The sequence below is a fragment of the Allobosea sp. RCC_152_1 genome (genome assembly GCF_041360765.1).
In the GTDB taxonomy this organism is placed as follows: Bacteria; Pseudomonadota; Alphaproteobacteria; order Rhizobiales; family Beijerinckiaceae; genus Allobosea; species Allobosea spartocytisi.
This window is the reverse complement of record NZ_JBFUPU010000005.1, coordinates 1-445,598: the sequence shown is the minus strand read 5'-3', so window position 1 is coordinate 445,598 and position 445,598 is coordinate 1. Positions and strand designations below refer to the sequence as shown.

Below are 445,598 nucleotides of genomic sequence, written 5' to 3'. Positions count from 1 at the left end.
TCATAGTTCGTGCTGGCGACGCTGTAGGCCCGCAGCAAGGGCTTCTCGCCGACCTTCAGCCCGATCATCGTGAACTGCCCGTTCTTGAACCGGAACGTCGTGTCGCGCGTCGTCGTGAAGCTGAACAGCGTGTCCGTCCAGTGATGCACGCTCAGGACCTGTTCCTCGTAGAAATGGCTCATCGCATCGTCCTTGAAAGTCCGGCGGCGGGCTGTTTAGCGGGTTTGAGCGTCGGCCGCCAGCAGCGGATAAGCAGAAAACGCGAGCGAAATCAAAATCTTCTCTTTCTTTCTAGCCAGCGGCCCCTGATCGGAACAATCTGGCGCGCGCAGAGCTTTCCGGAGAATTTTCTTCCTGCCCGAAAAGCCCTCGATCGGCACGGGCAGCGAGACGGCCATCCATCACGGTCGAGGCCTGAGCGGCGGCAGGGGCAAAGCCCGGCGCCGGCAGCGCCGAGACGGGCGCGGGTTTCGCCATGCGGCCGGTGCAGGATCCTTTTCCGGAAAGCCGGGTGGACGTTCGCCCGGACTCAGGCTCAATTGCGGCCATGAATGCTCCCGTCTCCGTTCCCCGCATCGCCGATTTCACCTGCGAGAAAAGGCCCGCCACCGGCTCGCGCGGCATGGTCGTCACCAACCATCCGCTGGCCTCGGCGGCGGGCTCGCAGATGCTGCTGGCGGGCGGCAATGCCGTCGATGCGGCGGTCGCGGCGCTCTTCGCGCTGACGGTGGCCGAGCCGATGATGGTCGGCATCCTCGGCGGGGGCTTGAGCCATATCCGGCTCGCCGATGGCAGCCATCGCGTCATCGACAACCTCTCGACCGCGCCGGGCCGCGCCACGCCCGACATGTATGACTGCCTCTCCGACGAGATCGGCAAGCAGCGCGACACGCGCGACCGCGAGAACGTCGTCGGTGCGAAGGCGGTCGCGGTTCCCGGCGCGCTCAAGGGCTGGTGCGAGGCGTTGGAGCGCTTCGGCAGCCTGCCGCTGGCGGATGTGTTGCAGCCGGCGATCGCGCTCGCCGCGCGCGGCTTCACCGTCACGCCCTATCTCTCGAACTGCATCACGGACAATGCCGGCGACCTCGCCCGCGATCCCGGCCTCGCCGCGATGTTGCTGCCGGGCGGAACCCCGCTCCAGCCCGGCGCGAAGCTGGTCCAGGGCGATTATGCGGAAAGCCTGCAACTCATCGCCAAGGAAGGGCCGGCGGCGCTCTATGGTGGCGCGCTGGGAGCGGCGCTGACCGGCTACATGGCTGAGCAGGGCGGCCTGATCGATGCGGACGACCTCGCCGGCTACAGGACGCAGACGCGCGAGCCGATCCGGGGCTCCTATCGCGGCTATGAGATCATCGGCCCGCCGCCGCCTTCCTCGTCGGGCGTGCATATCGCCGAGATGCTCAACATCCTCGAGGGCTACGACATCGGCGCGCTCGGCTTCGGCTCGACCGACGCGGTGCATCTGCTGGCGGAGGCGCTGAAGATCGCCTTCGCCGACCGCGCCGTGGCGACGGCCGATCCCGCCTTCGTCAAGGTTCCCGTCGAGAGGCTGATCGACAAGGGCTATGCGGCCGAGCGGCGCGCGCTGATCGAGATGGGCCGGGCGAAAAGCTGGACGGCCGGGCTCTCGGGCGGGGAATCTGCCGACACCACCCATGTCACCGTGGCGGATGCGCAGGGCAATGTCGTCAGCGCGACGCAGACGATCAACGGGCTGTTCGGCGCCTGCGTCCAGATCCCCGGCACGGGGATGATCGCCAACAACTACATGTACAATTTCGATCCCCATCCCGGCCGGGCGCTCTCGATCGCACCCGGCAAGCGCGTCTTCACCTCGATGGCGCCGATGATGGTGCTACGGGAGGGCCGGATCGCCTATGCGCTCGGCTTGCCCGGCGCGCTGCGCATCTTCCCCTCGGCCCTGCAAGCGATCGTCAACCTGATCGACCATCGCATGAGCCTGCAAGAGGCGGTCGAGGCGCCGCGCGTCTGGACCGAGGGCGGCGTGCTCGAACTGGAAGAAGCGATCCCCGAAGCGGTGGCGCAGGCGCTGATCGCGCGCGGCCACAAGGTCGTGCGTTCGCCGCGCGTCGCCGGCGGCATGAACGCCATCGCCTTCAATGCGGACGGCACGCTGACCGGCGCCGCCTGCTGGCGGGCCGACGGCACGCCGGTCGCGATCTCGGGCGGGCTGGCGCGCGCGGGAGCGCGTTTCAGTATCTAGAATTTCTGCTTTGGGAGCAGGTCATCCCGGGTGAAGCCCGGGATGACGGCGCGGTTCCGCGCGACATCTACACGGTCAGTGCAGCCCACCGACGCCGACATAGCGTTCGAGGACATCGCCATCGGCCCGCAAAGCGGCTGAAGTTCCCGACCAGACGATCCGGCCGCGTTCGAGGATGATGACGTCCTCGGCGAAGTCGAGCGCGCTCTCGAGCCGCTGCTCGACGAAGAGGATCGTCATTGCGCCGCTGGCCGCGAGCTGCGTGAAGGCCGCCATCAGCATGTCGCAGATCACCGGGGCGAGGCCCTCCAGCGGCTCGTCGAGCAGCAGGATCGAGGGCTGGCCGAGGATGGTGCGGGCTGTCGCCAGCATCTGCTGCTCGCCGCCGGAGAGCTGCGAGCCGAGATTGCGGCGGCGCTCCTGCAGGCGCGGAAACAGCGCATAGGCTTCCTCGATCGCCTGTCGCGGGCGGCCCTTGAGGCCGACGAAGAGGTTCTCCTCGACGGTGAGGCCCTTGAAGATCTCGCGGGTCTGCGGCACCAGCCCGATGCCGCCGAGTGCGCGGCCCGTGGTGCGCAGGGCCGTCACGTCCTGGCCCGCCAGGCTGATGCTGCCGGCGTAGTGGCGGGTGAGCCCCATCAGCGTCGCCAGCAGCGTGGTCTTGCCCATGCCGTTGCGACCGAGGATCGAGAGGCGCCCGCCGGCCGGCACGGAGAAGGACACATCCTCCAGCACATGGGTCTGGCCGTAGCCGGCGTTGAGATTCCGGACCTCGAGCTCAGCGGCCGGCATGGGCGTAGCTCCCCAGATAGGCTTCGCGGACTTTCTCGTCCCTGGCGACATCGGCCGGCAGGCCCTGGAAGATCAATTCGCCTGCCGCCAGCACCACCACGCGCCGGGCGAAGCGGAAGACCAGATCCATATCGTGCTCGATCATCAGCACGGCAAGCGAGGCCGGCAGCCGCTCCAGCGCCCGCTCGATCAATGGCGTGTCGGAGGAGGGCACGCCGGCAGCGGGCTCGTCGAGCAGCAGCACCTTCGGGCGCTGCGCCATGGCGATGGCGATCTCGAGCAGGCGCTGCTGGCCATAGGCGATCTCGACAACCTTGCGGCGCGCGACATCGGTCAGGCCGAGCGTGGCGAGGATGTCGGCGGCTTCGTCCATGGCCGCACGGTTGCCGTGGAAGCGCGCGAGGATGCGGGTCGCATGTCCCTGCCTTTGCAGGATGGCCATGACGACATGCTCTTCCGGGGTCATGTCGGGGAAGAGACGCGTCACCTGGAAGGTGCGCACCAGCCCGCGCCTGACCCGCGCGACGGCGCCGAGGCGCGTGATGTCCTCGCCCATCAGATGGACCGTGCCGGCACTCGGAGGGATGCGCCCGGTGACGAGGTTGACGAAGGTGGTCTTGCCCGCACCGTTGGGGCCGATCAAGGCGAGCCGCTCGCCCTCGGTCATGGCGATGGAGAGGTCGTGATTGACCTTGAGCCCGCCAAAGGATTTCGACAGATGGTCGACCGCGAAGACCGTGCTCATGGCCCGGCCCTCCGCTGGCCACGCGTCAGGATGCGGGCGGCCTCGTCGAGCGTGCCGGAGAGGCCGCGGGGGGCGAAGAGCACGATGGCGATCAGCAGCGCGCCGACCAGCGTCATCCAGTGGAACGGATTGATCGCCGCGACGACATGCTCGACCGCCATGAAGACGACGGTGCCGATCAGCGCGCCATAGAGATTGCCGAGCCCGCCGAGCACCAACATGACCAGCGCATTGGCGGATAATTCGAAGCTCAGGCTGTCCAGCCCCACCACCTGGGTCGCGATGGCGCCGAGCGCCCCGCCCGCGCCGGCGACGGCGCCGGAGATCACGAACATCCTGAGCAGAACCGGGAAGGCGGAGATGCCGAGCGCGCTGATCCGCAGCGGATCTTCCTTGAGGCCGCGGCAGACCATGCCGAAGGGCGAGCGGACGATGAGCTTCAGCGCGACGAAGACGACCAGCAGCAGGCCGAGCCCGAAGAGATAGGCGGCGCGGCCCCAGAGATCGAATTCGAACAGGCCGAAGAGCGGGGCGGGGACCATGCCGGCGAGGCCGTCGCTGCCGCCGGTCAGCCAAGCGAGCTTGTTCGCCGCCTCGTGCAGGAGCTGGACGATGGCGATGGAGAGGACGAGCTGCGGCAGGCCGTGCGCCCGCAGCATCACCGCGCCCATGAGCAGGCCGGTGACGGCGCCGGCCGCGGCCCCGACCAGGATCAGCAGGAAAGGCTCGGTCACGCCGTTGAGGCAGGCGATGCCGGCGGCATAGGCGCCGGCGCCGTAGAGCGCGGCCTGGCCGAGCGAGGCGATGCCGCAATAGCCGACGATGAGGTCGAGCGAGAGCACGAGCAGGGCGACCGAGATGACGCGGGTCAGGAAGGCGAGATTGTCGGGGAAGAGCCAGTAGCCCGCGAGCCCGGCAAGCGCGATCAGGGCGAAGCCGGCGAGATCGCGGACGAGGCTGCGGGCGGGGGGAGCGGCAGCGGATGGGGCGGGAGCCTGTGCCATCACTGGGCCCGTCCCATCAGGCCGCGGGGGAAGGCACAGACCACGAGGATCACCGCGAGATAGAAGAAGAAATTGCCGAAATCCGGCATGAGATAGCGGCCGGTGACGTCGATGGCGCCGAGCAGCAGGCAGGCGACGAGCGCGCCGGGAATCGAGCCGGCGCCGCCGACGGAGACCACGACCAGGAAGGTCACCATGTAGCGCAGGGCGTAATAGGGCTCGATCGGCAGGAATTCGGCGCCGACCACCCCGCCGAAGGCGGCAAGCCCGATGGCGAGCGCGAAACTCGCCGCATAGATCAATTCGGTGCGGACGCCGAGTGCGCGCGACATCGGCGCGTTCTCGACGGCGGCGCGCAGGTGGATGCCGAAGCCGGTGCGCTCGATCAGGAACCAGAGCCCGCCCGCGACGACAAGCCCGCTCGCGATGACGAAGAGCCGGTGGCCGGCGATGCTGCGGAAGCCGAGATCGACGGGCTGCGCCAGTTCCGCCGGCAGGGGAATCGTCTTCAGCGTCGGGCCGAAGAAGTAATTGGTGATGCCGATGACGCAGAAGGTGATGCCGATCGTCATCAGCACCTGCGAGAGCTCGCTGCGGTCATAGATGCGGCGGAAGAGCAGCCGTTCGAGCGGCACCGCGATCAGCACCGTGCCGACGACCGCCAGCACGATGCCGAAGCCGTAGCCCAGGCCGAGATTGCGCACGGCATAGGAGGCGATGTAGCCGCCGATCATGGCGAAGGCGCCATGGGCGAGATTGACCAGCCGCATCAGCCCCATCGTCAGCGACAGGCCGATGCAGATGATGAACAGCGCCATGCCATAGGCGAAGGCGTCCAGGGCGATGCTCAGCGCGGTCTGCATGCGGGTTGCGGGCCTCGTCGGAGTTCAGTCGGAACGCACCGTCATTCCGGACAAGCCGCAAAGCGGCGCCGATCCGGAATCCATCATCGCGCTGAGCGCCCTCCGATGGATTCCGGGTCTCCGCTTCGCTGCGCCCGGAATGACGGCGCAGCAGACGAGGAGACGTTGGCTCTACTTCGCCAGCCCGGGGTCCTTCTGCTCGGGGAAGCTCTGGATCTCCTTGTTGATCCAGTTGCCCTTGGCGTCCTTGGCGACCTCGCGCAGATAGATCGTCTGGGTGATGTGGCGGGTCTCGGGGTCGATCTTGACCGGCCCGCGCGGGCTTTCCCAGGCGAGGCCCTTGACCGCCTCGACCGCCTTCTCGGCATCCTGCTTGCCGGCGGTGGCGGCGATCATCTTCGCGATGACATACATGCCGTCATACGCGCCGACCGCCGGGAAGGTGAGCTGCCCGGGGCCGCCGATCGCCTTTTCGCCGGCCTCCACGAACTTCCGGTTGGCCCCGGAATCGTGCGAGGTGGCGTAGTGGAAACCGGTGATCATCCCGGCAGCGGCTTCGCCCAGCGCCGGCAGATCGGATTCCTGCGTCAGGTCGCCGGTGGCGAAGAGCTTGACGCCGGCCTGCTTCAGCCCGGTGTCGTTGAAGGACTTGACGAAGCCGAGCGTCGGCGGGCCCGAGGGCAGGAAGGCGAAGACGCCCTGCGCGCCGGCATCGCGGATGCGCTGCATGATCGGGCTGAACTCGGTGGTGTTGAGCGGCATGCGGATGGTCTCGACGACCTGCCCGCCAGCCGCCTCGACCGCCTTCTTGAACGCTCCCTCGGCATCGACGCCGGGGCCGTAATCGGTGACGGCGGAGACGAATTTCTTGATGCCGCGATCGACGGCGGCCTTGCCGAGCGGCGTCGTGGTCTGCCCGGTGGTGAAGGAGGTCCGCACGACCAGCGGCGAGGAGGTCATGATCGCAGAGGTCGCGGCGTTGAAGATCACCAGCGGCACATTGCCCTGCTTCAGCAACGGCGTGATCGCCAGCGCATCCGGCGTGAAATAGACGCCGCCGAGATATTGCACCTTGTCCTTGACGATCAGCTCCTGCGCCAGGGCGCGGGCCTGCTGCGGGTTGGCGGTGGGCAGGTCGCGATAGATGATTTCGATCTCGTTGCCGGCGACCGACTTGCCGTTCTGGGCGAGCCAGGCCTCGACGCCGGCCTGGAAGTTCTTGCCCTGCAGGGCGAAGGGGCCGGAGAACGGCCCGATGATCCCGATCTTGATCGTTTCGGCAGCGGCCGCGCCGCCAAGGCCGAACGTACCGGCCAGTGCCAGCGCGCCCGCCAGCCCGGTGAAATTCCGTCTGCTGATCTTCATCGTCATCCCTCCCGTATCCGTCCCCTGGACTTGACTGTCTCGATTGCCCCGGTTGGCTCCGGTGTCTTTCGTCTTGGCGGCCTTATGGGCGGTGGCCCTGTGGGCTAGGCCATGCCCGCTTCGGCCTAGTAAGGCAAGCCGACATAATTCTCCGCCATCGCGGTCGCGGCAGCGGGCGAACTCACGAGATAGTCGAGTTCCGCCTGCTGCATGCGCTCCTCGAAGGCGCTGCGCTCCGGAAAGCGATGCAGCAGCCCCGTCATCCACCAGGAGAAGCGCTCGGCCTTCCAGATGCGGGCGAGGGCGCGGGCGGAATAGGCTTCGATCCCGGCGTCCGAACCGTCATTGTAATGCTCGCGCAGGGCATCGAAGAGATAGCGCACGTCGCTGGCCGCGAGGTTGAGGCCCTTGGCGCCGGTCGGCGGGACGATATGGGCGGCATCGCCCGCGAGGAACAGGCGGCCGAAGCGCATGGGCTCGGCGACGAAGCTGCGCAGCGGCGCGATGCTCTTTTCCAGCGAGGGCCCGGTCTGCACGGCGTCCGCGACCTCGGCGGGAAGCCTGCGGCGCAATTCGTCGAAGAAGGCCTCGTCCGACCAGTTCTCGACACGCTCCTCCAGCGGCACCTGGACATAGTAGCGGCTGCGCTGCGCCGAGCGCATCGAACAGAGCGCGAAGCCGCGCTCGTGGCGGGCATAGACCAATTCATGCGCCGCCGGCGGGCGGTCGACGAGCAGGCCGAGCCATCCGAAGGGATAGACGCGCTCGAAGCTGGTCAGTGCGCCCTCTGGAATCGAGCGGCGGGAGACGCCATGATAGCCGTCGCAGCCGGCGATGAAGTCGCAACGTAATTCCTGCACCTCGCCATTCACCCGGAAGGTCACGCGGGGCGCGGCCGTGTCGATATCGTGCAGCGCGACGTCCTCGGCCTCGTAGATCGTCGTGCGGCCGAGGGCCTGGCGCGCCTCGGCGAGATCATGCGTGACCTCGGTCTGGCCATAGACCGTCACGGTCTTGCCGCCGCTCAGATGCTTGAGGTCGATGCGGTGGAGCGTGCCGTCGAAGGCGAAATTGACGCCGTCATGCACCTGCCCCTCGCGGTCGAGGCGGTCGGCGACGCCGGCCTCGCGCAGCATGTCGACCATGCCCTGTTCGAGGACGCCGGCGCGGATGCGGGAGAGCACATAGTCGAGGCTGCGGCGTTCCAGGATGACATTATCGATCCCGGCGCGCGACAGGAGCTGGCCGAGGAGAAGCCCGGCCGGGCCGGCGCCGATGATGGCGACCTGCGTGCGCATTTCCGCGTCCTCCCAAGGCGATGACGGTCTTGAGCCGACATTCCGCGCCCCAAGCTATGCGCCATGACGACACTTGACGGAATGGAGGATTCGCGCAGTGTCTTGGACAAATCGATCATGAGGACGCATGCCGGCCACGGTCCCCGCCTACTGGCTCTACGCCGAACGCCTGACGGATCGCTTTCCCGATGCGCTTCATATCGAGCCGATCGTCGCCCGCAGCGCGCTGCATGGCTGGACGATCCAGCCGCATTTCCACCACCAGCTCTTCCAGTTCTTCCTCGTCGTGGGCGGAGGCGGGCGGACCCGGATCGACGGGCGCGACCGCGAGCTCAAGCCGGGCTCGGCGCTGCTGCTGCCGCCGGCGACGATCCACGAGTTCCATTTCGTCGTCGACACGGAGGGTTTCGTCGCCAGCGTCGCCGAGACATCGCTGAAGCGGCTCTTCGACGCCGAGCCCGAGGCGCGCTCCCTCCTCGCCACGCCGGCGTTGCTGCAGGCCGAGCCGGAGAGCGTGGAGGCGCAGTCGCTGGAGACGCTGATGCGGCTGGCGATGAGCGAGTTCGGCGCCAACCGGCCGAACCGGGAGTTCGCGCTGGCGGCCTATGCCGATCTGCTCGCCTCCTGGTTTTCGCGCGCGGCGCGCGGCCTGCGGGCCGGCGGAGAGCCGGCGAAGGATCTGCGCGCCGGGCTGGTGCGGCGCTTCATCGAGCGGGTCGAAATCCGCTTCCAGAGCCATGAGCCGCTGACGGAACATGCCCGCGCGCTGGGCGTCTCCGTGCCGCATCTGTCGCGCAGCTGCCGCGAGGTGCTCGGCCATTCGGCGGCCCGCGTCATCCAGGACCGGCTGATGATCGAGGCGCGGCGCGACCTCGTCTACACCTCGCTGACGGTCGCGCAGATCTCGTTCCGGCTGGGGTTCTCCGACCCGGCCTATTTCTCGCGCTTCTTCGCCAAGCGGGCGGGGATTTCGCCGTCGGATTATCGGGCGAAGGCGTAACATTCTCTCCGCGCGTCATCCCGGACGCAGCGAAGCGGAGATCCGGGATCCATGCCTGAACCGTTCCGGCATGGATCCCGGGTCAAGCCCGGGATGACGGCGCAGTTCGGTGACGAAACAGGCGCCGTTCAGGAGGAAAGCTGCTTTTTCAGCAAGGCTTCGACCAAGTTCTCGCTCTCGCCGATATCGCCGCCGAGCGCGGCGGCCTCGAGATTGCGGGCGATGGCGGCCTCGTCGATCTCCAGCCCTTCCGCGACCGTGGCCATGGCTTCCGTGGCGCCGGCCGCCAGCAGGAAGAGTTCGGCCAGGGCCGGCCCCTCGGCCTGCCAGCCGCCCAGCCCGCGTTCCTCTTCGGCCGGCAGCCCCGCGAGGATGCCGGCGACGAGGCCGGGCGCACGCAGGCAAGCGGAGAGCACGATCTGGCAGCCGGTCGGGTTGCGCTTGTGAGCCATGGCGGAGGAGCCGCCGCGGCCGGGAACGGCCGGCTCGCGCGCTTCGCCGACGCCGTTCTGCGCCAGCAGGGAGACATCGCGCGCCATCTTGCCGAGCGCGCCGACGAGGATCGCCAGCGCTGCCGCGATCCCGGCGATGCCGCCGCGGCGCGCCTGCCAGGGGGGCGCATCCGGCAGGCCGAGCGCCGCGGCGAGACGTGCCGAGACCGCCGCGCCCCGGCCGGCGAGACCGGCGCGCGTGCCGGCGGCGCCACCGAACTGAAGGACGGCGCCTTGCTCGACCTCGTCTTGCAGCCGCGCCGCTGCCGCGACGATGCCGGCCTGCCATTGCGCGATGCGCAGGCCGAAGCCGATCGGCAAGGCATCCTGCAACAGGGTGCGGCCGATGGCGGGGGTTCCGGCGTGGCGGCGCGCCAGGGCGGCGAGGGCGCTCGCTGTTCGCGCGAGATCGGCTTGCAGCAGGGCATGGCCGTCGCGGATCTGGCGGACCAGGACGATATCGGCGATGTCCTGGCTGGTCGCGCCCTTGTGGAGGGCCTTGGCCGCGGTTTCGGGCAATTCCTTGCGCAGGCGCGCGACGAGCGGGATGGCGAGCGTGCCGGCGAGGGCGGCCTCGGTGGCGAGCGCGGCGGGGTCGATGGCGATGCCGCCGCACAGCATCGCGATGGCTTCCGCCTCGGCCTTGCCGATCAGCCCCTCGGCCGCCTCGGCGCGGGCAAGCTCGGCCTCGAAGGCCAGCGCGTGCCGCAGCGTCGCGGCATCCTCGAAGACGGCGAGCATCGCGTCGGTGGTCGCGGGACGGGTGCGCAGCAAATGACTCATGCGAGGCTTTTCCCTTTCGCGCGGCCATCGCGACCCGCGGCGGCCTTCTTGGCAGGGAGCGGCCGTTCGCTCAAGCGCCGGCATCTGCCGGCGTCCGCATCCACCTGCTCGCATTGGAAGACAGCTATTCGAAGAGATCGGGATTGAGCTGTTCGATCTCGGGCAGCGCCCGCAGCAATTCGTTGAGATGATGCCGCATCGCGGCCTCGCCCGCCGCAGCGTCGCGGTTGTCGATCGCGGCGACGATGGCCTGATGCTGCGCGATCAGCTCCTGCATCGCGTTGGGGCTCTGCAGGCTGAGATGGCAGGCGCGGTCCATATGGGCCTTGAGGTTGGAGACCAGCGTCCAGGCCATCGGGCAGCCCGCGCCTTCGGCGAGCGCCACGTGGAAACGCTCGTCGAAGCGCTGAAAGGCGGTGTGGTCGCCATTGGCGACCGCCCGCTGCTGCGCCTCCAGGCAATGATCGACGATCTGCCGGCTCGTCAGGTTGAAGCTGTCGCAGGCGCGCCGGACCACGGCGGTCTCGATCGCCTCGCGCAGGAAGCGGGCCTCCATCATCTTCTGGACCGAGATCTTGACGACGACCGTGCCGCGCTGCGGCAGGACCTCGACGAATTTCTGCCGGCTGAGCGCGATCAGCGCCTCGCGGACCGGCTGGCGGGAGACGCCGTAGCGGGTGGCGATCTCCTGCTCCGAGAGGCGCGAGCCCGGCTTCAGCTCGAGCGCGACGATGGCGCGCAGAAGCTCCTTCTCGAGCCGGTTGGCGCTCGACCCTGTCTGACCCTCGGCGAAACCCACGAAAGCAGCCTCCAAATCGCTTGCAATCGAAGCGACATGGGATAATCTACCATACCAGTGTCGGTAACGGTATCCCAAAGTATGAATTTTACCGCGACGATCGCACGATCATTCCACGAAGCGCGCCGCGAGGCACGGCCTCTCGCGGCTTTTCCCGGCGAATTGCCCGGCAATCTCGCGGAAGCCTATGCCGTGCAGGAGGCGGCGATCGCGCTGTGGCCCGAGCCCGTGCGCGGCTGGAAGGTCGCGGCGATCCATCCCGATTTGCGCGCCCGTTTCGGTGCCGCACGGATGGCGGGGCCGGCTTTTGGCGCTGGCGTCCACCGCGTCGCGCCGGGGGAGACGGCCGAGGTCGGCGTGATCCGCGGCGGCTTCATCGCGGTCGAGACCGAGATCGGCATCGTCCTCGGGGCGGATATCGCGCCGCGCCCGCAAACCTGGACAGCGGAAGAGCTGATGCCCTTCATCGGCGGGGTGCATGTCGCGATGGAGATCGCCGGCTCGCCGCTGCCGAGCATCAACGAGATCGGGCCGCAGGCCATCATCTCCGATTTCGGCAACAATACCGGCATCGCCGTCGGCGCCTCGCTGGGGATCGAGCAGGGTCTTTCCGATTTCGAGACGCAGATGCGGATCGATGGCGAGGTCATCGGCCGCGGCCGCAGCCACGGCCCGAATGGTGGGCCGCTCGATGCCCTGCTCTTCCTCGTCAACCATCTGGCGAGCCGTGGACGCGGCCTCGCCAAGGGCGATGTCGTCTCCGCCGGGGCGACGACGGGCGTCCATCCCATCGCCATCGGCCAGGTCGCGGAAGCGATCTGTGCCGGGGTTCCACCCCTGTCCGTCAGGCTGATCGAAAGGGAGCCGGCCAGCTAGCGGCAGTCCGCCTCAACCAAAGAAGAACCGGCCCGAAAACGGGCCTTGTCAGGGAGAGAACATCATGATCGCACGTCGCATCTTACTTGCCGGCGCCGCCGCGCTGGCGGTTTCGGTCGCAACCGCCACGGCGGCGCTCGCCCAGGGCGTGACGCTTCGTTCCGCCGACATCCATCCGACCGACTACCCGACCGTCGAGGCGGTCCGCTACATGGGCAAGCTGCTCGAGGAGCGCACCCAGGGGCGCATCAAGATCAACGTCTTCCACTCGGCCCAGCTCGGCCAGGAGAAGGACACGATCGACCAGACCCGCTTCGGCGTCATCGACATCAACCGCATCAACATGGCGCCGTTCAACAACCTGATCCCGGCGACCAACATTCCCTCCCTGCCCTTCATCTTCCGTTCGGTCGACCATATGCGGAAGGCGATGGACGGACCGATCGGCGACAACCTGCTGAAGGAGTTCGAGAAGCACGACTTGATCGGGCTCGCGCTCTACGATTCCGGCTCCCGCTCGTTCTATAATTCCAAGCGCCCGATCAACACGCCGGCTGACATGAAGGGCATGAAGATCCGCGTCCAGCAGTCCGACATGTTCGTCGCGCTGGTCTCGGCGCTCGGGGCCAACGCCACGCCGATGCCCTTCGGCGAGGTCTATTCCGCGCTCCAGACCGGCGTCATCGACGGCGCCGAGAACAACTGGCCGTCCTATGAATCGACCCGCCATTTCGAGGTCTCGAAGTTCTATTCCGTGACCGAGCACTCGCTCTCGCCGGAAGCGCTGGTGATGTCGAAGAAGAGCTTCGACAAGTTCAACGCGGCCGACCAGGCGATCATCAAGGCCGCCGCCAAGGAATCGGTGCTCAAGATGCGCGAGCTCTGGGATGCGCGGGAGAAGGCGTCCGAGGCCAAGGTCAAGGCCGGCGGAGCCCAGATCAATCAGGTCGAGAAGAAGCCCTTCATCGACGCGATGAAGCCGGTCTACGACAAGTTCGTCACCGATCCGAAGCTGAAGGAGATGGTGGCCGCGATCCAGGCGGTGAACTGAGCCTCGTTCAGACGGGGCGGCTTTCGGGCCGCTCCGTCTTCGGCCCCTTGCCAGCAGCCCGGGCAGATTTCATGCGCGCTTTCACCGCTTTCCTGACACGACTCGACGCCAAGCTCAGCCTGTTCGCGCTGATCGCGGCCGGGGCCGGCCTCGTCCTGATGACCGTGATGGTCGCCTGGGGCGTGTTCGGCCGCTATGTGCTCAACGACACGCCGATCTGGGTCGAGGCCGGATCGCTCTTCCTGATGTCCTGGTTCATCCTGCTCGGCGCCGCGGTCGGCGTGCGCGAGAGCGACCATCTCGGCTTCGAGGTCGGGCTGGTGATGTCGCCGCCGCCCTTGCGGGCCGCGCTGATCGTGCTGGGCGAGGGCCTGGTCTGCGCCTTCGGGCTCGCCATGCTCGGCTACGGCTGGCAGCTCGCCGCCGGCACCTGGGCCGATCGTATGCCGATCATCGGCATATCCCGCGGCTGGGACTATGTGCCGATCGCGGCAGGCGGCGCGCTGATCGCCCTGTTCGCGCTGGAGAAGCTCCTGCTCTTCACCACCGGCGAGGAACAGGCCCCGCTCGGCTTCGTGCATTTCGGCGAAAGCCAGGAGGCCTGAGCGATGGAACTCTGGATTCTCTTCGGCGTCTTCGCGGTTCTGCTGCTGATCGGCGTACCCGTGGCCTTCTGCCTCGGCATCGCCTCGGTCGCGACCGTCGCCTATATGGGCCTGCCGCCGGTCGTCGTCTTCCAGCAGATGAATTCCGGCATGAACGCCTTCGCCATGATGGCGATCCCGTTCTTCATCTATGCCGGCGATTTGATGATCCGCGGCGGCATCGCCGAGCGCCTGATCCAGATGGCGGCGAGCCTCGTCGGCCATCTGCGCGGCGGGCTCGGCCAGGTGAACGTTGTCACCTGCACGCTGTTCGGCGGCATCTCCGGCTCGGCCGTGGCCGATGCTTCCGCCGTCGGCGGGCTGATGATCCCGCAGATGAAGAAGCGCGGCTACGACGCCGACTATGCCGTCAACGTCACCGCGAATGCGGCGATCATTGCCCTGCTGATCCCGCCCTCGCACAATATGATCATCTATTCGCTTTCGGCCGGCGGCAATCTTTCGATTGCGGACCTCTTCACGGCCGGTGTCGTGCCGGGCCTGCTGCTTTGCGCCGCGCTGATGGTCGCGGCCTGGGCGGTCGCGGTGAAGCGCGGCTATCCGCGCGAGCCCTTCCCCGGCTTCGCGACGGTCGGGCGCTATGTCGTGCTGGCTCTGCCCGGCATCCTGCTGATCGGCATTATCTTCGGCGGCGTCCGCTCCGGCGTCTTCACCGCGACGGAATCCTCCTGCGTCGCCGTCGTCTACGCGATCCTCGTCACCATCTTCGTCTATCGCCAGTTGACCTGGACCGCCTTCGTCGAGGCGACCTTGGGCGCGGTGCGGACCACGGCGATGGTGCTTCTGGTCATCGGCACGGCCGGCGCCTTCGGCTGGCTGATGGCGTTCCTCGAGGTGCCGCAAGCGACGATCGCCGCGATGAAGGCAGTGTCGGACAACCCGATCACCATCCTGCTGATGGTCAACCTGATCCTGCTGGTGCTCGGCACCTTCATGGACATGGCGCCGATGATCATCATCTGCACGCCGATCTTCCTGCCGGTGGTGAAGGCCTTCGGCGTCGATCCCGTGCATTTCGGGGTGATCCTGATCCTCAACGCCGGCATCGGGCTCAATACCCCGCCGGTCGGCTCGGTGCAGTTCGTCGCCTGCGCCATCGGCCGCATTTCCATCGGCGAGTCCATGCGCACGATCTGGCCGTTCTACGGCGCCAGCATCGCCGTGCTCCTGCTCGTCACCTATGTGCCCGGCCTGTCGCTCTGGCTGCCGCGCCTGTTCCACTGAAGGACCGACCATGACCATCGAGATTCGCCAGGTTTCCCACCCCGAGGCCGTCAAGGGCTTCGACACGGCGGAGCTGCGGCGCCACTTCCTGATCGAGACGCTGTTCGTTCCCGGCGAGATCAAGCTGACCTACAGCCATCTCGACCGCGTCATCGTCGGCGGCGCCATGCCGGTGGGCAAAGCCGTCGTGCTGCCGACGCCCAAGGCGGTCGGCACCGATGCCTTCCTGAAGCGGCGCGAGCTCGGCATCGTCAATGTCGGCGGCCCCGGCAAGGTCTCTGTCGGCGGCAAGGACTACCTGCTCGCCAAGCGCGATGCGCTCTATGTCGGCAAGGAAGCGGGCGAGGTCGCCTTCGCCAGCGACGATGTCGGCAATCCCGCCAAGTTCTACCTGCTTTCGACCCCGGCCCATGCCGTGCACCCGACCAAGGTGATCCGGGAGGCTGATGCCAAGACCATCGCGCTCGGCGAGCAGGCAACGGCCAACAAGCGCGTCATCCGCCAGTACATCATCCCTGGCGTCTGCGAGACCTGCCAGCTCGTGATGGGCGTGACCACCCTCGACGAAGGCAGCATCTGGAACACCATGCCGGCGCATGTCCATGACCGGCGCTGCGAGATCTATCTCTATTTCGACGTTCCCACGGATGCCCGCGTCTTCCATCTGATGGGCGAGCCGCAGGAGACGCGCCATCTCGTCGTCGCCAACGAGCAGGCGATCCTGTCGCCCGGCTGGTCGATCCATTCCGGCGTCGGCACGAAGGCCTATTCCTTCATCTGGGGCATGGGCGGCGACAATGTCGACTATACCGACATGGACATGGTCGCGACCGGAGATCTGCGCTGATGCGCTCACCGTTTGATTTGGGCGGCCGGACCGCGATCGTCACCGGGGCCAATACGGGCCTCGGCCAGGCGATCGCGGTCGCGCTCGCCCAGGCCGGCGCCGGCATCGTCGCGGTCGGCCGCTCGAGCATGGCGGAGACGAAGGTGCTGGTCGGGGCGACCGGTCAGCCCTTCCACGAGATCGCCGCCGACCTCGCGACGCTGGAGCCGATTGCGCGGATCGTGGAAGAGGCCGAGGCGGCAGCGAAGGCCGACGGCTCGCGCCTCGACATCCTCGTCAACAATGCCGGCATCATCCGCCGTGCCGACGCCCTCGATTTCACCGAGGCCGATTGGGACGCGGTGATGGATGTGAACCTCAAGTCGACCTTCTTCCTGACTCAAGGGGTGGCGAAACGCATGCTCGCCGACGGCAAGGGCGGCAAGGTCATCAACATCGCCTCGCTGCTCTCCTTCCAGGGTGGCATCCGCATCCCCTCCTATACGGCGTCGAAGAGCGGGCTTGCGGGGCTGACGCGGTTGCTCGCCTGCGAATGGGCGGGCAAGGGCATCAACGTCAACGCCATCGCACCGGGCTATTTCGTGACGAACAACACGGAGGCGCTGCGGGCCGATCCGGTACGCAACGAGGCGATCCTGGCCCGCATTCCGGCCGGCCATTGGGGGCAGCCGCAGGAACTCGGCGGAGCGGCGGTGTTCCTCGCCTCGGACGCCGCGGCCTATGTCCATGGCGTCGTCCTACCCGTCGATGGCGGCTGGCTGGCGCGCTGACGCGATGGACGGATACCGCGAGTCGCTCAACGCGTTCCACGGAACCCGCGCCCGTCTTGATCGATGACGGGCATCGCGACATGCTCCGCTTCCTTGTCCCATCGCATCGTCTTGACGCGAGCCGGTGTCCGCTTCGCCGCGACGATGCTTCGGGATCGGTTGGCGGGGCTCCGGAGATGGCGATGAGAGGGACGACGATGCGCGGGCTGGTGCTGGCCGCGATCCTGGCAACGGGTGCGCCATCGCCCGCATGGCCGGCGGAGCCGGGCAAGGGCGAGTTCCTGCAGGACTACATCACCTGCGAGCTCTGGATGAAGCGGGAGGCGACGGATGCGGAGATGCATGCCGCCATCGGCCGCTGGCTGGTCGATGCCCTGCGCCAGCAATCGCCCAGGCGGCTGCCTCATCTCTCGGACGAGGTCATCATCGACGCCGTCGAGCGGCACTGCGCCGCCCAGCCCGGTCACAAGCTGAGCGTCGCTGCCTTCCTGGCAGGCCATCGCCTGCCCGACTAGATCGCCGCGCGTCCTGACGGGCGTGACGTGGCGATCGATCTTCTCGTCATCGCATCGGATTCTGCCGGAGAGCGGACACCGCTTTCCGGTCCGGTGCGACAGAGGCCGTGACGAAGGGACTCTGCGGGCATCTCACCAGCGATCGTCGTAATAATGACGGCGATAGCCATAGGCGGGCGCCCAGGGCGGCGGGCCGCCATAGCGTCGACCATAGCCATAGCCGCGGCCATAGCCATAGCCGTCGCCACGGCCATAATAGCGCTGGCGCGCCATGGTCTCCTGCATGATCATCAACCGCTCGCGCTTCGCCTCGGTCATCGCGAAGTGAAGCGGCTGCTGGTCGAGCTGCTGGGCCAGGACCTGCGGCAGCGCTTCGCCTGCCCGGGCCATCGGCGCCACCGCCATGACCGAAGCGGCGCCAAGGATGGCCGCTGCCAAAACTGAATACCGACGCATGGGAATCTCCCTTTCTGCTGTCGGGCATTAAAGCCCTTGGTATTGGAACGCAGGCTGAACGAAATCGTTCGCCTTCGTTCATCTGCCATGATGCGACGCCAGGGCGCTCGGCGCCGCGTGGAGGGGCGAGGGCGGGGCTTCCCGGAGCGCGGCAAACGCCTTCAGCCGCTGTTGTCGGTCCCGCCGGTGCGGCTGGTGGCGGACTGGCTTCTGGCGGCGTTGTCGAGGCACTGCGCCATCTCGGAGGTGCCCCATTTGAACTTCGAGCACTGGGCGGTTCCCACGGTGAGGTCGCGGGCGGGGTGATCGGACTGGGGCGTGCTGTTGCAGCCGGTCAGAGCCAAGGTGATGATGGCGAGCGCCAGTCGCATTGGATTCCTCCTTGCCGTTAGGGCCGGCGATTAGGCCGCCTGCGCCGGATCGATTCAACCCCCGTCGATTGTCGCAGGGGTGCGCTGGCTTCGATCCTTGTCGCGATCTAGGCTGCCGAGCGCCTCCGGCCGTCCCTGAGCAGCGCCAGCGCGGCATCGACCAGCGCGTCGCCATATCCGGCGCGGGCGTGGTCCTCGGTCATGATCTCGTTGAGCAGATCGGCCGCAATCAGGGCGACCGGCCGCTGCGCGGGATCGCCGAAGCCGCCGCCGCCGGGCGTCGCGATGCGAATGGTCTCGCCGGCATCGACGAGAAGCTGGGCGATCTTCGAGGGCAGCGCCTGCTCGCGCCCGGTTCCGGGGTTGCGGGTGACGCGGCCCTTTCCACCGGTCAGGCCGCCTTCCGCGCCGGGCGCTCCGGCCTTGTGCCGGTCGGAGCGGGCTTCGAGATTCGTCCTGTCGTGCAGGGCACGCACGGTGCGGGCGATACCCATGCCGCCACGCCACCGGCCGCAGCCGGCCGAGTCCCGCACGAAGGCGTATTCCTCGACATGGAGCGGGAACTCGTTCTCCAGCGCCTCGGTCGGGAGATTGAGCGAATTGGTCACGTGGACATGGATTCCGTCCATGCCGTCGCCGTCGCAGCGGGCGCCGCCGCCGCCGCCGACCGTCTCGCCGCAGATGTAGAAGCTGCCGTTCTCGGGGCGGTGGCCGGAGACGCTGAAGGAGGGCAGCACGTCATAGGCCGAGGCGATGCGGGTGCCCGGATCGACGAGCGGCTGGAAGGCCCCGAAGATCGCGCCGGCCAGGCGCTGGCAGGCGATGGTGCGCGAGCCCACCGGGGCCGGCGAGCGCGGATTGACGATGCTGCCTTCCGGCGCGCGCAGGACGATCGAATCCATCATGCCGGAATTCGCCATCAGCTCGGGATCGAGCAGCGCCTTGACGCAGTAATAGGCCGTGGCCCGCAGGGCGTTCGGGGCAATGTTGATCGCTCCGCGCGCCTCCGGCCCGCTGCCGGCGAAGTCGATCACCAGCTTGCCGTTCTCGACGCTGACGGCGGCGCAAAGCGGCACCATCTCGCCATCGGGCAGGCCGTCATCGTCGAGCCAGGCGGTGAAGCGGCTGGGCGGGCCTTCCGCGAGGCCGGCGATGCGCAGGTCCAGCCGCCGCTTGGTATAGGCGAGCAGGTCGCGGATGCGCGCCTTGAAACCGTCGACGCCCATGCGGCGCACCAGTTCCAGCGCGGCGTCGCAGCCGCGCTCATTGGTGGCGACCTGGACGCGCAGATCGAGCAGGCGCTCCTCCGGCAGGCGCGAATTCAGCGCGATCAGGTTGAGGAGGTCCTCGTCGACCTCGCCCTGGCGGCTGACCCGCATCGCCGGGATGCGCAGGCCCTCCTCGAAGATCGAGCGCGCCGTCGGCGAGACCGAGCCGGGCACGGCGCCGCCGACATCGGTATGGTGGCCGATATTGACCACGAAGGCGATCAGCTCCTCGCCGTGGAACACCGGCGTCGCGATGGCGATGTCGGGGAGATGCGTGCCGCCGGCCGCGTAGGGGTCGTTCGAGATGAAGGCGTCGCCCGGGCGGATTTCGGCGCGCGGATAGCGCGCCAGCAAGGCTTCGACGACGCCCATCAGCGAGCCGAGATGGACCGGGATATGCGTCCCCTGTGCGACCAGCCGGCCCTGCCCGTCGAACAGCCCGACGGAGAAGTCCCGGCGTTCCTTGATCTGCGCCGAGAAGGACGAGCGCATCATGTTGATCGCCATGGTCTCGGTGATCGAGAGCAGGCGATTGGCGAAGACCTCCATCGCGATCGCATCGAAACCCGCGATCGACGGGGCGGCTTTGACGGGCATCGGCATGGTCGGATCCTCAACGCTCGAGCGCGATATGGATATTGCCGAGGCCGTCGACCTCGGCTCTCTGGCTGGGGAGGATGACCGTCGTGCCGCTCATCTCCTCGACGATCGCCGGCCCCGCGAACGGGATGCCGGCGGGCAGGAGCGCGCGCCGGTAGATCGGCGTCTCGACCCAGCCGCGATCAGGACCGAAATAGACCTGGCGCGTCTCGATCCGCGCGGCGTCGAGCGAGGTGCCGGTCGCTGGTGCCGCGCTTTCGCCCTTCCTGACATGGCAGACCGCCTTGAGCCGGACATTGACCACCTCGATGTCGCGCCCGTCCAGGCTGTAGCCGAACTGGTCGGCATGGGCGCGGTGGAACCGGCCGACGAAATCGTCGAGCAGGTCGCTCCGCAGATCGTCGAGCGGCACGGGGATGTAGTGGCTCTGGCCGCGATAGCGCGCATCGAGCGTGAAGAGCAGCTCCTGGCCGGAATGCGGGATCGCCTCCGTCGCCAGCCAGGCGCGGCCGACCTCGGAGAGTTCGGCGCCGAGCGCGACGAGGTCGGCCCAGCTCTCCGAGCTCACGCGGATCAGGGCCGTGCGCACATAGTCGCGGCTGAGATCGGAGAGCAGGACGCCGCGCGCGCAAAGCGTGCCGGGCTCCTGCGGAACGACGATCTTGTCGAGTCCGCATTCCTCCGCGACGTCAGCGGCATGCAAGGGCCCCGCGCCACCGAAGGCGAAGAGCGTGAAGGCGCCGAGATCATGCCCGTGCTCGATCGAGACGGAGCGGATCGCCCGGCTCATATTGGCGGTGGCGATGCTGACGATGCCGTAGGCGGCTTCCTCGACCGAAAGCCCGAGCGGGTCGGCGATCTGGCTGCGGATCGCCGCATAGGCGAGGCCGCGATCGACCTTCATCCGCCCTTCCAGCAGGGCGACCGGGTTCAGCCGGCCGAGCACGATATTGGCGTCGGTCAGCGTGACCTCGGTGCCCCCACGCAGATAGGAGATCGGCCCCGGCATGGCGCCCGCGCTCATCGGCCCGACCTTCAGCGCCCCGGCATCGTCCAGCCGCGCGATGCTGCCGCCGCCGGCGCCGATGACATGGATGTCGACCATCGGCATCCGCACCGGGTGGCCGGCGACAAGCCGGCTCGAGGTGAACTGCGCCCGGCCGCCGGTGATCAGCGACACGTCGGTGCTGGTGCCGCCGACATCGAAGGTGATGATCTCGCTCTCGCCGATCTCGGCGCCGATCCGGGCCGAGCCGATCACGCCTGCCGCCGGCCCCGACAGGCAGGTGAGCACCGGCAATTCCTCGACGGTCTGCACCGGCAGGAGCCCGCCATTGGAATGGAAGGTCAGCGGCTCGACGCGGATGCCGCAGGCCGCGATCTTCTCGCGCAGGCGGTGCAGGTATTTCTGGGTGCGCGGGCCGACATAGGCGTTCAGGACCGTGGTCGAGAAGCGCTCATATTCGCGGAACTCGGCGACGACCTCGGAGGAGATGCTGACGTAGAGATCCGGCGCGACGCGTGCGATCAGGTCGCGGACCGCGCGCTCATGCGCCGGGTTGCGGTAGGAGTGCAGAAAGCCGACGGCGATGGCCTTCACGCCGCTGTCCCGCAGCTGGACGACGAGTGTCTCCACCGCCTCGAGATCGGGCGCGGTCAGTGGCGTTCCGGTCTTGTCGAGGCGTTCCTCGACCTCGACCCGGCGATGCCTCTCGACCAGCTCCTCGGGCTTGCGCACCGACCAGTCGAAGAGCGAGGGCCGGGTCTGGCGCCCGATGGCCAGGACGTCGCGGAAACCCCGGGTGGTCAGGAGCCCGGTCGGCACGCCGCGGCGCTCGATCACCATGTTCGTGGCGACGGTCGTGCCATGGCCGACATAGCCGACATCGTCCGGCGAGACCGCGTTGAGCTCCAACATCTCGACGATGCCCGAGGCGATGGCGCGCGAAGGATCGTCCGGCGTCGAAGGCACCTTGTGGAAGGCGGTCGGGCCGCCTTCGGTATCGACCATCACGAAGTCGGTGAAGGTTCCGCCCACATCCACGCCGATGCGATACATGCCGCCATTACCCCTCATGGTCATCCGGTCGGCCCGACGGTGTCGCGGGCCGGAGCGCTTTCGCGCCGAGATCGGCGATTGCGGCGGCGAGCGCGAGGCGGCCGCCAAGGGGCCGGTCTTTCCGGAATTGGCCCTGCAACGTCCCAGCCATCTGTTCCGCCGTGTTGACGACGCTAGGGACGGGTATGGTATTATGTCCAATAGAAATTCGGCAGCACTCTATTCCCAAGGTTATAGCATGCCGCGCGCGATCAATCTTCGTCAGATCGAGATCTTCAAGGCGCTGATCGAGCACGGCACGGTCAGCCGGGCCGCCGAGGCGCTCTATATCTCGCAGCCGGCTGCGAGCAAGCTCTTGATGCAGCTCGAAAAAGACAACGGCCTCAAGCTCTTCGACCGCTACAAGGGGCGGCTGTTCCCGACGGCGCAGGGCTTGCGCCTGCATGAGGAGGTCGCGCGGATCTTCGTGGGGATGCGCCAGGTCGAAAGCGCGATCGGTCTGATCAAGCGCGAGGATCAGGGGCGGCTGGTGATCGGGGCCATCCCCGCTTTGAGCGGCGCCTATATGCAGCGCACGACGATGAGCTTCCTCAAGCGCAATCCCAATGTCTATTGCATGGTCAAGTCGCCGAGCTCGCAATGGATTCCCGAATACGTGCTGACGCGCGTGCTGGACATCGGGATCGTCACGGCCCGCGCCGCGAACCCCTACATCGTCACCGAACCGCTCTTCGAGCATCCGCTGCTCTGCATCATGCCGATGGACCATCCGCTCGCGGCGCTGAAGGTCATCCGGCCGGAGAACCTGCACGACGTTCCCTTCGTCGCCTTCAACACCGAGACCTATACCGGGCAGAAGGTCGCGAGCATGTTCGAGAGCTACAATGTCCGGACCCATGTCGTCCTGACTGCCGACTCCAATTCGACGCTCTGCCATTTCGTCGCAGCGGGGCTCGGGGTCTCGCTGGTGCATCCGCTCTTCATCGCGGGCGTGGAGAAGCAGGTCGTGGTGCGTCCGTTCGAGCCGACCATCCCGCTGGATTTTCTGGTCTGCTTCGCGCGCGACGCCCGCAACGTCCCGCTGATCGCGGACTTCGCCAACGAAGCCAAGGCGACGGCGACGAGCTTCATCGACGATCTGGCGAAGAGCTGGGCCTGACGCCGGCCTTCGGTTGCCGCGGCGGCGCGCGCCGCATGCGGTCAGTGCCGGTCGGCGCGCGGATCGAGCCAGTCGCGCAGCCAGTCGCCCAAGAGATTGACGCTGAGCACGGTGAGCATCAGGGCGAGGCCGGGCAGGGTGATGATCCACCAGGCGCTGGCGATATAGGTGCGCCCGTCGGCGAGCATCCGGCCCCAGCTCGGCGAGGGCGGCTGGATGCCGAGGCCGAGGAAGCTCAGGCCGGCTTCGAGCACGATGGTGCGCGCGAGTTCCAGCGTCGCGACGACGAAGACCGGCGTCAGGACGTTGGGCAGGATGTGGCGCAAGAGCAGGCGGGCATGGCCTGCGCCCATGGCGAGCGCCGCCTGGACGAATTCGCGCTCCCGGACGGTCAGGACCTGCGCCCGGACGATGCGGGCATAGCGGACCCAGCTGGTCAGGGCGAGCACGGCGATCAGGTTGTGCAGGCTGGGGCCGAGCGCGGCGACGACCAGAAGCGCCAGCAACATCAGCGGGAAGGCGAGCTGAATGTCGACCAGCCGCATCAGGATGCGGTCGTACCAGCCACCGAAATAGCCGGCGACGAGGCCCAGAAACACGCCGACGATGCCGCCGAGGATCACGGCCGAGCCCGCGATGGTCAGGGTGACGCGGCTGCCGGCGATGATGCGGCTCAGGATGTCGCGGCCGAGCTGGTCGGTGCCGAAGGGGTGGGCGCCCAGCCCGGCCCAGGAGAGCGTCGGCGCCATCATCCGGGCCTTCAGATCGCCGCGCGTCGGGTCGGGCAGGCCGAGCCAGGGCCCGGCGAGCGCCAGCACCAGCAGGAGCACCAGCAAGGCGGCGCCGAGCAGGCCCAGCCAGTTCGCGCGCTGGCGATGCAGGAACGAGAGCAGCCTCATGATTCCTGCCGGATGCGCGGGTCGATCAGGGTGTAGAGCAGGTCGACCAGGAGATTGACCAGGACGAAGATGGTGGCGACCACGGCGACGCCGGCCTGCACGACCGGGAAATCCTTGGTCTCGATCGCCTGCACGATCAATCGCCCGACGCCCGGCCAGGCGAAGACGGTCTCGGTCACGGCGGCGCCGCCGAGAAGCTCGCCTGCGAGGATGCCGGTCATGGTGATGACCGGGATCAGCGAGTTGCGGCCGACATGCCAGATATAGACGCGGCGGGGGGCGAGGCCCTTCGCATAGGCCGTGCGGACATAGTCGTCGCGCATCACGTCGAGCATGGAGGAGCGCAGCAGGCGCGCGATGCTGGCCGTGGTGAAGCAGGCCAATGTCACCGAGGGCAGGACAAGGTTCTGCCATTCGCCGTAGCCGCCTGTCGGGAACCAGCCGAGCTGCACCGCGAAGAGCAGGATCAGCATGATGCCGAGCCAGAAGGAGGGCGTCGCCTGGCCGAGCAGCGCCACGAGCAGGACCAGCCCCTCGATCGCGGATCCCCGATAGATCGCGGCGAGCGCGCCGGCCATGCCGCCGATCAGCACGCCGATCGCCAGCGCGCAGCCGGCGAGCAGGGCCGTGGCCGGCAGCCTTTCGAGTACGACGTCGAGCGCCGGGCGCGCGAACTGGAAGGACTGGCCGAAATCGCCCTTCAGCGCATGGAGGAGGAAGGTCAGATATTGCTGGAGCAGTGGCTGGTCGAGCCCGAGCTGCGTGCGCAGCTCCTGCATTTGCGCTTCCGTCGCGCCGATCGGCAGCAGCAGCACGGCGGGGTCGCCGAGCAGCCGCGAGACGACGAAGACGATCGTGACCACGCCCCAGATCGCGATCAGGCCTTCGCCGAGGCGGGAGGTCAGGTGGCGCGGCATCCGGCGGCCTCCATCGTCAGACGATCCTCAGAGCTTCAGCCCGTAGATTTCCACGGCCGCCTCGCGCGAGATCCGCTCCTCGCGCAGGTCGCGCTCGACCAGCGCGCGGTCGCGCTTTTTCGGGTCGCCGAAGCCGCCGCCGCCAGCCGCCACCATCCCGACCCATTCGCCCGGCTGCAGGATGCCGGCGCGGCGGTCGAGCGGCTTGGCGCCGGGCGAGAGCTCGACGCGCGCGGTCAGGCCGTCCTGGCCGCCCTTGAGGCCGAAGGGCGGCACGATGCTGTTGGTGCCGCCGGCCGAGATGCGGGCGGTGTGGTCGAGCATCTCGACGCGCCGCCTGAGCGTCATGCCGCCGCGATACTCGCCCGCGCCGCCGGAATCCTGCACCAGCTCGTAGCACTTCACCATGACGGGGTGCTCGATCTCGAGCGCCTCGATCGGCAGGTTGGCCGTGTTGGTCGTGTTCACCTGCACGCCGTCGAGCCCGTCCTTGTCGGCGCGCGCGCCCATGCCGCCGCCATGCATCTCGTTATAGACGTAGAAGCGGCCGGTGCGCGGATGGATTCCGCTGGTGGTCAGGAGCGTGCCGCCGGTCGAGGCCGCGGCGATCCGCTCGGGCACGACATCGGCGAGCGCGGCGAAGATCATGTCGACGAGGCGCTGGCCGATATCGGTGCGGCTGTAGACGGCGGCCGGCGGCGTCGAGTTCAGCACCGAGCCCAGCGGCGCAGAGACATGGATCGGCCGGTGGAAGCCGGAATTGGCCGGCAGATCGGGATCGACGATCGCCTTCACGGCGAAATACACCGTCGCCAGCAGCGCCGTATAGACCATGTTGATGGGGGCGCGGACCTGTTCGGGCGCATCGGGGAAGTCGATGAAGATCTCGTCGCCCTTGACCTCGATCACCACCTTCAGGTCCATCACGCCATCGATCAGGTTGCTGTCGAAGTCGTGGCGGAAGCTGTAGGTGCCGTCCGGAATCTGGGCGATGCCGGCGCGGGTGCGCCGCTCGGTATAGTCCAGCACCTGCGCGCCGGCGGCGCGCACCGTCTCGGCGCCGTATTTGTCGCAGAGCGCCTGGTAGCGCTGCACGCCGAGGCGATTGGCCGCCATCTGGGCGCGGAAGTCGTTGATGCGCTCGCGCGGAACCTGGCAGTTCAGCAGGATGAGCTGCATCAGGTCTTCCTGGAGCACGCCCTCGCGATAGAGCCTGACCGGCGGGATGCGCAGGCCCTCCTGGAAGATATGGGCGTGGCCGCGATCGACGAAATCGGAATGGTGGGCGAGGTTCGTCACCCAGGCGACGAGCTTGTCGCCATGGAAGATCGGCTCCAGGAAGACGATGTCGTTGAGATGGGTGCCGCCGCCGGTATAGGCGTCGTTGCCGACGAAGACGTCTCCCGGGCGCACGGTCGAGAGATCGTGGTTCTTGAAGACGTGCTCGGCGATGCCGAGCAGCGAGCCGAGATGCACCGGGATATGCTCGGCCTGGGCAATGGTGCGTCCGGCGGCGTCGAACAGCGCGGTCGAGCAGTCCTGCCGCTCCTTGATGTTGGTCGAGTAGGCTGCGCGGATGATCGCCTTGCCCATCTCCTCGACGATGGTGGTGAGCGCGCTGCCGATGACCTCGACGGTGATCGGGTCGAGCTGCGTCTTGGCTTTGTCCAGCATGGTCAGCCCTCGATGATGAGGTTGAGATGGGCATCGACCGTCGCGACCTGTCCGGGCAGGACGAGCGTGGTCGAATCCATCTGGTCGATGATGGCGGGACCGGTCATCTCATGGCCCGGGCCGAGCAAGGCGCGGTCATAGATCGGGCAGTTGGTGAAGCCGCCGGCTTCCGGCAGCCAGACCTCGCGCCAGCCGGTGATCGCGACATTGCTCGTGCCGGAGGCCGGGGGATAGGCCTTGAGGTCGGCCTTGGGCACGAGGCCGACCGCCTCGATGCGCAGCGTCGTGACCTGCACCGGCTCCTCGGCGGCGACATAGCCATAGACCTGCTTGTGGATGCGCTCGAACTCCGCGCGCAGCGTGACGAGGGCGGCCGCGTCGATCGGGCCGGCGGGGCAGGGCACGGTGAGCTCGTAGCCCTGGCCGCCATAGCGCATGTCGACCGAGCGGATCAGCGAGCGGCGCTCCTCGGGGATCGCCTCCTGCGCGAACCAGTCCTGCCCGCGCTCCTCGAGGCCGGCGAAGCCGCTCTCCATGCCCGGCGCACCGGCCTCGCTCAGAGGCAGGAGCCGCGTCAGCGAGAGATTGGTCCGCAAATCGGTGAGCAGCAGGCCGAGCGCGCACATGATGCCCGGATATTTCGGGACGACGAGGCGCGGGATCTCCAGCTCGCGGGCGAGCCGGGCGGCATGGATCGGGCCGGCGCCGCCGAAGCCGAGCATGACATAGTCGCGCGGATCATAGCCGCGCTCGACCGAGATCACGCGGATGGCCTTGGCCATATTGGCGATGACGACGCTGATGATGCCCTGGGCCGTCTCCATGACGCCGAGGCCAAGCTGGTCGGCCAGGCGCCCGATCGCCGCCTTGGCGCGGGCCTGGTCGATCTTCATGCGGCCGTTCAGGAGATGCGTCGGGTTCAGCACCTGCAGCACGACATTGGCGTCGGTGACCGTCGGCTCCTCGTTGCCGCGCCCGTAGCAGACCGGGCCGGGATCGGCGGCGGCCGAACGCGGGCCGACCTTGAGCAGGCCGCCGGCATCGATATGGGCGATCGAGCCGCCGCCGGCGCCGACGGTGTGGATGTCGAGCATCGGCAGCTTCAGCGGATAGCCGTGGACGACGGCATCGTTCGACATCTGCGGCCGGCCGCGGTCGATCAGCGAGACGTCGGTCGAGGTGCCGCCCATGTCGAAGGTGATGATGTTGTCGAAGCCGGAAAGGCCGCCAACGGACAACGCGCCGATGACGCCGGCCGCCGGCCCCGAGAGCACGGTGCGCGCCGGGAAGTTCTGCGCCACCTCCGACGAGATCACGCCGCCATTCGACTGGGTCAGATGCGGATGGGCATCGATGCCGATCTCGGCCAGCCGCGGCTGCAGCTTCGAGAGATAGGATTTCATGATCGGGCCGAGATAGGCGTTCACGACCGTGGTCGAGAGCCGCTCATATTCGCGGAACTCGGGCGCGACCTCATGCGAGATCGAGACGAAGGCGCCCGGCATCTCCTCGGCCAGGATCTCCTTGACGCGCTTCTCATGCGCCGGCTCGACGAAGGAGAACAGGAAGCAGACGGCGACGGTGGTGATGCCGTCCGCCTTGAGCTTGCGGGCGGCGGCGCGCACCTCGTCCTCGTCGAGCGGGGTGTGGATGCTGCCGTCGAAGCGCACGCGCTCGCTGACCTCGAGACGCTTGTCGCGCGACACCAGGATGCGCGGCTTCTGCGTCTGGATGTCGTAGAGGGAATCGCGCTTCTGCCGGCGCAGTTCCAGCACGTCGCGAAAGCCCTTGGTGGTGATGAGGCCCGTCTCGGCGCCGCGCCCGACGATCAGCGCATTGGTCGCGACCGTCGTGCCATGGCCGAAATAGACCACATCGACCTTCTGCCCCGTCGCCTTGGCGACCTCTGCGACGCCCTGTTCGATGCCGCCGGCGATGCCCAGCGAAGGGTCCTGCGGCGTGCTCGACACCTTCCAGACATGGATCTCGCCATGCGTCTCGTCGAACATGCAGACATCGGTGAAGGTGCCGCCGGAATCGACGCCGACGCGCAGCTTCAGGGTGGTTTCGTCTTGAACGGTCATGACTTTGTCGCGATCCGGTTGATCGGAAATTCAGGCAAGGCTCCGCCGCCGGCGAGCCGATGAGGCCCGCCGCTCAGGTCGTTCGAGGGGCGCTCAGCGCGTCTTGATGTCGATCGCGCGGACCCAGTCGTCGCCGCGCGCCTGCCAGGCGATGGTCTTGGACTGGGCGTAGGTGATCGGCGTGAAGAACATGAAGATCGAGGGCGAATCCTCGCAGAGCTGCTTGGTCAGCTTGCGATAGAGTCCCAGACGCCTGATCGGATTATTGGTCGAACGGGCCGCCTTCGCATCCTCGTTGAAGCTGTCGTTCTCCCAGTAGGATTGCGGGTTCTCCTTCTCCCAGAAGTTCAGGAGCCCGCCCGCGTCGAGCGTCGGCCACCCCAGGCCGAAATAGGCGGAGTCGCCGAGATTCTTGCCGACGATGTACTTGTTCATGAAGGCGCCGAATTCCATCTCGCGCAGCTTCACGGTGACGCCGATCTCGCCGAGCTGGGAGGCGACGACCTGGGCGATGTCGGAAGCCTGGATGTAGCGCCCGGTCGGCACTTCCAGATCCATGGTCAGGCCGTTGGCGAAGCCGGCCTCGGCCAAGAGCTTCTTGGCCTCGGCGGGATCGTAGGGGACGGGCTTCAGATCGGGGTTGTAGCCGAAATAGACCGGGGACAACGGCTGGCAGGCGCTGATCTGGGCCAGGCCGTCGAGCAGACCGTCATTGATCGCCTTGCGGTCGATGCCGAGATTGAGCGCGCGCCAGAGCTTCGGGTTGTCCTTGAACGGCGCCTTCAGCCCGTTGAGCTTGATGAACATGCCGCGCGTGCCGGCGACCGAGGAGGCCTCGGCCTTGCCGCCTGCCTTGATGCGCGCGATCTCGGAGGTCGGGAAGCCGGTGATGAGATCGACATCGCCGGCCTGGAGCGCGGCGATGCGCGAGGAATCCTCGGGGATGATGCGGAAGGTGACGTTGTCGAAGGCCGGCTTCTCGCCCCAGTAGTCCTGGCGCGCCTTCAGCACGATGCGGTCGCCGCTGGCGAAACGGACGAGCTCATAGGGGCCGCTGCCGAGCGCCGCCACGGAGGGGTTGTTCTGCTGCGTCCATTTCGGCGGCATCAGCAGGAACATCGACATCTGGTCGGGCAGGTCGGGATAGGCGCCCTTGGTGACGAACTCGACGGTGGTCGGGGAGATGACCCGGACCTCGTTGATCGCGGCGAACCAGGGCTTGTTGCGCGCGCCGGTCTTGGGGTCGAGCACGCGCTCGACATTCCATTTCACGGCCTCCGCATCGAGCTTCTCGCCGTTCGAGAAGGTCACGCCCTCGCGCAGGGTGAATTGCCAGGCGGTGTCGCCGATCGCCTGCCATTTGGTGGCGAGGCCCGGTCGCAGCTTCAGGTCGGGGCCGCGGTCGACCAGCGGGGTGTAGATATGCGCGGCGACGCTGAGGTCGGTGCCGACCGTCGTCGACTTGTCGGGATCGAGCGTGTTGACGTTGCTCGACAGCGCGATCGTCAGGTCGCGCGCCAAGGCGGGAGAGAGGAGGGCGGTTGAGCTCATCGCGAAAGCGAGAGCGGCGGCGAGGCTGTGGGCCCGGTTGCGCATGACGATCCCCTGTGCTTGACTTTGGCGCCAATCTTGAATTCACGATTGGCATCTGTCAATCTCGGTCTATGGATGTTTTTGCTCAATCGGCGGGCACGGGCAGTGAGCTTCACCTCCGGATGCCTGCAGGCGAATTGCGGTCGGGCGGCAAAGCGGGTGATGATGGCCGGGGGAACATGCTCGGATTCGTCTTTTGGAACACGGCGCGATGGTTTTGGTGACTGAGCAGGGCGGCAGGACGGCTGGCGAGGCGGGCGGCAAGCGCGCCGCCGGCGGCAGCGCCTCGCGGGCGCGCGAACTCGCAAAGCTGATCGAGAAGGACATCAGCACGGGCCGGCTCAGCGCCGGCTCCTGGCTGAAGCAGGTCGATCTCGAAGCGCAGTACAGCGCCTCACGGCTCGACATCCGCCAGGCGCTGGACCGGCTCGAGGAGAAGGGCTTCGTCAAGCTGGAGGCCAATCGCGGCTACCGCGTCGAGAGTTTCGACAAGGAGCGCTTCCGCAATGTCGTGACGATCCGCGCGATCCTGGAGGTCGCGGCCGCCGCGGAGGTGCTGAAGCATATCGATGAGGCGGGGCTGCAGCGCTTGCTGCTGCGCGCCGACGCCTTCGCCGAAGCCGTCAATGCCGGGACCGTGGTCGCGCAGGAGGAGGCGAACTACGCCTTCCATGCCGTGATGCTGGAATTCTGCCCGAACCGCGACCTCGTCTCGATGATCTTCGATTTGCGCAGCCGGGTGCCCGTCACGTTGACGCGCGAGAAGAACACCGCCGCCCTGCTCGCCAATACGGTGAGCGAGCACTACGAGATCGTCGAACGCCTGCGCGAGCGCGACAAGCCCGGGCTGGAGGCCGTCGTCCACAAGCATGTGATGGGCGGTCTCGAAGTCGTTTGACATCACCCGAGGGAATTGAGCCATGCGCGTCGCCATCATCGGCTTCGGCGGGATCGGGCGCGGCTATGCCGCCTACCTGACCGCCCAGGGGCATGAGCCTGTGATCTGGTCGCCGAGCGGAGCGGCCCTGGCCGATTTCGCCGGGGACGCATCGCTGACCGTCACTGGCAAGCTCGAAACCACCGTGCCGCTGCGCGTCGCCCGCGATTGCGCCGAGGCCGTCGCGGGGGCCGAGGCGGTCATTGTCGCGGTGCAGGCGAATGGCTTCAGGTCGGTGCTCGATGCGCTCGCACCGCATCTTGTCGCCGGGCAGAGCGTCATCATCAGCGCCCATTGCTCCTTCGCGGCGCTCTATCTGCACCGCCTGCTGCAGGAGCGGGGCGTCGACGTCCCGATCGCGGCCTGGGCGACGACGGCGCTGACTGCGCGCAAGAGCGGGCCGCGCAGCGTCCATGTCTCGGGCATCCGGGCGAAGCTCGACGTCGCCACCTTGCCGGTTCGCCATGCGCAGGCCGGCCTCGACGCCTGCCGCGCCCTGTTCGGCGATCGCTTCGAGCCGCGCGAGGATGTGCTCGCGATCCTGCTCAGCAACCTCAACCCGCCGGCCCATGTCGCGAACATGCTGGGTAACCTGACCCGTGCCGAGCGCGGCGAGGACTGGCCCAATTACGGCTCGATCACCCAGGGCGTCGGCCGCATCGTCGATGCCATGGATGTCGAGCGCCTGGCGCTGGCCGGGGCCTTCGGCCTGTCGGTCCGCAGCGTGCAGGACCACTATGTGCATTCCTTCGGCGTGGCGCCGGGCCCGGTCGGCGAGATGGCGGCGGCCGTCTACAGGAACCGGCCGGAGCTGCTCGGCCCGAAGACGCTGGACACCCGCTTCATCACCGAGGACGTGCCCTTTGGCCTGGTGCCGCTCGAGGCCTTGGGGCAGGTCACCGGCGTGGCGCTGCCGCTGCATCAGGCCGGCATCGCCCTGTTCGACGCGATCTGCGCCCGGAACTTCCGCGCCGAGAACGATCTGCTGCCGGCGCTCGACCTTGGCCGGTTCTCCGCCGCGCAGCTCCACCGGGAGCTGCGCGGGGACTGATCCCGCTCTAGTCCGCCACCGGCTCCCCGAGCGTGTGCATCAGCCGGTTGGCCCAGCCGAAGATCGAGGCGGAGAGGATGAGGTCGAGGACCTCGACCTCGGACAGGCCGACCTCGCGCAATGCCGCAAGCTCCGCCGGGCCGGCGGCGGGCGGCGATTGCGAGAGCTTCACGGCGAAGTCGAAGATCGCCTGATGCTGCTCCTCGAGCTCGGCCTGCGTGCCCGCGGCGAAGATCGTCTCCATCACCTCCGGGCGCTTGGTGAGCTGGTTGAAGCGCGAGGCGTGGACCGCGGCGCAGTAGACGCAGGCATTGACGATCGAGGCCGCCACGGCGCCGAGCTCGCGCTCCGCCGAGGACAGGCCGCCCTTGCCGTACATGATCGCGTTGAAGAGTGGCGAGCGCACCTTCAGCGATTCCGGATCATGCGCCAGCGTCAGCACATAGGCCGAGATCTTCTTGTTCGACGGTGTCACCTGCATCGCCTCGAGCTGCTCGGGCGTCGCCTTGTCGATCTCGACGGGCGTGACATAGGGCTGCCAGCGCGGAACCGTCGCGGTGAATTCGTGGACGACCTTGCTCATCGGGAGGCTCCCAGCAGGCGCAGCCCGGCGATGACGCGGGCCTGATAGTTGACGAAGGCGGCCAGCTCCGCGAGCCGGACGACATCGGGTTCAGTGATGCCGGCCGCGACGAGCGCGGCGACATCCCCCTTCGTCGCCTCCCGCGTCCGGGCGGTGAGGATGTCGATGTGGCGGACCAAAGCGGCGAGCCGGGCATCGGCGCCGGCCTGGCTCGCATCCTCGCCGGCAGCGATCGCGGCGAGGACCGGCGTTTCGCCGGCATCCGCCAGCAAGGCGCGGTAATGCGCCGCCAGGGCGTCGTCGCGATTGACGGAGGCCATGCGCGTCGCCAGCGCGGCCCGCTCGGCATGGCTGAGGCCGCCCGGTTCGCGCGGCAGCAGCACCGCATCGTGGCTGGCCTGGCTCAATTCCATGATTTGCGCCCGCTGTGCCAGCGCCTCGGCGAGGGGCGAGCCTGCCCCGACGCCGGCCAGGGTCTCGATCAAAGTCATTCCATCCTCCGCGCAAGGCGGGCGTCTCATCGCCCGGTCGAATAATGCTTGACGCGTATCATGATGTCCATATCATTCGGATTTGGAATTATGGATGCCATGGATCTGCGCCAGCTCGAAGCCTTCGCCGCCGTCATGTCCGCCGGGAGCATCACCGGCGCGGCGCGGCTGCTCGGGCGCTCGCAACCGGCTCTGACCCGCCTGATCCAGGATCTTGAAGCCTCGCTCGGCTTTGGCCTGCTGCATCGCGCCGGGCCGCGCGTCACCCCGACCGGGCAGGGCCTGCGCTTCTACCAGGAGGTCGAGCCGGTGATCGCCTGGCTGCGGCTGCTGCGCGAGCGGGCCGACGCCATCGCGCAGGAGCGGCCGCCTTCGCTGTCCGTCGCCGCCATCGCCGCCTTCTCCGGCATGCTGCCGGCCGCGCTTGCGCGGCTGGACGGAGACAGCCTTCCCGACCGGATCCATATCCGGACCGCCATTGCCGAGCAGGTCGTGGAAGCGGTTGCCACGCAGGGCTGCGAAATCGGCATCGCCAGCCTGCCGGTCGAGCATCCGGCGATCGACATCCACTGGATCGGCGAGGCGCCCTGCGTGGCTGTCGTCGCGGCGGACGATCCGCTCGCCGGCAGCGACCGCATTCCGCTCGCGAGCCTGGCGGGTCGCCGGCTGATCACCATGGCGAATCCGTTCCGCTGGCGCCGCCGCCTCGATATGGCGCTGGCGGAGCGCGGCATCGTGCCGGCCGCGATCCTCGACAGCAACACCGCGCAGACCGCCATCATGTCGGCGCGCGCGGGCCTCGGCATTGCGGTCGTCGAGCCGGTCATGGCCCATGGCGTGCCGGTGGAAGGGGTGGCGATCCGCCCGCTCGACCTGTCGATCCCCTTCTTCTGGGCGGTTTTCTCGCCTTATGGCCGGCCGTTGAGCGGCCTGGCCTCGGGCCTTGTCGAGGCGCTCGAGACGATTTCACGCGAGACGCTGCCGGGCTTCGTCCGGCACGCCGCGACGGCCCGCGACCGGCTGATGGCCGACGCCCTGGGCTCTTCTCCCCATCCGAAAGACCTTGCGCCATGAACGCCAACACGCCGCCGGCCATCGGCCTGCGCCAGCTCGAAATCCGGTTGCGACAGGATCTCTCCTGGCTGGAATGGCCCGCCAAAAGCTGGGTGCCGCCGCGTACCTTTGCCGGAGAGCCCGTCACCGACGTCGTGATCGTCGGGGCCGGGATGTGCGGGCTCGCCGCGGCGGCGGCGCTGAAGGGGCTCGGCATCGCGAATCTGCTGGTGCTCGACAAGGCGCCGGCCGGCCGCGAAGGGCCCTGGGTGACCTTCGCGCGCATGGAAACGCTGCGCTCGCCCAAGCAGCTCACGGGCCCGGCGCTCGGCCTGCCGGCCCTGACCTTCCGCGCCTGGTACGAGGCACAGTTCGGCCAGGACGCCTGGAACGCGCTGGGCAAGATCCCGCGGCGGCAATGGATGGAATACCTCATCTGGTATCGCCGCGTGCTCGACCTGCCGGTTCGCAACGAGATCGAGCTTCTCGCCGTCGAACCCGGCCCCGAGGAGCTGCTGACGCTGCGCCTGCGCGAAGCCGGCGCCGAGCGCGTCATCCGCGCCCGCCACCTCGTGCTGGCGACCGGCCGCGACGGGCTCGGCGGCCCCTTCGTGCCGGGAATCGTCTCCGGTATCGACCGCAAGCTCTGGGCCCATAGCTCGGAGGAGGTCGATTTCGAGGCGATTAGAGGCAAGCGCATCGGGGTCGTCGGCGCCGGCGCCTCCGCCATGGACAATGCGGCCGAGGCTCTCGAACAGGGGGCTGGCAGCCTCGACCTCTTCGTTCGCCGCAAGGACCTGCCGCGCGTCAACAAGTTCACGGGCATCGGCAGCCAGGGCGTGGTCCATGGTTTCGCTGCCCTGCCGGATGAGTGGAAATGGCGCTTCCTCGACCATGCGATGAAGGCGCAGACGCCGCCGCCGCGCGATTCGACGCTGCGCGTCTCGCGCCATCCGCAGGCGCGCTTCCATCTCGGCAGCCCGATCCTGAGCCTGGAGGAGCGCGACGGTCATCTCGTCCTGACCACGCCGAGCGGTGCCTATCCGCTCGATTTCCTGATCCTGGCGACGGGGTTCCAGGTCGATCTCGGCCTGCGGCCGGAGCTCGCGGCCTTCGCGCCCTTCATCCGCTTCTGGAAGCACCGCTATACGCCGCCGACCGGCCTCGACAATGCGGAGCTTGCCAATGCCCCGGATCTCGGGCCCGGCTTCGAGTTCCAGGAACGCGAGCCCGGCTCCTGCCCGGCGCTGTCGCGGATCCACTGCTTCAACTATCCGGCGATGCTCTCCCACGGGAAGCTCTCGGGCGACATCCCGGCCGTCAGCGACGGCGCGGATCGCCTTGCGCGCAGCATCACCGCCGGGCTGTTCAGCGAGGATCGCGAGACGCATTACGCCGCGCTCGTCGCCTATGATACGCCGGAGCTGCTGGGTGACGAGTGGACGGTCGCGCCGCACTCGGCGGCTTCGGGCTGACAATTTAGATGGTGCTCTTCATTTTGCTTTAGCTGGATAACCAATGCGTCGGGGCGACCTCGGGACAGGTAGGGACGGATGAATTACCGCTGGGACTGGTCGGTCCTGATCAGGGAGCCCTATATCGACTGGCTGTGGAGCGGCCTGCTCCTGACGCTGGCGATCAGCATCCTGAGCTGGGCCGTCGCGCTGACGATCGGCATCGTCGTCGGCGTCGCCCGCAGCGCCCCGTCTCGCGTGGCCCGCCTAATGGCCGGCATCTATATCGACGTGTTCCGCAGCGTGCCGCCGCTTGTCCAGCTGTTCCTGTGGTATTTCGTCCTGCCCGAGATCGTTCCCGACGGGGTCGGCCTCTGGCTGAAGCGGGACCTGCCTTATCCGGAAATCGTCACCGCGGTGGTCGCCATCGGCCTGTTCGCCGGGGCGCGCGTCGCCGAGCAGGTTCGCGCCGGCATCGAGGCCGTCGGCGCGCCATTGCTGCCGGCGGCGCTCGCCACGGGCCTGCGCCCGCTGCAGGCCTTCCGGCTGATCGCCCTGCCGCTGGGCCTGCGCGCCATCGTCGGGCCGCTGACCTCGGAATTCCTGATCACGATCAAACTGTCCTCGCTCAGCCTGACGATCGGCGTGCTCGAACTGACCGCGCAAAGCCGGCATGTCGAGAACTACACCTTCCAGGGCTTCGAGGCCTTCACCTTCGCGACGGTGGGCTATCTGGTGATCGGCCTGTGCGCGACGGGGCTGATGCGCCTCATCGATGGCCGGATCGGCGGAGCCTCGCTGCGAAAGGCCACGACGTGAGCGATTTCGACTGGGGCGTGATCGCCCGCTCGTATGGCTTCCTCGCCGAAGGGATGGCGCTCAGCGCGCTGCTGGTTCTGGTCGCGACGCTGGGCGGCCTCGTCGTCGGCTTCGGGCTGGCGCTGATGCGGCTGTCCACGCACCGGCTGATCTCGGTTCCGGCGGCGGCTTACGTCACGGTGATGCGCTCGCTGCCGCTGGTGCTGGTGCTGTTCTGGTTCTATTTCCTCATGCCGCTCGCCATCGGGCGGCCGGTCGGCTCGCTGACCTCGGCCCTGATCGCCTTCGTTCTGTTCGAGGCGGCGTTCTATTGCGAGATCATCCGCGCCGGCATCGGCAGCGTCCGCTCCGGGCAGAGCGATGCCGGGCTGGCGACAGGCCTGCGCCGCTGGCAGGTGCTGCGGCTGATCGTGATGCCGCAGGCGATGCGGGCGATGGGGCCGCTGATCCTCAACCAGATCGTGATCGTGTTCCAGGACACCTCGCTGGTCTATGTCGTGTCGCTGCACGACTTCCTCACCGCCGCGAGCGTGGTCGCTGCCCGCGACGGGCGTTCCACCGAGATGTATACGCTGGTCGCCGTGGTCTATCTGGTGATCTGCCTCTCCGTCACGAAGCTTGCCGAATTCTACAGGAAGGGGCGCCCGTCATGATCGTTCTGGACGACGTGCACAAATCCTACGGCCCCCAGCACATCCTGCGCGGCTGCTCGGCCGAGATCCGTCTCGGCGAGGTCGTGGTGGTCTGCGGGCCGTCGGGCTCCGGCAAGAGCACGCTGATCAAATGCATCAACGGGCTGGTGCCGTTCGAGCGGGGCACGATCACGGTCGACGGCGTCTCGGTCTCGTCGCCGAAGACCGACCTGCCGGCCCTGCGCTCGCGCATCGGCATGGTCTTCCAGAGTTTCGAGCTCTACCCGCACATGACCGCGCTGCAGAATGTCAGCCTGGCGCAGATCCATGTGCTCAGGCGCTCGCAGAAGGAGGCCGATGAGCGCTCTGCGAAGATCCTGACGCGGGTCGGCCTGGGCGACAAGCTCGGCCAGCGTCCGTCGCAACTCTCCGGCGGGCAGCAGCAGCGCGTGTCGATCGCACGCGCCCTGGCGATGAACCCGCAGGCGATGCTGTTCGACGAGCCGACCTCGGCGCTCGACCCCGAGATGATCAACGAGGTGCTGGAGGTGATGCAGGAGCTCGCGCTCGAAGGCATGACCATGATCGTCGTCACCCATGAGATGGGCTTCGCCCAACGCGTTGCGGATCGCGTCCTGTTCATGGATCGTGGCGAGATCGTCGAGGACACGCCCAAGGAGCAGTTCTTCACAGCCCCTGCCTCGGAGAGGGCGCGGCAATTCCTGAAGCAGGTCCTGACGCATTGAGCGGTCATGGGCGTTTCCAGCGGCCAGCCATGGTTACGCGAGCGACAACAAGCCGGCGGTCTCGTCGGGAGAGGCGATTCCACGATGCGCGTTAGCATTCTCGGTGCGGGAGCGGCGGCCTGCGGCGCCGCGGCTCAATTGTCGGCCATGGGGCATGACCCGATGCTGTGGTCGCCCTCCGGCCGGAGCACGGAGCAGCTTGCTGCGGGAGCGCCGCTGCGCGCGACGGGAGCGATCGAAGCCAGCTTCCACCCGCGCATCGCGGGAAGCGCCGCGGAAGCCGTCGCCAGCGCCGACGTCGTGATGCTGGCGATGCCGGGCTACGCCCACAAGATGGCCTTCGATGCGATCGCCCCTCATCTGAGGGAGGGGCAATCCGTCATCGTCAGCTCGCATGCCTCCTTCGGCGCGCTCTACCTTTCGCAGCTGCTGGCGGCGCGGAAGCTGTCTGTGCCCATCGTCGTATGGGGGACGACCCTGACGACCGGCCGCAAGGCATCGCCGACCGAGGTCGCAGTGAATTCGCTGCGCTCCAAGATCGACATCGCGGCCTTGCCGCAGGAAGCTGCAGCCGAAGCGCTGGCGCTGTGCAACGCCCTGTTCGGCGAGCGCTTCGTCGTCCGCGAGGGACTGCTGGCGATCGCCCTGAGCAATCTCAACCCGCAGAACCATCTCGCCATCGCCCTGTTCAACCTGACGCGGATGGAGCGGGGCGAAAGCTGGGGCCAGGCCGAGAACGTCACCACCGCCGTCGGGCGCGTGATGGAAGCGCTCGATGCGGAGCGGCTCGCCATCGCCGAGGCCTTCGGCGTCTCGGTCCGGACGATCCGCGAGCATTATGCCTATTCCTACCAGCTTCCGGTCGCCAGCATCGCGGAGATGAATGCCGAGCTGCATGGCCGCGGCAAGGGCGGTTTCGGCCCGACGACGCTGGAGAGCCGCTACGTTCTCGAAGATGCACCTTACGGATTATGGCCCACCGTGCTGCTCGGCCGGCTCGCCGGGAAACCGGCGACCTTGCACGAGGCGGGGCTGACGATGCTGTCGGCCGCCTATGGGCGGGATTTCGCGGGCGAGAACGAGTTGCTGCCGGCGCTCGGCTTCGCGGCGATGGCGCGCGACGAGCTGGAGGCGCGGGCGCGGGATGGATTTTAGACACCGTCCTCCGGCGAGGGCGGCCATGCGAGCGATCGCGATAACCGGGAGAGAGCCATGAGATTCCATCTTGCTGCAGCCGCGGGCGCATGTCTGGCGCTGAACCTGGCGAGTTCGGCCGCTGGAGCCCAGGAGGTCGACGGCATCGTCAAGAAGCTGAAAGAGACGCAGACCATCACCATGGGCGTCCGCGAGGCGCTGTTTCCGTTCAGCTATCTCGACGACAACAAGAATCCGACGGGCTATGCGGTCGAGTTCTGCAAGCGCATCATCGAGGACATCAAGACCGAGCTGAACCTGCCCGAGATCAAGATCAAATACGTGCCGATGACGATCCAGAACCGGCAGGCGCTCGTCGCCAACGGGACGATCGACCTCGAATGCGAGGGGACGGTCAACACCTTCGGTCGCAACAAGCAGGTCGATTTCTCGTCGGTCAGCCACGTCTCGGCGAGCCAGCTCCTGGTCCTCAAGAGCACCGGCATCAAGAATTACGACGACCTCAACGGCAAGATCGTGGCGGTGGCGACGGGCGGCACCAGCGAGCCCGACCTCAAGAAGCTCGTGGCCGAGCGCAAGCTCAATCTGCGCGTCATCAATGTCGACGACCACGCCGCCGCCCTGATCGCGGTCGAGACCCGGCGCGCCGATGCCTATTTCAGCGACAACGGCGCCTTCTACGGGCTGATCAAGCAGTCGAAGAAGCCCGACGCGCTGGAGATCGTCGGCGACGAATATGGCTATGCGCCGCAAGGCTTCATGGTGCCCAAGCTCAACCCGACCATCCTCTGGATCGTCAATCACACGATGGGCAAGATGTTCAAATCGGGCGAGGCCGAGGCCTTGTACATGAAGTGGTTCGGGCCGCTCGGCGCCCATGTCGGGCCGAAGCTGCGGGCGGCCTGGGCGACGCAATCCTACGCCGAATGAGCCTGCGCCGCCGTCACGGCGCTTGAGAACCGGACCCGCCGCGCTCCGCGCGGCGGCAAGGCCTGTCGGTCGCTTGCGGTCAGGACCCTGAGGAGGCGAGCCGAAGGTCGCGAAGCGCGGGAGCGCCCAGCATCCCCATCGTGATCCTGAGTTCGTTGGCGAGAATGTCGAGGATGCGGCCCGCGCCTTCCGCGCCGCCGATCGCCACGCCATAGAGCGGGGCGCGGCCGATCAGGACGCCGTTCGCGCCCAAGGCGAGAAAGCGGGCGATGTCGGCGCCGCGGCGCACACCGCTATCGGCCAGGATCTCGAGGCGGCCGGCGATGGCGTCGGCGATCGCCGGCAGCACCTGGGTCGGGCCGGGCGCGCAGTCGAGGTTGCGCGCGCCATGGTTCGACACGACGATGGCGTCGACGCCGTGCGACAGCGCCGCCTGCGCATCCTCCACCCGCAGGACGCCCTTGAGCACGAGCTTGCCGCGCCAGTGCCGGCGCAGCAGCTTCACATCCTCCCAGGTCACGTCCGCCGCCAGGCTGAGCTCGTCGGAGAGCGCGGCGCGGCCCAGCTTGGTGCGGAACCCGTCGGGGTAATGCGCATAGGTCGGCACGCCGCCCGTCGCCAGCGCCCGCAGCATGACGGAGGCCGTCCAGCGCGGATGCAGCGCGACGTCGAGACCCGCCCGCCACGAGGCCTTCAGCGGAATGCCGAAGCCGTTGCGGAGATTGTATTCGCGGTTGGGGCCGACGGCGGTGTCGACGGTCAGGACGAGGGTTTCGGCCCCGGCCGCCCAGGCGCGGTCGAGCAGGGCGAGCATGCGCTGGCGGTTCTTCCAGACATAGAGCTGGAACCAGAGCCGCGCGCCGGATTCCGCCGCGATGCGCTCGATGGCGGTGATCGACTGCGTCGAGACGCAGAAGGGAATGCCGGCCGCTGCCGCCGCTTTGGCGATGGCGATCTCGCCATCGTGCCAGACGAGGCCGGCGACGGCGGTAGGCGCGATCACCAGCGGGAGCGGCTGGCGCTGGCCGAGGATCTCGGCCTCGGTCGAGCGCCGGGAGACATCGACCAGCACGGCCGGCGAAAGCCGGATCGCGTCGAGCTCACTGCGGTTGGTGGCGATGGAGACTTCGTCCTCGCTGCCGCGATCGACATATTCGAACAGGCCGCGCGGCAGACGGCGCGAAGCGGCGCGGCGCGCATCGGCGACGTTGAGGATATGGGAGAAGGCGGTCATCGCGGCGGCGTCATCGTGGCAGGTCGATGCCGATGCCGCGTTCGCGGGCGCGGCCGATGACGAGATGCGCCAGCGCGAGATCTGCGAGGGCGAAGCCGCGGAAGCAGAAGAAGGAGCGGGCGCCCGGCGCGGTCGGGTGGGCGTCGTTCGCCATCTCGACGAGATCGTGGCCGAAGCGGACCGTCGTCACTGGGTTGCCGTCGATGTCGTAGGGCGCCTGCGACTGTTCGAGGCTGTCGGTCGCCAGCACGTCGAAGGCCGGCAGGCTCTCGGGGATCCAGCTCCGGCCGATGTCGACGGCGGCGGCGAAGGCGTTCGGCTTCATCAGCCGCGCATCGAGGAACGGCTTCAGCCCCGGCGCGCCCGGCACCATCGAGATGACGATGTCGCTGCGCGCCAGCAGGGCGTCGGCATCGGCGACGATCTCGGTCGCAAGTCCGTGCTTCGAAGCGGCCTGCGCGAGACGCTCCGCCGAGGAGCGGCTGCGGCTCAAGGCCAGCGCCGTGGCCAGGCCGGGATAGAGGGCGAGGAAGGCGTCGAGATGGGCATGGGCCTGGAGGCCGCAGCCGACGAAACCGATGGTCCGGGGGGCGGGCGGCGCCATCCGCGCGGCGGCGGCGGCCGAGAGCGCGGCGGTGCGGATCAGCGTGATCTCGTCACCGTCGAGCACGGCCAGCGGCGCGCCGCTGCGATAGTCGCTGACGCAGATCAGGGCGTTGATCCCGGGCACCGGGCTGTCGGGGCCGACGGGCGCCATCGAGACCCATTTCAGCGTCGCGATCCCCTGCGCCTGCGAGGCTGCCGTCATGGCCTGGAAGCCATGGCCGGGACCGAGCCCGAGCGCGCTTTTCGGCAGGCTGCGGTTGAGGCCGGCGGCATGGTCGCGGAAGGCCTGGAGCACGGCCTCGCGCGCCTTGCCGGGCGGGATGGCGAGGGCCTTGACGTCGCTGCGCGAGAGATAGAGCAGGCGCTCGCTCATCGGGCGAACCTCCGGGCGGAATAGGGGGTGGGATCGAAGGGCGGCTCGCGCCCGTCGATCAGCGCGGCGACGAGCCTGCCCGTCGCCGGCGCCTGGGTCAGCCCGGTATGGGCATGGCCGAAAGCATGCACGATATCGGCCGAGCCGGAAGCGATGCCGATGCAGGGCAGGCCATCCGGCGTCGAGGGGCGGTTGCCCATCCAGCGGTCGATCCGGGCGGTCTCGAAGCGCTTCGCCTGCCCGGGAAACATCTTGCGGGCATAGCCGAGCAGGATGTCGGCGCGGCGCCAGTCGGGGTCTGCGTCGGGATCGGCGAGCTCGACCTGCCCGGCGAGCCTCAGCCCTTGCGGCGTCGAGACGACGCCCATCTGGCCGTCCGACGGCATCAGCCCGGCGCCGAGCTCGACGCCCGGCTCGGGGATGACGACATGGTAGCCGCGCTCGGAGATCAGGGGCACGCGGTCTCCCGCGAGCCTGGCCAGCCCAGCCGAACCGATGCCGGCTGCGATGACGGCGCGGTCGCAGGCGAGGGGGCCCCGGTCGGTCGCGACGGCGCTCAGCCTGCCGCTCTCGATGATGAAGCCGATGGCGCGCGCCGTGATGCGTTGCGCGCCGCGCGCCTCCAGCAGCCGGGCAAGCGCCGCGCAATAGGCGCCGGGATCGGCGATCTGGCCGGCATCGTCGAGCCGGGCGCCGAAGCGGTAGGCCGGCGACAGCTCCGGCTGCAGGCGGCGCAAGTCAGGCTCCTCGATCTCGCTGAAGCGGATTCCGAGCTCGCGGCGCATCGCCCAGATGCGGCTTTCGGCGGCGAAGGCGGTGCGGTCCGGATAGACATAGACCAGCCCTTCCTGCCGGATCAGGTGGCCGACACCAGCCGCGTCGGCATAGGCGCGGTGATCGGTCACTGTGTGCTTGCAGAGCGGGTAGCGCTGGCGTGCGCAGATCCCGATGCGCTCCCAGTCGCGGCCGGCGGCGATGAAGCGGGCGAGCCAGCCGGCATGGCGGGGCAGGTCGCGCCAGCGCAACGTGAACGGCCCGGTCCGGTCGAGCAGGAAGCCCGGCACCTTGCGCCAGAGACCCGGCAGGGAGATCGGCATGATCGCGCCGGGGTTGATCCAGGTCGCATTGCCATAGGAGGCGGCCTGACGGCCGCCGGGCTCGCCCGGCTCGACCAGCAGGACATGGTGGCCGGCGCGCTGGACCTCGAGGGCTGCGCACAGGCCGACGATTCCGGCGCCGATCACGGCGACGGTCAATGGCGCGTCCCCCGGCATCGCCCGGCCTCAGCCGCGATTGTGGAAGTGGCTGAGGAAAGCCCGGGTCGCTTCCTGCTTGGGTTCGCCGATCACCTCGCGCGCCGGCCCCTCCTCGACGATGACGCCGTCGCGCATGAAGACGACGCGGTCGGCGACCTCGCGGGCGAAGCCGATCTCATGGGTGACGATGATCATCGTCATGCCCTCGGCGGCGAGGTCGCGCATGACGCCGAGCACCTCCCCGACGAGTTCGGGGTCGAGCGCGGAAGTCGCCTCGTCGAAGAGCATCACCTCCGGCTCCATCGCCAGCGCGCGTGCGATGGCGACGCGCTGCTTCTGCCCGCCCGAGAGCTTGTTGGGGAAGACGTCGACCTTGTCGCTGAGGCCGACCTTGGCGAGGAGCTTGCGGGCGAGCGCCTCCGCCTGCGGCTTCGGCATCGCCTTCACCGAGACCGGGCCTTCCATGACGTTCTGGACCACCGTCATGTGCGGGAACAGGTTGAAGTGCTGGAAGACCATGCCGGTGTTCGAGCGGAAGCGCGCCTGCTCGCGGGTGGCCGGCAGCTTCGAGCCGTCGCCGAAGGAGAAGCTGTCCTCGCCGATGCGGATGCGGCCGCCTTCGGGCATGACGAGCAGGTTGAGGCAGCGCAGCAGGGTCGACTTGCCGGAGCCGGACGGGCCGATCAGCGCGACGACCTGGCCGGTCTCGACCTTGAGATTGATGTCCTTGAGCACGACCAGCGAGCCGAAGCTCTTGCGAAGGCCGGAGACCTCGATCCTATAGCTCATCGCCCGGCCCTCAATTGCTGTGCGCCAGCCGCTTTTCGGCCAGCTTGACGATCGCGGTCAGCGGCAGCAGCACGACCACGTAGATCGCGGCGACCACCGTGTAGACCTCGAGCGCGCGGTAGGTGTCCATGGCGGCAACCTGGCCCTGATAGAGCAGGTCGGGCACGGCGAGGACGGAGACGAGCGAGGTGTTCTTGAACTGGATGATCGACTGGTTCATCAGCGGCGGGATCATCCGCTTGATCGCCTGCGGCAGCACGATCCGGCGCATCACCCGCGCCGGGGTCATGCCCAGCGCCAGCCCGGCCTCGCTTTGCCCCGGCTCGATCGAGATGATGCCGCCGCGGATCACCTCCGCATAGAACGAGCCGCCATAGAGCGTCAGCGTCACGACCGAGGCGGTGATCGCGTCGAGCTTGATGCCGGTCAGGATCGGCAGCGCGTAATAGAACCACAGCAGCAGCACGAGCAGCGGCGTCAGCCGGAACATCTCGATATAGGCCCAGGACAGCCAGCGCAGGGCCGGCGAGCGCGAGAGCTGGGCGATGCCGGCGATAAGGCCGACGACCAGGCCGAGCAGGACGACGGCGATGGTGATGCCGATCGTCACGCCGGTTCCGGTCAGGAAGATCCAGCGATAGCTCCAGACGATGTCGAAATTCCAAGTGTAGGACATGTCCAACCCTGCCCGCGCGCGGCGCAGCCCTCGCGCATGAGAGCGTGTTGCCGGAGGCGGCCCGCAAAAAGCGATCTGCACGAAAGAGCGTGCAGGAAACGAAGCGGCTTCCCGCGATGGACGCGGGAAGCCGGAGAACCCTCAGAGGGTGATGCCCGCCGGAATGTCCTCGGAGGTGACGCCGACCTGCTCCAGGCTTTCGACGACGGCGCTGCGGACGAGGCCGAGGCCGCGCGCATAGACGATCCAGGTGTTGACGAAATCGCGCCAGGTCTTGTCCGATTCGCGGCGAAAGGCCGCGTTCGAGGTCGAGCCGAAGAAGGGCTGGGGCACGACGACCTTGCCGAGGCTGGGGTCGGCCTTCACGGCGCGCACGCCGCCCATCCAGAAGATGCACTGCGCATCGACGCGGCCGGTGCGCAGCGCCAGCATCGCCTCGTTGATGGTCTTGAAGCGCGTGATCTGGGCCTTCGGGCACAGCAGCGTGGCGATCTGGTCATGGGCCGAGCCGACATCGACCGAGATCTTGACCTCGGGCTTGTTCATGTCGGCCCAGCTCTTGGGCTCGAAGCCCGGCTTGGCGATGACGACCAGCGCGCTGTCATAGGCGCCGACCGAGAAATCGACCGCCATCGCGCGCTTCGGCGTCGGGTTGAGCCCGAACATGATGTCGATCTTGTCGGCCTGGAGATCGAGCACCGCATTGCCCCAGGTCGTCTCGACCAGCTCGAGCTCGACCTCCATGTCCTTCGCGAGCGCGGCGCCGATCGTGTAGAAATGGCCGCTCCACTTGCCGCTGGCCGGGTCCTTGACGAACCAGGGCGCGCTCGAGGTCACGGCGCCGAGCCTGAGCTTCTTGCTGGCGATGATGCGGTCGAAGGTGTTCTTCGCCGCGCTCTGCGCGCTCGCTCCGTTGGAGGCCAGCGTGAGCGCGCCGGCTGCCACCGCGCCGGCGCCGATGAGGCCTGCCAGATCCCTGCGTGTCGTCATGTTCATTCTCCCGGCGTTATGAGGCGAACCCCGTCATGGCTGGTGAGGCAGGCTCCCGCTTCCCCTGCGGGCTTCCGTGACCTGCGCCCCCTCACCGAAGGCCGCAGCGGATTTTGGCGTCGTTCTCAGGTCGTTTTCGGTGCCAGCAGAACGCCCGGATTCATCAGGTTCTGCGGATCGAACAGCGTCTTGACCTTGTTCATCAGCTCGTAGCGCAGCGGATCGGCGAGGCGCGCGAGCTCTTCGGTCAGCTTGCGCCCCACGCCGTGCTCGGCGCTGAAGGTTCCGCCGAAGCGGGCGGCGACGTCGTGGATGGCTCGCTCGACTTCGAGCGCGAAGGCTTCCGCATCGGGCAGGGCCGCCCAGAATTCGTGCGTGAACATCAGGATGTAGTGCACATTGCCGTCGCCGAGATGGCAGACCACTTCCGTGATCGCCTGCGGGTAGCGCTCGGCCGCGACCTTGTCGGCTGCTGCGATGAAGGGGGCGACGTGGGAGGAGCGCACGGCGACATCATGGGTGATGCTCATGCCTTCCTTCCTGTTGGCCTCGGAGACCGAATGGCGGAGGTGCCAGAACTCGGCCGCCTGCTGCTCGGAGGTCGCGATGACGGCATCGAGCACCTCGCCGGCTTCGAGCGCGGCGCCGACGACCTCCTCGAGGATCGCGGGGAGGGCGGTGGTCGCGTCCTCGCTGCCGAGCTCGATCAGGACGGACCAGGCCGGAATCTCGGGGAAGGGGAAGCGGGCCCGCTCGGCATGCTTGCGCACCAGCTCGAATTGCGAGGCGGAGACCATCTCGAAGGCCTGGATATAGGAGCCGGCGCGGTCCTGCAGCGCGGCCAGCAGCGCGACTGCGGCCGCGGGTTCGGCGACGGCGACCCAGGCATGGGCGGTGTTCGGCGTCTGCGGATGCAGCCGCAGCGCCGCGCCCGTGACGATGCCGAGCGTCCCTTCCGCGCCGATGAAGAGATGGCGCAGCATGTAGCCGGTATTGTCCTTGCGCAGCGCCGCGAGGTCCGAGAGCACGCGCCCGTCCGACAGCACGACTTCCAGGCCGGCGACGAGATCGCGCATCGGCCCGTAGCGGACGACGCCGGTGCCGCCGGCATTGGTCGAGATCAGCCCGCCGATCTGGGCGCTGCCCTCGCTGCCGAGATGGAGCGGAAACTGCCGCCCGGCCTCGATGGCGGCGTTGTGCAGATCGCCGAGCACGACGCCGGCATCGACGGTCGCGACGCCGGTGGCCCGGTCGACCGAGCGGATGCGGTTCATGCGGCGCAGCGACAGCACGATGCCGGGCTTGTCGCTCCGGCCGCTGTCCGGCACGGCGCCGAAGCACAGGCCGGTATTGCCGCCGACCGGGAAGACCGGCTGGCCTTCGGCCGCGCAGAGCGCGACCACGGCGGACACCTCCGCCGTGGAAGCCGGCTGGACGATGGCGAGCGCCCGTCCGCGCCGGCGCTGGCGCCAGTCGACGAGCCAGGGCTCCATCTCGGCCGGATCGGTGATCAGGCCCTTGTCGCCGACGATGCCGCGAAGCCGCTCGATCACGATCCGCTCTCCGCTCAGGCCAGGCTGATGGCTTTGGCCTGCGCCGCGGCGACCTTGAGCCCGGCCAGCGTCTGGTCGCTCGGCCCGAGCAGCGGCAGGCGCACGCCGCCGACCGGCATGCCGGCGAGCGCCATATATTCCTTCAGCGGCCCCGGATTCGTCTCGACATAGATGGCGTCGACCACCGGATCGATCTTGTCCTGCAGCTTCAGCGCCTCCTTGAGCTTGCCCTGGCGGGCAAGCGCGAAGATCTCGAGCCAGATCTTCGGATAGATGGTCGCCGACGCCAGCACGCCGCCCCGCGCGCCGAGCGCGACATGGGTGGCGAAGAGCGGCTCCTCGCCCGACAGGATCGCGATCTTGTCGCCGGCATATTTCACCGTGCGGATGAAATCGGGCATGTCGTAGGACGAGTACTTCATGCCGATGATCGAACCGTCCTCGGCCATGGCCTGCACCGTGTCGGCGAAGGCGGAGACCGTCGTGCGGCGCGGAATCTGGTAGAGCATGACCGGCAGGTCGAGCGCATCGCGGTAGCGCCGGAAATAGGCGCGCATGCCGTCCTGCGTGCCGGGGGCGTAATAGGGCGTGACGGTCATGACCGCGGCGGCGCCGGCAGCGGCGAAGTCGCGGCCCGCTTCGAGCGCATCCTCGAAACCGGTGGAGAGCACGCCGGGAATGACCGGCTTGCCCTCGGCGGCCTCGACGCAGGCGGCGACGATGGCGCGGCGCTCGTCGCGGGAGAAGGCCGGATATTCGCCCGTGCCGCCGATCGGCACGATGCCGGCCGCGCCGGCCGCGAGCTGGAAACGCACCAAAGCCTGGAGGCCCTTGATGTCGACCGCGCCGTCGGCGGCGAGCGGCGTGACGATCGCGGTGTAGAGGCCGCCAAGTGTGTCGTGCGTGAGTGTCATGCGAAACGTCCCTGCCGCGATGTCGCCTGGCCGCGCCGGCCCCTCGCCGAACGCCTCCGGACCGGTTGCCGGCACATCATTTGCGGAAAATTGTTGCAGCCGGGACCAACTGTCAACACAAAAATATAAAAATGTCGGATACGAAATTTATTCGCCCATGAGCGGTGGCGTTCCCTTTTCTTCCCTGCGGCCGGCGATTATGACAGGAGGCGCCATTGGGCTGGAACGAGGAGAATGGGCATGCCGGAAATCTCGCTGGCGGAACGGGGGGAATCGCCCGAGCCGCCTGAGGCCTGGCAATCCGGCGACGAGGCGCGCGGCGGGATCGATATCGGCGCGCGGCTGCTCAAGCTGCGCAAGAGTCGCGGCCTGACCCTGCAGGACGTCAGCGCGATGACGGGCGTATCGGCCTCGGCCTTCTCCAAGATCGAGCGCAACGAGCTTTCGCCGACGATCTCGACGATGCAGCGCATCGCCCATGGGCTCGAGGTCGAGCTGGTGACGCTGTTGTCGAGCGGTGAGCAGGGCGGCGCGGTGAGCTTCGCCGGGCGCCGCAGCATCAGCCGGGCGGGCGGCGGCAGCAAGCACACCACCGGGACCTGCAACAACGTCCTGCTCTGCGCCGATCTCAAGAACAAGCGCGCCACGCCGATCCTGACCACGGTGACGGCCCGCTCGCCGGACGAATACGCGGCCTGGGCGAAATCCGAGGCGGAGATCTTCGTGATGGTGATGGACGGCACGCTCATCGTGCATAGCCGCCTCTACGAGCCGCTCGAGCTCAACAAGGGCGATTCCGTCTATTACGACGCCACCACCGAGCACACCTGGACCTCGAAGGGGCCGACCGATGCGGTCGTGCTCTGGGTGCTCGTCGACCTCTGACGGCGCCGCCGCCGCGACAGCGCCCGATTCCGCCTCGGAGCAGGGCGCGGTTGCGGTCCCGGCACGATCGTTGCACGATCCCGGCTTGTCCGACGATCGGATCGCATCTTGGCCCGCACCGACCTGCGCAACTCGTCCCGCTACTGGCACGACCCTCGGGTTCCGGGCCTGAGCTGCCTCGTCGCCGATTTCACCAGCCACGATTACGCCCCTCACAGCCACGAGGCCTTCGTCGTGGCGGTGACGGAGGCCGGCGGCGCCGAGTTCAAGAGCCGGGGGCGGACCGACGAGGCGGGAACCTCGACCCTGCTCGTGTTCAATCCCGACGAGCCGCATTCCGGGCGCATGGGCTGGAGCCCGCGCTGGCGCTATCGCGGGCTCTATCTGACCCGCCCGGCGATCGAGACGCTCAATGCCGCGCTCGGGCTGGATGCGACGGCCTATTTCTGCCGGAACAGCTTTCACGACGCCGATCTGATCGAGGCCTTCCTCGGGCTGCACCGCATTCTCGACGACGGCAACGACCCGTTCGAGGAGCGCGAATTGCTGCTGCGCAGCTTCGGCGCCCTGATCCGGCGCCATGCCGCGGGTGAGCCCAGGCTGTCGCCGCCGGCGCGCGACGCGCAGCGGGCGGCCCGCGTCCGCGAGATCATGCGCGAACGCCATGCGGAGGAGCTGACGCTGGAGGAGCTCGGCGCCGCCGTCGGGCTCACGCCGTTCCAGTTGATCGCCCTGTTCAAGCGCAGCACGGGGCTCACCCCGCATGCCTATCTCACGCAATTGCGCCTGAAGGCCGCGATCACCGCGCTCGGTCGCGGCACGAGCATTGCCGCCGCTGCCTTGGACGCGGGCTTCTACGACCAGAGCGCGCTGACGCGGCATTTCAAGCGCAGCTACGGCATCACCCCGCTGCAATGGGTGCAGGCGACCGCCAGCTGAGCGGTTTTCTCAATTTCCGCCAATAGCGGCGCGGCAAGGCGCGCCAATCTCGTCTCCATGCGGATGCCCTGTCGGCACTGCGGAAAGGATGAGATTCATGTCCCGCTATTTCTGCCTCGACAATCCGGAGGTCCCGACGCTCGCGACTGAGGTCGTCGAGGCGGGGCCGGGCTGGGTCGTTCTCGCGGAAAGCCCGTTCTATCCGGGCGGCGGCGGACAATTGCCCGATCGCGGCTCCCTGGAATGGGCCGGCGGCGAGGTCGCGGTCGCCGGTTTCGAGAATGAGGGGGGCCGGCTTCGGCATCTGCTCGCCGACCCGGTCGAACTCCCGGCCGGTACCGTGGAAGCCAGGGTCGACCCGGCGTTTCGCGGGCTGATGCGCGCGCTCCACACCGATCTGCACATCGTCAACGCCGTCGTCTTCCAGGGCTTCGACGGCGCGCTCGTCACCGGCGTGCAGATGAACGACGACGGCACCGCGCGCATCGATTTCGACCTGCCGGACGCCGATAATGACCGCCTGCGCGCGATCGAGGAACCGGTCAACGCGTTCATCCGGCAAGACCTCGCCGTCCGGCAGGGCTATCTCCCCGAGGCGGTGGCCTTCGCGGAGCCGGGGCTGATCCGCTCGCGCTCGGTCGCCCCACCGCCGACCGCGGACGGGCAGGTGCGCGTCGTCGAGATCGTCGGCCTCGACCGTCAGGCCTGCGGCGGCACCCATCTCGCCTCGACCGGCGGCTCGCCGCCGATCCGCATCCTGAAGATCGACAACAAGGGCCGGCACAACCGCCGCCTGCGGATCGGCCTCGCGGGCGCGCTGTGAGGCCGGCAATGTCGATCCTCCGGCGCCTCTGGGACCAGCCGTTGCTGCTGCTGCCGCTGCCGCCTCTGTTCTGGGCCGGCAACCTCGTGCTCGGACGGGCGCTTGCCGACACGTTTCCGCCGGTCTCGCTCGCGGTCGGGCGCTGGCTCGTCGCGCTCGCCTGCTTGGCGCCCTTCGTGCTCGGCGCGCTCAGTGCGCAGCGGCAGGCGCTGTTTCGCGCCCGCTGGATCGTCCTGGCCTGCGGCGCCTTCGGCATCGCCGGCTATAATGCGCTCGGCTATCTCGCCTTGCAGAGCGCGCCCGCCGCCAGCGTCGCCTTCCTCAACTCGACCTTGCCGCTGATGGTGCCGCTCGCGGCCTTCGCGCTCGGGGTCGAGCGCGTCTCGGTCCGCACGCTTGCCGGAATCGCCATTTCCTTCGTGGGCGTGGCCTGGATCGTCGCGCGCGGCGAGCCCGCGAGCCTGTCGCGGCTGGGCATCGGCGGCGGCGAGCCGCTGGTCCTGCTCGCGGTCGCCAATTACGCGGTTTATTCGGTGCTGCTGCGCCGCCGGCCCGCCGATCTCGATCCGCTCCTCTTCCTGGCGGCGACGATGGTGGCGGGGCTCTTCGTGCTGCTGCCGTTCTGGATCTGGGAACTGGCGCGCGGCGGGACGATCCCGACCGCGCCCGGCCCGCTCGCGGCCGTGCTCTATATCGGCGTCTTCGCCTCGCTGCTCGCCTTCGTCATCTGGAACCGCTGCGTCGCGACGCTGGGGCCGAGCGTCACCGGGGCCTCCTTCCATCTCGTCGCCCTGTTCACCGCCGTGCTCGCCTTCCTGCTGCTGGGCGAGCCGGTGCGCCCGTTCCACCTCGTCGGCGCCGCGCTGATCCTGTGCGGCTTCGGCCTCGCGGCGAGCAGCGGCCGCCCCTCTCCATCCCGAGCCGCGGGAGCGCTCAAGCCATGACCGTGTTTTCCCACGCCTTCGCGGCGTCGCGGGCATCGGCGACACGCTGCGGGCGATCTTCGAGAGCGCGGAGGCGGATGGCGTGCCGACCCAGACGGCCGCGCTGCGCCTCGCCCAGGCCCGGCTCGGGCGCCCCCGCGCCGGGCGGCACGCGCTGGCGGCCTGAGCGATGAGCGCGACGGTCTCCCTGCTCGAGGAACTGGTCGGCTTCGACACCACCTCGAGCCGCTCGAACCTGGCTCTCGTCGGCCGCGTCGCCGACCGGCTCGACAGCCTCGGTGCCCGCATCCGGCTGAGCTATGACGACGACCGGGCCAAGGCGAATCTGCTCGCCAGCTTCGGCCCGCGCGGGCCGGGCGGCGTCGTCCTGTCGGGGCATACCGACGTCGTTCCGGTCGCCGACCAGGACTGGACCTCCGATCCGTTTCGCCTGGCCGAGCGCGACGGCAAGCTGCATGGCCGCGGTGCCGTCGACATGAAGGGCTTCGTCGCGGCCTGTCTTTCGGCGGCCGAGGGCTTTGCCGGCACCGGTCTCGCCCGGCCGGTCCATCTCGCGCTGTCCTATGACGAGGAGGTCGGCTGCCTCGGGATTCCTCGCCTCATCGACGACCTGCTCGCCCATGAGGAGAAGCCGGAGCTTGCGATCATCGGCGAGCCGACCGGCATGCGGATCGGCGACAGCCATCGCGGCTTCCTCGGCTTCCGCGCCCGCTTCGAGGGCAGGGCCGCGCATTCGAGCGACCCCGGCGCCGGTGCGAGCGCGATCTATCCGGCCGCCGATTTCATCGGCTTCCTGAAGACCATCGGGCACCGCACCGGCGTGGGCGCCAGCGCGACCACGGTCAATATCGGCCGGATCGAGGGTGGAACCGCGATCAATATCGTGCCGTCCCTCTGCGAGGTGCTCTGGGAGTTCAGGCCGGTCACGGCCGGCGATGCCGCCGAGATCGAGGCGCTCGCCCGCGCCTATCTCGCCCGCGCGGTGCCGGACGATATCCGCCCGTCGCTGCTGCGGGAGATCCATGTCCCGCCGCTCAGCGCGGAAGGCGAGGCGGGGGCGCTCGCGGTCGCGGCCGCGCTCGGCGGCATCGTGCCGCCCTTCCCGATGGCCTTCGGCACGGAGGCCGGCTTCTTCCAGGCGGCGGGCATCTCCGCCGTGGTCTGCGGGCCGGGCTCGATCGCGCAGGCTCACCAGCCCGACGAATGGATCGCGCGCGCCGAGCTCGATGCCGCCGACGCCTTTCTCGCCCGCCTTACCGGCTGGGCCCAACGCCAGCACGCCTGAACGCCCGCGGCCTCGACGCCAAGGGCCGGTTTTCCAAAGAGGGGATCACCATGACAGAACTCGCCGCCACGCATGCCATGTCCGAATCCGGAGCCGGGAAGACGGCCAGCAGGTTTTCGAGCCGACGGGCGGTGATCGCCGCCGTCGCCGGCAACACGCTGGAATGGTACGACTTCGCCGTCTACGGCTTCTTCGCGCTGACGCTCGCCAAGCTCTTCTTTCCCGCCGGCGACGCCACGGTTTCGCTTCTGCTCACCGTCGCCACCTTCGGCGTCGGCTTCGTGATGCGCCCGGTCGGGGCGCTCGTGCTCGGCACGCTCGCCGATCGGCGCGGCCGCAAGGTGGCGCTTTCGCTGACGATCCTGCTGATGGCACTCGGCACCGCGATGATCGCCTTCGCGCCGACCTACGCAACAGCCGGCGCCTGGGCGCCGGCGATCATCGTGCTCGCGCGGCTGATCCAGGGCTTCTCCGCCGGCGGCGAGATCGGCGGCGCCACCGCCTTCCTGGTCGAGCATGCCCCGCCCGCGCGCCGCGGGCTCTATGCGAGCTGGCAGCAGGCGAGCCAGGCCGGCGCCCTGCTGCTGGGCTCCCTGACGGGGGCGCTGCTCACCGGCCTGCTCCCGCAGGCCGAGCTCGAGGCCTGGGGTTGGCGCGTGCCGTTCCTGATCGGGCTCCTGATCGCGCCGGTCGGTCTCTACATCCGCTCGCGCGTCGACGAGACCGAGGCCTTCAAGGCCATCCTGCGCGAGCGCACCGCGCGGCCTGAGACCGATTTCTCCCCTTTGCGCGACACGCTCGGCCAGCACCGCGCCGCCGTGATCACCGGCTTCGGCATCACCATCGCCTGGACGGTCTGCACCTATTTCTTCCTGGTCACCATGCCGACCTATGCGGTGCGCCAGCTCGGCGTGCCGCAGAGCGCGAGCCTTCTCGCCAACAGCGTCGGGCTCGCGCTGATCGTCGTGCTGGCGCCCGTCTTCGGCGCCTGGTCCGACAAGGTGGGCCGGCGCCCGATCATGCTGGCCTCGGTGGTGGGGCTCTTCCTGCTGAGCTGGCCGATGCTGCTTTGGCTGACGGGCCAGCCCAGCGCGTTCAACCTCATGCTCGCGCAGATCGTCTTCGCCGTGCTGATCGCGGGCTTCAGCGGCCCCGCGCCGGCGGCGATGGCCGAGCTCTACCCGCCCGCCATGCGCTCCACCGGCCTGTCCATCGCCTATAATTTCGCGGTCACGCTTTTCGGCGGCTTCGCGCCCTTCATCACCACCTGGCTGATCGTGCAGACCGGGAGCGCGCTCGCACCGGCCTGGTACGTCATGCTGGCGGCGGCCTTCAGCCTGACGGCCCTGATCATGGGCGGCAAGCTGATGCGGATGTCCGCCGGGCGCTGAGCGAGGCGGGCGGTGCCGCGGCATCCGCATCTTCGCTGGACAGGATTGCGTGCCTGCCCAGCAGGACGCCTCGGCAGCCTTACGGATGCGATCCGGCTTTGGCCGTCCGAGATCGCATGCCGTTCACCCTCACGCCACGGCGGCCGACATCGCGGCAACCGGGATGTCTGCCGGCGATTGAGCGTCGGCCAGCCGGTCGATCTGCTGCTGGACCTGGGCCATCACCTGCCGGGAGAACGGCCCGAGATGGAGATAGAGCGCGACCATCATCATCACATAGGGCAGCGCCTGGCGATTATGCGTGAGGCAATCGATCACGGTTTTCCAGAACTCGCGCCGCACGCCGCCTTTCGCCGTCGTCATGCGCCAGATCAGGCGCCATGACGATCTCATCTCCTCCCACTCCATCGACTTCGGCAGCTCCAGCTGGCGATTGGTGCAGTCGAGCATGCGGCCGACCCGCCGGACGCGCCCGAAGAAGGCGCCGGGTGCATAGACCGCCTCGAGCACCGCCCTGTAGTCGTCCAGGATGGCGCGGCGCGGGCGGCTGGTGACGAAGTTGAGCCCGGCGGTGCACTGATCGCCCAGCCCTTGCGTATGGTCGGCGTCGTCGGGAATGGACAGGCGGCCTTCGCGATCGAGACGCCGCGTCAATTGGGTGTTGGGCAGCGCATAGAGCAGGCCGACCATGCAGACAGGGATCGCGGTATCCTCGATGCAGTCGATCATGCCGCGCGCGACGCTGCCCTTCTCGCTGTCGAAGCCGAGAATGAAGCCGGCATTCACGAAAAGCCCGGCCTTGTAGATGCGATGGACACTCTCCTGGAGGCTGCGGCGGGTGTTCTGCTTCTTCTGCATCGAGACCAGCGTGTCGGTGTCCGGGCTTTCGATGCCGACAAAGATCGTGAAGAAGTTGGCCTCGCTCATGGACTGCATCAGAGCGGCGTCGTCGGCGAGATTGATCGACGCCTCGGTCGAGAACTCGAAAGGAAAGTTCCTGTCCCTGATCCATTGCGTCAGGGCGGGCAGGAATTGCTTCAACGCCTTCTTGTTGCCGATCAGGTTGTCGTCGACGAAATCGACATGGCCGCGATATCCGAGCGCGTGGAGGGTATCCAGCTCGGTCAGGATCTGCGCGTTCGTCTTCGTGCGCGGCACGCGGCCATAGAGCTCGATGATGTCGCAGAACTCGCAATTGAACGGGCAGCCGCGTGAGAACTGCACGCCGACATGCAGGTAATGCGCGAATTTCAGGAGGTCGAAGCGCGGTGTCGGGCTCCTGGTGACGTCGGTCTTGCCCATCTCGGAGCGGAAGTCCCCGCTTCTCGCCCCCGCGTTCCAGGCATCGACGAAGCCGGCCATGATCTCCTCGGCCTCGCCCAGCACCCGAAAATCGGCGGCCTCGTAGATCTCGGGCGTCGATGTCGCATCGGGACCGCCGACCACGACCGGCTTTCCCCGGGAGCGGCACTGCGCGATGACGGCCAGCGTTCCGTCCTGCTGCGGCAGCATGCCCCCGGTCATGACGAGATCCGCCCAGGCGAAGTCCCGTTCGTCGAGCTCCTCCGCATTCAGGTCGAGGAGCCGGATCTCCCATGTCGCGGGAAGCAGCGCCGCAACGGTGATCAATCCGAGTGGCGCGGCGGGATGGCGCGCTCCGGCCAGCTCGCAGGTCGCCTTGTAGTTCCAGAAGGATCCCGGGTTGAACCGCGGATAGATCATCAGCACCCGGCAGCGGTCGATCGACATCTCATCTTCCTTGTTCGCGCTTGGTGAGCCGGGGAGGAAGCGGGAGCGGCAAGATCGCGGCGGCCATTCGGGGCACGATCCAGAATGGCTCCGGGCAGTTCCCACCCATAGCACCATTGCTCCAACCGTTCGAGGACGGATAAGCGAGGGTCGGTCGCCCTTATCCGGAGAGAGCAAGGCCGGTGCCGCGGCGTGGCGCGCGCAATTCGCCTTTCAGATCAAAGGTCTGCCCATTCGCGGATGATGGTGGTGCCGTCGAGACAGCTCCAGAAACTGCCGCAAGCGACAAAGCTTGGAGGCGGCGGCGGCTCAGGCGCATGTTCGCGCCCTCCGCGCCTGAGGAGCTTGAGATACGACAGCGACGACACTCCGATCGATCGTGATCGACACCTCCTGAAACGGCGATAAGATCGCAGGGCATGGTCCTGTTCGAGTCGATCCTCGCCATCATGTTCGGGGCTGTCCTTCTCGCAGCGGGGTCGCGGCGGGCCGGTATCCCCTACCCCGTCGTGCTCGCCATCGGCGGGACGGCGCTCGCCTTCATTCCCAATGCGCCGCGCATCACGCTGGATCCGGAGCTCGTGCTCGCCCTGTTCGTCGCGCCGATCCTGCTCGATGCGGCCTTCGACAGCTCGCCGCGCGATCTGCGCCGGAACTGGCTGCCGGTGACCAGCCTGGTGTTCATCGCCGTCGGCGTCACGACCGCTGCCGTCGCCCTGGTGGCGCGGTGGTTCGTGCCCGAACTGCCCTGGGGGGCTGCGATCGCGCTGGGAGCGATCGTCGCGCCGCCGGACGCCGTCGCGGCGACGGCGATCCTGCGCAGGGTGCGGCCGCCCCATCGCATCGTCGTGATCCTCGAGGGCGAGAGCCTGCTGAACGATGCGACCGCGCTGCTGATCTACCGCCTGGCGCTGGGAGCCGTCGCGGCCGGCAGCTTCAGCGTGACGAGCGCCTTGCCGGCCTTCGCCCTCGTCACGGTGGGCAGCATCATTCTCGGCGCGCTGCTCGGCTGGGTTTCGGTGCGGTTGCTCGCGCTGTTCGGCGACCCGCCAAGCGCCATCATCCTGCAGTTCATCTCGACCTTCGGCGTCTGGATCCTGGCGGAGCGGCTGCATCTGTCCGGGATCATCACCATCGTCGTCTATGGCATCGTTCTCGCGCGTACGGCACCGGCCCGGACGAGCGCGCGGCTGCGCATCCCCTCCTATGCCGTGTGGGAGACCACGGTCTTCGTGCTCCAGGTCCTTGCCTTCGTGCTGGTCGGCTTGCAGTTGAGGCCGATCCTCGAGGGTTTCGACGCCGCGCAGCGCGTCGAAAATGCCTGGATCGCGTTCGCGGTTCTCGCAACCGTCATCGTAGTCAGGCTGACATGGGTGGCGACCTACAGGACGCTCGCCCTCCTGCGTCCGGGCCGAACCTCCGGCGCGAGCGACAAGGCGGCCTCTCTCCGGAACATCAAAGGCAGCGCCGTCGTCGCCTGGAGCGGCATGCGCGGCATCGTCACGCTCGCCGCGGCCTACGCCCTTCCCGCCGGTTTCCCCCATCGGGACATGATCCTGCTCTGCGCCTTCACCGTCGTGGTCGGCACGCTGCTGATCCAGGGGCTGACGCTTGCGCCGCTGCTGCGCTATCTCGCCATCAGCGACGATCACCCGGTCGACCGCGAGTTCGCCCTGGCGCGGAAGGCGGCGCTTGAGGCGGCGATCGAATCGCTCGAAGGCGCGCTTCCGGCGGCTGCGGCGCCGATCCGGCAGGAGTATCGCGACATGCTGGAGCAGACCGGGCGGACCGCGCAGCTCGACACCGACCATAACGCCCTGCGGCGGACGGCGCTCGCGGTTGCGCGCAAGACGGCATTCGATCTGCGGCAGCGCGGCACCATCGGCGACGACGCCTTCCACCGACTCGAGGAGGAACTCGACTGGCTGGAGCTCGGCGCTTCCCCGCGGGAGGGCACTGCATGAAGCCGCTCGATGTCGCGATCGTCGGGGCCGGAGCGGCCGGCGTGGCCGCAGGCCGGCATCTCGTCGCCTCCGGGCTCGACGTGCTTCTGATCGAAGCGACCGACAGGATCGGCGGGCGGGCGCATACCGCTTTCGGCGACGGCCTGCATTTCGACCTCGGCTGCGGCTGGCTTCATTCGGCGGATCGAAACCCCTGGGCCGCGCTGGCACCGGAGCTCGGCTTCCAGCTCGACCGAACCACGCCGCCATGGGGCGTCCAGTTTCGCGATCTCGGCTTTCCCGCGGCCGACCAGCACGCCGCGCGCGCGGCCTTCGCCCGTTTCGAGCAGCGCCTGCGTGAGGCGCCGCCCGGCAGCGATCGCGCCTCGGATCGTCTCGATGCCCACGACCGCTGGACGCCCTATCTCGAGGCGCTGAGCACCTACGTCAATGGCACGGAGCTGGAGCAGCTTTCGATCCGCGATTATCTCGCCTATGCCGATGCCGACAGCGGCGTGAACTGGCGCGTGAGCGAGGGCTATGGCCGCCTCATTGCCGCCGCGGCGAAGGACGTTCCGGTCGCGTTGAGCACGCCGGTCTCGGGCATCGACGCATCGGGACGCGCGTTGAGGCTGACCACCGCCAGAGGCGAGATCGAGGCGGCGCGCGTCATCGTCACCGTCCCGACCGAGGTGCTCGCCTCCGGCGGGATACGTCTGCCGCCGCGGGCTTCGGACCATATCGATGCCGCCAGTGCGCTGCCTCTCGGCCTGGCCGACAAGATCATCTTCAAATTGTCCGATTGCGACGGCTTCGAACCAGACACGCAGGTCCTGGGCAATCCGTATGTGGCGCGGACGGCAAGTTACCACCTGAGGCCGTTCGGCCGGCCGCTGATCGAAGGCTTCGTCGGCGGCGCGGCTGCACGCGAGCTCGAAGCCGATGGCGGCGCTTTCGCCGCTTTCGCGCTCGATGAGCTGGCCGGGCTTTTCGGCTCGGGGATCAGGAGCCGGCTGAAGCCGATCGCGCAATCGCGCTGGGGCCGCCAGCCTTTTGCGCGAGGCTCCTACAGCCATGCCTTGCCAGGCCATGCCGAAGCCCGGGCCATTCTCGCCGGGGATGTCGATGGCAGGCTCTTCTTTGCCGGCGAGGCCTGCTCGACGCAGGATTTCTCGACCGCGCATGGCGCCTTTCAAACCGGCCTTGCTGCCGCACGAGCCGTTCTGGCAACGCGGAAAGCTCATTTGCAGGTCTAGAGACCGGAGGAGCGTTGTCGCGGGTGTCATGCGCTCCGGCCTCACCCCACCCGGCCTTCGTCACGCGCGCGGCGTGGAGCTGGCGATGGCCGGCGCGCGCGATGCCGAGGTCATGGCCCAGATCGAGCACGCCACCGACAAGGAGGCCAAAATCTATCGCCGGCAGGCAGAGCGCCGCAGCCTCACAGGCAATGGACGAGCGAAGATCGACAACGTCATCGACCTGCGCGCCAAGCGCCGAGCCCAGAACCAAGGGTGAGTTTGTGTTTGTAAGCGGCCCTGTAACCGGGCTGCAAATGGGGCCCTCGAAAGAGAGCTAAGTAATGGCGCGCCATTCAGGATAAAACTGCGAACACCTATATACTTGAAATATCGATTTAATTTCCCTTCTTTCAGAACAGGAATCTAGAGCGTCGGCGGATCGCCGACGCTCTTCCAGGTGTCAGAAGTACCTGATCCGATCCAGCGCCTCGACGACGTCGGCCAACGAGCTCGCCTCGAAGAAGGCGATCGTCCGCTAGCCGGCATGGAATCCCGTGCGCCGCTGCCTTTCGAGCGGTGCGACGCAGGCCGTCACGAACCGACATCTTGCCAAATCGATAGAGAAGATCGCGCCTCTGCCCAGCCCTTGGGTCAAGGAATAGGCTCGCGCCTGGGCTGCCGAAACTCAGACCTTGCCCAGCGCCTGCGCCAGATCGGCCCAAATATCATCATTATCCTCGAGCCCGACCGACAGCCTGATCAGATCCTCGCCGACACCGTCAATAGGCTTTGCTTCCGGCCTCACCTGTTGGCGCGCCCTGAGAATGCTGGCGGGGTGGTTCACCAGCGTCTCGACGTCGCCCAGGCTGACACCTTTATGAGCCAGGCGAAGCCCGTCCAGCAAACGCCGTGCGCCCTCAAATCCCTGCTTCAGCCCGAAGGCCAGCATACCCGAGCCGTTCGACATCTGCCGCTTCGCCACGGCCAGGTTCGGATTGCTGTCGAGGAATGGATGGTTGACCCAGGCCACGGCACGGTGGGCCTGGAGCCTGCGCGCGATCTCCAGAGCCGACCTGCTATGAGCCTCCATGCGCAAGGGCAGCGTCTTGAGCCCCCTCAGAATCATGAGGGCAGCCATTGGCGACAGCGTCGCGCCGGTCAGATAACGCAGGCCGTGGCTGTGGAGATGGGCGATCGTCTCGCGATCGCCGAGCAGGGCTCCGCCCAGGACATCGCCATGACCGTTGATGTATTTGGTCAGTGAATGCAGCACGATATCGGCGCCGTGTTCCAGCGGACGCTGCAGCGCCGGCGAAGCGAAGGTGCCGTCGACCGCAACACGCGCTCCAACTTTCCTGGCACGGCCGGCGATCGCCCCGATGTCGAGGATTTCAGAGGTCGGATTCACCGGCGTCTCGAAATAGACGAGCCGCGTGCGCTCGGTCAGGACCGTGTCGAGATTGGCCGGGTCCGACAGGTCGACCGGCACGACCTTGATCCCGAAGCGGGGAATGCCGTCGCGCATGAGCGCCACAGTGTTGGCGTAGAGCGTACGATGCACCACGACCTCGTCGCCCTGGGAGAGCAGGCCCAGCATCAGCGTCCCGCAGGCGGCCATGCCGGTCGCAAGTGCGAGACCCGCCTCGGCGCCTTCCAGATCGGCGAGACGGGTCTCCAGGATCTCGGTCGTGGGATTGTGCTCCCGGGCATAAAGCTTGCCACCCTTGGCGGCGGCCGCATCCATCTCTTCGAGGCTGCCGAAGCCGAAGGTCGAGGTGAAGAAGACCGGGGGCGCGACGGCACCGGCGAAATCGGCGGGATCGTAGCCGTGATGAATCGCGCGCGTCGCAAACCCGGGACGATGGTTGCTTTCGGCCGGAGGCGTGGCTTTGGACATGGCGCTGCTCCTGGGAGATCGGGGTCTGTTCAGAGATCCAGCGTGAGCTGGCCATTCGCTCGCGAAATGCAGGGGATGAAGCGGCTGGCGCGGGCCGCCGAGCTCAGCACGGCGTCGAGATGGACCGGCTCGCCCGCGAGATAACCGCACTCGCAGCTGCCACATACCCCGTTCTCACAGGAGGCGAAGACCTGCACGCCTGCCGCGCGCAACACGGCCAGAACGGAGGCGTCGGCGGGCACGTCCAGCACCTGCCCGGTCGAGCGCAGCTTCACCGAGAAGGGCTCCGGGACGAAGTTCTCGTCATAGGCCGGCTGAAACGCCTCGAAATGAACGCGCTCCTCGGGCCAGTCGGCTGCGGCAGTACGAAGCGCGCCCATGAAGCCCGGTGGACCGCAATAGTAGAGATGGGCATCGCCCGGCTGACTGGCGGCCACCGCTGCGATATCGACCCGCGTCGACGGCTCATCGTCGAAATGCAGGTGGACGCGCTGCGCCGGCAGGCACTCGGCGATTTCCTGCAGCAGCGGGGCCAGTGAACGGCTGCGTGCAAAGTAGTGGAGCGCGAAATCCCCTCCGCAGGCTGCAAGTACCCGTGCCATCGCCAGCATCGGTGTGATGCCGATGCCCCCGGCTAGCAACAGGTGCGAGCCCGCCTCGGAAGACAGGCCGAAATGGCTGCGCGGCGCCGAGACCGGCAGTTCCTGTCCGGCCGCAACATGGTCGTGGAGCCAGTTCGACCCGCCGCGCCCATCGACCTCCCGCTTCACCGCGATCGCATAATGCGAGCGGTCGCGGGCATCTCCGAAGAGCGAATACTGGCGGACGCGGCCATCGGGCAGATGAATGTCGACATGAGCGCCCGCCTCGAATGCCGGCAGCGCCGGACGGCGAGGATGGCGCAGCTCGAAGATGCGCACACCGCCGGGCTGGCCGCTGACTCGGGCGACCGTCAGCTTCATGACGAGCCTCGGGCTTGCCATCGCTCAACCCTCAAGCGGCTCGATCGGATCGCCCCGCCGGATCGTCCCTCCGACTTCGATGGCGCAATTCAGGCCGGAGCGGTTGAGCAGCGCCTCGTAAAGGCGCGGAACGCCGAGCAGTTCCTCGATGTATTTGCACGGGAAATTGAGGCGGGCGCCATACAGCACGGTCTCGCCGACCCTGAAGCGCCGGCCCAGCAGGTGGTTCAGGGGCACGCCACGGGTCGTCAGGTTTCTGCGATGGTCCTCCGGAGCGAGCCGCGCCTTGATGCCCGGCATCTTCGGCTCGCCTTGCGCCAGCGCCTCGAGCACTTCCATCTCGATCAGCGTGACATCGCGGACATCTGGCTTTGGCGAGTATGTCCCGGTGCCGAGGAAATACCGGTCGCCCTCGATACCTCGGCCCGCCACGAGCCTGGCCTCGGAAAGCTCCTCCATCTCGTAGGATGCCGAAGCGGCGATATGGATATGCTCAAGTCGGCCTGACCAGCTCAACGTCATGGGAATGCCACCGCAAAGAAATAGGCAACGAGTTGCCTATTTCTTATCGCGTTGTCCAAGCCGGGGCAACAGGCGATCACTCGCAAGACCGACATAGTCGCCAAGCCACCGCCGGTGGAAAGCGCCGAATGTCTATCCCGCGGCCCGGAATTCACCCCGCGCGCGACCCGGATATGCTGCGGATTGCCTCGACGACCCGCGCGACCTCTTCTTCAGAATTGTAGTAATGGGGCGAAATCCGCACGACCGGAGGCAGCTGCCGCGCGGTTGCGTCGATGGGCGTGCTGGAGGGCGGAGATACGGAGACGTTAATCCCCTCCCCGGTTAAACGGCGCATGACCTCTGCCGACTCGAGGCCATCGATCGTCAAGGATATGATCGCGGCCTGGCGGCGCCCGATGTCGCGCAGCTGAACGCCCTTGATCCCACCGATCTCCTGGCGAAGCGTTTTCGTCAGTTCCGCACAGCGAGCTTCGATCGCCGCCAGTCCGATCGCCAAGGCGTAATCGACCGCCGCGCCCAAGCCCATGCGGGTCGAATAGTTCGTCTCCCAGGTCTCGAAGCGTCGCGCATCCGGCCGCATTTCGTAAGTGCTTCCGCTGGTCAGCGTCGCTCCGAAAAGGTCCAGCATCGCCGGCTCCGTGCGCTCGAGAAGGCCCTTTCGGATGTAGAGAAAGCCCGTGCCGCGCGGAGCGCGCAGGTATTTGCGTCCGGTGGCGGTGAGCAAGTCGCAGTTGAGTACTCGCACGTCGATCGGCATCTGCCCTGCTGCCTGGCAGGCGTCGAGCAGGAAGGGGATCCCATGCTTGCGTGCGATCCTCCCAACCTCCTCGGCCGGGTTGACCAATCCGCCATTCGTCGGGATCCAGGTGATGGCTATGAGCCGAACCCGGTCATCGAGCATCGCCTCCAAGGCCGCTGTATCAACACCGCCGCCATCTTCGTCTGGAATGACTTCGACCGATGCGCCGGTCCGCTTGGCCACCTGCAGAAAAGCAATGAAGTTCGCCGCAAACTCAGCGCTGGCCGTCAGGATCCGATCGCCTTCGCGGAAGTTCATCGAATAGAAGGCGCGCTGCCAGGCGATCGTTGCGTTCTCGGCGATGGAGATCTCTTCAGGACTGGCGCCTACCAGCCGAGCAATGGAGCCGTAGACCGAGTTGAGCTTGTCGTAATTCTCAGCCGCCGTTTCGTAGCCGCCGATCTCAGATTCCCGAAGGAGATAATCGGTGACGGCCGACAGAACTGGCGCGGGCATGAGCGCCGCGCCGGCATTGTTGAAATGAGCGCGATGTGACACGCCGGGCGTATCGGCCCTCACGGCGTCGAGATCGAGCCGGCCTGCGGTCGCTAACGTCATCAGGGAGACCTTTTCCGAGGGTGAAATGAACCGTTCCGGGCTCTCCGGAGCGATTTGGTTCGAGGGACGCCGCTATGGCCGCGGGGCGAAGCCGAGCCCGCCTGATCGCCGGAGTCCTTGGCAGAACGAAGTTGGCGAGCGGCACAGCGAAGAAGGGACAGTCACCTTTCGATGCTGACTGCAACCAGCGCGCTCGCCCCAGCCGTCAAGGCGCGAACCTGGTGGGCCAGGTGGCCGGCGAATTGCAGGAAGTCACCCGTCTGCAGCGCAATGGTCCTGTCTGCGAACTGCACTTCCAGTTCCCCTGTCAGGACGAAGAGGATCTCGGTGCCGCCATGGTCGACGCGGCCGTCGCTGCTGAATTGGGATCCGGGGAAAAGCAGGAAAGCTTCCAATCCGGGCGCTAGCCCGGCCCGGCTCAAGCTCGTGAAAGAGGAGCGATCCGGATCGGCCTGGTGTTCCGGTCTCGCCTTCGCCCTGACGACCTGGATCAGCGCGTCGTCGACCGCTTCGCCGAATAGTGTCGACACGGGAACCGAGAATGCCTCCGCAATTTTGAGGGCCGTCGCGATTGAGGCAGCCTTTTCGGCCCGTTCAACCCTCGAAAGGTAACCCTTGTTCAATCCGGTTCTGGTTGCGAGCTGATCGAGCGTCATCTTGCGCGACCTCCTCAGCGCGGCGACATGGAGGCCGAACGACCTCGCCGCCGTCTCGACCGCAGCCCCGTCGATTGCTCCCAGGCGCTTGGTCAAGACTCCTCCCTCTCGATGTCTATGCGGCTCGCCAATCGAGCTCCACGCGCCGCCCCGCGTTTTGATGGCACGCGCGGCTATGGATGGTCTAACCCGGTCAGGCGACCGACAGACCGGAACCGCTGGAGAAGGCTTAACGCAGACAACCTGTTGCCCGCAATAGCTGCCCGCTGGGCGGCTTGAGCGCCGCGCCAGGAGATACGCATGACGAACTGCCGACCGCAGACGGTCTTTCGGATGCTGGATTCCTGCACTCGCCGGCAGGACCTGACGGCACCGGGCAAAAGCTTTTTCGATTGTGCGGTAGAGGCTGACGAGGGTGAACGGGCGCTCGATCGCCTTTGCCGCACCGGTCGGTGCCTCCAGCCAAAGCAGCCTGCCAACTGCGGCAACGGCTTGGCGACGCATCGCCACACGCTATGATCGATGCGCACACACCTTCTTCTCAGCCATCTGCATCGCACCAGCCGTCATCTTCTGGCTCTGATCAATGAGTTCTGAGCTTAGACGACCAGAGATCATAGCCCTGACGAGCGCACCGTCTCGATGTCATGATGCCCGGGCTTCCAGCGAAAGCTTGTAAGGGCCGAGAACCTCGTCCAGCTCTGCTGGAAAGAATGCCGCACGCCGCGTCGCCAGACTGACGTTGACGGCAAGTTGATCCATCGTCGCGGCAATGAAGCCGTGTTCCGAATGCCGCATTTCAAGACTGGTCCACAGTCTCTTGTCGTCAGCCTTATCGATTGTCAGGCTGACCGTGAGCGGCGCGTTGGCGGTGACTTCCCTGACATAGGCGATGTTCGCCCTCACGGTGAACAATCCGAAGCCGAACCTTCGCGTATAGGCTTCCCCCACCCCGAACTCGGCGAGAATGTCGTGCCCGAGATCATCGAAGAGCTTGACGTAATAGGCCATGTTCATGTGGCCGTAGATGTCCACCCAGGACGGATCGACATGGGCGCTGCGGATGCGCGACGAGATTATGCTGCTCATGCTAGGACGATACGCGGCTGAGCGCAGGGCAACCAGCAGCTAATTGGTTCGCGTCTGGTACATTATTCGTTCGTGTTAGCGTGATTGTCCGGAAAAGTCTGGAGCAGCCATTTACGTAGCGCGGCAATCGAATTTTCGTTCCAGCGCCGTGCCTGCGTGATGAAGTAGTACCCTCCCATGCGAATATTGGTGGGCACCATTTCCTCAAGCTCCCCCCGCAGCAGGAGCTCCCCCGCCATGAGATCGCTGACGAGGGCGACGCCCTGTCCGAGAAGCGCGGCCTCGACAGCCAGGTGGCCATGCCAGAGCCGCGGCCCGCGGAGCCGAGGGGTTTCAGTAATGCCGGCATGATCGAACCAGTTCTCCCACTGCCGCGTCGATCGCTCATGGATCAGCGGCAGGTCGGTCAGGCTTGCGAGGCTGGCCGCCTCGGGATGCTGCGCCTTGAACGAAGGGCTGGCGACGGCAAGAATCCGGGGACGGAAGAATATCTCTCCGCGCAGCTCGTCGGGAAAGCTCGGGTTTTCCAGATAGTTGATCTCGGCATCGACGTCGCCCTGGCTGAAATCAGGCCGCGAGGAAATGGGCTGTAAAATGATCTCGCGCCCGCCCAGGAACTCCTCGATCTCGTGCAGCCGCGCGAGCAGGCGTCGCGATGCGAGACCAGCCATGCAACAAATGTGGAGAGCGTCGCTGCTGCCGCTCCACAACTCGCCTGTCGCGTCCGCGATGAGATCGAGAGCGTGCCGCATCTGGACGGCATAGCGCTTGCCCTCCCGCGTTAACGCCAGGCCCCGCCCCGACTTCTGCACGAGTTTGATCCCGATCGACAATTCGAGGTTCTGGATGTGGCGGGAGACGACGGTATGCGAGACAGCCAACTCGTCGGCTGCGCCCCTAACCGTACCCGTCCGTCCAAACGTCTCGAATGCACGCAACGCCAGCAACGGCGGAAGGCGGCGGCGCATCGAGAACTCTCCTAACCGTCAGCTGCACCAAACAGCGATCACAAATACCGATTTGCCGCCCAGATCAAGCAGATCCGGCAAGGCCGTCAAGCATAATTCGGTGCGCTCCATGCACCAATCTGGGGATTTCAAACTGCTTGTCGGGTCGAGGGAACGCCATACGCTCCAAGTCTCTGCAACCGGGGTCATTATGAGTGAACGACACGTCGATGAAGGCCTCGATCGTCGGGGCGTACGAGTCGCCTCGCAGGCAAGCACCCCGCCTGCATCCCTTCGCCTTGCAGATGGAATGCATATCGGGAGCCTTGGCGGATGCCGGCCTCAGCCTGTCCGACGTTGACGGCCTGTGCGTGGCGGCCGGTGACTGGGCTGAGGGCGGCGGCGTCAGCAGCCTGACCGAGTTCGCCGAATATGCCGGCATCAGGCCGACCTATTTCGACAGTACCGATGTCGGTGGCTGCTCCTACATCGTTCACGCCGGCCATGCTGCGGCGGCCATTGCAGCCGGGCTCGCCGATGTCGTCGTCATCAGCTACGCCTCCTGCCCGCGCTGGTGGCCGCTGACCACGCCCTCCTTCGACCCGTTCGTTTTTCCAGCCGGTCCCGGCCAGTTCGAGCTGCCCTATGGGCCGACATTGATCTCCACCTACGCCATGTTCGCACAGCGCCACATGGCCCTTTACGGTACGACCTCCGAGCAGTTGGCGAAGGTCGCGGTCACCTTTCGGCAGCATGCGGCGAACAATCCTGACGCGCGCTTCCGCGCTCCGCTGACGGTCGACGACGTTCTTGGGTCTGCGATGATCGCGACACCGCTGCGCAAGCTGGATTGCTGCGTGGTCACGGATGGCGGAGGCGCCATCGTGATGACCAGCCGGGAGCGGGCGCGCGATTGCCGATCCAGACCCGTTCACCTGGCGGGTTTCGGGACGGCCGTAGCACGGACGCAGATCAGCCAGATCGACCATGATCTGACCACGCCGGCCGCTATGTCCGGGCCGCGCGCCTTTGCCATGGCAGGCGTCAGCCATGCCGATATCGACGTCGCCCAGCTCTACGACGCATTCACGATCACGCCCATGCTGGCGCTCGAAGATCTCGGTTTTTGCGCGAAGGGCGAAAGTGGCGCCTTTGTCGATGACGGCCATCTGGCTCTCGGCGGCCTACTTCCCTCAAACACGGATGGCGGTGGCCTGTCCTCCAATCATCCCGGCAAGCGCGGCATCTTCGCCATGATCGAAGGTGTGAGGCAGCTCAGGGGCGAGGGGCCGGGCGTTCAGGTCCCCGATGCCGAAGTCGCCCTCGTGCACGGTCTGGGTGGGACCTTCTGCGCTGCCGCGACAGCAATCCTGACGGTCTAGGGGAAACCATGACAGCGCTGAGTTCCCCCATCACCGATATCGTGTCCGACCCCTTCTGGCAGGCTACGCAAGCTGGAAAGCTGCTGATCCAGCGCTGCCCGGTGACGGGACGCCACCAATGGTATCCCCGCGCGCACTCGCTATACGCGCCCGAAGCGACGCCGGAATGGGTCGAGGCCAGCGGGCGCGGCACGGTCTTTTCCTTCTCCACCATCCATCGCGGCAACGGGCCCATGGACACCCCCTATACCTGCGCCCTGGTGATGCTCGAGGAGGGCGTGCTCATGCTGTCGCGACTGGAGGGAATCGCCGAGGACGAGGTGCAGGTCGGCATGCCGGTCGCAGTCGCCTTCACGTCATTGCCGGATGGCATCGCCCTGCCGATATTTCGCAGCCGGCAGACATGACGATGACCGTCCCCTTTCTTGAAATCGAGGCGGGCCGGGCCGCCACATCGGCGCGGGTCACCGTCACGGAGACCCATATCGTGCTCTTCGCGGGCCTGACCGGAGATTTCAACCCGCTGCACATGGATGCAGCGTTCATGGCCGACAGCCCCTATGGCAAGCGCATCGCCCATGGCATGCTCGGCCACTCGCTCAGCACCGGCCTGCGCTCGGCCATCGATGACTGGGCGATCGAGGCGTTCCTCGAGACGCAGCGCCGCTTCGTCGGCCCCATCTTCGCAGGCGACACGATCCATTACGAAGCGAAGGTCACGGAGACCCGCGAGAGTCGCTCGAAGCCGGGACGCGGGATCGTCCGGGTTGCCATGACGCTCAAGAACCAGCGCGGCGAAACCGTTCAGGAAGGCGAGGACGTGCTGCTTGTCGGCCCCGGTGCACAGAAAGATCCGCCATGATATCGCGCCGTCTCGAAGGTCATACCGCATTCGTCACCGGTGGCGCCGGCGGGATCGGCTCCGCGATCTGCGAGCGCTTTGCCAGCGAGGGCGCGCGCGTCGTCGTCGCCGATCTGGACCTCGATCAGGCCGTCGAGCTTGCCGAGCGCCTGGTCGCAAAGGGCCAACCCGCCCATGCGGTCGCGATCGATGTCGCGAGCCGCGACAGCTGGAACACCGCCATAGCCTCCCTGCCGGCCGCATTCGGAGAGGTCGATATCATGGCGAATGTCGCCGGCATCGTCCGCGACAGGTCGCTGACGAAAATGACCGACCGCGAATGGGATCAGGTCATCGACGTCAGCCTGCGTGGGACATGGCTCGGCTGTCAAACCGCTTTTGCCCTGATCGGCAAGAAGGGCTGGGGCCGGATCGTCAACACAGCCTCGACGGCGATCTTCGGATCCTTCGGCCAGGCCAATTATTCATCCGCGAAGGCAGGCATCGTCGGCCTTACCCATACGGTGGCGCTGGAGGGCGCCAAACGCGGCATTCTCGCGAACGCCATCGCTCCCGGCATCGTCGAGACTGCCATTCTGGCAGATGTGCCGGCTGCGCTCCGGGAGGACTGGATCGCGAAGATGCCGCTCGGCCGGACGGCCCAGCCTTTCGAGATCGCTTCGGTCGCCGCCTTCCTGGCTTCCGATGATGCGAGCTACGTCACCGGCCAGGTGATCGTCGTCGATGGAGGCGCGACGACGGGCGACTACTGATCAAGGCTTCAAAAAAGAGACGCTTCAAAATCAAACAGGGGAACCAGCCGATGACGACGTTCAACAGAAGACATGTCCTGCTGGCAGGTGCCGCAGGCATCGCCGCCTCCGCCACTCGCATCCTGCCAGCCAGCGCCGCGGACGACGCCCTCTATGCAGCAGCGAAAAAGGAGGGCGCGCTCAACCTCTACTGGGGTTCATACGAGCAGAAGACGATCGAGGAAATCCGCGATGCTTTCAAGGCGAAGTACCCTGGGATCGAGGTGAACCTGCTGCGGCAGGCGTCCCAGACGGTCTACACGCGCCTGCGCCTGGAGATTCAGAACAATGCGGTCCAGTGCGACTCGCTGGGCACGACCAACCTGCTCCACTACATCGATCTGAAGAAGATCGGCGCGATCCAGCCGCACAAGCCGGCCGATCTCGAGATGGTCCCAGCCGATTTCCGCAGCCTCGATCCAGACAACGCCTTCCATGTCGGCGCCATCAGCCTGACGACGATCAGTCAGTCCTCGAAGGTCGCGGCCCCGCCGAAGTCCTGGCAGGCCCTGCTCGACGCGCCCTGGGCCGGCAAGATCACCACCGGCAGCCCGGCCTTCTCGGGCGACGTCGCGAGCTGGGTCGTTGCGATCCGCAAGAAATACGGAGACGACTACCTGAAAGCCTTCGCCAGGCAGAAGCCCAAGGTCGGCCAGTCGAACGTCGATACCGTGACCGACATTCTCTCGGGCGAACGTTCCGTCGGTTCGGGGGCTCCCTTCAGCTACTCGCTCGCGCAGAAGGTTGCCGGAAACCCGATCGACGTCACCGTTCCCGAGGATGGCGCCATCCTGAATCTCGGCTTGGTGGCCGTGCCGGCCAAGGCGCCCCATCCGAATGCCGGCAAGCTTTTCACGGATTTCCTGTACTCGGTCGAGGTGTCCCAAATCCTGTCGAAGAACTTCTGGCCGACGCTGCGCACCGACGTGCCCTGGGCCGAGGGCCGCACACTGCAATCGATCAAGTGGTATCGCAACCCGGTCGACAATCTTGCAGCCGAGGTTGCCGAGGGCATCGCCAAGTGGAAGGAGATCGTCGTCTGACGATCGAGCACGCGCGGCACCTGAGTTCTCGCCGGAGATTCATCTGCAGCGGCTGCGTCTTTGGGGTGCAGCCGGCTTTGATCATGTTCAAGTCAGAAGAGTATCCATGACCTTGTCGTTTCCCACGATGCCGGTCCGGTCAGCGTCCACTGGCTCCCAGCGCCATCACATGCTGCGCTGGACCGTTCTTGCGGCACTTCTCGTGGCGCTGTTTTTGCTGGTGGTCCAGCCGCTCGGCTGGATTCTGTACAACAGCCTGCATGACGACGACACCGGCCTCTGGACGCTGGGCAACTATCGCCAGATCTTCGCCTCCGCGACGCTGATGAAGCCCGTGCTCAATTCGCTTCTGCTCGCGAGCGCCGTCGCCGTTCTCTCGACGCTTCTCGGCGTGCCTCTGGCCTGGCTGGTGGCGCGGACCGATCTGCCGGGCCGCTGGTTCATCCGCGTGCTCACCCTGGCTGCCTTCGTCACGCCGTCCTTCATCGGCGCGCTCGGCTGGATTCTGCTCGCCGCGCCGAACTCCGGCTGGCTGAATGTCGGCTGGCGGGCGGTCACGGGCAGTCAGGCGCCCCTGATGAACATCTATACAATGACCGGCACGATCTTCGTCTGTGCGATCTACACCGTGCCCTATACCTTCACCATGGTGTCGAGCGCGCTCGACGAAATGGCGGTCGAGCTCGAGGACGCCGCGACCACGCTCGGCTCCGGCGTCGTGCGGACCATGATCACCGTGACCATCCCCTTGGTGATGCCGGCCGTGCTGGTCAGCTTCATCTTGTCCTTCATTCAGGGCATGACGCTGTTTGGCGTACCCGCCTTCCTGCTGACGCCGAGTGGCACGCTCGTGGTCACCACGAAGCTTGCCGAATTCTACCAGCTCTTCCCGCCCGCCCTGTTCCTGTCGGCGGCCTATTGTCTGCCCCTCGTCATCGTCACGGGCGGCCTCTTCTATGCCAGGCACAAGATCCTGGGCCGCAAGCAATTCGTCACCGTGGGTGGAAAGGGCAGGGCCGGCCGGCTGATCCGGCTGAAGACATGGCGCCTGCCGGCCCTTGCCTTCGCCCTGGTCGTGCCGGTCACGGCCGTTGTGCTGCCCTATGTCGCGATCGTGCTCGTATCGCTGAGCAAGGCCTGGGGCCTCGGCCCGGTACCGGGCAATCTGACCTTCCACTGGTATCGCTGGGCTATCATTGAAAACACCGAAACCCAGCATGCGATCGTCAATTCGCTGCTCTATGCCGCAGTTGCGGCGAGCGTCTGCGTGCTGCTGGGCATCATCGTCGCCTATATCGTCGAGCGGCGGCTGCTTCGCTGCGCGGGCCTGCTCGCCGCGCTGGTTACGATCCCGATCATCATTCCTGGCATCGTGCTCTCGGTCGGCTTCTTCTCCGCCTATACCCGACCGCCGCTGAATTTCTACGGCACCGGCACCATCGTCATCGCCGCCTTCGTCGCGACCTTCCTGCCGATCGCCTATTCGCAGGCGGGCTCGATCCTCAAGGGGATCAGCCCCGATCTGGAGCGCGCTGCACGTAGCGTCGGAGCCAGCGAAGGCCGCGCCTTCACCGCGATCACGGTGCCGCTGATGCGTGGCGGCCTCGTCGCGGCCTGGCTCCTCGTCTTCATCCCGATCATGCGCGAACTTTCGGTCGCCATCTTCCTCGTCTCGCCGAAGACCAACGTCATGACCACCCTGATCTACAACTACAAGGACGGCGGCAATTACGAAGCCGTCTGTGCTGCGAGCACCCTGCTCCTCGCCGCCACCCTCATGATCGTCCTGCTTGCCCGTTTCATCACGGAGGGAGCCGCTCGCCGGAGGCGCAATGCAGCCTGCCTCGGAGACGTCCCATGAGCGAAATCCACATCAGGCAACTCAGCAGGTCCTATGGCACCTATCAGGCGCTGAAGTCTTGCGATCTGGTCATTCCTGACGGAGCCCTGCTTGCGCTGCTCGGACCCTCGGGCTGCGGGAAATCGACGACACTACAGCTTCTGGCCGGGTTCGACACGCCGAGTTCCGGCGAGATCTGGGCCGACAAGGAACTGCTTTCCAGCCCTCGGAACGTGATCCCGCCCGAGCATCGCGGGATCTCGCTGGTTTTCCAGAATTATGCGGTCTGGCCGCACAAGACCGTGGCCGAGAACGTCGCCTTCGGCTTGAAGTTGCGAAAGCTGAGCAGGTCCGAGCTCGAGGCCCGGCTCAACAAGGCGCTGGACACGGTCCGCCTCGGCGCCTTGCGCGATCGCTATCCCTTCGAGCTGTCGGGCGGCCAACAACAGCGCGTCGCCCTCGCACGGGCATTGGCGGTCGAGCCGAATATCCTCCTGCTCGACGAACCCCTGTCCAATCTCGATGCGCATCTGCGCGAGGAGATGCGTTTCGAGATCAGGCGCGTCCATGACGAACTCGGCATTACCACTGTCTATGTGACGCACGACCAGGGCGAGGCGCTGGTCACGGCTGACAAGGTTGCCGTGATGCGGGCGGGCGTGGTTCAGCAGTTCGGCTCGCCCGAGGAGATCTTCGAAAAGCCGGCGAACACTTTCGTTGCCTCCTTCATTGGCAGCAACAACGAGATCAAGGGCGTGAAGGAAGCCGGGGGCGCGATCCGCATCGGTGCGACGACCCTTCACGCGGAGGACCGCAGCAGTGTAGCGCCCGGCCAGCCGGCGGTTCTGTGCATTCGCCCGTCCCGGCTGCAGCTATGCGACGCGACAATACCCCATAATCGACTGGACGGCGTCGTGAAGCGAAGCGCCTATCTGGGCGAATATCGTGACGTCCTGATCGATCTCGCCGACGGAGGAAGCGTGAGAGCCTTCGTCGCGCCTCATCTGCGGCCATCGATCGGGGAACCGGTCTGCGTGCATCTGCCGCCCGCCGCCTGCCAGATCCTGGATACGCCCCAGTAGAGCATTTTCAAGCGAAGCGGATACCGGCTCGCGTGAAGAAAATGAGATAAATCAAAGATCTAGAGCATTTCAGCGATTCGGAGAGACGCGGAAATGCTCTAGCGGCGAAGACCATTCAGCTCGATCGGATTTCACGCATGACGAAGCATCACGAAGACGCACCTCTGTTGAGGCAACGCAAGGGCGACGTCGAGTGGCTGATCTTCAATCGGCCCCAGGTTCGCAACGCTTTGTCCTCGACGATGGAACAGGCCTTGATCGAGGCGGTCGACGCGATCGCGCGGGACGGCAGCGCCAAGGCCGTGGTCTTCACCGGCATGCGCGGCGAGAAACCTGCCTTCATGGCGGGGGCGGATGTGGGCTCGCTGGCAAAGGCTGCCAATCCCGAGGAGGCGATCGCGCTCGAGCGCGAGGCCGAGGCGTTGATCGTGGCGATCGAGGCGCTCCGGATTCCGACCGTCGCGGCCATGGCGGGCGCCTGCGTCGGCCAGGGCGCGCTGCTGGCCTCGGCCTGCGATGTCCGCATCGCTGCGCCCTCGCTGCGTTTCGGTTTTCCCATCGCCCGCACCGTCGGCAATTGCCTGAGCCTGATGAACTATGCCCGCCTGATTTCGATGCTGGGCGAAGCGGCGACCAAGGAAATGATCTTCAGCGCCAAGTTGCTCGGCGCCGACGATCTGCTGGCCACGCGCTCGATCCGCGCCGTCGTCGGCGACGATGAGATCGATGATCGGGCCCAGGAGGTTGCCGAGGCCCTGACCAGGCTCGCGCCCCTCACGCTTTGGGCCACGCGCCAGGCCCTGCTGCGGCTGCGCAACCACGGCGTACCGTCGGACTGCGACGATGATATTCTCGCCGCCTGCTACGGATCCCGGGACATGCAGGAAGCAATCTCCGCCTTCCTCGCCAAGCGCGAGCCGCAATGGCTCGGCCGCTGAGTTTTGACACCTGAAGAGCGTGAAGAAAGAGGCCGGACACGGATGTCCGGCCTCTTCTCGCATGACCGCGCCTTGCCTGAGCGAATGAACTCTGGCGTGGGCCTCAGATGACCGCCTCGGCACGCAGAGCCTCGATGTCTTCAAGCGAGAATCCCAGATCCTGCAGAATTGCGTCGCTATGCTCACCCAGCTCCGGCGGCGCCGTCTCCTCGGGGAGCGGCGTCTTCGGCATCTGGATGGGAACGCCGACGAAGCGGCGGCCTGATCCGGCGGGAATCTCGGCAATCATGTTGCGCGAGACAACCTGCGGATCCGAGAGCGCTTCGGGAACGGAGTTGATGGCGCTGGCCGGCACGTCCGCCTCGTCGAGGATGGCAAGCCACTGCTCCTTGCCTCGCGTCGCGAAGAGTGCGGCGAGAACGGGCTCCAATTGGGCATGGTTGGTGGCTCTGGTCGAACCGTTGGGGAAACGGGCGTCGGTGAGCAGGTCGGGCCGTTCGAGGGCTCCGCAGAGTCGCCGCCATTGCTCGTCGGTATCGACACAAACCGCTATGGGTTCGTCTGCCGTGGCGAAGGCTTGGAACGGTGCGATCAGCGGATGGCGGCTGCCGAGCCGGCGAGGCTCCTCGCCGGCGTTCAGATAGCGTGCAATCGCGTTCTCCATCAGCGCGAGCTGGCAGTCCAGCATAGCGACGTCGACGAAGGTGCCGCGCCCCGTCCGTTCGCGCTGCTGCAGCGCCGAGAGCACCCCGATCGTCGCAAAAAGGCTCGATCCGATATCGCCGATCGAGGCGCCGACGCGTGCGGGCGGTCCTGCCTCTTCCCCCGTGATGCTCATCATGCCCGACAGGGCTTGCGCGATGGCGTCGAAAGCGGGCTTGTGCTTGTAGGGTCCGGTCTGGCCGAAGCCCGAGATCGACGCATAGATCAGCCGAGGGTTGATCGTCGCGGCAGCATCATAGCCAAAGCCGAGCCTGTCCATGACGCCGGCGCGGTTGTTCTCGACGAAAACGTCGGCACCCGCCAGCAGCTTGGCGAAAACCTCTTTGCCCCGTTGGTTCTTGAGATCCAGCGTCAGGCTCCGCTTATTGCGGTTGACGCTCATGAAATAGATGCTCTTCTCGTCCCGGAACGGAGCGATGATGCGCGTGAAGTCGCCCGCCCCGCGCCGCTCGATCTTGATCACGTCGGCGCCGAGAGCTCCCAGCAGCCAGGTGCAATAGGGACCTGCGAGCATATGCGTCGCGTCGATCACGCGAATGCCGGATAACGGGCCGCGCGAAGCGTCGTCTGCGCTCATGGTGGCAAAGCTCCTTGGATCGTTCTGTCGCCGGTTCGGCAACGTGACTCTCCTGGAACGCATCGAACGGAACAATCAGCAATTTGGGACGGATCAGATACTGAAAATGCACCGATCCCAGACACCGTCATGAGATTTTCTCACGGCATCGCATTGGCGGCGCTTTACGCGGCCTGCTCTGCATCAGATCGCCTCCCCATTTACATTCCAGACTTTAGGGAATGGGGGAGCATCGACTGGGTGGAGCCGCCGGTGTGCGACGCACAAGCATCAATTGTGCATTAATTAGACCAATTTCTGCACTAAAAGCTGATAGATCGAGCGCCGCTTCCTTCCTAGGTTTCGCCACTGACTGAGGAGATTTGCGATGCAGACGAACGCCGAACTGTTTGCCCGTCGTAACGCGTCTGTCGCGCGCGGCATCGGCCATGTGACGCCACTGTTCGCGGAGCGGGCTTTGAACAGCGAGATCTGGGATGTCGAGGGCAAACGCTACATCGACTTTGCTGGAGGGATCGCCGTCCTCAATACCGGCCATCGGCATCCGCGTGTCATGGAGGCCGTGCGCCGCCAACTCGATCAATTCACGCATACCTGCTTCCAGGTCATGGCATACGAAACCTATGTAGCGCTCGCAGAGCGCCTTAACGCGCTCGTTCCCATGTCGGGACCCGTCAAGACTGCGTTTTTTACGACGGGTGCCGAGGCAACGGAAAATGCTGTCAAGATCGCCCGCGCCACGACCGGGCGACCAGGCATCATCGCGTTCACTGGTGCTTTCCACGGCCGCACGATCCTCGCTTCGGCCATGACGGGCAAGGTCAGGCCCTACAAGCGCAATCTCGGGCCGAGCCTGCCGGATGTCTGGCATGTTCCCTTCCCGACCGCGGATTCCGATATCTCGACGGATATGGCGCTGCGCCATCTCGATTTTATCTTCAAGGCCGATGTCGATCCGGGGCGCGTCTCAGCCATCATCATCGAGCCGGTACAAGGAGAGGGCGGTTTCCACCAAGCTCCGCCAAATCTTCTGAAAGGGTTGCGTGCGATCTGCGATGAGCATGGCATCGTCCTTATTGCGGACGAAGTGCAAACTGGCTTCGGCCGAACCGGCAAGATGTTCGCGATGGAACACTATGACGTCGAGCCGGACCTGATCTGCGTGGCCAAGAGTCTGGCTGGCGGCTTTCCGTTGTCAGGCGTCATCGGACGCGCGCAGATCATGGATGCCGCAGAGCCCGGCGGTCTTGGTGGAACTTATGCGGGCAATCCGCTCGCATGCGCGGCTGCGCTGGCGGTGCTGGATGTCATCGAGAACGAGCACCTTATCGATCGCGCCAACGCGATCGGTGCACGTCTGGGCAGTGCAGTGGACCGAATGGCGCGTGCCAATCATCTGCTGCCGATCTCGCCGTCTCGCGGCCCCGGCGCCATGGTCGCCTTTGACATCTTCAGGGAGCGCGGCTCCAACATGCCCGATGTAGAACAGACCGCGCACGTCATCCAACGCGCCCATCAGAACGGCCTGATCCTGCTTTCCTGCGGTACGATCGCGAACACCGTGCGCCTGCTCGTACCGCTGACTGCGTCCGACGATAACGTCGATGAGGGGCTTGCCATCCTTGAGGGAGCCCTGGTCGCCTGAGCACGACGGCACCGACGACTTCATTGGAATATCATGACCATGGGCAACCACCTGTTCGACCTGATCAGAGCGCAAATTCGTGCGCCTGACACACTTTTCGCACTGCTCGAATACGGCCACCGCTATACCTATGCCGACATGCTCAACGTTTCCGGACGCTTCGCCAATGTGCTGGTCGCGCTTGGCGTGAAGCCCGGCGACCGCGTCGCGGTGCAGGCCGAGAAGAGCATCGAGGCGCTGATGCTCTATCTCGGAACGGTGCGCGCGGGCGCGATCTTTCTGCCACTCAACAGTGCCTATACCCCCGCCGAGATCGAGTATTTCCTCGGCGACGCGGAGCCTGCCGTCTTCGTCTGCGATCCCGCCAAGGCCGCGGCGCTGAAACCCTATGCCGACAAGGCGGGCGCGAAGCTGGAGACGCTGGGCGTCTGGCGTTCACCGAAGGTCTCGGCCGGTACGCTCTCCGACAAGGCTCTGGCTGCAGCGACGGCTTTCACCGATATCGCGCGCGGGCCCGACGACCTCGCCGCCATCCTCTACACCTCCGGCACGACCGGGCGCTCCAAGGGCGCGATGCTCAGCCATGACAATCTGGCCTCGAATGCGCTCGCGTTGGCCGATTACTGGCGCTTCACCGAGGCCGACATACTCCTGCATGCACTGCCGATTTTCCACGCGCATGGGCTCTTCGTCGCCACCAATGTCGTGCTGTTCTCGGGCAGTTCGATGATCCTGCTGCCGAAATTCGATCCCGACCAGGTCTTCAAATATTTGCCCCAGGCGACCTGCATGATGGGCGTGCCGACCTTCTATGTCCGGCTCCTCCAGGATAACAGGCTGACCAGGGAGGCGACGAAGCATATGCGCCTCTTCGTCTCCGGCTCCGCCCCCTTGCTTGCCGAGACCCACCGTGAATGGCGCGAGCGTACGGGCCACGCCATCCTCGAGCGCTACGGCATGACCGAGACCAATATGAACACCTCGAACCCCTATGAGGGCGAGCGCGTGGCGGGCACGGTCGGCTTCCCGCTGCCGGGCGTCACGGCGCGCGTCACCGATCCCGAGACCGGCAAGACGCTGGCGGCTGACGAGATCGGCATGATCGAGGTGAAGGGTCCCAACGTCTTCAAGGGCTATTGGCGCAATCCGGAGAAGACCAAATCCGAGTTCAAGGCGGACGGCTTCTTCATCACCGGCGACCTCGGCAAGATCGACCCGGCCGGCTATGTCCATATCGTCGGGCGCGGCAAGGACCTGATCATCACCGGCGGCTACAACGTCTATCCCAAGGAGGTCGAGGCCGAGATCGACGAGATGCCCGGCGTGATCGAAAGTGCCGTCATTGGCTGCCCGCATCCCGATTTCGGCGAGGGCGTCACCGCCGTGGTGGTGGCGAAGGCCGGCGCAGACATCTCCGCCGCCGGCATCGCCAAGGCGCTGGAGCAGCGCCTCGCCAAGTTCAAATTGCCCAAGCAGGTCTTCATCGTCGCCGACCTGCCGCGCAACACCATGGGCAAGGTCCAGAAGAACCTGCTGCGCGAGACCTACAAAGAGATCTACACCAGGCAGATGAAGGCAGGGGAGTAGCTCGCAGCTCCGGCGGAAACACAGCCAACCCTAAAAATTTCACACGAAACCCGTATTTGAGAGAATACTCGCAATCATTTCTGAAATTTTGACGTTTCTTTCTCGGGACCGCATGTTAATTCAATCGCACCTATATTTCTCTGTAATTTGCCGCTTGATGCGCCTGTTCACTTAATTCGTCGGCAGAACGGACGCAGCCAACGGCTCTTTTATTTTCCTTTTCTCAAAATTTTCGTACCGGGATGAAGCCACCATGCATAGCCTCAATGAGGCGGTGCGGTTGCTTCAAACACGAGCAATCCGTGTTTACCGCCTTACCCAACGCGAGCAGCGCGTGCCGCACGCGCCACTTATCAAACTGGCATAGCCTCGCCGCATGGAGCGAGCGGTCCGGGCCGAAGGAGAAATCAATATGACTACTCGTCGCTACTGTCTGAGCCGCCTGGCCGTGGCCAGCTGGCTGGCCGCCGCACCCGCCGTCGTGCTGGGCGCAGCCGCGCAGGCCCAAACGTTGACCGTAGGCGTCCGAGCCGGGCCGCTGTCCATCGACCCGCATTTCACCGCCAGCGCAGTCAGTGCCGAACCGTTGAAGCATGTCTTCGACACGCTCGTCGTCTCCGGCAACAATCTTGAGCTGCAACCCGGGCTAGCGGAGAGCTGGAGCGCCATCGACACCACCACCTGGGAATTCCGCCTGCGCCGGGGCGTTAAGTTCCATGATGGCTCGGACTTCACCGCCGAGGACGTGAAGTTCTCCATCGAGCGCATTCCGAAGGTGACCGGCCCGAACCCTGCCACCATCTATATACGCCGGGTGAAGGAGGTGGTGATCGTCGATCCCCTTACGATCAGAATTACCACCCATGGGCCGGCCCCCACCCTGCCGAACGACTTCGTCCGGCTGTTCGTGGTATCGCACGACGCAGCACGGGATTTCTCCACGCGCGAGACCGCCAATGACGGCTTCAACAGCGGTCGCGCAGCCATCGGCACTGGTCCGTACCGCTTCGTCTCCTGGACGCCGAAGGAGCAGCTGGTGTTGCAGCGCTTCGATGGCTACTGGGGTGGGCGTGAGCCGTGGCAACGCGTGATCCGCAAGGAACTGCCAAACGAAACGACTCGCGTGGCGCAGCTGAAAGCCGGGCAAGTCGATATCATCGCTCGCGTGCCCGCGGCTGATGTGCCGGTGCTGGAGCGGGATACGCGCTTCGCCGTTGTCCGCACCGACAGCGCTTACCTATTCTACCTGGATTTCGACTTCCGCACGTCCACGCCCAGCATCACGGCGCGCGATGGCTCGCCTCTCAAGGCAAACCCGTTCCTGGATCTGCGGGTGCGGGAAGCAATCGACTTGGCCATCGACCGGGAGGCCGTGGCCGAGATCGCCATGGAGGGCATGGGCAAGCCCGTCACTCAGCTCGTCACATCGCAGATCTTTGGCTACAATCGGTCGCTGACCGCTACGCGGCCGGATGTTCGCCGCGCACGCGCGCTTCTGGCCGAGGCCGGGTATCCTAACGGGTTCCGCGCACCGTTGAATTTCACCAGTGACGGCTTCCCAGGCGACCGCGGAACCGGAACCTCGATTTCCCAGATGCTCGCTGCCATCGGGATCGATGCCCCGGCAAATGCGCAGCCGAGCGCGGTGTGGACGCCGGCGCGCAGCCGCGGCGAATTCTCCTTCTATCAGGGCGTCTGGGGCACGCTGACAGGAGAGGCAAACTACACCCTTTCCACCTTGCTGCACAGCTACGATCCCGAAAAGCGGCTGGGGACCTTCAATAACCGCAACTTCAGCAACGCCGAGCTGGACAAGGCCATCGAGGCCGCGGATGTGGAGATGGACGAGGCCAAGCGCCGGACGCTGCTGGAACAAGCGGCAGCCATCGCCGCGCGCGAGCGTCCCTCACTGCCCATCACCGGCATCGTGACCGCCTGGGCCATGCGGCGGGACCGCGTGACCATCACGCCGCGGGCCGATGAGGACACACTGGCGATGAACATCCGGCCAGTCCGCTGAGGCAGGGGAACGGAACCAACCCTTGCACATGGCGGCCTCAGGCCGCCATGTGCAAGGGTCAACGCAGGGCCGCGCTTGGCTGTCCTCAGAGCGAATCCGCAGTACGAAATGATGCCATCTGTCTCGATGACGCACACCCAGGTCTCCTTGAACGAGACATCTGGGCCGGCCGAATCGTAATGGAGAGGCCCGCCCAGCTTTCGTCTCGGCCTCGCAGCGGTGTACGGCCGACGCAAATACCCCCGGGAGCCTCGCGGCTCCCGGGGGTAGCTTCGATCAATTGCCGATTTCGCGCAGCTTGCCGGACAGCGCGCCGAGCACGTTGTTGGCCGCCGCCTTGATCGCATCGAAGCCATCGTTCTTGCGGAAGGTCCCGACGTCCATGAACTTCTTCTTGTTGATCTCGAAGAGGACGCTCTCGACACCGTTGGCAGGATTGCCATAGCGGCGATTAATCTCGCCACCGCCGTAGGGCATGTTTATCGTGCAGGTGAAGCCCTGATCCCTGATGACCCCGGCGACGAATTCGATGAATTCGGTCGATGAGGTGCTCTGCCCGTTGTGGAGGTTGCCGAGGCAGAAATCCGCCCGTTCCTGGCCGGCATCCGGATGGGTCGGCGCTCCGACAGCGGACATGCAGTGGCAGCTCAGATGATAGACCGTGCGGGAGGAGGAACGGGCACGATCGACGATGGCCTTCAGCTCACGGTGATAGGGGCGGTGATAGCGATCCAGGCGCTCCTCCACCTCGGCATAGGTCAGCTTCTTCTCCTGGACCGGCTCGCCATAGCGAGACTTCGACTTGAGAAGCCCGAGGCCGCGCTTCGACACGGTCGGCTGCAGGGGAACCGGCCACGTCCCTTCGATGAGCTCCTCGTCGATATCGAGCTCATGCCTGTTGGCGTCGATGTACATATGCGGGAACAGGGCATACAGCAATGTCCCGCCATATTTTGGGGCGTCTTCCCAGATCTCGTCCACATACATCGAGACGTTGTCGTGGATGGCCGAGAACCCAACCTTCGAACGGAATTCCGTCGGATATTCTCGGCCGCTTCGCGAGACATCGACGACCAGAGGAACTGGGGCAACGGTCGGTTCGTAACGGTAGAAGATTCCCTTTTCCACATAAGGCATCGCGTTCTCTCCTCTTTCGATGAATGCCCATGGCGTCATCGTCGATGGCGCCACGGAGCTGGCTGAAAATGCAGACCCGGCGGCTCTGGCGAAGCCGTCGGTTTTGAGCGGACTTTGGCGCTAGGCTTGGCCGGCGAGCGGCATGAAGAAGCGCTTGCCGGGAACCGCTTCGATGAGCGAGCGCGTATAAGGGTGCTGCGGATCGGCGAAGACGTCCCGCGTCGAGCCCGTCTCGACGATCTCGCCGTGCTGCATGACTGCGACGCGGTCGCAGATTTGCGAAGCCACCCGCAGATCGTGCGTGACGAACAGCATCGATAGGCCGAGCTTGTCGCGCAGCTCTCCGAGCAGATCCAGCACCTGCGCCTGCACCGAGACATCGAGAGCCGAGACCGGCTCGTCCGCGATGAGCAGCTTGGGGTCAAGGGCAAGCGCCCGGGCTATCCCGATGCGCTGACGCTGGCCGCCCGAGAACTCGTGGGGAAAGCGCTCGGCCATGTGGGGCGCCAAGCCCACCAGCGTCAGAAGCCGGCTCACGCGTGCGGTGATCTCCTCGCGCGGCATGCCTGCGGCGAGCAGGCCGGACCCGATCACATCCCCGATCTTGTGCCGCGGATTCAGCGAAGCGAACGGGTCCTGGAAGATGATCTGTACGAGATTCCGGACGGGGCGCATCTGGCGCGGAGCCAGCCGCGAGATCTCCTGGCCTGCGACCTTGATGCTTCCGCCATCCGGATCGATGAGGCGCACGACGCAACGGCTGACGGTCGACTTGCCCGACCCGCTTCCGCCGACCAGGCCCAGGGTTTCGCCGCGGCGGATGCTGAAGCTGACGTCCTTGACGGCGTGTACCTTACGCTCGGGCGCAAAAAAACCACCGGTCGTACGATAGCTCTTCTGCAGGCTGCGGACCTCGAGCATCGTCTCCGCCTCCACCTGGGCCATTTCCGTCCTCCGAAACGTTGGAACGGATTCGATCAGCTTCTTGGTGTAAGGGTGGTTCGGTGCCCGCAAGACATCGCTGGCGGATCCCTGTTCGACGATCTCGCCATGTCTCATGACGACGATGCGATCAGCGATATCCGCAACCACGCCGAAATCATGGGTGATGAACATCACGCCCATCTTTCGCGTCTTCTGCAGCTCGGCGATCAACCGCAGAATCTGGGCCTGGGTGGTCACGTCGAGCGCCGTCGTCGGTTCGTCGGCGATTAAAAGTTCCGGCTCCAGAGCGAGCGCGATCGCGATGACCACACGCTGGCGCTGCCCGCCCGACAGGCGGAACGGATAAGTGTCGTAAAGCTGCTCCGGCGTAGGAAGGCCCACCGCGGCGATCAGCTCGACCACGCGACTGCGGAGATCCGCGGTCGAGCGACCATGGTAGCGGAACACCTCCGCGATCTGTTCGCCCACGGTCATGACCGGATTGAGCGCCGACAGCGGCTCCTGGAAGATCATCGCCATGCGCGTTCCGCGAAGCGCGCGATGCTCACTCTCGCTCAACCCGAGCAGGTCGGTCCCCTTGCAAGACAGGACGCCGCTACTGACCCTCAGGGCCGATGGGAGCAGCCCCATCACCGTCTGCGCGACGACGGACTTGCCCGAACCGGACTCGCCGACCACGCAGACGACCTCGTCGGAATGCACGTCGAAGCTGATCTTGTTGACTGCATGCGACCGGTCCATCCCCGCGGGCAGGCTGACGGTCAGATCCTTGATCGACAAAAGCGGCGGGCTCATGCTGCGCGCCCTCCCGACAGACGGACGTTCAGTGTCCGCGCCAGTCCCTCTCCGACCTGATTGATCGCCAAAATCGTGATCACCAGCGCCAACCCTGGAAAGACGCTCATCCACCAGGCGACCCGGATCGCGCTGCGCGAGGTGCCGATCATGTAGCCCCATGTCATCAGGTTGGGGTCGCCAAGACCCAGGAAACTCAGCGACGATTCCAGCAGGATGGCGCTCGCAACCATGAGGGTGGCCAAGGCCACGACAGGGGCGAGCGCGTTAGGCAGAATCTCGCGGAAGATGATCCAAAGGCTGCGATGCCCCGCCGTCACAGCAGCTTCGACGAATTCGCGCGAGCGGAGTGACAGAAATTCGCTCCGGACCAGGCGCGCGACGGGCGGCCAGCTCACCAGTACGATCGCGGTGACGATCGAGCCCAAGCCGGGCTTGAAGATCGCCACCAGAACGACTGCAAAGACGAAACTCGGAAGAACCTGAAAGAACTCCGTCACCCGCATCAGGAGGTCGTCGACCCAACCGGCGAAATAACCGGCCACGGCGCCAAGGACGATCCCGACCGAGACGGTCGCGAGCATGCAGATCAAGCCGATGAGAAGGGAAACGCGCGCTCCGTGGATGATGCCGGAGAGCACATCGCGCCCCAGAAGATCCGTGCCGAGCGGATGCACCAAGTCGACGAAGGGCGGCTGCATGGGAGCGCCCCTGATCGCCCATGGGTCGAAGGGAGCGATCCAGCCCGCTAACAATCCCATCAATGCGATCACGGCGACCGCGGTTAGACCTGCGACGGCGCCGTGATGTCGCCTGAAACGGTGCCACAGACCCATCATGCGCCCACCTCGATGCGAGGATCGGCGATCGAATAGACAAGGTCAGTTATGATATTAAAGAATATTGTCATGACACTGCACAGGAAAAATACTCCGAGAAGCGTATTGTAATCTCGAACCAGAAGGGATTCGAGCGCCAGCCGGCCGATTCCAGGCCAGGCAAAGATGGTCTCGACAATGATGGAGCCACCGATCAGATGCCCAGCCTGCACGCCGGCGAAGGTGATGACGGGAAGCAGCGCATTGCGAAGCACGTGCATTGTGACGATGCGCCAGGAAGGAAGCCCCTTGGCGCGGGCCAACTTGACGAAATCCTGGCCCTGCACCTCCAGCATCGAGGATCTGGCCAGCCGCATGTATATCGCCAGGTAATAGGTGGCGAGCGTCGCGACTGGCAGGACCAGATGCTTGGCTCTATCGAGGACGAACTCCCATCCCGACAGCGAACCGATCGTTCCGATGCCGAAGGGCGGGAGCCATGCCAGCGCCGTCGAGAATGTCAGGACGAGCATCAGCCCGATCCAGAACAATGGCATCGCATAGAGCGTGACCCCGATGGAGCTGATGAGGGAATCGGGCCAACGGTTGACCTTGGTCGCCGCCACGGCGCCCAGCGCCACGCCGCCGACGATGGCGATGACAAAGGCCAGACCGCTGAGAAGCAGCGTCGCGGGCAGGCGATCGATCAGCAGGTTGAAGACGGTCTCCTGATTGCGATAGCTGTAGCCCAGGTCGAGCCGGAAAATGCCGGACAGATATGACCAGAGCTGGATGTACATCGGCTCGTCCAGCCGAAACTGCTCCCGCAATTGCTGCATGAATTGCGGATCCGCAGCACCCGACTCCCCTGCGATGACCGAGGCGGGATCTCCTGGGGCCATCCGCACCAGGAGGAAGTTCATGATGGCGATGAGCACGATCAGCACGGCTGCCTTCAGCAGTCGGTTGCCGATATATTTGAGCTGTTCCATGATCCGTAGGCTTTCCAGACGCGTTACGAGATCCAGGCGCTTTCGAAGCTGTCATAGGTTCCCGACGACGTGGTGATCAGGTCGCGCACGCGCTTGTTGTGGAAGGTCACGCGGCGGCCCTCGACCAGCCAGCCGACAGGAACATCTTCGAACAGGATGGCTTGCACCTCCTTGTAGAGGCGCATGCGCTCTCCCTCATCGATCGTCTGCTGGGCCTGCGCGAAGAGTTCGTCCACCTTTGGATTGGAGTAACCCATCGTATTGCTGAACATCACGCCCTTCTGGATGTTGGACGAGATGTAGGATCGTGCCACGCCGAGCGCCGGGTCGCCGAATTGCAGCAGGCGGTTGAAGGTCAGATCATAGTCCCAGTTCGCAACGCGTTGAGCGAAAGCCCCCATGTCGGTGGACTCGATCGTCAGCGAGACGCCAAGTTCCGCCAGTTGCTGTTTCATGTATTCGGCCAGGCGGTTCCACGGGCCGCCATAAGGCGACTGCAGAAGCCGCAGCGACGCACGCTGGCCGCCGGATTTCGGGTCAAGCCCCATATCCGCGAGCAGCTTGCGCGCCCGCGCCATATCGTACGGATAGCCTTGGATGCTGGCGTCGCAATACTTCGTCGCGGAGGAGAACGGGCCGGATGCTTTCTTGGCCACGCCAAACCAAATCCTGCTGGCGATGAAATCGCGATCAAGCGCATGCATGATCACCTGACGGAACCGCTTGTCGTCGAGCGGCTTCACCCGGTGGTTCATCTCGATCCAGCCCATTTCGCCGAAGATCTCGTCCCCCTTGTCGACCCGCACGAGACTCGGATTGGTGTTGAGCCGCGGCACATCGAAGAGCTCGATATCGTCGGAGGTCGCGACGTCGAGTTCCCCGGCCTCGATGGCCATCGTCCGTCCGGCTGCATCCGGGATGATCCTGAAATAGATGTCCTGAATCCGCGGCAGGCCCTGTTTCCAGTAGTTTTCGTTGCGCACGAGATGGATATGGTTGCCGCGCCGCCATTCATTGAACTTGAAGGGTCCCGTTCCGATGGGCGTCGCATTCGCCGGATTGGTCTTGTAGTCGGAGCCCGCATAGATGTGCTTGGGCATCATCGGCGCGCTTCCCACCTGGAAAGCTCCCAGGAAGGGTGCGAACGGCTGCTTCATCTTGAAGATGACGGTGTGAGGATCGCTGGCGATGAATTCGGCAACGTTGGCGAAGTTGTTGCGCGCCCGGGTATGCGTCTGGGGCAGCATGTCCCTGGTGGTGAACACCACGTCTTCCGACGTGAAGGGCCGACCGTCGTGCCAGGTCACGTTCTCCTGCAACTTGAATTCATACGTCATGCCATCCGGCGAGACGATCCAGCTCTTGGCAAGCGACGGCTGGGGAGAAAGATCGAATCCGAAGCTCAGCAAGCCCTGAAAGATCTTGCCACCGATGAGCTGGGTCGGCCCCTGCGTGCTGAGCGCCAGCACGAGCGTGGCGGGCTCGCCGCTGCAGGCAACGGTCAGCCGCCCCTTCGCCTGTTGCGCCCAAGCCCCGATCGGAGCTCCTCCGTTGAGGGCCACGGCCCCCGCGCCAACCAGCAGGTCACGCCGCGACAGGTACTTCATGTCATTATCCCCGTTTTATCGTTGGGTTCGCGCTTGTCCGGCCCGCCGAAGCTCGGGGGCCGCCAGCAGGTCAGGCGGCATGAGCGCTGACGCGGCGCACGGTGTTGCTCAGAACGCCGATGCCCGAAATCTCGCATTCCACGACGTCGCCATCGCGCAGGAAGCGCGGCGGCTGGAAGCCGATCCCGACCCCCTCAGGAGTCCCCGTCGCGATGACATCGCCCGGCATCAACTCGACGCTGCGGGAAATGACCTCGATCAGCGTTGAAATGTCGAAGATAAGCGTCGCTGTAGACGCATCCTGGCGCAGCTCGCCGTTCACGCGGCAGCTCACGCGAAGATCCTGCCCGTCGAGTTCGTCGGCCGTGACGATCCAGGGCCCCATCGGGCAGAACCCGTCGATTCCCTTGCCCAGAAACCACTGCTTGTGGCGCAGTTGCAGGTCTCGCGCGGTCACGTCGTTGAGGACGGTATAGCCGAAGACATGCTGCATGGCGTCCTCACGGCGGATGCAGCGCCCCTTTTTGCCGATCACCACGGCAAGTTCGGCCTCGTAGTCGATCGCGGCATCGAGGCCCGGCACCATCGGAATATCGCTGCCCGGCCCCGTGATCGCCGTAGCCGGCTTGGTGAAGATGATGGGGTGGGCAGGAATGGCATCCGCTGCGGAGGTGGCGCTGGTGTCGAAGCCGCTTTTCGCGAATTCCCTGGCGTGCGCATGGTAGTTTTTGCCGACACACATGATGTTGCGCGGCGGATTGGGAATTGGAGCCAGAATCTTGACATCGGACAACGGCACGCCTTCGCCGCGAAGAGCGAAGGAAAGATCGGTAGTCACCAGATGGGCAATGGCCGCAACCATATCTGATCCGACGGCTGCTGGAATATCAGGACCGGTCCCCTGCAGCGGCCAGACCCTCTTCTGGGTCGGCTCGACTATGGCGACGTAGGTGCTACCGTTGGATTGAACCGTGGCGAGCTTCATGCTATTGAACCAATCTTGAGCCAATTCTGATCAACTTAGAGTTATTTGCGGACCCATATTGATCCAATGTATACCGATATGTCAACCGCGCGGATGCGGAGCGAGGACCGTGGATAAGATCGACAGGGATGAGCACCATGTGCCATCGGTGCGGATGAAGCGCGGCGATGCGCAATGGGTGCGGGCCGAGCTTGAGCGAGCGCTACGCTCCGACCGCTGGATGGACGGCGAAAAACTTCCGACGGAGCGTGATCTCGGTGAGCAATATGGCGTCGCGCGGAACACCGTCCGGCGCGCCTTGGACGGACTTGAAGAGGCCGGCCTCGTAATCCGCCACATTGGACGGGGGACATTCAAGCGCGCCGTCGAAGCCCAGCAGATGACCGAGGCGCCGATCGCCGATCATTTCAGCCCTGCCGAAGTCGTCGAGTGCCGCATGGTGTTCGAGCCGGCACTGGCTGATCTGGTCGTCGCCCGCGCGACCCAGGCGGATATCGATCGCCTCCGAAATTGCCTGCAAGGAGGTGATGCGGCCCACGAACTCATGGCTTTCGAGCATTGGGATGCTGAATTTCATGACGCGATCGCGTTGGCTACCCATAATGCCCCGGCCATCGCGATGTCGCGAATGCTGGCACAGGTTCGCCGCAATACGGAATGGGGTCAGTTGAAAGCCAAGGGAGCGGTTCCGGAGCGGATGGAATTACTCAAGAAACAGCATCACGCCATATTTGAAGCATTTGCTTCACGCGACAGCGCAAAAGCTTCGACCTTGCTTTATGATCATGTAGTTTTCATTCAAGACTATATGTTCGGCGTGCGTAGAAAAATATAGATTGAGAAGGTTATACCGTGGAATGGCGAGCACATTTCGCGATTACCCAGGTCGGCATTCCGGCTTCGGCCGGCCACCATGTCTAGACCGGCTCAGTCTTGCGCCTGAGGGCGCTGGGTGTGGTGATGCTGGCTGGAACAGGCAGTTGGCGACGGCGCGCCAGGATCGCGATGACGACGTCGCCGCTGGCGATGCCGGCGCGAACGCAAGCCGCCAACCAGACTGCCCGAGAGCGGACGTTCCACGAGTCAGCTAAGGGCCGATGTCGTTGAAAAAGTCGGCATTGCTGCGGATGTGAAGTCCTGATTCAGTCGTCCTGGACGGAGGGCGGCGCGATGATGGGCGAGCGGGTGGTGGCGCAGGAGGCGCTGTTCCACGAGTTCAGCCTGGAGCGTCACGTGCCGGCTGATCATTGGGTGCGAGCCATCGACCGGTTCGTCGATCTCTCTGAGATCCGCGCGCATCTGCGTCCGTTCTATAGCGAGATGGGCCGCCCCTCGATCAATCCGGAGCTGATGATCCGGATGCTGCTCGTCGGCTACTGCTTCGGCATCCGCTCCGAGCGGCGCCTGTGCGAGGAGGTCCATCTGAACCTCGCCTATCGCTGGTTTTGTCGACTGGGGCTCGAAGGCGATGTACCTGATCACTCGACCTTCTCGAAGACCCGATCGAGCCCCTCTCGTGAGAGACGTGTCCTACCAGCATTTCGGGGGTGCCGAACTGGTCGCCAGGGCCGGGAATTGATCAAGGCGGACAGAAGGCCGCCGACGAAGCCGGCCGGCCGTTGGAGGAGACGCGGACGCAGCTGAAGGAGGCGAGCTTTGTGTCAACGGCGCGCAAAGCTGCCCTGAACGCCTCGCCTTTCAACTTGGCGAGAGCAACCCGCATGCATGCAGCCGATCGCTTCTGGCGCAATGCGCGGACCCTGTCGCTTCACGACAATCCCGACAAGCTGAAAGGGATTCTCGGGCGCTATTTTCTCGGTATCGAGGCGCCGCGTATCTCGACCCGGTGACCAGAACGGACGAGCGCGGCGCGAGGAGAGTGCGGCTCAAGGAGAGTGCGGCTTGATCTCCTGAGCCGTGAAGTCAGGGAGTCGTACGCGACGTGGCCCGCGCAATTGCAATGAAGGCTTCGCGCAGCGGCGTCGGCGAGCCGTAAGCCATCGCGAGTTCGTAGGAGATCGGCGTGCCCGGCCCGGCAATCTCGCGGAAGACGACGCGCCCGCGATCCATGTCACAGAGGCTTCGGGGGACCAGCGCCACGCCGAGGCCCCCGCCGACCAGCCCGACCATGGCCTGCGTTCCGAGTGCTTCCATGGCGATGTCGGGAGCGAACCCTGCGTTAGCACACGCCATATGCACCTTTTCATAAAGCGCGGGGCCGTGCCTGCGGGGAAACATGATCCACTTCTCTCCGGCCAGGGCGGCCAGATCGATCTGAGCGCGGTCGGCAAGCGGATGATCCTGGCCAAGAGCCAGCACAAAATGGTCCTCCAGTAGGATTTCGATGGTCAGTTCGCGCCGCTCAAGGAAGGGCAATGCGACGAAGCCGATATCGGCTCGCTCTTCGAGCAAGGCGCTGACCTGCTTGTCGCTGGGCCGTTCCTCGAGATCCAGCTCGACCTCCGGAAAGCGCTCCCGGAACTCCCGGAGAAGCCCGGGCAGGACGCTGTTCATGGCGCTGGCCAGAAACGTCACCCGCAGCGTGCCGGTCAGGCCTCTGCCAGCGCGCCGCGTAACCGTAATGGCGCGTTCGGCCTGAGCCACCGTTCGCGTGGCCTCCTCCAGGAAAACCTGCCCGGCCGGCGTCAATCGGGCGATGCGATTCGTGCGCTCGATCAGGAGGGCCCCGAGTTCCTCCTCGACCCGCTTGATCGCGGCCGTCAGCGGAGGCTGCGCCATATTGAGGCGTCTGGCCGCGCGCCGGAAATTGAGCTCCTCCGCCACGGCGATAAACTGACGAAACTGGCGGAGCTCCACAGCGATACCTCAAACGTCTCACGCGTTCATGAAGATAGTATTTTACATATCGCGCTCCGATAATCCATTAAATCAATAGATTAAATACAGCCGCCGCGCGATGCGGCGGCAGTTCGAAAGCCCGACCATGCTCGATGTCGAAGCGCCGCTCCGTTCCGAGGCGCTACAGGAAGTGGCGACTAGCCTCTGCGCCACGTTCCGCGAACGCAGCCGCGTTACCGACGAGGCCGGTGAAATGCCTGTAGCGAGCCTCCGCGAACTGTTCGAAAGGGGCTTGCTCCACGTCACCATCGGTCGCTCGCTGGGCGGGCGTAGCAGCAACCTGCTGAGTGATGACCCGGCCACGTTTCCACAGCTCCTCAGGCTCGTCGCACGGGGTTGCAGCGGCACGGCGCATTGCCTGGCCGTCCACAACCATTCCATCTGGATGCTCGAGGCGCTGGGAACACCCGAGCAGGTGGAGCGGCTGCTGAAGCCGCTGGCGCACCGGGCGCGCCTTGCCAGCGGAACGGCGAGCGAGCCCGGACGGCGCGCCCAGAACGTCTTCTCCACCAAGGCGAGGCGCGTCGAGGGCGGATTCGTGCTGAACGGCGTCAAGAACTACGCGACGAACCAGCCCCTCGCCGATGTCAGCATCATCATGGCGTCGATCGACGGCATCGACGACCCGCTCCAGAACTACATCATGCTACTCGTCGATCCGCGTGATCCCGCGATCCGCGCCGATGACGACTGGTATCGGCCAACCGGCATGCGTACCGCGCGCAGCCCGCTTCTGCGCATCGACGACCTCTTCGTCCCGGATGCGGACGTGCTCGGCGAGCCCGGCGACTATCCGCGTCAGCGCTGGCAGGGGCGAGTCCATCTCGGCTTCGCCGCCAACTATCTCGGCACCGCCGAGGGCATGTTCGACTGGTTCCTCGCCTACACAAACGAGCGCGGCGACGGGCGTAACGCCGTTCTGCAATTGCGAACCGGCGAGATGCGCGTGGCGCTCGATGCCGCAGTCGCCTTGTTTCAGGCGGCAATCGCCACATGGCCGTCGAAACCCCTGGCGGAGGCCGAACTCATCTCGATGAGCGCGAAGAAATTCGCGGCGCAGACTGCGCTCGAGATCGCCCACAAGATCATCCAGGCCTGCGGTTCCAGCGCCATGTTCATGGCAAGTCCGCTCAGCCGGATGGTTCGCGACCTGCAGACCCATGTCCCGCATGCCGGGCACGACCGCACCGCCCAGATCGTCGGCCAGGCGGCGCTCGGAGAGAGCTTCGACTCGACCCTGCAACGCTGACAGCCGTTTGAACGGCACCGCCACATCCCGGAGTATCGAATCCATGTCGTCTTCAGTTTTCCGGCCGCTTCGCGGCTTTCGATCGCTTGCTATCCTGCTCTTTCTCGGGTGCGCCGGCATGGCCGCAGAACCCCAGCGCGGCGGCACGTTGCGCTGGGTGGTGAACTTCGAGCCGACGAGCCTGGTTGCGCTGACGACGACGGCTGGCACGGACTACCTGCTCAGCAGCAAGGTGACGGAGGGGCTGGTCACCTATGACGCGGACGCCAATCCACAGCCCCAGCTCGCGACATCCTGGAGCGTCGCACCCGACGGCAAGACGATCACCTTCGCGCTGCGCAAGGGCGTGCGCTGGCACGACGGCAAGGATTTCACCTCGGCCGACGTCGCCTTCTCGATCCTGTTGCTGAAGAAAGTCCATCCGCGCGGCAGCGGCACCTTCGCCAACGTCACGGACGTCACGACGCCGGACCGCGACACCGTCGTGATCCATCTCTCGCAGCCGGCGCCCTATATCCTGAGCGCGCTGTCGGCCGCCGAGAGCCCGATCGTGCCCAAACACATCTATGAGAACACCAACGCCCAGACGAATCCCGCCAACGCCGCGCCGATCGGGACAGGCCCCTTCAAGTTCAAGGAATGGATCAAGGGCAGCCATGTCATCTACGATCGCAACGACGATTACTGGGACAAGCCGAAACCCTATCTCGACCGGATCGTGGTTCGCCTGATCCCCGATGGACCGGGCCGTTCGGCCGCCTTCGAAACGGGCGAGATCGATATCGGCGGGGTGTTCCCTATCCCCTTCTCCGATGTCGAGCGCCTGCGCGCGCGGCCGAACCTCGTCGTCGAGGAAAAGGGCTACGAATTCCTGCCGACGACGATCCGTCTCGAATTCAACCTGGAGAACGAGTTCTTCAAGGACGTCAGGGTGCGTCAGGCCTTCGCGCACGCGATCGACCGCGAGGTCGCGCTGAAGCTCGCCTGGCAGGGTTTCGGCGAGACGATGACCGGCCCGATTCCGCCCGCGATGAAGCGTTATTATACGGCGGATGTGCCGCGTTATCCCTTTGATCTCAAGACCGCCGAGCGGCTGCTGGACGAGGCCGGGTACAAGCGCGGCGCTGACGGAAAGCACATCAGCCTGACCTTCGACCCGACGACCTCGGACCCGAATTACCGCCTCCTCGCCGACTACATCAGGCAGGCGCTGGCGAAGGTCGGCGTGGACGTCACGATCCGTTCGCAGGACTTCGCGACCTATCTGAAGCGGATCTACACCGATCGCGACTGGGCGTTCACGATCCATGGCCGCAACGCGACCTCGGACCCCACGCTCGGCGTACAGAGGCTGTTCTGGTCGCAGAACCGGAAGAAGGGCGTGCCCTTCACGAACGGCGCCTTCTACGCCAATCCGGAGGTCGACCGACTGTTCGAGACCGCTGCCGTCGAAATCGACCCGGCCAAGCGGGCCGATCTATTCAAGCAGGTCCAGCGCATCATCGTGACGGATCTGCCGGCGATCGATCTCTTCGTGGTGAAGCAGTTCACTTTGGCGGATCGGAAGGTGAAGAACCACACGCGCGGCGTCGACGGCATCCATGGCAATCTGGCGGACGCCTATATCGAGGCGGCGAAGTGAGCATCGTCGCGAAGCAGGCCAGCGCGCCGGCAAAAAAAATCCGGCTCAACGCCTTCGCGGCCAATGGGCCGGTGCATCTGTCCCCCGGCTTCTGGACCCATCCCGAAGACCGCTCGCTGGAATACAAAACTATCGACCACTGGCTCGATCTGGCGCGCCTGCTCGAACGTGGCAAGTTCGACGCGCTGTTCCTGGCCGATGGCAACGGCGTCAACGACGTCTATGGCGGCAGTGCCGACACCGCCATTCGGCTGGGCGCGCAGATACCCAGGGGCGATCCCTTCGTCGTCGTGCCGGCCATGGCCGCCGTGACACGGCATCTCGGCTTCGGTGTCACCGGCAATGTATCCTACGAGCCCTGCGTGCCCTTCGCGCGCCGCCTGACGACGCTCGACCACATCACCGGCGGGCGCATCGCCTGGAACATCGTCACCGGCTTTCTCGCCAGTGCAGCGAAGGCGCAAGGCCAGGCGAAAGTCACCGCGCACGACACCCGTTACGACATCGCCGACGAATATATGGAGGTGATGTACAAGCTCTGGGAGGGAAGCTGGCAGGACGATGCGGTCATCGCCGACCGGGCTACCGGCCAGTTCGCGGCTCCGGAGCGCGTGCACAAGATCAAGCACGACGGCGAGCATTTCCACGTCGAAGCGATCTTCATGTCGGAGCCATCGCCGCAACGGACGCCCCTGCTTTTTCAGGCTGGCGCCTCGACACGCGGGCGTGCCTTCGCGGGGCGCCACGCGGAATGCGTTTTCGTCAGCGGGCCGAGCCGGCAGGTCATCGCTCCCATCGTCGCAGATACGCGCCGCAAGGCGGCCGAGCAGGGGCGCGATCCCCACGACATCCGCTTCTTCTCGCTCGCCACCGTCATAGTTGCCCCGACGCAGGCGGAGGCCAGCGCGAAATTCGACGAATACACGCGCTACATCAATCAAGAAGCCGCTCTCGCGATGTTCTCCTCCTGGACCGGAACCGATTTCTCCAGCCACGACCTCGGCGCTCCCATCCCCTATGTCGTCCGGGATGCAGCGATGAATTCGGCCATCGAGTCCTTCACGATCGCAGATCCCGACCGTGTCTGGACGCTGCGCGAGATGATGATGCACAACGCCATTGGCGGCCGTGGCCCGGTTTTCGTCGGCGACCCCATCTCGGTCGCCGACGCGCTGCAATCCTGGGTGGCCGATACCAATGTCGACGGCTTCAACTTGAGCTACGCGCTCATGCCGAACGACTTTCGCGATTTCATCGACCTTGTCGTTCCCGAGCTGCAAAGCCGGGGCGTCTACAAGCGCCACTATGCCGCAGGACCGCTGCGGGAAAAGCTTTTCGGCCCCGGCCGCGCACGCGTTCTGGACACCCACCCCGCCAGCATCTTTCGCGCCTGAGCGCGCCCTTTCGAGACACCCCGATGCCAACTCCCTTGCTTCGCACCGAAGACGACCTCGACGCTGCCCTCGCACAGGTGCTTCCCGTCCTGCGCGGCAGGGCGGCCGCCATCGATCAGGCGGGCCGCTACCCCCGCGAAAACATCGAACTGCTGCATGCCGTCGGCCTGATGGCGCTGCCAATCCCCATTGCGCTGGGCGGTTTTGGCATCGGCTCGACGCGGCCGTTCGGCCTACAATCGCGCATCCAGCAGGCCATTGCGGCTGCCTGCAGCAACACCGGGCAGATTTTTGGCGCCCACAGCTCGGCGTTGACCACCCTGCGCCTGATCGGCAGCGCCGACCAATTGAGGCATTTCGCGCGGCTTGTGATCGAGGAGCGGGCTTCCTTCTGCACCGTCGCAAGCGAGCCCGGCGAACAGTTCACGGCAGACGGCAAGCGCTCGCCGCTGCGCTCGACGGTACATCGCGCCGAGGGCGGCTGGCGGGTCGATGCGCATAAGAGCTTCGCAACCGGCTCGCTCGGCTGCCGGTTCGCGCTGGTGACCTGCGCGGCGCAGGGACAGCCCGGGCCTGAGAACATCGTCACCGTCGTGGTGCCGGCTGACCATCCGGCCGTCACCATCCACGACAGCTGGGACAATATGGGCCAGCGCGCCACGACCAGCGGCCTGCTGGATGTCGTCGGCTGCGTGCTCCCCGACGGCATGGTCATCGGCGCGCCGGGCGCGGCGCGCGGGGTTCCGGTCTTCGCGGCGATCTTTCAGCTCGGCGTGGCCTCCAATCTTATGGGCATCGCGCAGGGAGCACTGGATTTCGCAGTCGCCTATCTGAAGGAGAAACGCCGTCCGACGCTGGGCTTCGCGCGCGCGATCGACGAGCCGGACTGGCAGCGCCATGTCGGCGATATCGCGACGGATATCGCAGCAGGGCAGGCTCTCGTGAGACATGGGTTCGACCTGCTCGATGCAGGCCCGCCTGACGAAGCCGCCGTCTCGCAGCTACTCGTCGCCGTGTATCAGGCCAGGATCGCCGCATCGCGCATTTCGGTCGACGCCTCCTCCCGCATCTTCGAACTCTGCGGAGCCCGCGCGACGAGCCGATGCGAGAATGCCGATCGCTTCTGGCGAAATGCCCGCACGCTTTCGCTGCACGACAATGCCGACAAGCAAAGAGGCATCATTGGCCGCCACATCCTCGGCGTCGAGAGCCCGAGGATCGCTTCGCGATGACGACATCGACGCCCAAACGAATCCGCTTCAACGCCTTCACCATGTGCAGCCCGGTCCATTATTCGCCCGGGCTCTGGCGGCACCCGCGCGACAATGCGGTGCGCTACAAGGATCTGTCCTACTGGACAGAACTCGCGAAGACGCTTGAAGCGGGCCTCTTCGACGGGATCTTCTTCGCCGACGGTATCGGCGTGAACGACGTCTTCGGCGGCGACTACAAAGCGGCCGTGCGACACGCAGCCCAGGTTCCCAAGAACGATCCGCTCATGCTGATCGCGGCCATGGCGGCGGTCACCGAAAATCTTGGTTTCTGCGCGACCGCGACCATGTCCTATGAGCCGCCTTTTCTGTTGGCGCGCCGGCTATCCACGCTCGACCACCTCACCCGAGGCAGGATCGGCTGGAACATCGTGACCGGCTATTACGACAGCGGCGCTCGGGCCATGGGCCATGGCGGCATCGCCTCGCGCGACCAGCGTTACGAGGCGGCCGAAGACTATATGGAGCTGGTCTACAAGCTCTGGGAAGGCAGCTGGGAGGACGGATCGGTTCTCCTCGATCAGGAGACCGGCTTCTACGCCGATCCCGACAAGGTCCACCGCATCCGTCACGATGGGCCTCATTTCCGCTGCGACGCCATCCATATGAGCGAGCCGTCGCCGCAGCGCACGCCGGTGTTGTTCCAGGCCGGCTCCTCGGATCGTGGCCGTGACTTCGCGGCACGCCATGCGGAATGCGTCTTCATCGGCGGGCCGACGCCCCGAACGATCGCGCCGATCGTCGCCGACATCCGGCACAGGGCCGTGCTGGCAGGCCGCGATCAGGCCGACATCCTCTTCTTCATGGGGCTGACCGTCATCGTCGGGCACACCGCCGAGGAGGCGCGCGCGAAGTTCGACGAATATGCGGCTTACGTGAATTACGAAGGCGCGCTCGCCCTGTTCTCGGGCTGGACCGGCATCGACTTCTCCGGCCATGACCCCGACGCGCCGCTGGCCGCGAGCCTCAACGATGCCTCGTCGAGCTCGATGATCGATTCCTTCACGCGGATCGATCCCGACCGGGTCTGGACCCTGCGCGAAGTCGTCGCGCACAACGCCATCGGGGGCCGTGGCCCGGTGATCATCGGCGATCCCGAGACGGTTGCCGATGAGATCGAGGCCTGGGTGCGAGACACCGGCATCGACGGCTTCAACCTCGCCTATGCCATCACGCCGGGTGGCTACAGGGAGTTCATCGAACTCGTCGTGCCGGTGCTCCAGCGCCGCGGGCGTTTCAAGACCTCATACGACCCCGGCACGCTGCGCGAGAAGCTGCGTGGAAGCGGCCGGCGCCTGCTGGCCGACCCCCATCCCGGAGCTGGTTTCCGGCACCTGCCCACTCACATTAACAAGGACTAGAGCGATGTCGTATCGCGCTTCGACAGGCGCCGCCCTCGGGCTGATTTTCGCCTTGCTCACCGTGCCTGTGCTCGCGGAAGAACCGAGGCGAGGCGGAACGCTGACCTATGCGATGTTCCCCGAACCCTCGACGCTGGTGAACCACAACAACACGGCTCAGAAGATCGCGGGGAAGATCACCGAAGGGCTTCTGTCCTACGATTACGACCTCAGCCCCCGTCCGCATCTGGCCAGGGCCTGGACGGTCAGCCCCGACGGCCTGATCTACACGTTCACCTTGCGCGACGATGTCCGCTGGCATGACGGGAAGCCGTTCACCTCGGCCGACGTCGCCTTCACCATCGAGACCTTCAAGCAGATCCACCCGCGCGGACGACTGGCCTTCGCGCAGGTCACGGAGGTCCGTACCCCCGATCCATCGACCGCGATCGTCGTCCTTGCGAAGCCGGCGCCCTACCTGCTGGCGAGCTTGGCGGGAAGCCAGATCCCCATCCTGCCCAGGCACGTCTATGAGGGCTCGCCGATCGCGACCAATCCGGCCAATGCGCACCCGATCGGCACCGGCCCCTTCGTCTTCAAGGAATGGGTGCGCGGCAGCCATGTCGTGCTGGAGCGCAACACGGACTATTGGGACAAGGGCAAGCCGTATATCGACCGCCTCGTCACGCGCTTCATTCCGGACGCCGGCGCCCGCGCCGCCGCGCTGGAATCCGGAGAGGTAGACATCGCCGGCGACACACCGATCGCGGGCCCGGATCTCGAGCGACTGAAGTCCCTGCCGCAACTCGGGTCGGAGACGAAGGGATATGAATACTCCGGCGTGCTCAGCCAGGTCGTTCTCAATCTCGATACGCCTGCACTGAAGGATCTGCGCGTCCGGCAGGCGCTGGCAGCCGCGATCGATCCGCGCATCGTGCTGAACGTCGCCTGGTATGGCTATGGCGAGTTGTCTCCCACCGTCGTCATCCCCGCGGTCAAGTCATTCCACGACGAGGCTGCCAAGCCTTATCCGATAGATCTCGTGCGGGCCGAGAAACTGCTCGACGAAGCAGGCCTGAAGCGCGGCAGCGACGGCAGCCGGCTGGCGCTTCGCCTGACCTACAGCCCCTTCTTCGACGGCAACCGCAGAACTGCCGAATACATCAGACAGGCCTTGGCCAGGATCGGAGTCAGTGCGGCGATCGCTCCCTACGATCAGGCCCAATACGTCAAGACCGTGTACACCGATCGGGCTTTCGACCTGTCGGTCGAGGTCGTCTCGAACGCGCCCGATCCCGCCCAGGGCGTGCAGCGCTTCTATTGGTCCAAGAACTTCAAGCCGGGCGTGCCGTTCTCGAATGGCAGCCACTACGCCAACACGGACGTCGACCGCCTGCTCGAAGCGGGCGAAAGCGAAACCGATCCGAAGAAGCGGCGCGAGCATTATCTCGCCGTGCAACGGCAGATCTACACCGATATCCCCGTCATCAACCTGATCTCCCTGAAGCCCGTCACGATCTTCAAGAGGACGGTGCGCAATCATACGGTCAATGCCGAAGGCCTGAACTTCAACTTCGCCGATGTCTATATCTCCGAACCGGCGAAGAACCCGAAATGACAGCAGCCTCCAGGCTTCTGCTCGTCCTGAGACGCACCGCGCTGCAGGCGGTGCCGACGGCGATCGGGATCGTCATCCTGAACTTCTTCCTGCTGCAATTGGCTCCGGGCGACGCCGCCGACGTGATGGCAGGCGAATCCGGCGCGGCGACCGAAGAGACGATGGCCATGCTGCGCCAGCGCTTCGGCCTCGATCTGCCCGTGCTCCGGCAGCTCTATGCCTACCTCGCCAATCTGGCCCAAGGCAGCCTCGGATTCTCGCCACGCTACAACCTGCCGGTCGCGACCCTGATAGGCCAGCGTCTGCCGGGCACCTTGCTACTGATGGGGCTCGCGCTGGCCATCGCGCTGGTCTTGGGCGTGATGCTCGGCGTTGCCATGGCTCTGCACGCAGGCCGCCCACTTGATCGGCTGCTCTCGATCGGGACGCTGATCTTCTATTCGGTGCCGGGATTCTGGATCGGCCTGATGATGATCGTGCTGTTCTCGGTCACGTTGGGCTGGCTGCCGAGCGGCGGCTCCGGGACCATCGGCGCGGGCCTCTCCGGACTGAACGCCGTGCTCAACCGCCTGCGTTACATGATCCTGCCAGCGACCTCGCTCGGGCTATTCTATGTTGCAATCTATGCCCGAATGACGCGGGCCTCGGTCCTTGAGGTTTCGACGCAGGATTTCGTGCGCACGGCGTCTGCCAAGGGCCTTCCGCCCTCCGCGATCGCCGTCAGGCACGTCTTGCGCAACGCGCTGCTTCCGGTGACGACACTGGCCGGCATGCATTTCGGGGGCATTCTGGGCGGGGCTGTCGTGGTGGAGACCGTCTACAGCTGGCCGGGCCTGGGTCGGTTGGCTTTCGAGGCGGTAATGCAGCGCGACTTTAGCGTTCTGCTCGGCATTCTCCTGCTGTCTTCGCTCCTCGTGATCTTCGTCAATATGATCGTGGACCTCGTCCAGGCCTGGCTCGATCCACGGATCGATGTGCGATGATGAGTGACAGCGCAACCGAAATGCGGGCAATAGCCCCGCCCGCGGCCGAAGAGCCCCGTCGCGCCGCGCCCACAATCGACGACAGACCCGCCTCGACCTGTCCCGATTCCGGGATCGGGCTTCCGGCCGGCGGCCGGCGCACCATTCGCCGGTTCCTCAGCAACAGGGCCGGCTCGGCCGCCCTCGCCTTCCTGCTCGCTATCGTCGCCATCGCCTTCTGCGCCCCGTGGCTCTATCCGGACGATCCTCTCTCGATGGTGGCGCAGCCGTTTCTGTGGCCCGGGCAGAATGCCGAATTTCCGCTTGGCACCGACTCGCTCGGGCGCGATGTCGCCGCCGGCATCGTCTGGGGCGCGCGCGTCTCGCTGCTCGTCGGTTTCGCGGCGATGGCGCTGGGTGTCGCGTTTGGCGTCTTCGTCGGATCGGTCGCCGGCTTCTTCGGCGGACGCATCGACAACGGCTTGCTGCGACTGACCGAAATCTTTCAGACGATGCCGAGCTTCATTCTTCTCGTTGTGCTCGTTGCCATCGCCCAGCCGTCGATCCCGACGATCATCCTGGGCATTTCACTGGTGACCTGGCCGACTGTGGCGCGGCTGGTACGCGCCGAATTCCGCTCGCTGAAGGAGAAGGAGTTCGTTGTCGCTGCGCGCAGCCTTGGCGCCGGTTCGCTGCGCCTCATCGCTTTCCACATTCTGCCGAACACCATCTCGCCGATCATCGTCACATCCTCCATCCTCGTGGCCTCGGCCATCCTGATGGAATCGGCTCTGTCCTTTCTCGGTCTGGGGGACCCCAATCTCGTCAGTTGGGGCAGCATGATCGGCTCCGGACGGGAACTGCTTCGCACGGCCTGGTACCTGACCGCCATTCCGGGGCTGGCGATCATCCTGACGGTGCTCGCGCTCAATATCGCGGGTGACGCCCTGAACGACGCGCTCAATCCGCGCGCGCCTGACTAAGGAATGCTTGTCGCGGCCGCATGAGAGGCCGCTATACGGGCGGCCTCGTCGCCTTCAGCGAAGCGCGCTCGCCAAACTGAATTTCCCATTCCGCAACGCGCGGGAAACTCTCCCTCCAGCCGAAATCCGGGAAGCGGAGATCGAGATAGCCGAGTGCGCAGGCGATCGTGATCGTGCCGATGTCGATCCGATCCGCCAGGTTCGCGGCCTCGCGCTCGACCGCCGCCAGGCCACTGCCGGCCTTGCCGAGCTGGCCGTCCAGCCAATCCCGCCATTGCAGCTCCGGCGGTCGCGCCACGGTCTCGTAGCGAGCGAGCATGGCGCCGGCGAGCATGCCATCGCCGAGCGACTGCTCGGTCAGGGCCCGCCAGCGCTCCGGCCCGCTCGCGGGAAAGATCGTCCCGCCATGCAGCTCGTTCAGATACTCGCAGATCACTCGGCTATCGTAGAGCACGCGGCCATCGGCGAGCTCTAGGGCGGGAATCTGCCCGAGCGGGTTACGGGTGATCAGATCCGCATTGCGCTGCACGGGATGGGCGGCGGTGATCGCCGTTTCGATTTCGGAGAGACAGCCGAGTTCATGCGCAACGATCATGACCTTCCGGACATAGGGCGACTGAGGCGAGAAGTGCAGCTTCATTTTACATCCTTGCGAACGAAGTTCGTTTTCTAGACAAAATTATTTGACTTGTCTATTTTTCAAACTTAACACTCTTCACCGTTGACGAAACAGGTCGCATTCACGTGCGACCGAGTTCGTTCGCAGCGATCCATGCCCGCGAGGGGCGGGTCTCTCAGGCGGCATCAGACCGCTCACAATGAAGGGGATTGTCACCATGAGCAGAATGACGCGTCGTCGGATGATGCAGGCGATGGCAGGAGGAGCGGTCGTGGCGGGTTCGGTCCTGCCGGGTCGCGCCTCGGCCCAGGAAGGACCGATCAAGATCGGCGGGATCTTTCCGCTGACTGGAGCCGGATCGGTCTTCGGCAACCAGAATTTCCAGGGCGTCGAGATCGCGGTCGATCTGATCAACGACCGTGGTGGGATCGGCGGCCGCAAGATCGCGCTCTTCAAGGGAGACGGGCATACGCCGCAGGCCGCGATCAGCGAGACCAGCCGCCTTGCCGCGCGCGAAGGGGTGCGCATCTTCACCGGTAGTTCGACGAGCGCCGTCGGCATGGTCGCGAGCCAGGAAGCGGAGCGCAACGGCGCCTTCTACTGGGAGGGAATGGCCGTCGCCAACGGCTTCACCGAGCGCGGCTTCAAGAATGTCTTCCGCGTCGGGCTCGATGCGGGCGGGCTCGGCCGGCCGGCGCCGCTCTACATCGGAGAAGCATTGGCCGCTCTGATGAAGACGCAGCCGAAGGATTTCCGGATCGCCGTGATCGCCGAGGATTCCGCGTTCGGCGTCGACGTATCGTCGGCAGCGATCGCGGAGGCGAAGGCACGCGGCATCGCCGTCGTGCTCCACGAACTCTATTCCGCCAAGACGACCGATCTGTCCCCCCTCGTGCTGAAGCTGCGCTCGCTCAAGCCCGACGCGATCATCGCCACGCAGTTCATCAACGACGCCGTCCTGCTGCAGCGGCAGATGAAGGAGATGCGCTATCGGCCGCCGGCCTTCATCGGCACCAGCGCGGGCCATTCGACCCTGTCCTTCGCGGATGCGATCGGCGACGACGTCAACGGCATCTTTTCCTCGTCCTACCCCACCGACGCCAACCCCGCTTCCCTGTCCGCGGCGACGCAGGCCGATCGCGACGAGTTCCTCAAGCGCTATCAGGACAAGTACAAGGTCGTTCCCGCAGTGCAGGAATCGCTCGGCTTCGTCGTCGGCATGTCGCTGATCCGCGACGTGATCGGCAAGGCGAAGGGCGGCGAGGCCGCCGATCTGCGCGAGGCGGCGCTGGCCGCGGACGTGCCCAACGGGGCCTACATCAACGGCTGGGGCATGAAGTTCGACGCGAAGGGTCAGAACACCCGTGCGTTCGGCAGCGTGGTGCAGTGGCAGGCCCGCCGGATGGTCTCGGTCTTTCCCGCCGCGAACAAGCTGGCGGACCCGATCCTGGTGCCTCTCCCGGGCTGGGACGCCCGCTGATCCAGACGGCCTGCGCCGAAGGCATCGCCAGCACGAGGGATCGATCGTGGAAATCTATGTGCAGCTCGCCTTGTCGGGGCTGTTTGTCGGCGGCATCTATGCGTTGATCAGCGTCGGGTTGACGCTGGTCTTCGGGGTGCTGCGGGTCGTCAACTTCGCCCATGGCGAATATCTGACGCTGGCGATGTTCTTGAGCTTCTTCCTGTTCCACACGCTGGGACTGGACCCGTTCGTCGCCAGCCTCGTCGTCGTGCCCGTCCTGTTCGTGCTCGGATTGATCACCGAGCGCCTGCTGGTCAGGCGGACGCTCGAAGCGCCACATGTCGTCCAGGTGTTCGTCACCTTCGCGCTGTCGCTCTTCCTGCAGAATCTCTTCCTCGTCCTGTTCACCTCCGATTTCCGCACGGTTCAGACGGATTATGCGACGGCGGCGTTCGAGATCGGGCCGTTCTACGTCTCCTGGCTGCGGATGGCGGCCTTTGCGGCTTCGATCGCGCTGACGGTCGCGCTCGCAGCCTTTCTGAAATACAGCTATATGGGCGCCGCGATCCGCGCGACGGCGCAGGATCGCCGCTCCGCGAGGCTCGTCGGCATCGATGTCGACCGCATCTACGCGCTCACCTTCGCGATCGGCTGCGCCCTGGTGGGAGCGGCCGGCGTGCTGCTCGCGCCGCTTTATCCGGTGAACCCGTATACGGGTGCCGACCTCATCCTCGTCGCGTTCGTCGCCGTCGTCCTCGGCGGCATGGGCAGCATCGCCGGCGCCACGCTGGCGGGCCTGCTGATCGGCGTGATCGAGTCCTTTTCCAGCTTTTTTCTCGGGGGAGAGATGAAGCAATTCGTCTACTTCATCGTCTTCATGGCGATCCTCGCTTTCCGGCCAGTCGGCTTCTTCGGCCGCAAGGGCGCCGAAGTCATGGATGTGACATGAGCGAGCGGTCCGTATCCAACTCCGCCGGAGCGGCCTCCATGCGGCTGCCGCGCCAGATCTGGTCAATCGCCGTCTTCGCGGCGCTCGCCAGCCTTCCGGTCATCGTCGGCGATCCGTTCATCCTGAACATGATCATGATGTCGCTGCTGTCGGCGTCCGCGGCGCTCGCCTGGAACCTGTCGGGCGGCTATGCCGGCCAGCTTTCGCTCGGGCACGCCGCCTTCTACGGGATCGGCGCCTATGCATCGACGCTGCTGTTCCTGAAGGCCGGCATCAGCCCGCTGCTGGGAATGCTGGTTGGCGCCTCGATCAGCGCCGCCGTGGCGATCGTGCTCGGCATGATCACGCTGCGTCTCAAGGGTGCGTTCTTCGTGATGTCGACGCTCGCCTTCGGTGCCGTGATCCACATCAGCGCGATCAACTTCCGCGAATTGACGGGTGGCGCGTCCGGCCTCGCGATTCCCTTGCAGCCGAGCGCACTCAACCTGACCTTCGCCAGCAAGGCCGTCTATGTCTACATCGCACTCGGCCTCATGGCCGCCTATTACGCGGTGACGCTGCTGATCGCCGGCAGCAAGCTCGGCTATTCGCTGGTCGCGTTCCGCGAGAACCACGATGCCGCGCGCGCTCTCGGCATCAGGACGCTGCCGATCCGCATCGGCATCTTCGCACTATCGGCCGCGATGACTAGCCTGTGCGGGACGCTGCATGCGCAATACTTCCTCTATATCGATCCCGACAGCGTGATGGGCCTCAGCCTCTCTCTCAATTTCGCGTTGATGGCGATCGTCGGCGGGCTGGGCACGGCCTATGGGCCGATCATCGGGGCGGCTGTCGTGACCTGCGTCTCGCTGGCGATGCAGATCTATCTCGGCAACCAGATCTCGGGGCTCACGCAGCTCGCCTATTCCGCGATCGTCATCGTCGTGCTCCTGGCGATGCCGGGCGGCCTCGGGCCGGCCCTGCGCGAAATCCTGGGCAGGAGGTTCGGATGGCGACCCTGACGAGCAACGGGCTCAGCAAGAGCTTCGGCGGCCTTCGCGCGGTGCAGAACGTCTCGTTCGTCGCCCGGCCGGGACGGATCCTCTCGATCATCGGGCCGAACGGCGCGGGCAAGACCACGGTGTTCAATCTGCTGACGGGTTTCATCCCCTCGGATTCAGGCTCGGTGCAACTCGACGACCGGTCGCTCGCGGGGCTGTCACCCGAGGATCGCTGCCGGGCCGGGCTGGTGCGGACCTTCCAGGTCGTCCAGCCGTTCCGTGGCCTCTCCGTGCTCGAGAACGTGGTCATGGGCGCCATGCTGCGGACGTCCTCCATCGCCGAGGCGCGGGAGGCGGCGGCGGCGGTGCTCGACGATCTCGGCATGGCGAGGCTGGGTAGCGTGCGCGCGGGCAGCCTGCCGATCGGCGACCGCAAACGGCTCGAGATGGCCAAGGTATTGGCGACGCGTCCGTCGGTCCTGCTGCTGGATGAGGTCATGGGCGGGCTCATTCCGATCGAGGTCCAGCGGATGATCGCCTTCATTCATGGCCTGCGCGACAGGGGTCTCGCCGTGGTCGTGATCGAGCATCACATGAACGCGGTGATGCGTCTCTCGGACGAGATCCTCGTGCTGCAGAACGGTGAGCCGATCGCGCAAGGTTCCCCGAAAGAGATCGCCGGCGATCCGAAAGTGCTCTCCGCCTATCTCGGCCCGAACTTCAAAGCGGATGAGGGTCTGTGATGCTGGCGGTTGAAAACCTGTCGGTGAGCTTCGGCGATGTGTTGGCGCTGGAGGATTTCTCATTCGAGGTCGGCCCCGGCCAGGTCGTCGGGATCGTCGGCAGCAACGGCGCGGGCAAGACGACGACGCTGTCCGCGATATCGGGGCTGATCGCAAACCGGGCGGGCTCGGTGCGCTTCGACGGTGAGGCGATCGAGCGGTTGCCGGCCCATGAGATCGTCGAGCGCGGCCTGATCCATGTGCCGGAGGGCCGCCGCCTTTTCCCGTTCATGACGGTGCAGGAAAACCTCGAACTGGGCGCCTATCCGCGCTCGGCTCGGCCGAAGCGGCAACAGCAACTCGACTTCGTCTTCGCGCTGCTGCCGAAGCTGAGAGAGCGAAGCGGCCAGCAGGCGGTCACGCTGTCCGGCGGCGAGCAGCAGATGTGCGCGATCGGCCGGGGCCTAATGTCGTGCCCGCGGCTGCTGGTCCTCGACGAGCCCACGCTCGGTCTGGCGCCCATGCTGGTGGACGAGGTCTTTAGTCTCGTGCGCTCGATCCGCGACACGGGCGTGCCCGTGCTGATCGTGGAGCAGCAGGTGGTGCATGTGCTGCAGAACGCCGACTACGCCTATGTCCTCGAGAGCGGCGCCTGCGTGATGCAGGGCGAGGGCCGCGCACTGCTCGATGATGACGGTTTGCGACGCGCCTATCTCGGCGTTTGAAAAAGAAGGTGACGGAAGAGTGACCCAGGCTGATCGGAAACGCGAGCTCAAGGCGGCGCATCGCAGCAACCAGATTCTCGACGCGGCGAAGACGGTCTTCGTCGATGCCGATTTCGGTGCCGTCAATGTCGAAGACATCGCAAGCGCCTCGGGCTTGTCCCGCGCGACAATCTACCAGTACTTCAACAGCAAGCAGGAGATTTATACGGCTCTTCTCCTGCGCGACCTCGATGGAATGGTCAGCGGCCTGAAAAAATCGCTCATCGAAACGGACTCAGTCAAGAACAACCTCTTCCGGATGGCAACTTCCTATATGAATTTCTTCAGTGAACATCAGGAATATTTCCGGACCCTATCGTTCTTCTACCTCCCTGGCCGCAAGGAAGTGCTGGCTCCGGAGGCAGCAGAGCAGGTCCGCATCAAGCTCGATGAAGGCATCGCCACGATCGAACGCGCGATCGCGCTCGGCATCGAGCGACATGAAGCCCGGCCGGTCGATGCGCGCGCGGCGACGCTCTCGCTATGGGGGCAGTGGATGGGCTGCGCCTATCTCGCCGCGACGGGACGGATCTCGCTCTACGAGCGCACGACCGAGCAGGTCTACGCCAACAGCATCGACATCTTCCTCGACGGCCTCCTGATCGGTTGAGCCGGACAATCCAACAATCCCGCATTCGCACGAAAGGAACCACGATGACGATCGAAACGCATTTTCTGCGTGGGAACGGTCGCGTTCCGAATTCGCATCTGCCGCTGCTGCTCTATCGCGGGGTGATCGACGGCACGCCACCAGAGATGGAGGCGGTCCTGCGGCGCAATGGCTGGCCACCTGATTGGCACAGTTCGTTCGGCATGTATCCCAGGCATCATTTCCACAGCGATACGCACGAATTGATCGCCGTCACGCGTGGTGCGCTGGTCGGTCGTTTCGGCGGTCACGACGGCATCCGGATGACGATGCAGGCCGGGGACATCGTGGTGATCCCAGCCGGCGTCGGGCATTTCGGCGAGACGATCACCGACGATCTCAGGCTGACCGGGGCTTTCCCGTCCGGCTACGCCATCCATGATTTCCGCCTCTGCGACGCCGACGAATATGCGCGCATGGTCGAGCGTTCGCAGCGCGTGCCGGTCCCGGCCTTCGATCCGATCTACGGGGCGGGCGGGCCGCTCACCGAACTCTGGACCACCCGTCCCGCAGGAAACGCCTGACATGCCCACAGTCCATATCGCCGGCGGCGGCGTCGCCGGCCTCGTCGCCAGCATCGTCTTCGCGAGGCGCGGCTGGCAGGCCACGGTGTACGAGAGGAGCCCCGCTCTGAGAGCCAATGGCAACGGCTTCCCGATCTTCGAGAACGGCCTGCGCGTCCTGGAAGCGCTCGGTCTCGGCGAAGGTATTGAAAGCCACGGACACCGGCTCGAGCACTGGAGCATCTATCGCAGCTCGGGCGAGAAGGCGGCCGAGTACGAGCCGTTCAGCGCGACGGGCGGCCGGATCGTGATGTTCCATCGGCAGGCCTTGGTCGATCTCCTGGCCGAGGCAGCGCAGGCTTCCGGGGTCGCGATCAGGTCGGGCTCGCGCGTCGTCGGAGCGGAAGCCGAAGGAGCGGTCCTCCTCGAAGACGGCCGCCGGCTCGACGCCGATCTCGTGGTCGGTGCCGATGGCATCAGGTCAGCCATCCGGCGCGCGGTGATGGGCGATTTGCCTCTCGGCGAGCATCGCAAGGGCGCGCTGCGGCTGCTGATCCCGATCGAACCGGGCGACTTCCCGGACGGCAATACACGCGTCGGGCGGGAATTCAACGATCCCAGTGGCCGCCGGATAGGCCTGCTGCCGTGCTCGCCGAACCTGATGTACATGATCCTCGTCAACCTGCTGAGCGACCCGGAGGCAGGGCGGCAGCCTGTCGACGTAGAGCTCTGGTCGGCGACGTTCCCGATGCTGCGTCGGTACATCGAGAGAGTGGGCGATCAAGGTCATTACGACGTCTACCACTCGATCGTCCCGCCGGCCTGGCACGCTGGGCGCTGTGCCCTGATCGGCGATGCGGCGCATGGCATGACTCCGGCCCTCGGACAGGGCGCCAATACGGCGATGATGACGGCCTATTCGCTGGCGGCCTCCGTCTCCTCCGGTCCGTCGCAGCAGGAGGATCTGCGCGAATGGGAGCGCAGGTTGCGGCCGCTCGTCGACTTCACCCAGAAATATGCCGAGGGCATCACCGCTGGCCGCCTCGACCCCAACAACGATATCTTCTTCAGCGATCCGGGGCTGCGGCGCCTGCTCGAAGCAAACATTCCGGCCGAGTTCGGCGTAGCTGCGGCTGCGTGATCCCATCGCCGCCCTTTATGAAAGGACTACAACCATGTTCAAGGCTCCCCCATCCGCCGACAAATACGATACCTTGCAGGATACCGCCGGTTACGCCCGCCCGGCAGATGACTTCGGCGAACACGTACCGGCCGGTGACCATCTCCAGAACCTTCTGCATCTGAAGAAGATGTTGATCGACAAGCGTCGCTTCATGGCGCAGGACGTGATCGCCTATCCGGTCGTTTATCTCGCTAGGGCGCAGGACATCGCAAATCTGCAGGAGTTGATGGCAGCGCTCGACGTCGCCATCACGCACGAACTCGCTTTAGGTTAGCTGTCCCATTTGGTGCGCGGCGACGATATGATATCGCGGTGATAGATTCCTGCTTCTATCCAGAAAGGCGATGAAATTTTCCCATTATTCATCAAGACAAGATAACGACTGAATATTATGGATAATAAACGCATCACATCGAAGCAAATATCAATCAATTTCCTAGCAGAAAGCGATCTCAACAATCATCTATATAAATTTTATATCTCCTGTTATTCCACATTCGCCCGCTCCATCAGCTCCGTCCGCCTGACAGGATCTGGCAGATGGAGCGGGCGATCAATTGCTTGGTGGCCGCTAGGCGCCGTCGTGAGATTGTCATCAGGAGATCGTGTCCCTTAGCGGTTGCGTTGGACAAGGCGTTCAGAATTCTTCTCGCCGAAGCCGGCAAGCCCGCCGCCCTCCCGTTCCATCTAGGCGCAGGGAGGTGGAGCCTATCATTTCGCGCAGAAGCTCGGCTTCGGGGCGCTTCTCCAGCAGCCCGCGCAGGCGCACCATCTCGTCGGTCGTCAGCGACCTATCCGGTCAGGTGTGTAGCCCGCGACCCAGACCAAACTAACCGGCAAAAGCTGGTCACACCGTTAACACCACGCTGTGAAACACGGCCATTTCTGGCTCAAGAATACGCGTATCACGAGTTTTCGCTTCCACTACAAAAGAAAGATATCTGCGTGACTGCAAACAACAGGCGCGTACTCTTGGCGAGCCGTCCCGATGGAAAGCCTACACCCGAGAATTTCAGGCTCGATAACGCGCCGATCGCCGAGCCTGGCGATGGCGAGATTGCGCTTCAGATTCTCTACCTCTCACTCGATCCCTATATGCGCGGAAGAATGAGTGCCGGGAAATCCTACGCTAAACCGGTCGATATCGGTGGCGTCATGGAAGGCGGAACGGTCGGTCGGGTTCTTCAATCGCGCCATCCCGACTTCGCCGAGGGCGACATAGTGCTCTCCCACTCGGGGTGGCAGAGTTTCGCAATTGCCGAGGGATCGACTCTTCGCAAGCTCGACCCGACGGCCACCCTCATTAGCACCGCGCTCGGCGTCCTCGGCATGCCCGGTTTCACCGCCTATGCCGGTCTCCTGACGATCGGTCAGCCGAAAACCGGCGAAACCGTCGTCGTCGCTGCGGCAAGCGGGGCCGTTGGCTCGGTGGTCGGGCAGATCGCGAAAATCAGGGGTGCCCGTGCGGTCGGGATCGCCGGTGGCGCGGACAAGTGCGCGTTCGTCCGCGACGAACTCGGCTTCGATACCGTGGTCGATCACCGCGCGCCGGATTTTCCGGCCCAACTCAAGGCGGCTTGCCCACAAGGTATCGACGTCTATTTCGAGAATGTCGGCGGTCATGTCTGGGATGCTGTTTTTCCGATCCTCAATGATTTTGCCCGCGTGCCGGTTTGTGGATTGATCGCCCAATACAACGATGCATCGCCGCCGCCCGGACCTGACCGCCTGCCGGGCGTCATGCGGGATGTCCTGAGCCGAAGCCTACTCATTCGAGGTTTCATTCAGCGTGAGTTCGTCGACCAGCGCCCCGCCTTTTACGATCAGATGGCGGCGTGGATCGCATCTGGTTTAATCCGATACAGGGAAGATGTAATGGACGGGTTGGAGGCCGCACCAGAGGCCTTCATCGGCCTGCTGGAAGGGCGCAATTTCGGCAAGCTATTGGTTCGCGTTGCGAATTGATGAGGGCAGAAGGAACTGGATCCGCGCTGTCTACTGACCCCAACGACCAGATGCCGTATCGTCCGAACAAACCTGAGCCAAAGGTGGGCGCCATCCACAGATGCACAGGTGTGCGTTCCTCACATCGCACCGAAGCTGGTGGCGGTCGCGCTGGCCAACAAATTCGCCCGCATTGCCTGGCGACTGATGATCTCGGGCGGTGTCTACAACCGTCCGCCGACCGCCTTGCGCATCTGATCACAGATCGGCGCCGACGAGCGAGGCTGCTCGGCGGATAGCCCACGAACTTGCAGGAAGCAGCAGATGGAATGACCTGTCGGTCGATGCGCGCGAGGCGTGTAATGGAATGGGCATGGCGGACCTTGTTGACCTGCAAGGTCACTTTGACGGTTGATCTCTCCGATCATACTGTCCGTCTCGTCCGCTGTCCGCCTTGAGGCGGACAGCGCGGACGGCAAATCTAAGTTTCTGAAAAAAGATCAGTGAGCGTGATCAACCGATCCCGCCCCTTGCCGGTATCTCGACCGAATTCGATCGAGATACCTCTGGCGCGGAGGACCGGCGCGAGGCGACGCAAGCGTCCGCCGAGAGCAGCGGGATTGATAGGCTTCGGCGGCACGACGAAAGTCTCGAGCATCTTAGCGAGCTGCGTGGCGGACCCGCGCCAAGGTGCCTGTGCGGCATGAAAGGCTTCGATCGCGGCGCAGAGTGGATCGGTCTCGGCGATGATGGCGGATGCGTTGGCGCGGTTGGAATCGTAGGCGGCCATGAAGCAACCCTCCCCACCAAACGCCCTCTCGATGGCGATGCCAAGCCTGGCAAATCCGGCCAGTCGGGGCAGACGATCCGTCTTGAGCGTCGGGAGTTCCCGCCAGGCTAGCCACATGAGATCGAGCAGGGCGCCGAGCGTTTCTGAGCGGCAGGCCTCGCACCTCGCTTCGAACTCGGCTGGATCGAGGCGCTCATGCTCGGGGATCGCGGGAAGCGTAAGGACGATGGCGCGATCGGCGAGATCGGGCCGCTGGACGACGTCCTCAATGGCGGTGAGGATGACCGGCCTTTGCGCCTCGAAATACACCTCGCCGTCGTCGCTGTAGTTTTCGCGCAGGCCGATGCCTCCACCGGTCACAACCTTGCAGAGCGAATCGCTGAGCCAGTCGCTGATCTTGGACAGGTTGTCGAAGGCGAGCACATGGGTGTTCGAGCAGGCGATGTAGAGATCGCGCTCATTGTAGGGGAGCGACCTCAGCCGCAGCCGGCAGGGATCGATGAGGTCGCCAACCAAGCGGGCAAGGAGGGATTTGCCCGCCCCCTGTTCTCCGGCGATGGCGAGCAGCGGGTAGGGGCCGACCGGCATCAGCGCCGCGACGCACCAGGTCATAAGAAGCTGGAATGACCCCTCGTCTCGAAGATTGACGAGCTTGCGGAACTCATCGACATCACCGTGCCGGCTCGGGCGCGGCAGTGGGAGGGTCAGCTTGCTGCGGATGAACTTGACGGGCGGAGTGGCCACCAGGGTCCAATCGGTCTGGTCGATCTTGATCGCAACACTGCTGTCTTCGGCGAGGTCGATGTAGATGCTGCCGTCGTGCTTCGCCGTGCGCAGCCAGACAGGAGTCTCTTCACTAAGACTGGCGATGTCGGCGAGCACGGCCAGTGCCGTGCGGACCGCGGCGGTCGACGGAATCCGCCCGTGGCGATCGCGGAAGCGCCGCCGCAACCAGGTCTGAGCCGCCGGCCCCTTCAGAGGCAACGTCCGCGGCCCCTTCTCGGTAACGACGGTGACGTAGGCCCGCGACTGCCAGTGCGACAGGGCGGCTTCGCTTTCCCCGATCTCGACGAGGAGGTCGGGGTCGCTGGGGAGGATCTTCTTCTCGGCGGTCACGGGGCGGCCTCCACCATGCCGTCGCTGGCGGTGCCGAACGAGACCGTGGCCGTCAGGGTCGAGCCCGACCGCACCAGGCGGACCGCGATCTCGCCCGGTCGGTCGATGGGCATCGCGATGGACAGGTGGAGCGGGTTCCCGTGAGCCATAGCCGAGCTCGACGGCGCCGTCTTGCTATCCGAAGCCTCGCTCGCGAGCGCCTTCTTCTTGTGCGCTTCCAGACGGGCAACGGCCAACCTCCAGGTCGCCGGGTACTGATCCTTGAACATGGTTCGTCCTTTCGATGGAGAGAGTGATGTCACTGCGCGCTGCGGGTGCGGATGCCCCGGATGGAGCCGGTCGCAGGGTCGAGGCCCGGGGCGCAGACATCGCCGCGCATGGTCCAGCCGGGGATCGAGCAGTCATCGAGGGTTTTCAGAAGTCCGCTGTCGGACATCCGCCGGGCCCGCATCCCCTCTTCGGTCAGCGCCCAGTTAAGCGCCTGGCGGTCGCGCACGACCGTCTGAAGCGTGGCGAAGGTCCAACCAAGACCGCCGCAACAGAAGCCCAGAATGGCGCCCGTGATCCAGCCGCGAATCCGGCCACGCCGGCGTCTGCTCGCCAGCGCTTCTGCATTGCCGACCCGGGTGGCTGTCGCTGCTGCGACCTCGGTCCTGAGCGCCTGGAAGAGGATCAGGAGGGTCGCAACGGGGGAGCCCGGCGTGAGCCGCAGCGCGGTTGCGGCCTGCAACAGAGCCTGAAACTCGGCCGCCGTAACGGGGCGGCCGAGCAGGTCCTGCGAGAGATTATCGAAATCCTCGCGGGTCATTGCGATCACCAGTCGAGAAGCGGGGCGAGCGCGGCGCGCGAACGGGGGCGCCAGGTATCGAGGGCGGCGACCTCGGCGATGTCACCCCTCTCGGCGATCGCCGCGAGCGAGAGACGATCCGACTTGAAGTGGCGCACCAGCGCCGCAGGCATCGCCGGCAGATCGATCACGCGCCCCTGGTCGATGAAGCTGCAGCCGAGATCGGACTCGTTGAACGCCTCGAACTCGTCCGGATTGCCGAAATGGCGGGGACGGATGATGAAGAACTGGGCGCTCGGCATCGCCTCGCGCATGGCGTCGATGTGGTTGAGGGAATCCACATCGAGATCGATCGGCACCCCGACGAAGAACGGTCGGCCGACCCGGGACGCTGCGAGATCGAGCGTACCGGCGTTCTCCGTGAAGACGTCGACCAGCCCCGCGCCGCAGGAGATCAGGATCGGCCCGGTGATGGTGGTGTCGCTGATCCTGCGGGCAATGGACGTAAAGCCGTGCTCGCGATCCGCCGCGATGCACTCGCACTTCAGCTCGGTGCGGTGAGCCTTGTAGTTGTCCGGGTTGGCCTTGTCCTGATCGATGACCCACGGCATGTGGCCCATCTCCATGAGGTGGAAAATGATCTCCGCCAGCGTGGTCGACTTGCGCGTCCCGCCCTTCGGCTGGGCGGCCATGATGACCGGGGCGAGCCGGGCGCGATCGAGGCGGCCGGTGTTGCGCGCCTTCAGCGAGTTGGACGGCGCGGTGTTCGCGCCCGCCCTGAGGGTGTTGATAGACATCTAGGTCTTCCTCTTCCTGTCAATGTCGGCGCCCGCAGCAAAACCGCCCGGCACGGACGGCACATCAGCAGGGGTGGGCACCGACGTGATGGTGGCCCTGCTGCGCTTCTCGCGAGGCTGATCCTCGCGCGAATCCTGAATCGGCTTGGAGATCTCGGCAGGCGGCGCCGAGAGCGTCACGGCCTGCGGGCGGATCGTCGAGCTGAGCTCGAGCGACATCCGGCCCTTGTTGATGTCGGTCATGTACTGCTTGATCGTGGCAGGCGCGATCTTGCGGCCGCTCCACTCCTCAAGCTTCGCCCCGATCTCCTCCCAGGAGGCACCGGCCTTCCGCATCATTGCGATGTGGGGGTGGTAGATGCGCACGACGTCCGCATTGCTGCCGATCGTGGTGGGGCGCCCGGCGAGATAGGCCCGAAGGTCTTCGTCAGCCTTACGCCTGCGGCACGAGAGATCGTCGTCGGTCATGTGGTGTCTCCGGTCATGAAGATGGCGGGATAGTGGATGACTGTGAAGCACTGATCTGAATTATATTTAGCTATACGCTTGCTTATCGACATGTATGGTGCCATACGTATGCCATACGGATGAGAAAATAAGTATTGAAAGCCTGAAGACTTCTGTTTTTGTGAGAAGGCGAGTGGATTCACTGTGCACAAATCTTCGATTGCGCTCAGTGAGGCTCGGCAGGGAGGTCCCTGCACCCCAACCGGCAAGCCGGTGCGCCTGACGGCGCCGGCTCCGCCGCAAACAGAAGGAGAGCCCCGATGGGCGACCAGACCGCGAACTTCGTCTCGTTTCGGATCGACGTGGAGGCCGCCAGGCAGTTGGCGGCCGTGGCCGAGGCGGCCGGCATGAAGCCGAACGCTTGGGCCCGGGGGCAGCTGATCAGTCTGCTCGGCTCGAAGGTGAAGACGCCGACCGTCCGGCGCGCGATAGCGAACGCCGAGTTGCTCGGCGACGTGCTCGGCGAGCTTCGCGCGCACGGCCGCAACCTCAACCAGCTTGCCAGGTTGGCGAACGGCCAGGGATCACTGGTGTCGGTCGCGACCGATATCACGGCCATGACGTTCGCGACCGAGGCGGTGATGGCGCGCGTGCTCGATCTGCTCAGGATCGAGGAGGACGCGTGATGATCATCATCACGACGCCCCGGAAGATCGGCGGACTCGGCCGCCATCTCGGGAAGACCGGGCGCGGCTCCAACAAGGAGGTCGTCATCCGCGCTGATATGATCCGCGACGTGCCTGCCGATACGAGGCTGGCCCTTCGGATCATGGCCGCGATCACGCGCCGAAACCGTCGTGTGACGCGCGACATCGTGCATCTCAAGGTCGCGCCGAGGGTGCCCCTCAGTCCCGGGGGACTGGAGCGCGTCCTGGCTATCTTCGAGGAAGAATACGGGATCCCGCCCGACGTGCCGCGACACGTCGTGGAGCACAGGAAGGGCGACCGTGCGCCGCACTTCCACGTCAACTACGCGATGGTCGCGCCAGGGTCGGGAAAAGCGCTGCGTTTCACCAACTCGATCGAGCGCGACGAAATGATCGCGCGGCGCCTCGAGATCGATCTCGGCGAAGGCCTGACGCCGAGCGTGCGGGTCGAGCGCGTTGCGCAGTTGCTGCGTAAGCGTGGCCTCTCCCAGCTGGCGTCCATCGCCGCCGGCGGGCCCGTCGCCGAGAAGGGGCTTGGCCGCTCCAAAGCCGAGCTTCAGCAGGCCGAGCGGCTTGAGGCCGATCCCAATCTGCTGGACGCAAGGCTTCTGGAAGCCTGGCGTCGATCTGGCGGAGATATCCGTAAGCTGCCAGCAGAACTGGAGAAGCTCGGCTTTCGGCTGGCTGCCGGCGACAAACTCGTCGCAGGCGTGCCGCTGGTCCGCATCATCGACACCGAAACGCTGGTCGCCAGCAGCCTGACCCGGGATCTGAACCGCATCCGAAAGGCGGCAGGCGACGCAGGCCGGCTTCAGGAACCGCAGGTCGGTGCCGGCGTCGGTAAACTGCCAGCGGAGGCTGCCGTGAAGGCGCAGCTGCGCCAGGATGCGCCGCAGCGCAGCGCTGCCGACATGATCGGCGAGTTCGACCGTCTGATCGCGGAGACCGACGCCGATGACGACCGCCAGGAGGCAGTGAAGGCCCGGCAGGGGCGTGATCGGCTCGCCGCCCGGCTGACGGCCGAGGAGCAGAAGGATCTGCGCGAGCGGCAGAAGCTGGTGAGGGAGCGTTATCGGCAGCGCGACCGCATCCGGCGAGCCCGCGTAAACCGCGCTTTTCTGGCCGCCAGGCTGTTCGCCGGCCGCGACATCCGCAAAGCCGCCTTTTACATGGTCGCGGTCGGGGTCCTCGCCACCGGCGCCGGCCTCATCCCCGCCCTCGCCGCGGCCGGCATCGCCGTGGCCACGATCCCGAGTTTCGCCAGCGCCAAGCGCCTTCGCGCGGCTGCCGATCAGGCCGCCGCGCTGGAGCGGGCCGAGATGGCCAGGGCGGTTCAGCATGAGAGCCAGCGCTTCTTCCGCGAGCGCACTGTGGCCAGGCGTCTCGCCGAGCAGCAGCAGAAGTCCCGAGAAGAGAGGATCCGTGCCGCTCGCGCCGCAAAGTCCCAGATCGCTTGGGCCGAGCAGCAGCGCCGGAGCCAGGAAGCCCTGCAGCGAGCCAGGACGGCAGAGCGTCAGGCCTTGGCTCGGCTGCGTGCCCAGCAGGCCGCCCGTCTTGTCGCCGGCCACAGCCGACCCGATCCGAATGGAGTCGGGCAGGCTTCCGGTCAGGCCGTCCGCACGCGGCTGCCCCCGCGCCGCGGCGGGTTCGAGCGCTAGCGATGCGCCACAGGTTCGGCGCGCCTCTTGCGCCGGCCTGCTACCATTCGTATTCGTCTGCTCTCGCCGTGACATCCGAAAGGCTTCCGTTTGCTATTCGGCGAGCATTCTCCTCCATATTTGTCCCTACCCGACTGATCCCGAGGTTCTCCCCCAACGCGCCGAATTGGCAAATGCGAACAGTGCATTAGCTTTCAGGCCGGCTCCCAGAAGCCAGGTAAGCGAGGCGCAGCCTTACCGGCAGAACAACGAACCCACGCCGCCCAACGAACTGCGGCAAATCCCTTGAAAGCGAAACACACGATAACAAAAAGCGGCCGGCCCTTGAGAGCCAGCCGCTTCATGACAGCCGATCTGGACGAAGATCGGCACAGTCGTCATGCCGGGGGAGCTAAGCGCAGACCCTGTTCAGTCGACCCTACGGAGCGGACACAATCCGACACCCATAACGATGCCGAGATCAATCAGTCGTCGAGCCGCCCTCCTTCGACAAAATCAACTCTATAGAACATACAAAGAACGATCCATCGCGAAATCAACGAAGGGTAAACGGCTTTCTCTCCGCCGTCTGGCTGGGGGCTGGCGGTGGCTTCAATGGGCAGTTGGCAATCACCACACGAAAAACGCGCCAATGGACTAAGCCGCTCTCGCGGCAGGGCGCTGCGGCGCGGTCATCGCTGAGATTTTGCCTGTGAGGCGCTGCATCCGAGGATTTGGGGGTCGTTTCCCCTGATCCTCGGAGGCCTCCATGATCGATCCCGTCACCGTCACTCCGCTGCGCCAGCGGATGATCGAGGACATGACCATCCGCCGGTTTGGCGAGCATACGCAGCGCGACTATGTCCGGCAGGTCCGTGAGTTCACGGCCTTCCTTGGCTTGCCGCCGGACCGGGCCGAGCCTGAGGATCTGCGGCGCTACCAGATCCACCTGGCTTCGCTCGGCGCGAGCTATTCTAAGATGAATCAGGCCTGCACGGCGCTGCGGTTCTTCTTCCACGTCACGTTGGGCCGGACCGGCTTCGGTGACCGCATGGCGCGGATCCCGACGCCCGATCGCCTGCCGGTGGTGCTGGACACGCAGGAGGTGGCGCTGCTGCTGGCTCATGCGCGGAGCCTGACGGACCGCGCCGCGCTCAGCATCGCCTATGGCTGCGGCCTGCGGGTCTCGGAGATCGCCAACCTCAAAGTCGCCGACATCGACAGCGCCCGCATGCTGATCCGCGTCGAGCAGGGCAAGGGCCGCAAGGACCGCTATGTCATGCTCGCGCCCGACCTGCTCGATCTGCTACGGCAATGGTGGCAGGTGAAGCGCCCGCGCGGCTGGCTCTTCCCCGGCCAGCAGCCGGGCCAGCCGATCACGACGCGCCAGCTCAACCGGGCCTGCCATGCCGCAGCCGAGGCCGCCAGGCTCGACAAGCGGGTCTCGATGCACACGCTGCGGCACAGCTTCGCCACCCATCTGCTGGAGCGGAAGACCGATATCCGCGTCATCCAGGTCCTGCTCGGGCACAGGAAGCTCGACACGACCGCCGTCTACACCCGCGTCGCGCTCAAGACCCTGCGCGAGGTGACGAGCCCGCTCGCGCTGCTGGCGCCGCCGCCACCGCCATAGCAGTCCCGCGCCGATCATGGCGCGGCCTCCGCTGGAGGTCGCGGACATCCTGAACCGGCATGGCGTGGCCTATCTCGCACGCCATCAGCTCAGCCGCGGCCAACTCAAGGTGATGGGTGCGATCCGGGCCTGCCGCACGGCTGCGCTCGGCGGCCATGTCATGGCCTGCGGCGACTGCGATCACGCCACGATTGCCTACAACTCCTGCCGCAACCGTCACTGCCCGCGATGCCAGGGCGCAGCGGCGAAGGACTGGCTCGCGGATCGCCAGGCCGATCTCCTGCCCGTGGCCTACTACCATCTCGTCTTTACCCTGCCGGCGCCGATCGCAGCGGTCGCCTACCAGAACAAGGCCGAGGTCTACGGCCTGTTGTTCAAGGCTGCAGCCGAGACGCTCGCCACCATCGCCATCGATCCCCGGCATCTCGGCGCCCGCATCGGCTTCACCAGCGTCCTGCACACATGGGGATCGGCGATGACCCATCATCCCCATCTCCACATCATCGCGCCCGGCGGCGGCCTCTCGCCGGGCGGCGCTCGCTGGATCGCGTGCAGGCCCGGCTTCTTCCTGCCCGTGCGCGTGCTCTCGCGCCTGTTCCGCAGGCTCTTCCTCGAAGGGCTCAGTGCCATGCACGCGGCCGGCCGGCTCGCCTTCCATGGCGATCTCGCCGCGTTCGCCGAAGCCGATGCCTTCGCGGCGCTGCTGGCGTCGTTGCGACGGGCCGACTGGGTCGTCTACGCCAAGCGGCTCTTCGGCGGCCCTGAGGCCGTTCTGGCCTATCTCGCCCGCTACACCCACCGCGTCGCCATCGCCAACAGCCGCCTCGTCGGTATGGATCGGCACGGGGTCTCGTTCCGCTGGAAGGACTATCGCCCCCGCTCGTCCGGCAAAGCCTGGCGCAAGACCATGACGCTGACGGCCCCCGAGTTCAATCGATCCGGCTCAATACCAGCTGGCCGTCGCCCAGGCCGAAGCGAAGCTGGCCCAGGTCGGACAGTCCCTTGGCGCCTCGACCGCGAAGGTCGATACCGCACAGGCCCGCGTCGTCGAGGCCAAGGCCATCCGTAGTAACGTGCGCGACCAGGCCAACCGGACGCTGGAACTCGTCACCCGCGGCGTCTACGCCAAGGCGAAGTCCGACGAGGCCAAGGCCGCGCTGGACCAGGCGAACGCGTCGGTCGTCGCCACCGAGTCCGATCTGAAGCGAGCCGAGCAGGAACTCGGCCCGGGCGGCAACGACAACCCGCAGCTAAAGGAAGCACTCGCCACCTTGGAGCGCGCGCAGCTGGACCTACTGCGGACCACCGTCGTTGCGCCTGCGGACGGCGCCGTCACCAACCTGCAGCTCTCCATCGGCGGCATGGTCAGCCCCGGCCAGAGCGCCATGACGTTCATCGACACCGGCACGATGTGGATCAGCGCCGCCTTCAAGGAAAACAGCTTGGAGAAGGTCGTCGCCGGCAACCGCGCCGAGATCCTGTTCGACGTCTTGCCCGGCCAGGTCTTTCCCGCTACGGTGGAGAGCGTCGGTCTTGGCATCGCTCAGGGCAATGTCGATCCCAAGACTGGCTTGCCGAAGGTGTCGACCGACACCGGCTGGGCAAGGACGCCGCAGAGTTTCCCTATCCGTCTGATCCTCGAAGGGGACCGCCCGCAGGGCGTTCGCTACGGCTCGCAGGCGAACGCAGTGATCTACACGGGCGATAATCCGGTCACCAACGCGGTCGGCCGTCTATGGATGCGTGTCCGGTCGATCATGACCTATGCAAGCTGATGCAGCGCTTGGCCTGACGGCCCTTCAACTCTCGAACGAGCGTCGCAAGGGACTGCGCGTCGCGCTCGCCGTCGCGGTCGGCTTCGCACGGACAGTCCATTCCGGCGGCGTAATCCCTTATCTCGGCCCATTCTTCGCCGCGAAATATCTGATGGGTAGCTCGCTGCCCATGTCGCCGAAGAAATCCCTGGCGATCATGATCATCGTGTTGGTCGTTGGGGCACTCCTGCAACTCATCGTCGGAGTGGCCGGCCATCGCCCGGCTGTTCTTCTGCTGGTGCTGGGACTGGTTTACTTCGTCTGCTTCTTCCTCCAGGCGAAGGGCAAGGCCGGACCGGCGATCTTCCTGATCCTGGTCGTCTCCATCATGGTGCCGCTGCTGGCCATCCTCAATCGCGACCTGGCGAGCTCGATCCTGTCGATCCTGTTCCAGGGCGTCTTGAGCGGCACGCTCCTGATGTGGATGGCGCATCTGGTGATCCCGCACAGGGGACCGGAGGACACCGAGGTCCCCCGGAGGCGCTCAACCCCGACGCGGTCCGCTATGCCACGGCCAACTCCATCATCCTCCTGATCGCGGTGGCCGCATGCCTGACGCAGGAAAGCCTCGCGACGGCGATCGTCATTCCGATCACGGTCGCCTCGCTCCTCTTGCAGGTCGACGTCGGCGCCAGCGCGAAGACGGCGCTCGGTCTCGTTCTGGTCAACCTGTTCGGTGGCTTCGCCGCGTCCGTCGCCTTCGCGGCGCTTCAGGTCCGCCCATCGTTGATCATGCTTTTCCTGATCGTTCTGGTCGCAGGCCTGGCATTCGGCGGACGCGCCGTGCAAGGCGATCCCAAGGCCAAGGTGTTTGCCGGCGCCCTGACGATCTTCCTCATCGTCTTCGGAGCCGGCGTTTCGCCGCTTCCCGGTTCCGCCACAGAATCCTTCTCGACCCGCATCGTCTTCGTCATGTCGGCCGTCGCCTACACGATCTTCATGGCCATGCTGTTTTCGCCCCGGGCTACCACCAACCGTTCACCGGCGTTTTCCTAACGCGGGTTGCCCACCTTTCGATGAACGGCATGGGATCCGGAGAGATCCGCTCCCGTGCTAGATGCGCAAAATCGGGACGTAGCTGCCGTACCTTGAATCGGACGTTCCGCATTTCGCCACTGTTAGTTCGGAGCCATCTTTGACGCAATTGACGGCGCGACGGACACCGCCGCGCCGTCTGGCCTTCAGAGATCTGTCTGCTCGGAAAGGAGCAAGGCGTCATCGACTTCGACGCCAAGATATCGCACCGTACTTTCGAGCTTCGAATGGCCCAAGAGGAGCTGGCAGGCTCGAAGGTTTCCGGTGCGCTTGTAGATCAGCGTCACTTTTGTCCGTCGCAGGCTGTGAGTCCCGCAGAGCGCGGGATCCAAGCCGATAAGCGCAACCCAATCGTCGAGCAATCTCCCATACTGTCTCGTCGTGACGTGATCGCCTGCGCGGCTGCGACTTGGATACAGCCAGTCGTTGGCAACGCAGGTTCGCCCGCGAAGCCATGCTGTCAGAGCGTCACGTATGGTGTCGGTCAGCTCGAACGGCACCGGCCGGCCGGTCTTTTGCGGGATGATCGAGGTTCGTAACCTCACCGTCCCACCCAGGACGACGTCGCTCACGCGAAGCTGAACAAGATCGCAGCCCCGCAACTTACTGTCGATCGCGAGATTGAACATCGCAAGATCGCGCACTCGATGGTCATGCTGCAATCGTGTTCGAATAGCCCAGATATGACGCGGCTTCAGTGGCGGTTTCGGGCCGATCAGCCGCCCCGTATTCCAAGCTCGGCGCTCATGGCCCTGCTGATATTCGATCGACATAGCGCATCCTCCATTGGGATGCGGCATCCGATCACGAGTGTATCACAGCCCGGTCAACGGGATGCGCCACTTTCAGACCTTGGAGTTTCGCCTCAAACCAGACGCTCGAAGTTGAACCTGGCTTCCTTAACCGACGACCTCGACGACTCCTCTTCGTCCGCACCGGGCGTCCTGCCGTAATGCCTCCGCTGCGCCCTTTCGCACGGCTTGGGTAAGCCGATCGAGCAGCTGCGCCGCTAGCCGTGTGCGCTGCCAGTACAGCATCACGGCAATCCGCTTATGCGGCGGGAGCTCAACCAGCCGCCCCTCGGCGATCAAGGGTATTGCGAGCATGACCGGCGCCATCGACCATCCCAGGCCCGCCAGCGTCATGTCGAGCATGCCCTGCGTGGACGGGGTCCAATGGGTCGGCGGCGTGATGGTCGTCCCCCATGCCTCCCGCACCCAGCGGAACTGAAGATCGTCGCGACGGTCGAACCGCAGCATCGGCGCCTCCTGCAGGCTCTGCCCGTCGACACCCCTTGGAAAGTGGCGAGCCGCAAAACCCGCGGCAGCGACCGCGACGTACTGGATCTGCCCGAGCGGATGGATCTTGCAGCCGACGACCGGTGCGGGGTCGGCTGTCACCGCCGCCAGGACATCGCCCGTCCGCAGCCGATCGGCGGTATGCGCCTCGTCGTCGAGCACGAAGTCGAGCAGGCCGCCCGTCTCGTCCGCGAATGTCGCCGCCGCCTTGGGGAACCAGGTGCTGACGCTGTCGGCGTTCACCGCGACCCGGAGCGTGGCGGGGCCGGCCGTCCGCGTGGTCAGGCCCGGCAGGGTATCGATGACCTCGCTTTCGAGCAGCCGGACCTGTTCGACATGAGCGCATAATCTGGCACCGATCTCGGTCGGGCGGCAGGGCGACCCGCGCACCAGCAGGATCGCGCCGAGACGGTCCTCAAGCCCCTTGATCCGCTGCGACACCGCCGAGGGCGTCACGCCCAGCCCAACCGCAGCTTTCTCGAAGCTGCCCTCACGCGCGACGGCGGCGACAGCCACCAATGAAGGGTAATCCAGCATTAGTCTGTCTAATCCAACATTACGATATTGAGTTAGACTACACGGCCGACCCCGCGCATCAAGCTGTCATGACCAGCGCTTTCCTTTTTGCCTTCGCCAAGGGCTTCGCCCTGTCGCTCGGGCTCATCGCCGCCATCGGCGCGCAGAACATGTTCGTGCTCCGGCAAGGGCTCAGGTGCGAGCATGTCTGGCCGATCGTTCTCTTCTGTGCGGCGGCCGATGCCTCGCTGATCGTCGCTGGCGCCAACGGCCTCGGCAGCGCTCTCGCGCTCGTGCCCGGGCTGGCGACGGCGCTCAGCCTCGCCGGAGCAGCGTTCCTCGCCTGGTATGGCGTCTCGGCGCTGCGGCGGTCAGCTCAGCCCTCCGCCATGGTCGTCGACCGGCAGGCCGGCATGACGCTCGGTGCAGCGCTGGCGGGCACGGCGGCCTTCACCTTTCTCAACCCGCATGTCTATATCGACACCGTGCTGCTGATGGGCGCGGTGGGGACGAGCCTGCCTTCCGACGAGCGAACGCCCTTCATCATCGGGGCAGCGAGCGCCAGCTTCGCCTGGTTCGCTTCACTGGGCTTCGGCGCGCGCTTTCTGGCCCCGATCTTTGCCCGCCCGGTCGCCTGGCGCATTCTCGATCTTGCGATCGGTGTCGCGATGCTAGCGCTGGCGACGAGCCTGCTGCGCGGTGTTCTGGCAAGCTGATCGATGCCTTACAACTCGACCGATAGAGGACACGCGCACATGACGGTCGAAGCATCGATCTTTCGAGGGCTATCCGCCTTTCCGCTTACGCCGGCCGATGCCGATGGCGTGGTCGATACAGACGCGTTCGCCGTCATGATCGACCGGCTCGTCTCGGCCGGTGTCGATTCGATCGCCGTGTTGGGCAGCACCGGGACCTATGCCTATCTCGATCGAAGCGAGCGCTCGCGCGCCCTGGCTTGCGCCGTCGAGACCGTCGCAGGCCGTGTCCCGCTGATCGCCGGCATCGGCGCCATGCGGATGTCCTGGGTGCATGAGCTGGTTCGCGATGCCCAACGGCTGGGTGCCGATGGGTTGCTGCTCGCGCCCGTCTCCTATGCGCCGCTGAGTCAGGACGAGGTCTTTGCCCATTTCCAGGCCACGGCGGCAACAACGGGCCTGCCGATCTGCATCTACAACAATCCCAGCACGACCCATTTCAGCTTCTCGCCGGAACTGGTGTCGCGTCTCTCCCGGGTGAACAACATCGCGGCGATCAAGATGCCGCTTCCCGCCGATGGCGATTTCGCAGGCGAGATCGGCCGGCTGCGCTCATCCTGCCGCGAAGGGCTGATCATCGGCTACAGCGGCGATTGGGGTGCTGCCTCCGCCCTGCTGGCCGGCGCGGACGCTTGGTACAGCGTCGTCGCAGGCCTTCTGCCCGTGCCGGCGCTGCGCCTGACGCGCGCCGCCCTGTCAGGCGATCGGGAGGCCACCACCACGGCCGATGCGGCCTTGGAGCCACTCTGGACTCTGTTTCGCACGCACGGCAGCCTGCGGGTAATGTACCTCATCGCCGATCAGCTCGGGCTGAGGCCCGGGCAGCCGCCCTTGCCCGTCCAGCCGCTGGACGGCTCGGTCAGCAAAGCCGTCGCCGACGCGATGGAACCACTCATTGGATAGCCGTGATCAACGGCGAAATGCGCCAGCATCGGCGCCGCCGGGCTCTGGATGGGATGCGCCAAGAGCTGCCGTTCACGCCCCGACGTAAAGCGGACGCCAAACTGCTTCGCCCAGCCATCCTCGGCGTTGCGATCAGGCGTTCGCCGCCCGAGGTGCGAATTTCCCGATCACTCGCGAAGCTTGGAGCATTATCCGCGCGACGACCTCGGCCGCCGGCGGCACGTCGTGCACCAGGCCGATCGCCTGCCCGACCGTAACGTTGGCGGTGTCATAGTCACCGGCCGACCAGGCCTCCTCCACCTTCAGCAGCTCCTCTGCCCGCAGGCCCTGAAGCTCTGCTTCCCTGCCGTGCCACTTTTCGATGAATGCGTTCCTCAGGAGGCGGCCCGTGTATCCGCGCGGCCACTCCTTTTGTCTGACGATGTCGTAGACGGACGTGCGGATGGTCTGATCTCCATCGGCGGCGACGACTTTAAGTTTGGCGGCCGGGTGGATCAGGGCTTCCTGGGTCGCCCAGAACCGCGTTCCCATAAGGACGCCATCCGCGCCGAGCTCAAGCGCGGCAGCCAATCCGCGACCATCGGCGATACCGCCGGCCGCCCCTACCATGACGTGCGGCGAGTGCTTAGCCGCAAGGTCGACGACGAGAGGCAACAGCGACATCGTCGAGTATTCATCGAGACCATGGCCACCGGCCTCGGTGCCCTGCGCGACGACGACGTCTGCACCGACGTCGATCGCGCGCCTCGCATGCTCCGGCGTGTGAACCTGGCAAATCAGCGGCACCTTAGCCTTCTTGACCCTCGCCGCCAGAAGGCCGGGGTCGGAGAACGACAGCATCATCGCGGTCGGCCTGTCCGTCAGTGCGCGATCGAAGAGTTCCAGGTCCTTTTCGGCGGACCAGGTGATGAAGCCGCATCCGACACGGTGATGCGTGATGTTGCGGGTCTCCTCCTCGTACCAAGAGCGGTCGGCGTACCCACCGCCGAGCAGTCCAAGCGCGCCGGCCTGGCTCACCGCAGAGGCCAGAGCGCCACCGGCGGCTGGCGTCATCGGAGCTAGGATGATCGGGTGCTCTATGCCGAAAAATTGCGTCAACCTCGTCGAAATCATGAACCTATCCTCCCATTGAACCACGGATGGCCCGTTTGCCGGGCGCTTGTGTCTGATGTCAGGCCAGCGGCGGAGCGCTAGAGCTCGCCGGTGAGGAACTGAGCCCTGCCGAAGCCGAAACTCCAATCGGCGTCGGTGTTCTCGACGAATGAGACGTCGATGTCCTGGGGCCGCGCACCGCATCGTTTGCCGAGATACTGAACGACAAGGGCGTAGAAGCGCTGTTTCATCTCTGTGGTGCGAGGCCGAGACGTGGCCTGGATCAGGATGCGTCCATCGCTTCGCTCAAAGCCGAGCCCCGTGTCCTGCAGGATCAGGTGCGACGGCTCATGCTCGGTCAGCACCTGGTAGCGATCGCGATGCGGCACCTCGAATGCCTCGACCATCGCGTCGTGCACCGCCTGCAACAAGGTGGCGAGCTCAAACGACGTGCGTACCTTGACGACATCTATCCGTAGAAGAGGCATTTATGGGTTCCCGTTCGGAGCGCGCATACCTGCTTCCAGCTCCTGCACGAGGGTTGCAATCAAGTCGGCGGCTGGCATGGCGCGGGCAAGCGGCGCGCCCTGGCCAGCCCACTGCGCTCCGAAGCCGTGCTCGTTCCTCGCCTTCGCGACCGCGTGAAGCGCTTTGCCGGCGTCGTAGGCGATGGGGTAGTCAGGCGGCAGGCGGTCGGTCAAGCTCGCGTGCAAGTCCGTGAAGCGGTTAGCGAGCGCTCGCGCCGGCCGTCCCGAGATCACGGACGTCAGGCGGGTGCGATGGGCACCAGGGCCCAGCAAGGCCGCCCGGTACGCCTCGTCGGCGGCCGATTCCGGGCAAGCGACGAAGGCCGTGCCCAGTTGGGCCGCGCTCGCGCCGAGGATGAGAGCCGCCGCGATGCCGGCTCCGTCCATGATGCCGCCGGCTGCGATGACGGGAAGCTTGGTCTTTCGCACCAAGAGCCGTGTCAGAGCGAACGTTCCAAGCTGATCGTCCGGAGCGGTAGGGTCGAACACGCCGCGATGCCCTCCGGCCTCGATACCTTGGGCCACGATCATGTCGATCCCGGCGTCGGCGAGCTTCTCCGCTTCCTCTAGGTTCGTGGCGGTGGCGAGCAATACGGTCCCGCCTGCCTTCAACGCGCTGATCGCTTCGGGGGACGGCACGCCGAAATGAAAGCTGACGACGGGCGGCACGTCTTCGATCAGCATCGCCAGCATCTCTTCGTCGTCGGCGAAGCTCTTGTAGATGGTTCGAAGCGTCTTGGGTGGCTCAGCCCCGAACTCGACGAATAAAGGCGCCAGCCATTCAAGCCAGGCCGCTTCCCGCTGGGCATCTGCCGTGGCAGGCCCATGAACGAAGACGTTGACGTTGAAGGCGCGGTTGGTCCGCGTCCTCAGGTCCGAGATCATCGCCTTGGCGCCGGCCGCATCCGTCGCGCCGACGCCGATCGACCCCAGCCCGCCGGCGTTCGACACTGCGGCAGCGAGCGCGGGTGTCGAGACGCCCGCCATCGGCGCCTGGATGATCGGCACCTTCAATCCCAGCACGTCCAACATTTCGGCCTCCTCGGAAAAGCCATTGCAAATTCACAAAATAAGAATAGATAGTCAAGAATATTCTGATATGGAGAATCTATATGGACTTCGCTGCCCTTGCGGTTTTCCGGACCGTCGCCAAGGAACAGAGCATCACGCGCGCTGCGGAACGGCTGGGTCGCGTGCCGTCGAACGTCACGACCCGCATCCAACAGATCGAGGAAGAGTTGGGCGTGCCGCTATTCCTGCGCGAGCGGAAGGGCATGACCCTCACCGATGCCGGGCGGACCTATCTCGATTACGCCGACCGCATCCTCAACCTCGCCGACGAGGCGGTTCAGGTCGTCAATCCCGCCGGGCCCGCCGGAGTGCTTCGTATCGGCTCGATGGAGTGCACGGTCGCCAGCCGGCTGCCCGTTGCGCTTGCGAACTTCAACAAGCAGTGGCCCGACGTCACGATCGATCTGTCGACGGGGCCTACCAGGCACCTGATCGACGCGCTCTTCGCACACCGTATCGACTGTGCGCTGATCGCCGTTCCCTCGGGGGAGTGGTGGCTGGGACCGCATGAGCTCGACAAGGTGCCTGTCTTCCGGGAGGACCTGGTGCTCGTTCTCCCGCCTGGACATCGCGAGGTTCGCCATGCCGAGGATATCCAGCCGAAGTCCCTTGCCGCCTTCGGACCGGGATGCACCTATCGCATGCTTGCCGAAGAGTGGTTGACGGGCTTCGGCACGACTAAAGGACGTTTCGCAGTCCAGGAGGTCCGCTCCTATCACGCCATGTTCGCCTGCACGGCGGCGGGCTCGTGCTTCAGCATCATGCCTCGGACCGTGCTCGACCTGATGCGTCACACGGGAGAAGTCGAGGAGAAGGCACTGATGCGGGTGGACACCTATCTCGCTTGCCGACCGGGCTTTTCGACGCCGGCGTTTGTCGAGCTCAGAAAGACGCTTGCGGGGTATTCCGATATCAAGGACAGCCTCGATGCATAGGCAAAGCAACGCGACGCCGACGATCGGCGCCGCGCTCGTGCTGATCATCGGCATGGGGTTTGGCCGGTTCGCTTTTACCGGCCTCTATCCGCTGATGATTTCCGACCATGTCATCTCGGTGCAAGGCGGATCTTATGCGGCGTCCGCCAACTACGCCGGATATCTGATCGGCGCGATTATGAGCGCATTCCTCCCCGGGGTCCCGAGCCGGCAGATCTGCAACGTCGCCGTCCTCTCGACGGTAGCGCTGCTCGGCGTCCTGGCCCTTCCACTGCCTGAATGGGGCATCATCACGGTACGCGGGCTCGCGGGCGTTTCGAGCGCGTTCGCAATGGTCGCCGCCTCGCACTGGCTGATCCACGATCGCCAGCATCACCATGGCGCTCCCACCCTGTACGCCGGCGTCGGAATTGGCATCCTGGTCTCCGCGGAGATGATCGCCCTGGGCCATCTTGCCAGCTTCCCCAGCACGACGATCTGGCTCCTGCTCGCATCGGGCGCGGGCGTGCTGGCCGTCGTCGCCATCGTGATGCAGAGGCGGGCCGACAAGGTCCCCGTGAGGGCTGAGGCCGTCGCCGCTGGTCCGGAATCGTCCGGCGCGCGCCCGCTTGGCCCCGCGATGTTGATCGCGATCTATGGGCTGGCGGGATTTGGCTACATCATCACCGCGACCTACCTGCCGCTCCTGGTCGGCCAGGTTCTCAAGTCAACCGATCCGGTCCACATCTGGGCAGTATTCGGTCTTGGCGCCGTGCCCTCATGCTTCTTTTGGCATGCCATGCACCAGCGCTTCGGAACCCGAGTCAGCCTAGCTGCAAATCTGATCGTCCAGGCGGTGGGAGTGGTGCTGCCGCTCCTGCACACGCCGGTGGCATACATCCTGAGCGCCTTGTTAGTCGGCGGAACCTTCATGGGGACCGCGACGATTGCCTTGCCCGCAGGCCGCAAGGCGGCAGCGGCGGTGAAGTTCAACAGGCTGGCGGTCATGACGACATTCTATGGTATCGGCCAAATCGTCGGCCCCCTTGTGGCCGACATGGTTTACTCGCGGTCGCAGTCGTTCGATGTTTCCCTGGCGATAGCGGGAGCTGCGCTCTTAGGAGGTGCAGTATTATCGCTAGCAGGTCGCGTCCAAGAAGCGGGCTAAGGCGGCCTCAGCATAGATCTTCAGGTTGCCATGGGGATTAAACCGGTGCAGCGCCGATCAGATCGGTGTCGGCGTGTGGATCGCACCGACGCGCATGCCATTCGCCGACCTTTTGTACCGGGGGTACCGATCAAAGGAGCAGAGTGCAGACGCGGTTCGGCTATCAGTGAGGCCAACCTTCGCCCAGCCCCTTGCGCCACCTATGGCTGCTTTACTGCCAACCTCAGCAGGCTGTCCATAAGCGGACGCTCAAGACGTCGGCTAGGGGCCAAAACTGCGCGTTGGCGCTCCTTCGGCGACGATTATTTTGGGAGCGGCAGTGATCGGAACCCAGTTTTGGGAACCCCCGCGAACCTGAGCCGACGAGCCGTTCCGGGAGAGACGAACCGGAACGGGTATGGGGATGAAGAGTACGAGGGAAGGCGGCGACACCGCCATCGATGAAGCACGTCCGACGGACGCGCATCTGTCGCGCTACCAGCGCAGCTATCGGATGACGACCGGTCAGCCGGAGCGGTTCTTCTTGCTCTGGCAGGAGGCCCTGGCGCACGCGTTGCTGCTGGAGCAGGAGCCGGAGCGGTCGTTTCCGGAGCATGGCGGTCTGACCGCCCTGCAGATGGCGGAGGGCGCACGTGCTCACGCGCGGCTCTACGCCTTCATGCTGGCGGAAGCTCCCGCGCGCGATACCGGGCACTTCGAGCGCAAGATCGTCATCTACGAAGCCATGGCCTTCGACGAGGACGAGATCCGCCGGACCCGGACCGCAGTGATGGTCGAGGCCGCGATGCAGCAGGATGCGCGCGAGCTCGGCATCACCTTGAGCAAGGTGCCGATGTCGCCCGGCTCGCCGAGCCGGCACTGAGGCCTGGCCCATGTCCTTCGTGATCTACGACCTCGAGACCAGTGGTCTCGAGGCTCAATGGAACGTGCCGCTGCAAGCGGCTCTGATCCATGCCGGCCCAGACCTCGAGCCGTTGGGCGAGCTCTCGCTGCGTTGCCGGCTGCCGGCCCATATCGTGCCGTCGCCTGGCGCTCTGCTGACGACCGGCATTCGGCCCGAGCAGCTCGAGCAGGCGCCGCTGTCGTCGACCGAGATGCTGAACATCATCGCCAAGGCGCTGGGGTCCTGGGCGCCGGCGACCGTGATCGGCTACAACACGATCCGGTTCGACGAGGAGGTGCTCAGGCACGCCTTCTTCACCCATCTCCTGCCGCCCTATGCGACGCAGCTGAACGGCCACCGCCGTGCCGACCTGCTGACCATGGTGCGGGCGGTCGCGATGCTGGAGCCGGGAGCATCGACCGTACCGCTCGGCGCAACGGGCAAACCGAGCTTCAAGCTCGGCGACATCTGTCGCGCCAATGGCATCGCTCTGTCCGAGGACGACGCGCATGACGCTCTGGCCGACACCAAAGCGACGCTGGCCCTGTTCCGGCACCTGCGCGAGGCCGCGCCGGCGATCGTGGCGACCATGCTTGGCCTGGCCGACAAGGCTGTGGCGAACCGGATGCTCGCCGGCGGCGAGTTGCTGTTGCTCGGCGGCGCCTCCCGGCTGACCCCGGTGGTCGGCGTGACGCCGAACCCGACGGTGGCGACCTCGTGGGCCGCGGTCGACTTGACGGTTGATCCGGCTGATTATCTCGACCTGCCCGCCGAGGAGATCGTCGCGCTGTTCTCTCAGCGTGGTGTTCGTCCGATCCGAACGATCAAGACCAACGCTCAGCCGATCCTCGTCAGATACGAGCAGGGCTGCCATGCCCTGCAGCCTGAGCAGCAGGATCTCGCGCTCTACAACGAGCGCGCCGCCCGTGTCCGGGAGCACGCCGGCTTCAGGTCGAACCTAGCCACGGCCTTGGCCAATCGCTTCGCCGATCGCGAACTCTCTCCCTATCCCGAGGCGACGCTTTACGGGGGCGGCTTCCTCTCCAACGAAGATGCCCGGGCCTGCGCCCTCTGGCATGCGTCGCCCTGGGAGGACCGCGCCGCGATCTCGGTCGGGTTCGGTGACGAGCGGCTAAAGGCCTTCGCCAATCGGCTGACCCTGCTCGAGGCGCCGCAGACGCTGCCGCCAGCGGCCTGGCAGAAGGGCCAGGCCTGGCTGCGCGACCGGCTGACGACTGAAGGCGACGTGCCTTGGCTGACGCTGCCGAAGGCCCTCAGTGAGGTCGCGATCCTGCGCCAGACGCTTCCTGGCGATGATGCCGGCCGACATGGGCATCTCGACGCGATCGAACGCTGGCTGAGCGAGCAGAACCGGTTCTTCCAGCTCGCGGCCTGAACCGAACAGTCCGGGACGAATGACGATGAGAAGGCGCCGGCGACGGCGCCTTCTTCGTTTCCGGAGAGCGGAGGTGAAGCGCAGCCGATGGGGCTGTGACCCACAGGAATCAGAAGACCATGACGAACAACGACCAGGACCGGAGCATCACGCCGATGCCGACCGATGACGAGGACGGGGGTGATCGGCCGCTCGGGCCGATCCGCGACCCGCTCGCCGAGGCGATCCGTGGCATCGGCAACGATCCCTCGCTCGCCGAGCTGATCGCGGTGCGCGACCACGCGCCCGATCTCAAGCGCTTCGCGATCGAGGCGAAGCGCTGCAACGACGAGGCGGGGCGACTGCCCTACGGCCTCGATCAGACCAAGGAGGATCGCATGGCGCAGGTCGGGCTGCAGATCGTCGGCTTGAGCTGCGCGGCGATCGTGGCGATCTGGCCGACCGACACGATCGAAGACGTCGACGCCAAGCAGTCGCTCGCCCGGGAGACGCAGCCGCACTATGGCGACACCGACTTCGAGGTCGCGCCGATGCTCTCGGCCGAGGACGCCGTCCGCATTAGGCTGCACCGCGCCGCCTTCGACGTCGGCGCGCTCGTCGTGCCTCCGGGCCCGGCTGTGCCGGCGCCGTCCGACCGGGGTCTCGTGACCTGGCCCCTGTCGCGCTTCGATCTCGTCGATGCGGTCCCGCTGACGGGGGGCTCGGCGACGCTGGACGCGCGCGGCATCGCCAGGTGGAGCGCCTTCGTCGAGGCCTATCCCGACCTGACCACGCTGGTCGACCGCTTCAGCGCGATGATCGCGATCGCCGATCGCCTCACGGTGATCGCCGATCGCAACGGGCCCGATAGCGCGACGATTCGCCGGGCTGTGGAGGGCGCGCGCATCCTCGGCTATCTTGCCGCGGCTCGAGCCGCGATCTGGCCGGCGATGCTTCACTCGCCCGATGCGGAGGCCAAACTCAGGCTGGTCGCGCTGATCAACGACCGCGCCTGCAGGTTCGATCCCCTGCATCAGCAGGCCGCGATCCGGCATCTCGTCAGCGAAGCCAACTGGATCGCCAAGCACTTCCAGTTCGACGGCACGCTCCAGCTAAATCCCGAGTGGCTCCCGATCGTGTAGCGGGATCGCCGGAGAGACAGGACATGGCGATGGCGTCCCTATGGGGCGCCATCTGCGATTCTCAGGAGCGGAGGGGAAAGTGCGGCCAGATGGTCGCGACCCACATGAAAAGAGTTGACCATGAGCAAGAATGACCAGGGCGGGCGCTCGCTCGCCCCGCGCACCGGTGGCCCGGTGGACGAGCACGACGACAAGGCGCTGCGCGATCCGATCGCGGCGGCGATGGAGATCGCCGGGGGCGACGATCCCAGCGTCGACGAACTCGCGGCCTTCCGCCGCCAGCCGATCGACTTGAAGACCGCGGCACGGACCGCCAAGAGCTTGCAGAGCGAGGAGTTCCGGCTCGGGCTGTTCGAGGAACTGGAGCATGATGTCCAGGAGCACGTCTGCGCCGGCCTGCAGATCATGAGCCTCAGCCTCGTCGCTCTGACCGCGATCTGGCCGGCCGACGACCTCGACCAGGCCGCGGCGAAGCTGGCGCTGGCCGAGCAGACCGGCGCGCTGCATCACCGCCGCGACAAAACCTATGTCTCGACGATCAGCGCGACGCTGGCGCGTCGCATTCGCTGGAAGCGGGCGGCCTTCACCGTACCCGAGCTGATGCTGCCACCGCCTCCGGCGGGTCCGCAGGGCGACCAGCGCGGGCTCTCGACCTGGCCGCTGGAGCGCTGGAACCTGACCGAGGGGCTGGAGCTGCGTGGAGGCCTGCCGGCCTACGCCCATCAGCAGATCGCCGCCTGGATCGGCTTCGCCAAGGCCGCGCCCGATCTCGATCAGCTCCTGACGCGGGCGCGAGAGATGTTCGAGACCTGCGACCGGCTGATCGCGCTCGCCAGTCGCGGGCCCGAGAATGCGCGCGAGCTGATGGTCGCGGCCGAAGGCAGCCGCATCGCCGGATACCTCGCAGCGGCGCGGGTCATGATCTGGCCGGTTCACACCCGTGCCGCGCTCGCGACCAAGCGCGAGATCGTCGCGCTGATGAACCTGCGCGGCGAACTCGGCGATCCCGTGAACATGCAGGGGGCGGTCAGGCACGTCACAGCGGATGCCGCCTGGGTCAAGTCGCTGCCGCCGGACGCCCGCGACGACCTGGTCTTCGACTTCAACGAACTGGTCTGACAGCCGAGCAGCACACGCGGCGACAAGGAAGGCAGCGCCGACACCGGCGCTGCTTTTTCGATGCCGGAAGAAGCGGGGAAGCGACTGCCGAGAGCAGATCACCCCACAGGACTCGAAGGAAACACCATGAACACCAAGACCCGCCGCGACGAGCTGCTCAGCACCATCGCCATCGACCCGATCCGGCACCAGGTCATCGACGATCTCGCAGGGCTGGAGCGCCTCGTCCCCGAAGCGCCGTCCGAGATCGAGAGCCTCGCGCTCTTCCACAACCAGCTTCCCGGCCTGCTCGAAATCCGGGGCCGCGGCCAGGCTCATACCGAGCAGGTCCGCCGCATCATTGGGCTCATCGCCCGGGAGCCGCACCAGGTCGAGACCTGGATCGACGTCGTCAACGCGCTCACGATCGTGACCAATGCTTCGAACCTGGCGCTGCTCCTGCTGCCGGCGCGCTCTCAAGACGACGTCTGGGCGCGCGAGCAATTCGGCCGCAGCCTGCTGCGCCACACGCGGCGGAACGGCGATGGCGAGGAGACCGCGCTCGCCCACCGGGCGTTCGGCGAACTGCAGAAGCGACCGCGTCATCTGACGCTGCCTGAGACCGGCGACGCCGTGCGCGAAATCATCGAGACGATGGCGCGCCGCGTCGGCGCACTGCAGCCAAAGGCCGAGGCAGCCGAGCCCGGCACGCCGGGCGTCTACACGCTGGAGCAGGCCGAGAGCCTGAAAGCGTACTTCACTGCTGCGCCCGATCTCGCGGGCCTGTTCGGCCGCGCCAAGCAGCTGCTGGCCGTGGTCGACGAACTGCGCGCCATCACCGAGCCGGATGCCATGATGAACGACGCGATCGAGGGCGGGCTGATCCTGGCCTACGCCACGCTCCTGCGCGTCGCGCTGTGGCCGGCTCGTTACGACGATGACGTCGGCGCCAAGATCGCCGCGCGCGATCTCGTCCGCTCGCGCGCTGCGGACCCAGACCGGTTCGGAGCGCTGTGGGAGATCGCCTTCGGCCAGGGCGAGACGATCTCGGGACAGAGCTCGCGGTTCCTGAACGTCGCGGAACACGACTGACAGCCGCGTCGGCGGCATTCACAGCGGACAGTCTGGAGGGCGCGTCTGCACCGGCGCGCCTTTCATCATGACGGGGCGGGTCGGTGAAAGGGCGGACAAGCCGACCCCCAGGACCAAGCCAGACCATGACCGACATTATCGCTTCGACGCTTCACGATCTCCGATTCACTACCGGCACGAGGCTCGTCGTCGATGAGCTCGCCGCTTTCGAGACGCTTCTGCCCGATGGCTCTGACAACCTGGAGCGCCATGCCGCGCTGTTCGAACGTCTGCCTTCGCTCCTCACCCTGCGCGGTCGTGCTCTCCAGCATTCTAGGCAGTACGAGCGGTTCCTCGCGCTCGCGGAAGCAGACGCGTCTGCGCTCGATCACCGTATCGATACCGCTAACGCCCTGGCGGTCCTCGCCCACGCCGGTGAGATTGCCATGCTGCTCGTGCCCACGATCTCGCCCGAGGATCGCTTCGCCCGGACGCTGCTGTCACGGGAGCGCTCGCTGCAGTACGCCGACGGAGGCGGCGTCCATGCCGCCGAGCTGATGATGCGCGCCCTGCGGCGCTCCGGCTCTTCTAAAAACATGGGCCTCACCCGCGACGGGCGCGTTCCGCCAGAACTCACCGAGGCGGCGAGACGGTTCCGCGGCGGTTTCTGCGGCGAGGCCGTAGAAGGCGACGCCAGGGTGCCCGGCGCCTACCTGCTCGAGGACGCTCCTGCGCTGGAAGCGTGGTTCAACAATTCGCCCGACCTGATCGCCTTGCTCGACGAGGCCAAAGCCCGTCTGGGTTCGGTCGATGCCTGGTCGGAGCAGGATGACATCAGCCCGCATTGGTACGGGGCGGTCCGCGGCGCGCTCGTCCTCGCCTATGCAGAACTCTGCCGCATCGGGCTCTGGCCCGCGCGCACCCAAGACGATCTCGTCGCGAAGATGGAGGTCGATTGCCTGATCTGCGAGCGCGCCGTCGATCCCGATCACATGCGGGCGCTCGTCGAGATCGCGCTCGGCGTCGGGCGGCGGATTGCCCGGCAGGGCCCGCCGTTCGTCACGCGCCTCAGCGGCGTCGAGTTGTGAGGCCTGTCATGAGCGCTGAGACGTCCATAACTTCCGACGACGCCGAGATCGGATCCGTCCAAACCTTGCGTGACCACGCGAACCATGTGCTGCTCGGCCATCTGCGCCGGCAACGTCCCGATGGCGAGGCGTTCGAACTGGAAGCGAAGCCTAGCGATGATGCCAGATCGGACGCGCCGCAGCGCGGACCCTCGCTCGCGATCTTCGACAAGCCAGCCCTATTGAGGCAGATCAGGCTGGCCCATCCTGGCGGCGACCTCTTCGACGAGACCGTCATGCCCTTCGTCGCGGCCTCCAACGACGAGCAGACGCGGCTCGAACGGCTGCGCGCGCTTACCGCCCAGGATCCGCTGCGCCGCCTCGTCGTGACGGATACAGATACCCCGGAGCGTCTCGCTCTGCTCCGCGAGGAATGCCCGGGTTTTGTGGCCGTCATCGCCCTGATCGAGCGGGCCGTGGCACTCTCGGCCGTGACCGACACGGCGCTCGCCTTCCCGCCGCTCCTGCTCGTCGGCCCGCCCGGGTTGGGCAAGACCCACTTCGCCCGCCGGCTCGCCGCGGCGCTCGGTGTCGAACAGCATCCGTTCAGCTGCGCCACCAACTCCGACGCGCAAGCGCTGCTGATCGGTCACCCGCCGACCTGGCGTGGGGCGCGCATGGGCGTGCTGACCGAAGCCATGATGGGGGGCGACACCGCCAATCCGCTGATCCTGCTCGACGAGGTCGACAAGTTCGTCACCCACTCGACCGAGAAGCCCTACCACAGCCTTCTTGGACTGCTCGAGCCGGAGAACGCCTGCGCCCTCGTCGATGAGTATCTACGCATCCCGCTCGACCTGTCGCGCTGCCTGATCGTCGCGACCGCAAACGATCTCGAGGCGCTGCCAAATTTCATCTTGGACCGGTTTCTCGTCGTCGCGATCACGCCGCCGGAAGGCGCTATCGTGCGCGCGATCGCCAGCCGCATCGCCGGCGAGATCATCACGGCTCACGGCAATGCGTTCGCCTTGCCGGACGAGGCGATGCTGGCGCGGCTTGCCCAGACCAATCCGCGCGGCATCCGCCGGCTCGTCACGCTGGCGCTCGGCTTCGCCGCGCAGGCCGGGCGGCGGCACCTCAACGTCTCGGATATCACCGCCGCGGAGGCCATCTCCGACGCAATGGGCGCGAGGACGCCGATCGGGTTCGTTCGGCCGAAGTCGAGAGGGGAAGGGACAGGAGATTGAGGGTGAGAACGGGAATGCCCCCGGAAACCCTGCACGGAGAAACAAGACAATGACGACGATCGATCACGGCAAGAGCGCGACCATGCAGGCAAAGCGCGCCATCGGCAGCCGGCTGCTGCCGGAGGGAAGCGCCGGCGCAGTCACCGAATGGTACCCGACCCGGTGGCCGCGGGTCGGCGGGAAGGCGGTCGCGCAGCTGCCTGAGGACGCCTTCGTCATGCCGCGCTTCCTCGAAGCCTATAAGCCGGGCAGGCTGGTGTTCGTGTACTGCGCCGGCTGCGGCGAGGACAACCGGATGCCGGTGGCGACGGGCCTGCTCGGCCTGGCTCGCCGCCTCAGGATGGCGGTGCACAAGGTCTCGGTCACGGCGCAGGTAAATCTCCGCGATCGGATGCGGGAACTGAACGCGGATCACTACGGCGCGCTCACCGTCTGACCCGATGGGCTCTGCTCCGACCTCGGCTACGACAACTGGATGCTCCAGCATATCCTGCCGCCCAGCGCCCCGCTCAGGGGCTCGCCCGTCATGCTCGCGGAGCGCTCGCTCGCGATCCGCCTGCCGGACGAACTGTCGGTGCGCGAGTTCGACAAGCGCCTTCATCACCGCATGCGCAACGCCGCGCTCAATCCCTGGCTGGCGAGCCCGGCTGGGCAGGCTCACTGCGCTCTGCTCGGCATCGCGCCGGAGCAGTTCATGCGCGCGACCGGCTACGGGTTCGGCGAGACCAAGCGTGCGAGCGCCGCGCAGGAGTTCTACTTCTTCCGCCCCAAGGGCCGCGACGCCGAGCGTCTCCTGCGTATCGTCGAGCTGATCATTCACGATCATGTCGCGAACCCGCAGCGCCGGGCCGCCAAGAGCTGGAAATCCAGGGGACAGGGGTTCGGGCAGGCGTTTCACCCGGCGGCGTAGAGTTTCGTCCGGATACTGCCGACATGAGCCAGCCCGCCGTCAGTCGCGGCGGGCTGCGCACCGGGGCTTAGAGGATCCAAGAAAAACGCGTGATTTGGACGGCATCTGTCGGCCCGAGGTTCGCCCCGTAGTTTCGACCTGGCGCATCGTCGATCGTCTCGTTTGGCGTGCATCGATCCCGGTGCCGCCTCGGTGGTACCCGGTACCTCCGGCACGTTTCGATCGGAGATTAACATGTCGCGCTTCAAGTCCTCCCAGGTCCACCAGACCTTGGGGCTCCATGTGGGCGTCCTGCCCAGCACGTCCAACTATACCAACATCCGCGAGTTCGAGGGGCTTGCCATGCCCATCATCGTCCACGAGGGGACGCGTGAGCTCAACGAGCTGCTGCGCTCCGGCGCCAAAGATCGCGTCGTGATCGTCGACGGCAGCCATTTCGGCAGGACCGCGGTCGTCGGTCGCCAGGAGGTGGTCAGCGCCGTCGCGGGGGGCTGCAAGGCCCTCGTCGTTCTCGGTTTGGTCACCCACCTCGCCGCCATCGAGATGGCGCGGATCCCAGTTCTCGCCTTCGCGGCGACGCCCAGGGTCCCCTCGGCCGAGACGGGCCTGGCCAAACCCGGCCTGATCGATATCGATGGTGGGCACGTCTCGGCAATGCACTACATCGTCGGCGATGCCGACGGCGTCGTCGCGGTCGAGAAGGAGCGCTACCAGCAGCGCTTTTCGATCAAGTAGCGGTAATGCGACGCGGGGCTCGTTAACCACCACAGTGTTCATGGTTTGTCCAATCGCCGGGGCAGGCGGATCATGGGTCATCGACCTGATTCGCAAACTCACGGAGACGACATGCTTAAGAATCCCGCCCACGACCTCCCGCCCCCTCATTGCTGCTTCTGTGCCGCCGACCTCGCTTCCCCGCGCTTTGGGGAAGCTCGCGATTACAACGGAGAGACCGTCAGCGTCTTCGCGATCGCCTGCTATCTCAACGAGGAGATCGCGTCCGGCGGCGGTTTTCCGGCGCAGGAGATCGATATCGACATCGTGCGCCGATCGGTGCCGCGCAACCGGCAGGCCTTTCTGGCCAAGCCGCCTACTGAGGCTGAGGCCGACGTCGATGCCGAGCCCCTCCCGTCCCAGCCGGTCGTGCTCATCGAGGACAAAACCAGCGAGACCCGCTTCCGGCTGCTCGACGGCCTCATTCGGCTCAACACGCATATCCGCAAGGGCAAGGCGACGATCCGCTGTTTCGTGATCTCCGCGGCGCTCGTCGATGAAAAGGGTCGCAAGCCGCTCGCGCAGTTGTGGCCGCAGCGGACCTGCACCGAGACGACGCCGCCCGCCGCGCCGCCCAAGCAGCCGGCCCATGGCGAAACCGCGCCGCCGGTCGGAGCTGCGATCGTCAGTTCCGACCATGCCCGAGCTCGACACCTGAATCCGAACGCCCAGCATCCCGACGCGATCTCCATCCTTCCGATCGCGATCACCGCGGCCACGGCCGACCAGAGGACCGGACGTGTCACGGTCGCGCTCGACTCGATCATTCCCAGCCCGATCGATTGGCCTCGGATGAAACGGGCGGACCAGACGCATCTCGACGTCGATCTCACCTTCGACCGCGAGCTGATCAGGCGGCCGGCGCGGGCCGCGATGAGCTTTCCCGAGCTTATCCTGATCCTTTACCTTCTCACGCTGTTCCGATTGATCGGGCGCCAGTCCCCCGAGGAGAAGAGGAACAAGGCCGGCCATACGATCGTCAGCGCGGATCCGCGCTATGACACCATGGTCGGCGCCCCCAAGGATCTGGCCGAAAGGCTGAAGAGCTGGAACAGGCTGCGTCCGGGCAGCGATGGACCGTGGTCGAAGCCCGTTCACGCCGGCCTGGCCCAGCTCGGGCTCGACTGGCGCGCGCTTCACGGCGTGCCCGCTCCGGCGACGATGGCCGATCACGGCTTCGAGCTGATCGAAGCAGCCTTCAAGGCGCTCTGCCTCTCGGAGACGCTGCGCGGACACCTTCACAAGGTTCACAGCATCAACGGAGATCATGCCCCTAACCACGAGGATTGGCGGGACATCCTCGAACTGATGGCCGACGGTATTGTTTATCAAGCCACCCGTGCGGAATATCAGGTCTTTCGGGCGGATCGTGCGTTGCTGGCTCTGCACGGCCGATTCAATCCGGCCAGGATCTGGCGCGACACCGCCCGTGACACGCTTCTCTACGCCTGGCTCGCCGCCATCGGCGACCTGAACCGCCACGGCCGCATGGTCGTGACCTGCCTCATGGCGCAGGAGCTGTTCATCGTCGACGATATCCGCTCGGTCCCCGGGCAGGAGCATGCCGTCGCTCCGGAATGGGATCTTTTCGATCAAGCGCTGGCGCTCGCCGCCGGCGATCCCGTCAGGTCGAAGGCCCTGCGTCGCGATCTCATCCGGCGCTGCATCGCCGCCATGCGCGGCAAATGCGCCGTGGTCCTTACTCTGCCGAGGGAGCCAGCGACCGCCTTCGACTTCGTTGAGCTCAGCCCCCAGGAAAGCATCTACGCCGAGACCCTCAATCTCCAGTCCTGATCGGTCCGCCCGAGGTTCTCCCCGTAGTTTTAAGCCCCGATCTGATCGACTTGGTCGGCCTCCCCACTGGAGGCCACCATGGCCAGGAGGCCGGACCAGAAACGAGACGACGCTGCCCCCGGCCTCCCGGCCGGGGGCAGTCGTGTGTCTGGAGGAAAGGCCGGTCGTCGAAGGCGCGAGAGGGAAAACGTCCTGATCGAATGCGGGTTTGAGAATTTGTCCGTCACCCCTCGGGAAATCGAGCTCCTGTGCCATTATCTTGGGGCTGAGATCGACAAGATTCTGCTGGGCGAAGATTGAGGTCGGTAAGGCGTGATCACTGGTCGGAAGAAAGTCGCGACGGTCGCGCTCCCGCGTAGCGGTCCCCTTCAGGTCTGCGCCTATTGCCGCGTCTCGACGGGGCGGCAGGCCGAGAGCGATCTTTCTATCCCCGATCAGCAGCGGCAGATCGCGGACTATATCGCCGCGAAGGGTTGGCAGCTCGTCGCCACCTATACCGACGCGGGGCTGTCGGCGACGGACGACAATCGGCCGGAGTTCCAGGCCATGATCGACCGGTCGGTGGATGACGACAGGCCGTTCGATGTCATCCTGGTCCACTCCTTCTCGCGCTTCTTCCGCGATTCCTTCAGCTTCGAATACTACCGCCGCAAGCTCGAGAAGAATGGCGTCGCCATCGTGTCGATGACGCAAGCTGTCACCGATGACCCGTCGGGTGCCCTGGTCAGACAGGTCTTCACCCTCTTCGACGAGTACCAGTCGCGCGAGAACGGCAAGCATGTCGAACGCGTGATGAAGGAGAATGCCCGTCAGGGGTTCTACAACGGCTCGCCGGTCGCGTTGGGGTTCACGACGAAGGTCGTCGCCCGGCACGGCAATCGCGACAAGAAGGTTCTGGTCGTCGACCCTGTGGACGCCGAGCTCGTCCGCCGGATCTTCATCCTGTACCGCGATGGCGATCGTGGCAGCGGTCCGATGGGCGTCAAGATGATCGCGACCTGGCTGAACGAACACGGCTATCGGACCAAGCGTGGTGGACTGTTCGGGGTGGCCGCCGTCCATACGATCCTGACCAACCGCATCTATATCGGCGAGACGACATTCAACCGCCGCTGTTCCCGCACGCTGCGCCAGAAGCCGGCCGATCAGCATATCCATGGCGCGGTCGAGCCGATCGTCGATGGCACCCTGTTCGAGTGGGTCCAGCAGGCTCTTCCGATGCGAAGCCCGAAGGTTATCGCGCCGCGTGTCGTCACCGGGCCGATTCTGCTGACGGGGCTCGCCTCGTGTCGCTGCGGCGCCGCCATGACCCTGCGCACCGGCACGGGCGGCAAGGGTAAGGTCTATCAATATTACACCTGCTCGGCCTGTGCCAGGAAGGGCAAGGCCGCCTGTCCAGGACGCTCCATCCGAATGGATCGCCTCGACAGCCTCGTCGTCGAGGCCCTTACGAAAAATCTCCTTCAACCGGATCGCTTGGCCAGCGTCCTGTCGGCTGTGATCGACGCCCGCTCGCGTCGTGCCGAAGACGTCGAAGCCCGGATCAAGCGGTTGGAACAGGCCCGATTCGAGGCCAGGGACAAACTTCGCCGCCTCGTCGACCTCGTTGAGAGCAGCGATATCGTCGACGACGAAATCAAAAGCCGCATCGCCCTGCGCCGCGACGAGATCGCAAAGGTCGATGCCGAGCTCGAACGGCTGCAGGCGCCGCGATCGGGTCAAGAGGATTTTTCCCACGAGGGGCTGGCGCGATTCGGCCAGCTTGTCACGGAAAACATCGCGAATGGCCCAATCCCGTTCCGGAAAGGCTACCTACGGGCGCTGCTCGATCGCGTGGAGGTCGACGACGACGTCGTCCGTCTCATCGGAAGTACCCACGCGCTGGCGCAGGCCGTCAAGGACGGCCCCGCCAATGTGCAGGAAGTTCGCAGATCTGTACCGAAATGGCGCGCCCGAAAGGATTCGAACCTCTGACCCTCAGATTCGTAGTCTGATGCTCTATCCAGCTGAGCTACGGGCGCGTATCAGTGCGTCAAGACGCTTGCGCGTCTGGCCTGATGCGGCGGATGTAGCCGCTCGCTTTCGTCTTGGCAACCCAGAAAATGACGGTGCCTCGCAAAGGGGCTCGGCTGTGGACAGCGCTGGGCGTCACCCGGCTGGACAAGCGGGCCGAAGACGCCGAGGCGGCGTCCTACAATGCCGCGACGAGCCGAGCCCGGTGGCCGGAAAGCAGATCGCCGGATCGGGTTCGATGCCGCCGAACGGTCAGCCGACAGGCGAGCCGATGGCGAGTTTCGGGCGCGGTTCGCGCTTGGGCCGGGCAGGGGGGCGGCCCTTCGGGAGCTTCTCCGCGATCCCGTACAGCCGCTCGCGGCGCTCGAGTTCGCCCCAGATCTCGTTCGGCTCGATGCCCATGGCCGCCCAGAGGGCGACGAGATTGTAGATCAGGTCGGCGCTTTCCAGGATCGTCTCGCGACGCTGGCCCTGAAGTGCGGCGATGCCGGTCTCGACCGCCTCCTCCGCCACCTTCTTCGCCATCTTGGCCATGCCGCCGGCGAAGAGCTTGGCCGTGCGCGAGCGGCTGGGGTCGCCTCCGCGGGTCCGCCCGATGGCAGCGTGAAGTCTCTGGACCGAATCACTCATCATCCGACCCTCAAGCGGCCAAATGTGAGTTTGATGACAGCGGCAGGCGAGGGCTTGCCGCGGAGGGATTGCGGGTATATACCCCGGAAATGCCTTCCCGCTGCTATTGCACCGTCCTGAGAACCGTGACCCGTCGGGTGGCCGGGATCTATGATCGCGCGCTCGCGCCGCTCGGCATCAATATCGCCCAGTACAGCCTGATGCGGAACATCGAGCGGAACGCCCCGCTGACATTGACGCAGCTCGCCCGCCTGACCGAGCTCGACCGTTCGACCATCGGGCGCAATGTCCGCGTGCTGCAGCGCATGGGGCTGGTGGAGCTCGGCCGTGGCGATGACCAGCGCGAGGCCATGGTCGAGCTGAGCGAACGCGGCCAAGCGCTCCTGAACGAGGCTGGGCCGCTCTGGGACGGTATTCAGAGCCAGATGGAGCAGGAGCTCGGCCCCACCACCTTGGCGCTGCTGGAAGCCGTCGCGGCGAACTGACGAAGCCTTTGTTTCGGACATAATACGGGCATATGCCCTTAATGGAGATCACGATGGATCAGATCGTTCATCCGCCGTCCGGCCTTGCCGGCGCGCTGGGGCGCCGAGGCATTCACTATGGCTGGGTGGTCGCCGCCGTGACCTTCCTGACCATGCTGGTCACGGCCGGCGCGGTCGGCGCGCCGGGCGTTCTGATCGGTCCGCTGGAGCGGGAATTCGGCTGGGCGACGGCGGATATCTCCTCGGCGCTGGCGGTGCGGCTCGTGCTGTTTGGCCTGATGGGGCCCTTCGCGGCGGCCTTCATGAACCGGTTCGGGGTCCGGCGGGTCGCGAGCACCGCGCTCGTGCTGATCGCCAGCGGCATTCTCGGCTCCTTCGCGATGACCAAGATCTGGCATCTCGTGCTGCTCTGGGGCGTCGTCGTCGGGCTGGGCACGGGGCTGACCGCGATGGTGCTGGGCGCGACCGTGGCGACGCGCTGGTTCCAGCACAGGCGGGGGCTGGTGATCGGCCTGCTGACGGCGAGCACCGCGACCGGGCAGCTCGTCTTCCTGCCGCTGCTGGCCGGGCTGGCGGACAGTGTCGGCTGGCGCGGCGCGCTCGTCTTCGTGCTCGGGATGCTGCTGTTCGCGGCTTTGATGGTGCTGCTGCTGATGCGGGACCGGCCGTCCGATCTTGGCCTCGCGCCTTATGGTGGCGACCGGATCGTGCCGGCACCGGCGCAGCCCGTCGGTTTCGGGGCGATGCTGATGTCGCCGTTGCTGGCGCTGCGCGAGGCGGCCGGGACGGGCGCCTTCTGGCTGCTCTTCGGCACCTTCTTCGTCTGCGGGGCGAGCACCAACGGCCTCGTCCAGACGCATTTCGTCTCGCTCTGCGGCGATTTCGGCATGGCGGCGGTGACGGCGGCGAGCGTGCTGGCGATGATCGGCGTCTTCGACTTCATCGGCACGGTCGGCTCGGGCTGGCTGTCCGACCGCTATGACAGCCGCTGGCTGCTGTTCTGGTATTATGGCCTGCGCGGGCTGTCGCTGCTCTACCTGCCCTTCACCGATTTCTCGTTCTACGGCTTGTCGCTCTTTGCCGTGTTCTACGGGCTCGACTGGGTCGCGACCGTGCCGCCGACGGTGAAGATCACCGCCGACCGCTTCGGCGAGCGGGCCAATCTGGTCTTCGGCTGGATCTTCGCTGGCCACCAGCTCGGCGCCGCCTTCGCGGCCTATGGGGCGGGCTTCAGCCGCACGGCCTATGACAGCTACCTGCCGGCCTTCTTCATCGCCGGGGCGCTGTGCCTGATCGCCGCCGGCATGGCGGTCTGCCTCAAGGGCGGCAGCCTGCCGCTGCGGGGCCGGCAGGCCGCCGCAGCCTAGGAAATGCGGGTGGCCGAGCCTTGCGTCGCAGGCTCGGCCCTTCGCTCAGCGGGTGGCGCGGCGCGTGGCGCGCGCGACGGACGGCCCGGTGACGGCTCCGGCTGCACCGCCGACGACAGCGCCGACCGGTCCGGCCACGACGGCGCCCGTGCCGGCGCCGACAGCGGCGCCGCCGATGCGCTGCTCCACGGTGTTGCCGCAGGCGGCGAGCATGAGGGCGGCGGCGAGGGCGGAAGCGAGAAGGGGCAGGCGCATGGGCCGGGTCTCCGGTGAAGGCGAGGATGAGAACGCTGTCTTGTCGCCAAGGTTCCCGAGGATGGAAAGCGGATTTCCTGCCGGAGCGGTGGCGATCGCACTTGCGATCCACGGAAAAATCCGTATACAGCCGACATCGCAACAGTCGCACCGTTGTCATGGGCGATGAGGGCCGCGAGGCTCGCTTCGCAGACTGTGAGTTTTTTGACCGGCGCGCTCGCGAGGGCGGGCCGATGGAGTTGGTACAATGAAGATCCGCAATTCGCTGAAGTCGCTGCGTGCGCGCCATCGCGACAACCAGCTGGTGCGCCGCAAGGGCCGCGTCTACATCATCAACAAGGTCCAGAAGCGCTTCAAGGCGCGTCAGGGCTGAGCTTCCACGCGGCCTGCAAGGCCGCGCGGCGGAGCCAGGACTTTGCGAAGCGGGACGCCGATGGCGTGCCGCTTTTTTGCGTTGCCTCGCACAGGCGCCGTCCCGCCTCGCCGGTGCGTGATTTGACGTCCCGGACAGGGCGACTAAATTCTCCCTCATGAGCGCATCTCGCATCGGCACCGCCCTTCTGGCGCTGGCCCTGACATCGGCAGGCGCCATGGCGCAGGCCGTTCCGCCGCAGCGGCCGGGCTCGGTCGCGCCCTCCGACAAGATGGAAAACCCGGCCGCGCCGGAGGCTCCCGCGCCGCGCACGCCGGCGGCGACGCTCGACCGGCTGTTCCAGCGCCTCCATGACGCGAAAACGCCGGAAGAGGCGCAGGGCGTCGCCAACCTGATCCAGCGACGCTGGGCGCGCTCGGGCTCCGACACGGCGGACCTGCTGATGACGCGGGCGCAGGAGGCGCTCAAGGCCAAGCAGACGGATCTGGCGATCGAATTGCTCGACCGGGTCATCAGCCTGCAGCCGGACTGGGCCGAGGCCTGGAACCAGCGCGCCAACGCGCTCTACATCGCTGGCGACCCGATCCGCTCGCTGTTCGACATCGGCGAGACGCTGAAGCGCGAGCCGCGCCATTACGGCGCGATGATGGGGCTCGGCCTCATCCTGCGCCAGCAGGGCGACGACAAGGCGGCCATGGTCGCCTTCCGCCGGGCGCTGGATGTCTATCCGGAATTCGAGACGGTGAAGAAGGCCGTCGAGTCGCTCAAATTCGAGGTCGACGGGCGCGATACCTGAGCGCCCGGAAACCTCCCGTCATGCTCGGGCTTGACCCGAGCATCTCTCGCCGAAGCGGATTTCAGCGCTTTGTCGTCCCGAGATTCTCGGGTCTGCGCTTCGCTTCGCCCGAGAATGACGCTGAGCGATGGCCGGCTCACGCCTTCGCGACATGCTCCTGCGCGACGAAGGCGATGCGGACCATGTTGGTCGCGCCCGGCGTGCCGAAGGGAACGCCGGCGACGACGATCACCCGGTCGCCGATCTTGGCGTAATGCTCGCGCACCGCGAATTTGCAGGCGCGGAAGGCCATGTCGTCGGCGTCGCTGGCGTCCTTGGTGACGATGGCGTGGACACCCCAGACCAAGGTGAGGCGTCGCGCCGTGGCGCGGTTCGGCGTCAGGGCGATCACGGTCGAATTCGGGCGTTCGCGCGCAATGCGGAAGGCGGTGGAGCCGGACGAGGTCCAGGCGCAGATCGCCTTGAGGTTCAGCGTCTCGGCGATCTCGTGGGCCGCCTTGGCGATGGCGTCGGCGCCGGTGGCCTCCGGCTCGTTGCGCTGCGAATCGAGGATCGAGCGGTAGACCGCGTCGTTTTCGACCTCCTCGGCGATGCGGTTCATCATCGTCACCGCCTCGACCGGATACTGGCCGGCGGCGCTCTCGGCGGAGAGCATCACCGCGTCGGCGCCCTCGAAGACGGCGGTCGCGACGTCTGAGACCTCGGCGCGGGTCGGCACCGGGCTCGTGATCATGCTTTCGAGCATCTGGGTCGCGACCACGACCGGCTTGCCCTTGAGCCGGGCCATGCGGGTCAGCCGCTTCTGCGTGCCCGGCACCTTCTCCAGCGGCATCTCGACGCCGAGATCGCCGCGCGCGACCATGATGGCGTCGGAGGCGTCGATGATCTCCTCCATCCGCGCGACGGCCTGCGGCTTCTCGATCTTGGCGAGCGCCAGCGCCCGGCCGCGCACGATCTTGCGCAGCTCCGCCATGTCCTCCGGCCGCTGCACGAAGGAGAGCGCGATCCAGTCGACACCGACCTCGGCCGCGACCTCGGCGTCGGAGCGGTCCTTCTCCGTCAGCGCCGAAACCGGAATGACCGTGTCGGGCAGGCTGACGCCCTTGCGCGAGGAGAGCCGGCCGCCGATCAGCACCTTCGTCACGGCCTGCTCGGGCGTCGCCTGCTCGACGATGAGACGCAGCTTGCCGTCGTCGAGGATGAGATGGTGCCCGGGCTCGAGCGCGCTCAGGATTTCCGGATGGGGCAGGTAGACGCGGTTCACGTCGCCCGGAGCGGGGTCGGAATCGAGGATGAAGCGCGCGCCCTTCTCGAGCATGGCGCCGCCATCGCCGCCGAAGGAGCCGACGCGCAGCTTCGGCCCCTGCAGATCGGCGAGAATGCCGACCGGCCGGCGGAACTTCGCCTCCAGCCCGCGCAGCATCGCGACCTTGTCATGGAGCGTCTCGCGCTGGGTGTGGCTCATATTGATGCGGAAGACGTCGACGCCGGCCTCGAACAGCTTGGCGCACATCTCCTCGGTCGCGGAGGCGGGGCCCAGCGTGGCAATGATCTTGATCCGGCGTTCGCGCTTCATCGTCTTCCCCCGCGGCCGGCTCCAAGCCCGCCGCCATCTCTGTCGTTTCGTGCGGCCTGGTCCCGTTCGGCCCGGCCTCAGGGCCGGGGCGGGGCCCCGCCGGTGGTGTCGGTGAGCTGGATGGTCCAGCTCTTCTGCTCGCCCGTATCGACCTCGAAGAAACCGGCGCGATCATAGCCGCGCGCCAGGCAGTCCTCGATGCCGCGAATCGTGAATTCCTTGTTGCGCACGCACATGACGGATTTGCCCGTCCATTCGCCGCCCTTGTCGTAATCGACGGCGTGCACATAGTAATAACGCGCGGCCAGCGTGCCACGCAGCAGCGTCTCGCAGCCGCGCGGGCTGATGTTCCACCAGCCCTCGGTCGTCCAGCCCTGCGCGTCGCGATAGCCGATGGCGACGCCGATGCGGCTCGTGGTGGTGTTGCACATGCGCAGATCGGCCTTGGCCGGCAGCGCTCCCAGGAGCAGGAAGGCGGCGCCGACGGCCCATGCAAAGGCGGCCGTTCGAGGATGTCCGGGCATTCTCACGGTTCGATCAGGATCACGCGGCAGTCATTGACGTTCGTCAGGGTCGGTCCCGGCTGCAGCAAATCGCCGAGCGCTTCGAAGAAGCCGGTCGAATCGTTGTCGGCGAGGGATCGGGCAGGATCAAGGCCGATCGCGGCCGCGCGCGTCAATGTCTGGGGATCGATGACGGCGCCGGCCGGGTCGGTCGCCTCGCCGCCGCCGCCATCGGTGCCGTCCGTATCGCCGGCGAGCGCGACGATGCCCGCCTCTCCGCCAAGCGCGATCGCGAGCGCCAGCGCATATTCCTGGCTCGGGCCGCCGCGGCCGGAGCCACGCAGGGTCACGGTCAATTCGCCGCCGGAGAGGATCGCGGCGCGCCGGCCCTCGGCCTTCAGGCGCCTGGCCATGTCGGCATGGGCGGCGGCGACCTCGCGGGCCTCGCCCTCCAGATCCGCGCCGAGATCGATCACCTCATAGCCGGCCGCCCCGGCGGCGGCGCGGGCGGCGCCGAGCGCATCGGCGGGGCGAGCGATGATGCGGAACGTGCTGTTGGCGAAGGCGGGGTGGCCGGGCTTCGGCGTCTCATTGGCGTCGTCGTCGATGAGGGCGCGGGCGGCCGGCGGCAGATCGAGCCCATAGCGGGCGACGATGGCGCGGGCGTCCGCCATGGTGCTCGGATCGGGCACGGTCGGGCCCGAGGCGATGGCGGCAGGGTCGTCGCCGGGCACGTCGGAGATCGCGAGGGTCAGGAGCCGGGCCGGCGCGGCAGCGAGCGCGAGCCGGCCGCCCTTGATGCGCGAGAGCCGCTTGCGGACGATGTTCATCTCGCCGATCGGCGCGCCGGAGCGCAGCAGCGCCTTGGTCACCGCCCGCTTCTCGGCGAGCGTCAGCTGGCCGGCGGGCGCGACCCAATTGGCTGAGCCGCCGCCGGAAAGCAGGACGAGCACGAGGTCGTCGGCTGTCGCGGAGGCTGCGAGTTCGAGCGCGCGGCCGGCGCTGGCGACGCTGCCTTCGTCCGGCACCGGATGGCCGGCGGCCACCATCGGGATCAGCCGGGTCGGCGCGGTATAGCCGTGGCGGGCGACGGCGTGGCCGGTGAGACGCTCGGGCGGCAGGCCGCCCTCGAGGTAATGCGCCTCCGCCAGCGCCGTCATGCTGCCGGCGGCCTTGCCGGCGGCGAGCAGGATCAGGCGGCCCCGTTCCGGGGCGGGCGGCAGATGCTGCGGCAGGCAGCCCGAAGGATGCGCGCGCGCCACGGCGGCATCGTAGATCGTCAGCGCGGTCAGGCGCAGTTCGCTGATGTCGATCGATGATGGCCGCACGCCGCGCCTCGCCCCCGCGCCGCCCGTCGAGGGCGGTTGTTTATGGCCGAGTCTTAGGCCGGGCGCGCGCGCGCGTCATCTGCCTTTTGATGATGTAATCATACTTTTGAAGCTGCCGCGGCATCGGATCTGTTGAAGGACGCGCCGCTGCGAAGCGTTGCGGCTTGACGCCCGGACCCGTTCCGGGCGAACGCTGCCGGCCGAATTTTACGATCCCGAAGGATATGACATGGACGATCCGGTTCAGGGCGATCAGCTCAAGAGCATCGTCGAGCGCATCGAGCGGCTCGAGGAAGAGAAGAAGACGATCGCCGACGACATCAAGGAGGTCTATGCCGAGGCCAAGGGCAACGGCTACGACGTCAAGGTGCTGCGCAAGGTCGTCGCGCTGCGCAAGCGCGACCTCGAGGAGCGCAAGGAGGAAGAGGCGATCCTCGACCTCTATCTCCAGGCGGTCGGCGAGACGGTCTGAGCCTCGACAGAGAATACTGAAACGCCGCTCGAGAGATCCCGAGCGGCGTTTGCTTTTCAAGCGGTTCGTTCAGGCGACGAAACGCAGCCCGGTCCGTCCGGCGCTGCCCGGTCGCGAGCCTCGTTCAACGGTGGGTACGGAACCGCAGCTCGTCGTCGATGAAGGTCTTCTCCGCAAAGCCGGCCTCATTGGAGCCGAAGGGCATCTGGGCCTTGAGCTCCCAGGAGGCCGGGATGTTCCATGTCTTGGCCACGTCGGCATCGACGAGCGGATGATAGTGCTGAAGGCTCGCGCCGATACCGGCGTCGGCAAGCGCCGTCCACACCGCCAACTGCGCCATGCCGGTCGAATGTTCGGACCAGATCGGGAAGTTGTGCGCGTAGAGCGGGAAATTGGCTTGGAGCGCCTTGACCGGCTCCTGATCCTCGTAGAACAGCACCGTCCCGGCGCCGCTGGCGAAGCTGTCGAGCTTCTTGCTCGTCGCCTGGAAATCCGCCGCCGGCACGACCGCACGAAGCGCCTCGCTGGCGATGTTCCAGAACTTGTCGCTCTCCTTGCCGAAAAGGACGACGGCGCGCGAGCTCTGCGAGTTGAAGCTGGAGGGGGACAGGCGGATCGCGTCCCTGATCAGGGCATCGACCTGCGTTTCGGAGATCGGCAGGTTCTTGCCGAGGGCATATTGCGTACGGCGCTTCTTAAGCTTGTCGAGCATGGCTTCCTCGTAGGTGAACGCGGATCACGCTGGCAGGCCGATGAGCCGGAATGGCTTTTCTCGGAACGCACCCTGGGGCGCCCTTCTGCGAAAGCGGGACCTGATGTTCGGTGGTGGAGAGGTAGCGGTTCACTTGCTGCACCGGAACACCCATAATAGGCACCAGACTGTTGCATCCGGAGGAACGCCCCATGGCGGAGCTCGACGATATCCGCAGCTTCATCGCCGTCGCCGAGACGGGCGGCTTCGGTCGCGCGGCCCAGATTCTCGGCCTGTCGAAATCCATCGTCAGCCGCCGCGTCAGCAAGCTGGAGGAGGAACTCGGCACGCGCCTGCTCAGCCGCACGACGCGCGGAGTGAGCCCGACCGAGGCCGGCAACGAGTTCAAGGCCCGCAGCGAGCGCATCCTGGCGGAGCTGGAGGAGGCGCGCGAGGCGGTGGCGCAGCAGGCGGGCGGCGTCGCCGGCCGGTTGCGGCTCGCCATGCCGCTGACCTTCGGCAACCGCCATGTCGCGCCGCTGCTGCGGGAGCTTGCGCTGAAATATCCCCGGCTCGAGATCGACGTTCATGCCAGCGATCAATATGTCGACCTGATCGGCGAGCGGTTCGATGCGGCGATCCGGGTCGGGACGCTGAAGGATTCGAGCCTGATCGCCCGGCGCATCGCGCCGGTTCACACTTCCGTTCTCGGCAGCCCCTCCTATTTCGCCCGCAAGGGCCGTCCCGCGACGCCGCACGATCTCGCCGAGCATGATTGCCTGCTCTACACCGGGACCGCCGAGCAGGAATGGACGTTCCGGATGGGCAAGCGCTGGGTTTCCGTCCGGCCGCCGGGCCGGTTGCGCTCGGATAGCGGCGAGACCTTGCTGGAATGGGCCGTGGCCGGGCTCGGCCTCGTCGTGCTGCCGAACTTCATCGCGTCGGACGCGATCCACTCGGGCGCGCTCAAGCACGCGCTGCTGGATTATCCGATGCCGACGCGCGGGCTCTATGTCGTGCGCCCGCCCGGCGCCTTCGTGCCGGGTAAGGTGCGCGTGCTGATCGACCTGCTCGTCGAGCGCTTCGGCGGCACGCCCTATTGGGACCCCTGCCAGATGGCGATGCAGGAGCGAGGCGTCTCCCGGGAGGCTCCGTGGGAAAGCGGCGAAGCGGTCGCCAGGGTTGCCGCCGCGCCGGAGCATCAGCCGGCGTGATCCCCGGCATCACGCGATTTCGCGTGGCTTTCGGCGCGGCTTCCGGCAGGCTCGCCTCGTTCCATGGGAGATCGCCTGATGCTGCTGGTCGGTATGCTCGACAGTCCTTATGTGCGCCGCGCCGCCATTGTCGGCACGCTGCTCGACGTCGCCTTCGAGCATCGCTCGGTGTCGGTGTTCCGGCACATGGATGCGTTCCGCGCGATCAACCCGCTGATCAAGGCGCCGAGCCTGGTCACCGAGGGCGGCGTGGTCATCAGCGAATCGCTGCTGATCATCCAGCATTTCGAGGATGTCGCCGGCCGCTCGCTCAGGCCGGTCGAGCCCGTCTCGCGCGAGCGCGACCTGTCGCTGACCGGGATCGGCATCGTCGCGGCCGACAAGGCCGTCGCGATCGAATATGAGCGCAAGCGGCCGGAGGCGCAGCGCTACGCGCCCTGGCAGGAGCGCATCGTCACGCAGCTCCACACCGCGCTCGACCTGCTCGACGCGGCCGCGCGCGACGGCGCGCTGACGGCGGGACCGGAGCTTCTGCCCAGCGACATCACCGCCGCCATCGCCTGGGGCTTCTGCCGCTTCGTGATCCCGGACTTCGCGCCGGAGGAGCGCTGGCCCCATCTCGCGAAGCAGGCCGCCGCCTGCGAGGCGCTGGACGTCTTCAAGGCCTGGCCGATCGACAGGGAGTGAGGGCGCGGCGTCACTCTCGGGCGACCGCAGGGCGACCCGAGAGTCTCGGACAGAAGGAGGCTCCGGGACAAGCGCGTCCGGAGATGCTCGGGCCAAGCCCGAGCATGACGGCGAAACGGCGCTCAGTTCTGTACGAAATTCGTCGGCAGCGGGCGCACGGCCGGGCCGGTGAAGGCGCCGGGCTTGGCGTCGATCGGGTCGCCATGGCTGAAGCCGAGCGCCGCGGCAGGGCTTGGACCGGCGATCGGGGCGGCGGAGGGCGCCGCCGCGCGTGCACGCGCCGTCGCCACCGCGACCGGCTTGCCGGTGTTGCGGGCCGGGCGGACGACCGTGGCGAACAGCGAATCGAGACCCGAGCGGTCCATGCCGACCGGCTCTTCGGGATCGGCGGCGACCGGTACCGAGCGCTCCGTCGCAGTCACGTAGCTGACGCCGCCTTCGCGCGGGCGGACCGGCGGCAGGCTCGCGGTCACGAGCCTGCCCTCGATGGCGGGAGAGGCGGCGTTTCCGCCATCGGCCGGGCGCAGGGCGGCGAGCGCCGCATCGGCGAGGCCGGTCGGCCGGATCGGCGGCAAAGGCGCATTGGCCGGCGTCCCGGCGACGACGAGGCTCTCCGGGGCGGCCATCGCGCCCGGGCGGCGCGGCGGCAGCGAGGCGAGGACGAGCTTCTGCTCGGCGCCCGGGCCGGTCTGGGCGAAGGCGAGCGGGCCGGCGGCGCCGGGAAGCGATGCGACCTGCACCGCCGGCTCGTCAGGCGGTGCGCTCAACCCGCGCGGTCGGGCGAGCGGCAAGGGCGCGTCGATCAGTTGCGGACGATTCTGGGGGGTGGGCTGCGGCGGCGGGGCCGCTGCGGCGATCGCCGCAGGAGCGGGCTCAGGCTGTGTCGGGGCGGCCTGCACCGGGGCCTGCTGCGGCGCGATGCGCTGCGAGCGTTCGCGCGTGAGCGCCTGCGCGGCCGGATTGGGCGCGGCGGCGACGGCGAAGCGGCCGCCATCGGCGGCATTGCTGTCGACATAGCCGGTATTGGCATAGGCCATGACGGCCGGCTGCTGGCGCGTGCCGCGGCGGCCACGCGCGGCGGGCCGGGCATCGGCCTCCTCGTCGTCGCCGCCGAAGAGCGAGGCCCACAGGCTCTTGCCGCCGGAGGACTGGACGGCGCCCTCATCGGCATCGGCCACCGCATAGCCGCCGACCGAGCCGCCGCCCGACAGGATCTCGGCCCTGGCAAGCTCGTAGCCGGCGAGGGGCTGGCCGTCGGCCGGGATATGCACGGTCTTCTGGTCCGGGAAGAGCCGCACGAGCTGGTCGCGCGTCATGCGCGGCCAGGAGCGCACCGAGCCGACATCGAGATGGACGAAGGGGGTGTGGGCGTTCGGATAGAAGCCGACGCCGCCGCGCTGCAGCCGCATGCCGATCTCGCGGATGCGGGCCGTCGGCACGTCGGGCAGATAGAAGTCCATCGCCTTGCCGAGCATGTGCTGGCTGTGCTTGGCGACGGCGCGCGAGCGGCGGCGCAGCATGGCGTTGGTGTTGGGCGAGCGATAGGCGGAGACGACGTGGAAGGGCTGCTCGGAACCGAGCTGGCGCTGGACCTCCCAGACGACGTCGAACAGGCGCGGATCCATCCGGATCGGCTCGTCGCTGCGCCAGTCGCGCAGGGCCCAGTTCAGCTTCTCGAGCGCGGAGGAAACGTAGCGACCATCCTGCTTGAAGGTGACGGTCGTCTCCTCCTTGGTATGCATGTGCAGGATGGTGATGGTACGCGTGTCACCGTTGGCGACGGCATTCTGCGTGCCGCGAATGCCGAGCAGGGATGCGGCGACTGCGAGGCAGACCATCGCGACGCGGCGGCGCGCTGGCTTCGAGCCGAAGCGCAACCAACCTGGAATCGTGGCGTCTGTCCTGCCCAATCTGTCTGACCCGTCTCGGTGCCCCCGCCGAAGCGGTATGGTGAACGTGAACGAACAGTTGCGGAGAAGCGTTAACGACCCGTTAGCAAGCCGCCCAGCGCCGCGCCAGGAATTTCTGGGAACGTTTGGCTAAAGACGGATCGTGGCGAAAAGGTGCCCAACCGGCGGCCGGGCCCCAATTCGGCCGGATTCTCCACAAACGGGAGTCGGTTCGATGATCTGCGCCCCTGTCCGAGCGGCCGCGGCGCGGCTGCTCGGGACGGGTCCGAGAGATCCGGCGAGCCGTCAGCCCTGCTGCTCCAGCGCCTGCCGCACGAGACGGTGGAAGCCGTAGACGTCGTCGAAGCGGGTGATATGGCCGTCCGCGCCGATGACGATGGTGTTGTAGACGAGGTGGATCGGCAGCGGCTGCGGCAGGTTGATGCGGCGCTCGCCCTTGCCGATCAGCTTCTTCAGGCGCTCGCTCGTCCATTCCGGCCCGAGCACCTGGTCGGCCAGCGCGAAGGGGTCGTCGACGCGCACGCAGCCATGGCTGAGGGCACGCCGCTCGCCGGCGAAGAGCCGGCGGTTCGGCGTGTCGTGCAGATAGACCGCATGCTCGTTCGGGAACATGAATTTGATCCAGCCGAGCGCGTTGCGCTCGCCGGGCGGCTGGCGCACCGAGATGCCGCCGCCCTTGGTGCGGGTGACGACATAGCCGCGCTTGGCCGCATAGTCCGGATCGGCCGCCAGCCCCGGCAGGAACTCCTTCTTCAGGATCGAGGGCGGCACGTACCAGGACGGGTTGACGATGACGTGGTCCATCTTGTGCGAGAAGATCGGCGTCGCCGAATCCGGCTTGCCGATGATCGCGCGGGCCTCGTGGATCACCTGTCCGTCGCGGATGACGCGCACGCGCATCTCCGGCACGTTGACCATGATGTGCTTGGCGCCGAGATCCGGCGGCAGCCAGCGCCAGCGCTCCATCTGGGCGACAATGTCCTCCTCGCCCCTTGCCGTCGCGGGCTTGCCGAGTGCGGCGAGGGTGCGCTCGCTGAGGATGCCGTTGGCGGGCAGGCCGGCTTTCTTCTGGAAGTCGGCCAGGGCCAGCGAGGTCGAGCGGTCGAAGACCGAATCGTCGCTGGAGCCGAGGCCGAGGCGGGCGCGCACCAGCGGCACGCGCTCGTCGCGCATGCCGAGCTTGAGCGGCGGCCCGGCCGGGATGCGCACTAGCGGCGTGTCGTCGAGATGCTCGCGCAGTTCGGCGAGCTTGGCCTTGAGGCGGCGATATTGCTCGTGCGGCGGGTTGTAGGCGGCGAGCACCGCGCCGGCATCGGGAGCGCCGGCGAGCTCGGAGAGCACCTCCGTCGCCGAGGGCAGGTAGAGCGTCGGCGTGATCAGCTTGGAGAGGCGGCGCGGATCGAGGCGGCCGCCGCGCGCGTCGCGGGCATAGAGCACGGCGAGCGCCGAGAGCCGCACATCGGCCTCGGCGAGCTTGGCCTTGTCGCTCAGCTCGAAGACCGGAAGGGCGTAGTCGGTCGGGCGCAGGCCGTCATCGGCGGCGTGCTCGAGCTGGGCGACGATGCGCTTGCCGGCGGCGGTCCAGCCCTTGGCGTCGATCCAGAACGGCTTGTTCTCGTTCGCCTGATAGGCGGCGAGGATCTCGCCGCGCTCGCGCTCGCCGAGGCGGCGGACCGCGACGCCGTCATTGGCGCGCGCCGCGATATCGGCGGCGAAGGCGAGGCCCGGCGGCACGTCGACCACCACCTTCGGCATCTCGGGCGGCGGAACCAGTGACGGGATGGCTTCGAGTGGCCCGGCGGCCGGGGCGGCTGCGGGCGGCGCCACCGTCACCGAGGCCGTCACGGGCTTGTCCGGAGCCGGCAGGGCCGGGGCGGCCTGGACGGGCGCGGTCTCGGCGGGAGCAGGGGCGGGCGCCGGCTCGGAGGATTTCGAGGCCGGCACGAGCGCCGGGTCCAGCGCCGGCACCTCGACTTGCGGAATGTCGAGCGTGACCGGCTCGGTTTCCGTCTCGACGGGGGCCGTGGCATCGACCGAGGCGGCACCGCGCAAGGTTGCGCCGCTCTTCACGGTTCCGGTGACGATGTCGCTGTCGGAGGGGCGGTCCGTCGCCGTCTGGCCGGCAGGGGCCGGCTTCTCGGTGTCAAGCAGCTTGAGCTGGGGCGTCTCGGGCAGGGGCACGCCGGTCGCCGGATCGGTGGCGAGGGGGGCTTGGGCCGGAGGCGTTTGGGCAAGCACCGGAGCGCAGCTCAGCATGATGGCCAGGGCGGATGCCGAGGTCAGATTCGCCCAGTGGCGACGAGGCATAGTCGCTATCCCGATGAATGCCGGATCACGCCCATTCCTGCGTGACTCGGTTTGCTTCCACAAGATGCGGCGGCGCAACAGGCCGCCACTTTGATTCGTCGCGGCTCAGGCCGCGTCGGTTTCCTCAGGATGGCCGTCGCTCTCGATCAGCCCGTAATCCTTGAGCTTTCGGTAGAGCGTCGAGCGGCCGATGCCGAGCTTGCGCGAGACCTCGGACATGTGCCCGCGGTAATGCGCCAGCGCGAAAGTGATGATGTCGCGCTCGAGATCGTCGAGCTTGCGCATGTCGGAGCCGGAGACGAGCTCGAGCGAGTTCGGGTCGCGCACCGGCATGTGGATGATGCGGGGAGCGGCTTCGGCCTGCGCATCGGCCGGGCCGAGCTGGGCCGGCGCCGGCGGGATGCGGACGTCGTAACCATCCATCTGCGCCGCGATCTGCGGGAACTCGGCGACGCCGAGCTCGCCGCCATCGGCCAGGACGACGGCGCGGAACATGGCGTTCTCGAGCTGGCGGACATTGCCCGCCCAGTCATAGCTCGCGATCAGGGTCATCGCCTCGCTGGAGATGCCGCTGAGCTTCTTGCCCTCCTCGGCGGCGAAGCGGGCGAGGAAGCCGCGGGCAAGGTCGGGAATGTCCTCGCGGCGCTGGCGCAGCGGCGGCAGCGTGATCGGGAAGACGTTGAGGCGGTAGTAGAGATCCTCGCGGAACTCGCCGCGCTTCACCTGATCGAGCAGGCTCTTGTTGGTGGCGGAGATGACGCGGATGTCGACCCTGACCGACTTCTTGCCGCCGACGGGGTCGACCTCGCTCTCCTGGATGGCGCGCAGCAGCTTGACCTGGGCGTCGAGCGGCAATTCGCCGACCTCGTCGAGGAACAGCGTGCCGCCATTGGCCTCGACGAATTTGCCGAGATGGCGCTCGGTGGCACCGGTGAAGGCGCCCTTCTCATGGCCGAAGAGGATGGATTCGACGAGATTGTGCGGGATCGCCCCGCAATTGACCGTGACGAAGGGCTTGCCCTTGCGGTCGCTGGAGCCCTGGATGGCGCGGGCCAGCACCTCCTTGCCGACGCCGGATTCGCCCTCGATCAGGATCGGGATGTTCGATTTCGCCGCCCGTTCGGCCAGGCGCACGACGCGGGCCATGTCGGGGCTCTTGGTCGCGAGGTCGCGGAAGCCCAGCGTGTTGGAGGCGCGGCGCTTGATATGGCGCAATTCGTGTTCGAGGGCGCCGAGCTTCAGCGCGTTCTTGAGCGAAACCTGGAGGCGCTCGGCGCCGACGGGCTTGACCACGAAATCGACGGCGCCGGCGCGCATGGCCGTGACCACGGTCTCGATCGAGCCGTTCGCCGTCTGCACGATGACGGGCTTGTCGATCTCGCGTTCGCGCAGCGTGGCGAGCACGCCCATGCCGTCGAGGCCGGGCATGTTGAGGTCGAGCACGATCGCGTCGATCGCGTCGCCATCCGGGCCGGCGATCAGCGCGACGGCCGCCTCGCCATTCTCCGCAACCAGGACGCCGTAGCCGAAACGCTTGAGCATCGCGTCGAGCAGGCGGCGCTGGACGGGATCGTCGTCGACGACGAGAACGGTGGCGGTCATGACACCTCGAAAGACGGCGCAACAGGACGGAAAGGCTCGGCTCCGAAAGGAATCGCCTGTTCCGTTCTGGGGCATCGTCGGCCAGAAGAGTTAAGCGGAGTTTAAGCGCGCCGGCCGGGCCCGTCATCAGCGCTGCGGCAGAACGCCCGAGATTGATCCCCGGCCCCATGCTGGCCTAAGTGGGGGCATACCCGATGCCGCGAGACGGAGAGAGCATGTTCTTCCAGACGATGCGAGGCGAGACGGTTCACGGCCAGGCGGCGGCGCATGGCGGCGGCGTCGCCTCCGACAAAGCGCTCGGCGACCTGCCGGAATGGAACCTGGACGATCTCTATCCCGGGATCGATTCCGCCGCCTTCCGGACCGATCTCGACCGCGCCTTCACGCAGGCGCAGGCGCTGGCGGCGGGCTATCGCGGCAAGCTCGCGGAGCTGGCGGGGCAGCCCGATGGCAGCGCCCTGCTGGCCGAGGCGGTCAAGGCCTATGAAAGCCTGAGCGACCTGCTCGGGCGGATCGGCGCCTATGCGGGCCTGGTCTATTCCGGCGACACCACCGATCCGCAGCGCGCCAAATTCTATGGCGACACGCAGGACAGGCTGAACGCCGCCGTCACCGAATTGCTGTTCTTCGAGCTCGAGCTCAACCGGATCGAGCCGGACTTGCTGGCCAAGGTCGCCGGCGAGGCGCCGCTCTCGCATTGGAAGCCCTGGCTCGACGATCTCTCCAAGGACAAGCCGCACCAGCTCGACGACCGGCTGGAGGCGTTGTTCCACGAGAAGTCGATGACGGGCGCGGCCGCCTGGAACCGCCTCTTCGACGAGACCATTGCCTCGCTGCGTTTCGACGTCGATGGCGAGGAGCTGACGCTGGAGCTCACGCTCAACAAATTGCAGGACGCCGATGGCGAGGCGCGCCGCAAGGCGGCGGAGGCGCTGAGCAAGGTCTTCCGCAAGGAGCTGCGCACCTTCGCGCTGATCACCAACACGCTGGCCAAGGACAAGGAAATCTCCGACCGCTGGCGCAAATTCGAGGATGTCGCGGATTCCCGCCATCTGGCGAACAGGGTCGAGCGCGAGGTCGTGGACGCTCTCGTTTCAGCGGTGCGCGAGGCCTATCCGCGGCTGTCGCACCGCTATTATCGCCTGAAGGCCAAATGGTTCGGCCGCGACGCGCTCGATTTCTGGGACCGCAACGCGCCGCTTCCGGAAATCGAGCAGCGCAGCATCCCCTGGACCGAGGCGCGCGACACCGTGCTTTCGGCCTATGGCGCCTTCTCGCCGAAGATGGCGGATATCGCCCGGCGCTTCTTCGACGAGCGCTGGATCGACGCGCCGCCGCGTCCCGGCAAGGCACCCGGCGCCTTCGCGCATCCCACCGTGCCGTCGGCGCACCCCTATGTGCTGCTGAACTACCAGGGCAAGCCGCGCGACGTGATGACGCTGGCGCATGAGTTGGGCCATGGCGTGCATCAGGTGCTGGCGGCACCCAACGGCGCCCTGATGGCGCCGACGCCATTGACGCTGGCGGAGACGGCGAGCGTCTTCGGCGAGATGCTGACCTTCCGGCGCCTGCTCGACACGACCAGCGACCCGAAGCAGCGCAAGGCGATGCTGGCGGCGAAGGTCGAGGACATGATCAACACGGTCGTGCGCCAGATCGCCTTCTACACCTTCGAGCGCAGGGTCCATGAGGCGCGTCGGCAAGGCGAGCTCACGGCCGAGGCGCTGTGCGATCTCTGGATGGGCGTTCAGGCGGAAAGTCTTGGGCCGGCGATCCGGCTGTCGAGCGGCTACGAGCCGTTCTGGTGCTACGTCCCGCACTTCATCCATTCGCCCTTCTACGTCTACGCCTATGCCTTCGGCGATTGCCTGGTGAACTCGCTCTACGGCGTCTACCAGAGCGCGGCGGAGGGCTTCCAGGACCGCTATTTCGCCCTGCTCGCGGCCGGCGGCAGCAAGCCCTATGGCGAATTGCTCAAGCCTTTCGGGCTCGATGCGAAGGATCCGGGCTTCTGGCAGATCGGGCTCAAGATGATCGAGGGGATGATCATCGAGCTGGAGGGGATGGAGTGAGGCTTGCCGTCATGGTCGGGCTTGCCCCGACCATCTCGGAAACCAGTGCCTTCTCGTCCTGAGATTCTCGGGTCTCCGCTACGCTTCGCCCGAGAGTGACGCCGCGGCGACTAGAACTGCACCCTCAAGCCCACCTGCGAGACATTCGCGGTGTAGTCCGATCCCACCGCCGTCGAGTTCAGCCGCTCATGGGTGAAGCTCGCGCGGATCGCGAAGGTGCGGGTCAGCTTGTATTCGATCCGCGCGCCGACATTCAGGTAGTCCTCGCGCAGGCCCTGGCCCTCATATTCCGTGCGGCTGAAATTGGTGAAGCCGGTGAGCGTGAGGTTGCGGCGCAGCGCGTGGGCGATCTCCAGCGTCGCGCGCCGCATCGTCGTGCCCGACGAGCCGGCGATGGTGGTGTCGCCGAGCTGGGCGGTGCCGCGCAGCGTCACCGTGGTCAGCGGGGTCGGCGACCAGAGGATCGAGGCGTCGCCGACGAAGCCGCGCAGGTCCTTCAGCCTGTTATCCTCGTAGCGTCGGTTCTGGTAGCCGCCCGAGACCTCGCCCTTGAGCTGCTGGCTGAACTCGAAGGTCGAGCCGATGCTGCCGGTGATGCCGTCGGAGGAGCGCATATAGCCGCTCGAATCGGTCTTCTCGTCGAAATCGCGCCGGTCGATCTCGGCCTGGACATAGGGCTTGAAGCCGGGCGTGACCTCATAGGCCGCGCGTAGGCGCAGGCCGTAATCGGTCATGTTGCGGTCCTTCTGGGAGAGGATCGCACCGCTCGTCAGCCTGGCATCCTCGAAGTCGCTGCGGTCGGCCGAGCCGCGCAAGGTGAGCTGCAGGCGGTTGAAGTCCTGCGTCACGCCGGCCGAGCCGCCATATTGCCAGACCTGCGGGCGGCCCTGGACATTGGCGTTCAGGTCCGGCGAGCCGGGGCGCTGGGTGTCGAGCTTGAGGCGCGATTCGAGGAGGATGTGGGTGTCGCGCGTGGCGTCGAGCCTGAGGTCGAGATTGCCCTCGGCATCGGGGCGCGAGGCGTTCCGGTCACTGAAGTAATCCATGTAGCCGGCGCGCAGCTTGCCCTTGAGCTCATGCACGTTCCAGTCGGACTGCACCTCCACTTCCGCGTCGTAGCGCTGGAAGACCGAGCCCTTGGTGCCGGGCGTGGCGCTGCGCTGCGGGTTGGTGTCGTAGCCGGTCGAGCCGGTGATCGCCGGCTTCAGCGTGACCGCGCCCAGCCGCAGGCCGAGCGGCGCCCAGGGATCGTCATCGGTGCTCGCGCGGCGCCGGCGCGGGGGAGGCGGCAAGGCCGCTTCCGGCGCGGGCAAGACCGCGACAGGCGGTTGCGGCGGGCGGAACTGGCGCTGCGTGGTGCCGCGCAGGGCCGGCGGCTGCAGCGGTCGGCTGGCACGCGGCGGCTGGCGCCCGGAGATGGCGGAAGGCTGGCCCTGGACGAGGGAGGCCGGATCGCGGATCGCCTGCGGATCGGGGGTGGCGGGCGTGAGCGGCTGTTCCGGCGGCGCGGGAGGCTGCGCGACATAAGCCGGCGTTCCCGTCCTGAGCCCGGCGCGCGGCGCCTGCTGCGCGCCCGCCGGCAGGCAGCCGAGCGCCAGGGCCGCCAGCGCGGAGCCGGACAGAAGCAGGATCTTGGCGCGGCCTGACACGGGCTTCGCGGGGCTCCAGGGCAGCAACAGGTGACAGCAATGGCTGGCGCGCCCGGCAGAGGGCGCATGGTTAACGCAGTTAGAACGAACAGGGTTAAGGAGCCGTCAACGCGCCGGCCACGATCGCCGCGGCGGTGGAAATCCCGCATCGCCCCGTGCTAGAGCGCGCGCCATGACCGAAAACATCCGCGCCTCGGCGCTCCGCACCATCGCCACGGAACGGGCCGGGCTCGACACGCTCCATGCCGCCCTCGCCGACGGGCTCGGGCAGCCCTTCACCGAGGCCGTCGCGATGATCCTGGCCGCGAGCGGCCGCGTGATCGTCTCCGGCATGGGCAAGTCCGGCCATGTCGGGCGCAAGCTCGCCGCGACCCTGGCCTCGACCGGCACGCCCGCCCATTTCGTCCACCCGGCCGAGGCGAGTCATGGCGATCTCGGCATGGTCAGGCCGGAGGATGTGGTGATCGCGCTGTCCTGGTCGGGCGAGACGGCGGAGCTTGCCGCGCTCGTCGGCTATACCCGCCGCTTCCGCGTCGGGCTGATCGCCTTCACCGCGAATCCCGAGAGCACGCTCGGCAAGGAGGCGGATGTCGCGCTGATCCTGCCCAAGGCGACCGAGGCCTGCCCCAACGGGCTCGCGCCGACCACCTCGACCACCATGCAGATCGCACTCGGCGATGCGCTGGCGGTGGCGCTGCTGGAGGCGCGCGGCTTCTCGCGGCAGGATTTCTTCGTCTACCACCCCGGCGGCAAGCTCGGCGCGCAGCTCAAGACGGTCGAGAGCATCATGCATCGCGGCGCGGAGCTGTCGCTCGTGGGGCTCGATACCTTGCTGCCCGATGTCATCGCGATGATATCAGCCAAGGGCTTCGGCTGTGCGATCGTGATGGATATCGATGGCAAGCTTGCGGGCGTGGTCACCGATGGTGATCTGCGCCGCAAGGCGACGATGGCAGGTGGTGCCGCGCTCAGGGCGCGCGATATCATGACGCTGAATCCCCGTCGCATCGGCCCGGATGCGCTCGCCGTCGAAGCGTTGGAGCTGGTCAATCGCAGCCGGATCACCGCGCTGATCGTCGTGGACGAACAGGAGCGGCCGGTCGGGCTCGTCCATGTCCACGACCTGCTGGCGATGGGCGTCGCCTGAGCCGCGACGTCGTTCCGGGGCCGGGATGCCCTTGTCAGCGGCGCGCGGCCATCTATCTAAAGCTCCAGAAACTATAGCTTTGGAGGTTGCGATGGCTGCGACGGCACGACTCGAACGCGTGATGCCCATCGGCGCGCTGGCGGAGCGCACCGGCGTCAAGGTCGAGACCATCCGCTATTACGAGCAGGTCGGGCTTTTGCCGCCGCCGGAGCGTTCCGAGGGCAACCAGCGCCGTTATGGCCGGCGTCATGCCGAGCGGCTCGCCTTCATCAAGCATGCGCGCGATCTCGGCTTCGCGGTGGACAATATTCGCACGCTGCTCAGGCTCTCCGACACGCCCGGCATGGCCTGCGACGAGGCGCATGCGATCTCCGCCGGTCATCTCGAAGAGGTGCGCGACAAGATCGCCAGGCTGCGCTCGCTGGAAAAGGAGCTGGAGCGGATCGCGACCACCTGCTCGGGCGGCGTCGCCGCCTGCGATTGCGCCATCATCGAGGCGCTGGCCGATCACGGCCAATGCGATCACGCCCGCCATTGAGGCGGTCTGGCGATGTGAAGCTTCAGCCGGCCAGAACAGCGGCCGTCATCCCGGATCGGCGCGGCTTTGCCGCTTGTCGGGGATGACCGTGCGTTTTCATCGGGTGGAGCTCGATGTCGATTGCCTCTCGTTTCCGCGCCGGAAAGCCTTAAATAGGAACTGTGCCGGACGGCCTCGTCGTCCAGTTTTCGGGTTGGCAAGAGGGCGGGCGATGCCGGTATTGCGTTTGTCGGCGGGCTTCCGGCCCGGCGAGGGGAACAAACCCCGATTCTCCGGGAGTCAGCGATTCGGGCTTGCTTCGTTCCGGAGTCGTTCTTGCCGGAGTTCTTCCTGCCGGAGTCGTTCCGACGAGACCCGTTCCTGATTTCAGTTCACGCACCCGCCCGGACGGCTGAGGCTCGCGTCGAGCTGGTGTCGCCCGGATGGACGAGATGATCGGCCCTTCGCCTTGCAGCTCTTTCGTTCGTTGCCTCCCGCCGCCCGCGCCAACAGCGTCACCGCGGTGCTCGGACCCACCAATACCGGCAAGACCCATCTCGCCATCGAGCGCATGGTCGCCCATCCCACCGGGATGATCGGCCTGCCGCTGCGCCTGCTGGCGCGCGAGGTCTATCAACGGGTCGTCGACAAGGTCGGGCCGGAGGCCGTCGCCCTCGTCACCGGCGAGGAGAAGATCAAGCCGGAGCGGCCGCGCTTCTGGGTCTGCACCGTCGAGGCGATGCCGCGCGATCTCGCCGTCGATTTCGTCGCGATCGACGAGATCCAGCTCGCCGCCGATCTCGACCGCGGCCATGTCTTCACCGACAGGCTCCTGAACCGGCGCGGCCGGGCCGAGACGATGCTGATCGGTGCCGGGACGATGCGTCCGCTGATCGAGCAGCTCATGCCGGGCGTCAATGTCGTCACGCGCCCACGCCTGTCGCAGCTCACCTTCGCCGGCGACCGCAAGATCACCCGTCTGCCGCCGCGCTCGGCGATCGTCGCCTTCTCGGTGGAGGAGGTCTACGCCATCGCCGAATTGATCCGCCGGCAGAAGGGCGGGGCGGCGGTCGTGCTGGGGGCGTTGTCACCGCGTACGCGCAATGCCCAGGTCGAGATCTACCAGTCCGGCGATGTCGATTATCTCGTCGCCACCGACGCGATCGGCATGGGGCTCAATCTCGACGTCAACCACATCGCCTTCGCGGCGGACAAGAAATTCGACGGCCATCATTTCCGCAAGCTCAACCCGGCCGAGTTCGGCCAGATCGCCGGCCGGGCCGGGCGGCATCTGCGCGACGGCACCTTCGGCACCAGCGGGCGCTGCCCGCCCTTCGACGCTGAGCTGGTGGATGCGATCGAGAATCACCGCTTCGAGCCGATCCGCCAGATGCAGTGGCGCAATTCCGATCTCGACCTGCGCTCGGTCGGCGGCCTCCTAGACACGCTGAACATCCAGCCTTCCGAGCAGGGGCTGACGCGGGCGCTGATCGCCGAGGACATGACGACGCTGGAAATCCTGGCCAGGGACCCCGACATCGCGCCGCTGGCGCATGGCCGGGCTGCGGTGGAGCGGCTCTGGGAGGTCTGCGGCCTGCCCGATTACCGCAAGATCTCGCCGATGCAGCATGCCGATCTGGCGACGACGCTTTATCTCAGGCTGATGCGCCATGGCCGGCTCGATGCCGACTGGTATGCGGCGCAACTCGGCTCGCTCGACCGCACCGATGGCGAGATCGACACGCTCTCCGCCCGCATCGCGCAGGTCCGGACCTGGACCTATGTCGCCAACCGGCCCGACTGGTTACCTGATCCTGAGCATTGGCAGGGCATGGCGCGTCTTGTAGAGGACAAGCTGTCGGATGCTCTGCATGAGCGTCTGGCCCACCGATTTGTCGATCGGCGCACCAGTGTCCTGATGCGCCGCTTGCGGGAGAATGCGATGTTGGAGGCTGAGGTCACTGCGACGGGCGACGTGCTCGTCGAGGGCCAGCATGTGGGAATGCTGCAGGGCTTCCGCTTCACGGCGGACCCGAAGGCGGGCGGGTCGGAGGTCAAGGCTCTGAACCTCGCGGCCATGAAGGCGCTCGGTTCCGAGATCGAGGCCCGGGCCGCGCGCGTCGTGCTGGCGGGCGACGACGCCTTCCTGCTCTCGCATGACGGGCTCGTGCGCTGGACGGGCGAGCCTGTGGCGCGCCTCGTCGCCGGCGAGAAGGTGCTGGAGCCGCGGCTTCGCCTGCTGGTCGAGGAGCATCTCAACGGGGCTGCGCGCGAGCAGGTCGAGGCGCGCCTCACGCTCTGGCTGAAGAATCACGTCACCCGCCTGCTCGGCGCGATCCAGATCCTGGAGGCGGCCGAGAACGTCGCTGGCATCGCTCGCGGCATCGCCTACCAGACGGCCGAGGCGCTCGGCGTGCTCGAGCGTTCGAAGGTCGGCGAGGAGATGAAGGCGCTCGATCAGGAGGGCCGGGCGGCGCTGCGCCAGCTCGGCATCCGCTTCGGGGCCTTCCACATCTACATGCCCGCCCTGCTGAAGCCGGCGCCGCGTGCGCTCGCCGCCCAGCTCTGGGCGCTGAAGCATGGCGGACCGGAGACGGCGGGGCTCGACGACATCGCCCATCTCGCGGCGTCCGGCCGCACCTCCTTCCCGGTCGACAAGGCCGTGCCGAAGGGGCTCTACCGGGCGGCGGGCTATCGCGTCTGCGGCGAGCGGGCGGTGCGCGTCGACATTCTGGAACGCCTCGCGGACCTGATCCGCCCGGCGATCGCCTATCGTCCCGGCGCCACGCAGGGCACGCCGCCGGCCGGCAGCGCCGATCAGGACGGCTTCGTCGTCACCGGCGCGATGACCTCGCTCGTCGGCTGCGCCGGCGAGGATTTCGCCTCGATCCTGCGCTCGCTCGGCTATGTCTCGGTGAAGCGTCCGGGCCCCGCGATCACCGTGCCGCTGGCGCCGCCGCCGGCCGCCACCGAGCCGGCCAAGCCGGTCGAGGCGAAGGCGAGCGACGAGACGGCCGATGACGCTGCCGGCGAGACGCCGGTCGGGGCCGCTGCCGACGAGGCCGTGCCGGCCGATGGCGCGGTGTCGGCGGACGCTTCCGAGGAAGCCGCTGCCGTCGTCGAACCGGCCGAGGCCCTGAACGAGGGTGCGCTGGCGGAGGGCGAGACGCGTGTCTCCGAAGCGCCCGCCGTCGAGACGGCGGATACGCCTATCCTCACCGAAACCGAGCTCGACGCGGTGCGCGAGCCCGTGCCGGCCGATGCGCTCTCGGCCCTGCCTGCCGCGCCGTCGGCTGAGGTTGCGGATGCAGCCGCGGAGGCCGAAACCGCTGCCGAAGCCGCGCCGGCCGAGCCCGAGCTCATCGAGATCTGGCGGCCGCATCGCCACCAGGGTGGGCGCCGGCCCGAGCATGCTCAGCGCGGCCGGCAGGACGGCCCGCGCCGCGAGGGCGAGCGCCGTGGCGGTGACCGTCCGCAGCGCGAGGGGCGCCCCGGCGGCCCGCGTCGCGACGGGCGGCCCGAGAATCGTCCGGCTGCCGCGGCAGTGGGCGAGGGTGCCGCTCAGCGCCAGGAACGTCCGAACCAGGATCAGCGCCCCCGCCGTGACGAGCGTCCGCGCTCCGATGAGCGTCCGCGTCGCGAGGATCAGCCGCGGCAGGGTCGCCCCGAGGGCGGTCGCGGCCCGCGCCCCGACTTCAAGCGCGACGGTCGCCCCGGCGGCCCGCGCCGCGAGGAGCGTGGGGGAGAGCGCTTCCAGCAGCCGCAGCGCCCGCGCCCGGCCAATCGCGAGCCCGATCCCGATTCGCCCTTCGCCAAGCTGGCCGCGCTCAAGGCGCAGCTCGAAGGCAGCAAGACCTAGGACCCGGGGAGGCGTAGCCGTTGCGGGAGCATCGTCAACGCCTCGACAAATGGCTCTGCTTCGCGCGCTTCGCGCGAACGCGGCCGGCGGCCGTGCGTCTGGTGGAAGACGGCCATGTCCGCATTGCGGGGCGGCGCGCCGAGAACCCCGCACAGGGGCTCAAGCTGGGGGACGTGCTGACGCTCGCCTTGCCGCACGCCACCGTCGTCGTGCGGATCCTGGCCTTCGCCGAGCGCCGGGGCCCGTTCGAGACGGCGAGGCTCCTCTATGAGCGCCTCGACGAAGGCGGCGACGATCCCTCTCTTGCGGAGGGCGAGGGAGGCGACTAAATCCGGCCGCTATCGCCCGCAGGATCGATATGCGGCCATGCGGCGAACGAATTTCTCCCAGTGGATGCCGGAAGGGCAAAGTCTTCTGCCGAGCCCGGCGAAAACAATCTTGAAACCTGCGCCTGTCGGGGGTTTATGAGGTTGTTTAGAAGTGTTGGAAGGGCCGGCCCATGACCTATGTGGTCACCGAGAACTGCATCAAGTGCAAGTACATGGATTGCGTCGAGGTTTGCCCGGTCGACTGCTTCTATGAAGGCGAGAACATGCTCGTCATCCACCCCGACGAATGCATCGATTGCGGCGTCTGCGAACCGGAATGCCCGGCCGAAGCGATCAAGCCCGACACCGAGCCCGGCCTCGAAAGCTGGCTGCAGCTCAACACCAAATACGCTGCGAGCTGGCCGAACATCACGCAGAAGAAGGACGCCCCGGCCGATGCGAAGGCGTTCGACGGGGTCGCCGGCAAGCTCGAGATGTTCTCGCCCGAACCGGGCGAAGGCGACTGATTTTCGCCGCTTCGGACGGTCCGTTCTGCGTTAACCATGACCGTGCCGCGCGCATGGCGGCGGATGGTTGCCCGCGTTTACCTTTGATTCGGCGTGTTTTTTGTGCTACACACAAACTCAGTCGAATTCGTTCCGCATGCCCCCTGCGAGGTTTTCACAAACGGGGCGTTCCCAAAGATCGCGTGCAACATGAAGGGCCGGCGGCTTTTCGCCGGAACAATCCGTTGTTCGCTTCTGTGGGCGAGATGAACCAATCGACTGAGGGAGCGTGAAGCGCCGCATCACCGCGTCGCGTCAGGCGGAATGTCCCCGGCCATCCGGACGGGGACGGATCATCGCGCGCCCGCCACGGCGGGCCGGTCAGGAGTCGTAACGGCATGTCTACGGTGAAGAAAGCTGCTGTGCGCCAGGGTTTCAAGACGGGCGAATACGTCGTCTATCCGTCCCATGGCGTCGGACAGATCACGGCGATCGAAGAGCAGGAAGTCGCCGGCTTCAAGCTCGAGCTGTTCGTGGTCAGCTTTGCCAAGGACAAGATGACCCTGCGCGTTCCCACCGCCAAAGCCATCAGCGTCGGGCTGCGCAAGCTCGCCGATGCCGAAGCCGTCGCCAAGGCGCTGACCACTCTCACCGGCCGCGCCCGCGTCAAGCGCACCATGTGGTCGCGCCGCGCGCAGGAATACGAGGCGAAGATCAATTCGGGCGATCTCGTCGCCATCGCCGAGGTGGTGCGCGATCTCTATCGCTCCGAGGCCCAGCCCGAGCAGTCCTATTCCGAGCGCCAGCTCTATGAAGCCGCCCTCGACCGCATGGTTCGCGAGATCGCGGTCGTCGACGACGTCACCGAGATCGAGGCGCTCAAGAAGATCGAGGGCCAGCTCGCCAAGTCGCCGCGCCGGGTCGGCAAGGGCGAGGCCGTCGAGGCGGATGCCGAGCTCGAAGGCGACAACGACGATCTGCAGGAAGAAGCGGCCTGAGCCGTTCCTGTCGGATCCCGGAATGCGAACCCGGCGGGCGACCGCCGGGTTTTTTGTTTGCCGAGCCCTCGCAATGACGGGTGAAGGCGCCCGCTACTCGCCGATGACCTTGTAGCGCTGGCCGGGTGTGAGCGCGGCGGCGCGGTCGAACCCGTTCAGGAGCTGGAAGAGCTCGGCCGGCCGGTCCTGCTCCGGCATGCGCTCCGCCATGCTCGCCACCGTGTCGCCCGGCGCCGCGTTGACGATACGGATGCGCAGCGGCCGGGCGGTCTGCGCCTCGGCCGGCGTCAGGGCCCGGAAGCTCTCGACGATGCTGCGCATCGGGCGTTCCGGATCGGCGGCGCCGCGCGCTGCCAGGATGAAGCGGTAGACGCGGTCGCCGAACTGCACGGCCGCCAGACGGAACGTCCAATCCGTGCCCTTGCCATGGGCGATGACGGCGGGCTGCCCGCCCATCTCGATCTTCTCGATTCCGGTTGTCTCGACACCCTCGATCCAACCGGCCGCGACATAGGATTCGAGCGTCTGGTCGGGCTTGAGCGTCACGGAGTCGAAGCGCAGGGCCTGCGCGCCATTGGCGCTGACGCCGATGACCATGTCCTGCGCCGCTTCGAGGCTGAAGCCGTCCGGCGCCGAGAAGGAGATGCGCAGCGAGCTGTTCACATAGCGCCGGCCGCGCACCACGCCGTCGCGCGGATCGTCGCCATAGGCGAGGCCGTCGATGGCGGTCAGCCAGCGGCCGGCATCGTGCTCGCCCAGGCCCGGCGCGGCGATCTGGCGCGCGGCGGCGGTGACGGCGGCGATGCGCTCCGGCGTCTGCGGATGGGTCGCGAGCATGTCGAGGCGCTTGTCCTCCGCGCTCTGCTGCTGCTGCCCGCTGTTGCGGAAGGCAGTGTTGCGGCCGAGCGTGTTGAGGAAGCGGCTCGCGCCGTAAGGGTCGTATCCGGCGCGGGCGAGGCTGGTGACGCTGATCTTGTCGGCCTCGAATTCCTGCTGGCGCGAGAAGCGGGCGAGGGAGAGCTTCGAGCCCGCCTGGACCGCGGCGCTCTGGTTCGGATCCTTGAGCACCTGCGAGACGACCTGGTTGACCAGGGCCGATTCCGCCTCCTTCTCGGCGCGCTGGACCGCATGCTGGGCGGTAACGTGCCCGATCTCATGGGCGAGGACCGAGGCAATCTCGGAGGTGTCGTTGGCGAGCGCCAGCAGGCCGCGCGTGACGTAGAGCCGGCCGTTGGGCAGAGCGAAGGCGTTGACCGCCGGCGAGTTCAGGATGGTGATCTCATAGGCGCCGATCTGGCCGTCGCTGGTCTTGGCGAGGCGCTGGACGATGTCGTCGAGCGCGGCCTTGGTGCGCGGCGCGCGATATTCCCCGCCGAAGGCCGCGAGCAGGCGCTGATGCTCCTGGTCGGAGGCGCGCTGGACGGGGCTGATGCGCGGCGCGATCTCGCCGTCGCCCGACATGCTGGCCGGCAGCACGGAGGTCTGGTCGCCGAAGCACCCGGCGAGCAGCAGCGCGAGGGCAAGGGCGCCGAGCCGCTTGCCCCGTCCTGCGAACCGTGTTGGCCAGACTTTCCGCATCCCTCAGTCGATCAGTTCCAGCGCGGCGTGCGAGGTGACTTCGAGCAGAAGGCCACCGCGGCCCGCGAGCACGCCATAGGCTCGCAGGCGTTTACCGCCGAGTGCAGCCGGGGTCCAGCCCGCCTCCTTCAGTTCGCGCCAGAGCTTGCGTGACAGAACGATCGAGGCCGCCTCCCCGGGCCGGCGCGAAAAGTTCAGATAGGTCCGCTGCGAGCGCTCGCCCACGGACGCGATCCGGCCTTCCAGCATGACGTAGCGCCCCTCCTGCCCCTTGACGGCGGCGAGATCATGACCGTCGATCGCCAGCGGCGTCAAACCTTGGGCCGCCGGCGGCAAAACTTGCGAGGCAGAGGTTACCTTTGTCTGAATCGCGGTGGGGCCGGGCGCGCAACGCGCTACCTGCGCTTCTGCCAAGGGCAGGGCGGCGCCGCTCTTCTGGAGCAGTTGCGCGATCTCTTCGCGCCCGGCACCGGGCGCGGCCTCGACGAAGAGGCGGGCCGGCCAGCGACCCCAGCGATCCTTCTCGCCGGTGATCGCAAGCAGGATGTCGCGGCCGAGAAAGGGCGCGAGCCCGGATCGGAAACGGGCATCCTCCGCCGCATCCTGGCGAGGTGCCAGGCCGACCAGCCGCAAGGCGCGGCCATCGGCCAGGAGCGGATCGCCGGCGGCGTCGAAGCCCGAGAGGCGTGCCGGCACCGTCTCGACCGCCTCGACGCCGCAGGGCGTGGCCGAGCGGGCGGCAAGCGGCAGGGCGCCGAGGAGCCACAGGCCGAGAAGAAGGGGCTTCACCGTCATCGTGGTTATGCTACAGGGAGTTTCGTGCGTCCCGGTAGCTCAGCAGGATAGAGCAACGGTTTCCTAAACCGTAGGTCAGGGGTTCGAATCCCTTCCGGGACGCCATTTTACCCTCCTGTTCCCATCTGGGAATCGGCTCGGCCATGGCATCGGGCCGGACGGCGAAATCCGCTTTTCCCGAACCATCCGATGCCACACCAGGCAGATGGATCGCCGTTATCGCGCCCGGCAGGGCGCGCGGCGATCTAGGCGTCAGGTTTCCGGCAAGCTATGCAGGGGGCATGGATACCGTCGCGCCGCAAGAGCTGTTCTCCCATGTCCGCATCGTCATGGGCATGGTGATCGGCCTCGGCATCACCCGCATGCTCCTGGGCATTGCCGGCTTCATCCAGCATCCCGGCCGCAATCGCGTCTCGCTGCTGCACATGCTCTGGGTCGGCTCGATCCTGCTCGAACTGGCGCTGTTCTGGTGGTGGGAGTTCGCGCTGTCGCGGATCCCGAGCTGGAGCTTCGGCGTCTTCCTGTTCCTGATCGGCTATGCCGTCGTGCTTTATCTGCTCGCGGCGCTGCTCTTCCCGGATTCGATCGCGGAATATGCCGGCTACGAGGATTTCTTCATCAAGCGGCGGCGCTGGTTCTTCGGGCTGCTCGCCGTCGCCTTCCTGCTCGACGTCGTCGACACGCTGATCAAGGGGCTCGACCATTGGAGCCAGCTCAGCGGTGATTATCTGCTGCAGGTGCCGATCGGGCTGGCCTTCTGCGTCGTCGGCAGCATCTGGGCGGATCGCCGCCTGCAGATCGCGATCGCTATCACCCACCTCGTCTATCAGTTCTACTGGATCATCCGCCTCCTCTCCGCCATGCACGGATAGGATTCAGCTTCCGGTCTCGGTCAGCGCCATCTGCCAGAAATCGGCCTCCAGCCGCGAGGCCTTGGCGAAGAGGGCGGTGAGCTCGGCGAAGCGGCGCTCGGTCATCGCGCGCGCGGCGAGATCGTCGAGATGGCGGCGGGCTTCTGCGGCGACCTGCTGATAGGTCTCCCCGGCATATTCGCCGATCCAGTCGCGATAGGGATGGTTGGCAAGCGCCCCGGCGCCGTCCGGTGCCAGATTGCGGCCGATCTCGGCATAGCCGATGACGCAAGGGGCAAGCGCGACATGCAGGTCGAGCAGGTCGCCCGCCATGCCGCAATCGAGCACGAAGCGGGTATAGGCGATGGTGGCCTGATGCTCCGGCGCGGCTTCGATCGCCTCGGGCGAGAGGCCCCAGCGCCCGCAGAGCCGGACATGCAGATCCATCTCGACATCGAGGATGGCGTCGAGGCCCGCCTTGGCGGCGCGCATATCGGCGAGGCTGCGGCCCTTGTAGATCGCCAGCGCATAGGCGCGCGCGAACTGGATCAGGAAGAGATAATCCTGGACGAGGTAGTCGCGGAAGGCCTCCTGCGGCAGGGTGCCTGCGCCCATCCGGCGGACGAAGTCGTGATCGACGTAAGATTGCCAGTCGCTGCTGGCTGCGGCCTTCAATCGCGCGAAGAGATCCATCTCAGTGCTCATAGGCGGAGTCGAAAAAGGCCAGTTCAAGCGCGACCGCGCGCAGGAAGAAATCGCGGCTCAGCGCCTCTTCGGCCGGGCCGACGCGGTCGAGTTCGGCGCGCAGGAAGGCGACGAAATCGCGGAAGTCGGGATTGTCGTGCAGGGTGATCCATTCGGCATGGACGAAGTTCTGCGGCAGCGGCGCCGTGGCCTTCGTCGCCCAGTCGAGATAGAGCCACTCCGCCACGTTCAGGACGGCCAGAGCGGCGGCGTAGGAGCGGGTCGCGGCGGCGTCCCGCATGATCGCCTTGAAGCCGGCCGTGGCCTGCGTGTCCGGGCGCTGCTCGCGCTGGGCGGCGGTCACGCCGAGCGCCTCGAAGGCGCGCAGGAAATAGGTGTTCTCCTCGCCTGAGACCATGCCGATGAAACGGCCGAAGCGCAGCCGCGCCTCGAAGCTGTCGGTGGTGGCGACGGCCGCGCCGAGCAAGGTGAGGAAGGCGTCGAGAAAGCGGTGGTCCTGGATCAGGTAGCGCGCCATCACGGCGTCGGAGACCGTTCCGGAGAGCAGCTCGCGCACGAAGCGATGCTCCGTCGCCTGCGACCAGAGCGGCTCGCTCGCCTGCCGCAAGGTCTCGCTGAAACGTTCGGTCATCATGTCGTCTCCGGAAGGGCAGGCATCACGGCAGCGCCGGATCCGGGCAATCTAGGCGCGCCGGGAATTCCGCTCAACTCTTTGTTCCATATGCAAAATTGGAACAGTTCGAAGATGCGAGGGCAGCCGCCGTGGGCGGTCAGGCGGTTGCGGTTCCGGCCTTCGCGAAGGGGGCGAAATGGCGGACGACCTGACGGTAGACGCCCTGCTTGAAGGGGATAATCAGCTCCGGCGTCTCGGCAAGCGGGGCCCAGCGCCAGGCGTCGAACTCGGCCTTGTGGCCGCCGGCGGGCGTGAGGATGTCGATTTCGCTGTCGGAGCCGGTGAAGCGGAAGGCGAACCAGCGCTGCGCCTGGCCGCGCCAGCGGCCTTTCCAGGCCTCCTGGCCGATATCGACCGGCAGATCGTAGCTCAGCCAACCCGGCGCCTCGGCCAGGAGCTCGACGGAGGTGATGTTGGTCTCCTCCTGCAATTCGCGCCGGGCGGCTTCCAGCGGCGTCTCGCCCTTGTCGATGCCGCCTTGCGGCATCTGCCAGGCATGGCCGGGGGCGACATGCTCGCGCTTGGTCTTGTCGGCGCGCCGGCCGATGAAGACGAGGCCTTCGGCATTGAACAGGGCGAGACCCACGCAGGGGCGGTAGCCTTCGGGGGCGTCGTCGGTCATCGCGGAGATCCGGTCGGGAGAGAGCCTGCGGGGCGCGAGCCTGGGCCGAGCGAGCCTGTGCTCTTGGGGTTGCGGAAACCCCGCGCGGCGCTCACCGGCACGATCGCGATCTTCTTGGCTTCGAGGGATTGCGCCCATTGCGCGATCCGCTCGATCGAGACGGGCAGGGCGCTTGCCGCCGCGACGACGATGCCCTGGTCGCGCGCCATCGCTTCCAGATTGGCGAGCTCCTTGTCGATGGCGTCGGCGCGCGCCACCGTGTCGATGGTCCGGTCGATCCTGAGCGCCGGGATCTGGGCGCGGCTGGCTGCCGGCGCGAGCTGGCTGCGCGCCGAGGAGCCATCATCGACGACCAGGAGCCCGCGCCCGGCGAGATCGCGCAGGATCGGCGAGAGGGCGCCTTCATCCGCCGTCAGCCGGCCGCCGAGGAAGTTGATGATGCCGACATAGCCGGTGAAGCGGCCGAGCGACCAGTGCAGCTTGTCCAGATTGTCGGACGACTTCGGGCCGGTCAGCAGCGTATGCGGGCCGGGATCGTTGTCGGGATAGTCGAAGGGCTCCATCGGGAGCTGGAGCAGGACCTCGTGCCCCTCGCCGCGGGCGCGCTGGACGGTGCGCTCCAGCTCGGTGCCATAGGGCGCGAAGGCGAGCGAGACCTGTGGCGGCAGCCGCGTGATCGCATCCGACGTGCCGCTCTGGCTGATGCCGAGGCCGCCGACGATCAGCGCCACCCGTCCGGCCGGCTTGGTCGCGGGGGCCGGGCCGAGCGGGCGGGCATAGATCTGCGCCGGGGTGGCGCCGTCCGGTGCGGTCTTCGGCAGCAGGCCGTAGCGCGTGCGCTCGACGAGGCGGTCATCGGGGGCGGGGGCGAGCTTGATCGGGCCGGCGTCGTCGGGAACGGTGATGACGATGGCGCCGGGTGCGTCCGAATCCGGGCGGTAGACGGTGACGCCCGCATTGCTCTCGAGCTGCGCGGCGCTGGCGGGACCGCGCGGACCGGGATTGGTCCCGGGGTCCGGGCCGGCCGAGACGGCGACGGGCGGTGCGGCGTGCTTCTCGATGCTCGCGACGGCCATGGGTTCGCCGCCATCGGGGTCGCGACGCAGGGCGACGACGAGGAGGAGGCCGAGAAGCACGGTGCCGACCAAACCAGCCGCGGCGGTCGCAAGCCAGCGCCCCCACGGCCTGTTCACGCGCGCAGGCTTGTCCTGGCCGAGCGGCCGGTTGAGGTCCGTGAGCGGCATTCCGGCCAAAGGTCAGCCGTCCTAACAGATTGCGACGCGGACCCGAATCAGTGGTCCGCGCGCTAGTCTTGTCGTCTTAGCCGCCCGCAGTCGAGCCCCGAGGCGCGCTCGGGGCCGCTCGTCAGGGCTTGGGCGCTTCCGGCGTGGCCGGCGCCGCGGGGGCGGCCGGAGCGGGAGCGGGCGTTGCGGCCGGGGTCTCGGCCGGCTTCTGGGCGAGCGCGGCGGCATCCTTCTTCACGCCGTGAAGCAGGTCGATCGCCGCGATGAGCTGCGTGTCCTTCTTGGGATCGTTCGGGACATAGGAGCTCGAGCCGGACTGCTCCTCGCCCTCGCCGGCCTTGAGATGGCCCTTGAGCGCGGCTTCGCCCTTGTTGTCGACGAGCTTGTCCTTGAGCTCGGCCGGGATGTCCTGCAGCACCTCGATGTCCGGCGTGATGCCCTTGGCCTGGATCGAATTGCCCGAGGGGGTGTAGTAGCGCGCCGTGGTCAGGCGCAGGCCGCCATTCGAGCCGAGCGGGATCACGGTCTGCACCGAGCCCTTGCCGAAGGAACGCGTGCCGATCAGCGTGGCGCGCTTGTGGTCCTGCAGGGCGCCGGCGACGATCTCGGCCGCCGAGGCGGACGAGCCGTTGATCAGCACGACGACCGGCTTGCCCTTGGTGAGGTCGCCCGACTTGGCATTGAAGACCTGCGTCTCCTCGGCGTTGCGGCCGCGGGTCGAGACGATGCGGCCGCGCTCGAGGAAGGCGTCGGAGACCAGCACGGACTGGTCGAGGCGCCCGCCGCGGTTGTTGCGCAGGTCGATGATGTAGCCCTTGAGCTTGTCGGCGCCGATCTCGCTGGTGGTCTTGTCGATCGCCTTGCGCAGGCCGTCATAGGTCTGCTCGGAGAAGGTGCCGATGCGGATATAGGCGATGTCGCCCTCGACGCGCTCCTCAACCGCCGGAACGACGATGGTCTGGCGGGTCAGGGTGAAGTCCAGCGGCTCCGTCTTGCCGGGGCGCTCGACCTTCAGCGTCACCTGGGTGTTGATCAGGCCGCGCATCTTGTCGACCGCCTGGGTGAGGGAGAGCCCCTTCACCTCGGTGCCGTCGATCTGGCGGATGATGTCGTTGGCGAGGATGCCGGCCTTGGAGGCGGGCGTGTCCTTGATCGGCTTGGCGACCTTGAGGACGCCGTCCTCCATGGTCACCTCGATGCCGAGGCCGCCGAACTGGCCGCGCATGTCGGTGTCCATCTCGCGGAAGGACTTGGCGTCGAGATAGGAGGAATGCGGGTCGAGCGAGGAGACCATGCCGTTGATGGCGGCCTCGATCAGCTTCTGCTCGTCGGGCTTGTCGACATAATCGGTGCGGATCTTCTCGAAGATGTCGCCGAACAGGTTGAGGCTGCGATAGACCTCGGCCGAGGCGGCAACGGCGCTGGTCGAGCTCAACAACCGCGTCTGGGTAGCCAGTCCGGTCAGGCCCGCGCCCATGATGGCGCCGGCGAGAACGAGAGAAACCTTGCGCATCATCCGCGAACCTTTTCGCCTTGCGATTTCGTCCACCACGGCGTCGGATCGACCGAAACACCGTCTTTTCTGAATTCTATATACAGGACCGGCTGGCCGGTTCCCACTCCTACTGTCGTCGCCGCAGCTTCCGATGTTTCGCCCATCACCGCAACCGGCTCGCCGGCGAGCACGAACTGGTTGAGGGCGACATCGATGCGCTGCATTCCTGCCAGCAATATGTAGTATCCGCCGCCGGCATTCAGGATCAAGAGCTGCCCGAAAGAGCGGAACGGACCCGCATACACCACCCAAGCGTCAGAAGGCGCCGAAACTAGGGCGCCGGGACGGGTTTCCAGTGAAATCCCGCGCGTGGTGCCGCCGGCGCCGTCCGCATCGCCAAAACCACGCAATCGTGAACCCGCGGCGGGCAGCGAGAGCAGGCCGCGGGCGTCGGCGAAGGCGATCTTGGGGGCGAGCCGGGCCGGGTCCTTGAAGGCGAGCGCGGTCATGCGTTCGCGCTGCTCGCGGGTTTCCTGCTCGATCGCCTGGCGGGCCGCTTCCGCCGCCTTGCTCGCGACGGAGATCTCCTTCTCGATCTTCTCGACGAAGTCGCGCATCGAACGCGCCTGGCCGGCGAGCTGGTCGCCCAGCGCCTTCTGCGCATCGACATCCTTGGCCGCGCTGGCCTCGCGCTCGCGCCTTGCCTCGATCAGCGATGCCAGGCGCTGGCGCTCGGCCGCGAGCTGCTCCATCTCCGCGCCGATCCGGGTCTTCTCCGCGGCGATGTTGTCGCGCAGCCGCACCAGCTCGGCGAGGTCGGTGCCGAGAATCTCGACCTCCTGCCGCAGGTCCGGCACCACGGCGCCGAGCAGCATCGAGGCCCTGACCGCCTCGAGGATATCCTCGGGCCTGACCAGCACGGCCGGCGGCGGGCGCCGGCCGATGCGCTGGAGCGCCGCCAATACCTCGGCGATCAACCCGCGCCGGCTCTCGAGCGAGCGGCGGATCGCCGCCTCGCTGGATTGCGACAGAGCGAGCCGCTTCTCGAGGTCGCCGAGCTTCTCTTCGCCGGCCTGGGTGCGGGCCGTCGTGTCGAGCAGGGCCTTGTTGAGCGCGGCGCGGTCGGCGCGGATCGCGGCGATCTCGCCTTCGAGCTTGCGGCGGACTTCGATATTGCCGTCGAGGCGCTGCTCGATGGCCTTCAGCTCGGCCTCGCGCGCCTGCTTCTCGACGAGCTTCTGCATCGCCTCGCGCTGGAAGGCGTCCGGATCGGGCGTGGCGCTCTGGGCGAGCAACGGCGATGCCGTGCCGAGGAGCAGGGCGGCAGCTAGGCCCAGACGGGGGAGCGCGGTGCGAATCATCGGCTAAGCGCGAGTCATACGCGATGATAGGGGTGCCCGGCGAGGATCGTCATCGCCCGGTAGACCTGCTCCAGCACGAGCGCGCGCACGATCTGGTGCGGCAGGGTGAGCGCGCCGAAGGCGAGGGTGATGTCGGCGCGGTCGCGGATCGCCTCGCTCAAGCCGTCGGCACCGCCGATGACGAAGCTGGCATGGGCGATGCCGCCATCGCGCGCGGCAGCGAGGCGGCTGGCGAAGGCTTCGCTGCCGAGATTCTTGCCGCGCTCGTCGAGCGCGACGATCAGCCCGGGCGACGGGAGCCTGGCGAGGATCGCCTCGCCCTCGTCGCGCTTGCGCTCCTCGGGCCGGCGGCCCCGGCTTTCCGGCAATTCGACGATCTCGGGACCGCTGAAGCCGATGGTCCGGCCGAGCGCCACCGCGCGCTCGCGGTAGCGCTCGCAGAGCTCGCGTTCCGGCCCGTCCTTGAGCCGGCCGACCGCAATAAGCGCGAGCCGCATGAGGGTTTCGACCCTATGCTGAGATCAGCTCACGAGACGTTCGTTCGGGCGATCGGTGCCCCACATCTTCTCGAGATTGTAGAACTGGCGCACTTCCGGCCGGAAGACATGGACGATGATATCGCCGGTATCGATCAGCACCCAGTCGCAAGCCGGCATGCCCTCGACCTTCGGCGTGGGCAGTCCGGAGCCCTTGAGGGCTTCGATCAGGGCCTCGCTGATGGCGGCGACATGGCGATTGACGTTGCCCGAGGCGATAATCATCGCGTCGGCCAGCGACGTCTTACCAACGAGGTCGATCACCGTGATGTCCTCGGCCTTCATGTCTTCGAGGACACGTTGCGCAAGGGCGATGCTATCGGCGGAGGGGTTGTCCGCAACAGCAGCCTGGGGAAGCGGCTTCGGCTCGGCTTCACCAAGGGTTTGACGGTTCAGTGACGTATCCTCTCGATCTCGACGCGCTCTCGGCGCGACGCAGGTAAAATAAGCCGGATAGGTCCGGAGTTCAATCGCGTCCGGCCTGTCGGCGCAGCTTGGTCGAGGACAGGTCCGAACGGCGGCCATGCAGGAACACCCAGGCGGGCGGGTGTATCCGTGCCAGCGCCGCGCCCTCGCTTTCGGGAATGCGCCAGCGCGACATCCAGTTGGCGGCCGGCGAGGCGATGGCGCTGTGGGTCGAGCCCGGCCGGTCGACCACGGCGATCGGCATCATCCGGGCGATGGCGCGCCACTCGTTCCAGCGGTGGAAGCTGGCGAGATTGTCGGAGCCCATGATCCAGACGAAGCGGACGCCGGGGCAGCGCCGCTTCAGGGCGCGCAGCGTGTCGGCGGTGTAGCGGGTGCGCAGCCGTGCCTCGATGCCGGTGACGTGGATGCGGGCATGGTCGGCGAGCTTGCGGCCGAAGCGGATGCGCTCGGCCAGCGAGGGGAGGTTGCTGTTGTTCTTCAGCGGGTTGCCGGGAGTGACGAGCCACCAGATCCGGTCGAGCTGGAGCCGCTGCAGCGCTGTCACGCTGGCCATGCGATGGCCGTCATGGGCGGGGTTGAAGGTGCCGCCGAACAGGCCGATGCGCAGGCCCGGCGCGAAGGGCGGCAGCCGCAGATGTTCCATTGTGGCGATCGGCTGGGATGTCACGAGAGCGCTTGCGTCAAGGCCGGGTCTGGCCGCAGCCATGGACGCGGTATTTGAAGGAGCAGAGCTGCTCGACGCCGACCGGTCCGCGCGCATGCATCCGCCCCGTCGCGATGCCGATCTCGGCGCCGAAGCCGAATTCGCCGCCATCGGCGAACTGGGTCGAGGCGTTGTGGATCACGATGGCGGAATCGACCTCGGCGAGGAAGCGGGCGGCCGCCTCCGCATCCGCCGTGACGATGGCGTCGGTGTGGTGCGAGCCGTAGCGCTCGATATGGTCGATCGCCGCGTCGAGGCCGGGGACACGTTTCACCGCGATGATGCGGTCGAGATATTCGGTCGCCCAATCCTCCTCCGTCGCGGCCGTGACGCGGGCATCGAGGCCTTGCGTCGCCGCGTCGCCGCGCACCGCGCAGCCGGCATCGAGCAGGGCGGCGACAAGCGGCGCGAGATGGGTCGCGGCGCAGGCTTCGTCGACCAGCAAGGTCTCGGCCGCGCCGCAGACGCCGGTGCGGCGCAATTTGGCGTTGAGCAGGATGTCGCGCGCCATGGCGAGGTCTGCGGCGGCATGGACATAGACATGGCAGTTGCCGTCGAGATGGGCGAAGACCGGCACGCGCGCCTCGCTCTGCACGCGGGCGACGAGGCTTTTCCCCCCGCGCGGGACGACGACATCGACAGTGCCGCTGAGCCCCGAGAGGATTTCGCCGACGGCGGCGCGGTCGCGCGTCGGCACGAGCTGGATGGCGTCGCCGGGCAGGCCGGCCGCCTCCAGACCTTCGCGCATGGCGGCGGCGATCTCGGTGGAGGAGCGGAAGGAATCGGAGCCGGCGCGCAGGATCGCGGCATTGCCGCTCTTCAGGCAGAGCGCGCCCGCATCGGCGGTGACGTTGGGGCGGCTCTCGAAGATCACGGCGATGACGCCGAGCGGGGTCGCGACGCGCTCGAAGCGCAGGCCGTTCGGCTGCGTCCATTCCGCCAGCACGCGGCCGAGCGGATCGGCCAGCCCGGCGACCTCGGCGACGGCGTCGGCGATGGCTGCGAGCCGCTTCTCGTCGAGGGCAAGGCGATCCATGAAGCTGGCGCTCAGGCCGGCCGCCTTGCCGTCGGCCAGGTCCTGCGCATTGGCGGCCAGGATGCGGGCGCTGCGGGCGCGCAGCGCCTCGGCCATGGCGAGGAGGGCGGCGTTGCGCCGGTCGGCGGAGCTGAGCGCGACCTTGCGCGCGGCGGCGCGGGCGCGCCGCCCGACCTCCTGCATGACTTGCTGCACGACTTGGCCGACTTGCCTGTCGGCCTCGCTCGTCGCGATGATGCGCAGCGCGCTGTCGCTCGTCATCCTGTCCCGCCCAAAATATGCATCCGGCTTTGTATTTAGCTCAGACCGAGCGCCATGTCGTCCCGGTGGATCATCTCGGCCCGGCCGGGATAGCCCAGCACCGTCTCGATGTCGCGCGAGGCCTTGCCGAGCACGAGCGCGGCTTCCGACGCATCATAGGCGACGAGGCCGCGGCCGAGCACCTGCCCGGCGGGGTCGCGGATCAGCACGGCGTCGCCGCGCGAGAATTCGCCCTCGATGCGGCTGACGCCGACCGGCAGCAGGCTTGCCCCGCCGCGCAGCGCCCGGGCTGCGCCGGCATCGACATGCAGCGTGCCGCGCGGCTCGAGCGAGCCGGCGATCCAGGTCTTGCGCGCGGTCGCGGGTGTGGAGGCGGTGAGGAACCATGTGCAGCGCCCCCCGGCGGCGATGGCGGCGAGGGGATTCTTGGCCCGCCCGTCGGCGATCAGCATATGCGTGCCGCCGGCGGCTGCGATCTTGCCGGCCTCGATCTTGGTGCGCATGCCGCCGCGCGAGAGTTCGGAAGCCGCGCCGCCGGCCATGGCGTCGATCTCGGGCGTGATGCGCTCGACCACCGGGATGTGCCGCGCCTCGGGATCCTTGGCGGGCGGGGCGGTGTAGAGCCCGTCGATGTCGGAGAACAGCACGAGCAGGTCGGCGCCGGCCATGGTCGCGACCCGCGCCGCGAGCCGGTCATTGTCGCCGTAGCGGATCTCGGTGGTGGCGACGGTGTCGTTCTCGTTGATGACGGGGATGGCGCGCAGGTCGAGCAGGCGCCCGAGCGTCGCGCGCGCGTTGAGATAGCGGCGGCGCTGCTCGGTGTCGGCCAGCGTCAGCAGGATCTGGCCGGCGGTCAGGCCATGGGCGCCGAGCGCCTCGGCCCAATTGCGGGCGAGCGCGATCTGGCCGACCGCCGCCGCCGCCTGGCTCTCCTCCAGCCGCAAGGGGCCGGAGGGCAGGCCGAGCACGGTGCGCCCGAGCGCGATCGCGCCCGAGGAGACGACGAGGATGTCGGCGCCGCGCTGGTGGAGATCGGCGAGGTCTTCCGCGAGCGCGGCCAGCCAGGCATGGCGCAGGCGGCCGCGGCTCCGGTCGACCAGCAGGCTGGAGCCGACCTTCACGACAATGCGGCGAAACTGGGCGAGGGTGGGCGTGTTCACGGGTGCGGAACCGATTGCGGCGACGTTCATGCCTGTTTGGGGAAAACCGCGCGGATGTAAAGCGTTGGCGCCGTGAGGACGGGCAGGCGAGGGACGCATCGGCGGCCGCCGAAGTTGACAATGGGGGCCAGCGCACCCATATCGGGGCTCGCTTCGGTTGCACTCGCCGCGTTTTCAGCGCCTCTGCGACTTTTCCGTCACTCCGGACTGCTTCTGGCCGCCGCCTTTCGCGACGGCACATCGCGTCCATTCCCAACAGGAGGCCGCAATGCAAGTTCTCGTCCGGGACAACAATGTCGATCAGGCCCTGCGCGTACTGAAGAAAAAGATGCAGCGCGAGGGCGTTTTCCGCGAGATGAAGCGCCGTTCCGCTTACGAGAAGCCCTCCGAGCGGCGCGTGCGCGAGAAGGCCGACGCCATCCGCCGCGCTCGCAAGCTCGCCCGCAAGCAGGCCCAGCGCGAGGGTCTGATCGCCGCGCCGAAGCCCAAGCCGCGTCCGGTCCGCGCTGGAAGCGCACCGGCTCCGCGCTGATTTCGATACCAATTCACCGCAATCTGGATTATTGCGCCCGCGCAGGCTGCAGATAGCCCGTGACAACCCGAGAGAAGACCACCCTTGAAGAACCCGAACGACCGCAGCTTCACTGACCGTCAGGCCAACTCCGCCAAAGCCAAGCAGGCGCTCCTCGAGCGTTTCAAGGCGCGGCCAAAGGCCGATGACCCGGTCATGATGCAGCGACGCGAAGAGCGGGAAGCCATCGCGCAGGCCCGCGCCGAGCGCGAGGCGGAGAAGGCCAGGCTTCGCGCCGAGAAGGAACGGCTGGAGGCGAGCGAGCGCGAGCGCATCGCGGAAGAGAAGCGCCAGCAGGAAATCGCCCGCGAGGCCGCCCGCAAGGCGGAGCAGGCCAAGCGCGATGCAGAGCGTCCCCGCAAGGTGCTGCTCGAAGCCGTGCAGTACATGCAGATGCGCTCGGCCGGCAAGCGCCGCTGAGACATCGAGCAGGTCGCCGCACATGTCCCGACGGGACATGGAGCGAGCGAGAGGATCTGGGGCGCCGCGGGCGCCCCTTTTCATGTCCGCCTCACCTCGTCCGAAGGCCGGCCCGCATTCCCTCTGCGATCATGGCCAAAAGGTGACCGAAGCCGTTCGGCGTGCTATCGGCAAAACCGGCCGTGCAGATTAATCTGCTGGCGTTTTGAACCTTCCTCCCGCTCGCCGCGACGAATGGATGCGAGCCGGGATGCCTGGCCTTCGAGGGGCAATGCATACGGAATCGGACGAGGATCTCGTCAAGCGGATCGCTTCCGGCGACCGGCTCGCAATGAAGGTGCTGTTTTCGCGGCACCAGGTGCGGGTCTACCGTTTCGTGCTGCGGCTCGTCCGCGACGAGACGCTTGCCGAGGATGTGATCAGTGACGTGTTCATGGATCTCTGGCGACAGGCTGATCGCTTCGAGGCTCGCGCCTCGGTCGCGACCTGGTTGCTCGCCATTGCCCGCAACAAGGCCTGGTCGCTCCTGCGCAAGCGCCGCGACGCCGAGCTCGACGAGGATTACGCCAACACGATCGAGGACGAATCCGACGGCCCCGAGGTCGTCCTGCAGAAGCAGGACAAGGGTCTCGCCATCCGCGCCTGTCTCGAGCGGCTCTCGGCCGAGCATCGCGAGGTCGTCGACCTCGTCTATTATCACGAGACTTCCGTCGAGGAGGTCGCGCGGATCGTCGGGATCCCCGAGAACACGGTCAAGACCCGGCTGTTCCATGCCCGCAAGAAGCTGGGCGAAATGCTCAAGGCCGCCGGCATCGACCGTGGCTGGCCGTGACACGAAGCGATTGGTGAAGTGCGGCAAGGCCGCTGCAGGAGTGGCGTCATGACCGACAGCATCGCAAGCGATCCGAAGCGCCGCGAGCTCGAAGAGCTGCTGCCCTTCTACGCCAATGGCCGCATTGCCGCGGCGGACAAGGCCCGCATCGAGGCGGCGCTCGCGACCGACGCCGAGCTCGCCGCCCGGCTCGAGATCATCCGCGACGACATGGCCGAGACGGTGCTGCTCAACGAGCATCTCGGCGCGCCGTCGCCGCGGGTCCTGGAGACGCTGATGGCCGGCATCGAGGCCGAACCCCGGCAGATGCCGCTGCTGACCCGTGCCAAGGGCGGCTTCCTCGGCTGGCTCGGCAGCCTGCTGGCGTCCCAGCCGCCGCGCCGGCTGGCCTATGCCAGCGCCGCGGCCATCGCGCTGATCGCAATCCAGGCCGTCGCCATCGGCGGGCTGGCGCTGCGCGACGCCGGCGCCGGGTTCCAGACCGCCTCCGCTCCCGGCACGCGGGCTTCGGAGCGCTATGTGCTGCTGAGCTTCGCGCCCGATGCGAAAGCCGGCGACATCGCCTCCTTCTTCAAGCGCTTCGATGCCTCGGTGGTCGATGGGCCGCGCGCCAACGGCTTCTTCAAGGTGCGGGTCGGCGACGCCTCGCTTTCGCCCGCCCAGGTCGATGCGATTGCCGCGCGGATGAAGGCGGAGAGTGGTATCGTCAGCTTCGTGGCGGCGACACCGTGACGAAGGCTTCCGGCGCGGCGGCGGCATGCCGCGGTTCCCTCGGGTGAGGCAGGAGGATCAGGCCATGCTCCCGACCCTTCCCACGCGACGTTTCCGGCGCCTGCGACGCCTCGCGGGCGCGGGGCTTTTCGCGTTCGCCCTCTTGCCGGCGCTTGCCCTGGCCCAGTCGCCGTCGTCCGGCCCGTCCCGGCCGCAGGGCGAGACGACACGGCGCGCCGTGGCGCCGGGCGGCCAGCCGCCTTCGTCCGCGACCTCGCCCAGCCGCTCGATGCAGGTGCCGCCCGGCCTGTGGGCTCAGCCGCGCCAGGCGCGCAGCCTGGTTCCGGCGCAGGACGAGAACCGCTTCGTGCCCGACGAGGTGCTGTTCGAGCTCGCGCCCAATGCCGATGCCGATACGGTGCTGCATCGCTACGGCGCGACGGTGATCGCCCGGCAGCGCTTCGAGCTCGCGGGCGTGACGATCATCCGCGCCAGGCTCGAGGCGGGGCGCGACCTGCGCGCCGTGCTGACGCAGATGGGCGATGACGACGCCATCGCCGGAGCGCAGCCGAACTTCCTGTTCGAGCTGCAGGAGGATGCGCCCAAGCCGCTCTCCGGCCTTCCGACCGGGGCGAGCACCGCCTCCAGCGATGCGCGCAGCCAGTCGACCCTGCCGACGCTGCGGCTTTCCGATCCCACGCCCGCGGCCCGCGCGCCGGGAACGATGCGCCGGGTGCTGCCGCCGCAATATGTCATCGGCAAGCTGCATCTCTCCGAGGCGCATAAGCTGGCGCTGGGCCGTGGCGTGCGCGTCGCGCTGATCGATTCCGGCGTCGACATGGACCATCCGGAGCTGCGCGGCTCGGTCGCCGGCTATCTCGACGCGGTCGACGGGCTGGCCACGCCGCATGCCCATGGCACCTCGATGGCGACGGCCATGGTCGCGCATGGCGAGCTGGAAGGCATGGCGCCGGCGGCGCGGCTGCTCGTCGGGCGGGCCTTCGGCGGCCCGCAGACGAATTCGGCCAATGGCAAGTCGTTCCAGATCCTGACCGCGCTCGACTGGGTGGCGCAGCAGCGGGCCAAGATCATCAATCTCTCCTTCGCCGGCCCGCAGGACCGCCTGCTGTCCCAGGCGCTGGTCGGCGCGAAGGAGCGTGGGCTGATCGTGGTGGCCGCGGCCGGCAATGGCGGGCCGAAATCCGGCCCGCTCTATCCCGGCGCCGATCCGAACGTCATCGCGGTGACGGCGACCGATGCCGACGACAAGCTGTTTCCCGATGCCAATCGCGGAGGCTACATCGCCGTGGCCGCGCCCGGCGTCGACGTGCTGACGGCGGAGCCCGGCGGGCGCTACGTCTTCTCCTCGGGCACCTCGATCGCGACGGCGCATGTCTCCGGGCTCGTCGCTCTGCTGGTCGAGAAGCAGCCCGATCTCGACCTCGCCAGCGCCCGCAAGATCCTTGCCGACAGCGCCGTCGACCTCGGCGCGAAGGGGCGCGACCCCCTCTTCGGCGCCGGCCGTGTCGATGCCGAGGCGGCCGTGGCGCGGGTTCTGCCGGTCGCGACCGCGAGGCCGTGAGCGGCCCGCGCTCTTGACCTTGGCCGCCGCATCGGCCTGATGGCGCGATGCCGCGCCCGAAACTTCTTTTCGTTGCCACCGAGGACTGGTTCTTCGCCTCGCATTTCCTGCCGATGGCGCGGGCGGCGCGCGAGATGGGCCTCGACGTCGCGGTCATCGCCCGCGAGCGCAACCACCGGCGCGTGATCGAGGCGGCAGGGGCGCGATTGATCGCGCTGGAGGCGGAGCGGCGCAGCCTCGATCCGCGCGCGCTGTTCAGGCAGGTCACGGCGCTGAAGCGGATCATCGCGGCCGAGAAGCCGGACATCCTGCACTGCATTGCATTGAAGCCGATCGCGCTGGCCGGCCTTGCCGGCAAGCTCGCCGGCATCGAGCGACGCGTCTATGCGCTGACCGGGCTCGGCTTCCTCGGCGCGAAGCAGGGCCTGCTCGCGGCGCTGGCGCGGTTTGCCGCGGTGAGCTGGCTGCGCGGCGCGATCGACGGCAGGCAGGTGCGCTTCCTGTTCGAGAATCCGGACGACCCCGTCACGCTCGGGCTCGATCCGCAGGATGCCGCCAAGGTCGCGATCGTCGGCGGGGCCGGCGTCGATCCGCTGATCCTGATGCCGTCGCCGATGCCGGCGACGCCGCCCTTCAAGGTCGCGATCGTGGCCCGGATGCTGTGGTCGAAGGGCGTCGATCTCGCGGTCGAGGCGATCAGGCTGGCGCGGGCGGAGGGGGTGAAGGTCACGCTCACCATCCATGGCGCGCCCGACCCCTCGAACCCGAAGGCGATCCCCGAGGCGACGCTGAAGGAATGGACGGCGCGGCCGGGCATCGTCTGGGCCGGGCCGACGCGCGACATCGAAGGCGTCTGGAAGGCGCATCATCTCTGCATCATGCCGTCGCGCGGCGGCGAGGGCCTGCCGCGCACCATCCTGGAGGCCGCTGCCTGCGGCCGGCCGATCCTGACGACCGACGTGCCGGGTTGCCGCAGCTTCGTGCGCGAGGGGCAGAACGGCATGGTCGTGCCGCCGGACGATGCGGCGGCGCTGGCCAAGGCGCTCCTCGTCTTCGCCCGGGCGCCGGGGCTGGCGGAGCGGATGGGCGCCAATGCGCGCGCGCGCCTGCTCAACGGTCATACCGAGCGCGACGTGATGAATGTGGTGAAGGCGCTCTATCGCGGCCTGCTGGCGCAGCCCACGACGGATGTGGCGGCATGAACGCGCTGGCGAGCGAGCCGGATCGCGCCGCCTTCATCCGTGCCCATACGCGGCTCCTGCCGGTGCCCTATGCGCCGGAGATCGCGCTCCATGTCGCCGAGGAAGCGACGGAACTTTGGCAGAAGACCGAGGATGAGCTCGCCGTGATCGGCCTGCCGCCGCCGTTCTGGGCCTTCGCCTGGGCCGGCGGGCAGGCGCTGGCGCGCTATCTGCTCGACCATCGGGAGATCGTCGCCGGCCGGCGCATGCTCGATTTCGCCTCGGGTTCGGGGCTCGTCGCCATCGCGGCGATGAAGGCGGGCGCGGCCAGCGTCGAAGCCTGCGACATCGACGCCTTCGCGGCGACTGCGATTGGTCTCAATGCGCAGGCGAACGGCGTCGCGGTGGCGGCGCGGCTCGAAGATCTGATCGGCCATGACGAGGGCTGGGAGGTGATCTGCGCCGGCGACGTCTGCTATGAGCGCGCCATGGCGGAAGCCGTGATCGGCTGGCTCGGCGCGCTGGTGCAGCGCGGCGCGACGGTGCTGATCGGCGATCCCGGCCGCTCCTATCTGCCGAAGGACCGGCTCGAGTCCATCGCCAGCTACGAGGTGCCGGTGACGCGCGCGCTGGAAGATGCCGAGATCAAGCGCAGCTCGGTCTGGCGGTTGAAGAGCTGAACGGGTCTTGCCGAAGGCAGGCCCTCGGAACCACGCTGCGAAGCGATCCGGTATCGTCGTGCGCTACCGTCCCCTGCATGGCTTCGCTTCGCTCGCAATGACGGCCGGGATCAGCCGCCATGCTTCTCCAGGAACGCCTCGACGGGCAGATGGCGGAAATCGTCCAGCGCCACGCGCAGGCGGGCATGCTCCCAGTCCCACCAGGCCAGCTCCTGCAGCCTCTGCGCGACATCCTCGGAAAAGCGCCGCCGGATCGGGCGGGCCGGATTGCCGGCGACGATGGTGTAGGCCGGCACGTCCTTGGTGACGACGGCGCCGCCGGCGACGACCGCGCCGGTGCCGATGCTGCGGCCGGCGAGCACGATCGCGCCATGGCCGATCCAGACATCGTGGCCGATGGTGACGGCATGCGCCCGGCGCCAGTCGAAGAAGGCGGCATCGTCCTGCGCATCCTCGAAATAGGCGGAAGCGCGATAGGTGAAGTGCGACTGGCTCGCCCGGTGCATCGGATGGTTGCCGGGATTGATCCGCGTCATTGCGGCGATCGAGCAGAATTTTCCGATCGTCGTGTAAATGACATTCGCGTCGTTCACGACATAGGAGTAATCACCCATCGTCGACTCGGCGAAGACGGTGCGGGCGCCGATTTCGGTGTAACGTCCGAGCGTCGCCTGCCTGACCTGGGCGGTCGGGTCGATCACAGGTTCCAGTCCGAGCTTCTTTCCGGCCATGTCCTTATCCTTTCCTGATGTCGCTGTTTCCGCTCCGCTTGCCGGAGCGCTGGTTCTGGTCGTCGGGCCTTCGGGGGCCGGCAAGGACACGTTGATGGATGCGGCGCGGGCCGAGCTCGCCGGGGACGAGGCCTTCCATTTCGCGCGGCGATTGATCACCCGCCCCGCCATGGCCGGTGCCGAGGACCATGATTCCTGCGACGAGGCCGCCTTCGCGGCGGCCGAGGCGAAGGGCGATCTCGCCTTGAGCTGGCGAGCCCATGGCTTGAGCTACGGCATTCCGGCAGCCGAGCTTGCGGGGCTCGCAAAGGGCGACGTCGTCATCGCCAACATCTCGCGCGGGGCCATTCCCGCGGCGGAGAGGCTGGCCGAGCGGGTGCTGGCGATCAACATCACCGCGCCGGTCGCGGTGCTGGCGAAGCGCCTGGCGGCGCGCGGGCGCGAGAGCGAGGCGGATATCGCGGCGCGGCTCGCCCGCGAGGCGCCGCTCAAGACGCAGCGTGCCCAGACCGTCACCATCATGAACGACCGCAGCATCGCCGAGGCGAGCGCCGAACTGCTGGCGGTTCTGCGCGCGCTCGGGCCGCGGCGGGGCTGAGTTCGACATACCGCGTCTCTCGCCGCCGCCATGCTCAGGCTCGACCCGAGCATCTCTGGCGGGAGATTCTCGGGTCTGCGCTTCGCTTCGCCCGAGAATGACGAGGCGGTTTCGACGCAAGGACCTCTACCCCAGCCGGTAGGAATCGAGCAGGCGGAAGCGGGCGTCGCGATGGTCCTGCCTGAACAGGGCGAAGCGGTCGAGCGCGACCGGGCCGGCGACAACGGCGGCATAGGCGTCCTTCAGCGCCGATTTCACCGGCGCCGTCTTCTCCGGCGGCAGCGAGCCGGTCAGCGTCATGTGGAAGCGGAAGGCGTCGCCGACATAAGGATAGCCATAGGCTTCGAGATAGGCGCTCTGGGCCGGCGTCATCGGGCTCTTGAGGCGCCGGGCGCGGTCGGCCTCGCTCAGCGGCGCGCGAAAGGGCTCGAAAGCCTGCACCAGCGCGAAGGCGAAACGCTGCAAGGCCTCGTTCGGCTCGGGCGTCAGCGCGATGAAGGAGCCGAGCGCATTGACGGTCAAGCCCGCGAGCGGCACGCCGTCGAGGCCCGCGGCATAGTTGCGGGCGAAGGCGCGCAGATGTTCCTCGGTCCGGCCGCCGGCCAGTTCGAAGGGCGCCTTCAGCGTGGCGTGGAAGCCGTAGCGGCGCGGCTCCTCGGTCAAGGCCGGCCATTCCACGGGGTCGCAACCCGAGGGAACGGCGAAAGGGATATCCTCGCCCGTCAGCGCGTCATAGCCCAGCACCGACGAGCCGAAGCGCCAGAGGGCGCTGTCGGCGGCCGGAGCGTAGTAGACGGCGTAGCGAGGCTTGCTCAAAATGCGCGCTCGCCCTGCGACCAGACGGCGGCGAGGACCGGCGTGTCGCCGAGCACCTTGAAGCGCACGAGATCGGCGCGCAGGCCGGTCTTGAGATGGCCGCGATCCCTGAGGCCGAGGATGTCGGCGACCTTCCAGGTCACCATGCCCATCGCTTCCGGCAGCGCGATGCCGTGGCCGGCATTGAGCTTGACGACCGCCTGCAGCAGGCTAGCTGGCACGTAATCCGAGGAGAGGCCGTCGAGCAGGCCCTTCTCGGCGAGCTCGGAGACCGAGACACCGCCGGAATGCGAGCCGCCGCGCACGACGTTAGGGGCACCGGCGACCGTGGCGAGGCCGGCCTGCTTGGCGGCGGCCGCTGCCTCGATCGTGGTCGGGAATTCCGAGATCACGGCGCCCGACGCGATGCCTTCCTCGACATGCTCCGGAATGGTGTCGTCATGGGTGGCGAGCGGGATGCCGCGCGCGCGGAAGATGTCGACGACCGCCTGCCAGTTCTTGGCGACGTTGGCGGCGCCCTCGCGCTGCCGGACCTCGACGTCTTCCTCGAACTCCGCGACCGTCTTGCCGTTGCCGACAGCATAGGTCTTGAGATGCTCGAGGTTGCGCCACTGGCGCTGGCCCGGCGTGTGGTCCATCAGCGACACCAGCTGGACGAGCTCGTCGTCCTGATAGGGCTCGATGTCCTTGAGAAGGTCCGGGCTCGTCAGTTCGCAGCGCATATGGATGCGGTGGTCGATGCGGAAGACGTTCTCGCGCTTGCCATAGGCGAGCGACTTCATCACGTCCGCGAAGATGTCCTTGCGGTAGTCCTTGGCCGAGAAGGGAGTGCCGGCGCAGACGGCGTCGTAGACGGTGGTGACGCCGGCCGCGGCCATCTGCGCGTCATGGACGAGCGCTGCCGCGAGCCCGTTCGGCCAGAAGACCTTCGGGCGCGGCATGAAATGCTTTTCCATGTTGTCGGTGTGCATCTCGACGAGGCCGGGCGCGACATAGTCGCCGCCGACATCGATGGCGCCCGGCAAGGACGATTTGCCCTGGTCGACCGCCGTGATGCCGTTCGCATCGAAGGCGATGGTGCCGGTGACGACCTCGTTCTCGAGAATGAGTTTGGCGTTGGTGAGAACGGTTTGCATCGTCAGGCCTTCCGGAAAGCGGTGATGTCGAGATAGCGCGTCGCGACCTTTTCGCGAACCGCCTCGTCGTGGAAAATGCCGACGATGGCGGAGCCGGCGGCGCGAGCCTCGGCGATGAGCTCGACGACGACGTCGCGATTGGCCGCATCGAGCGAGGCGGTCGGCTCGTCGATCAGCATGATCGCCGAGGGGTCGACGAAGGAGCGGGCGATGTTGACGCGCTGCTGCTCGCCGCCGGAGAAGGTGGCGGGCGCGAGGTTCCAGAGCCGCTCCGGCAGGTTCAGCCGGGCGAGCATGGCCTTGGCGCGCTCGGTCGCGGTTTCCGGTGAGGCGCCGCGCGCCAGCAGCGGGTCGCGCACGATGTCGAGCGTCGAGACGCGCGGGATGACGCGCAGGAACTGCGAGACGAAGCCGAGCGTGCGGCGGCGGATGTCGAGCACGGTGCGCGGCACGGCGGCGACGATGTCGACCGGGCGGCCGGCATGGGTGACGTGGATCGTCCCGGAGGTCGGTCTGTAGTTGCCGTAGAGGATGCGCAGCAGGCTCGATTTGCCGGCGCCGGACGCGCCCGCCAGCACCAGCGCCTCGCCGGCCTCGACATGGAAATTGACGTTGTCGAAGACGGGCAGACGCGCTCCGCCCTGGTTGTGCAGGGTGAAGGTCTTGGCGACGTTCTCGACCTGAATCATCGTGGTCATGGTGTCAGTGCCTTGCCGATTCGCGGTGACGAGGATGTGACGGGCGCAGAACGTCATTCTCGGGCGGAGCGAAGCGCAGACCCGAGAATCTCTCGCCGGAAGAGGCGCTCTTCCGTCCTGAGATGCTTGGGGCAAGCCCGAGCATGACGTTCCGTCCCTCACACACTCAGCACCGCTGAGGTCAGGAGTTGCGTGTAGGCGTGATGGGGGTCGTCGAGGACCTGGTCGGTGAGGCCCTGCTCGACGACCTTCCCGTCCTTCATCACCATCAATCGGTCGGTGAGGAGGCGGGCGACGGCGAGGTCGTGGGTGACGATGATCGCGGCCAGCCCGAGATCGCGGACCAGGACGCGCAGCAGGTCGAGCAGGCGGGCCTGCACGGAGACGTCGAGGCCGCCGGTCGGCTCGTCCATGAAGACGAGGCGCGGTTCGGAGACCAGCACGCGGGCGATCTGCAGGCGCTGCTGCATGCCGCCCGAGAACTGGCGCGGCCGATCGTCGATGCGCGAGCCCGCGATCTCGACGCGCTGGAGCCAGTCCAGCGCTCGCTCGCGGATCTCGCCGTAATGCCGGTCGCCGCGATCCATCAGGCGTTCGCCGACATTGCCGCCGGCGGTGACGTCCATGCGCAGGCCGTCGCGCGGGTTCTGGTGGACGATGCCCCAGGCCGTGCGCATCAGGCGGCGGCGCTCCTGCTCGGAGACCGAGTAGATATCGAGCGGCTCCGTGCCACCCCGGAACAGCACCTCGCCCGCATCGGGCTTGTCGATGCCAGCGAGGCAGCGCAGCAGGGTCGACTTGCCCGAGCCGGATTCGCCGACGATGCCGAGCACCTCGCCCGGCCAGAGATCGAAGGAGACATCGGCGCAGCCGATGCGCTCGCCATAGAAGCGGCTGACATTGGCGACCGAGAGCAGGGGGGCGGGTTCGAGGTCGAGCGCGGCCGGTGCGACGTGGAGGGTCATGGGTTGGTCTCCTCGACCAGGCCGCTCGCGGTAGCGTCGCCCAGCATGGCGCCGCGATGCCCTTCGGCCCGGCGCGTCTCGCAATAATGGCTGTCGGAGCAGACGAACATGCGCCCGCCGCGATCGTCGATGACGACCTCGTCGAGATAGCTGTCGGCGGCGCCGCAGAGGCCGCAGGGCTGCGACCAGCTCTGGATGCGGAAGGGGTGGTCCTCGAAATCGAGGCTCTTCACGCTGGTAAAAGGCGGCAGCGCGTAGATGCGCTTCTCGCGGCCGGCGCCGAACAACTGGAGCGCGGGCGACATGTGCATCTTCGGGTTGTCGAATTTCGGGATGGGCGAGGGGGACATCACGTAGCGTCCGTTGACCATGACCGGATAGTCATAGGTCGTCGTCACCTCGCCGAAGCGGGCGATGCTCTCGTAGAGCTTGACCTGCATCAGCCCGTATTCGGCCCAGGCGTGCATCTTGCGGGTCTCGGCCTCGCGCGGCTCGAGCTTGCGCAGCGGTTCCGGCATCGGCACCTGATAGACCATGACCTGCCCGCTCTTCAGCGGCGCCTCCGGGATGCGGTGGCGGGTCTGGATGATCGTCGCCTCCTCCGTCGCCTCGCTGGTGCGGGCATCGGCCGTGCGCTCGAAGAACTTGCGGATCGAGACGGCGTTGGTGGTGTCGTCGGCGCCCTGGTCGATCACCTTGAGCGTGTCGGCCGGGCCGATGAGCGCGGCGGTGATCTGGATGCCGCCGGTGCCCCAGCCGCGTGCCAAGGGCATCTCGCGCGATCCGAAGGGCACCTGATAGCCGGGAACCGCGACGGCCTTGAGCAGGGCGCGACGGATCATCCGCTTGGTCTGCTCGTCGAGATAGGCGTAGTTGTAAGCCGGCTTGGTATTGTCCGCCGGCATCTGATGAACCGTCATTCCGCAGCCTCCGGCATGGTGTCCTGCTCTTTGGCGCCCCGTTCTTGGGCCAGCCGCTCCTCGCGCTCCCGGCGGATGCGGCGGATCAGTTCGAGCTCGCCCTGGAAATCGACATAATGCGGCAGCTTGAGGTGCTCGACGAAGCCGGCCGCCTCGACATTATCGGCGTGGTAGAGGACGAACTCGTCCTGCTGCGCCGGGTAGTTCGTGGCCTCGCCGAAATCGCGGGATTTCAGGGCACGGTCGACCAGCGACATCGACATCGCCTTGCGCTCGCTATGGCCGAAGACGAGGCCATAGCCGCGGGTGAATTGCGGCGGCACGTCCTTCGAGCCCTGGAACTGGTTGACCATCTGGCATTCGGTCAGGGTGACCTCGCCGAGATCGACCGCGAAGCCGAGCTCCTCCGGCACGAATTCGACCGCGACCTCGCCGACGCGCACCTCGCCGACGAAGGGATGCGAGCCGCCGAAGCCGCGCTGCACGGAATAGCCGAGGCCGAGCAGGAAGCCCTCGTCGCCGCGCGCCATCGATTGCAGGCGCACGTCCCGATCGGCCGGGAAGGAAACCGGATCGCGCGTCAGGTCGAAGGGGCGCGGATCGCCCGCCGGCGGTTCCTCCGCCTCCATCAGCCCTTCGGCGCCGAGGATGTCGGGCACGCGCGGCATGGTCGCGTCGAGCGGGGCGGAGGCCTTGCGAGGCTCGGCCTCCCCGCCTTCTTCCATCAGCGCGAAATCGAACAGCCGGTGGGTGTAGTCGTAGGTCGGGCCGAGCACCTGCCCGCCGGGCAGATCCTTGTAGGTCGCCGACACCCGGCGGCGGATCGCCATCTGGGCGGTGTCGAGCGGTTCGGAGGAGCCGAAGCGCGGCAGCGTCGTGCGGTAGGCGCGCATCAGGAAGGCGGCCTCGATCACGTCGCCCTGCGATTGCTTCAGCGCCAGTGCGGCGAGATCCCGGTCGTAGAGCGAGCCCTCGTTCATCACGCGGGCGCAGGCCAGCGCCTGCTGCTCGCGGATCTGGGCGACGGTGATCTCCGGCACGGCCGGGTCGCCGCGGCGGGCCTGCGCGACGAGATCATGCGTGGCGAGGATGGCGGCCTCGCCGCCTTTGACGGCAACGTACATCAGCGAGCCTCCTCGATTTGCGTCGAGCGCGGCAGGCCGATCATGCCTTCGCCGGAGGCGAGCACGACATCGACGCCGAGCGGGTAGAGCGCGCCGTTCTGGCGCAGCTCGTCGGTGAAGCCGGCGCGCAAGCCCTGCGGCGCGACCCTGCGCGTGCCGGGAATGCCGGGGCCGGAGAGGGAGAAGCCCGCCCCGCCATCCAGGCCTGAGACCTGCACGATCACGGTGGTCGAGCGATCCGGGAACTGGTCGTTGCCGGGGTTGAAGGCGGCAAGCTTGGGCTCGCTCGCGGCACCGTCGATCACGGCGAAGGCGGCTTTGGCGGGATCGTCGACCAGCGCCACGCCGCAGTGGAAGCGAAGCCAGGCGGCGGCCGGGCCGTCACGCAGTGCCTCGGGCAGCCAGACCGGCGTCTCGTAGTCGGCCAGCGCCAGCAAGGCGGTCGCCGTCGCGGCGGCGAGGCCTTCCGGCGGCGTGATGTCGGCCGCGACGCTTTGCAACGTGCCAGGCTCGGAGAGCGCGGTGAGCAGGGCGCGGAAGGCCGCCTGCGACTGGAAGACCGGATCGGAGAAGCCCGGCGAGATGATGTCCTGGATCGCCATCACTCGCCCCTGACCAGCGTGAAGAAATCGACCTTGGTCGCCGCCGCCTTGCGCGAGGCGAGGTCGCGGGCCGCGTCCTGCTGCGCAGCCAGCGCGGCGATGCCATCATGCAGGCCGCCTTCATACCGACCGTCTTGGGTCTCGTCCTGAAGGCGGGCATCGAGCAGGGCTGCGAGCCGCGCCTTCCGGTGGTCGCGGCCCAGCGCATAGGAAAAGCCCATCCGGCCATTGGCGAGGCGCACGACGCAGCGGGTCACGGTGGCCTCGCCGAGGTTGAAGCGCCGTCCGGCGCCGCCGGCCCGGCCTTCGACCATCACGGTCCCGGTCTCCGGCGCCTTCAGCACCTCATGCTCCGGCAAGGCGCCGAGCAGGCCCGCGATCTCGTCGCGGGAAGCGCGCGACAGGGTCGCCATCCAATGTTGTCGAGGGGTTCTTGCATTCATCCGCCGGCTCGCTGGTCAGCTTCAAAGGTCTAGACTATAATGCCTCTGACGATGGTGAATGTCTATACTTTTTGGATGAATTTTTGATGACGCAGGACGTGGTGCAAGAGACGGCGCAAGGTGCGCTGCCGGAGGGCGAGGGCGGCACGGTCTGGCGGCGCATCGCCGACGAGCTGGCGGCCGCGATCGAGCGCGAGGAGTACCGGCCGGGCGACACGCTGCCGGCCTCGGTGGCGCTGGCGGAGCGCTATGGCGTGCATCGCCACACCGTGCGGCAGGCGTTCCGCCACCTTGCGGACCTCGGGCTGGTGACGGTGTCGCGCGGGCGCGGCACGCAGGTCAGCGCGCGGCGCGTGCCCTATCCGATCGGCCGGCGCGTCAGCATGCGGACCAATTTCGGCAAGCTCGGCATCGTCGGCACCAGCCGCATGCTCTCGGCCGAGATGGTGGAGGGGGAGGCGGAGCCCTGTGCGGCGCTGGGGCTTGCGGCCGGGACGCGGCTCTGGCGGGTCCGGGGCGTCAGCCTCGGCGACGGCGTGCCGATGGGGACCGGCACGCACTGGCTCTCGGTCGCGCGCTTTCCGGATTTCGACCGGGTCTATCGCGAGGCCGCCGGCTCGATCACGGCTGCCTTCAAGGCCTATGGCATCGAGGATTATGTGCGCCTGTCGACGCGGCTCACCGCAAGGCTGGCGGATGAGGCGGAGGCGGAGCTGCTCCAGATCGCGCCGGAAGCGGCGGTGATGATCTCGACGGCGGTCGACGCGCTGCCGGACCTGACGCCGATCCATCTCGTCGCGAGTGTCTTCGCCGGCGAGCGCATGGAGATGGTGATCGAGCCGTTTCGCGAGTGAGCGGCCGCCTGGAGCGGCTTGCATCCCGGCCGATGGCGCGCGATCCTCGGTCGTACCGATCACGGCACGGCCTCGAGACCATGCCGGTCGCATCTGAGGAAATGCCATCATGGACATGGTCAGCCGGTCGCTGCGCGCGGCCTTCTTGCTTCTTGCCGTCTGCCTGCCCATCGCCACGGCCGCTGCCGACTACCCGGCGCCGAAACGGGGGGTTTTCGTCGCGAAGGATTTCCGCTTCAGCACGGGCGAGAGTTTGCCGGAGATCAAGCTCGGCTATGTCACGGTGGGCGACCCGTCCGGCGAGCCCGTGCTGATCCTGCATGGCACCTATGGTTCTGCCGCCAGCATGCTGAGCCCGGCGTTTGCGGGCGAGCTGTTCGGCCCCGGCCAGGCGCTCGACGCGAGCAAATATTTCATCATCCTGCCGGATTCGCTCGGCGTGGGGCAATCGTCGAAACCATCGGACGGCCTCAGGGCCAAGTTCCCGCGCTATAACTACGAGGATCTGGTCGAGGCGCAGTATCGGCTCGTCACGGAAGGGCTCGGCCTGCGCCATCTGCGGCTCGTGCTCGGCAATTCGATGGGCGGCATGCATGGCTGGCTCTGGGGCGTCAAATATCCCGGCTTCATGGACGCGATCGTGCCGATGGCCTCGCAGCCTACCGAGATGTCCAGCCGCAACTGGATGATGCGGCGGATGATCATCGATGCTGTTCGCAACGACCCGGAGTGGAAAGGCGGCGACTATAGCGCGCAGCCCACGGCCTTCCGCGTCGCCAACGTCTTCTTCGGCATCGCCACCAGCGGCGGCACGCTCGCCTACCAGCAGATGGCGCCGACCCGCGAGGCAGCCGACAAGCTCCTCGACGGGCGGCTCAAGGCGCCGTTCGATGCCGATGCCAACGACTTCTTGTATCAGTGGGATGCCTCGCGGGACTACAACCCCGCGCCCAGGCTGGGCTCGATCAAGGCAGCGGTGCTGGCGATCAATTCCGCCGATGACGAGCGCAACCCACCCGAAACCGGCGTCATGGAGCGGGAACTCAAGCGTCTTCCGAATGCAAAGCTGCTGTTGATCCCGGCGAGCGCCGAGACGCGCGGCCATGGCACGACGGGGATGGCGAAGTTCTGGGCCAAGGATCTGGCCGCCTGGCTGCCGACTGTGCCGCGCCGGCCGGCCGGAGCCGAGTGAGGCGACGCCTCGTTCACACCGCCCGCTTGCCGATGATGGCGAAGCGCAGCTTGCTCGACAGGAAGTCGATGGCGGAGACCGCGACGAGGATCAGCAGGATCAGGAAGGAGGTCTGCTGCCATTCCAGCGTGCGGATGGTCTCCGCGAGATAGAGGCCGATGCCGCCGGCGCCGACGATGCCGATGATCGTCGAGGAGCGCGTGTTCGACTCGATGAAGTAGAGCACCTGGCTCGCGATCACCGGCAGCACCTGCGGCAGCAGGCCGAAGCGGATCTCGTGGCTCTTGCCGCCGCCGACCGAGGCGATGCCCTCGACCGCCTTGCGATCGGCCGCCTCGATCGCCTCCGAGTAGAGCTTGCCGAAGGCGCCGAAATCGGCGGTCATGATGGCGAGCATGCCGGCGAAGGGGCCGAGACCCACGACATTGATCCAGATCAGCGCCCAGATCAGCGCATCGACGCCGCGGATCGTGTCGAGCGAGCGGCGTGCGAGGAAGTGGACGATCCGGTTGGCGACGACGTTGCGCGCGGCGATGAAGCCGAGCGGCAGGGCAAGGATGGCCGCCAACACCGTGCCGAGGAAGGCGATGGCGATGGTCTCGAACAGCGCCTGAACGAAGATCAGGGCCTTCGCCCAGGAGCCGGGATCGGGCGGCAGCATCAGCACGACGAAGGAGCCGAGATTGCCGAAGCCGGCCAGCACCCGCCAGAGCGTCGTCTCCAGCGTCGTCAGCCCGTAGAGGAAGAGGCCGAGGATGAAGACGACGGTCGCGATGGTGAAGAACCGCGTCCGGGTCGATCCGCGGATGGCGGCGGCGTGGCGCTGCAGGATGTCGCTGCGCTCGGTCGCGAAGATGGCGATGCTCACGAGCGGCTCTCCAGGCTGAGGAGGGCGTGGCGCAGCCGCTCCGTGCCGAGGTCGATCAGCATCACCGCCAAGATGATCAGGAGCATGATGGCGCTGACATCGGTGTAGTAGAATTTGCGGATGGCCTCGATCAGGTCCTGGCCGATGCCGCCGGCGCCGACGAAGCCCATGATCGAGGCGCCGCGCACATTGATCTCGAAGCGCAGCAGGGCGTAGCTCGCGAAGTTGGAGAGCACCTGCGGCATCACGGCGAAGCGCACCACCTGCCACCAGCTTCCGCCGGTCGCGGTGATGCCGTCGACGGGCTTCAGGTCGATGTTCTCGACGACCTCGGAGAAGAGCTTGCCGAGCGCGCCCATGGTGTGGATCGCGATGGCGAGCACGCCGGGCAGCGGCCCGAGCCCGAAGGCGATGACGAAGATCAGCGCGAAGACGATCTCGGGGACGGTGCGGCAGAATTCGAGATAACGGCGCACCGCGAAGCGCAGCCAGGGCGCGCGGCCGAGATTGGCGGCGGCGGCGAAGCAGAAGAGGAAGGCGCCGGCCGCGCCCAGGATGGTGCCGACATAGGCGATCAGCACGGTCTGCCAGAGCAGCCTCAGCCAGCGCGCCAGGCCCCAGTACCATTCGGCGAGGTCGGAGCCGAGGCTGACGAGGCGCAGCGTCGGCAGCGTCTGCCAGATATAGTTCGGGAAGCGGTGGATATTGTCGATGAGCGTGCCGAGCCTGACCTCGGCTCCGACAGCGGAAAGCCAGACGCAGATCGCGAAGACGGCGATGCCGACCAGCATCTGGCGGCGCTTGCTCGCGGCGGCCTGCCGGTAGCTTTCGGCATGGGCCGTGATGGCCGGGTCGTTACGGTCGATCGCGAGGGTCATGGAGGCTGCCCGTGGAGAAGGGCGTCATTCTCGGGCCCGCGGCGCGCGGACCCGAGAAGCTCTTTGAAGAGATGCTCGGGGCAAGCCCGAGCATGACGGGCTGAATTACGACGACTTCTTCTTGCGCAGCGAGTCGACGAAGGTGATGAGCTCGATGACCGGGTCGTAGGCCTTGTTGTCGACGGCGACGAGCGGGCCCTGCTTGCCTTCATAGATCTTGTCGAAGGCGGCCTTGTCCTTGGTGGCGAGGTTGAGGACGGCGTCGCGGATCTTGGCCTTGAGGTCCTCAGGCAGGCCTGAGAGATAGGCCATCGGCGAGTTCACGATCTGCTCGGACTTGTAGATGATCCGGAAGTCCTCGGCCTTGGCCATGTTCTTGCGGGCCATGCGCAGCAGGTTCGACTCGTTCTCGTCGTTCCACCAGTTCGCGGCGACGTCGACGGTGCCCTGGCTGAGCGCGATGATCGCGTTCTCGTGGCTGCCGGTATAGACGACCTTGGAGAAGAAGGTCTCCGGGTCGATCTTCATCTTGTCGAGGACGAAGCGCGGCACGTTGTTGCCCGAGGTGGAGTTCGGGTCGACGAGGCCGAGATTCTTGCCCTTGAGATCCTCGATCTTCTGGTAGGGCGAATCCTTCTTCACGTAGAAGACGGAGTGATAGCCCTTGGTGCCGTCGAGATTGGTCTCGATCGCGAAGGCGTCGACCTTGACGCCGGTGACGCGGGCGCGGGCGAAGGAAGCCGGGCCGTACATGCCGATCTGGATGTTGCCGGCGCGCTGGCCCTCGATGATCGCGGCGTAGTCATTGGCGACGCGCAGCGTCACCTTGGTGCCGAGCTCCTTCGAGAGATAGTTCACGAAGGGGGTGTAGCGGTCGACGACGCCCGAGGCGTTCTCGGCCGGGATGATGGCGAAGACGAGCTCCGGATACTTCGCCTTCCAGTCCTGGGCGAAAGCCGGGGTGGCGGCGACGGCGAGGCCGGCGGCGGCGAGCTTCAGGGTATGACGACGGGTCAGCATGCGGTCTGCTCCTTTGGGTGCGGGTCTTCGGGTTAGGCTCGTCTTCTCGCGGCTGGCGGCGCGGCGGCCGCTCAGGCGATCTTCTGCTTGGCGCGCTTGGCTTCGGAGGCGGCGATGGCGTCGAGCGCGTCCAGGGCCTCGGCGCCGGCATCCTTCGCTTCGATGCCGTAGAGCTCGGCCGCGACCTCGCGGGTCAGCGCCTGCGGCACGTCGTCGAAGACGACCTTGCCGGCGGCCATGCCGATCAGCCGGTCGCAGTATTTCGCCGCGATATCGAGGTCGTGCAGGTTGCACATCACGGTTATGCCGTGTTCGCGGTTGATGCGGAACAGCGCGTCCATCACGACCTGGGTGTTGCGCGGGTCGAGCGAGGCGATCGGCTCGTCGGCCAGGATGATGCGGGGCTCCTGGACCAGAGCGCGGGCGATGGCGACGCGCTGCTGCTGGCCGCCCGACAGGGTCTCGGCGCGCTGGGCGAGGAGATGGGCCATGTCGAGCCGCTCGAGCGCGGCGATGGCGCGGATCTTGTCGTCGGTGGAGAAGCTCTTCACCAGCGTCAGCGCGGGCGAGCGGTGGTTGAGCCGGCCGAGCAGCACGTTGGTGAGCACGTCGAGGCGGCCGACGAGGTTGAACTGCTGGAAGATCATCGCGGTGTCGCGGCGCCAGCGCCTGAGCGCGGTGCCCTTCAGCGTCGTGATGTCACGGTCCTCGCAGATGATGCGCCCGGCGCTCGGCTCGGCGAGCCGGTTGAGCATGCGCAACAGCGTCGATTTGCCGGCTCCGGACCGGCCGATGACGCCGACCATCTCGCCGTTGGGGATCGACAGCGAGACATTGTCGACGGCGTTCTTGTCGCCGAAGCGCTTCACCAGGCCTTCGATGCGCAACATGAAAGGTTCTCGAACATGACATTTCGCACGATGGCGACACCGGGCCGGCCGGAGCCGTCGGAGCCAAGGTTCATGCATGGGAAGAAGCGCTATCGGCCGGAGATGACAGCGGCGTGACGGCGGGCGGCCGCTGTGCGGCTCCGAACGGCCTTTCACGGGGCCGGGCGGGCCAACATTTTCGTGAGGTCGGTAAAATGCGCTTGGACGATGGGTGACTTATCGGCAGGATGAGGATGGATGCCTGCGTGCGGCAGAGGCGCCGTATCGGCGCGTCGCGCCCCGGCAGGTATCTTGCATAGGTGCCTAAAGGCGCCGGATCGATGCGGCGGCGGCGCAAAAACATGCGTTTTTGTGCCGCTGTGGCGTGCCGGCATCTTAGCAAGGCCTTTCGTTCCATTTAAGACCAACCGGCGGCAACGGAGCCCCCAGCCTGATGAAGCGGTTCGTTCTCCTTCTCCTCGTTGCCGGCCTGGCAGGCGGCGGGTATTACGGCTACCGGATACGTCTGGCCGGCAGCCAGCCGGCCCAGGCCAGCGTGGCGCCGACTGCGCGTGCGGCGGTGCCGGTGGAAGTCGCCTCCGTCGAGATCATGACGGTCAGCGAGGAGGTCGAGGCGCTCGGCACTTTGGCCGCCGACGAATCCGTCGTCATCGCCCCCGAGATCGCCGGCCGCGTCGTCTCGCTCGGCTTCAGGGAAGGCGAGCCGGTCAAGGCCGGGCAGGAGCTGGTCAAGCTCGACACCGCGATCCTCGATGCCGAGCTCAAGCAGGCGATGGCCGATCTCGGCCTCGCCCGCGACACCAACGAGCGTCTGAGGGGTCTGGTCTCGCGCGGTTCCGGCACGCAGGTCGCGCTCGACGAATCCGCGGCGAAGCTCGCCTCGACCGAGGCCCGCGTCCAGCTCGCCAAGGCCAAGCTCGCGCAATCGACCATCCTCGCGCCGTTCAACGGCGTGGTCGGCCTGCGCGCGGTCGGCGTTGGTGACTATGTCCCGGTCGGCAAGCCGCTGATCACCCTGACCAGCGTCGACCCGATCAAGATCGATTTCCGCGTTCCGGAGATCTTCCTCAGCCGCCTCAAGGTCGGGCAGCCCGTGCAGATGCGGGTCGATGCAGTCGTCGACCGGAAATTCACCGGCAAGATCTTCGCGATCGACCCGGTCGTGGACGTGAACGGCCGCGCCATCCGCCTGCGCGCGACGATCCCGAACGCGGATCTCGCGCTCAAGCCCGGCCTCTTCGCCCGCCTCGCCATCACCATCGACCAGCGCCCGAACGCGATCGTGGTGCCGGAGATGGCGGTGGTGCCGGATGCCGTCGGCAAGATGGTCTATGTCGTCGAGAACGGCAAAGCGAAGCGCCTCAGCGTCGAGCTCGGCAAGCGCCTGCCGGGCAAGGTCGAGATCGTCAGCGGGCTGACGCCCGGCATGCAGATCATCACCGCCGGGCAGATGCGGCTGCGCGACGGCGCCGCCATCGCGATCAAGGACAAGATCGTTCAGACGAGCCAGCTCTGATGAGCCTGTTCGAACTCTTCGTCCGTAGGCCCGTCCTCTCGACGGTCATGAGTCTGCTGGTGATGCTGATCGGCTTCGTCAGCTACGGGCGCCTGACCGTGCGCGAATATCCCAATATCGACGAGCCCGTCGTCTCGGTGCGCACCGATTATCGCGGCGCCTCGGCCGAGATCATCGAGACGCAGGTCACCCAGATCCTGGAGAACTCGATCGCCGGCATCGAAGGCATCGAGATCCTGTCCTCGACCAGCCGCCAGGAGCGCAGCTTCATCCAGGTGCGCTTCCGCCCGGATGTCGACCCCGACGTCGCGGCCTCGGATGTGCGCGACCGCGTCAGCCGCGTGCGCAGCCGCATGCCCGACGAGATCGACGAGCCCGTCATCGCCAAGGTCGAGGCCGACTCGCAGCCGATCCTGTATCTCTCGCTGACCAGCTCGCGGCACGGGCCGCTCGAGCTCACCGACTTCGCCGACCGCTTCATCTCCGACCGCGTGCAGAACGTCACCGGCGTGGCGGAGGTCCGCATTCTCGGCCAGCGGCAATACGCCATGCGCATCTGGCTCGATCGCGCCCGGATGTCGGCCTATGACGTCAGCGTCCAGCAGATCGAGGCGGCGGTCCGGGCCCAGAACATCGAGATCCCGTCGGGCCGCATCGAGAGCAACGACCGCGAATTCACCGTGCTCTCGCAGACCAGCATGACGACGCCGGAGGAATTCCGCGAGATCGTCATCAAGGACGCCAACGGCTTCTCCGTGAAGCTCAAGGACGTCGCCAAGGTCGAGCTCGGCGCGCGCGAGGAGCGCAACGCCGCCTGGTTCGGCGGCGCGCCCTCGGTGACGATCGGCATCGTCAAGCAGGCGACGGCCAACCCGCTCGACGTCTCGGCCGGCATCGAGGAGGCGCTGCCGGGCATCATCGAGGATCTGCCTCAGGGCATGTCGATCGCCAAGTCCTATGATACCTCGGTCTTCATCGACCGCTCGATCAAGGCGGTCTACCAGACGATCATCGAGGCGACCGTCCTCGTCGTCCTGATCATCTTCATCTTCCTGCGCTCGCTGCGAGCGACGCTGATCCCGCTGGTGACGATTCCGGTCTCGCTGATCGGCTCCTTCGCGCTGATGTATGCGCTCGGCTTCACCGTGAACACGCTGACGCTGCTCTCGATGGTGCTCGCCATCGGCCTCGTCGTCGACGACGCCATCGTCGTGCTGGAGAACGTGCACCGTCATATCGAGGACGGCATCGCGCCGACCAAGGCGGCGATCCGCGGCATCAACGAAATCGCCTTCGCGGTCGTGGCGATGACGCTGACGCTGGTCGCGGTCTATGCGCCGATGGCGTTCTCGACCGGCCGCACCGGCAAGCTCTTCATCGAATTCGCGCTGACGCTGGCCGGCGCGGTGCTGGTCTCGGGCTTCGTCGCGCTGACGCTGACCCCGATGATGTGCGCCAAGCTGCTGCGCCATCACGATTCCCATAGCTGGCTGTTCAACGTGCTGGAGCGTGGCTTCAACGCGCTGTCGCGGGGCTACAGGGCGTCGCTGCGCGCGGCGCTGTCGGTGCGTCCGCTTATCATCCTGCTGGCGGTCGGCGTCGCCGGCGGCGGCTACTACTTCTTCACCCATCTGCGCTCGGAATTGTCGCCGGTCGAGGATCGCGGCACGATCAACGTGATCGGCGTCGCGCCCGAGGGTGCCACGCTGTCCTTCACCGCCGACTATGCCCGGCGGGTCGAGACCTATTTCAAGAACATCCAGGAGGTCGAGACCTACCTCGTCATCGTCGGCTTCCCCGACGTGACCCGCGCCATCGCCTTCGCCCGCCTCAAGCCCTGGGAGGAGCGCGAGCGCAAGCAGCAGGATCTGGTCGCCGAGATCAACCGGGGGCTGTCGCAGATCCCCGGCATCCGCCTGTTCGCCACCAATCCGGCCTCGCTCGGCCAGGGCCAGGCGAACAGCAAGCCGGTCGAGTTCGTGCTGCGCTCCTCCGAGCCCTATGCCCAGATCAAGTCTTATGTCGACCAGCTGATGGCGGAGGTCGCGAACTCGCCCGTTCTGACCAATGTCGAGAGCAACCTCATTCTCGACAAGCCGCAGATCAAGGTCTCGATCGACCGGCAGCGCGCCGCCGATCTCGGCGTCAATGTCGACATCATCGGCCGCACCATGGAGACGCTGCTCGGCGGCCGGCAGGTGACGCGCTTCAACATGAACAGCAAGCAGTACGACGTCGTGCTGCAGGTCGAGGGCACGGAGCGCAACACGCCGCAGGCGCTGCAGTCGATCTATCTGATGGGCCGCGGCGGCGCGGTGGTGCAGCTCTCCAGCCTGGTCAAGGTCGAGGAGAACGTCGCGCCCAAGGAACTGGTCCGCTTCAACCAGCTCCGCTCGGCGACGATCACCGCGATCCCTGCGCCCGGCTATTCGCTGGGCGATGCGCTCAAGGTGCTGGAGGAGGGCGCGGGGCGCGTGCTGCCCAGTTCGGTGCAGATCGACTATTCCGGCCAGAGCCGCGAGTTCAAGCAGTCGGGCGCCAGCATCTTCATCGTCTTCCTGCTCGCGCTCGGCTTCATCTATCTGGTGCTGGCGGCGCAGTTCGAGAGCTTCGTCGACCCCATCGTCATCATGGTCTCGGTGCCGCTCTCGCTGACGGGCGCGCTTGCCGCGCTGTACTATTCGGGCGGCACGATGAACGTGTACAGCCAGATCGGCCTGATCACGCTGGTCGGCCTCATCACCAAGCACGGCATCCTGATCCTGGAGTTCACCAACCAGCTACGCGAGGAGGGCAAGGAGATGATCGACGCCCTCGTCGAGGCGGCGGAACTGCGCCTGCGGCCGATCCTGATGACGACCGGCGCCATGGTGCTCGGCGCCGTGCCGCTCGCCATCGCCCATGGCGCGGGTGCCGAGAGCCGCTCGCAGATCGGCTGGGTCATCGTCGGCGGCATGAGCTTCGGCACCTTGCTGACGCTCTATGTGGTGCCGGTGGCCTACAGCTATCTGGCGCGCAAGGTCCATGGCTCGCGCCATGGCGCGCATGAAGAGGCGCATGGCGCGCATCCGCAGCCGGCGGAGTAGCGCGCGAACAGACAAAGGGCTCCCTTCTCCCCTTGTGGGAGAAGGGGTCTGCGAAGCAGATGAGGGAAGGGTCGCGCAAGCGGCCCTTTCTTATTTTCGGCTGAGGTTCCGCCCTCATCCGTCTCGGCTTCGCCGAGCGACCTTCTTCCCGAGGGGAGAAGGAAGAAACCCCGGTTCCTCGACCAAACTTATCCCCGCCCTTCCAGCCCATGCCTATTCTCGCCTCGTCCCAGCCGACCGAGGGGCTTCGCGAGGCATCGTGGGCCGGTTGGGATTGCGGGTTTCGCGCTCCCGGACCGTTGCGGGTCCGCTGGATCGCCGCGCGTCGGACAGGACGCGATCACGGTGATCCTCTCTTTGGTCGCGCGGAGGTGCCGACTTCGTCCGGGCCGAACAGGCAGGCCCTGCCCTTTGCCTGGCTTCAAACACGAAGCGGACCCCCAGATACCCGTGCGCGGAGCCGAACGGCGCGAGGTCGTCGCTGTTCGACATCATCGACATCGACTCGACATCGGCACGCAGCCGTCGACTGCGAACGCCGCCAGGCTCCGCGCATCCCTCGGATGTTGAAGCCCGAAAACCCCGCAGGCGAGGCCTGGACGGGGTTCTCGGTGCGCGCAAGCTTGCTATTGCAACCTGACCGAGACGCTCTCGCTCGCCCCCGTCCCATCCACCACGGAAATTCGCATGAAGCCCTTGCCGGGCGGCTGCCAGGCGGCCTCGCGTCGACGCAGCGGCGCGGTGACAGGCGTGCCGTCGACCAGCCAGGTGAAGGGCGGTGCACCGCCCGCGGCCTTCAGATTGAGCTGGCCCTGGCCGTCGAGGCTGTCGGCCGAGAGGTCGATGCGCGCGCCGTCCGGCGGGAAGGCGAGCTTGAGGGCGGGCGTCGCGATGGCGGCCACCGTCTTCGGCACGTCCTGGCGCAGATGGCGCAGCGGTGGCGGCAGGTGGTTCGTGCTGGCCACGATGGCGTCGGCGGGTTGCGGGAAGGGTCGCGGATCGATGCCGAGCCGGGCGAAGGCGTCGAACAGGATCGGCGCCGCCACCACGCGCCCGACGAGGCCGGGCACGGCGCCGTTATCGGCCCGGCCGACCCAGACGCCGATGGTGTGCTTGCGGTCGAAGCCGACGGCCCAGGCATCGCGATAGCCATAGGAGGTGCCGGTCTTGTAGGCGATGCGGCCGGGCACGGCGTTGAGCGGCGGCGGGGCGCCGAGCAGCGTGTCGGCGACATACCAGGCCGCGACCGGCTCGACGAGATGCAGGGGCGGCGTTCCGCTGGAAGACGGCTCCTCCCTGAACCGCAGCGGCGCCATCTCGCCGCCACGCGCCAGGCCGACATAGGCGCGGGTCAGGTCCTGCAAGGTGATGCCGAGCCCGCCGAGGCCGACCGCAAGGCCGGGCGCGCCGCCCTCTTTCGGCAGAGCGACGGTGATGCCGGCATCGCGCAGCCGCGACAGGAAACGCTGCGGCCCGAGCGCCGAGAGCAGCTCCACCGTCGGGACGTTCAGGGAGAGTTGCAGCGCCTTGCGGGCGCTGACCATGCCCTGGAAGGTCATGTCGAAATTCTCTGGCACATAGCTGCCATAGCGTGCCGGCCGGTCCTCCAGCATCGTCTCGGGATGGGCGATGCCGTTGTCGAAGGCGAGCGCGTAGATGAAGGGTTTCAGCGCCGAGCCGGGCGAGCGCAACGCGCGCGTCAGGTCGAGCGCGCCTGCCCGTTCGGCCGCGAAATAATCGACGCCGCCGACCGAGGCGCGGACCGCGCCGGTCTCGTTGTCGACGGCGAGGATGGCAATCGAGATTTGGGGCGCGAGGCCGAGGCTGCGCTCGCGGGCGAGGCCTTCCAGGCTCTTCTGCAAGCGCGCATCGAGGCTGAGACGGTGGACGCGCTGCGCCGGCGCCTCCGCCACGACCTGCTCGGCGACATGGGGACTCAAGGTGGGGAAGGGGCGGCGTGCGGTCGGGATCTCCTCGTCGCGCGCGGCGGTGACCTCGCCCTTTGTGGCGATGCCGGCGCGTTCGACGCGGGCGAGCACACGGGCGCGGGCTTTTCGGGCGGCTTCCGCGAAGCGGTCGGGCCGGCGCGTCTCGGGCGATTGCGGCAGGGCGACGAGCAGCGCCGCCTCGGCGGTGGAAAGCCGCTTCGGCTCCTTGCCGAAATAGGCGAAGCTCGCGGCGCGCACGCCTTCGAGATTGCCGCCGAAGGGGGCGAGGTTGAGATAGAGGTCGAGAATCTCGGTCTTGCTGAGGTGCCGTTCCAATTCGACGGCCCGCACGGCCTGCCGGAGTTTTGCGGAGAGCGTGCGCTCGTCGCGCGGCTCGAGCAGGCGGGCGACCTGCATGGTCAGGGTCGAGCCGCCGGAGACGACGCGGCCATGCCGCAGCATCTGGCCGGCGGCGCGCGCCAGGCCGAGCGGATCGATGCCGGGATGGCTGTCGAAGCGCCTGTCCTCATAGGCCTTGAGCATGGCGAGGTAGCGCGGGTCGACATCGTCGCTGGTAAGGGGGAGCTTCCAGCGGCCATCGGTGGTGAGGAAGGGCCGCAGCAGCCGGCCCTCGCGGTCGAGCACGACGGTCGAGCGGTCGGCGGCGGCGGAAAGGGCGAGCGGCGGGAGGGAGCGGATATAGAGGGTGAGGGCGGTGGTGGCGGCAACGACCGCAAGGGCGCAGGCCGCCACCCCGATCTTAAGCTTGCCGAAGCGGCCAGGACGCGGCGTCATGCTCGGGCTTGACCCGAGCATCTCCTGATCGAGATTCTCGGGTCTGCGCTTCGCTTCGCCCGAGAATGACGGACTGGTCGGGTCATTCACGGCCATCACCGCGCCGAACTGATCTCCACCGCGCCGAAGCCCGTGCGGCCGAAGCGATCCGGCCGGTACATGTCCTCGATCACGGCGGCCGGCGCGACGTAGCGGCCGGGCGAGACAGCCCGGGCGATATAGGCGACGGTGTAGGCGAGCTTGTCGCTCTTCGCGCCAGAGCGCTCGAAGGCCGCGACGAAGCGGTCGTCGCGCGCTTCGGTATGCACCGGCGAGACCTCCTGCTTCAGCCAGTCGAGCCCGGCGGTCGAGGCGCCCTCGGTCAGGTTGGCGTTCTCGATCTCCAGCCCGGCCGGCACCGGATCGACCAGCAGCAAGCGGCCGAAGCGCGGCGCGCCCTCGCTCACGTTGAGCGCCACGACATAGCGCTCGTTCTGGCGCAGGTGGGCGGGGTCGGCCCGCTCGCCCTTCATCGTGTAGATCACGCGCTCGAGGCCGAAACCCTGGTTCAGCGCCGGCTCCGGCGTGGTCGGGATGCCCGCGACGGTGATCACCGCCTGGGCATTGGCGCTGCCCGGATTGGCGATGGTCAGCGGCTTGGCGTCCAGCGCCTCGGCCGAGACGGTGCGGTAGAAGGCGCCCTTGCGGGCCGCGCCGTCGACGGTCAGCGTCATGCCCTCGGCCTCCTTGGCCATGGCCTGCGCCGCCAGCACCATCCACATCTGCTCCTGCGTCGAGGTGTAGCTGTAGCGGGCGCTGTTGCGGGTGGCGTCGAGGAGCGACACCGCGCGGCCGATATCGGCGCGCTCGCCATTGGACTCCGCGATCAGCGCGAGCACCCCGGCGCCGTCGCGCAGGCGCGAGCCGTAATCAGGGCGCGAGAACCCGTCATCGCTTGCCTGCTGGAGCAGGCCGAGCGCGCTGCCGAAGGCGGTGCGGCCGCGCGCCCGGTCGCCGAGCGCCGAGAGCGCCGCGCCGATCTGGGCGCGGGCGAGCGGGGTCGCGAAATCGCCGAGCTTGTTGTCGGCGAGATAGCGCAGATCGCCCATCACCGGCCGGCCGTTGCGGGCGAGCACATAGAGCGCATAGGCGATGCCGGCGGCCTCCTCCTTGTTGATGTCGCCGGTGTTGACGACCTGGTTGCGCAGCCGGTCCAGCGCCATGTTGAAGGCCACCTGCGGCACGTCGAACCTGCGCTCGCGGGCCCGCGTCAGGAAGTCCGCGACGAAGGCGTCGAGCCACAAATCCTCGCCGCCGACGCCCCACAGGCCGAAGGAGCCGTTGCCGCCCTGCCGGGCGAGCACGCGCTCGATCGCCTTCTGCACGCGCTCATCGGCATTGTCGTCGAGGGCGAGGTTCTCCATTGAGGCGAGCTGGTTGACCGCCAGCAGCGGCAGCGCCCGCGAGACGGTCTGCTCGGTGCAGCCATAGGGGTAGCGGTCAAGCGCCTTGAGCAAGGCGGGCACGTCGAGCGAGCCGAAGGGCGAGACCGAGACCGAGACCTGCCCCGAGCCCGGCACGAGATCGGCCAGCAGGTCGGAGGAGACGGTGATCGCCCCGCCATTGCCGGGGATCGGCCGGACGATGCGGCGCGCCAGCGTTGCGGCCGAGGGCTGTACCTTGACCGCGAGGTTCTGCACCGTGCCGATGCCGTTCGGCCCGGAGACGCGCACGTCGAATTCGGCGCGGCCGAGGCCGGCTGCGGTGACGGGGATCGTCATCTGCGTCTTGGCGCCGGCCGCGAGCTGGACCGTGCGATGGGTCGCATCGGCGGCGACGAGGACCGGGCCCTTCACGTCGAGATCGACGGTGTAGGCGCCGGCGGGACCCTCGACATTGTCGATCTGGAGATGGAAGCGGGACTGGTCGCCGATGGCGAGGAAGCGCGGCAGCGTCGCCTGCGCCACGACCTGGTCGCGCACGATCACGTCGGCGCTGGCCTGGCCGGTGCGCCCGGCCGACCAGGCGACGCCCATGACGCGCACCGTGCCGTTGAAGGCCGGCAGGTCAAAATCGATCTTCGCCGTGCCGTCGGCCCCGACCTTGACCACGCCGGAATAGCGGGCGAGCGGCTCCTGCGTCGGCTTCTCGCCGTCCATCTTGGGCGCGGCGTCGCCGCCGGTGCGGATGGTGCCGCGCACGCCCTGCATGCCGTCGATCAGATAGCCGTAGAGATCGCGCAGATCATGGCCGAGCTGGCGCTGGCCGAAGAAATACTTGCTCGGATCGGGGCTCTCATAGCGGGTGAGGTTGAGGATGCCGACATCGACGGCAGCGACCGTGACGAAGGCGTCCTCGCCGGCTTTCAGCCCGGAGAGCTTGACCGGCAGCGAGAGCGTCGAGAGCGGGCGCACCAGCTTGGGCGCGCCGAGATCGACCGCCAGCGTGCGCTCGTCCTTGCCGATCTGGAACCATGCCAGACCGATCGCGCGGCCGGGCAGGCGCTTGGCGGCGGTATCCATCGGGCGATGGGCGAGCACGACGAGATAGGCGCTCGCGCCCCATTCCGACTTCACCGGGATATTGGCGGTGGTGCCGCCCTCGGTGATGTCGATGGTGCGGATGTCCGCGAGCTTGTCGCTGATGACGGCGAGCGTCGCCTTGCCGGCGAAGCGCGGCGAGAGCCGGACCTGCACGGTCTCGCCATTGGCGTAGGAGGCCTTGTCCAGGGCGACGTCGAGCACGTCCGGCGTATCGGCCGTCTTGTCGCTTTCATAGCCGACGCTGAAGGAGACGGCAGTCGCGGCCTCCTCGGCGCCGTCGGAGGTCACGTCGAGCCGGTAATTGCCCCATTCGACGGGCGCGGCGATCTTCGCCGGCTCGGTCGCGGAGACCGTGACCTGCCCGTCCGAGACGCGCCGCGTGGTGGTGACGCCCTCATAGTTCCAGCGGCCATCCTTGAAGAACCACTGGTAGTTGCGGCGGACCTTCGAGAGCACCCATTTCACGTTCGGCCGGCTGAGCCGCTTGCCGTCGCCGGTCGCCATGATGACGTCGAAGGTCGCGCTCTGGTTGTTGCCGAGCTCGCCGTCCTTGAAGGTCTGCCGGACGCCGATGGCCGCGCCCTTGGGCACGATCGGCACGGTGACGGAGCGGGCGATGGCGCGCCCGCCGGGCTCGCCGACGCGCACGGTCATCTCGACCTCGAGCGGGCGGTTGGTCTCGGCCTGCTGGACGGGGTTGGAGATCGTCGCCTTGCCGGCGGCGTCGGTGGTGGCGCTCTCCTCGAATTCGGTCTGGACGGGATCGAAGGATTCGTCGGTCAGGCCGACCTGATAATCCCCGAAGCCGGGGATGGCGCTGGCGCTCGCGGCGCGCAGCGTCATCGAGCCGGTGACGTCGAGGGCGGAGCCCGGCGCGCCATAGAGATAGCGGGCGGCGACGTTGACCTCGGCCGGCTCGCCGGCCTGGAGCACCGGAGCCTTCGGGGTGAGCGTCAGCTCCAGCCGCTCGGGGACGTAATCCTCGACGAGGAAGGAGGTCTCGCCGATCGCCTGTCCCTTCGGATCGGCATAGGCGAGGACGCGCCAGGTGCCGGTGGCGGCGCCGGAGATCAGCGGGATCGAATGGGCGCGGCCGCCCGCACCCTGGTCCTCGACCTGACGGCGGCGGTACTCGACGCCGTCGGGGCGCTTGACCACGATGGTGAGCGGCAGGCCGGTGACGGCGGCGCCCTTGGCGTCGCGCAGCAGCGAGGTGAGATAGACCGTCTCGCCCGAGCGGTAGACGCCGCGCTCGGTATAGAGGAAGGCGTCGAGCCCGGCCGGCGCGACGCGGCCCTTCACGCCGCGATCCGACAGATCGAAGGCGGTCTGCTTCAGGTCGAGGAAGCCGTAATCCTCACCCAGCCCGGCGGTGACGAGGCCGGGCGCATTGCCGCCTTCGCCCTTGGCGAGCCCTGCATCGAAGCGGGCATAGCCGTTGGAATCGGTCTTCGCCGTGCCGAGCACCTCGTTGTTGCGGGCGATCAGGCGCAGCTCGGCATTGGCGATCGGCTTGGCGTCGGCGAGCGAGCGGGCAAGCACATGCACGCCGTCCGGCCCGGAGAAGGAGGTCAGGCCGAGATCGGAGACGACGAACCACTGCGTCACGCGGGTGGTGCCGTCATCGTAGGAATCGCCGTCGTCGCCGGTCGCGGGCGCGGCCGGGCCGCCCGAGGGCTTGGCGAACATCACATAGACGCCGGGTTTCAGGCTGCCGACCGCCTCGACCACCGGGAAGGCGGTGACGACGTCCTTGTTGAGCTCGGACTTCACGTCCATCGTGCCGGTCCAGACGCTCTGGCCCTTGTCGGAGGCGATCTGGCGGGATTGCCACGAGCCGAGCTGGCTCAGGAAGTCGTCGGAATGGACCGAGTTGATCAGGTTGCGGTCGCCGATCCGCATCACCTCGAGGTCGAGCTTGCCGGAATTGACCGAAACGACCGGGATGCCCTGCTGGCCGGTGCGGGGCAGGACGTAGTTCTTGCCGGTGAAGCGGACGGAGGGCGTGCGGTCGCGGACATAGATCTCGTAATCGGCCGATTTCAGCAGCGTCTCGTCGGGGATGGCGGAGGGCACGCCCTGGCGGATGACGATGGCGTAGCGCTCGCCATGGCGCAGCCCGTCGACGCAGATCTGGCGTTCCTCGCCGCTCACGGCGAAATCGCCGGAGCCGCCGGAGATCGCGACATAGGGCGCGAAATCGACATTGCCGCGGGCGAGCGGTTCGGAGAATTCGAAGCAGGCGCGCGGGGAGGCGGCGTCGGAATCGACCTGGTTCGAGAGCAGGCGGAAGCCGCGTTTTTCGCGCAAATCCTCATAGCTCTTCTGCAGCGAGGCATTGGCGGCGAGGTCGAGGCTGAGGCGATAGGTCGTCAGCGCCGGGCGCCAGAGCTCGTATTTCTCGAAGGTCTGGGCGAGCACGCCGAGCGAGGAGGCCTCGTCGGTGCGGTTGCTGGCGCGGCTATAGGCGAGATAGGCGGCGGTGATGGCGCGCTCGCGCATCTCCCAGCGCTCGCGATAGTCGCGCGGCTCGATGCCGCTGGCGGCGCGGGCCATGAGGCGCCAGGCGGCGGCATTGCCGGAATCGGCGACCACGGCGGCATTGGCGAGCGGCAGGGCGCCGCGCGCATCGCCGCGCCCGAGCACGATGTCGCCGGCGCGGACGAGATCGGCCGCCGGGCGGTTGCCGGCCGCGACCTCGCGCTTCAGCCGCTCCTCCAGCCTCTGCCCGTCGGCCGCGAGATCGGTGCGGATATAGGCCTTCTGGGCGAGAGCCGGGGCGGCCGCGAAGCTCAGGCAGAGCGCGACCAGGAGGCGGGACAACAGGTTCATCGTCGATCCTCTTCGGCGGCCGAGGGCTTCAGCGTGGCTGGCGAAGGCTTCGGACCGATGACGGTGCTGAACGGGCCGGCAGGCTATCACCGCGCCGCGCCCGTGCAAGTCATGCGCGTGAAGGATGCGGCGGCGCTGCGCGCGGGCTAGGCGGTTCGATTGGGAAACACGCGTGTCATCCCGGGTCTCCCTGCGGTCGCCCGGGATGACACGCGCTGGGATGCCCTTCCCCGGTTGCAGCGCCAGGCGTTCTGACGCTCAATGCAGCCGCTCCGCCCCCCTGTCGAGGACGAGACCATGTTGCCTGACGATCGAAACCGAGCGCGAATCAAGCAAGCCGGTGCGGCCCTGCTCGGTCTGGCGCTGCTGGCGGCGGCGTCGGGCGCACAGGCGCAGGCTCCCGCCCCGGCCGCGCCCAATCCGCAGATGGCGGCGGCGCAGGCGAGCTTCGAGGCGCTGCCCGAGGCCGAGCGCAAGGCGATCCAGACCGATCTGATCTGGGCGGGCCAGTTCAACGGCGCGGTCAGCGGCTCCTTCGGTCCGCTGACCTTCCGCGCGATCAATGCGCTCAAGGGCGGGCGCGGGCCGGCGGACGGCGTCCTCGCCCCGGCCGACCGCGCGGCACTGGCCAAGGCGGCGCAGGCGGCACGCGATGCCGCCGGCTTCCGGCTGATCACCGACGACAAGACCGGGGTGCGCATCGGCATTCCCGGCAAGCTCCTGCCGAAGCGCGATGCGACGCCCGCCGGCGGCAGCCGCTGGCAGAGCGCCGACGACAAGGTCACGCTCGACACCACCGCCTCGCCGCCGGGCGACGATCTCGCGGCGCTGTTCGAGAAGGCCACCACTGTCAGCCCGAACAGCCCGCGCAAGATCACCTACAAGCTGCTCCGGCCGGATTTCTTCGTCGTCACCGGGGAGACGCCGACAGGGCGGTTCTATCGCCGGCTCGCGGCCGGGCCGCAGGGCCTGCGCGGCTTCTCGATCGGCTACGACAAGGCGCTGGCACCGACCGTCGACAAGCTCGTCATCGCGATCGCCGCGAGCTTCGAGCCCTTCCCGACCGGGCCGGCGCCTGCAAGCGGGACTGCTGTCGCCAGTGCTGCTGCGCCGGCATCGGCGCCGCCGCTGACGCAGCCGGCGGCGCGCAGCAATGAGCGCTATGGCGTCGCGGTGCTGCTCTCCGACAAGGTCGCGCTCGGCGCGGCGTCGGCGGTCGAGGGCTGCCGCAGCCTGCGGGCCGGTGCGCGCACCGCCAAGCCGCGCGCCAAGGATGCCAGCGGCCTCGTGCTGCTCGATCTCGACGGAACCGGCGCGGCCAGGCCGCCCGCATTGGCGGGGCAGGTGCCGGATGCGGGCGCGGCGCTGGTGTTGGTGGCCTTCAGCGACGATGCCGGCAAGCGCGCCGCGGTCGCGCTGCCGGGGCAGGCCCTGCGCGCCACCACCGGGGCGGCGGTGCTGGCGCCGCTGCAACCCGGACAGGCCGGAAGCCCGGCCTTCGACCGTCAGGGCCGGCTCGTCGGGCTGGTGACCGCCAACCCATCCGACAAGCAGCTCGTCGCCGGCATCGCGCCGCAGCGTTCCTATGCGCTGGCGGATTCCGCCGCGATCCAGGGGGTTCTCGGCAATGCCGGCCTGTCGCTGACGACCGATTCAGGCGCTGCCGCCAGCCTCAGCACCGGCGCGGTTGTCGATAAGGTCTCGGGCGCGGTCGTGCCGCTGGTGTGCGGGTTGTAGCGCTTTTCCGCCGGCCGGTTTCCCGAAGCCCCCAGCGCGGGGAGCACCCGTGCCCGCCGCGACGAAACCCGCCGGAAAAGGCTCTTTCTTCGCCGAAATGCGAAGTTGCCACCGCTTCCGCGATCGGCTCAGATGACCCGGTTATCTCAAGAGCGCCCCGCCAGCGGTGAGGAGCGCTCAGCCCCTAAAACGATTTAGCGGAGGAATGACAGATGACCACCCTCGACAGACGCAGTGTGCTCAAGGGAGCGGCGGCGGGGGCTGCCGGCCTGATCGCCGCGCCTGCCATCGCACAGGCCAAGTTCCCATCCCGTCCCGTCACCCTGGTATGCCCCTGGGGAGCCGGCGGCGGCACCGATGCCGTCGTCCGCATCATCGCCTCGCTGCTGGAAAAGAGCCTCGGCCAGCCCTTCAGCGTGGTGAACCGCACCGGCGGCTCCGGCGTGGTCGGCCATTCCGCCATCGCGACGGCGCCGCCGGACGGCTACACGCTCGGCATCATCACCTCCGAGATCGCGATGATGCATCACCAGGGGCTGACGCAACTGACCTATGCCAGCTACACGCCGCTGGCGCTGATGAACGACGACCCGCCGGGCGTGCAGGTGAAGTCGGATTCGCCCTACAAGGACGTGAAGCAGCTCGCGGATGCGATCAAGGCCGCGCCGGCCGGCAAGTTCAAGGCGTCCGGCACCGGGCAGGGCGGCATCTGGCATCTCGCCCTCGTCGGCTGGATGCAGGCGATGGGGCTGAAGCCCGACCATGTCGCCTGGGTTCCCTCGAACGGCGCCGCGCCCGCGATGCAGGACCTCGCTGCGGGCGGGCTCGACCTCGTGACCTGCTCGGTGCCCGAGGCCCGCGCGATGATCGATGCCGGCCGCGCCAAGGCACTCGCCATCATGGCGGCGGAGCGCAACCCGCAGTTCAAGGACGTGCCGACACTGAAGGAGGCGCTGAACATCGAGGTTCCGCTCGGCTCCTGGCGCGGCATCGGGGGGCCGAAGAACCTGCCGCCGGACGTCGCCAAGCTGCTCTCCGCCGAGCTGAAGAAGATCTACGACTCGCAGGAGTACAAGGACTTCATGAATTCGCGCGGCCTCTCGATGAAATATGCGGACGCGGAGAATTTCGGCTCGTTCATGGCCGAGAGCGACAAGGCGATGGGCGCCTTCATGAAGGCGGGCGGGCTCGCCAAGGGCTGACGCTCGGACCTCACGCAGCCGGGCGCGGCCGCATACGCCGCGACCGGCCTCTTCCCGTCACGAAAGCCGTTTTTGCCCATGCTCCTCTCAGACAAGGTCACCGGAGGTGTCGTCGCCGTTCTGGGCGGCCTCGCCTTCGCCTATGGCTCGCAACTGCCGCCGGTGCCCGGCCAGCAGATCGGCCCTTCCGCCTTCCCAATGGTGATCGGCGCTGGCCTCGTCCTCTGCGGCGGGCTGATCATGCTCGGGATCGGCCATCGCTTCGAGGAGGTCGCCGAGGCCGATCTCGCCAGTCATACGGCGCCGGAGCAGCTCGCGCCGCTGCCAGCCTGGCGCAACTGGCTGGCCTTGCTGCCGCCGGCGCTGCTGGCCTTCTATGCGCTGGTCTCGGAGACGCTGGGCTTCCTGCCGACGTCGGCGATCATGGTCCTGGTGGCGAGCCTCGCCTTCGGAGCCAGGCCGAAGCTCGCCGTGCCCCTCGCGATCATCGCGCCCTTCTTCATCAACCTGATCTTCCTCAAGCTGCTGCGCGTGCCGCTGCCCGGCGGCATCCTGCCCTTCCCCTGGTGAGTGAGGCCTGACGATGGACACCGTCATCAAGGCCTTCGGGCTGGTCTTCCAATTCGACGTGATGATCGCGATCGTCGCCTCCGCCTTCTACGGGCTGACGGTCGGCGCGCTGCCCGGCCTGTCTGCGACGATGGCGACGGCGCTGCTGGTGCCGGTCACCTTCTATCTCTCGCCGATCGCCGCGATCGCGACGATCATCACGGCATCGGCGATGGCGATCTTCTCCGGCGACATTCCGGGCTGCCTCCTGCGCATCCCCGGCACGCCGGCCTCGGCCGCCTATACCGACGAGGCCTATGCGATGACGCGCAAGGGCCAGGCGGAGACGGCGCTCGGCATCTGCCTGTGGTTCTCGGCACTGGGCGGCATCGCCGGCACGCTCTCGCTGATGCTGATCGCGCCGCTGCTGGCCGATGTCGCGCTCTCCTTCTCGACCTATGAGAATTTCTGGCTCGCCATGCTCGGCCTGATGTGTTCGACGCTGGTGGCGCGGTCATCGCCGATCAAGGCGATCGCGGCGATGCTGCTCGGCCTGCTGATCACCTGTATCGGCATCGACAATCCCGGCGGCGTGCCGCGCTTCACCTTCGGCTCGACCGACCTGCTCGGCGGCATCGAGCCGATCCCGGCGCTGGTCGGCGTCTTCGCGCTGGCCGAGGTGATGCGCGCGCTGACCGAGCGCGAACCGCCCAAGATCGAAAACCGGCGCCTGGGCTCCATTCTCAAGGGGCAGTGGAAGCTCACCAAGGAATACCCCAAGCAGCAGACGCGCGGGAACATCGTCGGCATCATCATCGGCGTGCTGCCGGGCGCCGGCGCCGACATGGCGGCCTGGGTCAGCTATGCGATGGCCAAGCGCTTCTCGAAGACGCCCGAGAAGTTCGGCACCGGCCATCCCGAAGGGCTGATCGAGGCCGGCGCCTCCAACAACGCCTCGCTCGCCTCGGGCTGGGTGCCGGCGCTGCTCTTCGGCATTCCCGGCGATACCATCACCGCCATCGCCATCGGCGTGCTCTACATGAAGGGGCTGAACCCCGGGCCGACGCTGTTCACCCAGCAGGCCGAGAGCATGTACGCGCTCTACATCATCTTCATCCTCGGCAACATCATCATGATCCCGTTCGGCATCGTCATGATCCGGTTGGCGAGCAAGGTCGTCGGCGCGCCGCGCTCGGCGGTGATGCCGGTAATCATGATCTTCTGCGCGGTCGGCGCCTTCGCGACGGCCGGCAACAACCTGTTCGCGGTCTGGTGCGTCGCCCTCTTCGGCATCATCGGCTTCGTGATGGAGAAAAACGGCTATCCGGTCGCGGCGATGGTGCTCGGCATCGTCATGGGGACGATGGTGGAGCAGAGCTTCGTCACCTCGCTGATCAAGTCGGACGGTTCGATCCTGCCCTTCTTCGAGCGACCGGTCTCGTCCGTGCTGGCGGCGATGACGGTTGCGGCGCTGCTCTGGCCGGTCTTCTCCTGGACGCGCGACTGGCTGAGGGGGCGGAGAGCCGTGGCGGCCTGACGAGCCGTCGCTATTTCTTCAGGAACGCCGCGAACGCCGCCATGGCCTCGGCCGAACGCAGACGCTCGCCGAAATGGTGGGCCTCCGTCGCGATGGTTTCGGCCACCGCCGCAGCCGAGCCACGCTTCAGCAGCATCTTGGTCAGGGCGACCGATTGCGGCGGCAATGCCGCCAGCGCCTTCGCCTTGGCGAGCCCATGCTCCAGCGCCGTGCCCTCCGGCACCACGGCATTGACGAGCCCAGCCCCGGCGGCGGTCCCCGCGTCGAAGGCCTCGCCCAGCATCAGCAGCTCCGCCGCCTTCTTCGAGCCCGCGACCAGCGGCAGGAGATAGCTGGAGCCGCCCTCGGGCGAGAGGCCGAGCGCGACGAAGGGCAGGCGGAAGCTCGCACCGCTGCCTGCGAAGGCGAGATCGCAATGCAGCAGCATCGTCGTGCCGATGCCGACGGCAAAACCCTCGACGGCGGCGACGATGGGCTTCTTCGCCGTCGAGATCGCGTCGAGGAAGTCGATGGCGACGCGCGGGCCTTCGCCGGCCGCGGCGGCCATGGCGAAATCCTTGATGTCGTTGCCGCTGGTGAAGCAGCCGCCGGCGCCGGTCAGCAGGATGGCGCGGACCGCGTCATCCGCCTCGGCCGCGGCGATGGCCGCGATCAGCCCGGCATAGCTGGCGCGGTCGAGCGCGTTCTTCCGGTCGGGCCGGTTCATGGTGATCTGCACGACGCCCGCCGCGACGATCTCGCTCAATACGCTTTCGCTCATCTCGGTCCGCCTTCCGGGGAATGTCCTGCCGGGATGGCATGCGCTTTCCCGGCCGGTCAAGCGAGGCGGGCTTCGCCTTTCGTCACGGATCGCCCGCCCTTCGCGCCGGTGCGGTCGTCAGGCGGGAAGCGGAGCCTGCGCGATTGCGCGCGGCGCACAAGCTCCTATCCTGCCGGACACGCCGATAGGGGAGAGACGCTTGGCATCCGGTCTGTTCGCATTGCTCGACGATGTCGCCGGCATCGCCAAGGTCGCGGCGTCGTCCGTCGACGACATCGTGGCGCAGGCGGGCAAGGCGGGGGCCAAGGCGGCGGGCGTCGTCATCGACGATGCGGCGGTGACGCCGCGCTATGCCGTCGGCTTCGCGGCCGCGCGCGAATTGCCGATCATCTGGCGCATCGCGCTGGGCTCGCTGCGCAACAAGCTTCTCTTCCTGTTGCCCGGCGCGCTCATCCTGGCCGTGGTCGCGCCCTGGGCGATCACGCCGCTGCTGATGGCCGGCGGCGTCTTCCTCTGCTTCGAGGGGGCGGAGAAGCTGCTGGAGCTGGTGTTGCCGCATGGATCGCAGGATAGCGCGAAGGCGGGGGAGGCGGCGGCCGGCGATCCCACGGCCCTCGAACGGCAGAAGATCGCGGGCGCGATCAAGACCGATTTCATCCTCTCGGCCGAGATCATGGCGATCACGCTCGCGGGTGTGTCGGACCAGTCTTTCTGGATGAAGGCGGCCGTGCTCGCCATCGTCGGCATCGGCATCACCGCCGCCGTCTATGGCGTCGTCGCCCTGATCGTGAAGGCAGACGATGTCGGCGTGGCGCTCGCCGCCAATGAGCGCCCCGCCGCCAGCTTGCTGGGGCTGAGGCGGCTGGAACCGGGCGAGGCCAACTGGCCCGATCGCGCTTTGCGTTGGCTGACGCGGCCGCTCGGCCGCGGCCTCGTCGTCGGCATGCCCCATTTCCTCGGCCTGCTCGGCGCGGTCGGCACGGCGGCGATGCTCTGGGTCGGCGGCGGCATCATCATCCACGGGCTGGAAGGCTACGGGCTCGGCGCGCTCGGCCACTCCATCCACGATCTCTCGGTCGCGACCGGGAAAGCCCTTCCGGCCGGGTTGAGCGGGGCGGGCGAATGGCTGGCGGGCGCGGTGCTCGCGGCGGCCTTCGGCCTCGTCGTCGGCGGCATCGCCATCGTCGCGATGCATTGGGTGGTGAGCCCGATCTTCAAGCTGTTCCGCAAGGACGAGCGCAAGGCGTCGCTCGGCGGGTAGGCTTTCCCCGTTCAGTCCAGCCAGGTGGTGAAATTCTCGACCGGCTCGCGCTCGGGCACCAGGCGGTTGGCCGGGGCGTCGGGGTCGGCCTTGCCGATGGCAATGCCGCAGACCACGACCTCGTCCTCAGGGATAGCGAGCTCGCGCCGCACGACCGGGTGGAACTGGGCGAAGATCGCCTGCGGGCAGGAATCGAGGCCGTGGCCCTGCGCGGCGATCAGCAGATTCTGCACGAACATGCCGAGATCGAGCCAGGAGCCGATCTCCAGATCGCGGTCGATCGTGACCATCAGCGCGACCGGCGCGTCGAAGAAGCGCAGATTCGCCGCCGTCTGGCGCTTCATGCCCTCGATGTCGCCCTTCGCGACGCCGAGCAGGCCGTAGAGATCCCAGCCGACCTTGCGGCGGCGCGAGAGATAGGGCTCGCGGAAGCGCTCGGGGTAATAGCGGTATTCCTCGGTGCCGGGCCGCTCGCCGGCCTCGAGCGCGGCGAGCAAGGCGGTTTCGAGCCGCGTCCGCGCCTGCGGGCCGATCACGCGGAGCTTCCAGGGCTGCATATTGGTGCCGGAGGGCGCCTGCGCCGCCAGATCGATCAGCCGGCGCAGCAAGGCGGGATCGACGGGGTCGGGCCGGAAGGCCCGGACGGCGCGGCGCGCGCGGATCGCACGTTCGACAGCTTCGGCGGGCGTCATGGAAAGGTCGATCTCCTGCGGTCCTGTGTGTCCGGCAGCCTGCGGCGCAGTCTCGAATCGGTCGCGGCGCGGGTCTGCGTGGTTATCCTATAGGCGGATGAGGCGGGCGGCATCGGCCGGCCCGCAGGGAGGAACGAGCATGATGGCCGCAGCAAGGTTGGTGGTCGCGTTGCTGGCGGCGGCTGCCATGGGTTCACCCGCCGTCGCCGGCCCGGTCGAGACGATCGTGCTCGTCCGGCATGGCGAGAAGCCGTCCGGCGGCTTCGGCCGGCTCGATTGCCAGGGCCTCAACCGGGCGCAGGCCTTGCCCGGCGTGATCCTGGGCGCCTTCGGCAAGCCCGATGCGCTGTTCGCGCCCGATCCCGGCCATCTCAAGAAGGATGACGGCGTCAAATATCCCTATCGGCGTCCGCTCCAGACGCTCGAGCCGCTGTCGCGGCAGCTCGGCCTGCCCATCCAGACGCCCTATGGCTACAAGCAGACCGGGCGGCTGGCGCAGGCGCTCGATGCGCATCGCGACGCGACCGTGGTCGTCGCCTGGGAGCACAAGCGCCTCGTCGATCTCGCCCGGCGGCTCATGACCGAGCATGGCGGGGATGCCGATGCGGTGCCGCGCTGGCATGGCAGCGATTTCGACGGCATCTATGTCGTCCGCATCGCGCGCGACGGCGAAACGGCGAGCGCAAGCTTCGAGCAGCGCCGGCAGGGGCTGGACGGGCAGTCCCAGAACTGCCCGCCCTGAGGGTCAGCCGCCCTTGCGCGTCTCCAGGAAGGCGGCGTGCTCTTTCAGGAGATCGCCGCTGAGCGCCTTGGCGATCAGCGCCCGGGTGTTGGGCAGGCCGTAGATCGCGGCGAAGGAGCCGAAGCGCGGGCCCTGATCCTCGCCGAACATCACCTGGTAGATCGCCTTCCACCAGTCGCCCGAGACGCCCGGCCGCTCCGGCGTCGCGTTCTTGGCGGTGAGGTTCTGGTAGCGGGGGATGGCGCGGGCGACGTCCAGCGCCGTGTCCTGCACCATCTCCGGTGTCGGGTCGGCGGGTAGGGCGGCCAGCGCCGCGTCGAGCTTGGTGAAGGCGTCGCGCTCGACCTCGTCGGCCGGGCGGTAGCTCTTCGCCGGCTTCACGAAATCGCGGAAATAGGCGATCGCGTAGCCGACCAGCGCGTCGAGGCGCGGATGGGTCTGCGGCGACATGCCCGGCGCATAGCGCTGGAGGAAGCCCCAGAGCACGCCCTTGTCCTCGGAATTCGCGACGGCGACGAGGTTCATCAGCAGGCCGAAGGTGACCTGCGTCCGGACCGCGTTGTCGCCTTCGCCCGAGGCGATGACCTCCGGCGCCGGCGGGTTGCCGGCATGGATGTGCCAGACCGGGTTGCCGAGCCGGTTCTTCCAGTCCTGCCGCTCATAGCCGTTGAGGAACTGCAGATACTCGTCGATGGCGCGCGGGATGACGTCGAAATGCAGCTTCTTGGCCTCGCGCGGGCGCTGGAACATGTAGAGCGCCAGGCTTTCCGGCGGGCCATAGGTCAGCCAGTCCTCGATGGTCAGGCCGTTGCCCTTCGACTTCGAGATCTTCTGGCCGAGATCGTCGAGGAAGAGCTCGTAGTTGAAGCCTTCCGGCGGCGTGCCGTCGAGCGCGCGGGCGATCTGCGAGGAGACCTTGACCGAGTCGATCAAATCCTTCCCGGCCATCTCATAGTCGACGCCGAGCGCGACCCAGCGCATCGCCCAATCCGGCTTCCATTGCAGCTTGACGTTGCCACCAGTGACCGGGGTGACGAAGCGCTCTTGGGTCTGCGGATCGGTCCAGGCGATGGTGCCGGCCTCGACATCGACCTCGTCGATCGGCACCTGCATGACGACGCGCGTCTTCGGGTGGATCGGCAGGAAGGGCGAATAGGTCGCGGCCCGCTCCTCGCGCAAAGTCGGCAGCATGATCTTCATCACCGCATCGTAGCGGGCGAGCATCTTGAGCAGCGTCGCATCGAACTCGCCGGCGCGGTAGGAGTCGGTCGAGGACTTGAACTCGTAGTCGAAGCCGAAGCCGTCGAGGAAGGCGCGCAGCCGCGCATTGTTGTGGCGGCCGAACGAGTCATGCGTGCCGAACGGGTCCGGCACCTCGGTCAGCGGCTTGCCGAGATTGTTGGCGAGCAGCTCCTTGTTCGGCACGTTGTCCGGCACCTTGCGCAGCCCGTCCAGATCGTCTGAGAAAGCGATGAGGCGGGTCGGAATCGTGTTGCCGGTGAGCACCCGGAAGGCATGACGGACCATCGAGGTGCGCGCGACCTCGCCGAAGGTGCCGATATGCGGCAGGCCCGAGGGGCCGTAGCCGGTCTCGAAGATCACCGCTTTCTTGCCCGATTTCTCGATGCGGGCCACCAGTTTGCGCGCCTCCTCGAACGGCCAGGCGGCCGAACGCTGGGCGGCGTCAACAAGGGCTGCGTCGAAGGCGGGCATGGGGGCTGGTGTCCTCTCCGTGTCTGGCATGGCCAAAAATTCGCAATCCGCAAATTTTTGTTTGCGGGCTTTCGCAGATTGCGAAGGGCGGCGTCAATGCTTGGCCGGCCCTCGGCCAATTCCAACGTCATTCCGGGCGAAGCGAAGCGGAGACCCGGAATCCATCATCGGGTGCTGCGCTCTGCGATGGATTCCGGATCGGCGCGGCAAAGCCGCTTGTCCGGAATGACCGTATTCCCTTTCCGTGGTTGTTCAATGAGCGGCGAGGGATAGTCTTGCGCCCTCTCAAACTCGGCCATCCTTCGAAAGGAACCCCGCCTTGGACCGCGACCTGCTCGACAAGCTGACCGCCTGGCGACGCCATCTCCACGCCCATCCGGAGCTTGGCCGTCACGAGAAGGCGACGAGCGCCTTCGTGCAGGAGAAGCTCACCGAGCTCGGCGTGCCCTTCACCGCCGGCATCGGCGGCCATGGCGTGGTGGCGACGCTGAAGCGCGGCGCCTCCGAGCGCAGCGTCGGCCTGCGCGCCGACATGGACGCGCTGCCGATCCAGGAGGCCAGCGACTTGCCCTACAAATCCGGCACGCCCAACGTGATGCATGCCTGCGGTCATGACGGTCACACGACGGCCCTGCTGGGGGCGGCGGCGCTGCTCAAGGGCGACGAGGGCTGGAGCGGCACGGTGCAGTTCGTCTTCCAGCCGGCGGAGGAGGGGGCGGGCGGCGCCCAGGCGATGCTCGCCGATGGCGTGCTCGAGCGCTTCCCGATGGAGCGCGTCTTCGCGCTGCATAACTGGCCGGGGCTGGAAGCCGGCACCGTCGCGGTGCATCGCGGGCCGGTGATGTCGGAGCCCGGACGCTTCAAGATCACGCTGACCGGCAAGGCGGGTCATGCGGCGCTCCCCGAGCAGACGCATGACCCGATCGTCGCGATGGGCCATCTCATCGTCGCGCTGCAGACGATCGTGTCGCGCAATGTCGATCCGATGGAGTCCGCCGTGGTCTCGATCGGGCAGGTGCATGGCGGGCTCGCCTCCAACCAGATCCCGACCAGCGTGTTCATCGAGGGCACTTTCCGCACCTTCGTGCCGGCGGTCAGGAACCGCCTGCTGGCGCGGCTCAAGGGCATCGCTGAGAACATCGCCGCGACCTTCGAGATGACGGCCGCGGTCGAGGCGACGCATGGCAGCGCCACGATCAACACGGCTCCCGAGGAGGAGATGGCCGTCGCCGCTGGCGAGGCCGCGGGGCTCGCCGTCCGGCGCGACCTGAAGGCCAGCACCACCGGCGAGGATTTCGCCTATTTCCTGGAACGGCGCCCCGGCTGCTACATCTGGATGGGCAATGGCCCGGCCGTGAATGGCGGCGACCTGCACAATGACCGCTACGACTTCAACGACGCGATCCTGCCGGCAGCGTCCGGCTGGCTCGCGGCCGTGGCGAAGCAGGCGCTGGCCAGCAACGCGCCCTGAGCTTCGCCAAGGCAGGCAAAGTCTTCGAAGGCGAGGCGCCGGCGCCTCGCCTTCCGAACCGGAGGAACCGAAGCAGGTTGTCAGGGACAGAATCGGCAAGCTGGGTTTCGCTCTGCGCGTTCCCGGCATAAGCAGGTCTTTTCTCTCTTCATGCCGATGTCTTTATTATAATGATCGCTAGAATCCGATCGAATTCAAAATATACAACCACAGCTTGAGTCTTTTCCGTTTTTGTACAATCGTTGATCTCGATACGATTGTTTGGGCGGGGGGAAAGATGTCCTGGCTGTCTTCGATCTTTCACCAGTCTCCTGAAATCGCACTCTTCCTGTCACTGGCGGTCGGCTACTGGGTCGGCAAGTTCCAGTTCGGGAAGTTCCAGCTCGGCGGCGTCGCCGGCTCGCTGCTCGCCGCGGTGGTGGTCAGCCAGGTCGGCGTCACCATCGACAACGGCATCAAATCGGTGCTGTTCGCGCTGTTCATTTACGCGGTGGGTTTCGAGAGCGGGCCGCAATTCTTCCGTTCGCTCGGGCGCCAGTCGATCCGCGAGATCGTGATGGCGGCGGTGCTGGCGGTCAGCGGGCTTGCGACCGTGGTGGTGCTGGCGCGGATGTTCGGGCTCGACAAGGGCCTGGCGGCCGGCATCGCGGCCGGCGGGCTGACGCAGTCGGCGATCATCGGCACGGCGAGCGCCGCGATCGGCAAGCTCGGGCTCGCGGCCGACGAGGTGCAGCGCCTGCAGGGCAATGTCGCCGTCGGCTATGCCGTGACCTATATCTTCGGCTCCTTCGGCGCGATCATCGTCTGCGTCAACATCCTGCCCTGGCTGATGGGGCGCAGCATCCGCGACGATGCGATCAAGGCGGAAGCCGCGCTGCTTGCCGGCATCCGCGTCTACGGGCCGGGCGAGCAGCCGGCGGCGCCCGATCTGGTCGGGCGGCTCTACAAAGTCGAGAAGGTCGCCGGGCGAACCGTCGCGGAGGTCGAGGCGCTGGCGCAGGGCGATGCAATCAGCATCGAGCGGATCAAGCGCGGCGGGGCCGTGGTCGGCGTCGAGCCCTCGCTGAAGCTTGCTGCCGGCGACATCATCCTCGTCGTCGGGCGGCGTGCGGGCGTCGTCGGCGTCGCCGCGCAGATCGGCCCGGAGCTGCAATCCTCGGAAGGCATGGATCTGGTCGTGCAGGTCCGGGACGTCGCCATCGCCAATCGCGACTTCATCGGCAAGAGCGTCCAGCAGATCAGGGACGCTACTGCGGGCAATCTGCGCCACGGCATCTATGTCACCGGGTTGCAGCGCGCCGGCAAGCCGTTGCCGCTGAAGCCCGACACGGTGATCGAGCCGGGCGATGTCGTGCAACTCTACGGCACGGCGGAAGACGTGCAGCGCGTCGCCAAGGTCGTCGGCACGGTGATCGTCGCCAGCGACAAGACCGATTTCGTCTTCCATGGGCTCGGGCTGGTGGTCGGCCTGCTCATCGGCCTCATCGTCGTGCGCATCGGCTCGATTCCGCTGACGCTTGGCAGCGGCGGCGGCGCGCTGCTCTCCGGCCTGCTGTTCGGCTGGTATCGCAGCCGCAACCTCGCCATCGGCAACATGCCGACGGCGGCATCGACCCTGCTGCGCGATCTCGGCCTCGCCGGCTTCGTCGCGGTGGTCGGCCTGCAATCCGGCCAGCAGGCGGTCAGCACCATCATCCAGCAGGGGCTGTCGATCTTCCTGATCGGCGTGGTCGTGACCATCCTGCCGATGATCATCACCATGCTCGTGGGCCGCTACATCCTGCGCTACGACAATACGGCGATCTTCGCCGGCGCGCTCTCGGGCTCGCGCAGCGCCAATCCCGCCTTCGGCGAGGTGCTCGACAAGGCCGGCAATTCCATCCCGACCACGCCCTTCGCGATCACCTATGCGCTCGCGAATGTCTTCCTGACCCTGCTCGGCCCGCTTGTCGTGGCCTTCGCCTGAACGCAACGAGGAGACGCAAGATGGCCGCCGATTACAGCCAGTATGCCAAGCTCAGCCCGTTCGAGCTCAAGGACGAATTGATCAAGCTGGCTTCGGGCCGGGAGAACCGGCTGATGCTCAATGCCGGCCGCGGCAATCCCAATTTCCTCGCGACCTTGCCGCGCCGGGCCTTCTTCCGGCTCGGCCTGTTCGCGGCGAACGAATCCGAACTGTCCTTCTCCTACATGCCGAACAATGTCGGCGGCCTGCCGCAGATCGCCGGGATCGAGGGGCGCTTCGAGCGCTTCATCGCCGAGAACCGCGACCAGCCCGGCGTCGTCTTCCTCGGCCGGGCGCTGAGCTATGTGCGCGACCAGCTCGGCCTCTCGGCCGCGGCCTTCCTGCACGAGATGGTCGAAGGCATCCTGGGCTGCAATTACCCGGTGCCGCCACGGATGCTCCGGGTCAGCGAGGAGATCGTCAAGCACTACATCGTCAAGGAGATGGTCGGCGGCTTCATCCCGCCGGGCAATGTCGATCTCTTCGCGGTCGAGGGCGGCACCGCCGCCATGACCTATATCTTCAACACGCTGAAGCAGAACGGCCTGGTCAAGAAGGGCGACAAGGTCGCGATCGGCATGCCGGTCTTTACGCCCTATATCGAGATCCCCGAGCTTGACGAATACGGGCTGGTCGAGGTCGCGATCAACGCCGATCCGAAGAAGGAGTGGCAATATCCGGATTCCGAGCTGGAGAAGCTCAAGGACCCGGCGATCAAGATCTTCTTCTGCATCAATCCGAGCAACCCGCCCTCGGTGAAGATGGATGATCGCAGCCTGGAGAAGGTCGCCGCGATCGTGCGCGAGCACAGGCCGGACCTGTTCATCCTGACCGACGACGTCTACGGCACCTTCGCCGACGATTTCCGCTCGCTCTTCGCGCTCTGCCCGCAGAACACGATGCTGGTCTATTCCTTCTCGAAATATTTCGGCGCGACGGGCTGGCGTCTCGGCGTGGTCGCGACGCATCGGAACTCGATCTTCGACAAGGCTTTGGCCGCCCTGCCGGAGGCGGCCAAGGCCGCGCTCGACCGACGCTATGGCTCGCTCCTGCCGGATGTGCGCTCGCTCAGCTTCATCGACCGGCTCGTCGCCGACAGCCGTACCGTCGCGCTGAACCACACCGCCGGCCTCTCGACGCCGCAGCAGGTGCAGATGGTGCTGTTCTCGCTCTTCGCCCTGATGGACGAGGCCGATGGCTACAAGGCGGAGCTGAAGAAGTTGATCCGCCGGCGCGAGGCGGCGCTCTATCGCGAGCTCGGCGTCGCGCAGGAGAGCGATCCCAACGCGGTCGACTACTACACGCTGCTCGATCTCGAGGTGATCGCGCGCGACCTCTACGGCGACGATTTCGCAGCCTGGGTGAAAGACAACGTCAATCCCGACGAGCTGCTGTTCCGCATCGCCGACGAGACCGGCATCGTGCTGCTGCCCGGCCGCGGCTTCGGCACCCAGCAGCCGGCCGGTCGCGCCTCGCTCGCCAATCTCAACGAGTTCGAATACGCCAATATCGGGCGGTCCTTGCGCGGCATGGCCGAGGAGTTCCACGCGCTCTACGAGAAGGGCGGCGGCAAGCGGTCCGGCAGGGGCAAGGCCAAGGCGAAAGACGCCGCCGCTGCCGACAAGGTCTCCGCCAAGGGCAAGGGCGGTCAGAAGGGGCTGACCGGGAAGAAGCGCAAATAGAGGCGGCTGTAGGTCCCGTCGTCCCAGAGGCTCTGGAGCGCGTAGTCGATGGCGCGTTGCAGGGCCGGGTCGTCCTTGCGCAGCAGGAAGGCCACGCCCTCGCCGAAATAGCGGCTCTCGAGATAGGGCCCGCCCGAGAAGGCAAGCTCGCCGCCGCTGGCGGAAATCAGCAGCGCCAGCGCCGGGCCGTCACCGAAGACATATTCGGCGTCGCCGCTGCGCAACGCCGCGACGGCGGCGTTCAGGCCGCTGGTCTCGCGGCGCTGGACGAAGGGCATCAGCCTTTCGAGAAAGGCCTGGTGGGCCGTGCCGGAGACGACGGCGACGCGCCGTCCCTGCAGGCTTTCGCCGTCGAGCTCGGCCCGGACATTGCCGCGCGTCGTGACGAAGCGGGCCGGCGCGCGGAAATAGAGATGGCTCGCGGCGAAGCGCTCGCGGATCGCGGGTGTCAGGTTCATCGCCGCCGCCAGCACGTCGCCACGGCCCTCGCCCAGCGAGTCCAGCAAGGTGTCGAAGCGGCGCGGCTGGATGGTGCAGGTCCAGCCGAGCTTGTCGCAGACGGCGCGGGCGAGCTCCACCGAGAAGCCGGTCAGCGCCCCGTCCGGCCCGGCGAAATGGAAGGGCGGATAGTCGTCATCGGTCAGGAAGCGCACGACGCGCGGCGGGCCGGGCTCGGGCCGGTCGAGCCTGATGCGCGGATCCCAGAAATTGGGGATGGCGATGCGCGGCTGGTCCTGCGCCGCGGCAGTCGCGGCGGCGAGGAGTGCGAAGGCAAAGGCGGCGAGCGCGCGAAGCATTGCCGCGCATCTGGCGCCGGATGGCGGCGGGGATCAAGGGCCCGCCGTCATGCTCGGGCCTGACCCGAGCATCTCTTGCCGGATGTTGGTGCGGGAGTCTTCTCGTTACGAGATTCTCGGGTCGAAGCTGCGCCTCGCCCGAGAATGACGGTGAGGCTCAACCCAGGCTCGCCGCCGTCGCCTTCGCGCCCTTGTCGAAGAGCGCAGCGAGATGGGCGGTCACCGGTTTTGTAAACCGTTGCTCGCCCGGCAGGTCGCTGCCGAAGATCGCCTCGATGCCGAGCAGGCTCGCGCTCAACGCCTCGGCGTTGCGGCCCGCGACATCGGCCCGGCGCTTGAACTCCGCCGCTAGCGGGTCGCGAACGTCGATGGCGCCGCCCTTCTCGTCCATGCCGGTGACGTAGCGCATCCAGGCGGCGACACCCAAAGCGAGGTGGTCGATTCCGGCGCCCGCCTTCAGCCGCTCGCGGATGGTGCCGAGCAGGCGCTGCGGCAGCTTCTGCGAGCCGTCCATGGCGATCTGCCAGGTGCGGTGGCGGATCGCCGGGTTCTGGAAGCGGGTAAGCAGGGCCTTCGCGTAATCCGCCAGTACGACGCCCTGCGGTGCCGGCACGGTCGGGATGATCTCGCTCCAGAGCCCCTGCAGGAAGCGGGCGAGGACGGGATCGCCGCTGGCCTCGGCCACCGTCTCATGGCCGGCGAGATAGCCGAGATAGGCGAGCGAGGAATGCGCGCCGTTCAGCATCCTGAGCTTCATGAACTCGAAGGGCGCGACCTCCGTCACCATCTGGGCGCCGACTTCATGCCAGTCTGGGCGGCCGGCGGCGAAAACGTCCTCGATCGCCCATTGCCGGAAGGGTTCGCCGATGACGGGCGCGGCATCGTCCAGGCCGGTCTGCTTGGCGACCTCGGCGATGTCGGCCTCGGTCGTCGCCGGCACAATGCGGTCGACCATCGTCGCCGGGAAGGCGCCATTGGCCTCGATCCAGGCGGCGAGCCTGTCGTCGGTGAGCGCGGCGAAGTCGCGGACGAGGCCGCGCAGGACATGGCCGTTCGAGGGCAGGTTGTCGCAGCAGAGCGCGGTGAAGGGGCCAAGGCCTTCCGCCCGGCGCACGCGCAGGCCGGCGACCAGGATGCCGATGGCGGAGCGCGGCGCGTCCGGGTTTTCGAGATCGTGGACGATGTCGGGATGATCGGCCTTGAGCTTGCCGGTCGCCGGATCGTGGCAATAACCCTTTTCCGTGACGGTCAGCGAGACGATGCGGGTGTCGGGCGAAGCGAGCTTCGCGACGAGGGCGGCCGGGCTTTCCGGCGCGACGAGCACATCCAGCACCGAGCCGATGACGCGCAGCTCCGGCCCCGTGGGGGCGAGCTTCAGCAGGGTGTAGAGCCCGTCCTGCGGCTTCAGCCGGTCGCGCTGGTCGGGGCGCTGGAGGCTGGCGCCGGTGATGCCCCAGGCTCCGAAGCGGCTCTCCAGCGTGTCCTCGGTGTATTCGGCGAGATGGCCGCGGGCGAAGGCGCCGAGGCCGAGATGGACGATGCCGGGCCTGAGGGCGGCGCGGTCATAGGCCGGGCGGCGGACGCCCGCCGCGAGCTGGCCGAGAGTGGCGTTGGAAAGGCGGGTCACAGCTTGTAGGCCTCCTTGGCGAGGCGATAGGCGAGGTCATGCGCCACTTCGGCCGCCTCGTCCTCCTCCAGCCGGTGCTCGGCGACGAGTTTGGCGAGATAGGCGCAATCGACCCGGCGGGCGAGGTCGTGGCGGGCGGGGATCGAGAGATAGGCGCGGGTGTCGTCGTTGAAGCCGACGGTGTTGTAGAAGCCGGCCGTCTCGGTCGTGAGCTCGCGGAAGCGCAGCATCGCCTCGGGCGCATCGAGGAACCACCAGCCCGGTCCGAGCTTCAGCGCCGGGTAATGCCCGGCGAGCGGGGCAAGCTCGCGCGAATAGCTGGTTTCGTCGAGGGTGAAGGCGATCACGGTGAGGTTGCGCTCGTTGCCGACGGCGTCGAGCAGGGGCTTCAGCGCCTCGACATAGTTGGTCGCGGTCGGGATATCGCAGCCCATGTCGCGGCCGAAATGCTCGAACAGCGCGGCGTTGTGGTTGCGCCAGGAGCCGGGATGGATCTGCAGGACGAGCCCGTCGTCCAGGCTCATCTTGGCCATCTCGGTCAGCATCTGGCCGCGGAACAGGTCGGCATCCTTGGCCGAGACCTTGCCCTTCAGGATCTTGGCGTAGAGCTTCTCGGCCTCGGCATCGGAGAGGTTGGCGGTGCGCGCCGTGGCGTGGCCGTGGTCGGAGGAGGTGGCGCCGCGCTGCTTGAAATAGGCGCGCCGCTGGCGATGGGCGGCGAGATAGCCGGTCCAGGAGCCGATATCCTCGCCCGTCAGTTCGCCGAGCTTTTCGAGGTTCTCGGCAAAGCCCTCGAATTCCGGATCGACGACGCTGTCGGGCCGATAGGCGGTGACGACCTTGCCGCCCCAGCCGGAGTCGCGGACCATGTCATGCCATTTCAGGTCGTCGAGCGCGCCTTCGGTCGTGCTGATCGCCTCGATGTTGAAGCGCTCGAACAAAGCGCGCGGACGCAGTTCCGGCTCTTCCAGCTTGGCCGCGATCTTGTCGTAGATCCGGTCGGCATTTTCCGACGTCAGGCGCTCGTTGACGCCGAAAATGGTCGAGGCTGCGTGCTCGAACCAGAGTCTGGTCGGCGTGCCCCGGAAGAGATGCCAATGGTCTGCGAAGATCTGCCAGATCTTGCGCGGGTCGGTCTCGACCGGAGCGCCGTCCTTGCGCGGAATGCCGAGCTGTTCGAGCTGCACGCCTTGCGAATAGAGCATGCGGAAGATGTAGTGGTCGGGCTTGACGAAGAGTGTCGCCGGATCGGGAAAGGGGTTGTTCTCGGCGTACCAGCGCGGATCGGTATGGCCGTGCGGGGAGATGATCGGCAGGTCGCGGATCGCTGCGAAGAGCCGTCGCGCGATGCCGCGCGTCACCGGATCGGCGGGAAAGAGGCGATCATCGTGCAGCAACATGGGGTATCTCCCTAGTGTTTGGCCGATCTCTAGAACTGCGCGCAGCAGGGGTCAATCGCGTGGTATACTAGTGCGCCAGAGACGCTTGTTTGTAAGCATCCGAAGTGGCGGGGTTGGGCTTGCAAGCGCTGCCGGACCCACGCCATCTTGCCCGCCGCAACCGGAGCGATGACGATGACGACGCGGCGTGAACTTCTGGCAGGGGCCGGTCTGGCGGCTGTCGCGACCCAGATGCCGGCAATCGCTTTCGCCCAGGCGAAGGATGCCGTCAGCATCGGCATGACGCTGGAGCCGCCGACGCTCGACCCGACCTCCGGCGCCGCGCAGGCGATCCGCGAGGTGACGCTGCAGAACATCTTCGAGGGGCTGGTCAGGATGGACCGGACCGGCAAGATCCAGCCCGGCCTCGCCGAGAGCTGGGAGATCGCGCCCGACAACGTCACCTATCGTTTCACGCTCAGGAGCGGCGCGACCTTCCATGACGGCACGCCCTTCACCTCCGCGGAGGTGAAATTCTCCTTCGAGCGGGCCGTGGCGCCGGATTCGACGAATGCGCAGCGCCAGCTCTTCACGCCGATCGCGGAGATCGCGACGCCCGACCCCGCGACCGTCGTCATCAAGCTCAAGCATCCGACGGCGAGCTTCCTCTACGGGTTGAGCTGGGGCGATGCCGTGATCGTCGCGCCGGCGACGGCGGCGAACAACAAGACCGCCCCGATCGGAACCGGGCCGTTCAAGTTCGCGCGCTGGAACCGGGGCGACCGGCTCGAACTCACCCGCTTCGACGGCTATTGGGGGCAGAAGCCATCATTGGCGAAGGCGACCTTCCGCTTCATGTCCGATCCGCAGGCACAGGTCGCGGCGCTGCGGGCTGGCGATGTCGACGCCAACACCAATCTCTCGGCGCCGGAGGCGGTGCCGCAACTCCAGGCCGATCCCAGGCTCAAGGTCACCATCGGCAAGACCGAGGGCGAGACGGTGCTCGCCACCAACAACGCCAAGCCGCCCTTCGACAATCCTAGGGTGCGGCAGGCCATCGCCCATGCGCTCGACCGCAAGACCATCGCGCTCGGCGTCTACGGCTTCGACGTCACCCCGATCGGCAGCCATTTCTCGCCGCTGCACCCGGCCTATATCGACCTGACCGGCACCTACCCTTACGACCCCGAGAAGGCGAAGGCGCTGCTCAAGGAGGCGGGTTTCCCCAACGGCTTCTCCTGCACGCTGAAGCTGCCGCCCCCTTCCTATGCGCGCCGGGCCGGCGAGATCGTCGCGGCGCTGCTGGGCCAGGTCGGGATCAACGTTTCCATCGAGCCGCTCGAATTCCCGCAATGGCTGGAGCGCGTCTTCCGCAACAAGGATTACGACCTCAGCATCATCGCCCATACCGAGCCGCTCGACATCGATATCTATGCGCGCGACGACTACTACTTCCAGTACAGGAATCCCGCCTTCAAGGCGCTGATCGCCAGGATCGCGGGGACGCTGGACGAGGGCGAGCGCAACGAGCTCTACAAGCAGGCGCAGCGCATGCTGGCCGAGGACGCGGTCAACGGCTTCCTGTTCATCCTGCCGAAGATCACCGTCGCCAAGGCCGAACTGGAGGGCATGTGGACCGACTGGCCATTGCCGGTGACGCCGCTGGCGGAGCTGCGCTGGCGTTGAACGCGGCTCCGCCCGGGATCTTCTCGTGATCGGCTACATCCTGCGCTGCCTTGTCGTACTGGTGCTGACGCTGCTGGCGGCGGCGCTGGTGATCTTCCTCGTGCTGGAGGTGCTGCCGGGCGATCCGGCGGCGGTGACGCTCGGCCTCAACGCCTCGCCCGAGGCGCTGGCGGCGCTCCACGCCGAGCTGGGCCTCGACAAGCCGGCGCCGCTGCGCTTCCTCCTCTGGCTCGGCGGGCTCGCCACCGGCGATCTCGGCCTGAGCTATACCTATCGTGTGCCGGTGGCGCAGCTCATCATGGAGCGGATGGCGGTGACGCTGCCGCTCGCCGTGCTCGCGATCGCGCTTGCCGTCCTGATCGGCATGCCGCTCGGCGTGCTCGCCGCCTCGCGCCATGGCAGGCTGGCCGATGCCGGCGTCATGGCCTTCGCGCAGGCGGGGCTCGCGATTCCGAATTTCTGGTTTGGGCTCTTGTTGGTGCTCGTCTTCGCGGTCGGGCTCGGCTGGCTGCCGGCGGGCGGCTTTCCGGGCTGGCAGGCGGGGCTGGCCACCTCGCTGAAGTCGCTGGCCATGCCGGCGCTGGCGCTCGCCCTGCCGCAGGCGGCGATCATCGCGCGGGTGACGCGCTCGGCCATGCTCGACACGCTGCAGGAGGATTTCGTCCGCACCGCCCGCGCCAAGGGGCTGAGCGAGGGCACGACGATGCGCCGGCACGCGCTGCGTAACGCGCTGATCCCGGTGGTGACGATCCTCGGCCTGCAATTCTCCGTGCTGATCGCCGGCGCCATCATCATCGAGAACGTCTTCGCCTTGCCGGGGCTGGGGCGGCTGGTCTTCCAGGCCATCGCCCAGCACGATTTGATCGTGGTCAAGGACCTCGTCATGCTCTTCGCCGGCCTCGCCATCATCATCAATTTCGCCGTGGAACTGCTCTACGGGCTGATCGATCCGCGGCTGAGGCAGGCATGAGCGCGACGGTCGTCAAGGCGCCCGATGGCAAAAGGCGCTGGTGGCTCGGGCCTTCCTTCGTGATCGGGGCGGCATTGAGCCTTGCCGTGGTGGCGCTGGCGCTGGTTTCCTATGTCTGGACGCCGCATCCGCCGACGCAGATGGCGATCCTGAAGCGGCTGCAAGGACCCTCGGCGGCGAACTGGTTCGGCACCGACCCGTTCGGCCGTGACGTCTTCTCGATGATCATGGTCGGCGCGCGCAACTCGCTGGCGGTGGGGCTGGGCGCGGTCGGCATCGGCATGGTGCTGGGGACGGTGCTGGGGCTGGTCGCGGCGGTGAGGCGCGACGGCGTCCTCGACAACGTCATCATGAGGACCGCTGATTTCACCCACGCCTTCCCGGCCGTACTCACCGCGATCATGATGACCGCCATCGCCGGGCCCGGCATGCTCAATGCCGTCGTCGCGATCGGCGTGCTGAACCTGCCCTATTTCGCAAGGCTGGCACGAGGCGCGGCGCTGCAGGTCTGGGCGCAGGATTTCATCCAGGCGGCGCGGGCCAACGGGCTGAACAACCGCCAGATCACGCTGCATCATATCCTGCCGAACATCGCCGGCATTCTGGTGGTGCAGGCGACGATCCAGTTCGCGTTGGCCGTGCTGGCGGAGGCGGGTCTGTCCTATCTTGGCCTGGGCACGCAGCCGCCCAACCCCTCCTGGGGGCGGATGCTCAACGAAGCCCAGACCTTCATGGCGGCGCAGCCCTGGCTTGCGATCTTTCCGGGTGCCGCGATCGCGCTGACCGTGCTGGGATTCAATCTGCTCGGCGACGGTCTGCGCGACGCGATCGATCCGCGCCTGCGCCGCAGCCGGTGAGGGTTGAAGGGAATGAGGATGCTTCGATGACCGACCTTGCCGATCTGAGCGCGGCCGAGCTGCTGTCCGCCTATCGCGGCCGCTCGCTCTCGCCGGTCGAGGTGACGGAGGCCGTCATCGCCCGCATCGCCGCCTGGGAGCCGAAGCTCGACGCGCTCTGGGCCTATGATTCCGACGCGGCGCGGGCGCAGGCAAAAGCCTCGGAGGCGCGCTGGCTGAAGGGCGAGGCGCTGGCGCTCGACGGTGTGCCCGGCACGATCAAGGAGAATATCCGCACCAAGGGCGTGGCCGTGCCGCTGGGCACGGCCGCGAACGATCTCGCTCCTTCCGCCGACGATGCGCCCCCGGCGGCAAGGCTGCGCGAGGCCGGCTGCGTCATCCTCGGCAAGACGACGATGCCGGATTACGGCATGCTCTCCTCCGGGCTGTCGAGCTTCCACAGGCTCGCACGCAATCCATGGGACGTGACGAAGAATCCCGGCGGCTCCTCCGCCGGGGCCGGTGCGGCCGGGGCCGCGGGCTACGGCCCCTTGCATGTCGGCACCGATATCGGCGGCTCGATCCGCCTGCCGGCGGGCTGGTGCGGGCTGGTGGGGTTCAAGCCGAGCTTCGGGCGCGTGCCGATCGACCCGACCTATTACGGCCGCGTCGCCGGGCCGATGACGCGCACGGTTGAGGATGCCGCGCTGACGATGCGGGAACTCTCGAAGCCCGATGCGCGCGACGGCATGAGCCTGCCGCCGCAGGACATCGACTGGCTGGCGCTGGACATCGATCTGAAGGGGCTGCGCATCGGCCTCCAGCGCGATGCCGGCATCGGGCTCCCCGTCGAGCCCGAGACGAAGGCTGCGATCGAGGCGGCGGCGAAAGCCTTTGCCGATGCCGGGGCCATCGTCGAGCCGGTCGGGCCTCACATCACCCGCGCGATGCTCGACGGGCTCGACGATTTCTGGCGCCAGCGCGCCTGGGCCGATATCGGCGCCCTGCCGGCGGAGAAGCAGGCCAAGGTCCTGCCCTACATCTTCCAGTGGGCGAAGGGCGGGCAGAACCTGCCGGGCGAGCGGGTCTATCGCGGCATGAGCCAGATGATGGCGATGCGCGACGCCGCGCTGAAGGCGATCTTGCCTTACGATTTCATCCTCTCGCCGGTGTCGCCGGTGCCGAGCTATCCGGCGGAATGGGCCTCGCCCATTAACGACCCCGCCAAGCCCTTCGAGCATATCTGCTTCACGGTGGCGGCGAACATGTCGGACCAGCCGGGGGTCTCGGTTCATGCCGGGACGACGAAGGCCGGGCTGCCGATCGGCCTGCAGATCACCGGCAGGCGCTTCGACGATCTCGGCGTGCTCAGGATGGCGCGGGCCTGGGAAGAGATGCGCGGCCCGATCATCTGGCCGCGCGCACCCTCGGCCTGACGCTTTCATCGAACAGGAGAGAAGCCATGGATCTGCAACTCAAGGGCAAGCGCGCGCTGGTGACCGGTGGCAGCAAGGGCATCGGGCGCGCCGTCGCGCGGCAGCTCGCGCTCGAGGGCGCCGATGTCGTCATCGCCGCGCGCAACCGGGACGAGCTGGCCGAGGCCGCCTCGGCGCTCGCGGCCGAGAGCGGGCGCAAGGTGGTTGGCCATACCGTCGATACCCAGCACGACGACTCGGTGAAGGCGCTCGTCGCCCATGCCGTCGAGGTGCTCGGCGGGCTCGATATCCTCGTGAACGCGGCGGGCAAGCCGGGCGGGCAGGCGCCGCCGCCGAAGCTCGCCGAGATCACCGACGCGCTGTTCTGGGACGACGTCAACGTCAAGGTGATGGGCTATCTGCGCATGGCGCGCGAGGCCGCGCCGCATATGGCGGCGAATGGCTGGGGCCGGATCATCAATATCAGCGGTCTCGCGGCGCGCTCGACCGGCTCCACCATCGGCTCGATGCGCAATGTCGCGGTCGCGGCGATGACCAAGAACCTCGCCGACGAGCTCGGCCCGCAAGGCATCAACGTCACCGTCGTCCATCCCGGCGTGACGCGGACCGAGCGCACGGCCTGGCTGGTCGGGGCGCGGGCGCAGGTCAGCGGCAAGAGCGAGGCGGAGGTCGAGGCCGGCATGACCGCGAACGTCACCATCGGCCGGCTGGTCGATGCGGCGGAGGTCGCGGATATCGTCGCCTTCCTCGCCTCGCCGCGCAGCGTCGCGATCAATGGCGATGCCATCGCCTGCGGCGGCGGCATGCGGGGCGCCATCCACTACTGAGGCAGCCCCTTACCGAGGCAGCAGCGCCCTCAGAACAGCAGATGCGGGGCGAACAGCGCGAGCCCCATGAAGGCGATCGCGACGGCGCCGAGCCCGCCGCCAACGCCGGCGAGCAACGCCACGCCGGTGATGATCGAGGCCGAAGCGACGACGATGCCGATCTGGAGCAGGCCCGAGGCGATCTCGAAATTCTCGTTGCGGGCCTTGTAGTCGTCGCGCTGCTGCTCGGCCGCCTTGGCCCGTGCCATCAGCTCCTTGCGGCCTTCATTGGTCTCGGGCTCGCTGTTGTAGCGGGCGGCCGTCGCCTTCCAGCCGTCGATGCGCTTCTGCAGCCGGTCGCGGGTCGCCGCATCGGCGGTCGCGGCAAGATCGAGCTCGAGCGTTTCCGCCGCCGTGGTCACCACGGTGCCGCGGATCGTCTTGGCCTGGAAGAAGGCCCAGAGATTGGAAGCGTCGATGTTGCGCGCGATCGCGTCGTTCTCGGCCTGCTTGCCGCCGATCTCAGCCAGCGCCAGCAGCAGGGCCAGACAGGCGATCAGCAGCGCGATGCGCTTGTTGCCGCCTTCCGGGATCTCGACAGGTTCCGACATCGAATCACCTCGCAGGGCCACTATGGCCGCTGTTTAAGGCTTTCCGTTGCGGCAGCAAGATGTCGGGTCGCCATGCGCCCAGGCGGACGCAAGATGGCGTTCCGTTTCTTGCATCGGATTCGTCCGAAAAGGGGTTTCCACTTTTCGGTCCGATGTCAGCGCCCCGCCCGCGGATGGGCGGCGTCATAGGCCGCCATCAGCCGGGCGGAATCGACGCGGGTGTAGATCTGCGTGGTCGAGAGCGAGGCGTGGCCGAGCAGTTCCTGGATGGCGCGCAGATCGCCGCCGCGCCCGAGCAGATGCGTCGCGAAGGAATGGCGCAGGGAGTGCGGCGTCGCGGATGAGGGCAGGCCGAGCGCGCCGCGCAGCCCCTCGACCGCGAGCTGGATGATGCGGGGCGATAGCGGCCCGCCCTTGGCGCCGACGAAGAGCGGACCTTCCGGCGGCAGGCGCCAGGGGCAGAGCTTGAGATATTCCGCGATGGCGGCCACCACCACTGGCAGCACCGGTACCATCCGCGTCTTCGAGCCCTTGCCGATCACGGTCAGCGTCTCGCCGGCGCTTTGCGGCGCCTGGGCACGGGCGAGCGAAAGCGCCTCCGAGATGCGCAGGCCGCTGCCATAGAGCAGGCCGAGCACGGCGGCGTCGCGGGCCAGGATCCATTGCTCGCGCTCCTCGCCGGCGCGGGTGTCGGCCTGGGTGACGGCGCGCGCGGAGGCGGGTTCGAGCGGGCGCGGCAGCGATTTGCCGAGGCGCGGCCCGCGCGTCGCGGCGAAGGCGGCGGCGGTGAGCTTGCCGCTGCGCTCGCCGAAGCGGGCGAAGGAGCGCAAAGCCGCGAGCTGGCGCATCAGCGTGCGGTTGCCGACCCCGTCGCGGCGGCGCTGGCCGAGGAAGGCGCGCAGGTCGACGGGCTTCAGCGCGGCGATATCGGCGAGCGAGGGCGCTCCGCCGAGATGCCCGGTGAGGAAAGCGGTGAACTGGCCGAGATCGCGGCCATAGGCTTCAAGCGTCTTCGGCGAGAGGCGCCGCTCGGCCGAAAGATGGGTCAGCCAGTCCTGCCGGAAGGAGTCGAAATCGGTCATCGCTGAAGCATGACGCTCCTGCCTTAACAGCAGCCGAATCGGTGCTAGACACTGGCACGATGGACGAGACGGCGGACATGATCGAAGGCGGCACGGTCGACGTGCTGATCCCGCTCGGGCTCGACCAGGCCTATAGCTATGCCGTGCCGCCGGGGCTCGCGCTTGCGGCCGGCGATGTCGTGCAGGTGCCGCTGGGGCCGCGCGAGACCGTCGGCGTGGTCTGGGCCGTCGGGGCCGGGCGCGGCGGCAACCTCAAGCAGGTCACCGGCAAATACGACATGCCGCCGCTTGATCCGGCGCTCAGGAAGCTCGTCGACTGGGTCGCCTGGTACACGCTCGCGCCGAAAGGCTCGGTGCTCGCATTGGCGCTGCGCCGGCAGCCGGACGATACGCCCGAGCGACCGAAGCTCGGCGTCAGGCTCGCCGGGCCGCCGCCCGGCCGGATGACGCCGGCCCGCGCTCGTGCCATCGCCGCGGCCGAGGGTGGCCTGCTGATCGCGAAATCGGCGCTGGCCGAGGCGGCCTCGGTCAGCGCTGCCGTGATCGATTCCCTCGTCGATGCCGGCACCTTCATCGTCGAGCCGATGCCGCGCGAAGCCATCGCGGCGCTGCCCGATCCCGACCATGCCGTCCCGGAGCTGTCGGAGGGGCAGGGCGAGGTGGCGCAGGCGCTGGTGGCCGCCGTGCAGGCGAGGGCGTTCAGCGTCGCGCTGCTCGAAGGCGTCACCGGCTCGGGCAAGACCGAGGTCTATTTCGAGGCGGTGGCGGAGGCGATCCGGCAGGGCCGGCAGAGCCTGATCCTGATGCCGGAGATCGCGCTGACCGCGCAGTTCATCGACCGCTTCGAGGCCCGCTTCGGGGTCAGGCCGGGGCTCTGGCACTCGGCTGTAACTGGCCGAAAACGCGAGCGGCTGCAGGCGGCGATCGCGAGCGGCGAGGCGAAGGTGGTGGCGGGCGCCCGCTCGGCGCTGTTCCTGCCCTACAAGGATCTCGGCCTCGTCGTCGTCGATGAGGAGCATGAATCCGCCTACAAGCAGGAGGATGGGGTCTCCTACCATGCTCGCGACATGGCTGTGGTGCGCGGGCGCATCGAGAACGCGCCGGTCGTGCTGGCTTCCGCGACGCCCTCGCTGGAAACCCGCGTCAATGCCGAGCGCGGCCGCTACACCCATCTCAAGCTGCCGGAGCGTTTCGGCGGGCGCGAATTGCCGACGCTCGGCCTCGTCGATCTGCGACGGGACAAGCCGGAGCGCGGGCGCTGGCTCTCCGGCGCGCTGGTCAAGGCGATCGAGACCAATATCGAGGCCAAGGAGCAGTCGCTGCTCTTCCTGAACCGGCGCGGCTATGCGCCGCTGACGCTCTGTCGCGATTGCGGTCACCGCTTCCAGTGCCCGAACTGCACGGCCTGGCTGGTCGATCATCGGTTCCGGCGGGCGCTGGTCTGCCATCATTGCGGCCATGTCGAGCGCCGGCCGCAGGAATGTCCGGCCTGCCACAAGCCCGAGAGCCTGATGGCCTGCGGGCCGGGCGTCGAGCGGCTGGCCGAGGAGGTCGCGACGCTTTTTCCACAGGCACGCTCGATCGTGCTCTCCAGCGATTTTCCCGGAGGGACGGAACGCCTGAAGACGGAGCTGATGGCGGTGGCCGAGGGTGAGTTCGACATCGTCATCGGCACGCAGCTCGTCGCCAAGGGCCATAATTTCCCCGGCATGACGCTGGTCGGCGTCGTCGATGCCGATCTCGGCCTGACCTCGGGCGACCCGCGCGCGGCCGAGCGGACCTTTCAGGCGCTGCGGCAGGTCACGGGCCGTGCAGGACGGGGCGAGAAACCCGGCCGCGCCTTGCTTCAGACGCATGACCCGGAGCATCCCGTGCTCAAGGCGCTGGTCTCGGGCGACCCGGAGCGGTTTTATGCCGCAGAGGAGGCGTCGCGGGAGGCTGCGGGGCTGCCGCCCTTCGGCCGGCTGGCGGCGCTGATCGTCTCCGCGAACGGTCAGGCCGAGGCCGAAAGCCATGCCCGCGCGCTGGCGCGCTGCGCCGAGGCCGGCGACGGAATCGCGGTGCTGGGGCCGGCGGAAGCGCCTCTGGCGGTGCTGCGCGGGCGCCATCGCATGCGTCTGATCGTCAGGACGACCCGCGAGGTCAACCTGCAGGACTATCTGCGCGCCTGGCTGAAGCGCGGGCCCAAACCCAAGGGGTCGGTCCGGGTCGCGGTCGATGTCGATCCGCAGAGCTTCCTGTAAAATTGCTGAAAGCCGTGGCCCAATCGCCACTTCCATGGTCGAACTAGCGATTGCGTGCCCCGGAACCACATGCTAGTGCACCGCCACATTTTGGTCGCGAAGCCGTGTCGCTGGCTTTGCGCCTGTGATACTCGCAGCGTCGGGACGATGCACTCCACCTTCCCCGGAAGGTCGCCGGTGCAAGCCCTTGAAACGAGAGACGGGAAGCGTGGCAGAAGGCGGATCGCAGGGGACACTGGTGTCGGGCGTAGCGCAGCGCTATGCCACCGCTTTGTTCGAGCTGGCTGAGGAGACGGGCGCGATCGACACCGTCGCCGCCGCTCTGGACGCCTTCAACGGCCTGCTCTCCGAGAGCGCCGATCTCACCCGCCTGATCGAGAGCCCGGCCTTCACCGCCGAGGAGCAGGTCGCGGCGATCAAGGCCGTGCTCGAGAAGGCCGGCATCACCGGCATCGCCGCCAATTTCATCGGGCTGGTCGCCAGCAAGCGCCGCCTCTTCGCGCTGCCGGGCATGATCGCCGGCTACAAGCGCCTGGTCGCCGAGGCCAAGGGCATCGTCTCCGCCGAGGTGACGGTCGCCGAGCAGCCCACGGCCAAGCGCGTCGACGAGATCCGCGCGGCGCTGAAGGGCGTCGCCGGCAAGGATGTCGACGTCTCGATCAAGGTCGATCCGGCGCTGATCGGCGGGCTCGTCGTCAAGATGGGCTCCCGCATGGTCGACGCCTCGCTGAAAACCAAGCTCAATTCAATTCGTCTTGCCATGAAAGAGGTCGGCTGATGGACATCCGCCCCGCTGAAATCTCCGCCATCCTGAAGGCTCAGATCTCGAATTTCGGCTCGGAAGCTTCGGTGACCGAAGTCGGCCAGGTTCTCTCCGTCGGTGACGGCATCGCCCGCGTCTACGGCCTCGACAAGGTCCAGGCCGGCGAGATGGTCGAGTTCGAGTCCGGCGTGCGCGGCATGGCGCTCAACCTCGAGAGCGACAATGTCGGTGTCGTGATCTTCGGTTCCGACCGCGAGATCAAGGAAGGCCAGACCGTCAAGCGCACCGGCGCCATCGTCGACGTTCCCGTCGGCAAGGAGCTGCTCGGCCGCGTCGTCGACGCGCTCGGCAACCCGATCGACGGCAAGGGTCCGATCAAGGCCAAGGAGCGTCGCCGTGTCGACGTCAAGGCGCCCGGCATCATCCCGCGCAAGTCGGTGCATGAGCCGATGGCGACCGGCCTCAAGGCGGTCGATGCCCTGATCCCGATCGGCCGCGGCCAGCGCGAACTCATCATCGGCGACCGCCAGACCGGCAAGACCGCGATCGCGCTCGACACGATCCTGAACCAGCGTCCGCTGAACGTCGAAGGCGCCCCCGAGAGCCAGAAGCTCTACTGCGTCTACGTCGCCGTCGGCCAGAAGCGCTCGACCGTCGCCCAGCTCGTGAAGGTGCTCGAGGAGCGCGGCGCGATGGAGTACTCCATCGTCGTGGCCGCCACCGCCTCGGACCCGGCCCCGATGCAGTTCCTGGCGCCCTTCGCCGGCTGCTCGATGGGCGAGTTCTTCCGCGACAACGGCATGCACGCCGTGATCATCTATGACGACCTCTCCAAGCAGGCCGTCGCCTACCGCCAGATGTCGCTGCTGCTGCGCCGCCCGCCGGGCCGCGAAGCCTATCCGGGCGACGTGTTCTATCTCCACTCCCGCCTGCTCGAGCGCGCGGCGAAGATGGGCGAGGCCGCCGGCCTCGGCTCGCTGACGGCGCTGCCGGTCATCGAGACCCAGGCGAACGACGTCTCCGCCTACATCCCGACCAACGTGATCTCGATCACCGACGGCCAGATCTTCCTGGAGACGGACCTGTTCTACCAGGGCATCCGCCCGGCGGTGAACGTCGGCCTCTCGGTGTCGCGCGTCGGCTCCTCGGCGCAGACCAAGGCCACCAAGAAGGTCGCCGGCAAGATCAAGGGCGAGCTCGCCCAGTACCGCGAGATGGCCGCCTTCGCCCAGTTCGGCTCGGACCTCGACGCGGTGACGCAGCGCCTGCTCAACCGCGGCGCCCGCCTGACCGAGCTGCTGAAGCAGCCGCAGTTCTCGCCGCTGAAGATGGAAGAGCAGGTCGTCGTGATCTATGCCGGCGTGAACGGCTATCTCGACGCGATGCCGGTCAACAAGGTCCGCTCCTTCGAGGACGGGCTGCTGGCGCTGGTCCGCGGCAAGCATGCCGACCTCCTCGCTGAGATCGGCACGAGCAAGGATCTGTCGGACGCCAACGCCGCCAAGCTCAAGGACATCGTCGCGGGCTTCGCGAAGTCCTTCGCCTGATCATCACCTTCGGTGCGGCGGAGCCAGGAGCTTCGCCGCACCGCTTCTCTGAAATGCTTCGTTGCCGCGCTTTCCGTGGCTGACGGGTAGGGGATCAAGATCGGATGCCGTCCCTCAAGGACCTACGCAACCGCATCGCCTCGGTGAAGGCGACGCAGAAAATCACCAAGGCCATGCAGATGGTCGCGGCTGCGAAGCTGCGCCGGGCGCAGATGGCTGCCGAGGCCGCGCGCCCCTATGCCGAGCGCATGGAGACGGTGCTGTCGAACCTCGCTTCCGGCGTGTCCGGTTCGAGCGCGCCGCGCCTGATCGCCGGCACGGGCTCGGACAAGGTGCATCTGCTGCTGGTGCTGACCGCCGAGCGCGGCCTGTGTGGCGCCTTCAACTCCTCGATCGCGCGACTGGCGCGTGACAAGGCGAATGCGCTCAAGGCCGAAGGCAAGACGGTCAAGATCATCTGCGTCGGCAAGAAGGGCTACGACATCCTGCGGCGTCAGTTCGCCGACGAGATCATCGAGTTCATCGACCTGCGCGAGTTCAAGCAGGTCGGCTACGTCAATGCCGAGGCGATCGCCCAGAACCTGCTCGCCCGCTTCGCCGCCGGCGAGTTCGACGTCGCGACGCTGTTCTTCTCGAAGTTCAAGTCGGTGATCGCCCAGATCCCGACAGCGCAGCGCATCATCCCGGCCGAGATTCCGGAAGGGACGAAGCAGACCGACGCCGTCTACGACTACGAGCCGGACGAAGGCGAGATTCTCGAGGCGCTGCTGCCGCGCAATCTGACCGTTCAGATCCTGCGCGGGCTGCTCGAGAACGCCGCCTCCGAGCAGGGCGCGCGCATGTCCGCGATGGATTCCGCCACGCGCAACGCCGGCGAGATGATCAAGAAGCAGACGCAGCTCTACAACCGCTCGCGCCAGGCGATGATCACGAAGGAACTGATCGAGATCATCTCCGGCGCGGAAGCGCTCTAACCGCCCAGCCTTCCGCCGGCGGCGCTTTCCGCCGGCAGCCGAAACATCCGAATGCGCTAGTCCCGAGGTTCCACCATGGCCAAAGCCGCTACCAAGACCACCAAGACGAAGTCCGCTGACGACAAGCCCGCCAACACCGGCACCGGCCGCGTTGCCCAGGTCATCGGCGCCGTCGTCGACGTGCAGTTCGACGGCGCCCTGCCGGAGATCCTGAACGCGCTCGAGACCGACAACCTCGGCAACCGCCTCGTCCTCGAGGTCGCCCAGCATCTCGGCGAGAACACGGTTCGCACCATCGCGATGGACTCGACCGAAGGTCTGGTTCGCGGCCAGTCGGTCACCGACACCGGCGCCCCGATCGCCGTGCCGGTCGGCGAGGAGTGCCTCGGCCGCATCATGAACGTCATCGGCGAGCCGGTCGACGAAGCCGGCCCGATCCTGACCACCGCCACCCGCGGCATCCACCAGCCGGCCCCGGCCTATTCCGAACAGTCGACCGAGGCGCAGATCCTCGTCACCGGCATCAAGGTCGTCGACCTGCTGGCTCCCTACGCCAAGGGCGGCAAGATCGGCCTGTTCGGCGGCGCCGGCGTCGGCAAGACCGTGCTGATCATGGAGCTGATCAACAACGTCGCGAAGGCCCATGGCGGCTACTCGGTGTTCGCCGGCGTCGGCGAGCGCACCCGCGAGGGTAACGACCTTTATCACGAGATGATCGAGTCCAACGTCAACAAGGACCCGAAGGAGAACGGTGGCTCGACCGCTGGCTCCAAATGCGCCCTCGTTTACGGCCAGATGAACGAGCCCCCGGGCGCCCGCATGCGCGTCGCTCTCGCCGGCCTGACCGTCGCCGAGGACTTCCGCGACAAGGGCCAGGACGTGCTCTTCTTCGTCGACAACATCTTCCGCTTCACGCAGGCGGGTTCGGAAGTGTCGGCGCTGCTCGGCCGCATCCCTTCGGCGGTGGGCTATCAGCCGACGCTCGCCACCGACATGGGCAACCTGCAGGAGCGCATCACCACCACGACCAAGGGCTCGATCACCTCGGTGCAGGCGATCTACGTGCCGGCGGACGACCTGACCGACCCGGCGCCGGCCACCTCCTTCGCCCACCTCGATGCCACGACCGTGCTCTCGCGCTCGATCGCGGAAAAGGGCATCTATCCGGCGGTCGACCCGCTCGACTCGACCTCGCGCATGCTCTCGGCCGACATCGTCGGTGAGGAGCACTACGGCGTCGCTCGCCAGGTCCAGCAGGTGCTCCAGCGCTACAAGGCGCTGCAGGACATCATCGCGATCCTGGGCATGGACGAGCTCTCGGAAGACGACAAGATGACCGTGGCGCGCGCCCGCAAGATCGAGCGCTTCCTGTCGCAGCCCTTCCACGTCGCGGAAGTCTTCACCGGCTCGCCGGGCAAGCTCGTCTCGCTCGAGGACACGATCAAGGGCTTCAAGGGCCTGGTCGAGGGCAAGTACGATCACCTGCCGGAGGCGGCCTTCTACATGGTCGGCTCGATCGAGGAAGCCGTCGAGAAGGCGCAGCGCCTGGCCGCCGAGGCGGCGTAAGGCATTCCGCACGCGTCATCCCCGGGCTTGCCCCGGGGATCTCATGACCAGAACACGCTGGTTTCCGAGATGACCGGGTCAAGCCCGGTCATGACGAACCGGGGAGAATGAAACGATGGCCACCTTCAAGTTCGAACTCGTCTCGCCGGAGCGCATCCTGTTCTCGGGCGATGTCGTCAGCGTCATCGTTCCTTCGGTCGAGGGCGAAATGACCGTGCTGGCCGGCCATGCGCCGCTGGTTGCCGTGATCAAGGCCGGCATCGTCTTCGTCCAGACGACGGAGAGCAACGGCAAGGAGTTCTTCGTCAATGGCGGCCTCGTCGAGGTCAACCAGGCCTCGACGACGATCCTGGCCGAGCAGGGCCGCTTCATCGAGGACGTCGACACCGCCGTTCTCGACGCCGAGATCCTGACTGCCGAGACCCGCCTCTCCGGCTCGCACAATGACGACGAGAAGAAGCGCCTGCACGACACGCTGGTGCAGCTGCGCGAGTTCAAGCACGTCTTCGAGCAGCGCAAGGCGGCCTGAGCCCAGCTCCCATATCCGGAACAGAAAAGGCCGCGCGAGCGGCCTTTTTCATACGTAGCTGATGAATTCGAGCAGCGAACCGTCCGGGTCGCGGAAATAGACGCTGGTGCCGCGACCGCCACGGCCGAAGCGCTGGACAGGCCCGAGCTCGATCGCGACCTCCTGCCGTTCGAGATGGGCGATCGCCTCCGCGATCGGTCCCGGCCAGGCGAAGCAGAGATCGCTGCCGCCGGGCGGGACGGGCAGCCTCGCGACGGGCGTGGGCTGCAGCCCGGGGCCGTGGCAATTGAGCTGGGCGCGGCCGATGCGATAGACGAAGCCGTCGCCGTTCGGCACGATCTCGGCGCCGATCACGTCGCGATAGAAGGCATTCGAGCGCTCCCAGTCGGAGACGTGGATGACGCAGTGGTCGAGTTCGACGAGGCTCATCTCGCTTCTCCCCGGGAAACCATGGGCACGGCGAAGGCGGCGAAAGCGGCGGCCACCCGCGCATAGACCGCTCGCTTGAACGGCACGACGAGCTCCGGCATCTCCGCGAGCGGGCGCCAGCGCCAGGCGCCGAACTCCGGCGGCTCGTCGCCGTTGGGCTTGCCGATGTCGATCTCGCGCTCGTCGCCCGTGAAGCGGAAGGCGACCCAGCGCTGGCGCTGGCCGCGAAAGGCCGCCAGCTTGTGCGGCGGCCCGTCATAGGGCGGGAAGTCGTAGCTCCACCACTCCTCCGTCGCCGCCAAGAGTTCCGCGCCGGCGATGCCGGTTTCCTCCGCCAGCTCGCGCCGGGCGGCCGCGACGATCTCCTCGTCGGGATCGATGCCGCCCTGCGGCATCTGCCAGTCCCGGCCGGGCAGGATGATCTCGGGGCCGGCGCTGTGGGCCTTCCCGGTGAAGACCAGCCCTTCGGCGTTGAACAGGGCGATGCCGACATTGGGGCGGTAGGGGAGGGCTGCGTCCGTCATTCGCCTTGGCTCGTCATGGTCGGGCTTGACCCGGCCATCTCGGAAACCAGTGTTCTCGGCATGAGATGCTCGGGTCAAGCCCGAGCATGACGGCGCGGGAGGCGCCTACTCATTCCCCCATCGCGATCAGGCTGGCATTGCCGCCGGCGGCGGCCGTGTTGATCGTCACGGTCTGCTCGGTGGCGAAGCGCATCAGATAGTGCGGGCCGCCGGCCTTGGGGCCGGTGCCGGACAGGCCATGGCCGCCGAAGGGCTGCACGCCGACGACCGCGCCGATGATGTTGCGGTTGACGTAGATATTGCCGGCAGAGAGCCGCTCGATGACGCGCTCGACCGTCGTCTCGATGCGCGAGTGGACGCCCAGCGTCAGGCCGTAGCCGGTCGCGTCGATCTCGGCGATGACCTTGTCGAGCTCGCCCGCCTTCCAGCGCACGACATGCAGGATCGGGCCGAAATGCTCGGCGGTGAGGTCGCTGACCCGGTCGAGCCTGACGATATGCGGCGCGACATAGGTGCCGCCGAGCTCGGGCGCCTGCCCGGCCCAGGCGACGCGACCCTGCTGGCGCATGGCGGCGAGATGGGCGTCGAGGCGCTGCCTGGCGGCGGCGTCGATGACCGGGCCGATATGGATGTCGAGCTTGCGGGGATCGCCGAGCTTCAGCTCTTTGGTCGCACCTTCGATCATCTCGATCATCTTGTCGGCAACGTCGTCCTGCACCACCAGCAGGCGCAGCGCCGAGCAGCGCTGCCCGGCCGAACGGAAGGCTGACATCACCACGTCGTCGCTGACCTGTTCGGGCAGGGCGGTGGCGTCGACGATCATGGCGTTGAGGCCGCCGGTCTCGGCGATCAGCGGTACGATCGGGCCGTCCTTGGCGGCGAGCGTCCGGTTGATCCCGCGCGCGGTCGCGGTCGAGCCGGTGAAGGCGACGCCGGCCACGTCCTTGTGCGCGACCAGGGCCGAGCCGGCCTCCGTGCCGCCTGGCACGAGATGCAGCGCGCTGACGGGCACGCCGGCCTCGTGCAGCATCCTGATCGCCACGGCCGCGATCAAAGGCGTCTGCGGGGCAGGCTTGGCGACGACGCTGTTGCCGGCGACGAGCGCGGCCACGACCTGCCCGGCGAAGATCGCGAGCGGGAAGTTCCAGGGCGCGATGCAGACGAAGGCGCCGCGCCCGCGCAGGACGAGCCGGTTCTCCTCGCCGGTCGGGCCGGGAAGCGCGGTCGGCGTGGCGAAATGCTCCTCGGCCTGCGCCGCATAGTAGCGGCAGAAATCGACGGCCTCGCGCACCTCGGAAATGGCGTCGTCGATGGTTTTGCCGGCTTCGCCTTGCAGAAGCGCGATCAGGAGCCCGCGTCGGGCCTCCATGATGTCGGCGGCCTTGCGCAGCGCCGCGGCGCGAATGCGGGCCGGCGTCTCGTTCCAGGCACGGAAGCCCTTCACTGCCGCGGCCATGGCGCGCTCGGCGGTCGCGGCATCGGCCTCGATCACCTTGCCGATCGGCGTGCCGTCGATGGGCGAGCGCACCTCGCGGGCCGTGCCGGGCTGCGGCTTGCCGTCGATGATCGGCGCGGCATCGGGGAATTGGCCGGCCGCCGCGATCTCCTTCAGCAGACCGTCGAGGCTTTCCTCATGGCCGAGCTCGGTGCCGGCCGAGTTCTTGCGCGAGGGGCCGTAGAGATCGGCCGGGAGCGGGATGCGGCGGTGGCGGGCGGCGCTGGCCGAGCCGATGATCTCGGCCGGCGCCAGCAGGAGCTGCGAGACCGGAACCTCGGGGTCGCCGGAGGCGCTGACGAAGGAGGAGTTGGCGCCGTTCTCGAGCAGGCGGCGGACGAGATAGGCGAGCAGGTCCTGATGGCCGCCGACCGGCGCATAGGTCCGGCAGGCATAGCCTTCGTTCTCGCGCAGCAGCTTCTCGTAGAGGGCCTCGCCCATGCCGTGCAGGCGCTGGAATTCGAAGCCCTCGGCATTCCCCGCCATCTCGGCGACGGTCGCGACGGTGAGCGCGTTATGCGTCGCGAATTGCGGGATGATGCGCGGCCTAAGCTTCAGGAGCTGGGCCGCGCAGGCTTCGTAATTCAGGTCCGTCATCGCCTTGCGGGTGAAGACGGGATAGTCGGGCAGGCCGCGCTCCTGGGCGCGCTTGAGCTCGGTGTCCCAATAGGCGCCCTTGACCAGCCGCACCATCATGCGCCGGCTGTGGGTTTCGGCGAGGCGGCCGATATGGTCGATCACCGCCGAGGCGCGCTTCTGATAGGCCTGGATGGCAAGGCCGAAGCCGTCCCAGCCGTCGAGCGAGGCATCGGCGAAGACGGCGTCGATCACGTCGAGCGAGAGCTCCAGCCGGTCGGCCTCCTCGGCATCGACGGTGAAGTTGAGGTCGTAGCCCTTGGCCTGACGGGCGAGCGCGACGACCTTCGGCACGAGCTCCGACAGCACGCGCTCATGGTTCGTCGCGTCATAGCGCGGATGCAGCGCCGAGAGCTTGACCGAGATGCCGGGGCGGTTGGGCAGCCTGTCGTTGCCGGCGGAGCGGCCGATGGCGTCGATCGCGGCGGTGTAGGAGGCGAAATAGCGGTCGGCGTCGGCTTGCGTGCGTGCGCCTTCGCCCAGCATGTCGAAGGAATAGCGATAAAGCTTGCCGGTGCCGGAGCGGGCGCGCTTCAGCGCCTCCTCGATGGTCTGGCCGAGGACGAAATGGTTGCCCATGACGCGCATCGCCTGGCGCGTCGCGGTGCGAACCGTCGGCACGCCCAGGCGCTTGGCGAGGCTGCTGACGATGCCCGTCGGCGTTTCGCCGGGCTGGATGACGCGCGCGGTGATGCCGAGCGCCCAGGCCGAGGCCGAGACCAGGAAGGCGTCCGATTTCGCTTCGTGATGGGCGAAATCGCCCTGGCCGAGCTTGTCCTCGATCAGCCGGTCGGCGGTAGCGGCGTCAGGCACGCGCAGCAGCGCCTCCGCCAGCACCATCAGCGCGAGGCCCTCCTTGGTCGAGAGCGAATATTCGCGCAGCAATTCCTCGATGCCGCCCAGGCCTACCTTGCGGCTGCGGATCGCCTCGATCAGCCCGGTGGCGCGGGCGTCGATCCGGGCCTTGGCCGCAGGGTCGCGGCGGGCGCCTGCGAGCAGCCGGCCGGCCATTGCGCCGTCATCCTCGGCATAAGGCGCGCGGAAAGGCGGGACGGTCGAGATGGCCATAAGGGGCTCCGAAGGCGGGCTGGAATATCTGAAGGATGATGAGAGATCGGCCGCATATCAATTGGCATTTCAGGTAAATTTGCCTTATGAAACTTCATAGAAGACGAATTTTACAGAGATTTATCATGCTGGACCGGACGGACCGCCGCATCCTCTCGCTTCTGCAGGGCGACGGCCGGATCGCCGGCGTCGAGCTCGCCGAAAAGGTCGGGCTTTCTCCCACGGCCACGGGCGAGCGGCTGAAACGCCTGACGCGGGACGGTTTCATCACCGGCTATCGCGCGACGCTCGATCCGACGCGGCTCGGCCTGAACCTGCTCGTCTTCGTCGAGGTCTATCTCGACAAGACGACGCCCGATGCCTTCGAGCGCTTCGCCGCGGCGGTGAAGCGGGCGCCGGAAGTGCTGGAATGCCATATGGTGGCGGGCGGTTTCGATTATCTCGTGAAGACGCGCGTGGCCGATATGAATGCCTATCGCCGCTTCCTCGGTGAGGTGCTGCTCGCCCTGCCGGCGGTGCGCGAGACGCGCACCTATGCCGTGATGGAAGAGGTCAAGACCGATGGCGCGCTGCCATTGTGACCGCCCGACGCAATCGCGTGACGATGTTGACGTGATTTCAACGTGTTGTGATCTCAAACTGCTCCGGTAGGCGATCGACGGCCGGCCGTTCCGGCCAGAATGCTTCCGAGGTTCCCATGGCGCCCCTGCCGCCCCGTGCTTCCGTTCTGCTCTCGCGCCGCGCTTTCGTGGCGGGAGCCGCCGCCTGCGGCTTCGGGGCGAGACCGGTCTCGGCCGAGACGGTGACGCCGATCCGGATGCTGCTGAGCTGGCGCCTCGAAGGGCTCGCGGGGCTGTTCCTCGCCGCGCAGGAGAAGGGCTATTTCCGTGCGGAAGGGCTCGATGTCAGCTTCGAGGCGGGAAGTGGGGCGCGGCAAACCCCGGCGCGCGTGGCGGCCGGCGAGTTCGATGCCGCCTGCGGCGACGTCAATGCGTTGATGCGCTTCCGGGATGCGAATGCCGGCCAGGATCTCAAGGCGGTGATGATGATCCATGATCGCCCGCCTTTCGCCGTCATCGGCCGCCGCAGCCGCGGCATCTCGGCCGAGCCGGCGAGCCTCGAAGACAAGAAGCTCGGCGCACCGGCGGCGGATGCCGCCTTCGCGCAATGGCCGCTCTTCAAGGTCCTCACCCGGATCGACGACAGCCGGATCCGGCTGGAAAATATCGGCTTCCCCGTCAGGGAGCCGATGCTGGCTTCCGGGGAGGTCGACGCCGCCTTCGGCTTCGGTCCCTATTCCTTTGCCGGCCTGAAGGCGCGCGGGGTGCCGGCCGACGACATCGTCGTGATGACGATGGCCGATCACGGGGTCCTGCTCTACGGCAATGCGATCATGGTTTCGCCCAAGCTCGCGACCGACAAGCCGGAGGCCGTGCGCGGGCTCCTGCGGGCGCTGGTTCGCGGTGTCCGGGATGTGGCTGCGAATCCCGACCTCGGCGTGCAGGCGATCATGCGTCGCAATGAGAATGCGCAAGCCGAGGTCGAGCGCGAGCGGCTGACGCTGGCGCTCGCGCAGAACGTGCTGACGCCCTCTGTGAGGGAACACGGGCTCGGCGGCATCGACCGGGTGCGCTGGGCGGCGGCGCTGGAGCAGAGCGCGCAGGCCCAGCCCTTCCGCGACAAGGCCCGCGCGGGCGATGCCTTCACCGACGCCTTTCTGCCGGCGAAGGACGAGCGCCTGTTCTGAGCGCCGCGCCTGGCGCAAGGCGGCCTGTCCCATGAGAGGGTGACAGGGCGGGGCGGGCTGCCTATCGTGCCGCGCCTTTTTCCACCGGATCCCGGTTCTTTGCACCTGCCCGACCTGCCCGATTACACCCAGCTGCGTTCCGCTTTCCGCTGGCGCATCCCCGAGCGCTACAACATCGCCGCCGATGTCTGCGACCGCTGGGCCATGGCCGAGCCGGAGCGGCCGGCGATCATCGAGGTGTCGGGCGACTGGCAGGTCGAGCCGGTCAGCTTCGGCTGGTTCCGGGAATATTCCAACCGGCTCGCCAATGCCTTGCGGGCGCGTGGCGTCGCGCGCGGCGACCGCATCGCGATCCTGCTGCCGCAGGGGCGGGCGGTGCTCGCCGCCCATCTCGCGGCCTACAAGCTCGGCGCCATCGCGGTGCCGCTGGCGGCGCTGTTCGGCGTCGATGCGCTGACCTACCGCCTGGCCGATTCCGGCGCGAAGGTCGTCGTGACGAACGCGCCGGGGCTGGCGAAGCTGCGCCGGATCGAGGAGCCCTTGCCCGGGCTCGCGCTGGTCATCTCGACCGATGGCCGCGATGGCGAGGCCGAGGATTGGGAGGCGCTGCTGGCCGGGGCGAGCCCGGATTTCACGCCGGTCGACACCACGCCCGACGATCCGGCGCTGATGATCTACACCTCCGGCACCACCGGCAATCCGAAGGGCGCGCTGCACGGCCACCGCGTGCTGCCGGGCCATCTGCCGGGCGTGCAGATGCCGCATGAGTTCATGCCCCGGCCGGGCGATCTCGCCTGGACGCCGGCCGACTGGGCCTGGGCCGGCGGCCTGCTCAACATGCTGCTGCCGGCGCTGCATTTCGGCGTCGCGGTGGTGGCGCGGCCGGTGACGCGCTTCGAGCCGGACGAAGCCTACCGGCTGATGCAGGATTTGCGGATCCGCAACGCCTTCGTGCCGCCGACGGCGCTCCGGATGCTGCGCGGCGCCGGCAGCCCGCGCGGCCGTTTCACGCTGAACCTCAGAAGTGTCGCTGCCGCCGGCGAGGCGCTGGGCGCCGAGACGCTGGAATGGGGGCGCGAGGCGCTCGGCCTCACCATCAACGAGGCCTATGGCCAGACCGAATGCAATCTCGTGCTCGCGTCGAGCGCCGCGATCGGCGTCAGCCGGCCGGGCGCGATCGGCAAGGCGGTGCCGGGACATGAGGTCGCGATCATCCGGCCGGACGGCTCGGTCTGCGCAGCCGGCGAGGAGGGACAGATCGCGGTCAGGCGCCCCGATCCGGTGATGTTCCTCGGCTACTGGAACAATCCCGCGGCCACGGCGGCGAAGTTCATCGGCGACTGGATGACGACCGGCGACGAGGGCGTTGAGGACGAGGACGGCTATGTCCGCTTCATCGGCCGCGACGACGACGTCATCACCTCCTCGGGCTATCGCATCGGGCCGGGCGAAATCGAGGACTGCCTGCTGCGGCACCCGGCGGTGGCGCTGGCGGCGGCCGTGGGCAAGCCCGATCCGCTGCGCACGGAGATCGTCAAGGCCTTCGTCGTGCTGAAGCCGGGTTATGCCGGCTCGCCGGCGCTGGTGTCCGAATTACAGGATTTCGTCAGGGCGCGGCTCTCGGCGCATGAATATCCGCGCGAGATCGCCTTTCGCGAGGAACTGCCGCTGACGACGACCGGCAAGATCATCCGCAGGCTGCTGCGGGCGGAAGGGTAGGCAGGAGGCAGCCCTCATCCTGAGGAGCCGCGTAGCGGCGCTCCTCAGGATGAGGGCTCGAACTGTCAAAACACTCTGAGAAGCGCTTTCAAGCCGGTTGAGCGGTGCTCTCGCGGGCCTGCTGGCCGAGGAACGCGGCCCAGAGCCGCTGCACCGTCTCTTCCTCGATGTCCTTGACGATCAGGACGAGGCGGGAGCGGTGGTCGCCGTCCGGCCAGGCATCGAGCCGGATCGGCGGATGCAGGATCTGCTGGACGGCATGGACCAGCAGCGGCCGTTCCGGCTGGTCGGCAAGCCGGACGAGGCCCTTCAGCCGGAGCAGGCGCGGCCCGTGGATCGAGCGCAGCAGCGTCCAGAACAGCTCGAAGGTCTGCTGTGCCACCGGCTGCTCGGCCGTCAGCGCGAAGGCCCGGATCGAGGCGTCGTGGCGATTGACGTCGTGCGGGTGCTGATCGTGGTGCTCATGGCCGTGGTGGTGGTCGTGCCCATGGCCATGATCATGGTGATGATGGCCGTGGTCGTGGTGCCCCGGTAGCGCGTCCGCCGCCAGCCAGTGCCGCAGAGCTTCCGGTCGCCTGGCGAGATCGTAAAGGCCGGCGCCGAGCAGCGTCGAGGCCGGAGCATCGGGCGGCAGGATCTCGATGCCGGGATTGAGCGCGGCGAGGCGCGCGCGCAGCGCCGCGACATCCTCGGGCGTGGCGAGGTCGGTTTTGGTCAGGACGAGCCGGTCGGCCGCGACGACCTGCCGGCGCGCCTCCTCATGGGCGTCGAGTGTCGCCATGCCGTTGACCGCATCGACCAGCGTGACGACGCCGTCGAGCTGGAAGCGCAGAGCGAGATAGGGGTGGTTGATCAGCACGTTGAGGATCGGCGCGGGGTCGGCGAGGCCGGTCGTCTCGATGACGAGGCGGGAGAAGGCTCCGATACGGCCGTTGTCGCGGCGGCGCAGCAGATCTTCCAGCGTGACGATGAGGTCGTCGCGGATGGTGCAGCAGAGGCAGCCGGATTCCAGCAGGATCATGTTCTCGGCGACGCCCTCGACCATCAGATGGTCGAGCCCGACCTCGCCGAACTCGTTGACGAGCACGACGGTGTCGGCCAGTGCCGGATCCTTCAGCAGGCGGTTGAGCAGGGTCGTCTTGCCGGCGCCGAGGAAGCCCGTGAGCAGGGTCAGCGGAACGGGAACGGGGCGGGCTGGATCGCCGGTCATCACACTCTGAAAGCCTCAGGCCGGCACGGGGCGCCGCCTCGATTGTTCTAGTATTACATTAGTGACCAGCGCCGCGATGACAAGGGCGCCGCCGGCATATTGCAGAGACCCCAGCCGCTCGCCGAGGACGACGGCGGCGATCGCGACGGCGATGATCGGCTCGGCGCAGTAGGCGAGGCCGGCGGGGCCCGGCGCGATCCGGGCCAGCGCCAGGATCTGCAGGACGAAGCCGACCAGATAGCCGCCATAGGTCACGGCAAGCGCGATCGGCGCGAGCAGGAAGGCCTGCGGCGGCAGGAAGCCGCCGGTCAGCGCGAGGATCAGCAGCGTTACCGGCAGGATGACGACATGCGACCAGAACAGCTTCGGCATGGTGGCGATCGATGCGCAGCTCGCAGCGGCGAAGAATTGGGCGGCCGCCGCGAGGCTGGCGAGCCCGGCCAGCGCCAGCCCGCGCGGATCGAGGCCATGCAGGTCCGGCCCCACCACCAGCGCGATCCCGATGAAGGCGACGAGCGCCACGACGAGCCTGTCGGCCCGGAACGGCGCCCGGGTCAGGAGCGGCTCGAGCAGAACGATGAGCACCGGATAGGTGTAGAAGATCACCGCCGCGACCGAGACCGGGACGAAGGACACCGATGAGAGATAGGCAGTGCCGACGAGGGCGGTGGCGATGCCGAAGCGCAGCACGGGCAGGCGCTGGCCGCGAAGCAGGCCGAGCGAGGCGCGGGCGAGCAGGGCCGCCGCGCCGACCAGCACGAGCATGATCAGGACGCGGTAGAAGACCAGCAGCGGACCGCCGAGGCCGGCAGCCCCCGCGATCTGGGCGCTGACGATATTGGTGCCGAAGGCGGCGGCCGACGCGAAGGCGAGCAGCAGCCCCTGGCCTTCGCTGGTGCGCCCCCCGCTCAATCAGGCCCCCGACCGTTTCAGGCGTCGTCGCCGATCTTGGCCTTGGCTTTCGCCGCGGGCTTGGGCTTGACGGCAGCCTCGGCGGGCTTCGGCTTCACCGGTGGAACCTTGATGGCCTTCGTCGGCTGCGCCTTGGCGGGCTGTGGCTTGGCCGCCTGGGAATTGGCGGCCCGCGCGGCCGGCTTGATCCCGGCCGCGGAACCGGGGCGCAGGCTCGCCGCCGTCGCCTTGTTGCCGGCCTGGACCGCTCCCTGCAGGCGCAGCGGCCCGGATTCGAAGGCGTCGCTGGAGGGCTGGACCGGCGCGCCGGCCGGGGCGAAGGCGTTGGTGCCGCGCGGGATCGCGCCATTGGCGGAGGCCGTGCGCGGCACGGCGCCGCCGACGAGGCCGGCGGCGACGGGCGCGCCCGGCTCGATGGTCGGCGTCGCGCCGCGGGCGACGCGCGAATCGGGCTGCGAGGTCACATTGGCGGCGAGCGGTGCTGAGGCCGAGCCCGCGGTGCGGCCGAAGGAGACCTGAACCGGCATGGTCTCGGAGCGCGGACCAAGGACGACGCGGCCGCGCGGGGAGCGCGTCGCGACGGGGCCGGCCGACTGCGTCGCGAAGGTGGCGAAGCGACCGCCATCGGAATCATTGCCGCCGGTCGGCGCGAAGCCGCCGATCGGCCCGCTGGAATCGGCATCATCAGCCAGCGCCACGCCGCCGCCGCGACGGCGGATCTCGTCGCAGACATTCGGGGCGCGCGTGCCGCTCGGCGGCATCGAGGCGAGGTTGGTGCCGGTGCCACCCCAGCGGCTGAAGCCTTCGTCGAGGAGCTGCGCGGCCTTGACCGTGCGCTCCGTGCCGGACGCCGAGCCGAGCACGACGGCGATGAGGGTGCGTCCGCCGCGGCTCGCGGTCGCGACGACGTTGAAGCCCGAGGCGCAGGTGAAGCCGGTCTTCATGCCGCCGATGCCGGCATAGCGCCCGACCAGGCCGTTGGTGTTGTGCATGACCTGCTTGCCGAGCTGGACGGCGGAGGTGCTCCAATAGGCGGAGTATTCCGGGAAGTCGCGCATCAGCGCCATGGCGAGCACGGCGAGGTCATGCGCGCTGGTCTGCTGGTCGGGATTGTCCCAGCCATTCGGATTCATGAAGCGGGTGTCGCGCATGCCGAGGCGCTGGGCCTCGGCATTCATCATGCCCACGAAGTCCGGCACGTTGCCGCCGACGCCCTCGGCTACGACATAGGCGATGTCGTTGGCCGATTTGACCATCATGATCCTGAGCGCGTTGTCGAGCGTGATCTCCTGGCCGGCGCGGATATAGACCTTCACGCGGGGCTGGCTGGCGGCGAGCTTCGAGGCCGGGATCGCGGTCTCCAGGCCGATGCGGCCGTCGCGGACCGCCTTCAGCGCCAGATAGATCGTCATGATCTTGGCGGTCGAGGCCGGGCGCCAGGCCTGGGTCGCGTTCTCGGCGGACAGGACCTCGCCGCTCGAGGCGTCGACGACGAGGCTCGCTCCGGCAAGAGCGGGTGCCGTGAAGGCGAGACCAAGGGCAAGGGTGACGGTGAGGCGGGATGCGATCATCGGCGGGTCTTGAACCTGTCTTGTCGTGAACGAAGCTTGGCAGCGCGAAGGCGCTGGGTTCAACGCGACGCATGCGGCATTTTCGAGACGACGGGCGCAAATCTCCGCCCAGGAACTCATAGCTGCATGCATACCTACCCCCAGCGCAGCGATTTGCCTAGCCGCCACGGCCGGTCCAGAAGCGATAGCGCATCATGCTTTCGCGGGGCTCATCGGCGTGGCTTTCGGCTTTCTCTGGATTCCGGCGACGATCCTCGCCTCGCTGCTGCAGACGGCGCGCAACCTGGCGCAGCGCTCGCTGACCGACGTCATCGGCGTGGTCGGGGCGACGCAGGTGCGCTTCCTGTTCGGCCTGCCCTTCGCGATGGTCTTCCTCGCCGCCGCCTGCATCGGGCTGCGGACGCTGCCGCCCTCGATCGGACCAGCCTCGCTCGGCTACACCGCCTGGGGCGCGCTGATGCAGATCGCGGCGACCGCGCTGATGCTGGCGGCGATGCGCGAGCGCTCCTTCGCCGTGACCACCGCCTACACCAAGACCGAGCCGGTGCAGGTCGCGATCTTCGGCGCGCTGTTGCTCGGCGATGCGCTCAGCCCGCTCAAATTCCTCGCCATCGCGATCGCAACCGCCGGCGTCATCGTCGTCTCCTGGAAGCCGGGGGAGAGGCTGACCCGCGCCGGCTTACGGCCGGCCGTGCTCGGCGTCGTCTCTGGCGCCTGCTTCGCGCTTTCGGCGATCGGCTTCCGCGGCGGCATCCAGACCCTGCCGGAGGGCAATTTCCTGATCCGCGCCTCGACCATCCTGGTGCTAGGGCTGGCCATGCAGACCGCGCTGCTGACATTCTACATGCTGGTCGCGAACCGCCCGGCGCTGTGGCTCAGCCTGCGCAACTGGCGCCGCTCGCTCTCGGCCGGTTTCCTCGGCGCCGCCGCCTCGCAATTCTGGTTCATCGGCTTCTCGCTGACGAGCGCCGCCAATGTCCGCACGCTCGGCCTGATCGAGGTGCCGCTGGCGCAGATCGCCTCGCGCCGCCTGTTCGCGGAGGGAACGAGCCGGCGCGAGATCCTCGGCATGGCGATGATCGTCGGCGGCGTCGGGTTGCTGCTTTTGATCTCGTTGCAGTGAGGCCGAGGGGCGGCTAGTGCTGAAGCGAAGGGCCGTCAGCCGATCCGCGCACGCCGAGCATGCGCGGATACCGGCTTGCGGGATCGACAAGCGCTGCCAAGATAACGTGTAGCTGCACATTAAGGGAGATTCGCCATGAGCGCTGCGATCGTCGGCTGGGCCCATACGCCGTTCGGCAAGCAGGATGCCGAAACCGTCGAAAGCCTGATCGTGCGCGTCGCGACCGACGCGCTGGTCGATGCCGGCATCACCGCCGACCAGGTCGACGAGATCGTGCTCGGCCATTACAACGCCGGCTTCTCGGCCCAGGACTTCACCGCCTCGCTGGTGCTGCAGGCCGATCCGGCGCTGCGCTTCAAGCCGACGACCCGCGTCGAGAATGCCTGCGCCACCGGCTCGGCCGCGGTCCATCAGGGCGTGCGGGCGATCAGGGCCAAGGATGCCAAGATCGTGCTCGTCGTCGGCGTCGAGCAGATGACCAAGACGCCCTCGGCCGAGATCGGCCAGAACCTGCTGAAGGCCTCCTATCTGCCGGAGGATGCCGGCACGCAGGGCGGTTTCGCCGGCGTCTTCGGCAAGATCGCCGCCGGCTATTTCCAGCGCCATGGCGACCAGTCCGACGCGCTCGCCATGATCGCGGCGAAGAACCACAAGAACGGCGTCGAGAACCCCTTCGCGCAGATGCGCAAGGATCTCGGCTACGCTTTCTGCCGCGAGGAGAGCGAGAAGAACCCCTATGTCGCCGGGCCGCTGAAGCGCACCGACTGCTCGCTGGTCTCGGACGGCGCCGCCGCGATCGTGCTGGCCGACGAGGAGACCGCCTTGCAGATGCGCCGCGCCGTCGGCTTCCGCGGCATGGCGCATGTCCAGGATTTCCTGCCGATGTCGAAGCGCGACATCCTGAAATTCGAGGGCGGCGCGCTCGCCTGGAAGAAAGCGCTGGCGGATGCGGGCGTGACGCTGGACGACCTCTCCTTCGTCGAGACGCATGACTGCTTCACCATCGCCGAATTGATCGAATACGAGGCGATGGGGCTGACCAAGGAAGGCGAGGGCGCCCGTGCGATCAAGGAGGGCTGGACGCAGAAGGACGGCAAGCTGCCGGTCAACGTCTCCGGCGGCCTGAAGGCCAAGGGCCATCCGATCGGCGCCACCGGCGTCTCGATGCATGTCCTCTCCGCCATGCAGCTCACCGGCGAGGCGCCGGAGGGCATGCAGCTCAGCGACCCGCGCCTCGGCGGCATCTTCAACATGGGCGGGGCGGCGGTGGCGAACTACGTCTCCGTGCTCGAACGCATCAGGTGACAGGGGCGCCTCGGGCGGGCGAGACCTCCCGGGGCGCGGACTTGCAGACAGGGCCTTTGCCGGAGCGCGGGCCGCCAAGCGAAAGCGACCCTTCGTGACGAGCTTCGTCGTCCTGCTGCTGGCCTATATCCTGAGCCAGTTCTTCCGCGCGTTCCTCGCGGTGATCTCGGGCGACCTGACGCGGGATCTGGGTCTCGACCAGGGCCAGCTCGGGAGCCTACAGGCGGCCTGGCTCGTCGCCTTCGCGCTCACGCAGTTCCCGGTCGGCTATGCGCTCGACCGGATCGGCCCGCGGCGGACGCTGGCGGGATTTCTCCTGGTCGCCTTCGCCGGGACGGTGATCTTCGGCTTGTCGCGCGGCTATCTCTCCGCCCTGGCGGCGCTGGCGCTGATCGGCATCGGTTGCGCCCCCATCCTGATGTCCGGCTTCTACCTGGCTGCGCGCCTCTATTCGCCCCGGCATTTCGCGACGATGTCGTCCTTCCTGATCGGCTTCGGCTGCATCGGCGATCCGTTGAGCGGGGCGCCGCTCGCCTATTTCCTGGCGGCCTATGGCTGGCGCGCGACCGTCTTCGGCCTCTCCGGCATCGTGGCGCTGACGGCCCTGCTGGTGATGTTGCTGCTGAAGGATCCCCCGCCGCTTCCCGGCACGCCGCAACGGCATGTCTCGCTGCTGGATGGGATCCGGCAGATCGTGGTGAAGCGCCCGCTTTGGCTGATCCTCCCCTTCACCTTCGTGAGCTACGGTGTCACGATCTCCATCCGTGGCCTGTGGATCGCGCCCTATCTCCAGAGGGTGCACGGCTTCGATCTCGCTGCCACGAGCTATGCGGCGATGGCGATGGGAGGGGTCATCGCGGCGGGCGCGCTGCTGGTGCTGCCGCTCTATCGCCGGATCGGGGCCAAGCCTACGGTCATCGCCTGCGCGGTGACCGTCGCCCTGGCCTGCTTCGCGCTGGCGCTGTGGGGCGAGGCATCATCCCGCCTTGCCGTCGGCCTGCTTCTCGTCATCGGGCTGTTCGGCGTCACCTATGCCGTGGTGATGGCGCATGCGCGCGCCTTCATGTCGCCTCAGGAGATCGGCCGCGGCGTGACCTTCATGAATTTCGTCTTCATGGGCGGAGCCGGCGTGATGCAATGGGTGTCGGGGCGCCTGGTGAACGCGCTCGACAGGCAGGGCTATGAACCGCAGGCGACCTTCGGCTGGCTTTTCGTCTTCATGGGCGTCGCCCTCGCCGTGGCGCTTGCCCTCTACATGGCATCGCCAGCCGAATCGAAGGCGGCCGCCCCCGCGGGGATGTAACCTCGCCCTTGCCGCGCGGCCGACCGGGTATTACCTTTCGGAACAGGGTATTACGGAGGCGGCGATGGCCACCACAGTCACCAGCAAGGGGCAGGTCACGATCCCCAAAGCGGTGCGGGACAGGCTCGGCATCAAGCCGGGCAACGCCGTCGACTTCCGGGTGGAGCCGGATGGGCGGGTCGTGCTGCTGAAGGCGAAGACTGACATCCCAAAAAGCCGCTTCGAAGCTTTGCGCGGGATCGCAGGGCCGGGTTTGAGCACGGACGAGATCATGGCGATGTCGCGCGGCGAAGACTGAGTGACCTTCGTCGACACCAATATTCTCCTCGACCTCTTCACCGCCGATCGGCAATGGGGCGCTTGGTCTCAGGCGCAGCTCGAACGGTTGGCGGCGGAGGGACCGTTGATCATCAACGATGTCGTCTATGCCGAGGTCTCGATCCGCTTCGAGAGCGTCGAGGAGGTCGATGACGCGATCCGGCGCGCGGGCCTCCTGTTGGAATCGATCTCGCGCCAGGCGCTCTACAACGCCGGCAAGGCCTTCCGCCGTTACCGCGCGGCAGGTGGAGCCCGAACCGGCGTCTTGCCGGATTTCTTCATCGGGGCCCATGCCGAGGCAGCGGGCCTACGGCTTCTGACCCGTGACGCGCGGCGCTACCGAAGCTATTTTCCGTCGGTCGAGCTGATCGCGCCGTAAGTTCGCCCCCGCTGCGCTCAGCCCTCGCCGGGCGCCTTTGCCGCGATGGCGAGCGCGTGGACACGGTCCGCCAGCTCTTCCGACAGCGCCGCGTTGACGAGGCGGTGGCGCTCGAGCCGGCTCTTGCCGATGAAGGCTTCCGACACGATATTCACCCGGAAGTGAGTTTCCCCGCCCTCGCGCCAGCCGCCATGGCCGTGATGCTGGTGCGATTCATCGATCACCTGCAGGCTCTGTGGCGCGAAGGCCGCATCGAGCTTGTGAGTGATCCTTTCAGCTATCGTGGTCATGATCGCGCCACCGTTGCGATGATCTCCTGAGGGTTCGGCGCGTGCATGTTGCGTCGCACTTGCCGGCCCGCCTTCCGCGTTTCATAACCATTCGACGATGAACATCAACTCGCGCCTTTTCGATCGTATCAGGATCGGCCCTTCCGAGGCGGAAGCGGTCGTCGATGGCGATGTGCCGCGCTGCGACCATCCCGGCTGCGCGCGGACCGGCGAGTTCCGCGCGCCCAAGGGGCGCGGGCGCGAGGGCCAGTTCTTCCGCTTCTGCATGGAGCATGTGAAGGAATACAACGCCTCCTACAACTACTTCTCCGGCATGGACGACGCCGCGCTCGCCGCCTACCAGAAGCAGGAGGAGATCGGCCACCGGCCGACCTGGAAGCTCGGCGTGAACTCCAAGGCCGCGCGCATGGCCCAGAAGGGGCGCGTCGCGAATGGCCAGGCGGGGCCCGATACGAGCGACGCCTTCAACCTGTTCGGCGCGCGCCGGGCCCAGCATGCGGCGCGGCAGGAGCCGCGCGTCGGCGTGGTGGCGATGAAGGCGCTGGAGACGCTCGGTCTCGACGACAGCGCCGATTCCGCTGCGATCAAGGCGCGCTACAAGGAGCTGGTGAAGCGCTTCCATCCGGACGCCAATGGCGGCGACCGCTCGCGCGAAGGCACGCTCCAGGACATCCTCAAGGCCTATCAGCAGCTCAAGAGCGTCGGTATGGTCTGAGTGGCCGGGCCGGCTTCGCCCGGCGGGCGAGGCGCAAGGCCGGAGGCGAGATGACGACGGATATGGTGCAGGCGCCGCCCGATGCGGCGCAGCGGCGGGCGAAGCCGCCGGTCGTGGTCTATCCGAACGGCACCCTGCCGCCGCCCGATATGGCGATGCTGGCTGCGGCGCGCACGCGGCTCAGCAAGATCGACGAGATCATCGTGCCGCCGCGCGAGGGCGGCAGCTTCCGCGTGCCGAAGGGACATTTTTTCCGGATCGTCAGCATCGAGGGGCCGCAGGTCGGCGACCTCAATCTCTGGAACGCGGACGACCTGTCGGAGCGCTTCTTCAACGGCAAGACGCGGGCGCTGCATGCGACGCATCTGTCGACAGGCGACCGGCTGTGGAGCTCGCTACCCTATCTGCGCCCGATGGCGACGATCAGCCATGACACGCTCGGCTGGTATGGCTGGGACCAGGACGGCGCCGGCATCCACGACGTCATCGGCACGCGCTGCGACCCCTATACGCATCGCCTGCTCGGCGGGGACGACTACCATCATTGCTGCCACTCCAACCTGTCGCGGGCGCTGGGCGCGGCGACCGGCAAGCCGGCGCGCGAGGTCGAGGGCCATGTCCATGACGTGCTCAACGTCTTCATGTGCACGGGCTTCACCCGCGACACGCATCAGTATTTCATGAAGGCGAGCCCGGTGCGGCCCGGCGATTTCATCGAGTTCTTCGCCGAGATCGATCTGCTCGGGGCGCTGTCCGCCTGCCCCGGCGGCGATTGCGGCGCGACGCATTCGAGCGATGCGGCGGCCTGTCATCCGCTCAAGGTCGAGATTTTCGCGACGGAGCCGGAATTGCTGAAGGGGTGGACGCCGCCGGAGCGGAATCCGTATGGGCGGGGGCACGGGGAGTAGGCCCCCTAACCCTTCCTCTTCGCCGCCAGCCCCGCGACATCGGCGATGATGCCGTCGAGCGCGAAATCCTTCGGGGTGTAGACCCGCGCCACGCCCATGTTGCGCAGCGCGTTCTCGTCGTCGGGCGGGATGATGCCGCCGACCACGACGGGGACATCCATGCCGGCGACGCGCAGGCGCGCCGTGACGTCGCGCACCAGCGGCAGATGCGAGCCGGAGAGGATGGAGAGGCCGATGATGTCGGCCTCCGTCTCCCGCGCCTGGGTGACGATCTCCTCCGGCGTCTGGCGGATGCCGCCATAGCTGACATTCATGCCGGCATCGCGGGCGCGCACCGCGATCTGCTCGGCGCCGTTGGAGTGGCCGTCCAGGCCGGGCTTGCCGACGAGGAAGCGTGGCGGGCGGCCGAGCCGCTCGGTCGCCTTCTCGACCGCGGCCCGGGCGGTGGCGAGCCCCGTCGCGTCGCCAAGCTTCGTCGTGTCGACGCCGGTGGGGGCGCGGTATTCGCCGAAGATCTCGCGCAGGGTCTGCGCCCATTCGCCGGTGGTGACGCCGGCCTTGGCGCAGGCGATGGAGGCCGGCATTACGTTGCGGCCCTCGCGGGCGCTGGCCGCGAGATCGGCCAGCGCCGCCTCGACGGCTTTCGCGTCGCGGGCGGAGCGCCAGGCCTTCAGCCGGCCGATGGCCTCGATCTCGACCGAATCCGGCACGGTGACGACAGAGCCGTCGCCGGCCGAGAGCGGGGAGGGCTCGCTATTGGTGAATTTGTTGACGCCGACGACGACCTGCTCGCCGCGCTCGATCGCCTCGATGCGGCGCGCGCCGTTCTCGACCAGCGCCTGCTTCATGTAGCCGCTCTCGACGGCGGCGAGCGCGCCGCCCATGTCGTCGATCCGGGCGAGTTCCTCCAGCGCGGCCGCCTTGAGCTCGTGGACCTTGGCGTCGACCACGGTCGAGCCGTCGAAGATGTCGCCGAATTCGAGCAGGTCGGTCTCATAGGCCAGGACCTGCTGCATCCTGAGCGACCATTGCTGGTCGAAGGGGCGGGGAAGGCCGAGCGCCTCGTTCCAGGCGGGGAGTTGCACAGCCCGCGCGCGGGCCTTCTTCGAGAGCGTGACCGCCAGCATCTCGATCAGGATGCGGTAGACGTTGTTCTCGGCCTGCTGCTCGGTCAGCCCGAGTGAGTTGACCTGCACGCCGTAGCGGAAGCGCCTGCTCTGTTCTTCGGTAACGCCATACCTGCCTAATGTGATCTCGTCCCAGAGCTCGGCGAAAGCCCGCATCTTGCACAGCTCGGTGACGAAGCGCATGCCGGCATTCACGAAGAAGGAGATGCGCCCGACGACGCCGGGGAAGTCGGCCGCGCTCACCTCCGGCCGGGCGCGGATCGAATCAAGCAGGGCGATGGCCGTCGCCAGCGCGAAGGAGAGTTCCTGCACCGGCGAGGCGCCGGCCTCCTGCAGATGGTAGGAGCAGACATTGGTCGGGTTCCATTTCGGCAATTCGCTGGCCGTGAAGACGACGATGTCGGTGGTGAGCTGCATCGAGGGGCGCGGCGGGAAGACATAGGTGCCGCGCGACAGGTATTCCTTGACGAGGTCGTTCTGCGTGGTGCCCTGCAGGAGCCTGCGGTCGGCGCCTTGCTCGTCGGCGACGGCGATGTAGAGCGAGAGCAGCCAGGCCGCCGTCGCGTTGATCGTCATCGAGGTGTTCATCTGCGCCAGCGGAATCTGGTCGAACAGGGTCCGCATGTCGCCAAGATGGCTCACGGGCACGCCGACCTTGCCGACCTCGCCGCGCGCCAGCACATGGTCGGGGTCGTAGCCGGTCTGGGTCGGCAGGTCGAAGGCGACGGAGAGGCCCGTCTGGCCCTTGGCGAGATTGTTGCGATAGAGCTTGTTGGATTCAGCCGCGTCGGAATGGCCCGCATAGGTGCGGAAGATCCAGGGCTTGTCGCGCTGCGCCGCCTGCAGGCCGCCTCGGTCGATCGCGGTCATGACGTTTCCCCGGTCTTGCAGAGCAATCTCAATGTTGCACTGCGGCGAAGATAACGCCAGAGCCGCGCCGATGTCCCCTTCGACGTTAGGCGGACGGGATCAATGCCTGGGGCAGTCCCTGTTCATCCCTCGGGACGCGCTTCCGCGAACCCGTCCTCAAGATGCGGGATGCCGAGATTTGCCCGGTCCGGATCGGTTATTCCGAAACGATCGTGCCCCGCATCGGGGAAGGCGGCGGCAGAAGCGCTGCCAGGCGGCGATCGGTCTTGGGAGGGGCGATGAAGGCGTGGGCGGTCTTCTTCGGCAGGTCGAGATCGAGCGGCCGGTCCGGCGGCATCGGCGCGTTCCGGACGAGCCTGACCGCGGCGGAATCGAAGGCAGGGTTCGCCGGCGCGGAAGGTTGCGGCGCGAAGGCGAGCGGCGCGGATGCGAAGGAGGCAGAAGAGGTCGAAGCGGCGGAGGAGGCCGTCGCGAGCGGCGCGGCTGCCGGCTCGGATACCGCCGCGAGCTGGTAGTTCGGCTCCTCGTAGATGCGGCGACGCTCGGGCCGTTCGCCCTTCAGGTAGAAGGCATTGCCGCCGGCCACCGTGACGTAATGCATGTTGGTGTAGGAGAAGCGCAGCCCGGCCGTATGAAAATGCTTGGCCGATCCGACCGCCGCGTTACGGCGCCCGTCGAGGATATCGTCCGCGATGGCCTCGATCTTCGGCAGCGTCTTTTCCGTCATCGGGCGCGTCAGGACGCCGGAGGCGAACTGGCGGGGTGCGCCGACCACGCCGCAGATCGTCTCGGGATAGCGCGCCGATTCGACCCGGTTCATCACCACCGTGCCGACGCCGAGCAGGCCCGCCTCGCTCGAGCGGTTCGACTCGAAATACATCGCCCGGACGAGGCATTCCTTCTCGCGGGGATCGGCCTTGGCGAGGGCGACGGCGCGCTTGCGCGCCTGGCTCGGTTCCTTCGCCGCCGGCGCGGCGGTCGAGGCCGTCTCGACAGGCGACATGCTACAGGCGCCGAGGACCGGAGCAGCCAGCGAAATCAGAAGCGGGATCGCTTTGCGGCCATGTCGGCGTACGCCGCCGGGACGAAGACCAAGTGCAGCGATCGCGGTCCGCTTCATGCGGCAACCTCCTGAATTCGGGACCGTGGGTTGCCGGGAAGGCGACCGGGATCTCCGGCAAGGAAACCTGAATTCCTTAACAGAAAGTTAATCCGGGAAGGAAGGGGTGGTGCGTGCGAGGGCGGCCGAGGTGGCCGGAAGGCACCGAGGCGGCCTCATCTAACGCCCTCTTTCGCAACGGAAAACCGGAACGCTCCGAGCGGTGATTTTTTATCGGCGGTGGGCCTGCAGACGCCTTAAGGAAGCGATGCCGTGCCGGCCCGAAGGAAGCGGAGAGCCGGGATTCAGCTCGGAACTTTGCCGACTCGCGCACCAGCATGGTGCCCCGGGTCAAGCCCGGGGCGACGGCGCGGCTCCTCCGAACCTCAGCGGCCGCGGGATGCGTCTGTTCGAACCCGGAACTCGTCCAGGGCGACGGTTTTCGCAACCCGATCGGCGCGAGGAGCTTCAGTTCCCCGAGCCCGGCAGGCGCGGCAGCGGCAGGAATTCGACGCCTTCCTCATGCAGCATCCGGGCATCGTCCGGCGTCGCCTCGCCATAGATGGCGCGCTCTTCCGTCTCGCCGTGATGGATCTTCAGCGCTTCCTCGGCGAAGCGCTCGCCGACATGCTCGGCATTGTCGCGGACATGGCGGTGCAGCGCCGTGACCATCTCGCGAAAGGCCTTCTCCTTCTCGCTCATCAGCGCGACAGGGGCAGGGGCCGGCGAAGGGGCGGAAGACGTAGGCACGGGCGCCTTCGGGCCGAGATCGGTGCGGGCGACGTTCGGCGCCATGATGGCGCGCTCGACCTTGGCGCTGTTGCAGACCGGGCAGGTGACGAGCCCGCGCTTCGCCTGGTCCTCGAAGCCTGCGGAGGTCGAGAACCAGCTTTCGAAGGCGTGGGCGTTGTCGCAGATCAGGGCGTAACGGATCATGGCGTTTCAGCAAGGCGACCAATCGCGCCTGTCGGGCAGATGGGTGTTCGGGAGGTCGTCGGCAAGGCGGCGGGCGCGTGGCGGCAGGCCGCTCGCCTCCCGCGGTCATGCGTGGGAACGGTCAGGCCGCCAGCAGCGGGTCGAGCTCGCCGCGCGCGTCGAGGGCATGGAGGTCGTCCGAGCCGCCGACATGCCTCTCGCCGATGAAGATCTGCGGCACGGAGGTCCGCCCGCCGGCGCGCGCCGTCATCTGCTGGCGCAAGCCGGGCCCGCTCTCGACGTCGATCTCCTCGAAGGCCGCACCCTTCCGGGTCAGCAGGGACTTGGCGGCCGCGCAATAGGGGCACCAGGAGGTGGTGTAGATCGTGATCGGCGGCATGAAGGCGGCCTTGGTTAGCGTTGCGTCGTTCCTCATGTAGTGCGTCGTCATCCATCCGTCACGACCCGCGCGAAGGTCAGCACCTCGACCTGACGCGCACCGGCCCTGAGCAAGGCGCGCGCCGCGGCATTGACGGTCGCGCCCGTGGTCAGCACGTCGTCGATCAGCAGGATGCGCCGGCCCTCGATGTCCGGGCGCGCGCCGTCCGGGACCCGAAAGGCGCCCTGCAGATTATCGGCGCGCTGGGCGCGGGTGAGCCCGACCTGCTGGCGCGTGCGCTTGCGGCGGGCGAGCGCGGCCGGCGCATGGGGCAGGCCGGTCAGCCGGGCGATCACCTGCGCCAGCAGGGCCGCCTGGTTGAAACGGCGGCTCCAGAGCCGCGTCCGGTGCAGCGGCACGGGGAGGATCAGATCGGCCTCGGCGATCAGCTCGTGCCCGGCCTGCACCATCATCCGGCCGAGCGTCACCGCCAGTTCCGCCCGGTCGCCGTATTTCAGCCGGTGCACCAGTTCGCGCCCGACGCCGTCGAAGCGGCAGACGGCGCGGGCGCGGGCGAAGACCGGCGGATCGGCGATCGCCGCCGGCGACAGGAGCCCCCGGCCGAGATCGACGGCGAAGGGCGTGCCGAGACGCTCGCAATAGGGGCGCTCGATGAATCCGATCTCGCCCCAGCAATGGGCGCAGAGCGCCTGCGCATCCCCGGTCGCGGCCCGGCAGGCGACGCAGACCGGCGGGTAGATCAGGGCCAAGGCCCGCTTCAGCCCTGCACCCAGCGCAAGACGGGCAGGCTTCAATGCTGGGAAGGAGAATATTATTTTTCTCGCCGGGGAGGCGGCAGAGGAATCCTCCTGAATGGCCGGCGCGCCTTCGGGAAATCGCTCTTCGTCGACGAGATCGGCCTGCCGCTGCCCTGTCATCCCGCGCTGCAACCTCTATCTTCTTCGCACTGCATGATGGCGGGCGACCGCTCGGCGTCGTTGCGTGCCGGCCTACCATCGAGCCTCGCGTTCCGAAGGACAATCCCATGAGCTCATCCGTAGAAACCCTGCCGAAGCTGTTCACGCCTCTGACCATCGGCGACATCGCGCTGAGCAACCGCGTCGTGATGGCGCCGCTGACGCGCAACCGCGCCACGCATGGCAGCGACGCGCCGAATGCGCTGAACGTCGAATATTACCGCCAGCGCGCCAGCGCCGGGCTGATCATCAGCGAAGGCACGCAGATCTCGCAGCAGGGGCAGGGCTATATCTGGACGCCGGGCATCTATAGCGAGGCGCAGGTCGAGGGCTGGAAGGCGGTGACGGAAGCCGTCCATGCCGAGGGCGGCAAGATCGTCGCCCAGATCTGGCATGTCGGCCGCGTCAGCCATGTCTCGCTGCAGCCCGGCAACAAGGCGCCGGTCGCGCCCTCGGCGGTTGCCGCCCGGACCAAGACCTATATCGAAAGCGGCTTCGCCGAGGTCTCGCAGCCGCGCGCCCTGCCTACCGAGGAATTGCCCGGCATCGTCGCGGACTATGCCCGCGCGGCGGAGAATGCGCGCAAGGCCGGTTTCGACGGCATCGAGATCCACGGCGCCAATGGCTATCTGATCGACCAGTTCCTGAAGGACGGCACCAACCAGCGCACGGACGCCTATGGCGGATCCGTGGAGAACCGCGTCCGCTTCCCGCTCGAGGTCGTCGACGCGGTGACGAAGGCGATCGGCAAGGGGCGCGTCGGCATCCGCATCTCGCCGGTGAGCCCGGCCAACGGGATTTCCGACAGCGACCCGCAGGCGGTGTTCGGCCATTTTGTCGCCGAGCTCGGCGCGCGGGGGCTGGCTTTCCTGCACGTGGTCGAGGGCGCCACGGGCGGCCCGCGGGACATCGCGCCCTTCGATTACGATGCGCTGCGCAAGGCCTTCAAGGGCGCCTATATCGCCAATAACGGCTTCGATCGCGAGACGGCGATCGCGGCGGTGGAGAGCGGGCGGGCCGATGCGATCGCCTTCGGCAAGGCCTTCATCGCCAATCCCGACCTTGTCGAAAGACTGGAGCGCGATGCACCGCTCAACACGCCGCAAGCCGAGACCTTCTATGGCGGCGACGCGCGTGGTTACACCGACTATCCGGCGCTGACGGAGAAGGCGGCCTAAGCGCCTCGGCCGGCCTCTTTAGGCCTCTCGCCACATGCGCGACGCGATCCCGCTCTTCATCGGCGGGAGCGCGTCCGCTTCGGAAGCCCCGGCGGGAGGCGGCAAAACTTTTGCCGTCTCCCGTGAAAAAGGAGTTGCGGCGGCGCAACGCTCCGACTACATAGCGCCCTCGACCGGCGCTGCTCCCTTCGTCTAGCGGTCTAGGACGTCGCCCTCTCACGGCGAAAACAGGGGTTCGAGTCCCCTAGGGAGCGCCATTTGCGTGCAAAACTGCGAACACCGGACGCCCAGTGACTGACCGTTCGAGCGTGGCTTGTCGCCGATAACGCGGACGATACCGTCGTCAACCTTGATGCGATCGACGACCAAGCGGATGTAGGTCTTCCGGAACGGAATATCGCCGGTCGAGACGTTCTGGCGCATCATACGTCCAAATTTCTCCACGACTTCGGGACCGATCGGCGCAAACGGCGCCGTTTGCGCTCTGATTCGATCGAGCGCGCCTTTGGCGTTGTCGCGGCCTTGTTTGAGGGTGGCGAAGGTCGCGTAATCTTTGCATGCTTCGGCAACGAACTTCGCTGTCGTCCCTCATCCGCGCGTAGGGTAGCATCGGATAGGAGCCCTCAGCCGAGCATCCGCCCGTTTCTCGGAGAGAGAGTTTATGCGCCACTTCGATAGCGAGGCCCTGGCTGCGTTCGCAGCGGTCGCCGATCTCGGAAGCTTCACCGCCGCAGCCGAGCAGCTTCGGAAAACCCAGGCTGCGGTCAGCATTTCCATCGCGCGTTTCGAAGATCGGATCGGAAAGCGGTTGTTCGATCGCTCGAAGCGCGGCGTGACGCTGACGGTCACCGGCGAGCGCTTGCTGACCTATGCCAGGCGCATCCACGCCATTGAAGCCGAGGCTCTCTCGTCGATCATCGACAAGGTCACCGAGAGCCGCGTCGTTCTGGGGATGCCGGACGACTACATCACCTGTTTCGGCGATGCCTTGATCCAGCGTTTCAGCCCACTCCATCCGCATATCTATATTGATCTGCAATGCCGGTTTTCTCGAGACCTCGAACAGATGGTCGAAATGACGACTCCCGACGGTAACGTGCCGCGGTAGCGAGTCTGAATCAGGCCTCCGCTCGCCACGTCGAAAGGCGTGCGCTCATCGCGGTCTATTGCCTTCCAATGGGCGAAGATGCCGGCCCAGGCCATCTGCGATGAGCGCCAAGCCCGCTTCAAACGCAAACCGATAATCGATCGGCGGAATGCCGATCGATTGGTCTTTCACCTCGTCCCGACCTGCGTCGGCCTGCTCTTCCAACACGCTTCCGACCGTGAAGCGATTTGCCGTGAAGAGCCCCATCCTTGCCTCCTGCTCCGGCAGCCCGGCCGCGACCAGGAAGGCGAGGTATTGCATGATCCGCTCCATATCGTCCGCGCCGGGTCGTGATCCTGCGTGAAGCCGGGCACCGTCGCGGCGCGCAAGCAGAGTTTGGCGAAAGCTCCGGTTGTTCTCCAAGAACCAGTCACGCCAATCATAGACCGGCGTCGGCACGGGAGTCGCCTTGTGAGGCGCCATGGCGGCATCTGCCATGGCAGCGAGCAAGAGGCCCTTGGTTCGAAAATGCCAGTAGAGTGTCGGCTGCTCCACTCCCAGGCGCTTCGCGAGCTGCCGGGTAGTGAAAGCGTCCAAGCCAACTTCGTCCAGCAGGTCGAGCGCTTCGGCAACCACAATTTCCCGATTTAGCTTTGTCATGCTGACAATCTATCGCTGATAGGGTATCTGGTAAAGCTACCCTATCAGCGATAGAGTGGGATATCGGATGGCGATCGCGGAGAGAGCACTCTCGTTGAAAGTTTTGATATGCGGGGCCGGCGTCGCCGGCGCGGCCTTGGCTTATTGGCTCGCCCGAAACGGTCATCGGGTCACGATCGTCGAGCGTTTTCCGGTGCTCAGGAAAGCGGGTGCACAGGTCGATCTCCGCGGCCAGGGCATCGAGGCAGCCCGGTGCATGGGATTGCTCGATGCCATCAAAACCAAGCTGGTCGACGAACCCGGCGTCGCTTTCGTGAACACGAAAGGCGAGATCAAGGCGATGCTGATGGCCAACACCTCCGGTCGAGGTCCTCAGTCGCTCACATCCGAATACGAGATCATGCGCGGGGATCTGATGCGCATTCTCTTCGAGGCGACCAGAGAAACGGTCGATTACCGCTTCGACTGCAGTGTCGAGCAGTTCGAACAGGACGAGAAACATGTCGTCGCTCGCTTCACTGACGGCTCGTCCGAAGAGTTCGACATTCTGGTTGGCGCTGACGGCCAAGGTTCGCATATCCGGAAAGCCATCTTGCCGACCGGCGCCGATCCCTACCGACGGATGGGGATTCAAATGGCATACTGGTTCATTCCGCGCATCACGTCGGACAACAACATCCGCGACACCTACATCGCGCCCGGTGGCAGAATGGTCATGCGCCGGAGCCATAATCCCGCAGAGACCCAGGTTTACTTCGTACTGAGAGACGAGTCGGACGAGGCGTCGTCAGTTCACAGAGAGCCTATCGATAGGCAGAAGGCATTCTGGGCGAAACGGTTTCGGGATGCGGGTTGGCAAACCGAACGGTTCATCGAGGGAATGAACACGGCAGACTTCTTTTACTCCCAGGAGGTTTTGCAGGTACGCGTCGATTCCTGGTCGGACCGACGCGTCGTGCTCATTGGAGATGCTGCGCATTGCGCTTCACCTTTCAGCGGCATGGGAATATCCGGCAGCCTCGTTGGCGCATACGTTCTGGCCGGCGAGATCAGTCGGAATTCAGGAGATCTGCGGCAGGCATTTGCGAATTATGACGCCGTGCTTCGGCCGTTCGCGAACGAAATCCAGGACAGCGTGAAGCCTTTTCTCCTTCGGCTGGGCATGCCCCGGGCGCGATGGCAGATATCTGCATTTCATGCCGTGACCGCATTGGCCTTGTTTCTTCGTATACCTGAGCTCATCGCCAGAATATTGCCGGACGACAGAGATGGCAGGTGGCTCCTGCCAAAATACCCAGAGCTTCTTCGGCATGACTGACCTGATGAGACCCTTGTGCGGGTGGGCAGACGGCGCGTGCTGATCAAGGCTTGATCTCTCTGGTTTCGGAATTGGGATCCTCAGCGGTGGTCTAGTTTTGCCCGGTCCGCGTCAGCAAAACCGCAGGCGCTCCACTGGGCCGGTTTCTCACTGCAGCGCATTTGGCTCCGGATTGACCTAAATTACATTGCTATTTCAACCGCATAAGTGTTCGCAGTTTTATCCTGTATGGCGCGCCAATCAAATCGACGGCTTAAGTGCAGTCGATCCTTGTCGTCGTTTATCCATCCATTGAGCACGCGGTAGACGCGGCGCGGGCGGCATCATACCGGCCCTTGCGGAGCCGGTCCCCCGTGGCGCACCGATGTTGTTTCGTATCCGGCGAGCTCTTCGCGCACGATGGCCAGAAAACCATCGACGAGGGGGTCGGTGCGGTGGTGGCTCGGGAACATGGCATGGCCGTGGAACATCACCTCCGGCTTGAAAGGCCGGAAGACGATGCCGCTGCGCCGATAGTCGTCGGCGGCGATCGGATTGACGATGCCGATGCCGAGCCCTTGCTCGACAAGCGCGCAGATCGCCGCGCTGAACGGCGTTTCCAGCGCGAGATGGCGGCGCACGCCCGCATCCTGGAAGATGCGGTCGACACGGGCTCGCGCGCCATCCTCGAGCGAAAGCGAGATGAAGGCCTCGCCTTCGAGATCCTTGGGCGTGATGCGGTCGCGTTTCGCCAGGCGGTGTCCCGGCGGAAGGGCGCAGACGCCGGGGATCATGTAGAGCGGGCGATGTTCGACGCGCGGAATGTCGATCACGTTCGCGATGAAGCCGATGTCGCAATAGGATGACGACATCCAGCGCGTGACCGTGCCGTCATGGCCCATCTGCAGTGAGATGCTGACTTGCGGAAAGCGCTCCTTGAAGCGCCGGATGCAGCGCGGAATGAAGCCCAGCGCCATCACCGGCATCGCCGCGATGCGCAGGCGCCCCGTCCCGAAGATGCGGATGTCGCGCGCGGCGTAGGAGAGGGTCTCCAGCCCGATATAGCTGCGTTCGACCTCGCGATAGAAGGCCAGCCCCTCCTGCGTCGGCCGAATCCGCCCCGCTTTCCGCTCGAACAGCTTGAGGTCGATCTCGGCCTCCAGCTCGGCGATCAGCCGGCTGATGCTGGGCTGGGAGGTTCGCAGCTCCTGCGCCGCCGCCGTCATCGAACCGCGCAAGATGATGGTCCGGAACGCGTCCACCTGTCGGAGATTCATCGGCAAGCTCATATCACTGGTGAATAGAAGAGCCAAAAACTGAGATTTGACCAGATAGATGGCCAAGACAATACTTTTGGCCATGTCAACGCGTCCGAGCATCGCCGTGACGTCCCGCCTCACCGGCATGGCCTGCCTGCGCTGCGCCGAGCCCTGGCCGGTCGCGGAGTACGAGGCGGGTTGCCCGCGCTGCGCCGCCGAGGGACATGCGTCCAATCTGCGGCTGACCTATTTGCCCGGCGGGCGCGGCGCCTCGCTGCCCTATCCCGAGGCCCTCTCTCTGGGTGAAGGCGGCACACCACTGGTCGAGCTGCCTGAGCTGGCGAGCGAGCTGAAGCTCGGCAAGCTGTCCGCAAAGCTCGAATGGTGCAACCCGACGGGCTCGCACAAGGACCGGATGAGCGCGCAGCTGATCGCGCGGGCTCTCGATCGCGGCGCCGCACGCGTCGTGGCGGCGTCGAGCGGCAATGGCGGCCTCTCGGTGGCGGCGTACGCCGCCCGTGCCGGGCTCTCCGCGGAGATCGCGACCACCGAAGCGCTGCCGCGGGTCTATCGCCGGGCGATCACCGCATATGGCGCGACGCTGGTGGGCTTTGCCGACAGCATGGCCCGCTGGAAGCATCTCGCGAAGCGCGTCGGCGAGGGAGCCTTCGCGGCGACGAACTACAAGGTGCCGGCCATCGGCACCAACCCCTTCGGTATCGAAGGCTACAAGACGATCGCGGCGGAGCTGGCAGCGGGGACGATGCCCGATCTCGTCGTCATGCCCTGTTCGCGCGGGGATCTTCTGTCCGGCATCCGCCTCGGCTTCGAGGAGATCGGCGCGGGTGTGCCGATGCTGGTCGCGGCCGAGCCCTTCGCGCGGCTGGAGCGGGTGCTCGCCGGCGCCGATTATCGCGAGCCGTTTGCCGGCGACACCGCCCAGGCTTCGATCGCCGGCAGCACGGTGACATGGCAGGCGGTCGAGGCGCTGCGTGCCAGCGCCGGCCGCGCTATTCCGGTCGATGATGGGGCAGCGCGGGCGGCGCAACGCCGCCTCGCGGCCTGCGGGCTCCATGCCGAGCTGTCCGCGGCCTCCGCATTGGCTGCGCTGGCCATACTCGCCGCAGGCGGTGGGCTCGCGGGCCGCCACGCCGTGATCGTGCTCACCGGCTCGGGATCGCGCGATCCCGGCGACAGCGACATGGCTGCGAGACCCCAGGATGAAGCTGCCTCGGACGGGGCGCTCGCACAGCCGGCAACGACCGGCGTTTCACCACAGAGAACCGATCCATCGGTCCAACAGAGGGAAAACGGATGACCACGCTCGTCTCGCGCCTATCGGCGCTCTCGGCTTTCGCCGCCACCGCCTTCACGCTCTCGCTCGGGGCCCAGGCCCAGAGTCTGCCTCCCCTACCGGAAGCGATCAAATCCGCAGGCGTCCTCAAGGCCGGGGTGCGCTGCGACCAGCCGCCCTATGGCTACAAGGACGAAACCGGCAAGTTCGCCGGCGTCGAGACCGAGATGGCGATCCAGATCGCTGCCTGGGCCTTTGGCTCGCCGGACAAGATCGAGCTGACCTGCGTGACGGCCGAGAACCGCATCCCGCAGCTGGCCGGCAAGAAGGTCGATATCCTGATCGCCACGCTCGGCGTCACGCCCGAGCGCGCCCGCGTGATCGACTTCTCCAAGCCTTATCGCTGGGGCGGTTCGGACATGCTCGTCGCCAAGGACAGCCCGATCAAGAAGCTCGACGATGTCGCCGGCAAGACCGTGATCATGCTCAAGGGCTCGACCCAGGCGAAATGGTTCGAGGACAACATGCCCAAGCTCGAGGGCCTGAGGCTGAACACGGCATCCGATGCGCTGCAGGCGCTGAAACAGGGCCGCGGCGACGCCTATACGCATGATGCCGCCACGCTCGTGGTCATCGCCGCCAAGGATCCGAGCCTGCGGCTCGTCGGCGAGCCCTTCGCCGTCTCGGACGCCGCCGTCGGGGTGCGCAAGAACGAGCCGGAATGGCTCGCCTATGTCGATGCCGCGCTCGACCGAATGAAGGCCGAGGGCCTCTACGGCAAATGGGTCGACAAGTGGATCCCGGCCGATATCCGGCCCTTCTACGTCGACGCCTTCACCAAGCCGAAGCCCAGCGCGCGCTGAGCGCAGGCAAGCGCCGGGAGCGGTTCGCGCTCCCGGCACCCCGGCAGCCTGGCAGCGAGAGGAGCGCGTGCCATGGAGTTCGACTTCGCCTATCTCACTGCGCAATGGCCGGCGCTGATGCGCGGCCTGTGGCTGACGGTGCAGGTCAGCGCGCTCTCGATCGTGCTCTCGATTCTGGTCGGCGTGTTCGGCGCGGCGGCGCGCGTGCTGCAAGTGCCGGTGCTCGACAAGCTTGTCGTCGGCTATGTCGAGTTCATCCGCAACACGCCGCTGCTGGCCCAGCTCTTCTTCATCTTCTATGGCCTGCCGGGCCTGGGCCTCAGACTCTCGCTGTTCTGGTCGGGCGTGCTCTGCCTCACCATCTGGGCCGGCGCCTACCAGATCGAGAATATCCGCGGCGGGCTCGAGACAGTGGGCAAGGGCCTGCGGGAGGCCGCCTTCTCGCTGGGCCTGTCGCCCTGGCGCTATTTCCGCCTGGTAGCTGCGCCGATGGCGATTCGCGTCAGCCTGCCGTCGATGCTGAACACCTCGATCTCGCTCCTGAAGAACTCCTCCTATCTGCAGGCGATCGGCCTGGCCGAGCTGACCTATGTCGCGATCGACCGGATCTCGATGGATTTCCGCACCATCGAGATGTTCTCCGCGATCTGCGTGATCTACCTCCTGCTGGTCCTCGCCCTCTCATTCCTCGCGAGCCGGCTGGAATACCGGCTCAACGCGCCGTTCAGGCATTGAGGGGGCGCAGATGGAGCTGCTGATCCGCAATTTTCCCTTCATCCTGCAAGGCCTCGCCATGACGCTGGGCCTGGCGCTGGCGACGCTGTTCTTCGCGACGATCATCTCCTTCGTGCTCGGCACGCTGGCGACGCTGCGCTTCGGCTGGCTGCGCGTGCTGGTGAAGATCTATGTCGAGCTCTTCCGCGACATTCCGCTGATCGTGAACATCTTCTTCGTGTTCTTCGTCGCGCCGCTCTTCGGGCTGGAGCTGTCGCCCTTCGCGGCCGTGACGGTGGGGCTTTCGGTCTGGGGCAGCGCCAACGGCATCGAGATCGTCCGCGGCGGCTTCAATGCGGTGCCGAGGCATCAATGGCAGAGCGCCGCCGCGCTCGGGCTGAAGACCTGGGAAATCTATCTCTTCATCACCGGCCCGCAGGCCCTGCGCGCGATCCTGCCGCCCTTCGTCGGGCTCTTGACGCTGCTCGTGCAGGCGACGTCGCTCGGCGCGCTCGTCGGGGTCAACGAGTTCTTCAAGGTCGGGCAGATCATCGTCGAGCGCACGACGATGATGGAGGGCTGGAATCCGGCCTTCACCGTCTATGCCGCGGTCCTGCTCACCTATTTCGTCATCTGCTCGACGCTGACCTGGTTCGGCCGCTGGCTGGAGCACCGGCTGAAGCGCGACCGCCCGCAAGCCCGTCCGGAGGCGATCTCCTCGGCCGCGCCGGCAGCGCAACTGCCCTGATCTTCGCAAACTCACCTGGATACTGGGAAGCCGTCATGGAATCGAAAGTCAGCCGCCGTCTGACCGAGAAGGTCGCCGAGGAGGTCTGCGAGCACATCTACGCGCCGCGGCTCGCGCGGGATTTCCGCACCGTCTTCGGCTATATGAGCGACCTCAACCAGGCCCATGTGCTGATGCTCGCGCGCTGCGGGCTGATCTCTCCGCAGGCTGCGAAAGCGCTTGCCGTCGGGCTCCTGCGCATGGAGGCCGACGGGCCCGAGGTCGTCGAACTCGACCCGCAACGCGAGGATTCCTACTTCAATTTCGAAGCGCACCTGATCAAGCTGATCGGGACCGAGGCCGGCGGGCGGATGCATATCGCCCGCAGCCGCAATGACCTGACCTCGGGAATCGACCGGCTGCGCGCCCGCGACCTGCTGCTCGACGCGAGCCAGGCTCTTCTCTCGGTCGAGGAGCACGCGCTGGACGGAGCCTTCCGCTTCCGGGAGGTGGTGATGCCGGGCTACACCCATCTCCAGCCGGCGCAGCCCATCACCTACGGCTTCTATCTCGCCGGCGTCGCGCAGTCGCTCGAACGCGACCACGGCCGCCTGACGGATGCCTGGGCGCGCACCAATATCAGTCCGCTCGGAGCAGGCGCGCTTGCCGGCACGACCTTCGCGATCGACCGGGACGCGGTCGCACGCTCACTCGGCTTCCAGGGGCTGGTGGAAAATGCCCTTGATGCCGTCGCGACCCGGGATTTCGGGCTCGAGATCCTGTCGGCGCTCACCCAGATCGCATTGGGGTGGAGCCGCGTGGCGCAGGACTACCATGTGATGGTCTCGCACGAATTCCAGACGATCGAGTTCCCGGATCGGGTGACCGGCACGTCGAGCATCATGCCGCAGAAGAAGAACCCGGTGGTGCTCGAACATCTCAAGGGCAAGGCCGGGCATCTGCTCGGCCTCTACGTCGCCTCCGCGACGGCGGTGAAGGGCACGCATTTCACCAACACCATCGACGGCAATCGCGAGGGGATGCGCGGGGTCTGGGAGGCGGGCGAGGAGACGCTGCGCTGCCTCTCGCTCTTCGATCTGATCATCGCCACGGCCCGGCCGAACGCGGCCTTGATGAAGCGCCGCGTCACCGAGGATTTCGCCTCCGCGACCGATCTTGCCGACCTGATGGTGCGGGAGGCCGATCTCTCGTTCCGCGAGGCGCATCACGTCGTTGGCGGGGTCGTCCGCGCGGCGATGGATGCCGGCCTCGCCGCCGACGGCATCACCACCGGGATGGTCGATGCGGCAGCCCAGGATCAGCTTGGCCGGTCGCTCGGCCTGCCGGCGGATCGCGTCCGCGAGAGCCTCGACCCGGCGGCCAGCGTCGCTGCGCGCCTCGTTCCCGGCGGGCCGGCCCCGGATGCGGTCGCGCAGGCGGTGGAGGCGGCGCAGGCGCGGCTCGAAAATCGCCGTGGCGTTCTGGCACGCAAGCGCGGGGATCTGCAGGGCGCGCGCGAGGAGCTGAAACGCGCCATGCGGGAGCTCGCCGCATGAGCGCCCGGCCGCTGATCAGCTTGCGCGGCATCGGCAAGCGCTTCGGTGCGCATCGGGCGCTCAGCGGCATCGATCTCGATGTCGAGGCCGGTAGCGTCGTGGTCCTGATCGGGCCGAGCGGCTCCGGCAAGAGTACGCTGATCCGCTGCATTAACGGCCTCGTCCGGCCAGACGAAGGCACGCTCCACATCGCCGGAAAACCGGTCGATATCCACCACGAGAGCGCCTGGCAGCAGATGCGGACCGAGGTCGGCATGGTCTTCCAGGACTACGCGCTGTTCCCGCATCTGAGCGTACTGCGCAACATGACGATCACGCCGGAGCGCCGCCGGGGCGTGCCGCGCGCCAAGGCCGAGGAGGAGGCGCGGGCGCTGCTGACGCGCGTCGGCCTTGCCCACAAGGCGCTGGATTATCCGTCTGCCCTGTCCGGCGGGCAGCAGCAGCGCGTCGCCATCGTCCGCGCGCTCGCCATGCGGCCGAAGGCGATCCTCTTCGATGAGCCCACATCCGCACTGGATCCTGAGACGATCGGCAGCGTCCTCGACGTGATGAAGGATCTTGCCCGGGAGGGCACGACCATGGTCGTCGTCACGCACGAGATGGGCTTTGCCCGCGAGGTTGCCGATCGCGTGGTGTTCATGGCGGAGGGGCAGATCGTCGAGGAGGGGCCGCCGGATGCCTTCTTCGGCGCACCACGGCACGAGCGCACCCGCACTTTCCTGTCCAACATCAGATCCTTCGGAGAGGCCGCCCATGGCTGAGCCGACCGGCGTTCTGGCGCCGAACTTCACAACCGATCCGTACTGGTGGGACGCGGCCCCGCCCGAGACCGCACGTGACCCGCTGCCGGAGGAGACCGATATCCTTGTCGTCGGCTCAGGCTATTGCGGCCTCTCGGCTGCGGCCGAACTGGCTCGCAATGGTGTCGACGTCACGGTCGTCGACGCGGAGGAACTCGGCGCCGGCGCCTCGACGCGCTCCGGCGGCATGGTCTCGAGCGGCCAGAAGCTCGTCATCGGTGGCGCGATCAAGGGCGTCGATGCCGCGCGCATGGAACGGCTTCTGGAGGATTCGCTGTCATCCTACGAGCACCTCAAGAGCCTGATCCGCGAGAAGGAGCTCGATGCCGATCTCGGCGTCTTCGGCCGCTATTTCGGCGCCCATGTGCCTGGTCATTACGACCGGCTGCGCCGCCATGGCGAATTGCTGGCGAAGCACACCGGCGTCACCGTCCACGAGATTCCGAAATCGCGGCAGCACGAGATCACGAAGACGGATTTCTACCATGGCGGCATCGTCATCGACGATTATGGCGGCCTCCATCCGGCGAAGTATCACCGGGCCCTGCGCCGCCTCGCGCAGGCCAATGGCGCAAAGCTGCGCTCGCATGCCCCGGTCCTCAAGGTCGGCCCGCTGGCGAACGGCTTCCACGAGGTCGAGACCGGTCGCGGCATGGTTCGCGCGCGCCATGTCTTCTTCGGCACCAACGGCTACAGCGACAAGGCGAGCGGCTTCCTGCACAAGCGGATCGTCGGCGTGCGCAGCTACCAGATCGCGACCGAGCCGCTGCCGCCGGAGCTGATGGCCGAGATCAATCCCGGCCGGCGCATGATCACCGATTCCAAGCGCGAGCTGATCTATACCCGCCCGTCTCCGGACGGCACGCGCATCCTGTTCGGCAGCCGGCCCGGCATGCTCAACGTGCCGGAACGGGAGGCGGCGCCGCGCCTTCACGCCATGATGCTGAAGGTCTGGCCGCAACTCGCCGGCTACAAGGTCACGCATTGCTGGAGCGGCAAGGTCGGCATGACCGCGGACAAGATCGCGCATATGGGCAAGCTCGGCGGTATCGACTTCGCCGTCGGCTGCAATGGCAACGGTGTCGCGCTGATGACCTATCTCGGCCACCAATCGGCGCTGAAGCTGCTCGGGAAGCAGAACCGCAGGAGCGCCTTCGACGACCCTGCCTTCCCCGAAATTCCGGTACCGCTCTACGATGGCCGCCCCTGGTTCCTGCCCATCGTCAGCGGCTGGTACCATCTGCAGGACGCGATCGATCGCCGACTGGCGCGGTTCTGAAGGAAATGACGGCGGCAAAAAAACCGCCGAGTTGCTCGCGGCAGCCTCACCCCGCAGCAGGGCGCGCCGCGGTCACCGCAGATAGTGGATATGCGGCCTGTGATGGTGAGGAGACGCCTCGACGCGCGCCTCGACCGAAAAGACCTCCCGGAGGAGCGTTTCGCTGATCACCGCGTCCGGCGGTCCGGACGCCACGATCCGGCCTTGCTGCATGACGATCACCCGGTCGCAGAACATGGCGGCGTGGTTGAGGTCGTGCAGGGCGACCACGCTGGTGATCGGCAGGCTCGCGACGAGCTTCAGCACGCCGATCTGGTGCTGGATGTCGAGATGGTTGGTCGGCTCGTCGAGGATCAGCTCGGTCGGCGTCTGCGCGAGCGCCCTGGCGATATGCGTGCGCTGCTTCTCGCCGCCCGACAGGCTCTGCCAGCGCTCGTTGCGCCGGTCCTGCATGCCGGCGCGCTGGAGCGCCTCGTCCACGGCACGGTCGTCCGCATGGGTCCAGCGGGACATCCAGGAGCGATGCGGAAACCGTCCGAGCCGGACGACATCGACGACACGGAGATTGGCGCTGGTGGTCGCATGCTGCTCGACGAAGGCGACACGACGCGCCACCGTTCGAGCACCCAGCGATGCGAGATCGCTTCCATCCAGCAGCACGCGGCCCGATTGCGGGCGCTTCAGACCGGTCAAAAGGCGCAGGAGCGAGGTCTTGCCGGAGCCGTTGGGGCCGAGCAATCCCAGCATCCGTCCGGGCTCGGCGGCAAAGGAGACGCCGTCGACGATCGTCCTGCTTCCGATCCGCCAGACCAGATTCTCTGCCGTGATGCTCATGAGGCACGCTGCAGCCGGTAGAGGATGATCGAGAAGAACGGCACGCCGACGAGAGCGGTGACGACGCCGATCGGGAGCACCTGTTGTGGGATCAGGGCGCGCGAAGCGACATCCGCCAAGACCATGAAGACCGCGCCGATCAGCACGCAGGCCGGCAGGAGCCGGACATGGAGGGGGCCGATCAGGGCCCGGGCGGTATGGGGCACGATCAAGCCGACAAAGCCGATGGAGCCGACCATGCTGACGATGGTCGCGGTCATCATGGCGGTGAGGGCAAAGAGGACGATCCGGGCCCGGCCGACATTGACGCCGAGGGAGGCGGCCGTTTCGTCGCCGAAGGCGAAGGTGTCGAGCGTCCGGGCATAGCAGAGGCAGGCGACGAGCCCGAGGCTGACGACCATCGAAACCAGCATGAACTCCGGCCAGCGCACGCCGCCGAAGCTGCCGAGAAGCCAGAACATGACGTCGCGGGCCTGCTGGGCGTTGCCGGAGGTGGTGACGATATAGGAGGTCGCGGCATTGAAGAGCTGCGAAGCCGCTACGCCCGCCAGGATGGTGCGGTCGGCGCCGCCGCGCGTGCCGTTCGAGAGCAGGGCGACGAAGCAGAAGGCGGCGAAGGCGCCGAGGAACGCGCCGCCGGACAGCGAGAGAACGCCGCCGCCCAGACCCAGGATGATGATGGCGACCGCGCCGGTCGATGCGCCTGCCGAGATGCCGAGCACATAGGGTTCCGCGAGCGGGTTGCGCAGCAGCGACTGCATGATCGCGCCGGAGAGCGCGAGGCCGGCGCCACAGAAGGCGGCGACCAGAGCGCGGCTCAAGCGGTAATCCCAGATCACCGTCTCGTAGACGCGATCGATCTCGACCGTCGTCCAACCCAGCCGGTTGGTCACGGCGGCGAGCGTCGTGCCGAGCGGGATCGGCAGGTCGCCGATGCCGACGCTGAGACCGATGGCGAGCCCGATCGCCGCCAGCGATCCCAGCAGCAGGCCGGCCAGGGCCGCCTTGCCCTGAAGGGCGCCGTATTCCCCGTTCACTTCAGCAGGCCGAGCGCTTTCAACTGCTGCGCCACCTGTTCGGCGCCGTAGATCGTCCGGACGGTGGGGTTCATCGCCTGCCCATCCATGACCACGACCGCCTTGTTCCTGACGGCGGCGAGCTGGCTGACGGCCGGGTCCGTGGTCAGGAACTTGATCTTGGCCTCCGGCTTGTCGAGCTCCCAGCGATTGCGGTCGAGGCTGGCGACGACGATCACGTCGGGCTTCGCCGCGATGATGCCTTCCCAGCCAAGCGTCGGCCATTCGGCCTCGGTCTGTATGGCGTTGCGACCGCCGAGCAGGTCGGCGATGAACCCGGAGGCGCCGTTCTTGCCGCCGAGATAGGCGTCGGCAGATGGGGAGGGGCTGGAGAACCAGAAGACGTAGGAGAGTTTCCGGTCGCCCGGCGTCACGCTGGCGCGCAGCGCCGCCTCACGCGCCTTGAAATCGGTGATCAGGGCCTGGCCGCGATCGGCGACGTCGAAGATCCGCGAGAGCTCGTCGATCTCCTGATAGAGCGCATCCGTGCTCCAGAGCTGGGCGCGGCTGCCATAGGCGTCCTTGCTGCCCTTCGTATCGAGACAGGTGCTGGGGGACAGATAGCTGGGAATGCCGACACGCTCGAAATCCTCGCGCTTGGCGACCTTGCTGCTCGGACCGAGCAGCGTGGGAAGGGCGGCTGCGACGAAATCCGGCCTCTCGGCGAGGAGGCTCTCGAAGGTCGGGAACTCCACGGTCAGGAGCTTCACCTTGGCATTGGCTTCGGCAAGCTGCGGCAGGACCTTGCTTGGCCAGAAGGCGGTGCCCACCATCCTGTCCTGCAACCCGAGCAGCAGCATGATCTCGGCGCTGTTCTGGCCGAGACCGATGGCCCGCTGCGGAGCCTTCTGGAAGATGACCTTCACGCCGCAATTGTCGAGCGTCAGGGGGTAGCTGTTCGGAGCTGCCGCAACCGGGGTCGCAACGCCGCCGGCAGCGCAAAGCCCGGCCGCGATCACAAGCGATTTGAAGCTGCCCACGCGTCATGTCCAAGGAAAGTTGTCTGTGGGGCGACCTCTTAACGGCCCTGCGAGAAAAGGGCTAGCCGAGGCCAAAACATTATAAATATTCTAAATTACGGCGACGATTTACTTTCCGGCGGCATGAACAGTGCTTCCCCTGCGGAGATTCGCAAGGGCCATGCGACGATGCCATGTCCGTCGTCCGGGCGCCCCCGCTCAAAGCTTCGAGCAGAGCCGGTAGGCCTCGTAGATCGATGAATAGATGTCCCGGCTCGACACGGCGTCGCCGATGCGATGCAGAAGGAAGCTGCCAGCCGGAGGCGCTTCAGCCTCCGCATCGCCGACCATGAAAGCGGTATCGGTGACACCGTCATTGGCCGAGAGCGCTCTCAGCGCGTGATAGATCTCGGCGGCGGGCAATGTGCCGTGCTCGATGACGATCTGGCTCGCTTCGATCCGGCTTTGCGCACCGGTCAGCTCATGGCGGAAGCTGGCCTGAAGGGCGTTGCCCCGGCGTTCGACCTTCTCCAGCCTGACCTCGGTGAAGGAGCGGATGCCAAGCTCCGCAAAGCGCTTCCTGAAGCCGGATTTGTCGATATAGGACATCTCGACGGCAAGCGCGTCGTCCGGGGTGGCGATGGAGACCGTCTTGCCCTGCTGGGCGAGATGCAGGACGCAGGACGCCGCCGCCTGCCGCCCGGTTCCATCATAGACGAGCACGTCGTCCTTGCCCGGCACCGTTCCGGTCAGCACGTCCCAGACTGTGTCGCAGAGCTCGGCGCCCTCCAGCCAGTCGGTGTCGGGAACGCCGCCCGTGGCGACGATGACGAGGTCGGGCTCCTCGGCGTGCACCGCGTCGGCCTCGACATAGCAGTTCGTGCGGATATCGACGCCGAGCCGCTCCAATTCGCCGATCCGCCAGTCGACGATGCCGATCAGGTCGCGCCGCTCGGCCGCGGCCGTCGCCACGAGCAGCTGGCCGCCGAGCCTGGGCGCCGCCTCGAACAGGATGACGGAATGACCGCGCTCGGCACAGACGCGGGCAGCTTCAAGGCCGGCGGGGCCGCCACCGACGACGATGGCTTTCAGCCGCCGCGAAGCCGGCTTCACCTCGTGACCGAGCACGGTTTCGCGCCCGCTGGCGGGGTTATGGATGCAGTTGACCTTCTTGTAGAGGCAGTAGGAGGCCCCGACACAGGGCCTGATCCGCTCCTCATCGCCCCGGATGAGCTTGTTGACGATATGCGGGTCGGCAATGTGGGCGCGCGTCATGCCGATCAGGTCGACGATGCCCTCGCGGATCGTATGGCGGGCCGTTGCGATATCGCGGATGCCGCCGGCATGGATCAGCGGCAGCTTCGTCTCGCGGCGGAATTGCGCCACCTTGTCGAGATAGGGCGCGCTGCGCTGGAACAGGCCGGGCATGTTGTCTTCCGCCAGCGCCAGATCGGTGTCCATGCGGCCGTAGATGCAGTTGAAGTAATCGATGTGCCCCTCGCGCTCGAAGATGCGGGCGAGCTGCAGGCAATCCTCGAACCCCGATCCATCGGCGACGCCTTCGTCGATCACGAAGCGGATGCCGACCACGGCGTCGTCACCGACGCGCTTGCGAATGGCCTCATGGACCATCAGGCCGAAGCGGGCGCGGTTCTCGGGCGAGCCGCCGAAGCGATCCCTGCGCTTGTTGGTGAGCGGCGACAGGAACTGGCCGATGAGATGGCCTCCCGTCACGGTCTCGACGCCGTCGAGACCGCCCTCCATGCAACGCAGCGCTGCATCGGCGTAATCCCGGATGATCCGCGCGATATCCGCCTCATCCATTTCCTTGGGAAAGTTGCGGTTGCGCGTCTCCCTCACGCGCGACGGCGCCAGCACCGGCAGCCAGTTCCAGCCATAGGAGGTGGCGCGGCGACCGAGATGCGAGACCTGGCACATCACCGCCGCGCCATGGCCATGGATGCGCGCCGATAATTGCGCCAGATGCGGAATGATGCGGTCGCTGGAGAGATCGAGCTGGCCGCCGCCCCAGCTGGAGTCGGGGGAGGTCATCGCTGAGCCGCCGATCATCGTCATGGCGAGCCCGCCGCGGGCCTTCTCCTCATGGTAGCGCTGATAGCGCTCCAGCGGCAGCCCGCCATCGTCGAGCATGGAGGCGTGGCTGGTGCTGACGATGCGATTCCGGAAACGCAGTTTCTTGATCGCGAACGCCTCGAGAAGCGGGTCGAGGCTTGCACCGGGCGCGGGAGCGGCGGTTAGCTGTGCTGCACTCACCGAATTGTCCTCGCCAAAGCCAAAGCCTATACGCATGCGTGATGGCAGCTGCGAAGCTGCGCAGCCGCTGTCATATGGCTGATCCCCTGCGATCCTGCGGCAGATGCCGGAAGCGGAGTAGATTGAAAAAAGTTTGGCGAGGGATACGCTGAGCGTATGGCTCTTCTTCCTCACCTGGTTCCGTCGGCGCGCGGGCTGCTGATCTTCGAGGCCGCGGCACGCACCGGCAGCTTCACGGCGACGGCGGCCGAGTTCAATGTCACCCAGCCCTCGATCAGCCGCAGCGTCGCCGAGCTGGAGGCGGCCATCGGGGTCAAGCTCTTCGAACGCCGCGCGCGTGGAATCGAGCTGACCATCGATGGGCGCGCGCTCCATGACGTCCTCGGTGAGGCCGTCACCCGTATTGCCGAGACCATCGAGGCGATCCAGCGTCGCAAGAGTTCGACGAAGCCTGTCGTCACGCTTTCGATGTCGAGCTCTTTCGTGGCCCATTGGCTGCTGCCGCGTCTCGGCGAGTTCAATGCGGCATTCCCGCAGGTCGATATCCGCTTCGATCTGGTTCCGGGCGTCCTGCGCGGCATCCCGGACAATGTCGATCTCGCCACGCGCATCGTCGCCGACGACGACGAAAGCTTTCATCGCTGGTTCTTCGCGCCCGAGATCATTTTCCCGGTGTGCAGCCCGGCCTATCTCAGCGCCCGCGGCCCGCTCGACCATAAGGGCGATGGGGCCGGACATGTGTTCCTGTGGCTGACGGACCATGCGACCCCCAAATAGGCCAAGGAATGGGGCAACGTCGCCCATCGCGGCACGTCCCGCGGCGTCTGGCACGAATTCACGGATTACTCCGTCATTCTCCAGGCCGCTCTCAACGGCGAGGGCATCGCGCTCGGCTGGGTCAGCGTCATCGCGAGCATGCTGTTGAAGGGCATGCTGGTGCCCGCCTCGGATCTCGTCATCCGCACCGGCCAGCACCATAGCCTGGTCGCGCCCCGGTCCAGGCCCCTGAGCCCCGTCGTCGTCGAGATCGCTCTCTGGCTCCAGGCCGGAATCGCGAAAGAGCTCGATGCGCTTGCCGGCATGGATGGCCTGTCCATCGAGAGCTGATCGTAGGAGCCGGCGGCGGACCGGTTTCGCTTCAGAAAAGCAGGGCGTCGAGGTGGTCGGGAGCGGCTTGCGCCGGCAAGAGGCGCGGCAGCGCCGCGGGCCTCGTGCCGAGGATTGCAGGCCATGTGAGGTGCGTGAACGGATGCCGGCGCCAGCACGCTCAGGTTGCGGTGTTAAGCATCCATTAACCAAGCTGGCCCAATACTCCTATTGTATCGACTTGCCTAAATTCCTGACAATGGATGTTTTCATTATGGCAAGAATACATTTCGTTCCGGCAGTACTGATAGCTTCCCTTGTGTCAAGCGCCCTGAGTGCGGCCACAGCGACGGGCAATTTCCAGGTTCAGATCAATATCCAGGCTACCTGCATTGTTGTCAGTGCCTCGGATCTTAACTTCGGCAACGCCGGCGTCCTTTCGGCGAATGTCGATTCGACGAGTACTATCAGCGTCCAGTGCACGGCCACGACGCCTTATTCCATCGGGCTCAACCAGGGCGTGAATGGTGGCTCCGTCACGACGCGCCAAATGGCGGGGACCGGCGGCCTGATCAATTACGCGCTTTTCCGTGACGCCGGCCGAACCCAGAACTGGGGATCGACCATCGCGACGGATACCGTTGCCGGGATCGGGAGCGGCGCGGCGCAGAACTATACCGTCTACGGCCGGGTTCCGCCCCAAACCACCCCCGCGCCGGCGCTCTACACCGACACCATCACGGTGACGGTGACGTACTGACCGGCGCAATCGCGCTCGCCTGCCGCCGACGATCGACCAGGCCTAACCGAAGGAGGCGCGACGGAGCTGCATGCGCAGCGCCGATCCCTGCCGCTGTGCCGGAACAGAAGGAAACCCGCATGAAGAGCGCGGTCATCGGAATTGGTTTTGCAAGCCTCATCGCCGGAGCGGCGGATGCGGCTTCCCTGCAGGTCGCCCCCGTGCTGCTGGACCTCCCGGCGCCCGGAAACACGGCGACGATCACCTTGCGCAACACGGATGTCGAACCGATCACCGCCCAGATCCGCGTCTTTCGCTGGATCCAGCGCGACGGAGCCGAACGGCTTGAGCCCGTGGACGACGTCGTGGCCAGCCCGCCGGTCGTCCAGCTGCGCTCCCGTCAGGATTACACGGTCCGGATCGTCCGGGTGACCGGGCAACCCGTCGCGCGAGAGGAGGCGTATCGGCTGGTCATCGACGAATTGCCCAAGCCGAACCGCGCACCCGGAACCGTGGCTCTGGTCATGCGCCATGTGGTGCCCGTCTTCTTCAGCCGGAAATCCGCTTCGCCCGCCTCGGTCGCCTGGTCGGTCAGCCGCCATGACAAGGGCTTGACCCTGAGCGCGGTGAACAGCGGAGAAAGGCGCGCCCGCTTCGCCGCGATCACGATCCGCGACGCCTCCGGAAAGGTGGTTTCGGAGACGAAGGGGCTTCTCGGCTATTCGCTCGGCGGTTCGTCGATGCAATGGGTCCTTCCCTCGTCGCCGTCAGCGAGGTCGGGCGCGCGGTTCACGATTTCCGGCATGACCGACATTGGCTCGTTCAATGCGCCGCTGCCGGTGTCCGCCAGCCGCTAGGTTCGCAGCCATGGCGATGCTGGTGCTTGGATCGGCGTGCTGGGCTGCGAACCCCGCTCGAGGCGAGGACGGCACGGGCCGCGAGCTGCATCTCGATGTTCTTCTCGACGGCCAGGCCATCGGCCTGATCGGCGCCTTCCGTCAAAATCCTCGCGGTGACATCCTGGCGCTTCGCAAGGAGCTGGAGGAGCTTGGCGTCAAGGTCCCCGGTGGCTTCAAGGCGGCGGACGAGGTCGCCCTGCTCGCTATTCCCGGCCTGACCTTCCGCTATGACGAGGCGGCGCAGCGGATCGACATCAGGCTGCCGCCGGAGGGGCGCCTGCCCAAGACCTACGACGCGCAACCATCCAGCGCCACGCCTGCGCCGAAGCCCGAGCGCGGCAGCACCGGTGCCGTCCTCAACTACACGCTCTTCGGAACATCCGAGGACAAGCAATTGAGCAGCTTCTGGCGCTACCCCACCCTGTCCGCGACGCTCGATGCGCGGCTGTTCAGCCCCATCGGCGTGGTCTCGCAGACCGGGATCCTGAGCGACCGGTCGCTTGCGGGGGGATCGACCGAAGCGCTCCGCCTGGAGACGAGCTGGACCTATTCCGACCCGGAGACCCTGCTGACCTACCGTGCCGGCGACCTGATTTCGAGCGGCTTGGCATGGACCCGCCCCGTCCGCCTGGGCGGCCTACAGTTCCAGCGGAATTTCGGGCTGCGCCCCGACCTGATCACGCTGCCGCTGCCCAGCGTCACGGGTTCCGCGGCGGTCCCGTCGACGGTCGACGTGTTCGTCAACGGCGCGAAGGCCATTTCACAGGATGTCGGCAGCGGCCCGTTCCGCATCACCAACATCCCCATCCTCACCGGCAACGGCAATGCCAGCGTGGTCGTGCGCGACGCCTCGGGCCGGCAGAGCGAGTCGAGCCTGCCCTTCGTCGTGTCCAGCAATCTGCTCCGGCCGGGCCTGTTCGACTTTTCCGCCGAGCTTGGCCTGCCGCGCCTGCAATACGGCTTGCGGTCCAGCCTCTATGGCGACGATGTCGCGGGATCGGCAAGCGCGCGTTATGGCATCACCGACACCGTCACGGTGGTCGCTCATGGCGAGGGGACGCGCAGGCTCGGCATGGGCAGCGTCGGCGGCGTCTTCGGCCTCGGTCGCTACGGTGTCCTGACTGCGGCGGGCGCCGGCAGTTGGAACGATGGCCGCATCGGCGGCCAGTCCTATGTTTCGTTCGAGACGCAGCTTTGGGGGGTGTCCTTCATGGCCGCGTCCCAGAGGACCTTCGGAGCCTACAGGGATCTGGCCGCGGTCAGCGGCGTTCCGTTCCCGGGGCTGGGCGGCGGCGTCACCGACTATGTCGCGACGGCGGGCTCGCCGACGCTGAGCGGCGACAGATGGGAGCGGATGCTTCTGCCGCCGCGCGCGCTCGACAGGGTCTCGATCGGCGTGCCAGTGCCGCTGCTGGGCGGAGCGGTCAGCCTCGGCTTCGCCCATGTGAAGCCGGCGCTGGGGCGCGCCAACCGCATCGTGAATGCGAGCTATACGCGGCCGCTCTGGGGTGGCGGCTCATTCTACGCCACCTTCTACACCGATCTGGCGGATCGCAGTTCCGCTGGCGTTTTCGCCGGGCTGTCGTTTCCGTTCGGGAGCGACATCACCTCCTCGGCGGGCGCCAGCCGCACGGGCTCGACCTGGTCGCTCGCGGCCGACGTCAACAAGCCCATCGGCCAGGAGATCGGAAGCGTCGGCTGGCGCATCCGCGATGTCGAAGGGCCCTCCGGACAGACGCGGCGCGCGGCATCCGTCGCCTATCGCGGCGCCGCCGGCCAGATCGAGGCCGGCGTGGCGCAGGGCGACGGAGGCTTCACCGGGACGATGCAGCTCGACGGTTCGGTGGCGATCGCGGGGGGCAGCGTCTTCGCCGGCAACCGGATCGACGATGCGTTCGCCGTGGCGAAGGTCGGCGTCCCCGGCGTCGACGTGCTGTTCGAGAACCGGGTGGTCGCTCGTACCGACGCATCCGGCAGCGCGCTCATCCCGACGCTGCGATCCTATCAGGCCAACAGGATCTCGATCGACCCCCGCGACCTGCCGGTCGATACGTCCTCGGAGACCACGGTCGAATTGCGCGCTCCGTCGGACCGGGCCGGCGTGATCGTCGATTTCGGCGTCAGGTCGATGAGCAACGCGGCGATCGTCATCCTTCAGGACGCGGCGGGGCGCCCCTTGCGCGTTGGGGCGACGGGCGCGCTTCAGCCCGGTCTCAGGGGGACGAGTGCCGCCGCGCCGGAATTCACGGTCGGCTATGACGGCCGGGCCTTCATCGAGAACCTGTCGGCGGATAACGAGGTGGTCGTGCGGCTTGAGGCGGGATCCTGCCATGCGCGGTTTCCCTTCGCGCCCCGGGACAAGGCGCAAGTCTCGATCGGAGCGGTCCGATGCCAATAGCGCGTGGTCTGCTGTGGCTGTGCCTCTGGACCATGCTCGCGGCGGCAGGGATGCTGCCGGCGGCCCGGCCGGCGAGCGCCCAATCCTGCTCCTTGAGCATCACGCCCCTGGCCTTTGGCGATGTCGACGTCACGGCCAATGCGCAGGTGAACGGAACGGCCACGGCCACGGTCTCCTGCTCGGGTACAATCTTGCCGGTGGGAGTCTGCATAGAGCTGGGGCCCGGCAGCGGCGGCGGCACGAATGCGGCGAATCGCACCCTCGTCAACGGCGCCAACCAGCTCCGTTACGGCCTGTTCTCCGATGCGGCGGCGAGTGTCCCCTGGGGATCGGGGACGTGGGCGGCAGGAGGCGCATCGCCCGTTGGCTTCAATCTGTCCATGCCCGGCGGCACCGGCAGCCGCAGCGTCACGATCTATGGCCGCGTCTATAGCGGCCAGGCCACGGCTGCGCCGGTGCCTTACAGCAGCAGTTTTTCCGGCGCCGACGCGCAGATCCGCTATGGGCTCCTCTCCTTCCTGCTCGGATGCAATCTGCTGACGGTCACCCAGTCTGGGAGCTTCAACGTCACGGCGAACGTGCCGCCGACCTGCAGGGTCACGACCAGCGACCTGAATTTCGGGCCGGTCGGCGTCCTGACCGCGCCCCATGATGCCTTCACCAGCCTGGCGCCGACCTGCACGAACGGAACCGCCTATCAGATCGGACTCGATGGCGGCCTGTCGGGCGCCACCAATCCGACGCTGCGGCGCATGGTCAAGGGCGGCGAGGGGATCACCTACGGCCTCTACCGGGATACGGCGCGCACCCAGGCGTTCGGAAACACGCTCGGTGCCAATACCCTGGCGGGGCTGGGGTCGGGTCTGGCGCAGACGACATTCGTCTATGGGCGCGTGCCGGCTCAGGCGACGCCGTCGCCGGGCGCCTATGCCGATACGATCCAAGCAACGGTCACCTATTGAGCGCTCGCGCTGTCGTCGAACGCCGCCGCCCTCCAGCGGGTCGGGCGCAATTCCTCCTCCGTAATTGCGAATAAATCGCACTTGCAAGTACGGCGGACTTCAAGGTAGCAATGAATTGCTTTTGCAATTCATTGTCAATAAGGATGCCTCAATGCCCGCTGCTTCGCGTCGATCGGTCCTGGCCGGTTTCATGGGCGCCGCCTTCGCCGCCGTGCTGGGCAGCTCGCCAGCCGCCGCCCAGGGCAAGTTCAAGGCCGTCACCACCTTCACGGTGATCGCGGACATCGCGAAAAACGTCGCGGGCGACGCGGCGGTCGTTGAGTCGATCACCAAGCCCGGTGCCGAAATCCACAACTACCAGCCGACGCCGGGCGACATCCAGCGCGCCCAGGGCGCGCAGCTCATCCTCTGGAACGGCCTCGGGCTCGAGCTCTGGTTCGAGAAGTTCTTCCAGAATCTCAGGAACGTGCCGGGCGTCGTCGTCTCGCAGGGCGTCGCCCCGATGGGCATCGTCGAAGGCCCCTACAAGGGCAAGCCGAACCCGCATGCCTGGATGTCGCCCGCGGCCGCGCTGATCTATGTCGACAACATCCGCGACGCCTTCGCGAAGTACGACCCGCAGAATGCCGAGACCTACAAGGCCAATGCGGAAGCCTACAAGGCCAGGATCAAGGCTGCCATCGAGCCGATCAGGGCGGAACTCGCCGCCGTTCCCGCCGAGAAGCGCTGGCTTGTCTCCAGCGAGGGCGCCTTCTCGTATCTGGCACGCGATTTCGGGCTGAAGGAGCTCTATCTCTGGCCGATCAACGCCGACCAGCAGGGCACGCCGCAGCAGGTCCGCAAAGTGATCGACGCGGTGCGGAAGAACAAGATCACGGTGGTCTTCTCCGAGAGCACGATTTCGCCGAAGCCGGCCCAGCAGGTCGCGCGGGAAACCGGGGCGACATATGGCGGCGTCCTCTATGTGGATTCGCTGAGCGAGAGCGACGGTCCGGTTCCGACCTATATCGACCTGCTCAAGGTCACCTCGGGCACCATCGCCAAGGGGCTGGCGCAGTGAACGCGCCCGTCGATGCCAAAGCCCTCCTCGCCGCGTCCGAGGCGGGGGGCGGCATCGCGGTGACCGGTGCGACGGTCACCTACCGCAATGGCCATACGGCGCTGCGGGATGCGAGCTTCCGGATACCTACGGGCACGATCGCGGCTCTCGTCGGCGTCAACGGCTCCGGCAAGTCGACGCTGTTCAAGGCGATCATGGGCTTCGTGCGCCTCGCCACGGGCGATATCCGCGTGCTCGGGTTGACGGTCCGGCAGGCGCTGCGCCAGAACCTCATCGCCTATGTGCCGCAGGCCGAGGAGGTCGACTGGAACTTCCCGGTCCTGGTCGAGGATGTCGTGATGATGGGCCGCTACGGCCGCATGGGCCTGATGCGCATCCCGAAAGCCGCCGATCACGCGGCCGTCGATGCTGCGCTCGCCCGCGTCGACATGGGCGCTTTTCGCAAGCGCCAGATCGGGGAGCTCTCGGGCGGCCAGAAGAAGCGCGTCTTCCTGGCGCGGGCGCTCGCCCAGGACAGCCGGGTCATCCTGCTCGACGAGCCTTTCACCGGCGTCGACGTCAAGACCGAGGAGCGGATCATCGCGCTGCTGCGCGAATTGCGAGCGGAGGGCCGCGTCATGCTGGTCTCGACGCATAATCTCGGCTCCGTGCCGGAATTCTGCGATCGGACGATCCTGATCAAGGGAACGGTCCTGGCCCATGGCCCGACCGCGGACACCTTCACCCAGGAGAACCTGCAGAAGACCTTCGGCGGCGTGCTGCGCCATGTCGTGCTGAACGAGGCGCAGGGCGCCGGACAGGCGCCCGTCGGCGTCGTCACTGACGACGAGCGGCCATTGATGCTGCACGAAGGCAGGGCGGCCCCCCGGGAGGCCGGGATGCGCGAAGGAGGCGGGGAATGATCGCCGTTCTCCTCGAGCCTTTCTCATACGGCTATATGCGCAACGCCATGTGGGTCTCGGCCCTCGTCGGGGGCGTCTGCGCCTTCCTGTCCTGCTACCTGATGCTGAAGGGCTGGTCGCTGATCGGCGATGCGCTGTCGCATGCGATCGTGCCGGGCGTGGCCGGCGCCTACATGCTGGGCCTGCCCTTCTCGATCGGCGCCTTCTTCTCCGGCGGGCTCGCCGCCGGCGCGATGCTCTTCCTGAACCAGCGGACCAAGCTGAAGGAAGATGCCATCATCGGCCTGATCTTCTCGAGCTTCTTCGGGCTTGGCCTGTTCATGGTGTCGCTGTCGCCGACCTCGGTGAACATCCAGACCATCGTGCTCGGCAACATCCTCGCCATCACCCCCGCCGACACGATTCAGCTCGCGCTGATCGGCTTCGTCTCGCTCGGTGTCCTGCTCGTCAAATGGAAGGACCTCATGGTCACCTTCTTCGACGAGAGCCATGCGCGCTCGATCGGCCTCAACCCGACCGCTCTGAAGCTGGTGTTCTTCACGCTGCTTTCGGCCTCGACCGTCGCGGCGTTGCAGACGGTGGGGGCCTTCCTCGTCATCTGCATGGTCGTCACGCCCGGCGCCACCGCCTATCTGCTGACGGATCGCTTCCCCCGGCTGCTGGCGATCGCGGTTGCGATCGGCACGCTGACCAGCTTCGCCGGCGCCTATGCCAGCTATCATCTCGACGGAGCCACCGGCGGCATCATCGTCGTGCTGCAGACGGCGATCTTCCTGCTCGCCTTCTTCCTCGCGCCCAAGCACGGCATGCTGGCCGCCCGTCGCCGCGCCGCCCGCACCCTGGAGGCCGCATGACGATCCTCGTCGAGACGCTGCTCCAGCCCTTCCGCTTCGACTTCATGGTCAATGCGCTGGTGATCGCGGTGGTCGTCGCCATACCGATGGCGCTGCTGTCCTGCTTCCTCGTGCTGAAGGGCTGGTCGCTGATGGGCGATGCGATCAGCCATGCCGTCTTTCCCGGCGTGGTCCTCGCCTACATCCTCGGCTTTCCCTATGCCGTCGGGGCTTTCGCCGCAGGGATGATCTGTGCCACCGCAACGGGCTTCCTGAAGGACAACAGCCGGATCAAGCAGGACACCGTGATGGGCGTGGTCTTCTCCGGCATGTTCGGGCTCGGTCTCGTCCTCTATGTGAAGATCCAGTCCGAGGTGCATCTCGACCATATTCTCTTCGGCGACATGCTCGGCGTCTCCGTGGCCGATATTGGCGGGGCCGCGCTGATCGCCCTGCTGACAGCGGGCGTGATCGGCATCAAATGGAAGGATTTCCTGCTGCACGCCTTCGATCCGGCGCAGGCGCGGGCGGTCGGCCTTCGGGTGAACCTGCTGCATTACGGCCTGCTCAGCCTGATTTCGCTGACGATCGTCGGCGCGCTGCAGGCCGTCGGCATCATCCTGGCCATCGCCATGTTGATCGCGCCGGGCGCCTTCGCTTTCCTGCTGACCCGCCGGTTCAGCACCATGCTGCTCGCGGCGGTCGTCATGGCCGTGATCGGCTCGTTCCTCGGGGTCTATCTCTCGTTCTTCATCGACAGTGCGCCGGCGCCGACCATCGTGCTCCTGCTGTCGCTCGCCTTCATCCTGGCGCTGGCCCATGCGAGCCGCAGGACGCCCGAAACCCGGCCGGATGGTGCCGCGCGTCCACTTCATTAGAACGGGCTGACTTTCAGCGGAACGACGCGGTCATCCCGGGCCGGCCGCGAGGCGATGGGCTGCCGCCTCGTCGCGGAGCCATTGCCGGAACGCGGCGATCGCCGGCCGCTGCGCCGACGCCTCCGGGCAGACCAGATAATACTGGTGCGGACCCCTGACCTGATCCGGGAAGGGCCGGACCAGACGGCCGGCATCGAGATAATCCCCGATCAGGACATTGGTCGCGAGCGCCACGCCCTGTCCCGAGGCGGCAGCCTGCAGGGCGAGAAACGTATGCGAGAAGCGCGGCCCATGGCTCGCGTCGATCTGCGACATGCCCACCGCCGCGAGCCAGCGCGGCCAGGTGACGAAGTCGGGGATTCCCTCCGGGATCTCGTGCAGCAAGGTGTGATGGCTGAGATCCGCCGGCTCGCGCAGCGGCCGGGCCGGATCGCCGAGCAGGGAGGCGCTGCAGACGGGAAAGAAATTCTCCTCCATCAGGAGATCCGCCCGCAGGCCCGGATAGTCGCCGCGGCCGGAGCGGATCGCCACATCGACATTCTCGCGGGCGAAATCGGCCAGGCTCACCGAGACCTCGACCCGCACCTCCAGATGGGGCTGGCGCTCCTTCAGCGAGCCGAGCCGGGGAATCAGCCAGTTCAGGGCGAAGCTCGGCAGGGTGCTGACGGTCAGGACATTCGGCGTCTCCGGGCGCAAGGCCCGCGCCGTCGCCTCGTTGAGCTGGTCGAGCGCCTGCGAGACGGTCGCGGCATAGCGCTCGCCGATCTCGGTCAAGGCGACGCCCTTGCTCGGCAGCCGAATGAAGAGCGGGCGCCGCAGCCAGGTTTCGAGCGCTCTGACATGCTGGCCGACAGCACTGGCGGTGACAGCCAGCTCATCGCCTGCCTTCTCGAAATTGCGATGCCGGGCGGCAGCCTCGAAGGCGCGCAAGGAGGCCAGCGGCGGAAGATGGCGGCGGCTCATGGCAGGCCAAGCTCAACTTGGGCAATGCGAAGAACTTCGCATTTGCTTGACGCCGCGGCAAGGCGCAGATTCCCGGGCAATCAAGTCACCTGAGAGGCATGCCATGTTCGCAAGCCCAGCCACAGCCCAGCTTTCCCTTTCCCATCGCTCGCGCGGCGGCGCCCTGAAACTCCTGCTGCAGCTCGAGGCCTGGCTCGATGCGAGGGCGAGCGCGCGCGCTCTCTATGCGATGGACGAGCGCGGCCTGTCCGATCTCGCTCTGTCGCGCAGCGATGTCGAGCGCGTCAACGCCGACGCCCGCCGGCCGGCCGGAACGGCCTGAGGCGATCGGCGCGGAAAGAGGCCGGCAGTGAAGCGAGGCCGCACGCGACGCGGATGCGCGACGGCCACGGCCTCGTCTTCCGCAACTTCCGGCCGGCGATACGGGTTCCGATCTTCCTGTTTCGCCAACGCGAACGGCCGACCGGCGAGCTGGTCGAGGCCTTCAGCGCCGCCTCAAGCCCCCGCCGGCCTTTCGCGGCGCGCCGGGCTGAGGTCGGGTTGCCCGAGTATTTTCCTCATGCGCATTGGTATCGATCCGCCTCGCCCGAAAATGCCCGCGCGTAGCAGCGGCTAGCCGCTCAGCCTGTGAATCCAGCCGATCTGGCGGTCCACGCAACGCTCGCGTTCATATCCGGCCCGGATCGTTTCGCGTGCGACGTGGCGCAGAGGCGCCATCGCGGGGGCGTGCCGCAGCGCCTCGCCGATGCGCCGCGCCAGCAAGGCGGGGTCGTCGAACGGGGCGAGCAGGCCGTTGATGCCGTCGCGCACCACCTCCCTCACCGGCGGCGTGTCGGAGGCGACGACGAGGCAGCCGCAGGCCATCGCCTCCAGCAGCGACCAGGACAGCACGAAGGGGACCGTCAGATAGACATGTGCCGCCGAGACCTGGAACAGCCTGATCAGTTCGTCATGAGGCAGCCAGGGGATGTGCACGATGCGATCGGCCAGGCCGGTTTCCGCCAGCATCGCTTCGCGCCAGACGCGACCATCGTCGCGTGGGCGGCCATAGCCCGCCCCATCGCCACCGACAGCCACGAAGATCAGGTCCGGATCGCGTTCCGCCAGAATGGCGGCGGCGCGCATGAACTGGGGATAGCCGCGATAGGGGTCGAGGTCGCGCGCGACGAAGGTGACGACCGGCGCGCCCGGCGCGAGCTCGCGGCCATCCGGCAAGGTGAAGCGCGCCTGCGGCTCGGGCCGGCAGAGCGCCGTGTCGATCCCGTCATGACAGACGGCGATGCGCTGACGATAGGCTGTGGGATATTGCCGGCGTTGCCACTGCGTCGGGGCGTAGGCCGCGTCGAGCGTGTCGAGAGCGAGGAGCTGCGCGGCGTTGCGCATGCGGATGCGCTGCCGCTCCGCCAGGGGGATCGGCGCGGTCGCACCGAAATCCAGATCCGATCCGGAACTGCGGTAGTAATATTCGCAGTAACCCATCAAGGCGGCGTCCGGCAGCGCGTCACGCGCGAAGAGAAGCCCGCCCCAGCCAGTGTGCCCGATCACGACATCGGGCGGATCGGTCGTCTTCAGGGACGTCATCATCTGCGCAACGGCCTCCCCGGTGCGCAGATGATAGTCGGTGGCGGCAAGCGCCGGGTGCTGTGTCGATGCTTCCCCGACCGCATAGGTCAGTTGCCGCACGCCGGCCTGCTCCTGCGCAGGGCGTTCGGTGATCAGCGTGACCTCGTCGCCCTGGGCGACGAGGCTCGCGATCAAAGAAGCGAACTGACCAGATCCTGCACGATGAACGAATAGGATATGCATGAGGCCAGTAAGACACCGCCGTAACGGAGGGAATCGTTCCACCACTGCTCCAGACGGCGCAGGGTTTCGTGAGTCGTCAGAAGATCGGCCTCGGTTCCGTTCTCGGAGCGTTGGCTGAACTGGCTGGTTTCGTCGAGCAGGCGCAGCCGCTCGCAGAGCATCTGCCCCTTGGGCGAGAGCGAGATCTTGGCCAGCCGGCGGTCGCGTGGCGACGCCGTTCGATCGAGATAGCCGCTCTCGACGAGCTGCTTGAGATTATAGGAGGCGTTCGAGCCCCCGTAATGCCCACGATCCAGCAGGTCGCGGACCGCGATCTCACCTTGCCCGATGGTTAACAGAATCATCACCTGCGCAGGTGAGATGTCCTCGATGCCGAGCTTGCCCAGCTCGAGGCGCAGATAGTCGAGAAATCTTCGGCTCACGCGCTCGATGACACGGGCCAGATCAAAGGCGGAAAGCCTTCGCTCGGGACCGTCCTCGAGATCGCCATCGCCGTTGGGCTGGTGATGGCCGTTCAAGGATCTGCCTGAAAATTGCCCGCCGCCATGCAATTTGAAGTGCATTCCTTACCCCGTCTGATCGAGTTTTGGACAATCCACCCTTTTTTCTCCCTTTCCCCAGTGAAGCCTATGGCAAAGCACGTGCCATACTGCGTGGCCAAAAGATAAGAATTTATCAAACGTGAATTAGATGGAAACTACTTCGAATTTCGAAATATCCCATAATCACGCCGCATTTGCTGAGTCGCTGCGTGAGGAGATAGAGTTCTAATCTGTCATAATCTTGACACTCCGCGCATATCACGTTCCCAATGCTGACGCTTGGTCGGCGTCGCGCAATGGTGACGTCATCCTTCTGGCTCGGCAACCCTCGCTTTCCGGAGATAGGAATGAAGGCTGTGCAGACCGCCCCGGACGCCTTGGTCAGGGATTTGCAGCGGTCGTTCGTGGGCGGCCTCGGCTATGCCGGCTTTCTCAGCCTGTGCGTGAATCTGCTGCTGCTGACCGTCCCGCTCTTCATGATGCAGGTCCAGGACCGGGTGACCGTCAGCCACAGCTACGACACGCTGGCGATGCTGCTCGTCGTCGCGGTGGGGGCGCTCGCGCTCTATGGCACGATCGAGTTCATCCGCTCGCTGACCTTCCAGACCATGGCCAGCATCTTCGCGCGCCGGCTCAACCTGCCGGCCCTGCAGGCGGCGGTGAGCGCCTCGCTCGAACAGGGCTCGGGCCAGGCGACGCAGGCGATCCGCGATCTCAACGACATCCGCTTCTTCATCGCGAGCTCGGCCATCGCGACACCGCTGGAGGCGGCCTGGTCGCCGGTTTTCCTCGCCGTGCTGTTCGCGCTGCACCCCGTCTACGGGCTGGTCGGGCTGGCCTCGCTGATCATCCTGCTGCTGCTCGGGGTGCTGTCGGACATGCTGACCCGCCGGATCCTCAAGGAGGCCAACGAGGCCGGCGTCGCCAGCATCAACGAGGTCGGCTCCAGCCTGCGTCACGCCGAGACGATCGAGGCGATGGGCATGCTGCCGGCGCTGTCGCAGCGCTGGCGCGGACAGCAGCTCGTCATGATCGAGCAGCTCGACATGGGCACGCGCCGCGCCAAGTTCATCGCGGCGCTGACGCGCTCCTGCCGGATGACGATGCAGCTGGCGGTCTATGCCACCGGCGCCGTGCTGATCATCCGCGCGGAGGTCACGGCCGGCACGCTGATGGCGGCGAGCATCCTGCTCGGCCGGCTGCTGGCGCCGTTCGATTCGATGATCACCGACTGGCGGCAATGGGTGCTGGCCGCGACCGCCTGGAAGCGGGTGCGGGAGCTGGTGCTGTCGCGCAGCTCGCAGCGCCAGACCGTGCCGACGCCGCCCTGCCAGGGCGATCTGGTGGTCGATCGCGTGATCTTCGCTCCTGCCGGCTCGGAGCAGACCGTGATCAAGGGCGTGTCCTTCTCGCTGGAGCCGGGCGAGGTGCTCGGCATCGTCGGGCCGTCGGGCGCCGGCAAGTCGACGCTGGCCCGGCTTCTCGTCGGCGTCCTCAAGCCGAATGCCGGCGGCGTCTATCTCGACGGCCACAGCACCTATCTCTGGGAGCGCGGCTCCTTCGGGGCCATGGTCGGCTATCTGCCGCAATCGGTCTCGCTCCTGAACGGCACGATCGCCGAGAACATCGCCCGCATGCGGGCCCCCGACCCGCATGCGATCCTCGAGGCGGCGCGCATCGCCGGCGTGCATGAGCTCATCGGCCGACTGCCGCTCGGCTACGACACCAGCGTGGCTGACAGCGACTTCAAGCTGTCCGGCGGCCAGCGCCAGCGCATCGGCCTGGCGCGCGCGCTCTACGGGCTGCCGCGCCTGATCGTTCTCGACGAGCCGAACGCCAATCTCGACGCCGAGGGCGAGCAGAGCCTGATCCGCGCCGTGGCGGCCGCGCGCGAGAGCGGGGCCATCGTCATTCTGATCGCGCACCGCCCCTCGGTGATGCAGGTCGTCGACAAGCTCCTCATCCTGAAGGACGGCCGCGTCCAGCAATTCGGCCCGCGCGCGGCGATCGCCGGCATGATCACGCCCGGCGGGCGCGTGGAGATCGAGCCGGCCGCGGCGAATGCCGCCCCATCCGCTCCGTCCGTTCGCGAGGTGAAGGCGTGACCGGAAACTCCCTGATCAAACGCCCCGAAATGCTGCCTGTCGCCTCCGCCGCGTGGCAGGAACCGGAGGAGCGCGTGCCGAGCCTGCGCAGCCTCGTTCTCGCCGGGGTGGCGGCGATCGGTGTCGGCTTCGGCGGCTTCGGTGCCTGGGCTGTCACGGCTCGGCTCGACAATGCCGCCGTGGCGAGCGGCGTCGTGGCCGTCGACAGCAAGCGCAAGACGGTCAGCCATCTCGAAGGCGGCATCCTCAAGACCCTGCTCAAGGCCGAGGGCGAGCGGGTCGCCAAGGATGAACCGCTGCTGCGGCTGGAGGATGCCCGCGCCCGTGCGGAATTGCAGCAGCTCGAGGCGAAACGGATCGGGCTGGAGGCGAAGCTTGCCCGCCTCCGGGCCGAGCAGGCGAATGCGCCCGAGGTCGATTTCCCCGACATCGTCGAGCGGGGAGAGAGCCCGATCGCGCGCGAGGTGCTGCGTGCCGAGCTCACGCTGTTCAAGTCACGCGCGCAGGTCCATGACGGCAAGATCAACATCCAGCAGCGCGTCATCGAACAGCATCAGGCCGAGTCCGAGGCGCTGAACGCGCAGATCGACGCCACCATCCGGCAGCGCTCCCTGATCGACGACGAGGTCCGGATTCTCACCGATCTCTACGAGAAGCGCTACGCCAAGCGCAGCCAGCTCGTCGAGCTGCAGACCCGGCAGAGCGAGCTTTCGGGGCGGGCCGGCGAGTTCGCGGCGCGCAAGGCCAAGGCGGAGCAGGCGGTCGCCGGCGCCAATCTGGAGATCCTGTCGATCAGTCTCGAGCGGCAGAACCAGATCGCCGGCGACATTCAGGACGCCCAGCTGGCGCTGTCGGAGGTCATCGAGCGCATCGTTCAGGCGCGGGACGTGTTGCGCCGCCTGATCGTGACCGCTCCCCAGGAGGGCATCGTCACCAATATCCGCATGCGCACCGCCGGCAGCGTGATCACGGCCGGCGAGGCGATCCTCGACATTGTGCCGGAGAACGAGCCGTTGATCGTCGAGGCCAAGGTCGACCCGCGCGATATCGACGTGGTGCGCGTCGGGGCGCCCACCCGCGTGCGATTGACCGCGTTCAACTCGCGGACCCTGCCGCCGCTGGAGGCGAAGGTGACTTATGTCGCGCCGGACCAGCTCGTCGACGAGAAATCCGGCGTTGCCTATTTCGTCGTGCGCGCCGAGATCGATCCCGACAGCCTGAAGGGCCATAAGATCGTGCTGCATGCCGGCATGACCGCGGAGGTCATGATCGTCAACGGCGCGCGCCGCGCGATCGATTATCTGATCTCGCCCTTCACCGACAGCTTCAACCGGGCATTCCGCGAGGATTGACGCGCCCCGAGGCGAGGAGCGGATGGCGAGGGATATTTCAAAATTGGAAGTATATTCTCGGGATTGTCGGAAGAATTGCCGAATAAAATGAAGTCTAAATTTTTGTGCATCGCAAAATAGTCACAATAAAAAGCTTGCTGCGACGCACGCATTGAGTAATCCTCTAAGAGTCGAGCGACGGCGTGACGCTTGCGATGCTGTCGGAACCGTTCCCGGACACAGGATTTGCGGCCGGATTTCCGGACAGGTCCGGGTTCACCAGATCGCTTAGGAGGTGCCGAATGGCGACGATCGAAGGAAGTGCATTCGACGACTTTTTGATTGGGACTCGCTTCAGCGACGTGATCCACGCCGGCAACGGCGACGATTTCGTTCATGGTGGCGACGGGGATGATTTCATCTTCGGCGATAAAGGGGACGACGTGCTTTACGGCGACGAGGGCGATGACGCGCTCTTCGGCGGCAATGGCGACGACATCCTCTTCGGCGGCAATGGCAATGATGTCCTGTCCGGCGGCAATGGCAACGATGTCCTTCAGGGCGGCGCGGGAGACGATATTCTCCAGGGCGGCAAGGGGGACGACGTCCTGTATGGCGGCGACGGCAACGATGTGCTGATCGGCGGCGCGGGCGACGACATCCTCTTCGGCGGCGCCGGGGACGACGTCCTGATCGGCGGCGCAGGACACGATGTCTTCGTCTTCACCGGTGGCGGCGGCAACGACGTCGTCCTCGATTTCGAGGCGGGCACGGACATGCTGCAGATCGCGCATGACATCAACGGCACCGGCGTGGCGACGGCCGAGGACGTGGCGGCGCGCGCGACCACGGTCGGCGGCAACACCGTCATCGATCTCGGCCATGGCGACACCCTGACCCTCGTCGGCGTGACCGCCGAGGATATCCAGGCCGATCCGCACAGCTACTTCTCGATCGCCTGATCGTCCTGACGCGCGTGTCCGTCCGGCCGGCAGCGGCCGGTCGGAAGGCGACGCGCCCGACAACGCTCCGGAGCGCGCGGCTTCCCGGGAGGTGGATTTCCCTCTTCGCCGAGCGCTCCGGGACCCTCCGTGCGGCAGGAGAACCCCATGCTTTCACTTGCGCCCGCCGCCACGGCGGTGGCGGCCCCGACCCAGCTCGAGCTCCATCGCCTCGGCGGTTCGGTCTTCCTGCTCTGCTGGACGCTCGAAGCCTCGCCCTTCGGCAAGCCGTCGATCGCGCTGACGGGCGGCGGCCGGCGCCTCGCCGCGGCCTCGATCTCGCTCGGGCTGCGTGACGGGCGCGAAAGGCTGGCCGTCGCCTTCCGCTCCTCCGGCCATGACAGCATCGTCGCGACCCTCTCCGACCACGGCCCGCAGGGCGACGTGACGGCAGCCTTCGACCCGGCGCTGGTTCACGGCCTGGCCGATCCCGACGACATACTGAAGGACCTCACGCCGCGGGCCCGGCTGGCGCTCGCCAATGCGCTGGTGCGGGCCTGGCCGCCCTTGTTCAACCTCGCCGCGGTCCCGAGCTACCTGTCCTTTCTGCGCCAGCTTCTCCTGGCTCTCTTTCCCGAGCCGGCCGCGATGCAGCCCAGCGCGGCGCTGGTCGAGGGCCGATGGTTGTCCGAGACCGTCGTCCCCGCCGATCTCGACGCGCTGCGCACGGCGTTCCGCCTGGACGGCGCCGGCCTCACGCGCCTCGAGCTGCCGTCGCGCCTCGGCGCAGCCGATCGCAACGGCCAGCGCGAGCTTCACCTCGTACTGGAGGAGCCGCCGGTGCGCGGCGGCGGCCTGCTGATCCTGCAGAGCGAGCGCTCCCTCGTGGTCAGGACCTTGCCCGGGCGGCAGGCGGCGCCCTCGCTCGGCCGCTGGTGGGCCGGCAAGGCCGCGAGCCGCGACGGCCTGCGCAACTGGGTCATCGAGCAGCTCGCCGGCCTGTCCGAGCAGGGCCGGCTTCTCGCCGTCGAGATGCAGCGCCGTGCGCCTCTCGCCGTCCAGCATGTCCGCCGGAACGATGACCTACCCGCCGCCGAGCTCGATCTCGCGGTCTGCAACCGGGCGGGCCTGCTGATCGGCGGCTATCTGCGCGATCCCGACGATCTCCTGGAGGAGGTGCTGCTGCATCGCGGCACCGGCGAGCCGATCGCCATGCTCTCGCGCCTCCAGCGCTTCCCGGTCAGGTTGCCGAGCGGGGCGGAAGGCGAGACGCGTGCCGCCATCGGCTTCGCCGCCTTCGCCCCGGACTATGCCGCCGGGGCGCCGGTGCTGCAGCCGCGCTGCGAGATCAGGCTGAAATCGGGGACGGTGCTGACGCTGCGCCCGCCCGTGCAGCCGGCCGACGCGGCCACGATCCGGGCGCGGGCGCTTTCGGCGATCCCGCCGCAATATCTCACCGCCGCGATGCTGGAGGAGACGCTCGCACCGATCCTCGCCGCTTGCCAGGAGGAGTTGCGCGCGAATCGGCCGGAGCCCGAGGTAAAAGCTTTCGGCCGCGGCCCGGCCCGGCCGAAAGCCTCCGTGGTGATCCCGCTCTACCGCGTCTATGATTTCCTGCGCGTGCAGGTCGCGGCCTTCGCAGGCGATCCCTGGTTCGCCGAGAACGCCGAGCTGATCTATGTGCTCGATTCTCCCGAACATGAGGCCGAGGTCGCGCATCTCCTGGGCGGGTTGCATCTCGCCTACGGCCTGCCGATGCAGCTCGTGGCGATGCGGCGCAATGGCGGCTTCTCGGCCGCCTGCAATGCAGGCGCGCGCCAGGCGCGGGGCGAGGCGCTGGCTTTGGTCAATTCCGACGTGATCCCCGTCGGCAATGGCTGGCTGCCGGCTCTGGTCGCCAAGCTCGACAAGCGCCGGCGGATCGGTGCCGTCGGCCCGAAGCTGCTCTACGAGGACGGCTCGCTGCAGCATGCCGGCCTTTTCTTCAAGCGCGACAGTAAAGGCACCTGGCTCAACCATCATTACTTCAAGGGCATGCCGGGCAGCTATGCGCCGGCCAATGTCGAGCGCCCGGTGCCGGGCGTCACCGGCGCCTGCATCGTCATGGCGCGCGAGCTGTTCGGCGAGCTCGGCGGCTTCGACGAGAGCTATGTGATCGGCGATTACGAGGACAGCGATCTGTGCCTCAAGATCCGGCGCGCCGGCCTCGGCATCGTCTATGTGCCGGATGTCGCGCTCTACCATCTCGAGCGCCAGTCGATCTCCAAGAGCACCGATTACACGCGCGGCGCCGCCTCCCAGCACAATGCCTGGCTGCAGATGCGGCGCTGGGACGCGCAGATCGCCGCGCTGATGCAGGCCTTCGAGACCTCGGCGGCCGAGCCCGCGCTGCTGCAGGCACAGGCGCCGAGCGAACCCGACCTTGTTCCCCGCTTCAGCTTCAGGAGAGCGACCGCGGCATGACGGCGATGACGGCCCTGAGACAAATCGCGCCCGAACCGGCGCCCGCGAGCGCCCCGGCCGGGCCGGAGCTCGACTGGCTGCTGGCCGGGCTTCAGACCAACCGCTTCATGCCGCATCCGCCGCCGGATTCGATCTTCGTCGGCGATGGCGACTATCGCGCCATCGGCGCCGAATTCCTCGGCCACTTCGTCCGGATCGGCCGGCTCATGCCGCATGAGCGCGTCTTCGATATCGGCTGCGGTATCGGCCGCATGGCGGTGCCGCTGACGCAGTATCTCGACCCCGAACGGGGCAGCTATGACGGTGTCGACCCGGTGATGGACGGCATCCTCTGGTGCGCCCAGACGATCACGCCGGCCTATCCGCGCTTCCGCTTCCAGCGCCTCGACATCGCCCACCCGCTCTACAATCCGCAGGGGTCGCTGCCGGGCAACGAGGTCCGCTTCGGCTTCGCCAATGGCAGCTTCGACTTCGTGACGATGATCTCGGTGGCGACGCATCTGCCGCCCGACGAGCTCGTGGTCTATCTGCAGGAAGCCTCGCGCCTGCTGGCGCCGGGCGGCCGGCTCTTCCTCACCGCTTTCGCGATCGACGGCAGCACGGGTCAGGAGCGCCTCTCGTTCAAGCGCTGGCAGGACGGGCCCGGCTGGTATGCGATCGACGAGGCGCCGCTTGCGGCGGCCGGGATCGATGCGAGCTTCCTGCTGGAGCAGACGATGCAGGGCGGGCTTGCCGTCGAGGCCCTGCGTCCGGGGCATTGGCGCGGTATCAGCGCGGCGCATTACCAGGACGTGCTGATCGCGACCAAGCCGGGAGGCCGGCCATGAGCCGCCGCATCCTCGTCGTCGCGCACAACCATCCCGCGCTGCATCCGGGCGGGACCGAGATCTTCGCGCATGACCTTGCGGGCGCCTATCGCGAGCAGGGCTGCGAGGTGCTCTTCCTCGGCGCGACCAACACGATCCATCGGGAGCCGCATCCGGGCACGGCGCTGCAATCGGTCGGCGAGGACGTGGTGCTGTGGAGCGCGCATTACGACCGCTTCCACATGAGCCAGATCGACCATTACGGCACATTGCAGGACCTCGGGACGCTGCTCAGCGAGTTCCACCCGGACGTGATCCATGTCCATCATCTCGCCCTGATCGGCGCGGAATTCCTGACGCTGGCGCGCCGGCTGCTGCCGCGGACGGCGATCGTGATGACGCTGCACGACTACTATCCGATCTGCCATCATGACGGGTTGATGGTGCGGCCCGGCGACCGGCAGCGCTGTGCCGGCGCCTCGCCGGCGGGCTGCCATGGCTGCTTCCCCGAGATCGGCGCCGACCGCTTCCTGCTGCGCGAGCGCTTCATCAAGACGCATCTGGCGGCGGTCGACCATTTCGTCGCGCCGAGCCGTTTCCTGCGCCAGCGCTATATCGAATGGGGCCTGCCGGGCGACAGGATCGAGGTCTTCGCCAATGCCCGCCCGGCGCAGGAGCCGGTTCCGCACCGCCGCGCGACGGGCCGGCGCGCCAGTTTCGGCTATTTCGGCAATCTGAATCCCTGGAAGGGCGTGCTGCCGCTGCTGCAGGCGGCCAGGATTCTTCAGGCTTCGGGGGAGAGCGGCTTCAGCCTGCGCATCCATGGCGGCGCGCCGTTCCAGAGCGAGGCCTTCACCAGCGCACTCGACGCCGCGCTCGCCGGAACCGAAGGCGTCGTCACCCATTGCGGCGCTTACGCCCGCGACGAGGTGCCGGCGCTGATGGCCGAGATCGACTGGGTGGTGATGCCCTCGATCTGGTGGGAGAACGCGCCGCTCGTCATCCAGGAAGCCTTCCAGCATCGCCGGCCGCTGATCGTCAGCGATATCGGTGGCATGGCCGAGATGGTGCGCGACGAGATCGACGGGCTGCATGTCCGGCCGGGCGATCCGGCCGCGCTCGCCCGCACCATGCGCCGGGCGATGGAGGAGGCCGGGCTGTGGCAGCGCCTCGTCCACGGCATCGCCGAGCAGCCTTCGCTCGCCGCATGCGCCGCCCGCCATCTCGCCCTCTTCGACAGCCTCAAGCTCGCGGAGGCCGCATGACGACCGCGACCAATCAGAACAACGAACTCCGGCTGCCGCGCGTCGACGCGCCGAATGTCGAGCCGGCGAAGCTGAAAGGGCGGATCGACGCCCTTGACGGCGACCGCCTGCATGGCTGGATCTGGGACCAGGCCCGTCCCGATCAGGCCATCACGGTGAAGGTTTTCTGCGACGGCAAGCTCGCTTTGGAGGCCAAGGCCGATCAGAGCCGCATCGATCTGCGCCGCAACGGCATCGGTGACGGCAGGCACGCCTTTTCCATGGAGCTCGACGAGAAGCTCGTCGCGGCGCGCGGCCGGCTCAGGGTCGTCGGCGTTTCGCCGGCGACAGGGGCCGAGCTGGAATTGCGCCTGCCGGCGGCGGACGAGCTGGCGGCGGAGGCCGCGATCGCTGTGCCGCTCGCGCGCTTCTTCGACAAGGTCGAGGTGCTGATCGCGCTCAACCGGCGTGCCCAGCTCGTCCAGAAGGAGCTGAACGAGAAGCTCGACCGCATCGCGGCGCGTCTCGAAGAGAACAACGCCCTCGCCGAGGCCAGCAAGGTGGAGGCCGAGACGCAAAGCGAGATCGTGCGCCGCCTCGGCGAGCTCGACGTCTTCCAGCTTCGCTTCGACGGCACGTTGCGCGCCTTCGACGAGCGCCTCATGGCGATCCGCAAGGAGGCGCGCGCGCCGCTCCGGCAGGTCACGGTGATCCTCGGCTTCCTCTCGACGCTCGCCGCTGTGATGTCCTTCGCCACGCTTGCCGTGACGCTCTGGGGAGGTTGAGGCGATGAGCGAGGTTATCGTTCCCGAAAGGACGTCCGTCAGCCCGGCGCCGATCGTCGCCTGGACGCCGCTCGGCGAGAACGCCATTCTTGTCCGCAGCGCCTGCGACGCCATTCCGGCCAAGGTTCCGGTCGCGGTCGACGGCAATCCGCGCAACCGCGCCCAGACCATGGTGCTGAGCTGGCGCCGGCCCGGGGCCGAGCCTTTGGCGGCCACCGGCTTCCTCTGCCTCGCGCCCGCGCCCAGCGTCGACAACAGCGGCACCGGCGCCCTGCTGATCGGCCGCCCTGGCCGTCCCCTGCGCCTGATCCTGGCGGCGAAGCCGCAGCCCTTGCAGTCCTTCCTCTCCGAACTCGCCGAGGATGCGGGCCAGGCCTTTCCGAGCGTGGTCGACGGCCTGCTTGAAGTGCTGCTGACCGGCGCGCCCAATCCCCGTCGTCTGAGGGCGGTGGCGATGTTGCTGCAGACCGTCGCGCGGCCAGGAGGCTTCGTCGAGGTGATGGGCGCGCTGGAGGGCGACGGCATCTTCCTGCAGGGCTGGACCTCCGATTTCGCAGCCGGGCGGCTCAAGCTCCTGATCGCGCATGGCGGCCTGTCTCCGGCCCATCTCGAAGCCGGAACTTTCGAGCGGGGCGATCTTGGGGAGGGCGCGCGCGGCTTCTTCGGCCTGCTCGAGGATTGCCAGGTCCAGCAGCCGGGCGAGATCGAGCGGCTCTATTTCCGCGGGAGCGACGGCTGGCGCGCGCTCGAGGTCTATGAGCGCTACGTCCTGCTCGAGCCGATCACGGTTCCCGGCCATCTGCGCGACGGGCTGGCGCGCGGCACGGCGCCCCAGACCACCACCGACAGGCTCAGGCGTGCCTCGCAGCGCTTCGATGGCCGCGACACCGTCTGTCTGCTGGAGGAGCCGGTGCGCGCCGGCATCGACTCCGTGACGGTCGTCGAGGATACCGGCGTGCTGATCATCGGCTGGCTTTTCGATCCGGAGCGCCGGGTCGATGCGGTCACCTTGCGCAGCGGCGGCCAGTCCTGCGCCGTCGACCGGCTCTGGACGCGCGTGCAGCGGCCGGACGTTACCGCCGCCTTCATGGAGGATCCGCGCTTCGGCCCGGCGCTGGCGGCGCGGCGCAACAGCCACGGCTTCATCGTCTTCGCGCCGAAGCTCCTGCCGGAGCCTGGGCAGCCGCTTCATCTCGCCTTCGAGGTTCAGGGTACGGGGCCGGCCTTCCTGCCGCTCGAACCGAACCGCGCCCAGCCGCGGCGGGCGCTGGAGCGCGTCCTCGGCCTGCTCGATCCGCGCTCCTCGACGGCGAATGCGGTGGTCGAGCGCCAGATCGCGCCGGCCCTGCAGGCGGCCGAGATCGTGCCGCCGCGCGCCGTCGAGACGCTCGATGTCGGCCCCTTCGATGCGGAGGCACCGCTCGGCCTCGTCATCGGCCTCGACCATCGCCAGCGCGAATTGTCGGCGCTCTTCGCCTTGCTGGCGATGGATCCGGAAGTCCGGCCGCTGCCGATCGCGATCGCGGCGCCCTCCGAGAGCTTCGACCGCGTCGGCGCGGAAGCGCGGCGGCTCGCACGCTTCTACGGGCTGTCGGTGCGCCTCGTCGCTGTCGAAGGCGTCGAGGATGCCTGCGACGCGCTGGAGGCTGGCGTACGCGCCTGCCGCTTCCAGACGGTCGTGCTGCTCTCGGGGGCCGCGCAGATCCGGATGCCGGGCTGGCTCGGACGGCTCGAAAGAGCCTATCGCGCCCGTGGCGGGCAATGCGTCGCCAGCCCGACCTTGCTGTTCGAGGACGACTCCATCCGCTGGGCCGGCGCCTGGCTGGAGGGAGAAGGCGCGAGTCGGCGCATCGCCAATCGCTTTGTCGGCTATCCGCTCGACGCTGTCGGCAATCTCGGCCCGATGGAGGTCGCGGCGGGAGCGAGCGAATGCTGCGTGCTGTCGCGCGCCGCTTTCATCGAGGTCGGCGGCTTCGCTCGCAACTATTTCACCACGGCGGAGAAGGGGCTCGATCTCTGCCTCAAGCTCAGGATGGCGGGCTCGCCCTCGCTCTGGGTGCCCGACGTCGAGGTCTACGCGGTCGACGACACCGAGACGGCCGCGCCGCATGCCGGCGCGCTGGCAAGGCTCGCCGACCGGACGAGCTTCGACCGGCGCTGGGCGCTCGCGATTTCCAACATGAAAGGCTGAGGATGCGGGTTCTCGTGATATCGCACGCCCATCCCTCGCTCTCGCTGGGCGGGGCGGAGGTGGCGTCCTACAACCTGCACAAGGGGCTGCAGGCGGGCGAGGGCATCGATTCCCATTATCTCGCCCGTGTCGGCGCGCCGACGCCGCGTCATGCCGGCACGGCGCTGATGAGCCTGCGCCAACGCGGCGGGGAGCTGCTCTACTACGCCGAGGATTACGACCATTTCCTGATCTCCAACCGTGCCACGGAGGAGATCGAGCGCGACTTCGTCCGCGTGCTGCACGATCTGAAGCCGGATGTGGTGCATTTCCACCACTTCATCGGGCTCGGGCTCGAATGCCTGTTCGCGGTGCGCGACGCGCTGCCCGATGCGCTGATCGTGGTCACCTTCCACGAATATCTCTCGATCTGCCACCATCACGGCCAGATGGTGAAGACCGGCGCCTTCAAGCTCTGCTACCGGGCCTCGCCGACCGACTGCAACGCCTGCTTTCCCGACATCTCGCCGGCCCGCTTCCTGGCGCGCGAGACCTTCATCAAGGGCATGCTGGGGCTGGCCGACCATTTCGTCTCGCCGAGTCGCTTCCTCGTCGACCGCTATGTCGGCTGGGGACTGGCGGAGGAGCGCTTCTCGGTGATCGAGAACGGCATCGACGTGGCCAGCACCGCCCCGCCGCGGCCCCTGCCCGAAGGCAAGGAGCGGCGCTCGCGCTTCGCCTATTTCGGCCAGCTCACGCCCTATAAGGGCGCCGACGTGCTGATCGACGCGGTGACGCGCATTCCCGATTCCGTCTGGGGCGAGGATGCGATGCTGCTGGTCTATGGCGGCAATCTGGAGCGCCAGCCGCAGGCCTATCAGGACAAGTTCGCCAAGCTGGTCGAGAGCGCCGGCCGGCGCGTGCGCTTCTGCGGCGCCTTCCAGAACCACGAGATGCCGAACCTGATGCGCTCGGTCGACTGGGTGGTGATGCCCTCAGTCTGGTGGGAGAACTCGCCGATCGTGATCCAGGAGGCGTTCTTCCACGGCCGCCCGATCTTGGCGAGCGCGCTCGGCGGCATGGCCGAGAAGATCACCGACGAGGTCGACGGCCTGCATTTCCGCGCTGGCAGCCCCGAGGATCTCGTCGACTGCATGGTCCGCGCCCTGACCGAGCCGGGGCTCTGGGAACGCCTGCGCGGTGGCATCACCCGGCCGATGAGCCATCGCGAATGCGCGCAGACGCATCTCGATCTCTATCGCCGCCTCATCGCCGAACGCAGCCGCCCCGCGCAGGCGCGGCAAGACCCCGCCGCGATGATCGCCTGAAACCATAACGAGACAAAAGGGGAGACCTGTCCATGGCCCGCATCCTCGTCATCAGCCCCTCCGGGGAGGTCTACGACCATGACAATGTGCGCTGGTACGATTATGCCAATCTCGCCAGCCACATCGATCACTATCACAATATCGGCGATGCCTTCGTCTTCGATTCCTCGCTGAAGCTGCTCAATTTCGAGACGCTCGACACCTTGCCGATCGACCACGTCGACCCGGCGATGATCGACCGGCTCAATGCCGAATACGACTACGTCTTCCTGCGCGGCTCGAACTATGTCCATGCGGAGATGGACTGGGCGCAGGCGCCGGACGTGCTGCGCCGGCTGAAGATCCCGGTCATCGCCTTCGGCATCGGCGCGCAGGCGCCGGTCAGCGGCAAGCTGGAGCTGAGCGAGGATAGCAAGACGGTCCTCAAGCTGATCGCGGATTCGACCGCTTCGCTCGGCGTGCGCGGGACCTATTCGGCCGAGGTTCTGAACGATCTCGGCATCCGCAATGTCCGCATCATCGGCTGCCCGACCGCGTTCCGGAACAACAATCCCGGTCTCGCGATCCGCTTGCCGCCGCTCGACCAGGTCAAGACCGCTGGCGTCACGCTCAGGCGCGAGGTTTCCAAGACCTATGCGCAGGACATCCAGCGCTATCTCACCTTCCACCGCGATCTGGTGAAGGCGATGGCGGATCGCTTCGAGGTCACGCTGATGTCGCAGGGCGAGGCCGAGGAGAAGAAGCTCGCGCTGGGCACGCCTGAGCAGAAGGCCGCGGCCATGGCGGCGCTCAAGGACAATGCCTGGGCGACAAGCTGGTATCTCGATGAGCAGGTCGAGGGCCTTTATCGGAACCGCATGTTCTATTCCGACGTGGTCGCGGACTATGAGCGACTGGTGCGCGGGCTCGATCTCGTGCTCGGCTACCGGCTGCACGGCAATCTGATGGCGCTCGCCAATGGCACGCCGTCGATCTACTTCACCTATGACAGCCGCACCGTCGAGTTCGCCGATACCTTCAAGATCCCGAGTGTGGACGTCTTCTCTGGCCAGGACTTCCGGCTGGAGGAGTATTGGGACCAGTCCCGCTTCGACCGCTTCAACGCGGCTTACGCCCAGGTCTACGGGCAGATGCGCGACTTCCTCGTCGAGAACCGCGTCGACAACAAGATGGTGCCGCGTGCGGCCGAGCCGCAGCGGAAGGTGGCATGAGGGGCGCCCGCATCGCGCATCTCGCGCTGTCGGCGGCTTTCCTGCTGCTGGTGGCGCCTCTGGCCGCAGAGGCGCAGACGCCTGCCTATCGGCTCGAGGTCGCGCCCGACGCGAAGGAGGAGACGGTCGTCTCCTGGGCGCGCCAGCGTTGCGAGGAATGGGATCTGCCGGACGCGCCTCTGCGTGCCTTCCGCGACGATAAGGGCGAGGTCGTCGCCTTTGCCAGCCATTACCGCAGCCGCCCGTTGATCGGCGCCGACCTGTCCTCGATCCGCAAGAGCTGCGCCGTCTCCTTCGAGGCGAAGAACAGCGCCGATCCCAGCCAGTTCAGCGACAAGAGCTGGATCGCCGCGACCTGGACCGACGACGGACGCCATGTCCAGGCGCTGATCCATGCCGAGTACCATGCCGACAAGCATCCCGGGGCCTGCCGCTTCAAGGAGGCGATGAGCTGCTGGTACAACGTCGTCACCGCGGCCCAGTCTGATGATGGCGGGCGCAGCTTCAAGACCGACGAGCCGCGCCCTCTCGTGGCGGCGCCGCCCTACAGGCAGGATGTCGACCAGGGCCGGCATCGCGGTTTCTTCAACCCCTCGAACATCGTCGAGAAGGATGGCGCCTGGTATGCGCTGATCGCGACCACCGGTGGTGAGGGCCAGAAGAGCGGCGTCTGCCTGTTCCGGTCCACGGACATCAAGGATCCGACGACGTGGCGGGCCTTTGACGGGCAGGACTTCACGATTCCGGCAGTCGACCCCTACCGCGACGATCTGAGCCGGGCGCGGCCGTGCCAGCCGCTCAAGGAGCTGCCGACCACGGTCGGCTCCGTCACCCGGCATGAGGCGAGCGGGACATGGCTCTCTCTCTTCCATCTCGGCCCGGATCCGCGCCAGAACATTGCGGGTGGCCGCGTCGCCTATAGCTGGTCCGACGATCTGATCCACTGGTCGCCGCTGCAGACGCTGCTCGTGCACCCGACGATGTGGAGCAAGGATTGCAGCGACCGGCTGCGCTACGGCTATGGCGCCATCGCCGACCCGCAATCGCGTTCGCGGAATTTCCAGACGACGGGCGACACCGCCTATCTGTTCATGACGCGGATGCACGTCACCGGCTGCAAGCTCGGCCCCGACCGCGATCTGGTTCGCCTGAAACTTCGTTTCGTCAAGGAGGGCCCATGAACGCGCCCGTGCTCTCGCCTGTCTCCGCCGTTTCGCTGGAGAACGCCATCAAGATCCTGCGCGCGACCACGAGCGAGGTCGTCGTCTCCGTCGGCCGCCGGCCGGATGGGAGCTGGCCGGCGCTCAAGCTGATGCTCGACGGGCAGGATTACGCGACGATCCAGCCCGGCGCGATCGTGACCGGCCACGCGCCCGTCGCCGAGTTGGCGATTCCGCTGCCGCGCCTGCCCGAGGGGCGCCTCCGCTCGATCGCGGTTGTCGATGCGGCGACGGGCACGCTCGCGCCCGGCTCGAATCTACGTCCGATCCCGACCGAGACCAAGCTGCGCGCGCTGGTGATCTATCCGGCCGGCGAGGTCTACGACCACGACAAGGTGCGCTGGTACCGCGCGCCGATGGAGAAGCTGCTCAGCGACTATTTCAACATCGGCGACATGATCGTCTATGATTCGACGCTGAAGCTCCTGCGCTATGCGCATCTGGAGCCGATGAAGATCATGGCGCCGACCGAGGCCGACATCGCGCGCTATGCCAACGAGTTCGATTTCATCTTCGTGCGCGGCTCGAACTTCATCCATGAGAGCATGGAATGGTTCCGCGCCGTCGAGGTGCTGGAGAAGGTGAAGCTGCCGGTCTACGCCATCGGCGTCGGCGCTCAGGCGAGCCAGAACCGCAGGATCGAGCTCCCCGAAGCTTCGAAGCGCTTCTGGTCGATCGTGGCCGAGCGCTCGGCCGCCATCGGCGTCCGTGGCGCCTTCAGTGCCGAGACCCTCAGGCAGAACGGCATCCGCAATGTCGAGGTGGTGGGCTGTCCCTCGATCTTCCGCACCCGCAACCGCGAGCTCCAGATCCGCGTTCCGGACCAGCGCGATATCCGCAAGGTCGCGTTCAGCCTGCGCCGCGAGTCCGACAAGAGCTACACCGCCGATCCGGAAGCCTATCTGCGCAACCAGAAGGCCGCCCTCCTCAAGGTCGACGACCAGAGCGAGATGGTCATGTCCTCGCATGGCGAGCAGGAGGAGAAGGCGTTCTTCCTGCGCGACGTCGCGGCCAAGGAGAAGGCGGTTGCCGAATTCGTCAAGACCGGCTGGTGGAGCGGGCCGGACGACGCCCCGATGCGCCGGATCTACGAGAAGCAGCTGTTCTCCTTCTTCGATGTCGAGCATTACGACGCCTTCGCCCGCTCGCAGGACCTTGCTGTCGGCTACCGCGTCCATGGCGTGCTGCCGGCCGTCGCGCATGGCGTGCCCGGCGTGCTCGTCGCCTATGACACGCGCAGCCAGGAGCTGGCCGAGACGTTGAAGATCCCGGTCGTGCCGGAGGCGGCCCTGGCCGAGGGCGGCTGGCGCGCGGTCTATCAGGAGGCGGCGCTGAACGGCCTGGCGAAGAGCTATGCCGGATCCTACGACCGGATGCGCAATTTCCTCGATCGGAACGGTATTCCCCACCGGATGTGAGGGCCGGGCGGGATCACGGCCGGCCCTTCTCGCAGGCCCGCAAGCCGGGAGAGCCCAAGACTGCAAGCCTACGCGTTCTCACCAGTCAGGAGACGATCATGAAGATCGAATATGATGCAGGCACGGCGCTTTCGATCATGCGCGGCAACCCCGTGCGCGGCTGGATTTCGGGCAAGCCGGAAAAGATGGCCAAGGAGCGCCTGACCACGGGCGCCTACCTTGCCATCGAGCACAAGCCGAAATTCAAGATCGACCCCTCCTGGCCGATCTTCACCATGGGTTCGTGCTTTGCGCGCGAGGTCGAGAATATCCTGATGATGCGTGGCCTGCAGCTGCTGCTCAACGGTCACGGGGTGCCGGCCGAGCATTTCGAAAGCTGGAACGAGGAAAGCGGCCGTGGCGGCGGTGCCGACCGTGGCCAGCTCAGCCGGGGCGCGCTGAACAAATATTCGGTGCGCTCGATGACGCATGAGCTCAAGCGCACGCTGCTTGGGGAGAGCTATCCGGACGATGGGCTGATCGAGCTCGCGCCCGGGCAGTGGTTCGATCCGCAAGCCAGCGGGTTGCGATTGCTCGATCGCGAGAACGCCTTTGCCAACCGCAAGCGCCTCGCCGCGGCGACCGCCCAGATCAAGCAGGCGCGCGTCTGCTTCTTCACGCTCGGCCTGACCGAGACCTGGCTCGATGCGCAGACCGGCATCGCGATGAATGCGCATCCCGGGCCGAGCTGGCTGCAACGGATGCCGGAGCGCTTCCGCTTCGTGGACTACGGCTACGACGCGACGCTCGCCGACATGGAGGAGATCATCGGGCTGATCCGCGAGCATTGCCATCCGGAGATGCGCTTCGTCGTCACGGTTTCGCCGGTGCCGTTCGGCGCGACCTTCAAGGACGCCGACGTCATCGTCGCCAACAGCGCCTCGAAATCGGTGCTGCGGGCGGTGGCGGAGGAGCTGTTCCGGCGCCACGATTTCGTCGACTACTTCCCGAGCTACGAGATCGTGCTCAACTCGCCGCGGCCGATCGCCTTCCAGGACGATCAGCTCCACATTGCCCGTGACATGGTCGCGCATGTGATGACGACCTTCGAGAGAGCCTATCTTGCGCCGCAGGAACAGTCCCAGGCCGCCTGACGAACGGACAGACCGTTCCTGGAGCTGCTGGTCGCGGCTCCCATCGCCGTCTTTCGGCTTGAGCTGAGGCGGACAGGCCCGGCTTCGTGTCTGCCGCCGCTAGCGGGCGTCAGACCCGGGACATCACGCGGTCTGCACTGGGTGGGACCGGCGCGGGCGGTGGGGAGAAGGTCGCTGCGGCGGCGTCTCAGCCCGTCCTGAGCTTGACGATGTCGGCGGAGCCGCGCTGGCCGTCCGGCAGTGGCCGGATCTGGGCCAGGAACTCCGCTTCGTCCGAGCTGATTGCGACCTGGTCGCGGCCATTGCGCTTGGCCGCGTAGAGCGCCTTGTCGGCGTCGTGCAGCAAGGCGTCGAAATCGATGACGCTGTCTTCGGTATGGGCGACGCCCGCGCTGACGGTGCAGTCGAACGCGCCGGCGCTCCCGGTGAAATCGCGCTTGGCGAGGCGCGTGCGGATGCCTTCGGCGAGAATGGCGGCGGAGACGAGCGAGGTGCCGGGCATGAGCAGCGCGAATTCCTCGCCGCCGAGCCGTGCGGCCAGATCCTGCGGACGAGCGGAGAGGGTCAGGATTTCACCGAAGGCGCGCAGGACGTCGTCACCGGCGAGGTGGCCATGGGCGTCGTTGATCATCTTGAAACGGTCGACGTCGAGGACGACCAGCGCGGCCGGTCCCTTGATCTCGCCTGCCAGGCGAGCGAGCAACGCGCGCCGGTTGAGCAGGCCGGTAAGGGGGTCGGTTTCCGCGTCGCGCTTGTGGCCACGCGCCAGCCGCGCCTGGTTGAGCGCGAGCGAGAGGGCACCGATGCCGGCAAGCGTGGTCAGGCAGATGCCGATATTGAGGTCTTCGGCCCAGTTCGCCGGAATTTGCGGCAGAACCCATTGGCCGTCCTGCAGCAGGAGGACGGCGCAGGGGACGAAGGACAGCCCGGTCAGGACATAGAGGGCGGTGAGCAGCGCGATCATCAGCCGGGCTTCCGCGCGGCCGAGCCAGTAATCCCAGGCGGTGACGAGCAGGATGATCGTCGCCGCGACATTGAGCATGAGGATCGCGATGCCGTTGTAGCCGGCGAGCATGGGAACGGCCATGGCGACGGAGGAGGAGACCGCCATCACGACCATGCCGCGCCAGGGCAGAATTGCGGTGCGGAACTCGCGGCCGGCGCCGAAGACGAAGGCAAGGCCGATCAGCAGGATCGTATAGCCGGTGGCGCCGAGCGCCGGGGACATCGTCTTTCCATAGGCGCCATAGACCAGCACGCCGAGCGCCATCAGCGAGACGCCGATGGTCCAGGCCATCAGGAAGCGTTCCTTTTGCGAGACGAGCCAGCTTGCGAGGAACGCGGCCGCCAATCCGCAGCCGGAAAGGGTGAAGGCCGTCAGCAGCGAATGGTAGTCCAGCGGCACGGGCGACTCTGGATCAGGCAGCGAGATTCGCCCCATTTATGGGGGCGGCGCCATTGCGAAACATTTAAACCGATAGAGCAAACCCCACCCTGTTGCGAGGTCCGACTTGTTCATGCGCCGCGCGGACCGGTGGCCGTTACCGCGCCGCGCCGCCGGGCTTGCGTGCGACCAGCGCGAAGCGGGTCGAGGAAGCCAGGCGGATCGCGTCGTGCAGCGGGGCCGCCCGCTGCTGCTCGCGCACGACCTGATGGTAGTCGGCCGGCGTGATCCCGGTGAAGCCGGCGGCCGTCAGCATGGCTTCCAGACGCTCCCGTCCGAGTCCGTCCCTGAAATAGAAGCGGCTGGTGATCGAGGCGTGGGTGTCGGCGTCGATCTGGTGCACGGCCGCGCCGCGACGCTCGCGCAGCCAGGTGCCGAAGCGGTTGACGAGAGCCTGCCAGCGGGTGCGGTTGACCCAGTCGCCGTCGATGACCAGGAGCCGGCCGCCGGGCTTCAGCACGCGGAACCATTCGGCGAAGGCGGCCTCGGGATCGGTCAGCGTCCAGACGAGATGACGCGTGATCAGCGCGTCATAGCTCGTCTCGTCGTCGAGCAGCCTTTCGGCGTCGCCGAGCAGAATGCGCGCGGCGTTGCCGTGCTTGGCGCGGGCGCGCGCGATCATCGCCTCGGAGAAATCGAGCGCCGTGACGCGGTGGCCGAGCGACAGCAAGGCGCGCGTGATCTCGCCGGTGCCGCAGGCGAGGTCGAGCACGTCGAGCGGCGCGGATCCGAAGGAATCGCGGATCAGGCGCTGGAAGGCGGCAAGCTCACGGTCTGACTTGATCGCATGGCCGTAGGAGAGGTCGAAGCTCTCGGCCCGCGCCGACCAATAGGCCCGGATCTCTTCCTTGAGGGAGAAATTGTCCTGCGGGGTGGGGGCTGACATGGCTCAATCGACCTGGATATAGGGCTCGACCAGAAGCGTGCCGCGTGCCGAGCGTTCGAGATGCACGCCGACCGCATATGTCTCGGAAACGGAGGAGTGGGCAAGCACCTCGGCCGGGGGGCCGGCCTGTGCGATGCGCCCCTCATTCATGACCAGCACCCGGTCGGCGAAGCGCGCCGCCAGAGAGAGGTCGTGGATGGCGGTGATCGTGACGATATGGCGCCGGCGCGTCGCCTCGCGGATCGTCGCCATCACGTCGAGCTGGCGGCGCACGTCGAGCGCGCTGGTCGGCTCGTCGAGCAGCAGCACGTCGGGCTCGCGCACCAGCGCCTGGCCGATGGCGGCGAGCTGGCGCTGGCCGCCGGAGAGCGTGCCGATATCGCGCGAGGCGAAGGGGCCCAGGCCGAGCTCGGCGATCACCGCCTCGACCGCGCGCATGTCGTCCGCGGAGGCCGCCAGCGCGAAGCCGCGATGCAGGCTCTTGCGGGCGAGCAGGATGATGTCGAAGACCGAAAGCGCGACGCGCGCCTGCGTATCCTGCGACAGGTAGAAGATCTTGCGCGCCCGCTCACGACTCGTCAGGGGGGCGAGATCGGCGCCGTCGAGGGTGGCGGAACCGAGCTGGGGCTTGAGCAGCCCGGCGGCGCAGCGGAACAGCGTCGACTTGCCGGCGCCGTTGGGGCCGACCAGCGCCGTGAGCTCGCCGCGCGGCAATGCGCCGGTGGAAAGCCGCTCCAGCACGGGCACCGCGCCGTAGCGGAAGGAGAGATCGCGGATCGCAAGCGCCATGCTCAGGCTCCCCTGCTGCGGATCGACATGACCAGGCTGAAGAAGAAGGGCACGCCGATCAGCGCCGTGATGATGCCGATCGGGTAGATGACGCCGGGCGTGATCGCCTTCGAGAGGCTGGATGCGAGCGAAAGCAGGGTGGCGCTCGCCAGCGTCGCGACCGGCAGGAAGAAGCGTTGGTCCTCGCCGACCAGGAGCCGGGCGATGTGAGGGCCGACGAGCCCGATGAAGCCGATGCCGCCGACGAAGGAGACGGAAACCGCCGCGAGCAGCGAGGTGGCGATCAGGATTTCCAGGCGTAAGCGATCGACGCGGATGCCGAGGCTCTCGGCTCGCTCGTCGCCGAGCCGGAGCGCGGTCAGCGCCCAGCCGCGCATCAGGAAAAAAGGCAGGGCGAGCGCGATCAGCAGCGCGGCGACGCCGACCTTGGTCCAGGTCGCGCGGGCGAGGCTGCCAAGGGACCAGAACACGATCTGGGTGAGCTGCACCTCGTTCGAGCGATATTGCAGCAGGGCGGTGATGGCGTTGCAGGTGAAGAGCAGGGCGATGCCGACCAGGATCATGGTCTCGGCGCTGACGCCGCGCAGCTTGGTCATGAAGAACAGGATCAGCGAGGCCCCGAGCGCGAAGACGAAGGCGTTCGCCGTCACGATGAAGGGGCCGGCGCCCGGCACGACGCTCCAGCCGAAGACGATCGCGACGGAGGCGCCGACGGTGGCGGCGGCGGAGACGCCGAGCGTGAACGGGTCTGCCAGCGGGTTGGAGAGGATCGTCTGCATGCCGGCGCCGCTCAGGCCCAGCATGGCGCCGACGGCGAGCGCCATCAGCGCGATCGGCAGGCGCAGATCCCAGACGATGACGGAGAGGCGTGGCGTCGCCGATTGCGGGTCGAGCAATGTCCGCAGCACGTCGGCGAGCGGCAGATTGCCCGGGCCGATCGAGACGTCGAGCGCCAGCGCGAAGGTCAGTGCCAGCAACCCGAACAGGACGAGCTGCAGGCGGCGCGCATTGCGCCTGCGATAATTCGCGGCGGCAGGCACTGTGGCGGGCATGACGGCGGCCATCGCCGCTTACCTCTTCACTGCAGCTTCGCCCAGAACAGGCCGGAATAGGAGATCGGCAGGAATTTCTCGTGGAACTCCTTGAACACCGCTTCCGGATCGACGTCCTTGAACAGATCGGGATAGAATTCCTTCGCCATGGCGAGCTCGGCGACGAAGTAATAGGGCGCATCGTAGAACTGGTGGTAGAAGGCCATCACCTTCTTGCCCTGCACGGCCTTGAGCTGCTGGAAGCCCGGCCGGTTCATCAGGGCCGAGATCTCCTTCTGGACCTTCTCGGGCGTGGCGTCATAGCCGAGGCTGACGGCGCTGCTGCCCGGATTGCTGCCGTACCAGTTGGCGCCGGTCAGGAAGTAGATGTCGGGGTTGTCTGAAAGGACCTTCTCCTGCGCCGCATCGCCCTGGAAGCCGGTGAAGAACTGGCTGCCCCAGTTGCGCCCGCCGGCCTCCTCGATGAAGCGGCCGAAATTGAGGGCGCCGAAGGTGGCGCAGCAGGGCAGCAGGCCGGCGGCGCGCTCGATGAAGACCAGCGGCTTCTTCTTGTCGGGAACAGCGCCGACGCGGGCATAGATGCGCCGCGTCTGCTGCAGGAAGTAGTCGGCGAAGGCGTTCGCCTCCTTCTCGCGGCCGAGCACGCGGCCCAGCAACTGGACGCTCGGCAGCACGTTCTGGGTCGGGTCCTGGCGGAAATCGACGAAGATCGTCGCGATGCCGGCCTTCTCGAGCTTGCCGAGCAAGCCAGTCTCCTGCGCCTTGAAATAGTTGGAGAGGTCGAGGATGTAGACCTCGGTGCCGAGCGCGGCGATCTTCTCCATGCTGACATCGGACGCGTAGGGGTTGCCCATATCGGCCACGTCCTTGGCCTTGGGGAACTTGGCCAGATATTTCGCCCAGGCGCCCGGATCGTTGGCGATCAGGTCGTTGCCCCAGCCGACGACGCGCTTGAACGGATCGTCGCGGTCGAGCATCGCCAACGTGTAGAGCTGCCGGCCTTCACTGAGGACGATCTTCTGCGGGTCGCGCGTCACCTTGACGACGCGGCCGGCGAGATCGGTGACCTCGATGGTCTCCGCCCAGGCCGTGGCGGCACCGAGGAGCGCCATGCCGAGCGTGAGCGCCGAAGTCAGGCGGCGGAACCAGCGGGAAGCGGCCATGGGAGGGGATCCATCAGTGAAGACGGCCCCGCGCTAACACAGGCGGTCACAGTTTCGCAAAGCAATTCTCTTGTTTGTAATTGGTCTAAATACAATCGAATGAAGCATTCGTTCTACGGTTTCTTGATGTCGACAGATTTTGCTCATGACGAAAGGAAGCGGGCTCGCTCGATATTCGCTCGGGATTCAAAATGTGAGAGAGACAAGATGGGAGCAGGCCGCCCAACGGCGTGCCCGCGCCTCGTTTCGGCAGCGCTCCGGTATGGATTGCGGTCAAGCCCGCGATGACCACTGGGGCCATCGCTCGTTGGCGCCGTCGCTACGGAACCTCGCTCTGCGCCGCACCAGCCTTCGCCTGCGATGGCGAGCAGCCGAAGCGTTTGCGGAAGCTGCGGTTGAAATAGGACAGGTCGCCGAAGCCGACCTCGAAGGCGACGCCGCTGATCGAGAGCCGGGCTTCGTCCGCCGCGACCAGCCTGAGCCAGGCGCGCTCCAGCCTGCGTTCGAGAACATATTCCGAGAAGGCCCTGCCTTCGGCCTCGAAGGACTTCTGGATGGCGCGGGGCGTCACGCCGTGAAGTCCCGCGATCATCTCGAGGCTCAGGTCGCGCCGTTCCAGCCTGACCTCGATATCCGCCTTGATCGCCATCAGCCGTCCCGCCCGCTTGTCCGCCGTGGCGGGCGTGCCGGGCGGGCTGCGATCCGTCATCATGACATCGACCAGGTCATGGATATGCCCGATCGCGAGATCCCGGAGCGCGGCCGAGTTCAGCGGGAACAACCCGCGCAGCAGCAGCGCACCGTAATGCGCGAGAACCTGCAGGCCGCGATTGCCGCGCGGAATCGGTCGCATCAACGCGGCCGCATCGGCCGAGGTCAGGGCGGGCAACCGCCCGGCGTCGAGCGCGATGAGGTCGATCCGCCCGAGCTGCGGCAAGCGGAAGCGCGTCTCGCAGGCGAGGTCGAGAATGGCCGCTTCGCGGGCACGCAATGACAGCCGGCGCTCGCCTTGCTCGATCACGGCCCGGCCATCGGCCGGCCTGACCAGCACATAGCGCGGTAGATCGACAGCGCCTGCGACGGGCCAAAGCCAGCGGGCCGCTGGCTCGAAACAGGACATCAGGCCGATATCCGGCCGGGTGGTCAGGACGCAGCGCGCGCCGAAAGGCAGCGCCGGCTCGGTGCGGAGATCGCGGCGCCCGAGAACGCGCCCCAGAATCTTGTGCGCGATCGCGCGCGCCTCTGCCTCGGCGATGCCGTCCGACATCAGCCAGAACGGTGAAAAGGCATCGCCGGCGCCGGCATCCGCGGCTTCGGGCTGTGTCGTGGCGACTACATCCATCGTCTTCGATGCTTCAGTTCGCTTCCGTCCTATACGGCGTTCGCACAGGTCCAAGATTAAATCCTGTAGCGGAAGATAGAGCATTCGATCAATCGCTGCACGCTTACGCGGAATGGACGGTGATAATGGTGCAATTTCACAGTTTATTCTATTTCTAAACAGCCGGCAGAGTTCACGCAAAAGACTAGATCAACTTCGGATTCATGGCGCTGCCCGGCAGCGCAGATCCGAGAACCTTCACCGACAGGTGCCGAGATGTTCAAGTTCGCTCCCCTTGCCAGCAGCCTCCTGGCGCTCTGTGTCGCATCGCCCGCCTTCGCGCAGCAGGCGCCGCCGCCGGCCACGATCGATCTCGACACCATCACGGTGACGGCTGCCCGTGCCGAGCGCAGCACGGCCGAGACCCCGCAATCGATCCAGGTGATCGAGCGCAAGGCGATCGAGGAGCAGCTTCAGTTCAGCCCGAACGCCGCCGCTGTGCTCGGCAAGCTGGTGCCGGGCTATTCGATGTCGACGCAGACGGTCTCCAGCGCCTCGGAGAACTATCGCGGCCGCGATCTGCTGGTGATGATCGACGGCGTGCCGATGAACACGCCGCTGCGCGACGTCTCGCGCATCCTCTCGCTGATCGATCTCAACACGGTCGAGCGCATCGAGGTCGTCGCCGGCGCCTCCAGCCTCTATGGCGCGGGGGCGACCGGAGGCACGGTGAACTTCATCACCAGGAAGGCGGCCGAGGGCAAGCCGCGGGTGACGGTCAACACGGCGATCCGCGCCTTCACCCAGAACATCGGCCGCTCGCTGGCGCCGGAAGCCTCGGTGACGGTCTCGGGCAAGGTGCCGGAAGGGGTGGATTACCTGTTCTCAGGCCAGATCCGCGGGGCGGGCCGGACCTATGACGGCGCCGGGCGCGAGCTGCCCTCGGACGGGCTGCTCGGGCAGGGCGGTGGCGATCGCTACAAGGCCGGCAACCTGCTCGCCAAGCTCGGCTACGACTTCGCCGGGGGCAAGCGTGTCGAACTCAACGCCTCCTGGATCGGCTTCGACCAGGACCCGAAATATCTGACGAACTACGCCCCGCCCTTCGCGCGGCCGGACCTGACCAAGCCCTATACCGGCCAGAGCGTGCTGGAGGATACGAAGACCGTCTCGCTGCGTTATAGCGACGCTGATTTCGCGCTCGGCAAGCTCAGCGTGCTCGGCTACTACAACGACATCAAGAAGCGCTTCAATTTCTCGACCTTCTCGTATCCGTACAACACCCAGGTCTACTATTCCTTCAACCCGCTCTCGCCGACGAGCCCGGACAACCAGACGACGCTCCATTCGCAGCGCGGCGGTGTGAACGTCACCATCGACACGCCGCTCGACCGACTCCTGCCAGGCGCGAAATTCACCTGGGGCGGGGACCTCATCCAGGAGAAGACCTGGCAGACGCTGACCAGCGGGCAGGATGTCTTCACTCCGCTGAAGCAGACGACCGCGGCGGGCTTCGGCCAGCTCCAGATCCCGGTCGGCGAGCGTATCGTGCTGCGCGGCGGCCTGCGCTACGAGCATTTTTCGCTCTCGGTCAGCGACTATACGCGCCCGGCCGCCTATGCCGCCGTCGCTGCCAATAATGCTCAGGGCTACCAGGCCTTCGTCCTGCCGGCGCTCAAGGTGACCGGCGGCGATTTCGACTATTCGGCGCTCACCGCCAATATCGGCGCGACGATCAAGCTCTCGGAGACCAGCGAGATCTTCGGCGGTTTCTCGCAGGGCTTCGCGCTGCCCGATGTCGGCGCCTTCACGCGGCGCGCCGGCGTCTCGACGCTCTATGCCTGCCCGTTGCAGGCGCCGAACTGCCTGCCCGCCAGCCGGCAGACGATCAGCTATGCCGCGATCGCGCCCAAGGCGCAGATCGTGAACAATTACGAACTCGGCATTCGCGGCAGCTATGAGCGCTTCAAGGGCTCGCTGACCGGCTTCATCAGCACCTCCGACGACGGCGTCACCTTCGATTCCGTCACCAACACCATGTCGCAGCAGAAGGAGCGGATCTGGGGCGTCGAGGCGACCGGCGACGTCACCGTCACCGATGCCTTCACGATGGGCACGGTGATCTCCTATCGCGAGGGTCGCTACGACACCAATGGCGACGGCAAGCTCGACAGCAACCTGCCGAACAACCGCATCGGCTCGCCCTGGCGCGGCATGCTCTATGGCAGCTATCGCTTCGTGAACGGCATGCAGCTCAGGGTCGAGGGTGAAGCCTTCTCGGACCGCGACGTCGCCATCGATCTGCGCGGCACGCGCTACAAGCTGAAGGGCGCGGCGACGATGAATGCCGCACTCACCGCCCCGATCTGGGAGGGCGAGGCCTATGTCGCGGTGAACAACCTGTTCGACCGGAACTACCAGAACCCGACCGCGACCTCGGTCCGCAATCTGGCGAATTATAGCTGGGGCCGGACCGTCACGCTCGGCTTCCGCAAGACCTTTTGAGGCTGCGCGCCGATGGTCAGCCTCGATATCGACGCCGATGCGGTGGTGACGCTGCGCTTCGTGCCGCCCTATGAAGCGCGGGACGAGCGCGCCTATCTCGACGCGCTCCACCAGATCGGCCAGCGCGAGGAGCCCTATACGCTGCTGACGATCTTCGGCGGCGGGCGGGCGCTCTCGCAGGCCGGCGAGCGCGAGCAGGCGCTCTGGTTCAAGGCGACGCGCGAGCGGGTCGGGCGCTATTGCCAGGCCTGTGCGATCGTCAGGCCGGATGCGGAGGAGAAGACGGCCGAGATCTTCCGCCGTCTCTGGCCCTTTCCGATCGTCGCCGAGCGCGACGAGGCGGTCGGCCGCGCCTTCCTGCTAGAACAGGCGAGGGCGACATGAGCGCGGCGGGATCGGGAACGGCGGCAGCGGAGAGCGGCGCGGCGCCGAGGGGCGGCCGCTATCGCCTCTTCGCCGTGCTCGGCGGGCTTTATCTGGCGCAGGCGATCCCGTCCTATCTCTTCGTCGCGGCGCTGCCGCCGATCATGCGCGAGCTCGGCGTCTCGCGCACCGCCATCGGCTCCATGAGCATCCTGTTGCTGCCGCTGGTGATCAAGTTCCTCTGGGCGCCCTGGATCGACCGCATCCGCCCCTTCGCGCGGGCGCATCGGGCCGGCTGGGTCTTCATCACGCAAAGCCTGACGATCCTCGCCATCCTGGCCCTGATCGCGGTGGGGCCCACGCAGGTCGGCGCCATCGTCGCGATCGGCTTCGTCGCCTCCGTGCTGATCTCGACGCAGGATATCGCGACGGATGGTTATGCGGCAAAATATCTGCCAGAGGCGGATCGGCCGATCGGCAACGCCATCCAGGGCGGCTCGGTCGCCTTCGGCGTGGTGATCGGCGGTACGCTGGGGCTGGTGCTCTACCACCATGTCGGCTGGACCGGGATGCTCGTGACCATCGCGGCGGTCTCGCTCTTGCCGCTCGTCGCCGCGGCGATGATGCGCGAGGACGATCCCGTGGCCGGGCAGGCCGTCGGGCGACCGTCGATCCGCGCTTTCCTGAAACGCCCCGAGGCGCGCCAGATCCTCTGGATCGCGCTGATCTACCGCGCGAGCGAAGGGCTGGTGAAGGCGATGGAGGGGGCCTATCTCGTCGATGCCGGCATTCCGCTCGACCAGATCGGCTATCTCTCCGGGCTTTCGGCGACGACGGCGGGGCTCGCCGGCTCGGCTCTGGCAGCCTGGATGGTCAAGCGACACGGGCTCTCTGTCGTGCTCGCTTTGCTCGGCGGCATGCGGACGCTGTGCTTCCTGCTGTTCACGGCGCATGCGCTCGGCGTCGTCGTTGGAGCCTGGCCGCTCTTCGGCGCCGCCGGTTTCCAGACGCTGATCCGCTATATGGAGATCGTCGCGCTTTATTCGCTGTTCATGTCGGTGACGACCTCCGAGCAGCCAGGCACCGATTTCACCATCCTCTCCTGCGCGCAGCTCCTGGTCTATCTCGCCGGCTCGATGCTGGCGGGCAGACTGGCGGACGCGCTGGGCTATGGCTGGCTGTTCGCCATCGCTACCGCGATTTCCGCGATCGCCGTCATCGCGACGGTGCGGATGATCGCCCGTCTCGGGCGGGAGCCTCGCCTGCCATCGCCGTCAGTAGTCTAGAATCGATATAAAACATTGATATTGCAGCTTTAATTTCGATGTCCTATGCAGCGGCACATCACTCGTGCTGTTGATCGTGCAATCGGGATTCATGAGTTCGGCCGCTTCCACGCCCGCGTCCCGGCTGATCGAGGCCTGCTACGGCGAGCTTCTGCGCTTCGCGCGCCGCAAGCTCGGCGGCGAGCATGTGGCGGACGATCTCGTGCAGGAAGCCTGCCTGCGCTATGCCAACGCCCGGACGCAGTCGATCGTCAGCCCGCGCGCCTTTCTTTATCGGATTCTCGCCAATCTCGTCGTCGATCACCAGCGCCGGCGCGGGCGACAGGCTTGCGAGCCGTTGGGCGAGATCGAGCCGGTCGATGGTTCCGCCGATGCCGAAAGCGCATTGATCTGGCGGGAGCGCCTGGCAATCCTTTCGCGGGCTGTCGAGGAATTGCCGCCGCGTTGCCGCGAGTGCTTCGTCCTGCGGCGTTTCGACGAGCTTCCGCAGGATGAGATCGCACGGCGGATGGGCATCTCGCGCAACATGGTCGAGAAGCATCTGCGCGCCGCCACCCTGCATTGCGCCCGACGCCTGCGCGAGCACGATTGACCGGAAACGACATTCCGCCTTGGGAGCGTTTCCGCGTTTTCCTAAATCGCCAAAGCTCTCTATCCCCTTGTTTTATCGTATTTTATCCCGCGCGAGCCCGTGACCGCCGCGCTTGAAAATGCTCTAAGCTCCTGTTTTTCCGCAGCCCGACGTCTCATGGACAGGGTGCAGGGAGCGGGCGAGGCAGGACGAGCCGAATGGCGGACGCCGACGAGACAATCAGAAGCGAGGCGGCGGCCTGGTATTTTCGTCGCGATGCCGGTCCGCTGGCGCCGGAAGCAGAGGCGGAATTCCAGCGCTGGCTGTCGGAGCCCGGCCACCGCTCGGCCTATGCGGAGATCGCGGGAACCTGGTCGGCCCTTTCGCGGATCGAGCGCCCTTCCATGCGGCCCGCGCGCCGCTATCTGCGCCATGCGGTGCCGGGCGCGGCTCTCGCGGCGATGCTCGCGCTCGCCGTCCTGAACAGTTCCTGGTGGCGCCATCTCGGTGCCGATGCCGCCACCGGCGTCGGGGAAACCGAGGAGATCGTCCTGGCCGATGGCTCGCGGGTGGATCTCAACACCGATACGGCGATCCAGATCCGCTATGACGGGCGCGAGCGCCGCATCCGGGTCGTCGGTGGCGAGGCGCTGTTCACGGTCGCGAAGGATCCGGGACGCCCCTTCGTGGTCGAGACGGCTTCGGGCAGCGCGACCGCACGCGGCACCGTGTTTTCGGTGCGGCAGGACGTGAATGAGACCGTGGTCACCGTGCTGGAGAGCCGCGTCGCGGTGGAGCCGGGCGCGGAGGCGGGACAAGCCGCCACCCTCGCATCCGGGCAGAGCGTGCGGTTCTCGTCCACGAAGCTCGATGCGATCGAGACCGTCGATGCCGAAGCGCAGACGGCCTGGCGCCGGGGCAAGCTGATCTTCATCGACAAGCCGCTGGGCGAGGTCATCGACGAGCTGAACCGCTACCATCGCGGTTACATCCGCATTGTCGACCCGGGGATCCGCCGCCAGCGCGTCAACGGGGTTTTCGAGACGAGGGACCCGCTCCATGCCCTCGATCTGGTGCAGACATCGCTCGGCCTGCGCTCGACGCGCCTGACGGATTATCTCGTTCTGCTCCATCGCTGAAAAAATTCGGCGATCGACCTCCTCATTTCGCGAACGCCTTCGTCATAGCGGCAGAGGGGCCTCGAGGGGCCCGCCGGATGTCGAAGCGGAGAGCGGAATGGCTGGGTCGAAGAAGGGGCGGATCGCCGCGCTGATGTGGAGCGCGAGCGTCGCGGCCGTGCTGGCGGCTGCCGCATCGTCGCCGTCATTCGCGCAGGCCCGGCCGTCCGAGAGCGCGCAGATCCGCACCTTCGCGATCCCGCCGGGGTCGCTGGCGGCCGCGCTGAACCGCTTCGCCGACGCAGCGCAGATCCAGCTCGTCTATAGCGGAGACGTTGCGCGCGGGCGTTCCAGCCCCGGCCTCTCCGGTCGCCACAGCATCCAGCAGGGCCTGTCGCGGCTGCTGGCGGGGACGGGGCTGAGCTATCGCTTCTCGGGGCCCGCCAGCGTGACGATCGCCTGGGCCTCGGGCGGAGCAACCCCGGCCGTGCCGGAGGGGACGATCGCGCTCGATACGGTCGAGGTCCAGGGGCAGGGCGAGACGACCGGCTATGTCGCGCGCAGCAGCACGGCGGGGACGAAGACATCGACGCCTCTGATCGAGACGCCACGTTCGATCAGCGTCGTGACCCGGCAGGAAATGGACGATCGCGGCGCGACCACGGTGCCGGAAGCGCTGCGCTACACCGCCGGCGTGACGACGGGCGCCTATGGCTTCGACCCTCGTTTCGACCAGATCTATGTCCGCGGCTTCCCGATGACCACGCTGGGCGACTTCCGTGACGGGCTGAAGCAGTTCCCGGCCGGCTTTACCACCTTCCGCACCGAGCCCTACCAGCTCGAACGCATCGAGGTGATCAAGGGCCCGGCCGCGGTGCTCTACGGCCAGAGCGTGCCCGGCGGCCTTGTCGACCGGCGCTCGAAGCTGCCGACGGACTACACCTTCCGCGAAGTCCAGGCGCAGATCGGCACCTTCGGCCGTGCCCAGACGGCCTTCGATTTCGGTGGGCCCGTCGATCCCGAGAAGACCATGCTTTACCGCGTCGTCGGGCTCGGGCGCCTCGGCGACACCAATTTCGACATCGCCGACCAGCGCTTCATGATCGCGCCGTCCTTCACCTGGCGGCCGAATGGGGCGACCTCGCTGACCCTCTCAGCGCTCTACCAACAGGACGAGACCGATGCGAGCGCCGCGGGGATCAACCGGAACGGCCAGGTGCTGAAGCTGCGCGGCAGCGATCCGCATTACGACCATCTCAAGCAGAAGCAGGGCCAGATCGGCTATGAGTTCGAACACAAGTTCAACGACATCCTGACCTTCCGCCAGAAGGCCCGCTACAGTCAGATCGAGGCCGAGTCGCGCTATTTGAGCGGCAGCTTCGCCAATGCCACGACGACGATCTACGACCGCGGCGCGGTTTCGGTGGGCGATAGGCTGACGAGCTTCCAGATCGACAACAATCTCGAGGCGAATTTCCGCACGGGGCCGGCCGCCCACAAGCTGCTGCTGGGCCTGAACTACGACTATAATCTCTGGCATTTCGGCCTGGGCTTCGGTCCCACGCTTCCGGCCTACCGGTTCGATATCGCGAACCCGGTCTACGGCTTCTCGGGGCCGACGCCGGCCTATACGATCCGGACGCGCTCGCAGCTCGAACAGCTCGGCCTCTACGTCCAGGACCAGATCAGCCTCGGCAACTGGCGCATCGCCCTCAGCGCCCGCAAGGACTGGACCGACCGCAACGAGAGCAATCAGATCGCGAACACGGTGACGGCGGCCAACCGGAACGACGCCTTCACCTACAGTGCCGGCCTGCTCTATCTCTTCGACAACGGCCTTGCGCCCTATGTCAGCTATGCGACCTCGTTCCAGCCGGTCACGAGCCAGGGCGCCAACGGCGCGGTGCTCGAGCCGTCCGAGGGCGAGCAGATCGAGGCGGGGCTGAAGTACCAGCCCGCCAATGGCGCAATCTCGCTCACCGCCTCGGCCTACCAGCTCAAGGAAAAGAATGCGCCGAAGCTCGGCGGCTATGTCGCCGGGCTGCCCTATTACGTTTCGGTCGGCGAGGTGACGGTGCGGGGCGTCGAGCTGGAAGGAAAGGCGCGCCTGTTCGAAGGGCTCGATCTGGCGGCTTCCTACACATTTGCGGACGCCGAGATCACCAGGACGACGGTGGCCAGCGAATATGGCCGCACGCCGGCCGTGACGCCCCGGCATACGGCCTCGCTCTGGCTGAACTATAATCTGCAGGCCGGGCCTTTTGCCGGCCTCGGCGCGGGCGTCGGCGTCCGCTATGTCGGCGAGACCTGGACCGCCAACGACAATACCGCGAAGAACGATGCCTACACCCTGTTCGACGCGGTGCTCCGTTACGATTTCGGCAAGGCGAACCGGCAGCTCGCGGGGCTGAGCGCCTCCGTCGCCGCCAACAACATCACCGACAAGCAGGTCAGCGTCTGCAATGCCGGCTATTGCTATCTGAGCCAGGGGCGCACGGTCATCGGCACCTTGACCTATCGCTGGTGAGGGCAGGGTGGTGTTGTTCGACCGGCGCTCGCTGCTGCTGGCCGGCGCGTCGGCGGCATTCTCGCCGGCCGTTCGCGCAGCATCGCCCGATCGCCGGCTGGCGTCGCTGGACTATGGGCTCGCCGAGACGCTGATCCGCCTCGGCTGTCCGCCGGTCGCGCTGGTCGCGACCCAGGATTGGAACCGGTGGGTCGTCGAGCCGGCCTTGCCGGCCGATACCGTCAATCTGGGCGCCAGCCGCGAGCCCAATCTCGAAGTGCTGCAGGCGCTGCGGCCCGATGCCATCCTGAGCACGCCCTACCTCGCCGGAATCCATCACCGGCTGGAGCGGATCGCGCCGGTCATCTCGCTGCCGATCTACGCGCCGGAAGGACGCCCCCTTGCGCTGGCCGGGGCGGCGGCGCGCCGGCTCGGCGAGATGATCGGGGACCCCGCCGCCGCGGCGCGCTTCCTTGCGGAAGCGGATGGCTGCTTCGAGCAGATCCGCGACAGGCTCGCGGACCGCGCGCTGCCGCCGGTCTATCTCGTCAACTTCATGGACGAGCGCCATGTGCGCGTCTATGGCGCCAAGAGCCTGTTCGACGACACGCTCCACCGCATCGGCCTCGCCAATGCCTGGCAGGGGCCGACGAATGACTGGGGTTTCGCCACGGTCGGGATCGAGGCGCTCCAGACAGGGAAGGACGCCCTGCTGGTCTATTTCGATCCCGTTCCTCCCGCGGTCCTGCCTTCCCTGGCGCGCAATCCGATCTGGCGGTCGCTGTCCTTCGTTCGCAGCGGCCGCGTCCATGGCTTGCCGCCGGTGCTGATGTTCGGCTGCGTGCCCTCGGCCCTGCGCTTCGCGCGGCTCGTCGGCGATCTCCTCGCGGAGCGCGGCTGAACGGTGATCTCCGCCGATTCCTCGCCGATGCGCCCCTGGCGGCTGGCCCTGCCGCTGCTCACTGCCGCCTTCGCCCTGTCGCTTTGGACGCTGGCGGTCCGCCTGCCGCCGCCACAATGGTTCGCGCTGTTCAAGGCCGATGCCGGTGGCGATATCGCCATCCTGGTCCTGCAGCAATCGCTGCTGCCGCGCATGGCGGTCAGCCTGCTCTGCGGCGCGGCGCTGGGGCTCGCCGGCACCATCTTCCAGCAGGTGCTGCGCAACCCGTTGGCGAGCCCGATGACGCTGGGCGTCGCCGCCGGCGCCAAGCTGGCGCTCGGCCTCGCGACGGTGATGGGCGCGCCGCTGCTCTCCTCCGTCGGGCGAGACGGCATCGCCTTCGCCGGGGGCGCGCTGGCGATGGCGGCGACGATCGCGCTGGCCTGGCGCCGCGGGCTCTCGCCGCTGGCGCTGGTGCTGGGCGGGCTGGTGCTCGGCCTCTATTGTGGCGCGCTGTCGGCATTGCTGCTGCTGTTCAAGGAGCATGATCTGCAGGGGCTCTTCCTGTGGGGCAACGGCTCGCTGGCACAGCAGGGCTGGGATGTCGCGCTGGCGCTGGCCTTGCGCCTCGTCGTCCTGGCCGGGCTGGCGGTGTTGCTGCTCCGGCCTCTTGCCCTGCTGGCGCTGAACGATGACGGCGTGCGCGGCCTCGGCCTGTCGCTGCTGTTCGCGCGGCTCGGCGCGCTTGCCGTCGCGGTTGCTCTCAGCACCGTCGTGGTCAGTCTCGTCGGGGTCATCGGCTTCATCGGCCTGATCGCGCCGGCGCTCGCGCGGCTCGGCGGCGCGCGGCGGATCGACCAGCAGATGCTCTGGGCGCCGATCATCGGCGCTGCCCTGCTCTGGCTGACCGACCAGGCGGTTCTCCAGCTCGGTGCCGGCACCACCTTGCCGACCGGTGCGATCACGGCCCTGTTCGGGGCGCCGGTGCTGCTCTGGATGCTGCCGCGGCTGCGCACGACATTCGCGCAGGCCAGCAACGCTCCGCGAAGCGAGCCGCGAGCACGCAGCGCGGCCCTTGTGCTGGCCGGGCTCGGTCTGGCCCTGACCGCTGTCCTGGCCCTCGCTTTAACATTTGGACGCACCCCGTCGGGCGGCTGGTCCTTCGCGTGGGGAGATGGGTTGGCGGCGCTGCTGCCGTGGCGCCTTCCCCGGGTCGTCGCGGCCCTTGCCGCGGGCGCCATGCTCGGCGTGGCCGGAGCGATCCTGCAGCGCCTGCTGCGTAACCCGATGGCGAGCCCCGAGGTCCTGGGGGTCAGTTCCGGAGCCGCCTTCGGCCTGATCGTGGCGCTGTTCGTCCTGCCGGTGGTCGGCCGCCACCAGCAATTGCTCGCGGCGACGGTCGGCGCGGCCGCGATCCTCGGGCTCATCCTTGCGCTCGGCCGCCGATCGGGTTTCTCGCCGGAGCGGACCCTGCTCGCCGGCATCGCTCTCGGCGCCATGCTCGATGCCGTCGTCGGCGCCCTTCTGGCCGGGGGCGATCCTCGCGCCATGCTGCTGATGAGCTGGATGACCGGCTCGACCTATGCCGTGGACGAGGTGCAGATGGTCTGGGCCGCCGCGACGGCCATCCTCCTCCTCTCATCGGTGCCGTTGCTGCTGCGCTGGCTCGAACTCGTCGGTCTTGGCGATGCGGCGGGCCGGTCGCTGGGCCTGACGCTGCCTCTGGTCAGGCTTTTCCTGCTGCTGCTGAGCGCGGCGCTGACGGCAGCCGGGACGCTCGTCATCGGCCCGCTGACCTTCGTCGGCCTGATGACACCGCATCTCGCCAGGCTGCTCGGTCTCCAGCGTGCCGCATCGCAGCTCGCAGCCTCGGCCCTCGCCGGGGGGCTCGTGATGGTGGCGGCGGACTGGCTCGGCCGAGTCGCCGCCTTTCCCTGGCAAATGCCGGCCGGGCTGATCGCGACGCTGATCGGCGGCCCGGTCCTCATCGCCCTGCTCGCAAGGAAATGACCATGGATGCGATTTTGCCGGTTCCCGAGACCGTCCGGTTCGATCTCACGCCGCGGGCTGGGGGCGCGCCTTACCGGATCTTCCTGCGGATTCCGCCGGGAACGCCGCCGGCCTCGGGCTGGCCCGTCCTCTATCTCCTCGACGCCAATGCGGTCATCGCCACGGCGGTGGAGGCCCTGCGCGTCCAGGCGGCCTATCCGCTCGGCACGGGCATCCGGGATGCCGTCGTCGTCGGCATCGGCTATCCGACCGAAGGCGCCTATGACAGCGTGCGCCGCTCCTGGGACTATGGCCCCCCACCCGGCCAGATCTATCCGCCACACGCGGTCGGGGGACCCGATGTGCGCACGGGCGGCGCCGAGGCGTTCCTGACCTTCATCGAGGAGGAGCTGAAGCCGCTGGTCGCGACGCGGACGCGCATCGATGCGGCGCATCAGGCCATTTTTGGCCATTCTTTCGGCGGACTCTTCGTCCTCTACGCGCTGTTCACGCGTCCCGCCGCCTTTCGCGACTGGATCGCCATCAGCCCGGCGATCTGGTGGGAGCAGCACAACCTGCTGCGCTTCGCCGCTGCGCCGGAGGGCGCCGTTCGTGTCTTCCTCGGCGTCGGAGAATACGAGCAGGCCCTTGCGCCCTTCCAGATCGGAGCCCCTGACGAGAGCGAGCGGCGCGGGCGTCTGGAGGAGGCGCGGACGGTGGACGAGACCCGGGAGATGGCGGAGCGCCTGCGCGGTTACGGAAAGCCGGTGGAATTCGCGGTTTTCGAGGGCGAGACGCATATGTCCGTCCTGCCGGTCGCGATCAATCGCGCGATCCGTTTCGCCTTCGGGCCGTGACCTTTGCCTTCGGAGAACTGCGCCTCATCCAAAATCCCGCATTGCCGAAGCAGCGGGGATCGGCTATCCAGCCTTCACGGTTTGCGCCCGTAGCTCAGCTGGATAGAGCGTTGCCCTCCGAAGCTGGGAATCGCGGCTCGGCACTCCAAAAATTACATCAATATATCAATATCTTAAGCTGATACTGCAGCCGATCCGGGCCAGTTTCCGAGAGGACGGCACGACCAAGCCACAGTGCATCGAGTTATCGCCTCAGAAGTTCTGTTCGTTGACGTTTGGCTCGGGCAATGCGCTGCGGTCACGATCACTGCTTGCGGACGATCTCGACAAAGCGGGCTGCCAATCGCGACAGCGGTCGGCTGCGCATGGTCATGAGACAGATCGTGGTGGGGATCTGCGGTTCCAAGGAGAGCTGAGCCAACCCATCGAAACGCTGCGCTTGCGTCAGCAGGCTGTCGATCAGCGTCACATCCCCGGGCTCCGCCAGAAGATGAGCGGCTGAAATGCTGTAGGGAACGGTCATGAACGGGGCGTATTCGAGCCCCTCTTTCTCGTAGCACTGCGCAATCAGCCAGCCGAGCGGCGACTTCTCGCGATCGAAGCAGATCATGCGCCGGGGTTTGAGATCATGCAGGCTGACGACGCGCCGCTTCGCCAGAGCATCGTCCTCTCGCACCAGCGCGATGATCTCGCCGCCGGCCAGGGGCGTCAGCGTGATGTCGTCGGTGACGCGCGGGGAGAACATCAGGCCGATATCGGCCGTCCCCAGGGAGAGTTCCGTCGGCGCATCGCCCATGATCAGCTCGACGCGCGCCTGCGGATATTCGTCCGTCAGGCGGCGCAAGGCGCGGGCGATGAGTCCGTGGCCGATGCTCGGCGTCGAGGCGATGCGCAGCGGCGTTTCCCGGCCAGCCCGCAACCGCGTCGCGGCGGCGCGCAATTCACGCCATTCGTGATCGACCGAGTCGAGCGCAGTCATCAGGGCGCTGGCCTCGGGACGCAGCAGCAGACGCCCCTCCCGGCGCTCGAAGACGGCGACGCCAAGGCTGGCTTCGCTGCGCGCGATGATCTTGCTGATGGCCGACTGCGTGAGGTGGAGCCGATGGGCCGCTTCGACGGTTGTGCCGAAGCGATGAACGGCACGAAGGACCGCGGCATGGGCGGGCGTGAATGCCTTCATGACCCGGATCGCTCCTGCAGTTGCGCTAGGAGCAATCGGGCTGCGCGATCAAGAGGCGAATGCCGGCGATGATGGGCATAGGCCGTCACCAGAGGACTTTGCTCCAGCGGCAGCGCGGCGAGGCCTTCAACCAGATTGCTGCTGATGACGAACCCGTCGACCAGGGCGATGCCGACGCGCTCGCGAGCGAGATGGCAGGCGGTATCGGTGTGGCGAACGGTGATGGCGACCCGCTCGGACAGGCCCGCGCTCGTCAGGGCCTCCTGAAAACTGTCGGACGCGCTGACGCCGTCCGGTCCATAGCTGATCAGGCGCTCGCCCTCGATGTCGCCCCTGCTGAGTTCCGTTCGCCGGGCTAGGTGATGATCGCGCGAGAGCACGCAGACTAGAGGGCTTTGCCCCAGCGCCACGTCCTCGATGTCGTCCGCCCTCATGGGACCGTAGGAAATCCCCAGATCGGCCTCGCCCGTGGCGAGATGCTCTCGCACATGGTCGAACATGATCTCCACCGCTGCGGATTCATCGAGCGCTCGCCGCGTATGGGTAATGGCCGGCGGCAGGATGCTGTGGGCGAGGCCGGGAACGGTCGCCACCCTCAGCCGATTGACCATGCCAACCCGGATCATGTCCGCTTCATGATGGGCGCGCCTCAGCGCGCCGAAGAGTGGCTGAGCCTGCCGGACGAGCGATTGAGCCTCAGGAGTCGGCACCAGCCGGCCCTGGATGGTCGTGGCCAGGCTGAGATCGAGCTCTTCCTCGGCTTGGCGCAATGTCTTGATCACCGCCGATTGGCTGATGCCGAGGCCTTGCGCCGCCTCGCCCGTTCCGCCGAGCCGGATGAAGGCATCGATCGCACGCAACGAGCCCAGCTTCATGACTATTCCAAATGGTCGATGAACTTGCCGAATGTTTCATTGGAAGGACTAGATCCCCTCATGGAAGGATGCAAGTCGTCGCCGTGGCGCGGCCAATGAATCAGGGGATCGGTATGACCAAGCTTCGCTCGATGATTTCGGCCGGCGCGCTGGCGCTTGCCATCGGCGCCCCGGCGCTCGTGACCGCGCCGTCCGCAGCTTTCGCCAAGGGCATTCTCAGATTGGCGCAGACTCAGGATCTCGTCTCGCTCGACCCGATCGCGACGAGCGACAACGCTTCGATCTACGCGCAGCTCCTGATCTTCGACACGTTGCTGCGGCCCAGTAAGGATGCCACGAAGCTCGAGCCCGGCCTCGCCGAGAGCTGGAAGGTCAGCGATGACGGCATGACCTACAGCTTCAAGCTGCGCGAGGCGAAGTTCTCCGATGGAACTCCAGTGACGGCCGCCGATGTCGCCTTCTCGCTGAAGCGCGCCGGCAGCGATGCCTCGAGCTGGAAGCGCTTCTTCTCCGGCATAGAGACCATCGACACGCCGGACGATCGCACCGTCGTGCTCAAGCTCAAGAAGGTGTTCACGCCGCTCCTCAACAACCTTGCCCTGTTCTCCTCGGCGATCCTGCCGCAGAAGGCCTTCGAGGCCGCGGGCGACAAGTTTTTCGACAAACCGATCGGCAGCGGCCCCTTCACCGTCGCGGCCTGGAACAAGGGACAGGGCCTGTCTCTCAAGAAGAACGCGAACTACTGGCAGGCCGGCAAGCCCGATCTCGACGGCGCCGAGCTGATGGTCATCCCTGAGGGCAACAGCCGCGTGCTCAAGCTGCAGGCTGGAGAGGTCGATGCCGCGATCGACATTCCGCTGAACCAGCTCCAGGCACTGGGACGCGACGGCAAGATCAAGACGGCCGTCGCCAACGTCTTCCGCACGGATTTCGTGCTGATGAATACGAAGAAGAAGCCCTTCGACGACCTGCGCGTCCGGCAGGCCTTGAACTATGCCGTCGACAAAGAGGGGTTGCTCAAGGCGCTGCTCTACGGCACGGGCAAGGTCTCGAACTCACCGATGCCGCCGATGGCCTATGCCGATCCGGACCTGAAGCCCTACGCGCATGACATCGCCAAAGCTAAGGCCTTGCTGGCGGAAGCCGGCTACAAGGATGGTTTCAAGACCTCGCTCCTCGTCGATTCCGGCCGCCCGCTGCATCGCCAGCTCGGCCAGGCCCTGCAGGCGGCGCTGAAGCAGATCGGCGTCACCGCCGATATCCGCCTCGTCGAAGGCGGCACGCACTGGACCACGACGAAATCCGGCGACTACGAGATGGCCGTCGCCTATGCAACGAGTGACACGATCGATCCGGACCAGCTCGTCGGCTTCCTCCTCGTCAATCCCGAGCGCGCCAACGCCTATCACACCGAATGGAAGAACGAGCGCGTCAACGAGCTCTACGAGAAGGAGCGCGTGACGGCCGACGGGCCGGAGCGGGGCAAGATGTTCCAGGAGATCATCAAGCTCGCCCATGACGGCGCACCCTCGGTCTTCCTGTTCTATCCTGGCACCTCCTATGCCTATCGCAGCAATGTCGAGGGCTTCGAGGTGCTGCCGACCTCGAACTTCCGCCTCGAGGACGTCAAGCTGAAGTGACGGAAGGGCGCTGCCGCGCCCTTCCTCGTGCACCGCCATGCTGATCTACATCGTCAAGCGTCTCGCCCAGCTGGTGCCGGTCCTCTTCGGCATCACTCTGGCCTGTTTCCTGCTGCTGCGCGCCCTCCCCGGAGACCCCGCGACGCTGCTCCTCGGCGCGCGCGGTGGTCCCGAGGAGATCGCGCTGATGAAGCAGCGGCTCGGCCTCGATCTGCCGCTCTGGCGGCAATATCTGCTGTTCCTCGCCGATATCGGCTCGGGCAGCCTCGGCCGCTCGGTCGTGCATGCCCGACCGGTGATGCAACTCGTGCTGGAGCGGCTGCCGGCGACTTTGTGGCTCGTCGCCTATTCGACAGTGCTCGCCGTGGCGATGACGGTGCCGCTCGCACTCTGGTCGGCGATGCGGCGCGGCGGCCCGGTCGATCTCGCGATCAAGCTCGCCTTCACCATCGTCATCGCGATGCCGTCCTTCTGGCTCGGGCTGATCTTCGTCATCCTCTTTGCGATCTGGCTGCCGCTGTTCCCGACCTCGGGCTATGGCGATGACCTGCTCTCGCGTCTGCACCATACGACGCTGCCGGCACTCGTCATCGCGCTGGCGACCGCCTCGCTGACGATCCGCAGTCTGCGCAGCGCCATCCTCGCCGTGCTCGGCTCCGACTACGTCACGACGGCACGCGCAAAAGGCGCCGGCACGGGCCGACTGATGGGCGTCCATGTGCTGCCCAATGCGCTGATCTCATCGATATCGGTGCTTGGCGCTCATACGAGCTGGGTGATCGGCGGCACGGTGGTGATCGAGACCGTCTTCGCCCTGCCGGGGCTCGGCTCGCTCTTCGTCGAGTCGATCTTCTCCCGCGACTATCCGCTGATCCAGGGGCTGACCATCGTCTTCGCCGTCCTCGTCGTGCTGATCAACCTGGCGACCGATATCGCCTATGCGCTCGCCGATCCGCGCATCCGGCTGGAGTGAGACGATGAGCCGCCTCCGCTCCAATCCGAGCCTTTTCATCGGGCTCGTCATGCTGGCCCTGCTCGCCGGTTTCGTCGCGCTCGGCCAGATCTGGACGCCGCATGACCCGTTCGAGGTCGATTATGGCAACACGCTCCAGCCGCCTTCCCTGGCGAACTGGTTCGGTACCGACGATCTCGGGCGCGATGTCGCCTCGCGCGTGCTGGCCGGCGGCTATGTCGACCTCAAGGTCGCGCTGATCTGCGTCGTCGCGCCGGCCCTTCTCGGCGTGATGATCGGGGCGATCTCCGGCTTCATCGGCGGGCGCGTCGACACCTTCATCATGCGCGTCACGGACATCTTCTGGGCCTTCCCCTTCTATGTGCTCGTCATCGCCATCGTCGGCGTGCTGGGGCCGGGCGAGGCCAATCTCTACCTGGCCTTCCTGCTGGTGAACTGGATCTCCTTCGCCCGCATCGTGCGTGGCGAGGTGCTGGTGCTGCGCAATCTCGAATTCGTGCAGGCGGCGCGCAGCCTCGGCTGCACGACACCGCGGATCGTCACCGCCCATATCCTGCCGAATGCGGTCAACCCTGCGATCGTCTACGCGATGGCCGACGTGGTGCTGACCATCCTTGCCGTGACCTCGCTCAGCTTCCTCGGCCTCGGCATCCAGCCGCCGACACCGGAGTGGGGACTGATGATCTCGGACGGACGCCAGTTCCTGTTCGATGCCTGGTGGATCGCGACCTTCCCGGGTTTCGCGATCATCTACACCGGCGTGACCTTCGCGTTGATCGGCGAAGGCCTCGACACCGCCCTTCGGCCCAAAGGCTGACCTCCGCTTCCGACCCGCCCCCGACAGGTGCGCCATGAGCTTTTTCGACACGGATGAAAACCTGCAGCGCATCGGCGCGTTGCTGACGGCGAAGGCAGAAGCCCTCTTCCGCGAACGCGGCGTCCCGGCCGAGCAGTTCGGCTTCGTCCTGTTACAGCCGGCGAGAGATGGCGGCCGACCGAAGGGCGTTGCCTTGCGGCCCGATTGGCGCAGCTATCCCTGCTCGCTGGTCAAGGTCTTCTTCCTCGTCGCCGCGCAGGCCGCACTTGAGGCAGGACAACTCACCGAGCACGAGGAACTGGATCGCGCCATGCGCGACATGATCCTCTGGTCCTCGAACTCGGCGACCAACTACGTCATCGACCTCCTTTCCGGAACAACCGGAGACACATTGCTCTCTGAGCTGGAGATGGCTGAGTGGTGTGAGCGGCGCCAGGTGGTCAATCGCTTCTTCGCGCAGCTCGGCTGGCCGGAGCTGGCCGGCATCAACCTCAATCAGAAGCTGATGGACGACCTGCGCTATGGCCGGGAGAAGATCGGCCTCGATCGCTCACCGGACGGGCACAATGCCCTGACGCCGATCGCCATGGCCCGCCTGATGCACGCGATCTTCCACGGCTCGGTGCTGACCGAGGCGAGCCGAGAGAAGGTCCAGAATCTACTCGCCCGCGATCTCGCTAGCCCCTTCCTTCAGCGAGGAGCCTATCAGGTCACGGGCTATCTGGCCGGCGGTATGCCCGGAGGAACGCAGATCTGGTCGAAGGCGGGGCGCACCCGCTGGCTCGGTGACGAGCGCGCCGATTTTCGACGTCACGATGCGCTTCGAGCCGTCCTTCCGAACGGGGCCGAGTTCATCCTGACGGTCTTTTCACAAGGCGAGGCAATCGCAGAGGATGACGGATTTCTGCCGCTACTCGGATCCACCGCTGCGAAAGAGATCTTAGCCCTTTGATCCTTGTTGCAATCTCATCGAGAGTTCAACACGACGCGACACTGACGGTGAAACCCGCACCCTAGAGAACGCTGCCCGCTGAAGGCAGCTTGCCGAGGGAGCATGTCCATCCGAAGCTGGGAATCGCGCATAATGCGCCCCCAAAAACTCCACATATTTCAACGGATAAGGCGATACATCGTCGCTACGAATCCTCTTGTGAGCCTGGGCGGCACGATCACGCCGCAGGCGACTTCAATTCATGCGGTGCCGGAGAGAGCCAACCGCATCCTATTCCGCGACGCGTCACTGCGGGTCTTCGTTCCCCAACTGGACGGCTCGAACAGCTTCCAGAGCAACCAGGGCAGCAGCGACCTTTGCGCGCGCCTCCTTGATGTCGGCCATGACCAAGCAGTCATTCCGGTGGATATGGGAAGCGCTGGCCGAAGATAAACGGCGCCGGCACACTCCCGCCATGCCCGGCGCAATTCGATCATGCGACCTTTGCCTGTCGGCACCTTGCTTCTTTGCAAAATCCCTCGTTGCCGAGCGCCCGGCAATCGGCTATCCACCTTCCACGGTTTGCGCCCGTAGCTCAGCTGGATAGAGCGTTGCCCTCCGAAGGCAAAGGTCACACGTTCGAATCGTGTCGGGCGCGCCAACTAACTCTTTGAAATTGCAATGCTTTTTTCTGTGCGAGCGGTCGGGCGAAAGCGGTCAGAATTGCTGAATAGCCACCCGACAGCCACCGTGGGCAGCTCCACACGCGGCTCTAGCAGCTGTTTACCGGCAGAGCATCAGTCGCGGATGGCCTGCCGTTTGTGCGCGCGTCCGAGGCGCAGGAAAGACGGCGTCGAGGTCAGATCGAGCCGGCAGCCCTCAAAATGCCGGCCGCTCATGTTCGCGATCCGAATGGAGCGGATCACCGGGATCGCGTTCTGGTAGGATGCGTATGTAAAGCCCGTAGCAACGTCCGGAACGATCTCTGGATTGCTTTGCGTCTGGCTATCGCCGTTTCCGGCTCCTTCCAGGTTATCAATGTGCGCGTTGTCCATCAGCCAGCTCCCCGGGAAGGGAGATTAACGGGCTTCTCCGAAACGGAAAGGCCTGAGCAAGCGGCACCCGCTTAGTCTATCGGGGCAGTTGATGGCGATGCAGCTTCGCAAACCCGGCGCATATCGGCGCCAGGCTTTGCCGCTGGACCGGTGACAAATTGCCGGTTCCCAGCTGCACGTGGGTCGCGCCGCAACCCGAGATTGGGCACTCGCCCGAAACCGGACACTGGTTTCATAGCGCCCCATGACTGCAACAGATCTAGTCAGCTCGCGCGCAGAACGCCGCGATCATGGCCGTTTGCTAGGACATTCAAAAAATCGATGCGGCCAGGTTGTGCCGTTGGCGTTCGCGTCTCAATGACAACTTTTGCGTTGTCTAACAGGGTGTAGGATAGCCGACGCTGTTATGTTTGGGCTGGGATGCCCTTTATTGACCGGCTCGCGCCACAAGCCGCGGAGCTGCCGGCCGCATCGCGTGCAAGGAAGCCGGTGCCGTGGGCGGGCGAGGCCGAAAGGTTGGTGAAAGCTTGGCGGCCTAGGAAGCCGATGCATGGTCGGAGAGCTTCCACTCAAGAGAAGCGCTTCCGGACGAGGAAACGAACAAGGAGTAGCCTTATGCGCGCGCAGACTCTCATCCGCTCGATTGCTTTCGCTTCGCTTTTTGCCGCGTCGACCGCGGCGCTGGCCGCCGACAAGGTGACCATCATGGTCGGCGGCTATGAGAAGCAGATCTACCTGCCGGCCAAGCTCGCCGAGAGTCTCGGTTATTTCAAGGATGAGGGCCTCGAGGTCGAGCTCCTCAACGAGGCGGCCGGCGTCGATGCCGAGAACGAGATGCTGGCTGGCGTGGTCCAGGGCGTGGTCGGCTTCTACGACCATTGCGTCGACCTGCAGTCCAAGGGCAAGTTCGTGATGTCCGTGGTGCAGTTCAGTCAGGCGCCAGGCGAGGTCGAGCTGGTTTCGTCGAAATATCCGGACGTCAAATCGATGGCCGATCTGAAGGGCAAGAATCTCGGCGTCACCGGGCTCGGCTCATCGACCAATTTCCTGACGCAGTATCTGATGATGAAGTCGGGCGTGCAGCTCGGAGACTTCACCTCCGTCCCGGTCGGCGCCGGCGCCACCTTCATCGCCGCGATGCAGCAGGACAAGATCCAGGCGGGCATGACGACCGAGCCGACGATCTCGCGCCTGCTCTCGACCGGAGAAGCGCGCATCCTCGTCGACATGCGCACGGTCGAGCAGACCAAGGCGGCTCTGGGCGGCACCTATCCCGCCGCTTCGCTCTACATGACGACGGCCTGGGTCGAGAAGAACAAGCCCATCGTGCAGAAGCTGGCGAACGCCTTCGTCAAGACGCTGAAATACATCGGTACCCACAGCGCCGAAGAGATCGCCGACAAGATGCCGAAGGACTATTACGTCGGCAACAAGGAGGCCTATGTGAAGGCTCTGGCCGACGGCAAGGCGATGTTCACCACCGACGGCGTCATGCCGCAGGGTGGCCCGGAGACGGTGCTGGCCGTGCTCTCCGGCTTCTCGAAGAACATCAAGGGGAAGCAGATCGACCTGTCGAAGACCTACACGACCGAGTTCGTGAAGAACGCCAAGTAAGGCGGGTCTCGCAGACGACCTCTCCGCGGGCGGTGGCTCTGCTCCGCCCGCTCTCGTTCAGCCCATCCCTGTCCCGCCGCTTTCGCGGCGAAGGAGGCCCCATGCCTGCAATCGAGGCGAGCGCAAGCCCGGCGGTCGAGCTGATCAATGTCAGCCGTCGCTTCCTGACCCCGGACGGCAAGTCGATGACGGCCATCCGCGACTTCAACATGAGCGTCGGCCGCGGCGAGTTCGTCGCGGTGGTCGGCCCGACCGGCTGCGGCAAATCGACGACGCTCAACCTCGTCACCGGCCTCGCCAGGCCGTCGAGTGGCGAAGTCCGGCTCTTCGGCGGCCCGGTCGACGGCATCGATCCCCGGATCGGCTTTGCCTTCCAGACGGACGCGCTCTTTCCCTGGCGCAGCGTCATCGACAACGTCGTGGCCGGCCCGCTCTTCCGCGGCAAGCCGCGCGAGGAGGCCTATGCGAAGGCCCGCGAATGGCTGGCCCGGGTCCATCTGAGCGGCCATGAGAGCAAATATCCGCATCAGCTTTCCGGAGGCATGCGCAAGCGCGTCTCGCTGGCTCAGACCTTCATCAACGAGCCGCAGATCCTGCTGATGGACGAGCCCTTTTCGGCGCTCGACGTGCAGACGCGGGTGATCATGCACGACGTGCTGCTCGGATTGTGGTCCGAGGCGAAGGCCTCCGTGATCTTCGTGACGCATGATCTCGAGGAAGCCATCGCGCTGGCCGACAAGGTCTATGTGCTCACCGCCGGCCCCGCGACCGTGAAATCAGTCTATCCGGTGGCGCTGCCGCGCCCGCGCGTGGTCGCCGATATCCGCTACCAGGAGGACTTCATCGCCCTCTCGCGCACGATCTGGGACGATCTGCGCGACGAGGTCGAGCGTGGCGCCGCCCGCGACGAAGCCGTGGCTGCCTGAGGAGATCGATCATGACCGATATAGCCCTTACAGCCGACACGACCTTCCGGCCCGGCACGTCGGATGCCGAAATCGAGGCGGCGGCCGCCAAGGCCGCCCGCAACCGCCGCCGCACGGTCCTGTTCTGGCGCTGGGTGATCCTCTTCGTCCTGCTCGGCGGCTGGGAAGCGGGCGCCCGGCTCGGCATCATCGACGAGTTCTTCTTCTCGCGCCCGAGCGCGATCTGGGAACGGCTGGTCGACTGGGTGGTCAACGGCACCTCGGAGGGCCCGCTCTGGCTCCACCTCTGGGTGACGATGGAGGAGGCGCTGGTCGGCTTCGCGCTCGGTTCGGTGACGGGCATCGTCGTCGGCATCGCGCTCGGCCGCAACCGGATGCTCTCCGACATCTTCTCGATCTACATCAAGCTGATCAACTCCGTCCCGCGCGTCGTCCTGGCGCCGATCTTCATCATGATCTTCGGGCTCGGCCTCGCTTCCAAGGTGGCGCTGGCCTTCGTGATGGTGTTCTTCGTCGTCTTCGCCAATGCCTTCCAGGGCGTGCGCGAGGCGGACCGCAACCTGATGGCCAATGCCCAGATCCTGGGCGCGAAGGGATGGCAGCTCACCCGTTCGGTGGTGATCCCCTCGGCCATGAGCTGGATCTTCGCATCGCTGCATGTGAGCTTCGGCTTCGCAATTATCGGCGCGATCGTGGGTGAGTTCGTCGGCTCCCGCCACGGCATTGGCCTGCTCATCAACATCGCCAAGGGCACCTTCGACGCGGCCGGCATGTATGCGGCGATCGTCGTCATCATGATCGTGGCGCTGGCGGCGGAATATCTGATGACACTGGTCGAGAACCGGCTGGCGACCTGGCGCCCGGCGCCCCTTCACGACACTCAGTGAGGCTCCTCCCGTGGCGTGCCATCTCGGTCCGCCACGGGCAGTTCGGCCAGGACGCGCAGTCCCGGTCCGCCGGATCTGTCGGAAAGCGAGATCGTCCCGCCATGGGCCGCGACGATCTCGCGAACGACCGCGAGTCCGAGCCCTGTTCCTTCGACCGTCGCCGGAGCGAGCCGGTGGAAGCGCTCGAAGACGCGTTCCCGCTCCGCCTCGGGAATGCCCGGCCCCTCGTCCTCGACGATCAGCAGGGCCTGCGTGCCCTGCCGGTCGAGCGTCACGCGCACGGCGCCCCCGGAGGGCCCGTGGCGAAGCGCGTTCTCGACCAGATTGACCACGAGCTCCCGCAGCAGCGTGCTGTGGCCGACCAGAGGGAGGGTACCGACCTTGTCCTCGAAGGAAAGATCCACGCCCCGGTCGAAAGCGATGCCGGCCAGGCTCTCCAAAGCCGCGCGCGCGATGGCGGCGAGATCGATCCGTTCCTTGCGCAAGGCGGCTCCACCGGGCTCCGCGCGCGCCAGCGTCAGCAACTGATTGACGAGGCGGCCCATGGCGTCGATGCCGCCGTCGATCGCGGCCAGCGCGTCGCTCTTGCCCGCGGAGGTCTCCTCGCGCAGCCCGGTCGCGGCCTGCGTCTTGAGCACGGCGAGCGGCGTGCGCAACTGATGCGAGGCATCGGCCACGAAGCGCCGCTGCAAATCGATGTAGCGTTGCACGCGCGCAAAGGCCTGGTTGAGCGCATCGATCAGCGGCTGCAGCTCGGTCTGCACATCCTCCCGCCGCAAGGGTTGCAGGGAGCCGGGATCGCGCGACTGCAGGGCATTGCGGACCCGCAGGAGCGGCGCAAGGCCGCTGCGGAGCCCCAGCAGCGCCAGCAGAGCGGCGATGCAGACGAGGATCGCCTGGTCGCGCAGCGACCTCAGCCAGAGCTCCCGGACCAGCCGGTCACGCCCGTTCAACGTCGCGGCGACGATGACGAGCGCGTTGCCCCCGGCGGTTTCCGAGATCACCGGCTGTGCGAGAGCCACGCCCCGGATATCGTCGACGCGGAAACGCGCATTGTAGAAGACGGGCTGGAGATCGCGCGGCGGCTGAGGCGGCATCTCGATATCCGGAAATCCGGCGATCAGCTGTCCCGTGGGCGACAGCACCCGATAGATCACCCTGTCGCGATCCGGCGAGGCGAACATTTCCAGCGCCGAAGGCGGGATCAGCGCTTCGACGCGCCCGTCGGTTTCGCGAACCTGCTCGGCGATCACACGCGCCGAGGCCAGCAGCATGCGATCGGTGATCAGATTGGCCACGGTTTCGGCGCTGCGCTGCGCCGTCCAGCCGTTGTAGACGACGATACCGGCCAGAGGCAGCAGCAGCCAGCCCAGCAGCTCGGCGCGCAGGCTCCTCGAGCCGGATGCGAAAAAGGGGGAACCGGCTTTTCGCAAGAACCCTGCTCTCACTGTCTAGACGCGTCGCCGCTTCGGATTTCCGGCTCTAGCCGGCAGTCTTTCTCAACGCATAGCCGAGCCCGCGCAAGGTGCCGATCGCAATCGGGCCATCGCCCAGCTTTTTCCGGACGCGGTGGACATAGATCTCGATCGCATTGTCGGTCGCGTCGTCGTTGAGACCGAAGACCGTTTCGGTCAGGGCCGCTTTCGAGACCACGCGCCCCGACGCCAGCAGGAGGGCTTCGAGAACGCTGTACTCCCGCGCCGTCAGATCCAGCGGAGTGCTTTCGAGCTTGAACTGGTGGCTCTCGGTTTCCAGGACCAGAGGCCCGAAAGCGGGGTGAGGAACGCGGCTGTCCTGCTTGCGGCGTAGCTGGGCCCGGATACGGGCTTCGAGCTCCTGCGGATCGAAAGGCTTGACCAGATAGTCGTCGGCTCCGGCGTCGAGCCCGGCCACCCGGCTCGAAACCGCGTCATTGGCGGTCAGGATGATCACGGGAGTGAGTCCGCGCCGCTGCCGGAAGCGCCGCAGCAGCTCCAGGCCGGTCATGTTGGGCAGTCCGATATCGAGGATGATCAGATCATAGAGCTGCGTCGCCAGCGCGGCATCCGCATCCGCGCCGTCATAGACCGCATCGACGACATACCGGCTCTTGCGCAGCAGGCGGGAGAGCCAGTCGGCGAGCTCGCGATTGTCCTCGATCAGCAGGATGCGCATGGCGGGCAGAGTGCCATTTCGCGGCGCCGAGAACCAGCTTCTCTGCGAAGATGAGTTTCGTTCGCGGCCTGGCAGCACTGTCTGTCCTGCCGTTCCTCTCGAGTGGCGGTGGCGGTTTTGTCGCTGCTCTGCTCGCCGGAGTTTTAGCGATAGTGCTCAGCCTGTCCGGCGTCGGCTACCTTTGTGGGCTGTGGGCACGCTACAGTTTGAAGGCGCCGTTCTTCTTGAGCCCGACGGCCGCCCTCGGCCGGATTACTCGACTGGATGACGGGCGCGATCCTGCTCGGAGCCTTGGTGCTCGCCTCTGACCTCATGTTTGGCTGTCAGACGAGCGATGTCGGCGTCACGATGATCTCGTTGACGCAGACATGCGGCGGCAGTGTCGCGACGTGCAGCACGAGGCCGGCGATATCCTCGGGACGAAGCATCCGGGCCCGCACCTCGTCGCTCATCTTGACCGGCCGCTTGTCCATCAAGGGCGTCAGCGTATCGCCCGGCGAAAGCACGCAGGAGCGGATGCCATGCACGCCGTGCTCGATATTGATCGCATGGCTCATGGCGACGACACCACTCTTGGCGGCCGTGTAGACCGGGCCGGGGCCGGCGCTGAGGACATGCGCCGCCAGCGAGCCGATATGGATGAGGACGCCGCCGCCCTGCGCCTGCATCACCGGCAGCACCGCCCGCGAGAGCTGCAGCGCGCCGCGCAGATTGGCGTCGAGCAGCAGGTCGACGGAATCCGGCGTCAGCTTGGACCAGGAGCGGTCGGGAATGTTCGTGCCGGCATTGCTGACGACGATGTCCAGCGAGCGGCCGACGAGGAGCGCGAGCGCGCGCTCGATAGCCGCGACATCGGCTACGTCGGCGGGGGCGACGATCGCCTCCCCGCCTTCGCCCGCGATGCGCGCGGCGAGCTGCTCCAGCGGCTCCAGACGCCGCCCGGTCAGCGCCACCGTCGCGCCGGCGCGGCTCAAGGCAAGCGCCGTGGCCTCGCCGATGCCGCTGGCGGCCCCCGTCACCCAGGCGGTCTTGCCGGCAAGGACCTTCCCGGTTTCGCTCACAGCGGCCACCCGTGCTCGTCGGCCAGCGCCGTCATCACGCCGCGCAATTCGGCGAGGCCGCGCATGCGGCCGATCGCCGGGTAGCCCGGGAAGGTCGGCTTGCCGATGTCGTCGAGCAATTCATGGCCGTGGTCGGACCGGAAGGGGATGCGCCAGTCGGCTTGCCCGGCGGCCTTGCGCCGCGCCTGCTCGCGCAGCAGGACCCGGATGACCGCGACCATGTTGGTATCGCCGCCGAGATGATCGGCTTCCATGAAGGAGCCGTCGGGATCGTTGGCGACGTTGCGCAGATGGGCGAAATGGATCCGATCGGCGAAGCGCTCGGCGATCGCGACGGGATCGTTCTTCGGATTGGCCCCGAGCGAACCGGTGCAGAAGGTCAGGCCGTTGGAGGGGCTGTCGACCGCGCTGAGGATCGCCTCGAAATCCTCCATGGAGCCGGCGATGCGCGGCAGGCCGAGCAGCGACCGCGGCGGATCGTCCGGATGGATCGCCATGCGGATGCCGACCTTCTCGGCGGTCGGGATGATCGCCTTGAGGAAGCGGATCAGGTTGTCGCGGAGCTGCTCGCGGCCGACGCCGTGATAACGCTTCAGCATGACGCGCAGACCCTCGATGTCGTAGCGGTCATAGGCGCCCGGCAAGCCGGCCATGATCGTGGCGAGCAGGCGGTCGCGGTCGGCTTGCGTCGAGGCGTCGTACCATTCCTTGGCGCGGGCCAGCACCTCGGGCGATACGTCGGCCTCCGCACCCTCGCGTTGCAGCATGAAGCAGTCGAAGGCCGCGAACTCATGCGCGTTGAAGCGCAGGGCCATGGCGCCGCTCGGCAGTTTGTGACGCAGCACGGTCCGGGCCCAATCGAGCACCGGCATGAAGTTGTAGCAGATAATGTGCACGCCGGCCTCGGCGAGGTTCACCATCGACTGGCGGAAGCGCTCGTAGAGCGGCTCGACATCATCCTCCGCCAGCTTGATCTTCTCATGGATCCAGAGGCTCTCGACGACGCTCCAGCGCAGGCCGAGCTCGGGCCTGGCGGCGATGGCATCGAAGCGGGCGCGGATCTGCTCGCGTGTCCAGACCTCGCCCGCCGGCACCTCGTGCAGGGCCGTCACCAGCCCGGTCGCGCCGGTCTGCCGGATGTGATCGAGGGGGATGATGTCGTTGGGTCCCCACCACCGCCAGGTCTGTTCCATGGTCTCGCGCTTTCTCAGATAGGCAAGTTCAAAGCGATTTCGGCGGCGTGCCGCCGGGCTGAGGAGGCGAATCCTCGAAAAACTCGGCGTGCTCGACGGCGATCTTTTCGAGCGCCAGCGAGGCGCTGTGCAGATGGGTCTCCATCAACGCCACGGCTCCGTCGGCATCCTGCGAGAGCACGCATTTCACCAGTTGCTCATGCTGGTGGAAGATCATTTCGAGCCACTCCTGGCTCTCCAGCGAGAGATAGCGCAGGCGATCGAGCTGGGTTTTCATCGAGAGAATGAAATCCCAGACATGCGGATGACCGGCGATCAGCATGAGCGCCCGGTGTAGATCCTCATCGGAGCTGAAGAACCCATAATGGTCGCGGCGCGTGATGATCCTGGCCTGCTCCTTGAGCAAACCGTTCAGCACGCGCTCCTTCTCGTGGCCCGTAGCGAGGGCGGCGCTGCGCACGGCGCGGCATTCCACGGTTTGCCGCACGAATTGCGCATCGCGAACGGCCGATAGCTGAATCGGCGCGACGAAGCTGCCGACCTGAGGGACGATGGAGAGCAAGCCCTCGACGGAAAGGCGGTGAAAGGCCTGGCGGACCGGTGTCCGGCTCAGGCCGTAATGCGCTGCCATCTTGATCTCGGACAGTGCCTCTCCCGGCCGCAACTGGCCCGTGAGGATACGCCCGCTCAGGTCGTCATAGACCTGGGTGACGGTCCAGCGGCTCTCGGCTTTCGGGACCACGACCATCGGGCGTCAATGCGCGGCGTTGCTGATGGTGCTGAGGAAGCGCTTGGCGCGCTCGCTCTTGGGAGCCGCCAGCATCTCGCGCGGGTTGCCTTCCTCGACGATCTTGCCGCCGTCCAGGAAGACCATGCGCGTGCCGACATCGGCCGCGAACCTGATCTCGTGCGTCACGACCAGCATGGTCCGGCCTTCCACGGCAAGGTCGCGCATCACGGCCAGCACTTCGCCGACGGTCTCGGGGTCCAGCGCCGAGGTCGGCTCGTCGAACAGCAGGATATGCGGATTGGTCGCGAGCGCGCGGGCGATCGCGACGCGCTGCTGCTCGCCGCCGGACATCTGCGCCGGATAGGCGTTGATGCGGTGCGACAGCCGGACCTTCTCGAACAGGCCTCGCGCCCGCTCCTCGACGGTCTTGCGGTCCTCGCCATGGACGACGACCGGAGCCAGCATGACGTTTTCCAGCGCCGTCAGATGCGGGTAGAGATTGAAGTGCTGGAAGATCATGCCGATGCGGCGGCGCACGTCGATGATGCTGCGCTGCTTGGCTTGCACGGCCTTGCCCTCGAAGAGGATGTTGCCGCCCTCGATGGTCTCGAGGCCGTTGACGCAGCGCAGGAGCGTCGACTTGCCGGTGCCGGAGGGGCCGATGAAGCAGACGATCTCGCCGGCCTGCACGGTGGTCGAGACGCCGTCGAGGATCGTCCTGTCCCCGAAGCGCTTCACGACATGGTCGAACTTGAGAACGGTGTCGGTCATTGTCCTGCTCCGGCCGTCATGAGGCGGGTGTTGACGTGGAAGCGCCGTTCGAGCGCAGCCCCGCCGAGCGAGATGCCGTAGTTGATGAGGAAGTAGATCAGCGCCAGCAGGAGCAGCGGCACGAAGCTCGAGCCCATGGTCTCGCGGATCAGGAGGCCGGTCTTGGTCAGCTCGACATAGCCGATGATCGAGGCGAGCGAGGATTCCTTCAGCGTCGCGATATAGACGCCGACCGAAGGCGGCAGGATGACGCGCAGCGCCTGGGGCACGATGACGTGGCGCATCATCTGCCAATAGGTCATGCCGGCGGCCCGCGCCGCTTCCCACTGGCCCTTGCCGACGCTTTCGAGCCCGGCGCGGATGACCTCGGACATGGTCGAGCTGGCATGGAGCGCCAGAGCGACGGTCGTTGCGGTGAACGGAGACAGATCGATCCCGAAGACCAGCGGCATGCCGAAGAAGACGAAGAACAGCACGATCAGGATCGGGATCGAGCGGAAGAACTCCGTGAACAGCAGTGCCAGCAGCCTGAGCGGCAGGAACGTGGACATCCTGGCAAGCGCGATCAGCGTGCCGCCGACCGCGCCGATCAGCAGGGCGAGCCAGGACAGCCAGATGGTGACGAGCGCCGCCTTCAGCAGCAGCGGCATGTAGGTGAGCAGTTGCGCGCTCATCGATAGGCCTCCGGCTGGCGGAACAGCCAGCGCCCGATGGCGATGCGTCCGAGATTTACGATCTGGCAGAGCACCAGATAGACCACCGCCGCGATGACGAAGGTCTCGAAGAAGCGGAAGGAGGAGGAGCCGACCGTCTGCATCCAGGACGCGACCTCTTCGACCGCGACGGCCGAGGCCAGCGAGGACGCCAGGATGACGGCGATGAACTGGTTGCCGAGCGGGGCGTAGATCGTGCGGAAGACCTGCGGCAGCACGATGTGGCGATAGAGCTGAAAGCGCGTGAATCCCTGCGAGGCGGCGGCCTCGAACTGGCCGGGCGGCACGGCGACGAGGCCGGCGCGAATGATCTCGGCCATATAGCCGGCGCTGTTCAGCGTCAGCCCGATCAGCGCGGAATTGAAGGGCGACATGCGCAGGCCGAGCTGCGGCAGCGCGAAATAGACGATGTAGAGGATGACCAGCAGCGGCGTGTTGCGCATCACCTCGACATAGAGGCCGCCGACGAAGCGCAGGAGCCGCGAATCCGAGCGGCGCATCAGCGCGACCCCGGAGCCGATGGCGACGCTCAGCACGATCGCGAGCATGGAGAGCAGCAGCGTCGCCTGAGCTGCGGCAGCGAGATCGCCGAGATACGGATAGATGCTGCGAAACGAGAAATAATAGGGCACCGATCAGGCCTTCCTGTCCGGCATCGGCTCAACTGGCGCCGATGCACTCCGCGGCGGAAGAGCGACGCCCGCGAGGGCGTCGCCGCATGTGCGAACTCAGTACTTCGCCTGGATCGGCGGCTGCTCGAAGCCGAACCACTTCTGGAACAGCTTCTTGTTGTCGCCCGACGCATTGAACTGATCGACGAAGAGGTTGAGCACGCGCAGCCAGTCCGCGTCGCCGGCCGGCAGGCCGATGGCGATTTCGGCGCGGGCCAGGTCGCCCTCGGCCTCGCGCAGCTTGCCCGGATTCTCCTTGATCGCGTTGCCGTTGTAGAAATTGTCCTCGGCCATCGCATCGGCCTGGCCGGTCAGCACGGCGTTGAGCTCGTCGGCCTGGGTGTTGAAGCGGATGATCTGGGCCTTGGGCATATTGGCCGGGACGGCGCGCTCGGCGGTGCCGCCGCGCGAGATCGCGACGCGGATGCCGGCCTCGTTGGCCTCCGCGATGGTCTTGTAGGGGCTGTTCGCCGGCAGGAGCAGGCGCATCGTGGTGACGAGATAGGGGTTGGTGAAGGCGATCGAGGTCGAGCGCTCGACGTTGCGGGTGAAGTCCGCGATCGTGACGTCCGCCTTGCGGGTCTGCAGGGCGGTGACGCGCGCCGGGATGTCCGAGATGATGAATTCCGGATTGACCTTCAGCGCCTCGGCGAGCCGCTTGGCGATGTCGATATCGTAGCCTTCGGGCTCTCCATTGGGCATCACGCGGCTATAGGGGGGCAGGCTGCCGAGGACCGCGATGCGGATCGTGCCGCGCTGGAGGATGCTCTGGAGAATGCCGGGGGCGTTCTGCGCCTGCGCTGACGCGAGCGTGGCCATGCCGAACAGCCCCACCGCCGCGATACCGCAAAGCGATTTCATGATTCCGCGCTTGGACAACATTGTTTCTCTCCCTTTCCTGTAAGCGGGGCCCGGTCAGGCCGGGTTATTCGTCGAAGGCGAGCTGGACCTTGAGCAAGCGATCGGGGTGCGTCTCGACGAAATCGAAGGCCGCTCGCGCATCGCGCGCGGCGAAGGTCTGCGTGATCATGGCCGCCGGATCGAGGCGGCCGCTCTCGAGCCAGGTCACGACCTCTGGAATGAGCCGCCGGTTCAGGCGCGAGCCGGAGAGCGACAGCTCCTTCCGAACGATGTCCTGCTGGCTGACATTGCAGGGGGCCGGCGAAAAGCCGAGCAGCCCGATGCGGCCGGCGGGGCTGGCGACCCGGCAGGCTTCCTCAAGCAAGGCCGGAATGCCGGCGCCGTCGATCACCACCGAAGGGCCGAGGCCGTCCATTTCCGCTTTCACGGCCTCGGGAACGGAGCGGGAAGGGGAGTGGATGGTAAGATCGGCGCCGAATTCCTTGGCACGCTCCAGCCGGGCCTCGTCGATATCGACGACGATACAGCGGGCGCCCTTCAGCTTGGCGACTTGCAGCACCGTGATGCCGACCGTGCCCGCACCATAGACCAGCACGGTGTCCTCGGCGTCGCAGCCCGTCGCGGTCAGCACGTTGGCGGCGACCGAAAGCGGCTCGGCCAGGGCTGCCACAGCAAATGACAGGTCGCGCGAAACCTTCACCGCGTTCTTCGCGGGCAGGATCGCCTCGCTGCTGAAGCCGCCGTCGCGATGGACGCCGATGACCTCGAGCGTGGCGCAAACATTGGGCCGGCCGCGGCGGCAGGGATAGCAATGGCCGCAGGAGACGACCGGGTCGGCAACGACATGATCGCCGATCGCGAGCGCCGAGACGCCTTCGCCGATCGCGGTGATCTCGCCGGCGAATTCATGGCCGATGATGCGGGGATAGCGGGCAAAGGGATTGGAGCCGTGGAGAATATGCATGTCGGAGCCGCAGATTCCGGCGCGACGAACACGCAGCTTCACTTCACCCGGTCCGGGATTCGGCCGCGAGCCTGAAACCAGGCTGAGCGCGTGCGGCCGCGCAACGCTGACGGCAATAGACTGCATATCCACCCTAGATCATTTTGATGCGTCTTCTTGTATACAAGTGCACTAGCATTCCAGATGCTCGGCTGCAAGCGTGGCGATCGAGAGCGGTCGGCCTACGCCAGTTGATCTCAATGCGCCAAAGTCCCTCAGCGCGCGCCTGCTGAGAGGACGCAGGCCGCGTTGTGGCGCGAGGCGGCCCTGAGGATTCCACCTTTTCGAATGACCGCGCCGAATGGGAAACAGACAGTGAGTCTGCGCCAAATCTGCTCTGTGGGCAGGAGAGCGGGTCCCGTTTTCCTGCCCAATCGACGCTTTGTCGTTCTGGTCTCGCTTTGCTTCAGAGAGCATCTGCATATGCGTGACCGCGACACCGCCTTCTGCGAGTTCGGGCAGGCGCGCGAACTCAGGCTTGCACGTGCGGCGCGCTGTGCGCCTGGAAATTCGCCTCGGTGGCGAAGATCTCGTAGAAGATGAAATGGCCGGGCGCGGTACGATCCTTGTGTAGATCAGGTTGTGGGGCTCGTTGCGAATCTGCGCCACGAGCGGGAGCGTAGCCTTGCGCAGATCGTCTTCCATGCCGGGCTTTGCGCGAACCTCGGCCTCGCATCCAATAGTCTGGGCAGACGGAAGTGATCTCGTTCATGCGGTGCCGATGTCCCCGCTCTCAATGTAGAGGACTATGGAACAGACATAGTTCTCATCATCGCCCGAGACGGCACGCCAAACTCCACTTTCGCTACTTAAACGCCGCCGATCTCCGCCTGAATTGCGGTCGATCGGAGAGCGCTCGTTTCTCTATTGTCCCGGCCGCCGGCTGGTGCCGAGTCCGCTACACGCGTTCATCGATCACGTTCGGAAAACATCGCCGGTGACTTGAAGCTGAGACCGTCTGCTGCCGGGCGGTCCTTCAACGTCAGCTTGTGGCGCTGTGACTTCGCCAGCCAAATCAAACCAAAAACAGTCCTGGAGTTGCTCGTGAAGCGCCGTGTGAAGGCGACTGATGCAGATGGGCGTTCAATTTGAAGCCAACTGGAAGAAATCGACTGGACCCATCTGACCACCCTTCAAGACAACTTCCAAACCATCCAACTGTTGAACTGCGCTATGGGCGCGGCAAAGCGGTGCTCCATCAACCAGCGGGGCCCGGTAAGATAGGCCCCAGATGTCGAGCGCTTTGATTGCGAGAGTGGAGGTGTCTCCGCCGGCGACGACGAGGCGTGAGATGCGGGCACGATCCATGATTCTGCGCATCAGACGACCGGTCTCCCGTGCGACGGAGCGCGGATCGCCCGGAGCGCCGTCAGGTGGTCTCGTGACGAGCATGGTGTCGCCGACGGCGAGGAGTTCCAGAGCTTGCTCACAAAGCGTCTGCCCATAGGATGGCTCGTCGCGCAGCCGGTCGGCATCGACAGGCAGATGCGCGAAGCCGCTTGCGGTCTCGACCTGGGCTCGCGTGACGGGCGAGAGGGAACCGACCAGCGCAAGCACAGGGCCGTACGATCGTGCAACAGGCTGTGACGCAGCCGGCTCCCCCGTCCCCCCCAAGAGTTGCGCCGCCATCCGCGCAACCGAACTCGCACCTACGAGCAGTCCAGGCGCGGCATCGAGAGACTTCCGAAGCCGATCGGCGATCACTGTGAGGTCGCTCTCGCGTGACACATCGAAGAGGATGATGTCCCGATCCAGAATATTCGCTGGTCCTGCGCCTTCCAGGGCCCTGTAGTCCACGAGGCTGATCGATCCGAAGCCTTGAAGCCCGAGATGTCGCCTCAGATCGGCCTCAACCATCGGCGTGACGGGGTGACGGCTCATCGTCGGGTGCCGGTCGATCCGGTAGACTTCACCATCGCCGGCCGCAGCAAAGAGATGACCGAAAAGGCAGTAGCGGCCGAGATTGGGTTGCCCGCCGATGATCGAGATTGGCCCTTCCGGAAAATGCGGCCTCAACGCCGCGACGGCGGCACCGATGTTGCCGACGTGAGGGGCGCTATCGAAGGTGGAGCAGCACTTGTAGTGCATGATCCGCACGCCGAGCTGCGCGAAGAAGCGGCCGGCAGTGTCGAGCACGGGGCCCATCTCGGTTGGAGGCATCGAGCGGGTCGCACCCGCGATACCAACCGCGTCGAGAGGTCCGGCAGAGGCCAGTTGCTCCGGGGTGGGAATGCCGAGAAAGAGTAGCGCCCGAAAGCCGCGCTCGGCGAGCATGGCGAGGGTGTCCGTTGCGCCGGTGAAGTCGTCACCGAACCAACCGTAGAAGGGCGGGATTGTCATCTCGGGGTCAGCACGGTTTGGCGCCGAAAGTATCGAGTGCCTGCTTCAGTTCCGGCTGCCTTTGGGCTGCCTCGGATAACGACACGCCCGCGGCCACCGCCGCCCAGGCCTGGCGGATGCTGGCGACGCCGGCGGCTGGCCCGCCCGGATGCGCCAGGATGCCGCCGCCTGCCATGAACAGGAGATCGGCATGGCCGATCGCATCCCAGGTCGGCTGCGCCGTTCCGGCCCATTGGCCGGAGGAGAAGGCGGGCAGGACCCGGTCATCTAGGTCTTCGGTCAGCGGCGTCACGCAGTCGCGTGCTGAGGAGACGACTTCTTCGTCCTCCTGCGCAAATTTACCCTGCACGCCATGGACATGCATGTGGTCGACGCCAGCCAGTCGCCAGAGCGTCTGATAAGCCTGAAAGGAGATGCCGAGCCAGGGATGGCGTGAGACCGCGCCATAGCCATTGCGATGGCCGTGCAAGACAAGATCGGTCGAGCGGCGCAAGGTCTCTATGCCGGAGAAGCCGCACCAGTTCAGGCTCGCCATCACGCAGGTGCCACCTTCGCGCGCCACGAGATCGGCATGGCGCCTCATCGCGTCGGTCTCGTCCGTGATGTTGAACGCGATCATGACCTGCTTGCCGGTTCGGTCGGCATGGCGGCGGACCGCCGCCATCACCGCCGGGATGCGTTCGGCGAGTGGCGCATGGTCCGGGTTGGCTGAAATCTCGTCATCCTTGATGAAGTCGAGGCCGGCGGCGCAGAGCTTCGACACGAGCTCGGCGGTCTCATCCGGGCTCAATCCGACATTGGGCTTGATGATCGAGCCGACCAGCGGGCCCGCGTCCACGCCGGTGAGCCTACGGGTGCCGGCGATGCCCTGCGCAGGCAGCGCGAAGCGCCGGCGATAGCTCTCAGGAAGACGGATGCTGTCCAAACGCAGCCCGGTGGTCTCGCCGAGGTCGAAGAGATTGCCGGCGACGATCGAGGCGAGCGTGGCCAGATTGGCGCCGACATTCGAGACCGGGAACGAGATGGAGACCTGAGCCCGCCGATAAGGGCCAGAGACGCCTTTGCGGGCGAGCCAGGCATTGGGAAGGCTCGGCGTCGCGGCGGGCGCGAACTCCTCCACCTGTGTGACAACGGCCCGCGTACGATTGCGCAATTCGTCGGTTTCGCCAGCGACACGGGTGAAGGTACCGCTTGACTGCTCGCCGGCCATAATCTCGGCGACGCGCGCGGGATCGAGCGGCGTCTCGATCAGGTAGCTGGCTTCGAAACGGTCATGGTTCATCATGCCCGCGTCACCGGTTTGCTGCGGCAAGCTTCGTGAGATCGGGGAAGGGCCGTACCGGATCCTTGCCGTCCCAGCCTTCAGACGCCTCGCGGATCAACCGGAACATCTCGCCCTTGGGCCCCGCCACTTCCGACAGCTCGATCACGGTGCCCGGGTGATAATGCGTATCGAAATAGATGAAGCGGCCGCGCTCGCCGACCTCGCCGCTCATCACCGGCTTGAAGCCTTCCGCCAGCAACCGCTCAAGGTCTGCGTCGTAATCCGACGTCCAGTAGGCGACGTGCTGCAGGCCGCTATGGCCGGCATCGGTGAAGTCCTTGTACATCGACGGCACGTCGTTGCGGCACTGGATCAGTTCGATTTGGAGCGGCCCTGAATTGGCGAGCGCCACGGAATTGTGCGGCTCATGGGGCTCGCCCTTGTAGCGGTAATTCCGGATCGGAACCTTGGGATTGTAGAAGAAGGGGCCGACGCCGAGTACGCGGCTCCAGTAATCCATCGCGGCCTCGATATCAGGCACGACATAGCCGGCCTGGCGGATCTGGCCGAAAAAGCGGCTCATGGTGATGACCTCGATGCAAGCAGTTCAGAATTTCAGGAAGCCGGTGGAGAGCCAAGGGAAGGCGGCGACCACGACAAGGCCGATCAGCAAGGCCAGCATGTAGCCCCAGATGTATTTGAGGCCGTCGTCGGGATTGACCTTGGAGATGGCGCAGGCGCCGTAATAGCCGACGCCGAAAGGCGGGGCGAACAGGCCGATGCCCATCGCGAAGATCACGACCATGGCATAATGGACCTCATGCACGCCAACTTGCTTGGCGATAGGGAAGAGCAGAGGCCCGAACAGCACGATCGCCGGGATGCCTTCCAGCACGCTCCCGAGAATGATGAAGGCCAGGATTGAGATGGCGAGGAAGCCCCAGCCTCCGCCGGGCACCGACGACATGGCGCGGGCCAGATCCTGCGAGAAGCCCGATTGCGTCAGCCCCCAGGCCATCGCGGTGGCGCAGCCGACGATGAAGATGATCGCGCCGGTGAGCGAGGCCGTGTCGACCAGCATCTTGCCGAGGCGGCGGACATCGAACTGTCGATAGATCAGGAGCCCCGCCAGCACGGCATAAGCGATACCGATGGTCGAAACCTCGGTCGCGGTGGCAACGCCTTCGACGACCGCGGCGCGGATGACGAAGGGCAAGGCAATCGCGGGGAGCGCGATGAGGCAGAGCTTGGCGATCTCGCGGCTCGAATGCCGGACCACATGGCTCAGATCTTCTCCACGATAGCGCCACCAGACGACGAAGCAGAGCGCGATGCCCAGTACCAGCGCCGGCAGCATGCCGCCGGTGAACAGCGCGGCGATCGAGACGCCGGTGACCGAGCCGATGGTGATCAGCACGATCGAGGGTGGGATGGTCTCGGTCTGGGCGCCGGTGGCGGAGAGCAGCGCGACGAGGTCGCCGGGCTTGGCGCCGCGCTTCTGCATTTCCGGGAAGAGGACCGGGGCGATCGCGGCCATGTCGGCGATCTTCGAGCCGGAGATGCCGGAGACCAGATACATCGCGCCGATCAGCACATAGGACAGCCCGCCGCGGACATGGCCGAGCAGCGAGGCGAGGAACTGGATCATGGCGCGCGCCATGCCGGTCATCTCGATCAGGGCGCCGAGGAAGATGAAGAGGGGGACGGCGAGCAGGATGAGATGGCTCATGCCCTCGTCGAGGCGCCCGACCATGACGAGCATCGGGGTCGAGGTCGTGCAGGCGAGATAGCCGAAGGTGGCGAGGGCGAAGGAAAACGCGATCGGCACGCCGGAGAAGACGTTGAGGGCGACGACCCCGACGAAGAAGACGATCAGGTTGAGCTTGCCCAGCGGCTTCAGCATTGGGCCGGCGAACCAGAACAGGGCGACGAACGCCGCCGTGATCGCAATGGCCAGAAGAATGGGCTTGAGCGCGCCTAGGCGCATCAGGCGCAGGCAGGCGACGATCAGCATCAAACTCGTGCCGAGCGGCAAGGCGGCGGCGCGCCAGGCATTGCTCACCTCAAGCGCCGGCGTGACAATGAAATGCTCTTCCTCGGCATATTCCAGCGCATGCGGCAGGATCATCAGCAGGAAGGCGATCGCGGCGGTGATGGCGAGCGCCTCCAGCACCGCACGGGTGCCGGGCGAGACGCGGCTGACGAGCCCGGTCATCCGCATATGCTCGCCACGGCGCAATGCGATCACCGCGCCGAGCATCGACAGCCACAGGAACAGGATCGAGGCGAGCTCGTCCGCCCAGACCAGCGGCGCGTGGAAGACGTAGCGGGCGGTCACGCCGGCACCAAGAATGACGATCTCGGCGAGCACGATCACCGCCGCGACGAACTCGACCAGTCCGCCGAGGCCGCGCTCGAACCTGTCGGCCGCTCGCGCCAGTCCCGTCAGGGGCAGGCACGCAGGCTCTTGCAGCGTTGCGCCGTGCACATCCATTCGTCAGCCTCCCGATCGGGTCGCGGTGCTCAGGCGAGCTTGCCGACGGAGCCTTCAAGCAGGTCCCAGGCCTCCTTGCCGAAGCGCTCCTGCCAATCCTTGTAGAAGCCAGAGTCGCGCAGCTTGGCGCGGAAGGAGTTTGGGTCGGTCTTGTTGAACGCGAGACCCTTCGACTGCAGATCGGCCTGGACGGTCTCGTTGAGCTTCTTGATGTCGTTGCGTTGGGCCACGCCGGCATCGTTGATCGCGGCGGCCACGATCTTCTGCACGTCCGGCGGCAGGCCGCGCCAGGCGCGGCCATTGGCGATGAACCAGAAGCCGTCCCAGATGTGGTTGGAGACTGCGCAGCTCTTCTGCACCTCGTAGAGCTTGGCGACCTGAATGATCGGCAGCGGGTTTTCCTGCGCATCGACGATCTTCGTCTGAAGCGAGGAATAAACCTCGGAAAACTGGAGGCTCGCCGGCGACGCGTCGAGCGCCTTGAACATCGCGATCGACAGCGGGCTGACAGGCACGCGGATCTTGAGGCCGGCCATGTCCTTGGCGCTCTCGATCGGGCGACCCGAGGTCGTCATCTGGCGGAAGCCGTTATCCCACATCTTCTCGAAAGCGTAGAGGTTCACCTTTTCGATCGCCTGGCGGACATGGGCGCCGACGGGGCCGTCCATCGCCTTCCAGACCTGATCATAGTCGGAGAAAGCGAAGCCCACGGCATTGATCGCCGCGACCGGCACCAGCGTCGCGATGACAAGCGCCGAGGGGGTGAAGAAGGTGATGCCGCCACTGCGGACCTGGCTCAGCATGTCGGTGTCGCCGCCCAGCTGATTGTTCGGGAAGATCTTGATCTCGACGCGCCCGTTCGTCTCCTTGGCGATGCGGTCAGCGGCTTCCTGCGAGCGGATGTTGAGCGGGTGGCTCAGGGGCAGGTTGTTGCCATACTTCAGCTCGATCTCGGCGGCCCGGGCGACGAGGGGCGCTCCAATCAGCGGCAAAGCCGCGCCGATGGTGGCGCCGCGCAGAATCGTCCGACGAGTCACTTTGGTCATGTCATCCTCCCGAATGGCCCTCGATGAGCCTTGTCTTGATCTTGGGGGGAACGATAGAAAGGCAGAATGATCGTCGTCAAACTCAAATACTGATGGTTTTTGATGGATTCGGATGTCGCTAAGCATCCACCCGAACCGACTGTGACCGTGGTCGATCCGCATCGGCGGCGTCAGCTGGCCACGGTCGTCGATGTGGCGCGGCTCGCTGGCGTCTCGACCGCGACCGTGGACCGTGTGCTGAACCGGCGTCCGGGCGTCCGGCCGGTCACGACCGAGAGGGTCCTCAGGGCGGCCGCCGATCTCGGTTATGTACTGGATGCGGCCTTGCCTGCCGGTGCGCTGAAACCGCTGCGCCTCGCCTTCCTGTTGCCGGCTGGCAGTAACCGCTTTCTCGCCGGGCTCGGCCGGCTCGTGGTGGAATCGCGCGAGCGACTCGCGTCCTTCAATATCCGCGCGCGGCTTGACCACATCGACAGCTTCAATCCCGAGCTGCTCGCACAGCATCTTCGGACGGTCGGTCGCGAGGTTGAAGGCATCGCCTTCATGGCGATCGAGCATCCCATGGTGCGCGAGGCCGTCGACTGGCTCGCGGAGCGCGGCGTGCCAACTGTGACGCTGATCTCCGATATCGCCAATACGCGCCGCGTCGCCTATGTCGGGCTGGACAATCGCGCAGCCGGGCGGACGGCCGGGCAGCTCATCGCGCGCTTCATCGGATCACGGCCCGCGAAGGTGGCGATGATCGCCGGCAGCCTGAGCTACCGCGCCCATGAAGAGCGCGAAATGGGCTTTCTCTACCTCTTTCGGGAACGTTACCCAGCGATAGAGGTCGTCGGGCTGCGCGAGGGCCATGACGAGGAGGCGCGCAACTACCGTCAGACCAAGATGCTGCTCGCCCGGCATCCCGATCTGGCGGGCATCTACAACATCGGTGGCGGGCCGGAGGGAATTGCACGCGCCCTGAAGGAGGCTGGCCGGCAGAACGACGTGGTCTTCGTCGGCCACGGGCTGACGCCGGAGACGCGTAGCCTCCTGATCGACGGGGTGATGGATGCCGTCATCAACCAGAATCCGCAGGTGGCGCTGATGGATTGCGTCTCCATCTTCGCCAACATCCGGGCGGGCCGCCACCCGCCGGAGGGGACGGCACGGCCTAATATCGAGATCGTGCTGCGCGAGAACCTGCCGTGATAAGCAGCCATTGCTCGTGGCGCTCCGCTTGGCGCTCAGAGATCACAATGCAGCTGGCATGCTACGCCCGCCAGATGGCAGCTATCGGATGTCTGCAGTTGGCCCCTTGCTGACTCGTGGAGCGTCTGCTTTCCGGCAATCCAGTTTGCGCGGCGATACGATTGGCAAAGTTGGCTCATTCTCAACCTCCTGGCCTCCAGTCAATGCACGAAGCTTGCGGCTGACGGCGAGCTTTCGCGATCGACGCTTCTGCGGCAAGCTAGCCGCCTGGAACTGCCATCAGCGAAGCAACCTTGGTTGGCTTTGTCAGCTCGAATAGGCCATCCTGGATCGGGTTCAGGCGATTGTGCAACCTTCCATGGCCATCTTCGCTCGCTCGTTTGCCGGAGGGCAATCGCATCGATGCCCTCCATTCATGCCATTTCTCCTGAACGCGTTCACAGGCGCGCTGTGGACGACGACCGGGAAGGGGCTCAATCATGGAAAAAAGCGCGCCGGCCTAAAGCTCGAAAGCTCTGGTCGCGTCCTTCCATTAACGATCTCATCGGCGGCCATCGCCCCTAAGACCGGCGACAGCGTCGCGCCGCTATGGGTGACCATGACGTAGTAGTTCTCGACACCCGGCACCGGGCCGATGGCCGATAGACCGTCCTGCGGAATCGGCCGCACGGTGACGCGCGCGGCTTCCGGCTTGAGCGGGGCGAGGCCGGGCAGAATGCGCAGCAGGCGGTCGACGAGATCCTGCGCCTGCTCCATGCCGGGATTGACGCCGATCTCCGGCGTCACCGTGGCGTCGGCTGCGCCCCAGTGCAGCATCAGGCGCCCGGCTCCATCCGGCCGGAAGTCGCAGATGGGGCTGGCGATGACGCGCTGGATGCTGGCCGGAACGGGCGGCGTGAAGACGAGGAAACCGATCGTGGGTGCCAATGGCACGTTCGGCGCTGCGGCTCCAACCGTGTCGTTGGACCAGCGCCCGGTGCAGTTGACGACGATGTCGGCATGGAAGGTCTCGCCGCCTTCGCTGCGCACGCCCTTCGCCCGGCCTCCCTCGACGATCAGGCCGGCCACCCTGGTCTGCGTCCGCAATGTCGCGCCATGGCGCCGCGCCGCACTCATCATCGCATGGGCATAGACCACCGGGTCGAGCCAGCCATCGTTTGGGTACCAGGCGATCGGCGCGTCGCCGACGGCCTCGGGCGCGATGTCCGGCTCCAGCTCCAGCAACTGCTTGCGGTCGATCCATTCGGCCGCATAGTCCCAGCTCCGCAGCCGCTCGACCTTGGCCTTCAGCGCGGCTTGCTCGGATTCCGCCCGCCACTCGATGCGTCCGCCGCCGTGCCACCAGGGCGTCGCGCCGAACTCGTCCTTCAGCGCCGCATGGGCCCGCATGCCGGCCACGTTGAGGTCGTGATAGGCACGCGGCGTCTTGTTCGAGGAGTTCGTCCAGGCGAAGGAGATGCCGGATGTCCCGCCGCCGACGCGTGTCGCCTCGAGCACGGTGACCTTGGCGCCGGCGCGCGCCAGCCGGTAGGCGACCGACGTCCCGAGGACGCCGGCGCCGACGACAATGATCTCAGTCATGATCCATATCCGCTAGAGAAGGGGGAGGTTCGAATAGGCTTACGCCGCGCGCTTCGCAGCCCAGCCGTCGCGCACCAGCGATTTCAGTTCGGCGAGCGACATCGCTTCGAGGCCGATCTCGCCGAGCAGATCGTTTTCCGCCGCGAAATCCCGGCCATAGAGCGCCGAGAAGATGTCGACGCCGGCCTGGTGCAGCGTCGCGGGCCGGCCGGCGAGCTTGCCGAGCAGAACTGTCGGATGCAGGCCGAAGGGGGCGTCCTCCAGGACATAGCGCGTGTCGATACTGCTCGGTCCGTTGCCGCCATTGCCGCGGGCAGCGAGCTGGCGCGCCATCTCGCCGACCGGTCCGGGCTCGACATGGAAGGAGAGATTGTAGTGCTCGCGGATGGTGCGGACCTTGTAGCCGGCGGCTTCCGCGATGGCGAGGCGCTCGGCGTCGAGGGCTTCGAGCAGGCGGCCGACGGAATTGGTGTTGTTTTCGTTCTGCCCCCAGGTCTCGCCATGCTCCATGCGGGTGAAGTTGCACAGCGCGATGCCGAGATGGTTCTGCGGGTTAAGATTGGACAGCGAAATCGCCAGCGCGTCGTCGCGCTGGACGAAGCGATCGCCGAACAGCTGCTGGCAGATTGTCAGCCCCCGCTTGGAGGCCGAGACGGGAATCGTCGCGATGTCGACCTTCGAGCGGACGGTCGAGACGTTGACGCTGGCATCGCCGGTCCTGCGGCCGGCGGTCACCGTCGTGCCCCAGACGACGACCGGCACGTCGAGCCCGCGCTCGGCGATCTTGCGGGCGATATAGAGGCCGCTGAACGAGGTGTGGGAGCTTATGATGACGACCTGCCCGACCGCGAGATGCGGGGCGGCGGCGTCCATCGCCGCGCGGTGGCCATTGGCCGGCAGGGCGAAGAGCACCGCCCCGGCCCCGGCGACCGCCTCGGCGGCGCTCGCGGCGACCGCGACCTTGAAGCTGCCGGTCAGGCTGCCGGTCGCCGTCAGAGGTTCGCCCTTGGCGAGGCTCCGGCCGCTCTTGCCGGATGGCGACCACAGCACCGGCTCGTGGCCGAGGGAGGAAAGAAGGGCGGCATTGCCATAGGCAATCGAGCCCGCACCGAGCACAGCGACACGCATCGTCTTGATCCTTGGGAGTTTTGTTGGGGTGGTCTGGGTGGACCGGGCAAGAGCGCCCGGTCCGTCGCAACGAGGCCCGGGACGTCAGTAGGTGTAACCGGCCTTTTCCATGTACTGCTTCGCCAGGTTGAAGTCGTAGGCGATCGGCTTCAGCAGGTCTTGGTCGTAGAATTCCGAGGTGAACGGCATCGGCACCGTGCCGGGCTTGCCGAAGCCGGCAACGACGTTCTTGATGATCTGCTCACGCGGGATCATGTGGCTCATCGCCTTGCGGACATACATCGCCGCTTCCGCGGCGCGGCTGGGGTCCTTCTTGCCGAGCGGCGTCTCGACGCCGGTGCCGAAGACCGGATGGTTCAGGTTGAGGCAGGTCTGCATCCACTTGAACGAGTCGAAGCGATTGACCTTGCCCCATGACGGATCGACGGTGCTGAGCAGGCCGCCGACATCGTACATCGGGTCATGCGCGTCGATGGCGCCGGATTTGATGGCGCTGAGCAAGGCATCGGCGCCCTCGATATTGACCACGTAGAAGGTCTTGACGTTGCCATCGGTCTTTCGCCAGTAGTTCTCGTTCTTGCTGTATTTGTAGGCCTTGCGCGAGGGGTCGAAGCCCTGCGGGATCCAGGGCCCGGTGCCGACGCCGCCCTTCGCCGCGAAGACCTTGCCATCCGAGGTCTTGACCGGGAAGGTGCCGAGCCAGGTCGAGATGACGTGGCCGCGCAATTCCTCCGGCTTGATGTCCTTGTAGGCATGCTTCGGCATGATCGCGATGACCGGCAGCAGGAAGTCGTAGAACAACATGTTCGGTTGCGGCAGCGTCACCGTGATCTCATGCGTGCCGGTGACCTTGTAGGCGTCGCGCGAGCCCATCACCGCTGACAGCGTCGCCTGGAACAGGCTCGCATAGGTCTTGTCGATGATCGTGTCCCAGGTGAACTTGACGTCCTCGGCGGTGAACTCCTCGCCGGAATGCCATTTCACGCCCTTGCGCAGGCTGATGACCCAGCTCTTGCCATCCTCCGAGCCTTTGACCGTTTCAGCCAGCGCCGGGACAAGCTTCTTGTTGGCCCAGCTGTCATATTCCATCAGCGCGTTGTAGACCGGGCCGAAGATGTTGGATTCATTATAGCCGCTGCCATACATCGGGATGAGCTGGCTCGGCGGCTGCCAGGAGGCGAAAGTCGCGGTGACATCACCGGTCGCGCCCTCGATCGACCAGTCCTCCGGCCGCGGATAGAAGACCGGGTTATAGGTCGTCGATTCCATCCCCTTTAGCTTCGGATTGGTGATGATCACCTCTTCCGGATAGAAGACGATGTGCAGCGGCTCGATCTCGTACCAGCGCTTCACGAAGGCGGCCATCGCCGTCTTGCGGTCCTCGGGCGTGATCGCGCGTGAATATGTCTCGATGGCCGCGTCGATCTGCTGGTCGGCGACGCGATAGTAGTTCTGCCCGTTCGGAGGCACGTTCTTGCTGTGGAACAGCGCCTCGGGGCTCGGCGCCAGCCCGTTATAGTAGATCCGCTCCGAATACATGTCGAAGCCACCCTCGACATGGGTCTTGCCGCTGTCGTTGGCGCGCCGCGCGATGACCACGGAAGGCGGTTGGTAGCTCGCATTGACGTCGATGCCGAGCCGCGCGAACTGCTTGCCGATCAGGTCGGTCCAAATCATGCGCGACTGCAGGTTGTTGAAGATCATCAGATAGAGCTTGAAGTGGGGCGGCTTTGCCAGAGCGGGCTCGGGCAGGCCGCCGGCTGCGAGCGCAGCGGCCCCCGCGCCGGTCCATTTCAGAACGTCACGTCGCGTCGATTTCTCAGACATCGTTGTCCCCTCTTCTGGTTGATTGGAAACGGAAGTGACGGTGTCGCTCAGGCCTGGAAGCGCGCCGGGCGGAACGCCTCCAGCTCCGGCCGCTGGCGGCCATGCAGTACCTCGTCTGCCACGACCTGGCCGAGGAAGGGCGAGAGCGTGACGCCGCTATGGGTGACGACGACGTAGTAGCCGTCGACCCCGCGCGCCGGCCCCACCGTCGAGAGCCCGTCCGCCGGAATCGGCCGCATCGTGGTGCGCACGGCCTCGGCCTTGACGCCCTTCAGCCCCGGCAGGATCTCGGCGGCGCTGGCGATGGCGATCCGCGCCTCCTCGCAATCCGGCGTGCGGCTTTCCAGTGCGGCGAAGCGGTCGTCGAGCGAATCCTTGCGCACCATCAGCCGCCCGGCACCGTCCGGCCGGACATCGACATCGGGGGCGTGGAAAGGTCGGCGCAATGCGACGCCGACCGGCGGCGTGAACACCAGGAAGCCGATCGTCGGCGCGAGCGGCACGTTCGGCGCGGTCTGGCTCACCGTCTCGTTCGACCAGCGGCCGGTGCAGTTGATCACGAGATCGGCCTCGTGGAGCGCGCCGCTTTCGTCCCGCGCGCCGACGACGCGGCCATTGCGCGTTTCCAGCCCGGTGATCTTGACGCCGGTCTTGAGCGCGGCACCGTAGCGCTGGCGCGCGGCACGCAGCATGGTGCCGGCATAGAGCACAGGATCGACCCAGCCCTCCTCCGGGCAGAACACGATCTGGGCATCGTCCGGAACCGCATCGAGGGCGATTTCCGGCTCAAGCTCGCCGAGGCGCTTCTTGTCGATGAACTCGGCCGCGTAGCCCCATTCGCGCAGCCGCTTGACCTTTTCGGCCTGCGCAGCGACCTCCGCCGGATCGACGCGCCATTCCAGGCTGCCGCTCTGGTGGAACCAGGGCGTGGCGCCGAATTCCTCCTTCAGCGCCGCATGGGCCCGCATGCCGGCGACGTTGAGGTCGTGATAGGGGCGCGGCGTCTTGTTGTTGGAGTTGGTCCAGGCGAAGCTGACGCCCGAGGTGCCGCCGCCGATACGGTCGGCCTCCAGCACGGTGACCTTCGCCCCGCCCTGCGCCACCCGGTAGGCGACCGAGCTGCCGACGATTCCGGCTCCGACGACGATGATGTTCATCATGGCATGTCCTGTGGGTCTGGTCCGCATTAGCGCGGGTTGTGGCAAGCGAAGGCGTGGGCGCCGTCCGGGGCGGCGAGCGGCGGAACCTGTCGGGAGCAGATCGGCAGCGCCGCCGGGCAGCGGGTGTGGAAGACGCAGCCGGAAGGCCGCTTCACCACGCTGGGAATCTCGCCGCTGATCGCGTCGCGCGGCTTCTGCCGGGCCGGATCGGGCACCGGAATCGCGGAGATGAGGGCCGCGGTATAATGATGGCGCGGCCGGGCGAAGATCTCGTCGACCTCGCCGATCTCGACGAGATTGCCGAGATACATCACCGCGATGCGGTTGCTGAGGAAGCGCACCGAGCTCAGATCGTGCGAGATGTAGAGATAGGAGAGCTTCAGCTCCTCCTGCAATTCGGCGAGCAAGTTGAGGATCTGGGCGCGCACGGAGACGTCGAGCGACGACACCGGCTCGTCGCAGATCAGCAGGCGCGGCTCGACGGCGAGCGCGCGTGCGATGCCGATGCGCTGGCGCTGGCCGCCGGAGAATTCATGCGGGTAGCGGTCGGCATGCTCGGCCGGCAGCCCGACGCGCTCCAGCAGCGCCTCGGCCGCGCCGTCCCATTGCGCCGGGGGAACGAGGCCGTGAACCCTGAGCGGCTCCGACAGGATCTGCCGGACGCTCCAGCGCGGGTTGAGCGAGAGATAGGGATCCTGAAAGACGTATTGCATCTGCCGGCGCAGCGCGAGCACCTCCGGCCGGCGGTCGCGTGAGAAGGTCGCGCAGACATCGGTATCGCCGAGCCTGATCGCGCCGGAGCTCGGCGGGACGAGATGCAGGATCGAGCGAGCGGCGGTGGTCTTGCCGCAGCCGCTCTCGCCGACGATGCTCAGCGTCTCGCCCTCGTCCAGGCTGAAGCTGATGTCGTTGACGGCGCGGATCTCGCCCATGACCTTCTGGCGGAACAGGCCGCGCCGGTGCAGCGGATAGCTCTTCACCAGCCCGTCGACGCTGAGCAGCGGCTTACGGCTCGTACGCTGGCGGGGCTCGGGCACGGGAGCGATCGCGGTCTCAGCCATGGCCGGGCACTCCGGCGCTGCCGCGCTTCAGGCAATGGACGACGCGGCCGGGCTCGATTGCGGCGGCCTGCGGCACGAGCTGCGTGCAGTCCGGCGCAGCCTCCGGACAACGCCCGGCGAAGCGGCAACCGCCGCCGAGCGGCTGGCCCGGCGTTGCCGCGAGCCCGACCGTCGGCAGGCGCTCGCGCCTCCCTTCGGCATCGGCGGCGTAGCGCTTGTCGATCCGCGGCGTCGAGGCGAGCAGGGCTTGCGTATAGGGGTGCGACGGCCGGGCAAAGACGGCGTGCTTGTCGCCGGTCTCGCAGACCTGGCCGGCATACATCACGGTGATCCGGTCGGCTATGCGCGCCACCACGCCCATATCGTGGGTGACGAAGATCATCGACATGCCGAGCCGCTGCTTCAGCTCCTCGAGCAGGTCGAGGATCTGCGCCTGGATGGTGACGTCGAGCGCCGTGGTTGGCTCGTCGGCAAGCACCAGCGCCGGATTGCACAGCAGCGCCCGCGCGATGCACACCCGCTGCTTCATGCCCCCGCTCATCTCATGCGGGTATTGCGACAGGCGCGGGCCGGGATCGGTGATGCCGACGAGACGGAACAGCTCCTCGACGCGCTGCAGTGCAGCCGCGCGCGGCAGCTTCTCGTGAACCTTCAGGATCTCGGCAAGCTGGGCGCCGACGGTCAGCAGCGGATTGAGCGAATAGCCGGGGTTCTGGAAGATCATGGTGAGGCGTCGCCCGCGCAGCTTCTGCATCTCGCGCTGCGATTTCACCGCGAGGTCCTCGCCCTCGAACAGGATGCGCCCGCCCGCGATCCGCGCTGGCGGCGGCAGGAGGTTGAGGATCGCCAGGCTCGACAGCGTCTTGCCGCTGCCGGATTCGCCGACGATGCCCATCGTCTCGCCGGCACGCACTTGGTAGCTAACGTCCTCAATAACCCGGATCGGCGCGTTCCAAGGCGGGAACTGGATGCGCAGATTCTCGACCGAGACCAGCACGGGCGCCTCGATGCCCGCGGCTTCGGACTGTTCCGGCTCAGCAGATGCGGCCTGTCTTTCAGCGGTGAGGCTCGTCATCAGGCTTTGGCCCGCGGGTTGAAGGCGTCGGTCAGCCCGTCCGCCAGGAGGTTGAAGCCGAGCACGGTGACGAAGATCGCGAGGCCGGGGCTCAGCGAAGCCCAGGGCGCGACCTTGAGCGCCTCGTAGTTGAAGTAGAGGAGCTGGCCCCAGCTCACTGCGGCCGGATCGCCGAAGCCGAGGAAGCCGATCATCGCCTCCGCCAGCACGGCCCCGCCGATGCCGAGCGCGATGATGACGATCAGCGAGGGCAAGGCGTTCGGCAGGATGTGGCGGAACAGGATGTCGCCCGAGGTCGCGCCGATGCAGCGTGCCGCCTCGACGAATTCCTGGTTCTTGAGCCGCAGGAACTCGGCCCGCGTCATCCGCGCGATCGGCGCCCAGGAGAAGACGCCGATCAGCAGGATGATCACGCCGAGATTGAGATAGGGCACGCTTTCGAAGGGCGTGTTGACGATGGCGACGCCGAGCAACCGCACCACGGCGAGAATGACGACGAACATCGGGATGACCAGGAAGAAATCGGTGAAGCGCATCAGCACCTCGTCGGTGGTTCCGCCGCGATAGCCGGCAAAGCCTCCGACCAGCACGCCGATCACGGAGGCGATCGACATCGCGCCGAGCCCGACGGCGAGCGCCGTCGGCGCGCCGTAGATCAGGCGGCTGAGCACGTCGTAGCCCATGCGGTCGGTGCCGAGCCAATGCGTCCAGCTCGGCGGCGCCTTGGCGCCGGGGTCGAGCATCGGGCTCTGGTCATGCGCATCGAAGGGCGCGAGGAAGGGGCCGATCACCGCTGTCGCGACGACGAGCATGACGAGCACGAGGCCGAGCATGCCGGTGCGGCTCTTCGTGAAGCGCTGCCAACCTTGCCGCCAGATCCCCTTTGCGGGCTTGGGCAGCGGCTTTGGCAGGGATGCGTGGCTCGCGATCGTCTGGTCGGTCACGCCGCTCACTCCAGGCTGATGCGGGGATCGATGAGGACGTAGATCACGTCCGTCAGCAGGGTCGTGCAGATCAGCATGAAGGCGATGACCGCACTCGCGCCCATGATGACGGGGTAGTCGAGCTGGTGGATCGCAGCGACATAGAGGGAGCCCAGCCCCGGCCAGGTGAAGACGGATTCTGTCACCGGCGCGGTGCCGAGCATCAGGCCGATCAGCAGCCCGAGATAGGTCAGCATCGGGATGAAGGCGGCGCGCAGTGCGTGAACGTAAATGACGCGCCGCTCGGGGATGCCGCTGGCGCGCATCGCGGCGATGAAGTCGCTCTTCAGCACGTCGACCATGTTCGAGCGCATCAGCAGCGTCAGCGTCGCGGTGTTGAAGAAGGTCAGCATCGCGACGGGCAGCACCATGTGCCAGAGCGCGTCGAGCGTCGGGCTGCCGCCGAGCGGGTTGCGGGTCGAATAGGCGCCGTAGCTCGGCAGCCAGTCGAGCGTGTAGGAGAACAGGAAGATCAGCAGGATGCCGAGGAAGAAGGCCGGCAGGGACTGGCCAAGCAGCGCCGTGCCCATTACCGCGAAATCCGAGCGAGAATGCTGGCGGCGGGCGGCCGTGACGCCGAAGAGGATCGCGATTGCCAGCGCGATCAGGATGGCGGGGACCTGAATCTTGAGGGTCTGCCAGCCCCAGGTCAGGATCAGCGAACCGACCGGCTGATTATAGACAATGCTGGTGCCGAAATCGAGGTGGAGCAGCCGCCCGAGCCAGAGCAGGTAGCGGGTGAGCGGCGGCTGATCGAGCCCGTAATAGGACTTCATGCGCTCGATCACCTCGCCGGTCATGCCGGGCGTCTCTGCCATCATCAGCTCGATCGGATTGCCGATCGCGTTGATCAGGAAGAAGATCGCTGCGCTGACGCCGATCATCAGGATGATCGCAAAGATCAGCCTCCTCGTCAGAAAGACGAAAACCCGCATTGCGGCCAGTATCTCCCGTTCAGATTGGCCATAGATCTCCCGTGTTCTGGATGCGCTGTGCGGCGCAGCCAGGACCGGGTCCCGTTTGTTTGATCTATGTCAATGACAGCGAAGGTATGGACCGGAAATCGAGGCGTCAAAGAATATGATTTTGCCAGTTCATTCCTGCAGGTTATGGCGTTCGTGCCGACCTGGACCTTTGCGGCGCCCTCCCGCTCCTCACGAATCCGCGCTGTAGCCGAGCCGTTCCAGCTCGTCCTCGATATCCCGGATCAGTGCGTCGGCCAGCGAGGAGCCCGTCAGGGTGTTCGGACGCAGATGCCAGACCGGAGAGAAGATTTCCGGCGCGAAGGGCTTCGCGACGAGGCCGCGTCCGATGAAGCTGTGCGCGTTGAGCTCGTCGACGAGCGCGATCCCGGCGCCATTGGCGACCAGGGCGCTGGCGACGTTGGCCATTGGCGCGTCGATGAACATGCGTGGCAGCACGCCCGCCTGCTCGAAGACCTTCTCGACGAAGATGCGACGATCCGGCGATCCGATCGAGACGAAGTTCTCGCCGTCGAGATCCTCGGGCCGGATCGTCTTCAGCCCCGCGAGGCGATGGCCTTCGGGCACGGCACAGACATTGGGGATGCGCGCGATCAGGCGGCAGATGACATTGGGATGCGGGGTGAAATGTTCGGTGATCCCGACATCGATCTGCCCGGCGATGACCCATTCGATGATGCGGTCGGAGCTGCGCGAATGCAGCTTGACCGAGGTTTTCTCGTGTTGCCGGCAAAAGCGCGTCAGCAAAGGCGGGATGAGCGTCCCTGCCAGCATCGGCATGACGCCGAGATTGAGCCGCCCGAACTGCAGCTCGCGAATGTCCTTTGTCATCCGCTCGAGACGTTCGACGCTTTCCCAGGTCCGCTGAACCTCCGCGAAATACAGCTCGCCGTCCCGTGTCGGCTTGAGGCGTCCCTTCATGCGCTGGAACAGGATGATGCCGGTGCTGCGCTCGAGCTGGTTCAGCATCTTGCTGGCGGCCGGCTGCGAGACCGACATCGTCTCGGCCGCCTGGGTCAGCGTGCCGAGATGCATGATGTGGCGGAAGAGCTCGACATGCCTGAGATTCACCGTCATCCGTCCCCTCGCAGACATGCGACCGCTGCGTCCTGTGCCCGTGGCTGCGCAGTTCGCGGAGCGATACTCCCCCAATGGCGTCCTGCGGGGAAGCGCCTGAGACATTGAGGGAAGGCCCCGGGCAGAGAGCTGGGTCGGCCGCGGTCAGACTCAGCCCGCCGCGCTCCGGAAAGGCGGCGGCGGCTTGAGGCTGGCGATGAAAGTTTCGACCAGCTTGCTCGTCGGCCGGCCGCGCTGGCGGAACAGGAAGATCGGAACCCGTATCGCCGGCCGGAAGCTGCGAAAGACGAGGCCATGGCCGTCACGCATCCGCGCCGCCTCGCTGTCGACGATGCCGACGCCGCAGTCGGCGGCCGCGAGCGCGCAAATGGTCAGGCCGAGACTTGCATCGATGATCGTCCGGGGATGCTGGCCGTCGCTTTCCAGAGCCTGGGTCAGCTTGCGGCGGAACTCGTCCTCGGGGCCGAGCGCGATGATCCTCTCATTCGCGAGATCGGATGCCTCGATGAAGGGCTTGCCCGCGAGCCGATGCCCTTCCGGCAAGGCGATGACCCCTTCGAGGTCGAACAGCTTGCGACGGGAGAGATTGTACTCCTCGCTGCGGAGCTGGGCGATGCCGAGATCGATCTCGCCGCTGCCGACCAGCCGCGCGGCGTCGGCCGAATTGCTCGAATGCAGCGAGATCGTTACGTCGGGATGCGCTTCGGAGAAGCGGGCGACCATCGCCGGAAGCCAGGCGATGCCCAGCGCGGGAATGGTGCTGACGACGATGCGCCCCTGTTTGCGGTCGCTGAGACCGGCGGCGAAGCGCGCCAGATTCTGCATGCCGAAATAGGTGCGCTCGACCTCGGTATAGAGCAGCCGCGCCTCCTCGGTCGCGGCGATGCCCTTGGTCGTGCGCGCGAAAAGCCGCAAGCCCAGCTCGGCCTCCAGCAATTTGAGGGCCTTGCTGACCGCGGGCTGCGAGATGCGCAGGATGTTGGCCGCCTCGGTGATCGAGCCGGAATCCATGATCGCCTTGAAGACTTCGACCTGGCGGTAATGCATGGCATGACCATAACCTGAGTTCATATAGATCGTAAATTTATGAATTTGAGGCAGATCGAATGCTGTGATCTGCTGACCGATGTCGCCGTTATCCGCACTTTCGACCGGATGACCGGGAAGGCGGCCAAAAAACCAGAGACTGACTTCGCACCGGGCCGGCGGTGGGGCGCTCGCGCGCGCCATGACGCTTGCCCGGACCGACGAAATTGCCAGCTTGGGGAACAGCAGAACATGCGCAGCCTTCGTCATTCCTGCACCGTGGCGGCGTTGGCCACGGGCCTCTCTTTCCTCGCCGCCCAGGCCTTCGCGCAGCCCGCCGGGGTCCTGCGCGTCGCCGTGGGTGCCGATCCGGCGACCTTCGACCCGGCCTTCAACGACCTGCCGGTCGGCAATGCGGTCGATCTCGCGGTGCTGGAGGGGCTCTTCCGTCTCGATCCGCAGAACAATGTCCAGAAGAGCCTCGCGACGGACTCCTCCTTCTCGCCGGACGGCAAGGTCTTCTCCGTCAAGATCAGGGCGGGGAAAACCTTCAGCAACGGTGACCCGCTGAACGCGGAGGCGGTGGCCGCGAGCTTCAACCGCATGCTCGACGAGAAGACCGGCTCGATCTATCGCGGGCTCTACGCTTCGCTCGGCACGGTGAAGGCGGTCGGCGAGGATACGGTCGAGTTCCACATGGCCGAGCCCAACGGCCACGTGCTGATGCTGCTCGCCAGCACCGCAGCCAGCATCGTCAACGTCAAGGCGCTCAAGGAGATGGGCGCCGAGTACGGCCGCAAGCCTGTCGGCTCGGGCCCCTATATGGTCGAGCGCTATGTCGGCGGCGAAGGCTTCCGCCTCGTGCCCAATCCGAAATATGCGGGCGATTATCCGGCCACGCTGAAGGCGATCGAGTTCACCGTGGTGCCGGAGGACGGCTCGCGCATGGCGCTGATGGAGACCGGCGCCGCCGACATCGTCGAGCGCGTGCCGCCCGAATCGATCGCCGCGATCAATGCGCTCAAGAGCGCCAAGGTCGTCACCCCGCCGAGCATGTTCTCGATCAACATGGAGATGGTGCTGCGCGGCCCGCTGGCCGATCCGCGGGTGCGCCAGGCGCTGAACCTCGCCGTCGATCGCGAGGGCATCGCCAAGGGTGTCCTCGGCGGGCTGGGCACGCCCTCGGTCGGCATGGTCGGCCCCGGCACGCAGGACGAATTGCGCAAGACCTTCCCGCCGATCCCGTTCGATCCGGCCGGCGCCAAAAAGCTGCTCGCGGAAGCCGGCTACAAGCCCGGCCAGCTCGCGCTCAGCTTCACCTGCCCGACCGGGCGCTACATCAAGGACGTGCAGGTCTGCCAGGCCCTGGCCGGCTCCTTCGAGGATGTCGGCATCAAGGCGACGCCGCTCGTCGTCGATCGCGGAACCTGGACCAAGGTGGTCGGCATGGAGCCGGCCCAGCGCACCGACAATATGGGCATGGTCGGGCGCGCCACGGCGGGCATGGACTACACGCTCTACCGCCTGTTCTACACCGGCGTCGGCGCCAACCGCACCGGCTATTCCAATCCGCGCGTCGACGCCCTGCTGAAGGAAGGCCGGGCCACGACCGATCCGGCGAAGCAGAAGGCGATCTATGGCGAGGTCCAGGAGATCGTCTGGAAGGACCAGCCCTTCCTCTTCCTCTGGTACCAAACCCAGGCGATCGGCGTCGCCAAGCGCGTCCAGGGCTTCGCCGTCCAGCCCAACGAGACGCTGGTCTTCGACAAGGTGACCCTGAACTAGCGCATTTTCGGGCGAAGTGGGCACGGGTTCGCGTGAAGAAAATGCGATCAAACAAAGAGTTGGAGCATTTCGGCGTTTCTGCAAAACGCGGAAATGCTCCGGCGCCACGCAAGCGGAGGGCCGGACGATGTTCGTTCTGAGACGCCTGGGCGGAGCGCTGCCGACGCTGTTCGCGGTCTCGCTGCTCGTCTTTCTCTTCGTCGACCTGATCCCAGGCGACCCGGCGCAGATTCTCGCCGGGCCGACCGCCTCGAACGAGGAGATCGAGAGCATCCGTCAGTTCCTCGGCCTGAACGAGCCTTTGCTCACGCGCTACGGCCATTTCCTGCGCGGCATCTGGGACCCGGCCGTCGCGACCTCCTTCCGCACCCATCGCCCCGTCGTCGTCGAACTGGCGGAGCGGCTGCCGAACACGCTGATCGTCTCGATTGGCGGGCTCGTCATCGGCGTCGTCGTCGGCACGCTCGCCGGCATTGTCAGCGCGATGCGCCCGGGCGGCTTCGCCGATGCGGCGATCACCGTGCTGACACTCGCGGGGATCTCGATGCCGATCTACTGGCTCGGCCTGCTCTGCATCTGGCTCTTCGCGGTCCATCTCGGCTGGCTGCCGGCGGCCGGGGCCTCGACACCGGCGCATTTCGTCCTGCCGATCCTCGTCATCGCCACGCGGCCGGCCGCGATGTTCAGCCGCCTCGTCGCGGCCAGCCTGACCGAGACGATGGGCAAGGACTATCTCGACACCGCCCGCGCCAAGGGGCTGAGCGAAACCCGTGTCGTGCTCGCCCATGCCTTGCGCAACTCGCTGATCGCGGCGGTGAGCGTCGCCGGCGTGCAGTTCGGCGGCATGCTCGGCGGCTCGGTCGTCACCGAGACTGTGTTCGGCATCCCCGGCGTCGGCCGGCTGCTCGTCGATGCGGTCTCGCGCGCCGACTATCCCGTGATCCAGTACGCGATCCTGATGTTCGCGGTCTTCTTCGTCGTCATCAACCTCGTCACCGACCTGCTGACGCAATGGCTCGACCCGCGCACCCGCGAGCAGGAGAGGCCGGCATGAGCCTGGTGCAGGACATGGCCGCTGGCGCTCCTCCTCTCGCCGCGAAATCCGACGCTGCCCCTCCGCGCCGGCGCTGGACCCTGCTGTGGCGCATCCTCTCCCAGCCCAAGGGCGCGATCGGGCTGACGCTGGTCGTGCTCTATCTGCTGCTCGCAGTCTTCGGGCCGATGCTCGCGCCGCAGGACGCCTTCCGCCAGAACTTCGCCCAGACCCTGCGTCCGCCTTCCGCCGCCCACTGGTTCGGCACCGACCAGCTCGGCCGCGACGTCTTCAGCCGCGTGCTGGTGGGTGCGCGCGCGACGCTCGGCATCGGTGTCGGCGGTGTCGCCGTGGCGTTCCTCATCGGCGTGCCGCTCGGCATCCTCGCCGCCTGGCGGCGCGGCTGGATCGAGGCGGTGCTGATGCGCGCCATCGACATCATGCTGAGCTTTCCCGACATCGTCTTCGCGCTAGCGGTGGTGGCGATCCTCGGCGCCAATACCCAGAATGTCATCATCGCGGTCGGCGTGGTCGCGGTGCCGGTCTTCGCTCGCACGGCCCGCGCCGTGACGCTGAGCATCCTGGCCGAACCCTATATCGAGGGCTCGGCCGCGCTCGGCGCGAGCCCGGCCCGCATCATCCTGCGCCATGTGCTGCCGAACATCTCGGGCACGCTCCTGACGCTCTCGACCCTGCTCTTCGCCTCGACGCTGCTCTCGGCCTCCGGCCTCGGCTTCCTCGGGCTGGGCACGCAGCCGCCCTTCCCGGAATGGGGCACGATGCTTGGCGAAAGCCGCTCCTACATCCGCAGCCACCCTTATCTCGCGACCTTCCCCGGCCTGTTCCTGGCCGTCTCCGCGCTTGCCTTCAACCTGCTGGGCGAAGCGTTGCGTGTGATCTACGACCCGACCAGCCGGCGTAGTGCCAGGAGGGCGCCGCTCTTCGCCTTCCTGCGCCGCGGTTCCCCGACAATTCCCGCCACTGCTCCCGACGCTGTGAACGCCGTTTCGGTCAAGGCCCTGCGCATGGCCTTCCGGACCCGCGACGGCCTGCTCGATGTCGTGCGCGGGGTCGATCTCGCGATCCGTCCGGGCCGGACGCTGGCGCTGGTCGGCGAATCCGGTTCCGGCAAATCGACCTTGCTGCGGGCCATCGGCACGCTCGCCAATCCACAGGAGGTCGCGATCACGGAAGGAGCGATCGGCATCGGCGGGCAATCCGCGCTCGGGCTTTCCGCGACGGCCCTGCGCGAGCTGCGCCGACGCAAGATCGGCGTCGTCTTCCAGGACGCGGCGAGCGCCCTCAACCCGGTCCTGACGGTCGGCGCCCAGCTCGCCGAGGCGGTGAGCGCCGGATCGAGCCTCGACAAGGAAGCCGTCCGGCAGCGCTGCATCGCCCTCTTGAAGGATGTCAGGATCGCCGATCCCGAGCGGCGCCTGGCCATGTATCCGCACCAGTTCTCGGGCGGGATGAAACAGCGCATCGTCATCGCGATCGCGCTCGCCCAGGACCCGCAGGTGCTGCTCGCCGACGAGCCGACCAGCGCGCTCGACGTCACGATCCAGCAGCAGATCCTGGTCTTGCTGCGCGAGATCCAGGCGAAGCGCGGCATGGCGGTGCTGCTCGTCACCCATGACCTGGGCCTTGTCGCCCGCTTCGCCGACGACGTCGCGGTGATGTATGCCGGCCGCATCGTGGAGAGCGGCGAGGTCGCGACCGTGCTGGAGCGGCCGCTGCATCCCTACACGCTGGCGCTCAGCGCCTCCGCGCCCGGTGCCGGCGAGGGGCGCGGCCGGCCGCTGCGCAGCATTCCGGGCGAGCCGCCGCTCATCGGCCAGTTCCCGGCGGGCTGTACCTTCCGCCCGCGTTGCCCGCGCACGCAAGGGCGCCCGGACTGCGCCGAGCGGGAGCCCGAGCCGCGGACCGTCTCCGGCCGGCAGGTCGCCTGCCTCTTCGCCGAGGAGGGCCTGTCGTGAACGCGCCCTTCCGCCTGCCACCCCGACATCCGGACACCGAGAGCGACGACATCGTCGTCGTGGATCGGATCAGCCGGCATTTCGGCGGCCGGAAGACGCTGTTGAGCCGCGTCGCGGCGCCGGTGGTGCGCGCCGTCGACGGCGTCTCGTTCAGCGTCCGGCGCGGGACCTGCTTCGCCATCGTTGGCGAATCCGGCTCCGGCAAGAGCTCGCTCGCCCGGCTCGTCGTCGGCTTGCTCAAGCCCACTGCCGGCGAGGTCACGATCGACGGCACTCGGCTCTCGACGCTCGACAAGACCGGCCTGCGCGCGCTGCGCCGCAAGGTCCAGCTCGTCCTGCAGGATCCGCGCGCCTCGCTCGATCCGCGCATGACCGTATTCGACACCCTGTCTGAGGCGCTGACCGTGCATGGCCTGCATCGCGAGCGCACAGCCCGCGCCGCGCGCATCGATGCCGTGATCGCCATGGTCGGGCTGAACCCGGCGCATCTGGTCCGCTATCCACACGAGCTCTCGGGCGGCCAGCGCCAGCGCGTCGCCATTGCCCGCGCCATCATCTGCGAGCCGGATATCCTCGTCCTCGACGAGCCGGTGAGCGCGCTAGACGTTTCCGTACAGGCGCAGATCATCAACCTGCTCGCCGAGCTGCAGGCCCGCCTCGCCCTGACCTATATCGTCATCACCCATGACCTTGCCCTGGTCGCCCACATGGCTGACGCGGTTGGTGTCATGTATCTCGGCCGCTTCGTCGAGCAGGGCGATGTCGAGGAGGTCTGCGGCGCGCCGCGTCATCCCTATACGCGCAGCCTGATGGCGATTGCCGCGCCTGCGGTGCCGCCGCAGCGCGCCGGGCGCCCCGCTTTGCTCGAAGGCTCGATCCCGAGCCCGCTCGCCATACCCAGCGGCTGCAGCTTCCACACGCGCTGCCCGCTCGCTCGCGAGCTCGCCGCCGAGGGCCTGCCGGGCGTCAACACGCCCGACGGACGCTTGCCGCGCCGCTGCGTTGAGGAAACGCCCGTTCTCCACCCTGCGCCCGGGGGCCGCAGCGCCGCGAGCTGTCATTTCGCGGTTGAACGCCCCCACATCCAAGAGAGTTGAAAGACGAAGGATTCGATCGATGTCCGATCACAACAGCGCCTCCGAAGTCGTCATCGTCGGCGGCGGCATCTACGGGACGAGCCTGGCCTATCAGCTCGCCAAGGCGGGCCGCAGCGTCACCCTGCTCGAGGCTGGCGAGATCGCCGGCGGTGCCTCGGGCGGGCCCGGCGAGCGTGGTGTGCGCGCCAGCGGCCGCGACCTGCGCGAATTGCCGGTCTGCGCGCTGGCCCAGCAACTCTGGGCCGAATACCAGGCCAGGATCGAGGGCGGCGTCGGCTACCGCCGCGTCGGCGGCCTCAAGATCTACGACGTCTCCTACGGCCATCGCGAGCACGAGGTGCGCGGCCGCATGGAAGCGACCGCGATGGTCCAGGCGAGCCTCGGCACACCCTCCGAGGTGCTCTCGCGCGACGAGGCGCTCGCCCGCGAGCCTGAACTTGCTCCCGGCATCCTCGGCGCGATCTGGTGCCCGCATGACGGCGTCGGCGACCACAGCTTCGCGACGCGCCAATTCGCCAAGGAGGCGGCTAAGGCCGGCGCCGTCATCCGCACGGGCGCCAAGGTCGCCGAGATCGTGCAGACGCGCGGGGCGGTGACGGCGGTCAAGCTCGCCAGCGGCGAGACGGTCCCGGTCGGCTCGCGCCTCGTCGTCGTCGCCAATGCCGGCGCCGAGGCGCTGCTCAAGCCCGTGCTGAAACCGCATGAGCTCGGCCCGGTCTGGAACTTGATGCCGCAGATGCATTTCGTCTCGAACCCGCTGAACAGGACGATCAACCACCTGCTCTCCCATGCGCATCGCCGGCTGGCGGTGAAGCAGCTCCCGGACGGCACGATCATGCTCTCGGGCGGAGCCCATGTCGGCTACACGCCGGAAGGGCTGTGGAAGGGCTCCCTCAGCTCGATGACGCAGAACGTCACCGACGGCCTCCTGACCATGCCCTTCATCGACAACTCCAGCCTGCTCAGCGTCGACGCCTCGCGGGTGGAGGCTGTCGCGGCCGACCAGATTCCGCTGATCGGACAGGCCGAGGCGTTGCCGAACCTGATTTACGGCTATGGCTGGTCCGGCCACGGCTTCGCCATTTCGCTCGGCTTCACCAGGCTGTTCAGCGAATGGATCGCGACCGGCGAGAAGCCGGAGGCGCTGGAGCCGTTCTCGCCGCTGCGTTTCCACAAGCCGGCCGAGATGCTCAAGGCCGCCGCGCTCGGGCGCGCCGCGGCCTGACCCCTCCACACCATCGACGCCAGCCGGCGGATGCGGCCCTGCCCGCATCCGCCGCAGGACAGGATCTGGATTCATGCTGACCGATTTCGACCCCGCCCGCCCCGGCAAGACCGTCCACGACCTCGGCCCGATCGTGGGGCCGCCTGAGGGGATCGCAGGGGAGATCCTCTGCTGCATCAATAATGGCGAAGGCCCCTCGGTGCTGCTGCTCGGCGGCATCCATGGCGACGAGTACGAGGCGCAGATCGTGCTGCGCCGCCTGGCCGAGCGGCTGACGCCGGCCGATGTCACCGGGCGCGTCATCATCATCCCCTCGCTCAATTTCCCGGCCTCGCAGAAGGGCAAGCGCCTCTCTCCCTTCGACGGCCAGAACATGAACCGCCGCTTCCCCGGCAAGGCGGACGGCACGCCGACGGAACGGCTCTGCGCCTTCGTGACGGAGCGGCTCTTCCCCGCCGTCGATCTGCTGATCGACGTTCATGCCGGCGGCAGCGACGTCTCGGTGGTGCCGATGGTCTTCGGCTTCGCGACGCAGAAGAGCGTGGTCGACGATGCCCGCCTGAATCGGCTGATGGAAGCCTGGGGCTACCGTTTCGTCCAGCATGTCGACGGCATCGACGAGACGGCCTGCGGTGCCGCCAAGCTCGCCGATCTCGCCTCGATCGAGGTCGAGGGCGGCGGCGGCCGGATGAAATCCGAAGAGCTGACGATCATGGAGGACGGCCTCCTGCGCGCGCTCGCCGATTTCGGCGCGATCAAGCCGCAGCTAGAGCCCGTGCCCTTTGCCGGCGTGCATTTCAGCGCCGGGGCGGACGGGCAATATCTCGCTCCTGCGCCTGCACTGGTGGAACATTGCATTGAGCTCGGCGACAAGGTTGAAAGTGGGCAACTCGTAGCGCGACTGCACCCGATTGGTGGCGTTTCCGCGAATGCGCTTGAGATCAAGGCGCCGGTGTCCGGCTTCGTCCTGCGGCAAACCGAGCATGCTTTTGTGGCCAAGGGGCAGCTCGTTGGAAACATAGGCAGCCTGATCTAGGCAAAGTGAGCGATCCGGAGCGAATGATCCGGATGCTGTTGATCGGCTATTGCTTCGGCATCCGCTCCGAGCGTCGCCTGTGCGAGGAGGTGCGTCTGAACCTGGCCTACCGCTGGTTCTGTCGGCTCGGGCTCGACGGCGGCGCGCCTGATCACTCGACCTTCTCGAAGAACCGGCAGGGCCGCTTCCGCGAGAGCGATCTGTTGCGCGAGCTGTTCGAGACGCCCGTGCGGCTCTGCATCGCGGAGGGGCTGGTCGGCGGCGAAGGCTTTGCGGTCGATGCCAGCCTGATCAAGGCTGATGCCAACAAGCAGCGTTCGGCCGAAGCCTCCGAGCCGGTCGACTGGGACGATCTCGCCCGGACCCGCTGCTCGGTGCGCGAGTATCTCGACACGCTCGACGAGGCCGCCTGGGGCGCGGCCAGCGAGGCCAAGCCGAAGTTCGTCTCCCGCTCCGATCCGGCGGCGCAATGGACCGGAGCCCTGAAGGGCCAGGCCTTCTTCGCCTATGCCCCCAACGATCTGATCGATCTCGATCACGCCGTCATCGTCGAGGTCGAGGCCAGCCGCGCGATCCGGCAGGCCGAGGTCGGCTCGACCCGGACCATGCTCGGACTGGACGCAAGAGCGCTTCGGCCTGTGGCCGGCCAAGCTCGCCGCCGACGGCGCCTACGGCTCACCGTCGTCGAGGGACCGGGCGATTGCGGGCGGGGACGTGTTTTCGTTTCGTCGTGCAGTGAATTGGACGAACAACAAGTTGGCGCCAACCACGAGTGATGCGCCGATCAGCGTGGCGACGAGACGATCGAGCAGCAGATCGTTCTCCAACGTCCGACCGGCGTCGATGAGCAGGATGATCAGCGGCGTCATCACAGCCGAGTAGGCAAGATAATTGCCGCCCCGCAGCACAGGGCGCACAGCGGCCAGAAGCCCGATGGCGACCACGAGAGCCCACGCGGGCAGTCCCAGCCGCAGGAAGATCCCTGCCGCGGCAACCCCGAGTGCCGTGCCAAGCGCCCTCTGTGTTGCCTTGATCGGCACAGTCTCCACGTGCCGCGGAGTCAGGATCGCCACGGTCAGCCCGATCCAGTGAAAATGATGGTTGGGCCAGGCGATATCCAGCCCCGTAGCAATCGCCAGGCAAGTGACCAGCCTTGCAGGGTAGCTCCAGCCGGCCGGCGCGGCGAGCGAGCGTCGCCAGCGGACGAATTTCTGTCGTGCCGTCGGGACCCGGACCGGCGCATCGGCGGGCTCCGGCGCTGCTTGCCGGGTTCGGCGGGCGAGGGCGCCGAAAAGCAGGTTGAGCCCTGAGGTCCAAAACGCACCCGCGGAAATCAGCCCCACGAACCCCAGCGAGGTCAATGCGCGCACGGGTTCCGCAGCCGGCGGCACGGCGCTCACAATCATCAGGAAGAGGACAAAACGGGTCGCCGCTACGACCATGAAGCGACTGAAGCCGCTGATCACCGCAGCGATGCCCGAAAGCAGGAGCAGCCCGACATTGCTCAGCCAGCCATATCCTCCAAGAAGGGCTGCACAAAGCGCAGCGAGAACTATGGGAACGAGCGCATCGAGCTCGCTCTTTGCATGTGCCTGCAAGCCTGCGCCAATCTCCACGCGCCCCACCGCGAGGCCGCCGATGGCCGCAGCAAGGCCCAGCTCGAGGTGCCCTCTCTGCATGGCGAGAAGCACCGGGCAGGCCATGCCCAGCCCCGCCGCAAGAATCGCGGCGACCTCGATTTTCCCGTCTGGGGACCAGCGAAGAGCCTCCCGCAGATGCGCTCTTGTGCTCAGGTTCGGCATTCGCTCCGGATGTCCTGGTGCCTCCCGATATAATACGCTATGCGTAGCATATGGAAAGTTCATCCCGTGAGGAAGCCATATCGGTTCTGCGGGCCGTTCTGGCGCTCGGCCGCCGGCTGCGAGCAGAGCGTCCGAAGGGTTCGGTCACCCTGTCCGCTGTCAGCATCCTCGGAACCCTAAGCCGGCTTGGCCCTATGGCCGCCACCCAGCTCGCTACCGAGGAACGTCTTCAGCCCCAGTCGCTGACTCGCATCCTCGCGGGTCTGGAGCAGGAGGGCCTCATTGTCAGAGCCCGAAGCGATGCCGATCGGCGCGAAATCCTCATTGCCCTCAACGATCGAGGGCGGCGCGTGTTGGCCGACGATATTCATGCGCGGCGGGTCTGGTTGGAGAACGCCATCGCAGCCGTGCTGAACGAGAAGGAGCGCGATCTGCTGTTCGCTTCGTCCGAGGCCATGCTCAAGCTTGCCCTCCACCGCGGCCCTGGTGATGAAGAGGCTGCAGAATGACAGCCCCCAGGGTTCGGATTTCGGCGGCTCCTGCCGAAGGCGAATGACCAGGCGGGACTCGGCCCGGCGCTTGGATTGCCGATAGGTCTCGACAGCATCGGCGACTGCCGCGCGCTCGCGTTCTTCGTCGCTAGCGGTGGTACAGCCCAGCAGTTCCTCCGCCCGCTCCAGCGCAGCGGTCAGCTCCTGCTCATCGCGGATGACGAGATGGGCCACGGCGCATCAACCGGCGCCTCATCCGTTCGTTCCCTTCGGCGTCTATCGATCGGCTCATAGAACTCATGCGTATCGCCCCGCGCATGAGGTTCTTCGAGCCGCTTCACGCGCCTTCCCCGTCGAATGGGGCTGCGGCTGCGATCTCGCCTGTAGTGATCGGCTTGATCGGCATGCGCTGCCTGAAGTAGCCGATCTCCTCCTGGCCTTTCCCGCTCAGCGCGGACATCGTCTCCGTGACCGTATGCCCGCACATTCGGCCCTGGCAGGGCCCCATCCCGCAGCGCAGGAATCCCTTCGCCTGGTTAGGGCCTGCCGCGCCCTCCTTCACGACGCGCGCGATCTCGCCGCGCGTCACCTCCTCGCAGCGGCAGATGATGACGTCGTCCGCCTGCGGCACGACGAAGGCGTCGCTCGGCCGGTAGAGCGTCTCCAGGAACGGCCTGACGGCGCGGTCGCGCCCGAGCGCCGCCCGCAAAGGAGTGCCGGCCCTGTTGCGCTCCCGCTCGTCGATCGCGCCGAGGTCGCGGGCGATGTCGAGTGCGGCGAGCGCGCCGCTCAGCCGCGCCGAAACGGCGCCGGCGATTCCGGCTTCGTCGCCGGCGATCCAGAGCCAGGGCTGGCTGGAGCGGTTCCACTCGTCGAGCGCGGGCCGCCAGCAGCGCTGGCGCTCGTCCCAGAGGTGCCGGCAGCGCAGAGCCATGGCGAGATTCACATTGGGCACGACGCCCTGATGGAGCGCGACACGGCCCGTATCGGCGCGCTGCCAGCGCCCGCCGCTACGCCATCTCACGCCGCGTATGGCGTCCTCGCCTTCGAGCTCCACCTGCTCCACGCCGCGCTCGATCCGAACGCCCGCGGCCCGCAGCTCGCGGATCAGACCGAGCCCCTTGAACAGATAGCGGGCGGCGAGAAGGGCTCGCGGGAGATGCGGGAGTGCCGCGCCGAGGTTCCTCCGCGGTGTCGTCTCGATGATCAGCCGCGGCGGATGGCCGGCGCGACAATATTGCGCCGCGACGAGGTAGAGCAGCGGCCCGCAACCGACGAAGACAATGTCGTCCTCCACCAGCCCGGCGGATTTCAGCAGGATCTGGGCCGCGCCGGCGGTCATCACGCCGGGCAAGGTCCAGCCGCGGAGCGGAAAGGGACGCTCCATCGCACCGGCCGCCGCGACGATCCGGCGCGCGAAGGTCACGCCCGAGCCGCTGCGCGAGCGCCAATGGATCTCTCCCTCTGCGATGGACCAGACCATCGTCCCGGCGCGATGCTCCGCGCCGGAGCGCTGGAAGGCCTCGACCAGGTCGAGACCCGCATAATAGTCCGGTCCCAGGATGTCCTGGCGATCCCGTTCCGGCCGCTCGGTAACGGCGCGATAGATCTGGCCACCGGGTCGGCCGGCCTCGTCGAACACCACGCAGCTCAGCCCCTGCTTCCGGGCCATGACGGCAGCCGCCATGCCGGCCGGCCCCGCGCCGATGATCGCGACGTCGAACGGGGCGATCACCGGTTGATCTCCGCGGCACCCGCCTGCGGCTCGACGACCATGCCGCCATGCACGATCTCCAGGCAGGCCTGCCGATTGGGCTCGCCATCGACCGTGACGAGGCATTCGAAGCACACCCCCATCATGCAATAGGGGCCGCGCGGGGCCCCTGATCGCGGTGTGCTGCGGAAGGCCTTGATGTCGGCACGCAGAATGGCCGCAGCGAGATTCTCCCCTTCGCGGGCGGGAATGGCTCTGCCCGCGAAGGTGAACGAGGTATCGAATTCCCGGAGGTCAAGACGCTGGAACACTGAAGCGATCCGATGAGAAAGGCTGCCAGGCCGGATCCAGCCGGCCGGCGGACAATGCGGTGGCAAGGGGGCCGGCATGGAACGGCGCGAGCGTGACGCCGCTATGGACCGTGACCAGGAAGGCGCCCGGATGGGCCGCCGACTCGGCATAGACTGGCATGCCGTCCGGCGACATCACGCGCAGCGCCGCCCAACTGCGCACGACCTGCGCATTGGCGAGCAGCGGCAAGGCGGCGACGGCGCGTTGGGCCGTCGTCTGGATGACATCGGGCGTGGTGCGATCGTCCAGCCCGGCCTCTTCCGAGGATTCCCCGAAGATGACGCCGCCCTCCACCGTCTGGCGGATGAAGCTGATCCCGTAGCGCAGGAAAGGCTTCAGTTTCTCCGTGACCAGAATCTGGCCCCGGACGGGACGGATCGGAGCGAACAGGCCCAGCCCGGGTGCGAGTACCTTGTTGCCGAGCCCGGCGGTCAGGATCACCCGATCGGCGAGCCAGTCGCCCTGAGGCGTCTCCACCCGAAAACCCGAGCCGTCCGGCGCAAGGCGCTCCACGGGGTGGCCGGGCCGGTAGTCGCCGCGCCGTTCGAACACCGACAGCAGGGCGCGCAGCAGATGGAACGGGTTCGTCGTGCCGTCGTCGCTGCAGAACGTCGCCCCGACCACCGCGGGGCCGACCTCGGGCAGCAGCCTGCGGATGCCGGCATTGTCCATGACCTCGAACCGGCTCGGCACCGTGGCCTGGGCATCCAGATCGGTCAGCGTCTTGCTGCGGCGTTCCAGTTCCGCTTCCGTGAAGCAGAAGAAGAACGCCCCGGGCCGCCGGAAATGCAGGTCGATCCCGCTCTCGGCCCCGAGATCGTGGGCGAAATCGTCCCAATCCTTCGCCGCCCGCCGGGTCAGGTCGGCATAGGCCGGGCCGCCCGCGCCCTTGCCCTGGACCCAGACATTGCCGAGATTGCCGCGCGCCGCCCGAAAGGCGATGTCGCCCTCGTCGAACAGCGTCACCTTTTCACCGCGGGCGGCGAGACCATAGGCGACGCTCGCGCCGACGATGCCGCCGCCGATGACGGCGATTCCCGTCTTGTGCGGGCTCCTCATGCGGTCCTGCCCATGTCGTCACAGGGCGAATAGGTCCGAGCGCGTTTCATGGCAGCGTCGACGGTCAGTCCGTGCCGAAGCGCCGCGGCTTCAGCGCCGCATGGAAGGTGTTGACCATCGTGACCGCGTCGAAGACCGGCAGGCCGAAGCGTTCGGCGATATCGGCACTGAACGGCGTCAGGTTGGTGCACTCCCCGACAATGGCACCGACATCGGGATGCCGGCTCAGGAGATCGCCCGCGGCGGCGAGCACCTCGTTGCGCAGCACGTCATAGGGAACGGTGTCGTCGCCCTCGCGGATGCTGCGGACGAATTCGGAGCTCTGCGGCAGGCCGACAACCGGTGTGTCCTCGGCGATGCCGACGGCGCGCAGATAGGGGCCGTTCAGCACCTCGGCATTGTAGGTGAGGATGCCGACCTTCTTGCCCGTCGGCAGCATGCGCTCGACCATCGGCACCTGCAGCAGCGCGCTGGTCGCGACCGGCACGGAGCAGAAATCGGCAAGCTCGCGCTGGTAGATCGAGAGGAAGCCGCAGGTCGTGGTGATGCCGTCGACGCCGGCATCGATCAGCTCCTGCGCCGCGCGCTTGAACGGTTCGAGCAGGCTGGACTGGTGCAGTTCCGTCATGCGCGAGGGCACGGCGTCGTGGACGATCTTGTACTGCACCGGAAAATCCCAGGTGCCGGCATGGCCGATATCGCCCGGCCAGCGCCGGAAGCGGCTGTTGACCATCAGGATGCCGACGGTGACGCCGTAATAGGTCTTCTGGCGAAGGTTGTTGCGCATGGAACCCTTCCGGATCGTGCCGCGTGGGCGTCAGTGGCGGCCGGCCGAACGCCGGAACCGCTCGTTGAGGAACAGGAGGCCGGTCATCAGCACCAGCAGCAAGGTCGCGACGGCCGCGAGCGTCGGATTGATCTGGAGCAGCAGGTCCGACCACATCTGGCGCGGCAGCGTGTTGAAGGAGCCGCCGGTCAGGAACAGCGCCACCGTCAATTCGTCGAAGGAGGTGACGAAGGCGAAGAGGAAGGCGGAGAGCAATCCCGGCTTGATGATCGGCAAGGTGATCCGGCGCAGCGTCTGCCACCGGCTCGCGCCCATCACCGCCGCCGCCTGGTCGAGCCGCCGGTCATAGGTTGCGAGCACCGCCATCACGGTGATGACGACATAGGGCACGGCCAGCACGGCATGGGCGATGACCAGCCCGGTCACCGTTCCGACCAGTTCGAGCTTCGAATAGAGGAAGAACAGGGCGACCGCGATGACGATGCGCGGCACGATGAGCGGCGACAGGATCACCGCGAGCGCGGCGGTCTTGCCCGGAAAGCGGTTCCAGGCCATCGCGAAGGCCGCCATCGCGCCCAGCACCAGTGCCACGGCGCCCGAAGCCAGCCCGACGACGAGCGAATTCCAGGCGGCGCTGGTCCAGTCGGAGGAAGCGAAGACGGCCTCGTACCAGCGCAGCGAGAAGCCGCCCGGATTGGCCTGCACCGCATTGCCCGGCGTGAAGGAGGCCGGGATCACGAAGAGCGTCGGGATCAGCAGGAAGGCGACGACGATGAGGAACAGCGCGAGGCTGCTGCCCCGGCCGAGCCCGCGGAAGGCGCGCGCGGGAAGCAGCCAGGCGAAGACCGCGCCGATGCCGGCACAGAGGCTGCCGAGGCCGTTGACGACCGCCCGGCCGATCACGTCGAGAGTGCGCGACCAGGCCGAGACCGTCCGCGCCGAGCGGTCGGCGGAGCCGCCGGCCAGGCTCGACAGTCCGACGACTCGGTCATAGGCGACGAAGACCAGGATCGAGGCTGCGAGCAGCAGGACCGAGAGCGTGCTGGCCGCCGGCCAGTTCAGCAACTCCTGGATCTGGGTGATGATCACCTGCGTCAGCATGGTCTCGCGCGCGCCGCCGAGCAGGGCAGGGGTGATGAAGAAGCCGAGCGAGCTGATGAAGACCATCATCGCGGCGGCGCTGATGCCCGGCATGCATTGCGGGATGTAGATGCGCCAGAAGATCTGGGCGCGTCCGGCGCCGAGCGTCTCCGCAGCACGCGACAGGTTGCCGTCGATCGTCTGCATCACCGGCAGCATCGTCATGACCGCGAGCGGCAGCATCGCATGCGACATGCCGATCAGCGTGCCCGTGAGGTTGAAGATGAGCGAGGCCGGCGCATCGACGATGCCGAGCGCGAGCAGGAGCTGGTTGACCGCGCCGTTCCGCCCCAGAAGGATCATCCAGGCGAAGGTCCGCACCAGGAAGCTGGTCCAGAACGGCAGCAAAACCCAGATGACCAGCGCGTTGCGGCTGCGGGGCGCGGCGTTCGCCAGATAATAGGCGACCGGGAAGCCGCCGACGACCGAGATCACCGTGGTCCAGCCGGCGATCTTGAAGGTGATCAGCAGGACGTCGAAATAGAGCGGATCGGAGAAGGCCTTGGCGAAGTTGGCGGAGGTGATCGCTCCGCCCTGGTCGAACAGCGACAGCGACAGGATCTGCCCGACCGGGAAAAAGAAGAAGAGCGCCAGGAAGGCGAAGAGCGGGAGCAGTGGCAGGAGCGGCCTTGCGCGGCGTAGCCGCGGCTGAAGCGCTGATATCGCGGGCTCGGCGACGGGGGCGGGTTCGTAATCGCGCGCGGACATGGCCGTCATGTCAGGCGCCCGGCGGCAGCACGATGGCGTCGGCGGCGGACCAGCCGAGCGTCACGCTCTGCCCGCGCTCCGGCAGCGGCTGCCCGGATGTCAGCTCCTTCGCGAGGAGGGTCGTGCCGTCGTCGAGCCGGACATTGATCTTGGTGAAGCCGCCGACAAAGACGGCGTCGAGCAATTGGCCGCGCCGGATGTTCTCATGCGCCTCGCCGTCGCGGATGAGTTTCAGCCGTTCCGGCCGCACCATCCAGTTGACCTCGGCATCGGTGCGGTGGCCGGCATCGGCCGCCACCTTGATCGTCGAGCCGTCGGCAGAACCGAGCAGGGTCTCCGTTCCGGTCGAAAGCACCTTCGCAGGGGCGATGTTGGATTCGCCGAGGAATCCGGCCGCGAACACCGAGGCCGGCTTAAAATACAATTCCGCCGGCGTGCCGATCTGCTCGACCCGGGCATTGTTCATCAGGCAGATGCGGTCGGACATCGACAGCGCCTCCTCCTGATCATGCGTGACGTAGAGGATGGTGATGCCGAGCTCGACATGCAGACGCTTGATCTCGGTCTGCATGTGCTCGCGCAGGTTCTTGTCGAGGGCGCCGAGCGGCTCGTCCATCAGGATGATCGAGGGCTCGTAGACGATGCAGCGCGCCAACGCGATCCGCTGCTGCTGGCCACCGGACAATTCGCGCGGCAGGCGCTCCGCGACATGGGGCAGATGGATGAGGTCGAGCACACGGCGCACCGCCGCGTTGATCTCGGCCGCGCCCATCCGGCGCATGCGCAGCGGAAAGGCGATGTTCTCGTAGATCGAGAGATGCGGGAACAGGGCATAGTTCTGGAAGACCATGCCCAGCCCGCGCTTCGCCGAGGGCTCGTCGGTGACGCGCCGCCCGTCGATCCAGATGTCGCCGCCCGTCGGCTCGGTCAGCCCGGCGATCAGCGACAGGAGCGTGGTCTTGCCCGAGCCGGACGGCCCGAGCAGCGTCAGGAACTCCCCGTCGCGCATCGAGAGCGTCGTCGGCTGCAGCGCCGCCACGTCGTTGTAGCGCTTGGTGACCTGTTCGGTTCGCAGCTTCTCCGACATCGGGCCTGCGCCTCAGCTACGGAGCAGCCAGGCGTTGAAGCGCTCGAACATCTTGTCCTTGTTCGCGCCCCACCATTCGTCGTTGCTCGGGATCAGCTTGGTGAAGTTGGCTGGCTCCGTCGGCAATTGCTTGGCGCGGGCGGGGTCGATGAACTTGAACGCCGTCTGGTTGGTCGGGCCATAGGCCAGCGCCTTGGTGTAGAGCGCCTGCCGCTCGCCATTGGCGCAGGAGGCGATGAACTTCTTGGCCAGCTCCGCCCGCGGGCAGCCCTTCGGGATCGCCCAGCCTTCCATGCCGTAGAGCCCGCCATCCCAGATGATCTCGACCGGCGCGCCATTGTCGATCGCCGCCTGGATGCGCGCATTGCTGGAGGGCAGGAAATCGACCTCGCCGCTCTGCAGGAGCTGCGTCGTCTGGGTGAAGCTCGTCCACCAGACCGCGATATGCGGCTTGATCGTGTCGAGCTTCTTGAAGGCCCGGTCGACATCGAGCGGGTAGAGCTTTTTCGGGTCGACGCCATCCGCCAGCAGCGCCCCTTCGAGCGTATGGATCGGGCTCTTCGGCAGGGCGCGGCGGCCGGGGAACCTGGCGACGTCGTAGAAATCGGCCCAGTTCGAGGGGCGGGCCTTCATGTTGTCGGTGCGGTAGCCCAGCACGCTGCCATAGACGTTGGTGCCCAGCCAGTCCGGCTGCTTCGCCAGCGGCAGAAGCTCGTCGTAATCTGCGCCCGAGAACTGCAATGGCTCGAGCAGCCCGGCATCCGAGAGCAGCTTGCGTGACGACAGGGTGATCGAGACGACGTCCCAGACATAGGACTTGGCGTCGACCTGCGCCTTCACCTGGCTGGTCGGCTCGGAGTCGCGGGAGACGTTGACGAGCTCGGCGCCGGTCTTGCGGAAGGGCGCATAGAAGGCGGGGGTGAAGCCGGTGACGTAGACGCCGCCGGGATCTGCCACGGTGATCCGCTCGGCGGCGGAAGCCGGGCGGATGATGAAGGGCGCGGCGATCAGGCCGGCGCCACCGCCGAGAAGGCCGCGCCGCGAAATTCCATTACGAACGAACGAGTGATCCGGCATGACATTCCCCTTTTTCTTGGAGTCAGGTGGAGAAATGGTCTTCGATGGTCATCTATGCCTGCGTCGAAATTGGAGACTGTTCTTCAAACAGGTCAATCTGTTTTTCAAAGCGGACGAATCCATCTACGCTCGATTCTCTGCTTCCGCGAGGGATGGAATGACTGAATTCGCGTCCGTTTGTGGTAGAATAATCTACGAATACGTCGTGCCCGGTCGCTTTCAGGAAAGCGATACGCTCGTCACGGCGGGGTTGGGAAAAGTTTAGCTGGATGATCGCTGTCCCGATGGACGGCATGCCGGCACCGGCATCTCGAATCCCGGGAACGACCGCCGCTATGCCCGGGCCGCCGCATCTCATGCGGGGTTCGACATGCGGTGCGAGAGAACGTCGATCGAGCCGCCGATCGCGCCGGCCCGAGGCCGGGGCGGACGAAATGGGCTCCGCCACTGTCCTTCGGCTGAGGAGCGAGGATGCGGCCATCGACTCCATCACATGGTCATTGTCGATTTCATGTTGTCGACAATACGCAAGGCATGTAGGTTTACAACATCAAATTTGCGCCGCATTCGATTTCGCATCGACCAGCGGTTCGACGGGGAGACGCGCATGAACAAGCCGGCAATGCCCGGTGGTGCCGTGACGGCGGTGAGCGCCCGGCGGCCGGCGATCGTCGTGGCGCCGAAATCGCTGACCCAGCAGATTTCGGACCATATCCGCTCCGAGATCATCCACGACAACATCAAGCCGGGCGAGTGGATCCGGGAGAAGGCGCTGACCGAGCAGTTCGGGATATCGCGGACGCCGCTGCGTGAGGCCCTGCAGATCCTGGCGACGCAGCGGCTGATCGAGATCATCCCGAACCGCGGCGCCGTCGTGGTCGCATTGTCGGATGACGAGATCCGCCATCTGCTCCAGGTCTATGTCCGCCTCGACGTCTTCGCGGCCGAACTCGCCTGCGAAATGGCGACGCCGCTGGACGACGAGGCAATCCGCCGGCATCTCGCGACCATGGCGGAGGCCTATCATGCCGGCGACCGCTATACCTATTTCGACGCCAACCAGGCCTTCCATCTCGCGATTGCCGCGGCATCGCACAATCCCGTGCTGATCGAGATGCACGCGCAGCTCAATCTGCGCCTCTACCGCACCCGCTATCTCGGGGTTCTGCAGGCCGAGAACTGGGCGAAGGCCTTCAACGAGCACGAGCCGATCGCCGAGGCTTTCCTCAGCCGCAATGCGCCCGAGCTCGCCCGGCTGGTCTCGGAGCATCTCGGCTTCGCCTGGCGCATGGTTTCGTCCGACGAGGCAGCGACGCCGGTCGATCTGGCAAGGACCGCCTGACTATCCGCTGACCTCCCGATCCGGGGCGACGACGATGTTGAAGACACCTGTACGACCGACCGTCGCCACCCATTGGGGCACCTATCGCGTGCGGATGTCCGAGGGCCGGCCCGCCGAGCTGGAAGGCTTCGAGAAGGACCCGGCGCCGTCTCCCATCGCCCGGTCGATGATCGGCGCGTTCGATGATCCCACGCGGATCGAGAAGCCGATGATCCGGGCCTCTTTCCTCGAAAAGGGCCATCGCGCGACAGGGGCAGGGCGCGGCGCGGAGCCCTTCGTCGCCGTGGACTGGCCCGAAGCCATCGCCATCGCTGCCGGCGAGCTCGACCGGGTCCGCAAGGAGCACTGCAACGGCGCGATCTTCGGCGGCTCCTATGGCTGGGCCAGCGCGGGGCGCTTCCATCACGCCCAGAGCCAGATCCACCGCTTCCTCAACGCCATCGGCGGCTATACCCGCTCCGTCGGCAATTACAGCTATGCCGCCGCCGATGCGATCGTACCGCATGTCGTCGGCGACCGTCGCGGGCTCGTCACCGATCACACTTCATGGCCCGTCATCATCCGCCACGCCCGGATGCTGGTGATGTTCGGTGGCCTGCCGCTGAAGAATTCGCAAGTGAGCTCGGGCGGGATCGGCCGCCATATCCTGGCCGAGAGCCTGGAAGCCTTCGCGGCGAACGGAGGCGAGCTCATATCGGTCACGCCGATCCGGGACGATGTCGAGGAGCGTTTCGGTGCCACCTGGCTGCCGATCGCGCCCAATACCGATACCGCGCTGATGCTCGGCCTCGCCCACACGCTCTGGAGCGAGGGGCTGCACGACAAGGCCTTCCTCGCGCGCTGCACCACCGGCTTCGACAGGTTCCTGCCCTATCTCTCGGGCGAGAGCGACGGCATCGCCAAGACGGCGGAGTGGGCGGCCGCGATCTGCGGCATCGATGCCGAAGCGATCAGGGGCCTCGCCCGCAGGATGGCGGCCCAGCGGACCATGATCATGCTGGCCTGGGCGGTGCAGCGTGCGGATCATGGCGAGCAGCCCTGCTGGATGGCGATCACGCTTGCCGCGATGCTCGGCCAGATCGGCCTGCCCGGCGGGGGCTTCGGCATCGGCTACGGTTCGGTCAACGGCATCGGCAACCCGATCCTCGACCTCGCCTGGCCGTCCTTCTCGCAGGGGAGCAACGGCGTCGACGACTACATCCCGGTGGCGCGGATCTCGGACCTGCTGCTGAAGCCGGGAGAACCCTATCAGTTCAACGGGCAGGAGCGGCGCTATGCCGATATCCGCCTCGTCTACTGGGCGGGTGGCAACCCCTTCCACCACCATCAGGATCTCAACCGCTTCCTCGAAGCCTGGAAGCGGCCGGAGGTGACGATCGTCCATGAGAGCTGGTGGAATCCACTCGCCCGCCATGCCGATATCGTCCTGCCGGTGACCACCCAGCTCGAACGCAACGATATCGTCTGCTCCAGCCGCGATCGCCTTCTCGCGGCCTCGCACCGGGTCGCCGCGCCGTTCGGGCAGGCCCGGAACGACTACGATATCTTCGGTGCGCTGGCTGCCGTGCTGGGCGCGGAAGCGACCTTCACCGAGGGGCGGGCCGAGGAGGATTGGCTGCGCTTCCTCTACGAGACGGCGCAGGAGCGTCTCGCGGGGCTGGGTTTCAACCCGCCCGATTTCGAGACCTTCTGGGAGGAGGGGGCGCTGCTCTTCCCGGAGCCGGAACGGCAGCCATCCCTGTTCGAGGCGTTCCGGCAGGACCCTGCCGCCAACGCCCTGCCAACGCCGTCCGGCCGGATCGAGATCTGGTCCGACAGGATCGCCTCATTCGGCTACGACGATTGCCTGGGCCACCCGGCCTGGCTCGAGCCGCGGGAATGGCTCGGCGCCGGCAAGGCGGCGCGCTTCCCCCTGCATCTGATCTCCAACCAGCCCAAGACCAAGCTCCACAGCCAATACGATCAGGGCTCGCATTCCCGCGCCGCCAAGATCCGGGGGCGCGAGCCGGTCCGGATTCATCCGGCCGATGCCCAGGCCCGCGGGATCGGCGATGGCGATATCGTCCGCCTGTTCAACGATCGCGGCGCCTGCCTTGCGGCGGCGGTGCTGTCCGAGGCGGTTCGCCCCGGCGTCCTGCAGCTCGCCACCGGCGCCTGGTTCGACCCGGCGACGCCAGGCGTCTCCGGGAGCCTCGAAAAGCACGGCAACCCCAATGTGCTGACGCATGATCTGGGGACGTCGCGCCTGGGGCAGGGGCCGAGCGCGCAATCCTGCCTCGTCGAGATCGAGCGCCACGACGGCGATGTGCCGCCCGTGACCGCCTTCGACCCGCCCCCGATCGCCAACCGCTCCTGAAGACGCCAACCCGCGCGGAGATATCCATGCTGATCAAGAGAGCCGATTCGAACGGGCGCCGCAGCCGCGCCGTGGTGCATAACGGCACGGTCTATCTCGCGGGGCAGGTGGCGGATGACCGCTCGGTCTCCGTGGCCGGCCAGACCGCCCAGGCGCTGGCGAAGGTCGACGACATGCTCGCGCAATGCGGCAGTGACCGCACCAAGATCCTGTCGAGCATCATCTGGCTGAAGTCGATGGACGACTACAAGGCCATGAACGAGGTCTGGGATGGCTGGGTCAACCCCGATCACGCGCCGGCGCGCGCCTGCGTCACGGGCGACATGGCCTATCCCGATATCCTCGTCGAGATCATGGTCGTCGCGGCCGCATAGCCGGCGCTGCAAGCGCTCTTATCGGATGAATGGAGGAAACAAGCGATGCCTCGCCCGAAAGCGATTGAATACAGCGAAGCCAGCGATGCGGTGAAAGCCGTCTATGACGAGATCAAGTCGGCGCGAAAGCTCGACGACGTCAACAATTTCTGGAAATACCTCGCCAATGACGAGAAGACCTTGCGCCGGACCTGGGACAGCGTCCGGGAGGTGATGGCGCCGGGCGCGCTCGACCCCCTCGTCAAGGAAATGATCTACGTCGCCGTCAGCGTGACCAATAATTGCGGCTACTGCATCGCGAGCCACAGCGCCGCCGCCGCCAAGGCGGGCATGACGCCTGAACAGTTCCAGGAACTGATTGCGGTCGTCGGCATGGCGAACGAAACCAACCGGCTGGTGAACGGGTATCGCGTGCCGATCGACCCGGCCTTCGAGAGATAGCCGCGGCGGTCGTCAGCGATCGGCCGATCGCAGGCACCCGGCGGCGTGTCGCGCCTCCGGGGAATTTTCCTCCGAGCGCGAGGGTGGAACGATGCTTCGTGTGGGTCTTGTCGGGCTGGGTCGTATCGCCAGGACATTCCTGAGCCTGCGGACGGCGGAGGATGATGCGCACTGGCAGGTCGTCGGTGTCCTCAAGCGGAATGTCGCGGCGGCCGACGAGGTGGATTTCCCTGTTGTCGACACGCTTGCCGGCATCGGCGCATTGGCGCCGGATCTTCTGATCGACTTCACCGGGCCGAGCGCACTCAACGCTTACGGAGCCGATCTTCTCCGTCTTGCCGACGTCTGGACGGTCGGCGCCGCGGCCCTCGTCTCCACGGCGCTCGAACGGGATCTGCGCGAGGTCGCGGGGCAGACGGGGCATCGCCTGCGATTGCTGCCGGGCGCGATCGGCGGGTTGGACGCGCTTTCCGCCATGGCGGTCGACCCCGACTCGACTGTTTCGATCTTGGCCTGCACGGCGTCGAATCCGGTCGCGTCGGGGGCGATCGATAATGCACGCTCCGTCGTTGGCAGGAGCCGTGGCGTGAACGTCATTGCCACCGCCGCCTTCGCCTCGCGCGGCCTGGACCGGACGCCGGTCGATCACGTCGCGGTTGGCGACGGGGAGCAGCGCAGATTCGCCATCGAGGCCGACGGCGCCTACGGGTCATTTCGTGTCTGCATCGATCCGGTGACGGACGCGGAGCGCGGTACCGTGCTTGTGGCCGCCAGTGCCATCGCTGCCCTGCGGAATGGCTACCGCCCGATTTGGGTCGGCTGACGCTGTCTTCGTTGAAACGCTCGCTCGCGGAACGCACCGCGGGCGATGCCAGCTTGAACGGATATTTGCCAGGGCCGAAATGGGCGAAGACCCGGAAGTCAAGCCGCCCAAGGCGCGACGAAGGTTTGTGCCCGGTGTCATTCGATGCACCCTTGCCAAGGGAAGCGGTTGCGCTCGGATCGCCGCCACTTCCTTCGATCCCGGCTTTCGTCAGGCGGCGAGGTGCCGGTTGAAGAAGCTGGTCAACTTGTCGAACGGGATCGCGTCGACCTTGTCATAGAGATCGACGTGGCTGGCTCCCGGGATGAGAGCGTCGAGAAGGACATGATCGCCGTGCGGATCGGCCCGGACTGGCGGCTGGTGGCCGTGGCATCGCCTGCGTATCTCGACATGCACGGCGTACCGCAACATCCGCAGAATCTGGTCCGGCACGTCTGCATCAACATGCGCCACGAGACAGCCGGCGGACTCTATGCCTGGGAATTCGAGAAGGATGGACAGGAGCTGCGCGTCCGGGTCAGCGGTCAGCTCACCTTCAACAATTCCTACGCCATGATCGATGCGGCGGTGAACGGCTACGGCATCGCCTATGTACCGAACGATATCGTGGAGCGTCAGGTCACATCGGGCGAACTGGTCCAGGTGCTGGACGACTGGTCGCCCTTCTTCGACGGCTATTTCCTCTATTATCCCAGCCGCCGACAGAATCTCCCGGCCTTCAAGGTGATCGTCGAGGCACTGCGCCACCGACGTCCGGCAGGTCCCTGAATCGTTGGGGTCCGCTTTCGGGCAATGCGCCAAGGTCAGCTCGTGGCGCGACCCCGACACGCCGGTGATTTTCCGGCGATCCCGAGAGCAAGCCTAGCCGTCGGATCCACCGGCCAAATACACTCCCAGGCTGCCGCGATCGACATGGGCGATCGGCGCCTTGTAGGTGATCCGGCCGTTCGAGATCACCGCGACCGTGTCGGCAAGCTCGAGCACCTCGTCGAGATCCTCGGAGACGAGGAGGACCGCCGCACCGTTGTTCCGTGCCTCGACGATGCGCGCACGGATGTCCGCGGCCGAGGCGAAGTCGAGGCCGAAGCAGGGATTGGCGACGACGAGCACGGAGATCCGCTCGGAGGAGAGTTCGCGCGCGAGCACCGCTCTCTGCACATTGCCGCCCGACAGCGCTCCGATCGGAGCGTCGGGCGAGGGACCGGCGACACGGAAGCGCGCCATCAGCTCGCGGCCGGCCGCGCTGATCGCGCGACGATCGAGCCACCAGCCGTGCCGGCTCAGGGGCGGCTTCTCGAAACGCCGAAAGGCGATGTTGTCGGCGATCGACATTCCGAAGACGGCAGCGTTCCGCAGCGGCTCCTCCGGCACGACGAACATGCCGGCTTCGTCGAAGGCGCGCCGCGTCGGCACGAAATCGCGCCCGTTCACGAAGATCTGCCCATCCGTCAGCGGCCGCTGTCCGCAGCAGGCCTCGACCAACGCGTTCTGTCCGTTCCCGGAGACCCCGGCCAAGCCCACGATCTCGCCCGCAGCGACTTTAAGGCTCACACCGCGCAAGGCCGGTCTGCCGTCCCCGTCCTCGGCGAAGAGCCCGGCGAGCTCCAGCGCAGGCTCGTGCGACCGCGGCATCTCGCGCCTGAGCGGCTGCACCGCCTTGCCCTTGTCCGGCCCGGGCGCTTCGCCGACCATCATCGCGGCCATTTCCCGGGTCGTCAGCCCGCGCCCCGAGCCGGCGATCCGCCCATGCCGCAATATCGTGACGGCGTCGGCGAACGCCTTCACCTCGCGAAACTTGTGGGTGATCATCAGCACGGTGATCTCGCCGCGCTCGGCCATCGCCTTGAGATGCCCGAGCATCTCGTCGGCCTCGGCCGGGGTCAGCACCGATGTCGGTTCGTCCAGGATCATGAAGCGCTGGTCGAGGTAGAGCAGCTTCAGGATTTCGAGCTTCTGCCGTTCCCCGGCCGAGAGTGCGCCCACGTTCCGATCGAGCGGCACGCGGAACGGCGTGCGGTCGAGAAAGGCATCGAGCCGTCGCCTCTCCGCTGCCCAGTCGATGACGGCGGGCGCGTTGCGCCGCGCGATGACGAGATTCTCGGCACCCGTCAGCGAGGGCACCAGCGTGAAGTGCTGGTAGACCATGCCGAGGCCGAGCGCCTGCGCCTCGCGCGGATTGCGGATCCGGGCCTCGCGGCCGTCGAGCAGCACCTCCCCTTCATCGGCGCGGTGGAAGCCCATCAGGCATTTGACGAGCGTCGACTTGCCGGCGCCGTTCTCGCCCAAAAGCGCATGGAACTCGCCGGCCGGGACCTTGAGCGAGACGCGGTCGAGCGCCTGGAACGCGCCGAACCGCTTCGAAAGGCCGATGGCTTCGAGGGCTGCGCCCCTTGCGGCTGGAATGGTGAACGCCTCGGGCATCATGCCTCCCTCACCGGGTGATCGAGAGCTCGCCCGGCGCGTGCCGGGCGGCGCGACGGGCACTGCCCGTGCCGGCCATGACGAGGAGGGTCAGGATGTAGGGAGCCGCGTTGAAGAAATAATAGCCCGCGGTGACGCCGATCGACTGGAGCGCCGGTCCGAGCGCGCCGGCCGCGCCGAAGAGAAGCGAGGCGGCGAGGCAGCGCCGCGGCTGCCAGCGGGCGAAGATCACGAGCGCGACCGCCATCAGCCCCTGTCCCGACGACAGCCCCTCGTTCCAGCTTCCGGGATAGAAGAGCGACAGGAAGGCCCCGCCGATGCCGGCACTCGCCCCGCCCAGCGCAGTCGCGACGAGGCGCACGCGGTCGACGGCGATGCCGAGCGCGCGGGCCGCGGCCGCGTCGTCCCCCGTGACCCTGACGACGAGGCCGGCGCGGGTGTTGCGAAACGCCCAGTCGAGCAGAAAGGCCAGCGCGATGCCCAGGAGAAAGAGCGGGCTGACGTCGAGCGCGAGAGCGAGCGACGGGATGCCCAGCCAATCGCCAAGCGGGAGCGAGGGAAGCCGGGGCGCAGTCGGCTGGATGTAGGGCTTGCCCAGGAAGACGGCGAGACCGGTGCCGAACGACATCATCGCGATGCCGATTGCGACATCGTTGACGCGCGGCAGGCGGCAGATCGCGCCGTGGAGCGCACCAAGGGCGAAGCCGGCCGCCGCAGCGGCAGCCACGCCCAGCCAGGGATTGCCGCTATGGTAGGAGACGGCGAAGGCGACCATCGCGCCGAGCACGAGGGTTCCCTCGAGCCCGAGATTCACACGTCCCGACTTCTCGGTGAGGCATTCGCCGAGCGAGACGAAGAGAAAGGGCGTCGACACGCGGATCGCGCCGGCGACCATGGCCACGAGGACCGCGAAAAGGCCGGCATCGGTCATGGCCGCTGCCTCGCGCCGCGAGGCTGGAAGATCGCAAAGCGCCCATAGAGCGTCTCGCTGGTCAGGAGGGTCACGAAGATCACGCCTTCGAGGAGCGCGACCGTCGCGTCGGGGAGGCCGAGCCGCCGCTGGATCAGGCCTCCTGCGGCGCTGAGCCCGCCGAAGAGGATCGCGACCGGCGGGATTGCGAGCGCGTTGTGGCGGGCGAGGAACGAGACGAGGATGCCGGTGAAGCCGTAGCCCGCCACCAGAGAGACATTGGCGGCGCCGTGGACCGTCGCCACGTCGAAGAAGCCGGCAAGGCCGGCGGCCGCCCCCGCGAGCAGGCAGCAGAGCACGAGCAGGCGCCCGACCGGCAGACCCTGGCCGAGCGCGGCGTGCGGATTGCCGCCCGCGATCCGGATGGCGAAGCCGGTTGTCGTCCGGCTGATCAGCACATGGGCCGCCAGGCACGCGATGAGGCCGGCCACCAGACCCCAGTGCACCGAGGTGCCCGGGATCGGACCGAGCATGGTTTCTGCCCCGATCGGATGGGTCGACGGCTTGTTGGGCGAGGCCGGATCGCGCAGCGGACCTTCGACCAGGAAGGAGAGCACGGCGACCGCGATGTAGGCGAGGAGCAGGCTCGCGATGGTCTCGTTGACGCCGCGCCGATGGCGGAGCACGCCCACCAGCCCGATCCAGAGCGCGCCGGCCGCCGTTCCGGCGATCGCCATCAGCAGGAGGACGAGAGGGGCGGGCGCCCAGCCGAGGAGCGGCAGGGCGGCGGTTGCGGCGGCGAGCCCGCCCATGACGAAAGCTCCCTCCCCACCGATGATCATGAGACCGGCGCGGGCGGGAAGCGCAACGCAGAGCGCAGTCAGGATCAGTGGCGCTGCGCGCTGAAGCGTATTCTGCCAGGAAAAGGCCGTGCCGAATGCGCCCCGCCAGAGCAGCTGGAAGAAGGCGGCGGGCGACTGTCCCATGGCGAGCAGGATTGCCGAGAAGATCGCGGCCGAGATGGCGAGCGCGAGCGCGGGAACGACGACGAACTCGGCAGCCCGGCGGAGCTCGTCCGCTCCCCGCATCGCGAAGCCCGCCGAGCCATGCGTCGCTTGATCTCCGGAAACCGCAGGTCTTTCCATCTCGCCGCCATAGCTCCAGACGTTGCCTTGCGGAGCCGGGCGGAGGCAGAGCGGGCCGCCTTCCGGTCCGGCTGACCTCAGGTGACCGATCCCTCGATGCCCTCGACGAGATAATTCGCGGTCTCGAGCTCGGGCGCGTAGTTGCCCAGCGCGCTGCCCGGGGCGACGATCACGTTGCCCTTGTTGTCCCTGATCGGGCCGGCAAACATCGGCTGCCCCGCCCTCAGGGCCGCGATCGCTTCCGTGGCGGCCCGGCGTGCCTCCTCGCTCGCGCCCGCGCCGAAGGGCGTGCTGGTCACCATGTCCTTGTCGTACCCGCCGATCGCGACGTTCGGCAGCGGTTCGCCTCTGGCGAGCAGCTCCGCGAAGCCCTTGTAGATCGTCTCGTACTTGGTTTCGGCGCCGGTGATGAAGCCCTTGGGTGCGAGGGCAGCCTGCGAGGTGTTGTGGCCGCAGCTCTTCACGCCGCGCCGCTCCAGCGTCTCGACGATGACCTTGGGGCTGTCGACATGGCAGGCGACGACGTCGCAGCCCGCGCTCGCGAGCGCGTTCGCGGCCTCGGCCTCCCGCACCGGCAGGGACCAGTCGCCGGTGAAGATGAGCTTGACGGTTGCGCCAGGGTTTCCCTTGCGCACGCCCAGCATGAAGCTGTTGATGGTCCGCAGGACGAGACTGATGGGCTTCGCCGCCACGTAGCCGATCTTGCCGGTCTTCGAGGACAGCCCGGCGGCGACGCCGTTCACGTAATGCGCCTGGTCCATATAGGCGAAATAGCCGCCGAGATTGGCTGGATGCTTGTCGGCCGACCAGAGTGTCGTGGGATGGCGGAGCTGCACATCCGGGTACTGCCTGGCGATATCGACCATGAACGGATTGAAATAGCCGAATGAGGTGCCGAAGATCAGCTTCGCGCCGTCGAGCTCGATCATCGACTTCATGGTGTTCGCCACGGCGAGCGTCTCGGGCACGTTCTCCTCTTCGACGACGGAAACGCCCGGAACCGTCTTCAGGGCCTCGACCGCCGTGGCGTGCGACTGGTTCCAGCCGAAATCGCCGCGCGTGCCGACATAGATGACGCCGACGACGAGCTTGTCTGCCGCACCGGCCGCGCCGGGCCATCCGGCCGAGGCGAGCGCCGCAGCGCCCGTCGTGGCCCCCAAGACGAGGCTCCGCCGCGAGATCCCTGCTGCTGTCATGTTCGTCACTCCCCTCTGACCGGAAACCGCCGCCCTCGCTGGCTCTTCGCCTAGCGAGTCATTCTTGCGTTTCGGCATCGCCGGGCCTCCCCGGAAGCGGCCATGCGCCGCGCGAGCCGTATCCATCAGGCCTCGACGGGGCCGGGCGTCCGCACCGGCGGCGGCGCCTTGTCCCAATCCTCCGCCGTCATCGTGCGGAGGTCGAAATAGTCGCGGGTCCGTACATAGCCGTGCCCACCCATGCGGCCGATCGCGTCGATCGCCGCCTGATCCACGTAATGGTTCTCGGGATCGACGGCGTCCTCGCGGATATGGGCCGCGACCACCTGACCGAGAATGATCTCGCGGGAGCGGCCGAGTTCGAGCGTGACGTAGCGGCGGCATTCCAGGCTTGCCGGCGCCTCGCCGATCCGCGGACATTTGATCTGTGAGCCGGGAACGGCGGTGAGGCCCGCCTGCGCGAGCTCGTCCACCGTCGCGGGAAACGGGACCGCGCAGACGTTCATGCGCTCGACCAGGGCATCAGACACGATGTTGACCGTGAATTCCTCGGTCATCCGGATATTTCGCGCCGTGTCCTTGAACGCCATGTCCGGCTTGTTCTCGACCCCGAGCGCGACGATCGCGGGATCGGCCGAGAGGCAATTGAAGAAGCTGTAGGGCGCGGCGTTCACCCGCCCCTCCTCGTCGACCGTGGTGACGAGCGCGATCGGGCGGGGCACGACGGTGCCGATCAGCAGCTTGTAGCGTTGGCGGGCGGTAAGCGCCGCGAAATCGAAGAGGGTGTGCGAGCTGGTCATTGCCCCTCAATCGGACGGGAAGATGCCCGCGATGTCGCGCACATCTTCCGTTGAATGACGAATATTCTCGTATGCATGATTCTGATATTCAAGAATACAATATGTGCATCGCGTTGCCGAAAATGCACATAAAAGCATCGGCACCGATTTCGCGTCGATGCACGAAACACGCCGGGAGTGCGACCGGGAGCATCGTCGGCCGGATGCGGAGAGGCGCCATGCGCCGCCCGGGCTTCGGTGAGATCAGGAGAGAGGCATGAAAGGCGGCGAGAAGCCCGGCGACGCGTCATCTCGCCGGCGTCGAGCCAGGGAAGGGCGCCTCACCCGGCCGTGCTGTAGCGCGCCAGAATATCGGAGATCCTGACGTCCTCGGCCTCCTGAGGCCTGGGCAGCGCCCGCGCCTCAACGGCGTGAAGATGCTCGTTCATGATGCTGATGGACGCCGCAGCATCGCGCGCGCGCAGCGCCGCGATCACGTTCCTGTGCTCGGCGGTCGCGCATTCGGCGACATGCGGTCGCCCATAGACGGCGAGGATCAGGGAGCAGCGCGAGACCACCTCGGAAAGATAGCGCGCAAGCAGCGCATTGCCGGCGAGGCGCGCGAGGACGATATGGAACTCGCCCGCGAGCCGGCTTGCCGAGGCGGTGTCGCCGCGCTGGGCCGCGGCCTCCTCCTCGTTCACATGGGCCTCGAGCATCTCGCCCATCTCGGACCGCCAATGGGTGGTCAGGCGCTGGACGATCTGTTGCTCCAGGCAATGCCGGACCTCGAAGATTTCCCGCGCTTCGTCGAGGCTCGGGATGGCGACGGTTGCCGTCCGCTTGCGCTTGATCTCAACCAGCCCCTCCTGGCTGAGCCGCATCAGGGCCGCCCTGACCAGCGTCCGGCTGATCCCGAAATGCGCGCCGATCTCGTCCTCGCGCAGCTTGGTTCCCGGCGCGAGCGCCTGCTCGATGATGGCGCGCCTGAGCGCCTGATAGGCAATGTCGGACCGCGACGAGATTTCCATGGGTCACGGGGATATCGCAAGAGTCGCTCGAGGCGCAAGTATGCGCAGCATCGCCGTCCGCGCGCATGCAACGAATTCATGATTGCCAATCTGATCCTTAATCACGTATACATGAATAGGTCCTCAACGCGAGGCAGGCAGGAGCATCCCGGATGGCAACACGCATTGTCACAATCGCGCTGAACCAGCAGCAGCTCGAACTCGTCGATCGGACCCTGGCCAAAGGCCTCGCGGAGGATCGTGCCGCCCTCATCCGGCATGCGCTGAGGCGCTATGCGGCCCGCCACCTGCCGGAGCAGGGCGCGGCAACTCGCCCGAGCCTGGCCGTCGGTTGAGCAGAGGGCAGCCGATGACGCGAGAGATTCTTCTCGACTTCGTCCTTGAGCCGGGCACGGGCAAGGCGCTCGAGGTCCGCAAGGGCCAGATCCTGCGCCTGGAGCAGATCGACGGCGGCCAATGCCTCGATTTCAACTGCTTCAATCTGCACGACTACAAGGAATATTTCCACGCCGGTCGGACCCGCACGCTGCACGGGCTGCATCCGACGAAGGGCGACTTCCTGTGGTCCGCGCCGCCGCGCGAACGGGCGATGATGTTCATCGCCGCGGACACGGCCGGGGCCAACGACGTGCTCTTCCCGCGCTGCAGCGCCAATCTCTACGAGTCCGTCTACGGGTACTGCACGCACACCAACTGTCAGGATATCCAGGCGGAGGCGCAGCGCGAATACGGCTTGACCCCAGACGACGTCCACGACTCCTTCAACCTCTTCATGGAGACGGGCGTTGACGACGCTGGGCGGCCCTACATCACCCGGCAGACGTCGAAGCCGGGTGACCATGTCGACTTCCTCGCCCTGATGGACGTGCTGGCCGTGCCCAATATTTGCGGGGCCGACGTGATGCGCACCAGCAATTTCTCGCTGAAGCCGGCCAGGATCAGCATTCTTCAGGCGACGGAGGCCGATCTCGACGCGGTCCCCGTCCTGCCCGTCTGGCGCACGCAACGGACCGTCGCGGACTTCAGGCAGCAGAGGATCAAGGCCGACAGGGAATTGCGGCGCGATTCCACCTATGTCGCCGAGTTCGTGAACGCTCCGATCCGGACCACCACCGTCGAAGTGCCGCTCGACGAAGACGAGCAGGCCCTGCTCGACCAGCTCAAGCGCAGCGATCTCTATGACGACGATGGCGCAGCGCTGCGCGACATCCTCTTCAGCTGGTGGGAGGAAGAACAGCTCGCCCGCTGATTTCGAATCTTAATAACCTTCATGATACCAAGTCGAAGAGGGGATGACCGAGATGACATGCGCTGCGAAAGCGCTCCGTGCGCGCCATTATCCGGCCATGCTGCTTGCGGCGCTGCTCTCCGCGTCGGCCCCCGGCGCGGCGGTCGCGCAGGAGGTCCCGGGATTCATGGACGTCGTGGCCGGCGCTCCCAGCCAGCCACAGGCCGGCGATGTCGGCCGGCTGGACGAGGCTCTGGGCGACGGCATGGTGCGCCGGGAGGCGACGGCCGCCGAAAGGAAGGTCATAGAGCTGAACAACGTCATGTTCGGCATCTACGACAACAATCTCAGGAAGTTCATCCGCAACCTGCGGGAGCAGAGCCCGATCATCATCGGTCTCTTCAACGGCGATGGCGGCTCGATGATCCTGTACCCGCCGGGGAAGGCGCCGATCGTCGCGCCGCCGGTGGCGCCGGTCTACCGGCTGGTCAAGTCGGTCTCGCACAGCTCCATGGCGATCTTCCAGCTCGTCGCGACCGCCGTGCGCGATCCGGCCGGGGACACGTCCTGGCGCGCTCCGGCGACGGCCTATCGGGCCAGTCTGAACGAGGCGCTCGGCAGCCTCGATGCCATCGAGCTTACGCCGGAGCAGCGCACGGTGCTGCGCGATCTCATCACGCGCAACATCGCCTTCCTCGACGCCTGCCTCTCCAAGGGCAGCTTCACCTATCCGGAGCTGGAAGCCTTCGCGCAGGGGCTGCGCCCGCTGATCGGCAAGACCACCGAGATCGCCGGCCTTGCCCAGGTCCAGCACTGGACCACGGTTCTGAAGGACTGGCGGCGCATGCTGGGGGCCGATTGGGAGCGGACCTATGCCGCCACCAACACCCTCTACGTCACCCGGCGCAACAACATCCTGTTCACGCTGCTCGCCCAGCAGATGGGACGGGAGGCGATCAACACCCGCCTGCTGCTGCTGGAGACCTCCGCCTTCACGACGAAGCCGCAGCAGATGCTGGAGTTGCTCGCCCGCATCGTGGCGGATCGCGCGCTCGGCAAGGTGTTCTTCAACGACTACTACCTGATGGATTCCGAGCTGCTCACCGACGGCACGCGCAAGGCGATGGCCGATCTGGCGGCCCAAGCCGGCGAACAGGTGATGCTGCCGCCTCTCGCGCCGTTCCTGAGCAATGCCTGGCCGTGGCAGACGAGCACCGAGTACGCGCAGGGCCCGAGCCAGATCGACTGGAAGTGACGGGCGCGTTGGCGCCCTCGACTCAACGACAGGCGCAGATCGGCGGGCGGCGCCGTTAGCGCGGATACGCAGGGCGGGAGGAGAAGAATGGGAGCCGGCATTTCACGCAGAGGGTTCCTGCGGGCTGGAGCGGCGGCGGGCGTCGCGCTCAACGTCTCCTTCCTCGCGCCGCCGGCCGGGGCCCGGCTGATCGAGACGCCGCCGCGGCCCGGCCCGGACTGGCTCACGCCCGCCGGCCGGCCGCGCTATCGCCTCGATGCCATCGCCAAGGTCACCGGAGCCAAGACCTTCGCGCGCGACTATCGCGCCGCGGACCTTCCCGGCTGGCCGCGCGAGCAGTCGCACGCCTTCCTTCTCCACGCGACCAAGGCCGACAGGAGCTTCGAGGGCATCGACCTGACGGTTCTCGGCGAGGCGCTGAAGCCCGACCGGATCGTGCTGCACGAGGATCTCGTCGCGGACGGCATCAAGGTGCCCCATCCCGACTTCTTCGGCGACGTCTTCCTGGTGCCGAAGGGCGAGACGCCGCGCCTGCTCGGCCAGCCGGTCGCGCTGCTGATCTATCGCGATTTCGCCCGCTACGACGCCGCCAAGCGCAAGGTCCGCTTCGACGACAGCGTCGTGCGCTACGGCGCGGCGACCCCCTACAACCAGCCGCCGCATTACGGCGCCTCGCGCTATGTGCGCATCGACGGCGGCTCGCCCGAGGCCGAGGACCGCTATTCGCCGTTCAAGGACAGCGTCATCTTCGGCAAGTTCTCCGGCGACAAGGCCGTCTGGCCGAGCCCCGGCGAGGGCGATGCCATGGCGCGCGGCATGGCCGCCGCAGCGCAGATCGAGCAGGACATCGCCGCAGCCGGCAGCGACGCGCTCGTCCTGAAGCGGAGCTATTTCTCGCAGTCGATCGACGCCTCCGCCATGGAGGCCGACAACGGCAATGTCTGGTACGACGCCGCGACCGGCGTGCTCCACGTCATGGCCGCCTCGCAGTCGCCCTATGAGGTGGCGGAGGTCTCGGCCGAGCTGGTGTCGACGTCGAAATTCCCGCTGAAGGAGGTCGACCTCAAGGTCGGCTACACCGTCGGCTACGGGACGAAGGACCACTACATCTTCCCGCTCTTCTGCGTGCTCGCCGGCCTCTATGGCGAGGGACGGCCGGTGCGGCTCGCCAACGACCGCTTCGAGCAGTTCCAGACGGGCCTCAAGCGGCATGCCTTCTGGATGGACAACACGCTGGTCGTTGACCGCAGCACCGGCAAGTTCCGCATCATGACCGGGCATTTCAGGACCGATGGCGGCGGGCGGGCGAACTACTCTTTCTCCGTCGCCTTCGTCGGCGCCACGGCGGCGCAGTCGATCTACTATCTGCCGCAGAGCGACTTCTCGGCCGCCGCCTTCGCGTCGCGGGCGGTCGAGGCCGGTTCCACTCGCGGTTACGGCACGCTCCAGTCCATGTCGGCGACCGAAATGATGGTCGACGAGGCGGCGGAGCTGCTCGGGATCGATCCGATCGAGCTCCGGCTGAGGAACGTCTTCCGCTCCGGCATGAAGAACACCCAGGGCGCTATTCCGGCGGGCGCGCTGCGTAATGAGGAGATCCTGCTCAAGGCCAGGGCGCATCCGCTCTGGAGCGCACGCGCGCAGAAGAAGAAGACGTTCGAGGCGGCCAATCCGGGCAAGAAATACGGTGTCGGCTATGGCCATGTGCAGAAGGACTACGGCACCGGCGCGGAAGCCGCGCTCGCCTCGCTCGAATTCGACCCGCGCGGCCGGATCAGCTTCCGCCACGTCGCCCACGAGATGGGGCCCGGCGTCACGACCTCGCAGGCGATCATGGTCGGCGAGATTCTGGGCCGCGTGCCGGACGAGACCGAGTACGGCGTCGTGCGCTGGCCGCAGATGCCGCTCGAGACGACGGACGAGCCCTATACGCTGAGCCAGGACGAGGAAGACCGGCGCAAGCAGAACCCGCGCTGGACACCCCGCATCACCTCGCCGATGAGCGCGACCAACAGCGTCTACTATCTCGGCCATGCGACGCGCGAGGCGGCCCGAATCCTCGTCGACCTGGCGCTTTGGCCGGCGGCCAGGTCGCTCTGGTCACGCGGGACAGGCGGCGGCGCGCTCGCGCCCTACGACGTGCGCCGCGAGGATCTGCGGCTCGGGGGCGGCATGATCAACGCAGGCGGCATGCCCCCGCTCGCCTTCGAGGCGGTGGCGGCGGAAGCGCATCGCCTCGGCCTGCCGACCGGCGTGACGGTTCATACCTTCAACCGCTGGCAATGGACGGAAGCCGAGTTCGACGTGCCCGAGCGCGGCCGCCTGCGGCTGTCGATCGATGCGCTCGCCCTGCGCTACGGCGAAGGCGCGTCCGAGGAGCACAAGCGGTCGATGACGACGGGTGGCTGGCATTTCATCGAGCGGGCCGCAGTGTCCTATCCGCCTGCCCAACGCAACAATGCCGGCGTCACCTATTACGCGCCGATGGCGACCCTCGCCGAAGTCTCGGTCGATATCGGCAGCGGCACCGTCACCCTGCTTTCCCACCACTCCATCCTCGAATGCGGCCGGCAGGTCGTGCCCGAGCTGGTCTCCGGCCAGATCCAGGGCGGCATCGCCATGGGCATCGGGCACGCCCTCAAGGAGTATCTGCCGCTCTACGAGGACGGTCCCGGCGACGGCACCTGGAACTGGAACCGCTACGAGCTGCCACGCGCCAAGGACGTCGCCCTCTGGTCGCAGACGGCGGAGGTGCTGCCCCCGCTTTCCGACAGCGACCCGCCGAAGGGCATCGCCGAGGTGGTGATGATCGCCGTGGTGCCGGCCATCGCCAATGCCGTCACGCATGCGATCGGCAAGCGCTTCCACGACCTGCCGATCACGCCCGAGAAGATCCGGGAGGCCCTGTCATGACGACCGAGACGAAACCGCTCGCCCTCACCGTCAACGGCAGGCCGGTCGGCCCCGTCGACGTGCCGGAAGGGCTGATGATGCAGGACTTCCTGCACGAGTACCTGAACCTCACCGGCTCCCGCATGGGCTGCGGCCAGGGTATCTGCCACGCCTGCACCGTCATCGTCGAAGGCGAGGGCGGCGCGCTCAGGGAGATGCGCACCTGTATCACCGGCGCGCACTGGTTCGCCGGCAGGACGGTCGTGACCGTCGAGGGGCACGCCAGGCATGACGCGAAGGGCGAGATCGTCCTGTCGCCGGTCCAGCAGGCCTTCATCGAGCACTTCGCCTTCCAGTGCGGCTATTGCACGCCGGGCTTCGTCACGGGCGCGACCGTCCTGATCGACCGGCTGAAGCGCAAGCCGGTCGCCCGTGCGGAACTGGAACAGGTCGTGACCGAAGCGCTCGACAAGCACATCTGCCGGTGTACCGGCTATGTGCGCTACCATACGGCCGTACGCGACCTCATCCTCGCCACGCCCGGCCTGGTCAGCGGGTGACGGGGCCGGCGATGAAGAAACGGACTCTCCTGCTCGCGGCCGCAGCCGTGATCCTTGCCGGGGCCGCCGTCGCCGGCAGCGTGTTCTTCGGCGCGCTCGAGACCAGCGTGGTCTCCAAGGCCGTCGAGCGCCCTCTCGGCGCCGACGAGATGAAGCGGCTCGCCGAGCGCGGCGCCTATGTCGCGGTCGCCGCCGACTGCTATGCCTGCCATACCGCCAAGGACGGCGCCGCCTGGGCGGGCGGGCTGCCCTTCGAGACGCCTTTCGGCACGCTCTACGCCACCAACATCTCGCCGGACAAGGAATTCGGCATCGGCGCCTGGACCCGGGCGGAGTTCCATCGCTCGGTCAGGGACGGCGTCGGCAAGGGCGAGCGGCACCTCTACCCGGCCATGCCCTATGCCTCCTATCGCGAGATGAGCGAGGAGGACGTCGACGCCGTCTACGCCTATCTGATGACCCGCGAGCCGATGCGGGTGCCGAACCGGGAGAATGAGCTCTCCTTCCCGTTCAACATCCGCCAGTCCCTCACCTTCTGGAACCTCTTCAACCTGCGGCGAGAGGGCTTCGCCGCGAACGCCGCGCGATCCGAAGTCTGGAACCGCGGCCGCTACGTCGTCGATGCGCTGGGGCATTGCGGCGAATGCCACACGCCGCGCAACCTGCTCCAGGGGATGGAATCCGGCGCTTATCTGAAGGGCGCCGTGATCGAAGGGGTCGAGGCGCCTGACATCACGAACGAAGGCCTCGCGCGGATGGGGTTCGACCCGTTGACGCTCGCCCGTTTCATGAAGTCGGGCCTGTCGGCACAGGGCTCGATGACGCACCAGATGTTCGAGGTCGTCCATTTCTCCACGCAGTACATGAGCGAGGGCGATCTCCAGGCGATGGCCGCCTATCTCTTCGACCTCGACGCTTTGCCCGCAACGCCGGTTCCGCCGCCGGCTCCCGCGCCCGTGGAGGTTCCGGCACCCGTCGCTGCGGCGGGGCGCGGCACCTATCTCAACCTTTGCGCTGGCTGCCACGGCGCCGACGGCCAGGGCATCCCGCATGTCGCAGTCCCGCTGTCGACCAACGCCTCGCTGCGGCTCGCGAGCCCGCGGAACTTCGTCCGCGCCGTGCTCCACGGCATTCCCGCCCAGCGCTTTCCTGGGCTGGAGCGCATGGAGGCGATGCCGGCCTTCACCGAGCTGCTCGATGACAAGGCGCTCGCCGACCTGACGAACTGGATGCGGGCTCGCTGGGGCGGGCGGCAGCCGATCGTGACGGATGAGGAGATTGCGAAGTTGCGGTGAGGCCAGCTCGCCTCGCGGCCCGGTAATCTCCTTCCCAGCCGTCGACGCATCGTCATCGAGGTCGACGGCAAGTATCACTTCTCGGAAAACGACCTTCCGTCATTGAGGACTTTTCCGGGATTGAAGATGTTGCTGGGATCCAGCGCGCGCTTCAACGTCCGCATCAATGTGAGCTGGCTCGGTTGCTTGTAGTGCGCAAGTTCGGAAACCCGGTAGCTGCCAATTCCGTGTTCGGCGGAAATGCTGCCCTGATGTCCGGCCACGACGTCATGGACGACACGGTTGATGGCCGCCTTGGCTTCGACCGCAGCGCCAAGCACGTTGAAATGGACGTTCCCGTCCCCGACATGGCCGAACACGACGAGCTGCAGCCCGTCGAAGGCATTGTGCAGGGCGCTCGTGGCATCGCGAATGAAATCGGGGATGCGGTTGATCGGCACGGATACGTCATGCTTCACGCTGCGTCCGGATTTCAGCTCGGCCTCGGTTACATGCTCTCGCAGGGCCCACAGGGCCGCGGCCTGCGCCTCCGTCTCGGCGATCACGCCGTCGCTGGCGTCCCCAGCCTCCAGCGCCATCGTCAAAGCCGCTTCCATCGCGTCGCGCAAACCTGACAGGCTCGCCGCTGCCTCGATCAGCACCGCCCAGGATTGCATCTCCATCGGCGGCTTCAACCCGAAATGCTGTTTCACCAGAGCCAGCGCGGACGGCGAGATCAGTTCGAAAGCAGCGATCGCGTCGCCGAGCTGGGCGGTGGCATGTCTGAGCAAGGCCAGCGCAGATTCTGGATCGGGCACGGCGAGAAGCGCGGTGATCTTATGTTTCGGCCGAGGTGCCAGGCGCAGGCTCGCCGCGGTGACGATCCCGAGTGTGCCCTCGGCTCCGATCAGGAGCTGCTTCCAGTCGTATCCGGCATTATCCTTATGCAAATGGCGCAGGCCCTCGACGATCGAGCCATCGGCAAGGACCGCTTCCAGCCCAAGCACGCGCTGGCGCGTCATCCCATAGCGCAGCACATTGATGCCGCCGGCATTCGTCGAGATGATGCCGCCGATCTGGCTGGAGCCCTGCGCCGCGAAGCTGATGGGGAAGAGCAGCTCATGCTCCCGCGCCGCCTCCTGCACGGTTTCGAGCACGACCCCGGCCTCGGCCGTCATGGTCATGCCGACAGGGTCGATGGCGCGGATCGCCTTCATTCGCGACAGGCTGAGCACGATCTGGGCACGTCCGGCAATCGGAACTGCGCCGCCAGCGAGGCTGGTATTGCCGCCTTGCGGCACGATCGCGATGTTCCGTTCGGCGCAGACCCGCACCACGGCAGAGACTTGATCAACGGTCTTTGGCCGGGCCACGGCGAGGGCAGGCGCACCGAACTCGCCACGCCAGTCCACGCAGTAAGGCGACATGGCTTCACCGGTCAGGACGAGACCGGCGTCACCCAGGACAGAGTGCAGCGCCGCCAGGAGCGCGTCGTATGTGCCGGTCGAATCTGTCATGAGCCTTGCTGCCCGAAGCCATAGAGGCGGTGCGCGTTTTCGGTGAGGACGCGGTCACGGCCGGCCGGATCGGGCACCCAATCGGCGAGGAGGTCGAGCAGGTCGCCGACATTCATCATATGCTGCCAGTGCGCGACGTGCGGCCAGTCGGAACCCCAGACGCAGCGTTCGGGTGCAGCCTCGTGAAGCATGCGGGCGAAAGGGATCGTGTCGGCGTAGGGCGGCCCCTCAACCGTGTTGCGGTAAGCACCCGAAAGCTTGACCCAGGCCCCGTCGCGCACGAGCGAGAGAAGCGTCCGGAAGCCGTGATCGGCGATACCGCGCGAGACCGGAAAATGTCCCCAGTGATCGACGACGAAGGGGACGGGCAGCCGGGCGAGCTTCGGCCCCAGCGGTGGCAGGTCCCTGGCATCGATCAGGAACTGCAGATGCCAGCCCAACTCCCTGGCCAGCGCGGCATAGTCGTCCAGCTGGTCGAAACCGATGCCGCCGCCATAGAGGATGTTGAGGCGCAGGCCGACAACGCCAGCCTCCTTAAGCGCCGCCAGCTCCCGGTCGGGCAGGCCGAGCGGAATGACGGCGATGCCACGGAGTCGCTCGCGGTTCGCCCTCAGGGTCTCGACCATCAGGCCGTTGTCCATGCCATGCACGCTGACCTGGACGAGGACGCCATAGGTCATGCCGGTCGCGTCCAGCATAGCGAGGTAGCTTTCCGGTGTGGCTGGTCCCGGCGTGTAGCTGCGGTCGGCCACGAAAGGGTAAGCCGGAGGCTGCCCGATGACATGGGCGTGGGTATCGACTGCGCCTTGCGGCACCACAAAGCGCGTCGGCCGGTGCGGATGGGGATCGGGCCCCGGGCAAGCTGGCGCCGGCTCGATTGCAGAATTCATCTCAACCATCGGCGTGCAGCACCTTGCCGCGCGTTTCCGGCAGCCCATAGGCGGCCAAGAAAAACAGCACATAGGCGAACAGAGCAAAGAGGCAGATCGCGTTGGCGAGAGTCGTGATCTGCGACAGATAGCCGACGAGGAAGGGGAAGAGCGCGCCGACACCGCGCCCGAAGTTGTAGCAGAAGCCCTGGCCGGAGCCGCGCAGCCTGGTCGGATAGAGTTCCGTCAGGAAGGCGCCCATGCCGGAGAAATAGCCGGAGGCGAAGAAGCCGAGCGGGAAGCCGAGAACCCAGAGCAGCTCGTTCGAGAGTGGGAGCTGCGTATAGGCGAGGACGACCACCATAGCCCCCAGCGAAAAGGTCAGGAACAGGCTGCGGCGGCCGTATTTGTCCGCGAACCACGCGCCGACGAGGTAGCCTATGAAGGAGCCGATGATGAGCGCCGAGAGATAGCCGGTCGAGCTCACGATGGAGAGTTTCCGTTCGGTCGTCAGGAAACGCGGCACCCAGAAGGTGATGGCGTAGTAGCCGCCCTGGCAACCGGTGGTGACGAGCGAGGCGAGGATGGTCGTCTTCAGGATCGGGCCCTGGAAAATCTCGAGGATCGACGGGCGATCGCCGGAGATGGCCAGCTTGGCGCGAGCCTCGACCGAGACCTCCGGCTCCTTCACATAGGCGCGCAGATAGAGGACCAGCAGCGCCGGCAGCGCTCCCATCGCGAACATCCAGCGCCAGGCCTGCTCGGCCGGCAGCAGGGAGAACAGCGCGGCCTGCGCCAGCACGGCGAGCCCCCAGCCGACGGCCCAACCCGACTGGACCGAGCCGACGGCCCGGCCCCGGTATTGCGCGCGAATCGTCTCGCCCATCAGCACCGCACCCGCGGCCCATTCGCCACCAAAGCCGAGGCCCAGCAAGGCGCGGTAGATGAGGAGCTGCTCGAAATTCTGCGCGAACGCACAGAGCAGCGAAAAGAACGAGAACCAGATGATCGTCAGCTGCAGGGTACGGACCCGGCCGATGCGGTCGGCGAGATAGCCGGCCCCCCAGCCGCCGAGCGCTGAGGCAAGCAAGGTTACCGTCCCGGCAAGACCCGCGGTGCCGGCATCGACCTGCCAGAGCATAATGATCGTGCCGATCACCAGCGGATAGATCATGAAGTCCATGCCGTCGAGCGCCCAGCCCGTCGCGCAGGCCCAGAAGGTGCGCTTCTCGGGAACGGTCATGTCCCTGTAGAAGCCGGTCAGGCTGGTATCCTCGACCGGCGCGATCGTGCTTGAAGATGTCGGCATTCGTAACCTCCCTTGCATTCGCCTTCCATGGGCGATCAGCTCGAAGGAGAGGTCTTCCAAAACGTTGGGAGACGTCTGCCGGAAAATTCTCCAGCGGCACACCAACGTCCGCCGTTTTGTCGAAAAATTATCCGTGCCCGCGCTGCAGGCGGCGATAGCGCGCCGGACTCTCGCCCGTTATGGCTCGAAAAGCGACGCCGAAATGCGACTGCGAGGAGAAGCCAACCGCGAGGGCGATCTCGACGATCGGCAGATTGGAGGTCGCGAGCAGTCGCCGGGCGGCGAGCACGCGTTGTTCCACCACGAAACGGTGCGGTGTCAGGCCGGTGGAGCGCTTGAAACTTCGGATGAAGCTGGAAGGGGTCATGCCAGCCACTTGCGCCATCGCAGCCAAGGTGACCGGAGCGCTGGCGTTGGCTTGTACGAACTCTGCAACGCGGGCGCACATTGTCTCGTCCAGGCTCGGTAGACGATCGGATTTCGGCGAGCCAGGAGCTGCGTAACGGTCCGACAGGTGCAGCGCGAGTGTGTAGGCGATCTGCTCGGCCAAGAGCGCATTGGGCCGCTGGCCGCTGTCGCTCGCTTCGACCAGCCGCTGGGCCGACATTTTCAGCAGCGGATCTTCGATATCCCAAGCCATGTCCATCAGAGCGATCGGGGCGGCTGATCCGCGCGCGGCACCGACCTCCTTGAGCAGCGCTTTGCCAAGGTAGAGCAGCAGCAGTTTTCCGGATCCGACCTCGGGCACCGCATCCACGACGACACTGCGCCCCGGCTGCCCGATGCGAAAACGCCCCGCATGAACGGGCCCGTCGCGCCGGATCCGGCCATCTTCGATCAACACGTGGCGGCGGACGTCGTAGAGTGTGATCGCGACCGTCGGGACAGGCAGTTCGCCAAACTCGTAGAGATGTGGCCCGGTCACCTCGCTCACGGCCGCAGCAAAGCCCGTCGTCGACCAAAGATCGATGAGAGCTGACTGCCTTCGACCTGTGACAAGCTCAGCGTGAAGAAGCGGGTTCAGCTGCATCGAATTGGATCAAGCTGCAAAGACCGCCTCCAATAGCATCGATCGTTTGGACTGGCCACCAACGACCCCGCAGCCATCTTAGGTTCGATTCCGCGACAGAACGGTCGACGTTGATCTCACCGGACAGTTTGCGAACGGGCCGCGATGCAAACTCCGGCTTGCGTGCCGCGCCAGTCGCCCAATCCCGTTCGAGCAACCGGATCCGCCGATCCCCATGCAGCGGCCGCTGACGAGCGAATATGCGGCTTGCACCGAGCCGCGCAGCCGCGAAGAGATCGGCCTTACATATCTGGAAACCCTCGCGGGAAGCAGGAGCGGAGCAGACGAATGCTTCGGGCGGCCGACACTCCGAACGGCGCCGCGCTCTGTGCGATCGTCCTGTCGCACAGGCGGGACACCGAAGGTCGATGGCGAATCTGGGCTCCTGATCCTGCCAGAAGAGGCTTGTTCCCGCTGCGCCAGTGGCCAAGCGAGCTCGATTGCCAAGCGCCCGTCGCGGGCATATGCCGATTGAATTCATCCGCTGGATCGGACTTTTGGTCTCGTTTGCATGACACGCGATATTGCAGCGCGACGGCATCGCGCCATCCTGGACGACCTCGATCGGCTGGAATCCGTCACTGTCGAGGAGCTTGCCCGATCGCTTGAGGTTTCGCGCGAAACCATCCGGCGCGACCTCAAGGTCTTGTCCGCAGACGGACGGCTGTCGATCGTTCATGGCGGAGCCATTCGCAACGAGCGCTCGGAAGCATCGTTCGCGAGCCGCCGGTCCGTGAATCGCGAGGGCAAGGAACGGATCGCCAGCCTGGCGGCCTCGATGCTCGGCGACGGCATGACGATCCTGCTCGATTCCGGCACGACGACCGAAGCCGTAGCCCGCGCGCTGGCCAGATCGGACCGCAAGAGGCTGGTGGTCCACACGACGTCCCTGGAAAACGCGCGGTTGGTCAGCCGCTTGCCGGGGGCCCGGGTCTTTCTGATCGGCGGCGAGTTCGACCGCAATGAGGACGCCACCTCAGGTTCCGAGGCCCTGCGGGCGATTGCGCGCCTCTCGGCAGACCTTTCCTTTGTCAGCGTCGGAGGGGTCGACGTGGAAGGTCGGCTCACCGACTACAACCGCGCCGGAGCGGCGATCCGGGGTGCGCTTCTGCACGCGGCGGAGCAGGGCTTTCTCATGGCCGACAGCAGCAAGTTCGGGCTGGTTTTGCCCAGTCGAATCGAGGGCGAGGAGCGTTGCGCTGCATTGCTGGTCGACCGGCTTCCGCCAGAGACGATCGGTGCAAAACTCGCCGAAAACAGGGTTCGCGTGCTCGCCGGTTAATTTGACCGATTTTGTGGTTTTTGTTGTTTTTTGTGTTTTGACACGATAAGCTGCCTTCATCGCGGAGGCGCTCATGTCCATTCCTTCCCAATCTCGCGTCGTCATTATCGGCGGCGGTATCATCGGCTGCTCGGTCGCCTACCACCTGACGAAGCTCGGCTGGCGCGACGTGCTGCTGCTTGAGCAGGGGCGCCTCTCCTCGGGCACGACCTGGCATGCGGCGGGCCTCGTCGGGCAGCTCCGCAGCCAGTCCAGCATGACGCGCCTGATCCGCTATTCGACGGAGCTTTACGCCTCGCTGGAGAACGAAACCGGGCTGGCAACCGGGTGGAAACGCTGCGGTTCGGTTTCCGTCGCCCGGACGCCGGAGCGCATGACGCAGTTGCGCCGGACGATCTCGGCGGCGCGGGCACAGGGCGTCGAGATCGAGGAGCTCAGCCCGCAGGAGGCCGGTGACAAATGGCCGGTGATGCGCACCGACGATCTGCTTGGCGGGGTCTGGCTTCCCGGCGACGGCAAGGCGAACCCCTCCGACATCACGCAGGCGCTGGCACGCGGCGCCCGCAGCGGCGGCGCGACCGTGCGCGAGGGCATCCGCGTCACTGGCATCGAGACCGAGAAGGGCCGGGTCAAGGCGGTGCAGACCGATCAGGGCCGGGTCGAATGCGAGGTGCTGGTGATCTGCGCCGGACAGTGGTCGCGCACCATCGGACAGATGTGTGGCGTCTCGGTGCCGCTGCATTCGGCCGAGCACATGTACATCGTCACCGGCAAGATCGCGGGCGTGACGCCCGACCTGCCGGTGATGCGCGATCCCGACGGCTATATCTACTTCAAGGAGGAGGTCGGCGGGCTGGTCATGGGCGGCTTCGAGCCGGATGCGAAGCCCTGGGGCATGGACGGCATCCCCCACCCGTTCGAGTTCCAGCTCCTGCCCGACGATTGGGACCAGTTCGGCATCCTGATGGAGAACGCGCTGGAGCGCGTGCCGGCGCTGGAGACAGCCGAGATCAAGACCTTCCTCAACGGTCCCGAGAGCTTCACGCCCGACAACAACTTTCTGCTCGGCGAGGCGCCGGAAGTGGCCGGCGTCTATGTCGGGGCCGGCTTCAACTCGATGGGCATCGCTTCCGCCGGAGGCGCCGGCCGCGCGCTGGCGGAATGGATCGTCGAGGGCGAGGCGACCAGCGATCTCTGGCCGGTCGACATCCGCCGCTTCGCGGATTTCAACAACAATCCGGCCTGGCTGAAGGACCGTATCAAGGAGACGCTCGGCCTTCACTACGCCATGCCCTGGCCGAACCGCGAGCTCGATACGGCAAGGCCCTTCCGCCGCTCGCCGCTTTACGATCGCCTGGCGGCCAAGGGGGCCGTCTTCGGCTCGAAAATGGGTTGGGAGCGCGCGAACTACTTTGCCCGCTCCGAGGAGGAGCGCACGATCGGCTATTCCTTCGGTCCGCAGAACTGGTTCGACACGGTGGCGGCCGAGCACCGGGCCTGCCGCGAGGCAGCGGGCCTCGTCGACATGTCGAGCTTCGCCAAGTTCCTGCTGCAGGGGCCAAAGGCCGAGGCTGCGCTGCAGCGTCTGGCCGCCAACGACGTTGCAGTGCCCGTGGGCACCTCCGTCTACACCGCTCTCCTGAACGCGCGCGGCACTTTCGAAAGCGACCTGACGGCGGCCCGAATTGCGCCGGACACCTATCTTCTGCTGACCGGTACCGCCCAGGCGACGCGCGACGCGCATTGGATCAGGCGCCAGCTCCCGGAGGGCGCGACGCTGACGGACGTGACCTCGGCCTATGCCGTGCTCTCGCTTGCCGGGCCGAATGCGGCGAAGATCCTGGCCCGTCTCTCGCCGACCTCCTTCGACCTCGCCGATTTCCCGGCCAATGCCATCCGCAAGATCACGATCGGTTATGCCACGAGCTGGGCGTGCCGCCGTTCCTATCTCGGTGAGGGCTTCGAGCTGTACGTTCCCGTCGAGTTCACGCCAGCGATCTATGACGCGCTCCACAAGGCCGGGGCCGATCTCGGCCTCATGGATGTCGGCTACTACGCCGTCGATTCACTGCGCATCGAGAAGGGCTTTCGCGCCTGGGGACGTGAGCTGACGCCCGATATCAATCCCTACGAGGCCGGTCTCGGCTTCGCCGTGAATCTGAACAAGGGCGAATTCATGGGCCGCGAAGCCCTTGTCGCCGCCAAGGCCGCGCCACGCACCAAAAGGCTCGTCGCGCTCATCGGCCCACGTCCGACCGGCCAGATGGCTTGGGGCGGCGAGGCGATCCTGGCCGATGGCAAGCCCGTCGGCGAGATCACCTCGGCGGCCTTCGGTGCGACTGTCGATGGAATCGTCGCGCTCGGCTGGGCCGAAAGCCACGAACCAATTGATCAAGCCTGGCTCGATGCCCGCAAATGGACGATCGATCTGGCGGGGACGGCCGTCGCCGTCACGGCCAGCCTCGCGGCGCCTCTCGATCGCAAGCCGGCGTGAGGCGCGCGGCCATGACCGACCTTGCGCCGCTCTCGCTCAGCATTCCCCGCGACATCGCCGTGCAGAAGCCCGCCCGTATCCTCACCCTTTCCTGCGAGGACCGGCCCGGCATCGTGCATGCGGTCAGCGGAGTCCTTTACCGGCACGGTTGCAACATCCTGGAAAGTGCGCAGTTCAGTGATCCGCGCGACGCCCGCTTCTTCATGCGTGTCGCCTTTGCGGCGGGTGATCGCTTCGACGAGGCCGCCTTCCGGCGCGAATTCGACGGCGTCGCCGGAACCTTCCGCATGGCATGGGATACCATCGACCCGACGCGCCCGCAGCGTGTCGTCCTGATGGTTTCGCGCTTCGGCCATTGCCTGAACGATCTGCTCTTTCGCCAGGCGACGGGAAACCTCGACATCACCATCCCGGCCATCGTCTCGAACCACCGCGATTTCGAGCCGCTGGCTCAGAATTACGGCATTCCGTTCCATTACCTGCCGGTCACGGTGGCCACCAAGGCCGAGCGGGAGGCCAAGCTGCTGGAGATCGTCGCGCAGACCGAAGCATCGCTGGTCGTCCTCGCCCGCTACATGCAGGTGCTTTCCAACGACCTCTGCCGCGCGCTCGACGGGCGGGCGATCAACATCCACCACTCGTTCCTGCCGAGCTTCAAGGGCGCGAAGCCCTACCATCAGGCCTATGATCGCGGCGTGAAGCTGATCGGAGCCACCGCGCATTATGTGACCTCCGATCTCGACGAGGGCCCGATCATCGACCAGGACGTTGGCCGCGCCGACCACTCGCTGACGCCGGACGATCTGGTCAGTGCCGGGCGCGATATCGAGGCGGTCGTGCTGGCGCGGGCGCTCAGGCTCCATATCGAGCGCCGGGTGATGCTCGCCGGCCGTCGCACGGTGATCTTCCGCTAAGACCGACGTGTTCTCCTCGGAACCACACCGTCATCCCGGACAAGCTGCGCAGCAGCGCCGATCCGGGATCCATCGCAAGGCTCTGCGCCCTTCGATGGATCCCGGGGCAAGCCCGGGATGACGGCGCGGCTTTGAGATTGCTCGGCCTGCTCTGGAACCGCTCACGCGAAGGCGACGTTCCGCGTCTGCGCCCGCAGGCGCGGATCACGCGAGCGGATCTGGACTGGCCTGCCGTCGAGGACCTCGAAGCAGCGCGCCAGCGTGTCGTCCGATAGCCGCCGCATCGCCTCGGCCGTGAAGAAGGTCAGGTGCGGGAACAGGATCACGTCGTCGCGGCCGAAGAGCGGGCTGAGCGGATGGCCGGAACGGGCGAGCGGCTCCTGGCTGTAGACGTCGAGCCCGACGCCGCCGAGCTTGCCCGCCAGCACCGCCTCGACCAGCGCCGCCTCGTCGATCAGCGCGCCGCGCGAGACGTTCACGAGGATCGCATCTGGCTTGAGGCAAGCAAGCTCCGCCCGGCCGATGATATGGCGGGTTTCTTCGTTGAGAACGCTGTGCAGCGAGACCAGATCGCATTGCCTGAGCATCACGTGAAGGTCGTCGACTTTCTCGATCCCGGCGGCAGCCATCGTCTGCGCATCGACATGCGGATCGTAGCCGAGGACGCGCGCGCGGAAGCCCCGCCCCGCCATCCGCGCCATGCTGCGGCCGATCTTGCCGGTGCCGACCAGCCCCAGCGTCGCGCCAGAAATGTCCCGGCCGAGCCAGCCCTGCGCAGGCCAGATCCAGCCCTCGCTTTGGACGGCACGACCGATTTCCGGCAGGCGCTTCGCCAGCGCGATCGTCAGGGCGAAAGCGCCCTCCGCGACCGTCTCCTCGGCATATTCGGGCACGTTGACCACGGGGATGCCGCGCGCGATCGCGGCGGGGATGTCGATCGCGTCGATGCCGACGCCGTATTTGACAATGCCCTTGAGCTTGGGCGCCGCCGCGATCACCCGCGCGGTGACGGGCGTGTAGCACATCAATAGCAGGTCGGCGTCGGCGACCTCCCGCATCAGCGCTTCCTCGGCGATTCCGTCAGGGAGTGTGACGAGATCGACGCCGCGGGCGCGAAGCCCGGCGTCGATCTCCGGGCATTCCAGTTCTTGGTCGGTGCGGACAGCCTTCATCACCGCCCCTCAACCCGCCAGGATCGCCTGCTCGACGATGCCGAGCGCGCGTTCGAGATCGGCCTGCGCGATCACCATCGGCGGCGACAGGGTCAGCACATTGCCCTGGCTGATCTTGAAGCTCAGGCCCGCCTCCAGGCAGCGGTAATAAACGCGCTCGGCCAAAGCATTGTCAGGCGTCCAGGCGTCGCGGTCCGAGACGAGCTCGATCCCGAAGAGCAGACCGCGGCCGCGCACGTCGCCCACGGACGCGCAGCTCGCTCCGAAATGGCGCAGGCGCTCCATCGCATAGGCGCCGAGCTCGGCGGCGCGCTCCGTCAGCCCCTCCTCGCGGATGATGTTGATGGTGGTCAGCGCCGCGCGGGTCGTGACCGGGTTCTTCTCGTGGGTGTAATGGCCGATCGCATAGCCGCCGGCGACGTCGAGATCGCGCCGCGCCACCACCGCTGCGATCGGCAGCATGCCGCCGCCCAGCGCCTTGCCGAGCACGACCATGTCGGGCTGCACATCGTCATGCTCATGGGCGAAGAAGCGCCCGGTCTTGCCGAGACCGGTCGGGATCTCGTCGAAGATCAGCAATGTGCCGTGCCGGTCGCAGGCCTCGCGCACGCTCTTCCAGAAGCCCGGCGCCGGTGGATAAGGCGTCGCCCGCATCGGCTCGGCGACGACCGCCGCGACATCGCCTTCCCGCGCCAGCACATAGGAAATCATGCGGGCGCAGGCGCGCGCGGAATCTTCCAGATTGTCGTGGCCATAGGCGCAGTTGCGGGTGCCCCAGGGGGCGACATGCTCGGCGCCTGGCAAGAGCGGGCCGGCGATACCGGAGCGGAAGGTCGCCTCGCCACCGACGCTGGAGGCGCCGAAGCCGGCGCCATGGAAGGCGTCCCAGAAGGACAGGGTCTTGAACCGGCCGGTCGCGGCGCGGGCGAGCCTGAGCGCGACCTCGATCGCATCCGAGCCGCCGGTGGTGAAGAGTACCTTGCCGAGATCGCCCGGCGCCAGCCGCCCGAGAGTCTCGGCAAGCTCGACCGCCGGCTCGCAGGTAAAGCGCCGCGGCGCAAAGCAGAGCTCGTCGAGCTGTGCCTTGATCGCCTCCTTCAGGCGCGGATGGCCATAGCCGATATGGTGCACGCTATTGCCATGGAAATCCATGTAGCGGCGGCCCATCGTGTCCTCGATCCAGATGCCTTCCGCCTTGGCGATGGCTGTGAGGCAGGGGCTCGACAGGCTCTGGTGCAGGAAGGCTGCGGAATCGCGCGCGAGCAATTCGCGGGTACCGGCATCGCCGATCCCGGCGGACCAGTCGCCGCGCGCCGCGGAGGTGTTGGATTCGCCCTCGGTATGGACGATGACGGCGGCTTCGGCGCGCATGGTAAAGGCCTCGGTTCGCGCCGGCGGGGCGCTGTCGAGGCTCAGAATGCCTTCGTTCCATCAATCTGAAAAATCGCTATTTCATATCCAAGTATAAATTTCAGCGATATCATTCCGCGTCGGCTTTTCGAGGCTCCGCCCCGCCATGCGCTACGTTCAGCTCCGTGCCTTCCATCAGGTCGCATTGTCCGGCGGGTTCTCGAAGGCGGCACTGGCGCTCAACCTCACCCAGCCCGCGATCTCGGATCAGGTTCGGAAGCTGGAAGAGGAATACGACGTCGCCCTGTTCAGCCGCCGTCATCGCCAGATCGTGCTGACAGCGGCAGGGCAAAGATTGCTGGCTGTCACGCATCGCCTGTTCGGTGCCGAGGGCGAGGCGCTGGAGCTGTTGCAGGAGGAGCGTTCGCTGCGGACCGGCGCGCTCAGGATCGTCGCGGATTCCGTGCATCATGTGCTCGATGTGCTCACCGCCTTCCGCGAGCGCCATCCCGGCATCCAGGTCTCGATCGCGCAAGGCAACACCGGCAGCATCGTCGAGACGCTGATCGGCTACGATGCCGAGATCGGCGTTCTGGGTGAGCTCGGCGACGAACGGCCCTTCGCGGTGCTGCCGCTGAACGTCTCACCGATCATCGCCTTTGCCGCGAAGGGGCATCCGGCGGCGGCCCGTGCAACGCTCTCCTTGCAAGAGCTGGCGAGCTGGCCGCTCGTCATGCGCGAGCGCGGATCGCGCACGCGGCAATTGCTGGAGCAGCGTGCGGCGGAGCAGGGCGTCATGCTCGCTTATGCGATCGAGGCCGAGGGCCGCGAGGCGGTGCGCGCCATCGTGGCGGCCGGCGGCGGGATCGGCTTCGTCTCGGCGGCCGAGTTCGGCGAGGACGATCCGCGGCTCGTCCGCATTCCGCTCGACGGGCCGCCGCTCAAGATGCACGAGAAGCTGATCTGCCTGCACGAGCGCCGCAACAGCAAGGCGATCCAGGCCTTTTTCGCGCTGGCGCGGTCCCTGCGCGGCTAGCGCGCCGCTTTACGGCAGCGCTGTCCCGGTTCGCAAGGCGTGCGCCCAGTCGGCGCGTCCATTCGCCTCTGCCCGTTTGGCCGCGCGCTCCCAATCGTAGATCGCGAGGTGATGTTCGATCGCGATCTCCTCGCCGAGCGTCACGACGGCAAAGCGGGCATGAGGCATGCCGCTTTCGGAAACATGGGTCGGGTTCGTGTCGTCATAGGCCGGATTCCCGACGCTGCCGGGATTGAGCACGATCGCACCGGAACTCAGCCGCGTAGCGCGCGGCAGATGGCTATGCCCGCAGAGCATCAGCGGCGCCGCCCGTCCCTTGAGGCGCTGTTCGATCGCCGCGATCGACGAAGGCACGAGACGGCCATCATACACCTCTTCCATCAGGTAGGTTTCGTCATGGTCGGGGGTTGCATGGAAGCAGAGCGCCCCTTCGACCATGGCCTCGACCGGCAGGCCCGCCAGCCAGCCGCGCGCCTGCGGATCGAGCACGCGCCAGGCATAGCCATCGGATGCCCCCAGTCCCTCGGGCGAGGCCGCGCCGAGAGCCCGGTCGTGATTGCCCCGGACGTGGCTCATGTCGCGCGAACGCAGCAGCGCGACGGACTCGGCCGGCCAGAGCGGCCCGGAAGCGCAATCGCCGAGATTGATGAGGCGATCGACGGACATCTCATCGAGCCTCGCGAGCACGGCTTCGAGCGCGAGCAGGTTTCCATGGACATCGGCGATCACGCCCAGGCGCATGCTCGGCATCCTAGCGCTGGCGCCATTGCTGCAAGCGGCCGAAGACCAGTTGGTCGAGGCCGACATGAGCGAGCTTCACCGCGATGGCGGTGACCATGATGATGCTCGCCATGCCCGCTGCGGAAGCCATGGCGCCGGCCTCGTCCATATGGACGATTGCGATCGAGGCGAGCTTGGTGTCGGCTCCATAGAGGAAGATCACGGCGGAGACCGTGGTCAACGCGTTGACGAAGACATAGACGGCGATGTCGAGGATCGCCGGCAGGCAGATCGGCGCGGTCACGCGGCGGAAGGTCGACCAGAACGGCACCTTGAGCGAGGCCGAGACCGACTCGAACTCGCCGTCGAGCTGCTTCAGGCTGGTCAGCGCCGTGATGTGCCCGACCGTGTAGAAATGCGCGACGGTGTTGATCACCAGGATCGTCAGCGTCCCATAGAGGAAGCCGAGCGGGTTCCAGCCGGCATTGTAGAAGAAGACATAGCCGAGGCCGAGCACGAGGCCGGGCACCGCCATCGGCAGCATCGCCAGGAACTGGGCGAAGGCGCGCAGGCGCGGGAAGAGCTTCACCTTCTCGATCAGATAGGCGCCGGTGAAGATCAGCGCCGTGCCGATCACCGCCGTCAGCGAGGCCAGCATCAGCGAGTTGGCATAGGTGCCCCAGCCGTCGGGCTCGACCTGGGCGAAGTCGTAGTTGCTCAGCGTCAGCGACAGGTTATAGGGCCAGTATTTGACGAAGGAGCCCCAGAAGGCGACCGCGTAAGGGCCGACGATGGCGAGCGCGATCAGGCCGACGAAGCCGAGCAGCGCGAGGTCGCGGCGCCGGTCCGGACGCGGGACGTAAGGCACGGCGCGGGCGGACAGCATCGCGCTCTGGCGCCGCTGCACGACGCGGTCGACGAAGAAGGCGAGCACGGCCGGCACCAGCAGGATGATGCCGACGACGGCGCCCATCGGGAAATTCTGCTGGCCGACGACCTGCCGGTAGGCATCGGTCGCCAGCACGCTGAACTGGCCGCCGATGACCTTGGGAATGCCGAAATCGGTGATGACCAGCGTGAAGACGACGAAGGTCGCGCTGATCACGCCATAGCGCGCGCCCGGCAGGGTGATCGTGTGGAAGATGCGCCAGCGCGAGGTGCCCATCGCATCCGCCGCCTCGCGCAAACGCCCGTCCGAGAGCGCCAGCGCCGTGACGAGGATCAGCATCGCATGCGGAAAGCAGTAGAGCACTTCGGCCGCGATGATGCCGATGGGGCCATAGAGCGAGGCGCCCATCATCAGGGATTTCAGGATGCCCTGATTGCCGAAGAGGTAGATCAGCGCGAGGCCGGACAGCAGCGAGGGCGCGAAGACCGGCACCATCGCGGCGGCATAGAACGCGCCCTTGGCCGGGATGCAGCTCCGGCGCAAAGCATAGGCGTAGAGGAACGCCAGCGGCACAACGATCACGGTGGTCACGCCGGCGACGAGCAGGCTGTTGAGCAGCGAATAGAACAGCGAGGGCGTCGTCGCATAGCTGACGAAATTGGCGAGGCCGACGAACTTGCCTTGCGTGTCTTCCAGGCTCTTGGACAGCAGCGCCCAGAGCGGCAGCGCGATGATCAGGACCAGCACCGAGCAGAGCGCCAGGATGAGCGCGCCGGCGACATGGCGCTCGCTGATCCGCAGCGGCGCGACTTTCACGGGCGTATCGGTCATCGGCAGGGGCTGTGCCAGATCGCTCATCGTCCGTCCCCGGCAAAGACGTGCAGCGCCTCGGGCGGAAAGGCGACGGCGCGGACCTGCCCCGGGACAATGCCGAGATCGCGCATCGCATTGGTCGAGAAATCGGCGGCGATGCTGGTCGCGCGCGAGCTCGTCGGCTGGAGATGCGCGCGGCAATAGGAGCCGAGGAAGGCGAGGTCCCCGATCGTCGCCTCGAAGCGGTTGGGCGTGTCCTCGCCGATGCTGCGCGTGCGGACCTCCTCGGGCCGCATCGCCAGACGCACCGGCGTGCCCACCGCGAAGGGCGCGGCATTGGCGACGACGAGGTCGAGCTCGTCGACGCGGACCTTGCCCGGACCGGTCACGATCGCGTCCATGAAGGTCATGTGCCCGACGAAATCGGCGACGAAGGGCGTCGCGGGGCGGCGGTAGATCTCCTCGGGCGAGCCGACCTGCTCGACCGCGCCATCCCGCATCACGACGATACGGTCGGCCATCGCCAAGGCCTCCTCCTGATCATGCGTCACCATGATCGTGGTCACGCCGAGCCGCTGCTGCAGCGAGCGCATCTCGTCGCGCAGGCGCACCCGCACCTTGGCATCCAGCGCAGAGAGCGGCTCGTCGAGCAGCAGCAGTTCCGGCGAGGTGGCGAGAGCCCGCGCCAGCGCCACGCGCTGCTGCTGGCCGCCCGAGAGCTGGACCGGATATTTCCTGCCCTGTTCCGGCAAGCCGACGAGGGCGAGAAGCTCGTTCACGCGCTTGCTGATCTCGTCGCGGGAGCGGCGGCGGTTGACCAGCCCGTAGCCCACGTTGTCGGCGACGGTGAGATTGGGAAAGAGCGCATAGGACTGGAAGACGATGCCGAAATCGCGCTCGGAAGGGCTGGCATGCGAGACGTCGCGCCCGCCCATATGGATCGTGCCGCTGTCCTGGAGATCGAGGCCGGCGACCGCCCGCAGCAAGGTGGTCTTGCCGCAGCCGGACGGGCCGAGGAAGCAGACGAATTCGCCGCGATGAATATCGAGGTTGATGTCGCGCAACGCCTTGAACGCGCCGAAATTCTTGGCGACCTGGCGGATGGAGAGGAAGGGTGTCGTATTGCTGGACATCATGCCGGCCTTCATCTGAACGGACAGAGATCCGTCCCGCGAACAGCGGCGGGACTTCTCTTGCGTCTTGCACGGATCATGCCGCCGGCCGCCCACGCGGCCGGCGGCATGGCAGAGGCTCAGTTCTTCGGCGCAGCCTTCGACTCGTAGCGCTTCGACCACTCGGCAAGCACCCGTTCGCGGTTATCGGCCATCCAGCCGAGGTCGTTTTTGATCATCCCCGCCTCGGCATTGGCGGGGTAGTTCGCCGGCTTGTTCTCGACGCCGGGCGCGGCGACGATCGCATAGGTCTTGGAGTAGAGCTCGTTGGCGTCCTTCGTGGTCGACCAGTCGGCGATCTTCTTGGCGAGCGCGAGATTCTTCGAGCCTTTGACGATGGCGCTGGCTTCCATCTCCCAGCCCACGCCCTCCTTCGGGATCACCACCTCGATCGGCGCGCCCTTGCTCTTCTCGGAGGCGCCGCGCATATCGAGCGCCAGCCCGATCGTGCGCTCGCCGCGCGCCGCCTGGACGCAAGGCGCGGAGCCCGAATGCAGGTAGGCGCCGATATTCTCGTGCAGCCCGTCCATGAACTTCCAGCCTTCGGCCTCGCCCATGCTCTGCAGCCAGCCGGCGACCATGAGGTAGCCGGTGCCCGACGAAGCCGGATGCGGCATCACGATCTTGCCCTTGAAGGCCGGGTTGAGCAGGTCCTTCCAGGAGGTCGGGACCGGGACACCCTTGGCCTCGGCCGTATTATAGCAGACGACGCCGAGATAGGCGTCCATGCCGGTCCAGGTATAGGGGCTGTTGGGATCGCGGAAGACCGGCTTCAGGGCATCGGCCCCGGCAGGCTTGTAGGTTTCGAGCAGGCCTGCCTTCTCGAACATCAGGAGGCTGGACGCTGCCAGGCCCATCACCATGTCGGCGCGGGGATTGTCCTTCTCGGCGAGGAAGCGGGCGGTGATGACGCCGGTGGAGTCGCGGACCCAGACGACCTCGGCCTCGGGCACCGCCTTCTCGATCGACGACTTGAAAGGCGCGAGCTGGTCGTTCTCCAGCGCGGTGTAGATCGTCACCTTGGTCTTCTGCGCGTGAGCGATCCCCGGAAGTGCGAGCGCAAAGGCACCGATGACGCAGGAAGCTAGCCAGTTCTTCATGATCTCATCCCCTCTTTATGATCAGTTTGAACGCTCTTCGGACGTTTTCTTCCCCTGATATGCAAAAACGCAGGCGGATCGCTCCGCCTGCGCTGGCTTTTCTTGTTCACGCGGTCCAGGGCATGGACCAGGTCTTGACGTTGGTGAAGGATTTCATGGCCTCGACGACGCCCTCCTTGTAGCCGAGGCCGGAATCCTTGATGCCGCCGAAGGGGGACATCTCGATCCGGTAGCCCGGGACTTCCCAGAGATTGACGGTGCCGACCTCGAGATCGGCGACAAAGCGCTGGATGTAATCGTAGCGGTTGGTGCAGATGCCGGAGGAGAGACCATAGGCGGTCGAGTTCGAGATCGCGATCACCTGCGCGATGTCGTCGGGCACGCGGATGATCGGGATCACCGGGCCGAAGGTTTCCTCATGGACGAGCTCGCAAGTGTAGGGGATCTTGTCGACCACGGTCGGGTGGAACAGCGCCCCTTCCGCCCGCTTGCCGTAGAGCACCTCGGCCCCCTTGCTGACGGCGTCGTCGACGCGGGCCTGGAAGAGCGCGGCCGAGCGGGCGTTGATGACGCAGCCGACATCAGTGGCGGGGTCCATCGGGTCGCCGCATTTCAGCTTCTTGGCCTTCTCGACGACGAGCTTGGCGAAGACGTCGGCGACGCTCTCGACCACCAGGATGCGCTTCACCGCCGTGCAGCGCTGGCCCGAGTTCTTGGTCGCGCCGGTGACGGCAAGCTCCGCCGCCTTGTCGAGATCGGCATCCTCCATGACGATCAGCGGATCGTTGCCGCCGAGCTCCAGCACGATGCGCTTGTAGCCCGCGGTATTGGCGATGTGCTTGCCGACGCGGACCGAGCCGGTGAAGGTCACCAGGTCCGCATCGGGATCGGTGATCATCGCATCGCCCATGGTCGAGGGGTTGCCGGTGACGACCGAGAGCATCTCCGGCGGCAGGCCCGCTTCGTAGAGCACGTCGGCGAGTGCCAGCGCGGTCAGCGGGGTCAGTTCGGTCGGCTTCAGCACGAGACGGTTATTGGTCGCGATCGCCGGGGCCAGCTTGTGACTGACCATGTTGAGCGGGTGGTTGAACGGGGTGATCGCCGAGATCACGCCGAGCAGCGGCTGGCGCGTGGTGAAGATCTTGCGCGCCTTGCCGTTCGGCGAGATGTCGCAGGAGAACATCTCGCCATCGTCCTTGATGGTGAGCTGCGCCGCGAAGGACCAGACGTCATAGGCGCGGCTGGCTTCATAGAGCGAGTCCTTCCAGCACAGGCCGGCTTCCGCCGTGATCAGCTTCGCGAAGAGCTCCTTGCGGTCGCGCAGCAGCTCGGCCGTCTTCTGCAGGATCTGCTGGCGCTCGTAGCGCGAGAGCGTCGGCTTGAAGGCCTTGGCCTTGGCGAAGGCCTCGCGGACATGCTCGGGCCGGGCGGCCGGGATCAGGCCGACGACGCTGTCGTCATAGGGGTTCCTGACCTCGACCATGTCGTCGGTCGTGACCAGCTTGCCGGCGATGCGCATCGCCTCGCGCCGCACCGGCGGCTTCACCGTCGCGTTCATCTCAGTTCACCAGGTTCAAGGCGACGTCGAAGACGTCGAAATTGCGGAGCGTGCGGCCCTGCGGCACCGTGATCGGCCGGTTGGCGATCATCGGCACGCGCTGCTCGGTGATGCCGCCATGCGAGCGCAGCGGCTCTGTGAGGCCGGAGAGATCATGTCGGTCCGGCGAGGTGCCGATCACCTTCTGGCGCGTCGAGACGACCACGACATCGCCGATCCGGTCGGCCGGCAGCTCGAAGCGCTCGCAGGCTTCCGCCGAGGTCACCGCCAGGGCGATGCCCTCGATCCCGGAAATGCGGGCTGCGACTTCCTCCTGGCTCGCGCCATCCGGCAGATAGACCGTGGCGAAGGAGCCGAGCGCGCCGTGATGGACCACATAGGGGTCGGTGATCGGCAGGATCACGCGCATCGTGCCCCGGCCGTACCACTCGTCCATCAGGCTCTGGAGATAGACGACATCCGGCTCGCCATTGGCGAGGTGCTTGTCGTTCATGCCGTGATCGGCGGTGATGACCAGCGTGCAGCCGAGTGCGTCGAGCTTGCCGACATAACCGTCGAACATGGCGTAGAAACTATCGGCCATCTCCGAGCCGGGCGCCGCCTTGTGCTGCACATAGTCGGTGGTCGAGAGATACATCAGGTCGGGCTTGAAGGTCTCTAGCAGCTTGACGCCGGCAGCGAAGGCGAACTCCGAGAGATCGGCCGAGTAGACTGATGGCACCGGCATGCCGACGAAACCGAGCACGTTCTCGATGCCGTTTTCAGCCTTGTTCGCCTTGTCGGCCTTCTCCGAGGAGAAGGCGATAGCGCTGCCCGAGGCGAAATCCAGGCCCTTGCCGAGCAGGGTGCGCAGCTTGTCCTTGGCGGTGACCATCGCGACCTTGAAGCCGGCCTTCTGGAACTCCGCCAGGATGGTCGGCGCCCGCAGGAAGCGGGCATCGTTCATCATCACCTCTTCCTTGGCCTCGCGGTCGTAGAAGAAGTTGCCGGCGATGCCATGCCAGGCCGGCGGGCGGCCGGTGATGATCGAGAGGTTGTTGGGGTTGGTGAAGCTCGGGATCACCGAATAGGCGTGGGTGCTGGCGCCGGTCCTCATGATCCGGTCGAGGTTCGGCGTCAGGCCCTTGGCGCTGGCAGCCTCGATATAGGCCGGCTCCGAACCGTCCATGCAGATCACAACCGTCGGGCGCTGCGGCCGGGCATAACCCCGACCGTTCGCGACGACATCCGACCCGACTTTCGAATGCATGTTCATCATCACCTCCTCAAGCGGCCGACTTCAGGCCGACGCCCATTTCATCAAGGACATCCGACACTGTGGCGACGAAGGCGCGCATGTCCTGTGCGCCCAGCGCGCCGATGCAGCCGATGCGGAAGCTGTCCGCGACCGTCAGCTTGCCGGGATAGATGACGTAGCCGGCATCCTTCAGCGCGTCGTAGAAGCGCTGGAAGACGAAGTTCTTGTCCTGCGGCATGTGGAAGGTGACGATGATCGGCGCCTGCCGGGCCGCCGGCAGCAGCGTGCGGAAGCCCAGCCCTTCCATGCCCTCGATCAGGATGCGGGCGTTCTCGGCATAGCGCTCGCCGCGGCCTGCGACGCCGCCCTCGGCCCAGAATTCCTGCAAGGCCGCGTGGAAGGCGACGATGACGTGGATCGGCGGGGTGAAGCGGTACTGGCCGGTGCGCTCGAAGCCGGCATTCTGGTCGTGAAGGTCGAGCACCAGCGTCGTGGCATTGCCCTTGGTCTCGGCCAGTGCGCTCTTGCGGGCGATGACGAAGCCGAGCCCGGGAACGCCCTGGATGCACTTGTTCGAGGAGGCGGCGACCGCGTCGAAATAGACCTCGCGGCTGTCCAGCGGCAGGGCCCCGAACGCGCTCATCGAGTCGACCAGCAGGCGGCGGCCATGGCGCTTGGCGAGCGCGGCGATCGCCTCGACCGGGTTGCGGATGCCGCTGGTCGTCTCGCAATGGACGGTGAAGATGTGGGTGATGGCGGTATCCGTGACCAGCATCCGGTCGATCTCGGTGAGATCGGGCGGGGTGTCCTCGGCGGTCTCGTGGATGGCGACGGCGCGGCCGGCGATCTCCAGGATGCGCCTGGCGCGCTGGCCGTAGGCCCCGTTGATCAGGACCAGGATCTTGCCGTCGCGTGGCACGAAGGTGGTGAGCATCGCCTCGACGGCGAAGGTGCCGGAGCCCTGCATCGGCACGGTGACGAAATCCTCGCCGCCATGGATGATCTTCGGCAGCTCTTCCAGAACCGCCTTGTTGATGCCGACGAAGGTCGCGTCGCGCGAGCCCCAGTCATGCACCATGGCCTCCTTGATGGCGCGGCTGGTCGTCAAAGGTCCCGGCGTCAGAAGCAGCGGATCGCCAGTTTCGGAGGTGGCGGGGCGTCGGGCTTGGGCCATTGCAGGTCTCGCTCTCGTTTTCCAGCGGATGGCCGACGCTAGAACACGCTCTTGACATAGGTCCAATACATCCTCTTCATGTTTGATATAGAGAGGATCTATAGATATGGCCGTCAGCTATTCCGGCCTCGCTGCGTTTCATGCCGTGGCCGAAGCGGGAAGTTTTACCAGCGCGGCGAAGGCCAAGAATCTCAGCCAGCCTACGCTCTCCACGCAGGTGAAGGCGCTTGAGGACGCGTATGGTGTGCGTCTTTTCGATCGGATGGGCCGGCAGGTCAGGCTCACCCCGCTCGGGCAGAGCCTTTTCGTGATCACCGCCCGGTTGTTCACCGCCCAGGACGAGGCGCAGGCTCTCCTGGCCGGCACGCGAACGTTGCAGCGCGGCCATCTGCGGATTGCGGCTGACAGCGCGACGCATGTCATGGCGGCCCTCGCGAAGATGCGTGCGAACTACCCGGGGCTCACCTTCTCGCTGACCATCGGCAACTCGTCCGAGGTCGTCGATCAGATCATGGATTTCGTCGCCGATGTCGCGATCACGGCGCGCCCGAACTCCGATCCTCGCATCCACAGCATCAAGCTGCGGTCGGACAATCTGATCGCGTTCATCGCGGCCGACCATGAACTCGCTCGGCACGACAGCATCCCCATCGAAGCGTTCGCAGGCCAGGATATCGTCTTGCGCGAACGGGGATCCATCACGAGGGAGGTGATCGAGAACAGGCTGTCGATGGCTGCCGTCAAACCGATGAACCTGCTCGAAGTGCAATCGCGCGAGGCTGTTCGAGAGGCTGTCGCGGCCGGCTTCGGCATTGGCGTCGTCTTCGAAGCCGAATTCAGACCTGACTCCAACCTAAAGCGGCTGACCTTGACCGGCGCTGATTTCAGCGTCGGAGAATATGTGGCCTGCCGGGCGGAGCGGCGCCGCCTGCCTCTGGTCCGGAGCTTCTTCGAGATGGTGCAGCAAATCGTCGAAGGGACCTAGCACCAAGGCCAGATTCGGCCGTATCAGGACGCCGGACAGAGCCCTTAGCTGGCGGATGCCGTATTGATCCCGGCATCGATCCAATCACGCGTCTGCTCCAGGACCTCATCCGAGAGCGCGGGATCGTCTACCGCCCGGGTGAGGATCATAGCTCCCACCATCGCCGCAAAGCTTCCGATCGCCACGCGGCGTCTGTCCGCCACATCCAACTCCGGGAGCGCCTCGCCGATCCGGTCAAGCTGCGACCGCAGCCCCTGGGTCATGGCCGAGCGTGCAGCTGGGGTTTGATGGCGGACGGCCGCAGCGAGGGCAGCGGTCGGGCAACCACCGGCGCAGTTGTCGCGATGACCGGTTGAAAGATAAGCATCCAGATACGCGCGAAAATCGCCCCCTTCGCCCGCATTCGCGGCGAGGACATGGGCAAGGGTCTGCGCGATCAGATCGTCCTTCGAGCTGAAGTGGCCATAGAAACCGCCATGGGTGAGACCGGCGGCTTTCATCACCTCCGCGACGCCGACCGCGTCGAACCCCTTGTCGCGAAACAGCCGGCTGGCCGCATCCAGGATCCGGCGACGGTTCTCCGCCATCTGTTCTCGACTGACCTTCATTTCAAAATTCTCCGCGAGCAACCATTGACACTTACATGATGGCCATCATATTTAGCATCGATCATGATGATCGTCATGAATATAAATGCGACCACAAAAGAGAGCAACCCTATGACCGTCATTCCGTCAGTTCTCATCACCGGCGCCTCCACCGGCATCGGCGCCGCCTATGCCGAGCGCTTCGCGCGCCGCGGGCATGACCTGGTGCTGGTCGCCCGTAACACCGCGCGCATGGAAGCCTTGGCGGATCGGCTGCGTCAGGAGACGGGCGTGGCGATCGACATCATCCAGGCCGACCTTACGCGACCGGGAGACCTTGCGACGGTGGAGACCAGGCTGCGCGACGATGTCCGTATCGGGGTTCTCGTCAACAACGCCGGAACCGCCATTGGCGGCAGCTTTATCGAGCAGAGCACCGATGACGTGGCACGCCTCGTGGCGCTCAATACGACCGCACCTCTGCGGCTTGCCAGCGCCATCGCTCCGCGACTTGCAGAGAACGGCGAAGGGGCGATCGTCAACATCGGCTCCGTGGTCGGCCTGGCGCCGGAATTCGGAATGAGCGTCTACGGCGCAACCAAGGCCTTTGTTCTGTTCCTGTCGCAGGGACTCAGCCTCGAGCTCGGCCCAAAGGGCGTCTACGTCCAGGCCGTGCTTCCCGCCACGACGCGAACAGAGATCTGGGACCATGTCGGCGCCGAGGTCGATACCATGACCGGGGTTATGGAGGTGGGCGATCTGGTCGATGCGGCGCTGGTGGGCTTCGACCGCCGCGAAGCTGTGACAATCCCGCCGCTTCCCGATGCCGGGCAGTGGGACGCGCTTGAGGCCGCGCGTCAGGCCATGCTTCCGAACTACCGGAATGCACGCCCCGCCGAGCGGTATCGCACGGGCGCCTGAGCATCAAACGAAACATCGATTATCCGGCCGCCATCATGGCTGACGCCTGATCTGGAGGAACAGCATCATGAAGGCCTTCATCCTCGACCGCTACGGCAAGAAACAGGCGC

The 445,598-nt window shown here is 66.8% G+C and carries 397 protein-coding genes, 4 tRNA genes and 10 pseudogenes; 223 read left to right on the top strand and 188 right to left on the bottom strand.

Going from position 1 to position 445,598, the window contains the following annotated elements; all coding sequences use genetic code 11:
• Both AB6806_RS19300 and AB6806_RS19295 read right to left on the bottom strand, forming a co-directional pair.
• A pseudogene (locus AB6806_RS19300) lies at positions 1-182 on the bottom strand (ferredoxin--NADP reductase); the annotation flags it as partial.
• Positions 183-215: 33 nt separating this feature from the next.
• Positions 216-398, bottom strand: a complete 183-nt coding sequence (locus AB6806_RS19295; RefSeq protein WP_142023007.1) for a hypothetical protein — start codon at positions 396-398, stop codon at positions 216-218.
• A 149-nt stretch (positions 399-547) separates the two neighbouring features.
• On the opposite strand from AB6806_RS19295, the gene ggt reads away from it, so the two are divergent.
• Positions 548-2,224, top strand: coding sequence for a gamma-glutamyltransferase (gene ggt / locus AB6806_RS19290; RefSeq protein ID WP_142023008.1), 1,677 nt, complete (start codon positions 548-550; stop codon positions 2,222-2,224).
• Between the two features lie 75 nt (positions 2,225-2,299).
• Here ggt and AB6806_RS19285 read toward each other — a convergent pair whose 3' ends face one another.
• The 6 genes from AB6806_RS19285 to pobA all read right to left on the bottom strand — a co-directional run bounded on the left by AB6806_RS19285 (position 2,300) and on the right by pobA (position 8,291).
• Positions 2,300-3,016: an ABC transporter ATP-binding protein gene (locus AB6806_RS19285; protein WP_038362926.1), complete on the bottom strand. Its 717-nt coding sequence runs from the start codon at positions 3,014-3,016 to the stop codon at positions 2,300-2,302.
• Entirely contained in the window at positions 3,003-3,761 is a 759-nt protein-coding gene (locus tag AB6806_RS19280) for an ABC transporter ATP-binding protein (protein ID WP_142023009.1), read from the bottom strand. The genes AB6806_RS19285 and AB6806_RS19280 overlap by 14 nt, the downstream gene beginning before the upstream one ends.
• Entirely contained in the window at positions 3,758-4,765 is a 1,008-nt protein-coding gene (locus AB6806_RS19275; protein ID WP_142023010.1) for a branched-chain amino acid ABC transporter permease, read from the bottom strand. Before AB6806_RS19275 ends, AB6806_RS19280 begins: the two co-directional genes overlap by 4 nt.
• A complete protein-coding gene (locus AB6806_RS19270) occupies positions 4,765-5,628 on the bottom strand; it encodes a branched-chain amino acid ABC transporter permease (protein WP_112764939.1) in 864 nt (287 codons plus the stop codon). Before AB6806_RS19270 ends, AB6806_RS19275 begins: the two co-directional genes overlap by 1 nt.
• Before the next feature lie 171 nt (positions 5,629-5,799).
• Positions 5,800-6,993 (bottom strand): ABC transporter substrate-binding protein, encoded by a 1,194-nt coding sequence (locus AB6806_RS19265; protein ID WP_142023012.1) that lies wholly within the window; start codon positions 6,991-6,993, stop codon positions 5,800-5,802.
• A gap of 125 nt (positions 6,994-7,118) precedes the next feature.
• Positions 7,119-8,291: a 4-hydroxybenzoate 3-monooxygenase gene (gene pobA / locus AB6806_RS19260; protein ID WP_142023013.1), complete on the bottom strand. Its 1,173-nt coding sequence runs from the start codon at positions 8,289-8,291 to the stop codon at positions 7,119-7,121.
• 127 nt (positions 8,292-8,418) lie between these two features.
• On the opposite strand from pobA, the gene AB6806_RS19255 reads away from it, so the two are divergent.
• Entirely contained in the window at positions 8,419-9,291 is an 873-nt protein-coding gene (locus AB6806_RS19255; protein WP_142023014.1) for a helix-turn-helix domain-containing protein, read from the top strand.
• A 128-nt stretch (positions 9,292-9,419) separates the two neighbouring features.
• On the opposite strand, the gene AB6806_RS19250 is transcribed toward AB6806_RS19255, so the two are convergent.
• Positions 9,420-10,565: a lyase family protein gene (locus AB6806_RS19250; RefSeq protein WP_142023015.1), complete on the bottom strand. Its 1,146-nt coding sequence runs from the start codon at positions 10,563-10,565 to the stop codon at positions 9,420-9,422.
• 124 nt (positions 10,566-10,689) lie between these two features.
• On the bottom strand, positions 10,690-11,364 hold the full coding sequence (locus tag AB6806_RS19245; RefSeq protein WP_142023016.1) for a GntR family transcriptional regulator: 675 nt from the start codon (positions 11,362-11,364) through the stop codon (positions 10,690-10,692).
• An 81-nt stretch (positions 11,365-11,445) separates the two neighbouring features.
• On the opposite strand from AB6806_RS19245, the gene AB6806_RS19240 reads away from it, so the two are divergent.
• The 7 genes from AB6806_RS19240 to AB6806_RS19210 all read left to right on the top strand — a co-directional run bounded on the left by AB6806_RS19240 (position 11,446) and on the right by AB6806_RS19210 (position 17,312).
• The gene (locus tag AB6806_RS19240) at positions 11,446-12,240 is read left to right on the top strand and encodes a 2-keto-4-pentenoate hydratase (protein ID WP_142023017.1); all 795 of its coding nucleotides are present in this window, start codon (positions 11,446-11,448) and stop codon (positions 12,238-12,240) included.
• 64 nt (positions 12,241-12,304) lie between these two features.
• Positions 12,305-13,291: a TRAP transporter substrate-binding protein gene (locus tag AB6806_RS19235; protein ID WP_051987956.1), complete on the top strand. Its 987-nt coding sequence runs from the start codon at positions 12,305-12,307 to the stop codon at positions 13,289-13,291.
• 71 nt (positions 13,292-13,362) lie between these two features.
• Positions 13,363-13,896, top strand: a complete 534-nt coding sequence (locus tag AB6806_RS19230; protein WP_051987958.1) for a TRAP transporter small permease — start codon at positions 13,363-13,365, stop codon at positions 13,894-13,896.
• A gap of 3 nt (positions 13,897-13,899) precedes the next feature.
• Positions 13,900-15,180 carry a TRAP transporter large permease gene (locus AB6806_RS19225; RefSeq protein WP_142023018.1) on the top strand — a complete coding sequence of 427 codons (1,281 nt, stop codon included), beginning with the start codon at positions 13,900-13,902 and terminating at the stop codon, positions 15,178-15,180.
• Between the two features lie 10 nt (positions 15,181-15,190).
• Positions 15,191-16,027, top strand: a complete 837-nt coding sequence (gene kduI / locus AB6806_RS19220) for a 5-dehydro-4-deoxy-D-glucuronate isomerase (protein ID WP_142023019.1) — start codon at positions 15,191-15,193, stop codon at positions 16,025-16,027.
• The gene (gene kduD, locus AB6806_RS19215; RefSeq protein WP_142023020.1) at positions 16,027-16,797 is read left to right on the top strand and encodes a 2-dehydro-3-deoxy-D-gluconate 5-dehydrogenase KduD; all 771 of its coding nucleotides are present in this window, start codon (positions 16,027-16,029) and stop codon (positions 16,795-16,797) included. The genes kduI and kduD overlap by 1 nt, the downstream gene beginning before the upstream one ends.
• 182 nt (positions 16,798-16,979) lie before the next feature.
• Entirely contained in the window at positions 16,980-17,312 is a 333-nt protein-coding gene (locus AB6806_RS19210) for a hypothetical protein (RefSeq protein ID WP_133565407.1), read from the top strand.
• A 132-nt stretch (positions 17,313-17,444) separates the two neighbouring features.
• Here the strand turns inward: AB6806_RS19210 and AB6806_RS19205 are convergent, their stop codons facing one another.
• From AB6806_RS19205 to AB6806_RS19190, 4 genes are all read right to left on the bottom strand, one after another.
• Positions 17,445-17,768: a hypothetical protein gene (locus AB6806_RS19205; protein WP_133565408.1), complete on the bottom strand. Its 324-nt coding sequence runs from the start codon at positions 17,766-17,768 to the stop codon at positions 17,445-17,447.
• 161 nt (positions 17,769-17,929) lie between these two features.
• Positions 17,930-18,139 carry a hypothetical protein gene (locus tag AB6806_RS19200; RefSeq protein ID WP_112764930.1) on the bottom strand — a complete coding sequence of 70 codons (210 nt, stop codon included), beginning with the start codon at positions 18,137-18,139 and terminating at the stop codon, positions 17,930-17,932.
• 107 nt (positions 18,140-18,246) lie between these two features.
• Complete coding sequence (locus tag AB6806_RS19195) at positions 18,247-20,010, bottom strand: hydantoinase B/oxoprolinase family protein (protein ID WP_370955205.1); 1,764 nt, start codon at positions 20,008-20,010, stop codon at positions 18,247-18,249.
• A gap of 10 nt (positions 20,011-20,020) precedes the next feature.
• Positions 20,021-22,090 carry a hydantoinase/oxoprolinase family protein gene (locus tag AB6806_RS19190; protein WP_370955204.1) on the bottom strand — a complete coding sequence of 690 codons (2,070 nt, stop codon included), beginning with the start codon at positions 22,088-22,090 and terminating at the stop codon, positions 20,021-20,023.
• A 214-nt stretch (positions 22,091-22,304) separates the two neighbouring features.
• On the opposite strand from AB6806_RS19190, the gene AB6806_RS19185 reads away from it, so the two are divergent.
• Positions 22,305-23,225, top strand: coding sequence for a LysR substrate-binding domain-containing protein (locus AB6806_RS19185; protein ID WP_038362954.1), 921 nt, complete (start codon positions 22,305-22,307; stop codon positions 23,223-23,225).
• A gap of 41 nt (positions 23,226-23,266) precedes the next feature.
• On the opposite strand, the gene AB6806_RS19180 is transcribed toward AB6806_RS19185, so the two are convergent.
• From AB6806_RS19180 to AB6806_RS19160, 5 genes are all read right to left on the bottom strand, one after another.
• Positions 23,267-24,124, bottom strand: a complete 858-nt coding sequence (locus AB6806_RS19180; RefSeq protein ID WP_051987962.1) for an ABC transporter permease — start codon at positions 24,122-24,124, stop codon at positions 23,267-23,269.
• Positions 24,121-25,041, bottom strand: coding sequence for an ABC transporter permease (locus tag AB6806_RS19175; protein ID WP_370955203.1), 921 nt, complete (start codon positions 25,039-25,041; stop codon positions 24,121-24,123). The genes AB6806_RS19180 and AB6806_RS19175 overlap by 4 nt, the downstream gene beginning before the upstream one ends.
• A gap of 27 nt (positions 25,042-25,068) precedes the next feature.
• Positions 25,069-26,715: a hydantoinase B/oxoprolinase family protein gene (locus AB6806_RS19170; protein WP_142023021.1), complete on the bottom strand. Its 1,647-nt coding sequence runs from the start codon at positions 26,713-26,715 to the stop codon at positions 25,069-25,071.
• A gap of 2 nt (positions 26,716-26,717) precedes the next feature.
• Positions 26,718-28,799, bottom strand: coding sequence for a hydantoinase/oxoprolinase family protein (locus AB6806_RS19165; protein WP_370955202.1), 2,082 nt, complete (start codon positions 28,797-28,799; stop codon positions 26,718-26,720).
• 93 nt (positions 28,800-28,892) lie between these two features.
• Positions 28,893-30,395, bottom strand: a complete 1,503-nt coding sequence (locus AB6806_RS19160) for an ABC transporter substrate-binding protein (RefSeq protein WP_038362962.1) — start codon at positions 30,393-30,395, stop codon at positions 28,893-28,895.
• A 208-nt stretch (positions 30,396-30,603) separates the two neighbouring features.
• Between AB6806_RS19160 and AB6806_RS19155 the strand changes: the two genes are divergently transcribed.
• Both AB6806_RS19155 and AB6806_RS19150 read left to right on the top strand, forming a co-directional pair.
• On the top strand, positions 30,604-31,290 hold the full coding sequence (locus AB6806_RS19155; RefSeq protein WP_051987964.1) for a GntR family transcriptional regulator: 687 nt from the start codon (positions 30,604-30,606) through the stop codon (positions 31,288-31,290).
• 22 nt (positions 31,291-31,312) lie between these two features.
• Entirely contained in the window at positions 31,313-32,380 is a 1,068-nt protein-coding gene (locus AB6806_RS19150) for an NAD/NADP octopine/nopaline dehydrogenase family protein (protein ID WP_370955201.1), read from the top strand.
• A gap of 7 nt (positions 32,381-32,387) precedes the next feature.
• Here AB6806_RS19150 and AB6806_RS19145 read toward each other — a convergent pair whose 3' ends face one another.
• Together AB6806_RS19145 and AB6806_RS19140 are read right to left on the bottom strand one after the other, a co-directional pair.
• Entirely contained in the window at positions 32,388-32,963 is a 576-nt protein-coding gene (locus AB6806_RS19145; protein ID WP_370955200.1) for a peroxidase-related enzyme, read from the bottom strand.
• Positions 32,960-33,454, bottom strand: coding sequence for a CMD domain protein (locus AB6806_RS19140; RefSeq protein WP_038362968.1), 495 nt, complete (start codon positions 33,452-33,454; stop codon positions 32,960-32,962). Before AB6806_RS19140 ends, AB6806_RS19145 begins: the two co-directional genes overlap by 4 nt.
• Positions 33,455-33,544: 90 nt before the next feature.
• Here AB6806_RS19140 and AB6806_RS19135 point away from each other — a divergent pair, with 90 nt between their 5' ends.
• The 7 genes from AB6806_RS19135 (at position 33,545) to AB6806_RS19105 (ending at position 40,243) form a co-directional block, all read left to right on the top strand.
• Positions 33,545-34,528 (top strand): LysR family transcriptional regulator, encoded by a 984-nt coding sequence (locus AB6806_RS19135; protein WP_370955199.1) that lies wholly within the window; start codon positions 33,545-33,547, stop codon positions 34,526-34,528.
• Positions 34,525-35,982 carry an NAD(P)-binding domain-containing protein gene (locus AB6806_RS19130; protein WP_370955198.1) on the top strand — a complete coding sequence of 486 codons (1,458 nt, stop codon included), beginning with the start codon at positions 34,525-34,527 and terminating at the stop codon, positions 35,980-35,982. Before AB6806_RS19135 ends, AB6806_RS19130 begins: the two co-directional genes overlap by 4 nt.
• Before the next feature lie 78 nt (positions 35,983-36,060).
• Complete coding sequence (locus AB6806_RS19125; protein ID WP_370955197.1) at positions 36,061-36,780, top strand: amino acid ABC transporter permease; 720 nt, start codon at positions 36,061-36,063, stop codon at positions 36,778-36,780.
• Positions 36,777-37,433 carry an amino acid ABC transporter permease gene (locus AB6806_RS19120; RefSeq protein ID WP_038362974.1) on the top strand — a complete coding sequence of 219 codons (657 nt, stop codon included), beginning with the start codon at positions 36,777-36,779 and terminating at the stop codon, positions 37,431-37,433. The genes AB6806_RS19125 and AB6806_RS19120 overlap by 4 nt, the downstream gene beginning before the upstream one ends.
• Positions 37,430-38,158 (top strand): amino acid ABC transporter ATP-binding protein, encoded by a 729-nt coding sequence (locus AB6806_RS19115; protein WP_038362977.1) that lies wholly within the window; start codon positions 37,430-37,432, stop codon positions 38,156-38,158. Before AB6806_RS19120 ends, AB6806_RS19115 begins: the two co-directional genes overlap by 4 nt.
• Positions 38,159-38,242: 84 nt before the next feature.
• Positions 38,243-39,313: an NAD/NADP octopine/nopaline dehydrogenase family protein gene (locus tag AB6806_RS19110; protein ID WP_370955196.1), complete on the top strand. Its 1,071-nt coding sequence runs from the start codon at positions 38,243-38,245 to the stop codon at positions 39,311-39,313.
• A 57-nt stretch (positions 39,314-39,370) separates the two neighbouring features.
• Positions 39,371-40,243, top strand: coding sequence for an amino acid ABC transporter substrate-binding protein (locus AB6806_RS19105; protein WP_112764917.1), 873 nt, complete (start codon positions 39,371-39,373; stop codon positions 40,241-40,243).
• A gap of 79 nt (positions 40,244-40,322) precedes the next feature.
• On the opposite strand, the gene AB6806_RS19100 is transcribed toward AB6806_RS19105, so the two are convergent.
• The 8 genes from AB6806_RS19100 to dapA all read right to left on the bottom strand — a co-directional run bounded on the left by AB6806_RS19100 (position 40,323) and on the right by dapA (position 48,634).
• Positions 40,323-41,477 carry an alpha-hydroxy acid oxidase gene (locus AB6806_RS19100; RefSeq protein ID WP_370955195.1) on the bottom strand — a complete coding sequence of 385 codons (1,155 nt, stop codon included), beginning with the start codon at positions 41,475-41,477 and terminating at the stop codon, positions 40,323-40,325.
• A gap of 10 nt (positions 41,478-41,487) precedes the next feature.
• Positions 41,488-42,456 (bottom strand): hypothetical protein, encoded by a 969-nt coding sequence (locus AB6806_RS19095; protein WP_370955194.1) that lies wholly within the window; start codon positions 42,454-42,456, stop codon positions 41,488-41,490.
• A complete protein-coding gene (locus tag AB6806_RS19090) occupies positions 42,453-43,730 on the bottom strand; it encodes an NAD(P)/FAD-dependent oxidoreductase (RefSeq protein ID WP_370955193.1) in 1,278 nt (425 codons plus the stop codon). Before AB6806_RS19090 ends, AB6806_RS19095 begins: the two co-directional genes overlap by 4 nt.
• A 9-nt stretch (positions 43,731-43,739) precedes the next feature.
• Positions 43,740-44,501 carry an amino acid ABC transporter ATP-binding protein gene (locus AB6806_RS19085; RefSeq protein WP_370955192.1) on the bottom strand — a complete coding sequence of 254 codons (762 nt, stop codon included), beginning with the start codon at positions 44,499-44,501 and terminating at the stop codon, positions 43,740-43,742.
• 10 nt (positions 44,502-44,511) lie between these two features.
• Positions 44,512-45,177 carry an amino acid ABC transporter permease gene (locus AB6806_RS19080; protein ID WP_038362992.1) on the bottom strand — a complete coding sequence of 222 codons (666 nt, stop codon included), beginning with the start codon at positions 45,175-45,177 and terminating at the stop codon, positions 44,512-44,514.
• Positions 45,178-45,318: 141 nt separating this feature from the next.
• Complete coding sequence (locus AB6806_RS19075; RefSeq protein ID WP_038362993.1) at positions 45,319-46,167, bottom strand: transporter substrate-binding domain-containing protein; 849 nt, start codon at positions 46,165-46,167, stop codon at positions 45,319-45,321.
• A gap of 125 nt (positions 46,168-46,292) precedes the next feature.
• Positions 46,293-47,720, bottom strand: a complete 1,428-nt coding sequence (locus tag AB6806_RS19070) for an FAD-binding oxidoreductase (protein WP_370955191.1) — start codon at positions 47,718-47,720, stop codon at positions 46,293-46,295.
• 14 nt (positions 47,721-47,734) lie between these two features.
• Complete coding sequence (dapA, locus tag AB6806_RS19065; protein ID WP_142023034.1) at positions 47,735-48,634, bottom strand: 4-hydroxy-tetrahydrodipicolinate synthase; 900 nt, start codon at positions 48,632-48,634, stop codon at positions 47,735-47,737.
• 240 nt (positions 48,635-48,874) lie between these two features.
• Between dapA and AB6806_RS19060 the strand changes: the two genes are divergently transcribed.
• The 6 genes from AB6806_RS19060 to AB6806_RS19035 all read left to right on the top strand — a co-directional run bounded on the left by AB6806_RS19060 (position 48,875) and on the right by AB6806_RS19035 (position 54,901).
• Entirely contained in the window at positions 48,875-49,519 is a 645-nt protein-coding gene (locus AB6806_RS19060) for a helix-turn-helix domain-containing protein (RefSeq protein WP_038364086.1), read from the top strand.
• 108 nt (positions 49,520-49,627) lie between these two features.
• Positions 49,628-50,458, top strand: coding sequence for an AraC family transcriptional regulator (locus AB6806_RS19055; protein WP_142023035.1), 831 nt, complete (start codon positions 49,628-49,630; stop codon positions 50,456-50,458).
• Between the two features lie 97 nt (positions 50,459-50,555).
• On the top strand, positions 50,556-51,281 hold the full coding sequence (locus AB6806_RS19050) for an alanyl-tRNA editing protein (protein ID WP_142023036.1): 726 nt from the start codon (positions 50,556-50,558) through the stop codon (positions 51,279-51,281).
• Between the two features lie 8 nt (positions 51,282-51,289).
• Complete coding sequence (locus AB6806_RS19045) at positions 51,290-52,225, top strand: DMT family transporter (protein ID WP_142023037.1); 936 nt, start codon at positions 51,290-51,292, stop codon at positions 52,223-52,225.
• Between the two features lie 169 nt (positions 52,226-52,394).
• Positions 52,395-53,510: an acetylornithine deacetylase gene (gene argE, locus AB6806_RS19040; protein ID WP_142023038.1), complete on the top strand. Its 1,116-nt coding sequence runs from the start codon at positions 52,395-52,397 to the stop codon at positions 53,508-53,510.
• A gap of 50 nt (positions 53,511-53,560) precedes the next feature.
• Positions 53,561-54,901 carry an MFS transporter gene (locus tag AB6806_RS19035; protein WP_370955190.1) on the top strand — a complete coding sequence of 447 codons (1,341 nt, stop codon included), beginning with the start codon at positions 53,561-53,563 and terminating at the stop codon, positions 54,899-54,901.
• Positions 54,902-55,030: 129 nt separating this feature from the next.
• On the opposite strand, the gene AB6806_RS19030 is transcribed toward AB6806_RS19035, so the two are convergent.
• A complete protein-coding gene (locus AB6806_RS19030; RefSeq protein ID WP_038363004.1) occupies positions 55,031-56,650 on the bottom strand; it encodes a B12-binding domain-containing radical SAM protein in 1,620 nt (539 codons plus the stop codon).
• A gap of 419 nt (positions 56,651-57,069) precedes the next feature.
• Here AB6806_RS19030 and AB6806_RS19025 point away from each other — a divergent pair, with 419 nt between their 5' ends.
• From AB6806_RS19025 to AB6806_RS19015, 3 genes are read left to right on the top strand one after another with little or no spacing between them, the layout of a single operon-like run.
• Entirely contained in the window at positions 57,070-58,614 is a 1,545-nt protein-coding gene (locus AB6806_RS19025) for a cation:proton antiporter (protein ID WP_370955189.1), read from the top strand.
• Positions 58,611-59,849, top strand: a complete 1,239-nt coding sequence (locus AB6806_RS19020; RefSeq protein ID WP_370955188.1) for a flavin monoamine oxidase family protein — start codon at positions 58,611-58,613, stop codon at positions 59,847-59,849. Before AB6806_RS19025 ends, AB6806_RS19020 begins: the two co-directional genes overlap by 4 nt.
• A gap of 28 nt (positions 59,850-59,877) precedes the next feature.
• Positions 59,878-60,108 carry a hypothetical protein gene (locus tag AB6806_RS19015; RefSeq protein ID WP_113251922.1) on the top strand — a complete coding sequence of 77 codons (231 nt, stop codon included), beginning with the start codon at positions 59,878-59,880 and terminating at the stop codon, positions 60,106-60,108.
• Between the two features lie 408 nt (positions 60,109-60,516).
• On the opposite strand, the gene AB6806_RS19010 is transcribed toward AB6806_RS19015, so the two are convergent.
• The 5 genes from AB6806_RS19010 to AB6806_RS18990 all read right to left on the bottom strand — a co-directional run bounded on the left by AB6806_RS19010 (position 60,517) and on the right by AB6806_RS18990 (position 65,324).
• Positions 60,517-61,728, bottom strand: a complete 1,212-nt coding sequence (locus AB6806_RS19010; protein WP_370955187.1) for a trans-sulfuration enzyme family protein — start codon at positions 61,726-61,728, stop codon at positions 60,517-60,519.
• A 29-nt stretch (positions 61,729-61,757) separates the two neighbouring features.
• Positions 61,758-62,690, bottom strand: coding sequence for a PDR/VanB family oxidoreductase (locus AB6806_RS19005; RefSeq protein WP_370955186.1), 933 nt, complete (start codon positions 62,688-62,690; stop codon positions 61,758-61,760).
• Positions 62,691-62,714: 24 nt separating this feature from the next.
• Complete coding sequence (locus AB6806_RS19000) at positions 62,715-63,206, bottom strand: MOSC domain-containing protein (RefSeq protein WP_370955214.1); 492 nt, start codon at positions 63,204-63,206, stop codon at positions 62,715-62,717.
• A gap of 157 nt (positions 63,207-63,363) precedes the next feature.
• Positions 63,364-64,572 (bottom strand): aminotransferase class V-fold PLP-dependent enzyme, encoded by a 1,209-nt coding sequence (locus AB6806_RS18995; protein ID WP_370955185.1) that lies wholly within the window; start codon positions 64,570-64,572, stop codon positions 63,364-63,366.
• Positions 64,573-64,733: 161 nt separating this feature from the next.
• Complete coding sequence (locus AB6806_RS18990; RefSeq protein ID WP_370955184.1) at positions 64,734-65,324, bottom strand: helix-turn-helix domain-containing protein; 591 nt, start codon at positions 65,322-65,324, stop codon at positions 64,734-64,736.
• Between the two features lie 397 nt (positions 65,325-65,721).
• Between AB6806_RS18990 and AB6806_RS18985 the strand changes: the two are divergent.
• Positions 65,722-65,811: pseudogene (locus tag AB6806_RS18985) on the top strand (IS5/IS1182 family transposase); the annotation flags it as partial.
• Between the two features lie 62 nt (positions 65,812-65,873).
• On the opposite strand, the gene AB6806_RS18980 reads toward AB6806_RS18985, so the two are convergent.
• The gene (locus tag AB6806_RS18980; RefSeq protein ID WP_370955183.1) at positions 65,874-66,317 is read right to left on the bottom strand and encodes an acyl-CoA thioesterase; all 444 of its coding nucleotides are present in this window, start codon (positions 66,315-66,317) and stop codon (positions 65,874-65,876) included.
• 62 nt (positions 66,318-66,379) lie between these two features.
• The gene (locus AB6806_RS18975; protein WP_370955182.1) at positions 66,380-67,285 is read right to left on the bottom strand and encodes a LysR substrate-binding domain-containing protein; all 906 of its coding nucleotides are present in this window, start codon (positions 67,283-67,285) and stop codon (positions 66,380-66,382) included.
• Positions 67,286-67,494: 209 nt separating this feature from the next.
• Between AB6806_RS18975 and AB6806_RS18970 the strand changes: the two genes are divergently transcribed.
• The 8 genes from AB6806_RS18970 (at position 67,495) to AB6806_RS18935 (ending at position 75,202) form a co-directional block, all read left to right on the top strand.
• Positions 67,495-68,646 (top strand): thiolase C-terminal domain-containing protein, encoded by a 1,152-nt coding sequence (locus tag AB6806_RS18970; protein WP_370955213.1) that lies wholly within the window; start codon positions 67,495-67,497, stop codon positions 68,644-68,646.
• A gap of 8 nt (positions 68,647-68,654) precedes the next feature.
• On the top strand, positions 68,655-69,053 hold the full coding sequence (locus tag AB6806_RS18965) for a Zn-ribbon domain-containing OB-fold protein (RefSeq protein WP_370955181.1): 399 nt from the start codon (positions 68,655-68,657) through the stop codon (positions 69,051-69,053).
• Positions 69,050-69,508, top strand: coding sequence for a MaoC/PaaZ C-terminal domain-containing protein (locus tag AB6806_RS18960; RefSeq protein ID WP_370955180.1), 459 nt, complete (start codon positions 69,050-69,052; stop codon positions 69,506-69,508). The genes AB6806_RS18965 and AB6806_RS18960 overlap by 4 nt, the downstream gene beginning before the upstream one ends.
• Positions 69,505-70,260, top strand: a complete 756-nt coding sequence (locus AB6806_RS18955) for an SDR family oxidoreductase (protein ID WP_370955179.1) — start codon at positions 69,505-69,507, stop codon at positions 70,258-70,260. The genes AB6806_RS18960 and AB6806_RS18955 overlap by 4 nt, the downstream gene beginning before the upstream one ends.
• A gap of 50 nt (positions 70,261-70,310) precedes the next feature.
• Positions 70,311-71,342 carry an ABC transporter substrate-binding protein gene (locus tag AB6806_RS18950; protein WP_370955178.1) on the top strand — a complete coding sequence of 344 codons (1,032 nt, stop codon included), beginning with the start codon at positions 70,311-70,313 and terminating at the stop codon, positions 71,340-71,342.
• Between the two features lie 106 nt (positions 71,343-71,448).
• The gene (locus AB6806_RS18945; protein WP_370955177.1) at positions 71,449-73,203 is read left to right on the top strand and encodes an ABC transporter permease; all 1,755 of its coding nucleotides are present in this window, start codon (positions 71,449-71,451) and stop codon (positions 73,201-73,203) included.
• The gene (locus AB6806_RS18940; protein ID WP_370955176.1) at positions 73,200-74,264 is read left to right on the top strand and encodes an ABC transporter ATP-binding protein; all 1,065 of its coding nucleotides are present in this window, start codon (positions 73,200-73,202) and stop codon (positions 74,262-74,264) included. The genes AB6806_RS18945 and AB6806_RS18940 overlap by 4 nt, the downstream gene beginning before the upstream one ends.
• A 137-nt stretch (positions 74,265-74,401) precedes the next feature.
• Positions 74,402-75,202, top strand: a complete 801-nt coding sequence (locus AB6806_RS18935) for an enoyl-CoA hydratase (protein ID WP_370955175.1) — start codon at positions 74,402-74,404, stop codon at positions 75,200-75,202.
• Positions 75,203-75,305: 103 nt separating this feature from the next.
• On the opposite strand, the gene AB6806_RS18930 is transcribed toward AB6806_RS18935, so the two are convergent.
• Positions 75,306-76,502 carry a CaiB/BaiF CoA transferase family protein gene (locus tag AB6806_RS18930; protein ID WP_370955174.1) on the bottom strand — a complete coding sequence of 399 codons (1,197 nt, stop codon included), beginning with the start codon at positions 76,500-76,502 and terminating at the stop codon, positions 75,306-75,308.
• Positions 76,503-76,869: 367 nt separating this feature from the next.
• Here AB6806_RS18930 and gabT point away from each other — a divergent pair, with 367 nt between their 5' ends.
• From gabT to AB6806_RS18915, 3 genes are all read left to right on the top strand, one after another.
• On the top strand, positions 76,870-78,147 hold the full coding sequence (gene gabT / locus AB6806_RS18925) for a 4-aminobutyrate--2-oxoglutarate transaminase (RefSeq protein WP_370955173.1): 1,278 nt from the start codon (positions 76,870-76,872) through the stop codon (positions 78,145-78,147).
• Positions 78,148-78,186: 39 nt separating this feature from the next.
• On the top strand, positions 78,187-79,734 hold the full coding sequence (locus AB6806_RS18920; RefSeq protein ID WP_370955212.1) for a malonate--CoA ligase: 1,548 nt from the start codon (positions 78,187-78,189) through the stop codon (positions 79,732-79,734).
• A gap of 412 nt (positions 79,735-80,146) precedes the next feature.
• Positions 80,147-81,754, top strand: a complete 1,608-nt coding sequence (locus tag AB6806_RS18915; protein WP_370955172.1) for an ABC transporter substrate-binding protein — start codon at positions 80,147-80,149, stop codon at positions 81,752-81,754.
• Positions 81,755-82,030: 276 nt separating this feature from the next.
• Here AB6806_RS18915 and AB6806_RS18910 read toward each other — a convergent pair whose 3' ends face one another.
• From AB6806_RS18910 to AB6806_RS18885, 6 genes are all read right to left on the bottom strand, one after another.
• Entirely contained in the window at positions 82,031-82,891 is an 861-nt protein-coding gene (locus tag AB6806_RS18910; RefSeq protein ID WP_370955171.1) for an N-formylglutamate amidohydrolase, read from the bottom strand.
• A gap of 120 nt (positions 82,892-83,011) precedes the next feature.
• The gene (locus AB6806_RS18905; protein WP_370955170.1) at positions 83,012-84,631 is read right to left on the bottom strand and encodes a dipeptide ABC transporter ATP-binding protein; all 1,620 of its coding nucleotides are present in this window, start codon (positions 84,629-84,631) and stop codon (positions 83,012-83,014) included.
• Positions 84,628-85,470 (bottom strand): ABC transporter permease, encoded by an 843-nt coding sequence (locus AB6806_RS18900; protein ID WP_370955169.1) that lies wholly within the window; start codon positions 85,468-85,470, stop codon positions 84,628-84,630. Before AB6806_RS18900 ends, AB6806_RS18905 begins: the two co-directional genes overlap by 4 nt.
• A complete protein-coding gene (locus AB6806_RS18895; protein WP_370955168.1) occupies positions 85,467-86,441 on the bottom strand; it encodes an ABC transporter permease in 975 nt (324 codons plus the stop codon). The genes AB6806_RS18900 and AB6806_RS18895 overlap by 4 nt, the downstream gene beginning before the upstream one ends.
• Positions 86,442-86,464: 23 nt before the next feature.
• Complete coding sequence (locus tag AB6806_RS18890; RefSeq protein ID WP_370955167.1) at positions 86,465-88,048, bottom strand: ABC transporter substrate-binding protein; 1,584 nt, start codon at positions 88,046-88,048, stop codon at positions 86,465-86,467.
• Positions 88,049-88,118: 70 nt separating this feature from the next.
• Positions 88,119-89,033, bottom strand: coding sequence for a fumarylacetoacetate hydrolase family protein (locus AB6806_RS18885; RefSeq protein WP_370955166.1), 915 nt, complete (start codon positions 89,031-89,033; stop codon positions 88,119-88,121).
• A 109-nt stretch (positions 89,034-89,142) separates the two neighbouring features.
• On the opposite strand from AB6806_RS18885, the gene AB6806_RS18880 reads away from it, so the two are divergent.
• The 3 genes and pseudogenes from AB6806_RS18880 (at position 89,143) to AB6806_RS18870 (ending at position 90,883) form a co-directional block, all read left to right on the top strand.
• Complete coding sequence (locus tag AB6806_RS18880) at positions 89,143-89,868, top strand: FadR/GntR family transcriptional regulator (protein WP_370955165.1); 726 nt, start codon at positions 89,143-89,145, stop codon at positions 89,866-89,868.
• Positions 89,869-90,203: 335 nt separating this feature from the next.
• A pseudogene (locus AB6806_RS18875) lies at positions 90,204-90,566 on the top strand (transposase); the annotation flags it as partial.
• Between the two features lie 188 nt (positions 90,567-90,754).
• The gene (locus AB6806_RS18870; protein ID WP_370955164.1) at positions 90,755-90,883 is read left to right on the top strand and encodes a hypothetical protein; all 129 of its coding nucleotides are present in this window, start codon (positions 90,755-90,757) and stop codon (positions 90,881-90,883) included.
• 73 nt (positions 90,884-90,956) lie between these two features.
• Here AB6806_RS18870 and AB6806_RS18865 read toward each other — a convergent pair whose 3' ends face one another.
• Positions 90,957-91,850, bottom strand: coding sequence for a LysR family transcriptional regulator (locus AB6806_RS18865; protein WP_370955163.1), 894 nt, complete (start codon positions 91,848-91,850; stop codon positions 90,957-90,959).
• Positions 91,851-91,950: 100 nt separating this feature from the next.
• Here AB6806_RS18865 and AB6806_RS18860 point away from each other — a divergent pair, with 100 nt between their 5' ends.
• The 8 genes from AB6806_RS18860 to AB6806_RS18825 are packed head-to-tail and all read left to right on the top strand — an operon-like array spanning position 91,951 to position 102,351.
• Positions 91,951-93,141, top strand: a complete 1,191-nt coding sequence (locus AB6806_RS18860) for an acyl-CoA dehydrogenase family protein (protein ID WP_370955162.1) — start codon at positions 91,951-91,953, stop codon at positions 93,139-93,141.
• Between the two features lie 43 nt (positions 93,142-93,184).
• A complete protein-coding gene (locus AB6806_RS18855; protein WP_370955161.1) occupies positions 93,185-94,783 on the top strand; it encodes an ABC transporter substrate-binding protein in 1,599 nt (532 codons plus the stop codon).
• Positions 94,780-96,177: an LLM class flavin-dependent oxidoreductase gene (locus AB6806_RS18850; RefSeq protein ID WP_370955160.1), complete on the top strand. Its 1,398-nt coding sequence runs from the start codon at positions 94,780-94,782 to the stop codon at positions 96,175-96,177. Before AB6806_RS18855 ends, AB6806_RS18850 begins: the two co-directional genes overlap by 4 nt.
• A gap of 35 nt (positions 96,178-96,212) precedes the next feature.
• Complete coding sequence (locus AB6806_RS18845) at positions 96,213-97,409, top strand: acyl-CoA dehydrogenase family protein (protein WP_370955159.1); 1,197 nt, start codon at positions 96,213-96,215, stop codon at positions 97,407-97,409.
• Complete coding sequence (locus tag AB6806_RS18840; RefSeq protein ID WP_370955158.1) at positions 97,406-98,809, top strand: LLM class flavin-dependent oxidoreductase; 1,404 nt, start codon at positions 97,406-97,408, stop codon at positions 98,807-98,809. Before AB6806_RS18845 ends, AB6806_RS18840 begins: the two co-directional genes overlap by 4 nt.
• A 4-nt stretch (positions 98,810-98,813) precedes the next feature.
• Positions 98,814-100,406 carry an ABC transporter substrate-binding protein gene (locus AB6806_RS18835; RefSeq protein ID WP_370955157.1) on the top strand — a complete coding sequence of 531 codons (1,593 nt, stop codon included), beginning with the start codon at positions 98,814-98,816 and terminating at the stop codon, positions 100,404-100,406.
• Positions 100,403-101,389, top strand: a complete 987-nt coding sequence (locus AB6806_RS18830) for an ABC transporter permease (protein ID WP_370955156.1) — start codon at positions 100,403-100,405, stop codon at positions 101,387-101,389. Before AB6806_RS18835 ends, AB6806_RS18830 begins: the two co-directional genes overlap by 4 nt.
• Positions 101,386-102,351 (top strand): ABC transporter permease, encoded by a 966-nt coding sequence (locus AB6806_RS18825; protein ID WP_370955155.1) that lies wholly within the window; start codon positions 101,386-101,388, stop codon positions 102,349-102,351. The genes AB6806_RS18830 and AB6806_RS18825 overlap by 4 nt, the downstream gene beginning before the upstream one ends.
• 31 nt (positions 102,352-102,382) lie before the next feature.
• Here the strand turns inward: AB6806_RS18825 and AB6806_RS18820 are convergent, their stop codons facing one another.
• A complete protein-coding gene (locus tag AB6806_RS18820) occupies positions 102,383-102,991 on the bottom strand; it encodes a glutathione S-transferase (RefSeq protein WP_370955154.1) in 609 nt (202 codons plus the stop codon).
• A 196-nt stretch (positions 102,992-103,187) separates the two neighbouring features.
• Here AB6806_RS18820 and AB6806_RS18815 point away from each other — a divergent pair, with 196 nt between their 5' ends.
• Genes AB6806_RS18815 through AB6806_RS18775 form a run of 9 tightly spaced genes read left to right on the top strand, consistent with a single transcriptional unit; the run spans position 103,188 to position 110,459 of the window.
• Entirely contained in the window at positions 103,188-104,450 is a 1,263-nt protein-coding gene (locus AB6806_RS18815; RefSeq protein ID WP_370955153.1) for an ABC transporter substrate-binding protein, read from the top strand.
• A 46-nt stretch (positions 104,451-104,496) separates the two neighbouring features.
• Positions 104,497-105,381 carry a branched-chain amino acid ABC transporter permease gene (locus AB6806_RS18810; RefSeq protein WP_370955152.1) on the top strand — a complete coding sequence of 295 codons (885 nt, stop codon included), beginning with the start codon at positions 104,497-104,499 and terminating at the stop codon, positions 105,379-105,381.
• Positions 105,378-106,385 carry a branched-chain amino acid ABC transporter permease gene (locus AB6806_RS18805; RefSeq protein ID WP_370955151.1) on the top strand — a complete coding sequence of 336 codons (1,008 nt, stop codon included), beginning with the start codon at positions 105,378-105,380 and terminating at the stop codon, positions 106,383-106,385. Before AB6806_RS18810 ends, AB6806_RS18805 begins: the two co-directional genes overlap by 4 nt.
• Positions 106,373-107,107 (top strand): ABC transporter ATP-binding protein, encoded by a 735-nt coding sequence (locus AB6806_RS18800; protein WP_370955150.1) that lies wholly within the window; start codon positions 106,373-106,375, stop codon positions 107,105-107,107. Before AB6806_RS18805 ends, AB6806_RS18800 begins: the two co-directional genes overlap by 13 nt.
• Positions 107,107-107,811, top strand: a complete 705-nt coding sequence (locus AB6806_RS18795) for an ABC transporter ATP-binding protein (protein ID WP_370955149.1) — start codon at positions 107,107-107,109, stop codon at positions 107,809-107,811. Before AB6806_RS18800 ends, AB6806_RS18795 begins: the two co-directional genes overlap by 1 nt.
• Complete coding sequence (locus AB6806_RS18790) at positions 107,774-108,460, top strand: TetR/AcrR family transcriptional regulator (protein ID WP_370955148.1); 687 nt, start codon at positions 107,774-107,776, stop codon at positions 108,458-108,460. Before AB6806_RS18795 ends, AB6806_RS18790 begins: the two co-directional genes overlap by 38 nt.
• 44 nt (positions 108,461-108,504) lie before the next feature.
• On the top strand, positions 108,505-109,023 hold the full coding sequence (locus tag AB6806_RS18785; RefSeq protein WP_370955147.1) for a cupin domain-containing protein: 519 nt from the start codon (positions 108,505-108,507) through the stop codon (positions 109,021-109,023).
• 1 nt (position 109,024) lies between these two features.
• Positions 109,025-110,143 carry an FAD-dependent oxidoreductase gene (locus tag AB6806_RS18780; protein ID WP_370955146.1) on the top strand — a complete coding sequence of 373 codons (1,119 nt, stop codon included), beginning with the start codon at positions 109,025-109,027 and terminating at the stop codon, positions 110,141-110,143.
• Between the two features lie 34 nt (positions 110,144-110,177).
• A complete protein-coding gene (locus AB6806_RS18775) occupies positions 110,178-110,459 on the top strand; it encodes a hypothetical protein (RefSeq protein WP_370955145.1) in 282 nt (93 codons plus the stop codon).
• A 344-nt stretch (positions 110,460-110,803) separates the two neighbouring features.
• Here the strand turns inward: AB6806_RS18775 and AB6806_RS18770 are convergent.
• Positions 110,804-110,957, bottom strand: a pseudogene (locus AB6806_RS18770) (IS256 family transposase); the annotation flags it as partial.
• A gap of 200 nt (positions 110,958-111,157) precedes the next feature.
• On the opposite strand from AB6806_RS18770, the gene AB6806_RS18765 reads away from it, so the two are divergent.
• Entirely contained in the window at positions 111,158-112,150 is a 993-nt protein-coding gene (locus tag AB6806_RS18765; protein ID WP_370955144.1) for an NADP-dependent oxidoreductase, read from the top strand.
• Between the two features lie 129 nt (positions 112,151-112,279).
• A pseudogene (locus AB6806_RS18760) lies at positions 112,280-112,387 on the top strand (IS110 family transposase); the annotation flags it as partial.
• A gap of 223 nt (positions 112,388-112,610) precedes the next feature.
• On the opposite strand, the gene AB6806_RS18755 reads toward AB6806_RS18760, so the two are convergent.
• The 5 genes from AB6806_RS18755 to AB6806_RS18735 are packed head-to-tail and all read right to left on the bottom strand — an operon-like array spanning position 112,611 to position 116,087.
• A complete protein-coding gene (locus AB6806_RS18755; protein ID WP_370955143.1) occupies positions 112,611-114,035 on the bottom strand; it encodes a hypothetical protein in 1,425 nt (474 codons plus the stop codon).
• A complete protein-coding gene (locus AB6806_RS18750) occupies positions 114,032-114,304 on the bottom strand; it encodes a hypothetical protein (protein ID WP_370955142.1) in 273 nt (90 codons plus the stop codon). The genes AB6806_RS18755 and AB6806_RS18750 overlap by 4 nt, the downstream gene beginning before the upstream one ends.
• A gap of 29 nt (positions 114,305-114,333) precedes the next feature.
• Positions 114,334-114,843: a hypothetical protein gene (locus tag AB6806_RS18745; protein ID WP_370955141.1), complete on the bottom strand. Its 510-nt coding sequence runs from the start codon at positions 114,841-114,843 to the stop codon at positions 114,334-114,336.
• Between the two features lie 5 nt (positions 114,844-114,848).
• Entirely contained in the window at positions 114,849-115,619 is a 771-nt protein-coding gene (locus AB6806_RS18740; RefSeq protein ID WP_370955140.1) for a P-loop NTPase family protein, read from the bottom strand.
• Entirely contained in the window at positions 115,620-116,087 is a 468-nt protein-coding gene (locus AB6806_RS18735; protein WP_370955139.1) for a hypothetical protein, read from the bottom strand. It lies immediately after the preceding gene.
• Between the two features lie 299 nt (positions 116,088-116,386).
• On the opposite strand from AB6806_RS18735, the gene AB6806_RS18730 reads away from it, so the two are divergent.
• The 7 genes and pseudogenes from AB6806_RS18730 to AB6806_RS18700 all read left to right on the top strand — a co-directional run bounded on the left by AB6806_RS18730 (position 116,387) and on the right by AB6806_RS18700 (position 122,853).
• The gene (locus AB6806_RS18730) at positions 116,387-116,752 is read left to right on the top strand and encodes a plasmid mobilization relaxosome protein MobC (RefSeq protein WP_370955138.1); all 366 of its coding nucleotides are present in this window, start codon (positions 116,387-116,389) and stop codon (positions 116,750-116,752) included.
• Positions 116,752-118,431, top strand: coding sequence for a coiled-coil domain-containing protein (locus AB6806_RS18725; RefSeq protein WP_370955137.1), 1,680 nt, complete (start codon positions 116,752-116,754; stop codon positions 118,429-118,431). The genes AB6806_RS18730 and AB6806_RS18725 overlap by 1 nt, the downstream gene beginning before the upstream one ends.
• Positions 118,432-119,179: 748 nt before the next feature.
• Positions 119,180-120,043, top strand: a complete 864-nt coding sequence (locus tag AB6806_RS18720) for a tyrosine-type recombinase/integrase (RefSeq protein WP_370955136.1) — start codon at positions 119,180-119,182, stop codon at positions 120,041-120,043.
• A gap of 16 nt (positions 120,044-120,059) precedes the next feature.
• Positions 120,060-120,980 (top strand): annotated as a pseudogene (locus tag AB6806_RS18715) (IS91 family transposase); the annotation flags it as partial.
• Positions 120,976-121,818: pseudogene (locus AB6806_RS18710) on the top strand (HlyD family secretion protein); the annotation flags it as partial. The pseudogenes AB6806_RS18715 and AB6806_RS18710, both read left to right, overlap by 5 nt.
• Positions 121,808-122,392, top strand: coding sequence for a hypothetical protein (locus AB6806_RS18705; RefSeq protein ID WP_370955135.1), 585 nt, complete (start codon positions 121,808-121,810; stop codon positions 122,390-122,392). The pseudogene AB6806_RS18710 and the gene AB6806_RS18705, both read left to right, overlap by 11 nt.
• Positions 122,393-122,397: 5 nt before the next feature.
• Positions 122,398-122,853 (top strand): hypothetical protein, encoded by a 456-nt coding sequence (locus AB6806_RS18700; RefSeq protein WP_370955134.1) that lies wholly within the window; start codon positions 122,398-122,400, stop codon positions 122,851-122,853.
• Positions 122,854-123,038: 185 nt separating this feature from the next.
• Here the strand turns inward: AB6806_RS18700 and AB6806_RS18695 are convergent, their stop codons facing one another.
• Positions 123,039-123,665 carry a tyrosine-type recombinase/integrase gene (locus AB6806_RS18695; protein ID WP_370955133.1) on the bottom strand — a complete coding sequence of 209 codons (627 nt, stop codon included), beginning with the start codon at positions 123,663-123,665 and terminating at the stop codon, positions 123,039-123,041.
• Positions 123,666-123,791: 126 nt separating this feature from the next.
• The gene (locus tag AB6806_RS18690; protein WP_370955132.1) at positions 123,792-124,727 is read right to left on the bottom strand and encodes a LysR family transcriptional regulator ArgP; all 936 of its coding nucleotides are present in this window, start codon (positions 124,725-124,727) and stop codon (positions 123,792-123,794) included.
• Positions 124,728-124,795: 68 nt separating this feature from the next.
• Here AB6806_RS18690 and AB6806_RS18685 point away from each other — a divergent pair, with 68 nt between their 5' ends.
• Both AB6806_RS18685 and AB6806_RS18680 read left to right on the top strand, forming a co-directional pair.
• The gene (locus tag AB6806_RS18685) at positions 124,796-125,422 is read left to right on the top strand and encodes a LysE/ArgO family amino acid transporter (protein ID WP_370955131.1); all 627 of its coding nucleotides are present in this window, start codon (positions 124,796-124,798) and stop codon (positions 125,420-125,422) included.
• Between the two features lie 39 nt (positions 125,423-125,461).
• Complete coding sequence (locus AB6806_RS18680) at positions 125,462-126,364, top strand: dihydrodipicolinate synthase family protein (protein ID WP_370955130.1); 903 nt, start codon at positions 125,462-125,464, stop codon at positions 126,362-126,364.
• Between the two features lie 132 nt (positions 126,365-126,496).
• Here AB6806_RS18680 and AB6806_RS18675 read toward each other — a convergent pair whose 3' ends face one another.
• From AB6806_RS18675 to AB6806_RS18665, 3 genes are all read right to left on the bottom strand, one after another.
• Positions 126,497-127,477, bottom strand: coding sequence for an NAD(P)H-dependent flavin oxidoreductase (locus AB6806_RS18675; RefSeq protein WP_370955129.1), 981 nt, complete (start codon positions 127,475-127,477; stop codon positions 126,497-126,499).
• Between the two features lie 77 nt (positions 127,478-127,554).
• Positions 127,555-127,944 carry a tautomerase family protein gene (locus tag AB6806_RS18670; protein ID WP_370955128.1) on the bottom strand — a complete coding sequence of 130 codons (390 nt, stop codon included), beginning with the start codon at positions 127,942-127,944 and terminating at the stop codon, positions 127,555-127,557.
• Positions 127,945-129,015 (bottom strand): NAD(P)H-dependent flavin oxidoreductase, encoded by a 1,071-nt coding sequence (locus AB6806_RS18665; protein WP_370955127.1) that lies wholly within the window; start codon positions 129,013-129,015, stop codon positions 127,945-127,947.
• Between the two features lie 80 nt (positions 129,016-129,095).
• Between AB6806_RS18665 and AB6806_RS18660 the strand changes: the two genes are divergently transcribed.
• From AB6806_RS18660 to AB6806_RS18595, 14 genes are all read left to right on the top strand, one after another.
• Complete coding sequence (locus AB6806_RS18660; RefSeq protein WP_370955126.1) at positions 129,096-129,989, top strand: LysR family transcriptional regulator; 894 nt, start codon at positions 129,096-129,098, stop codon at positions 129,987-129,989.
• A complete protein-coding gene (locus AB6806_RS18655; protein ID WP_370955125.1) occupies positions 129,982-131,136 on the top strand; it encodes a YbfB/YjiJ family MFS transporter in 1,155 nt (384 codons plus the stop codon). Before AB6806_RS18660 ends, AB6806_RS18655 begins: the two co-directional genes overlap by 8 nt.
• 403 nt (positions 131,137-131,539) lie before the next feature.
• Positions 131,540-131,998, top strand: coding sequence for a hypothetical protein (locus AB6806_RS18650; protein ID WP_370955124.1), 459 nt, complete (start codon positions 131,540-131,542; stop codon positions 131,996-131,998).
• 10 nt (positions 131,999-132,008) lie between these two features.
• The gene (locus AB6806_RS18645; protein WP_370955123.1) at positions 132,009-133,415 is read left to right on the top strand and encodes an exonuclease domain-containing protein; all 1,407 of its coding nucleotides are present in this window, start codon (positions 132,009-132,011) and stop codon (positions 133,413-133,415) included.
• Between the two features lie 119 nt (positions 133,416-133,534).
• Positions 133,535-134,536 carry a hypothetical protein gene (locus AB6806_RS18640; RefSeq protein ID WP_370955122.1) on the top strand — a complete coding sequence of 334 codons (1,002 nt, stop codon included), beginning with the start codon at positions 133,535-133,537 and terminating at the stop codon, positions 134,534-134,536.
• 120 nt (positions 134,537-134,656) lie between these two features.
• Complete coding sequence (locus AB6806_RS18635; protein ID WP_370955121.1) at positions 134,657-135,655, top strand: hypothetical protein; 999 nt, start codon at positions 134,657-134,659, stop codon at positions 135,653-135,655.
• A 126-nt stretch (positions 135,656-135,781) separates the two neighbouring features.
• Entirely contained in the window at positions 135,782-136,726 is a 945-nt protein-coding gene (locus AB6806_RS18630) for a hypothetical protein (protein WP_370955120.1), read from the top strand.
• 125 nt (positions 136,727-136,851) lie between these two features.
• Positions 136,852-137,793, top strand: a complete 942-nt coding sequence (locus AB6806_RS18625) for a hypothetical protein (protein ID WP_370955119.1) — start codon at positions 136,852-136,854, stop codon at positions 137,791-137,793.
• A gap of 65 nt (positions 137,794-137,858) precedes the next feature.
• Positions 137,859-139,019, top strand: a complete 1,161-nt coding sequence (locus AB6806_RS18620; RefSeq protein ID WP_370955118.1) for an AAA family ATPase — start codon at positions 137,859-137,861, stop codon at positions 139,017-139,019.
• Positions 139,020-139,068: 49 nt separating this feature from the next.
• On the top strand, positions 139,069-139,455 hold the full coding sequence (locus AB6806_RS18615) for a hypothetical protein (RefSeq protein ID WP_370955117.1): 387 nt from the start codon (positions 139,069-139,071) through the stop codon (positions 139,453-139,455).
• 39 nt (positions 139,456-139,494) lie between these two features.
• Complete coding sequence (locus tag AB6806_RS18610; RefSeq protein WP_370955116.1) at positions 139,495-139,929, top strand: hypothetical protein; 435 nt, start codon at positions 139,495-139,497, stop codon at positions 139,927-139,929.
• A 234-nt stretch (positions 139,930-140,163) separates the two neighbouring features.
• Positions 140,164-140,664: an RraA family protein gene (locus AB6806_RS18605; RefSeq protein WP_370955115.1), complete on the top strand. Its 501-nt coding sequence runs from the start codon at positions 140,164-140,166 to the stop codon at positions 140,662-140,664.
• Positions 140,665-140,775: 111 nt separating this feature from the next.
• A complete protein-coding gene (locus tag AB6806_RS18600; RefSeq protein ID WP_370955114.1) occupies positions 140,776-142,497 on the top strand; it encodes a hypothetical protein in 1,722 nt (573 codons plus the stop codon).
• Positions 142,498-142,809: 312 nt separating this feature from the next.
• Positions 142,810-144,471 carry a recombinase family protein gene (locus AB6806_RS18595; RefSeq protein WP_370955113.1) on the top strand — a complete coding sequence of 554 codons (1,662 nt, stop codon included), beginning with the start codon at positions 142,810-142,812 and terminating at the stop codon, positions 144,469-144,471.
• Here AB6806_RS18595 and AB6806_RS18590 read toward each other — a convergent pair.
• A tRNA-Arg gene (locus AB6806_RS18590) sits at positions 144,442-144,518 on the bottom strand. The two genes, AB6806_RS18595 and AB6806_RS18590, sit on opposite strands and share 30 nt — an antisense overlap.
• Positions 144,519-144,762: 244 nt before the next feature.
• Positions 144,763-145,143, bottom strand: coding sequence for a phosphoribosyl-ATP diphosphatase (gene hisE / locus AB6806_RS18585; RefSeq protein ID WP_370955112.1), 381 nt, complete (start codon positions 145,141-145,143; stop codon positions 144,763-144,765).
• Between the two features lie 86 nt (positions 145,144-145,229).
• On the opposite strand from hisE, the gene AB6806_RS18580 reads away from it, so the two are divergent.
• Together AB6806_RS18580 and AB6806_RS18575 are read left to right on the top strand one after the other, a co-directional pair.
• On the top strand, positions 145,230-145,625 hold the full coding sequence (locus tag AB6806_RS18580; RefSeq protein WP_112764904.1) for a MarR family winged helix-turn-helix transcriptional regulator: 396 nt from the start codon (positions 145,230-145,232) through the stop codon (positions 145,623-145,625).
• Positions 145,626-145,678: 53 nt separating this feature from the next.
• Positions 145,679-146,992 (top strand): MFS transporter, encoded by a 1,314-nt coding sequence (locus tag AB6806_RS18575; RefSeq protein WP_142023041.1) that lies wholly within the window; start codon positions 145,679-145,681, stop codon positions 146,990-146,992.
• 45 nt (positions 146,993-147,037) lie between these two features.
• Here AB6806_RS18575 and AB6806_RS18570 read toward each other — a convergent pair whose 3' ends face one another.
• Positions 147,038-147,247, bottom strand: coding sequence for a hypothetical protein (locus AB6806_RS18570; RefSeq protein ID WP_142023042.1), 210 nt, complete (start codon positions 147,245-147,247; stop codon positions 147,038-147,040).
• Positions 147,248-147,494: 247 nt separating this feature from the next.
• On the opposite strand from AB6806_RS18570, the gene ykgO reads away from it, so the two are divergent.
• Positions 147,495-147,620 carry a type B 50S ribosomal protein L36 gene (ykgO, locus tag AB6806_RS18565; protein ID WP_038363015.1) on the top strand — a complete coding sequence of 42 codons (126 nt, stop codon included), beginning with the start codon at positions 147,495-147,497 and terminating at the stop codon, positions 147,618-147,620.
• A 157-nt stretch (positions 147,621-147,777) separates the two neighbouring features.
• The gene (locus AB6806_RS18560; protein WP_112764903.1) at positions 147,778-148,416 is read left to right on the top strand and encodes a tetratricopeptide repeat protein; all 639 of its coding nucleotides are present in this window, start codon (positions 147,778-147,780) and stop codon (positions 148,414-148,416) included.
• Positions 148,417-148,552: 136 nt separating this feature from the next.
• On the opposite strand, the gene pyk is transcribed toward AB6806_RS18560, so the two are convergent.
• The 3 genes from pyk to AB6806_RS18545 form a co-directional block, all read right to left on the bottom strand.
• The gene (pyk, locus tag AB6806_RS18555) at positions 148,553-149,992 is read right to left on the bottom strand and encodes a pyruvate kinase (protein ID WP_113251925.1); all 1,440 of its coding nucleotides are present in this window, start codon (positions 149,990-149,992) and stop codon (positions 148,553-148,555) included.
• Between the two features lie 77 nt (positions 149,993-150,069).
• On the bottom strand, positions 150,070-150,516 hold the full coding sequence (locus AB6806_RS18550; protein WP_038363021.1) for a DUF1036 domain-containing protein: 447 nt from the start codon (positions 150,514-150,516) through the stop codon (positions 150,070-150,072).
• Between the two features lie 2 nt (positions 150,517-150,518).
• Positions 150,519-151,823 (bottom strand): glycerate kinase type-2 family protein, encoded by a 1,305-nt coding sequence (locus AB6806_RS18545; protein WP_370955111.1) that lies wholly within the window; start codon positions 151,821-151,823, stop codon positions 150,519-150,521.
• Positions 151,824-152,052: 229 nt separating this feature from the next.
• Between AB6806_RS18545 and AB6806_RS18540 the strand changes: the two genes are divergently transcribed.
• Positions 152,053-152,295: a DUF2312 domain-containing protein gene (locus tag AB6806_RS18540; RefSeq protein ID WP_038363023.1), complete on the top strand. Its 243-nt coding sequence runs from the start codon at positions 152,053-152,055 to the stop codon at positions 152,293-152,295.
• Between the two features lie 124 nt (positions 152,296-152,419).
• Here AB6806_RS18540 and AB6806_RS18535 read toward each other — a convergent pair whose 3' ends face one another.
• Positions 152,420-153,007, bottom strand: a complete 588-nt coding sequence (locus AB6806_RS18535; protein ID WP_038363026.1) for a nitroreductase family protein — start codon at positions 153,005-153,007, stop codon at positions 152,420-152,422.
• 191 nt (positions 153,008-153,198) lie between these two features.
• On the opposite strand from AB6806_RS18535, the gene AB6806_RS18530 reads away from it, so the two are divergent.
• Both AB6806_RS18530 and AB6806_RS18525 read left to right on the top strand, forming a co-directional pair.
• Positions 153,199-154,200 carry a LysR family transcriptional regulator gene (locus AB6806_RS18530; protein ID WP_112764901.1) on the top strand — a complete coding sequence of 334 codons (1,002 nt, stop codon included), beginning with the start codon at positions 153,199-153,201 and terminating at the stop codon, positions 154,198-154,200.
• A gap of 78 nt (positions 154,201-154,278) precedes the next feature.
• Positions 154,279-154,887 (top strand): glutathione S-transferase family protein, encoded by a 609-nt coding sequence (locus tag AB6806_RS18525; protein ID WP_370955110.1) that lies wholly within the window; start codon positions 154,279-154,281, stop codon positions 154,885-154,887.
• Between the two features lie 122 nt (positions 154,888-155,009).
• On the opposite strand, the gene AB6806_RS18520 is transcribed toward AB6806_RS18525, so the two are convergent.
• The 3 genes from AB6806_RS18520 to AB6806_RS18510 all read right to left on the bottom strand — a co-directional run bounded on the left by AB6806_RS18520 (position 155,010) and on the right by AB6806_RS18510 (position 160,706).
• Positions 155,010-156,764: a peptidoglycan L,D-endopeptidase MepK gene (locus AB6806_RS18520; RefSeq protein ID WP_370955109.1), complete on the bottom strand. Its 1,755-nt coding sequence runs from the start codon at positions 156,762-156,764 to the stop codon at positions 155,010-155,012.
• A gap of 318 nt (positions 156,765-157,082) precedes the next feature.
• Positions 157,083-159,104, bottom strand: a complete 2,022-nt coding sequence (locus AB6806_RS18515; RefSeq protein ID WP_142023045.1) for a L,D-transpeptidase family protein — start codon at positions 159,102-159,104, stop codon at positions 157,083-157,085.
• A gap of 105 nt (positions 159,105-159,209) precedes the next feature.
• Positions 159,210-160,706 (bottom strand): sigma-54-dependent transcriptional regulator, encoded by a 1,497-nt coding sequence (locus tag AB6806_RS18510; RefSeq protein WP_038363032.1) that lies wholly within the window; start codon positions 160,704-160,706, stop codon positions 159,210-159,212.
• Between the two features lie 215 nt (positions 160,707-160,921).
• On the opposite strand from AB6806_RS18510, the gene AB6806_RS18505 reads away from it, so the two are divergent.
• Positions 160,922-162,778, top strand: a complete 1,857-nt coding sequence (locus tag AB6806_RS18505; RefSeq protein WP_142023046.1) for a M3 family oligoendopeptidase — start codon at positions 160,922-160,924, stop codon at positions 162,776-162,778.
• A 110-nt stretch (positions 162,779-162,888) separates the two neighbouring features.
• Here the strand turns inward: AB6806_RS18505 and AB6806_RS18500 are convergent, their stop codons facing one another.
• On the bottom strand, positions 162,889-164,427 hold the full coding sequence (locus AB6806_RS18500) for an outer membrane beta-barrel protein (protein WP_185748037.1): 1,539 nt from the start codon (positions 164,425-164,427) through the stop codon (positions 162,889-162,891).
• A gap of 172 nt (positions 164,428-164,599) precedes the next feature.
• Between AB6806_RS18500 and AB6806_RS18495 the strand changes: the two genes are divergently transcribed.
• The 6 genes from AB6806_RS18495 to AB6806_RS18470 all read left to right on the top strand — a co-directional run bounded on the left by AB6806_RS18495 (position 164,600) and on the right by AB6806_RS18470 (position 171,762).
• A complete protein-coding gene (locus AB6806_RS18495) occupies positions 164,600-165,574 on the top strand; it encodes a KpsF/GutQ family sugar-phosphate isomerase (protein ID WP_142023048.1) in 975 nt (324 codons plus the stop codon).
• A 91-nt stretch (positions 165,575-165,665) separates the two neighbouring features.
• On the top strand, positions 165,666-166,112 hold the full coding sequence (locus AB6806_RS18490; protein ID WP_197062748.1) for a MerR family transcriptional regulator: 447 nt from the start codon (positions 165,666-165,668) through the stop codon (positions 166,110-166,112).
• 448 nt (positions 166,113-166,560) lie between these two features.
• On the top strand, positions 166,561-169,950 hold the full coding sequence (locus tag AB6806_RS18485; protein WP_370955108.1) for a helicase-related protein: 3,390 nt from the start codon (positions 166,561-166,563) through the stop codon (positions 169,948-169,950).
• A gap of 20 nt (positions 169,951-169,970) precedes the next feature.
• A complete protein-coding gene (locus AB6806_RS18480; protein ID WP_038363042.1) occupies positions 169,971-170,279 on the top strand; it encodes an RNA-binding S4 domain-containing protein in 309 nt (102 codons plus the stop codon).
• A 170-nt stretch (positions 170,280-170,449) separates the two neighbouring features.
• Positions 170,450-170,785, top strand: coding sequence for a ferredoxin FdxA (gene fdxA, locus AB6806_RS18475; RefSeq protein WP_038363045.1), 336 nt, complete (start codon positions 170,450-170,452; stop codon positions 170,783-170,785).
• A 377-nt stretch (positions 170,786-171,162) separates the two neighbouring features.
• Positions 171,163-171,762, top strand: coding sequence for a CarD family transcriptional regulator (locus tag AB6806_RS18470; RefSeq protein WP_038363047.1), 600 nt, complete (start codon positions 171,163-171,165; stop codon positions 171,760-171,762).
• A 93-nt stretch (positions 171,763-171,855) separates the two neighbouring features.
• Here AB6806_RS18470 and AB6806_RS18465 read toward each other — a convergent pair whose 3' ends face one another.
• Together AB6806_RS18465 and AB6806_RS18460 are read right to left on the bottom strand one after the other, a co-directional pair.
• Positions 171,856-173,340 (bottom strand): M48 family metalloprotease, encoded by a 1,485-nt coding sequence (locus AB6806_RS18465; protein WP_142023049.1) that lies wholly within the window; start codon positions 173,338-173,340, stop codon positions 171,856-171,858.
• Positions 173,341-173,343: 3 nt separating this feature from the next.
• Positions 173,344-174,135: a hypothetical protein gene (locus tag AB6806_RS18460; RefSeq protein WP_142023050.1), complete on the bottom strand. Its 792-nt coding sequence runs from the start codon at positions 174,133-174,135 to the stop codon at positions 173,344-173,346.
• A 28-nt stretch (positions 174,136-174,163) separates the two neighbouring features.
• Here AB6806_RS18460 and AB6806_RS18455 point away from each other — a divergent pair.
• Both AB6806_RS18455 and AB6806_RS18450 read left to right on the top strand, forming a co-directional pair.
• Positions 174,164-174,240 (top strand) — tRNA-Arg (locus AB6806_RS18455).
• 176 nt (positions 174,241-174,416) lie between these two features.
• Positions 174,417-175,007: a hypothetical protein gene (locus AB6806_RS18450; protein WP_248312605.1), complete on the top strand. Its 591-nt coding sequence runs from the start codon at positions 174,417-174,419 to the stop codon at positions 175,005-175,007.
• Between the two features lie 3 nt (positions 175,008-175,010).
• Here the strand turns inward: AB6806_RS18450 and tenA are convergent, their stop codons facing one another.
• The 11 genes from tenA to proB all read right to left on the bottom strand — a co-directional run bounded on the left by tenA (position 175,011) and on the right by proB (position 185,211).
• The gene (tenA, locus tag AB6806_RS18445; protein WP_113251932.1) at positions 175,011-175,679 is read right to left on the bottom strand and encodes a thiaminase II; all 669 of its coding nucleotides are present in this window, start codon (positions 175,677-175,679) and stop codon (positions 175,011-175,013) included.
• 1 nt (position 175,680) lies between these two features.
• Positions 175,681-176,325, bottom strand: a complete 645-nt coding sequence (locus AB6806_RS18440) for a TenA family protein (protein ID WP_370955107.1) — start codon at positions 176,323-176,325, stop codon at positions 175,681-175,683.
• A gap of 136 nt (positions 176,326-176,461) precedes the next feature.
• The gene (locus AB6806_RS18435; RefSeq protein WP_142023051.1) at positions 176,462-176,986 is read right to left on the bottom strand and encodes an RNA pyrophosphohydrolase; all 525 of its coding nucleotides are present in this window, start codon (positions 176,984-176,986) and stop codon (positions 176,462-176,464) included.
• Positions 176,983-178,230: a divergent polysaccharide deacetylase family protein gene (locus tag AB6806_RS18430; RefSeq protein ID WP_370955106.1), complete on the bottom strand. Its 1,248-nt coding sequence runs from the start codon at positions 178,228-178,230 to the stop codon at positions 176,983-176,985. Before AB6806_RS18430 ends, AB6806_RS18435 begins: the two co-directional genes overlap by 4 nt.
• Before the next feature lie 121 nt (positions 178,231-178,351).
• Positions 178,352-179,743 (bottom strand): S41 family peptidase, encoded by a 1,392-nt coding sequence (locus tag AB6806_RS18425; protein ID WP_112763119.1) that lies wholly within the window; start codon positions 179,741-179,743, stop codon positions 178,352-178,354.
• Entirely contained in the window at positions 179,743-181,086 is a 1,344-nt protein-coding gene (locus tag AB6806_RS18420) for a murein hydrolase activator EnvC family protein (protein WP_370955105.1), read from the bottom strand. Before AB6806_RS18420 ends, AB6806_RS18425 begins: the two co-directional genes overlap by 1 nt.
• Before the next feature lie 14 nt (positions 181,087-181,100).
• Positions 181,101-181,583, bottom strand: a complete 483-nt coding sequence (rlmH, locus tag AB6806_RS18415) for a 23S rRNA (pseudouridine(1915)-N(3))-methyltransferase RlmH (RefSeq protein ID WP_370955104.1) — start codon at positions 181,581-181,583, stop codon at positions 181,101-181,103.
• Positions 181,584-181,607: 24 nt separating this feature from the next.
• Positions 181,608-182,147, bottom strand: a complete 540-nt coding sequence (gene rsfS, locus AB6806_RS18410; RefSeq protein ID WP_081925377.1) for a ribosome silencing factor — start codon at positions 182,145-182,147, stop codon at positions 181,608-181,610.
• Positions 182,089-182,694: a nicotinate-nucleotide adenylyltransferase gene (locus AB6806_RS18405; protein WP_038363075.1), complete on the bottom strand. Its 606-nt coding sequence runs from the start codon at positions 182,692-182,694 to the stop codon at positions 182,089-182,091. Before AB6806_RS18405 ends, rsfS begins: the two co-directional genes overlap by 59 nt.
• A gap of 37 nt (positions 182,695-182,731) precedes the next feature.
• Positions 182,732-183,973: a glutamate-5-semialdehyde dehydrogenase gene (locus tag AB6806_RS18400; RefSeq protein WP_370955211.1), complete on the bottom strand. Its 1,242-nt coding sequence runs from the start codon at positions 183,971-183,973 to the stop codon at positions 182,732-182,734.
• Between the two features lie 113 nt (positions 183,974-184,086).
• Positions 184,087-185,211, bottom strand: a complete 1,125-nt coding sequence (proB, locus tag AB6806_RS18395) for a glutamate 5-kinase (RefSeq protein WP_038364123.1) — start codon at positions 185,209-185,211, stop codon at positions 184,087-184,089.
• A 268-nt stretch (positions 185,212-185,479) separates the two neighbouring features.
• Between proB and rpsU the strand changes: the two genes are divergently transcribed.
• The 7 genes from rpsU (at position 185,480) to AB6806_RS18360 (ending at position 191,188) form a co-directional block, all read left to right on the top strand.
• Positions 185,480-185,743, top strand: coding sequence for a 30S ribosomal protein S21 (rpsU, locus tag AB6806_RS18390; protein ID WP_038363081.1), 264 nt, complete (start codon positions 185,480-185,482; stop codon positions 185,741-185,743).
• Between the two features lie 84 nt (positions 185,744-185,827).
• Positions 185,828-186,202: a DUF6481 family protein gene (locus AB6806_RS18385; protein WP_370955103.1), complete on the top strand. Its 375-nt coding sequence runs from the start codon at positions 185,828-185,830 to the stop codon at positions 186,200-186,202.
• A gap of 271 nt (positions 186,203-186,473) precedes the next feature.
• Complete coding sequence (locus tag AB6806_RS18380) at positions 186,474-187,034, top strand: sigma-70 family RNA polymerase sigma factor (RefSeq protein ID WP_113251937.1); 561 nt, start codon at positions 186,474-186,476, stop codon at positions 187,032-187,034.
• A gap of 48 nt (positions 187,035-187,082) precedes the next feature.
• Positions 187,083-187,766, top strand: a complete 684-nt coding sequence (locus AB6806_RS18375) for an anti-sigma factor family protein (RefSeq protein ID WP_133565445.1) — start codon at positions 187,083-187,085, stop codon at positions 187,764-187,766.
• Positions 187,767-187,830: 64 nt separating this feature from the next.
• Positions 187,831-189,327, top strand: a complete 1,497-nt coding sequence (locus AB6806_RS18370; RefSeq protein ID WP_133565446.1) for a S8 family serine peptidase — start codon at positions 187,831-187,833, stop codon at positions 189,325-189,327.
• A 47-nt stretch (positions 189,328-189,374) separates the two neighbouring features.
• Entirely contained in the window at positions 189,375-190,529 is a 1,155-nt protein-coding gene (locus AB6806_RS18365; protein WP_370955102.1) for a glycosyltransferase family 4 protein, read from the top strand.
• A complete protein-coding gene (locus AB6806_RS18360; RefSeq protein WP_133565447.1) occupies positions 190,526-191,188 on the top strand; it encodes a class I SAM-dependent methyltransferase in 663 nt (220 codons plus the stop codon). The genes AB6806_RS18365 and AB6806_RS18360 overlap by 4 nt, the downstream gene beginning before the upstream one ends.
• Positions 191,189-191,298: 110 nt before the next feature.
• Here AB6806_RS18360 and AB6806_RS18355 read toward each other — a convergent pair whose 3' ends face one another.
• A complete protein-coding gene (locus AB6806_RS18355) occupies positions 191,299-191,919 on the bottom strand; it encodes an LbetaH domain-containing protein (RefSeq protein WP_370955101.1) in 621 nt (206 codons plus the stop codon).
• Between AB6806_RS18355 and phnN the strand changes: the two genes are divergently transcribed.
• The gene (gene phnN / locus AB6806_RS18350) at positions 191,918-192,517 is read left to right on the top strand and encodes a phosphonate metabolism protein/1,5-bisphosphokinase (PRPP-forming) PhnN (RefSeq protein WP_051987983.1); all 600 of its coding nucleotides are present in this window, start codon (positions 191,918-191,920) and stop codon (positions 192,515-192,517) included. The two genes, AB6806_RS18355 and phnN, sit on opposite strands and share 2 nt — an antisense overlap.
• A 126-nt stretch (positions 192,518-192,643) precedes the next feature.
• Here phnN and AB6806_RS18345 read toward each other — a convergent pair whose 3' ends face one another.
• The 8 genes from AB6806_RS18345 to phnG all read right to left on the bottom strand — a co-directional run bounded on the left by AB6806_RS18345 (position 192,644) and on the right by phnG (position 199,221).
• Entirely contained in the window at positions 192,644-193,333 is a 690-nt protein-coding gene (locus tag AB6806_RS18345) for a DUF1045 domain-containing protein (RefSeq protein WP_370955100.1), read from the bottom strand.
• Positions 193,330-194,469, bottom strand: a complete 1,140-nt coding sequence (locus tag AB6806_RS18340; protein ID WP_191124717.1) for an alpha-D-ribose 1-methylphosphonate 5-triphosphate diphosphatase — start codon at positions 194,467-194,469, stop codon at positions 193,330-193,332. The genes AB6806_RS18345 and AB6806_RS18340 overlap by 4 nt, the downstream gene beginning before the upstream one ends.
• A gap of 2 nt (positions 194,470-194,471) precedes the next feature.
• A complete protein-coding gene (gene phnL / locus AB6806_RS18335; RefSeq protein ID WP_370955099.1) occupies positions 194,472-195,167 on the bottom strand; it encodes a phosphonate C-P lyase system protein PhnL in 696 nt (231 codons plus the stop codon).
• A 158-nt stretch (positions 195,168-195,325) separates the two neighbouring features.
• Positions 195,326-196,132 carry a phosphonate C-P lyase system protein PhnK gene (gene phnK / locus AB6806_RS18330; protein WP_133565452.1) on the bottom strand — a complete coding sequence of 269 codons (807 nt, stop codon included), beginning with the start codon at positions 196,130-196,132 and terminating at the stop codon, positions 195,326-195,328.
• Entirely contained in the window at positions 196,129-197,052 is a 924-nt protein-coding gene (locus AB6806_RS18325; protein WP_370955098.1) for an alpha-D-ribose 1-methylphosphonate 5-phosphate C-P-lyase PhnJ, read from the bottom strand. The genes phnK and AB6806_RS18325 overlap by 4 nt, the downstream gene beginning before the upstream one ends.
• Entirely contained in the window at positions 197,049-198,176 is a 1,128-nt protein-coding gene (locus AB6806_RS18320) for a carbon-phosphorus lyase complex subunit (protein WP_370955097.1), read from the bottom strand. Before AB6806_RS18320 ends, AB6806_RS18325 begins: the two co-directional genes overlap by 4 nt.
• Positions 198,176-198,778 carry a phosphonate C-P lyase system protein PhnH gene (gene phnH / locus AB6806_RS18315; RefSeq protein ID WP_370955096.1) on the bottom strand — a complete coding sequence of 201 codons (603 nt, stop codon included), beginning with the start codon at positions 198,776-198,778 and terminating at the stop codon, positions 198,176-198,178. Before phnH ends, AB6806_RS18320 begins: the two co-directional genes overlap by 1 nt.
• Positions 198,778-199,221, bottom strand: a complete 444-nt coding sequence (phnG, locus tag AB6806_RS18310) for a phosphonate C-P lyase system protein PhnG (RefSeq protein WP_370955095.1) — start codon at positions 199,219-199,221, stop codon at positions 198,778-198,780. The genes phnH and phnG overlap by 1 nt, the downstream gene beginning before the upstream one ends.
• An 86-nt stretch (positions 199,222-199,307) precedes the next feature.
• Here phnG and phnF point away from each other — a divergent pair, with 86 nt between their 5' ends.
• Positions 199,308-200,075: a phosphonate metabolism transcriptional regulator PhnF gene (gene phnF / locus AB6806_RS18305; protein ID WP_142023065.1), complete on the top strand. Its 768-nt coding sequence runs from the start codon at positions 199,308-199,310 to the stop codon at positions 200,073-200,075.
• Positions 200,076-200,184: 109 nt separating this feature from the next.
• Complete coding sequence (locus tag AB6806_RS18300; protein WP_038363104.1) at positions 200,185-201,267, top strand: alpha/beta fold hydrolase; 1,083 nt, start codon at positions 200,185-200,187, stop codon at positions 201,265-201,267.
• Between the two features lie 13 nt (positions 201,268-201,280).
• Here the strand turns inward: AB6806_RS18300 and phnE (AB6806_RS18295) are convergent, their stop codons facing one another.
• The 4 genes from phnE (AB6806_RS18295) to phnC all read right to left on the bottom strand — a co-directional run bounded on the left by phnE (AB6806_RS18295) (position 201,281) and on the right by phnC (position 204,923).
• Complete coding sequence (gene phnE / locus AB6806_RS18295; protein WP_370955094.1) at positions 201,281-202,135, bottom strand: phosphonate ABC transporter, permease protein PhnE; 855 nt, start codon at positions 202,133-202,135, stop codon at positions 201,281-201,283.
• Entirely contained in the window at positions 202,132-203,013 is an 882-nt protein-coding gene (phnE, locus tag AB6806_RS18290; protein ID WP_370955093.1) for a phosphonate ABC transporter, permease protein PhnE, read from the bottom strand. Before phnE (AB6806_RS18290) ends, phnE (AB6806_RS18295) begins: the two co-directional genes overlap by 4 nt.
• 105 nt (positions 203,014-203,118) lie before the next feature.
• Entirely contained in the window at positions 203,119-204,033 is a 915-nt protein-coding gene (gene phnD / locus AB6806_RS18285) for a phosphonate ABC transporter substrate-binding protein (protein WP_370955092.1), read from the bottom strand.
• Between the two features lie 71 nt (positions 204,034-204,104).
• Complete coding sequence (phnC, locus tag AB6806_RS18280; protein WP_370955091.1) at positions 204,105-204,923, bottom strand: phosphonate ABC transporter ATP-binding protein; 819 nt, start codon at positions 204,921-204,923, stop codon at positions 204,105-204,107.
• 433 nt (positions 204,924-205,356) lie between these two features.
• Between phnC and AB6806_RS18275 the strand changes: the two genes are divergently transcribed.
• Both AB6806_RS18275 and AB6806_RS18270 read left to right on the top strand, forming a co-directional pair.
• Positions 205,357-206,439 (top strand): efflux RND transporter periplasmic adaptor subunit, encoded by a 1,083-nt coding sequence (locus AB6806_RS18275; RefSeq protein WP_142023070.1) that lies wholly within the window; start codon positions 205,357-205,359, stop codon positions 206,437-206,439.
• The gene (locus tag AB6806_RS18270; RefSeq protein WP_038363112.1) at positions 206,439-209,525 is read left to right on the top strand and encodes an efflux RND transporter permease subunit; all 3,087 of its coding nucleotides are present in this window, start codon (positions 206,439-206,441) and stop codon (positions 209,523-209,525) included. The genes AB6806_RS18275 and AB6806_RS18270 overlap by 1 nt, the downstream gene beginning before the upstream one ends.
• A gap of 626 nt (positions 209,526-210,151) precedes the next feature.
• Here the strand turns inward: AB6806_RS18270 and pbpC are convergent.
• A complete protein-coding gene (pbpC, locus tag AB6806_RS18265; protein WP_370955090.1) occupies positions 210,152-212,248 on the bottom strand; it encodes a penicillin-binding protein 1C in 2,097 nt (698 codons plus the stop codon).
• A gap of 95 nt (positions 212,249-212,343) precedes the next feature.
• Positions 212,344-217,602 (bottom strand): alpha-2-macroglobulin family protein, encoded by a 5,259-nt coding sequence (locus AB6806_RS18260; protein WP_370955089.1) that lies wholly within the window; start codon positions 217,600-217,602, stop codon positions 212,344-212,346.
• Between the two features lie 297 nt (positions 217,603-217,899).
• Here AB6806_RS18260 and AB6806_RS18255 point away from each other — a divergent pair, with 297 nt between their 5' ends.
• From AB6806_RS18255 to AB6806_RS18240, 4 genes are all read left to right on the top strand, one after another.
• Entirely contained in the window at positions 217,900-219,339 is a 1,440-nt protein-coding gene (locus tag AB6806_RS18255) for a trypsin-like peptidase domain-containing protein (protein WP_142023073.1), read from the top strand.
• Between the two features lie 212 nt (positions 219,340-219,551).
• Positions 219,552-220,541, top strand: coding sequence for a tripartite tricarboxylate transporter substrate binding protein (locus tag AB6806_RS18250; RefSeq protein ID WP_112764392.1), 990 nt, complete (start codon positions 219,552-219,554; stop codon positions 220,539-220,541).
• Between the two features lie 78 nt (positions 220,542-220,619).
• A complete protein-coding gene (locus tag AB6806_RS18245) occupies positions 220,620-221,111 on the top strand; it encodes a tripartite tricarboxylate transporter TctB family protein (protein ID WP_370955088.1) in 492 nt (163 codons plus the stop codon).
• Positions 221,112-221,124: 13 nt separating this feature from the next.
• Positions 221,125-222,627 carry a tripartite tricarboxylate transporter permease gene (locus AB6806_RS18240; protein ID WP_038363116.1) on the top strand — a complete coding sequence of 501 codons (1,503 nt, stop codon included), beginning with the start codon at positions 221,125-221,127 and terminating at the stop codon, positions 222,625-222,627.
• A 10-nt stretch (positions 222,628-222,637) separates the two neighbouring features.
• Here AB6806_RS18240 and AB6806_RS18235 read toward each other — a convergent pair whose 3' ends face one another.
• Complete coding sequence (locus AB6806_RS18235; RefSeq protein ID WP_370955087.1) at positions 222,638-223,387, bottom strand: enoyl-CoA hydratase-related protein; 750 nt, start codon at positions 223,385-223,387, stop codon at positions 222,638-222,640.
• A 199-nt stretch (positions 223,388-223,586) separates the two neighbouring features.
• Between AB6806_RS18235 and AB6806_RS18230 the strand changes: the two genes are divergently transcribed.
• Positions 223,587-224,648, top strand: a complete 1,062-nt coding sequence (locus tag AB6806_RS18230) for a DUF808 domain-containing protein (RefSeq protein WP_113251960.1) — start codon at positions 223,587-223,589, stop codon at positions 224,646-224,648.
• Positions 224,649-224,659: 11 nt separating this feature from the next.
• On the opposite strand, the gene AB6806_RS18225 is transcribed toward AB6806_RS18230, so the two are convergent.
• Positions 224,660-225,340, bottom strand: a complete 681-nt coding sequence (locus AB6806_RS18225) for a nitroreductase (RefSeq protein WP_370955086.1) — start codon at positions 225,338-225,340, stop codon at positions 224,660-224,662.
• Positions 225,341-225,479: 139 nt separating this feature from the next.
• Here AB6806_RS18225 and AB6806_RS18220 point away from each other — a divergent pair, with 139 nt between their 5' ends.
• On the top strand, positions 225,480-226,082 hold the full coding sequence (locus AB6806_RS18220; protein ID WP_370955085.1) for a histidine phosphatase family protein: 603 nt from the start codon (positions 225,480-225,482) through the stop codon (positions 226,080-226,082).
• 3 nt (positions 226,083-226,085) lie between these two features.
• Here the strand turns inward: AB6806_RS18220 and AB6806_RS18215 are convergent, their stop codons facing one another.
• Entirely contained in the window at positions 226,086-227,795 is a 1,710-nt protein-coding gene (locus tag AB6806_RS18215) for a lysine--tRNA ligase (protein ID WP_370955084.1), read from the bottom strand.
• Positions 227,796-228,114: 319 nt separating this feature from the next.
• Here AB6806_RS18215 and AB6806_RS18210 point away from each other — a divergent pair, with 319 nt between their 5' ends.
• The 3 genes from AB6806_RS18210 to AB6806_RS18200 all read left to right on the top strand — a co-directional run bounded on the left by AB6806_RS18210 (position 228,115) and on the right by AB6806_RS18200 (position 232,953).
• Positions 228,115-229,266, top strand: a complete 1,152-nt coding sequence (locus AB6806_RS18210; RefSeq protein ID WP_142023078.1) for an amidohydrolase — start codon at positions 228,115-228,117, stop codon at positions 229,264-229,266.
• Between the two features lie 277 nt (positions 229,267-229,543).
• Entirely contained in the window at positions 229,544-231,232 is a 1,689-nt protein-coding gene (gene aspT / locus AB6806_RS18205; protein WP_142023079.1) for an aspartate-alanine antiporter, read from the top strand.
• 20 nt (positions 231,233-231,252) lie between these two features.
• Positions 231,253-232,953 (top strand): bifunctional aspartate transaminase/aspartate 4-decarboxylase, encoded by a 1,701-nt coding sequence (locus AB6806_RS18200; protein WP_142023080.1) that lies wholly within the window; start codon positions 231,253-231,255, stop codon positions 232,951-232,953.
• Here the strand turns inward: AB6806_RS18200 and AB6806_RS18195 are convergent.
• The 3 genes from AB6806_RS18195 to uxaC form a co-directional block, all read right to left on the bottom strand.
• Entirely contained in the window at positions 232,920-233,750 is an 831-nt protein-coding gene (locus tag AB6806_RS18195) for a transporter substrate-binding domain-containing protein (RefSeq protein ID WP_112764383.1), read from the bottom strand. The genes AB6806_RS18200 and AB6806_RS18195 overlap by 34 nt on opposite strands.
• A gap of 157 nt (positions 233,751-233,907) precedes the next feature.
• Complete coding sequence (locus tag AB6806_RS18190; protein ID WP_142023081.1) at positions 233,908-235,377, bottom strand: mannitol dehydrogenase family protein; 1,470 nt, start codon at positions 235,375-235,377, stop codon at positions 233,908-233,910.
• Entirely contained in the window at positions 235,374-236,777 is a 1,404-nt protein-coding gene (uxaC, locus tag AB6806_RS18185; protein ID WP_133565472.1) for a glucuronate isomerase, read from the bottom strand. Before uxaC ends, AB6806_RS18190 begins: the two co-directional genes overlap by 4 nt.
• Before the next feature lie 174 nt (positions 236,778-236,951).
• Between uxaC and AB6806_RS18180 the strand changes: the two genes are divergently transcribed.
• The 5 genes from AB6806_RS18180 to AB6806_RS18160 are packed head-to-tail and all read left to right on the top strand — an operon-like array spanning position 236,952 to position 242,511.
• Complete coding sequence (locus AB6806_RS18180) at positions 236,952-238,442, top strand: ABC transporter substrate-binding protein (protein WP_142023082.1); 1,491 nt, start codon at positions 236,952-236,954, stop codon at positions 238,440-238,442.
• Positions 238,443-238,467: 25 nt separating this feature from the next.
• The gene (locus AB6806_RS18175; RefSeq protein ID WP_142023083.1) at positions 238,468-239,412 is read left to right on the top strand and encodes an ABC transporter permease; all 945 of its coding nucleotides are present in this window, start codon (positions 238,468-238,470) and stop codon (positions 239,410-239,412) included.
• The gene (locus AB6806_RS18170; protein ID WP_038363142.1) at positions 239,409-240,269 is read left to right on the top strand and encodes an ABC transporter permease; all 861 of its coding nucleotides are present in this window, start codon (positions 239,409-239,411) and stop codon (positions 240,267-240,269) included. The genes AB6806_RS18175 and AB6806_RS18170 overlap by 4 nt, the downstream gene beginning before the upstream one ends.
• Before the next feature lie 26 nt (positions 240,270-240,295).
• On the top strand, positions 240,296-241,684 hold the full coding sequence (locus AB6806_RS18165) for an amidase (protein ID WP_142023085.1): 1,389 nt from the start codon (positions 240,296-240,298) through the stop codon (positions 241,682-241,684).
• A gap of 26 nt (positions 241,685-241,710) precedes the next feature.
• A complete protein-coding gene (locus AB6806_RS18160; protein ID WP_142023086.1) occupies positions 241,711-242,511 on the top strand; it encodes an SDR family NAD(P)-dependent oxidoreductase in 801 nt (266 codons plus the stop codon).
• Between the two features lie 29 nt (positions 242,512-242,540).
• On the opposite strand, the gene AB6806_RS18155 is transcribed toward AB6806_RS18160, so the two are convergent.
• Positions 242,541-243,101 carry a DUF4337 domain-containing protein gene (locus AB6806_RS18155; protein ID WP_038363148.1) on the bottom strand — a complete coding sequence of 187 codons (561 nt, stop codon included), beginning with the start codon at positions 243,099-243,101 and terminating at the stop codon, positions 242,541-242,543.
• Positions 243,102-243,256: 155 nt separating this feature from the next.
• On the bottom strand, positions 243,257-244,183 hold the full coding sequence (locus AB6806_RS18150) for a tyrosine recombinase XerC (protein WP_038363151.1): 927 nt from the start codon (positions 244,181-244,183) through the stop codon (positions 243,257-243,259).
• A gap of 59 nt (positions 244,184-244,242) precedes the next feature.
• On the opposite strand from AB6806_RS18150, the gene AB6806_RS18145 reads away from it, so the two are divergent.
• From AB6806_RS18145 to AB6806_RS18120, 6 genes are all read left to right on the top strand, one after another.
• Positions 244,243-246,426, top strand: coding sequence for a primosomal protein N' (locus tag AB6806_RS18145; protein WP_370955083.1), 2,184 nt, complete (start codon positions 244,243-244,245; stop codon positions 246,424-246,426).
• A gap of 208 nt (positions 246,427-246,634) precedes the next feature.
• The gene (locus AB6806_RS18140; protein WP_038363154.1) at positions 246,635-247,204 is read left to right on the top strand and encodes a F0F1 ATP synthase subunit delta; all 570 of its coding nucleotides are present in this window, start codon (positions 246,635-246,637) and stop codon (positions 247,202-247,204) included.
• Entirely contained in the window at positions 247,204-248,736 is a 1,533-nt protein-coding gene (atpA, locus tag AB6806_RS18135) for a F0F1 ATP synthase subunit alpha (RefSeq protein ID WP_038363155.1), read from the top strand. The genes AB6806_RS18140 and atpA overlap by 1 nt, the downstream gene beginning before the upstream one ends.
• Positions 248,737-248,840: 104 nt before the next feature.
• Entirely contained in the window at positions 248,841-249,710 is an 870-nt protein-coding gene (locus tag AB6806_RS18130) for a F0F1 ATP synthase subunit gamma (protein ID WP_038363156.1), read from the top strand.
• A gap of 75 nt (positions 249,711-249,785) precedes the next feature.
• Positions 249,786-251,276, top strand: coding sequence for a F0F1 ATP synthase subunit beta (atpD, locus tag AB6806_RS18125; protein ID WP_038363157.1), 1,491 nt, complete (start codon positions 249,786-249,788; stop codon positions 251,274-251,276).
• Positions 251,277-251,391: 115 nt separating this feature from the next.
• Positions 251,392-251,805 carry a F0F1 ATP synthase subunit epsilon gene (locus AB6806_RS18120; RefSeq protein WP_112764375.1) on the top strand — a complete coding sequence of 138 codons (414 nt, stop codon included), beginning with the start codon at positions 251,392-251,394 and terminating at the stop codon, positions 251,803-251,805.
• Between the two features lie 48 nt (positions 251,806-251,853).
• On the opposite strand, the gene AB6806_RS18115 is transcribed toward AB6806_RS18120, so the two are convergent.
• The 3 genes from AB6806_RS18115 to putA form a co-directional block, all read right to left on the bottom strand.
• Complete coding sequence (locus AB6806_RS18115) at positions 251,854-252,234, bottom strand: VOC family protein (protein ID WP_142023087.1); 381 nt, start codon at positions 252,232-252,234, stop codon at positions 251,854-251,856.
• Complete coding sequence (locus tag AB6806_RS18110; protein ID WP_142023088.1) at positions 252,231-252,758, bottom strand: RNA pyrophosphohydrolase; 528 nt, start codon at positions 252,756-252,758, stop codon at positions 252,231-252,233. The genes AB6806_RS18115 and AB6806_RS18110 overlap by 4 nt, the downstream gene beginning before the upstream one ends.
• A 109-nt stretch (positions 252,759-252,867) precedes the next feature.
• Positions 252,868-255,957 carry a bifunctional proline dehydrogenase/L-glutamate gamma-semialdehyde dehydrogenase PutA gene (gene putA / locus AB6806_RS18105; RefSeq protein WP_370955082.1) on the bottom strand — a complete coding sequence of 1,030 codons (3,090 nt, stop codon included), beginning with the start codon at positions 255,955-255,957 and terminating at the stop codon, positions 252,868-252,870.
• Positions 255,958-256,079: 122 nt separating this feature from the next.
• Here putA and AB6806_RS18100 point away from each other — a divergent pair, with 122 nt between their 5' ends.
• From AB6806_RS18100 to AB6806_RS18090, 3 genes are all read left to right on the top strand, one after another.
• Entirely contained in the window at positions 256,080-256,538 is a 459-nt protein-coding gene (locus AB6806_RS18100; RefSeq protein ID WP_038363168.1) for an Lrp/AsnC ligand binding domain-containing protein, read from the top strand.
• Between the two features lie 116 nt (positions 256,539-256,654).
• Positions 256,655-257,704: an ABC transporter substrate-binding protein gene (locus tag AB6806_RS18095; RefSeq protein WP_142023090.1), complete on the top strand. Its 1,050-nt coding sequence runs from the start codon at positions 256,655-256,657 to the stop codon at positions 257,702-257,704.
• Positions 257,705-257,809: 105 nt separating this feature from the next.
• Positions 257,810-259,423 carry an AMP-binding protein gene (locus AB6806_RS18090; RefSeq protein WP_370955209.1) on the top strand — a complete coding sequence of 538 codons (1,614 nt, stop codon included), beginning with the start codon at positions 257,810-257,812 and terminating at the stop codon, positions 259,421-259,423.
• A gap of 88 nt (positions 259,424-259,511) precedes the next feature.
• Here AB6806_RS18090 and AB6806_RS18085 read toward each other — a convergent pair whose 3' ends face one another.
• The 3 genes from AB6806_RS18085 to AB6806_RS18075 are packed head-to-tail and all read right to left on the bottom strand — an operon-like array spanning position 259,512 to position 263,116.
• Positions 259,512-260,633, bottom strand: a complete 1,122-nt coding sequence (locus AB6806_RS18085; protein ID WP_142023091.1) for a CobW family GTP-binding protein — start codon at positions 260,631-260,633, stop codon at positions 259,512-259,514.
• Positions 260,634-260,648: 15 nt separating this feature from the next.
• A complete protein-coding gene (locus AB6806_RS18080) occupies positions 260,649-261,545 on the bottom strand; it encodes an EamA family transporter (RefSeq protein ID WP_142023092.1) in 897 nt (298 codons plus the stop codon).
• A gap of 17 nt (positions 261,546-261,562) precedes the next feature.
• Positions 261,563-263,116, bottom strand: a complete 1,554-nt coding sequence (locus tag AB6806_RS18075) for a serine hydrolase (RefSeq protein WP_185748040.1) — start codon at positions 263,114-263,116, stop codon at positions 261,563-261,565.
• Positions 263,117-263,333: 217 nt separating this feature from the next.
• Here AB6806_RS18075 and AB6806_RS18070 point away from each other — a divergent pair, with 217 nt between their 5' ends.
• From AB6806_RS18070 to AB6806_RS18050, 5 genes are all read left to right on the top strand, one after another.
• A complete protein-coding gene (locus tag AB6806_RS18070; protein ID WP_370955081.1) occupies positions 263,334-264,239 on the top strand; it encodes an EamA family transporter in 906 nt (301 codons plus the stop codon).
• Positions 264,240-264,374: 135 nt separating this feature from the next.
• The gene (locus AB6806_RS18065) at positions 264,375-265,544 is read left to right on the top strand and encodes an acetyl-CoA acetyltransferase (protein WP_370955080.1); all 1,170 of its coding nucleotides are present in this window, start codon (positions 264,375-264,377) and stop codon (positions 265,542-265,544) included.
• Positions 265,545-265,638: 94 nt separating this feature from the next.
• A complete protein-coding gene (locus tag AB6806_RS18060) occupies positions 265,639-266,847 on the top strand; it encodes an MFS transporter (protein ID WP_142023096.1) in 1,209 nt (402 codons plus the stop codon).
• Positions 266,848-266,911: 64 nt separating this feature from the next.
• Positions 266,912-267,145, top strand: a complete 234-nt coding sequence (locus AB6806_RS18055; protein ID WP_142023097.1) for an AbrB/MazE/SpoVT family DNA-binding domain-containing protein — start codon at positions 266,912-266,914, stop codon at positions 267,143-267,145.
• Positions 267,146-267,544 carry a type II toxin-antitoxin system VapC family toxin gene (locus AB6806_RS18050; protein ID WP_142023098.1) on the top strand — a complete coding sequence of 133 codons (399 nt, stop codon included), beginning with the start codon at positions 267,146-267,148 and terminating at the stop codon, positions 267,542-267,544.
• A gap of 17 nt (positions 267,545-267,561) precedes the next feature.
• Here the strand turns inward: AB6806_RS18050 and AB6806_RS18045 are convergent, their stop codons facing one another.
• Positions 267,562-267,834: a BolA family protein gene (locus AB6806_RS18045; protein ID WP_038363181.1), complete on the bottom strand. Its 273-nt coding sequence runs from the start codon at positions 267,832-267,834 to the stop codon at positions 267,562-267,564.
• Positions 267,835-267,931: 97 nt separating this feature from the next.
• Between AB6806_RS18045 and AB6806_RS18040 the strand changes: the two genes are divergently transcribed.
• Together AB6806_RS18040 and AB6806_RS18035 are read left to right on the top strand one after the other, a co-directional pair.
• Positions 267,932-268,549 (top strand): J domain-containing protein, encoded by a 618-nt coding sequence (locus AB6806_RS18040; RefSeq protein ID WP_038363182.1) that lies wholly within the window; start codon positions 267,932-267,934, stop codon positions 268,547-268,549.
• A gap of 50 nt (positions 268,550-268,599) precedes the next feature.
• The gene (locus tag AB6806_RS18035) at positions 268,600-269,457 is read left to right on the top strand and encodes an urea carboxylase-associated family protein (RefSeq protein ID WP_142023099.1); all 858 of its coding nucleotides are present in this window, start codon (positions 268,600-268,602) and stop codon (positions 269,455-269,457) included.
• Positions 269,458-269,462: 5 nt separating this feature from the next.
• Here the strand turns inward: AB6806_RS18035 and AB6806_RS18030 are convergent, their stop codons facing one another.
• The 5 genes from AB6806_RS18030 to AB6806_RS18010 all read right to left on the bottom strand — a co-directional run bounded on the left by AB6806_RS18030 (position 269,463) and on the right by AB6806_RS18010 (position 274,722).
• Positions 269,463-271,454 (bottom strand): methylmalonyl-CoA mutase family protein, encoded by a 1,992-nt coding sequence (locus AB6806_RS18030; protein ID WP_142023100.1) that lies wholly within the window; start codon positions 271,452-271,454, stop codon positions 269,463-269,465.
• 196 nt (positions 271,455-271,650) lie between these two features.
• Positions 271,651-272,457 (bottom strand): cell wall hydrolase, encoded by an 807-nt coding sequence (locus tag AB6806_RS18025; RefSeq protein WP_142023101.1) that lies wholly within the window; start codon positions 272,455-272,457, stop codon positions 271,651-271,653.
• A gap of 564 nt (positions 272,458-273,021) precedes the next feature.
• Positions 273,022-273,489 carry a DUF1178 family protein gene (locus AB6806_RS18020; protein ID WP_142023102.1) on the bottom strand — a complete coding sequence of 156 codons (468 nt, stop codon included), beginning with the start codon at positions 273,487-273,489 and terminating at the stop codon, positions 273,022-273,024.
• A 121-nt stretch (positions 273,490-273,610) separates the two neighbouring features.
• A complete protein-coding gene (gene grxC / locus AB6806_RS18015; RefSeq protein ID WP_038363187.1) occupies positions 273,611-273,868 on the bottom strand; it encodes a glutaredoxin 3 in 258 nt (85 codons plus the stop codon).
• Positions 273,869-273,915: 47 nt separating this feature from the next.
• A complete protein-coding gene (locus tag AB6806_RS18010; RefSeq protein WP_370955208.1) occupies positions 273,916-274,722 on the bottom strand; it encodes a ComF family protein in 807 nt (268 codons plus the stop codon).
• A gap of 170 nt (positions 274,723-274,892) precedes the next feature.
• On the opposite strand from AB6806_RS18010, the gene AB6806_RS18005 reads away from it, so the two are divergent.
• The 3 genes from AB6806_RS18005 (at position 274,893) to AB6806_RS17995 (ending at position 277,110) form a co-directional block, all read left to right on the top strand.
• The gene (locus AB6806_RS18005) at positions 274,893-276,002 is read left to right on the top strand and encodes an alkene reductase (RefSeq protein WP_142023104.1); all 1,110 of its coding nucleotides are present in this window, start codon (positions 274,893-274,895) and stop codon (positions 276,000-276,002) included.
• Positions 276,003-276,183: 181 nt separating this feature from the next.
• Positions 276,184-276,259 (top strand) — tRNA-Glu (locus AB6806_RS18000).
• 404 nt (positions 276,260-276,663) lie between these two features.
• Positions 276,664-277,110: a LysR family transcriptional regulator gene (locus AB6806_RS17995; protein WP_142023105.1), complete on the top strand. Its 447-nt coding sequence runs from the start codon at positions 276,664-276,666 to the stop codon at positions 277,108-277,110.
• A gap of 45 nt (positions 277,111-277,155) precedes the next feature.
• Here AB6806_RS17995 and AB6806_RS17990 read toward each other — a convergent pair whose 3' ends face one another.
• Positions 277,156-277,749, bottom strand: a complete 594-nt coding sequence (locus AB6806_RS17990; protein ID WP_142023106.1) for a TetR/AcrR family transcriptional regulator C-terminal domain-containing protein — start codon at positions 277,747-277,749, stop codon at positions 277,156-277,158.
• Between the two features lie 67 nt (positions 277,750-277,816).
• Between AB6806_RS17990 and AB6806_RS17985 the strand changes: the two genes are divergently transcribed.
• Positions 277,817-279,067: an FAD-dependent oxidoreductase gene (locus AB6806_RS17985; protein ID WP_142023107.1), complete on the top strand. Its 1,251-nt coding sequence runs from the start codon at positions 277,817-277,819 to the stop codon at positions 279,065-279,067.
• Between the two features lie 323 nt (positions 279,068-279,390).
• Here the strand turns inward: AB6806_RS17985 and AB6806_RS17980 are convergent, their stop codons facing one another.
• Positions 279,391-280,323 carry a LysR substrate-binding domain-containing protein gene (locus AB6806_RS17980; protein ID WP_142023108.1) on the bottom strand — a complete coding sequence of 311 codons (933 nt, stop codon included), beginning with the start codon at positions 280,321-280,323 and terminating at the stop codon, positions 279,391-279,393.
• 106 nt (positions 280,324-280,429) lie between these two features.
• On the opposite strand from AB6806_RS17980, the gene AB6806_RS17975 reads away from it, so the two are divergent.
• The 7 genes from AB6806_RS17975 to AB6806_RS17945 all read left to right on the top strand — a co-directional run bounded on the left by AB6806_RS17975 (position 280,430) and on the right by AB6806_RS17945 (position 287,538).
• Entirely contained in the window at positions 280,430-281,623 is a 1,194-nt protein-coding gene (locus AB6806_RS17975) for a threonine synthase (protein WP_370955079.1), read from the top strand.
• Positions 281,620-282,462 carry a transporter substrate-binding domain-containing protein gene (locus AB6806_RS17970; protein WP_142023110.1) on the top strand — a complete coding sequence of 281 codons (843 nt, stop codon included), beginning with the start codon at positions 281,620-281,622 and terminating at the stop codon, positions 282,460-282,462. Before AB6806_RS17975 ends, AB6806_RS17970 begins: the two co-directional genes overlap by 4 nt.
• Before the next feature lie 72 nt (positions 282,463-282,534).
• A complete protein-coding gene (locus AB6806_RS17965) occupies positions 282,535-283,197 on the top strand; it encodes an amino acid ABC transporter permease (protein WP_112764357.1) in 663 nt (220 codons plus the stop codon).
• Positions 283,198-283,207: 10 nt separating this feature from the next.
• Positions 283,208-283,924: an amino acid ABC transporter permease gene (locus AB6806_RS17960; RefSeq protein WP_142023111.1), complete on the top strand. Its 717-nt coding sequence runs from the start codon at positions 283,208-283,210 to the stop codon at positions 283,922-283,924.
• A 35-nt stretch (positions 283,925-283,959) separates the two neighbouring features.
• Positions 283,960-285,459 (top strand): argininosuccinate lyase, encoded by a 1,500-nt coding sequence (gene argH, locus AB6806_RS17955; protein WP_142023112.1) that lies wholly within the window; start codon positions 283,960-283,962, stop codon positions 285,457-285,459.
• Positions 285,456-286,220 carry an amino acid ABC transporter ATP-binding protein gene (locus AB6806_RS17950; RefSeq protein ID WP_142023113.1) on the top strand — a complete coding sequence of 255 codons (765 nt, stop codon included), beginning with the start codon at positions 285,456-285,458 and terminating at the stop codon, positions 286,218-286,220. The genes argH and AB6806_RS17950 overlap by 4 nt, the downstream gene beginning before the upstream one ends.
• A complete protein-coding gene (locus AB6806_RS17945; protein WP_142023114.1) occupies positions 286,213-287,538 on the top strand; it encodes an NAD(P)/FAD-dependent oxidoreductase in 1,326 nt (441 codons plus the stop codon). The genes AB6806_RS17950 and AB6806_RS17945 overlap by 8 nt, the downstream gene beginning before the upstream one ends.
• Before the next feature lie 72 nt (positions 287,539-287,610).
• Here the strand turns inward: AB6806_RS17945 and AB6806_RS17940 are convergent, their stop codons facing one another.
• The 4 genes from AB6806_RS17940 to AB6806_RS17925 all read right to left on the bottom strand — a co-directional run bounded on the left by AB6806_RS17940 (position 287,611) and on the right by AB6806_RS17925 (position 292,717).
• Positions 287,611-288,372: an ABC transporter ATP-binding protein gene (locus AB6806_RS17940; RefSeq protein ID WP_142023115.1), complete on the bottom strand. Its 762-nt coding sequence runs from the start codon at positions 288,370-288,372 to the stop codon at positions 287,611-287,613.
• On the bottom strand, positions 288,369-289,409 hold the full coding sequence (locus AB6806_RS17935) for a FecCD family ABC transporter permease (protein WP_142023116.1): 1,041 nt from the start codon (positions 289,407-289,409) through the stop codon (positions 288,369-288,371). Before AB6806_RS17935 ends, AB6806_RS17940 begins: the two co-directional genes overlap by 4 nt.
• A complete protein-coding gene (locus AB6806_RS17930) occupies positions 289,406-290,428 on the bottom strand; it encodes an ABC transporter substrate-binding protein (protein WP_142023117.1) in 1,023 nt (340 codons plus the stop codon). Before AB6806_RS17930 ends, AB6806_RS17935 begins: the two co-directional genes overlap by 4 nt.
• A 198-nt stretch (positions 290,429-290,626) precedes the next feature.
• On the bottom strand, positions 290,627-292,717 hold the full coding sequence (locus AB6806_RS17925; RefSeq protein WP_370955078.1) for an oxidoreductase: 2,091 nt from the start codon (positions 292,715-292,717) through the stop codon (positions 290,627-290,629).
• A gap of 120 nt (positions 292,718-292,837) precedes the next feature.
• Here AB6806_RS17925 and AB6806_RS17920 point away from each other — a divergent pair, with 120 nt between their 5' ends.
• The 10 genes from AB6806_RS17920 (at position 292,838) to AB6806_RS17875 (ending at position 302,438) form a co-directional block, all read left to right on the top strand.
• Positions 292,838-293,458 (top strand): LysR family transcriptional regulator, encoded by a 621-nt coding sequence (locus AB6806_RS17920; RefSeq protein ID WP_370955077.1) that lies wholly within the window; start codon positions 292,838-292,840, stop codon positions 293,456-293,458.
• 138 nt (positions 293,459-293,596) lie between these two features.
• Entirely contained in the window at positions 293,597-293,788 is a 192-nt protein-coding gene (locus AB6806_RS17915; RefSeq protein WP_370955076.1) for a hypothetical protein, read from the top strand.
• A 253-nt stretch (positions 293,789-294,041) separates the two neighbouring features.
• Positions 294,042-294,527 carry a Csu type fimbrial protein gene (locus tag AB6806_RS17910; protein ID WP_142023222.1) on the top strand — a complete coding sequence of 162 codons (486 nt, stop codon included), beginning with the start codon at positions 294,042-294,044 and terminating at the stop codon, positions 294,525-294,527.
• A gap of 119 nt (positions 294,528-294,646) precedes the next feature.
• The gene (locus AB6806_RS17905; RefSeq protein ID WP_370955074.1) at positions 294,647-295,363 is read left to right on the top strand and encodes a fimbrial biogenesis chaperone; all 717 of its coding nucleotides are present in this window, start codon (positions 294,647-294,649) and stop codon (positions 295,361-295,363) included.
• A 10-nt stretch (positions 295,364-295,373) separates the two neighbouring features.
• Positions 295,374-297,803, top strand: a complete 2,430-nt coding sequence (locus AB6806_RS17900; protein ID WP_370955073.1) for a fimbria/pilus outer membrane usher protein — start codon at positions 295,374-295,376, stop codon at positions 297,801-297,803.
• Positions 297,794-298,765, top strand: a complete 972-nt coding sequence (locus AB6806_RS17895) for a Csu type fimbrial protein (RefSeq protein ID WP_370955072.1) — start codon at positions 297,794-297,796, stop codon at positions 298,763-298,765. The genes AB6806_RS17900 and AB6806_RS17895 overlap by 10 nt, the downstream gene beginning before the upstream one ends.
• Before the next feature lie 151 nt (positions 298,766-298,916).
• Positions 298,917-299,825, top strand: a complete 909-nt coding sequence (locus AB6806_RS17890; protein ID WP_142023122.1) for a metal ABC transporter substrate-binding protein — start codon at positions 298,917-298,919, stop codon at positions 299,823-299,825.
• A complete protein-coding gene (locus AB6806_RS17885; RefSeq protein WP_142023123.1) occupies positions 299,822-300,727 on the top strand; it encodes a manganese/iron ABC transporter ATP-binding protein in 906 nt (301 codons plus the stop codon). The genes AB6806_RS17890 and AB6806_RS17885 overlap by 4 nt, the downstream gene beginning before the upstream one ends.
• Entirely contained in the window at positions 300,724-301,581 is an 858-nt protein-coding gene (gene sitC, locus AB6806_RS17880) for an iron/manganese ABC transporter permease subunit SitC (protein ID WP_185748043.1), read from the top strand. The genes AB6806_RS17885 and sitC overlap by 4 nt, the downstream gene beginning before the upstream one ends.
• Positions 301,578-302,438, top strand: coding sequence for a metal ABC transporter permease (locus tag AB6806_RS17875; protein ID WP_370955071.1), 861 nt, complete (start codon positions 301,578-301,580; stop codon positions 302,436-302,438). Before sitC ends, AB6806_RS17875 begins: the two co-directional genes overlap by 4 nt.
• 30 nt (positions 302,439-302,468) lie before the next feature.
• Here the strand turns inward: AB6806_RS17875 and gcvA are convergent, their stop codons facing one another.
• Positions 302,469-303,401 (bottom strand): transcriptional regulator GcvA, encoded by a 933-nt coding sequence (gcvA, locus tag AB6806_RS17870; RefSeq protein ID WP_142023125.1) that lies wholly within the window; start codon positions 303,399-303,401, stop codon positions 302,469-302,471.
• 103 nt (positions 303,402-303,504) lie between these two features.
• Between gcvA and AB6806_RS17865 the strand changes: the two genes are divergently transcribed.
• Together AB6806_RS17865 and AB6806_RS17860 are read left to right on the top strand one after the other, a co-directional pair.
• A complete protein-coding gene (locus AB6806_RS17865; RefSeq protein WP_038363236.1) occupies positions 303,505-303,723 on the top strand; it encodes a YjiS-like domain-containing protein in 219 nt (72 codons plus the stop codon).
• A gap of 53 nt (positions 303,724-303,776) precedes the next feature.
• Positions 303,777-304,007: a hypothetical protein gene (locus tag AB6806_RS17860; RefSeq protein WP_370955070.1), complete on the top strand. Its 231-nt coding sequence runs from the start codon at positions 303,777-303,779 to the stop codon at positions 304,005-304,007.
• A gap of 6 nt (positions 304,008-304,013) precedes the next feature.
• Here AB6806_RS17860 and AB6806_RS17855 read toward each other — a convergent pair whose 3' ends face one another.
• On the bottom strand, positions 304,014-305,159 hold the full coding sequence (locus AB6806_RS17855) for a glycosyltransferase (RefSeq protein WP_370955069.1): 1,146 nt from the start codon (positions 305,157-305,159) through the stop codon (positions 304,014-304,016).
• On the bottom strand, positions 305,156-305,770 hold the full coding sequence (locus tag AB6806_RS17850) for a MarR family transcriptional regulator (RefSeq protein WP_133565511.1): 615 nt from the start codon (positions 305,768-305,770) through the stop codon (positions 305,156-305,158). Before AB6806_RS17850 ends, AB6806_RS17855 begins: the two co-directional genes overlap by 4 nt.
• Before the next feature lie 326 nt (positions 305,771-306,096).
• Between AB6806_RS17850 and AB6806_RS17845 the strand changes: the two genes are divergently transcribed.
• The 13 genes from AB6806_RS17845 to AB6806_RS17785 all read left to right on the top strand — a co-directional run bounded on the left by AB6806_RS17845 (position 306,097) and on the right by AB6806_RS17785 (position 323,904).
• Positions 306,097-307,854, top strand: coding sequence for a type I secretion system permease/ATPase (locus AB6806_RS17845; RefSeq protein ID WP_142023128.1), 1,758 nt, complete (start codon positions 306,097-306,099; stop codon positions 307,852-307,854).
• Positions 307,851-309,206 carry an HlyD family type I secretion periplasmic adaptor subunit gene (locus tag AB6806_RS17840; protein WP_142023129.1) on the top strand — a complete coding sequence of 452 codons (1,356 nt, stop codon included), beginning with the start codon at positions 307,851-307,853 and terminating at the stop codon, positions 309,204-309,206. Before AB6806_RS17845 ends, AB6806_RS17840 begins: the two co-directional genes overlap by 4 nt.
• Positions 309,207-309,487: 281 nt before the next feature.
• On the top strand, positions 309,488-310,147 hold the full coding sequence (locus AB6806_RS17835) for a calcium-binding protein (RefSeq protein WP_038363243.1): 660 nt from the start codon (positions 309,488-309,490) through the stop codon (positions 310,145-310,147).
• 147 nt (positions 310,148-310,294) lie between these two features.
• Entirely contained in the window at positions 310,295-312,589 is a 2,295-nt protein-coding gene (locus AB6806_RS17830; protein ID WP_370955068.1) for a glycosyltransferase, read from the top strand.
• The gene (locus AB6806_RS17825) at positions 312,586-313,416 is read left to right on the top strand and encodes a class I SAM-dependent methyltransferase (protein ID WP_370955067.1); all 831 of its coding nucleotides are present in this window, start codon (positions 312,586-312,588) and stop codon (positions 313,414-313,416) included. Before AB6806_RS17830 ends, AB6806_RS17825 begins: the two co-directional genes overlap by 4 nt.
• A complete protein-coding gene (locus AB6806_RS17820; RefSeq protein WP_370955066.1) occupies positions 313,413-314,660 on the top strand; it encodes a glycosyltransferase family 4 protein in 1,248 nt (415 codons plus the stop codon). The genes AB6806_RS17825 and AB6806_RS17820 overlap by 4 nt, the downstream gene beginning before the upstream one ends.
• A complete protein-coding gene (locus AB6806_RS17815) occupies positions 314,657-315,424 on the top strand; it encodes a hypothetical protein (protein WP_370955065.1) in 768 nt (255 codons plus the stop codon). Before AB6806_RS17820 ends, AB6806_RS17815 begins: the two co-directional genes overlap by 4 nt.
• A 4-nt stretch (positions 315,425-315,428) precedes the next feature.
• The gene (locus tag AB6806_RS17810; RefSeq protein ID WP_370955064.1) at positions 315,429-317,615 is read left to right on the top strand and encodes a glycosyltransferase family 2 protein; all 2,187 of its coding nucleotides are present in this window, start codon (positions 315,429-315,431) and stop codon (positions 317,613-317,615) included.
• A 2-nt stretch (positions 317,616-317,617) separates the two neighbouring features.
• Entirely contained in the window at positions 317,618-318,922 is a 1,305-nt protein-coding gene (locus tag AB6806_RS17805; RefSeq protein ID WP_112764330.1) for a glycosyltransferase family 4 protein, read from the top strand.
• A gap of 32 nt (positions 318,923-318,954) precedes the next feature.
• Positions 318,955-320,133, top strand: coding sequence for a polysaccharide pyruvyl transferase family protein (locus tag AB6806_RS17800; RefSeq protein ID WP_370955063.1), 1,179 nt, complete (start codon positions 318,955-318,957; stop codon positions 320,131-320,133).
• A complete protein-coding gene (locus AB6806_RS17795) occupies positions 320,130-321,314 on the top strand; it encodes a glycoside hydrolase family protein (RefSeq protein WP_370955062.1) in 1,185 nt (394 codons plus the stop codon). Before AB6806_RS17800 ends, AB6806_RS17795 begins: the two co-directional genes overlap by 4 nt.
• A complete protein-coding gene (locus AB6806_RS17790) occupies positions 321,311-322,771 on the top strand; it encodes a polysaccharide pyruvyl transferase family protein (protein WP_191124772.1) in 1,461 nt (486 codons plus the stop codon). Before AB6806_RS17795 ends, AB6806_RS17790 begins: the two co-directional genes overlap by 4 nt.
• Before the next feature lie 98 nt (positions 322,772-322,869).
• The gene (locus AB6806_RS17785) at positions 322,870-323,904 is read left to right on the top strand and encodes a GSCFA domain-containing protein (protein ID WP_370955061.1); all 1,035 of its coding nucleotides are present in this window, start codon (positions 322,870-322,872) and stop codon (positions 323,902-323,904) included.
• A gap of 187 nt (positions 323,905-324,091) precedes the next feature.
• Here AB6806_RS17785 and AB6806_RS17780 read toward each other — a convergent pair whose 3' ends face one another.
• The 6 genes from AB6806_RS17780 to AB6806_RS17755 all read right to left on the bottom strand — a co-directional run bounded on the left by AB6806_RS17780 (position 324,092) and on the right by AB6806_RS17755 (position 330,580).
• Entirely contained in the window at positions 324,092-325,309 is a 1,218-nt protein-coding gene (locus tag AB6806_RS17780; protein ID WP_113252033.1) for a GGDEF domain-containing protein, read from the bottom strand.
• A gap of 136 nt (positions 325,310-325,445) precedes the next feature.
• Positions 325,446-326,234 carry a class I SAM-dependent methyltransferase gene (locus tag AB6806_RS17775; RefSeq protein ID WP_370955060.1) on the bottom strand — a complete coding sequence of 263 codons (789 nt, stop codon included), beginning with the start codon at positions 326,232-326,234 and terminating at the stop codon, positions 325,446-325,448.
• 3 nt (positions 326,235-326,237) lie between these two features.
• A complete protein-coding gene (locus tag AB6806_RS17770; protein ID WP_370955059.1) occupies positions 326,238-327,023 on the bottom strand; it encodes an ABC transporter ATP-binding protein in 786 nt (261 codons plus the stop codon).
• Between the two features lie 2 nt (positions 327,024-327,025).
• A complete protein-coding gene (locus tag AB6806_RS17765) occupies positions 327,026-328,087 on the bottom strand; it encodes a FecCD family ABC transporter permease (protein ID WP_208112944.1) in 1,062 nt (353 codons plus the stop codon).
• Positions 328,088-328,101: 14 nt separating this feature from the next.
• Positions 328,102-329,238, bottom strand: coding sequence for an ABC transporter substrate-binding protein (locus AB6806_RS17760; protein WP_370955058.1), 1,137 nt, complete (start codon positions 329,236-329,238; stop codon positions 328,102-328,104).
• 319 nt (positions 329,239-329,557) lie between these two features.
• The gene (locus AB6806_RS17755; protein WP_113252036.1) at positions 329,558-330,580 is read right to left on the bottom strand and encodes a helix-turn-helix transcriptional regulator; all 1,023 of its coding nucleotides are present in this window, start codon (positions 330,578-330,580) and stop codon (positions 329,558-329,560) included.
• A 255-nt stretch (positions 330,581-330,835) separates the two neighbouring features.
• Here AB6806_RS17755 and AB6806_RS17750 point away from each other — a divergent pair, with 255 nt between their 5' ends.
• The 9 genes from AB6806_RS17750 (at position 330,836) to AB6806_RS17710 (ending at position 342,634) form a co-directional block, all read left to right on the top strand.
• Positions 330,836-333,064 carry a TonB-dependent receptor gene (locus tag AB6806_RS17750; protein WP_142023141.1) on the top strand — a complete coding sequence of 743 codons (2,229 nt, stop codon included), beginning with the start codon at positions 330,836-330,838 and terminating at the stop codon, positions 333,062-333,064.
• A 12-nt stretch (positions 333,065-333,076) separates the two neighbouring features.
• Positions 333,077-333,448, top strand: coding sequence for a hypothetical protein (locus AB6806_RS17745; RefSeq protein WP_142023142.1), 372 nt, complete (start codon positions 333,077-333,079; stop codon positions 333,446-333,448).
• On the top strand, positions 333,445-334,713 hold the full coding sequence (locus AB6806_RS17740; RefSeq protein WP_370955057.1) for an MFS transporter: 1,269 nt from the start codon (positions 333,445-333,447) through the stop codon (positions 334,711-334,713). The genes AB6806_RS17745 and AB6806_RS17740 overlap by 4 nt, the downstream gene beginning before the upstream one ends.
• Before the next feature lie 91 nt (positions 334,714-334,804).
• A complete protein-coding gene (locus AB6806_RS17735) occupies positions 334,805-335,305 on the top strand; it encodes an RNA polymerase sigma factor (RefSeq protein ID WP_370955056.1) in 501 nt (166 codons plus the stop codon).
• 197 nt (positions 335,306-335,502) lie between these two features.
• Positions 335,503-336,423 carry a FecR family protein gene (locus AB6806_RS17730; protein WP_370955054.1) on the top strand — a complete coding sequence of 307 codons (921 nt, stop codon included), beginning with the start codon at positions 335,503-335,505 and terminating at the stop codon, positions 336,421-336,423.
• Positions 336,424-336,520: 97 nt separating this feature from the next.
• Positions 336,521-338,929: a TonB-dependent siderophore receptor gene (locus AB6806_RS17725; RefSeq protein WP_370955053.1), complete on the top strand. Its 2,409-nt coding sequence runs from the start codon at positions 336,521-336,523 to the stop codon at positions 338,927-338,929.
• Positions 338,930-338,936: 7 nt separating this feature from the next.
• On the top strand, positions 338,937-339,809 hold the full coding sequence (locus AB6806_RS17720; protein ID WP_370955052.1) for an ABC transporter substrate-binding protein: 873 nt from the start codon (positions 338,937-338,939) through the stop codon (positions 339,807-339,809).
• A 3-nt stretch (positions 339,810-339,812) separates the two neighbouring features.
• Positions 339,813-341,798: a Fe(3+)-hydroxamate ABC transporter permease FhuB gene (gene fhuB, locus AB6806_RS17715; RefSeq protein WP_370955051.1), complete on the top strand. Its 1,986-nt coding sequence runs from the start codon at positions 339,813-339,815 to the stop codon at positions 341,796-341,798.
• A 2-nt stretch (positions 341,799-341,800) separates the two neighbouring features.
• Positions 341,801-342,634 carry an alpha/beta hydrolase gene (locus AB6806_RS17710; protein ID WP_370955050.1) on the top strand — a complete coding sequence of 278 codons (834 nt, stop codon included), beginning with the start codon at positions 341,801-341,803 and terminating at the stop codon, positions 342,632-342,634.
• Between the two features lie 304 nt (positions 342,635-342,938).
• Here the strand turns inward: AB6806_RS17710 and AB6806_RS17705 are convergent, their stop codons facing one another.
• On the bottom strand, positions 342,939-343,814 hold the full coding sequence (locus tag AB6806_RS17705) for a LysR family transcriptional regulator (RefSeq protein ID WP_370955049.1): 876 nt from the start codon (positions 343,812-343,814) through the stop codon (positions 342,939-342,941).
• Positions 343,811-344,689, bottom strand: coding sequence for a LysR family transcriptional regulator (locus AB6806_RS17700; protein WP_038363277.1), 879 nt, complete (start codon positions 344,687-344,689; stop codon positions 343,811-343,813). Before AB6806_RS17700 ends, AB6806_RS17705 begins: the two co-directional genes overlap by 4 nt.
• 113 nt (positions 344,690-344,802) lie before the next feature.
• Here AB6806_RS17700 and AB6806_RS17695 point away from each other — a divergent pair, with 113 nt between their 5' ends.
• The 5 genes from AB6806_RS17695 (at position 344,803) to AB6806_RS17675 (ending at position 349,711) form a co-directional block, all read left to right on the top strand.
• Entirely contained in the window at positions 344,803-346,329 is a 1,527-nt protein-coding gene (locus AB6806_RS17695) for an ABC transporter substrate-binding protein (RefSeq protein WP_113252083.1), read from the top strand.
• Between the two features lie 37 nt (positions 346,330-346,366).
• Positions 346,367-347,302, top strand: a complete 936-nt coding sequence (locus AB6806_RS17690) for an ABC transporter permease (RefSeq protein WP_370955048.1) — start codon at positions 346,367-346,369, stop codon at positions 347,300-347,302.
• A gap of 4 nt (positions 347,303-347,306) precedes the next feature.
• Positions 347,307-348,119 carry an ABC transporter permease gene (locus AB6806_RS17685; RefSeq protein WP_370955047.1) on the top strand — a complete coding sequence of 271 codons (813 nt, stop codon included), beginning with the start codon at positions 347,307-347,309 and terminating at the stop codon, positions 348,117-348,119.
• 34 nt (positions 348,120-348,153) lie between these two features.
• Entirely contained in the window at positions 348,154-349,071 is a 918-nt protein-coding gene (locus AB6806_RS17680; protein WP_142023150.1) for a serine hydrolase, read from the top strand.
• 563 nt (positions 349,072-349,634) lie between these two features.
• Positions 349,635-349,711: transfer RNA gene (locus AB6806_RS17675), tRNA-Arg, on the top strand.
• 136 nt (positions 349,712-349,847) lie between these two features.
• Here the strand turns inward: AB6806_RS17675 and AB6806_RS17670 are convergent.
• Positions 349,848-350,105, bottom strand: a complete 258-nt coding sequence (locus AB6806_RS17670; protein ID WP_142023151.1) for a hypothetical protein — start codon at positions 350,103-350,105, stop codon at positions 349,848-349,850.
• Between the two features lie 615 nt (positions 350,106-350,720).
• Here AB6806_RS17670 and AB6806_RS17665 point away from each other — a divergent pair.
• The 3 genes from AB6806_RS17665 (at position 350,721) to AB6806_RS17655 (ending at position 353,532) form a co-directional block, all read left to right on the top strand.
• The gene (locus AB6806_RS17665; protein ID WP_038363311.1) at positions 350,721-351,719 is read left to right on the top strand and encodes an ABC transporter substrate-binding protein; all 999 of its coding nucleotides are present in this window, start codon (positions 350,721-350,723) and stop codon (positions 351,717-351,719) included.
• A gap of 101 nt (positions 351,720-351,820) precedes the next feature.
• Entirely contained in the window at positions 351,821-352,645 is an 825-nt protein-coding gene (locus AB6806_RS17660) for an ABC transporter ATP-binding protein (RefSeq protein WP_112764296.1), read from the top strand.
• Positions 352,646-352,656: 11 nt separating this feature from the next.
• The gene (locus AB6806_RS17655) at positions 352,657-353,532 is read left to right on the top strand and encodes an ABC transporter permease (RefSeq protein WP_038363314.1); all 876 of its coding nucleotides are present in this window, start codon (positions 352,657-352,659) and stop codon (positions 353,530-353,532) included.
• Here the strand turns inward: AB6806_RS17655 and AB6806_RS17650 are convergent.
• The 15 genes from AB6806_RS17650 to AB6806_RS17580 all read right to left on the bottom strand — a co-directional run bounded on the left by AB6806_RS17650 (position 353,526) and on the right by AB6806_RS17580 (position 369,833).
• On the bottom strand, positions 353,526-354,965 hold the full coding sequence (locus AB6806_RS17650) for a sensor histidine kinase (RefSeq protein WP_370955046.1): 1,440 nt from the start codon (positions 354,963-354,965) through the stop codon (positions 353,526-353,528). The two genes, AB6806_RS17655 and AB6806_RS17650, sit on opposite strands and share 7 nt — an antisense overlap.
• Before the next feature lie 49 nt (positions 354,966-355,014).
• The gene (locus tag AB6806_RS17645) at positions 355,015-355,686 is read right to left on the bottom strand and encodes a response regulator (protein ID WP_370955045.1); all 672 of its coding nucleotides are present in this window, start codon (positions 355,684-355,686) and stop codon (positions 355,015-355,017) included.
• 323 nt (positions 355,687-356,009) lie between these two features.
• Positions 356,010-356,756, bottom strand: coding sequence for an SDR family oxidoreductase (locus tag AB6806_RS17640; RefSeq protein ID WP_370955044.1), 747 nt, complete (start codon positions 356,754-356,756; stop codon positions 356,010-356,012).
• On the bottom strand, positions 356,744-357,940 hold the full coding sequence (gene uxuA, locus AB6806_RS17635) for a mannonate dehydratase (RefSeq protein ID WP_370955043.1): 1,197 nt from the start codon (positions 357,938-357,940) through the stop codon (positions 356,744-356,746). The genes AB6806_RS17640 and uxuA overlap by 13 nt, the downstream gene beginning before the upstream one ends.
• A gap of 28 nt (positions 357,941-357,968) precedes the next feature.
• Entirely contained in the window at positions 357,969-358,688 is a 720-nt protein-coding gene (locus tag AB6806_RS17630) for a GntR family transcriptional regulator (RefSeq protein ID WP_370955042.1), read from the bottom strand.
• 6 nt (positions 358,689-358,694) lie between these two features.
• Positions 358,695-359,441, bottom strand: a complete 747-nt coding sequence (locus AB6806_RS17625) for an amino acid ABC transporter ATP-binding protein (protein ID WP_038363322.1) — start codon at positions 359,439-359,441, stop codon at positions 358,695-358,697.
• A complete protein-coding gene (locus AB6806_RS17620; protein WP_038363325.1) occupies positions 359,438-360,115 on the bottom strand; it encodes an amino acid ABC transporter permease in 678 nt (225 codons plus the stop codon). The genes AB6806_RS17625 and AB6806_RS17620 overlap by 4 nt, the downstream gene beginning before the upstream one ends.
• The gene (locus AB6806_RS17615) at positions 360,112-360,786 is read right to left on the bottom strand and encodes an amino acid ABC transporter permease (protein ID WP_370955041.1); all 675 of its coding nucleotides are present in this window, start codon (positions 360,784-360,786) and stop codon (positions 360,112-360,114) included. The genes AB6806_RS17620 and AB6806_RS17615 overlap by 4 nt, the downstream gene beginning before the upstream one ends.
• A 96-nt stretch (positions 360,787-360,882) precedes the next feature.
• The gene (locus tag AB6806_RS17610; RefSeq protein ID WP_370955040.1) at positions 360,883-361,707 is read right to left on the bottom strand and encodes a transporter substrate-binding domain-containing protein; all 825 of its coding nucleotides are present in this window, start codon (positions 361,705-361,707) and stop codon (positions 360,883-360,885) included.
• Positions 361,708-361,750: 43 nt separating this feature from the next.
• Entirely contained in the window at positions 361,751-362,776 is a 1,026-nt protein-coding gene (locus AB6806_RS17605) for a Zn-dependent oxidoreductase (RefSeq protein ID WP_370955039.1), read from the bottom strand.
• 996 nt (positions 362,777-363,772) lie between these two features.
• The gene (locus tag AB6806_RS17600; protein WP_370955038.1) at positions 363,773-365,029 is read right to left on the bottom strand and encodes a four-carbon acid sugar kinase family protein; all 1,257 of its coding nucleotides are present in this window, start codon (positions 365,027-365,029) and stop codon (positions 363,773-363,775) included.
• Between the two features lie 7 nt (positions 365,030-365,036).
• Positions 365,037-366,314 carry a ribulose-bisphosphate carboxylase large subunit family protein gene (locus tag AB6806_RS17595; protein WP_370955037.1) on the bottom strand — a complete coding sequence of 426 codons (1,278 nt, stop codon included), beginning with the start codon at positions 366,312-366,314 and terminating at the stop codon, positions 365,037-365,039.
• Positions 366,315-366,321: 7 nt separating this feature from the next.
• Positions 366,322-366,876, bottom strand: coding sequence for a VOC family protein (locus tag AB6806_RS17590; protein WP_370955036.1), 555 nt, complete (start codon positions 366,874-366,876; stop codon positions 366,322-366,324).
• Between the two features lie 24 nt (positions 366,877-366,900).
• Entirely contained in the window at positions 366,901-368,787 is a 1,887-nt protein-coding gene (locus tag AB6806_RS17585) for a TRAP transporter large permease (RefSeq protein ID WP_142023160.1), read from the bottom strand.
• A gap of 29 nt (positions 368,788-368,816) precedes the next feature.
• Entirely contained in the window at positions 368,817-369,833 is a 1,017-nt protein-coding gene (locus AB6806_RS17580; protein ID WP_142023161.1) for a TRAP transporter substrate-binding protein, read from the bottom strand.
• A 141-nt stretch (positions 369,834-369,974) separates the two neighbouring features.
• On the opposite strand from AB6806_RS17580, the gene AB6806_RS17575 reads away from it, so the two are divergent.
• Complete coding sequence (locus tag AB6806_RS17575) at positions 369,975-371,024, top strand: LacI family DNA-binding transcriptional regulator (RefSeq protein ID WP_370955035.1); 1,050 nt, start codon at positions 369,975-369,977, stop codon at positions 371,022-371,024.
• Positions 371,025-371,501: 477 nt separating this feature from the next.
• On the opposite strand, the gene AB6806_RS17570 is transcribed toward AB6806_RS17575, so the two are convergent.
• The 10 genes from AB6806_RS17570 to AB6806_RS17525 form a co-directional block, all read right to left on the bottom strand.
• Complete coding sequence (locus AB6806_RS17570; RefSeq protein ID WP_133560831.1) at positions 371,502-372,605, bottom strand: NAD(P)/FAD-dependent oxidoreductase; 1,104 nt, start codon at positions 372,603-372,605, stop codon at positions 371,502-371,504.
• A gap of 39 nt (positions 372,606-372,644) precedes the next feature.
• Complete coding sequence (locus tag AB6806_RS17565; RefSeq protein ID WP_142023163.1) at positions 372,645-373,733, bottom strand: NAD/NADP octopine/nopaline dehydrogenase family protein; 1,089 nt, start codon at positions 373,731-373,733, stop codon at positions 372,645-372,647.
• An 84-nt stretch (positions 373,734-373,817) separates the two neighbouring features.
• Positions 373,818-375,560 (bottom strand): ABC transporter substrate-binding protein, encoded by a 1,743-nt coding sequence (locus tag AB6806_RS17560; protein WP_038363347.1) that lies wholly within the window; start codon positions 375,558-375,560, stop codon positions 373,818-373,820.
• 47 nt (positions 375,561-375,607) lie between these two features.
• Entirely contained in the window at positions 375,608-376,720 is a 1,113-nt protein-coding gene (locus tag AB6806_RS17555) for an NAD(P)/FAD-dependent oxidoreductase (RefSeq protein WP_185748049.1), read from the bottom strand.
• Between the two features lie 26 nt (positions 376,721-376,746).
• Positions 376,747-377,781, bottom strand: coding sequence for an ABC transporter ATP-binding protein (locus AB6806_RS17550; protein ID WP_370955034.1), 1,035 nt, complete (start codon positions 377,779-377,781; stop codon positions 376,747-376,749).
• A complete protein-coding gene (locus tag AB6806_RS17545) occupies positions 377,774-378,856 on the bottom strand; it encodes an ABC transporter ATP-binding protein (protein ID WP_370955033.1) in 1,083 nt (360 codons plus the stop codon). Before AB6806_RS17545 ends, AB6806_RS17550 begins: the two co-directional genes overlap by 8 nt.
• Complete coding sequence (locus AB6806_RS17540) at positions 378,856-379,800, bottom strand: ABC transporter permease (RefSeq protein WP_142023167.1); 945 nt, start codon at positions 379,798-379,800, stop codon at positions 378,856-378,858. The genes AB6806_RS17545 and AB6806_RS17540 overlap by 1 nt, the downstream gene beginning before the upstream one ends.
• A gap of 5 nt (positions 379,801-379,805) precedes the next feature.
• On the bottom strand, positions 379,806-380,774 hold the full coding sequence (locus AB6806_RS17535) for an ABC transporter permease (protein WP_370955032.1): 969 nt from the start codon (positions 380,772-380,774) through the stop codon (positions 379,806-379,808).
• Between the two features lie 219 nt (positions 380,775-380,993).
• Positions 380,994-381,899: a LysR substrate-binding domain-containing protein gene (locus AB6806_RS17530; RefSeq protein WP_370955031.1), complete on the bottom strand. Its 906-nt coding sequence runs from the start codon at positions 381,897-381,899 to the stop codon at positions 380,994-380,996.
• Between the two features lie 150 nt (positions 381,900-382,049).
• Positions 382,050-382,946 (bottom strand): LysR family transcriptional regulator, encoded by an 897-nt coding sequence (locus tag AB6806_RS17525; protein WP_038363354.1) that lies wholly within the window; start codon positions 382,944-382,946, stop codon positions 382,050-382,052.
• 231 nt (positions 382,947-383,177) lie between these two features.
• On the opposite strand from AB6806_RS17525, the gene AB6806_RS17520 reads away from it, so the two are divergent.
• The 7 genes and pseudogenes from AB6806_RS17520 to AB6806_RS17490 form a co-directional block, all read left to right on the top strand.
• A complete protein-coding gene (locus AB6806_RS17520; RefSeq protein ID WP_370955029.1) occupies positions 383,178-384,710 on the top strand; it encodes an ABC transporter substrate-binding protein in 1,533 nt (510 codons plus the stop codon).
• A 127-nt stretch (positions 384,711-384,837) separates the two neighbouring features.
• Complete coding sequence (locus AB6806_RS17515) at positions 384,838-385,764, top strand: ABC transporter permease (protein ID WP_038363357.1); 927 nt, start codon at positions 384,838-384,840, stop codon at positions 385,762-385,764.
• Complete coding sequence (locus AB6806_RS17510; RefSeq protein ID WP_185748051.1) at positions 385,761-387,719, top strand: dipeptide/oligopeptide/nickel ABC transporter permease/ATP-binding protein; 1,959 nt, start codon at positions 385,761-385,763, stop codon at positions 387,717-387,719. The genes AB6806_RS17515 and AB6806_RS17510 overlap by 4 nt, the downstream gene beginning before the upstream one ends.
• A complete protein-coding gene (locus tag AB6806_RS17505; protein WP_142023172.1) occupies positions 387,716-388,816 on the top strand; it encodes an ABC transporter ATP-binding protein in 1,101 nt (366 codons plus the stop codon). The genes AB6806_RS17510 and AB6806_RS17505 overlap by 4 nt, the downstream gene beginning before the upstream one ends.
• Before the next feature lie 19 nt (positions 388,817-388,835).
• The gene (locus tag AB6806_RS17500; protein ID WP_142023173.1) at positions 388,836-390,041 is read left to right on the top strand and encodes an NAD(P)/FAD-dependent oxidoreductase; all 1,206 of its coding nucleotides are present in this window, start codon (positions 388,836-388,838) and stop codon (positions 390,039-390,041) included.
• A 73-nt stretch (positions 390,042-390,114) separates the two neighbouring features.
• The gene (locus AB6806_RS17495) at positions 390,115-391,077 is read left to right on the top strand and encodes a M14 family metallopeptidase (RefSeq protein WP_185748052.1); all 963 of its coding nucleotides are present in this window, start codon (positions 390,115-390,117) and stop codon (positions 391,075-391,077) included.
• Between the two features lie 11 nt (positions 391,078-391,088).
• Positions 391,089-391,755, top strand: a pseudogene (locus AB6806_RS17490) (transposase); the annotation flags it as partial.
• On the opposite strand, the gene AB6806_RS17485 reads toward AB6806_RS17490, so the two are convergent.
• The gene (locus AB6806_RS17485; RefSeq protein WP_370955207.1) at positions 391,746-392,483 is read right to left on the bottom strand and encodes an FUSC family protein; all 738 of its coding nucleotides are present in this window, start codon (positions 392,481-392,483) and stop codon (positions 391,746-391,748) included. The pseudogene AB6806_RS17490 and the gene AB6806_RS17485 sit on opposite strands and share 10 nt — an antisense overlap.
• 446 nt (positions 392,484-392,929) lie before the next feature.
• Here AB6806_RS17485 and AB6806_RS17480 point away from each other — a divergent pair, with 446 nt between their 5' ends.
• Positions 392,930-393,388: a MarR family winged helix-turn-helix transcriptional regulator gene (locus AB6806_RS17480; RefSeq protein ID WP_142023176.1), complete on the top strand. Its 459-nt coding sequence runs from the start codon at positions 392,930-392,932 to the stop codon at positions 393,386-393,388.
• 319 nt (positions 393,389-393,707) lie between these two features.
• Here the strand turns inward: AB6806_RS17480 and AB6806_RS17475 are convergent, their stop codons facing one another.
• The 7 genes from AB6806_RS17475 to AB6806_RS17445 all read right to left on the bottom strand — a co-directional run bounded on the left by AB6806_RS17475 (position 393,708) and on the right by AB6806_RS17445 (position 401,293).
• Complete coding sequence (locus tag AB6806_RS17475; protein ID WP_370955028.1) at positions 393,708-395,105, bottom strand: FAD/NAD(P)-dependent oxidoreductase; 1,398 nt, start codon at positions 395,103-395,105, stop codon at positions 393,708-393,710.
• Complete coding sequence (locus tag AB6806_RS17470; RefSeq protein WP_112763725.1) at positions 395,102-395,395, bottom strand: (2Fe-2S)-binding protein; 294 nt, start codon at positions 395,393-395,395, stop codon at positions 395,102-395,104. Before AB6806_RS17470 ends, AB6806_RS17475 begins: the two co-directional genes overlap by 4 nt.
• The gene (locus AB6806_RS17465; RefSeq protein WP_133560803.1) at positions 395,379-396,494 is read right to left on the bottom strand and encodes an NAD(P)/FAD-dependent oxidoreductase; all 1,116 of its coding nucleotides are present in this window, start codon (positions 396,492-396,494) and stop codon (positions 395,379-395,381) included. Before AB6806_RS17465 ends, AB6806_RS17470 begins: the two co-directional genes overlap by 17 nt.
• Before the next feature lie 64 nt (positions 396,495-396,558).
• Complete coding sequence (locus AB6806_RS17460; RefSeq protein WP_038363369.1) at positions 396,559-397,281, bottom strand: aspartate/glutamate racemase family protein; 723 nt, start codon at positions 397,279-397,281, stop codon at positions 396,559-396,561.
• A gap of 30 nt (positions 397,282-397,311) precedes the next feature.
• The gene (locus tag AB6806_RS17455; RefSeq protein ID WP_370955027.1) at positions 397,312-399,138 is read right to left on the bottom strand and encodes an ABC transporter permease subunit; all 1,827 of its coding nucleotides are present in this window, start codon (positions 399,136-399,138) and stop codon (positions 397,312-397,314) included.
• Position 399,139: 1 nt separating this feature from the next.
• Positions 399,140-400,216, bottom strand: coding sequence for an ABC transporter ATP-binding protein (locus tag AB6806_RS17450; protein WP_370955026.1), 1,077 nt, complete (start codon positions 400,214-400,216; stop codon positions 399,140-399,142).
• Between the two features lie 12 nt (positions 400,217-400,228).
• Complete coding sequence (locus AB6806_RS17445; RefSeq protein WP_191125623.1) at positions 400,229-401,293, bottom strand: ABC transporter substrate-binding protein; 1,065 nt, start codon at positions 401,291-401,293, stop codon at positions 400,229-400,231.
• Between the two features lie 607 nt (positions 401,294-401,900).
• Here AB6806_RS17445 and AB6806_RS17440 point away from each other — a divergent pair.
• The 5 genes from AB6806_RS17440 to AB6806_RS17420 all read left to right on the top strand — a co-directional run bounded on the left by AB6806_RS17440 (position 401,901) and on the right by AB6806_RS17420 (position 406,629).
• Positions 401,901-402,635: a GntR family transcriptional regulator gene (locus AB6806_RS17440; protein ID WP_370955025.1), complete on the top strand. Its 735-nt coding sequence runs from the start codon at positions 401,901-401,903 to the stop codon at positions 402,633-402,635.
• Positions 402,636-402,669: 34 nt separating this feature from the next.
• Positions 402,670-404,991: a molybdopterin-dependent oxidoreductase gene (locus tag AB6806_RS17435; protein ID WP_370955024.1), complete on the top strand. Its 2,322-nt coding sequence runs from the start codon at positions 402,670-402,672 to the stop codon at positions 404,989-404,991.
• 26 nt (positions 404,992-405,017) lie between these two features.
• Entirely contained in the window at positions 405,018-405,365 is a 348-nt protein-coding gene (locus AB6806_RS17430) for a RidA family protein (protein WP_133560792.1), read from the top strand.
• Between the two features lie 45 nt (positions 405,366-405,410).
• A complete protein-coding gene (locus AB6806_RS17425) occupies positions 405,411-405,806 on the top strand; it encodes a carboxymuconolactone decarboxylase family protein (RefSeq protein ID WP_038363377.1) in 396 nt (131 codons plus the stop codon).
• A gap of 91 nt (positions 405,807-405,897) precedes the next feature.
• On the top strand, positions 405,898-406,629 hold the full coding sequence (locus AB6806_RS17420) for a hypothetical protein (RefSeq protein WP_370955023.1): 732 nt from the start codon (positions 405,898-405,900) through the stop codon (positions 406,627-406,629).
• Positions 406,630-406,839: 210 nt separating this feature from the next.
• On the opposite strand, the pseudogene AB6806_RS17415 reads toward AB6806_RS17420, so the two are convergent.
• A pseudogene (locus AB6806_RS17415) lies at positions 406,840-406,938 on the bottom strand (alpha/beta hydrolase); the annotation flags it as partial.
• On the opposite strand from AB6806_RS17415, the pseudogene AB6806_RS17410 reads away from it, so the two are divergent.
• A pseudogene (locus tag AB6806_RS17410) lies at positions 406,936-407,397 on the top strand (LysR substrate-binding domain-containing protein); the annotation flags it as partial. The pseudogenes AB6806_RS17415 and AB6806_RS17410 overlap by 3 nt on opposite strands.
• Before the next feature lie 93 nt (positions 407,398-407,490).
• Here the strand turns inward: AB6806_RS17410 and AB6806_RS17405 are convergent.
• From AB6806_RS17405 to AB6806_RS17380, 6 genes are all read right to left on the bottom strand, one after another.
• Positions 407,491-409,053 carry an ABC transporter ATP-binding protein gene (locus AB6806_RS17405; protein WP_370955022.1) on the bottom strand — a complete coding sequence of 521 codons (1,563 nt, stop codon included), beginning with the start codon at positions 409,051-409,053 and terminating at the stop codon, positions 407,491-407,493.
• A 7-nt stretch (positions 409,054-409,060) separates the two neighbouring features.
• Positions 409,061-409,981, bottom strand: a complete 921-nt coding sequence (locus tag AB6806_RS17400; RefSeq protein WP_113252940.1) for an ABC transporter permease — start codon at positions 409,979-409,981, stop codon at positions 409,061-409,063.
• Positions 409,978-411,048: an ABC transporter permease gene (locus tag AB6806_RS17395; RefSeq protein WP_248311171.1), complete on the bottom strand. Its 1,071-nt coding sequence runs from the start codon at positions 411,046-411,048 to the stop codon at positions 409,978-409,980. Before AB6806_RS17395 ends, AB6806_RS17400 begins: the two co-directional genes overlap by 4 nt.
• Positions 411,049-411,182: 134 nt before the next feature.
• A complete protein-coding gene (locus tag AB6806_RS17390) occupies positions 411,183-412,301 on the bottom strand; it encodes a BMP family ABC transporter substrate-binding protein (protein WP_191124589.1) in 1,119 nt (372 codons plus the stop codon).
• A 125-nt stretch (positions 412,302-412,426) separates the two neighbouring features.
• Entirely contained in the window at positions 412,427-413,101 is a 675-nt protein-coding gene (locus AB6806_RS17385; protein WP_051988062.1) for a flavin reductase family protein, read from the bottom strand.
• A 320-nt stretch (positions 413,102-413,421) separates the two neighbouring features.
• Positions 413,422-414,111, bottom strand: a complete 690-nt coding sequence (locus AB6806_RS17380; protein ID WP_370955021.1) for a GntR family transcriptional regulator — start codon at positions 414,109-414,111, stop codon at positions 413,422-413,424.
• Between the two features lie 152 nt (positions 414,112-414,263).
• Between AB6806_RS17380 and AB6806_RS17375 the strand changes: the two genes are divergently transcribed.
• The 6 genes from AB6806_RS17375 to AB6806_RS17350 all read left to right on the top strand — a co-directional run bounded on the left by AB6806_RS17375 (position 414,264) and on the right by AB6806_RS17350 (position 421,341).
• Entirely contained in the window at positions 414,264-414,446 is a 183-nt protein-coding gene (locus AB6806_RS17375) for a ribbon-helix-helix domain-containing protein (protein ID WP_038363396.1), read from the top strand.
• A 14-nt stretch (positions 414,447-414,460) separates the two neighbouring features.
• Positions 414,461-415,360: a DUF1989 domain-containing protein gene (locus tag AB6806_RS17370; protein WP_142023191.1), complete on the top strand. Its 900-nt coding sequence runs from the start codon at positions 414,461-414,463 to the stop codon at positions 415,358-415,360.
• Positions 415,361-415,403: 43 nt separating this feature from the next.
• Positions 415,404-416,594, top strand: coding sequence for a hypothetical protein (locus AB6806_RS17365; RefSeq protein ID WP_142023192.1), 1,191 nt, complete (start codon positions 415,404-415,406; stop codon positions 416,592-416,594).
• Positions 416,595-416,681: 87 nt separating this feature from the next.
• A complete protein-coding gene (locus tag AB6806_RS17360; RefSeq protein ID WP_370955020.1) occupies positions 416,682-419,507 on the top strand; it encodes a xanthine dehydrogenase family protein molybdopterin-binding subunit in 2,826 nt (941 codons plus the stop codon).
• Complete coding sequence (locus AB6806_RS17355; RefSeq protein WP_038363401.1) at positions 419,504-420,046, top strand: (2Fe-2S)-binding protein; 543 nt, start codon at positions 419,504-419,506, stop codon at positions 420,044-420,046. Before AB6806_RS17360 ends, AB6806_RS17355 begins: the two co-directional genes overlap by 4 nt.
• A gap of 11 nt (positions 420,047-420,057) precedes the next feature.
• Positions 420,058-421,341, top strand: coding sequence for a c-type cytochrome (locus AB6806_RS17350; protein WP_370955019.1), 1,284 nt, complete (start codon positions 420,058-420,060; stop codon positions 421,339-421,341).
• Between the two features lie 74 nt (positions 421,342-421,415).
• On the opposite strand, the gene AB6806_RS17345 is transcribed toward AB6806_RS17350, so the two are convergent.
• The 4 genes from AB6806_RS17345 to AB6806_RS17330 all read right to left on the bottom strand — a co-directional run bounded on the left by AB6806_RS17345 (position 421,416) and on the right by AB6806_RS17330 (position 426,045).
• Entirely contained in the window at positions 421,416-422,837 is a 1,422-nt protein-coding gene (locus AB6806_RS17345) for an FAD-binding oxidoreductase (protein WP_370955018.1), read from the bottom strand.
• Entirely contained in the window at positions 422,834-423,727 is an 894-nt protein-coding gene (locus AB6806_RS17340) for an amidohydrolase family protein (protein WP_370955017.1), read from the bottom strand. Before AB6806_RS17340 ends, AB6806_RS17345 begins: the two co-directional genes overlap by 4 nt.
• 1 nt (position 423,728) lies before the next feature.
• Positions 423,729-425,015 (bottom strand): MFS transporter, encoded by a 1,287-nt coding sequence (locus AB6806_RS17335; protein WP_112763707.1) that lies wholly within the window; start codon positions 425,013-425,015, stop codon positions 423,729-423,731.
• 127 nt (positions 425,016-425,142) lie between these two features.
• The gene (locus AB6806_RS17330; RefSeq protein WP_142023196.1) at positions 425,143-426,045 is read right to left on the bottom strand and encodes a helix-turn-helix domain-containing protein; all 903 of its coding nucleotides are present in this window, start codon (positions 426,043-426,045) and stop codon (positions 425,143-425,145) included.
• A gap of 550 nt (positions 426,046-426,595) precedes the next feature.
• Here AB6806_RS17330 and AB6806_RS17325 point away from each other — a divergent pair.
• From AB6806_RS17325 to purU, 3 genes are all read left to right on the top strand, one after another.
• Positions 426,596-427,366, top strand: a complete 771-nt coding sequence (locus tag AB6806_RS17325) for a DeoR/GlpR family DNA-binding transcription regulator (protein ID WP_112763705.1) — start codon at positions 426,596-426,598, stop codon at positions 427,364-427,366.
• A 73-nt stretch (positions 427,367-427,439) separates the two neighbouring features.
• Positions 427,440-429,860, top strand: coding sequence for a GcvT family protein (locus AB6806_RS17320; protein ID WP_142023197.1), 2,421 nt, complete (start codon positions 427,440-427,442; stop codon positions 429,858-429,860).
• A gap of 11 nt (positions 429,861-429,871) precedes the next feature.
• Entirely contained in the window at positions 429,872-430,774 is a 903-nt protein-coding gene (purU, locus tag AB6806_RS17315; RefSeq protein ID WP_370955016.1) for a formyltetrahydrofolate deformylase, read from the top strand.
• A gap of 161 nt (positions 430,775-430,935) precedes the next feature.
• Here the strand turns inward: purU and AB6806_RS17310 are convergent, their stop codons facing one another.
• Positions 430,936-431,946, bottom strand: coding sequence for a 2-hydroxyacid dehydrogenase (locus AB6806_RS17310; protein WP_142023199.1), 1,011 nt, complete (start codon positions 431,944-431,946; stop codon positions 430,936-430,938).
• A gap of 9 nt (positions 431,947-431,955) precedes the next feature.
• Complete coding sequence (pbfA, locus tag AB6806_RS17305) at positions 431,956-433,317, bottom strand: (R)-1-hydroxy-2-aminoethylphosphonate ammonia-lyase (protein ID WP_142023200.1); 1,362 nt, start codon at positions 433,315-433,317, stop codon at positions 431,956-431,958.
• 145 nt (positions 433,318-433,462) lie between these two features.
• Between pbfA and AB6806_RS17300 the strand changes: the two genes are divergently transcribed.
• Positions 433,463-434,332 (top strand): LysR substrate-binding domain-containing protein, encoded by an 870-nt coding sequence (locus AB6806_RS17300; RefSeq protein ID WP_142023201.1) that lies wholly within the window; start codon positions 433,463-433,465, stop codon positions 434,330-434,332.
• 9 nt (positions 434,333-434,341) lie between these two features.
• Here the strand turns inward: AB6806_RS17300 and AB6806_RS17295 are convergent, their stop codons facing one another.
• The 7 genes from AB6806_RS17295 to AB6806_RS17265 form a co-directional block, all read right to left on the bottom strand.
• Positions 434,342-435,073, bottom strand: a complete 732-nt coding sequence (locus AB6806_RS17295) for a metallophosphoesterase family protein (protein WP_142023202.1) — start codon at positions 435,071-435,073, stop codon at positions 434,342-434,344.
• Between the two features lie 10 nt (positions 435,074-435,083).
• On the bottom strand, positions 435,084-436,799 hold the full coding sequence (locus AB6806_RS17290) for a putative 2-aminoethylphosphonate ABC transporter permease subunit (protein WP_370955015.1): 1,716 nt from the start codon (positions 436,797-436,799) through the stop codon (positions 435,084-435,086).
• The gene (locus AB6806_RS17285; protein WP_142023204.1) at positions 436,796-437,890 is read right to left on the bottom strand and encodes a putative 2-aminoethylphosphonate ABC transporter ATP-binding protein; all 1,095 of its coding nucleotides are present in this window, start codon (positions 437,888-437,890) and stop codon (positions 436,796-436,798) included. The genes AB6806_RS17290 and AB6806_RS17285 overlap by 4 nt, the downstream gene beginning before the upstream one ends.
• 116 nt (positions 437,891-438,006) lie before the next feature.
• Positions 438,007-439,026 carry a putative 2-aminoethylphosphonate ABC transporter substrate-binding protein gene (locus AB6806_RS17280; RefSeq protein WP_142023205.1) on the bottom strand — a complete coding sequence of 340 codons (1,020 nt, stop codon included), beginning with the start codon at positions 439,024-439,026 and terminating at the stop codon, positions 438,007-438,009.
• A 106-nt stretch (positions 439,027-439,132) separates the two neighbouring features.
• Positions 439,133-440,584: a phosphonoacetaldehyde dehydrogenase gene (gene phnY / locus AB6806_RS17275; RefSeq protein WP_142023206.1), complete on the bottom strand. Its 1,452-nt coding sequence runs from the start codon at positions 440,582-440,584 to the stop codon at positions 439,133-439,135.
• A gap of 1 nt (position 440,585) precedes the next feature.
• Entirely contained in the window at positions 440,586-441,839 is a 1,254-nt protein-coding gene (gene phnA, locus AB6806_RS17270; RefSeq protein WP_370955014.1) for a phosphonoacetate hydrolase, read from the bottom strand.
• A gap of 10 nt (positions 441,840-441,849) precedes the next feature.
• Entirely contained in the window at positions 441,850-442,995 is a 1,146-nt protein-coding gene (locus AB6806_RS17265; protein ID WP_370955013.1) for a 2-aminoethylphosphonate--pyruvate transaminase, read from the bottom strand.
• A gap of 106 nt (positions 442,996-443,101) precedes the next feature.
• Here AB6806_RS17265 and AB6806_RS17260 point away from each other — a divergent pair, with 106 nt between their 5' ends.
• Positions 443,102-443,980 (top strand): LysR substrate-binding domain-containing protein, encoded by an 879-nt coding sequence (locus tag AB6806_RS17260; protein ID WP_038363422.1) that lies wholly within the window; start codon positions 443,102-443,104, stop codon positions 443,978-443,980.
• Between the two features lie 44 nt (positions 443,981-444,024).
• Here AB6806_RS17260 and AB6806_RS17255 read toward each other — a convergent pair whose 3' ends face one another.
• Complete coding sequence (locus AB6806_RS17255) at positions 444,025-444,588, bottom strand: TetR/AcrR family transcriptional regulator (RefSeq protein ID WP_370955012.1); 564 nt, start codon at positions 444,586-444,588, stop codon at positions 444,025-444,027.
• A 111-nt stretch (positions 444,589-444,699) separates the two neighbouring features.
• Here AB6806_RS17255 and AB6806_RS17250 point away from each other — a divergent pair, with 111 nt between their 5' ends.
• Positions 444,700-445,488 (top strand): SDR family NAD(P)-dependent oxidoreductase, encoded by a 789-nt coding sequence (locus AB6806_RS17250; RefSeq protein ID WP_142023232.1) that lies wholly within the window; start codon positions 444,700-444,702, stop codon positions 445,486-445,488.
• Positions 445,489-445,598: the final 110 nt, after the last annotated feature.

What these genes read in the sequence shown, in the direction of transcription:
- AB6806_RS19295 (WP_142023007.1), bottom strand. Translation starts at nt 398, where the DNA reads ATGGCCGTCTCGCTGCCCGTGCCGATCGAGGGCTTTTCGGGCAGGAAG.
- ggt (WP_142023008.1), top strand. Translation starts at nt 548, where the DNA reads ATGAATGCTCCCGTCTCCGTTCCCCGCATCGCCGATTTCACCTGCGAG.
- AB6806_RS19285 (WP_038362926.1), bottom strand. Translation starts at nt 3,016, where the DNA reads ATGCCGGCCGCTGAGCTCGAGGTCCGGAATCTCAACGCCGGCTACGGC.
- AB6806_RS19280 (WP_142023009.1), bottom strand. Translation starts at nt 3,761, where the DNA reads ATGAGCACGGTCTTCGCGGTCGACCATCTGTCGAAATCCTTTGGCGGG.
- AB6806_RS19275 (WP_142023010.1), bottom strand. Translation starts at nt 4,765, where the DNA reads ATGGCACAGGCTCCCGCCCCATCCGCTGCCGCTCCCCCCGCCCGCAGC.
- AB6806_RS19270 (WP_112764939.1), bottom strand. Translation starts at nt 5,628, where the DNA reads ATGCAGACCGCGCTGAGCATCGCCCTGGACGCCTTCGCCTATGGCATG.
- AB6806_RS19265 (WP_142023012.1), bottom strand. Translation starts at nt 6,993, where the DNA reads ATGAAGATCAGCAGACGGAATTTCACCGGGCTGGCGGGCGCGCTGGCA.
- pobA (WP_142023013.1), bottom strand. Translation starts at nt 8,291, where the DNA reads ATGCGCACGCAGGTCGCCATCATCGGCGCCGGCCCGGCCGGGCTTCTC.
- AB6806_RS19255 (WP_142023014.1), top strand. Translation starts at nt 8,419, where the DNA reads ATGCCGGCCACGGTCCCCGCCTACTGGCTCTACGCCGAACGCCTGACG.
- AB6806_RS19250 (WP_142023015.1), bottom strand. Translation starts at nt 10,565, where the DNA reads ATGAGTCATTTGCTGCGCACCCGTCCCGCGACCACCGACGCGATGCTC.
- AB6806_RS19240 (WP_142023017.1), top strand. Translation starts at nt 11,446, where the DNA reads ATGAATTTTACCGCGACGATCGCACGATCATTCCACGAAGCGCGCCGC.
- AB6806_RS19235 (WP_051987956.1), top strand. Translation starts at nt 12,305, where the DNA reads ATGATCGCACGTCGCATCTTACTTGCCGGCGCCGCCGCGCTGGCGGTT.
- AB6806_RS19230 (WP_051987958.1), top strand. Translation starts at nt 13,363, where the DNA reads ATGCGCGCTTTCACCGCTTTCCTGACACGACTCGACGCCAAGCTCAGC.
- AB6806_RS19225 (WP_142023018.1), top strand. Translation starts at nt 13,900, where the DNA reads ATGGAACTCTGGATTCTCTTCGGCGTCTTCGCGGTTCTGCTGCTGATC.
- kduI (WP_142023019.1), top strand. Translation starts at nt 15,191, where the DNA reads ATGACCATCGAGATTCGCCAGGTTTCCCACCCCGAGGCCGTCAAGGGC.
- kduD (WP_142023020.1), top strand. Translation starts at nt 16,027, where the DNA reads ATGCGCTCACCGTTTGATTTGGGCGGCCGGACCGCGATCGTCACCGGG.
- AB6806_RS19210 (WP_133565407.1), top strand. Translation starts at nt 16,980, where the DNA reads ATGAGAGGGACGACGATGCGCGGGCTGGTGCTGGCCGCGATCCTGGCA.
- AB6806_RS19205 (WP_133565408.1), bottom strand. Translation starts at nt 17,768, where the DNA reads ATGCGTCGGTATTCAGTTTTGGCAGCGGCCATCCTTGGCGCCGCTTCG.
- AB6806_RS19200 (WP_112764930.1), bottom strand. Translation starts at nt 18,139, where the DNA reads ATGCGACTGGCGCTCGCCATCATCACCTTGGCTCTGACCGGCTGCAAC.
- AB6806_RS19195 (WP_370955205.1), bottom strand. Translation starts at nt 20,010, where the DNA reads ATGCCGATGCCCGTCAAAGCCGCCCCGTCGATCGCGGGTTTCGATGCG.
- AB6806_RS19190 (WP_370955204.1), bottom strand. Translation starts at nt 22,090, where the DNA reads ATGACCATGAGGGGTAATGGCGGCATGTATCGCATCGGCGTGGATGTG.
- AB6806_RS19185 (WP_038362954.1), top strand. Translation starts at nt 22,305, where the DNA reads ATGCCGCGCGCGATCAATCTTCGTCAGATCGAGATCTTCAAGGCGCTG.
- AB6806_RS19180 (WP_051987962.1), bottom strand. Translation starts at nt 24,124, where the DNA reads ATGAGGCTGCTCTCGTTCCTGCATCGCCAGCGCGCGAACTGGCTGGGC.
- AB6806_RS19175 (WP_370955203.1), bottom strand. Translation starts at nt 25,041, where the DNA reads ATGCCGCGCCACCTGACCTCCCGCCTCGGCGAAGGCCTGATCGCGATC.
- AB6806_RS19170 (WP_142023021.1), bottom strand. Translation starts at nt 26,715, where the DNA reads ATGCTGGACAAAGCCAAGACGCAGCTCGACCCGATCACCGTCGAGGTC.
- AB6806_RS19165 (WP_370955202.1), bottom strand. Translation starts at nt 28,799, where the DNA reads ATGACCGTTCAAGACGAAACCACCCTGAAGCTGCGCGTCGGCGTCGAT.
- AB6806_RS19160 (WP_038362962.1), bottom strand. Translation starts at nt 30,395, where the DNA reads ATGCGCAACCGGGCCCACAGCCTCGCCGCCGCTCTCGCTTTCGCGATG.
- AB6806_RS19155 (WP_051987964.1), top strand. Translation starts at nt 30,604, where the DNA reads ATGGTTTTGGTGACTGAGCAGGGCGGCAGGACGGCTGGCGAGGCGGGC.
- AB6806_RS19150 (WP_370955201.1), top strand. Translation starts at nt 31,313, where the DNA reads ATGCGCGTCGCCATCATCGGCTTCGGCGGGATCGGGCGCGGCTATGCC.
- AB6806_RS19145 (WP_370955200.1), bottom strand. Translation starts at nt 32,963, where the DNA reads ATGAGCAAGGTCGTCCACGAATTCACCGCGACGGTTCCGCGCTGGCAG.
- AB6806_RS19140 (WP_038362968.1), bottom strand. Translation starts at nt 33,454, where the DNA reads ATGACTTTGATCGAGACCCTGGCCGGCGTCGGGGCAGGCTCGCCCCTC.
- AB6806_RS19135 (WP_370955199.1), top strand. Translation starts at nt 33,545, where the DNA reads ATGGATGCCATGGATCTGCGCCAGCTCGAAGCCTTCGCCGCCGTCATG.
- AB6806_RS19130 (WP_370955198.1), top strand. Translation starts at nt 34,525, where the DNA reads ATGAACGCCAACACGCCGCCGGCCATCGGCCTGCGCCAGCTCGAAATC.
- AB6806_RS19125 (WP_370955197.1), top strand. Translation starts at nt 36,061, where the DNA reads ATGAATTACCGCTGGGACTGGTCGGTCCTGATCAGGGAGCCCTATATC.
- AB6806_RS19115 (WP_038362977.1), top strand. Translation starts at nt 37,430, where the DNA reads ATGATCGTTCTGGACGACGTGCACAAATCCTACGGCCCCCAGCACATC.
- AB6806_RS19110 (WP_370955196.1), top strand. Translation starts at nt 38,243, where the DNA reads ATGCGCGTTAGCATTCTCGGTGCGGGAGCGGCGGCCTGCGGCGCCGCG.
- AB6806_RS19105 (WP_112764917.1), top strand. Translation starts at nt 39,371, where the DNA reads ATGAGATTCCATCTTGCTGCAGCCGCGGGCGCATGTCTGGCGCTGAAC.
- AB6806_RS19100 (WP_370955195.1), bottom strand. Translation starts at nt 41,477, where the DNA reads ATGACCGCCTTCTCCCATATCCTCAACGTCGCCGATGCGCGCCGCGCC.
- AB6806_RS19095 (WP_370955194.1), bottom strand. Translation starts at nt 42,456, where the DNA reads ATGAGCGAGCGCCTGCTCTATCTCTCGCGCAGCGACGTCAAGGCCCTC.
- AB6806_RS19090 (WP_370955193.1), bottom strand. Translation starts at nt 43,730, where the DNA reads ATGCCGGGGGACGCGCCATTGACCGTCGCCGTGATCGGCGCCGGAATC.
- AB6806_RS19085 (WP_370955192.1), bottom strand. Translation starts at nt 44,501, where the DNA reads ATGAGCTATAGGATCGAGGTCTCCGGCCTTCGCAAGAGCTTCGGCTCG.
- AB6806_RS19080 (WP_038362992.1), bottom strand. Translation starts at nt 45,177, where the DNA reads ATGTCCTACACTTGGAATTTCGACATCGTCTGGAGCTATCGCTGGATC.
- AB6806_RS19075 (WP_038362993.1), bottom strand. Translation starts at nt 46,167, where the DNA reads ATGACGACACGCAGGGATCTGGCAGGCCTCATCGGCGCCGGCGCGGTG.
- dapA (WP_142023034.1), bottom strand. Translation starts at nt 48,634, where the DNA reads ATGACACTCACGCACGACACACTTGGCGGCCTCTACACCGCGATCGTC.
- AB6806_RS19060 (WP_038364086.1), top strand. Translation starts at nt 48,875, where the DNA reads ATGCCGGAAATCTCGCTGGCGGAACGGGGGGAATCGCCCGAGCCGCCT.
- AB6806_RS19050 (WP_142023036.1), top strand. Translation starts at nt 50,556, where the DNA reads ATGTCCCGCTATTTCTGCCTCGACAATCCGGAGGTCCCGACGCTCGCG.
- AB6806_RS19045 (WP_142023037.1), top strand. Translation starts at nt 51,290, where the DNA reads ATGTCGATCCTCCGGCGCCTCTGGGACCAGCCGTTGCTGCTGCTGCCG.
- argE (WP_142023038.1), top strand. Translation starts at nt 52,395, where the DNA reads ATGAGCGCGACGGTCTCCCTGCTCGAGGAACTGGTCGGCTTCGACACC.
- AB6806_RS19035 (WP_370955190.1), top strand. Translation starts at nt 53,561, where the DNA reads ATGACAGAACTCGCCGCCACGCATGCCATGTCCGAATCCGGAGCCGGG.
- AB6806_RS19030 (WP_038363004.1), bottom strand. Translation starts at nt 56,650, where the DNA reads ATGTCGATCGACCGCTGCCGGGTGCTGATGATCTATCCGCGGTTCAAC.
- AB6806_RS19025 (WP_370955189.1), top strand. Translation starts at nt 57,070, where the DNA reads ATGGTCCTGTTCGAGTCGATCCTCGCCATCATGTTCGGGGCTGTCCTT.
- AB6806_RS19020 (WP_370955188.1), top strand. Translation starts at nt 58,611, where the DNA reads ATGAAGCCGCTCGATGTCGCGATCGTCGGGGCCGGAGCGGCCGGCGTG.
- AB6806_RS19015 (WP_113251922.1), top strand. Translation starts at nt 59,878, where the DNA reads ATGCGCTCCGGCCTCACCCCACCCGGCCTTCGTCACGCGCGCGGCGTG.
- AB6806_RS19010 (WP_370955187.1), bottom strand. Translation starts at nt 61,728, where the DNA reads ATGTCCAAAGCCACGCCTCCGGCCGAAAGCAACCATCGTCCCGGGTTT.
- AB6806_RS19005 (WP_370955186.1), bottom strand. Translation starts at nt 62,690, where the DNA reads ATGAAGCTGACGGTCGCCCGAGTCAGCGGCCAGCCCGGCGGTGTGCGC.
- AB6806_RS18995 (WP_370955185.1), bottom strand. Translation starts at nt 64,572, where the DNA reads ATGACGTTAGCGACCGCAGGCCGGCTCGATCTCGACGCCGTGAGGGCC.
- AB6806_RS18980 (WP_370955183.1), bottom strand. Translation starts at nt 66,317, where the DNA reads ATGAGCAGCATAATCTCGTCGCGCATCCGCAGCGCCCATGTCGATCCG.
- AB6806_RS18975 (WP_370955182.1), bottom strand. Translation starts at nt 67,285, where the DNA reads ATGCGCCGCCGCCTTCCGCCGTTGCTGGCGTTGCGTGCATTCGAGACG.
- AB6806_RS18970 (WP_370955213.1), top strand. Translation starts at nt 67,495, where the DNA reads ATGAAGGCCTCGATCGTCGGGGCGTACGAGTCGCCTCGCAGGCAAGCA.
- AB6806_RS18965 (WP_370955181.1), top strand. Translation starts at nt 68,655, where the DNA reads ATGACAGCGCTGAGTTCCCCCATCACCGATATCGTGTCCGACCCCTTC.
- AB6806_RS18960 (WP_370955180.1), top strand. Translation starts at nt 69,050, where the DNA reads ATGACGATGACCGTCCCCTTTCTTGAAATCGAGGCGGGCCGGGCCGCC.
- AB6806_RS18955 (WP_370955179.1), top strand. Translation starts at nt 69,505, where the DNA reads ATGATATCGCGCCGTCTCGAAGGTCATACCGCATTCGTCACCGGTGGC.
- AB6806_RS18950 (WP_370955178.1), top strand. Translation starts at nt 70,311, where the DNA reads ATGACGACGTTCAACAGAAGACATGTCCTGCTGGCAGGTGCCGCAGGC.
- AB6806_RS18945 (WP_370955177.1), top strand. Translation starts at nt 71,449, where the DNA reads ATGACCTTGTCGTTTCCCACGATGCCGGTCCGGTCAGCGTCCACTGGC.
- AB6806_RS18940 (WP_370955176.1), top strand. Translation starts at nt 73,200, where the DNA reads ATGAGCGAAATCCACATCAGGCAACTCAGCAGGTCCTATGGCACCTAT.
- AB6806_RS18935 (WP_370955175.1), top strand. Translation starts at nt 74,402, where the DNA reads ATGACGAAGCATCACGAAGACGCACCTCTGTTGAGGCAACGCAAGGGC.
- AB6806_RS18930 (WP_370955174.1), bottom strand. Translation starts at nt 76,502, where the DNA reads ATGAGCGCAGACGACGCTTCGCGCGGCCCGTTATCCGGCATTCGCGTG.
- gabT (WP_370955173.1), top strand. Translation starts at nt 76,870, where the DNA reads ATGCAGACGAACGCCGAACTGTTTGCCCGTCGTAACGCGTCTGTCGCG.
- AB6806_RS18920 (WP_370955212.1), top strand. Translation starts at nt 78,187, where the DNA reads ATGGGCAACCACCTGTTCGACCTGATCAGAGCGCAAATTCGTGCGCCT.
- AB6806_RS18915 (WP_370955172.1), top strand. Translation starts at nt 80,147, where the DNA reads ATGACTACTCGTCGCTACTGTCTGAGCCGCCTGGCCGTGGCCAGCTGG.
- AB6806_RS18910 (WP_370955171.1), bottom strand. Translation starts at nt 82,891, where the DNA reads ATGCCTTATGTGGAAAAGGGAATCTTCTACCGTTACGAACCGACCGTT.
- AB6806_RS18905 (WP_370955170.1), bottom strand. Translation starts at nt 84,631, where the DNA reads ATGAGCCCGCCGCTTTTGTCGATCAAGGATCTGACCGTCAGCCTGCCC.
- AB6806_RS18900 (WP_370955169.1), bottom strand. Translation starts at nt 85,470, where the DNA reads ATGATGGGTCTGTGGCACCGTTTCAGGCGACATCACGGCGCCGTCGCA.
- AB6806_RS18895 (WP_370955168.1), bottom strand. Translation starts at nt 86,441, where the DNA reads ATGGAACAGCTCAAATATATCGGCAACCGACTGCTGAAGGCAGCCGTG.
- AB6806_RS18890 (WP_370955167.1), bottom strand. Translation starts at nt 88,048, where the DNA reads ATGAAGTACCTGTCGCGGCGTGACCTGCTGGTTGGCGCGGGGGCCGTG.
- AB6806_RS18885 (WP_370955166.1), bottom strand. Translation starts at nt 89,033, where the DNA reads ATGAAGCTCGCCACGGTTCAATCCAACGGTAGCACCTACGTCGCCATA.
- AB6806_RS18870 (WP_370955164.1), top strand. Translation starts at nt 90,755, where the DNA reads ATGCATGCAGCCGATCGCTTCTGGCGCAATGCGCGGACCCTGTCGCTT.
- AB6806_RS18860 (WP_370955162.1), top strand. Translation starts at nt 91,951, where the DNA reads ATGCGGCGGCAGTTCGAAAGCCCGACCATGCTCGATGTCGAAGCGCCG.
- AB6806_RS18855 (WP_370955161.1), top strand. Translation starts at nt 93,185, where the DNA reads ATGTCGTCTTCAGTTTTCCGGCCGCTTCGCGGCTTTCGATCGCTTGCT.
- AB6806_RS18840 (WP_370955158.1), top strand. Translation starts at nt 97,406, where the DNA reads ATGACGACATCGACGCCCAAACGAATCCGCTTCAACGCCTTCACCATG.
- AB6806_RS18835 (WP_370955157.1), top strand. Translation starts at nt 98,814, where the DNA reads ATGTCGTATCGCGCTTCGACAGGCGCCGCCCTCGGGCTGATTTTCGCC.
- AB6806_RS18830 (WP_370955156.1), top strand. Translation starts at nt 100,403, where the DNA reads ATGACAGCAGCCTCCAGGCTTCTGCTCGTCCTGAGACGCACCGCGCTG.
- AB6806_RS18825 (WP_370955155.1), top strand. Translation starts at nt 101,386, where the DNA reads ATGATGAGTGACAGCGCAACCGAAATGCGGGCAATAGCCCCGCCCGCG.
- AB6806_RS18820 (WP_370955154.1), bottom strand. Translation starts at nt 102,991, where the DNA reads ATGAAGCTGCACTTCTCGCCTCAGTCGCCCTATGTCCGGAAGGTCATG.
- AB6806_RS18815 (WP_370955153.1), top strand. Translation starts at nt 103,188, where the DNA reads ATGAGCAGAATGACGCGTCGTCGGATGATGCAGGCGATGGCAGGAGGA.
- AB6806_RS18805 (WP_370955151.1), top strand. Translation starts at nt 105,378, where the DNA reads ATGAGCGAGCGGTCCGTATCCAACTCCGCCGGAGCGGCCTCCATGCGG.
- AB6806_RS18800 (WP_370955150.1), top strand. Translation starts at nt 106,373, where the DNA reads ATGGCGACCCTGACGAGCAACGGGCTCAGCAAGAGCTTCGGCGGCCTT.
- AB6806_RS18795 (WP_370955149.1), top strand. Translation starts at nt 107,107, where the DNA reads ATGCTGGCGGTTGAAAACCTGTCGGTGAGCTTCGGCGATGTGTTGGCG.
- AB6806_RS18790 (WP_370955148.1), top strand. Translation starts at nt 107,774, where the DNA reads ATGATGACGGTTTGCGACGCGCCTATCTCGGCGTTTGAAAAAGAAGGT.
- AB6806_RS18785 (WP_370955147.1), top strand. Translation starts at nt 108,505, where the DNA reads ATGACGATCGAAACGCATTTTCTGCGTGGGAACGGTCGCGTTCCGAAT.
- AB6806_RS18780 (WP_370955146.1), top strand. Translation starts at nt 109,025, where the DNA reads ATGCCCACAGTCCATATCGCCGGCGGCGGCGTCGCCGGCCTCGTCGCC.
- AB6806_RS18775 (WP_370955145.1), top strand. Translation starts at nt 110,178, where the DNA reads ATGTTCAAGGCTCCCCCATCCGCCGACAAATACGATACCTTGCAGGAT.
- AB6806_RS18750 (WP_370955142.1), bottom strand. Translation starts at nt 114,304, where the DNA reads ATGTTCAAGGATCAGTACCCGGCGACCTGGAGGTTGGCCGTTGCCCGT.
- AB6806_RS18745 (WP_370955141.1), bottom strand. Translation starts at nt 114,843, where the DNA reads ATGACCCGCGAGGATTTCGATAATCTCTCGCAGGACCTGCTCGGCCGC.
- AB6806_RS18740 (WP_370955140.1), bottom strand. Translation starts at nt 115,619, where the DNA reads ATGTCTATCAACACCCTCAGGGCGGGCGCGAACACCGCGCCGTCCAAC.
- AB6806_RS18735 (WP_370955139.1), bottom strand. Translation starts at nt 116,087, where the DNA reads ATGACCGACGACGATCTCTCGTGCCGCAGGCGTAAGGCTGACGAAGAC.
- AB6806_RS18730 (WP_370955138.1), top strand. Translation starts at nt 116,387, where the DNA reads ATGGGCGACCAGACCGCGAACTTCGTCTCGTTTCGGATCGACGTGGAG.
- AB6806_RS18725 (WP_370955137.1), top strand. Translation starts at nt 116,752, where the DNA reads ATGATCATCATCACGACGCCCCGGAAGATCGGCGGACTCGGCCGCCAT.
- AB6806_RS18720 (WP_370955136.1), top strand. Translation starts at nt 119,180, where the DNA reads ATGATCGATCCCGTCACCGTCACTCCGCTGCGCCAGCGGATGATCGAG.
- AB6806_RS18705 (WP_370955135.1), top strand. Translation starts at nt 121,808, where the DNA reads ATGCAAGCTGATGCAGCGCTTGGCCTGACGGCCCTTCAACTCTCGAAC.
- AB6806_RS18695 (WP_370955133.1), bottom strand. Translation starts at nt 123,665, where the DNA reads ATGTCGATCGAATATCAGCAGGGCCATGAGCGCCGAGCTTGGAATACG.
- AB6806_RS18690 (WP_370955132.1), bottom strand. Translation starts at nt 124,727, where the DNA reads ATGCTGGATTACCCTTCATTGGTGGCTGTCGCCGCCGTCGCGCGTGAG.
- AB6806_RS18685 (WP_370955131.1), top strand. Translation starts at nt 124,796, where the DNA reads ATGACCAGCGCTTTCCTTTTTGCCTTCGCCAAGGGCTTCGCCCTGTCG.
- AB6806_RS18680 (WP_370955130.1), top strand. Translation starts at nt 125,462, where the DNA reads ATGACGGTCGAAGCATCGATCTTTCGAGGGCTATCCGCCTTTCCGCTT.
- AB6806_RS18675 (WP_370955129.1), bottom strand. Translation starts at nt 127,477, where the DNA reads ATGATTTCGACGAGGTTGACGCAATTTTTCGGCATAGAGCACCCGATC.
- AB6806_RS18670 (WP_370955128.1), bottom strand. Translation starts at nt 127,944, where the DNA reads ATGCCTCTTCTACGGATAGATGTCGTCAAGGTACGCACGTCGTTTGAG.
- AB6806_RS18665 (WP_370955127.1), bottom strand. Translation starts at nt 129,015, where the DNA reads ATGTTGGACGTGCTGGGATTGAAGGTGCCGATCATCCAGGCGCCGATG.
- AB6806_RS18660 (WP_370955126.1), top strand. Translation starts at nt 129,096, where the DNA reads ATGGACTTCGCTGCCCTTGCGGTTTTCCGGACCGTCGCCAAGGAACAG.
- AB6806_RS18655 (WP_370955125.1), top strand. Translation starts at nt 129,982, where the DNA reads ATGCATAGGCAAAGCAACGCGACGCCGACGATCGGCGCCGCGCTCGTG.
- AB6806_RS18650 (WP_370955124.1), top strand. Translation starts at nt 131,540, where the DNA reads ATGAAGAGTACGAGGGAAGGCGGCGACACCGCCATCGATGAAGCACGT.
- AB6806_RS18645 (WP_370955123.1), top strand. Translation starts at nt 132,009, where the DNA reads ATGTCCTTCGTGATCTACGACCTCGAGACCAGTGGTCTCGAGGCTCAA.
- AB6806_RS18640 (WP_370955122.1), top strand. Translation starts at nt 133,535, where the DNA reads ATGACGAACAACGACCAGGACCGGAGCATCACGCCGATGCCGACCGAT.
- AB6806_RS18635 (WP_370955121.1), top strand. Translation starts at nt 134,657, where the DNA reads ATGAGCAAGAATGACCAGGGCGGGCGCTCGCTCGCCCCGCGCACCGGT.
- AB6806_RS18630 (WP_370955120.1), top strand. Translation starts at nt 135,782, where the DNA reads ATGAACACCAAGACCCGCCGCGACGAGCTGCTCAGCACCATCGCCATC.
- AB6806_RS18625 (WP_370955119.1), top strand. Translation starts at nt 136,852, where the DNA reads ATGACCGACATTATCGCTTCGACGCTTCACGATCTCCGATTCACTACC.
- AB6806_RS18615 (WP_370955117.1), top strand. Translation starts at nt 139,069, where the DNA reads ATGACGACGATCGATCACGGCAAGAGCGCGACCATGCAGGCAAAGCGC.
- AB6806_RS18610 (WP_370955116.1), top strand. Translation starts at nt 139,495, where the DNA reads ATGCTCCAGCATATCCTGCCGCCCAGCGCCCCGCTCAGGGGCTCGCCC.
- AB6806_RS18605 (WP_370955115.1), top strand. Translation starts at nt 140,164, where the DNA reads ATGTCGCGCTTCAAGTCCTCCCAGGTCCACCAGACCTTGGGGCTCCAT.
- AB6806_RS18600 (WP_370955114.1), top strand. Translation starts at nt 140,776, where the DNA reads ATGCTTAAGAATCCCGCCCACGACCTCCCGCCCCCTCATTGCTGCTTC.
- hisE (WP_370955112.1), bottom strand. Translation starts at nt 145,143, where the DNA reads ATGATGAGTGATTCGGTCCAGAGACTTCACGCTGCCATCGGGCGGACC.
- AB6806_RS18580 (WP_112764904.1), top strand. Translation starts at nt 145,230, where the DNA reads ATGCCTTCCCGCTGCTATTGCACCGTCCTGAGAACCGTGACCCGTCGG.
- AB6806_RS18575 (WP_142023041.1), top strand. Translation starts at nt 145,679, where the DNA reads ATGGATCAGATCGTTCATCCGCCGTCCGGCCTTGCCGGCGCGCTGGGG.
- AB6806_RS18570 (WP_142023042.1), bottom strand. Translation starts at nt 147,247, where the DNA reads ATGCGCCTGCCCCTTCTCGCTTCCGCCCTCGCCGCCGCCCTCATGCTC.
- ykgO (WP_038363015.1), top strand. Translation starts at nt 147,495, where the DNA reads ATGAAGATCCGCAATTCGCTGAAGTCGCTGCGTGCGCGCCATCGCGAC.
- AB6806_RS18560 (WP_112764903.1), top strand. Translation starts at nt 147,778, where the DNA reads ATGAGCGCATCTCGCATCGGCACCGCCCTTCTGGCGCTGGCCCTGACA.
- pyk (WP_113251925.1), bottom strand. Translation starts at nt 149,992, where the DNA reads ATGAAGCGCGAACGCCGGATCAAGATCATTGCCACGCTGGGCCCCGCC.
- AB6806_RS18550 (WP_038363021.1), bottom strand. Translation starts at nt 150,516, where the DNA reads ATGCCCGGACATCCTCGAACGGCCGCCTTTGCATGGGCCGTCGGCGCC.
- AB6806_RS18540 (WP_038363023.1), top strand. Translation starts at nt 152,053, where the DNA reads ATGGACGATCCGGTTCAGGGCGATCAGCTCAAGAGCATCGTCGAGCGC.
- AB6806_RS18535 (WP_038363026.1), bottom strand. Translation starts at nt 153,007, where the DNA reads ATGCTCGACAAGCTTAAGAAGCGCCGTACGCAATATGCCCTCGGCAAG.
- AB6806_RS18530 (WP_112764901.1), top strand. Translation starts at nt 153,199, where the DNA reads ATGGCGGAGCTCGACGATATCCGCAGCTTCATCGCCGTCGCCGAGACG.
- AB6806_RS18525 (WP_370955110.1), top strand. Translation starts at nt 154,279, where the DNA reads ATGCTGCTGGTCGGTATGCTCGACAGTCCTTATGTGCGCCGCGCCGCC.
- AB6806_RS18515 (WP_142023045.1), bottom strand. Translation starts at nt 159,104, where the DNA reads ATGCCTCGTCGCCACTGGGCGAATCTGACCTCGGCATCCGCCCTGGCC.
- AB6806_RS18510 (WP_038363032.1), bottom strand. Translation starts at nt 160,706, where the DNA reads ATGACCGCCACCGTTCTCGTCGTCGACGACGATCCCGTCCAGCGCCGC.
- AB6806_RS18505 (WP_142023046.1), top strand. Translation starts at nt 160,922, where the DNA reads ATGTTCTTCCAGACGATGCGAGGCGAGACGGTTCACGGCCAGGCGGCG.
- AB6806_RS18495 (WP_142023048.1), top strand. Translation starts at nt 164,600, where the DNA reads ATGACCGAAAACATCCGCGCCTCGGCGCTCCGCACCATCGCCACGGAA.
- AB6806_RS18490 (WP_197062748.1), top strand. Translation starts at nt 165,666, where the DNA reads ATGGCTGCGACGGCACGACTCGAACGCGTGATGCCCATCGGCGCGCTG.
- fdxA (WP_038363045.1), top strand. Translation starts at nt 170,450, where the DNA reads ATGACCTATGTGGTCACCGAGAACTGCATCAAGTGCAAGTACATGGAT.
- AB6806_RS18470 (WP_038363047.1), top strand. Translation starts at nt 171,163, where the DNA reads ATGTCTACGGTGAAGAAAGCTGCTGTGCGCCAGGGTTTCAAGACGGGC.
- AB6806_RS18465 (WP_142023049.1), bottom strand. Translation starts at nt 173,340, where the DNA reads ATGCGGAAAGTCTGGCCAACACGGTTCGCAGGACGGGGCAAGCGGCTC.
- AB6806_RS18460 (WP_142023050.1), bottom strand. Translation starts at nt 174,135, where the DNA reads ATGACGGTGAAGCCCCTTCTTCTCGGCCTGTGGCTCCTCGGCGCCCTG.
- AB6806_RS18450 (WP_248312605.1), top strand. Translation starts at nt 174,417, where the DNA reads ATGGATACCGTCGCGCCGCAAGAGCTGTTCTCCCATGTCCGCATCGTC.
- tenA (WP_113251932.1), bottom strand. Translation starts at nt 175,679, where the DNA reads ATGGATCTCTTCGCGCGATTGAAGGCCGCAGCCAGCAGCGACTGGCAA.
- AB6806_RS18440 (WP_370955107.1), bottom strand. Translation starts at nt 176,325, where the DNA reads ATGATGACCGAACGTTTCAGCGAGACCTTGCGGCAGGCGAGCGAGCCG.
- AB6806_RS18435 (WP_142023051.1), bottom strand. Translation starts at nt 176,986, where the DNA reads ATGACCGACGACGCCCCCGAAGGCTACCGCCCCTGCGTGGGTCTCGCC.
- AB6806_RS18430 (WP_370955106.1), bottom strand. Translation starts at nt 178,230, where the DNA reads ATGCCGCTCACGGACCTCAACCGGCCGCTCGGCCAGGACAAGCCTGCG.
- AB6806_RS18425 (WP_112763119.1), bottom strand. Translation starts at nt 179,743, where the DNA reads ATGCGCAAGGTTTCTCTCGTTCTCGCCGGCGCCATCATGGGCGCGGGC.
- AB6806_RS18420 (WP_370955105.1), bottom strand. Translation starts at nt 181,086, where the DNA reads ATGATTCGCACCGCGCTCCCCCGTCTGGGCCTAGCTGCCGCCCTGCTC.
- rlmH (WP_370955104.1), bottom strand. Translation starts at nt 181,583, where the DNA reads ATGCGGCTCGCGCTTATTGCGGTCGGCCGGCTCAAGGACGGGCCGGAA.
- rsfS (WP_081925377.1), bottom strand. Translation starts at nt 182,147, where the DNA reads ATGGCCGCCGTTCGGACCTGTCCTCGACCAAGCTGCGCCGACAGGCCG.
- AB6806_RS18405 (WP_038363075.1), bottom strand. Translation starts at nt 182,694, where the DNA reads ATGGAACATCTGCGGCTGCCGCCCTTCGCGCCGGGCCTGCGCATCGGC.
- AB6806_RS18400 (WP_370955211.1), bottom strand. Translation starts at nt 183,973, where the DNA reads ATGCAGGAGGTCGGGCGGCGCGCCCGCGCCGCCGCGCGCAAGGTCGCG.
- rpsU (WP_038363081.1), top strand. Translation starts at nt 185,480, where the DNA reads ATGCAAGTTCTCGTCCGGGACAACAATGTCGATCAGGCCCTGCGCGTA.
- AB6806_RS18380 (WP_113251937.1), top strand. Translation starts at nt 186,474, where the DNA reads ATGCATACGGAATCGGACGAGGATCTCGTCAAGCGGATCGCTTCCGGC.
- AB6806_RS18375 (WP_133565445.1), top strand. Translation starts at nt 187,083, where the DNA reads ATGACCGACAGCATCGCAAGCGATCCGAAGCGCCGCGAGCTCGAAGAG.
- AB6806_RS18370 (WP_133565446.1), top strand. Translation starts at nt 187,831, where the DNA reads ATGCTCCCGACCCTTCCCACGCGACGTTTCCGGCGCCTGCGACGCCTC.
- AB6806_RS18365 (WP_370955102.1), top strand. Translation starts at nt 189,375, where the DNA reads ATGCCGCGCCCGAAACTTCTTTTCGTTGCCACCGAGGACTGGTTCTTC.
- AB6806_RS18360 (WP_133565447.1), top strand. Translation starts at nt 190,526, where the DNA reads ATGAACGCGCTGGCGAGCGAGCCGGATCGCGCCGCCTTCATCCGTGCC.
- phnN (WP_051987983.1), top strand. Translation starts at nt 191,918, where the DNA reads ATGTCCTTATCCTTTCCTGATGTCGCTGTTTCCGCTCCGCTTGCCGGA.
- AB6806_RS18355 (WP_370955101.1), bottom strand. Translation starts at nt 191,919, where the DNA reads ATGGCCGGAAAGAAGCTCGGACTGGAACCTGTGATCGACCCGACCGCC.
- AB6806_RS18340 (WP_191124717.1), bottom strand. Translation starts at nt 194,469, where the DNA reads ATGCAAACCGTTCTCACCAACGCCAAACTCATTCTCGAGAACGAGGTC.
- phnL (WP_370955099.1), bottom strand. Translation starts at nt 195,167, where the DNA reads ATGACCACGATGATTCAGGTCGAGAACGTCGCCAAGACCTTCACCCTG.
- phnK (WP_133565452.1), bottom strand. Translation starts at nt 196,132, where the DNA reads ATGACCCTCCACGTCGCACCGGCCGCGCTCGACCTCGAACCCGCCCCC.
- AB6806_RS18325 (WP_370955098.1), bottom strand. Translation starts at nt 197,052, where the DNA reads ATGACGGTTCATCAGATGCCGGCGGACAATACCAAGCCGGCTTACAAC.
- AB6806_RS18320 (WP_370955097.1), bottom strand. Translation starts at nt 198,176, where the DNA reads ATGTACGTTGCCGTCAAAGGCGGCGAGGCCGCCATCCTCGCCACGCAT.
- phnH (WP_370955096.1), bottom strand. Translation starts at nt 198,778, where the DNA reads ATGGCGATCCAGGACATCATCTCGCCGGGCTTCTCCGATCCGGTCTTC.
- phnG (WP_370955095.1), bottom strand. Translation starts at nt 199,221, where the DNA reads ATGAATGCAAGAACCCCTCGACAACATTGGATGGCGACCCTGTCGCGC.
- phnF (WP_142023065.1), top strand. Translation starts at nt 199,308, where the DNA reads ATGACGCAGGACGTGGTGCAAGAGACGGCGCAAGGTGCGCTGCCGGAG.
- AB6806_RS18300 (WP_038363104.1), top strand. Translation starts at nt 200,185, where the DNA reads ATGGACATGGTCAGCCGGTCGCTGCGCGCGGCCTTCTTGCTTCTTGCC.
- phnE (WP_370955093.1), bottom strand. Translation starts at nt 203,013, where the DNA reads ATGACCCTCGCGATCGACCGTAACGACCCGGCCATCACGGCCCATGCC.
- phnD (WP_370955092.1), bottom strand. Translation starts at nt 204,033, where the DNA reads ATGCTGACCCGTCGTCATACCCTGAAGCTCGCCGCCGCCGGCCTCGCC.
- phnC (WP_370955091.1), bottom strand. Translation starts at nt 204,923, where the DNA reads ATGTTGCGCATCGAAGGCCTGGTGAAGCGCTTCGGCGACAAGAACGCC.
- AB6806_RS18275 (WP_142023070.1), top strand. Translation starts at nt 205,357, where the DNA reads ATGAAGCGGTTCGTTCTCCTTCTCCTCGTTGCCGGCCTGGCAGGCGGC.
- AB6806_RS18270 (WP_038363112.1), top strand. Translation starts at nt 206,439, where the DNA reads ATGAGCCTGTTCGAACTCTTCGTCCGTAGGCCCGTCCTCTCGACGGTC.
- pbpC (WP_370955090.1), bottom strand. Translation starts at nt 212,248, where the DNA reads ATGACGCCGCGTCCTGGCCGCTTCGGCAAGCTTAAGATCGGGGTGGCG.
- AB6806_RS18260 (WP_370955089.1), bottom strand. Translation starts at nt 217,602, where the DNA reads ATGAACCTGTTGTCCCGCCTCCTGGTCGCGCTCTGCCTGAGCTTCGCG.
- AB6806_RS18255 (WP_142023073.1), top strand. Translation starts at nt 217,900, where the DNA reads ATGTTGCCTGACGATCGAAACCGAGCGCGAATCAAGCAAGCCGGTGCG.
- AB6806_RS18250 (WP_112764392.1), top strand. Translation starts at nt 219,552, where the DNA reads ATGACCACCCTCGACAGACGCAGTGTGCTCAAGGGAGCGGCGGCGGGG.
- AB6806_RS18245 (WP_370955088.1), top strand. Translation starts at nt 220,620, where the DNA reads ATGCTCCTCTCAGACAAGGTCACCGGAGGTGTCGTCGCCGTTCTGGGC.
- AB6806_RS18240 (WP_038363116.1), top strand. Translation starts at nt 221,125, where the DNA reads ATGGACACCGTCATCAAGGCCTTCGGGCTGGTCTTCCAATTCGACGTG.
- AB6806_RS18235 (WP_370955087.1), bottom strand. Translation starts at nt 223,387, where the DNA reads ATGAGCGAAAGCGTATTGAGCGAGATCGTCGCGGCGGGCGTCGTGCAG.
- AB6806_RS18225 (WP_370955086.1), bottom strand. Translation starts at nt 225,340, where the DNA reads ATGACGCCCGCCGAAGCTGTCGAACGTGCGATCCGCGCGCGCCGCGCC.
- AB6806_RS18220 (WP_370955085.1), top strand. Translation starts at nt 225,480, where the DNA reads ATGATGGCCGCAGCAAGGTTGGTGGTCGCGTTGCTGGCGGCGGCTGCC.
- AB6806_RS18215 (WP_370955084.1), bottom strand. Translation starts at nt 227,795, where the DNA reads ATGCCCGCCTTCGACGCAGCCCTTGTTGACGCCGCCCAGCGTTCGGCC.
- aspT (WP_142023079.1), top strand. Translation starts at nt 229,544, where the DNA reads ATGTCCTGGCTGTCTTCGATCTTTCACCAGTCTCCTGAAATCGCACTC.
- AB6806_RS18200 (WP_142023080.1), top strand. Translation starts at nt 231,253, where the DNA reads ATGGCCGCCGATTACAGCCAGTATGCCAAGCTCAGCCCGTTCGAGCTC.
- AB6806_RS18195 (WP_112764383.1), bottom strand. Translation starts at nt 233,750, where the DNA reads ATGCTTCGCGCGCTCGCCGCCTTTGCCTTCGCACTCCTCGCCGCCGCG.
- uxaC (WP_133565472.1), bottom strand. Translation starts at nt 236,777, where the DNA reads ATGTTGCTGCACGATGATCGCCTCTTTCCCGCCGATCCGGTGACGCGC.
- AB6806_RS18180 (WP_142023082.1), top strand. Translation starts at nt 236,952, where the DNA reads ATGACGACGCGGCGTGAACTTCTGGCAGGGGCCGGTCTGGCGGCTGTC.
- AB6806_RS18170 (WP_038363142.1), top strand. Translation starts at nt 239,409, where the DNA reads ATGAGCGCGACGGTCGTCAAGGCGCCCGATGGCAAAAGGCGCTGGTGG.
- AB6806_RS18165 (WP_142023085.1), top strand. Translation starts at nt 240,296, where the DNA reads ATGACCGACCTTGCCGATCTGAGCGCGGCCGAGCTGCTGTCCGCCTAT.
- AB6806_RS18160 (WP_142023086.1), top strand. Translation starts at nt 241,711, where the DNA reads ATGGATCTGCAACTCAAGGGCAAGCGCGCGCTGGTGACCGGTGGCAGC.
- AB6806_RS18155 (WP_038363148.1), bottom strand. Translation starts at nt 243,101, where the DNA reads ATGTCGGAACCTGTCGAGATCCCGGAAGGCGGCAACAAGCGCATCGCG.
- AB6806_RS18150 (WP_038363151.1), bottom strand. Translation starts at nt 244,183, where the DNA reads ATGACCGATTTCGACTCCTTCCGGCAGGACTGGCTGACCCATCTTTCG.
- AB6806_RS18145 (WP_370955083.1), top strand. Translation starts at nt 244,243, where the DNA reads ATGGACGAGACGGCGGACATGATCGAAGGCGGCACGGTCGACGTGCTG.
- atpA (WP_038363155.1), top strand. Translation starts at nt 247,204, where the DNA reads ATGGACATCCGCCCCGCTGAAATCTCCGCCATCCTGAAGGCTCAGATC.
- AB6806_RS18130 (WP_038363156.1), top strand. Translation starts at nt 248,841, where the DNA reads ATGCCGTCCCTCAAGGACCTACGCAACCGCATCGCCTCGGTGAAGGCG.
- atpD (WP_038363157.1), top strand. Translation starts at nt 249,786, where the DNA reads ATGGCCAAAGCCGCTACCAAGACCACCAAGACGAAGTCCGCTGACGAC.
- AB6806_RS18120 (WP_112764375.1), top strand. Translation starts at nt 251,392, where the DNA reads ATGGCCACCTTCAAGTTCGAACTCGTCTCGCCGGAGCGCATCCTGTTC.
- AB6806_RS18115 (WP_142023087.1), bottom strand. Translation starts at nt 252,234, where the DNA reads ATGAGCCTCGTCGAACTCGACCACTGCGTCATCCACGTCTCCGACTGG.
- AB6806_RS18110 (WP_142023088.1), bottom strand. Translation starts at nt 252,758, where the DNA reads ATGACGGACGCAGCCCTCCCCTACCGCCCCAATGTCGGCATCGCCCTG.
- putA (WP_370955082.1), bottom strand. Translation starts at nt 255,957, where the DNA reads ATGGCCATCTCGACCGTCCCGCCTTTCCGCGCGCCTTATGCCGAGGAT.
- AB6806_RS18095 (WP_142023090.1), top strand. Translation starts at nt 256,655, where the DNA reads ATGGCGCCCCTGCCGCCCCGTGCTTCCGTTCTGCTCTCGCGCCGCGCT.
- AB6806_RS18085 (WP_142023091.1), bottom strand. Translation starts at nt 260,633, where the DNA reads ATGACCGGCGATCCAGCCCGCCCCGTTCCCGTTCCGCTGACCCTGCTC.
- AB6806_RS18075 (WP_185748040.1), bottom strand. Translation starts at nt 263,116, where the DNA reads ATGATCGCATCCCGCCTCACCGTCACCCTTGCCCTTGGTCTCGCCTTC.
- AB6806_RS18065 (WP_370955080.1), top strand. Translation starts at nt 264,375, where the DNA reads ATGAGCGCTGCGATCGTCGGCTGGGCCCATACGCCGTTCGGCAAGCAG.
- AB6806_RS18055 (WP_142023097.1), top strand. Translation starts at nt 266,912, where the DNA reads ATGGCCACCACAGTCACCAGCAAGGGGCAGGTCACGATCCCCAAAGCG.
- AB6806_RS18045 (WP_038363181.1), bottom strand. Translation starts at nt 267,834, where the DNA reads ATGACCACGATAGCTGAAAGGATCACTCACAAGCTCGATGCGGCCTTC.
- AB6806_RS18040 (WP_038363182.1), top strand. Translation starts at nt 267,932, where the DNA reads ATGAACATCAACTCGCGCCTTTTCGATCGTATCAGGATCGGCCCTTCC.
- AB6806_RS18035 (WP_142023099.1), top strand. Translation starts at nt 268,600, where the DNA reads ATGACGACGGATATGGTGCAGGCGCCGCCCGATGCGGCGCAGCGGCGG.
- AB6806_RS18030 (WP_142023100.1), bottom strand. Translation starts at nt 271,454, where the DNA reads ATGACCGCGATCGACCGAGGCGGCCTGCAGGCGGCGCAGCGCGACAAG.
- AB6806_RS18025 (WP_142023101.1), bottom strand. Translation starts at nt 272,457, where the DNA reads ATGTCGCCTGTCGAGACGGCCTCGACCGCCGCGCCGGCGGCGAAGGAA.
- AB6806_RS18020 (WP_142023102.1), bottom strand. Translation starts at nt 273,489, where the DNA reads ATGATCCGTTACGCCCTGATCTGCGACAACGCCCACGCCTTCGAAAGC.
- grxC (WP_038363187.1), bottom strand. Translation starts at nt 273,868, where the DNA reads ATGCCGCCGATCACGATCTACACCACCTCCTGGTGCCCCTATTGCGCG.
- AB6806_RS18005 (WP_142023104.1), top strand. Translation starts at nt 274,893, where the DNA reads ATGAGCTCATCCGTAGAAACCCTGCCGAAGCTGTTCACGCCTCTGACC.
- AB6806_RS17995 (WP_142023105.1), top strand. Translation starts at nt 276,664, where the DNA reads ATGCGCCACTTCGATAGCGAGGCCCTGGCTGCGTTCGCAGCGGTCGCC.
- AB6806_RS17990 (WP_142023106.1), bottom strand. Translation starts at nt 277,749, where the DNA reads ATGACAAAGCTAAATCGGGAAATTGTGGTTGCCGAAGCGCTCGACCTG.
- AB6806_RS17985 (WP_142023107.1), top strand. Translation starts at nt 277,817, where the DNA reads ATGGCGATCGCGGAGAGAGCACTCTCGTTGAAAGTTTTGATATGCGGG.
- AB6806_RS17980 (WP_142023108.1), bottom strand. Translation starts at nt 280,323, where the DNA reads ATGAATCTCCGACAGGTGGACGCGTTCCGGACCATCATCTTGCGCGGT.
- AB6806_RS17970 (WP_142023110.1), top strand. Translation starts at nt 281,620, where the DNA reads ATGACCACGCTCGTCTCGCGCCTATCGGCGCTCTCGGCTTTCGCCGCC.
- AB6806_RS17965 (WP_112764357.1), top strand. Translation starts at nt 282,535, where the DNA reads ATGGAGTTCGACTTCGCCTATCTCACTGCGCAATGGCCGGCGCTGATG.
- AB6806_RS17960 (WP_142023111.1), top strand. Translation starts at nt 283,208, where the DNA reads ATGGAGCTGCTGATCCGCAATTTTCCCTTCATCCTGCAAGGCCTCGCC.
- argH (WP_142023112.1), top strand. Translation starts at nt 283,960, where the DNA reads ATGGAATCGAAAGTCAGCCGCCGTCTGACCGAGAAGGTCGCCGAGGAG.
- AB6806_RS17950 (WP_142023113.1), top strand. Translation starts at nt 285,456, where the DNA reads ATGAGCGCCCGGCCGCTGATCAGCTTGCGCGGCATCGGCAAGCGCTTC.
- AB6806_RS17945 (WP_142023114.1), top strand. Translation starts at nt 286,213, where the DNA reads ATGGCTGAGCCGACCGGCGTTCTGGCGCCGAACTTCACAACCGATCCG.
- AB6806_RS17940 (WP_142023115.1), bottom strand. Translation starts at nt 288,372, where the DNA reads ATGAGCATCACGGCAGAGAATCTGGTCTGGCGGATCGGAAGCAGGACG.
- AB6806_RS17925 (WP_370955078.1), bottom strand. Translation starts at nt 292,717, where the DNA reads ATGCGTATAGGCTTTGGCTTTGGCGAGGACAATTCGGTGAGTGCAGCA.
- AB6806_RS17920 (WP_370955077.1), top strand. Translation starts at nt 292,838, where the DNA reads ATGGCTCTTCTTCCTCACCTGGTTCCGTCGGCGCGCGGGCTGCTGATC.
- AB6806_RS17915 (WP_370955076.1), top strand. Translation starts at nt 293,597, where the DNA reads ATGCTGTTGAAGGGCATGCTGGTGCCCGCCTCGGATCTCGTCATCCGC.
- AB6806_RS17910 (WP_142023222.1), top strand. Translation starts at nt 294,042, where the DNA reads ATGGCAAGAATACATTTCGTTCCGGCAGTACTGATAGCTTCCCTTGTG.
- AB6806_RS17905 (WP_370955074.1), top strand. Translation starts at nt 294,647, where the DNA reads ATGAAGAGCGCGGTCATCGGAATTGGTTTTGCAAGCCTCATCGCCGGA.
- AB6806_RS17900 (WP_370955073.1), top strand. Translation starts at nt 295,374, where the DNA reads ATGGCGATGCTGGTGCTTGGATCGGCGTGCTGGGCTGCGAACCCCGCT.
- AB6806_RS17895 (WP_370955072.1), top strand. Translation starts at nt 297,794, where the DNA reads ATGCCAATAGCGCGTGGTCTGCTGTGGCTGTGCCTCTGGACCATGCTC.
- AB6806_RS17890 (WP_142023122.1), top strand. Translation starts at nt 298,917, where the DNA reads ATGCCCGCTGCTTCGCGTCGATCGGTCCTGGCCGGTTTCATGGGCGCC.
- sitC (WP_185748043.1), top strand. Translation starts at nt 300,724, where the DNA reads ATGATCGCCGTTCTCCTCGAGCCTTTCTCATACGGCTATATGCGCAAC.
- AB6806_RS17875 (WP_370955071.1), top strand. Translation starts at nt 301,578, where the DNA reads ATGACGATCCTCGTCGAGACGCTGCTCCAGCCCTTCCGCTTCGACTTC.
- gcvA (WP_142023125.1), bottom strand. Translation starts at nt 303,401, where the DNA reads ATGAGCCGCCGCCATCTTCCGCCGCTGGCCTCCTTGCGCGCCTTCGAG.
- AB6806_RS17865 (WP_038363236.1), top strand. Translation starts at nt 303,505, where the DNA reads ATGTTCGCAAGCCCAGCCACAGCCCAGCTTTCCCTTTCCCATCGCTCG.
- AB6806_RS17860 (WP_370955070.1), top strand. Translation starts at nt 303,777, where the DNA reads ATGCGCGACGGCCACGGCCTCGTCTTCCGCAACTTCCGGCCGGCGATA.
- AB6806_RS17850 (WP_133565511.1), bottom strand. Translation starts at nt 305,770, where the DNA reads ATGCACTTCAAATTGCATGGCGGCGGGCAATTTTCAGGCAGATCCTTG.
- AB6806_RS17845 (WP_142023128.1), top strand. Translation starts at nt 306,097, where the DNA reads ATGAAGGCTGTGCAGACCGCCCCGGACGCCTTGGTCAGGGATTTGCAG.
- AB6806_RS17835 (WP_038363243.1), top strand. Translation starts at nt 309,488, where the DNA reads ATGGCGACGATCGAAGGAAGTGCATTCGACGACTTTTTGATTGGGACT.
- AB6806_RS17830 (WP_370955068.1), top strand. Translation starts at nt 310,295, where the DNA reads ATGCTTTCACTTGCGCCCGCCGCCACGGCGGTGGCGGCCCCGACCCAG.
- AB6806_RS17825 (WP_370955067.1), top strand. Translation starts at nt 312,586, where the DNA reads ATGACGGCGATGACGGCCCTGAGACAAATCGCGCCCGAACCGGCGCCC.
- AB6806_RS17820 (WP_370955066.1), top strand. Translation starts at nt 313,413, where the DNA reads ATGAGCCGCCGCATCCTCGTCGTCGCGCACAACCATCCCGCGCTGCAT.
- AB6806_RS17815 (WP_370955065.1), top strand. Translation starts at nt 314,657, where the DNA reads ATGACGACCGCGACCAATCAGAACAACGAACTCCGGCTGCCGCGCGTC.
- AB6806_RS17810 (WP_370955064.1), top strand. Translation starts at nt 315,429, where the DNA reads ATGAGCGAGGTTATCGTTCCCGAAAGGACGTCCGTCAGCCCGGCGCCG.
- AB6806_RS17805 (WP_112764330.1), top strand. Translation starts at nt 317,618, where the DNA reads ATGCGGGTTCTCGTGATATCGCACGCCCATCCCTCGCTCTCGCTGGGC.
- AB6806_RS17800 (WP_370955063.1), top strand. Translation starts at nt 318,955, where the DNA reads ATGGCCCGCATCCTCGTCATCAGCCCCTCCGGGGAGGTCTACGACCAT.
- AB6806_RS17795 (WP_370955062.1), top strand. Translation starts at nt 320,130, where the DNA reads ATGAGGGGCGCCCGCATCGCGCATCTCGCGCTGTCGGCGGCTTTCCTG.
- AB6806_RS17790 (WP_191124772.1), top strand. Translation starts at nt 321,311, where the DNA reads ATGAACGCGCCCGTGCTCTCGCCTGTCTCCGCCGTTTCGCTGGAGAAC.
- AB6806_RS17785 (WP_370955061.1), top strand. Translation starts at nt 322,870, where the DNA reads ATGAAGATCGAATATGATGCAGGCACGGCGCTTTCGATCATGCGCGGC.
- AB6806_RS17775 (WP_370955060.1), bottom strand. Translation starts at nt 326,234, where the DNA reads ATGTCAGCCCCCACCCCGCAGGACAATTTCTCCCTCAAGGAAGAGATC.
- AB6806_RS17770 (WP_370955059.1), bottom strand. Translation starts at nt 327,023, where the DNA reads ATGGCGCTTGCGATCCGCGATCTCTCCTTCCGCTACGGCGCGGTGCCC.
- AB6806_RS17765 (WP_208112944.1), bottom strand. Translation starts at nt 328,087, where the DNA reads ATGGCCGCCGTCATGCCCGCCACAGTGCCTGCCGCCGCGAATTATCGC.
- AB6806_RS17760 (WP_370955058.1), bottom strand. Translation starts at nt 329,238, where the DNA reads ATGGCCGCTTCCCGCTGGTTCCGCCGCCTGACTTCGGCGCTCACGCTC.
- AB6806_RS17755 (WP_113252036.1), bottom strand. Translation starts at nt 330,580, where the DNA reads ATGGATGTAGTCGCCACGACACAGCCCGAAGCCGCGGATGCCGGCGCC.
- AB6806_RS17750 (WP_142023141.1), top strand. Translation starts at nt 330,836, where the DNA reads ATGTTCAAGTTCGCTCCCCTTGCCAGCAGCCTCCTGGCGCTCTGTGTC.
- AB6806_RS17745 (WP_142023142.1), top strand. Translation starts at nt 333,077, where the DNA reads ATGGTCAGCCTCGATATCGACGCCGATGCGGTGGTGACGCTGCGCTTC.
- AB6806_RS17740 (WP_370955057.1), top strand. Translation starts at nt 333,445, where the DNA reads ATGAGCGCGGCGGGATCGGGAACGGCGGCAGCGGAGAGCGGCGCGGCG.
- AB6806_RS17735 (WP_370955056.1), top strand. Translation starts at nt 334,805, where the DNA reads ATGAGTTCGGCCGCTTCCACGCCCGCGTCCCGGCTGATCGAGGCCTGC.
- AB6806_RS17730 (WP_370955054.1), top strand. Translation starts at nt 335,503, where the DNA reads ATGGCGGACGCCGACGAGACAATCAGAAGCGAGGCGGCGGCCTGGTAT.
- AB6806_RS17725 (WP_370955053.1), top strand. Translation starts at nt 336,521, where the DNA reads ATGGCTGGGTCGAAGAAGGGGCGGATCGCCGCGCTGATGTGGAGCGCG.
- AB6806_RS17710 (WP_370955050.1), top strand. Translation starts at nt 341,801, where the DNA reads ATGGATGCGATTTTGCCGGTTCCCGAGACCGTCCGGTTCGATCTCACG.
- AB6806_RS17705 (WP_370955049.1), bottom strand. Translation starts at nt 343,814, where the DNA reads ATGAAGGCATTCACGCCCGCCCATGCCGCGGTCCTTCGTGCCGTTCAT.
- AB6806_RS17700 (WP_038363277.1), bottom strand. Translation starts at nt 344,689, where the DNA reads ATGAAGCTGGGCTCGTTGCGTGCGATCGATGCCTTCATCCGGCTCGGC.
- AB6806_RS17695 (WP_113252083.1), top strand. Translation starts at nt 344,803, where the DNA reads ATGACCAAGCTTCGCTCGATGATTTCGGCCGGCGCGCTGGCGCTTGCC.
- AB6806_RS17690 (WP_370955048.1), top strand. Translation starts at nt 346,367, where the DNA reads ATGCTGATCTACATCGTCAAGCGTCTCGCCCAGCTGGTGCCGGTCCTC.
- AB6806_RS17685 (WP_370955047.1), top strand. Translation starts at nt 347,307, where the DNA reads ATGAGCCGCCTCCGCTCCAATCCGAGCCTTTTCATCGGGCTCGTCATG.
- AB6806_RS17680 (WP_142023150.1), top strand. Translation starts at nt 348,154, where the DNA reads ATGAGCTTTTTCGACACGGATGAAAACCTGCAGCGCATCGGCGCGTTG.
- AB6806_RS17670 (WP_142023151.1), bottom strand. Translation starts at nt 350,105, where the DNA reads ATGGACAACGCGCACATTGATAACCTGGAAGGAGCCGGAAACGGCGAT.
- AB6806_RS17665 (WP_038363311.1), top strand. Translation starts at nt 350,721, where the DNA reads ATGCGCGCGCAGACTCTCATCCGCTCGATTGCTTTCGCTTCGCTTTTT.
- AB6806_RS17660 (WP_112764296.1), top strand. Translation starts at nt 351,821, where the DNA reads ATGCCTGCAATCGAGGCGAGCGCAAGCCCGGCGGTCGAGCTGATCAAT.
- AB6806_RS17655 (WP_038363314.1), top strand. Translation starts at nt 352,657, where the DNA reads ATGACCGATATAGCCCTTACAGCCGACACGACCTTCCGGCCCGGCACG.
- AB6806_RS17645 (WP_370955045.1), bottom strand. Translation starts at nt 355,686, where the DNA reads ATGCGCATCCTGCTGATCGAGGACAATCGCGAGCTCGCCGACTGGCTC.
- uxuA (WP_370955043.1), bottom strand. Translation starts at nt 357,940, where the DNA reads ATGGAACAGACCTGGCGGTGGTGGGGACCCAACGACATCATCCCCCTC.
- AB6806_RS17630 (WP_370955042.1), bottom strand. Translation starts at nt 358,688, where the DNA reads ATGGTCGTGGTCCCGAAAGCCGAGAGCCGCTGGACCGTCACCCAGGTC.
- AB6806_RS17625 (WP_038363322.1), bottom strand. Translation starts at nt 359,441, where the DNA reads ATGACCGACACCGTTCTCAAGTTCGACCATGTCGTGAAGCGCTTCGGG.
- AB6806_RS17620 (WP_038363325.1), bottom strand. Translation starts at nt 360,115, where the DNA reads ATGAGCGCGCAACTGCTCACCTACATGCCGCTGCTGCTGAAGGCGGCG.
- AB6806_RS17610 (WP_370955040.1), bottom strand. Translation starts at nt 361,707, where the DNA reads ATGTTGTCCAAGCGCGGAATCATGAAATCGCTTTGCGGTATCGCGGCG.
- AB6806_RS17605 (WP_370955039.1), bottom strand. Translation starts at nt 362,776, where the DNA reads ATGCAGTCTATTGCCGTCAGCGTTGCGCGGCCGCACGCGCTCAGCCTG.
- AB6806_RS17600 (WP_370955038.1), bottom strand. Translation starts at nt 365,029, where the DNA reads ATGACAATCCCGCCCTTCTACGGTTGGTTCGGTGACGACTTCACCGGC.
- AB6806_RS17595 (WP_370955037.1), bottom strand. Translation starts at nt 366,314, where the DNA reads ATGATGAACCATGACCGTTTCGAAGCCAGCTACCTGATCGAGACGCCG.
- AB6806_RS17590 (WP_370955036.1), bottom strand. Translation starts at nt 366,876, where the DNA reads ATGAGCCGCTTTTTCGGCCAGATCCGCCAGGCCGGCTATGTCGTGCCT.
- AB6806_RS17585 (WP_142023160.1), bottom strand. Translation starts at nt 368,787, where the DNA reads ATGGATGTGCACGGCGCAACGCTGCAAGAGCCTGCGTGCCTGCCCCTG.
- AB6806_RS17580 (WP_142023161.1), bottom strand. Translation starts at nt 369,833, where the DNA reads ATGACCAAAGTGACTCGTCGGACGATTCTGCGCGGCGCCACCATCGGC.
- AB6806_RS17570 (WP_133560831.1), bottom strand. Translation starts at nt 372,605, where the DNA reads ATGACTGAGATCATTGTCGTCGGCGCCGGCGTCCTCGGGACGTCGGTC.
- AB6806_RS17565 (WP_142023163.1), bottom strand. Translation starts at nt 373,733, where the DNA reads ATGCGTGTCGCTGTGCTCGGTGCGGGCTCGATTGCCTATGGCAATGCC.
- AB6806_RS17560 (WP_038363347.1), bottom strand. Translation starts at nt 375,560, where the DNA reads ATGTCTGAGAAATCGACGCGACGTGACGTTCTGAAATGGACCGGCGCG.
- AB6806_RS17555 (WP_185748049.1), bottom strand. Translation starts at nt 376,720, where the DNA reads ATGATGAACATCATCGTCGTCGGAGCCGGAATCGTCGGCAGCTCGGTC.
- AB6806_RS17550 (WP_370955034.1), bottom strand. Translation starts at nt 377,781, where the DNA reads ATGGCTGAGACCGCGATCGCTCCCGTGCCCGAGCCCCGCCAGCGTACG.
- AB6806_RS17545 (WP_370955033.1), bottom strand. Translation starts at nt 378,856, where the DNA reads ATGACGAGCCTCACCGCTGAAAGACAGGCCGCATCTGCTGAGCCGGAA.
- AB6806_RS17535 (WP_370955032.1), bottom strand. Translation starts at nt 380,774, where the DNA reads ATGCGGGTTTTCGTCTTTCTGACGAGGAGGCTGATCTTTGCGATCATC.
- AB6806_RS17530 (WP_370955031.1), bottom strand. Translation starts at nt 381,899, where the DNA reads ATGACGGTGAATCTCAGGCATGTCGAGCTCTTCCGCCACATCATGCAT.
- AB6806_RS17525 (WP_038363354.1), bottom strand. Translation starts at nt 382,946, where the DNA reads ATGCATTACCGCCAGGTCGAAGTCTTCAAGGCGATCATGGATTCCGGC.
- AB6806_RS17520 (WP_370955029.1), top strand. Translation starts at nt 383,178, where the DNA reads ATGCGCAGCCTTCGTCATTCCTGCACCGTGGCGGCGTTGGCCACGGGC.
- AB6806_RS17515 (WP_038363357.1), top strand. Translation starts at nt 384,838, where the DNA reads ATGTTCGTTCTGAGACGCCTGGGCGGAGCGCTGCCGACGCTGTTCGCG.
- AB6806_RS17510 (WP_185748051.1), top strand. Translation starts at nt 385,761, where the DNA reads ATGAGCCTGGTGCAGGACATGGCCGCTGGCGCTCCTCCTCTCGCCGCG.
- AB6806_RS17500 (WP_142023173.1), top strand. Translation starts at nt 388,836, where the DNA reads ATGTCCGATCACAACAGCGCCTCCGAAGTCGTCATCGTCGGCGGCGGC.
- AB6806_RS17495 (WP_185748052.1), top strand. Translation starts at nt 390,115, where the DNA reads ATGCTGACCGATTTCGACCCCGCCCGCCCCGGCAAGACCGTCCACGAC.
- AB6806_RS17485 (WP_370955207.1), bottom strand. Translation starts at nt 392,483, where the DNA reads ATGATTGTGAGCGCCGTGCCGCCGGCTGCGGAACCCGTGCGCGCATTG.
- AB6806_RS17480 (WP_142023176.1), top strand. Translation starts at nt 392,930, where the DNA reads ATGGAAAGTTCATCCCGTGAGGAAGCCATATCGGTTCTGCGGGCCGTT.
- AB6806_RS17465 (WP_133560803.1), bottom strand. Translation starts at nt 396,494, where the DNA reads ATGAGGAGCCCGCACAAGACGGGAATCGCCGTCATCGGCGGCGGCATC.
- AB6806_RS17460 (WP_038363369.1), bottom strand. Translation starts at nt 397,281, where the DNA reads ATGCGCAACAACCTTCGCCAGAAGACCTATTACGGCGTCACCGTCGGC.
- AB6806_RS17455 (WP_370955027.1), bottom strand. Translation starts at nt 399,138, where the DNA reads ATGACGGCCATGTCCGCGCGCGATTACGAACCCGCCCCCGTCGCCGAG.
- AB6806_RS17450 (WP_370955026.1), bottom strand. Translation starts at nt 400,216, where the DNA reads ATGTCGGAGAAGCTGCGAACCGAACAGGTCACCAAGCGCTACAACGAC.
- AB6806_RS17445 (WP_191125623.1), bottom strand. Translation starts at nt 401,293, where the DNA reads ATGCCGGATCACTCGTTCGTTCGTAATGGAATTTCGCGGCGCGGCCTT.
- AB6806_RS17440 (WP_370955025.1), top strand. Translation starts at nt 401,901, where the DNA reads ATGAACAAGCCGGCAATGCCCGGTGGTGCCGTGACGGCGGTGAGCGCC.
- AB6806_RS17435 (WP_370955024.1), top strand. Translation starts at nt 402,670, where the DNA reads ATGTTGAAGACACCTGTACGACCGACCGTCGCCACCCATTGGGGCACC.
- AB6806_RS17430 (WP_133560792.1), top strand. Translation starts at nt 405,018, where the DNA reads ATGCTGATCAAGAGAGCCGATTCGAACGGGCGCCGCAGCCGCGCCGTG.
- AB6806_RS17425 (WP_038363377.1), top strand. Translation starts at nt 405,411, where the DNA reads ATGCCTCGCCCGAAAGCGATTGAATACAGCGAAGCCAGCGATGCGGTG.
- AB6806_RS17420 (WP_370955023.1), top strand. Translation starts at nt 405,898, where the DNA reads ATGCTTCGTGTGGGTCTTGTCGGGCTGGGTCGTATCGCCAGGACATTC.
- AB6806_RS17405 (WP_370955022.1), bottom strand. Translation starts at nt 409,053, where the DNA reads ATGATGCCCGAGGCGTTCACCATTCCAGCCGCAAGGGGCGCAGCCCTC.
- AB6806_RS17400 (WP_113252940.1), bottom strand. Translation starts at nt 409,981, where the DNA reads ATGACCGATGCCGGCCTTTTCGCGGTCCTCGTGGCCATGGTCGCCGGC.
- AB6806_RS17395 (WP_248311171.1), bottom strand. Translation starts at nt 411,048, where the DNA reads ATGCGGGGAGCGGACGAGCTCCGCCGGGCTGCCGAGTTCGTCGTCGTT.
- AB6806_RS17390 (WP_191124589.1), bottom strand. Translation starts at nt 412,301, where the DNA reads ATGACAGCAGCAGGGATCTCGCGGCGGAGCCTCGTCTTGGGGGCCACG.
- AB6806_RS17385 (WP_051988062.1), bottom strand. Translation starts at nt 413,101, where the DNA reads ATGACCAGCTCGCACACCCTCTTCGATTTCGCGGCGCTTACCGCCCGC.
- AB6806_RS17380 (WP_370955021.1), bottom strand. Translation starts at nt 414,111, where the DNA reads ATGGAAATCTCGTCGCGGTCCGACATTGCCTATCAGGCGCTCAGGCGC.
- AB6806_RS17375 (WP_038363396.1), top strand. Translation starts at nt 414,264, where the DNA reads ATGGCAACACGCATTGTCACAATCGCGCTGAACCAGCAGCAGCTCGAA.
- AB6806_RS17370 (WP_142023191.1), top strand. Translation starts at nt 414,461, where the DNA reads ATGACGCGAGAGATTCTTCTCGACTTCGTCCTTGAGCCGGGCACGGGC.
- AB6806_RS17365 (WP_142023192.1), top strand. Translation starts at nt 415,404, where the DNA reads ATGACCGAGATGACATGCGCTGCGAAAGCGCTCCGTGCGCGCCATTAT.
- AB6806_RS17360 (WP_370955020.1), top strand. Translation starts at nt 416,682, where the DNA reads ATGGGAGCCGGCATTTCACGCAGAGGGTTCCTGCGGGCTGGAGCGGCG.
- AB6806_RS17355 (WP_038363401.1), top strand. Translation starts at nt 419,504, where the DNA reads ATGACGACCGAGACGAAACCGCTCGCCCTCACCGTCAACGGCAGGCCG.
- AB6806_RS17350 (WP_370955019.1), top strand. Translation starts at nt 420,058, where the DNA reads ATGAAGAAACGGACTCTCCTGCTCGCGGCCGCAGCCGTGATCCTTGCC.
- AB6806_RS17345 (WP_370955018.1), bottom strand. Translation starts at nt 422,837, where the DNA reads ATGACAGATTCGACCGGCACATACGACGCGCTCCTGGCGGCGCTGCAC.
- AB6806_RS17340 (WP_370955017.1), bottom strand. Translation starts at nt 423,727, where the DNA reads ATGAATTCTGCAATCGAGCCGGCGCCAGCTTGCCCGGGGCCCGATCCC.
- AB6806_RS17335 (WP_112763707.1), bottom strand. Translation starts at nt 425,015, where the DNA reads ATGCCGACATCTTCAAGCACGATCGCGCCGGTCGAGGATACCAGCCTG.
- AB6806_RS17330 (WP_142023196.1), bottom strand. Translation starts at nt 426,045, where the DNA reads ATGCAGCTGAACCCGCTTCTTCACGCTGAGCTTGTCACAGGTCGAAGG.
- AB6806_RS17325 (WP_112763705.1), top strand. Translation starts at nt 426,596, where the DNA reads ATGACACGCGATATTGCAGCGCGACGGCATCGCGCCATCCTGGACGAC.
- AB6806_RS17320 (WP_142023197.1), top strand. Translation starts at nt 427,440, where the DNA reads ATGTCCATTCCTTCCCAATCTCGCGTCGTCATTATCGGCGGCGGTATC.
- purU (WP_370955016.1), top strand. Translation starts at nt 429,872, where the DNA reads ATGACCGACCTTGCGCCGCTCTCGCTCAGCATTCCCCGCGACATCGCC.
- AB6806_RS17310 (WP_142023199.1), bottom strand. Translation starts at nt 431,946, where the DNA reads ATGAAGGCTGTCCGCACCGACCAAGAACTGGAATGCCCGGAGATCGAC.
- pbfA (WP_142023200.1), bottom strand. Translation starts at nt 433,317, where the DNA reads ATGCGCGCCGAAGCCGCCGTCATCGTCCATACCGAGGGCGAATCCAAC.
- AB6806_RS17300 (WP_142023201.1), top strand. Translation starts at nt 433,463, where the DNA reads ATGCGCTACGTTCAGCTCCGTGCCTTCCATCAGGTCGCATTGTCCGGC.
- AB6806_RS17295 (WP_142023202.1), bottom strand. Translation starts at nt 435,073, where the DNA reads ATGCGCCTGGGCGTGATCGCCGATGTCCATGGAAACCTGCTCGCGCTC.
- AB6806_RS17290 (WP_370955015.1), bottom strand. Translation starts at nt 436,799, where the DNA reads ATGAGCGATCTGGCACAGCCCCTGCCGATGACCGATACGCCCGTGAAA.
- AB6806_RS17285 (WP_142023204.1), bottom strand. Translation starts at nt 437,890, where the DNA reads ATGATGTCCAGCAATACGACACCCTTCCTCTCCATCCGCCAGGTCGCC.
- AB6806_RS17280 (WP_142023205.1), bottom strand. Translation starts at nt 439,026, where the DNA reads ATGAAGAACTGGCTAGCTTCCTGCGTCATCGGTGCCTTTGCGCTCGCA.
- phnY (WP_142023206.1), bottom strand. Translation starts at nt 440,584, where the DNA reads ATGAACGCGACGGTGAAGCCGCCGGTGCGGCGCGAGGCGATGCGCATC.
- phnA (WP_370955014.1), bottom strand. Translation starts at nt 441,839, where the DNA reads ATGAACATGCATTCGAAAGTCGGGTCGGATGTCGTCGCGAACGGTCGG.
- AB6806_RS17265 (WP_370955013.1), bottom strand. Translation starts at nt 442,995, where the DNA reads ATGGCCCAAGCCCGACGCCCCGCCACCTCCGAAACTGGCGATCCGCTG.
- AB6806_RS17260 (WP_038363422.1), top strand. Translation starts at nt 443,102, where the DNA reads ATGGCCGTCAGCTATTCCGGCCTCGCTGCGTTTCATGCCGTGGCCGAA.
- AB6806_RS17255 (WP_370955012.1), bottom strand. Translation starts at nt 444,588, where the DNA reads ATGAAGGTCAGTCGAGAACAGATGGCGGAGAACCGTCGCCGGATCCTG.
- AB6806_RS17250 (WP_142023232.1), top strand. Translation starts at nt 444,700, where the DNA reads ATGACCGTCATTCCGTCAGTTCTCATCACCGGCGCCTCCACCGGCATC.